A 461373-nucleotide genomic window follows, 5' to 3' on the forward strand; every position below is an offset into this window, starting at 1 on the left:
TTACCAATCTGGTCACCGCACAGCCGCGCCTGAATCAGGATCAGCGCTTCAAATTGGCCGGCGAACCGCTGTACTCGGAACCGAACTCGGTGGCCATCGAAAAGGGTGACCCGCAATGGGACGCCAAGGTACGCGAGGTGTTCGCACAACTGAAACAGGACGGCACCCTGAGCAAGCTGTCGCAGAAATGGATCGGCGCCGATATCAGCCAATGACTTCTTTTCCGACCCCGCCCCAGCCACCGCAACCGGTGGCTGAAACCCGCCTGCAAAAGCTTTTCGGGTTCCGTACGCGCCTGTACCTGACGTGGGCGGCGCTGTTCTGCCTGTTCGCCGGATTCTTCCTGAGCTTCGACCTGAAGTTCGCGATCATCCTCGACAAACTGCCCAACCTCGTTGGCCTGAAGCTGGCGCCAAACGGCTTCCTGCAAGGCGCAGCGCTGACGCTGTTTCTGTGCGCCTGCTCGATCATCGCCTCGTCGCTGCTCGGTTTCATCACCGCGCTGGCGCGCCTGTCGAGCAGCGCCGTGGCGTTTGGCATCGCCAGTTTCTACACCTCGTTCTTTCGCGGTACGCCATTGCTCATCCAGATCCTGCTGATCTACCTCGGCCTGCCGCAACTGGGCATCGTCCCCGGCGCCATCGTCGCCGGCATCATTGCCCTGTCGCTGAACTATGGCGCCTACCTGAGCGAAATCTTCCGCGCCGGCATCCTCGGCGTCGATCACGGCCAACGCGAAGCATCCCTGGCGCTGGGCCTGCGCGAAAGCGTGATCTTCTGGCGCATCACCCTGCCCCAGGCCATGCGCACGATTATCCCGCCGACCACCAACCAGTTCATCTCGATGCTCAAGGACTCGTCGCTGATCTCGGTAATGGGCGTCTGGGAAGTGATGTTTCTCGCCCAGTCCTACGGGCGCTCAAGCTATCGCTACATCGAAATGCTCACCACGGCGGCGATCATCTACTGGCTGATGTCGATCGGGCTGGAGCTGATTCAGGCACGGATGGAGCGGCATTACGGCAAGGCGTATGTGCGCCGTAGTTGAGGTGCATTCAAATGGTGTCCCGGCGAATCCGCACTACGCCCATTTTCATGCCGAATGGGCGGAACACCGCGTTCAGCGACTTCAGGGTCTGATTGCCTTCGCCATGTTCGATATGCACCAGCGTGCGCACTGAAATCTTGCACATCTTCGCGAACTGGGTCTGATGCAGACCGGTGACTTCGACCCGTAAACGGCGCACGGCGTCACCGATTTCCAGAGTGCCTTCGGCCAGTGATTGCTGAATGCTTTCGATGAGCGCCGTGCGCTCGAGGACGGTCAGACTCATTGCAGGTCCCACTCTTTCAAACGTTGCTCGAGGTTTTTCAGATGAACGCTCGGGTGATTCATGGTTCTGGCGGGCAAACCGCTGGCCGCAAGAATATCCGGCAGTGCGGCCAGACGGCGGGCATCCGCGCGCAGGCCTTCGAACAGCGCCGAGGCATCCAGCCCCGTCAAAGATTCGTGCGGATCTGCGCTATCTGCCAATATGCGGCAGACACCTCGCCAATCGACATCTCCCGCCCGCTCCAACTCTTTTGGCCACTTGGTCGTACGAGTCACGCCTTCGTCATCCATGACCATCGGGGCGAGGTCATAGATCGGCGCGAGTTGGAAAGCATTCTCTTGCCGGATGATCGCCGTGTTACGACCGTGGTTATCGGAGTTTCCGAGGATTTTATTGATCAGGTCGCGACGCAGATAATCGGCGACGAGGCCGGGAATCTGGCTGGCCTGACCCGCTTTGCTCCAGAGCCCGGCGAGCATGCGGATCACTTCCAGATGATTCATGGCGCTGCCTGGCGTCGTCACTTCAGCCAGCGAATAAATCGATTCGACGGCGAAACGCGACACCGCCCCATCTTTCACTTGTCGATCAAAACGCCGCATCCACAAACTCGGTTTGTTCGCCTCTTCCAAGGCCAGGCCTTCTGCAGCGACCGTTTCGATGCCCAATGTCTGCAGCGCTTTGTAGTAATGGAATTCGCTGCGCAGGATGTCCTGGTCGGTCTGCCCGCCCCTGTTTCTGGCGAATTTCACGAACCAGTGCTGTCGCACTTCTTCATCGTCCAATACCGCATCGGGATACAGAAGCCCGGCGCTGTTCTCTGCCAGTAAGAGCTTCGGAGCTTCCCCACCTGCCCCCGTCGCGCCACCGATGGCCGCGCCCAGCTCGTAGGCATATTCAAGAAAGCGGTTGTCGCGGCTAATGACCTCCTCGCGCTTGAATCCGATCGGCTTCCTGTCATCGACTGCTTCCGCCGATTCCTTTATTCGCATGTTGCCAATGGGTGCCGGTGTACTGCGACCCAGCAGAAAGAGATCGGCGCTGATCTCGGCGGCTCTTTCCTGACCCAGGCGGGCGAGTAGAAACCGCTTGGCTGCGCCTGCCGGTGCGATGTCGTGGACAAAGGCCGGCGTCTTCGCGCGCCGACCTTCCCAATCCAGCGGATACAGGGCACTCACGGCTTGGGAAAAAGGCGACCCGATCAACTCGATGTTTTCCACCAGATAGTCCGCTTCATAGCCAAAACTGCAGCGGCTTTCGAAGCCTTTTTCCGGATCATCGAAGTCAAGAATCATCGCGTCGTGCCATTGCCCGGCGGTGAAGATCTGGAGTGTCAGGTTATACATGTTGATTCCATTTGCATTTTAATGCAGTTCAACGAGGAAAAACTTTCAATACATGCAATATAGTGCATACGAGCACTTTTACGCGCTTAAATATCTGCAACAAAATGCAGATTAGCACTCCCATGTGGCCGTCTGAACGCAAATTAATGCAGTTAAGCGTCTGACGTGCCGCTGGTTAAGGTTCTTCAACGGGAGAAAGCCGTAGGAAAAAGAACAGCCACCACTGCGCAAAATCTCTGATTTGTGAACACCAGTGAGGATTTTCTACACAACGATCCGATGTCGCCTGCGTGGATGTGGGAAGCGGCCGACATCGGTTTTTTTCAGGCAGCAATAGAGTTGGATTTTCTCGATACGGAAATCGAACCTGATGCCCACTCAACACCTATTCGCACCAAAACACCTGGCTCTGGCTATTTCACTGGCGCTGGGTGGCGTAGCGCTGGCTAACGCCGAGCAATCCACTGAAGCAATCGAGCAGCCCCCAAGCATGGAAACGACGGAGCAGCCCGAAGCCAACCCCAAGCAACAGGCTTTGGAACGGCTCCAGGGTTTTCTCAACGATGCGAGCACAGTGCCGATTACCTTTACGACACCGGAAACCGTGTTCAAAGGGACTGACGTCAACGACTTGATCACCCTTGCAGACGGGGCAAGCTTCACTGGCCGGCTGGATGGCGGTAAGGGCGATAACGTGTTGTTCCTGAATGCTGCGGATGGCGGCACGTTGAACGACACGCGCAACTTCAATGGGTTATTCGTCGCCCAAGGCGACTGGACGCTGAGCTCCAAGGGTGATTTTCATGAAGGCGTTCTGGTCAACAGCGGTGGAGCACTGACCAACCTTGGCAGCATCAAGGGTGATGTGTATGTCCAGAATGGTGGCAGTTTCGCCGGTAAAGGCACGGTGGGAAATCTTGAGGTAGGTGGGCTGCTCACCGTCAATGCAGCGCTTGGCGCACCTCGAGTGAAGGGTAATTTGCACTTGGCGCCTAGTGCCGAATTGGCTTACGAGGTCACTCCCGCTGGTTCTCAGACGATCAAGGTCGATGGCACAGCTCAGCTTGACGGCGCCACCCTGAAAGTCGTCGCGGCGGGTGAATATCCGCAGAGCAGCCAATACAAAATCATCGAAGCCCGTGAGGTGAAAGGCGAGTTTGGCCGGATCGAGAACGATCTGGCGTATATGACGGCCACGGCTCAATACAACAAGAAATCGGTTGGACTGACTTACGCTCGCAATGGTGAACCGCTTGAAAGCCTCGCTCCTACAGAAAATGCAGGCGCACTTGCAGGAAGTATTATCGAGCCAGAGCAGCCGACTTCTCCCGCTGTACCGATCGCGACAACGCCCGCTCCAGCTTCAATGACAGCGGGGATCGCAACTCCAGCCCCCGCCCTGACCTCAGTTGCGACCTTGATTGAAGACTCCGCATCGGTGGAATCATCGATACCCGATGAAATCGTAACTGCACAAACCACCGCACAGCCCGCGTCGGAGCCTGCAAAGCCCATTAACACCGCCGTCGCCGCACTGCTGACCAGCGATAAAACCACCGCGCCAATCGCCCTCGATCAACTTGCCGCAGGCAGCAATGCCAATCTCGCCAAAGCCACGCTGAGCAGTGTCACACCCGTCAGTGCGAGCATGCTCTCGGCGATGCGCCAACTGGACAACCGTTCCGGCTCTACTGACGGCTCGCGCAGTTCATCGCGTCAGGCCGCAGGCAACGAAGACTCCGGACGGGTGTGGGTTCAGGCGCTGGGCCACGGCGGCAAGGTTGACCGCGACGCTGACGGCATCCTCCAACATGCCACGCAAGGACTGGTCGTGGGCGCTGACTGGCGACTCGATGAGCACTGGCATGTCGGCCTGCTTGGCGGCAAATCGCAGACGAAACTCGATGCCCGCCAGTACGACGGCGACCTCGACAGCTGGCACCTCGGTGCCTATGCCGTGCGTCAGGACGGCCCGCTGTCGCTGCGTCTCGGCGCGACCTACGCCAGCCATGACGGCAGCAGCACACGGCGGGTAGCGTTCAAGGGTTTCAGCGATCGTCTCAAGGGCAATTACAACGCCAATACTCAGCAAGCATTTGCCGAGGCCGGGTTCAATCTGGGCCGGGATCGCTTAACCCTCGAGCCCTACGCCAACCTCGGCTATCAGCGCTATCAGCGCGACAGCTACAACGAAAAGGGCGGCGACGCGGCGTTGAAAGTCTACGGCCAGACCCGCGACAACTTCAGCAGCACCTTCGGTCTGCGTGTTGCGCAGGTCAATACGCTGGATAACGGCATGCATTTGACCCCGCGATTGAGCGCAGGCTGGAAACATATCTACGGTGACATCGACAGTGACACCCGCCAGCAACTGCGCAAGGGCGGCAAGCGCTTCGAAGTGACCGGCGCGGCACTCGATCGGAACGCTCTGGCGGTGGATGCGGGGCTCGATCTTGGTCTTTCGGCGGCGCACACACTGGGCGTGGGCTTGACGGGTGAGCTGGGTAATGACAGCCGAACGTATGGCGTGGCGGGTCAATGGCGCATGGCGTTCTGATGGATTAAGCACGCCTCCTGTGGGAGCGAGCCTGCTCGCGAAAGCGGTGAATCATACAAAGATGCTATTGGCTGACCTGGCGCATTCGCGAGCAGGCTCGCTCCCACATTGGCTCTTCAAGGGAGCTGGGTAACGGCGGAAATCACAGGCAAAAAAAAAGGGGAGCACATGCCCCCCCGAGGTTTAAAGCATTGGATCGCGACTGTTATCTCAGCCTTCGATCTCGATGAGGATTTCGCCCGGGTTGACCCGGTCGCCCTTGGCCACGTGAATCGCGGTGACCTTGCCGGCAATGGCAGCCTGGACTTCGGTTTCCATCTTCATCGCTTCGGTAATCAATACCGCCTGGCCCGCCTTGACGGTGTCGCCCTCCTTGACCAGCACATCGACGATGTTGCCCGGCATGGTGGTGCTGACATGGCCCGGTGCCGAGGCCTGTTTGCGTTTGCTGCTGCCACCACCGACAAATTCGTTGAGCGGTTCGAACACCACTTCTTCCGGCATGCCGTCGATGGACAGATAGAAGTGGCGCTTGCCCTCGGCCTTGACGCCGACACCAGTGATGTCGACGCGGTAGGTTTCGCCGTGCACATCGATGACAAACTCGGTCGGCACACCTTCGCCGCTCGCCGAGGCAACGGCGCCCGCTTCCGGGATCGGCAAAAGCACTTCCGGCGTAAGAGTGCCGGCGGCGCGTTCTTCAAGGAACTTGCGGCCGATGTCCGGGAACATGGCGAAGGTCAGTACGTCTTCTTCGGATTTGGCCAGTGCGCCGATATCGGCACGCAGCTTGGTCATTTCCGGTTTGAGCAGATCGGCCGGGCGCACGTCGATGACGTCTTCGCTGCCGATCGCCTGACGCCGCAGCTTTTCATTGACCACGCCCGGTGCCTTGCCGTAGCCGCCCTGCAGATACAGCTTCACTTCGTTGGTGATGGTCTTGTAGCGCTCGCCGGCCAGTACGTTGAAAAACGCCTGGGTGCCGACGATTTGCGAGGTTGGGGTCACCAGCGGCGGGAAGCCGAGGTCTTCACGTACGCGCGGGATTTCTGCGAGCACTTCGCCCATGCGATTCAGAGCGCCCTGCTCTTTCAATTGGTTGGCGAGGTTGGAGATCATCCCGCCCGGCACTTGGTTGACCTGCACACGGGTATCGACGGCGGTGAATTCGCTTTCGAACTGGTGGTACTTCTTGCGTACGGCATAGAAGTACAGGCCGATTTCCTGGAGCAGCTCCAGATTCAGGCCGGTGTCGTACTCGGTGCCCTTGAGCGCGGCGACCATTGATTCGGTGCCCGGGTGGCTGGTGCCCGAGGCGAAGCTGGAGATTGCGGTATCGATGTGATCGGCGCCGTTTTCGATCGCCTTGAGCTGGCACATGGCGGCCAGGCCGGCGGTGTCGTGGGAGTGGATGAACACCGGCAACGACTGCTCGGCTTTCAGAGCACGCACCAGTTCACCAGTGGCATACGGGGTCAGCAGACCGGCCATGTCCTTGATCGCTACCGAGTCGCAGCCCATGGATTCCATTTGCTTGGCCTGGGTGACGAAAGCGTCGATGGTGTGCACCGGGCTGGTGGTGTAGGCGATGGTGCCTTGCGCATGTTTGCCGGCAGCTTTCACTGCTTCAATGGCAACGCGCAGGTTACGCACATCGTTCATCGCATCGAAGATGCGGAACACGTCGATGCCGTTCACCGCTGCTTTGGCGACGAAAGCTTTGACCACGTCATCGCTGTAGTGGCGATAGCCGAGCAGATTCTGCCCGCGCAGGAGCATTTGCAGGCGGGTATTGGGCAGCGCCGCACGCAGTTGGCGCAGGCGCTCCCATGGGTCTTCCTTGAGAAAGCGTACGCAGGCGTCGAACGTCGCGCCGCCCCAGCATTCCAGCGACCAGTAGCCGACCTTGTCGAGCTTGTCGCAGATCGGCAGCATATCTTCGGTGCGCATGCGGGTGGCGAGCAGCGATTGGTGAGCGTCGCGCAGGATGGTGTCTGTTACGAAGATTTTCTTGCTCATTCTTGTATTCCTCACAGGCCTGCGTGGGCGGCGATGGCGGCGGCGATGGCCAGGGCCAGCTCTTCGGGTTTGCGCTTGATCGAGTAGTTGGTCAGTTCCGGGTGGCTTTCAACGAAGCTGGTGTTGAACTGGCCGCTACGGAATTCCGGGTTGCGCAGGATTTCCTGGTAGTACGCGGCGGTGGTCTTCACGCCCTGCAGACGCATGTCGTCCAGCGCCCGCAGACCACGGTCCATCGCCTCTTCCCAGGTCAGCGCCCAGACCACCAGTTTCAGGCACATCGAGTCGTAGAACGGCGGAATGGTGTAGCCGGTGTAGATTGCCGTGTCGGTGCGCACGCCCGGGCCGCCGGGGGCGTAGTAACGGGTGATCTTGCCGAAACTCGGCAGGAAGTTGTTCTTCGGGTCTTCGGCGTTGATACGGAACTGCAACGCAAAGCCACGGTGCTGAATGTCTTCCTGCTTCACCGATAGCGGCAGGCCGGAAGCGATGCGAATCTGTTCGCGGACGATGTCGATGCCGGTGATTTCTTCGGTGATGGTGTGTTCCACCTGCACCCGCGTGTTCATTTCCATGAAGTACACCTCGCCCTCGGCGAGCAGGAACTCCACGGTGCCGGCGTTCTCGTAGCCCACAGCCTTGGCTGCACGTACCGACAGGTCGCCGATGTAGGCGCGCTGTTCCGGGGTCAGCTGCGGGCTCGGCGCGATCTCGATCAGCTTCTGGTTGCGGCGCTGGATCGAGCAGTCACGCTCGAACAGGTGCACGACATTGCCGAAGCTGTCGCCAAGGATCTGCGCTTCAATGTGCTTGGGATTGACGATGCATTTTTCCAGGAACACTTCCGCCGAACCGAACGCCTTGGTGGCTTCGGAGATGACCCGGGGGAAGTTCTGTTCGAGTTCTTCGCGGCTGTTGCAGCGACGGATACCGCGACCGCCACCACCGGAGGTGGCCTTGAGCATTACCGGGTAACCGATGCGGTCGCCTTCGACCAAGGCTTCTTCGATGCCGGAGACGTTGCCCTCGGTACCGGGCGTCACCGGTACGCCGGCCTTGATCATGCTGCGCCGCGCTTCGGTCTTGTCGCCCATGCGCCGGATGACTTCCGCCGACGGGCCGATGAATTTGATACCGCGCTCAGCGCAGATTTCCGCCAGCTCGGCGTTTTCCGAAAGGAAGCCGTAGCCGGGGTGCAGCGCATCGCAGCCGGTTTCCACCGCCAGGTTCACCAGCTTGCGCGGGTTCAGATAGCCGGCCAGTGGCTCGGCACCCACGCTGTGGGCCTCGTCCGCACGCTTCACATGCAAGGCATGGCGATCGGCGTCGGAGAAAATCGCAACCGAGCGAATGCCCATTTCGGCGCAGGCTCGTACGATGCGTACGGCAATCTCACCACGGTTGGCGATCAGGATCTTTTTTATCACTTGGAGGTTCCCTTGAGCCGGTGGCACCACGACCTGCTAGACCCAGGTCGACGCGTGACCAAATGTTTCAATTCAGTCGCAGGTCCACACTAGCGCTGCTGAGGGATTAACAAAAATGAATAAAAATTGGGTCAGGCATAAGCAAACACTTATAGTTGAAGCAACTGACCGCTGACCGAGCCTGAAAAATATGCGTAAGTCATTGATGCGTATGACATTGCGTCAATTGCAGATCTTCAATGAGGTGTGTGATTTACGCTCGTACAGCCGCGCCGCCGAGGAAATGTCCCTCACACAACCGGCCGTGAGCCTACAGATTCGTCAGCTGGAAGAGCTGATTGGCCAGCCGCTGTTCGACTATGTCGGCAAAAAACTCTACATGACCGAGGCGGCGGAAGCGCTTCAGCGCGCCAGCCGCGACATTTTCGGGCGCCTGGAAAACCTCGACATGCAACTGTCGGACATGCAGGGTTCACTGCAGGGTCAGCTGAAACTGGCGGTGGAATCGAGCGCCAAATATTTCGTGCCGCATCTGTTTGCTGCATTCAAGCGCCAGCATCCGGAAGTCAATTTGCAGCTGACCGTGGTCAACCGTGGCCAGGTCATCCGCCGCCTCTCGGACAACCGTGATGATCTGGTGATCATGTCGATGGTGCCGCAGGACATGGGCCTGGAATTCCTGCCGTTCCTCAACAATCCGATTGTCGCCGTGGCGCGCCCGGATCACCCGCTGGCGCACATGGGCCCGTTGCGCTTGCAGGATCTGGAGCCGTATACGCTGCTGATCCGCGAGCCGGGCTCGGGCACGCGTCTGGCCTGCGAGGAATACTTCAAGGAAAAGCGCGTGCACTTCACTCAGACCCAGGAGGTGGCGTCCGCCGAAGCTCAGCGTGAATGCGTGCTGGCGGGTCTGGGCCTGGCGCTGTTGACGCGCCACGCCCTGAACCTGGAGCTGGCGACCGGCGGCCTGGTCGAGCTGCCGGTCGAGGAGTTGCCGCTGATGCGCAGCTGGTGTCTGGTGCAAGCCAAAGCCAAACGGCTGTCACCGGTGGCGCACGCCTTCCTGGCGTTCATCCGCAGCGAGCGGGCGCAGATTATTGCGCTGGTTGAGCGTTTCGACGGGAAGCGGCGGGCGCTGCCTGCCAATGCGTGATCTCGGGAAAATCGCCGATCTCGGCCTGAAGCTGGCGAAGTTCGAAGCGATCCTCGATTGCGCGGCGAAATTCCATGCGGCGCTGATCTTCCTGCTGACGACGGGTTTTCGCGGCGCTGTTGCGTTCTTCGTAGGGCTGAGCCATTTCGAGTCTCCCAGGGCGAGTACGGGAGTTTCACGATAGGCGTGGGGGATGACGATTTGGCTGCGCGGGGATGACAATGTGATGAAATGTGCGCAGGAATGTGATTTTTTGGAGGACGCTTTCGCGAGCAGGCTCGCTCCCACATTTGATCCCGTTATGACCCAGAATTTATGTTCTCAGAAGCCCCCCTGTGGGAGCGAGCCTGCTCGCGAACAAGGTCGGAACGACCTTGCTCAATCGTCCAGCGCTTTCACGGCCTTGGGCGACAAGCGCAGACTGCGCAGACTGCGCTTCACGCTCTTGAGATGATTGACCAGGCTCGGCCCGCGCGCCATGGCCACGCCCATCGCCAGCACGTCGATCACCACCAGATGGGCGATTCGCGAGGTAAGCGGCGTGTAGATTTCGGTGTCTTCATGCACATCGATCGCCAGATTGACGGTCGACAGTTCGGCCAACGGCGTCTGGCTCGGGCACAGGGTGATCAGCGATGCCCCGCTCTCGCGAACGAGGTTAGCGGTGATCAGCAAATCCTTGGAGCGCCCTGACTGGGAAATACAGATCGCCACATCGGTCGGCTTCAGCGTCACAGCCGACATCGCCTGCATGTGCGGATCGGAATACGCCGCCGCGGTCAGCAGCAAACGGAAAAACTTGTGCTGTGCATCCGCGGCCACCGCTCCGGAAGCACCGAAGCCATAGAACTCGACACGCTGCGCTTGGGACATCAGCGTCACCGCGCGCTGCAACTCCACCGGGTCGAGCTTCTCGCGCACTTCCATCAGGGTGTGCAGCGTGGTGTCGAAAATCTTCAGGCTGTAGTCGGCGACGGAGTCATCTTCATGGATCGCGAACTGACCGAAGCTGGCGCCGGCGGCCAGGCTCTGAGCCAGTTTAAGTTTGAGATCCTGAAAGCCGGAACAACCGATGGCGCGGCAGAAGCGCACGATGGTCGGCTCGCTGATGCCGACGCTGTGAGCCAGGTCGGCCATGGAGCTGTGCATCACTGCCGCAGGGTCAAGCAGCACGTGGTCGGCGACCTTGAGCTCCGACTTGCGTAACAGGTGACGTGACTGGGCGATGTGTTGCAGCAGATTCAAGGGGCTGGACTCTTCTTGTGGGCAAGGATGTAGCAAGCTTGTAGTTATACTACATGAATGGGCATTTTGCCTGCTCAATGCGTAACTCGATGTCCCGGCATCAGGCGCGCTGAGGTGCATGTAGCCCTTACTGCGGATTTGCCTGATCACGCAGAAGCCCGGCCAGACGGGCAGCGTCCACCGGCCGGCTGATCAGATAACCTTGCACTTCGTCGCAGCGTTCGGCGCGCAGAAATGCCAGCTGATCCTCACGCTCGACACCCTCGGCGACGACTTTGAGGGCCAGTCCGTGGGCCATGGCGATGATCGCGCGAGTGATCGCCGCGTCCGCACTGCCCTCGCTCAAGCCGCGAATGAACGCCTGATCGATCTTCACGTAATCCACCGGAATGCGCTTGAGGTAACTCAACGACGAATACCCGGTACCGAAATCATCGATCGCCAGTTTCACCCCCAGATCGCGCAGTTGCTGGAATGTGGCAATGATGTGTTCGACGCTGTCGAGCAAATGACTTTCGGTCAGCTCCAGCTCGAGGTAGTGCGGCGCCAGCCCGGTTTCTTCCAGCACTTGCCGGACCAGACTGACCAGTTTGCCCTGACGCAGCTGATGCACCGACAGGTTCACCGACACGCGGATCGGCGCCAGGCCCTGGCGCTGCCATTCGCAGGCTTGCCAGCACGCCTGACGCAAAACGAATTCGCCGATCGGCCCGATCAGACCGGTCTCTTCGGCCAGGCCAATGAAATCTGCCGGCGGCACCTGGCCCATGCTCGGATGATCCCAGCGCACCAGCGCTTCAGCGGCATTCATCCGACCGGTTTGCAGGCACAGTTTGGGTTGGTAGAACACTGTCAGTTGCTGTTCTTCAATGGCTCGGCGCAAGTGGTTTTCCAGCTGCAAGCGTTCGAGTGTGCTGGCTTGCAGGCTGTCGGTGAAGAACTGGAAATTGTTGCCGCCCAGATGTTTGGCATGCTGCATGGCCATGTTCGACTGGCTGACCAGCGCGGAAATCTCCCGCGCATTGTCCGGCAACAGGCTGATGCCCATTGAAGCGCTCACCACCAGTTCATGCCCGTCGACGCTCAGCGGCAAACGCAGCTTGGCCGACAACCGTGTCGCTACCCGTGCCAGGCTCGACAGATTGCCGTAGGCATCGAACAGCACGGCAAATTCGTCACCGGACAAGCGCGCAATGGTGTCGGCCTCAGGCAAGGCATTGACCAGCCGCCGCGCCATTTTTTGCAGCAGCTGATCGGCGACTTCATGGCCGAGGCTGTCATTGAGCAATTTGAAGCGATCCAGATTGATGTGCAGCAATGCGAGACTGCGGCGCCCGCCCTGCCGCACCCGCTGATGGGCTTCGTGCAGGCGTTCGCGGAACAGTGAACGGTTGGCCAGGCCGGTGAGCTCGTCGTAATGGGTCAGATAACGCAGGCGTTCTTCCGACGCACGCCGTGCCGAGAGGTCGGCGAAGAAGCCGACAATATGGCTGACATTGCCCCGGCTGTCGCGCACCGCGTTGAGCTGCAACCACTGCGGGTACAACTCGCCGTTCTTGCGGGTTTCCACCAACTCACCCTGCCAACTGCCGTGCTGCTCCAGTGCATGCCGGATCGCCACATAGTGGCGATGGGCATCGCGGCTGCAGGGCAACTCGACGACGTTGCGCCCGAGCATGTCGTCGATCTCGTAACCGGTGACCCGGCTGAACGCCTGGTTGATCGCAATCAGCGCGTAGTTCGGGTCGAGAATCACGATGCCTTCGCTGGCCGCTTCGAACACCGTGGCCGCCAGCCGCTGCTGCTCTTCAAGGCTTTTGCTGGCGCTGATATCGCGGCGAGTGCCGACCATGCGGATCACCCGGCCGCTGGCGCTGCGCTCTACGGCGCGGCCACGGTCCTCGATCCACACCCAGTGGCCGTCGCCGTGGCGCAGGCGATACTCAACCTGATAATCCTCGGTGCGCCCCTTCAAATGCTCGACCAGGGCGAACTTGAGTGACGGCACGTCTTCGGGGTGCAGTCGTGGCTTGAGGTCGCGCAGCAGCGCGGTGACGTACTCCGGGGCGAGGCCAAACAGTTCCTGAATCTGTGTGTGATGGACTTCGTCGGTCTGCAGGTTCCAGTCCCACAATCCGAGCTCACTGGCCTTGAGCGCAAGCGCCAGGCGCGCTTCGCTTTTGCTCAGGGCCTGATTGGCGGCATCCAGTTCGCGGCTGCGCTGGGCCACGCGATCTTCCAGATCGACCTGCGCTTCACGCAATTGCGCCTCGGCACAGCGGCGCTGTTCGATCTCTTTGCCAAGCTCATGATTGAGTTGTTCGCTGCGCGTCTGCGCTTGCTGCAAATGCTCGATCAGGTGCTGATTCTGGAAACGCCGCAGCAATCCACGGTCGATCAGCCGATTGACCTGCCATGCCACCACACTCAGCGAACCGAGCAGGATCAGACCCAGCCAGCCCCAGCCCCGCGCCTGATCGTCGCCGCCCCAGAACAGGTAGCCGATCGCTGGCAGCAGGCACGGCAAGGTAAACGAGAGGAACGCCGGCAGGCTCACCGCGTAGGCGACGCTGGCGGACAGCGTTGCCGCGCCGATCAGGCCGAACACCCAGGCTTGCTGCATGAAGTTGTCAGCGGGTACCAGAGCGATGCCGGCTCCCGCCAGCGTCAGGCCGGTCATGGTCGAACCGAGCAGGAACATGCGGAACCAGATCGGCTGGGCCTGACGATCGGGAATCGCCGAATCGAACGCGGCCACCTGAATCACCCGCAGCGCGACCAGCGACAGCAGCCACACCAGCCAGACGCTGACCACGAAGTAGCGCTGCGGGCTCCAGAGCAAAGCGGCGCAGACCAGACCATTGATCAACATGAACAGCGTGGGCAACAACGAGCCCTGATACAGCAGACGCGTGCGCTCCACCGCCATTTCGACGGCATAGTGCTTGCGGATCACCCGGGGGTCCACGGAGGGCCCCGACAGTTCGGCGCTGAGGATCATGGGCAACGTTCTTGTTCTTATAGGAGGGCGTGCGCCCGAAACGTGGACGGAGCATACACAAGCCGATCCCGATGCCAAACTGCTGCCGATCACAATTGCGGGGAAATTTTCCGCCGCTTGCGCACCGCTGCAACCCCTCAGGCGAGACGGGCCGAAGCCTGCAGCCAGTGACCGACCGGTCGTCATCGGCAGCACTTTCATCGGCTAATGCAACGCACGGTTTGCCCGGGCCTGCGGCGCACCCTAGAATGCCCCGATGCGCGATGATCTCTCCCTTCTGCTGAACTCCCTCAACGATGCCCAACGCCAGGCCGTAGCAGCCCCCGTTGGCCGTCAGTTGGTCCTGGCCGGCGCCGGTTCCGGTAAAACCCGAGTGCTGGTGCACCGTATCGCCTGGTTGATCCAGGTCGAAAACGCCTCGCCTCACTCCATCCTGTCGGTGACCTTCACCAACAAGGCCGCTGCCGAGATGCGCCATCGCATCGAGCAGTTGCTGGGCATCAACCCGGCCGGCATGTGGGTCGGCACCTTCCACGGCCTCGCGCACCGCTTGCTGCGGGCGCACTGGCAGGAAGCGGGCCTGAGCCAGACCTTCCAGATTCTCGACAGCGATGACCAGCAACGGCTGGTCAAGCGGGTGATCCGCGAGCTCGGTCTGGACGAGCAACGCTGGCCGGCGCGTCAGGCGCAGTGGTTCATCAACGGCCAGAAAGACGAAGGTCTGCGGCCGCAACACATTCAGGCCAGCGGCGACCTGTTCCTCGCCACCATGCGCGGCATCTACGAAGCCTACGAGGCAGCGTGCCTGCGGGCTGGCGTGATCGACTTCTCCGAACTGCTGCTGCGCGCGCTCGATCTGTGGCGCGATCACCCGGGCCTGCTGGCGCACTACCAAAAGCGCTTCCGCCATATTCTGGTCGACGAATTCCAGGACACCAACGCCGTGCAGTACGCCTGGTTGCGCCTGCTCGGCAAGGGCGGCGACAGCCTGATGGTGGTCGGCGACGACGACCAGTCGATTTACGGCTGGCGCGGGGCGAAGATCGAGAACATCCATCAGTACTCTTCGGACTTCCCGGACTCCGAAACGATTCGTCTGGAACAGAATTACCGCTCCACCGCCGGTATCCTCAAAGCCGCCAACGCGCTGATCGCCAACAACACCGGGCGTCTCGGTAAAGAGCTGTGGACCGACGGTGGCGATGGCGAAGCGATCAACCTGTACGCCGCGTTCAACGAGCATGACGAAGCGCGCTACGTGGTAGAAACCATCGAAAGCGCGCTGAAAACCGGTCTGGCCCGTAGCGATATCGCGATTCTGTACCGCTCCAACGCCCAGTCGCGGGTGCTCGAAGAAGCCCTGCTGCGCGAGCGCATCCCGTACCGCATCTATGGCGGGCAGCGCTTCTTCGAACGCGCGGAAATCAAGAACGCCATGGCCTACCTGCGCTTGCTCGAAGGTCGTGGCAACGACGCGGCGCTGGAGCGAGTGATCAATGTACCGGCGCGGGGCATCGGCGAGAAAACCGTCGAAGCGATCCGCGAGCATGCGCGACACAGCGACGTGTCGATGTGGGAAGCGATGCGCCAACTGGTGGCGAACAAAGGCCTGACCGGGCGCGCCGCGAGTGCGCTCGGTGCGTTTATCGAACTGATCGAGAACCTCGCCGCCAAGTGCGCCGAGATGCCGCTGCACCTGATGACGCAAACCGTCATCGAGCAATCCGGCCTGATCGCTTATCACGAAGCGGAAAAAGGCGAAAAAGGCCAGGCGCGGGTGGAAAACCTTGAGGAACTGGTCAGCGCCGCACGTAACTTCGAGAACACCGAAGAGGACGAAGAACTGACCCCACTGGCGGCGTTCCTCGGCCACGCTTCGCTGGAGGCCGGCGACACTCAGGCCGACGAGCACGAAGACAGCGTGCAGCTGATGACCCTGCACAGCGCCAAAGGCCTGGAATTCCCTTACGTGTTCCTCGTGGGCATGGAAGAAGGCCTGTTCCCGCACAAGATGAGCCTGGAAGAACCGGGGCGTCTCGAGGAAGAACGGCGTCTGGCTTACGTCGGTATCACCCGGGCGATGCAGAATCTGGTCATGACCTACGCCGAAACCCGGCGCCTGTACGGCAGCGAAACCTACAACAAGGTGTCGCGTTTCGTCCGCGAGGTGCCGAAAGGCCTGATCCAGGAAGTGCGCCTGTCCAATAGCGTCAGCCGACCGTTCGGCGGCAACCAGTCGATGAGCGGCAGCAGCCTGTTCAACGGCAGCGAGATTCCGGAAACCGGTTTTGTGCTCGGTCAGGCCGTACGTCACTCGATCTTCGGCGAAGGGGTGATCCTCAACTTCGAAGGTTCCGGCGCCCAGGCCCGGGTGCAGGTGAACTTCAGCGAAGGCAGCAAGTGGCTGATGCTCGGCTATGCCAAGCTGGAAGCGATCTAATCACCGGCACTGAACCCATGTGGGAGCGAGCCTGCTCGCGAAAGCGCTGTGTCATCAAGCAATCATTTGCCTGACACGACACCTTCGCGAGCAGGCTCGCTCCCACAGGTTATGCGACGCAAGTGCATCAATCCCTCTGAACCTATCGCCTTTTCCTACAGACAAAAGTACATCGGCTGATTGCCTCGCCAAGCTGAACGCAACCTGTCAGGCAAAAGCCCGAAACACTCTCTCGCTAGCCAGTAACACTTCAGCTGTGCAACATGGCGCGCGTGTCTCCACAAAACGGGAATACCCTTTATGAAACGTTTTCTTAGCATCGCCATGGCGTTGTGCATCGGCCTGACGATGAGCCTCGACGCCAACGCCAAGCGCTTTGGTGGTGGCAAAAGCGCCGGCGCTGCGCCGACGCACCAGACCAGCCAGATGGCTCCCTCTTCTCCAGGCGTGGGCGGCGCAGCAGCGACCGCTGGCGCTGCCGGTGCTGCTGGCGCCGCGGCCAAGGCCGGCGGTGCTTCGCGCTGGCTCGGCCCATTGGCGGGCATCGCCGCCGGTGGCCTGCTCGCGTCGATGTTCATGGGCGACGGTTTCCAGGGCATGCAGATCTTCGACATCCTGATCATGGCCCTGATCGCGTTCGTGATCTTCCGCTTCATCGCCGCCCGTCGTCGCAAGCAGCAGGAGCAATTCGCTCCGGCCGGCGCGCCGATGCAGCGTGAAGTGTTCGAGCAGAAGCCTGCCGCCATGGGTTCGATCTTCGGTGGTTCGGCTGCTCCGGCTGCCGCCCGTCCAGTGATCAACGCACCGGCCTGGTTCAACGAAGAGCGCTTCCTTGAAGCTGCGCGTAGCCACTTCCAGTCGCTGCAGCAGCACTGGGACGCCAACGAAATGGACAAGATCGCCGAGTTCGTGACCCCGCAAATGCTTGAGTTCCTCAAGCGTGAGCGAGCGGATCTGGGCGATGGCTTCCAGTCGACCTACATCGACAACCTGCAGGTGCAACTGGACGGCGTCGACGATCGTGCCGACAAGACCATCGCCACCCTGACCTTCACCGGCGTGTCGAAAACCTCACGTTTCGACCAGGGCGAAGTCTTCAGCGAAAGCTGGAACATGGAACGTCCGCAGGGCGACAACCAGCCTTGGCTGGTCGCCGGTATCCGCCAGAACGGCTGATCCCTGCTGCGCTTCACTTGCGGTAACAGAACCCCGGCCTCGGCCGGGGTTTTTCATTTCACGGTTGCATCTATGGCGAGCTACTGTATAAACCGGCCCATATAAACCGCGCCATTCAGCAAGAGGATCCCGGACGTGGAAGAAATCATCGAACAACTGCGCGAAGCCAACGAACCCGTACCGGTTCCTTTGGAATTGCCTGACGAAGACCTGCTGGTGGAAATCGAAGAACAACTGTTCATCGACATTCCGTTCGTCTTCAAAGAATTTTTGCTGACCGTCAGCGATGTGGTCTATGGCAGCCTCGAGCCGGTGACCGTCACTGATCCGCAATCGCACACTTATCTGCCGGACGTGGCAGCCAATGCATGGGACGTGGGTGTTGATCGCAGCTTGATCCCGATCTGTCAGGACGGCGATGACTACTACTGTGTCGAAGAAGACGGCACCGTGGTGCTGTGGCAGGCCGAAGAAGAACTGATTGCTGAAGAAACCTGGGAATCGGTGTGGCACTGGGCGCGGGACGTCTGGCTGGAAAGCTGAGCCGCCAAACGCCCCTGTGGGTCAATGCCCCGACGATTCCTTATGGTTGTCGAGGGTTTCCAGCAAGGCCACCTGCATCCGCGTATGCACGCGGATGAACCAGCGCCAGAGCAGCGCCGCTACGGCGGCCGCCACGACTGCGATCAGCACCAGCAGCTTGTTGGTCGGCAGGATACTGGCCGACAAGGCTGCCAACAGCAGGAAAATCACCAGCAGCGAGAGAATCGGGATCACTTCGGCGATCACCCGGCGCACTCGCTGTGTGTGACGCCCGGCCATCTCCGGCTTGACGCCCATTTCCGCCAGCAGCATCGACAGCGCCTTGAGCTTGCGATAAGCCGCAATCAGGAACGGTAGCGAGACCAGCAACGCACCGCCCCAGATCAGTGCCTTCTGCCAGCTCGGATCGCTGATCCAGTCCTGCAGCCACAACGAGATGCGCTCGGCGAAGTATGCGCCGGCAAAGAAGATCGCAATCACCAGCGCCAGATTGACCCCGACCTGCAACAGGATCCGCCGGATCATCGACGCCAGTAGCGCGCCCTCACCTTGCGGTTGGATGCTGCGCAACCATTCGCCATACATGCCGAGTACACGCCCTAGACGCTTGGGCACGACTGCCGAGAGCTTGATCGACAACGGATCCGCCGCGCGGATCAGATACGGTGTCAGCAGTGTGGTGATCACCGACACGGCTACAGCGACCGGGTAGAGGAAGTTGCTGGTCACCTGCAAGGTCATGCCTAGCGCGGCGATGATGAAGGAAAATTCGCCAATCTGTGACAGACCCATGCCGACTCGCAGCGAAGTCCGTCCGTCGTTGCCGGCGATAAACGCACCGAGGCCGCAGGACAACATCTTGCCCAGCACTACGGCCACGGTAATTACCGCAATCGGCCAGGCGTATTCGATGAGAATCAGCGGGTCGAGCATCAGCCCGATGGCGACGAAAAAGATTGCGCTGAACAGATCGCGAACCGGCTCGACCAGCCGTTCGATTTTCAGCAATTGCCGGGACTCGGCCATGATCGCGCCGATCAGGAAAGCGCCGAGAACCATGCTGTATTCGAGCTTGACCACCAGCAGACAGAAGCCGAAACACAGGCCGAGCACGGTGATCAGCAGCATCTCGTTGCTTTCGAATTTCGCCACATAAGCCAACAGACGCGGCACCAGCAGGATGCCGATGACCAGCGCGACGATCATGAACAGCGACAGCTTGCCGACCGTGGAGAACACTTCGCCCGAGCTCACCGTGCCGCTGACGGCGATGCTCGACAGCAGCGCAATGATGCCGATGCCAAGGATGTCCTCGACAATGAGCACACCGAAGATCAACTGCGCGAAGCGCTCGTTCTTCATCTTCAGGTCATTCAGCGCTTTGACGATGATCGTGGTGGAGGAGATCGCCAGAATCGCGCCGAGGAACAACGAATCCATGGTGTTCCAGTCGAACCAGCGGCCGATTTCGTAGCCGATCCAGATCATCAGGATGATTTCGAGAAACGCGGCAATGAACGCCGTGGCGCCGACCTTGAACAGCTTGCGCAGGCTGAACTCCAGACCAAGGCAGAACATCAGGAAGATCACCCCGAGTTCGGCCAGGGTCTTGATGGTTTCTTCGTCGTGAATCAGGCCGAACGGCGGCGTATGCGGGCCGATGATGAAGCCGGCGACGATGTAGCCGAGCACCACCGGTTGTTTGAAACGATGAAACAGTACGGTTACCACGCCCGCGACCAGCATGATCACTGCCAGATCCTGAATAAAACTGATGGCATGCATGGCGTAGGCTCCTTGATGACGAGGCGCGCGGACAGACGTAAGACGTTCTGCGCGAGCAGGGTAAAAATCCGCTTTTAATGTAGGAATTGCCCTTGGGCAGGGCTTTTGCAGGTTAACACCGCGACTTCGCTCTGGAAGCCGGTGCAATATATGGAAACAGATCGCTACCGGCGTGACGGCGGCCCGCCGCGCGGCGTCCCGATAACGGTGCTTTTTGAAAAGCCACCAGGTGCCCGCAGAGGCGCTTCCTGCAATCAGCCTTGATCCGTGAGAACGTTATGGAACCCGGAAACGCCCAGCTGTCGATGACGGTACTGATGACCCCCGACATGGCCAACTTCTCTGGCAATGTCCACGGCGGCACCCTGCTCAAATACCTCGACGAAGTGGCCTACGCCTGCGCCAGCCGTTATGCCGGGCGCTACGTGGTGACCCTGTCCGTGGATCAGGTGATTTTCCGCGAGCCGATTCATGTCGGCGAACTGGTGACGTTCCTGGCCTCGGTCAACTACACCGGCAACACGTCGATGGAAGTTGGCATTAAAGTGGTCACCGAAAACATCCGCGAACGCTCGGTGCGCCACACCAACAGCTGCTTCTTCACCATGGTCGCGGTGGATGATCAGCGCAAACCGGCCGCCGTGCCGCCGTTGCAACCGCAGAACAGCGAAGACAAACGCCGCTTCATGCAGGCGCAGCAGCGCCGGCAGATTCGTCAGGAACTGGAGAAGCGTTATCAGGAGATCAAGGGCGACGCCTGAGACCAAAAAGCAAAAGATCGCAGCCTTCGGCAGCTCCTACATTTTGGAATGCAAACCCATGTAGGAGCTGCAGAAGGCTGCGATCTTTTTTGAACAACGACGAGATTAAAGACTGATCGCGGTCGCCTCGAATTTCACCCGCGGATGCGCAATGCGATCCTGCGCCCGCACAAGTTGCAGCTCGTAACTGGCGCACGCCTGGGTTTCCAGCAACACCTCATGCACTGCCGCTGCGGTGAATTCGAATGCCGCCAACAGCGTGTCGCCCAGCAGTACCCGCGCCAGGAACAGGCCGGATGTCAGATCGCCCACCCCCACCGGCTGACGCGGAAACGCCAGCAAGGGACGGCGCAAATGCCAACTGCCCTCAGCCGTCACCAACAACATTTCGAAGCCATCCGCCGGTTTGCCCGGATAATCCAGATGCTTGACCAGTACCGCTTTCGGTCCGCGCGCCAGCAGCGCCCGTGCCATCGCCAGGCAATCGAACAGCGACTGCGGCTTGCGCCCGGAAAAACTGTCCAGCTCCAACTGGTTCGGGCACATGATGTCCGCCACGGCAGCCGCTTCATCGAGAAGGAAATCGCTGACCTCGGTGGGCACGCTGCAGCCTTTCTCCGGATGGCCCATCACCGGATCACACAGATACAGCATCTTTGGATTGACCGCTTTGATCCGCGCCACACCGCTGAGAATCGCCCGGCCCTGCGCGGCGCTACCGAGATAGCCGGACAGCACCGCGTCGCAATTGCCCAGCTCGCCAATCGCAGCGATGCCTTCGATCAGCTCGGGAATCTGCTGCGGTGCCAGCACTTCACCGGCCCACTGACCATACTGGGTGTGGTTGGAAAACTGCACGGTGTTGAGCGGCCAGACGTTGACCCCGACCCGCTGCATCGGAAAAACCGCAGCGCTGTTGCCGGCGTGGCCAAACACCACGTGGGACTGGATGGCGAGCAGATGAGGCGTACGTTTCATTCGGGTCATTCCGTAAAACGATTGAAATTCAAGCCGCGCAGTATGCGACGAAACACAGCCTGTACGACAGACCGGCGAGACAGTTAAGCTGACGCCATCTTTTGGAGTTCGATGTCGATGCTGACCCTGGAAAACATCTTCGTGCTGATGCTGTTCGCCGCCGCCGGTGCCTGGCTATGGCACAACCACGGCTTGCGCGAGCGCGCGCTGGAGCGGGTCAAACAGCATTGCACCAATGTTGGCGTCGAGCTGCTGGACGGTAACGTCGCGCTGAAAAAGATCGGGCTGATCAGGGATGCCAACGGTCGCCGACGACTGGCGCGGGTCTACAACTTCGAGTTCACCGTGACTGGCGAAAGCCGCCACAACGGCACCGTCACCCAGTTCGGCGCGCACAGTGCGCAGATTGAACTGGCACCCTACCCGGCGCCGTTCGACGACACGCCGCCGGTGGTCGAAGTGCACAAGCCTCGCGCAGAAGTCATCGAGCTGAGCCAGTGGCGCCAGGAACATACCAAGTGGAAGCCTTGAGCTGACTCACTGAATCCGGCATTCAGCCAAACCGGCTTGCAGCTGTTCGATGTTCTGCGGTTCAGCGAAGATCAGCTCAATTCTTGAGTCTTTTCGCCATTCGCTGGCTTGCCAACTCAGCTCGGCATGCTCCAGCGCATTGCCCGAAACCCAGCCATCCGTGCTGTGGATAACCAGTTTCGCCCGGTTCCAGTCGAGCGCGCTCAGCCAATCGGCGATGCGTGCTTGATCAAATACCTGCCCCGGATGCCAGCGCCAACCGATGCTCCAGCCCCCCTCTTGAGCCTGACTCAGGCAGATCGGTTCGGCCGGATCGCTCCAGAGCGCTGGCAGCTGTGCCAATCCAGTGGGCAGCGGCAGATGCCCTGCGTCTTCGTTCGCCTTTACTGCCAGCCCCGGAAGCTCGCTCAGAGGCAGTTGCGCTTGCTGCGTCCAGATCAGCCTGACGGGCGGCAACTGGCTGGCGATTCTGTTTCGAGCTGTTTCATCGAGATCTTCCGCTTTGTTCAGCAGCAACAACCCCGCACTGGCCAACGCTTGCTGCTGAGCGTCCGGCAAGGCTCTACCTGCGTGCAATGCCTGAGCGTCCAAAACCAGAACACAGGGCTGAACCGCCAGCACACCCAGCCACGGCGCCTCATTCAGTTGCTTGAGCAATTGCGCCGGATGGCCCAGCCCGGATGGCTCGATAAACAGTCGATCCGGCCTGGCCTTGCGCAGCAGGCGGCCAAGGCCGATCTGGAATGGCGCGCCATTGACGCAACACAGGCAGCCCCCGGCCACCTCACCCAGTGCGATACCATCGTCGTCGCGAGTCAGCAGCGCGGCGTCCAGACCAATCTGGCCGAACTCGTTGATCAGTACCGCCCAGCGTTCGTCCGCAGGCCGTTGCGCCAGCAACTGGCGAATCAGGCTGGTCTTGCCGGCGCCCAACGGGCCGGCGATGACGTGGGTCGGAATGTTCTGCAACATGGCGGGTACTTTCTGCGGACAGTTATTGAGGAGATCGAAGATGCGCTGGTCGGGATGGTCGTTGCTGTTGGCGCTGCTGTCGAGTGAAGCGTGGGCTCAGGCCTGCGTGGTGCACACACAGGGCGAACGGCTCGACGTCAAAGTCTGTCAGCAGAACCGGACGATTCCGCAGAAATTGTTCAATGACGGCTTCTGCCAACCGACGCTGGCCGGGCAGAAGGTCGAGGTGGAATACGTCGACCAGTGCCCGAGCGGCGCTTTCGGCGTGTGCAGCAACGCGCAAGTCGCCAATATGCCCTATCGCCAGGATATCCACTATTACGGCGTGGCCACCGATACGGCGTATCTCAAGCCATATTGCGAAGGCCAGAGCCAGGGCGTCTGGCGCAAGCCCTGATGTGTCAGCCGAGCCAGTCGAGGGTCAGCAACAGACGGCGCTCACCGGGTGCCGGTTGCGGCGAACGATGGATCAGGCCGAAGCCTTCATTGCCGTGCCACTTTTCGCCTTTGAGCAGCGCGACGTCGCCGCTGTTGAGCTGGCGAATCGACGCTGGATCTTGCGGTTCGGCATCGGCCTGGCCAAGTTGCGCGCGGTCCATCGCACCCTCCTCAAGCCATTGGCTGCCGATGCCAGCGTAAGTAGTGATCAGGCGCACCGGCACGTGATCGACGTGGAAACGCGGACACATGGCCTTGTCCAGCACGCGCAAACGCACGCCAATACGCCGCGCGCCCAGCAGGCAGGTGAAGGCACTGATCAGCCATTTGAGGTCGCTGATGAAACCTTCGAAACCGTGCAGATCACGCAGCCCTGCAGCCAGACCGGCGAGATCCGGTTCGGCATCTTCGTCGGGCAATTCCAGACACAGCGACTCGGCCAAGGGCTCGTTGAGCGACAGCACCAATTGCGCAAAATCGGCGATGTGCACGGGTAGCTGGCGTTGCCAGACGGCGAGATTGGTCTGGTCGTCCAGGATTCGCGTCAACGTTTGCGGTGTCACACCCTGGTGCTGCTGACGGGTAAGAAGCGGCTGATCCTTGAGTGCGAGCATCAGGCGGCCTCTTCTTGCCAAGGGCCGAATGGATCAGGCAGCGAACGCCAGCCTTCTACACCCATGGCCATTTCTTCGTCGGTCAAAAGACAGGCATCGAGTTCGGCGGAGAGCTGTAGGAAATCGATGTTCTGACCAATGAAAACCAGCTCCTGGCGGCAATCTCCTACGCTTGGAGTCCAGTTTTCCATGATCGCCTGCACGCTTTCCTGATCTTCGGGCCATTGATTCTTTGCTACGAAACGCCACCAGCGCCCGGCGAATCCATGCCGCATCAAACCGCCGGCTTGAGACCAGCTACCGGCATCGGTGGGTTTGCTGGCGAGCCAGAAGAAGCCTTTGGAGCGCAGCAGCTTGCCGTTCAGCCATGGGCGGTCAATGAAGCTGAAAAAGCGTTGCGGGTGGAATGGCCGGCGCGCGCGGTAGGCCGTCGAGGCGATGCCGTATTCCTGTGTTTCCGGGACGTGCTCACCGCGCAATTCCTGCAGCCACCCAGGCGCTTGTGCGGCCTTCTCGAAATCGAAACGACCGGTGTTGAGGATTTTCTCCAGGGGGATTTCGCCCATCACCATTGGAATGATTTCAGCCTGGGCATTGAGGCGCTTGAGGATCGCGGTAAGTTCTTCGCGCTCGTGCTGGCTGATCAGGTCGATTTTGCTGATCAGCAGGACGTCGGCGAACTCGATCTGCTCGATCAACAGATCGGTGATGGAACGCTCGTCTTCTTCACCGAGAATCTCGCCGCGAGAGGCAAGGCTTTCGGCCGCTTGGTAATCGAGCAGGAAATGCACGCCGTCGACGACCGTGACCATGGTGTCCAGGCGCGCGATGTCGGCGAGGCTTTGCCCTTGTTCATCGCGGAAGGTGAAGGTTTCAGCGACCGGAAGCGGTTCGGAAATGCCAGTGGACTCGATCAGCAGGTAATCAAAACGATCCTCGCGGGCGAGTTTGCTGACTTCTTCAAGGAGGTCTTCACGTAACGTACAGCAGATACAGCCATTGCTCATTTCGATGAGTTTTTCCTCCGCGCGGTTCAGGCTGACATCACGCTGGACTTCACTGCCATCGATGTTGATTTCGCTCATATCGTTGACGATCACCGCTACACGCAAGCCGTCTCGGTTACGTAGTACGTAATTCAAAAGTGTACTTTTTCCCGCGCCGAGAAATCCGGAAAGTACGGTGACGGGCAATTTGGCTGACATTGGATAATCCTCATAAATGGCAGCCGATTTGCGCTTTCAGGTGTGCGCTTGGCGTGTTGCGCTCCATTACTCGGGGCAATGAAGGCAAACGATTGTGATCGGCAGCTCAGGCTGGTGGCGATTTATGTTATAGTATAACAACCTGAGCTTGCCAGTCCGACGCAGGAGATTTCGCAAATTGCCGCACCACCGATCGTGGAAACTCGCAATTAACAATGGGTTGAAATACCTGCTTTTGAGCTGCGCTACGTCGCTGGCCGGCCAAGCCCAAGCGCAAATGCCGGCGCTCGCGCACTGCACGCGCAGCGCTAATTTGCTGGCATGTGTGGACGCCGACGGCAATGCCTATAGCGTCAATACGGTCGGCACCACGCTTTACCTGCGCGGATTCGAGAAGGACGGCCATCGCTATTGGGCGCAAACCAACAGCCGCTTCGGCCAATTAACCTTTTTTACCGGCATCGCCTCCGATGGCGAGGCTTGGGTTGGCTATACCCGTCGTGTCGGCTGGACGACCATCAACCGTTTTTCCAGCTCGGGAGGGAGCAGCGCCAGATTCACTTGCAGCCGGATGAGGGGCTGCTAGTGAAAACCTTTTCATGAAAAAAGCATCGCTGAATGGATTGTTATAATGTAACGTAAATAGAGATCAATACGACGGTCTCACCATGAATGCTCTTACTCTCCCGGATATCGCCGCCCAATCTTCGCGCCAGGCACTGCCACTCGATTGGGTAGGCATGCGTGGGATTGCCCTACCTGTTGTGCTCGAAAGCCAACGCCTCAGCGCCAGAGTCGACGCTGGCGTGAGTCTCGATGATGGCGATGCGCGCGGGATTCACATGTCGAGGCTGTATCTGGCACTCGAAGCCCTCGAACAGCGAAGCCTTTCTCCCGCTCTGCTGCATCAGGTACTCAAGGGTTTTCTGGTAAGTCACCAAGGTCTATCCGTCTGCGCATATCTGAACATTCACACCGACTTATTGCTGAAACGGCCGGCGTTAGTCAGCCCCCTAGCCGGCTGGAAATCCTATCCGACAACCATTTCAGCAAGCCTGAAACAGCAAATGTTCCACGTGGAACTAAAACTCGAATTGCCCTATTCCTCGACATGCCCCTGCTCGGCAGCCTTGGCAAGGCAATTGATCCAGCAGCAATTCGTCGACGATTTCGCCAACAAGGCTCTGCAACACGCAGATGTTTTGGCATGGCTTGGCTCAACCAAAGGGATCGTAGCGACGCCGCACAGCCAACGTAGCTATGCGCAACTGCACCTGCATCTCGACAATTTCATCGACGAGCTACCGCTGACAGCGATCATCGATGACGCTGAAGCAGCCCTCGGCACAGCCGTGCAGACCGCAGTAAAGCGCCCCGACGAGCAAGCGTTCGCTCTCGCCAATGGGCAAAACCTGATGTTCTGCGAAGACGCCGCGCGCCGCCTCAATCTGGCACTGCAGCGCACGCCCGGCATCAAACAATTGCATATCCGCGTGATCCACGCCGAAAGCCTGCATGCCCATGATGCCGTCGCCGAAAGCAGCTGGCAGCGGGAGCAAATATGATCCGCTGCCAATCGCTGGTCTGGGGCGCTCCCGGCCAACCGCTGACGACGCCTCTGAGTCTTGAGTTCGAGAGCGCCAGTCTGACCGCCATCATCGGCGCCAACGGCTGCGGCAAAAGCAGCCTGCTAAAGGTCATCGCCGGATTGCAGAAGCCTCTCGCTGGCAAAGTGGAAATGGCTGTTCCACGCCAAAGCGGAATTTCCTTTCTGCCGCAGCAACAGCACTTGGATCGGCAATTTCCAATAAACCTGGAAGAACTCATCGCCGCAGGTTTCTGGGGCCGCCGGCTGTCGACGCAACTGCGCACGCAGCGACTGAAAAACGCATTGGAAGACTGGCACTTGAGTGGCCTCGAACAGCGTCCGTTGATGGCCCTGTCCGGCGGTGAGCTACAACGTGCCCTGCTCGCACGACTGAGCCTCGCTGACGCCCCGGTGCTGTTGCTCGATGAACCGCACGCCGCACTCGACGATCTCGGCCAGCAATTGCTCTGGCAACACATTCACCACTGGCACGCCGAGGGCCGGACACTGGTCGTGGTCTGCCATGACCTGGCGGCGGTACGAGAACATGTTCCGCATACGCTGCTGATCAAAAACGGCCACTGCGTGTACGGAACCAGCCGAGAACTGATCCAGCCGACACCGCACATGCAGGTCGCCTGATGCTCGCCACCGTCAGCCAATTCTGGCAGCCGTTCAGCGAGTTTGTGTTCATGCGCCGGGCCTTGCTAGGCGGCTTAGTGTTGGCGTGCAGCACGGCGCCCTTGGGCGTGTTTCTGATTCTCAGACGGATGAGCCTGATCGGCGACGCTGTCGCCCACGGCATTCTCCCTGGTGCAGCGCTGGGATTCTGGTTTGCCGGTTTGAGCCTTCCTGCCCTGACGCTCGGCGGCCTCGGCGCCGGCCTGAGCATGGCCGGACTTGCAGCCTGGATAACCCGGCGTACGGGTTTGCGCGAGGACGCCAGTCTCGCCGCGATCTATCCGATTTCACTCGCCAGCGGCGTGCTGATTCTCGGTATTGCCGGCAAGCGCCTCGACCTTCTGCACTTGCTGTTCGGTTCGGCGCTAGCCGTGGATGGACCTACGCTGACCGGCATGCTTTGGGTCTCGGCCATCAGCCTCATGGCCATGGCGGCGATCTACAAACCCCTGCTGCTGGACACACTCGACCCGCTGTTCTTGCGCACAGTCAGCCGTATCGGGCCACTGGCTCATGGCGTGTTCCTGACTCTGGTCGTGCTGAATCTGGTGATCGGTTTTCAGGCCATCGGCGCGCTGATGGTAGTGGGACTGATGATGCTTCCGGCTGCCGCGTCGAGATTCTGGAGTCGTCGTCTGCCGATACTGATTGCCGTCGCCGCCGTCATGGGCTGCGTGTCTGTGTGGCTGGGCTTGCTGCTGTCGTTCTACTACTCGCTGCCCAGCGGCCCGGCCATCGTGCTGGTCGCGGGGGTCAGCTATCTGCTGTCGGTGGTGTTTGGACCGGTTCACGGTTTGCTGCGCCGCCCGCCTTTGCTCACATCCCAATGAGGTGTTTCCCGATGCGCGCTCTACTTGTGCTGTTCAGCCTGATGCTGTCGATGTCCTTGTCGGCCGCCGAAAAACTGCCGGTGGTCACCAGCTTCAGCATCCTTGCCGACATGGTTCATCAGGTCGGCGGCGAGCACGTGCAGATTACCAACATGGTCGGCGCGGACGCCGATGCGCACACCTACGAGCCGACACCGGACGATGCCAAGGCGCTGCTCAAAGCCAAAGTGATCATCAAGAACGGCCTCGGTTTCGAGCCTTGGCTGGATCGCCTGGTGACCAGCACCGACAGCAAGGCAACGGTGATCAGTGCCAGTCGCGGGGTGATTCCACGTTCGCTCGATGAAGACGGCGAGACCGTTGCGGATCCACACGCCTGGCACAATCTGGCGAACGCTGAGTTGTACGTCGCCAACATCACCAAGGCGCTGATCGCCGCCGACCCGGCCAACAAGGCTGACTACGAGCGCAACAGCCAGACCTACCTCAAGCAGATCTATGCCCTGCTCGCCGAAGCCAAAAACAAACTCGGCGCGCTGCCGCCGGGTAATCGCAAAATCGTCACCAGCCACGATGCCTTTGGCTATCTGGGACAGGCCTATGGCATCGACTTTATCGCGCCACAGGGTTTGTCCACCGAACGCGAACCCTCCGCCGCCGAAGTCGCTGCGCTGATCACGCAGATTCGCCAGGCGAAGGTCAAAGCGGTGTTCATGGAAAACATCAAGGACGCGCGCCTGCTCAAGCAGATCGCGGACGAAAGCGGCGCGCACATTGGCGGCACACTGTACTCGGATGCATTGGCGGCGAGTGGACCGGCGAGCACCTTTACCGGGCTGTTCGAATACAACCTCAATACGCTGTACAAGGCGTTGAGTCAGCCATGACTTGAGGTGTACTTCCGATCTATTCGCGAGCACGCTCGCTCCCACAGTTGGAATGGGTTCCAGCTGTGGGAGTCGGAGGTTTTAAGCGCGGGGTTTTACCGTACCGCAATCCTGGCCGAGCCACACTGCCCGGGTTTCCAGACTGCCCTTCTGGTTGATGCCGATGGCGTTGAAGGTGCCATTGGCAACGGTGGTGAATTCGCGGTCACTGAGGAATGTCGCCACACCGGTGCCTTGGGCTTTCGGGCAGCTGAAGCGGAATTTCCACTGGTTGCCGGTGCGCTCGGTGATCTGCTGTTTGCAGCCCGATTGCGGATCGGCCAGCGGGATATCGTTGGTTGCCACCTGCTGCGGCGTCAGGCAGGCACGGATCCCCTTGCCGCCAATATTGATGCCGTTTTTCTCGAGCGCAGCGCGCTGCTGCGGGGTGATCTGGCCTTGAATCTGGCCAAGGATCGATTGCACGTCCATGGCCTGATCATCGACCTTCAGATTGCTCGAAGACATTTCCCACAACCCCGGCTGCAGCATTTGTGCCTGCGCAACCACCGGTAATGCCAAACCCAGGCCCAGCGCCAAACCCAGCAGACGAACGTTCATCGAGTAACTCCTGATCAGTTGTGGCCGTTAGACGCCGGCCGATTGTGTCGGTTCATGCGCCGATTAAATAGAGACAATCGCCGCAGAACATGGTCTGTTAAGCATTGCATCTCGCGGAGCAAGGCTGCCCCATGGATTTTTTCGGACCGCACATTTTCGGTTACCTGATCGCCCTGTTGCACACACTCGGTTCGATCGCTGCGATCCATGCGGTGCTCACCGTGCGCACAGCGCAAGGCTCGATCGCCTGGGCATTGTCGTTGATCTTCATTCCCTACTTCACGCTTATTCCATATCTGGTATTTGGTCGCAGCACCTTCGATGGCTACATCAAGGCCCGGCGCCAGGCCAACGAGCAGATGCGCCTGGCCATTTCCGAACTGAACTGGCGTCCGTGGGTGGAGGAAGCCCTGGCCGCTCGCGCTTCGAGTGCCTACGCCTCACTGCGCGCGATGCCGAAACTGGGGCGCATGCCGTGCCTGGCGAACAACGAGGTGCAACTGCTGGTGAACGGCACTGCAACCTTCGATGCGATATTTCAGGCGATCGAACAAGCCAGGCAAGCAGTGCTGGTCCAGTTCTTCATCATTCACGACGACCGGCTCGGCCAGCGCTTGCGTGATTTGCTGTTGCAGAAAGCCGCCGAAGGCGTGTCGATTCATTTGCTCTATGACCGCATTGGCAGCCATGCCCTGCCCCATCATTACGTGCAGGCGCTGCGTGACGCCGGCGTCGAGGTCAAAGCCTTTGCCACGCGCAGCGGCTGGCTCAACCGCTTTCAGGTCAACTTTCGCAACCACCGCAAAATCGTTGTAGTCGATGGCGTAGTCGGCTTTGTCGGCGGGCATAACGTCGGCGATGAATACATGGGTGAGAAGCCACCATTGGCGCCGTGGCGTGACACCCACGTCAAAGTCCGCGGGCCGGTGGTGGCCTGCATGCAGGAATCGTTCGCGGAAGACTGGTTCTGGGCTACTCGCACTCTGCCGCCGTTGATCCTTCCGGATACGTACCCGGAGGATGGCGTGCTTTGCCAATTGCTCGCCAGCGGCCCGGCGGACGCCTACGAAACCTGCTCGCTGTTTTTCGTCGAAGCCATTCACGCAGCAACGCAACGCGTATGGATCACCAGCCCTTACTTTGTCCCGGACGAAGCGGTGTTCGCGGCATTGAGGCTGGCGGTTTTGCGTGGTGTCGATGTGCGCCTGCTGTTGCCGTCACGGCCTGATCACCGCATTGTCTACGCCGCCTCAAGCCTGTATGCCTTTGAAGCGGTACGGGCCGGCGTTAGGGTGTTCCGTTATCGACCGGGTTTTCTGCACCAGAAAGTGGTGTTGATCGACAGCGAAATCAGCGCCATCGGCAGCGCCAACCTGGACAATCGCTCGTTCCGCCTGAATTTCGAAGTGATGTTGCTGACCGTCGACAGTGAGTTCGCCGCCGCCGTGGAACACATGCTCAATGACGATTTCGCCCAGGCCGATGAGGTGGCCAAAGAAGAAAGCCGGGAGATCCACCGCCTGCAACAGGTCGGCATGCGGATCGCCCGGCTGATTTCGCCGATTCTCTGAGCGCCCCGCTTCAGGGGTGGTAGATGTCGTCGCGGGTCCAAGGCAGCTCGTGGCTGCCATCCGGATGCGCTTTCACAGCGAGGATCTGATGCAGATTGATCCAGCCCCGCGCGAAGGCATAAGCGCAACCGGCCAGATACAGACGCCAGATACGCAGTGCTTGCTCAGGCACCAGTTTCGCCGCAGCTTCGAGGTTGTCCTCCAGTCGCTCGCTCCAGTGATCGAGCGTGCGCGCGTAATGCAGGCGCAGGCTTTCGACATCGACAATTTCCAGTCCCGCTTCACTGATTTCGGCAGAGATCATCGCCAGATGCGGTAACTCGCCGTTGGGAAACACGTATTTTTCGATGAAGTTGCCTGCGCCGCGTCCAACCGGGCGGCCGTCGGTGTGCTTGGCGGTAATGCCGTGGTTCATTACCAGGCCGCCCTCCTTCACCGCACCAAACAGGGTTTTGCAGTATTCGGCGAGATTGGCGTGTCCGACGTGTTCGAACATGCCGACGCTGACAACCTTGTCGAAGCGGACGTCCTGGGGCAAATCGCGATAGTCGAGCAATTGCAGTTCGACCTGATCGTCCAGCCCTTCGGCTTTGACTCGCTCCTGCGCCAGGGCCAATTGTTCCTTGCTCAAGGTAATACCAAACACTTTGACGCCAAACTCTCGCGCCGCATATCGCGCCAGACCACCCCAACCACAACCGACATCCAGCAGATATTCGCCCGGCTGCAAGCGTAGCTTGCGGCACAGATGGCGGAATTTGGCTTGCTGAGCCTGTTCGAGGGTTTCGCTGCCGGTTTCGAAATAGGCACAGGAATACGCCATGTCGCTGTCCAGCCAGAGCTGGTAGAACGCATTCGACAGGTCGTAGTGGTAGGAGATGGCTTTGGCGTCGGTGTCCTTGTCGTGTTGCGCGCGCACCGGCTGACTGTCTTCGTCTTCGTCGAGCAGCGCATTGCTCAACTCATCGCAAACCCGGATGACCTCGCTGATCGAGCCCTCCAGTTCCAGTTTGCCTTCGACGAACGCCGCACCCAGCGCATCCAGGCTGGGGTGGGTGAATTGAGTGACCATCTGCGGGTCCTTGACCACGATGGTTACGCTGGGCGTCGGCCCCAGATTGAACTCGTGGCCGTCCCAGAGTCGCAGGCGAAGCGGTAACTGCAGATTCTGTAAGGCCGGTGGAAGTTGCGCAAGCATGGAAAATCCCCCCTTGTTTCAGACGTCTGATCTGAGGGTAGACCAACCTTGAAAAATAGCAGGCTATCGATTCGATCGGCCTTGTCTATCGTGATCGGCACATCGGCTGAACGCCACAGGCGGCGTGCCTTACGATAGATGACTGCCTGTGCACTCGGCGGTTCGATGAATTTTCTTTCATTTAGCCTGAGGGTCGAGCCGGAGCAATGGCTCCTGAAAGCGCAGCAAACGTCCGGCGTTGCCCAACACCAATAAGGTACTCAGGTTATGCAGCAGCGCCGCGATCATCGCCCCGGCCGCGCCAAGCCAACCGAAAGCCGCGAAGACCACGATCGCCAGGGTCCAGCCCAGACCGATGATCACATTGACCTGCAAAGTACGCCGGCACTGACGACTCAAGCGCACGCAGGTACCGAGGCGGCGCAAATCGCTGCCGATCAACACAATGTCCGCTGAAGCCAGCGCAATATCGGCCCCGCCAGCGCCCATCGCCACGCCGACCACGCCGGCCTTGAGCGCGAGTGAATCGTTGATGCCGTCACCGACCACCATCGGGCGGAAGCCGTGATCGATTTCCTTGAGCACGCGATTGAGTTTGTCCTCCGGTAGCGCTTGCGCCTGCACTTCGTTCAGCCCGACTTCCTGCGCCAGGGTTAGGGCAACGCTCTGACGATCACCGGTCAACAGGAGTTGGCGTCCCAGCCCCAGTTCGCGCAATTCGCTCAAGGCAAAGCGCGCTTCCGGTTTGATGCTGTCTGCTAGCAGCAGCCAGGCGAGGAATTCACCGTTCAAAGCCAGGCCGGCAATCGGGCCATCGTGTTCAGGAACGAGGGGCGTTGTGATGCCCAGTTGCGCGAACAACTCTGGACGACCGAGCGCAGCTTCGCCCTTCTCTGTCGTCGCCACTACGCCCAAGCCTTGGCGCTCATGGATTTTGGTCAGAGGCCAATAGGCTTCCTGATCGGCCATCCCGGCGAGTGCCCGGCTCACCGGATGACTGCTCGCCGCGCCAAGACTGGCGGCCAGCGCCTGCACTTCTTTAGTGTCCACACTGAGGCTGTCGATCGACTGCAAACGCAACGTGCCGTAAGTCAGCGTGCCGGTCTTGTCGACCACCAGCGAGGTCAGATCGGCAAGTTCTTCGAGGAACGCCGAGCTGCGAATCAGAATCCCGTGGCGCGCGGCGACGGCGACACCGGCAATCGCCGTGGCCGGCGCCGACAGCACCAACGCACACGGACACGCCGCCACCAGCACCGCGAGCATCGCCTGTGCATCATGGGTGACGAACCAGGTCACCGCCGCCAGCAACAAGACCAGCACCATGTAACTGCCGGCATAGCGTTCGAGCAATCGCGTGATCGGCGGTTTCGAGCGCTCGGCGTTTTGCATCAGGGCGATGACTTTGCCCAAGGTGGATTCGTCGCCGATGCGGGTGACTTCGACGCGCAGCAATCCATCGAGGTTGATCGCGCCGCCGAACACCAGCATGCCCACGCCCGCTTCCACCGGTACCGATTCACCGGTAATCGACGCCGTATCGAGACTCGCCTGGCCGGACAATACCCGACCGTCCGCCGGCACCCGATCACCGGCCCGCACCTCGACAATATCGCCAGCACTGAGCGTGCGGTTGTCCACTTCGATGATCGAACCGTCCGCTTGCAGCTTGCGCGCATGGCTGCGGGTCAGCCGGCCAAGCGCATTGATCGCTTCCTGAGAACCGATGACGCTCCGCTCTTCCAGCACATGGCCGAAGATCATGATGATCGGCAACAACGCCGCAGTGAGCAGATCACCGGTCGCCCAGGCACCGAGCATGGCCAGCGCAATCAATTGATCGGTAATGCCGTGCAGGCTTGGATAACGCAGGCTGTACCAGGCCGAACGCATTACCGGAACCGCTACGAGCAAAGAAGCGAAACCCAGCAGCAGTTGGCTGACACCGATTTGCTCCGGGAGTATCCAGCGCCAGACCAGCCCCAGACCCAGCAGCCCGAGCGCAAGCATCGCCAGGGTCAATTGGCGCGCGGCGCGACGTTGTTCGGCCGAGGACAACAGACTTGGAGCAGCGGTGGTCGCGGTCATTGACTGGCTCCTTGAATGATCAACCGGGAATCGTCTTTCGGATTGACGGTGGTGACCGACCCGGCCTGACCGAGGATCTTCGGTATGCGCTCGCGATACAGACGCAGGAGCATTTGCGGGTCGGCAGACTTGGCCAGACTCATGACGGTTGCGGTATCGGTTGAGGCTTTTGCAAGACGCTCGCCTGCCTGCGCGTGAGCCACCTGGAGCGTGCGGTCTGCCTGTTCGTTGGCGGACTGGGCAAGTTTCTCGGCATCGGTGCGCGCGTTAGCCACTGCTTTGTCAGCCTGCTGACTGGCCGTCAGAACCGCATTGAAAGCAGTGATCGCTGGCTCCGGCAGACTCGATTGCACATCGACCCGCGACACCTCGATACCGATGCCCTGCCCGCTCGCCTTCAGTTCAGCAAGACGCGCGTTGATGCCTTGCACCAGATCACCGCGCAATCGCTCACGGCGCTCGGCTGCCTGATTGTCGGCGCCGATCAATTCCGGGCGAGCGACCAGAATGGTGTCGAGATCTCGCGCGGCGGTCAGGGCTACGGCGCTGCGCGTCACCAAGCGATCGAGCGCTGGTAGCACATGTTCGCCCTGTAACACGAACGCATAGGGATCGGAGACTTGGTAAAACACTCGCACGTCCAGTTGCACTACGCCGGCGTCACCGGTCAATAAATAACCAGACCCGGCAAGTGCATCGCTCAATGGCGTAGCGAAGGACGCCACCCGGTCAGCCTTCAGCGCCTCGTCACTGCGCAACAGATTTTCCACTCGACGCTCGATCACCCGATCAGCCGCCGGCAACAGAATCACCTGCTCAAAGGGTTGCGGCCACGCCCATAACAGCCCGGCATTCTGAACGCGATCAAGCGCGCCAAAGTGCAGTACTACTGCGCGGTTTTGCGGATCAATCTGCCGGACATTCGAGACCGCCCATGCTAATGCGGCCAAAACAGTGATCGCATACAAGGCGATGAAGGTCAGACGGCCGGCCTGAATCCACGGACTGCTGAACGCATGTGTTCCACGTGGAACTTCTTCGCTCATGGCTGCGATCCGACTTTTTTGTCGAGAGTCGGTGGGCCGTCGACCAACACACGGAACGGCGCAGCATCGGTGCGCAGAATCAGTTTGGTTTCCGGTGTGACAATGGTGCCGAGGGTATCGAGCGAGCGCAGCAGGTTGTAAAGCTGCGGCGAGCTGGCGTAGGCGCGACCATAAATCTGCGCAGCCTCGACTCGCGATTGCGCTTCAATGTCAGCGGCTTTCACCGTTGCATCAGCCTGGACGATTCGCGCATCGCGCTCGGCGGCGGAGCGAATTTGCGCCGCTTCGCGTTTGCCGATCGCTGTACGTTCCGTAGCAATGGTTTCACGCTCGGCGCGCATGCGATCGACGGTTGCGCTGAGCGTGACCGAGGGCAGAGTCAGCCGCTCGATACCGACCTGCACCACGCGCACGCCATAAGTGGCGAGCAACTGTTGGTCGATCTGCTGACGCAACTGCGCTTCAAAATCGCCGATGCGTACTTGTTTGGCATCAGTGTTGACCAGATTGGCCAGATCGAAACTGCTGGCCGTGGTCTCCAGTGCCGAGCCGACAAAGGTGCGAATCTGCCGCGCCGCTTCATCCGGCTGATTCTGCACGGCACGCATGAAACGCTGCACATGTTCAGGATCACCCTGCACCTGCCACGCCACGTAGGCCTGAACGATGATGCGCAAACCGTCCTTGGTGCCGACGTCCTGCAAACCACTTGAGGTGGTACGTAGACGCAAGTCCACTGGAATCGCCGCTTCGAACGGCGCAGGCCAGCGCCAGCTCAAACCGGGATCAAGCAATACCCGCGACGGATTTCCGAAACGCGTGATGACCGTGGCTTCGCCGGAGCGCACCTGCACCAGACTCGCGGCGGCAATGGCAAACGCCACCAGCAACGCAGCCCAGGCCACACGCCGCCATGGAATTGGTCCGGCTTCTGGCACCTCGCCGTGATGATGATGGTGATGCCCGCCGTGGCCGTGGTCGTGGCCGCTGTGGTCGTGAACGTCATGAACAGGCGACTGGCTCAATGGGTGGCTCCTGGTTGAGCGGTGGTGCGGGGGGACGACGGATCAGTCGGCAGTGCGAAAGTACGCAGATCGATGGTTGGCGCATTTGCGCTCCCGCCAAGTCGATGGTCGAGCACCAGCAACCTGCCTTTACTCAAGCCCTGACTGAGCTGGCTGAGGTATTGCTCCAGCACGAACGCCTGGCCAGCACTGGCGAAAGCTTTCTGTTCAGCGCTGAATTTCAGGTCGGCGGTCTGCGCGGCGGCATTGATCTCCCGCGCATTGGCCGTTGCCTGATCCCGCGCCGTGCTCGCCTGCAACTGCGCCTCGTTAGTGGCCTGCGCAGCCGCCCCGCGTTCGCGAGCGATCAACGCCTGCGCGCCGATCTGCGCCGCTTGCACACTGTGATAGGCATTCGCCGCGCCGGCCGGCGGATGAATCGCTTCGACAACTGTGGCAAGGATCTCTACACCACTGTTCAATCTGTTCAGATCGCTTTGCACCGAGCGACCGATTTCCTCGGCCAGCCCTGCCCTGTCGTCGCCGAGCAGACCGTCGAGGGTGCGCGAGGCAAAATCGTGAACCAGGATGCGGCTGGCGGTGCTGCGAATCAGCGTCGGTACATCGGCGCTGTTATAAGTCGCGGCGAGTGCCGCCTCGTCGTTCAAACCGATGCGATAAACGAAGCGCACGTCCATGTTGACGATTTGCAGGCCCTGTTGCGCGCCGCGGCTGCTGGCGATGACCTGGGATTTGTCATTGACGTGGCTGGCGTCCCACAAACGGTTGGCGGTCAGCGGCGCCGGGCCTTCAGCGGAGTCGGACTGCACGGCGACTGGCTTGTCGCCGACACTGGTTGCCAGTTCATGGACCACGCCGTTTTCAACGGAGATCACACGCCCCAATGGCCAAGGCAACCCGCTATGCAAACCCGGGCCGAAAACCTGTACCGGTTTACCGAAGCGCTCATAGATGCCGCGACCTTGCAGGGGAATTTCATGTACGCCGGTCAGCAGCCAACCGCAAAGGGCGACCACTGCCAACACCGGCAACAACGCCCGGCGAATGTAACTGAAGGCCCAGATCTGGCGCAAATCGATGCCGAAACGGTTGTGCATTTCATGCTGTAACGCCAGCCACGGCTGCGGCGGCCAACGCAGCATATCGGCGATAAAACTGCGCGCCAGCAGGGTCGGTTCGAGTTGTTCGCGGCGCGGGCTGAAAACAGACAGCACCGCGCGCAACAACAGTTCGACGGTAACCAACATTGGCAGGACTGCGCTGAGCACCGCCACGCGTACCGGCCAGACTGCGCTTTCGCTGGCAAACAACAGACACAGCGCACCGATCAACAGGGTGATGATCACCGCCCGGGTCAGTTGTGCCAGCGCAGCCGCTTCCGGCCATTGCGCCGGCGGTACCTGCGCCAGTTGCCGCTCCAGCACCAGCAGGGCAAACGCCAGCAACAACGCCAATGCCGCACCGATGCTCGCCGACAGCCCCAAGGCCGCCGCAGGCAACGTGAGATTCCACACCTGCTCAATACCAAGCAGAACCAGCAACGCCCAACCGCCGAGCCACAACGTCGGCGCGCCGATTTGTCCAAGCACATGGCGGCTCTGCTGACTCAAGCGCTCCAGAAGCCTTTCGTACCAGCCCTCGGCTGCGCCGCCCTCTTCCACGACGGTCGATTGCGAGGCGGGCGGATGCATCACCCGCGCGCGCCATTGCGTCACCCACCACGCCGATTGCAACCCGGCGACCAGTACCAGCAACGCCGCGCTCTGATTGACCAATAACGATAACCACAGGGACTGCGGCGCAAACAGGCCGACGAAAAACGCCAGCACCCAGCCCGACGCGGCCACTGCGCCGAGTCCATACGCCAACCGACGCAATTTGCGTGACTGCGCGGCTGCCTGCTGAAAGCGCGGCAGCCCGGTGACTGGCGTGGCTTCCAACTCAAGATCGACTTGCATAACACCCCGAAAATGTAGGCTCAGCGTTCATAGCGTTACGATATAACGGACACTGTGAAATATTCGTACACAATTGCATCTATTCAAAGATGCCGCAGCTGTCGCTTGCCTGAAGCCTTGACCGAAATGTTCGACGAAGCTCATATTACGCACATAATCTTTATCGCAACTAATCTTGGCTATCCCCATCGAGCAATCTGGAGCAAGCGCATGAGCAACTATGACGTGGTAATTCTGGGCGGTGGCCCCGGCGGTTATAACGCAGCGATCCGCGCCGGTCAGCTCGGGCTCAAGGCCGCTTGCGTCGAAGGACGTGCAACCCTCGGCGGCACCTGTCTGAACGTCGGCTGCATGCCGTCCAAAGCCTTGCTGCACGCGTCGGAGCTGTACGCCGCTGCGGTGGGGACAGAGTTCGCCAATCTCGGCATCGAGGTCAAACCGACGCTGAACCTCGCGCAGATGATGAAGCAGAAGGACGAAAGCGTCGCCGGCCTGACCAAGGGCATCGAATTTCTGTTTCGCAAGAACAAGGTCGACTGGATCAAGGGCTGGGGCCATATCGATGGCCCGGGCAAAGTGACAGTGACCGACGCCCAAGGCAACAAGAGCGAGCTCAGCGCCAAGGACATCATCATTGCCACCGGCTCCGAGCCCACTCCCCTGCCCGGCGTCGAGATCGACAACCAGCGCATCCTCGATTCCACCGGCGCGCTGTCATTGAGTGAGGTACCCAAACATCTGGTGGTCATTGGTGCCGGGGTGATCGGCCTGGAGCTGGGTTCGGTATGGCGCCGACTCGGCGCGCAGGTCACCGTGGTCGAATACCTTGATCGTATCTGCCCCGGCGTCGATGGCGAGGCCGGCAAGACCTTGCAGCGCGCGTTGAGCAAGCAAGGCATCGCCTTCAAACTGAGCTCGAAGGTCACCAGTGCCACCAGCTCCGCCACAGGCGTGCAGCTTAGCGTCGAGCCTGCCGCCGGTGGCACGGCTGAGCTGATCGAAGCCGACTATGTGTTGGTAGCCATCGGGCGCCGCCCGTACACCCAAGGCCTGGGGCTGGAGAACGTCGGCCTGAGTACCGACAAACGCGGCATGCTCGCCAACAAGCAACATCGCACCGAAGCCGCCGGGGTCTGGGTGATCGGCGACGTCACGTCGGGGCCGATGCTCGCGCACAAGGCTGAAGACGAAGCCATGGCCTGCGTCGAGCAGATCCACGGCAAGGCCGGCGAGGTCAATTACGCGCTGATCCCCAACGTCATCTACACCCAGCCGGAGCTGGCCAGCGTCGGTCAGACCGAAGAACAGCTCAAGGCCGAGGGCCGTGCCTACAAGGTCGGCAAGTTTCCCTTCACTGCCAACAGCCGGGCGAAGATCAATCACGAGACAGAAGGCTTCGCCAAAGTCCTCGCCGACGAGCGCACGGACGAAGTCCTCGGCGTGCACCTGGTCGGGCCGAGCGTGAGCGAGATGATCGGCGAGTTCTGTGTGGCGATGGAGTTCAGCGCCTCGGCCGAGGACATTGCCCTTACCTGCCATCCGCACCCGACGCGTTCGGAAGCGTTGCGTCAGGCAGCGATGAATGTCGAGGGGATGGCGACGCAGATGTAGGTTCCAAACCTTGCCGCCGTCTTCGCGAGCAGGCTCGCTCCCACTTTGGAATGCGTTCCCCCGTGGGAGCGAGCCTGCTCGCGAATGGCGCCACCCGGTCTACAGCGGCAGATGGCCTAACGGCAACGCCCCCGGCGCTTTCACCGTGTGAATGGCAAAGTTGCTGCGAATATCGCTCACCCCCGGCAGTTTCAGCAGGTGCGCGCTGACAAAGCGGTCATAAGCGCGCAAGTCAGGCACCACTACCTGCAACAAAAAGTCCGATTCGCCGGACACCAGAAACGCCGAGACCACCTCGGGCAGTGCAGTGACGGCGGCATAAAAAGCCTCGGCGCGTTCTTCGTTGTGCCGCTCGACCTTGACCCCGACAAACACCGTCAGCCCCAGCCCGACTTCATCGCGATCCAGATTGGCCTGGTAGCCTCGAATCACCCCCGCCTCTTCCAGCATGCGCACCCGGCGCAGGCACGGTGAAGCCGACAGTCCGATTTCTTCCGCCAGCTCGACATTGCTCAGGCGCCCGTTGCGCTGCAGCGCGGCGAGAATCTTGCGGTCATAAGCGTCGAGTTTCATCTTTGGCAGATCCCGATAGTCTGACGGTTGAAATCCAGCAGGTTATGCCAAAGCTGTGAACAATTGAAGCCGACTACGCAAGCACCTGCCCTGCCGTCTCGCTCTAGACTGGCGCGAGAAAATCGACATCGAAAACGGGGTGTGATGTGGCAAGTCTGTGGCTGTTTATTCTGACGCTGGCTGTGGTTCTGCTACTGCCGGGACCGGACATGATCCTGCTATTGCAAACCGGTGCTCGGCAAGGTCGCGGTGCGGCGCTGGCCACCGCACTGGGCCTGGCCATCGCCCGCGCCTGTCACGTTGCCTTGGCGGCACTGGGGCTGGCGGCGCTGTTCAAAACGGCGCCGTGGACGTTTGACGTGGTACGCATCGCTGGCGCGGCCTATCTGTTGTGGATCGGTATCCAGTGTTTGCGCAGCTCGCTGGTACCGCGTCTGCAAAACCAAGAGCAGGCACCTGCTCCCGGCCAGTGGCGCGATGCGATCCGTCGCGGCTTGCTGACCAACCTGCTCAATCCCAAGGCGTTGCTGTTCTGCTCGGTGCTGCTGCCGCAATTCATCGTCAGTCACGGCGCGCCGGTATTGAGCCAGTTTGCCGTGCTTGGCATGGTGCTGGTCGCCGTCGGTCTGCTGTTCGACAGCGTGGTTGCCCTGACCGGCGCGGCACTGGGCCGTTGGCTGCAACACAGTCCAACCGCCCAGCGCATTCAGCAATGGCTGTTCGGCAGCCTGTTGATTGGCTTCGCCGTACGCCTGGGTTTTATTCAACAGGCCTAGCCTTTGCGCACCTTGCGCTGACGACGGGTAATCAGCATTAACGCAGCAACAGCGACCAGCAGCACCGCGCCGATCTGCACCGGCCACTTGTACGGCCGCAGTGTTTCACGCACGGCGTCGGTCACCTGGGTGACGTAGCGCTTGTCGGCATTTTCGAAGTCCGGATACGGGCATTGATTGCCGAAGTCTTGCGCCCACGGCACATAAGGGCCTTCCTTGACGTAGCGCTGATACAGCGCACTCTGGTCCTCAAGGCTGCTGTTCCAGCCGGCGGCATTGCACAACACGGCGGCAAACGCCTGACTGGTGTGCGGCAGGTTATCGGCGGCGCGACTGGCCAGTGCCGTGGCGACGAAACGATAGTGATAACGCTGATCCGGTTGCGCGGCGCTGGCCTGCTGGCGCTGCACTTCCGCCGTGGAAATCAGCGGGCCGACATCCAGCTTCATGCTCTCCAGCGTGTAATTGCCGCCGAAGGTGGCGTAATCAGGCGCCATCTCATAACCGAGGATGTCCATGCCCCACTCCCGGGCTGTCCACGCGGCGTTGTACAACGCACTGGCGCGTTTGCTCGGCCACCACGCCGACTCGGCCTTGAGCCGTTGCTCGCCATAGAGCCGGGCCTTGTGCTGCAGATCGTCACTGGCGAAATAACCGACCGCTTCCTCGTAATGTCCCTCACGCAGCAAGCGCCGACCGAGCAGATTGCGCAGATTGGCGGCCACCGACAGCGGCACATAGTTATCGCGCTCTTGCTGCGTCAATGGCGGCGGCGCCGGCACGTTCTCATCGACGTACCGCTTGAGCTCATCGACCGTCAGCACCCGCTCGGCAACGGTGGCGGCATCGAACCAGTAAAGGCTGTTGCTGCGATACAGCTGCACGAACGCCTGAAGGTATTCGCCGCGTTGCAGCGCCAGGATCGCGCTTTCGCCCTCGACCCGGCATTTTGGCTGTACCGTTTCAAACGCCCAGTCCGGCGTGCGGCGATAACCCCAGTCTTCGTTCTGCGGAAAGGCCTGGGCGGCTTTGGCGTAGGCGGCGGCAGCGGCAGTCGTGTCGCCGTCACGCACTGCCAGTTTTGCCCGCAGCCACCAGGCCAGTCCGCCGTCCCCGGCGTTTACCAGAAAGGCCTTGGCAGACGCGTAGTCGCCCTGTTGATAACTCATCGCCGCCAGTCGATCGGCATTGTCGAGGCTGCCACGGGTGCTGTTTTGCAGGAGTGTGACGAGTTTCTTTTCATTCGGCGGCTGCTCACCGAAAGACCAGCCCTGGCGGCTGACCAGCGACGCCGTGACCAGTTGCTGCACCGCTGGCTGCTGCAGCAGTTTGGCCAGTTGAGATTCCGGCAACTCGGCCAGTTCGTTCATCAGTTGCTTGAGCGAGGTGTAACCGACGGCCGAACCGTGCAGGTTCTGTGCTTCGTACAGTTCGATGGCGCCGCTCCAGTCGCCCGCGCTGCGCAACGCCCGCGCCTCTTCACCGAGGCTGGCAACGCCCAGTTCCAGCGGATCGCTGAAGCCGTCGATGCTCAGTTGCCGGGCTTGGCGAAAGGCATCGCGCGCCTGCTCCAGCGCTTCGATGCGGTCGTGCGCCCCGTTGCTCATGGCGAAGGCGATGCGCCCCAGGGAATACGCCGCCCACGTGCTGCGCAACGGACGCTGGTCTGCCGGCAGGGCCAGCACCTTGTTGAAATACTCACTGGCCAATTGATGATCACCGGTGGCAAAGGCCACCGCGCCGGCGACGTACAAACGTATTTCCGCCGGCAGACTGGCGCCCTGCTCCTCGGCCTGACGCGCATCGCTGAGCCCGCGCAGTCGCTTGACCACGGCGTATTGCTCAGCGCTCAGGCCCACCTGCTCAGCCTGTTCGCGCGCCAGCTCTGACGCGTTGTCTTCGGCATAGTCGTTGGGGTTATGGGTCGCTGCGGTGACGTTTTTCAGCCCGGCAATGGTTTTACCCAGGCGACTGATTTCGAAGCTGAAGCTGCCCTCGGGCAAATCGGCCAAGGTCTGCGCGCGGTTGTCGAGCAGGCGCATCGGGAAGTCCGGGCCGCAGGCCAGCGCCGAACCCAGCGGCAGGCTGAGGCTCAGGCAGAGCAGATGGCGGGGCCAGTTACGGGTCAACATGCGAACCTCCTTGATCAATATGTGCACAACGCGCCCAACCGACAGCGCGCTGCCCGCCCGCCGGCAAGCGGCCGTCACGCAGGCGGGTGAAGGTAAGCAGATTGGCACTTTGTTGCAACGAGTAACCGGCGAGCGCATCAGCGCCTGCACAATCCTGCGCCTTGAGCGTAATTTGCGCGGGCCACGGGCTGTCGAGATTGCCGCGGTTATCGAGCAGGATGTCATAGAGTCCACCCTGCTCTTTGAATGACAAGCGCAACTGACTGTTCAGCCCATCGCCCCGCGCCACGGCGCGCAAAGTAGTCAGGCTCCAGGCGCGACGATCGTTGGTCAGCGGCAAGCGAAACCAGATCAACCCGGCCAGATGCTCAGGCGGATCCTCGCGCAAGGTTTTGGCCAATTGGCTTAGTTGCTGCGGATCGGCGAGCAATTCCCGGCGCTGCCCGCCGCGCTCCAGTTGCACTTCGCTTTCCACTACCGGCGCGCCACCATCATCGCTCAACAGCGCAACGCCGTAGGCCGGCAGCGCCAGATAGAACGGTTTGTCGCTGACATGTGCCCAGGCCTTGGCCCACTTCAACGCCTGCCTGGCGTCGAAAAGACCCAGTCGCGGATCGCTCACGGCGTGGACTTGCAGCACGCTGCTGTCGACGCTCTGCAACAGCGCCGGCAAGTGCGCGCTGTCGAGCCAGGCCGGCAGTGCGGTGATGCTCAAAGGCAACGATGGCGGCAAGGTCGCGCGCAGATCTTTGAGCAATTGGGCATACGCATGCAGCCGTGCTGTACCGGCGTCGTGATCGATCTCGACGCCGCTCAACGTGAGGCCCTGCGCCTGCCAATCGGCGATGACTTGCAGAATCTGCGCGGTGACCTGCTGCTGGTCCAGTGATTGCAGCTGACCATCAAGGCGAATCACTGCAATCAACGGCCGGCCATCGGCTCTCAACAAGGCTGGATCAACCCGCGCCCTGCTCCACCGCTCGCAGGGAAAGGCCTGCAATGCCAGTACGCGCAGCGTCGAGAAATCATCGCGACTGTCACGCAATGCCGGTTCATGCGCCGGTGTCCATTGGCGCTGCCAGACGTAGAGTTGCTGGTCGAGGGCCGGCGCGACGTGTTGCTCGCAACCTGCCAGCAAGACGCCAAGGAACAGACACACAATCAACCGCATACCTTGAAAATCCCTGAAACCACAGGGCTGCAAGGTTACACAAAAACCGTGTAGGAGCTGACGAGTGAAACGAGGCTGCGATCTTTTGATCTAGCTTCAAGACTACAGATCAAAAGATCGCAGCGTGCCGTAGCGCCTACAGGGATGCCGCAGGCTTGCGCGCGATAATCACCTGACTCTTGGCCACCACCGCATCCAGCGCCTGCTTGATCTGCGCGCCGCGCGGGGAATCCAGCACCGCTTGCCAGGTATTGGCCCAGTGCTCGAGCATCGGGTGATCGGGGTTGCTGAGATCGACCTTGGCTTCCCAGAACAACATCATCCACATCGACCAGTAGAAGCCATATTTACTGTGGCTGATGATCTCCAGCCCGGCGTCGCTGACCATGGCCTTGAACTGGTCTTCGCTGATAATGCGTATGTGATTGGGTTTCTGGAAATACTCCGGCGCGGCGATGTCCTTTTGCAGGTCCTCGGAGCTGGGATGCGGCACGCTCAGCAGATACAAAGCGCCCGGCTTGCCGACACGCACCAGTTCGGCAAGAAACTGCGCGGGATCATCAACATGCTCGATCACCTCGGTGGAGACCACACGCGTCGCCGTTGCGTCGGCGATCGGTAGCGGGTTGCAGTCGGTAATGTGGCATTCGATGTCCCGGGCCGGCGTGTCGCTCAGACGCTGGCGGGTGGCCTCGACCTTGGCCCCATCGATATCGGCAAGAATGATCTTCGCTCCGCGCATACCGCAGAAGTGCACGTTGCCGCCATCACCGCAGCCGACATCAAGCAACGTATCGTCGGCACTCACAGGGAATCCCGTGTACAGCTCGTGGGTTGCCTGGTTGTACCAGCCGCTGAGCTTCGCATCGTAAAGGCCGAGCATGTACGGATCGACTTTATCGGCAACCGCAGCGACCGGTTCTGCCGAAGTTTGCGCAGGCGTTGTCGCCGAGAGTTTCTTCAAAAAGCTCAGCATGAGGTGGCTCCGGGTGAGGTAACTGCAGTTCGGGAGGTGTCGAGGCGCTTGACCAGTGCAGCACCGCGATTGCGCATCGGCATTTCGACCACGCGGTAGTTGAGTTCGCTGAGGAGCGCGATCAGGCCAAAGGCAATCAGCATCGTAATGATGGGATGTCCGGCGGGGCTCGGCAGGCCACTGCTCTGCAAGCGAAAGATCAGTTCACGCACCAATAGATACGCCGGAATGTGAATGAGGTAGATACCGTAGGAGCGGCTGCCGATCCATGCCAGCAACCGCTGCAAGCGTCCGGCAGGCATCAGGTAGTCACAGTTGTACGAGGCGATCCAGACCAGCAGCGCACTGAGCACGGCGATCGAACCGATCCGATAATTGGCCAGGGTAAAACGGTCGGTGGCCATGAAGCTCAACAGCGCTCCAATGACCATCAACGCTGAAATGCCAAGCCATGGTCGGCGCAAGAACGAGGGCTGCCAGCGCTGAAAACCCGGCTGCGCACTCCACATCGCCAACAGCACGCCAAGGGCCAGCGCATCGGTGCGTACTACCATCAGCAAAGGCGTGCGCACAGTCAGAATCTGCACCGCCACCAGCGCCAGCAATGCCCAGACCAGGTGTCGGCGAAACAACAGGATCAGCAACGGAAAGAGCAGGTAGAACTGCTCCTCCAGCGCCAGGCTCCAGTAGACGAAACTGCTGCCGTATTCGTATTGGAAAAAGCTGTCGGCGAAGCGGAAATTGGCGTATTGCAGTACCCCGGCCAAGGTCGCCTGAAGATTGGCGGATAGCGTGCCGAACGCACCGGATCGATTGAAAAACACACAGGCCAGCAGGATCACCGCCAGCCATAACCAGGCCGAAGGCAACAGGCGAAAAGCCCGGCGCAGCCAGAAATGGCGCACCTGTTGCCAGCGCTCCTGGCCCGTCGTGCAGCCTTGCAGCACCGGGATCAAGCTGCGGGCGATGACAAAACCGGAGATCGCAAAAAACAGGTCGACGCCCCACCACGTCTGCGCCCATTCGTGGATCCGGGCAAGCGACGGCACCGGGTCAGTGAACAGATTGTCCGGCAAATGGTGGAACAACACCGCGAGCACCGCGACCGCACGCAGGACTTCAACGTCCATGATGCGCTTGGCGTTCATGCTTGGGGGGCTTCCAAGGCAGCCGCACGATGCTCGAACAACTGCGTCAGAAACCCTCGCAAACGCTGTTCAGCCACAGTCTGGCTGCAGAACGCCTGCAAACTTACGACCGCCTGCGCCGACATCTCGGCATAGCGCTGCGGCTGGTTTTTCGCGACGTCGTAACTGGCCCGATAGGCCTCGCACAATGAGCTCCAGTTGGTCACGTAACGCAGGGTTCGGAAGGCTTTGCGCGGGTCGTGGGGCCAGGCTGTCAGCTCGTCGGTGGACTCGATGAGAAAGGCATTTTCCGTGCTCAGGTAATCGATCATCGCCGTGGTACGCGGCGCCACCGCCGGCTTGCCGCAGGACATGAATTCCATCAGCGGCAGACACTGACCTTCGCCGTAGGAGGTGTTGACCACGTACCGCGTGGCCTGCACCAGTTGCTCGTAGTCCGGATCGGCGAGGTAACCGTAGATCAGAACGATGCGGCAACGGTAAGACTGGTTTTTGTACAAATGATGGAGGATATCGCTGAGCGCTTCTTCGGCGTCGTGGTGAGTGAGCTTGAGCACCAGCGTCGCGTCTTCGACATCGCGAAAACTAACGCAAAAAGCGCTGAGCATGTCTTCCCAGTTCTTGCGCCCGTCACCGGGATTGAACACCGAGGTATAAACCACGCCGTCAAGCACCAGCGTCTGCTCGGAGGCCGGCGCGGCGAAGTCGATGCCGTTGCCGCTGCGCAGGTGCGCCGGCCCGAATGCATTCAGATTGAGGGTGCGGCTGTCCGCGACCAGACCTTTGATCGTCAGGCTGTAGGCGGTGGCCAGGGCTTGCTCGGGCATTTTCGCGCCACGGGCAGCAAAGCGGTCCCAGACCGGCGCCGGCACCGCGACGATCGGGTACTCGGCACCCATCGCCTCGTGCACGGCATTGACCGTGTAGCTGGAGTGGGTGATCGCTGCGCCACAGGCATGCAAGACGCTACGCCAGTCATTGCGCGGCTCGCCCGCAAAGGCTTCATTGGGGATCGTGCTGAACTCCCACGCAAACACCGGCAGCGTCGGACAGGCCAGGTGAACGGGAGTGCGATGCGGCGGCGAGAACGACAGAAACACGCAGGGCTCGCCACGGCTCAGACATTCCAGATACAGAGCATCGACTTCTGTCTGCGGATCGGCCACTTCCACGACCCGACCGATGCGTTCGAGCACCGGACGATACTCCTTGAGCACGAAGTAATAGCTGTACTCCGAACGCCCGAGGTTCTGCGCAATGGTGTGCCGGTTGGTTTCCGAATGAATGATGATCAGCATGAGGCGTTATCCGTCACAGGCGCAGCATCGGTGGGGCCTGCTGTCAGCGCAAAGAACTCCGCGAGCCGTTTGCGCACCGGCGCGAAGGCGCAGTATTGCTGCATGCGCGCGACGGCGGCGGCAGACATCCGCTGATACTCCTGCGGCCGGGCCTTGGCCATTCGATAGCTGTTTTCGTAGGCGCTTTTCAGCGAGCCCCAGTCGGGGCGGTGCCGCAGCGTGCGGTAGATGATCCGCGTGTCCTGCGGCCAGATCGTCAGCTCTTCACTGGACCTGACCACGAACGCCACCGAGTCATCGATGTAATCTTCCATCGCCGTGTGATCGGGGGCGATCACCGGTTTACCGCTGGACATGAACTCCATCAAGGGCAGGCACAGCCCTTCGCAGCGTGACGCGTTGACGTAGAAACTGGCCGCCTGATAGAGCCTGGCGTACTGCGCGTCGTCGAGGTAACCGTGCATCACCACGACCCTACAGGCGAACGGCGTGAGTTGCGCCAGCAGGGTCATCAACTCGCTGTAATAGGACGCCAGATCATTCTGGGTGATCTTGAGCACCAGCGTCGCGTCGGGCGTTTCGCGGAAGGCCCAGCAGAATGCGCTGATCAGTCGATGCCAGTTCTTGCGGCCATCCTTGGGATTGAATACCGAGACGTACACCACACCCTCGACTGTGGTTTCGACCACCGATGAGGTGTCCGGCAGATCGAGTGGCGCCGGTTCGATCACGGGCACCGGCGCAGCGCCGCACACCTCAGGCCAACGCTGTTGCAGCCAGCCATGCAAAGCGTCCGGCAGCAGATCGCGAATGCCCTCCCAGTACCAGTTGTGCAGAAATTTCACCCCGCGGCATCGGTTCCGCCTGTTCGCGTCCCAAGTCCAGTGCCCACAGGCGCAGATAATGTCGAGCAATGACCAGTCGGCGTTTGAACGTCAACGGTGGCGGGCGCGCGGCTTCAATTGCTGCGGCCAGTGCAGCCTGCTCTTCAGGGCTGATTGGCGTTGGGATCAGCGCATCGGCTGACAGGCCGAGGGTGCGCGAATCGAAAATACAGCCCTTGATCGCCAGTGCAGTCCTGGGATTGACCGGCATGGGTTGGTGTTGCTGACGAATCGTTGCGAAGCTGTCCCACAACGGCGTCGGCAAAACCAGCACCGGGAACGCTTCGCCCATGGCGCGGCGGATGGCCGTTGCCGTGTGGCTCGACAGAGTGATGACCCGGCCGTGGCGTGCGAGCATGCGTGTCCAGTCCTGACGCGGATCGTCGTCCCACTGTTCATCGGGGATCGAATCGAACTCCCAGGCCACCACGCAAATCGTCGGGCATTCCAGATCAACCGGGGTCTTCTGCGGTGGGGTGAAGGACAGGAACACAGTGTCTTCACCTGCGGCGAGCAATTGCCGGTAAATCACATCGACGTCGGCGACAGATCCGGCCACGTGCACGCGCCCCAGGCTTTCCAGCACCGGGCGATAGGCTTTGAGGACAAAGTAATAGCTGTATTCCGGACGCCCCAGACTGGCACTGATGGAGCTGTCGTTGACGTCCGAGTAGAGAATGAAATTCATGGCATCCCACGATGAAGCGCCATCCCGGCGACTTCATGCTATGACGGCCGCGCGTCGGATCGGGTCGGCAGGGCCGGCACTCGTCCGTCATCATCGGGCACGTCTCTGTTCTTGTTTTAGTGGTCAGTTTCACCCCGCGTCGCGGCGTCCGGAAAACAATCGGCCAACTCGCGACGAAGGCCATTCTAAACACATCCATCGCGAGTCCGGGAACCGCCGGGCGAGAATAAATCGGACTATGCTGACGAGAACTGACCAGTCACGGTTTGCCCGGTTGAAATTGCCGAGCAATTGGCACAGATTGGCAACCAAACAACTACAACAACGGCTTCGCCTGCTGTTTGCGCGGATATTCCCCGCTGTATTTCAGACTTATCCCAAAAGCATCCGGGAAAGCGGCGCGAGTCATGACCAAGGGGTCGCTGTTTGAAAAAACGTCTGTTCGTCACGGGCCTCAGCGGCTTCGTGGGACAACACATTCAGTCTCGTCTGGCGTCGCCGGGCTCGTCGTGGGCGCTGCTGCCTGCCGCATCGGCCTACGACCTTACGAACGCCGACAGCCTCATCGACCTTTGGCCCGAGATGCCGGATGCAGTCATTCATCTGGCCGGACAGACCTTCGTGCCGGAAGCCTTTCGTGACCCGGCCCGCACCCTCGACATCAATCTCTTCGGCACCCTCAATCTGTTGCAGGCGCTCAAGGCTCGCGGCTTTGCCGGGACGTTTTTGTACGTCAGCTCCGGCGACGTTTACGGGCAAGTCGGCGAGCAGCACCTGCCGATCACCGAGCAACAACCACCGCTGCCACGCAATCCGTACGCGGTAAGCAAACTTTCAGCGGAGTTCCTCAGCTTGCAATGGGGCCTGAGTGAAGGCTGGCCAGTGCTGGTCGCACGCCCGTTCAACCACATCGGCACCGGGCAAAAAGACAGCTTCGTGATCGCCAGCGCAGCCCGGCAGATCTGCCGTATCAGACAGGGTCTGCAAGCGCCGCGATTGCAAGTCGGCGATATCGACGTGACACGGGATTTTCTTGATGTCGGCGACGTGATCGCAGCGTATTTCGCATTGCTGGAAAACGGCACACCGGGGCAGGTCTACAACATCTGCTCGGGCCGCGAGCAAAGCATTCGCAGCCTGATCGAGCAATTGGCCGATCTGGCCGAAGTCGACGTTGAACTGGTGCCGGATCCGGCGCGCATGCGTCGCGCCGACCAGCGCCGCGTCTGCGGCAGCCACGCAAAACTGGCCAAAGCCACAGGATGGGCGCCAGCCACCACCACACAACAATCCCTGCGGGCGATCCTGTCCGACTGGGAGATGCGAGTACGACAAGAATGACAAAAAGTGCACTGATTACCGGGATCACGGGCCAGGATGGCGCCTATCTGGCCAAACTGCTGCTGGACAAGGGTTACAAGGTTCACGGCCTCGTTGCTCGACGCAGCAGCGATTCACGCTGGCGCCTGCGCGAGATGGGTGTCGAAGCCGACATTGTCTACCTCGACGGCGACATGGCCGATGCCTGCTCGGTGCAGCGTGCGGTAATCAAATCGGCACCGGACGAAGTCTACAACCTCGCCGCACAGAGTTTTGTCGCCGCCTCCTGGGATCAACCGGTGACCACCGGCATCGTCGATGGATTGGGCGTGACACACCTGCTCGAAGCGATCCGTCAGTTCAGCCCGCACACGCGCTTCTATCAGGCCTCGACCAGCGAAATGTTCGGCCTGATCCAGGCAGAGCAGCAGGACGAAAACACCCCGTTCTATCCACGCAGCCCTTACGGCGTGGCCAAGCTCTATGGCCACTGGATCACCGTCAACTACCGCGAAAGCTTCAACCTGCACGCCAGCAGCGGCATCCTCTTCAACCATGAATCACCGCTGCGCGGCATCGAATTCGTTACCCGCAAAGTCACTGACGCTGCCGCGCGCATCAAGCAGGGCAAACAGCAGGACCTGGCGCTGGGCAACATTGACGCCAAGCGCGATTGGGGTTTTGCCGGCGATTACGTCGAAGCCATGTGGTTGATGCTGCAACAGGACAAACCTGACGATTTTGTGGTCGCCACGGGCGTCACCACCACCGTGCGCGAGATGTGCCGCATTGCCTTCGATCACGTTGGCCTTAACTACCGCGATTACGTGAAGATCGACCCGGCGTTCTTCCGCCCGGCCGAAGTCGAAGTGCTGCTCGGCAACCCGGCCAAGGCCCAGCGTGTGCTGGGCTGGAAACCGAAAACCGACCTGGATACCTTGATCCGCATGATGATGGATGCGGACATGAAACGCGTCGCCAAGGAGTAGGCCATGCTGATTCCGGTGATTCTGTCCGGCGGTGCCGGCACCCGTTTGTGGCCGGTGTCCCGTGAGGGCCACCCCAAGCCGTTCATGACCCTGCCCGACGGCCAGTCGCTGCTGGGCAAGACCTACCAGCGAGCGGCGGCGTTGCTGGACGGCTGGGGCGACATCGTCACGGTGACCAACCGCGAGTATTACTTCCAGAGCAAGGATCACTATTGCGCGGCGCAGGTGTCGCGCCATCGCGGGCACTTTCTGCTGGAGCCGAGCGGGCGCAATACCGCACCGGCGATCGCAGCGGCAGCGCTGTCATTGCAGGCGCTGCATGGTGACGACGCAATCATGGTGGTGATGCCGGCGGATCATTTGATCGTCAATCAGGACGCCTTGAAGTGTGCGGTCGAGCACGCAGTGAATCTGGCGAAGGACGGTTATCTGGTGACCTTCGGCGTGGTCCCTACCGCGCCGGAAACCGGCTTCGGCTATATCGAAACCGGTGCGCCGCTGGACGCCAGAGGCGCGGCCAAGGTGCAGCGCTTCGTCGAGAAACCCGACCTGCAGACCGCCACGCATTACCTGGAGAGCGGCAACTTCCTGTGGAATTCGGGGATGTTCTGCTTCACCACCGCGACGCTCATTGCCGAACTGCAACTGCACGCACCCGAGTTGCTGGAACAGACCCGCGCCTGCATGGCCGTCAGCGCACCGGTCGAAACGGTCGGCTGCCTGCAACAGGAGTTGTCGTCGACCCTGTTTGCCGAGATCACTGACATCTCCATCGATTACGCATTGATGGAGCGCTCGGAAAAAGTCGTGGTAGTGCCCGCCGGTTTCGATTGGAGCGACATCGGTTCGTGGAACGCCGTCGCCGCGCTGATTCCCGCCGATGCTGATAACAACCGCGCCAGCGGCGAAGCGATCTTCATCGACAGCCACAACAACTTCGTGCAGAGCGAAGGCCGGCTGGTGGCGACCGTCGGTGTGGATAACCTGATCATTGTCGACACCGCCGACGCGGTGCTGGTGGCCCATGCCGACCGTGCGCAGGATGTACGCCGCGTGGCGAAGCAACTCAAGGACAAGTCCCACGAAGCCTATCGCCTGCATCGTACGGTCAGCCGTCCGTGGGGCACCTACACCGTTCTGGAGGAAGGCCCGCGTTTCAAGATCAAGCGCATCGTGGTCAAACCCGGTGGCAAGTTGTCGTTGCAGATGCACCATCATCGCAACGAACACTGGGTAGTGGTCGAAGGCATGGCCAAGGTCACCAACAACGGTTCCGGCACGACCCTGGTCGCCAAGAATGAATCAACGTTCATCGCCGCCGGCCACAAGCATCGCCTGGAGAACCCCGGAGTGATCGATCTGGTCATCATTGAAGTGCAAAGCGGCGAATATCTGGGCGAGGACGATATCGTTCGCTTCGAAGATCAATACGGCAGGACGGTCTGAATGCTGCTTTCCCTGTACCGCTCGCTGCACAACTACCGTGGGTTCATCCTCGGCAGCGTGCAGCGCGAGTTTCAAGCGCGTTATCGCAACTCGCTGTTCGGCGCGCTGTGGCCAATCTTCAATCCGCTGTCGATGATCATTGTCTACACGGTGATCTTTTCCCAGATCATGCGCGCACGTTTACCGGGTGTGGACGACAGCATGGCCTACAGCGTCTACCTGTGCGCTGGTCTGCTGGCCTGGGGACTGTTTTCCGAAATAACCCTGCGCAGTCAGAACATGTTTCTGGAAAACGCCAATCTGCTGAAGAAAATCAGTTTCCCGAGGATCTGCCTGCCGGTGATCGTGCTAATCAACGCCGGGATCAATTTCGCCATCATCATCAGCCTGTTTCTCGGATTTCTGCTGATCACCGGGCGCTGGCCAGGGATGGCTCTGCTGGCGCTGATTCCGCTGATTGCTCTGCAAATGATGTTCTGCGCCGGGCTGGGTATGGTCCTTGGCGTGTTGAACGTGTTCTTTCGCGATGTCGGCCAGTTGTTCGGCATCTGCCTGCAGTTCTGGTTCTGGCTGACACCGATCGTCTACCCGATCACGATTCTGCCGGAATGGGTGCAGCGCCTGCTGCAACTCAACCCGCTGACCAACCTGTTCAGCAGTTATCAGAACCTGTTTCTCTACGGTCAGTGGCCGGTATGGAGTTCGCTGCTGCCGGTTTTCATTACTGGCGTGGTGTTCTGTCTGATCGGTCTGCGGCTGTTTCGCCAGCGCGTCGGCGAAATGGTGGATGAACTCTGATGGGACATATTCGCGTCACCGGCCTGGGCAAGGCCTATAAGCAATACCCAAACCGCTGGGCACGGCTGGCCGAGTGGCTGATTCCGTTTTCGCCGCTTCGGCATCAACAGCACTGGGTACTGCAAGATGTCGAATTCGAGATTGCTCCGGGTGAAGCGGTGGGTATCGTCGGCGCCAACGGAGCAGGCAAAAGCACCTTGCTGAAAATGATCACCGGCACCACTCAACCCACCCAAGGCAAGATTGAATTGCAAGGGCGCGTCGCAGCGCTGCTCGAGCTGGGCATGGGTTTCCATCCGGACTTTACCGGTCGGCAGAACGCAATCATGGCGGGTCAGTTACTGGGCATGCAGCTTGAAGAAATCCAGGCCCTGATGCCCGATATCGAGCACTTCGCTGAAATTGGCGATGCGATCGACCACCCGGTCCGCACTTATTCCAGTGGCATGCAGATGCGCCTGGCGTTCAGTGTCGCCACCGCCCGGCGCCCGGACATCCTGATCGTCGACGAAGCGCTGTCGGTGGGTGATGCCTATTTCCAGCACAAGAGCTTCGAACGCATCCGCAGCTTTCGCAAATCCGGCACGACGTTATTGATCGTGTCCCATGATCGCTTCGCGATTCAGTCGATTTGCGACTCGGCGATCCTGCTCAAGGATGGGCGCGTGGCCATGCGCGGCAAACCGGAGCCGGTTCTCGATTATTACAATGCGCTGATGGCCGAACGTGAGGGTCAGGTAGTACGCCAGGAAACGCTCGCCGGCGGCGAGGTGCAAACGGTCTCCGGCACCGGCGAGGCGGCGATTCTGAGCGTACGCCTGCTCGATGAAAACCAGCGCAGCATTGAGGCTGTCGAAGTCGGCCAACCGGTGGTGCTCGAAGTGCAGGTCGAAGTGCGCAAGGACATCGAACGGCTGGTGCTGGGCTTCATTCTCAAGGATCGCCTCGGCCAGATGATGTACGGCATCAACACCCACCGGCTGAACAAGGCATTGACCGATCTGCGCGCCGGTGAACGCTTCACCTATCGCTTCGCCTTCATCATGGGCCTGGGCAAAGGCAACTATTCGGTGTCGCTGAGCCTGTCGCGTCTGGACTCACATCTGGATCGCAATTTCGAGTGGCGTGACTACGGGATGGTGTTCCAGGTGATCAACAGCCGTCGGGAAGACTTCGTCGGCTGTACCTGGCTGGACGCTAAAACCACCATCAGCCGCGACACCGAGGCCCGGCCTGTCGAGCGTGCGCCATGACCCGCCTCTTGGTTGAATGCACTCACGTATTCAAACACCCCAAGATCAATTCGGGGATCCAGCGCGTGGTGCGCAACGTCATCAAGCAGCTGCCCGCCAGCGCTGACGGCGTCGAGTGCATGCCGGTGGTGGTGATCAATCGCCAGCTCTACCGCGTGCTGCAACTGGCGCCACTCGATACACCGTTCTGGAACAGCCTCGAAACCTTCGGTGAACGCCTGGAGCGCCTCGCCCATCGTTTCTGGCAGTGGCATCAGCGCCGCGATGCGCTATGCACTTCGAAACTGGCGCGGCGGCTCCTTTACGCCAGCTATCGGTTGACCCAGTTTGCCGTGCTCGGCCTGCCGATTCGGCTCGTCAGACGGATCAATCGCAGGCAGCTGCTTAAACGTTGCTCGCCGCTTCAACACCACCCGGGCGATCAACTGGTGCTGCTGGATTCATCCTGGCACTCGGACTTTTTCGCCCATGTCGAGCAGCTCAAACGCGACGGCGTCGGCATGATCGCGGTGATCTACGACCTTATTCCGCTGACGCATCCGCAGTTTTACGACACGCGGCTGGTCGAAGTTTTCAATGAGTGGTTCGACTGGATCACCCGCACGGCCGATGGCTACATGGCGATTTCCGCCACAGTGCGTGATCAGGTGCGTGGTGAATTGCAACGCAGAGTCGGTGCCGAGCAGACTGAAAAGCGCTGGTTCGATTACTTTTATCTGGGGTCCGAGCTCGATCTGCAGCACAGCGAAGCCACGGTCGAACCGCGCCTGAGTGACCTGTTCACTGCGACCGAAGCGGTTTTTCTGATGGTCAGCACCATCGAGCCGCGCAAGAACCATGGGTACCTGCTCGACGCCTTCGAACTCGCCTGGGCTGCCGGTTCGACCGCACGCTTGTGCATCGCCGGGCGTATCGGCTGGAAATGCGAGGCGCTGCTTGAGCGAATCCGCAATCATCCGGAACTGAATCGGCGCCTGTTCATGTTCAATGACCTGAGCGACACCAGCCTCGAATACGCCTATGCGCAGGCCAGCGCGTTGGTGTTTCCTTCGTTTGTCGAAGGCTTCGGCCTGCCACTGGTAGAAGCCATGCAGCGCGGTTTGCCAGCGATGGGCAGCGACGTCGCGGTATTCCGCGAAATCGGTGGCGAGTTCATGGCGTATTTCGATCTGCTGGATCCACAAAGCCTTGCCGATCTGATCGAAACCTATCAGCGCAGCGGACAGTTTCCCGCCGCCCGCGACGTCGCTGACTGGCGCTGGATCGGCTGGCGCGAGGCCAGTGAGCAGTTGGCGACACGCAGCCTTGCCCATGTTCAGCAGGCCCTGCGCGTGCAAGCGAGGCCGCATGCGCATTGCTCTTAACGCCCGCATCCTGCAAGCGCCGCGCACCGGCATTGGCCACTACGTCGCCGAACTGGTCAACGCCTTGCGCAGCGAACCCGATGTGGACGTAAGCCTGTTTCACGGATGGGGCTGGAGTTCGGCCCTGCCGGACGCGGCCATGCCCGGCTACTCGCGCATGACGCCATTGCTGCGAAAAATTCCCGGGGCCTATCAGGCACGCCGCTGGCTGGAGCAGAAACGTTTCGATCAGGTGCGTGCACAAAAGATTGATCTTTATCACGAGCCAAGCCTGTGGCCGCTGGCCTTCGACGGCCCGACCGTGATCACCCTGCATGATCTGACGCACCTGCATTTTCCAGAAACCCAGCCACCTGCACGTTTGAGGGAAATCGAACGTCGTCTGGCCGCCGGCGTGGAGCAGGCGCGGGTCATTCTGACCGATTCGCAGGCGATCGCTGACGAGGCGCAGGCCTACTTTAATCTCCCTGCACAGCAATTCGTTGTGGCGCCGTTGGGTGTGTCCGAGCGCTTCCGTCCCCGGCCACTTGAGGAAATCGACAGTGTGCTCAAGGCTCACGCCGTCCAGGCACGGGAATATTTCCTCTGTGTCGGCACCCTGGAGCCGCGCAAGAACCTGAGCCTGGCGTTGCAGGCCCACGCCCTGCTGCCAGACGCCGTGCGCCAGCGCTTTCCCTTGTTGATTGCAGGCATGGCCGGATGGCAGCGCGAGCAGTTCAGCGAGCCACTGCGCCAGGCACTGGCCAGCGGCCACGTGTGCCTGCTCGGCTATCTGCCCGATGAGCAATTGGCGCAACTGCTGGCCGGCGCCCGGGCGCTGATATTTCCGTCGTTGTATGAGGGCTTTGGCTTGCCGGTGCTGGAAGCCATGGCCAGTGGCACGCCGGTGGTGACCACCCGTTCTTCGGCGATGCCGGAAGTGGCTGGCGCGGCTGGCAACTATATTGAAGCGGACGATGCCGAGGGTCTGCGTGATGCAATGGGCCGGTTGATCGACGACTCGCTGCATTGGCAGGCCTGCCGCGAAGCGGGATTGCAGCAGGCGGCACTTTTTTCCTGGCAACGTTGTGCACAGGCTACGGCTGGTGCCTACCGCCAGGCCATGGGAGGTTGAATGCGCGTTCTTCATTTCTTCAAGACGTACCTGCCCGATTCGGTCGGCGGCATCGAACAAGTCATCTTTCAGTTGTGCGAAAGCGGCGCTCAGCATGGCATCGATGGGCAAGTGCTGACCCTCAGCACCAATCCGACACCGCCCGTGGTGCAACTGGGTCAGCACGAAGTACATCGGGCGAAGCTGGATGTCCAGTTCGCCTCCACTGGCTTTTCCTGGAGTGTGTTCAAGCAGTTCCGTGAGCTGGCCGCCGAAGCCGACGTGATCAACTATCACTTCCCGTGGCCATTCATGGACCTGGTGCATTTCGCCAGCGCTGTGAACAAGCCGAGCGTAGTTACTTATCACTCGGACATCATTCGCCAGAAGCATCTGCTCAAGCTCTATCGGCCACTGATGAATCGCTTCCTCGCCAGCGCCGACCGCATCGTTGCTGCATCGCCGAACTATCTGCACACCAGCGATGTGCTGCAGCAGTTTCAGGACAAGACCCGCGTTATCCCCTACGGCCTGAATAAAGCAGGTTATCCACAGCCCGATATCGAACGCATGAACCGCTGGCGCCAACAGCTTGGGGATAAGTTTTTTCTGTTCGTCGGGGTAATGCGTTATTACAAGGGCCTGCACATCCTGCTCGACGCGCTCAAAGACATCGATTATCCCGTGGTGATTGTCGGTGCCGGTCCGCTGGAGCAGGAACTGCATGCACAGGCCGCCGCGCTGGGCCTGCGCAATATTCATTTCCTCGGCCGTCTGAGTGACGAGGACAAAGTGGCGTTGCTGCAATTGAGCTATGCGATTGTCTTTCCTTCGCACCTGCGCTCCGAGGCTTTCGGGATTTCGTTGCTCGAAGGCGCGATGTACGGCAAACCGATGATCTCCAGCGAAATCGGCACCGGCACCAGTTTCATCAATATCCACAACGAAACCGGACTGGTGGTGCCGCCGAGCAATCCACAGGCCTTTCGGGAAGCCATGCGTACGCTATGGGACAACCCTGAGCGTGCTGCCGAGATGGGGGTCAAAGCGGAAGCGCGCTATCGGCAGCTGTTCACCGCCGATGAGATGGGTCGCAAGTGGACAGAGCTGTATCAGGAACTGCTGGCTGAAAAGGCTCTGTCCTACGCTTGAGTGGAGGTCACGCGGTTTTCTGCAACCCGGCCACCGTGCGCGGCATAGCGACAAAACCCGGCAATGCTTCGATCCGTGCCAGCCAGGCGCGAACGTTGGCGTAGTCGTCCAGCGAGACATTGCCCTCCGGGGCATGCGCAATGTAGCTGTAGGCAGACACGTCAGCGATGGTCGGCTCTTCGCCCGCCAGATACGCAGTTTTACCCAACTCCAGCTCCATGACCTTGAGCAGGTTGTGCGCACGGCCAATGACTTCCTCGGCATTCAGTTGCGCACCAAACACCGTGATCAGGCGTGCCGCCGCCGGGCCAAATGCAATCGGTCCCGCCGCTGCCGACAGCCAGCGCTGCACATGCGCTGCGCCCACCGGGTCGGCCGGCAGCCAGCGTCCGTTGCCATATTTCTGCGCCAGATAAACCAGAATCGCGTTGGAATCGGCCAGCACCACGCCGTTGTCATCAATCGCCGGCACTTGGCCGAAGCTGTTGATCGCCAGGTACTGCGGCTGCTTGTGCTCACCCTTGGCCAGATCGACGAAGATCAGCTCGGTCGGCAGTTGCAGCAGCGACAGCATCAACTCGACGCGGTGGGCGTGACCGGAACGGGGAAAGTTGTAGAGTTTGATCGCTTGCATGGTCGACTCCGCTGGAAAGTGACGTCGCTACGGGAATGAGCGCGCCGATGGAGTCATCATCTATGGGTTGCCGGAACAACAGAATAACCAGCCGCTGCAATCGATTATTTCATCTCGTGCAATAACGCCGCTGCGCTCAAGGCCGGATGCTCGCGCAGCGCCTTCACGGCGAAGTCGACAAAACTGCGGATCCGCGCCGGTGCCTTGCGCCCGCCCTGATACACCACATGAATCGGCAACGGCGGCAATTCAAACTCGGCGAGGACGATTTCCAGCTCGCCCGCTGCGACCTTGTCCGCCACTTGATAGGACAGCACTCGCGTCAGGCCCAGGCCTTTTCGCGCGGCGGTGATCGCCGACTGATTGGCCGTGACAGTCAGGCGCGGTTCGGTGCGCACACTGAGTGCTTCACCGCCGTCGAGAAACGGCCAGTTGCGTTGCTGCCCGATCGCCGACGTCGCCACCACCGGCAGCGCGGCCAGGGCCTGCGGGTGCTCAGGGCGGCCGTGCGCAGCCAGAAACCCCGGTGAAGCGCAGATCACCCGCCGCACTTCCCCGACGCGAATCGCATGCTGATTGCTGTCCGGCAGCTCACCGATGCGCACCGCGACATCAATGCCCTCCTCGACCATGTTGACGACCCGGTCCAGCAACAGCGCGTTGATCGACACATCCGGATAACGACAAAGGTAATCGGCCATCACTGGCGTCACGAACAGATCGCCAAACAGCACCGGCGCAGTAATCGTCAACTGCCCGCGCGGCAAGGCATGGCTGCCTGCCGCCGAATCCTCGGCCTCCTGCACCTCGGCAAGAATCCGCCGGCAGTCATCGCAGTAACGTTGCCCGGCTTCAGTCAGATGCACAGTGCGCGTGGTACGCACCAGCAACTGCGTACCGATATGCTGCTCCAGCGCCGCCACCGCCCGGGTGACACTCGCCGCCGACAGACCCAAACGCCGCGACGCCGCCGAAAAGCCTTGCTCCTGGGCGACGACAACGAAGATCTGCATTTCCTGAAAGCGGTCCATGGGATTCCTCGGCGGCGGATACGACAATCGCAGCCGAGGCTGCGATTGTGGGAGAGCTTAGATCAACGGTGGATAACTTATTCCACGGTGACCGATTTCGCCAGGTTGCGCGGCTGATCAACGTCGGTGCCCTTGAGCACGGCCACGTAGTAAGACAGCAGTTGCAGCGGGATCGTATAAAGGATCGGCGAGAGAATGTCGTGGATGTGCGGCATTTGCACCACGTGGGTACCTTCGCCGTTGGTCATCGCAGCCTTCTCATCCGCGAACACGATCAACTCGCCGCCGCGAGCGCGGACTTCCTGCAGGTTGGATTTGAGCTTCTCCAGCAGTTCGTTGTTCGGCGCGACGGTCACCACTGGCATGTCGTTATCCACAAGTGCCAGCGGCCCGTGTTTGAGCTCGCCGGCCGGGTAGGCTTCGGCATGGATGTAGGAGATTTCCTTGAGCTTCAAGGCACCTTCCATCGCGACCGGGAATTGCGCACCACGGCCGAGGAACAGGGTGTGGTTTTTCTCGGCGAACAGCTCGGCGATTTTTTCCACGGTGCTGTCCATCGCCAGCGCTTCGCCGAGACGGGTCGGCAGGCGACGCAGTTCTTCGACGAGTGTGGCTTCGACGCCATTAGCCAGAGTGCCGCGCACCTGACCCAGCGATAGAGTCAGCAGCAACAGGCCAACCAGTTGCGTGGTGAAGGCTTTGGTCGAGGCCACACCGATTTCGCGACCTGCCTGGGTCAACAGGGTCAGGTCGGATTCACGCACCAGTGAGCTGATGCCGACGTTGCAGATCGCCAGGCTGGCGAGGAAGCCCAGCTCCTTGGCATTGCGCAGGGCCGCCAGGGTGTCAGCGGTTTCGCCGGACTGCGAGATGGTCACGAACAGCGTGTCCGGCTGCACCACCACTTTGCGATAACGGAATTCGCTGGCGACTTCCACCTGGCACGGAATACCGGCCAGTTCTTCGAGCCAGTAACGCGCGACCATGCCGGCGTGATAGCTGGTGCCGCAGGCGACGATCTGCACATTGCGCACTTTGGCGAACAGCTCGGCAGCTTGTAGACCGAAGGCCTCAACCAGCACTTGATTGTTGCCCAGGCGACCTTCGAGAGTGCGCTGAACCACGGTCGGTTGCTCGTGGATTTCCTTGAGCATGTAGTGGCGGAACTCGCCCTTGTCGGCGGCTTCGGCACCGTCGGTGTACTGCACGGTCTGGCGCTCGACAGCGTTGCCGTTCACGTCCCAGATCTGCACGCTGTCGCGACGGATTTCAGCGATATCGCCTTCTTCCAGGTACATGAAGCGGTCAGTGACCTGACGCAGAGCGAGTTGGTCGGAAGCGAGGAAGTTCTCGCCCAGACCCAAGCCGATCACCAATGGACTGCCACTGCGCGCGGCGACCAGACGATCCGGTTGGCTCGCATTGATCACCGCCAGACCGTAGGCCCCGTGCAGTTCCTTGACGGTTGCCTTGAGCGCTGCAGTCAGGTCCGGTTGTTCCTTGAGCTTGTGGGTCAGCAGGTGCGCGATGACTTCAGTGTCGGTGTCCGAGTTGAACGAGTAACCCAAGGCTTTGAGTTGTTCGCGCAGGGCTTCGTGGTTCTCGATGATGCCGTTGTGCACCACCGCGATGTCACCGGAAAAATGCGGGTGAGCGTTACGCTCACACGGCGCGCCATGGGTCGCCCAACGAGTGTGGGCGATACCGAGACGACCGGACAGCGGCTGTTCGGTCAGGGCGGTTTCCAGCTCACTGACCTTGCCCGGACGGCGCATGCGTTCCAGGGTCTGGTCATTGGTATAAACCGCCACACCGGCGCTGTCATAGCCGCGGTATTCGAGGCGCTTCAGGCCTTCGAGAAGGATGGCGGTGATATTACGTTCAGCTACAGCGCCGACAATGCCACACATGGTTATTTCTCCTGACTGACAGCCGCACAGATCAAAGTGATCCCGCGGGCCTGAAGCTGATCGCGTGCCTCGACAGACAGGCGATCATCGGTAATGAGGGTATGGATGCTGCTCCAGGGCAGCTCCAGGTTGGGAATCTTGCGACCGATCTTGTCGGCCTCGACCATGACGATCACTTCTCGCGCAACGTCGGCCATCACCCGGCTGAGGCCGAGCAACTCGTTAAAGGTTGTGGTGCCGCGAACCAGATCGATACCGTCGGCGCCGATGAACAGTTGGTCGAAGTCGTAAGAGCGTAGTACCTGCTCGGCGACCTGGCCCTGAAAGGATTCCGAGTGCGGATCCCAGGTGCCACCGGTCATCAGCAGCACCGGCTCGTGTTCCAGTTCGCTCAAGGCGTTGGCAACATGCAGCGAGTTGGTCATCACCACCAGACCCGGTTGCTGGCCCAGCTCGGGAATCATCGCGGCGGTGGTGCTGCCGCTGTCGATGATGATGCGCGCGTGCTCGCGGATGCGTTTTACCGCCGCGCGAGCGATCGCCTGTTTGTATTTGGAAATACTCTGCGCCGTTTCTGCGACCAGCTCTTGCGGCATGGTGATCGCACCGCCGTAACGACGCAGCAATAGACCATGGGTTTCCAGCGCGGCGAGATCCTTGCGAATCGTAACTTCCGAAGTTTCGAAACGCTTGGCCAGCTCGTCGACACTGACTTCGCCCTGCTCATTGAGCAAGGCGAGGATGTTATGGCGACGTTGAGGAGTATTGCGCTTGGACATGGCAGCTTAAGTTTCGATTCGAAAGATAACGCAAGCAATGAAACTCTATCGAAAGGTTGCCGTCAAGACACGAAGAGAAAAATTCAGAAAGATTGAAATGACTGTGGGAGCGAGCCCGCTCGCGAAAGGCGAGTCTTAGCCACTCAAGACGTGACTGAGAGACCGCATTCGCGAGCAGGCTCGCTCCCACAGGAGTTGTGGATAAATCAGGATTTTTTGATTTTTTCCGGCCGCTTCCAGCCGTCGATGTTCTTCTGGCGGGCTCGACCTACCGCCAACTGAGCGTTATCCACATTTTGCGTGATGGTCGATCCGGCCGCAGTGGTTGCACCGTTGGAGATATCCACAGGGGCGACCAGCGAGTTGTTGGAGCCGATGAACACATCAGCACCCAGCACGGTTTTCCACTTGTTCGCGCCATCGTAGTTGCAAGTGATGGTGCCGGCGCCGATGTTGGTTCGTGCGCCGATTTCGGCATCGCCCAGATAGGTCAGGTGGCCAGCCTTGGCACCTTCGCCCATGTGTGCATTTTTCAGCTCAACGAAGTTACCCACATGGGCGTGCGCTTCGAGCACAGTGCCCGGGCGCAAACGCGCGAAGGGACCGGCGTCACTGCCTTCACCGAGAATGGCGCCTTCTATATGACTGTTGGCCTTGATTACCACGCCTTTGCGCAGGGTGCTGTCCTTGATCACGCAGTTCGGGCCGATCTGTACGTCGTCTTCAATGATGACCTTGCCTTCGAGGATCACGTTGATGTCGATCAGCACATCGCGACCGACGCTGACTTCGCCGCGTACGTCGAAGCGGGCCGGGTCACGCAGGGTCACGCCCTCAGCCATCAGGCGGCGGCCGGCGCGCAACTGATAATGACGCTCCAGTTCAGAAAGCTGCTTGCGATCGTTGGCGCCCTGCACTTCCATCGGGTCGTGCGGTTGTTCGGTGGCGACGACCAAACCATCGCTGACCGCCATTTCGATCACGTCGGTGAGGTAGTACTCGCCCTGCGCGTTGTTGTTCGACAGGCGACTCATCCAGTCCGCCAGGCGATTGGCCGGCACAGCGAGGATGCCGGTGTTGCCTTCGGTGATCGCACGTTGCGCTTCGCTGGCGTCTTTGTGCTCGACGATTGCCGCGACCTTGCCGTCAGCATCACGCACGATGCGGCCGTAACCGGTCGGGTCATCCAGCTCGACAGTGAGCAAACCCATCTGGCCCGGCACGACATGCTTGAGCAGACGTTGCAGGGTTTCGACTTCGATCAGCGGCACATCACCGTAAAGAATCAGCACGGTGTCGGCATCAATGAACGGCACCGCCTGGGCGGTGGCATGGCCAGTGCCCAGTTGCTTGTCCTGCAACACGAAATTCAGGTCATCAGCTGCCAGCCGCTCACGCACCACATCGGCACCGTGACCGATCACCACGTGAATGCGTTGTGGATCAAGTTGCCGAGCGCTGTGGATAACATGGCCGAGCATGGAATTGCCGGCAATCGGGTGCAGCACCTTGGGCAGCGCCGAGCGCATGCGCGTGCCTTGACCGGCCGCGAGGATAACGATTTCGAGAGACATGACTGGCTACCAATCCTGGGTGGTCAGCAACTGCGACCGGGTTTGAAATTCGGAAAAGAAAAAAGGGTAGCCGAGGCTACCCTTTTTTATCAATCGCACAACAAGCGGATGACGGATTAACCGCCAAACTTCTTGCGGATCTGCTGGACGGTGCGCAGCTGGGCTGCAGCCTCGGCCAGACGAGTGGCAGCGGCGCCGTAATCGAAGTCCGCGCCTTTTTCGTTCAGGGCATTCTCGGCAGCCTTGAGAGCTGCCTGAGCCTGAGCTTCATCCAGGTCGGCGGCACGTTGCACGGTATCGGCAAGTACCTTGACCATGTTCGGCTGAACCTCGAGGAAACCACCGGAGATGTAGAACACCTCGGCTTCCCCGCCTTGCTTGATCAGGCGGATCGGACCCGGCTTGAGATTAGTGATCAGCGGCGCGTGACCCAGAGCGATACCAAGATCACCCAGTGCACCGTGCGCAATCACCATCTCGACCAGGCCGGAAAAGATTTCCCCTTCCGCGCTGACGATATCGCAATGGACTGTCATAGCCATCTGATTGCCTCAACCTAAATTAGCGCCCGTTGCCGGGCGCCGGGATTACAGTTTCTTGGCTTTCTCGATCGCTTCTTCGATGCCGCCAACCATGTAGAACGCTTGTTCTGGCAGGTGGTCGTAGTCACCGTTGAGGATGCCTTTGAAGCCAGCAATGGTGTCTTTCAGGGAAACGTATTTACCCGAAGCACCGGTGAAGACTTCAGCCACGAAGAACGGCTGCGACAAGAAGCGCTGGATCTTACGAGCACGGTTAACCAACTGTTTGTCGGCTTCCGACAGCTCGTCCATACCCAGGATCGCGATGATGTCTTTCAGCTCTTTGTAACGCTGCAGAACATACTGAACGCCGCGAGCGGTGTCGTAGTGGTCCTGACCGATCACGTTCGGGTCCAGCTGGCGCGAAGTCGAATCCAGTGGATCTACCGCTGGGTAGATACCCAGGGAAGCGATGTCACGGGACAGAACGACGGTGGCGTCCAGGTGGGCGAAGGTGGTCGCTGGCGACGGGTCGGTCAAGTCGTCCGCAGGTACGTATACCGCCTGGATCGAGGTGATCGAACCTTCCTTGGTCGAAGTGATACGTTCTTGCAGAACGCCCATCTCTTCAGCCAGGGTCGGCTGGTAACCTACTGCCGAAGGCATACGGCCCAGCAGTGCGGATACTTCAGTACCGGCCAGGGTGTAACGATAGATGTTGTCGACGAACAGCAGAACGTCGTTACCTTCGTCACGGAACTTCTCGGCCATGGTCAGGCCGGTCAGTGCTACGCGCAGACGGTTTCCCGGCGGCTCGTTCATCTGACCGTAAACCAGTGCCACTTTGTCCAGAACGTTGGAGTCCTTCATCTCGTGGTAGAAGTCGTTACCCTCACGAGTACGCTCACCCACACCGGCGAACACGGAATAACCGCTGTGCTCGATGGCGATGTTACGGATCAGTTCCATCATGTTTACGGTTTTGCCTACACCGGCACCACCGAACAGACCGACTTTACCGCCCTTGGCGAACGGGCAGACCAGGTCGATAACCTTGATGCCGGTTTCCAGCAGGTCGTTGCCGCCTGCTTGCTCGGCGAACGAAGGTGCTGCGCGGTGAATGCCCCAGCGCTCTTCGGTGTCGATCGGGCCAGCTTCGTCGATCGGGTTACCGAGGACGTCCATGATCCGGCCCAGGGTCGCTTTACCGACCGGTACGGAGATGGCTGCGCCAGAGTCGGTGACTTCCAGACCGCGCTTCAAGCCCTCGGTGGAACCCATCGCAATGGTACGCACCACGCCGTCGCCCAGCTGCTGCTGAACTTCCAGAGTGGTTGCGGCCGCGCTTTGTACAGTCAGCGCGTTGTAGATGCTCGGTACGCTGTCGCGTGGAAATTCCACGTCGATAACGGCGCCGATGATTTGAACGATACGTCCGCTACTCATAGCTGGATCCTCTGAATATTTGAACCGTTAAACCGCGGCAGCGCCGCCGACGATTTCCGAGATCTCTTGGGTGATCGCAGCCTGACGCGCCTTGTTGTAGATCAGCTGCAAATCGCTGATCAAATCACCGGCGTTGTCGGTAGCGTTCTTCATCGCGATCATCCGCGCAGCCTGTTCAGCCGCGTTGTTCTCGACCACCGCCTGGTAGACCTGCGACTCGACGTAACGGACCATCAAGCCGTCAAGCAGCTCTTTGGCGTCCGGTTCGTAGAGATAGTCCCAGTGGTGCTTGAGATCCTGATCCGGGGTTGCCACCAGTGGAATCAACTGCTCCACGGTAGGCTGTTGTGTCATGGTGTTGATGAACTTGTTGGACACCACGGACAGGCGGTCGATACGGCCGTCCAGGTAGGCATCCAGCATCACCTTGACGCTGCCGATCAGATCATTGATCGACGGCTCTTCACCCAGGTGGCTGATAGCTGCAACGACGTTACCGCCGAAGTTGCGGAAAAAGGCCGCACCCTTGCTACCGACTACACACAGATCAATCTCGACGCCGTTTTCGCGGTTTACCGCCATGTCCTTGACCAGGGCCTTGAACAGGTTGGTGTTCAAGCCGCCGCACAGACCACGGTCACTGCTCACGACGACATAACCGACGCGCTTGATTTCGCGGTCGATCATGAACGGGTGGCGGTATTCCGGGTTGGCGTTGGCCAGATGCCCAATTACCTGGCGGATACGCTCCGCATAAGGACGGCTAGCAGCCATGCGCATTTGTGCCTTGCGCATTTTGCTGACCGCCACTTTTTCCATGGCGCTGGTAATCTTTTGCGTGCTTTTGATGCTCGCAATCTTACTGCGAATCTCTTTTGCGCCTGCCATGTAACACCTATCAGGTTAGCAAGCGGGAGCCTCGCGGCTCCCGCTGCGGCTTACCAGGTTTGGGTGGCCTTGAACTTCTCGATACCGGCTTTCATGCCAGCGTCGATTTCGTCATTGAAGTCACCTTTAACGTTGATCTTGGCCATCAAATCGGCGTGATCGCGGTTGAAGAAAGCAATCAGCGCTTGTTCGAAGCTGCCGACCTTGGCGATTTCAATGTCAGTCAGGAACCCACGCTCAGCGGCATACAGCGACAGCGCCATGTCAGCGATCGACATTGGTGCGTATTGCTTCTGCTTCATCAGCTCGGTAACGCGCTGACCATGCTCAAGTTGCTTGCGGGTCGCTTCGTCCAGGTCAGAAGCGAACTGGGCGAATGCCGCCAGTTCACGGTACTGAGCCAGAGCGGTACGGATACCACCGGAGAGCTTCTTGATGATCTTGGTCTGAGCGGCACCACCCACACGGGATACCGAAACACCGGCGTTCACTGCAGGGCGGATGCCCGAGTTGAACATGGCCGATTCCAGGAAGATCTGACCGTCGGTGATGGAAATCACGTTGGTCGGAACGAACGCGGAAACGTCGCCAGCCTGGGTTTCGATGATCGGCAGTGCGGTCAGGGAACCGGTTTTGCCGGTCACTGCGCCGTTGGTGAACTTCTCTACGTATTCTTCCGAAACGCGGGATGCGCGCTCCAGCAGACGGGAGTGGAGATAGAACACGTCGCCTGGGTAAGCTTCACGGCCTGGTGGACGGCGCAGCAGCAGGGAAATCTGGCGGTAAGCCACTGCCTGCTTGGACAGATCGTCATAAACGATCAGCGCGTCTTCGCCGCGGTCGCGGAAGAATTCACCCATGGTGCAACCGGAGTACGGTGCCAGGAATTGCAGCGCAGGAGATTCCGAAGCACTGGCAGCCACGATGATCGTGTTGGCCAGGGCGCCGTTTTCTTCCAGCTTGCGAACCACGTTGGCGATGGTCGATTGCTTCTGACCGATGGCTACGTAGACGCAGAAAATGCCGCTGTCTTTCTGGTTGATGATCGCGTCGATCGCCAGAGCGGTTTTACCGATCTGACGGTCACCGATGATCAGCTCACGCTGGCCACGGCCGACAGGGATCATGGCATCGACAGCCTTGTAGCCAGTCTGTACAGGCTGGTCTACCGACTTACGCCAGATCACGCCTGGAGCAACTTTCTCGACCGCGTCGGTCTCGGTGTTGCCCAGTGGACCTTTGCCGTCAACAGGGTTACCCAGAGCATCGACTACGCGGCCCAGCAATTCCTTACCAACAGGAACTTCGAGGATGCGGCCGGTGCACTTGGCGCTCATGCCTTCAGCCAGCGACTGGTAGGAGCCCAATACCACGGCACCTACGGAGTCCTGCTCCAGGTTGAGGGCCATACCGTAGACGCCGCCCGGAAACTCGATCATCTCGCCGTACATGACGTCGGCCAGACCGTGAATCCGCACGATGCCGTCAGATACGCTGACGACAGTGCCTTCGTTACGGGCTTGGGAGGTCACATCGAGCTTGTCGATGCGGCCCTTGATAATTTCACTTATTTCGGAAGGATTGAGTTGCTGCATTGCTCTGCTGCCCCTTCAAACTCAAGATTTCAATGCTTCGGCAAGTTTCGCGATTTTGCCGCGAATCGAGCCATCGATAACCAGGTCGCCGGCGCGGATCACGACACCACCAATCAAGGCAGCGTCCTCCGCAACTTGCAGGCGCACTTCCCGGTTGAGTCGTGCACTGAGAACCTTGGCGAGTTTGTCTTGCTGTTCTTGGTTCAATGCAAATGCACTGGTTACTTCAACGTCTACCGATTTCTCTTGTTCGGCCTTGTACAGGTCGAACAGAGCGGCGATCTCCGGCAGAAGCAGGAGACGGTCGTTCTCGGCAACGACGTTGATGAAATTGCGTGCCTTTTCATCAAACTTGTCGCCGCACACGTCAATGAACGTGGCGGCCTTTTCTGCGCTCGTCAGTCGCGGGGCCTTGAGCACGCGCTGCAGGGTGTCGTCTTGCGACACCGCTGCTGCCAGGCCGAGCATGGCTGACCAATTGGCCAGTTGCTGGTGGGCCTGAGCGTGCTCGAAGGCCGCCTTAGCGTAAGGTCGGGCCAACGTGGTCAGTTCTGCCATGATCGCCCTCGCTTAGATTTCAGCAGCCAGTTGGTTAACCAGCTCTGCGTGCGCGTTTTGATCGATTGTGGCACCCAGGATCTTCTCGGCGCCGCCAACAGCCAGCAAGCCCACTTGGGCACGCAGCTTGTCTTTGACGCTGTTCAGTTCCTGTTCGATCTCGGCTTGAGCCTGAACCTTCACACGGTCAGCGTCGATACGGGCTTTTTCAACAGCCTCTTCGACGATCTGGTTACCGCGTTTCTTGGCTTGCTCGATGATTTCAGCTGCCTGAGCTTTCGCTTCGCGCAGTTGCTGACCCGCTTTCTCTTGGGCCAACTCCAGGTCGCGAGCTGCACGGCTGGCAGCGTCCAGACCATCAGCGATCTTCTTTTGACGTTCGTGCAGAGCAGCGATGACCGGAGGCCATACATACTTCATGCAGAACAGTACAAAAATCAGGAACGCAACGGACTGGCCAATCAGGGTCGCATTAATGTTCACGCCAACACCTCGCAGTTACGTTGTCCATCACACCAAATTACCCGGAAGATCCGAGTAATCAGCCAGCGATCTGACCAACGAACGGGTTCGCAAAGGTGAAGAACAGAGCGATACCAACACCGATCATGGTTACGGCGTCGAGCAGACCGGCAACGATGAACATTTTCACTTGCAGCATTGGAACCATTTCTGGCTGACGCGCTGCGCCTTCCAGGAACTTGCCGCCCAGCAGGCCGAAACCAATTGCGGTACCCAGTGCGCCCAGGCCGATCAACAGTGCAACAGCGATAGCGGTTAGACCAACTACAGTTTCCATCTTTCCTCCCGACTTTTACGTCGTATGGTTTAGGTTTTTTAGATTAAAGCGGTAAAACAAATCGTTTCAGCTGCCCCGCAAGGAGCTCCCTCCCGTTTGACCGGGAGGAACATCAGACTAGTCGAGACTGGTCTTAATGGTTTTCTTCGTGCGCCATCGACAGGTAGACGATGGTCAGCATCATGAAGATGAACGCCTGCAGGGTGATGATCAGGATGTGGAATACAGCCCACGCCCACTGCAGAACAACGCCCAGGCCGCTGAGCCAGAGCAGGCCGCTGCCGAACATCACAGCGATCAGAATGAACACCAGCTCGCCGGCATACATGTTGCCGAACAGACGCAGAGCCAGAGAGATCGGCTTGGCGATCAGGGTGACGAATTCCAGCAGGAAGTTCACCGGGATCAGCAGGGCCTGAACGAAGATGTTCTTGCTGCCGAACGGGTGCAGGGTCAGTTCGCCGATGAAGCCACCGATGCCCTTGACCTTGATGCTGTAGAAAATGATCAGTGCGAACACCGAGAACGCCATGCCCAGAGTCGCGTTCGGGTCGGTAGTCGACACGGCGCGGAACGGGATGTGGGCATCGCCGGAGATCAGGATGGCCAGCTGAGGAATCCAGTCGACCGGTACCAGGTCGACGGCGTTCATCAGGAACACCCAGACGAAGATGGTCAGTGCCAGCGGTGCAATCACCGGGCTACGGCCATGGAAGCTGTCTTTCACGCTGCCATCGACGAATTCGACCAATACTTCAACGAAGTTCTGCAAGGCACCCGGCTGACCCGAAGTCGCTTTCTTTGCCGCCATGCGGAAAAGAAGAACGAAGATCAGACCCAGCGCGACCGACCAGCCGAGGGTATCGACGTGGAAAGCCCAGAAGCCCATTTCCTTGGCTTCTGCTGCGGTGTGGGCAAAGCCCCAGCCGCCGTTGGGTAGCTGACCGAAAGTCAGGTTCTGCAAGTGGTGCTGGATATAGCCCGAAGCGGTTGTCTCTGCCATGGTTGCCTCAAACGCCCTAAGGTCTCGAAAGTCTTGTTCTCATCAGCAGGGGAGCGAACCAGCTGACCGACTGCGTCAGCACGAACACGCCGAATACTGCGATCGGCGCCAGTGGCTTCACACCTGCGAACACCAGTGCAAACAGCACTGCCGTCAAAATAAGTTTGCCTGCCTCGCCGGCATAAAAAGACCGGACGATGGACTGGGCTGCTCGGGCGCCGGAAAACCGAAATGCCCTGTGAGCGAAATAAACATTGGGCAGCAAGGCTATCAGGCCTCCGCAAAGTCCCGAGTATCCGGCAACGACTCCATGCCATTGCCAGAGCGCCAAAGCGGCAATGAGCAGAATGACAAATTGAGCCATCAACACCGGAAAAACCGCCAGGCGATGGAAAGGCAAGCGGTTTGGCGTGCGGGTTTCCATCACAGTTGCTCTCCAATGGTCGGCTGCCGAAATTCAATAACTTGGCATAATTTGTGCCGACAAAATGCGCGCAGAGTATAGGGGCGGTTCTGCCCCTATTCAACTGTCAGGTAGTGATTTCCGACTGCGCGCTACATGAGGAAATGTTTCAGCGGATGTGTGCGAGCACACCTTGAAGCTCGTCGAGCGAGTTATAACCAATCACCAATTGGCCCTTGCCCTTCTTGCCATGGCGAATCTGCACCGCAGAGCCTAGGCGCTCGGCCAAACGCTGCTCGAGGCGAGCGATGTCCGGGTCGGGTTTGGCAGCTTCCACAGGCTCCGGTTTGCCACTCAACCACTGGCGAACCAGTGCCTCGGTTTGGCGCACGGTCAGCCCTCGTGCGACAACATGTCGCGCCCCTTCGACCTGCTGATTGTCCGGCAGACCGAGCAAGGCACGCGCGTGACCCATTTCCAGGTCACCGTGCGACAGCATTGTCTTGATCACTTCAGGCAGTGCAATAAGTCGCAACAGGTTAGCCACAGTCACCCGCGACTTACCCACAGCCTCGGCAACCTGCTGCTGAGTCAGCTGGAATTCCTGCTGCAAGCGCTGCAAGGCGACGGCTTCTTCGATCGGGTTGAGGTCTTCACGCTGGATGTTCTCGATCAGCGCAATCGCAATGGCGGTTTCATCCGGCACATCGCGAACCATCGCCGGGATGGTTTCCTGCCCGGCCTGCTGACTGGCGCGCCAGCGGCGTTCACCGGCAATGATCTCAAACCGACCGCCGCCAATCGGGCGCACCACGATCGGCTGCATCACGCCTTGGGCCTTGATCGACTGCGCCAGCTCTTCCAGGGCCTGCGGGTCCATGTCACGGCGCGGCTGATATTTGCCACGCTGCAGCAGGTCCAGCGGCAGGTGTTGCAGTTCGCGGGTGTCGGCCTGCGCGGCTTGTTCTTCCAGCGCGCTGACCGTCGGACCACTCAGCAGTGCATCCAGTCCACGTCCGAGACCTCGTTTCTTGACGGCCATGGGGATTCCTTAAGTTGGCTGAGCAGCAGCAATGCGTGAATTTTTGCGCTGACGACGAACCATCTCGCCTGCCAGAGCCAGATAGGCCAGGGCACCACGCGATTGCTTGTCGTAAGCCAGCGCCGGCATGCCGTAGCTCGGTGCTTCGGCCAAGCGAATGTTGCGCGGGATCACCGTGTCGTACAGCTGATCGCCGAAGTGTTCCTTGAGCTGCGCCGAAACATCGTTCATCAGGCTCAGGCGCGGGTCGTACATGGTCCGCAGCAGGCCTTCGACTTTCAGGTTCGGGTTGAGCAACTCGGCGATGCGCTTGATGTTATCCACAAGGTCGCTCAAACCTTCCAGCGCAAAGTATTCGCACTGCATGGGGATAATCACCCCGTCAGCGGCGACCAGTGCGTTGAGTGTGAGCATCGACAGCGACGGTGGGCAGTCGATCAAAATGTAATCGTAGTTGTCACGGATCGGCGCCAGCGCGCTGCGCAGACGGCTTTCCTTCATCTGCATTTCCAGCAGCACCACTTCGGCCGCGGTCAGATCGCGGTTGGCCGGCAGCAATTGATAACCGCCGTGCTCGGAGAAGTGCATGGCCTGACCCAGATCGCATTCACCGATCAGCAGATCGTAGACCGAGTTTTCCAGACCATGTTTATCCACACCGCTACCCATGGTGGCGTTGCCCTGTGGATCGAGATCGATCAACAGCACCCGGCGCTTGGTCGCGACCAGGGATGCTGCGAGGTTGATGCAGGTGGTGGTTTTGCCCACACCACCCTTCTGGTTCGCTATCGCGAATACCTTAGCCATTCTTGCTTGTGTTCCCAATCATGCCGTGCGGCGCAGTATCAGCAGATGGCGTTGGCCTTGGCAACCGGGGACGGCCAGGGCGTGTTCGCTATCGAGTTTGAAATCTGCCGGCAATGCTACCAGCTCATCGGCCGGATGAACGCCCTTCATTGCCAGCCAGCGTGTATCGGCATCGCCCAAGTGGCGAGTCCAGTTGGTGAAGTTTTCCATGCTGCTGAAGGCCCGGGAAATGATCCCGTTGAATGGTTGCGCAGGCTGGAACGCTTCGACGCGACTGTGGATAACTTGCAGGTTATCCAGCTTCAGTTCGAGTTTGACCTGAGTCAGAAAGCGGGTTTTCTTGCCATTGCTGTCCAGACAGGTCACCTGCGAGTCCGGATACAGGATCGCCAGCGGAATACCAGGCATGCCACCACCACTGCCGACATCGAGCCAGCGACCGTTTTCGATAAACGACATCACGCTGAGACTATCGAGCAAGTGCCGCGAAACCATTTCGTCCGGATCGCGCACAGCGGTCAGGTTGTAGGCCTGGTTCCATTTGATCAACAGGGCCAGGTAACCCAGCAGCAATTTGTGCTGGGTTTCTGTGAGATTGACACCGAGCTCGCGGGCTCCTGTGGATAACTCTTCGGCGTGTTGCGAAGTGACCTTGGCACTCAAGCGCTTTGCTCCAACTGACGGCCCGCGCCGCGTTTTTTCAAATGAATCATCAACAGCGAAATCGCCGCCGGGGTTACGCCCGGGATCCGCGAAGCCTGGCCCAGCGTTTCGGGACGTGTGGCGCCGAGCTTGCTCTGGATCTCCTTGGACAGACCGGAGATGTTGGTGTAATCGATATCCACAGGCAATTTTGTGTCTTCGCTGGCACGCAGACGAGCGATTTCGTCCTGTTGGCGGTCGATGTAACCGGCGTATTTGGTCTTGATCTCAACCTGCTCGGCGACCTGTGGATCTTCGGCGCCCTGCCCGGTCACTTCGACCAGACCGGCGTAATCGATTTCCGGACGGCTCAACAGGTTGAGCAGGTTGTACTCGTGAGTCAGCGGCGTGCCGAACTTGTCAGCAATAGCATCGCCCTGCGGAGTATTTGGCCGCACCCAAGTGCTTTTCAGGCGCTGCTCTTCAAGCTCGATGCTTTCGCGTTTCTTGCAGAAGGCCGCCCAGCGCGCGTCATCGACCAGACCGAGTTCGCGACCTTTTTCGGTCAGGCGCAGGTCGGCGTTGTCTTCGCGCAGAATCAGGCGGTACTCGGCGCGAGAGGTGAACATGCGGTACGGCTCTTGGGTACCGAGGGTGATCAGGTCGTCGACCAGAACGCCGATGTACGCTTCATCGCGGCGCGGACACCAGGCTTCTTTGCCCTTGGCCCGCAGCGCAGCGTTGGCGCCGGCGAGCAGACCTTGAGCGCCGGCTTCTTCGTAACCGGTGGTGCCGTTGATCTGCCCGGCGAAGAACAGACCGCCGATGACTTTGGTTTCCAGACTGTACTTCAGATCGCGGGGATCGAAGTAGTCGTACTCGATCGCATAACCCGGACGCACGATGTGCGCGTTTTCCATACCGCGGATCGACTGCACGATCTGCAATTGCACGTCGAACGGCAGGCTTGTGGATATCCCGTTCGGATACAGCTCATGGGTGGTCAGACCTTCCGGTTCGATGAACACCTGATGGCTTTCCTTGTCGGCAAAGCGATGAATCTTGTCTTCGATCGACGGGCAATAACGCGGGCCGACACCTTCGATTTCACCGGCAGCGGAATACATCGGCGAACGATCAAGATTCGCCGCGATGATTTCGTGGGTACGCGCGTTGGTATGGGTGATCCAGCAACTGACCTGGCGCGGATGCTGCTCCTTGCTGCCCATGAACGACATCACCGGGATCGGAGTGTCACCCGGTTGCTCGGTCATCACCGAGAAATCCACAGATTTGCCATCAATACGCGGCGGTGTACCGGTTTTCAGGCGCCCGACACGCAATGGCAACTCACGCAGACGGTGGGCCAGAGCAATCGACGGTGGATCACCCGCGCGACCGCCAGAGAAATTCTGCAAACCAATGTGGATAAGTCCACCGAGGAAGGTACCAGTGGTCAACACCACGGAATCGGCGAAGAAGCGCAGACCCATCTGTGTGACAACACCACGGACTCGCTCCTGCTCAACGATCAGGTCGTCAGCAGCCTGTTGAAATATCCACAGGTTCGGCTGGTTTTCCAGGATTTCGCGGACAGCGGCCTTGTAGAGAATCCGGTCGGCTTGCGCACGGGTCGCCCGTACTGCCGGGCCTTTGCGGCTGTTCAACACACGAAACTGGATGCCGCCCTTGTCGGTAGCCATGGCCATCGCGCCGCCGAGGGCATCGATTTCCTTGACCAGATGGCTTTTGCCGATGCCACCGATGGCCGGGTTGCAACTCATGGCGCCGAGGGTTTCCACGTTATGCGTCAGCAACAGGGTTTTTGCCCCCATGCGTGCTGACGCCAGTGCTGCCTCGGTACCGGCATGACCGCCGCCGATGACGATCACTTCAAAACGGGAAGGGAAATCCACCACGCACCTCGTGCCTGCTTAAGTAGGTCATTCAGGAAATATTGAAACCAGGTTTCTGGACCTGGTCGGCAAGTATAGGGACTTCGCCCTTTCTAAAGAACCCTTTGCACAAAATTTAACCAGCTGTGGAGAACTCTAGGTTAAAAGAATAAAAAAGAGAGAAATTTATAAAACCTTTGTTTTTATGTTTATTCTTACTGAGCACCATTTCTGTGGATAGATCTCTACAGGCCATGTTTTACAATGTGTACAGAGATTAAAAACCCTGTGCTCATGTGGCAATGAGGCCCTTGGATAACCGGTGTAAGCCTGTGGATGAAAGGGGTGGTTATCCACAGCGTGGGTTATCTCCAGTTTTGAGGCCCTGTTATCAACTGCCCTCAGTGGCAGTTATTCACAGGGCTTAATCCACAGAAATTTGATGGAGGAAGAGGTACCGGGCAGCCGAAAACCGCTCAGGGAGAAAAAATCTGCCCGGCACTCTTGGAGGATTTTAGAAAAGAGGAAAGCAGACAGGTCGCGAACGGACCTGTCTGTGAATAGCAGGAGGGTTATTTGCCAATGCAGAAGCTGGAGAAAATCCGTCCGAGCAAATCATCAGAACTGAACGCCCCGGTAATTTCACCCAGGGAATGTTGAGCCTGGCGCAAATCCTCAGCGAGCAACTCCCCAGCGCCCGCCAGGGTCAGTTGCGCGCGGCCATGTTCCAATGCCGCGCTGGCGTGGCGCAGTGCCTCCAGATGCCGGCGACGTGCGCTGAAGCTGCTTTCCGAGGTCTGCTCGTAACCCATGCACGCCTTTAGATGATCACGCAGCAGATCGAGGCCTTCGGCAGACTTGGCACTGAGACTGATGGTCACGTGGCCGTCGTCACTGGTTTCCAGAGCAATCGCTTCACCGGTCAGATCGGCTTTGTTCCGGATCAGGGTGACTTTCGCCGGATCCGGTCGAGACTCAAGGAATTCTGGCCACAAGGCAAAAGGATCCAGTGCTTCTGGTGCGGTCGCATCGACCACCAGCAAAACCCGATCCGCTTCACCGATGGCTTTCAACGCCCGTTCCACACCGATCTTTTCCACATGATCATCGGTGTCACGCAGTCCTGCAGTATCGACCACATGCAACGGCATCCCGTCGATGTGGATATGTTCGCGCAAGATATCCCGCGTAGTACCGGCAATCTCGGTGACGATGGCGGCTTCGCGACCGGCCAATGCATTCAACAGGCTGGATTTACCGGCATTCGGCCGCCCAGCGATGACGACTGTCATACCATCACGCAACAATGCGCCCTGCCCCGCTTCGCGCAGCACTGTGGATAACTCATCGCGTACCTTATCGAGCATGCCCAATACATGACCGTCGGCGAGAAAGTCGATTTCCTCTTCCGGGAAGTCGATGGCGGCTTCGACGTAGATACGCAAACCGATCAGCTGCTCGGTCAAGTTATGCACACGCTGGGAAAACGCACCCTGCAATGAACGCAGTGCATTGCGCGCAGCCTGTGCAGAACTGGCTTCGATCAAATCGGCAATTGCTTCGGCCTGGGCCAGATCGAGTTTGTCATTGAGGAAGGCGCGCTCGCTGAATTCACCTGGACGGGCCAGACGGCAGCCCAGTTCCAGACAACGCTTGAGCAACATGTCCAGAACGATCGGGCCGCCATGGCCCTGCAATTCCAAGACGTCTTCGCCGGTAAACGAGTTCGGACCCGGAAAATACAAAGCCAGACCTTCGTCCAGCACCTGCTGGTCGTCACTGAAAAACGGCCCGTAATGGGCGTAACGTGGTTTCAGTTCTCGGCCGCTGATGGCTATTGCCGCAACGCTGGCCAACGGCCCGGAAATACGGACGATGCCCACACCGCCGCGCCCTTGAGCGGTGGCGACAGCGGCGATGGTTTCACGGGGTGTGCTCATAAAGCGGCATCCAGACAAAAGTGGCAGATAGCAAAACGCCCCACTAGGGGGCGCTTTGAGTGGTGTTATCCACAGTGCAAGTTACGCCTCGGCTTTTTTCGTCGCCGCTTCGATCTTACGCGTGATGTACCACTGTTGTGCAATCGACAGGCAGTTGTTCACAACCCAGTACAGTACCAGGCCCGCCGGGAACCACAGGAAGAAGAAGGTGAAGATGATTGGCATCATTTTCATGACCTTCGCCTGCATCGGATCCGGAGGCGTCGGGTTCAGCTGCTGCTGGATGAACATGGTTGCGCCCATGATGATCGGCAGAATGAAGAACGGATCCTTGATCGACAGGTCAGTGATCCACAGCATGAACGGCGCCTGGCGCATTTCCACGCTTTCCAGCAGAACCCAGTACAGCGACAGGAAGACCGGCATCTGCACGAGGATCGGCAAGCAGCCGCCCAGTGGATTGATCTTCTCTTTCTTGTACAGCTCCATCATGGCCTGCGACATTTTCTGCCGGTCATCGCCATGTTGCTCTTTCAGCGCAGCCAGTTTCGGAGCCACGGCACGCATGCGCGCCATCGATTTGTAGCTGGCGGCCGACAGCGGGAAGAAAATCCCTTTGATCAGCATGGTCAGGAAGATGATCGACCATCCCCAGTTACCGACAATGGCGTGGATATGTTGCAGCAGCCAGAAGATCGGCTGGGCAATGAACCACAGAATGCCGTAGTCGACGGTCAGTTCCAGACCTGGGGACAACTCTTTCAGTACAGCCTGACTCTTCGGACCGGCGTACAGCACAGCACTGGTTTCAACTTTCGCACCCGGAGCAGCGGTCAGAGTCGGACCGGTGTAACCAATGATGTAGTTGCCTTTGCTGTCTTTACGGGTCTGGACGATGTTGTTTTCGCCCTTGGCCGGAATCCACGCGGTCACGAAGTAGTGCTGCAACCAGGCTACCCAACCACCGGTGACCGTTTCCTTGAGCTGCGCCTTGTCCATGTCCTTCATCGACACTTTCTTGTACGGCTCGGAACTTGTCCACAGGGCGGCGCCCAGGTAAGTCGCGGTGCCAGTAGCAGTGGTCGACGAAGGATCAGCGCTGGCGTCGCGCTTCAACTGGGCAAACATTGCGCCGTTCCAGGGCTGAGCGCTCTGGTTATCCACAATGTAGGAGACAGCGACGTCGTACAGGCCACGTTTCATGGTGAAACGCTTGATGTAGTTGACGCCGTCCTTGCTGAATTTCAGGTCAACGACGAGTTGATCCTGACCGTCAGCCAGTTGGTAAACCTTCTTCTCCGAGGAATAAACCGGACGACCGGCCGGGTTTGCATCCGGGCCGTTGGTACCGATCAGACCGCTTTGCGCCAGATATACACGTTCGCCGCCGTTATCGAACAGCTGGAACGGAACGTCAGGACGATCCTGACGACGTGGATACAAAGGCAGAGTCAGTTGCGCAACGTCGCCACCCTGTGGATCGATCGCCAGATCGAGCACATCGGTCTTGACCTGAATCAGATCCTTGCTGGCGGCGACCGGCGTTTCGGCAGGTGCGCTGGTATCGCTGGCGGCGCGCGGAATATCGTCACTGGCAGCATTTGTGCCAGTGGCGGTGTCCGGCAAACCGGATGTAGTCGTACTGGAAGCAACATTCTGAGTCGGCAGGGCAGCCTGGCCATAATCCTGGTTCCATTTAAGAACCATGACGTAGGACACGATTGCCAGGGCGACGATCAGGATCGTGCGTTTGATATCCATGATTACTCGGCCATCGAAGAAGAACGGGAGGTAGGGACAGGTGGAACCGGGTCATAACCACCGGGATTCCACGGATGACAGCGACCTAAACGACGAAAGGTCAGCCAGCCACCGCGCAGAAGGCCATGATTTTCAATGGCTTCATACGCGTAGCAGGAACAACTGGGGTAGAAGCGACAGTGGCTGGCCATTAAAGGACTAATGGCATAGCGATAAAACTGGATCGGAACGAGGGCCAGTTTACGCATCGGTACTGTCTACCCCTACAGTTTCGGTTTTGACTGCCGGAACGGGCTTGTTGCGTGCCAGACGCTTCCAGAGTTTGCCGAAATGCTGAATCAATTCGGGGTTTTCTACATCACCCAAACCTTTGCGCGCGACGATAACGATGTCCCAGCCGACCAGTGAATCCTGGTGCAGACGGAACGATTCGCGCATCAGACGTTTGAGGCGATTGCGCTCAACGGAGAGCTTTACGCTCTTTTTCCCGATAACCAGCCCGAGACGGGGGTGATCAAGATCGTTGTTGCGTGCAAGGAGCAGGAGATTTTTCCCCGGAACCTTGCCGGTAGGGGAGTCAAAGACTGCCTTGAAATGCCGGGGGGTAAGCAGACGCTTTTCCCGACTGAAGTCCTGACTCACCTCCAGTACCGGATTATCAAACTGCCAGACGCGCACGACCTTTGGCGCGACGACGCGACAGGACTGCGCGGCCGTTCTTGGTAGCCATGCGAGCACGGAAACCGTGGGTACGAGCGCGTTTGATAGTGCTTGGTTGGAAAGTACGTTTCATGTCGTGTTACCTGGTTCGTCCACAACGGGCCGGAATGGCCCCCGTTTTAAGAGACCGGGGATTCTAGAGAAAGCAAGCCTTCAGGTCAATTTCCAACCAGCGTTTCCTTATAAATAGATCAGGGCAGGGTTTGAGCTCGAAAGCCTGTCAGCCAGATATAGAAATAAAGAAGGGAATTATTTAAAGCTTTTCTGTAAAGCTTGTAAAAGCTAGACACGCCATCTTCTGTGGATAACTGCCATGGGGCCTTATTCTTCGGGGTGTACAGAGAATGACAACTACAGTGGAAAACCGTGTTCAGCCTGTGCTGCGCTATCGGAAAAGCTGTGTGTGAAAGGGCTTGTTATCCACAGGCTGGTTATCCACCGGGTTTAGCCCCCAGTTGTCCAGTGCCCTCAGAGGTGTTTATCCACAGGGCTTATTCATGTGCCGTTGGTCGCCTTTTAATGCTTTAACGCATTGATAAATGATGGAGATGGACCTACCTGCATGTGGATAAGTGAACCGCTCGCCGCTACAATGGCCGCTTGTTTTTGCCTCACCGGCTTTCAACTTAGGGGATATCCGTGTCAGTGGAACTTTGGCAGCAGTGCGTGGAGCTTTTGCGCGAAGAGCTGCCTGCCCAACAATTCAACACCTGGATCCGTCCACTACAGGTCGAAGCCGAAGGCGACGAGTTGCGCGTCTACGCACCGAATCGATTCGTGCTGGACTGGGTCAACGAAAAGTACCTGGGCCGCGTCCTTGAATTGCTGGATGAGCACGGCAATGGCTCGACACCGGCGCTGTCCTTGTTAATAGGCAGCAAGCGCAGCTCGGCACCTCGTGCCGCACCCAATGCGCCGCTGGCGGCCGCGCAAGTTGCTCAGGCGCAGGCCAATAATGTGCCAGCGAGCAATCCGGCACCGACGCCAGCCCCTGCTCCGGCCAAACGTTCCACACAGAAGGCCGCTGAAGTCAGCGAAGAGCCTTCCCGCGACAGCTTCGACCCGATGGCCGGCGCCGCTTCGCAGCAGGCCCCGGTTCGCGCGGAGCAGCGCACCGTGCAGGTAGAAGGTGCGCTCAAGCACACCAGTTACCTGAATCGCACGTTCACCTTCGAAAACTTCGTTGAAGGTAAATCCAACCAGCTCGCCCGTGCGGCGGCCTGGCAGGTGGCGGACAATCCCAAGCACGGTTACAACCCGCTGTTCCTTTATGGTGGTGTCGGCCTGGGTAAAACCCACTTGATGCACGCGGTGGGCAACCATCTATTAAAGAAGAATCCGAATGCCAAGGTCGTGTACCTGCATTCCGAGCGCTTCGTGGCCGACATGGTCAAGGCGTTGCAACTGAACGCCATCAACGAATTCAAGCGTTTCTACCGTTCGGTGGATGCCTTGCTGATCGACGATATTCAGTTCTTCGCCCGCAAGGAGCGTTCCCAGGAAGAGTTTTTCCACACCTTCAACGCGCTGCTTGAGGGTGGTCAGCAGGTCATTCTCACCAGTGACCGCTACCCGAAAGAAATCGAAGGCCTTGAAGAACGCCTCAAATCCCGCTTCGGCTGGGGCCTGACCGTTGCGGTCGAGCCGCCTGAGCTGGAAACCCGCGTGGCGATCCTGATGAAGAAGGCCGATCAGGCCAAAGTCGAGTTGCCTCACGATGCCGCATTCTTCATTGCCCAGCGCATTCGCTCCAACGTCCGTGAGCTGGAAGGTGCGCTGAAACGCGTAATCGCCCACTCGCACTTCATGGGCCGCGACATCACCATCGAGCTGATCCGCGAATCCCTCAAAGACTTGCTGGCGTTGCAGGACAAACTTGTTTCTGTGGATAACATTCAGCGCACCGTCGCCGAGTATTACAAGATCAAGATTTCCGACCTGCTGTCCAAGCGCCGTTCGCGCTCGGTGGCTCGTCCGCGTCAGGTGGCCATGGCGTTGTCCAAGGAACTGACCAACCACAGCCTGCCGGAAATCGGCGATGTGTTTGGCGGCCGCGACCACACCACCGTGCTGCACGCCTGCCGCAAGATCAACGAACTTAAGGAATCCGACGCGGACATCCGCGAGGACTACAAGAACCTGCTGCGTACACTGACCACTTGATGAACACCAGCGCAGCTTATTAAGGCAAGGGACTAGACCATGCATTTCACCATTCAACGCGAAGCCCTGTTGAAACCCCTGCAACTGGTCGCAGGCGTCGTCGAGCGCCGACAGACCTTGCCGGTACTGTCCAACGTGCTGTTGGTCGTCGAAGGCCAGCAACTGTCGCTGACCGGTACCGACCTGGAAGTCGAGCTGGTCGGTCGTGTGCAACTCGAAGAGCCGGCCGAAACCGGTTCCATCACCGTGCCGGCGCGCAAGCTGATGGATATCTGCAAAAGCCTGCCCAACGATGCGCTGATCGACATCAAGGTCGACGAGCAGAAGCTGGTGGTAAAGGCCGGTCGTAGCCGCTTCACCCTGTCGACCCTGCCGGCCAACGATTTCCCGACCGTCGAAGAAGGCCCGGGCTCGCTGACCTGCAGCCTGGAGCAAAGCAAACTGCGTCGTCTGATCGAACGGACCAGCTTCGCCATGGCCCAGCAGGACGTGCGTTACTACCTCAACGGCATGCTGCTGGAAGTTTCCGCTGGTGTGATCCGCGCCGTGGCCACCGACGGACACCGTCTGGCAATGTGTTCGATGCAGGCCGATATCGGTCAGCCGGATCGCCATCAGGTGATCGTGCCGCGCAAAGGTATCCTCGAACTGGCGCGTCTGCTCACCGAGCCGGATGGCAATGTCAGCATCGTCCTCGGCCAGCACCACATCCGCGCCACCACGGGCGAGTTCACTTTCACCTCGAAACTGGTCGACGGTAAATTCCCGGATTACGAGCGCGTCCTGCCGAAAGGTGGTGATAAGCTGGTACTCGGCGATCGTCAGGCGTTGCGTGAAGCGTTCAGCCGTACCGCGATTCTGTCCAACGAGAAGTACCGCGGTATCCGTCTGCAACTGGCCAGCGGTCAGTTGAAGATCCAGGCCAACAACCCGGAGCAGGAAGAAGCGGAAGAAGAAGTGGGCGTTGAATACAACGGCGGCTCGCTGGAGATCGGCTTCAACGTCAGCTACCTGCTCGACGTGCTGGGCGTGATGACCACCGAGCAGGTTCGCCTGATCCTGTCCGACTCCAACAGCAGTGCGCTGGTGCAAGAGTCCGACAATGACGATTCGGCTTACGTTGTCATGCCGATGCGTCTGTAATCAGCTTATCCTGAATGTCGTTAAGTCGTGTTTCGGTCACCGCGGTGCGCAATCTGCACCCGGTGACCTTCTCCCCCTCCCCCCGCATCAACATTCTTTACGGCGCCAACGGCAGCGGCAAAACCAGTGTTCTGGAAGCCATTCATCTGCTGGGGCTTGCCCGTTCGTTTCGCAGCACGCGGCTGTTGCCCGTCATTCAGTACGAACAGCTCGCCTGTACCGTATTCGGTCAGGTTGAGCTGGCTGAAGGCGGACACAGTGCGCTGGGGATTTCCCGCGACCGTCAGGGCGAGTTCCAGATTCGCATCGATGGCCAGAACGCCCGTAGCGCTGCGCAGCTGGCGGAGATCCTGCCGCTGCAGTTGATCAACCCGGACAGCTTCCGTCTGCTGGAAGGCGCGCCGAAGATTCGCCGGCAGTTTCTCGACTGGGGCGTGTTCCACGTCGAACCGCGTTTCATGGCCACTTGGCAGCGTTTGCAGAAGGCGCTGCGCCAGAGAAACTCCTGGCTGCGGCATGGTACACTTGACGCCGTTTCGCAAGCGGTTTGGGACAGGGAACTGTGCCAGGCCAGCGCTGAAATCGATGAATACCGCCGCGCTTACATCACAGCCTTGAAACCGGTCTTCGAACAGACCTTGAGCGAACTGGTTGAGCTCGAGGGTTTGACGCTCAGCTATTACCGAGGCTGGGACAAGGACCGCGAATTGAGCGCCGTACTCGCCGGTTCCGTGCAACGGGACCAGCAGATGGGGCACACCCAGGCCGGACCGCAACGAGCTGATTTGCGTCTCAGATTGGGCGCACACAATGCCGCGGACATTTTGTCCCGGGGTCAGCAGAAGTTAGTGGTGTGTGCACTGCGGATTGCCCAAGGGCACCTGGTCAGCCAGGCCCGTCGCGGACAGTGTATTTATCTGGTGGATGACTTGCCGTCCGAGCTGGACGAGAGCCACCGTCGCGCGCTATGCCGCTTGCTGGAAGACTTACGCTGCCAGGTGTTTATCACCTGTGTAGATCACGAATTACTGAGGGAAGGCTGGCAGACGGAAACGCCAGTCGCTTTGTTCCACGTGGAACAGGGCCGTATCACCCAGACCCACGACCATCGGGAGTGAAGGCATTGAGCGAAGAAAATACGTACGACTCAACGAGCATTAAAGTGCTGAAAGGCCTGGATGCCGTACGCAAACGTCCCGGTATGTACATTGGTGACACCGACGATGGCAGCGGTCTGCACCACATGGTGTTCGAGGTGGTCGACAACTCGATCGACGAAGCCCTCGCCGGCCATTGCGACGACATCAGCATCATCATTCACCCGGACGAATCCATCACCGTTAAAGACAACGGTCGTGGCATCCCGGTAGACGTGCATAAAGAGGAAGGCGTTTCCGCCGCCGAGGTCATCATGACCGTCCTCCACGCTGGCGGTAAGTTCGACGACAACTCCTACAAAGTATCCGGCGGTCTGCACGGCGTAGGTGTGTCGGTGGTGAACGCGCTGTCCGAAGAACTGGTCCTGACCGTTCGCCGCAGTGGCAAGATCTGGGAACAGACCTACGTCCACGGCGTGCCTCAGGCACCGATGGCCATCGTTGGCGACAGCGAAACCACCGGTACCCAGATCCACTTCAAGGCTTCCAGCGAAACCTTCAAGAACATTCACTTCAGCTGGGACATCCTCGCCAAGCGCATTCGTGAACTGTCCTTCCTCAACTCCGGTGTCGGCATCGTCCTCAAGGACGAGCGCAGCGGCAAGGAAGAGCTGTTCAAGTACGAAGGCGGCCTGCGTGCGTTCGTTGAATACCTGAACACCAACAAGACTGCGGTCAATCAGGTGTTCCACTTCAACATCCAGCGTGAAGACGGCATCGGCGTGGAAATCGCCCTGCAGTGGAACGACAGCTTCAACGAGAACCTGTTGTGCTTCACCAACAACATTCCGCAGCGCGACGGCGGCACTCACCTGGTGGGCTTCCGCTCGGCACTGACGCGTAACCTGAACAACTACATCGAGCAGGAAGGTCTGGCGAAGAAGCACAAAGTCGCCACCACCGGCGACGATGCCCGTGAAGGCCTGACCGCGATCATCTCGGTGAAAGTGCCGGATCCGAAGTTCAGCTCGCAGACCAAAGACAAGCTGGTGTCTTCCGAAGTGAAGACTGCAGTGGAACAGGAGATGGGCAAATACTTCTCCGACTTCCTTCTGGAGAACCCGAACGAAGCCAAGCTGGTAGTCGGCAAGATGATCGACGCCGCCCGTGCCCGTGAAGCTGCGCGCAAGGCCCGTGAGATGACCCGCCGCAAAGGCGCGCTGGACATCGCCGGCCTGCCGGGCAAGCTCGCCGACTGCCAGGAAAAAGACCCGGCGCTGTCCGAACTGTACCTGGTGGAGGGTGACTCCGCGGGCGGTTCTGCCAAGCAGGGACGTAACCGCAAGACCCAGGCGATCCTGCCGTTGAAGGGCAAGATCCTCAACGTCGAGAAAGCGCGTTTCGACAAGATGATCTCGTCCCAGGAAGTGGGCACGCTGATCACCGCGCTGGGCTGCGGCATCGGTCGTGAAGAGTACAACATCGACAAGTTGCGCTATCACAACATCATCATCATGACCGATGCTGACGTCGACGGTTCGCACATCCGTACCCTGCTGCTGACCTTCTTCTTCCGTCAGCTGCCGGAGCTGATCGAGCGTGGCTACATCTACATCGCCCAGCCACCGCTGTACAAGGTCAAGAAAGGCAAACAAGAGCAATACATCAAAGACGACGACGCCATGGAAGAGTACATGACGCAGTCGGCCCTGGAAGATGCAAGCCTGCACCTGAACGAAGAAGCCCCGGGCATTTCCGGTGAAGCGCTGGAACGTCTGGTGAACGACTTCCGCATGGTCATGAAGACCCTCAAGCGTCTGTCGCGTCTGTACCCTCAGGAGCTGACCGAGCACTTCATCTATCTGCCGGCCGTCAGTCTGGAAACCCTGGGCGACCACGCAGCGATGCAAGAGTGGCTGGCCCAGTACGAAGTTCGCCTGCGCACCAACGAGAAGTCCGGCCTGGTCTACAAGGCCAGCCTGCGTGAAGATCGCGAACGTGGCGTCTGGCTGCCAGAGGTCGAACTGATCTCCCACGGCCTGTCGAACTACGTCACCTTCAACCGCGACTTCTTCGGCAGCAACGACTACAAAACCGTTGTCACCCTGGGCGCGCAACTGAGCACCCTGCTCGATGAAGGCGCGTACATCCAGCGTGGCGAACGCAAGAAAGCCGTTACCGAGTTCAAGGAAGCCCTCGACTGGCTGATGGCCGAAAGCACCAAGCGCCACACCATCCAGCGCTACAAAGGTCTGGGCGAAATGAACCCGGATCAGCTGTGGGAAACCACCATGGACCCAAGCGTGCGCCGCATGCTGAAAGTCACCATCGAAGACGCCATCGGTGCAGACCAGATCTTCAACACCCTGATGGGTGATGCGGTCGAACCTCGCCGAGACTTCATCGAGAGCAACGCACTGGCGGTTTCCAACCTGGACTTCTGATCCTGTTTGCTACCCGCTCATGAAAAACCCCGGCCAATGCCGGGGTTTTTTTTGCCTCACTCATTCCCAGTGCCGACACTCTCCAACCGATACCCATACCCATAAATTGTCAGCAACTGCCAACCCCGATCCGCTGTCAGCCCGAGCTTGTTGCGTAATCGGTAGATATGCGTATCCAGTGGCCGCGAAGAAGTTGTCTCCTCGTTCGGCCAGAAGCGCTCGTACAGGTAATCCCGCGACAATGGCCGCCCCAGGTTACTGAACAGGCAGCGCGCCAAGCGGTATTCGCGTTCGGTCATGAGGATCGGTTTGCCTTCACGGGTGACGGTCAGTTCGGCGTCGTCGAAAGTCAGATCGTGAAACGTCTGTATTTCGCCCGCCGCGCTGCGCGGTTGGCTATGCCGACGCAATACCGCAGCCACCCTCGCCTTCAACTCATTGGGGCGAAACGGCTTACTGACATAATCGTCAGCCCCGGCATTCAAGGCTTGAACGATATCGCTCTCGCCATCGCGGCTGGTGAGCATGATTGCAGCGGGTGGCGCGTCCATGTGTTCGCGGGTCCAGCGCAGCAGTGCCAGACCCGTGAGATCAGGAAGTTGCCAATCGAGAATCAACAGGTCGAAGGTTTCCCGGCGCAGCTGGCGCAACAAGTCTTCGCCGCGCTCGAAGCTGTGCAGTGACCACGGCTGTTCGCCAGCTTCGGCCATTTGCTCCAGGGTTTGCTCGACCCGGCGCAGTTCGGCGGGTTCATCGTCCAGAATGGCAACGCGCATCGGCGGTGTTCCTTGTCGCTGGGGCTGGGATGTCGACAATAGCGACTCCCCGGCCGCGATGAAAGAAGCAGCCCGTCGGTGGTCGACGTCCGCTATGATTCTTCGGGTCTACGCCTCCGACCCGAGACCTATGAAACCCTATCCACTGCCCTGCCCTTTGCCTCATGCGTAGCCCTCAACGCCGACGTGAAAGTCGTGAGCCGAGCCAGGTCCAGCGTCTGTTCCGGCGGCTGGTGCGCGAGTGGTTGTGGATAAGTCTAGTGCTGTTGCCGCTGACTGCCTTGTTGTCTTATCGCGCCCAGATCAATCTGCACAATCCGTCGCCAGCGCCCGGCGCGCTGTTGTCCGTGGCGATGGTCGCGGGTGTGCTGGGATTATTGCTGTGGCGGCCGCGTTGGGCGCTGTGGGTAACCTTGGTCGGTATGGCCTGTGCGCTGATCGCCAGCGCCCTGCTGGCCGAAGTCCGCTACTGGTGGTCGCCAACGCCAGCAGCCTTGGGGATGTTGTTCGGTTACCTGATCTGGAACTGGCGACGCCTGAGCGTGGTGCTGACCTACTTCGGCTGGGAGCTGGCACGTCTGGACAGCGAACCGAAAGTCTTTCCTGAACGCCGCCGGACCCGCTTCACCGGTGCCGACCGTTTGCAGGGCCAGATCATGGCGCTCGAACAAGCCATGAGCCGCACCCGCGATACCCGGCGGTTCATTGCCGATGGCCTGGAATACCTGCCGGTGGCGACGCTGATCAGTGATCCGCTGGGCAAGATCCTGCTGGGCAATCGCAAGGCGCGCGAGTTGTTCGAGGATCCGCTGGTGGGCGATGACGTACTCGAGCAACTGGCACGGCTCGGCTATCCGGAATTATCCACAGCGCCGCGACCTCCGCTGGCCACCCTGCCGCTGCTGGAATTTCGCGATCACAAGGAGCGCAGTCTGCGCCTGGAAAGAGCGGCGCTGCTGCCGGTCGACGGCGATACGCCGATCGGTTGGCTGCTCAGCCTGACGGACTTGAGTGCCGAGCGTGCGGCTGAGGAGCAGCGCGGCGTCCTGCTGCGTTTTCTTTCCCACGACCTGCGCGCCCCCCATTCGGCGATCCTCGCCCTGCTGGATGTGCATCGTCATCAGGCGGGTGCTGATGCGCCGCTGTTCGAGCAGATTGAGCGTCAGGTGCGCCGCGCGCTGGATCTGACTGATGGTTTTGTCTTGTTGGCGCGCGCTGAATCCGAAACCTACCAGTTCCGCCCGACATTGTTCGCCATGCTGGTACTGGACGTGCTCGATCAGGCGTTGCCGATCGCCCAGCAGAAACGCATCGAGCTGCTCAACGAGGTCGATGAGCAATGCCAGGAGCGGCTGATTCTGGCCGATCAGGGATTGCTGACGCGCGCCCTGTTCAACCTGCTGGAAAACGCGATCAAGTACAGCCCCGCAGACAGCACTGTGCAACTGAAGGTCAGCTGTGATGGACAGTGGCTGCGCTGCGAATTGACCGATCAGGGCAAGGGCATTGCCGCCGATGAATTGCCTGACCTGTTCAGCCAGTATCGGCGTTTCTCTTCGGCTCAGGGCATCGACGGCGTAGGCTTGGGTTTGTCGATGGTCAAAGCCGTGATTGATCATCATGGCGGTACGATTGAGTGTCGTAGCGTGGTCGATGCGGGAACCACTTTCCTTATCGAGTTGCCGCTGCTTGCTGAATGAAAAAGGGGCGCAAAAAAACCGGCTATATACAGGCTGTGTGAAAACGCACTGATGGTGGTTCCAGCAAACGCCCCGACTTGTTCGGGGCGTTTGCTTTTGTGCTCACAGCAGACGAAAAAAGGCGTTTCAGCCCATCAGCGCCATCATCTGGCGCACGCCCAACACGTTAATTGCTCTTTTCAGGTTGTAGGCGTTCACCGCCAAGGCCATTTCAGCTCTCGCACCTTCAAGCTGTCGCAGCAAGAATCGAGCGTTACCAAATAACCACTGTTTAAGGTTGCCGAAGGGATGTTCGACGATGGATCGTCGGCTGACCATCATTTCGGGATGCGCCTGCATTCGCTGCTCCATTCGCTCGAAAGCCTGTTCGTGCAGATGGCGCGAGATGTATCGGCGTTTGGCGTCGGTGCACTTCGCTTTAATCGTGCAGCTTGCGCAGTCGCTGACCTTCGCTTGGTAGATCCGGCCTTTATTGCTGATCTGCTTAAAGATCAGCCATTTTCCAGCAGGGCATTGATATCGATCTTGCGACGCATCGTAGGCAAATGCTGTTCGATCGAAAAATATCTGTTCCTTGCCGCAGGAGTTGAGTGATCGCGCCACAGGCACATAAGCCGTGATGTTCTCATCCTCACATGCCTGGAACTGCTTGCCATTGGAATAGCCCGCATCCGCGGTGACCGTCAGTTCATCCTGCGAAAGTTGTTCCTTGGCGGCCTTGGCCATCGGTTCAAGTTGCTTGCGATCATCGCTGTCCTGAGTCACTTCATGATGCACGATCATGCAGTTTTCAGCGTCCACGGCTGTCTGCACGTTGTACCCGACCCGAGGCCCTTTGTGCGTTCGCAGCATTCGCGCATCGCTTTCGTGGGTATTGAATTGCTCAAGCTCCATGGATTTCATCAGCGCCTAGCACGTCAAGTTGTTGGAATGCCTGACTTCAAGTTGCGCCAAAGTCGCCTTGATTGCATTGCGGTCAATCTTCTCGCCGGCTTCGGTTTTATCTGCCTCGTCCAGCTCTGCCAAATAGTGGGCGATGCGCTTCTCCAGCTTCTGCTCTTGATGTTGGAGCCGCTTCAAATTCATATGACGCCGTGAAGAGGCGACCGCCTGAAATTTGCTGCCATCAATGGCCACCAACTCGCCGGTTATCAGCCCCGCTGTGCGGCAAAACTGCACAAAGGCCCGGCACGTCGCGATAAAAGCGGCTTTGTTGTCTTTACGGAAATCGGCGATGGTCTTGAAATCAGGCTTGAGTCGATTGATCAGCCACATCACTTCGACGTTGCGCTGGCACTCGGCTTCGAGCCGTCGTGATGAGCGAATCCGCTGGAAATAACCGTAGAGGTAGAGTTTGAGCTGATCCGCTGGATCGTAAGAGGGACGGCCGGTGCTTTTGGGAAGTGCTTTATCAAAGCCCAGTCGAGCCAGATCCAGCTTGGCGACGTAAAGATCGATAACGCGAACGAGGTGATCCTCGGGGATCAACTCTTCCAGCGAGACCGGAAACAGGCTGGTCTGGCTGCGGGACTGTCCCTGGATGTAGGCCATAACGAAAAATGCTCCGTATCTTTCGATACGGAGCATTTTCTTCGAGCGCTGCGCAGATTGCTAGGTTTTCACACAGTCTGATAACGGCCGGTTTTTTTACATCCGAATAAAACTTATGCACGGATTTTGTTCAATTCATAAATTTATAAATATCTATGAAAATCAATAAGTTAGAGAACAATTGCGGTCTTTTTTAGCAAAAGCGTACACAGGTTATCCACAAAATTCAGACAGCCAGCTGGTCACTCGCGGCCGGTGCCTGTGGCGCCGGTGGCAGCGAACCCATTTCACGCTGGGTCTTCTCGTTCCACGCCTGCACACGGTCATTCAGATCAGCGATGGCGCGAGGCCCACTGCCTTCGGCATACATCGGTTCGCCGATGACCACGGTGATCACTCCGGCCTGTTTGCCCCAGCCGATTTTTGGCCAGAATTTGCCGGCATTGTGTGCAATCGGCAGCACCGGAAGCGCCGCATTCACCGCCAATGCACTGCCACTGCGAGAGAATTTTCCGACAGTGCCGTAGGGGACTCGTGTGCCTTCGGGAAAGATCAGCACCCAGACGTTGTCCTTGAGCAGCTCGTCGCCTTTAGCCGCGACTTGTTTGAGCGCGGCCTTCGGGTTGTCGCGGTCGATGGCGATCGGGCGCAACATGGCCATGGCCCAGCCGAAGAACGGCACGTAAAGCAATTCGCGCTTGAGCACTTGGCTCAATGGCGAGAAATAAGCGGAGAGAAAGAACGTCTCCCATGTGCTCTGGTGGTTCGATTGAATCACGCAGGGCCGGTCCGGCACGTTTTCCGCGCCTTTGATTTCGTAGCGGATGCCAAGGAACACCTTGGTCAGCCACAGGGCGCAACGGCACCAGTACACGTTGATGAAACGATAGCGCGCCTTGAAGGACAGAAACGGCGCGATGAAAAAGCTCAGACTGCACCACAGCAACGCTGTTGTGCCCAGCAGCAGATAAAAAACAAAGATTCTGAAGGCCCGCAGTATCGACATGGCGACGGTTACCGTTACGGGGCAATGCCCCGACTGTTCAAGCGCACTCCCGAGCAATCCCTGGCCAGGAAATTCAGAAGTACCCTAGTTGTGGATAAGTTCTGCGGCAATCGCCGCCAGATCGTCAAAAATCAGGGTGCCAACCGGCAGGGTTTTACCCTGAGTCTTTTCGCCTTTCCCGGTCTTCACCAAAACTGGCTGTGAATCGACGGCTTTGGCGGCCTCCAGGTCACCAAGGCTGTCGCCGACGAACCAGACATTGGTCAACGGCACCATGTAATGCTCGGCAATGGTTTTCAACATTCCCGGTTTCGGTTTGCGGCAATCGCAACCTTCGTCCGGGCCATGCGGGCAATACACGATCAAGCCGACCTCGCCGCCCTGCTTCGCGACCAGCTCGCGCAGGCGCGCGTGCATGGCCTCGAGGGTGGCGAGGTCGTAATAGCCGCGAGCAATGCCCGACTGGTTGGTGGCCACCGCCACCGTCCAGCCGGCCTTGCTCAACTGCGCAATCGCTTCGATCGAGCCGGGCAGCGGAATCCACTCCTCCACCGACTTGATGTAGGCATCGGAGTCGTAATTGATCACGCCGTCACGATCGAGAATCAGCAGTTTCAACAGCAATCCCTCAACCCAGCAGCGAAATGTCGGCAACACCGAGGAACAGGCCACGCAGACGCGCCAGCAGCGCGTAACGGTTGGCCCGCACATTGGCATCGTCGGCATTGACCATCACCGCGTCGAAGAACGCGTCGACCGGCTCGCGAAGTGCCGCCAGGCGTGCCAGCGATTCGTTGTACTGACGCGCCGCGGCCATTGGCTGCACCGCTTGATCCGCTTGCTGGATTGCCGAATACAGCGAGAACTCGTTGGCGTTGTCGAAATACTTGGCCTCGACCACGGTCGGTACCGAGCCTTCGACTTTGCTCAACAGGTTCGACACGCGCTTGTTCACCGCGGCCAGCGCTGCCGCTTCCGGCAGTTTGCGGAAGGCCTGAACCGCTTGCACACGCTGGTCGAAGTCCAGCGCCGAACCCGGCTTCAATGCACGTACCGACAGGTAGGTGGCGACGTCGACGCCTTCGTCTTCATAACGCGCACGCAGGCGGTCGAAGATGAATTCCAGCACGGCTTCGTTGAGACCGGCCGCCTTGACCTTGCCGCCGAAGGCATTCACCGCGAAAGCCACGGCGTCGTTCAGATCCAGATCCAGTTGTTTCTCGATCAGGATACGCAGCACGCCCAGTGCCGCACGGCGCAGGGCATAAGGGTCTTTGCTGCCGGTTGGCAGCATGCCGATACCGAAGATGCCGACCAGAGTGTCGAGCTTGTCGGCGATGGCGACAGCTGCACCGGTCAGGGTCGCTGGCAATTCGGCACCGGCACCGCGTGGCATGTACTGCTCGTTCAGCGCCAGCGCGACGTCCTGCGGCTCGCCGTCATTGAGGGCGTAGTAGTAACCGGCGACACCTTGCATCTCCGGGAACTCGCCAACCATTTCGGTGGCCAGGTCGCACTTCGACAGCAGGCCCGCGCGGGCAGCCCACGAGGCGTTGCCGCCGATACGTGCGGCGATGTACGCGGCCAGTTTGGAAACGCGCTCGGCCTTGTCGTAGACGCTGCCGAGTTTTTCCTGGAACACCACGTTTTGCAGGCGCAGGTTGAAGTCTTCGAGTTTCTGCTTCTTGTCCTGCTTGAAGAAGAACTCGGCGTCGGTCAGGCGTGGGCGAACCACTTTCTCGTTACCGGCGATGATCTGCTGCGGGTCTTTGCTTTCGATGTTGGCCACGGTAATGAAACGTGGCAGCAACTTGCCGTCGGCATCCAGCAGGCAGAAATACTTCTGGTTGTCCTGCATGGTGGTGATCAGCGCTTCTTGCGGTACGTCGAGGAAGCGTTCCTCGAACGAGCACACCAGCGGCACCGGCCATTCCACCAGCGCAGTCACTTCGTCGAGCAGTGCCGGCGGAACGATTGCCGTGCCTTCCTGACGGGTGGCCAGCTCTTCGGTGCGCTTGCTGATGATCTCGCGACGCTCGTTGGCATCGGCCAATACGTAAGCGGCACGCAGGTCGGCGAGGTAGCTCGACGGCGAACCGATGCGCACGCTCTCCGGATGATGGAAACGGTGACCACGGGAATCACGGCCAGCCTTCTGCGCGAGGATCGTGCAATCGATGACCTGATCACCGAGCAGCATCACCAGCCACTGCGTCGGACGCACGAATTCTTCCTTGCGCGCACCCCAACGCATGCGTTTCGGAATCGGCAGGTCGTTCAGCGAATCTTCGACGATGGTCGGCAGCAGGCTCGCAGTCGGCTTGCCGGCGATGTTCTGGCTGTAGCGCAGTTTCGGACCGCTCTGGTCGATTTCGCTCAGCTCGACGCCGCACTTCTTGGCGAAGCCGAGGGCGGCCTGAGTCGGATTGCCATCAGCGTCGAACGCGGCCTGACGTGGCGGGCCATCGAGGTTGATGCTGCGATCCGGCTGCTGAGTGGCCAGCGCAGTGATCAGCACGGCCAGACGACGTGGCGCGGCATAAACGGTTTTGCTTTCGTAGCTCAGGCCGGCGGCTTGCAGGCCCTTGTCGATACCGGCGAGGAACGCATCAGCCAAAGTGTTCAGGGCTTTGGGTGGCAGTTCTTCGGTGCCCAGTTCAACCAGAAAATCTTGCGCACTCATTGTGCAGCCTCCAGCTTGGCCAGTACTTCGTCACGCAGGTCCGGGGTCGCCATTGGGAAGCCCAGCTTGGCGCGGGCCAGCAGGTAGGCTTGCGCAACGGAACGCGCCAGGGTGCGTACGCGCAGAATGTATTGCTGACGCGCGGTCACCGAGATCGCCCGGCGCGCATCCAGCAGGTTGAAGGTGTGCGACGCCTTCAGCACCATTTCGTAGCTCGGCAACGGCAGCGGCTGTTCGAGTTCGATCAGGCGCTTGGCTTCGCTTTCATAGAAGTCGAACAGCTCGAACAGTTTGTCGACGTTGGCGTGTTCGAAGTTGTAGGTGGACTGCTCCACTTCGTTCTGGTGGAACACATCGCCATAGGTGACTTTGCCGAACGGGCCGTCAGCCCAGACCAGGTCGTAGACCGAATCGACGCCTTGCAGGTACATCGCCAGACGCTCGAGACCGTAGGTGATCTCGCCGGTCACCGGGTAGCACTCGATGCCGCCCGCTTGCTGGAAGTAGGTGAACTGGGTGACTTCCATGCCATTGAGCCAGACTTCCCAGCCCAGACCCCAGGCGCCGAGGGTCGGCGATTCCCAGTTGTCTTCGACGAAGCGGATGTCGTGCACCAGCGGGTCGAGGCCGACATGCTTGAGCGAGCCCAGGTACAGTTCCTGGAAGTTGTCCGGGTTCGGCTTCAGGACTACCTGGAACTGGTAGTAGTGCTGCAGACGGTTCGGGTTTTCGCCGTAACGGCCGTCAGTCGGACGGCGGCTTGGCTGCACGTACGCGGCGTTCCAGGTTTCCGGGCCGATGGCGCGCAGGAAGGTCGCGGTGTGGAAAGTGCCGGCGCCTACTTCCATATCGTAGGGCTGAAGTACCACACAACCTTGCTCGGCCCAGTATTGCTGGAGCGCGAGGATCAAGTCTTGGAAGGTACGCACGGCTGGCGTAGGCTGGCTCACGAAATTCACCTGTTTCTTGGGCTGCGATTTAAAGAGCGGGAGTATACCCGATTCGTTGCTGCGCACGCCCCCTGGAGCCTTATGCCACGCTGCTTTTGGTGTACCGAAGATCCGCTGTACATGGCTTATCACGATCAGGAGTGGGGCACGCCGCTGCGCGATGCGCAGGGTTTGTTCGAGTTGCTTTTGCTCGAAGGGTTCCAGGCCGGGTTGTCGTGGATCACTGTGCTGCGCAAACGCGAGCGTTACCGTCAGGTGCTGTTCGGCTTCGATGTGCAGCGCGTGGCGCAGATGAGTGACGCCGAGATCGACGAACTGATGCTCGACCCGGGCATCATCCGCAATCGCCTGAAACTCAACGCTGCGCGGCGCAATGCCCAGGCGTGGCTGGCGCTGGAGGATCCGGTGGCGTTGCTCTGGTCATTCGTAGGCGACCAACCGATCATCAATCATTTCAAGGATCGCAGCGAAGTCCCGGCGATCACCCCGGAAGCGCTGGCGATGAGCAAGGCGCTGAAAAAAGCCGGCTTCACCTTCGTCGGTCCGACCATTTGCTACGCGCTGATGCAGGCCTCGGGCATGGTCATGGACCACACCCAGGATTGCGACCGCTACGCGCAGCTTGCCAACGCCGGTTAGAATGCCCGCCTCGCGCACAGCACAAAGATCAGGAGTGACCTGTGGAAAAGTTTAAAGGCGCCTTGCTGGTAGGCGCTCTGCGGCTGTTTGCCCTGCTGCCATGGCGAGCCGTGCAGGCCATGGGTTCGGCGATCGGCTGGATCATGTGGAAAACCCCCAATCGTTCCCGCGACGTGGTGCGGATCAACCTGTCCAAGTGTTTTCCGCAGATGGATGCGGCCGAACGTGAGCGTCTGGTCGGGCAGAGCCTGAAAGACATCGGCAAGTCGCTGACCGAAAGCGCCTGCGCGTGGATCTGGCCGGCGCAGCGCTCGATCGATCTGGTTCGCGAAGTTGAAGGCCTCGATGTGCTCAAGGATGCGCTCGCTTCGGGCAAAGGCGTGGTCGGCATCACCAGCCACCTCGGCAACTGGGAAGTGCTCAACCACTTCTATTGCAGCCAGTGCAAACCGATCATTTTCTACCGTCCGCCGAAGCTCAAGGCAGTGGATGAATTGCTGCGCAAACAGCGCGTGCAACTGGGCAACAAGGTCGCGGCGTCGACCAAGGAAGGCATTCTCAGCGTCATCAAGGAAGTGCGTAAGGGTGGTGCCGTGGGCATTCCCGCCGACCCGGAACCAGCCGAATCCGCCGGGATTTTCGTACCGTTTTTCGCCACCCAGGCACTGACCAGCAAATTCGTGCCGAACATGTTGGCCGGCGGCAAAGCGGTCGGTGTGTTCCTGCACGCCCTGCGCCTGCCTGACGGCTCGGGCTACAAAGTGATTCTCGAAGCCGCGCCAGAAGCGATGTACAGCACCGATACCGCAGAGTCCTGCGCAGCCATGAGCAAAGTGGTCGAGCGTTACGTCTCGGCGTATCCGAGCCAGTACATGTGGAGCATGAAACGCTTCAAGAAGCGTCCGCCGGGCGAGGCGCGCTGGTACTGAGCAACTTCGATGGGGTGACGGTTGATGCAGACGGGCTCGCCTTGCTCAATCGGTAGCTCAAGGCGCCTGCCGCTCGAGCTTTTTCAGGAATACCGTCATCTCCTTCTCGGCCTGTTTGTCACCGTGGGCGCGGGCCGCTTCCAGGCCCTGTTCCCAGGCCTGACGCGCAGCGGCGTGATCGCCTAGCGCCAGCTGCGCCTTGCCCAGCAGCTTCCACGCTGCCGAGTATTTCGGATCGAAAGCGACACAACGCTGAAAATGCTCGGCAGCCTTGGCGTTTTCACCCAAGTCCAGATAACCCTTGCCCAGACCGAAGCGCAGCAGAGCGTTATCCACACCCTTGGCGAGCATTTTTTCGAGGGATTCGAGCATTGGCGGATTCCTTTCTATTGTTCGTCAGAGAACCTGCGAGTCTGTCAAACCGCTTTCGCGAGCAGGCTCGCTCCCACATTTGGAATGCATTCCACTGTGGGAGCGAGCCTGCTCGCGAAGGGGCCATCACGGGCAACGTTGTCTTCAGGTCAGAAAAAGCTCAATCCCACATGAAACAGCTTCTCCACATCGCGAATATGCTTTTTATCCACAAGGAACAGAATCACATGGTCACCCGCTTCGATCACCGTGTCGTCGTGGGCGATGATCACGTTCTCGTTGCGGATCACCGCGCCGATGGTGGTGCCCGGCGGCAGGCCGATCTTCTCGATTGGCTTGCCGATCACCTTGCTGGATTTCGCATCACCGTGGGCAATCGCCTCGATCGCTTCCGCCGCGCCGCGCCGCAGTGAGTGCACGCTGACGATATCGCCACGGCGCACGTGGGCGAGCAAGGTGCCGATGGTCGCCAGTTGCGGGCTGATGGCGATATCGATGTCGCCGCCCTGGATCAGGTCGACGTAGGCCGGGTTGTTGATGATCGTCATGACCTTTTTCGCCCCCAGCCGTTTGGCCAGCAGCGACGACATGATGTTGGCTTCGTCATCGTTGGTCAGGGCGAGGAAGATATCGGCGTCGGCGATGTTCTCTTCCAGCAGCAGATCGCGATCCGACGCACTGCCCTGCAACACCACGGTGCTGTCGAGGGTGTCGGAGAGGTAGCGGCAGCGCGCCGGGCTCATCTCGATGATCTTCACCTGATAGCGGCTTTCGATGGCTTCGGCCAAGCGCTCGCCGATCTGCCCTCCACCGGCGATAACGATGCGTTTGTAGGTTTCGTCGAGGCGACGCATTTCGCTCATCACTGCGCGAATGTCCTCACGGGCAGCGATGAAGAACACCTCGTCATCGGCCTCGATCACCGTGTCGCCCTGGGGCAGGATCGGCCGATCACGGCGGAAGATCGCCGCCACGCGGGTTTCGACATTCGGCATGTGCTCGCGCAACTGGCGCAGTTGCTGGCCGACCAGCGGCCCGCCGTAATAGGCGCGCACCGCCACCAGTTGCGCCGCGCCTTCGGCGAAGTCGATCACCTGCAAGGCGCCGGGATGCTGGATCAGGCGCTTGATGTAGTTGGTCACGACCTGCTCGGGGCTGATCAGCACGTCGACCGGAATCGCTTCGTTCTGGAACAACTGCTCCTCGCGATTGAGGTACGACGCTTCGCGCACGCGAGCGATCTTGGTCGGCGTGTGGAACAGCGTGTGGGCGACCTGGCAGGCAACCATGTTGGTTTCGTCGCTGTTGGTCACCGCTACCAGCATGTCAGCGTCGTCGGCACCGGCCTGACGCAGCACCGACGGCAGCGAGCCCCGGCCCTGCACGGTGCGGATGTCGAGGCGGTCGCCGAGGTCGCGCAGGCGCTCGCCATCGGTGTCGACCACAGTGATGTCGTTGGCCTCGCTGGCCAAATGTTCGGCCAGCGAACCGCCGACCTGTCCCGCACCGAGGATGATGATTTTCATCCAGTCACTCCATGAATCCGTTTAGCCGCGCGCGGCGGCGATCTTGATCAGCTTGGCGTAGTAAAACCCGTCATGCCCGCCCTGCTGGGCCAGCAACTGGCGACCATGGGGCTGCTTGATGCCGGCCGCTGTGGCCAGATCCAGTTCACGGGCACCGGGGGTGCGCTCGAGGAACGCGGCGATGACTTCGGTGTTCTCGGTCGGCAGCGTGGAGCACGTGGCGTACAGCAGAATGCCGCCGACTTCGAGGGTTTTCCACATGGCGTCGAGCAGTTCGCCTTGCAGTTGCGCGAGCGCGACGATGTCGTCCGGCTGGCGGGTCAGCTTGATGTCCGGATGGCGGCGTATCACGCCGGTGGCCGAGCATGGCGCGTCGAGGAGGATGCGCTGGAACGGTTTGCCGTCCCACCATTTGTCGATATCGCGACCGTCGGCAGCGATCAGTTCAGCGTTGAGGCCGAGGCGCTCGAGGTTTTCCTTTACGCGCACCAGACGCTTGGCTTCCAGATCCACCGCTACCACGCCAGCGAGCGCTGGTTCGGCTTCGAGGATGTGGCAGGTCTTGCCGCCAGGGGCGCAGCAGGCGTCGAGTACGCGCTGGCCCGGCGCCAGATCGAGCAGGTCGGCGGCCAGCTGCGCGGCTTCGTCCTGCACGCTGATCCAGCCTTCGGCGAAACCCGGCAGGCTGCGCACATCGGCAGCAGCTTCGAGGACGATGCCGTCGCGGCTGTAAACGCACGGCGTCGCGGCGATCCCGGCTTCGCCCAGCAACGCAAGATAAGCATCGCGGCTGTGATGACGGCGGTTGACCCGCAGGATCATTGGCGGATGCGCGTTGTTCGCTGCGCAGATCGCTTCCCACTGCTCGGGCCAAAATGCCTTCAGGGATTTTTGCAGCCAGCGCGGGTGGGCCGTGCGCACCACCGGGTCGCGTTCCAGTTCGGCGAAGATCGTCTCGCTTTCGCGCTGGGCATTGCGCAGCACGGCGTTGAGCAGACCTTTGGCCCAAGGTTTTTTCAGCTTGTCTGCGCAGCCGACGGTTTCGCCGATCGCGGCATGGGCCGGTACCCGGGTGTAGAGCAGTTGATACAGACCGACCAGCAGCAACGCCTCGACATCAGCGTCGGCGGCTTTGAACGGTTTCTGCAGAAGTTTTTCCGCCAGTGCCGACAGGCGTGGCTGCCAGCGTGCGGTACCGAAGGCCAGATCCTGAGTGAAACCGCGATCACGATCCTCGACCTTGTCCAGTTGCGTCGGCAGGGAACTGTTCAGCGAAGCCTTGCCGCTGAGTACGGCAGCGAGTGCCTTGGCGGCGGCCAGACGCGGGTTCATTGCGCATCCACCGCTGCGCCGAGGACGCTGCCGACGGCGAATTTCTCGCGGCGGCTGTTGAACAGGTCGCTGAAGTTCAGCGCCTTGCCGCCAGGCAATTGCAGGCGGGTCAGGCACAGCGCTTGTGCACCGCAGGCGACAATCAGGCCGTCCTTGCTGGCGCTGAGGATTTCACCCGGGGCGCCAGTGCCTTCGGTCACAGTTGCGGCCAGCACTTTCAACGCTTCGCCATTGAGCGTGCTGTGGGTGATCGGCCATGGATTGAAGGCGCGGACCAGACGTTTCAGCTCCACCGCCGGACGGCTCCAGTCGATGCGTGCTTCGTCTTTGTTCAGTTTGTGCGCGTAGGTGGCGAGCTCGTCGTTCTGCACCTCACCTTGCAGGGTGCCGGCAGCCAGACCGGCAATCGCCTGCACCACAGCGGGCGGACCCATCTCGGCGAGGCGATCATGCAGGGTGCCGCCGGTGTCTTCAGCGGTGATCGGCGTGACGACCTTGAGCAACATCGGCCCGGTATCCAGCCCGGCCTCCATGCGCATCACCGTTACACCGCTTTCGGCATCGCCGTGTTCGACCGCGCGCTGGATCGGCGCCGCACCGCGCCAGCGCGGCAGCAACGACGCATGGCTGTTGATGCAACCCAGACGCGGAATATCCAGCACCGCTTGCGGCAGGATCAAACCGTAGGCGACCACCACCATCAAGTCCGGCTTCAGCGCGGCCAGCTCCGCCTGGGCCTCGGCATTGCGCAAGGTCGGCGGCTGCAACACCTGGATATTATTTTCCAGGGCGAGTTGTTTGACCGGGCTTGGCATCAGTTTTTGCCCACGGCCGGCCGGGCGATCCGGCTGGGTGTAGACCGCGACGATCTCGTACGGGCTGCTCAGCAGGGCCTTGAGGTGTTCGGCGGCGAATTCCGGGGTGCCGGCAAAAACAATGCGCAGTGGCTCAGTCATGAAAGGCGTCTCATAAAAAGAAAAAGGCTTGCCGCAGCAAGCCTTTGAAGAGGGGCATCAAGCGTTCTGGCGGTGCAGCTTTTCCAGTTTCTTCTTGATCCGGTCGCGTTTGAGCGTGGACAGGTAATCGACGAACAATTTGCCGTTGAGGTGGTCGCATTCGTGCTGGATGCACACCGCGAGCAGGCCTTCGGCAATCAGCTCATAGGGCTTGCCGTCGCGGTCCAGCGCCTTGATTTTGACCTTCTGCGGGCGGTCGACGTTTTCGTAGAAGCCCGGTACCGAAAGGCAGCCTTCCTGATACTGGTCCATCTCCTCGGTCAGCGATTCGAACTCGGGGTTGATGAACACCCGTGGCTCGGTGCGGTCTTCGGACAGGTCCATCACGACGATACGTTTGTGCACGTTGACCTGGGTCGCGGCGAGGCCGATGCCCGGCGCTTCATACATTGTTTCAAACATGTCGTCGACCAACTGACGCACTTCGTCGTCCACTACAGCCACTGGTTTGGCGATAGTGCGCAGACGCGGGTCCGGAAATTCGAGGATGTTTAAAATGGCCATAGGCTTCGATTGCTGCACACGTTGAGTAAAGTCGGGTCGATGGCCTGGCGGGTCCGAAGATGCAGGCTACCGTTGTGAAGCGTAGCTTCTGAAAAACAGAAGCGAGCCACGGGGGCTCTGACGATTCACGCGAATGCACATGATAAAGGGATTCACTGCATGAGGAAAACACTACTCGCCCTGCTGCTTCTGGCTTCGGCCGGCGTCGCGCAAGGGCAAGTGCAACTCAAGGATGGTTTTCCACAGCAATACACGGTGGTTTCCGGGGACACGCTCTGGGACATTTCCGGCAAATACCTGCGCGAGCCCTGGCAGTGGCCACAACTGTGGCGGGCCAATCCGCAGATCGAAAACCCCAACCTGATCTATCCCGGCGACACGCTGACCCTCAGCTACGTCAACGGCCAGCCGCAACTGACCGTCCATCGGGGCGAGTCGCGCGGCACCATCAAGCTCTCGCCACGGATTCGCACCAGCCCGGTGGCCGAGGCGATTCCAAGCATTCCGCTGAAATCGATCAACAGCTTTCTGCTGAGCAATCGCATCGTCGACAAGGCCGAAGACTTCGACAAGGCGCCGTACATCGTCGCGGGCGATGCCGAACGGGTGCTCAGCGGTACCGGTGACCGCATCTTCGCCCGTGGCCATTTCGATCCGGAGCAACCGGTGTACGGCATCTTCCGCCAGGGCAAGGTCTACACTGACCCGCAGACCAAGGAATTCCTCGGCATCAACGCCGACGATATCGGCGGCGGCGAGGTTGTTGCCACCGAAGGCGACGTTGCCACTCTCGCCTTGCAACGCACCACCCAGGAAGTGCGCCTCGGTGACCGCTTGTTCGGCGGTGAAGAACGCTCGATCAATTCGACTTTCATGCCCAGCGCGCCGAAGCGTTCCATCGACGGCCTGATCATCGACGTGCCACGCGGCGTCACGCAGATCGGTGTGATGGACGTGGTTACCCTGAACAAAGGCAAACGTGACGGTCTGGCCGAAGGCAATGTCCTGGCGGTGATGAAAACCGGCGAAACGGTGCGCGACCGGATTACCGGCCAACCGCTGAAAATTCCCGATGAACGAGCCGGCCTGCTGATGGTGTTCCGCACCTACGACAAACTCAGTTACGGCCTGGTCCTCAATGCTTCACGCTCGCTGGCGGTGCTCGACAAGGTGCGAAATCCGTAAGCTTGCTTAACAAGTTACCAACAGAGTTATCCACAGCTTGTTCCGAATGGTTCGGAGCATCGAACGATCAAGGATGATCCATTCATGTTGTCTGTCAGTACAGCCATTTCCCCGGCGGAACTGGAGGCGCGTCTGCGCCTGCACCGCATGCCGGATATCGGCCCCAAGCGTTTTGCCAAACTGCTCGAAGCCTTCGGCTCGGCGTCCAAAGCCCTCAGCGCGCCGGCCAGTGCCTGGCGCTCGCTGGGATTGCCGGCGGCGTGCGCCGAGGCACGGCGTTGTCCGACGGTGCGCGACGGCGCCAGCCACGCAATGCGCTGGCTAGAGCGCCCCGGTCAACATTTGCTGATGTGGGACCAGGCGGACTATCCAGCGTTGCTGGCGCAGATTCCTGACCCGCCGCCACTGTTATTCGTCGCCGGCGATCCGTCGATTCTGGAGAAGCCGCAGCTGGCGATGGTCGGCAGCCGCCGCGCTTCGCGCCCGGGCATGGACACGGCGGCGGCGTTTTCTCGCAGTCTGGCCGGGGCCGGTTTTGTCATCACCAGTGGTCTGGCGCTGGGCATCGATGCCGCTGCCCATCAGGCTGCTCTGGACGTTGGCGGCTTGACCGTGGGGGTGCTTGGCACCGGCCTGGAAAATTTTTATCCACAGCGCAATAAACGCCTGGCTGAGGCGATGATTGCGTCGGGCAGCGCGGTGCTCTCGGAGTTTCCGCTGGACGCCGGGCCAACCGCGAGCAACTTCCCCCGGCGCAATCGCATCATCAGCGGGTTATCCCTTGGCGTGCTGGTGGTCGAGGCCAGTGTTGCCAGCGGTTCGTTGATTACCGCGCGGCTGGCGGCAGAGCAAGGGCGCGAGGTTTATGCCATTCCGGGCTCTATCCATCACCCCGGCGCGCGCGGTTGTCACCAGTTGATTCGCGACGGGGCGGTGTTGGTGGAGACTATCGAACATATCCTCGAAGCGCTGCGCGGCTGGCAGCAACCGTTGTTATCCACAGCGCCGCCGCAGGCCGATCACCCGTTGCTGGCGCTGCTTCACGCCGCGCCGCACACCAGCGAGGCGTTGGCCGCGAGCTGTGGCTGGGCGTTGCCGAAAGTGCTGGCAACGTTGACCGAGCTGGAAATCGAAGGCCGTGCGGTATGCGAAAACGGTCGCTGGCTGGCGCGGTCGAGCTAGGTTTTACGATGAAGATCGGTAAACTGCGCGAAACCTGTTTGTGGAGAGTTTTTTCATGGTCAACAGTTGGCGTGTGCAACAAGCCGCGCGTGAAGTTCGCGCCGGCGCGGTGATTGCCTATCCAACCGAAGCCGTCTGGGGGCTGGGTTGCGACCCGTGGAACGAAGACGCAGTGGACCGCTTGCTGGCGATCAAGAATCGTTCGGTGAGCAAAGGGCTGATCCTGGTCGCCGACAATATCCGCCAGTTCGATTTCCTCTTCGAGGACTTCCCGCAGGACTGGATCGACCGCATGGCCAGCACCTGGCCTGGGCCGAACACCTGGCTGGTGCCGCACCAGAACCTGTTGCCGGAGTGGGTCACAGGCGTGCATGACACCGTAGCGCTGCGAGTCAGCGATCACCCGCAGGTGCGCGACTTGTGCTCGCTGGTCGGGCCGCTGATCTCGACATCAGCCAATCCACAGGGGCGACCGCCCGCGCGCACGCGTTTGCGCATCGAGCAGTATTTCCGTGGGCAGGTCGATCTGGTGCTCGGCGGCAGCCTTGGCGGGCGCAAGAATCCTAGCGTGATCCGCGACCTGGCCACCGGTAACGTCGTTCGTCCTGACTGACGCCCTTCTTTTTATTTTTTTGCGGACTCCTCGGCGCTATCGACGAGGAGTTCTGCGCATGCCTGCAGTTTATTCCTGCACTCGTTTAAAACTTATCCGTTGCCATTGTTCTTGCATGCGTCAGACGGATCTTCGACTCTGCAATATCTGTAAGTTTTCCCACGCGATTATCAGAACGCGTGCAGTGGCGAGATTTTCAAAAGCATCCATTCTTTCAATGTGCTTGATACAACTTCGAAATGTTAATGGCTGCGGAGAAGTAATGGATATTACGGATTTACACCTCAAGGATTATCTGCAGGGCTTTCAGGAGACACTCAAGAATCAACAGGCCGACTATCGAGTGGCCATTCTTGAGGCGGGGTCGGACGCCGGAGAATTCGAGCGTTTCATTGGTCGGCAGTTTCGCCTGCGATTGCAGCATTACATGCTCACCTCCAGAGCCCGGGCGCTGGAAACCCACTTGGCGATCACCTCGCGCAGTACGCACTTCTTGCTCTACCAGCGAGATCAACTCATTGCAGTGCTGCGGGCAACCCCGGCGCCGTTCGAATGGGCCTCACTGGCGCAGCATCACGTGTCTCCCACTGTGGCATTGGCACGGCATGTCGAATTCAGTCGCTTGATCACCCATTCCCAGCAGCACCGGCCGGTGTCGATCAATGGCCTGCTCGCCACCGCCGCCGAATGGGCGATCGATCGCGGATATCATGGGGTCACGGCCTTGTGCAGATCGCCACAGCGGCAACTGTTTCAGCGCTTCGGCCTGACACCGATCGCTTCGCACGCCATGCATATCGAGCAGCGTGCCCGGGGCGATTATTGGCTGTTGTCCGCCGAATGGCGGCAAATTCTGATGGCCCTGGATCAGCCAGTGAACATGAACGTGCATCAGCCGGAGTATCGTGATGTTCATAACCGTCAGTATTGATCCGCCAATAATCGAAGAGTGGGCAGAGAAATGGCTTGTATACGAGTCGAAGAAGTTGCGCAGGAAGTTTTCCGGTCGTAGGCCAGCGGCGAAGAAGCTTCACCGGAAGATGTACTTGATATAGCTGAAAGATACTCGGCGAACTCATGGAAGAGTTCACCGAGTATCAACTTGAAGCGTTATGGCAACAGAATCGTGGAACCGGTAGTGCGCCGTGCCGACAGTTCGGTTTGTGCTTTTGCCGCATCGGCCAATGCATGGCGCTGGCTGATGTCGACCTTCAGCTTGCCGCTGATGATCATCTCGAACAGCTCGTCGGCCATGCGCTGCAGGTTCTCGGCGTTGTTGGCGTAGGTCGCCAGCGTAGGCCGGGTGACGTACAACGAGCCCTTCGCGGCAAGAATGCCCAGGTTGACGCCGTCGACTGCGCCCGAAGCATTGCCGAAACTCACCACCAGGCCACGTGGTGCCACGCTGTCCAGGGACGTGAGCCAGGTGTCCTTGCCGACGCCGTCATACACCACCGGGACTTTCTTGCCGTCAGTCAGCGCCAGCACGCGCTCGGCAACGTTTTCATGGCTGTAGTCGATGGTGGCCCAGGCGCCGTTGGTCTTGGCCAGTTCGGCTTTCTCCTTCGAGCTGACGGTGCCGATCAGCTTCACGCCCAGCGCTTTGGCCCATTGGCAGGCCAGAGAGCCGACTCCACCGGCTGCGGCGTGGAACAGAATGGTTTCGCCGCCCTGCAGTTGGTAGGTCTGGCGCAGCAGGTATTGCACGGTCAGACCCTTGAGCATGACCCCGGCGGCGGTTTCGAAACTGATTTCATCGGGCAGGCGCACCAGATTGTCCTGCGGCAGCACGTGCAACTGGCTGTAGGCGCCGAGCGGGCCGCTGCCGTATGCCACGCGATCGCCGACCTTGAACCGGGTGACTTCGCTGCCCACCGCTTCGACCGTGCCGGCGCCTTCCGAACCCAGGCCGGACGGCAACGCGGGCGGCGCATAGAGGCCGCTGCGGTAATAGGTGTCGATGAAGTTCAGGCCGATCGCCTGGTTGGCCACGCGCACCTGATTCGGCCCGGGCGCAGCGGGTTCGTAGTCAACATATTCGAGCACTTCGGGACCGCCGTGGGCGCGGAACTGGATACGCTTTGCCATCTGCCTGCTCTCCTTGGGTCGTTGCTAAGCCCTCTATCCAACTCCCCTGCTTGATCTTCGTCAACTGCGGCGCGCCGGTCTGCGATGGTATGCTACGCGCCCATTTGCGCCGCCCGCCTGTCGGGACGCCGCCCGATTCAAGGTGAAGCCATGACGACCCGCACCGACGCCGTAAAGGCCTATCTGCTCGATCTGCAAGACCGCATCTGCGCTGCACTGGAAACCGAAGACGGCGGCAAATGCTTCGTCGAAGACGCCTGGACCCGGCCGGCGGGCGGTGGCGGGCGCACCCGCGTGCTGGAAAACGGTACGCTGATCGAAAAGGGCGGCGTCAATTTTTCCCATGTATTCGGCAGCGGCCTGCCGCCGTCGGCCAGCGCCCATCGGCCGGAACTGGCCGGGCGTGGTTTCGAGGCGCTCGGCGTGTCGCTGGTGATCCACCCGCACAACCCGCATGTGCCGACCTCCCACGCCAACGTGCGTTTTTTCATTGCTGAAAAAGAAGGCGAAGAACCGGTCTGGTGGTTCGGCGGCGGTTTCGATCTGACCCCGTATTACGGCGTTGAGGAAGATTGCATTCATTGGCACCGCGTCGCCGAGCAAGCCTGTGCGCCGTTCGGTGCGGACGTCTATCCGCGTTACAAGGCCTGGTGCGACACCTATTTCCATATCAAGCATCGTCATGAGCCACGGGGCATTGGCGGTCTGTTCTTCGACGATCTGAACGAGTGGGATTTCGACACCAGTTTCGCCTTCATGCGCGCCATCGGCGATGCCTATATCGAAGCCTACCTGCCGATCGTGCAGCGGCGCAAGAATGACGCCTTCACTGCCCAGCAGCGCGAATTCCAGGAATTCCGCCGAGGCCGCTACGTCGAATTCAACCTGGTTTACGACCGTGGCACGCTGTTCGGTCTGCAATCGGGTGGCCGCACTGAATCGATTCTGATGTCGCTGCCACCGCAAGTGCGCTGGGGCTATGACTGGAAGGCCGAGCCGGGCAGCGCAGAAGCGCGCCTGACCGATTATTTCCTGCAGGATCGCGACTGGCTGGCCGAGGCCTGAGGACGGGTGATGGATCGTTACGTCGTTTTCGGTAATCCGATCGGCCACAGCAAGTCGCCGATGATTCACCAGTTGTTCGCCGAACAGACCGGCCAGCGCCTCGACTACAGCACGCTGCTGGCGCCGCTGGATGATTTTGTCGGCTGCGCCAAGGCGTTCTTTCGCGAAGGGCGCGGCGCCAATGTGACGGTGCCGTTCAAGGAAGACGCCTACCGTCTGGCCAACAGCCTGACCGCCCGCGCGCAGCGCGCCGGTGCGGTGAACACCTTGAGCAAACTGGACGATGGCTCACTGCTCGGCGACAACACCGATGGCGCCGGCCTGGTCCGCGATCTGACGGTGAATGCCGGGTTCAGCCTGACCGGTAAGCGCATCCTTTTGCTCGGCGCTGGCGGCGCGGTGCGCGGTGCGCTGGAGCCATTGCTGGCGGAGAAGCCGGCCTCGGTGATCATCGCCAATCGCACCGTGGACAAGGCTGAACTGCTGGCCGAGTTGTTCTGCGACCTCGGGCCGGTGTCGGCCAGTGGTTTCGACTGGCTGCGCGAACCGGTGGACGTGATCATCAACGCCACCTCCGCCAGCCTGACCGGTGACGTGCCGCCGATTGCGCCAAGCCTGATCGAGCCAGGCCAGACGCTGTGCTACGACATGATGTACGGCAAGGAACCGACCGCGTTCTGCCGCTGGGCCACTGAGCACGGCGCGGCGCTGGCGATGGATGGTCTGGGCATGCTCGCCGAACAGGCAGCCGAGGCGTTCTGGCTGTGGCGTGGCGTACGCCCGGATACCGCGCCGGTACTCGCCGAGCTGCGCCGCCAACTGGCCCTTTAAGCTTTGCTCCCACATTGAAATACGATCAATGTGGGAGCGAGCCTGCTCGCGAATCGCATCACCACCGCGATATCAGATCAATCCTCAAACCTGATTGGGCACTTCTCCGCCCCCTCCAGCTTCCTCAGTTCCTCCACCACTGGCGGCCGCGCCCGGCGTAAGGTCAGGCTGCGACCCTGGCCCAGCAGCCGTCGCGCTTCCTGATGCAGCATCTCCACCCCCGAATAATCGATGAAGTTGATCTGCTCTGCCTCGATCACCACCCGCGCGCCATGCAGGCGTTGCAGGCGCACTTGCAGGTAATGGCTGGCGCCGAAGAAGATCGAACCACCCACGCGCAACACATCGTCGTCACCGTCGCGCCAATGCTGTACCCGTGGTTGTGAGGTGCGCTTGAGGTAGAAAAACAGCGACGCCAGCACCCCGGCGTAAATCGCCGTCTGCAATTCCAGCAGCAAGGTCGCAAGACAGGTCAGGGCCATCACCACGAACTCGGCGCGGCTGACCCGCAGCAAAGCGCGAATGCCTCGGTGATCGACCAGACCCCAGGCAATCAACAGGATGCTGCCGGCCATGGCCGGGATCGGGATGTGCGCGATCAGCCCTGCGCCGAACACCGCGAACAGCGCCACCCAGAGCGCCGAAAACACCCCGGCCAGCGGCGAGCAGGCACCCGCCTCGTAACTCAATCCCGAGCGGGTAAACGATCCGGCTGAGAGCGACCCGGAAAAGAACGCGCCGACGATGTTCGACAAACCCTGTGCGCGGACTTCCTGATTGGCGTCGAGCAACTGTTGCGAGCGCGCCGAAATCGAGCGGGCAATCGACAGGCTGGTGACCAGCCCGAGCATGCCCACTGCCACCGCGCTTGGCAGCAGGCGCAGGATAGCCTCCAGATCCAGCGGCAGCGTACTGAACGGCGGCAGGCGTCCGACGAAAGCGCTGACCAGATGCACATGGCCGAACATCGCTGGCCAGATCCACACCAGCAGACTGGCCAGCACCAGCGTGAGCAACAGCGTCGGCCAGCGCGGCAGAAGTTTTTTCAGGGCCACGCCGACGATTACCGTGCCGACGCCGAGCATCAGCGAAGGCTTATCCACAGCCCCCAGATGCCGCAACAGGTCCATCAGGCTGGCGAGCGCTGTGGTGTTGGCCGGCAATTCCAGCCCGAGCAGATTGGGCAATTGCCCGATGGCGATCACCACGGCGGCACCGAGGGTGAAGCCGAGCACCACCGAATGCGAAACGAAATTCACCAGTGCGCCAAAGCGCAGCAAGCCGAGCAACCACTGGAAAATCCCCGCAAGGAACGTCAGCAGCAGGATCAGGGTGATGTAGTCCTCGGAAGCCGGCACCGCGAGCGGGCTGACGCTGGCGTACAGGACAATCGAAATCGCCGCCGTCGGGCCGCAGATCAGATGCCATGACGACCCCCACAGGCAGGCGATCAACACCGGGATGATCGCCGCATACAGGCCGTATTCCGGTGGCAGTCCGGCAATCAGCGCGTAGGCAATCGACTGGGGCAAGGCGAGAATCGCACCGCTGAGGCCGACGATCAGGTCCCGCCCGACGCTGGCGCGGGTTTGCCGTGGCAACCAGCTCAGGAAAGGAAAAAGTGAATGGCGGCTGGGGAAGGCCATGGGTCCTCGCGGTTGGGGTTTTGTTCAAGGTTATCAGGGTGTCAGGTGTAAAAGCCCCTCACCCTAGCCCTCTCCCTGAGGGAGAGGGGACTGACCGAGCTGTTTGTTGAAGATTCACCGACCTGCGATTTCGGCGTTGAACGCAAGTTTCGATTCAACAGCGATCGGCTCCCTTTCCCCCTCGCCCCCTTGGGGGAGAGGGCTGGGGTGAGGGGGAAAAAATCTCCAGCCGAACGCTATTCCAGCAACCCTGAGATCAAAGCTTGGCCTTCACCGCCACCAACGCATCCTTGCCATCCACGGTCTTCACGCCATCCAGCCACTTGTCCAGCACCGCCGGATTGGCCTTGATCCACGCCTTCGCCGCTTCGGCATTGCTGATCTTCTTGTTCACCACCTCGGCCATGATGCTGTTCTCCATGTCCTGGGTGAAGGCCAGATTGGTCAGTAACTTGCCCACATTCGGGCAGGCCTCGGCGTAGCCCTTACGGGTCAGGGTGAAGACGTTGCCGGTGTCGCCGAAGTATTTTTCGCCGCCCTTGAGGTAACGCATTTTCAGCTGCACGTTCATCGGGTGCGGGGTCCAGCCGAGGAAGGTGACGAATTTCTGTTTCTTCACCGCCCGCGACACTTCGGCGAGCATCGCCTGTTCGCTGGACTCGATCAGCTTCCACTGCCCCATGTTGAAGTCATTCTTCTTGATGATCTCCTGCAACGAAATGTTCGCCGGCGCGCCTGATCCGATGCCGTAGATCTTCTTGTCGAACTTGTCGGCGAATTTGTTCAGGTCGGCAAAATCATGCACACCCGCCTCCCAGACATAGTCGGGGACGGCGAGAGTGAATTCGGTGCCTTCGAGGTTTTTCGCCAATTGCGTCACATCACCGGTGGCGACGAACTTGTCATAGAAGCCCTGCTGCGCCGGCATCCAGTTGCCGAGGAACACGTCCACCTGGCCATCCTTCAAGCCGCCGAAGGTGATCGGCACCGCGAGGGTGTCGACCTTGGCCTTGTAGCCCATGCCGTCGAGCAGAAATCCGGTGATGGCATTGGTCGCGGCGATGTCGCTCCAGCCCGGATCGGCCATCTTCACGGTTTCGCAACTTTGCTCGGCGAAGGCCGAGGCGCTGCTCAATGCGATCAGGCCAACGGTGACAGCTGTGGATAACTTGCGCATGGACTTCCCCTTAACGTTATTGGTTTTGGCAGGGTTGTGGATAACGGGCCTTGCGCTCCAGATCATCAAGGTCGATGTGGTTGCGCATGTACTGCTGACTGGCATCGACCAGCGGCTGGTGATCCCAGCTCTTCAACTTGCCGATGGTTAACGCATCGGCGACGAAACGGCGTCGGCGCTGGCTGGCCAGTACGTCCCGATGGATTGCCGGAATGTCCCACTTGGCCCGCGCTTCGGCGAGAAAGTCTTCGAACAGCGGACGATGTTGCGGCGATTGGCTCAGCTCTTCTTCTTCGCGCGGATCGTTATCCACATCGAAGAGTAGGCACGGGTCGCTTTCGCTGTAGATAAATTTGTAGGCGCCCCGGCGAATCATCATCAGCGGGCTCACAGTGCCTTCGGCCATGTATTCGCCGAACACCTCGTCGTGTCCGCCCTGCCCTTGCAGGTGCGGCAGCAAGGAACGGCCGTCCAGCGGCAGGCCCGGCTCAAGCGTGCCACCGGCCAGATCCACGAAGGTCGGCAGCAGGTCGGCGGTGGAAACGGCGGCGCTGACCCGGCCGGCCTCGAATTGTCCCGGGGCGCTGATCAGCAGCGGCACTCGAGCAGCCATCTCGAACCAGTGCATTTTGTACCAGAGGCCTTTCTCGCCGAGCATGTCGCCATGGTCACCGGAGAAGACGATGACGGTGTCATCGATCAGCCCGGTTTCCTCAAGGGTTTGCAGCAGTTTGCCGACATTGGCGTCGATATAGCTGCAAGCGCCGAAGTAGGCGCGACGGGCATCGCGGATCTTATCCACAGGCAGCGGCTTGTCCCACAGGTCGTAAACCTTGAGCAGACGTTGCGAGTGCGGATCGAGTTCGTCCTGGTTCAAGGCTGTAGGCAACGGGATATCGGCATCGTCATACATATCCCAGAAAGCCTTGGGAATCGTGTACGGATCGTGCGGGTGGGTCATCGACACAGTCAGGCAGAACGGCTGGTCGCCGTCCTCGCGGATGTGATCGAACAGATATTGCTGCGCCTTGAACACCACCTCTTCGTCGAAATCCAGCTGATTGGTGCGCACGCACGGCCCGGCCTGCAGTACCGAAGACATATTGTGATACCAGCTCGGCCGCACGTCCGGCTCGTCCCAGTTCACCGCCCAACCGTAATCGGCCGGGTAGATATCGCTGGTCAGGCGTTCTTCATAACCGTGCAACTGGTCCGGCCCGCAGAAATGCATCTTGCCCGACAGCGCGGTGCGGTAGCCGAGACGCCGCAGGTAATGCGCGTAAGTCGGAATGTCGGCAGGAAAGTCAGCCGCGTTGTCGTAGGCGCCGATCTTGCTCGGCAACTGGCCGCTGACCAGGGTGAAACGCGACGGCGCGCACAGCGGGCTGTTGCAGTAAGCAGCATCGAACACCACGCCTTGGGCGGCGAGGCGGGACAGATTCGGCAGTTTGATTGGCGATGGGCCGTAGAACGGCAACATTGGCGCGGCCATTTGATCGGCCATGATGAAAAGAATGTTCTTGCGCTTCATGTGATCGCGGCATTCCATGTTGAATATTTATGCGAGAGTGCTGCGATCGAGCATGGATTCCATGCCTGTTCCGGTAAAGCCCGCGCCGGACAATGACTAGGATAAGTACAGCTTATGTATGACGCCCTCGGTGACCTCTCCCTCGATCTGCTGCGCGCTTTTGAAGCGGCGGCGCGCCATCGCAGTTTTACCGCTGCTGCGGTTGAGCTTGGCACCACGCAACCGGCTATCAGCCAGCAGATAAAACGTCTGGAGGAGCAGCTCGGTACGCGCCTGTTCGACCGGATTTACCGGGGTATCGAGTTGACAGAGGTTGGCGCCCTGCTTTTCGAGCAAGTTAGCCTCGGTATGCAGAATATCGATGCAGGATTAAGCGCAATCAGCACTCAGCAGCAACATGAAGTGCTGCAAGTGGCCACGGATTTCGCTTTCGCCGCTTATTGGCTGATGCCGCGCCTGCATCGCTTCCATGAGGCCAATCCGCATATCGATGTCAGCTTGGTCACCAGCGAGCGCAACCACAACATGCTGCGCACCGACATCGACGTGGCGATCCTGTTTGGCGATGGTCGATTCAAGCAGGGTGAGAGCCACTGGCTGTTCAGCGAAGAAGTGTTCCCGGTGTGCAGCCCGCTGCTGCTCAAGGAGCGTTCATTGCCGTTGCCCGCGCAGGCCCTGCTGGAATTGCCGCTGCTGCATCTGCGTGGTGAAAACAGCAGCAACTGGTTCGACTGGAGCGGGCTGTTCCGTCAACTTGGCCTGACCACGCCGCCGGCGCCGGGGCAGCTGCGCTTCGACAATTACACGTTATTGATCCAAGCGGCGATCGGCGGGCAAGGCGTGGCAATCGGTTGGCGCCACCTTGTGGATAACTTGCTGGTGCAGGGTTTGCTATGCCGGCCGCTGGCGGAAACCACGCTGTCGCGGCTGGGGTATTACGTGGTGTTACCGCAACGCAAGCGTCGGGGTGCACTGATTCAAGAATTTGTCGATTGGTTAATGGCGGAACAGGCCAGCAGTGCCGAATCGCTTAACGGTCTGGCCCTGCCCTCGATTGCGGTGTGAAGAGCAAAAGATCGTCCGATCTTTTACGAATCAGAAGCCGCCACAAAATTCACATGCTGCCCCACATGCAGATTCAACCGCAGTTCATCGGCAATCCCCACCGCGACACGGTTCAAGCGTTCCAGCGGTTCGGCCAATCCCGGTTCGAGATTGCCGCCGACCTGACTGAAGTGCTCGATGGTCAATCCGGCCACGCCATGCGGCGCATTGACCAGGGTCCAGCGCAGTGAGCTGCTTTGTACCGCCTCGAGGATTTCTTCGGCAGCGTGACGTTGCAGACGCTCGTCATTGTCAGGCTCGTCGAGCACACCGAAGTTGCCGACCAGAAACAGGCGCGGCACGCTGGCCAGTTGCAAACCTTCGACCAAGGCGTCGACTGCCAGCACCTGCTCCACCGGGCCGAGCGTCACCGAGCGCTCAACGTGGTCGCTGCTGAACGGCAACCCCGGCGCGTCCAGCAGGCAGATCACCGCCGAGCTGCCGGCGACGCTCTGATTGACCCGCTCGGCATCGAACAGATCGCCGGTCTTGGTGCGCAATCCCGGACTCGGCGCGAGTGCAGTGAGATCGTCGAGAATGGCGATGACTTCGTGTTGGCGACGCAGCAATTCAGCCATCAATGCACCGCCCAGGCTGGCCATGGCACCATAAAGCACCACTTTGACCACTGGGGTCTCGGCATTTTTCATGGCTGTTTTCCTTATAGTTGTCCTATATGACCTGTGACGGTGGAAACAGCCAAGGGTTCGAACCGATTGAGAGGCGAAACGATGCAAGGGATCAAGGGCTATCACGCCCATGTCTATTTCGACGCGCAAACCATCGACCAGGCGCGGGCCTTGTGCGAACAGGCCGCGCAGTTGTTTGCGCTGAAAATGGGCCGCGTGCACGAACGCCCGGTGGGGCCGCACCCCGACTGGAGCTGCCAACTGGCTTTCGGTTCCGAGCTGATCGGCGAGGTGCTGCCGTGGCTGGCGCTTAACCGCAAGGGGTTGGTGGTGTTCCTGCATCCGGACACTGGCGATGACCTGCTCGACCACACCGAACACGCGATCTGGATGGGCGCGGTGCGGCCGCTGGATCTGTCGATTTTTTAACCAGGTGCTTGGACTGAACTGATAACGAATATGTCCAGACTGCCAGCCAGCGTTGTCTATCCGTTCCCTCGTATCGCTTCTCGTCCCGTATTCATTGGCTGTCGCTGCATCCGACCGCCGGTTGACCATTCATTCATCGCTTTCGGTCGCGAAAGGTAGCTGAAAGCTTCCCCGATTAGGATCGCCCCACTCCCGGCAACAGACCGGTTGGCCCAAGCCCTGTGTTTTTTCCACAGGCCCGGCCCAATTAACAACAACAATGGTGATTCTGATGTCTTCTGCAACCCGCCGTTTCTCCCGCTTCCTGCTGGTCACTCCGCCCGTACGCCTCGCGCCTCCCGTTCTGCGCTGATCCCGCCCGATCCGCTCATTCAACTAGCCGCGCTACGCCTGGAGTATTCCCATGCTGACTTTCCTTGGCTTCGCCATGGTCATCACGTTCATGTTCCTGATCATGACCAAGCGCCTGTCCGCGCTGATCGCCCTGATCATCATCCCGATCCTGTTCGCCCTGTTCGGTGGTTTCGCGCCGAAGATCGGCCCGATGATGCTTGAAGGCATCACCAAACTGGCGCCGACCGGCGTGATGTTGATGTTCGCCATTCTGTATTTCGCCCTGATGATCGACTCCGGCCTGTTCGACCCGGCCGTGCGCAAGATCCTCAAACTGGTCAAGGGCGACCCGCTGAAAGTTTCGGTCGGTACCGCCGTTCTGGCGCTCGTCGTTTCCCTCGATGGTGACGGCGCGACCACTTACATGATTTGTGTGGCCGCGATGCTGCCGCTGTACAGCCGCATCGGCATGAGCCCGCGAATCATGGCCGGTCTGATCATCCTCGCCGGTGGCGTGATGAACATGACCCCGTGGGGCGGCCCGACCGCCCGCGCGGCGAGTGCCCTGCATGTGGATCCTTCGGACATTTTCGTACCGATGATCCCGGCCATGGCCGCCGGTGTCTTGGCGATCCTGGTGATTGCCTACTTCTACGGCAAGCGTGAACGTGCCCGTCTCGGCGAGTTGCACCTGGTTGGCGACGAGATCGATCACAGTGAAATCAGCGTCTCGCAATTCCCCGACGCACGCCGTCCGAAGCTGATCTGGTTCAACGCCGCACTGACTTTCGGCCTGATGTGCACGCTGATCGGCGGCCTGTTGCCGCTGCCGGTGCTGTTCATGGTGGCGTTCAGTATCGCCATGATCGTCAACTACCCATGCCTGCAAATGCAGAAGGATCGCGTCGCCGCGCATTCCGGCAGCGTGCTGGCAGTGGTCGGGCTGATCTTTGCGGCCGGTATCTTCACCGGTATCCTGTCGGGCACCGGCATGGTCGATGCGATGTCGAAGAGCCTGTTGGCGGTGATTCCGGATTTCCTCGGCCCGTACCTGGCGGTGATCACGGCGCTGGTGAGCATGCCGTTCACCTTCTTCATGTCCAACGATGCGTTTTATTACGGTGTATTGCCGGTGCTGACCGAAGCGGCCAGCCACTATGGGATCACTGCGGTGGAAATGGCCCGTGCCTCGATCGTCGGCCAGCCCGTCCACTTGCTGAGCCCGTTGGTGCCGTCGACCTATCTGTTGGTGGCGCTGGCCGGCATCGATTTCGGTGATCACCAGCGCTTCACCCTGAAATGGGCGATCCTGGTGTGCATCTGCATTCTGATTGCTGCACTGCTGTTGGGGACTTTCCCGCTGTTCAGCACTCTATAAGCCCAAGACTCACCGTTACGGGTCCCGGCTTCGCGGTTTGAAGCCCGGACCTTTTTCGGTTTAACACTCGCTCAAAGGAATACACATGGATTGGCTGACCAACCCCGAAATCTGGGTTGCCTTTTTTACCCTGACCGCCCTGGAAATCGTCCTCGGTATCGATAACATCATCATGATTTCGATCCTGGTCAGCCGCATGCCGAAACACATGCAGCAGCGCACGCGGATCTTCGGTCTTGGCCTGGCCATGGTCACCCGGATCCTGTTGCTGCTGTCGATTACCTGGGTCATGCGCCTCACTGCCGACCTGTTCGAAGTGTTCGGCCAGGGCATTTCCGGCCGCGACCTGATCCTGTTCTTCGGTGGCCTGTTCCTGTTGTGGAAGAGTTCGCAGGAGATGTACCACGCGCTGGAAGGTGAAGATGAAAGCGACGACGCGCCATCGGGCAAGGGCGGCAACTTCCTCTACACCATCATCCAGATCGCGATCATCGATATCGTCTTCTCGCTGGACTCGGTGATCACTGCCGTCGGCATGGTCTCCCACGTTCCGGTCATGGTCGCGGCGATCGTCGTGGCGGTGCTGGTGATGATGCTGGCGTCGGGCAAGATCAGCGAATTCATCGACAAGCACCCGTCGCTGAAAATGCTCGCGCTGTCGTTCCTGCTGGTGGTCGGTACCGTGCTGATCGCCGAATCGTTCGACGTGCATGTGCCAAAAGGCTACGTCTACTTCGCCATGGCGTTCTCCCTGGCAGTGGAAGCGATCAACATCAAACTGCGCGGCGCGATGGCCCGGAAAAAGAAACAGCAGGATCCGGTGAAACTGCGCAAGGATGTGCCGGGCCAATAACCCGGTAGTCCCGGCAGCACGCTACACCCCTGTGGGAGCGAGCCTGCTCGCGAAGAGGGAGTGCCAGTCGACAACAATGTTGGCTGGCCCACCGCTTTCGCGAGCAGGCTCGCTCCCACATTTGTTTGTGCAACATTCAGTCACTGCGGACCTTGTGGGAGCTGGCTTGCCAGCGATAGCGGAATGTCAGGCGACATCAATGTTGGTTGTGCCGACGCCATCGCTGGCAAGCCAGCTCCCACAGGAGACGGCGTTGATTTAAAGGGAGTGTATGAAGCGCTTTTCATGACACTTTTGTTTCAATCGACACTTTAGCTGTGCAATGCTGGCGCCGAGACCGTTCGCCAACTACAGCTTAAGTATCAAGAACGTAGAAACCGCGCGGTGCCGTTCACTTGCCCCTCTGGGGCGCTGCTACTACAGGGGGTCTGCATGCTCACCCTGCTCAATCTGCTGTCCGCCGTCGCCCTGTTGATCTGGGGCACGCACATCGTCCGAACCGGCATCCTGCGGGTTTATGGCACCAATCTGCGACATGTCATCGGCCAGAACATGTCGAAGAAATGGCTGGCGTTCATCGCCGGTATTCTCGTCACCGCCATGGTGCAGAGCAGCAACGCCACGGCGATGCTGGTCACATCGTTTGTCGGTCAGGGCCTGATGGCGCTGACCCCGGCGCTGGCGACCATGCTTGGCGCAGACGTCGGTACCGCGTTGATGGCGCGGGTGCTGACCCTCGATCTGTCATGGCTGTCGCCGCTGCTGATTTTCCTCGGGGTGATTTTCTTTCTGTCGCGCAAACAGACGCGGCTCGGGCAGATGGGCCGGGTGTCGATCGGGCTGGGGCTGATCATTCTCGCCCTGCAATTGATCGTCGAGGCCGCTGCGCCGATCACCCATGCGCAGGGGGTGAAGGTGATTTTCGCCTCGCTGACCGGCGACATCCTCCTCGACGCCCTGGTTGGCGCCCTGTTCGCGATGATTTCCTACTCCAGCCTCGCCGCCGTGCTGCTCACCGCTACATTGGCCGGTGCTGCGGTGATCAGCTTGCCGGTGGCGATCGGTCTGGTGATCGGCGCCAATATCGGCAGCGGCATTCTTGCCTTCATGAGCACCAGCATGCAGAACGCCGCCGGCCGCCAGGTTGCGCTGGGCAGTCTGTTGTACAAACTGATCGGCCTGCTGCTGATCATCCCGGTGCTCGACCCGCTGGTGCACTGGATCGACAGCCTCGATTTCAGCCCGCAGGAAATGGTCATCGGCTTCCACCTGCTCTACAACACCGCGCGCTGCCTGATCCTGCTGCCGAGCGTCGGGCCGATGGCGCGGCTTTGTGCGTGGCTGCTGCCGGAGCGGCCGGAGGCCAACGGCGCCGCCAAGCCGCGCCATCTCGACCCGACCGCGCTGGTCACACCGAGCCTGGCGCTGGCCAATGCCGCGCGGGAAACCCTGCGCATGGGCGATCTGCTCGACAACATGCTCGACGCCTCCCTCGATGTGTTGCGCGGCAAGCAGACCGCCGTCACCCAGGAGATGCGCCGACTGACCGACGACATCGAAGCGCTGTACAGCGCGATCAAGCTGTATCTGGCGCAGATGCCCCGCGAGGATCTCGGCGAGCACGACAGTCGGCGCTGGGCCGAGATCATCGAACTGGCGATCAACCTGAAACTCGCCGCCGACCTGATCGAGCGCATGCTGCGCAAGATCCAGCAGCAGAAGACTTCGCAGCGCCGTTCGTTTTCCGAAGAAGGCCTGGAAGATCTTGCCGGGCTGCAACAGCAACTGATCGCCAACCTGCGCCTGGGCCTGTCGGTGTTTCTCAGCGGCGACCGCGAAAGCGCGCGGCAGTTGTTGCGGGAGAAACGCCGCTTTCGTGCGCAGGAACGGCGTCTGGCCCATGCGCATGTCAGCCGTTTGCAACGCAAGATCGTGCAGAGCCTGGAGACCAGCTCGCTGCATCTGGAGTTGATCGCCGACATGAAACGGCTCAATTCGCTGTTCTGCAGCAGCGCCTATGTGGTGCTGGAAACGGCGGACACCGGCGCGCTGGCGGTGGATGACATGGCCGACATTACGCATTCGCCTTGAACGTCTGAGGCTGGGGCCAGTCAGTTACAGTGGTTCAGCCTTGAGACCGTCATCGCTGGCAAGCCAGCTCCCACAGGGTTTTGTAAGCGCCGCAGATCCTTGTGGGAGCTGGCTTGCCAGCGATGGGGCCCTGACTGACGACACGGATCTCCAAATCAGCCGTATGGAAGCCTGTTATGCGTTGCCTGTTGTTTGCCTGTCTGTTGCTCGGTTCCCTGCCCGCCTTTGCCCTGGATCGGTTTCAGGTCGAAGGCTATGCGCTGCCCAATGGTTTGCAGCTGATGCTCAAACCAGGCACCGAGCGTGGGCATGTGGCGATCCGGCTGGTGGTCGGCGTTGGCCTGGATGACTTCGATTGCGACGAGAAAGAGCTGCCGCATTTGCTCGAACACTTGCTGTTCAGCGGTATCGACGCCACCGGCGAAGGTGGTCTGGAAGAACGCATGCAGGCGCTGGGCGGTGACTGGAATGCGTTCACCAGCAATGCCGACACCACGTTCGTCATCGAAGCCCCGGCGAAAAACCAGCGCAAGGTGCTCGACCTGCTGCTGGCGCTGCTGACCCAGACACGCATCGACGACAACGCAATCAACGCGGCGAAACGGGTGGTCGAGCGTGAGGACGGCGGGCACTACACCAGGCTGCAACGTTTCCTCGACCGTCAGGACCTCGGTCATACCGCGAGCAATCAACTGGCTGTCGAGCTGGGACTGAAATGCCCGCAGCGTGCCGAAGTCGGCCATCTGACTCAGGAACAACTGGAGAAGGTGCGCAAAGCCTGGTACGCGCCGAACAACATGACCCTGATCGTCGTCGGCGAACTCGACAAACTGCTGCCGGCCTATCTGGAGCGTACCTGGGGTGAGCTGGAGCCGGTCGAGCCGAGCGAGCATCGGGCGCTGCCGGACATCCGCACCAGCGCCGCCCATGAACGCACCCTCACCCGTGGCTTTATCGGCGACAGCGCCAAGCTGCACTGGCTGGTGCCGGAACCGGTGCTCGACGATCAGTACGATCAGACGTTCGACATTCTCAAGGATTACCTCGACTGGGCGTTGTACCGGCAGATTCGTCTCAACCATGGCTTGTCGTACGGACCGTGGGCCGAGCGCGAAGTGTTCGGCGGTGTCGGCTTCATGAGCCTCAACGCTGACCTGGATCGCGATGACGTCGACGAAGCCATCCAGGTGCTTGAAGACCTCAAGGCCGACCTGCTGCAAAACGGTCTCGACCCGAGCACCTTCGCCCGCATCAAGCAAGCCGCCATCGCCCACCAGGCCTGGGCCGTGCAGGGCAACAGCGCACTGGCGGACTATTACTGGAGCGCGCTGGCCGACTATCAGGATGGTCGCTTTGCCAATCCCGCGCGGGAGTTGCAGGGGGTGACGCTGGAAGCGGCGAACAAGGCGATGCGCGAGCTGTTGCTGCAGCCGGGGTATATCCGGATCGAGAAGCCGTTGATCAGTGATGATCAAGTGTTGTGGCTGGCTGCAGGTGGGGTGGGGCTGGTGCTGCTGATGTTGATCGGCTGGCGTGTGTATCGTCGCCAAAAAATTGCTGGAAGCCATTAATCCTGTGGTGAGTGAGCACTTGTGGCGAGGGGATTTATCCCCGATGGGCTGCGCAGCAGCCCCGATAAGGGCAGCTCGGTATATCCAGACAGAATTCGCTCGCAGGATCTACGACGGCTGCGCCGCCGATCGGGGATAAATCCCCTCGCCACAGGGGTCATGCGGCGTTAACCTTTCCGGGATTTTCCCCATATCGTCGTGAACCGCCAAAATGCCAAAACTGACCCTCCTTATCCAGCGCATTCTCGAGCTGATGAAGCGCTACCCCGGGTTGATCGCGGCGGGTGGGTTCATTTCCGGGGTCGGCAGTTTCATCCTCGTCGATCGCCAACAGGGTCTGGCGAGCTGGATCACGGTGATCATGCTGCTCAGCTGGATCTGGCTGATGCTGGAAAACACCCTGACAGGGCTGTTCACACGGATCTTCAAACGCGAAATTCCCCAGCCGCTGCTGCGTTACGCGACGCAGATGATCCATCAGGAAAGCCTGTTTTTCGTTTTGCCATTCTTCTTCATCACCACTACGTGGAACAGCGGCCAGTTTGTCTTCACGGGGCTGCTCAGCGTTGCCGCACTGATCTCCATCGTCGATCCGCTGTACTACAAATGGCTGGCGCCACGGCGCTGGGCGTTTCTCGCGCTGCACACCCTGACCCTGTTCGCCGCACTGCTCACTGCGTTGCCGGTGATCATGCACCTGACCACCGCGCAGAGTTTCAAATGGGCGCTGGGAATTGCCGTGCTGCTGTCGTTCCCGAGCCTGGCGTCAATCTTCCCGATCCGCACAGTGCGCAATGCCCTGGCGATTCTGTTCATTACCTTCGGCATCGGCGGCGTCGGTTGGGCGCTGCGTTCGTGGGTGCCGCCGGCAACGCTGTGGATGACCGACGTAGCGATCAGCACGCAGTTGCAGGATCGCACCCCCGGCGCCAGCCTCGACACCGTCAGTGCCGAGCAGATCCGCAGCGGCGGGCTCTACGCCTACACTGCGATCAACGCGCCGCGCGGTCTCGACGAGCGGATTTATCACGTGTGGACCTTCAACGGCAAAGAGGTCGACCGCATCGCCCTCGACATCCATGGCGGGCGCAAGGAAGGCTACCGGGCGTGGACGCACAAACAGAATTTCCCCGGCAACCCGGCGGGCAAGTGGCAGGTGCGGGTGCTGACCGAGGATGGCCAGTTGATCGGCGTGCTGCGTTTCGCAATTACCGACAGCACACCGGCCAAAGAAAAGTAATCCGGTTCGTGCTATTACGTAGGATCTCGTAACGGCCGTACAAGCACGGAGCTTATGACCAGCAGCCCAACCCCCGGCAGTGCCCACCTGGACACCGCGCTCAGCCCTGCCCGTCTGCGGGTCAGCGGCGACTGGACGCTCGCCCACTACACCGCGCTCAAGCATCTGAGCGAAAAGCTCCGCGGCCAGTACGACGCCAACACTTCCATCGATCTGAACGGCCTCGGAGCCCTGGACACCGCCGGCGCCTCGTTGCTGGTCGAGCTGCTCGGTTCCGAGCGCTTGGGCAAAACCGCCGAACACCCCGATTGCACCCTTTCAACTGCCGACCGCGCCTTGCTGCAAACCGTGTACTGCTCGCTGAGTGATTTCTGCGTGCCGATCAAGGAGCCGGAAGTCAGCGTCAGCGTGCAACTGCTGACGCGCATCGGCCGCGCGGTGGACAAGGTCTGGACCGACACGCTGCAACTGCTCGGCTTCGTCGGCCTGATTCTCGAAGTCATCGCCCGTGGTCTGTTGCGGCCCAAGCGCTGGCGCATTACGCCGATGATCGCGCACATCGAGCAGACCGGCCTCGACGCTGCGCCGATCGTGGCCTTGCTGACGTTTCTGGTCGGTGCGGTGGTGGCGTTTCTTGGCGCCACGGTACTGGCCAGTTTCGGCGCGACGATTTTCACCGTGGACCTGGTCGGCTTCTCGTTCCTGCGCGAATTCGGCGTGTTGCTCACGGCGATCCTGATGGCCGGGCGCACCGCCAGTGCATTCACCGCGCAGATCGGCTCGATGAAGGCCAACGAAGAAATCGACGCGATCCGCACCCTTGGCCTCGACCCGATCGAATTGCTGGTGGTGCCGCGTGTGCTGGCGCTGCTGGTGGCGCTGCCGATGCTGACGTTTCTGGCGATGCTCTCGGGGATCGTCGGCGGCGGTGTGGTTTGTGCGGTGTCGCTGGACATCTCGCCGGCGATGTTCCTCTCGCTGCTGCAATCGGACATCGGCATTCAGCATTTTCTGGTCGGGCTGGTGAAGGCGCCGATCTTCGCCTTCCTGATCGCGGCGATCGGTTGCCTGGAAGGCTTCAAGGTCAGCGGCAGCGCCGAATCGGTCGGCGCGCACACCACCTCCAGCGTGGTGCAGTCGATTTTCGTGGTGATCGTGCTTGATGCGGTGGCCGCGCTGTTTTTCATGGAGATGGGCTGGTGAGTCGTCTACCCCGCGCGCCCTCGGAGGCGGTGATCGAAGTCCGTGGCCTGTGCAATCGCTTCGGCCCGCAGAGCGTGCACGAGAACCTTGATCTGGACGTGTACAAGGGCGAGATCCTCGCCGTGGTGGGTGGCTCCGGTACCGGCAAATCGGTGCTGCTGCGCAGCATTGTCGGGCTGAATCGGCCCAGCGAGGGCATGGTCAAGGTCTTCGGCCAGAACCTGCCGAATCTGCCCGAGCATGAGCGCTCGCTGATCGAAAGGCGCTTTGGTGTGCTGTTCCAGAAGGGCGCGCTGTTCTCGTCGCTGACCGTGACCGAGAACGTCGCCCTGCCCCTGATCGAACACGCCGGCCTCAGCCGTCACGACGCCGAGCATCTGGCGGCGGTGAAACTGGCGCTGGCCGGGCTGCCGTTGTCGGCGGCGGACAAATACCCGGCGTCGCTGTCCGGCGGCATGATCAAGCGCGCGGCGCTGGCGCGGGCCTTGGCACTGGATCCGGACATTCTGTTTCTCGATGAGCCCACCGCCGGACTCGATCCGATTGGCGCGGCGCAGTTCGATCAATTGATCCTGACCCTGCGCGACGCCTTGGGGCTGAGCGTGTTTCTGGTGACCCACGACCTCGACACGCTGTACACCATCACCGATCGCGTGGCGGTGCTGGCGCAGAAGAAAGTGCTGGTTGCCGGCCCTATCGACGTCGTCTCGGAAACCGCCGACGCGTGGATTCACGAATACTTCCACGGCCCGCGCGGCCGCTCGGCGCTGGACGCCGCCAAACTGCTCAACGAGGTCTGATATGGAAACCCGAGCCCATCATGTGTTGATCGGCCTGTTCACGGTGATCGTCGTGGCCGGCGCCCTGCTCTTCGGCCTGTTTCTGGCCAAATCCAGCGTCGACACCGAGTTCAAGGATTACGAAGTGGTGTTCAACGAGGCGGTCAGCGGTCTGTCCAAGGGCAGCTCGGTGCAGTACAGCGGGATCAAGGTCGGTGACGTGGTCAGCCTGCGCCTTGACCCGCAGGACCCGCGCCGGGTGCTGGCGCGGATTCGTCTGGCGGGCGACACGCCGGTCAAGGAAGACACCCAGGCCAAGCTGGCACTGACCGGCATTACTGGCACGTCGATCATCCAGCTCAGCGGTGGTACGCCAGAGAGCCCGAAATTGCGCGGGCATGACGGCAAGCTGCCAACGCTGGTCGCCTCGCCCTCGCCTATTTCGCGTCTGCTCAACGACAGCAGCGATTTGATGACCGGCATCAGCGCCCTGCTGCAGAACGCCAACCACATGTTCTCCGCGGAAAACGTCGAGCGCGTGAGCAAGACCCTCGCCCATCTGGAACAGACCACCGGCACCATCAACGACCAGCGCGGCGACATCAAACAAGCCATGCAGCAACTGGCGACCGTCGGCAAACAGGCCGGCAGCATGCTCGAGCAGACCTCACTGCTGATGCGCAACGCCAACGGCCTGCTCAACGATCAGGGCAAACAGGCCCTTGGCAGCGCCGAACAGGCGATGAAGTCGCTGGAGCAAAGCAGCGTGACCATCAACGGCTTGCTCAGCAAAAATCAGAATTCGCTGGATAACGGCATGCAGGGCCTCAACGGCCTGGCCCCGGCGATTCGCGAACTGCGCGAGACGCTGACCTCGCTGCGCGCCATTTCCCAACGCCTTGAGGCCAACCCCAGCGGCTACCTGCTGGGCAGCGACAAGAACAAGGAATTCACCCCATGAAACTGACTCGAATCGCCCTGCTCGGCGCTGGCCTGACCCTGATCGGCGCGTGCTCGATCTTGCCCCAGTCGGAACCTTCGGATGTCTACCGCCTGCCCGCCGCGCAAGCGCCCGCCTCGGCCAGCCCGGCGGCGGCGCAGTCGTGGTCGCTGCGCTTGAATAAATTGCAGGCCAGCGAAGCACTGAACCGGCCGAGCATTGCCGTGATTCCGCAGGGCGATGTGATCAGCAGCTACAAGGGCTCGCGCTGGAGCGATCCGGCGCCGGTACTGCTGCGCAATCGCTTGCTCGATGGATTCCAGCGTGATGGTCGGGTGACGCTGCTGAGCACCGACGACAGCAACTTTCAGGCGGATCTGGAACTGGGCGGTAGTTTGCAGGCGTTTCAGACGGAATATCAGGGCACCCAGGCCGGCGTTGTGGTGCGGGTTGATGCGTTGCTGGTGCGTGGTTACGACCAGCGCATCCTCGCCAGCCGCCGTTTTGAAGAGCGCCAGTCGTTGAATGATGTGCAGGTGCCAGCGGTGGTCGCCGGGTTTGGCCAGGCCAGTGATCGCCTGACGGCCAAGGTTGTGGCTTGGGCCGTGGAGCAAGGCCAGAAACTCGCCCCGCAACCGCGCTGACACACCACAACTCCTGTGGGAGCGAGCCTGCTCGCGAAAGCGGTGTATCAGTCACTTAAGCGTTGACTGACACTCCGTCTTCGCGAGCAGGCTCGCTCCCACATGGGAATTTTGCTCAACCAAAGAACCAGTAGCAGACCCCGATAGCGCCCACCACACCAGCAAACTCCGCCAGCAACGCACACCCCACCGCATGCCGTGCGCGCTGAATCCCTACCGCGCCGAAGTACACCGCCAGCACATAGAACGTGGTTTCGGTACTGCCCTGCACCGTCGCCGCGACCAGCGCCGGGAAGCTGTCGACGCCGGAGGTCTGCATGGTCTCGATGAGCATCGCCCGCGCGGCGCTGCCGGAAAACGGTTTGACCATCGCCGTCGGCAGCGCATCGACGAAGCGCGTGTCCCAGCCGGCCCACTCGACCAGATGACGAATACCGTCCAGGCCGAAATCCAGCGCACCAGAGGCGCGCAACACGCCAACCGCACAGAGCATCGCCACCAGATACGGCAAGAGGTTCTTCGCCACATCGAAGCCCTCTTTCGCGCCTTCGACGAACGCCTCGTACACCTTGACCTTGCGCAGCGCGCCGATCAGCAAAAAAAGCATGATCAAGCCGAACAACGTGAGATTGCCGAGGATCGACGACAATCCCGCCAGCGCCGTAGCAGATAGTGTGCCGAGCAGGGCCATGAAGCCGCCGAGAATCAGCGCGCCGGGCAGCAGATAGGCGAGCACCACCGGGTCCCAGATGCGCAGGCGTTGCATGAAGGCAACGGAGAGGAAGCCGACGATGGTCGAGCAACTGGTCGCCAGCAGAATCGGCAGGAACACCAGCGTCGGATCCGGCGCGCCTTGCTGGGCGCGGTACATGAAGATGGTCACGGGCAGCAGGGTCAGCGACGAGGCATTGAGCACCAGAAACAGGATCTGCGCGTTGCTGGCGATGGTGGCGCTGGGGTTCAGCTCCTGCAGCGCTTTCATGGCCTTGAGGCCGATCGGCGTGGCGGCGTTGTCCAGGCCCAGACCGTTGGCGGCGAAGTTCAGCGTGATCAGGCCAAGGGCAGGGTGGCCGGCCGGGACTTCCGGCATCAGCCGCAGAAACAGCGGACCGAGCACCTTGGCCAGCCACTCGACGATCCCGGCCTTTTCGGCGATGCGCAGAAAGCCCAGCCACAGGGTGAGGGTGCCGAACAGCAGCACCATGACTTCGACCGACAGCTTGGCCATGGCGAAAATGCTTTCCACCATCGCCGCAAAGATCCCGGCGTTGCCGCCGATCAGCCACTGCGCCAGCGCCGACACGGCTGCCACGATGAAGAAGCCAAGCCACAGGCCATTAAGCATCAGTCAAATCCCCCGAAGAATGCGGCGAATGATAGCGGGGTCACCAGAAACGACAAACCCCGGATTTCTCCAGGGTTCGTATGGATCTGCCGCCCCCCGATTTACTGGGTGGCCTCAATCTACTGTAGGAGCTGCCGAAGGCTGCGATCTTTTGATTTTGTTTTTTAAAAGCAAGATCAAAAGATCGCAGCCTGCGCCAGCTCCTACAGGGGGGTGTCAGTTCTTGGAAATCTCGCCAGCCGGCAGTTTTTCCTTGCTGCGCCAGTGCGGCAGGGAATTCCAGTAACGCTCGCCCTTGGCGTCGTCGTACATGCCTTCCCAGCGCGCGATAACCAGCACTGCCAAGGCATTACCGATCACGTTCAGTGCAGTACGCGCCATGTCCATGATGCGATCGACACCAGCGATGAACGCCAGGCCTTCGAGCGGGATGCCAACGCTGCCCAGAGTGGCCAGCAGCACCACGAAGGACACACCCGGTACGCCGGCGATGCCTTTGGAGGTGACCATCAGCGTCAACACCAGCAGCAGTTGCTGGCTGATCGACAGGTCAATGCCGTACAGCTGGGCAATGAAGATCGCCGCGATCGACTGGTACAGGGTCGAGCCGTCGAGGTTGAACGAGTAACCGGTCGGTACCACGAAGCTGCAGATGGCTTTCGGCGCGCCGTAGGCTTCCATCTTCTCGATGACACGTGGCAGCACGGTTTCCGAGGAAGCGGTGGAGTAGGCCAGCACCAGCTCATCCTTGAAGATGCGCATCAGCTTGAGCACCGAGAAGCCGAACAGCTTGGCGATCAGGCCCAGCACGACGAAGGCGAAGAAGGCGATGGCGACGTAAACCAGAATCACCAGTTTTGCCAGCGGCAACAGCGAAGCGAAGCCGAAATTGGCGACGGTCACCGCGATCAGTGCGAATACGCCAATCGGAGCGTAGTTCATGATCATGTGGGTGACTTTGAACATGCTTTCCGAAACGCCCTGGAACATCTTTACCAGCGGCTCGCGCAGGTCCGACTGCAGGCTCGACAGGCCGAGACCGAACAGCACGGAGAAGAAGATGATCGGCAGCATTTCGCCGCGAGCCATGGCCGCGAAGATGTTCGACGGGATCAGGTTGAGGATGGTTTCGATGAATGCATGTTCATGCTGCACTTCGGCGGCGGTCGCCTGGTACTTCGAAATGTCGACCGTGCCCAGAGTGCTCATGTCGATGCCGGTGCCCGGATGGAACACGTTGGCCAGCACCAGACCGACAACGATGGCGATGGTGGTGACGATCTCGAAATAGATGATGGTCTTTAGGCCGATACGCCCGAGTTTCTTGGCGTCGCCGACGCCAGCGATGCCGACGATCAGCGAGGAAATGACGATCGGGATCACGATCATCTTGATCAGACGGATAAAGATATCGCCTGCCGGTTGCAGGACGTTGCTGATCCACCAGGCCTTCTCGGCGCTGAAGTGGTTGAGCAACGCACCCAGTGCAATCCCCAGAACCAGACCGATGAGGATCTGCCAGGCGAGGCTGATTTTTGCCTTCTTCATTATCTTTACCCTTACTTGCGTTTGACTCAGGCACATGCAGGAACTGGAACGCTCATCAGCGGAAAAGTCTGTGCATCTGCCTCCGTATAAGGTGCCCCGAAGCGCGTGTTTACGGCTCTTCGGCAGGCGAAAAAAGGCGCAACTATTCCGATGCAAGGTGGCGCCGTCTAATGCCGTAAACGCCTACCCTATGCCGAATCGGCATGAGTTTTTTCAATTGAAACTGGCGTCCCAAGCGGTTCGATTGTGACATTTCAGCCGGCATAAGTGCCGTGAACCGGCCATTACAGCTTAGGGCGGTCAAATTTTGTACAGCGGGAATTGGCGGAAATTTCCAGAAAAACTCCAAATCGAAAGACTAGGAGTCACACGAATCGAGCGCGATCTTTGTCGATATACGGTCGTCAGGAAACACCGCGAAATGTTTTTCCGCACAGTGTCGACGATTCTAAGAAGGGGATTGGCGCGCTGGATCAATGGTTTAGCTGATTCAAAGCCCAGCGCAGATTCATCAGACCATCGGGTCGACGAACCTGCGGCGCAGCTTTTACCCTGCCCCGGCCCTTGCGCAGGTACTCCCTGTACCCGTAGGTCACTCCGACTCTGCATCAGTCAGAACGTCCCGGCCCCCTGGTCATGCACCGACCCTCATCGGGCGGCGCAATGGAAAGCAGCAGGGCGCTGCTTTCGTGTTCGAAACCTTTGCGCGTCCTGCGTCAGTACCACTTCGGATCTTTCTTCAGGGTTTCCATCAGCAGATCCTGCATGCCCTGATCAGGTTTGCCGAAGAAGCGATAAGTCGCGTGGCGCGTCGGCGACTTGTCCTGTGGCAGACCTTCCGGCACATCGACCAGCATGGCGTAGGCGTCATCCTTGTCGAAGCTGAAGGCCACGATCAACCGGTGATTCAGGCACTTGTCCTGACTCTCGCAGAGCGGGCCGACCAGATACTGATCACCATCTTCCGTAACGGCGTGCATCTGTTGTTCGGAGGTGCCGGACAGGTTGATTACCCATTCCGGTACGCGCTCTTCCTTTTTGATCACGCCTTCCCAGGTTTCACGGTACTGCGCGTCGGAGGCGAGCAGTTCGTTGACCCGAGTCTGGCCATCATTGGCCGCCATGGCCATGGCACTGCCGCCCAGAAGCAGGGCGGCGGCCAATGTCTTGAGACCGATCATCGTTAACCTCGGCCGCGACGGCCAAAGAAGAAGGAAGCGATGAACATCACCAGGAACACGACAAAGAGAATCTTGGCGATACCCGTGGCGGTGCCCGCGATACCACCGAAGCCCAGAACGGCGGCGATGATGGCAATGATCAAGAATGTAATTGCCCAGCTCAACATGGTGATTCTCCTTACTTCTCTATTTAGGGGTGTTTCCGGTTTCCGGCGCTACGCGCCCGAATGTATTCACTGACTTAGAAAACCCAGCGCTCTTCCCGTGGCAATTGATCCAGCGGTTGCGCCTGGTCGACATCGATCATGTGCATCGAAGCGTTTTCAGCCTGGCTGCTGCTCACGGCACTGAAGTGCGTCTGAGTGCTGTGCTGCATCGAAATCAATGGCTCGGGTTTACGGCTGTTTTCCCAGCTCATGTACTGCTGGCAGACGATCAGGGTGATCAGCAACGCCAGTACACCGAACAGACCTTGCTGGATCTGCAGTGGCGAAATACGTACTTGGGCGGCGATTGGGCGAGTCATCCTGTGTTCCTCACGCTTGTTCTGTTGGGGCAGTGCTGTTCTGCCCGGGCTGAGTGAGGTATTGCAGCCTGCATGCCAGTTTTTTGATGTCAGAAATTATCAATAAAAACAATAAGTTACGTACTCTTCGGAAATTTCCTGCGACGCATCCTGCACGATGGCTCTTCTGCGGTCGTGCGCAATGCACGATTATTTCGTGGGAAATTTCGATGATATGGAATTGCTACCGGTACGCAGATGTCAGAAGAGGACGCAGGATCTGCCCTGCAAAACGCCGAATGTTTTAAAACTCAACGAAATCAATGAATTGGCCGTTATGGCAGTAGAGAGCTACCCTCCTATGGCTGGTATCGTTCAGAATCAACCATGCAACTTGCCCGATTTTTCCGGGACTAACCCAAGACTAATCACTATGGAGCGTAGGAAAAATGGAATCTGCCACTGAGCAACAAGGCCGCATTCTGCTGGTGGACGATGAATCCGCCATCCTGCGTACGTTTCGTTATTGCCTCGAAGACGAAGGCTATACGGTAGCCACCGCCAATAGCGCAGCTCAGGCCGATGCTTTGCTGCAACGTCAGGTCTTCGATCTGTGCTTCCTTGATTTGCGTCTGGGCGAGGACAACGGTCTCGACGTCCTTGCACAGATGCGCATTCAGGCGCCGTGGATGCGCGTAGTGATCGTCACCGCCCATTCGGCGGTCGACACTGCGGTTGATGCCATCCAGGCTGGCGCCGCCGATTATCTGGTCAAGCCGTGCAGCCCTGATCAACTGCGCCTGGCCACCGCCAAGCAGCTGGAAGTGCGCCAGCTCTCTGCGCGCCTTGAAGCGCTGGAAGGCGAGATCCGCAAACCGAAAGACGGTCTCGATTCCCACAGCCCGGCGATGAAAGTCGTGCTGGAAACCGCACGGCAGGTCGCAAGCACCGACGCCAACATTCTTATCCTTGGCGAGTCCGGTACGGGTAAAGGTGAACTGGCCCGTGCGATCCACGGCTGGAGCAAGCGCGAGAAGAAGTCCTGCGTCACCATCAACTGCCCGTCGCTGACTGCCGAGTTGATGGAAAGCGAGCTGTTCGGCCATAGTCGTGGCGCGTTTACCGGTGCCAGTGAAAGCACCTTGGGGCGTGTTAATCAGGCTGATGGCGGCACGCTGTTTCTCGACGAGATCGGCGACTTTCCTCTGACTCTGCAACCCAAGTTGCTGCGCTTCATTCAGGACAAGGAGTACGAGCGGGTCGGCGACCCGGTCACTCGCCGCGCCGATGTGCGCATCCTCGCCGCCACCAACCTCAATCTCGAAGACATGGTCCGCGACGGCCGCTTCCGCGAAGACCTGCTCTATCGCCTCAACGTCATCACCCTGCATCTGCCGCCATTGCGCGAGCGCGCCGAAGACATCCTGACCCTCGCCGATCGCTTCCTCGCACGCTTCGTCAAAGAGTACGCGCGTCCGGCGCGCGGCTTCAGCGATGAGGCGCGCGAAGCATTGCTCGGTTATCGCTGGCCGGGCAACATTCGCGAACTGCGCAACGTGGTCGAGCGAGCAAGCATCATCTGCCCGCAGGAACGCGTGGAAATCAGCCATCTGGGCATGGCCGAACAACCGGCCAACAACGCGCCACGGGTCGGCGCGGCACTGAGCCTGGACGAGCTGGAGAAAGCGCACATCGGCGCGGTTCTGGCCACCGCCGGCACTCTGGATCAAGCGGCGAAAACCCTCGGCATCGACGCCTCGACCCTGTATCGCAAACGCAAGCAGTACAACCTGTGAGCACTGCGCGATGAAACTGGCGATCAAGCTGCGCACGCGCCTGTTCCTGAGCATTTCTGCGTTGATCACCGTGGCCTTGCTCGGGCTCTTGCTCGGGCTGGTCAGCGTGATGCAGATGGCCGGGTCGCAGGAAGCGCTGGTGCGCAGCAACTTTGTCACTCTGGATCTGGGCCTCAAGCTGCGCCAGACCCTCGGTGATCAATTGATCATCATGCTCGCCGAGAAGCCCGACCCCGTCGCGTTCGAAGCGTCCAAGCAGCACTACTTCGAGTTGCTCGACCAAGGCATCGCCCAGCAGCAGGAGGGCGATGGCCAGCCTTACGGTTTCCGCCAGGCCAAGGCCGATTACCTGAACTTCCTCGCCTCATTCGACGTCACCGCCGAAGCGGCAAAGAACGCCAGCACCAGCGCGGATTTCCGCGAGCGCTTCAATATCCTGCGTAATGGGTTGATTGCTGAGCACAAGCACGCGCTGGACAGTATCAATGAGGTGCAGCACGCCGCTCGCGAACGCGCCCTGCTGATAGCCGGGCTGCTTGGCCTGGTCGGGCTGGCAGTGCTGATCATCGGTTTTGTCACGGCGCAGGGCATTGCTCGGCGCTTCGGCGCACCGATCGAAGCGCTGGCCAAGGCTGCCGACAACATCGGCCAGGGCAACTATGACGTGACTCTGCCGATTTCCACGGCCATGGAAGTCAACCTGCTGTCGCGACGCTTCGGCCTGATGGCCGAGGCGTTGCGCGAACACCAGGCGATGAATGTCGACGAACTGTTGGCCGGCCAGCAGCGCTTGCAAGCGGTGCTCGATAGTATCGACGACGGTTTGTTGATGATTGATCGCCAGGGCCAGCTCGAGCACCTCAACCCTGTTGCTCAGCGCCAGTTGGGCTGGGAAGACGATCGACTGGGCCAAGGCTTGGGCACCGCGCTCGGCCGCCCGGAACTGGATGCGCAACTGCAATTGGTCCTGCGCGGCGGCACGCTGGAGCGGGCGCCGGAAGATCTGAGCATCGAAGTCGATGGCGAATCGCGCCTGCTGACTTACAGCCTGACGCCGGTCAGTCATACCCAAGGGCATATTCTCGGTGCGGTGATGGTGCTGCACGACGTCACCGAGCAACGCGCGTTCGAGCGCGTGCGCAGTGAGTTTGTCTTGCGCGCTTCCCACGAGCTGCGCACGCCGGTCACCGGCATGCACATGGCTTTCGGGCTGTTTCGCGAGCGGGCCAAGTTCCCGGCGGAATCGCGCGAAGCTGACCTGCTGGATACGGTCAACGAAGAAATGCAGCGGCTGATGCAATTGATCAACGACTTGCTGAATTTCTCGCGCTACCAGAACGGTCTACAGAAACTCACCTTGGCGCCATGTTCCATTGAGGACCTGCTGGAGCAGGCGCAGCTGCGCTTTGCCGACGTGGCTGCGGCCAAAGGTGTTGCGCTGAACGTCGAGATTCAAGGCCCGCTGCCGAGGTTGCAGGCTGATCAGGCGCAACTCGATCGAGTCCTCGACAATCTGATCGACAACGCCCTGCGCCATACCGCCCGCGACGGCCAGATCCGTCTGCAGGCGCGCCGCCATGGCGAGCGGGTGATCATCAGCGTCGAAGACAATGGCGAAGGCATTGCCTACGGCCAGCAGGGGCGGATTTTCGAGCCGTTCGTGCAGGTCGGGCGCAAGAAGGGCGGCGCCGGGCTCGGCCTGGCGCTGTGCAAGGAAATCGTCCAGTTGCACGGCGGGCGCATGGGCGTCTACTCGCGGCCTGGGCAGGGCACCCAGTTCTACATGGCGCTGGCCGTTTAAGCCTCGTCGTCCATACGCCGCCCGGCCAGGCGTCGACCTCGGGTGATCAGTTCGATGAATTGCACGGCGCTCAAGGCGTGGGCGAACAGCCAGCCCTGACCGAACTTGACCCCCTCACTGCTGAGCAGCGCTGCCTGGGATTCCAGCTCGATGCCTTCGGCAATCACTTTCAGATCCAGCGCCTGCGCCATGTGAATGATGTGCGGAGCGACGCCGCTGCTCGCCGCGTCATGGCCCAGCGCATCGATGAACGCCTTGTCGATCTTCAGGCAGTCCACCGGCAAGGTCTGCAGATAGGCAAGGCTGCAATAGCCGGTGCCGAAATCATCGATCAGCACCTGATGGCCAACGTCGCGCAAGGCTTGCAGGTTTTCCCGCGCCACCACTACATCGATCAGACCGCGTTCGGTCACTTCGAAGGCTATCTGCCGCGCGGCGACACGGTGCAGCGCCAGCAGCCGCGCCATGACCTGGCCGATGCGCGGCACCATGACATCGCAGGCCGCGAGGTTCACCGAGATATACAGCTGCGGATTGGCGCGCAGTAACTGGCCCAGTTGTTCGAGCAGACGCTGCAACACGAAGTCGGTCATCTGCCGGATCTGCCCGGTGTTCTCGGCCATGGGAATGAACAGGTCGGGGCTGGTCAGGGTGCCGTCCGGGCGCCGCCAGCGCAGCAGCGCTTCGGCGCCGACGCAGTGGCGGCTGTCGAGGTCGAAGATCGGCTGATACAGCACCTGCAACTCACCCCGGCGGATCGCTCCGTGCAGCTCGGCATCCAGTGACTGGCGCTGACGCACCAGCAGCAAGGTCAGAAAGCCGACAACGGCGCCGGCGATCAGGCACACCGGCAACAGCCACCACCACACAGCCGGGACGTGCATGCCCGTGCGCGGCGTGATCAGCACCAATTGATATTCCGGGTTGTCGGTGGGCATGCGATAGATCAGCCGCGTTTGTGTGACTTGCAGCGCATCACGGCTCTTCGGTGGCCAGGGTTCGGTCGGTGGCCAGGTCTGTGCGGTGCCGAGCACCGGGATCGCGCGAGTGCCGTGATCGAGTACCACCAGCAGGCTGCTGCCGGGCGACAGATCGACCATGTCGGTCAAATGTCCGCGCGAGGTAGCGACACGGAAGTTACCGCGCCCGAGCATCAGTGCCGCGCGGTTTTCATCGGGTTCGGTGGTGGTATTCAGCCAATAGCTGTAGGTCGGGCCCTGAATGTCCGGCGCGCGCACCAACGACAGACCTTCCTGGCGCGGACGGTTGGAGCAGAATCGCGAAGCGTCCATATATGCCGCTTCATAGACGAAGCGGTAGTTGAAGGTGACTTGCTGCAGAGTCGCGATCATTTCTTCGTCGCAGCCACGCAAGGGCTGGGCTTCAAGATCGTCGAGACTTTCGCGCAACTGGCCGAACAATTGTTCGAGGCGAGCGAGGAAACGCTCGCCCTGGGCGTTCATTTCCTGGCTCTCGCGCACTTCCATCTGGCGTATCGCCGCGAACATACCGCCGGCGATCAACAGGCTGGCGCTGAGGACAGCCGCGATCATCGCCAAAAAAACAGGGCGATAAAACCAGCTACGCAGCGTCTCTCGGGTCGCAGCCATCAAGGATTTTCCGAAGAATTACCATGAGTTATAGCTGCTGATTGCGATTTCGCCCTGACCGTCGGGCGGGCGTCATTATTTTGTCTGATTGAGGACCAGAAGAAGTGCTGCGGTTTGCGCATCCGGCGTCCCGTCGAAGCGAGCAGGGCGGTAATGCATCTGGAACGCGGCGAGGACATGCCGCGTGGCGATGTCCAGCTCGCCGGTCTGCGGTGTGTCGTAACCCAGACGCGCGAGTTGCGCCTGGAACCAACCGATCTCCGGCAACGGGTTGCTGTTGAACACCGCCTGCTGACGCGCCACCGCTTGCTCGTTCGGCCACAGGCCAAGACCTTCGGCGGCGAGACGTTTCCAGGGGAACAGTGGCCCCGGATCAAGCTTGCGCAACGGCGCGATGTCGCTGTGACCGATGATGTGCCGCGGGCTGATGCCGTTGCGTTTGCTGATGTCCTTGAGCAGGGTGATCAACGACTGGATCTGCGCTTCGCTGTACGGATACCACAGGCGCCCGGTCGGTGTGTCCTTGTAGCCGGGATTGACGATTTCGATGCCGATGGAACTGGAGTTCAGCCAGGTACGGCCCTGCCACTGACTTTCGCCGGCGTGCCAGGCCCGTTGGTTTTCGTCCATCAGCTTGTAGATTGTGGCGTTGTTGTCATCGCCGATCAGGTAATGGCTGCTGACGTCGCCATGGGTCAGCAATTGCAGCGAACGCTCCAGCGACGCCGAGGTGTAATGCACCACGACAAACTGGATGCGGCTGTCGTAATTGGCCGAAGGGTGGCTGGTGTCGTAACGCGGGCCGCTGGCGCAACCAGCGAGGACGAACAGCGAGGCAACAAGGGCAAAGAATTTCATGGCAGAGGACAATACGCAGAAGACAGTAATGCAACAGTGTAACGTACCGGTTTGGCCAGCGTTCGCCAGCGGGCGGAATTAAACAAAATGGAACAATTGCCTTAGCCGAGCTCCACTCGGTTGCGTCCGGCGTTTTTTGCCCTATACAGCGCCTGATCGGCTCTTTTCAACACAAGATCGCTGTGTTCTCCCACCCGGAATGACGCGAGTCCCATGGAAATGGTGATAGTCACTCGCTCGCCCTTGAAATGAAACGGGCAGGCTTCGATCGCCGCGCGCAGGGTTTCCAGCAGTTTCGCGCCAACCGCTGGTGGCGTCGCCGGCAGCAACAGCACGAACTCTTCACCGCCGAAACGGGCGATGAAATCCGAGCCGCGCAGGCGTTTGCGCAACACCGTGGCGATGATCTTCAGGACTTTGTCGCCCGCCAGGTGGCCGTAGCTGTCGTTGATCCGCTTGAAGTGATCGAGGTCGAGCATGGCCAGGCTGAGGGTGTTGCCGTGCTGCTGCCATTGCTGGATTTCATGCTCCAGGCGTTCGCTCCACGCCGCGCGGTTGGGCAGGCCGGTCAACGGATCGATCAGGGCTTTCTGCCGCTGTTCCTCAAGGTGTTCGCGGAAACCCAAGGCTTCCTGCTCCATATGCGCGACCCGCTCCGACAGGCTCTTCAGCCTGGCGGCGACTTCCTGCTCGCGGGCGTCGCGCTGCTTCTGGTGCTGATCCATCGTTCCCAGCAGGCCTTCCAGATGATTCTCCAGCACATGCTTGAGGTCATCGAGGTCGGCTGCTTGCTGGACGCTGCTCTGCAAGCCGTCGACCTGCTCGCGAATCTGCGTGTCCATGGCCCGCGCCGCCGAGCTGTTGTCGGCATGCCCTTCGCTGGCCGCTTGCAGGTTGCTCTGGAACGCTTCAAGGCGTTCGTTGAGCTGTTGCAGATAGGCTTCGAATTCGTGCTGACCGCTATCGGTAATCGCCAGCATCAAAGTTGCAAGATCGTCGAGGATCGGCAGCAGTTCGTACCAGTTCAACCCGTGTTTGAGCCGTTCGCGCATGGCTTCGGCTTGCGGCCGGTGACGCTCGGGCAGGGTCAGGTCATCGAGCAGGCCGATCAGCGTGTCTTCGATGTGTCTGGCCACGGAGCTGTAGGACGGCTCCGGGGAATCCGGCAGAGCGAAGAGGATGTCGTGTTCCGACTGCTCCGGGTCGATGGCGGCCAAGGCTTGAGCAATCGGTTCGGGCAGGGGCAGGCTATCGAGGATCAGCGGCGAGGGATCGCCGGGGTGGATCAATTCATCGGGGTTGAACGCCTCGGTTGCTGGCGCAGCGACGGTCATCTCGGCGTCCGCGGCGGGTTCAACTTGCGCTAGCTCGGCTTCAACGACGACCACAGGCGCAGCGAACGCAACGACTTGCGGCACATCAGGCGGGGTCTGGGCGGGCGTTTCGATGATGGTCGCGGGCGCTGCGATCGCTGGCTCCGCGTTGGCCACCGGTGCCGATTGCGCAGGCTCCGGTTCAGGCTGCCTGGCTTCGACCGGCTGCGGCACTGGTGTTGCTGGTATGTCGGCCGCCGGTGCAACGGCTTCTTCACCGTCGCGACTACCAAACAAACGCTGCAACAACCCCGGCCGACCCGGCTCGGCAGGCGTTTCCAACTGACTCAAGGCCTTGCCCTGCAAGCCACTGAGTTCGCTCAGCAGCAGTGGCATTTCCCGCGCCTGACCGACGCGGCTGTCCAGTTGTTTGGCGAATTTCTTCAGCGGTTGCGCGACTTCGCGCGGCAGCGGCAAAGCCTGCAACTGGGTGACCAGCGCGGTCAGCGCGGTGCTGACCTGATCAATGCGGGTCTCACGGCGCTGCTCGGAGTCGAGCACGGCTTTTTCCAGACGCGGCAGCAGGGCCGCGAGGCCGGCGTCCATGTCATCGGTGCGCACGACTTCGCGCATTTCTTTCATGCACTGATCGACGACCTTGTCGGTGCCCTCGGCCGCCAGCGTGCTGCGCACCAGACCGCGCCGCAGCAGGTCCAGTCGCGCGGCCCAGCGGCGTTCGAGCTTGTCCTGCTGTTCGATGCTCTTGAGGTACTTCTCTTTCCAGCGCTGGGCGTCGTCGCTCATTCACAGGTTCCGCGAGGGGCAGGGCTCAACGCGGGCAATGCGTCGGCCGTGAGCGAACCCGGCAGACGAATTTCCACCGCGACCGGCAGGTGATCGGAAATGGGCTGGGCCAGCACCTCGACCTTTTCCAGGGTCAGGGTCGGGCTGAGCAGAATATGATCAAGGCAACGCTGTGGGCGCCAGCTGGGGAAGGTCGCTTCCACCTGCGGGGCCAGCAGGCCGAGATCGCGTAACGGCGAGTGTTCGAGCAGGTCGCTGGCATGGGTATTCATGTCGCCCATCAGCACCTGATGCTTGTAACCGCTGATCAAATCACGAATGTAGGCCAGTTGCAGGCTGCGCGTCCGCGCGCCGAGGGCCAGGTGCATCATTACCACCACCAGCGCTTCCGGACCTTCGCCGAAACGCAGCAGGATCGCGCCGCGACCTTTCGGGCCGGGCAGCGGATGATCCTCGATCGCCCACGGCTTCAGGCGACTGAGCACGCCATTGCTGTGCTGGGCCAGTCGACCGAGGTTGCGATTGAGTTGTTGATACCAGTAGGGAAAGGCGCCGAGATGGGCCAGATGTTCGACCTGATTGACGTAGCCCGAACGCAGGCTGCCGCCATCGGCTTCCTGCAGCGCGACCAGATCGAAGTCGCCGAGCAGGTCACCGATCTTCTGCAGATTGCCGGAACGCCCGGTGTGCGGCAGCAGATGCTGCCAGCTGCGGGTCAGGTAATGCCGATAGCGCTCGGTGCTGATGCCGACCTGAATGTTGAAACTGAGCAAGCGCAGACGCTGGTCTGCGGGCAGGCCCGTAGACGCCAGATGATGCTCGTTGACCTGCGGATCATGCAGGCCAACGATGCGTTCGGACTTCCAGCGGCGCATGGCGAATGCCGCGCTTAGTTGGCAGCAGCCTTGTTAGCCGCTCGCTCTTTGGCGACCAGATCGTCAGCCAGCTTCAATGCTTGCTCGGCACCACCGGCAGAGCCGATGTCGAAGCGGTATTTACCATTGACGATCATGGTTGGCACGCCAGTGATTTCGTACTTCTTCGCCAGCTCACGGGCCTTGACGATCTGGCCTTTGATAGCGAACGAGTCGAAAGTGGCGAGGAACTTGTCCTTGTCCACGCCTTGAGTGGCGAGGAAGTCAGCCATGTCATTCTTTTCGGTGAGCTTCTTGTGTTCTTTCTGGATCGCGTTGAACACGGCGTTGTGCACCTGGTGCTCGACACCCATGGCTTCCAGAGTCAGGAACATCTGGCCGTGAGCGTCCCATGGGCCGCCGAACATGGCGGGAATGCGCACGAAGTTGACGTCGGACGGCAGTTTTTCAACCCATGGATTGATCACTGGCTCAAAAGCGTAGCAATGCGGGCAGCCGTACCAGAACAGCTCGACCACTTCGATCTTGCCAGGCTTTGCAACCGGCACCGGATTGGCCAGTTCGACATAAGGGGCGGCAGGGGCTTCAGCGGCCTGGGCGGTGACGCCGAACAGGCTGGCAGCGACGAGGGCGGCGCTGATGATCAGATTACGCATGCTTTACTCCTGAACAATTTGGGTCGCCTCGCTCGACCTGTTGCGACACAGATCCTGGCGGGCATGAGTGCTGTAGTGTAACGGCAGCGGCCACAAAAAAGGGCGGCCAAAGCCACCCTTTTTATACTTGCTGCGAAGGATTAATCGAGCGTTAACGTGGCAGGCGTTACGCGCCTCGTGCAACCCTCGAATCAGGGTCTCAGTGCAAGCCCTGGATGTAGCTGGAAACCGCAGCGATGTCTTCGTCGCTCAGCTTGCGTGCGATGGTGCGCATGGTCATTGCGTCGCCGTCGTTGGCGCGACCGCCTTCTTCCTTGCGGAAATCGGTCAGTTGCTTGGCGATGTATTGCGCATGCTGGCCACCCAGGTGCGGGAAGCCTGCTGCAGCATTGCCGGCACCGTTCGGCGAATGGCAGCCGGTGCAGGCTGGCAGGCCTTTTTCCAGGTTGCCGCCACGGAACAGCGCTTCACCGCGAGCGACGATCTTCGGATCGGCGGCGCCGACGCTGCCTTTCTGGCTGGCGAAGTACGCAGCGATGTCGGCCAGATCCTGGTCATTCAGGTTGGTCAGCAGCCCGGTCATTTCCAGCACTACGCGCTTGCCCGACTTGATGTCGTGCAATTGCTTGTCGAGGTAGCGTTCACCTTGACCTGCCAGTTTCGGAAAGTTTGGCGCCATGCTGTTGCCGTCCGGGCCATGGCAGGCTCCGCACACGGCAGCTTTGGCCTGGCCTGCTGCGGCATCGCCGGCAGCATGGGCGATACCTGAAATTCCCACGGTCAACAGCAGACTCACGATCAATTTGTTCATCAGCTAATCCAACTACGGCTAAGGGTTAAGTTATGGACCGGGCTTACTCTCGCTCATCCACAGGATGATGGCCTGGTAATCCTCGGCACTGCAGTCCATGCACAAACCACGCGGCGGCATCGCCTTGAAACCCTGGGTCACGTGTTGCACCAGCGTCCCCATACCTTTCGCCAACCTCGGCGTCCAAGCTTCCTGATCGCCTCTTGCGGGCGCCATGGGTAGTTGGCCGGAATGACAGGCACCACAAACACGGTTGTACACGGCTTCCGGATCCTGTGTAGCCTGTGCGCTGTAAAGCGGCATCAAGACTCCGGCAGCCAGCAGCCATTTCGTCATAAAACGACCTTTTCAGGGTTGAGAGCGTTCTGCGTTCTAATGCGCAATCAAAGTCTGTCGCTCTCGTGAGCTTCATCCTTCGCTGGGACAAAGCACACACAAAATCTGCGGCATTATATACTGGCGTCACTGAAACGGAAGCGACACCGCGTTCCGCGCCCAATCCCGGCGCCGCCCACATCGGAAATCCCATGCAACTCAAGAATCCCATCCTCGGCCTGTGCCAACAGTCCACGTTCATGCTCAGTGCCGCCAAAGTCGATCAATGCCCTGACGACGAAGGCTTCGAAGTGGCGTTTGCCGGTCGTTCCAACGCCGGCAAATCCAGCGCGCTGAACACCCTGACTCACGCCAGCCTGGCGCGCACCTCGAAAACTCCGGGTCGCACACAGCTGTTGAACTTCTTCAAGCTAGACGAAGATCGCCGTCTGGTCGACCTGCCGGGCTACGGTTATGCAAAAGTACCGATCCCGCTCAAGCAACACTGGCAGCGCCACCTTGAGGCTTACCTCGGTGGTCGGGAGAGTTTGAAAGGTCTGATTCTGATGATGGACATCCGCCATCCGATGACCGACTTCGACCTGCTGATGCTCGACTGGGCCGTCGCCGCCGGCATGCCGATGCACATCCTGCTGACCAAAGCCGACAAACTCACCTACGGCGCAGCCAAGAACACCCTGCTGAAAGTACAGTCGGAAATCCGCAAGGGCTGGGGCGACTCGATCACCATCCAGTTGTTCTCCGCACCAAAACGCATGGGCCTGGAAGAGGCCTACACCGTATTGGCCGACTGGATGGAACTGGCAGACAAAAACACCGAGGCCGCTGCCGAGTAAATTCAGAATGGGGAAAAATTGGTTGTAGTGTGGCCAGGCAAGGCAAAAGTAGCGCTAAAAAGCGGAGTTTAGGGGACCTAAATGAGCATTTTTAGCGATGCTTTTAACGCAGCATGGCCGCGCTACAGCCGATTTTTTGGCAAAAAAAGCCCCGGATTTCATTGGGGAGGGAGAAATTCCGGGGTTCAAGTTCCGAACCGCTAGGGCGGGGTTCAGATATCTGCCAACACTTAACACAACATAGGAGCATCGAAGGGCTTCACCAGCCATTCAGTACCTCTGAGTGTTCGGTCGACAGATTAGTTCAGATTTTTTTCAAAAAGCTTTGGAATAGCCTCAAGCATTTATCGTTCTAAGCCGGTTTACGGGGCTTGCCGCGACGTCGCGTCGCGGCACCTCTACAAAATCAGTGCGCCTCATCCCAGTTGTTGCCCACGCCAACTTCCACCAGCAGCGGCACATCCAGTTTCGCCGCTTCGCTCATGTGCGTACGAATTTCGGCGCTGACCTGCTCGACCAGATCTTCGCGAACCTCCAGCACCAGTTCATCGTGCACCTGCAGGATGACGCGGGCATCCAGCCCCGACGTGGCCAGCCAGTTATCCACGGCCACCATGGCTTTCTTGATGATGTCCGCTGCCGTGCCCTGCATCGGCGCGTTGATCGCCGTACGTTCAGCGGCGGCGCGTTCCTGCGGCTTGTTCGAGTTGATCTCCGGCAAGTACAGGCGACGACCGAAGAAAGTTTCGACGTAACCCTGATCCGCCGCTTGCGCGCGGGTACGCTCCATGTATTCGCGCACGCCTGGATAACGGGCGAAGTAGGTGTCGATGTAAGCCTTGGCGGTCTTGGTGTCGACGCCGATGTCCTTGCCGAGCTTCTGCGCGCCCATGCCGTAGATCAGACCGAAGTTGATCGCCTTGGCGCTGCGGCGCTGGTCCGAGGTCACTTGATCAAGCTCGACCTTGAATACTTCGGCAGCGGTTGCAGTGTGCACGTCGAGATTGTTGCGAAAGGCGTTCATCAGGCCTTCGTCGCGGGACAGGTGGGCCATGATCCGCAGTTCGATCTGCGAATAGTCCGCCGCCAGTAGTTTGTAGCCCTTCGGCGCGACGAATGCCTGACGAATGCGCCGGCCTTCGGCGGTGCGCACCGGGATGTTCTGCAGGTTCGGATCACTGGAGGACAGGCGTCCGGTCGAAGCCACGGCCTGATGATACGAGGTGTGGATGCGCCCAGTGCGCGGGTTGATCTGTTCAGGCAGGCGATCGGTGTAAGTGCTTTTCAGCTTGCTCATCGAACGGTGCTCCATCAGCACCTTCGGCAAGCGGTGATCGTCTTCGGCGAGTTTCGCCAGCACTTCTTCAGCGGTGGACGGCTGGCCCTTGGCGGTTTTCTTCAGCACCGGCAGGCCGAGCTTTTCATAGAGAATCACGCCCAGCTGCTTCGGCGAGCCGAGGTTGAATTCCTCTCCGGCAATTTCGAAGGCTTCACGCTCCAGCGCGACCATTTTGTTGCCCAGCTCAATGCTCTGAATGCCGAGCAGTTCGGCATCGACGAACGCGCCCTGGCGTTCGATGCGCGCCAATACCGGTACCAGTGGAATTTCGATGTCGGTCAAGACGCTGGCCAGGCTCGGAATCGCGCTGAGCTTGTCGAACAGGATCTGGTGCAGGCGCAGAGTGATGTCGGCGTCTTCGGCGGCATACGGCCCGGCCTGTTCCAGAGCGATCTGGTCGAAGGTCAGTTGCTTGGCACCTTTGCCTGCGATGTCCTGGAAGCTCACCGTGGTGTGGTCAAGGTACTTCTGCGCGAGGCTGTCCATGTCGTGACGGGTCGCGGTGGAATTAAGTACGTAGGACTCGAGCATGGTGTCGAAGGCGATGCCGTGCACGCTGATGCCCTGGCTCTGATCGCCGCCAATGGCGCAGTTGGCCAGAATGTTCATGTCGAACTTGGCGTGCTGGCCAACCTTGAGTTTGCTCGGGTCTTCCAGAATCGGCTTGAGTGCGCGCAGCACGGTGTCGCGATCCAGCTGCTCCGGCACGCCGATGTAGGAGTGGGTCAGCGGGATGTACGCAGCTTCGTTGGCCTGTACGGCGAACGACAGACCGACCAGTTGCGCTCGCTGCGCGTCGATGCCGGTGGTTTCGGTGTCGAAGGCGATCAGCTTGGCGTTGCGCAGTTTTTCCAGCCAGACGTCGAAGCGAGCCTGATCGAGGATGGTTTCGTACGCGGCTTCGGCAGGGGCAGCAGGTGCCTCGGCTTGCGGGGCGCTGAACAGATCATGGGCGGGCGCAGGTTCGGCCGCCGCGCTCAGTTCCAGACGCTTGGCATCGCGATCCAGATCATTGAGCCAGCTCTTGAATTCCAGCAGGGTGTACAGCTCGTAGAGTTTGGCCGGATCTTCCTGACCCATCTGCAGATCGTCGAGGCCGATATCCAGCGGCACGTCGACCTTGATGGTCGCCAGTTGATAGGACAGGAAAGCCATTTCCTTGTGCTCTTCGAGCTTGGCCGGCAGGGTTTTTGCGCCACGGATCGGCAGGGTCGGCACGATGTCGAGGTTGGCGTACAGCTCGGTCAGACCGCCGTTGACGCCGGCCAGCAGGCCGGACGCCGTCTTCGGGCCGATCCCCGGAACGCCCGGAATGTTGTCGGAGGAATCGCCCATCAGTGCCAGATAATCGATGATCTGCTCCGGTGCGACGCCGAATTTCTCCTTCACGCCCTCCACATCCATCGAGCTACCGGACATGGTGTTGACCAAGGTAATGTGGCCGTCGACCAGTTGCGCCATGTCCTTGTCACCGGTGGAGATGATCACCGGGCGATCGGCCGCCGCACTGCTGCGGGCGAGGGTGCCGATCACATCGTCGGCCTCGACGCCGTCGACGCACAGCAGCGGGAAGCCGAGGGCGATCACGCTCTGGTGCAGCGGCTCGATCTGCACGCGCATGTCATCGGGCATGCTCGGCCGGTTGGCCTTGTATTCGGCGTACATCTCATCGCGAAATGTTCCGCCCTTGGCGTCGAACACCACGGCGAAGGGGCTGTCCGGGTACTGCTTGCGCAGACTCTTGAGCATGTTCAGCACGCCTTTGACCGCACCGGTCGGCAGGCCTTTGGACGTGGTCAGTGGTGGCAGTGCATGAAAGGCGCGGTACAGGTAAGACGAACCGTCCACCAGGACGAGGGGGGCTTGGCTCATGAGCAGGATCAACCTTTTCGGCGGGTCCGGCGCTAGAATAGCGGGACCGTTGACGACAAAGGGACAAGGTTATCATGCGTACGTTAAATCGCTTGCTGCTGGTCGGGTTGATCGCTGTCTCACCACTGGCCGCGATTGCGGCGGATGATGCGCCGGGCGGCGACCCCGAGGTCACCATCCGCACGGAGGGCGACAAGACTATTCAGGAGTACCGTCAGAACGGTTTCCTGTATGCGATCAAGGTCACGCCGAAGGGCGCGCCGCCGTACTTTCTGGTGCGCGCCGACGGAACGGATGCCAACTTCATCCGCTCGGACCAGCCGGATATGCTGATCCCGTCATGGAAGATCTTCGAATGGAAGTAGGTTTTTAATTCACTTGTGGCGCCGCCGTTGCGGCGCCCGTACTGGCAGTCAAGACATGTCTGTGTTCACTCCCCTGGCTCGGCCCGAGCTGGAAACCTTTCTCGCCCCTTACGGGCTCGGCCGCCTGCTCGATTTCCAGGGGATCGCCGCCGGCAGCGAAAACACCAATTTCTTCATCAGTCTGGAGCAGGGCGAGTTTGTCCTGACCCTGGTCGAACGCGGCCCGGTGCAGGAGATGCCGTTCTTCATCGACCTGCTCGACGTGCTGCACGAAGCCGAACTGCCCGTGCCTTACGCCCTGCGCACCACTGACGGCGTGGCACTGCGTGAACTCAAAGGCAAGCCGGCGTTGCTGCAACCGCGTCTGTCGGGCAAGCACATCAAGGTCGCCAACGCCCAGCATTGCGCCCAGGTCGGTGAGTTGCAGGCACATCTGCATCTGGCGACTCAGGGCGAGCGCATGATCAAGCGCAAAACCGATCGCGGCCTGGACTGGATGCTGGAGGAGGGCACTGAATTTCTCTCGCACCTGAGCGATGAGCCGCGTGCCTTGCTGCAAAAGGCGCTGGATGAGATCACCGAGCGCAAAGAGAAGATTCTTGCGCTACCTCGCGCCAATATTCACGCCGATCTGTTCCGCGACAACGCCATGTTCGAAGGCACCCATCTGACCGGGTTGATCGACTTCTACAACGCCTGCTCGGGGCCGATGCTGTACGACGTGGCGATCGCGTTGAATGACTGGTGTTCGGACGAGGAGGGCGTGATCGATGGCCCGCGCGCCCGGGCATTCCTCGGTGCCTACGCGGCGCTGCGCCCGTTCACGGCGGCGGAGGCTGAGCTCTGGCCAACGATGTTGCGTGTGGCTTGTGTGCGGTTCTGGCTGTCACGCCTGATCGCCGCCGAGCAGTTCGCCGGGCAGGATGTGTTGATTCACGATCCGCAGGAATTCGAGCAGCGCCTGGCGCAGCGGCAGAAGGTCAATACACCGTTGCCCTTCGCCCTCTGAGTAGATTCGCCAAGCAAACACGAACCTGTGGGAGCGAGCCTGCTCGCGAAGGCGGCGGCCCGTTCAGCATTTTTGCTGACTGACCAACCGCTTTCGCGAGCAGGCTCGCTCCCACAAGGTTTGTGTTGTTACAGCGACTCCAGGCACCCGGCCAGATCATTGCTGAGTTTTTCCAGCACCTGCTCATAGCCCTGAGCCGTCGCCGGCGTATAACCACCCAACGCATCCAGCTCGGCGAGTTTCACCGGCAAACCGGCCACCAGGGTTTCCGCCAGGCGCGGACGCAATGGCGGCTCGCTGAACACACAGGTCTTGCCCACTTCCTGCAAGCGCTTGCGCATCGCCGCGACATGCTGGGCGCCGGGCTGTACTTCAGCGGCCACCGCGAACACGCCCGCGTGCTTCAGGCCGTAAGCGTCTTCGAAATAATCAAACGCCTCATGAAATACGAAGTACGGCTTGCCTTCGACATTGGCCAGACGCTTCTTCAAGCGCTGATCCAGCGCATCCAGACGTTCATCGAAGGCGTTGGCATTGCTCTGATAACGCTGCGCATTGGCCGGGTCGGCGGCGCTGAGGTCGGCGGCCATTTTGTCGGCGATCACCCGCGCATTGACCGGTGACAGCCACAAATGTGCATCCAGCGAGCCGGGGCGATGATCGTGATCATGCTCGTCGGCTTCTTCGGCATGGGAATGGTTGTCCGCGCCGAAATGCCGCAGCTTGAGCCCCGGCAGATCCTGCACGGCGACGCTCGGCAGGCTGCGACCGCCGAGTACGCGCGGCAGGAAACCTTCCATGTCCGGGCCGATCCAGTAGAGCAGATCGACCGACTGCACCTTCCGTACGTCGGATGGGCGCAGGGCGTAATTGTGCGGCGAGGCACCCGGCGGCAGCAGCACCTCGGGAATCGCCACGCCGTTCTGCACGGCAGCCGCAATCAGCTGCAACGGTTTGATACTGGTGAGCACTTTGACCTCGGCCTGGGCCGTACCGATCAGCAGAAAACTGGCAACAAAAGCCACAAAAACAGAAAAAAGTCGGGACACGATGACCACTCAAGGAAGCGAGAACGGGTAACATAATAACGTCTCCAGCAAATCTCGTCGCCGCTCATGCCTATTACACCGATTGCCAGCCGTCCCCACGACCACTCCCATTGCGTGCACAGCGCTCTGTCCGAGGCCGATACCTTGTGCGCGCAGAAAGGTTTGCGTCTGACTGCCCTGCGCCGCCGCGTGCTGGAACTGGTCTGGCAAAGCCACAAGCCGCTGGGAGCCTACGACATCCTCGCGGTGCTCAGCGAGCAGGACGGCCGCCGCGCCGCGCCGCCTACCGTGTACCGCGCACTGGATTTCCTGCTCGAAAACGGCCTGGTCCATCGCATCTCGTCGCTCAACGCCTTCGTTGGCTGCGTGCATCCTGAACACGCGCATCAAGGCCAGTTCCTGATCTGCCGCGAGTGCCACGCCGCTATCGAACTTGAGCAAAAAGTGATCAGCGACGCGATCATCAGCAGCGCCAAGGACGTGGGTTTCATCGTCGAAGCGCAGACGGTCGAAGTGGTTGGTCTGTGCGCCGGTTGCCAGGGGGCCTGATGAGCAACGCGCTGATCCGTCTGGAGCAGGTCGCCGTCACGTTTGCCGGGCAGACCGTGCTGGACAACATCGAGCTGAGCGTCGAGCCGGGGCAGATCGTCACCCTGATCGGCCCCAATGGCGCCGGCAAGACCACGCTGGTACGCGCCGTGCTCGGGCTGTTGAAGCCGAACAGTGGCAGCGTCTGGCGCAAGCCGAAATTGCGCGTCGGTTACATGCCGCAGAAACTGCATGTCGACCCGACGCTGCCGCTGTCAGTGCTGCGCTTCCTGCGCCTGGTGCCTGGCGTCGATCGTTCGCGTGCCTTGGCCGCGTTGAAGGAAGTTGGCGCCGAACACGTGATCGACAGCCCGGTGCAGAGCGTTTCCGGCGGCGAAATGCAGCGTGTGCTGCTGGCTCGGGCACTGCTGCGCGAGCCGGAACTGTTGGTGCTGGATGAACCGGTGCAGGGCGTCGACGTGGCCGGGCAGGCCGAGCTGTACAGCCTGATCACCCGTCTGCGCGACCGCCACGGTTGCGGCGTGCTGATGGTGTCCCACGATTTGCATCTGGTGATGAGCACCACCGATCAGGTGGTCTGCCTCAATCGTCACGTCTGCTGCTCCGGGCATCCCGAGCAGGTCAGCGGCGATCCGGCATTTGTCGAGTTGTTCGGCAAGAACGCGCCGAGTCTGGCGATCTATCACCACCATCACGACCACGCCCACGACCTGCACGGTTCGGTGGTCAAAGGCCCGCTCGGCGGGCAACCTCATGTTCATGGAGACGGCTGCAAGCATGGCTGATTTTCTTTTGTACGCCCTGCTTGCAGGTCTGGCCCTGGCGCTGGTGGCCGGACCGCTCGGCTCGTTTGTGGTGTGGCGGCGCATGGCCTATTTCGGCGATACCCTGTCCCACGCCGCATTGCTCGGCGTGGCACTGGGCTTTTTGCTGGACGTCAGCCCGACCGTGGCGGTGACGGTCGGTTGCCTGCTGCTGGCGGTGCTCTTGGTGACGCTGCAACAGCGTCAGCCACTGGCGTCCGACACACTATTGGGAATTCTTGCACCGAGCACGCTCTCTCTCGGCCTGGTGGTACTAAGCTTCATGCATGAAGTGCGGATCGACCTGATGGCCTATCTGTTCGGCGACTTGCTGGCGATCAGTCCGAGCGATCTTGCGTGGATTCTCGGTGGCACCGCGGCGGTGCTGTTGTTGCTGGTGACGCTGTGGCGGCCGCTGCTGGCGGTCACCGTGCACGAAGAATTGGCGCGGGTCGAAGGCCTGCCGGTTGCGGGTTTGCGCTTGGCGCTGATGCTGTTGATCGCGGTGGTGATCGCCGTGGCGATGAAAATCGTCGGTGTGCTGCTGATCACTTCGCTGCTGATCATTCCGGCGGCTGCGGCACAGCGTCACGCCCGTTCGCCGGAGCAGATGGCCTTGGGCGCGAGCCTGCTGGGCATGCTCGCGGTGTGCGGCGGGCTGGCGTTGTCGTGGTTCAAGGACACCCCGGCGGGGCCGTCTATCGTTGTGACGGCAGCCGCGCTGTTTCTGTTGAGTTTTGTTCTGCCCCGTCGTGGGGTGTAGACTTGGCCGCTTTTTGCGCAATTAGAGAGTCGCAGGAATGAAGCCGTTCGCCTCCCGTTATCTGCTCCTTGTCGCATTTTCAGTGCTACTGGGCGCCTGCCAAAGCACGCCGCCGGTGGCTGAAGTCCCGGACGCGCGGGCTACGGCCATCGCGCAGCTGGAGCAAAGCCTGGCCAGCAGCGAACTGGCCACCGCCGAAGACCAGTTGGCCGCGTTGCAGGCCGCGACCCCCAACGATCAGTCCCTTGAGCAGTACCAGCGGCAGCTGGCCGAGGCGTACCTGCGCCGCAGCCAGATCGTTCTGCAGAAAGGCGATGTCAACGCTGCCGCCACCGCGCTCAGCCGCGCCCGTGCTCTGATGCCCAAGGCGCCAGCGCTGACCGGCGGCGTCAACGGCGCGATCACCGAAGCGCGCAAGGCCGAGCTGGAAAAGGCTGAGGCCGCGCTGCTGGCTGCCGAAGCCAGGCCGAAAGCCAAGGTCATCGACCCGACCGCCGAGAGCACCACTGTTGCGTTGAACATCGGCGATATTCACAAGCTGCAACGACAACTCGATGCGATCGCCGCCGATGTGGTGAATTACGAATGCGCCGTCAGCATTCAGGCGCCGCGCACCGCGGATTATCCGTGGCTGGCGACGTTGCTGAGCAAGCGAGTCAAGAAGCTCGATCCTGATTTTGATTTGCAGATCGAGAAGCAGATCTTGCGCACGGTTCCGGCGCAGATGGTTTTAAGTCCGCGCAAGCCATAAAAAGCTTCGCGAGCAGGCTCGCTCCCACAGGTGCAACAGCGTACCTGTGGGAGCGAGCCTGCTCGCGAAAGCGTCCTCTCAGCCAATAAAGATCTTAAGCCGGAATAGCCTTGGCCTTAGGCTCCCGCGCCCAGACCCGATGCTCGCCGATCGCGGCGAAGAACGGTTTGGTCAACGCCCCTACATCCGCGCCCTGCAGCAGCCCAGCATCCGCATCCAGCTTCAGCAAGTCCTGCAATTGCTTGGCCTCGCCGTGCAGCGCGATCGCCTTCAGGTGCTTGTAGGCTTCGAGCAGGTAGTGCAACGCCACGCCGTCACCGCTCAACGCGGTAATCGACGCCGCGCCACCCGGTACGAACACCGCATCGAACGCAATTGAAGGCATGCCTTCCATCGACGCATCCACCGGCAATGCCTTGCCGTCAGCGGTCTTCACTGGCGCCGAGGTCGGGCCGAGCAGTTTCGCGTGGGCGCCTTCGGCTTCAAGTGCTTTCTTCATCGCATCGATGGCTGCAGCATCAACGCCGTTGGCCGCGAGAATCGCCACTTTGCGCGTCTTGATGTTGCCTGGCAGCAGGTTGGCCTGGCTCAGCGCTGGCGATTGCTCCAGCGAGGTCTTGCGCACTTCGACCGTGCCTTTGGCGGGTGCCGGCAAACCAAGGTTTTCAGCCACACGTTTGGCCAGGGTCAGGTCGATATTGGCGAGGATCTCGTTCACTTCACGGGCACGGATGAACTCACGCTCGACCTTGCCCAGCTCGAAGCTGTAGGCAGCGATGATGTGCTCTTTTTCGTGGTCGCTCATGCTGTTGAAGAACAAGCGGGCCTGGGAGAAGTGATCGCTGAACGACTCGCTGCGCTGACGGATCTTCGCCGCATCGATGCGCTCCGGGTAGCTCTCGAAACCACCGTCCTGTGCCGCTGGCGGGGTTTCTTTTGGCCAACCGCCGTCGATCGAGTTCGGCTCGTACGAGGCACGCCCCTTGTCGATGGTGGTGCGGTGTTGCGCATCGCGCTGGCCGTTGTGGAACGGCGCCACCGGACGATTGATCGGCAGCTCATGGAAGTTCGGCCCGCCGAGTCGGCTGATCTGCGTGTCGGTATAGGAAAACAGCCGACCTTGCAGCAACGGGTCATTGGAGAAGTCGATACCCGGCACAATGTGGCCAGGGCAGAAGGCGACCTGCTCGGTTTCGGCGAAGAAGTTGTCCGGGTTGCGGTTCAGGGTCATTTTGCCCAGCGGCGTAATCGGGACGATTTCTTCTGGAATGATCTTGGTCGGGTCGAGGATGTCGAAGTCGAAATCGTGTTCGTTCTCTTCTTCGACGATCTGCACGCCCAGTTCCCATTCCGGGTAATCGCCCATCTCGATCGCTTCCCACAGGTCGCGGCGGTGGTAGTCGGTGTCCTTACCGGCGAGCTTCTGCGCCTCGTCCCACACCAGCGAGCAAGTGCCGGCGGTAGGGCGCCAGTGGAATTTGACGAAGCGTGATTTGCCCTCGGCGTTGATCAGGCGGAAGGTGTGTACGCCAAAGCCCTGCATGCTGCGCAGGCTTTTCGGGATCGCCCGGTCGGACATCGCCCAGATGACCATGTGCGCCGATTCCGGCACCAGCGAGACGAAGTCCCAGAACGTGTCGTGAGCCGAGCCGCCGGTCGGGATTTCGTTGTGCGGCTCGGGTTTCACCGCGTGGACGAAGTCCGGGAACTTGATCGCGTCCTGAATGAAGAACACCGGCATGTTGTTGCCGACCAGGTCGAAGTTACCCTCGTCGGTAAAGAATTTCACCGCAAAGCCGCGCACGTCACGCACGGTATCGCCGGAACCCCGTGGCCCCTGCACCGTAGAAAAACGCACGAACACCGGGGTTTTCTTACCCGGATCCTGCAGGAAACCGGCCTTGGTCAGCGCTGCATGGTTCTCATAGGTCTGAAAGAAACCGTGGGCGCCGGTACCGCGCGCATGGACGATACGCTCCGGAATGCGCTCATGGTCAAAGTGCGTGATCTTTTCACGCATGATGAAATCTTCCAGCAGCGACGGCCCGCGCGGCCCGGCTTTGAGGGTGTTCTGGTTGTCGGCGATCTTCACGCCCTGATTGGTGCGTAGCGCCTGACCGGTGGCGTCGGAACGGAATTCTTCCAGGCTGTCGAGCTTGGCGTTGGTGTTGGCGCGATCCGGGGTATCGGTCCCGGCCATTTCGCTTTTATCAGGTGCAGGCTTTTTGATGCTCATCAGACGTAAACTCCTCGTTTGGCCCCGGATGCCTTCCGAAGACCCTTGAGTGATTCCCGGGCACGGCACCCAGGGGTTTCAAGTCGCTTAAGTAGTGACTGATGAGCGTTTCAGCCGTTCCGTTTATCTGACCTTTGATCGCGTTATTGCCAAATTGAAGGTTAATTGCGAAATAAATGCTAAGAACCTCTATACGGACAGGCTAAAATGCGCGCCCGGCTAACCGCTGATCCTTTTCCAACGCGCCCCACAAGGTTCGCTACGTGATCGAGTTTCAAAACGTCCACAAGACTTACCGCGTTGCCGGTAAGGATATTCCCGCGCTGCACCCGACCAGTCTCGCCATCGAGAACGGCCAGGTGTTCGGCCTGATTGGCCATTCCGGTGCGGGCAAAAGTACCCTGCTGCGTCTGATCAATCGCCTGGAAGATTCCAGTGGCGGCAAGATCATCGTCGACGGCGAAGAAGTCACCGCACTGGACGCCAACGGACTGCGCCGTTTCCGCCAGCAGGTCGGGATGATCTTCCAGCACTTCAATCTGCTCGCCTCCAAGACCGTCGCCGACAACGTGGCCCTGCCGCTGACCCTGGCCGGTGAGCTGTCGAGCAGTGAAATCAATCAACGAGTGGCCGAGCTGCTGGCGCGGGTCGGTTTGTCCGACCACGCGAAAAAGTACCCGGCGCAACTGTCCGGCGGTCAGAAGCAGCGCGTCGGCATCGCCCGTGCGCTGGCGACCAAGCCGAAGATTCTGCTGTGCGACGAGGCCACCAGCGCCCTCGACCCGCAGACCACCGCATCGGTCCTGCAACTGCTGGCAGAAATCAACCGCGAACTGAAACTGACCATCGTCCTGATTACCCACGAGATGGATGTGATCCGTCGCGTCTGCGATCAGGTCGCGGTGATGGACGCCGGGGTAATTGTCGAGCAAGGTCCGGTGGCCGATGTGTTTCTGCATCCGCAGCACCCGACCACCAAGCGTTTCGTCCAGGAAAGCGAGCAGATTGACGAGAGCGAGCAGCGTGACGATTTCGCCCACGTGCCCGGGCGCATCGTGCGTCTGACCTTCCAGGGTGAAGCGACCTACGCGCCGTTGCTCGGCACCGTCGCCCGGGAAACCGGCGTCGACTACAGCATCCTTGCCGGTCGCATCGACCGCATCAAAGACATTCCGTACGGGCAACTGACCCTCGCTGTCACCGGTGGCGACATGGAAGCGGCGTTTGCCCGCTTCACCGCCGCTGACGTTCACATGGAGGTGTTGCGCTAATGGCCGACCTGATGAGTTTCTTCGCCAATATCGACTGGTACGAAATCTGGCTGGCGACTGGCGACACCATGCTGATGCTCGGCGGTTCGCTGTTGTTCACCGTGCTGCTCGGTCTGCCGCTGGGGGTGCTGCTGTTTCTCTGCAGCCCGCGTCAGTTGCTGGAGAACCGTGGCCTCTACGCCGTGCTGTCGCTGGTGGTGAACATCTTGCGTTCGCTGCCGTTCATTATTCTGCTGATTGTGATGATCCCGTTCACCGTGCTGATCACCGGCACCTCGCTGGGTGTGGCCGGGGCGATCCCGCCGCTGGTGGTGGGTGCTACGCCGTTCTTCGCGCGTCTGGTGGAAACCGCGCTGCGCGAAGTCGATCGCGGCATCATCGAAGCGACCCAGTCGATGGGCGCGACCACGCGGCAGATCATCATGAACGCCCTGCTGCCGGAAGCCCGTCCGGGCATCTTCGCAGCGATTACGGTGACAGCGATTACACTGGTGTCCTACACGGCGATGGCCGGTGTGGTCGGCGCCGGTGGTCTGGGCGACCTGGCGATCCGTTTCGGCTACCAGCGTTTCCAGACCGACGTGATGATCGTCACCGTGGTGCTGCTGTTGATTCTGGTGCAAGTGCTGCAAATGGTTGGCGACCGCCTGGTCGTGCATTTCTCGCGCAAATAAGCGGTTTTTTAATCAAGAGGCGTGGGCCATTCGCTGGCGGGCGCCCTCACAAGGAGTTAGCTGAATGAAAAAACTGATCGCTGCTTTCGCCGCTGTTGCGGCGTTTTCGGCCCACGCCGAGACCCTGACCGTTGCCGCCACTCCGGTGCCGCACGCGGAAATCCTCGAGTTCGTCAAACCGGCCCTGGCCAAGGAAGGCGTGGATCTGAAGGTCAAGGTCTTCACCGACTACATTCAGCCGAACGTACAGGTCGCGGAAAAGCGTCTGGACGCGAACTTCTTCCAGCACCAGCCGTATCTTGATGAATTCAACAAGGCCAAGGGCACTGATCTTGTAGCCGTGACCGGTGTGCATCTGGAGCCGTTGGGCGCTTATTCGAGCAAGATCAAGGATCTGAAAGACCTGCCCGGCGGTGCCAACGTGGTGATCCCGAACGACGCCACCAACGGCGGCCGCGCGCTGTTGCTGTTGGACAAGGCTGGCGTGATCAAGCTCAAGGATTCGAAGAACATCCTGTCGACCGTCAAAGACATCGCCGAGAATCCGAAAGACCTGAAGATCCGTGAACTGGAAGCCGCGACCATCCCGCGCGTGCTGACTCAGGTCGATCTGGCGCTGATCAACACCAACTACGCGCTGGAAGCCAAGCTTGATCCGTCCAAGGATGCGCTGGTGATCGAAGGCAATGACTCGCCATACGTAAACATCCTCGTGTCCCGCCCGGACAACAAGGACAGCGACGCGATGAAGAAACTGGCGGCTGCGCTGCACAGCCCGCAAGTGAAGCAGTTCATTACCGAGAAGTACAAAGGCGCGGTGTTGCCGGCGTTCTGATTTGGATGGCTGCAATGAAAAAGGGGACGCCAATGGCGTCCCCTTTTTTGTGTCTGGTGTCTGGCTTTGGACCTGCTGTGAAGCTTCCCCTCACCCCAGCCCTCTCCCAGAGGGAGAGGGGGCCGACCGAGGTGTCTGGCGCTATGCATCGACCTGAAAGATCCAGTCGATTATGGATTCAGCACAGCGCTTACAAGTCGGCGTATTGCTTCAGCATCCCCCAATCAGTCCCCTCTCCCTCTGGGAGAGGGTTAGGGTGAGGGGCTTTTCGCTTTCTGCGTTTATTTGCGGTTGAGCATCACCGGCAATTGCGCCACCAGTTTGGTGTTATTCAACGGCGCCCGAATAAACCCACGCTGCGTACCATCCGGCCCGATCACCGCCAGATTGCCGCTATGGTCCACCGTGTAATTCGGCTTGCTGGTATCAGCCGGAATGAACGGAATACTCACCGCATTCGCCACCTTCTGCAGCTCTTCGATAGATGAAGGCGTCAGGCCAATGAACTGCGGATCGAAGTAGCCCAGATACTGCTTCAACTGCTTCGGCGTATCGCGGTTGGGGTCCACGCTGACCAGTACGATCTGCAACTTGTCCACAGCCTCTTTCGGCAGTTCACTCTTGATCTGTCGCAGTTGCGCCAGGGTGGTCGGGCAGATGTCCGGGCAGAAGGTGTAGCCGAAGAACAACAGACTCCACTTGCCTTTCAACTCATCGATGGCAACCGGTTTGCCGTCCTGATCGGTCATGGTCACGTCCGGCAGGTTGCGGCTCTGCGGCAGCAGAATGATCCCGGCGTCGATCAGCGCAGTCGGATCGCCCTGGCCTTTGCCGTTCAGCACTTTATTCACGGTAAGCCCGAGGATCAGCGCGATCACGGCGACGAGGATGAAGACGGTTTTCTGGGTTCGGGTCATAGGTTCAACAGTAAGTAGTGGTCTACGAGCAGGGCGATGAACAACAGGAACAAGTAATAAATAGAGTACTTGAAGGTATTGATCGCCGCGTGCGGCCGAGTGCCACGGTACAGCACCACGGCCCATTGCAGAAACCTTGCGCCCAACGCCAGCGCACAGACCAGATACAACATGCCGCTCATGTGAATCACGTACGGCAGCAGACTCACCGCCAGCAGCGCGAAGGTGTAGAGCAGAATGTGTACTTTGGTGTAGTGCTCGCCATGGGTCACCGGCAGCATCGGAATGTCGGCCTTGGCATATTCCTCCTTGCGATGAATCGCCAGCGCCCAGAAATGCGGCGGGGTCCAGGCGAAGATGATCAGCACCAGCAACAGCGGTTCGGCGCTGACATGACCGGTGGCGGCGGTCCAGCCGAGCAGCGGTGGCGCGGCGCCAGCGAGGCCGCCGATGACGATGTTCTGCGGCGTCGCACGCTTGAGAAAACCGGTGTAGACCACCGCGTAACCGAGCAGCGAGGCGAGGGTCAGCCACGCGGTCAGCTGATTGGTGAAAGTCAGCAGCAGCGCCTGACCGAGCAGCGCCAGCACCAAGGCGAAGGTCAGCGCCGCCGCAGGTGAAACCCGGCCTTCGGCCAAGGGACGTTTGTGCGTGCGCGCCATTACCGCATCGATGCGCCGATCGACCACATGATTGACCGCCGCCGCACCACCGGCACACAAGGCGATGCCCAGATTGCCAAACACCAGCACTGTCCACGGTACGCCCGCGCGGGTGGCGAGGAACATGCCGACCAGCGAGGTGATCAGCATCAGCACCACGACTTTCGGTTTGGTCAGCTCCAGATAATCGCGCCACAGCGCTTGCGCCGCACGCTCGCCGATCAGACTCGCCATGGCGTTTCTCCTTTCAATGCGATGGGCGCGACGGCAGGTTTGTGCGCACTCAAGCGCCAGCGCGCCAGCACCGGTTGGCTCACCCGCAGCAGGCTGGTGCGGGCGTGGTAATTGACCAGTACCAGCGTCAGCAATAACGCCGCACCGCCAGCGTTATGGGCGACGGCCACCGGCAGCGGCAGATGAAACAGCACGTTGCTGATGCCGAGGGTGATCTGCGCGGCAAGGGCGATCAGCAGCAAACCGGCCAGTCGGGTCATGCCCACCACTTTCAACTGCCAGGCCAGACCGAGCAGTACGACCGTCACCAGCAGAGCGCCGATGCGGTGTGTCAGATGAATGGCCGTGCGCGCGTCGCTATCGAGTTGTCCGCCGAGATAATTCGGGCCGATGTGCTGGGTCAGGTGGAAACCGTTGGCGAAGTCCGCCGGCGGCAGCCATTGGCCGTGGCAGGTGGGGAAGTCGATGCAGGCCACCGCTGCGTAGTTGGAACTGACCCAGCCGCCCAAGGCGATCTGGCCGATCACCAGCAGCAGCCCCGCCGTCGCCCAATATTGCAGGCGCTTCGGTACCGTCAGCGCCGGCAGCACGCCGGACAACCTCAGCGTCAACAGAAACAGCAGACTCAACGTGGCAAAGCCGCCGAGCAAATGTCCGGTGACCACTTGTGGCCAGAGCTTGAGCGTCACCGTCCACATACCGAACGCCGCCTGGGCGATGACCACCGCCAGCAGAAACAGCGGCAGTTTCACCGGCTGGCCCGGATGGCGCCGGTTGACCCACGCGCGCCCGGCCAGCACTGAAATCAGCAAACCGAGGGTGCCGGCGAAGTAGCGGTGAATCATCTCGTTCCAGCCCTTGTGCGCCTCCACTGGCGCGTCAGGGAAGTGCAGTTCGGCATGGGCCAGTTGCGCCTCGCTTTTCGGCACGCTGATAAAGCCGTAGCAGCCTGGCCAGTCCGGGCAGCCGAGGCCGGCGTGGGTCAGGCGGGTGTAGGCGCCGAGCAGCACTACAATCAGTGCCAGCAGGGTGGCAAACAGCGCGAGGCGAAATCCAGGTTTGGCCATGACGATGCCCTCATCCGATGTTCGACAGTTTCAGCAGATGCCGCAGGTCGTTAAGCAGATCCTTGCCCTTCACATTCGGCTCGTAACGCAGCACCAGATTGCCGTGCGGGTCGACGATCCACAGCTGCGGCACGGCTTTGTCGCCGGTGGTCCTGGCGAACACGCCGGCATCCAGCGGATAGCGCTGCAGTTGCGGATATTCACGGTCGAGCTTGGCGGCGTAATCGGCGCTCAGTGGTTGCGCGGCGGCGAGGGCGTGGCTGGCGCGCCCGGCTTCGCGGCCGAGGCTGATCTGGATCTGCCGCGCCAGATAAACCAGTTGCTGGCAATCGACGGCACAATCCTTCGGCGCCGTGACCAGAATCTGCCAGCGCTGCTCGTCGGCCTGCACGCCGAGGTCGGCGCGGGTCTGGCCGTTGCCGATCAGCTCGCCGTGATAGCTGCGTCCTTCCGGCACCCAGAACTGCAATTTGTACATGCCGGTGGCGAGCAGCATCGGCCCGACCACGCCAAGCACGATCAGCAACAACTGAATGCGCCCGCGCCGGCGGCTGGGAACGGGTTTGGCCTCAGACATGCTGGGTGGATTCATGGCGCTTCCCATGGCGTTTCTCCTTTGCGTTGTGCCAGCCGAAATAGAGGTAAAGACCGAGCAGGGCCGTGGCCATGGCGAACCATTGCACGGCGTAGCCGAGGTGTTTTTCCGGACCCATCGCGACTACCGGCCAATCGGTCTGATAGCTGACCGGGCCGGGTTCGGCACGTAATTCGTAGGCGAAGCCGTCGCGCTCCAGGGTTCGCCACAATTTGCCCGGCTCGACGGCGGTGATGGTCTGCGGCCAGATACTGCTGACCGGATCGGCGTGCAACTGGAACGTTGCGCCGGGGGCGACATAGACCCAGGCGTCGAGCGTCAGCGTCTCGGTGGGTGTTGTAAATTGCGGCGGCACACGCCGGTCGGGCCAAGGCAACCAGCCGCGATTGACCAGCAGCCACAGACCGCTGCGTTGATCCTGAAACGGTTGCAGCAGTTCAACGCCGACCTTGCCGCCACGCTGGCGGTTGTCGAGCAACAGGGTATGGGCGGGGTCGAACTGGCCGTGCAGGCGCACGCGGCGGTAAGCCGGGTCGGCGTTGCCGAGCAGTTCACTGCTGGCCAGCGGTTCGGCCACGCGACGTTCGGCATAACTGGCCAGCAGCGCGGTTTTCTCCGCGCCCCGGCCCAGTTGCCAGAAGCCCAGCGCAACCATCAGCGGCAGCAACAGCGCCACCACGACAGTGGGAATCACGCCCGGGCGAAAGCGCTTCATGGGCGCGCCATAAAGTCAGTCATCGCGATCGCTATACTCAATTGCATCGCCTGTCCCCCGGAGTCTTGCCATGTTCAAAGCAGCGATCGTCCTGATGCTGATTGCCACGGTCGTCAGCCTGTTCAGCGGCCTGTTTTTCCTGGTCAAGGACGACAGCAGCTCCAATCGCCTGGTCATCGCCTTGAGTGTTCGGGTGGCACTGGCCGTGGTCACCGTCGGCCTGATGGCCTGGGGTTTCTATAGCGGCCAGTTGGTGTCCCATGCGCCCTGGTAGCGCCAGCAGTCAGAGGACGTAAACGAAGAAGAACAAACCGATCCACACCACATCGACGAAGTGCCAGTACCAGCTCGCCGCCTCGAAACCGAACTGGTGCTCGTTGTCGAAGTGGCCTTTCATGATGCGCATCAGCATCACGAACAGGATGATCGTGCCGATGGTCACGTGGGCGCCGTGGAATCCGGTGAGCATGAAGAACGTCGCGCCGTAGATGCCCGAGCCGAGGGTCAACCCCAGCTCTTTATAGGCGTGGATGTATTCCTCGGCCTGGAAACCGAGGAACGCGATGCCCAGCAGTACGGTGATCGCCAGCCACAGTTTCAGTGCACCGCGATGGCCTTTCTTCAGCGCATGGTGGGCAATGGTGATGGTCACGCTGGAGCTGACCAGCAGAATGGTGTTGATCAGCGGCAGGCCCCACGGGCTGATGACTTCTTTTGGCGGCGGGAACAGTTTCGGATCAGGTGTGTGCAGCAGCGGCCAGACAAATTCGAAGTTCGGCCAGAGCATGTGCGCGATGCCTTTCGGCCCCTCACCGCCCAGCGCCGGCCCGGACACATGGCGCACATAGAACAGCGCGCCGAAGAAGGCGACGAAAAACATCACCTCGGAAAAGATGAACCAGCTCATGCCCCAGCGGAACGAGCGGTCCAGCTGCGGGCTGTACAGCCCCGCGCGACTTTCCTTGATCACCGCACCGAACCAGCCGAACAGCATGTACGCCAGCAGCAGGCCGCCGACGAAAAAGATCAGCGGGCCGTGGGAGTCCGGGCGTGCGGCCTTGAGATCGTTGAACCAGGTGGCGAGGCCGTACACGGTGACGAACATCCCGAGCGTGGCGATGATCGGCCATTTGCTCTGGGCCGGGACGTAATAATGCTCATGAGTTGCCATTTATTGTTCTCCTTATCGGCCACGCTCAACCGCCAGTGTTAACAGCCACCGGCGGATGTCGGGCGGTGATATCGAACAGCGTGTAGGACAGCGTCAGGTGCTTCACTTCCTTGGGCATGTCGCGGTCAACGATGAAACGCACCGGCATCTCGATCTGTTCACCGGGTTGCAGCACCTGCTGGGTAAAGCAAAAGCATTCGGTCTTGTGGAAAAACGCCGCGGCGTTGCTCGGCGCGATGCTCGGCACCGCTTGCGCACTCATCGGTTTATCGGTGGGATTGCGCGCGATGAATACCATCTCGTTCACCGCGCCGGGATTGGCGGTCATCTCGTCGTGTTTCGGGTAAAAGTCCCATGGCATGTCGGCGGTGTTGGTCGAGAGAAACTGCACGCGCACCTGGCGCGAGGTGTCGACCACTTGCTCGCCCGCGTACTGGCCGCCGGTCTTGCCGTTGATGCCGAAGGCTTTGCACATCACGTCGTAGATCGGCACCAGGGCGAAACCGAAGACGAACATCGCCACCACCACCAGCAACAGGCGGATGACGAGCTTCTTCAGCGAGATCGAGTCAGCCATGATTCATGCCTCCCTCGTGTTCCCTGGTGGCCGGTGATGCTGTGGTGAGGGGATTTATCCCCGTTGGGCTGCGAAGCGGCCCTGAATCCAGCGCACACGGTCTACCTGATAAATTTCGATTGCAGATTTTGGGGCTGCTGCGCAGCCCAACGGGGATAAATCCCCTCGCCACGGGGGATCTGTGTACATCCACAGAAGATATGTGAGCATCCACTGGGGATCTGTGCCTCTGTACACATTGCAAAAAACAGGAGGTGTTCATTTCACTTCCGGCGGCGTGGTGAAGGTGTGATACGGCGCCGGCGACGGCACGCTCCACTCCAGCCCTTCGGCGCCGTCCCACGGTTTGGCCGGGGCCGGTGCGCCGCCACGGATGGTCTTGATGACGATGAACAGGAAGAAGATCTGCGTGGCGCCGAACATGAACGCGCCGATCGACGAGACCATGTTGAAGTCGGCGAACTGCAGGTTGTAGTCCGGAATCCGTCGCGGCATCCCCGCAAGGCCGACGAAGTGCATCGGGAAAAAGGTCAGGTTCATGCCCACGAACGACAGCCAGAAATGCAGCTTGCCGAGGGTTTCGTCGTACATGTGCCCGGTCCACTTCGGCAGCCAGTAATAGGCCGAGGCGAAGATGCCGAAGATCGCCCCGGGCACCAGCACGTAGTGGAAGTGCGCGACAACGAAGTAGGTGTCCTGGTACTGGAAGTCCGCCGGGGCGATCGCCAGCATCAGCCCGGAAAAACCACCGATCGAGAACAGGATGACGAACGCCACGGCAAACAGCATCGGCGTCTCGAAGGTCATCGAGCCCTGCCACATGGTGCTGGCCCAGTTGAACACTTTCACACCCGTAGGCACGGCGATCAGCATGGTCGCGTACATGAAGAACAACTCGCCCACCAGCGGGATGCCGACCACGAACATGTGGTGCGCCCAGACGATGAACGACAGGAACGCGATACTCGCCGTGGCGTAGACCATCGAGGTGTAGCCGAACAGCGGTTTGCGCGCGAAGGTCGGGATGATCTGGCTGACCGCGCCGAACGCCGGCAGGATCATGATGTACACCTCGGGGTGGCCGAAGAACCAGAACACATGCTGGAACAGCACTGGATCACCACCGCCGGCAGCACTGAAGAAACTGGTGCCGAAGTGGATGTCCATGAGCATCATCGTCACGCAGCCAGCGAGCACCGGCATCACTGCGATCAGCAGAAACGCGGTGATCAGCCAGGTCCACACGAACAGCGGCATTTTCATCAGGGTCATGCCGGGTGCGCGCAGGTTGAGGATGGTCGCGACTACGTTGATCGCGCCCATGATCGAACTGATGCCCATCAAGTGGATGGCGAAGATGAAGAACGTCACGCTTTCCGGTGCATAAGTCGTCGACAGCGGCGCGTAGAACGTCCAGCCGAAATTCGGCCCGCCACCGGGGGTGAACAGGGTCGAGACCAGCAGCAGAAACGCTGCCGGCAACAGCCAGAAACTGAAGTTGTTCATCCGTGGCAGGGCCATGTCGGGCGCCCCGACCATCAGCGGGATCATCCAGTTGGCGAGGCCGACGAAGGCCGGCATCACTGCACCAAAGACCATCACCAGACCGTGCATGGTGGTCATCTGGTTGAAGAATTCCGGCTGGACGATCTGCAGGCCGGGCTGGAACAGCTCGGCGCGAATGACCATGGCGAACGAGCCGCCGAGCAGGAACATGCAGAAGGCAAACCACAGGTACAGCGTGCCGATGTCCTTGTGGTTGGTGGTCAGCACCCAGCGCATCAGGCCTTTGGCGGGGCCGTGGGCGTGGTCGGCGTGACCGTGGTCATCGATGACAGCGCTCATGGCCGGTCTCCTTCACGAAAGTGGACGGGGCAGGCCAGGGCGCGCTGCCCCGACCGGTTCACTGAATACGCAATTGACCGGCTCATTTGCTTTCCGCCTGTTTCAGCTCCAGCACTTCTTTTGGCGTGACCATGTCGCCCTTGTTGTTGCCCCAGGCGTTACGTTCGTAAGTCACGACCGCTGCGATATCGACTTCCGACAGCTGTTTGCCGAACGCCGCCATGGCGGTGCCGGGTTTGCCGTGGTAGACGATGCTCAGGTGATCCTTGATCGGCCCGGTGGCGATTTTCGAGCCCTTGAGTGCCGGGAACATCGGCGGCAGGCCCTGGCCTTCGGCCTGGTGACAGGCCACGCAAGTGGTGTGGTAAACCTTGTCGCCGCGCTCCTTGAGCTCGTCGAGGGTCCATTCCTTGCTGGTCAGTTCTTTGAGCTGTGCGGCTTCGGCCTTGCGCTCGGCGAGCCATTTTTCGTAGTCGGCCTGCTCCTTGACCTCGACCACGATCGGCATGAAGCCGTGATCCTTGCCGCACAATTCGGCGCACTGGCCACGGTAGAGGCCGGGTTTGTCGATGCGCGTCCAGGCTTCGTTGACGAACCCGGGGATCGCGTCGCGCTTGACCGCAAACGCCGGCACCCACCATGAGTGAATGACGTCAGCCGAGGTCACCAGAAAGCGCACCTTGGCGCCGATCGGCAGCACCAGCGGCTTGTCGACTTCGAGCAGGTAGTGCTCGCCCTTGGCTTCTTTGTTGTGAATCTGTTCGGCGGGGGTGGCCAGGTTGCTGAAGAACTCAACGTCCTGGCCCAAGTATTTGTAGTGCCACTTCCACTGATAACCGGTGATCTGGATATCGATGTCCGGCTCGCTGGTGTCGTACATCTTGATCAGCGTCGCGGTGGCAGGGACGGCCATGGCCACCAGGATCAGCAGCGGCACGATGGTCCACATGATCTCGACGCCGGTGCTTTCGTGGAATTTGGCCGCGACCTGGCCGGTAGAGCGGCGGTGCACCATCATCGACCAGAACATGGCGCCGAAGACGATGATCCCGATCACCACACAGATCCAGAAAATGGTCATGTGCAGGTCGAATACTGCGTGACTGATTTCAGTCGCTCCAGGCGCCATATTCACAGTCCAGGCCGCGTTGGCCGGGCTGAAAATCGACCACAACAGGAGGCCCATCCAGACATGTGGATGTCGCATCATTGCGGGTTCCCCTTATCGTTCTTGTTATCCCGCCGGCGTATCGCCTGCGGCAAGGGAGCGGCTGCATCAGACTACGAACTTGAATCGCCGGGCCTTGCTGCGGGTGCAGTCGGGCGTCATCAGCTAACTCCATTCATTGGCGAGTATAGACAGCGCCCGGGAATTGCAACCCGGGCACGTAAATGAGCTGAAACACCCGGCGCTTGCGTTCAAGTGCCCGAATGGAGAAGGATGCAGACGAGTGGTGGCGAATGGATATAACGCAGCTGCATCAAGGATGAAATAATTATGACAAATGCGTCTTAGCGTTTTTCGTAAGCCAGCTAAGTTATGTCTTCCCTATTTCATTGCCTTGTTTCCTGGAGTTTTCATGAACACCGCCGCATTGCGCGAGCAGATCCAACAAGCCCAACAGCACGAAAAAGACACCGGCCTGCTGACCCGTCAGCTGGAAAGCAAGCTGCCTCACCTGCACCCGGCGATCCAGTTGCCGGAAGCCGACGCCCAGGGCGTGCTGACACGTTTTGTCGCCGCCTACATCGATGAAGTGCCGGACCTGCTGGATGCAGCCAATGAAGTCGCCAGGGAAGCGGGAATCGAATCGCAGATCAAACCGGTGCTGAAGATCGCCGAGCAGTATTTCCTCCAGCCGCCGGCGATCATGGCTGGGCACGTCGGCCTGGACAGCCTGCTCGACGAGGCCTATCTGGCACACCGTTTTGTCGAAGAGGTCAACGACCTGTACATCAAGCATTTCGGCCAGCCATTGATCCCCTTGGACATGACGGTCGCCAACCTGATTGCTCACCAATTGATCGGTGAGGAATTCGCCAACCAACTGGACGAAGCGGTGCATCACGCGATTGACGAGATGCTCAACGAGGAAAGTTTTGCCCTGGAATCGGTAGAAGCTTACCGCGAAAAACTCAGCAGCCCGGACACCGGCGCGGCGTGGAAACGCTGGCCGTGCATGAGCCGCCGGTTGGGTGTGGGGCTTGAGCTGGATCAGCCTGCTGCGTAACCCTCATACACCATAGATGCAATGTGGGAGCGAGCCTGCTCGCGAATGCGGTCGATCATTCAACATCTCTGTTGGCTGATACACCGCTTTCGCGAGCAGGCTCGCTCCCACAGGGTTTGTGTTCACAATGGATTATCTAGCCGGCCGCACCGATGCCGGTGTTAGTCCGCACCCGCCCCTCAAGCCTTCGCTTCAACCCACGCGATTCGATCAACAGCTTCGAACCCTTGGCCGCATTCGCCCGGCCCCATTCCTCAAGCAACTCCAGGCACGAATGGTCGATGTAGCTCAGGTTGTTGAGCGGCACATGCACTGTGGTGCCGTGAGGAATGCTGCCCAGAACCTGGGTCAGCGCCGGTACTTTGAGGAACGTCGCCGCGCCGACCAGACGCAATTCCATCTCGCCGTCCTGCGGCAGGTCGATCAGGCTGATCTTCAGGCGCGAAGCCTTGAATGCCAGCTTCAACATGGTCAGACCGAAGCCGATCAGCACACCGGTGAGCAGGTCAGTGAAGATGATCGCCAACGCTGTAGCGGCGTAGGTGAACATCGGCATCCGCCCGTACCGACCCAGACCACGGAAAGCTTTCAGGTCGACCAGCTTGAAGCCGGTATACACCAGCACACCCGCCAGACTCGCCACCGGAATGCTTTGCAGCACGCTCGACAGCAACAGCACGAATGCCAGCAGCCACAGGCCATGGAAAATCGTCGAGTAGCGTGTGGTCGCACCGGCCTGGACGTTGGCCGAACTGCGCACGATCACCCCGGTCATCGGCAGCGCGCCGACCAGACCGCAGAGCATGTTGCCGACACCTTGCGCCGACAGTTCACGGTCGAAGTCCGAACGCACGCCGCTGTGCATGCGGTCCACCGCCGCGGCGGACAACAGGGTTTCGGCACTGGCGATGAACGCTACGGCGAACGCGGCAATCAGCAGTGTCGGGTCGGCCAGATTCATCAGGTCGGCCGGCTTGAGCCAATCGATCGCTTCGGCCAGGTTCGCCGGTACCTCAACGCGCTTGACCTGCAACGCCAGCATCAGGCTCGCCACCGTCGCCAGACCCACACCGAGCAATGCGCCGGGAATGAAGCGCAGCGAATGCGGACGGAATTTTTCCCACAGCCACATCACCGCAATCGTCGACAGACCGAGCAGACCCGCCTGCCAGCCCAACGATGGCAAGGCCTGCGCCACGGCCGCCGGGAACGCCGTGAGGTTGTCCAGCCCGGAAGGCTGCGGCTTGGCATCGAGCATCACATGGATTTGCGAGAGCACAATCAACACGCCAATGCCCGCGAGCATGCCGTAGACCACTGCTGGCGCCGTGACCCGAAACCAGCAGCCAAGCTTCAGTCGCCCGGCGACCAGTTGCAGAAAACCGGCGAGCAGCAGGATCGGCCCGAGCATCTCGACGCCATGCTGGCGCACCAGCTCGAAAACCAGCACCGCCAGACCCGCCGCCGGACCGCTGACCTGCAATGGCGAGCCCGCCAGCCAACCGACCACCAGACCGCCGATGATGCCGGTGATCAGACCTTTTGCCGGCGGCAGCCCTGAGGCAATCGCGATGCCCATGCACAGCGGCAGGGCGACCAGAAACACAACCACGGAGGCGAGCAGCTCCCGTGGCAACACAGCTTTCAATTGAGCCGCACGCATGGCGATTCTCCCGAAGTTTTCTTCAGGCGTGGCGAGGCCGGACCGCTGAATCAGCGGCCGGCGTCATACCACACAGATTGTTGGGAAGATTTAGAAGCGCGCTTTGGGCGTCGCCACAGGAATCGGATGGCTGCCGTCGAGAGGCAGGAAACGACCCTGGTCCGCGTCGTAAGCTTTGATTTCGCTGGTTTCGATGTTGTAGACCCAGCCATGGATGAACAGATGACCGTTCGCCATGCGCGAGGCTACCGAAGGATGGGTACGCAAGTGCTGCAGTTGGGCGATGACGTTTTCCTCGGTGAGGATCGGCATGCTGTCTTTTTCGTCGGTGCAGTTGCAGTTGTCGTGCACCATGGTTTTCGCGACTTCAGCGTGGCGCAGCCAGGCTTTGACCGTCGGCATTTTTTCCAGGCTGTCGGGGTTGAGTACCGCGCGCATGGCGCCGCAATCGGAGTGGCCGCAAATGATGATGTGCTGCACGCCCAGCGCCAGTACCGCGTATTCGATCGCGGTGGAGACGCCGCCGTTCATCTGACCGTAGGGCGGCACCACGTTGCCGACGTTACGGGTAACGAACAGATCGCCCGGCGAGCTCTGGGTGATCAGCTCGGGAACGATGCGCGAGTCGGCGCAAGTGATGAACATCGCCTTGGGCGCCTGAGCGGTGGCGAGCTTCTTGAACAGTTCTTCCTGCTGCGGAAAAACGTCATGATGAAAACGTAAAAAGCCATCAACGATCTGTCGCAGTGCTGCATCGGCGGATTGTGCTTCAGGGCTTTGCGCCGAGGCAGCCAACGACTGTTTATCCTTGTCACTCATGATTCATCCTCTTGTGCGGATTCAGGGAGTCTTCCCCGGTATTCCGGTATGAAGCCAGTGGCTGTTTAAACCATCCGGGTCATCCCGACCCGTCAGTCACTCGATGAACAAGGTAGCCGCCGAAACTTAACTGAAACTGAATCAAACGCTCTAGAACGTGTGTTCCAGGTCACAAAAAACGTGACTGGCGTGTTTCGGCGGAAGGATTCCAACCCGTCAACCCAAAGCCAATTGTCGCTAAATCAACGACATCTGGCGACCCGGCGGACAGAAGGCCGAGCAGTCGAGGTTATAGCCCTCGCGTTTGTTCAGGCCAAGCTTTTTGATGGCCTTGGCAAATCTTTGTGCGAGCAGGTCTGCAAACGGTCCTTCACCGCGCATGCGCGCACCGAAACGGCTGTCGTAGAGTTCGCCGCCGCGACTCTGGCGGATCAGGCTCAGCACATGGGCGGCACGTTGCGGATAGTGCGCCTGCAACCACTCCTCGAACAGCGGCGCGACTTCCAGCGGCAGGCGCAGCATCATGTAGGCAGCGCTTTGCGCACCGGCGGCGTGGGCCTCGGTGAGCAGGCTTTCGATCTCACTGTCATTGATCATCGGAATCATCGGCGAACACAGCACGCCTACTGGAATGCCTGCTTCGCGCATGACCCGGATCGCGCGCAAGCGTGCCTTGGGCGCAGCGGCGCGCGGTTCGAGGATGCGTTTGAGTTCATCGTCCAGCGTGGTCAGGCTGATCATCACCGACACCAGCCGTTGCTGCGCCAACTCGGTCAGCAAATCGAGATCGCGCAGAATCAGCGAACCTTTGGTGACAATGGTCACCGGATGCCGGTAACGCAGCAGCACTTCCAGGGTCTGACGGGTGATTTTGTATTCGCGCTCGATGGGCTGATACGGGTCGGTATTGGAGCCGAGATTGATCGGCGCACATTGATAGCCGGGTTTGCTCAGCTGTTCCTCGAGGACCTGGGCGGCATTGGTCTTGGCAATCAGCCGGGTTTCGAAATCCAGGCCCGGCGACATGTCCCAATAGGCGTGGCTGGGCCGTGCGTAGCAATAGATGCAGCCGTGTTCGCAGCCGCGATAGGGATTGAGCGAACGGTCGAAGGGCAGATCCGGCGAGGTGTTGCGGCTGATGATCGATTTGGCCTTCTCGATGATCACTTCGGTGTTTTGCGTCTCTGGCACTTCCTGATACCAGCCATCGTCCTCGGCCACCGAACGACTGGGCGCAAAGCGGTTGTGCGGGTTGGTTGCGGTGCCGCGACCGCGAGGTGGCAATGGAGTAGACATGAAAACGCCCCGATACTGTATATGCGCACAGTATCGGGGCGATCCTCATCTGGCTAGTGCCGTCGGGCGAGTGGTCAGTTGTGGTTGTTCATGTCCGCTATGTTCGCGGAGAGGAACAGCATTCAGGGCTTTCTCTGATCGTAACCGACGTTCCCACAACTGTGTGCACATACACCCTGTCAGATATGACAGTAGACGTGGTTGCAAGCGCCGTCTTAGGTTAAAGCCTCATGACTAATAACGTCTTGCCAACCGGAATGGATTGAATGTGATGCCAATCAGAATTTTGCTTGAAATTGCAGAGATGGAACGCGACGGAAGTCCCGAGGTTGTTTTTTATCATTATGGCGATAACGCCACCGAAATGATGGACTACGACTACGCGCTATTTGCCTCTTCATCGCAGGCAAACGATCGCTATGACCTGCTTTCCGAAGAGGTTATCGATAGCGACGGGGATGGCGATATCGATAACCATGACAAGAGACTGTACTTGCAGTTGGCGGATGCGTTTGTGCAGTTCAGAGGTCTGAAATCGACACGATGAACACCGCTGACTCAACATGCGAAGTCATGTCGTGCCAGCGGTCTGTCGACACATTTCGCTCAGTTATGCGAGGTGAGCTGCCCAAGATCGTCACCGGAGGTCTGCTTCATATCCTCCGTACGCAACTCGGCAACATCGGCAGCTTTCACTGGCGCACCCTTGTTGCCCCAGCTGCCACGAATGAAACTCACCACATCCGCGACTTCCTGATCCGACAGGCGCCAGGCGAAACCGGGCATGGTGAAGGTCGATGGCGCGGTGTGCGTTGCCGGCAAAGTCCCGCCCTTGAGCACGATGTGGATCAGCGATGTCGGGTCATCCGTCTGCAGCACCGGATTGCCCGCCAGCGCCGGGAACACCCGGGTGTAGCCCTGGCCATCGGTACGGTGGCAGGCTGCGCAGTTGTCGATGTACACCGACGCGCCGCGTTGGCTGTCGTCGCCGTTCCACAGCGCTTTGGCCACTTTCTCGTCGTACTGATGCGGCTGATCCGCCGGGTCATTGGCCGGCAGTGATTTGAGATAACGGGCAATCGCGGTGAGGTCGGCATCGCTCATGTACTGCATGCTGTGGGTGACCACATCACTCATACCGCCGAACACTGCGCTGCGATCGCTGCGCCCGGTCTTGAGGAACTGCACCAGTTGTTCTTCGCTCCAGCTGCCGAGGCCATCCTTGTGATCGCCGCGCAGGCTCTTGGCGATCCAGCCTTCCAGCGGTGCGCTGCCGGCGAGGAATTCGCTGCCGTCCGCCGCGCTCAGGGATTTTTCCTGCATGGTCAGCGCACGCGGGGTGTGACAGGCGCCGCAGTGGCCGAGGCCTTCGACCAGGTATGCGCCACGATCGATCACCGGATCGGCCGATGTGGCCTGGTAATCCTCGACCTTCGGCGCAAACAGCCAGCGCCAGCCCATCAGCGGCCAGCGCATGCTCAACGGCCAGGGAATATCGCTGGCCTTGTTCTCCTGCGCCACCGGTTCGACGCCGTGCATGAAATACGCATACAGCGCCTGCATGTCGGCCTGGTTGACCCGCGCGTAGGACGGATAAGGCATCGCCGGGTACAACGTGCTGCCGTTTTTGGCCACACCGTGGCGCACGGCCTGATCGAAGTCTTCGAAGCTGTAGTCGCCCAGACCGGTCTTGTCCGGGGTGATGTTGGTCGAGTAGATCGTGCCGATCGGCGTCTCCATCGGCAGACCGCCGGCGAACGGCTTGCCGCCCTTGGCCGTGTGGCAGGCCACGCAGTCGCCGGCGCGGGCAAGGTATTCGCCTTGCTTGATCAGATTTTGATCAACATCGGCCGCATAAATTGCAGTGCTGCCGAGCAGGGCGACGGTGGCGATAACGAGGGTTTTCATGGTCATCGCTCCTTAAGCCTGCACCAGCGGGCCGGGGTTTTTCAGGTATTGCTCGCGGATCGCTTTTGCCGACCAGTAGGTCAGCGCCGCCACCAGCCCGGTCGGGTTGTAGCCCAGGCCCTGCGGGAACGCCGAGGCGCCCGGGACGAATACGTTGTGCACGTCCCAGCTCTGCAAATAGCGGTTCAGGGCGCTGGTCTTCGGATCGGTGCCCATGATCGCGCCACCGTTGAGGTGGGTGGTCTGGTACGAGGCGGTGTTGAAGTGATCGCCGACCTGCTTGCCGATCACTGCAATGGCTTTCGGGCCCATGGCTTGGGCGATCTTGCCCATTTTCTCGACCATGAAGCGGTTCATCTTGATGTCGTTTTCCTGCCAGTCGAAGGTCATGCGCAGCAGCGGCAGGCCGTAGGCATCGCGGTACACAGGATCGAGATCGAGGTAGTTGCCACGGTAGGACTGATGCGCGCCGTGGGCGTCCATCGACACCTGGTGGGTGTAGTAATCGGCGGTGGCGCGTTTCCACGCGCTGCCCCACGCCGGTGTGCCCGGCGGGTTCGAGGTGCCGGCAATCGGTCGACTGCCAGCCTGGTTGACCCACATCGGCGAACCGCCGACGAAGCCGTGCGGGCCGTGGTCGAAGTTGTCGGCGTTGAAATCGTCCACCGCCACGCCGTTGCCGCCAGCGCCGATGAAGTTGTTGGTGTGGGTGTCCTTGTCGAAGAAGGCCTTGATGGTGGCCATGTTCTGGTAGGCGAAGTTACGCCCGACCACGCCTTCGCCGCTGATCGGGTCGTACGGTTTGCCGATCCCGGACAGCAGCATCAGACGCACGTTGTGCAGCTGGAACGCGCCGAGGATCACCAGATCCGCCGGCTGCTCGATCTCGCGGCCCTGGCCATCGATGTAGGTGACGCCTGTGGCTTTGCTTTTCGTGCTGTCGAGATTGACCCGCAGCACATGGGAGTTGGGCCGCAGCTCGAAATTCGGCAGGGGCTTGAGCGCCGGCAGAATGTTCACGTTCGGCGAGGCTTTGGAATACATGTAGCAGACGTAGCCGCTGCAGAAACCGCAGAAATTGCACGGCCCCATCTGTGCGCCGTAGGGATTGGTGTACGGCCCAGAGGTATTTGCCGAAGGCAGGTTGTAAGGTTTGTAACCCACCTCTGTAGCCGCTTTACCAAACAGCTGTGCGGATACGGTGTTTTTCTGCGCTTCAAGCGGGAACGGGTTGGAACGATCCGCCGCGTATGGGTTGCCGCCCTTGCCCTGACCGACCAGTTGGCCTTTCACCGTCCAGGCCTGGCCGGAGGTGCCGAAGACTTTTTCCGCGAAGTCGAAAAACGGTTCCAGCTCTTCATAGCTGACGCCGAAATCCTGAATGGTCATGTCTTTGGGGATGAAGCTTTTGCCGTAGCGTTCTTCATAGTGGCTGCGCATGCGCAACTCGATCGGGTCGACACGAAAGTGCACGCCCGACCAGTGCAGACCGGCGCCGCCGACGCCATTCCCCGGCAGGAACGCGCCCAACTGGCGGTTGGGCAGGGCGATGTCGTTGACGCTGTGGCGAATGGTCACCGTCTCTTTGGAGATGTCCTGAAAGAGTTTCTTGCGCACGCTGTAGGTGAGTTCGTCGATCACCTGTGGATAGTTGCCGTCGGGGTAGGTGTCCTGCATCGGCCCGCGCTCCAGCGCCAGCACGTTGAGGCCCGCCTCGGTGAGCTCCTTGGCCATGATCGCGCCCGTCCAGCCGAAACCGACGATGACTGCATCAACCTTCTTCATTACCGTTGCCATGCTTACGCCCTCTCGCCGCGAATCGACACTGCCGGGAAGGGGTATTGCTCGTTGCGTTCCACCCAATCCATGAAATCGGCGCGGGCGCCGGGGAAACCGATCATGGTCCAGCCGACCATGCCTTTATTGCCACCGTGGATCGGGTCGCAGAAGAAACCTTCCTTGGTGTTTTGCAGCAGCAGATTGAAGAAAATCTTCGCCGGCACCGCGTCGAACTGCGGTTTGCCGGCTTCCAGTTGCTTGAGCAAATCGTCTCGGGTAGCGCTGTCTTGCTCGGCAAATGTTTTACCGCTCAGACCTTTTACCCATTGATCCGTGGCGGCGATGCCGAGGCGATAGATGTCTTTGGGCACCAGTTTGCTCTGCCAGCCCATCTCCGGTGCCGCGTCGGCATTGAACGGGCCTTGCATGTACCACAGGGCACCGGCGGCGTACGGGGTGTTCATCTGGCGGTCGATGTATTCCGGCACGCCCGCTTCGAGGGCACCGGGGCCTTGTGCGTCGTTGGGGATCAACTGGGCGACGGCGGCATTGATGAATGCCCATTCTTCAGCGGTGAAAAAGCTCGGCTGATAATCACCCGCGCCAACAGCGGCAGGTTTTGCTGCGGCCGGCGCCGGTGTACTTTCAGGTGCGGCTTGCAGCACGCTGCTGCCCAGGCCGGTACCGGCAAGCGTGACCACCGGAATCAGGGTCAGGGATTTGCGCAAGAATTCACGCCGCGGGTTGTCTCGATCTTGATCAGACATGGGGGGCACCTCATCAGGCATAGAAGTCAGCCGCTTCTGCGAGCAGCTCGAGGAATTTTGCGTTGCGACGATCAGGGTTCGGTCGGGTAAAGGCCGATCCCTCTGCAACATCATGTGACAAATGGTAGCAGGCTAAGCATCAAGAAAAACCGTTTTCCCGGAAAAAAGCCCGGCGAGGCGCCGATTCACGTTTCTTTGACGACCGGCTCACGGCGCGTTGACCGCTCAAAAGCGAAGCTGCAATTCCTCCCATGAAGATTGCCGAAACGGTCAGCCCAGCATGTATCGAGTGCGCTTTTTCCCCGCGTTATGTTTCTCGCTTGTTGCACTGTTGCATGGCATTGCCGCCCGGGCGGCCGACGCCACGCCATCTCGCCCGGCCGAGTGGGCGCAACCGGTAGAGGCGCAGTTCAACCTGTTCCGCATGTCACCGACGCTGTATCGCAGCGCCTTGCCCAGCCGCAGTGCGGTGCCGCTGTTGAACGATCTGCATGTCGTCACGGTGATCAACTTCCTGCCTGACGCTGATAGCGACTGGCTCTCCGCGCCGGGCATCAAGCAAGTGCAGCTGCCGTATCGCACCAACCACGTCGACGACAGCGATGTGCTCAAGGCTCTGCGCGCGATTCAGTCCGCCGAAGCCGACGGCCCGGTGCTCATGCACTGCAAGCACGGTTCTGACCGCACCGGACTGATGGCGGCGATGTACCGCGTGGTGGTACAGGGCTGGAGTAAAGAGCAGGCGCTCAAGGAAATGACCGAGGGCGGTTTTGGTGACAGTCAGCATTTCCACGACAGCGTGCGCTACGTGATGCAGGCCGATGTCGATCGGTTGCACGAAGCCTTGATCAATGGCGAATGCAGCACCAGTGCATTCGCCATGTGTTCGATGAAGAGCTGGTTCGACTCGGCCCACGTTCAGCGTTGATCAGTTCAATCGGCTGGCGCAGGAAACAGTGCGTTGTCGATGGGTTTTCCGAGAAAGGCTTGCAGTGCGGCGGGCAGTGCCTGCCTGTCCCCCGAGAGCAGGTGTTCGCGCATGTCGCGGCCCGTCTGTTCGTTGAACAGACCTTCACGTTCGAAGCGCTTGAACGCCTCGCTCGCCAGCACACCCGACCATTTGTAGGCGTACAGCGAAGCCTCATAACCGGTAACCAGATAATCGCAGCTGTTGGCGAAGCGGCAGTAGGCCGGGATGGACAGGTGCGCGAACTCACTTTGCACATCCTCGACTACTTGCTGAACAGTGCGACCGTCACCGTGGCAGCGGTGCAGTTCGAAGTCGACCAGCGCGTTCAGCAACAGCATTGCCGTCTCCCGGCTGCGCTGGATGCCTGTGGCGGAAAACGCGGTATTGGCCTGCGCTTCGGACAGACGCTCACCGCTCTGGTGATGCGTACCCAGCCAGCGCAGGAATTGCCCGGATAACGCCCATTTTTCGAACAGTTGCCCGACAAACTCGGCAGCGTCGCGGCTCAGATGCGAAATGCCGGACAGGTTGTAATGCGGCGAACGCGTCAGCACGTGATGCAGGCAATGGCCGAATTCGTGCAGCAGAACACGCAGATCCTGCGGATCCAGCAGGTGCGTTTGCCCGTTTTCCGCTGCCGGGTAATTGCATTGAAGCGAGGCAATCGGCAGTAATGGTCGGCCTTCGGCGGTGATCCGTCGATTGCGCAGTACACCGGTCCAGGCATAGTCGTTGCCCGCGTCGCGGTGGAACGGGTCGATGTAGATGTAACCAACCGGTTGCTGACGCTCGCTGATTTCGAACAGACGTACATTTTCTGCGAAACGCTCGTGGACGGTATTTTCGCTGATGCTGATATCGAACATATGCTCGCTGAAACGGCAGAGGCTGTGCAGTGTGGCTTCCAGCGCGAAGAACTCGCGCAGGTCCTGCTCCGTGCCGCCGGACTGCTTCAGGCGTAATTGCTCGGCGAGGAAATCGTGATCCCACGCTTCTAGCTGTTCAACCCCGTGCTCGCGGGCCAAGGCCTGCAAATCATCGGTCTCGCCCGCCAGTGACACGGCATTGCGGGCGATCTGCTGGCGCAGAAAACGGCCAACCTGATCGGTACCGGTAGCCATACGGTTGTGCAGCCGCAGATGGGCAAAGTTGTCAAAACCCAAGAGCCGGGCTTTGGCATGACGTGCGGCCAGCAGCGTCTGCAAAACCGGCCCGTTATCGAAGCGACCGGCGTGTGGCCCCTGATCCGAAGCGCGAGTGCACCAGGCTTTGAAATACTCCTCGCGCAGTGCGCGGTGTTGTGCCCGCTTCATGACCTGCTGGTAAGTGTTCTGATCCAGGGTCAGCCGCCACCCGGGCAGGCCGGCCTTGTGGGCATTGGCGGCCAGATGCGCCTGCATTTCGGCCGGCAGTCCCGCCAATAGCGCGGCATCGTCGATGTCCTTGCTCCATGCCGCGTTGACCGATTTGAGGTTGCTCATGAAGCGCTTTTCCAGCAGATCGATTTCGCCGTTCAATCGCGCCAGATCCTTGCGCTGCGCACTCGACAATTCGCTTCCCGCCAAGTGAAACCGGCGCAGGATTTTCGCCAGCGAGGCTTTGCGTGCATCACTGAAGCTGGCGGCTATGGAGCTCTGTGCCAATCGTTGATAAACCTGGAGCAACTGTCGATTGCCGGCCTTCGCAGTCTTGTAACGCTGCGCGGCGTGCGTACTCAGGGCTTCCTGCATCAACCACTGGGGCTCATCGGCATGACTGATCGAGAGGAATTCGATGATCGCCATGGTTTCATCCAGGCGCGCATCGGCTTCATCGATGGCAATTACCACGTCGTCCCAGTTGGGATGATCGACCTGAGTGGCGATGACGTTTTCGATGATCAGCAGGTTGTCGGCAACGATGCGCTCGACTGCTGGCAGCAGATGTTCGGCGCGTATCGCCGCCCAGGGCGGCAACTGCCAATGTTGTAAAAGTGGATTGGTATCAGGCATGGCGTCTTCCGTGAGAGAGGGCTGGATCGGCCAGCCTAATCAGGAAGCGCAGGGGCAAGGTGGTGGATAGATACCGCCACCTGCCGACGATGATCGGCAGGCAGCGGTCGTTGTCATTGTTGCTCGTCGGGCTTTTTCTTCAACTTCGGGTTGGGGAAGAACTGCACGGCCTGAACCTTTTTGTCGGCGGCAGGCTTCAGCGCGCTGGTATTGACCCGCGTGCCCAGCTCTTTGGGCACCGACAGGCCTTGCTCGTTGAGCGTGTCGGAGTAACCGCAGGCCACGCATTCACGGTGCGGCACGCCGTCTTCGTTCCACATCATCAACTTGTCCGGCTCGCTGCACGCCGGGCAGACCGCCCCGGCGATGAAGCGTTTCTTGGTGATCACAGGGCCGTCGCTCATGCTGCCGCGTCCTCACTCAGACCGCTGTGGCGCAGCAGCGCGTCGATCGACGGCTCACGGCCCCGGAAGTCGACGAACAGCACCATCGGTGCCTGCGAGCCGCCGCGCGCCAGAATCGCTTCGCGGAACGCACGACCGGTTTCAGCGTTGAGCACGCCGTCCTCCTCGAATTTCGAGAAGGCGTCGGCGGACAACACTTCGGCCCACTTGTAGCTGTAGTAACCGGCTGCGTAACCGCCGGCGAAAATGTGCGCAAAGCTGTTAGGGAAGCGGTTGTACGCCGGTGGACGCATCACCGACACCTCGTCACGCACGCCCTCCAGCACTTGGGCCACGCTGCGGCCATCGCCGTGGGTGGCGTGCAGTTCGAAGTCGAACAGCGAAAACTCCAGCTGACGCACCATCATCAGCCCGGACTGGAAATTCTTCGCCGCGAGCATTTTTTCCAGCAGGTCCTGCGGCAGTGGCTCGCCGGTCTCGTAGTGGCCGGAGATCAGAGCGAGGCCTTCCGGCTCCCAGCACCAGTTTTCCATGAACTGGCTTGGCAGCTCGACCGCATCCCAGGCCACGCCATTGATGCCGGATACGCCAGCGTGTTCGACGCGGGTCAGCAGGTGATGCAGGCCATGGCCAAACTCGTGGAACAGGGTGGTCACTTCATCGTGGGTCAGCAGCGCAGGCTTGCCGCTGTCGGCCGGGGTGAAGTTGCACACCAGATTGGCCACCGGGCTTTGCAGCACGCCGTCGACGGTGCGACGACGGTCGCGGGCGCCGTCCATCCATGCGCCGCCACGCTTGTTGGCACGGGCATACAGGTCGAAGAAGAAGCGGCCGACGTGCTGGCCGTTTTCCTTGATCTCGAACAGGCGGACGTCCGGATGCCAGGTGTCGAAGCCTTTCTGCTCGGCGATCTCGATACCGTACAAACGCTGAACGATGGCGAACAGGCCGCTCAGGACTTTATCGATCGGGAAGTAGGCACGCAGGGTTTCCTGAGCAACGCTGTAACGCTGCTCGCGAAGTTTTTCACCGTAGAAACCGCTGTCCCAGCTTTGCAGATCGGCGCAGCCCTGTTCGGCGGCGTAAGCGCGCAGTTGTTGCAGATCCTGCGCGGCGAACGGCTTGCTGCGCTGGGCCAGATCACGCAGGAAGCTCAGCACCTGATCGCTGGATTCGGCCATTTTCGTCGCCAGGCTCAGCTCGGCGAAACTGGCGAAGCCCAGCAGTCGGGCCAGTTCCTGGCGCAGGTCGAGGATCTCTTCCATCACCGGGCCGTTGTCGTTCTGGCCGGCATTCGGGCCTTGATCCGAGGCACGGGTGCAGTAGGCGGCGTAGACTTCTTCGCGCAGCGCGCGGTCTTGCGCGTAGGTCATCACCGCGTAATAGCTGGGGAATTCCAGAGTGATCAACCAGCCATCCAGACCTTTGGCCTGGGCGGCGGCAGCCATTTGCGCCTTGGCCGAATCGGTCAGGCCGGCGAGGGCGGCTTCATCGGTAATGTGTTTGGTCCACGCCTGAGTGGCGTCGAGCAATTGGTTGGAGAAGCGGCTGCCGAGCTCGGACAGCTTGCTCTGCACTTCGGCGTAACGTTTCTGCTCGGCTTCCGGCAGATCGATACCCGACAGACGGAAATCGCGCAGGGCGTGTTCCAGAATGGTTTTTTGCGCGACGTCGAAACTGGCAGCTTCCGGACTGTTGGCCAGCGCTTCATACGCCTGGAACAGTTCGCGGTTCTGGCCCATCTCGGTGGAGTAGGCGCTCAGAGCCGGCAGGCACGACTCGTAGGCTTCACGCAATTCGGCGCTGTTGCACACGGCGTTAAGATGGCTGACCGGGCTCCATGCCGCACCGAGGCGATCGTTGAGTTCGTCCATCGCCAGCACCAGACCGGCCCAGGTCGGGTTCTTGCCCTGGGTCTTGAGGATCTCGGCGATGGCGGCGCGGTTGTCCGCGAGGATGGTTTCGATGGCGGGCAGGACGTGTTCGGCACGGATCGTGGAGAACGGCGGCAGGTCGTAGGACTGCAAAAGAGGGTTGTTCACGCTCACGGTTGGCACCTTGGCTGGAAGAAACATGCGCCCATCTTAATTACAATCGACACTCACCGCAGCTATCGGCGACAGAGAGAGAACTAATCGTGTCCCTTCGCAAATACCAGAATCACACCCCCCGCTTGAGCAACGGCGCATTCGTCGACGGTTCGGCGGTGGTGATCGGCGACGTCGAAATTGGCGCAGACAGCTCGGTCTGGCCGCTGACGGTGATCCGTGGCGACATGCACCGCATCCGCATCGGTGCGCGCACCAGCGTGCAGGACGGCTGTGTGCTGCACATCACCCACGCCGGCCCGTTCAACCCGGACGGTTTTCCCTTGCTGATCGGCGATGACGTGACCATCGCCCACAAGGTCATGCTGCACGGCTGCACCGTGGGCAGCCGCGTATTGATCGGCATGGGCAGCATCGTCATGGACGGCGCCGTGGTCGAGGACGATGTGATCATCGGCGCCGGCAGCCTGGTGCCGCCGGGCAAGCGCCTGCAGAGCGGCTTCCTGTATGTCGGCAGCCCGGTCAAGCAAGTGCGCCCGCTGACCGAAAAGGAAAACGCCTTCTTCACCTACAGCGCGGCGAATTACGTCAAGCTCAAGGACCTGCATCTGGCCGAAGGCTACGACCAGCTCTGAATCGCCCTACACCTGCTCGGGAATTTCCATGCATTACCAGACTGTACTGTTCGACCTCGATGGCACCCTGACCGACCCGCGTGAGGGCATCACCCGCTCAATTCAATTTGCCTTGGCCAATCTCGGCATCGACGAGCCGGACCTGAGCAAACTGGAACACTTCATCGGCCCGCCGCTGCTGCAAGCGTTCATGCAGTTTTACGATTTCGACGAGGCCAAGGCCTGGGAAGCGGTGAATTTTTACCGCGAGCGCTTCAAGGTCACCGGCCTCTACGAGAATCGGGTGTTCGACGGGGTGACGCCGTTGCTGGAAACCTTGAGCGGGCAGGGGCGGCAGTTGTACATCGCGACGTCCAAACCGTGGGTGTTCGCCCGCGAGATCGCCCGGCACTTCGACTTCGCCCGCCACTTCAAAGTGATCTACGGCAGCGAGCTGGACGGCACGCGGACCAACAAGGTTGAGTTGATTGCGCATCTGCTTGAGGAAGAACGCCTGGACCCGGCACAGACCCTGATGATCGGTGATCGCAAGCATGACCTGATCGGCGCCCGCAGCAACGGCCTGGATGCGGCGGCGGTGGGCTATGGGTTTGGCAGCTTCGAGGAATTGAACGCCGAATCGCCGGCTTATCACTTTGAAACTTTGAATGCGTTGCATCAGGCTTTTTTGCAGCGCTGAGCAGATGGCTATCGCTGGCAAGCCAGCTCCCACAGGTTAGCGATTCTTCAGGCTCACCGCTGTCCCTGTGGGAGCTGGCTTGCCAGCGATGAGGCCCGTTCAGCCGCTGGTGGACTCAGGAACTGCCAAGGCCCTCAAAGCCGCCTTACGCTCATCAACCGGCAATCGCCCCAACCGCTCAACCTCGGCATAGAACCTCAGCCAATCCCCACCCACCTGCCTGAACAGCGCCGCAAACGCCGGCACCCACTGGTCATACAGCCCGAACGGCAACAACCGCGCATTGTTCAGCGGCGCATTGACCCAGGCGTCATAGCGCTTGTCCCCGGCCCACTGACTGTCGCGCGTTGCCTGATACTCCCGGCGCAAGCGCTCGAATTCAGCTGCTTTGTGCTCACGCATTTGCTCAACCGACAGCGGCTGCGCATACAGCGTCTCCAGTCGTGAACGCGTGGCGAGTACCAGTTCGATGAATTGGTCACGCTGCTTGAGCCTCGCATCCGACTCTGCCGGTAGCCCGCGAAAGGCGCGCCATTGCCGCGTACCTTCCTGCTCGACAAACGTGGCAAATGACTCGTTGAATTCGGTGTCGTCCTTCACATAGAACTTCTGGTGCGCCAGCTCATGAAAGATCAGCGTGGCCAGTCGCTCATCGCCCCAGCCCATCATCGAATTGAGGATCGGGTCATTGAACCATCCAAGCGTCGAGTACGCTTCGACCCCGCCGATCGACACATCCATACCCTGCAAACGTTGAATCGCCGCTTCGCCACGGGCGGCGCTCTGGCTGTAGTAGCCGCGATAGGCCACGCAGCCGGCAATCGGGAAGCAGTGATTCTGCGGTGTCAGGGAGAACTCTTGAGTAGCGAACACATTCCACACCACGTAGGGGCGATGGATATCGGCGTAAAGGCGATAGCTCTGGTTATCCGGCAAATGCAGATGCTCGCTGGCAAAGGTACGGGCCTTTTGTGATTGAGCCAGATGCGCGCGCAATTTGGCATCGCGGCTGGGGTCGGCAATGACCTTCTCCACCGGCTCCCGGGCGCGCAGCAATTGCAACTGGCCGCTGGCGAGCTGGCTGTAATAGCTGACGCTGGCGCAACCGTTGAGCAACAAAAACAACACACCCGGAAACAAAATCGGAAAAACGCGATCAAGTAACCCAAGGCTGGAAAACGGCCTGATCAAAATAAGAAATTCCCCGGAAAGTCTGCCCCAAGACTATCCCGCCTCAAGGAGCACCGCTATGCGCATGTTCATGCTGACAGGAGGCCTGCTGACGCTGGCCGGTTGTGCCGGATTCGGAATGCCCGACCCCGACCCCTCGCAAGCCTGGATCGATCTTGACGCTCGCCAACACGACACGGCGCTGCAAGCCGTTCAAGTCGATGCCACCCAGGCCATCGACAAACGCTATTTCGAAGTGCAGCCCGGCAGCCATGAGCTGAAGGTGCGCTATCAATTCCCGGTCGAGGCCACCAATATCGGCCCGACTGCCGAACCGCTGTGGCGCGATTGCCAGTTGAGCGTGAAATTCAAGGACTTCAACGCCGGCCAGCGCTATCAGCTGCAGGCTGGCAGCATCGGCTTCAGGCCTTGGGCCAAGCTGTATGACGAACAGCGCAAGGTTGTCGGTCAGGGCACACCGGCGGGCTGTCAGAGCAGTTGATCGGCGCTATGCTGGAAATCCCGTCTAAGGATATCGATCATGCGCAAGTTGACGACATTGCTGGCCGCCAGTGTGCTCGCCGGTTGTCAGAGCCCGTTGCCGGCGGCCGATCCAGACAAAGCCTGGGTCGACTTCGCCATGCCTACCCCCGGCGGCAAGGTGCTGATGGCCGAGCGCCTGGATAAACAGCGCTCGCGCGACGGACGGTTTTTTCAGGTGACGCCCGGTAGTCATGAGCTCACCGTGCGCTTTGACTTCGAAGTATTCGGGGGTGGTCAGGGCATGGATACCGATCCGCAAGAGCGGCTGTGTTACATGACCGTGCCCTATGAATACTTCGAGGCCGGGCAGCGTTACCGCCTTGAGGCCCGATCGCTGGCCTTCACGCCAAGTGCACGCTTGATCAATCGTCAGGGGCAGATCGTTGCCAACGAGCGGCAGATCAATTGCGTGCCGTGATAGGCAATCAGCTATCGTTTTTCTGATAGATGATTCGCTTGGTGCCGTTCTCGCAAGTACCGACGATCATGGCCGAGTCATGCTGCTTCGCCTCCTCCGCCGTGATGATTTCCAGGGTGTACGTTGGGACCGCTTTCGCCTGAATTTTAACCTCGATTTCCTTTCTGAGCTCTTCGCACTTCTTGGGGGCTGCGAAAGCGGAAGTGGCCAGTGCACTGCAAAGGATCGCCAAGCCAATACGTTTCATCGATGAAGCTCCTTGAGGCAGCGCGCACGGGTGTGCGCTGAAGCTGCTGTCGATTATTCGACCACAATTCTGCGGAGCGGGTTCTGACTTTGCTCACACCTTGTATTAATTGCCGGCCGCTGAGCAGGTTTCTAGACTGCCTTCGCGAGCAAGCTCGCTCCCCCACTGGATCTGCGCCGTGCACAAATCCCCTGTGGGAGCGAGCCTGCCCGCGAAAGCGTCAGCCCTGCAAACGCCCAATCAGCTGACCAGCGAAGCCTCGAGGGTGATCTTCGCGTTCAGCACTTTGGAAACCGGGCAACCTTCCTTGGCCTTGTTGCTCAGTTCTTTAAACTGCTGCTGAGTTGCGCCTGGAATCTTCGCCTTGAGAATCAGCTTTACCGCAGTGATTGCGAAGCCGCCGTCAACCTGATCGAGGGTGACTTCAGCGTTGGTGTCGATGCTGTCTGCCTTCAGGCCGGCATCGCCGAGAATCATCGAAAACGCCATGGAAAAGCAGCCGGCGTGGGCCGCGCCGATCAGTTCTTCCGGATTGGTACCCTTGCCGCCTTCAAAGCGCGCCTTGAAGCCGTACGGCGCTTCGCGCAGTACGCCGGTTTCGGTGGAGATCGAGCCGAGACCGGTTTTCAGATCGCCTTCCCAATGCGCCGATGCCTTTTTCACGATAGCCATGTCTGCCTCCTCAAATGTGGCGCGGGACGCCGCGCCTTCGCGGTTTTTACTAGCAAGGCTTCTGAGGATAGACGGCGGAACAAAGTTCAGCCTGGCTGAATCGTTGACTTTTTTAGTAGGAAATTTCGCCGCTGCTATTGAATCTCGGGTATATGCCCTCATTCCATAAAACACGCTTATGGATTTGGCAGGTTTTCGCTCGCAAGAAAAACCTGCCTCCCCACCCGGAGATGCAGGTTCATGAAAAAACTGTCCGACGTAAAATTTTCCACCCTCGACCTGGTGCCAGTGCGCGAAAACGGCAGCGCAGCGCAATCGCTGCGCAACTCGCTGGATCTGGCACAACATGCCGAAAAATTCGGCTACACGCGCTTCTGGGTCGCCGAACATCACAACATGGACGGCATCGCCAGTTCGGCAACTTCGGTGTTGCTCGGCTATCTGGCCGGAGGCACGTCGACGATCCGCGTCGGTTCCGGCGGGGTAATGCTGCCCAACCATGCGCCGCTGGTGATCGCCGAGCAGTTCGGCACCCTCGAGAGCCTGTACCCGGGACGGATCGACCTGGGTCTGGGCCGCGCGCCCGGCTCTGACCAGATGACCGCCCGCGCCTTGCGCCGTGAGCGCTCGGGCAGCGCTGACGACTTCCCTGAAGACGTTGCCGAACTGATGCGCTACCTCGGCCCGCGCACCCCGGAGCAACGGGTGATCGCCATGCCCGGCACCGGCACCAACGTGCCGGTCTGGCTGCTCGGCTCAAGCCTGTTCAGTGCGCAATTGGCGGGTGAGCGCGGCTTGCCTTACGCCTTCGCCTCGCACTTCGCGCCGCGCTTCATGCACGAGGCGATCCGCATCTACCGCAATCACTTCAAACCGTCGGCGGTGCTCGACAAGCCGTACGTGATGCTCGGCGTGCCGCTGGTGGCAGCGGATACCGATGAGCAAGCCGATTACCTGGCGACGTCTGTGTACCAGCGCATTCTTGCGCTGATGCGTGGCCAGAGCCTGGTGCAGCGTCCACCGGTGAAAACCATGGACGGCCTGTGGCTGCCCCATGAACGTGAAGCGGTGGGCGATTTCCTCGGTCTCGCCATGGTCGGCGGCCCGCAGAAGATCCGCGCCAAGCTTGAGGTGTTGATCGAGCAGACCCAGGCGGACGAGCTGATTTTCACCAGTGATCTTTACGAACACGCCGATCGCATCCATTCCTACGAATTGTTGGCCCAAGTCATGAAGGGATAACGCGAACCCTTGTAGGAGCTGTCGAGTGCAACGAGGCTGCGATCTTTTGATTATGATTTGAAATCAAGATCAAAAGATCGCAGCGTCCCGCAGCTCCTACCCGGAAAATCATCGTCCACAAAAAAGCCGACGCATCCACGTCGGCTTTTGTATTTCAGGCGCAATCAACCTCGCTTGTAGACGATGTCCTTGCTGCCGCCTTCGCAACTGCCGACGACGTCGCCATCAGCGGCCGCACCCTTGTCGACAACTTCCAGCGAATAACCGGATACGCCTTTGGCGTCGAGCTTCGCGGCGATTTCGCTTTTCAGCTCTTCACAAGGCTTCCCGGCTGCAAACGCACCACCCGCAAGGCTCAACAAACCTACTGCCAACATGAACTTCTTCATCGGTCGCACTCCCTGGTCGGATTGAATGAGGCGGGCATCGGGTCATCCACCCGATGCGCTCACCTTGTAGCGCTTTGCCATTCCCTATGGCACTCGGCCAGCGCGCAAGTTCAGAAGACTAGCTCAAACTCAGCTGGCGGCAATCTTGAAGCCGACTTTCAGCGTTACCTGAAAGTGCGCCACCTGGCCGTTTTCGATGTGGCCACGGGTTTCGGTCACTTCAAACCATTCCAGATTGCGCAGGGTTTTGTTGGCTTCGGCCAGTGCGTTGTTGATGGCGTCTTCGATGCTGGTGGTGGACGAACCGACCAGCTCGACTTTCTTGTACGTGTGATGGTCACTCATGGCGTTCTCCTTGGGTTGGAATGGCGTGTGAAATTGAGCCTAACAGGCAATTGCACTGTTGATTTCGGCGCCTCTGCGCTGCCGAAGTTCAGAATTTCTGCACTTTCTCGAAGTGGTGAAGTCCCAACCAACACACGCCACTCATCACCAATGCAGGAGAGCCACCATGGCCAACACCTCTTTACGTAAAGCCTCGTTGCAAAGCATGGAAGCCGAGATCGAGAGTCTGCTCAAATCGTTGGAAAGCTTGAAAGACGATGCTTCGGACGAGTCGCGCAAGACCCTCAAGGCGCTGAAAAGCAATGCCGAAAGTGCATTGAAACATTCCCGTCATCTGCTCAGCGACGCGTACGAAGAAGTCAAAGTGAAAACCCGCGAGACCGGCATTGCCACTCGTGATTACGCGCAGGAACATCCTTGGACCACAGCCGGTGTGGCTGTCGGTGCAATCGGTCTGCTCGCTGCCTACTTTTTGTTCAAGCGCGGTGAGTGATCAGGCTGGCGCAGCTCGTTTTTGAGCCACTGCGCCAGTTGCCGGGCGCGCCCGTCCGCGGCGCGCTTGGGTAGCCACAACGCCAGTTGCGCCGGGGTTTCGCAGAAGCCCCACGGCGCAACCAGGCGACCCGCCTTCAGGTCTTCAGTTACTAACGGCTCCGGTGCGATTGCCACGCCGAGACCTGCAACAGCCGCCTCCAGCAAATAATACAAATGCTCAAAACCTTGCCCGAGCTTCAACGCCTTGGAATCGAGGTGGTTTTGCTGTGCCCAGCTGGGCCAGGCTTGCGGGCGAGAGGTGGTGTGCAGCAAGGGCTGCTTGAGCAATTCTGCGCCAGGAGCGTCGTGCAGGTTCTGATAACCGCTGAATAACGGGCTCATCACCGGGCCGATGCGTTCCGCCGCCAGTTCGTAGACCTGCATATCGGCCGGCCACGGTGGCTCGGCGAACAGCAATAGCGCATCAAGGCCCGGGCGCCGAGGATCGAGATCGCCTTCACCGGCCGACAGGTGCAAGCGCAGATCAGGCAAATCGGCATTCAGCCGTCCCAGACGCGGAATGAACCAGCGCGCCAGCAGACTCCCCGAACAACCAAGCACGAACGGCGCATCGGCAGTGCTTTGGGTCAATTCCGCACAAACAGTGCGCAAGCGATCAAACGCCTCTGCGCTGGCATCGCGCAGACGCACGCCGGCATCTGTGAGTTTCAAGCCGCGCCCATCCTTCACGAACAGACTCACGCCGAGATGTTCTTCAAGCGCTTTCAGCTGGCGGCTGACCGCGCCGTGAGTGACATGCAGCTGCTCGGCAGACTGACTGACGCTGTTCAGACGGGCGGTGGCCTCGAAGGCGCGCAAGGCATTAAGCGGGGGAAGGTCGTGGCTCATGGTATCTGTGAGTTTTCCTGACAGGTTGCGGCGATCTTATCGGTTTTCAGCCTGGAAAGTCAGGGGTAGAGTGGTCGTCATTGTCTTCTGACCGAATTCACCTGGAGCGACCCATGACCCAGACTTCGAACACCTCTGATCTGCGTAACGGCCCTGACGCCAACGGCCTGTTTGGTGCATTCGGTGGCCGTTATGTAGCGGAAACCCTGATGCCGTTGATCCTCGACCTGGCCCGCGAATACGAAGCGGCCAAGGAAGATCCGGCATTCAAAGAAGAATTGGCCTACTTCCAGCGTGATTACGTCGGACGTCCGAGCCCGCTGTATTTCGCCGAACGCCTGACCGAGTTCTGCGGCGGCGCCAAGATCTACCTCAAGCGTGAAGAGCTGAACCACACCGGCGCGCACAAGATCAACAACTGCATCGGCCAGATCCTGCTGGCGCGGCGCATGGGCAAGAAGCGCATCATCGCCGAGACCGGCGCCGGCATGCACGGCGTGGCCACGGCCACCGTTGCTGCGCGTTTCGGTCTCGATTGCGTGATCTACATGGGCACCACCGACATCGAACGTCAGCAGGCCAACGTCTTCCGCATGAAGCTGCTGGGCGCTGAAGTCATTCCGGTCGTGGCCGGCACCGGCACCCTGAAAGACGCGATGAACGAAGCCCTGCGTGACTGGGTGACCAACGTCGACAACACTTTCTATCTGATCGGCACTGTGGCCGGCCCACACCCGTATCCAGCAATGGTCCGCGACTTCCAGGCCGTCATCGGTAAGGAAACCCGCGATCAGTTGCAGGCTCAGGAAGGTCGTCTGCCGGACAGTCTGGTGGCATGCATCGGTGGCGGTTCCAACGCCATGGGCCTGTTCCACCCGTTCCTCGATGACAAGAGCGTGGAGATCATCGGCGTCGAAGCCGCCGGTTACGGCATCGAAACCGGCAAGCACGCGGCCAGCCTGAACGGCGGTGTGCCGGGCGTGCTGCACGGTAACCGCACCTTCCTGCTGCAGGACGACGATGGGCAGATCATCGACGCCCACTCGATTTCCGCTGGCCTCGACTATCCGGGCATCGGTCCTGAACACGCCTGGTTGCATGACATCGGCCGCGTCCAGTACACCTCGGTAACCGATGACGAAGCGCTTGAAGCGTTCCACAAATGCTGCCGTCTGGAGGGGATCATTCCTGCCCTGGAAAGCGCCCACGCTCTGGCCGAAGTGTTCAAACGTGCACCGAAGCTGCCGAAGGATCACCTGATGGTGGTCAACCTCTCGGGCCGTGGCGACAAGGACATGCAAACCGTAATGCACCATATGCAACAGTCGCAGCAGGAGAAACACTGATGAGCCGCCTGCAAACCCGCTTTGCCGACCTCAAGCAACAGAACCGCGCCGCGCTGGTGACCTTTGTCACCGCTGGCGATCCTGACTACGACACTTCGCTGGCAATCCTCAAAGGCCTGCCTGCCGCAGGTGCCGACGTGATCGAACTGGGCATGCCGTTCACCGATCCGATGGCCGATGGCCCGGCGATCCAGTTGGCCAATATCCGCGCACTGGGCGCCAAACAGAATCTGGCGAAAACCCTGCAAATGGTTCGCGAATTCCGTGAAGGCAACAGCGACACGCCGCTGGTGTTGATGGGTTACTTCAACCCGATCCACAAATTCGGCGTCGAGCGTTTCATCGCAGAAGCCAAGGATGCCGGCGTCGATGGCCTGATCGTGGTCGACATGCCACCAGAGCACAATGAAGAACTGTGCGACCCGGCGCAGGCTGCCGGGCTGGATTTCATCCGCCTGACCACGCCGACCACCGACGACGCGCGTCTGCCGCGTGTGCTCAACGGCAGTTCCGGTTTTGTCTACTACGTGTCGGTCGCGGGTGTCACCGGCGCCGGTGCAGCGACTCTGGAACACGTGGAAGAGGCGGTTGCACGTCTGCGTCGGCATACCGACCTGCCGATCAGCATTGGCTTCGGTATCCGTACACCGGAGCAGGCTGCGGCCATCGCGCGTCTGGCTGACGGTGTGGTGGTGGGCTCGGCGTTGATCGATCACATCGCCAGTGCCGATACGCCTGAGCAGGCCATTGATGGCGTGTTGAGTCTGTGTTCGGCGCTGTCCCAAGGCGTGCGCAAGGCTCGCGTCTAAAGCCGCAGGGGAAAACCAAAAGGCTTCAGAACATGGGTTCTGAAGCCTTTTTTGTGCTCAGGGTAATTGCAGTCCGCCCGAAGCTTTGTGCAGTTTGCGCAAATGCTCGCCAATCTGCTTGACGTTGGCCTCGCTGGCGGCAATCTCGGCGGCGCGCTTGGGTTCGAGCAGCTTGCGCACTTCAGTATCGAGGTCGCCGGACAGCGCCAGCAGCTTCTTCTGCCGCTGGCTGCTTTCCGCTTCCAGTCGGCCAAACTCGCTCGGCTGGGGCAGTCCGTAACCTTTAGAGTCGAGCAGTTCCGCCGGGCGGCTGAGGAAGCCACTGTTGGCGAGAATCTCCTGCAAGGTCGCGTTGGCTTTGTCCATGCCGCCATTTTCCAGCTCGCGGGCACCGAGGTAGCGTTGCTTGACCTCGTCCTGGGCCAGCAACAACTGCCGGCGGAAACTCGCCTGCTCGAGCAGCAACAGCGCCGCGCTGGTGCGCAGGTCGGCGCGGTCGAACCATTCGCGGCGTTGCTCAGCGCTGAGTGACAGCCAGTCTTCGACAGTGGTCTGCTTGATCGGCAGCTGCTTCTTCAATACATCGAACATCGCTTGATAGCGATCGCGGAACGAGTCGAAGCGGTAACCCAGACGCAGCGCTTCTTTCGGATCGTCGAGCACACTGGTGTCGGCCAGACCACGGCCCTTGAGCACTTCCAGCAAGCCGTTGGGCATGATGCTGTCGAGGCCGACCAGTTGGCTGTTATTGCTGCCGCTGCGCAACAGTTTCAAACCCTCTACCGCGCAGTTGTTGGACAGGAAGAAATAGTTGCCGTCGTAGCTCCAGTGCATCTCGGCGGCATGTTCGACCACGCCCTCGATCTCCTCGCGAGACAGGTTCAGCGGCACTGAAGCGAGGCTGCGCAGCTCGGTCTTGGTGTATTCGTCGATCACCTGTGCCAGCGGCAACACGAACAGCCGCGACGGGTATTTGCCGACCAGTCCGTCCCAGCTCGACAGCTGCACATCGCCAACGAAGGCGCGATAGGACAGCACCAAGTGTTGATCGAGATCGAGGCGGCAATCCGGGCCGCGCGGGCGACCGGGGGCGCAGATCACCAGGCGCAACATGCTGTGGCCCCAGCGACTGACCCAGTTCTGATTGGCCTCGGCCAGCAGGTAATCGACCGCGTAGACCCGTTCCGGATCGACTTGCCCCAGAGGCTGCTTGGCGAAGTCATTGCCCGCATTGAGAAAGGCAAAGCTCTTGCTGCAGGTGTCCTGCGCTGGCGGCGCCCAGCCGAAATGTTCCTTGTAGTAGCGATACAGCGCCGGGCGGCGGCAGGCGTAGCTCGGGTCGAGGAGGAAGTACTCCATGTTGACCGCGACAAATTCCTTGGGACTGGAAATTTCGTACAGGTCCGGGCTGCGAGCGATCTGCCGGTTATGTTGTTCACGCTCGCCACGGCGGCCGACGTACTGTTGCCACCCGGCCAGATCGAGCAGGCGCGGATCGTCGCTGATGGTGAAGCGGCGACCGTTCTGCCCGCGACACTCATCGGGAATACCGATCAGCCCGGCGCTGTTGAAGCGTCGGGTGCAGCGCTGGATCAACGTGCGCTCGGCGCTTGGCCATAAACGCGCGCGGTCGTAGATATGCGTGATTTCGTGCAGCACTGTGGCTAGCAGTTCCTGGCGCACAGTGCCGTGGGGGCGATTGGTTTTCTCTTTCGCCGCGCTGCCATCGGTGAGAGCTGCGAGAAGCTTGCGATTCAGATCAAGTTCGGCAACCAGCGTCGCCTGCCCGTAAGCATTGGCCGGCATGTCGTCGGTCCAGCCGACATCGATACGCCGATCCAGCCGTTCGATGAAGCTCGGCGGCAGTTTCGCCATGGCCTCATCAATCAGCGCCTGACTGGCCTGTTGTTGAGCCGGGCTCAGACCCTCGGTCTTGAGCCGCAATTGCAGGCCGGCGTGGGCGCTGTTGCCAAGCAGCAACAACGCCCCGGCCAGCAGCCAGGCGCCAACGGACCTCACAGTGCGAGGATGGCTTCGGCGAGTACCTGGTCACTGGCGTCGCGCGCTTCCGGCACCCGTGTACGCAATGTGTTGAGAGCGGCCTCGAGGTGCGCGCCACGGATGTCGCCGTTGCTGGCGACGAAACTGGCGGCGTCGTCGTGGGCTTCGCGGATGATTTTCGAATCGCGAATCGACGTGGTGGTATCGGAGGTGAAATCGATGCTGCGCTGGGAGGCACGAACGATGATGTTACTGGTGGCTACCAGGGTGTGCGCCTGGGCCACATCGGCCAACACAAACAGGCCAAGGGCGGCAGCAATCAGCGGGCTACGCATGGAACGACTCCGGAAGGACAAGGATAACTATTGGACGAGAATTGCTTCTGCCAGTTCAAGGTCGCTGGCATGAAGTTTCGGCCGGGTTTTGCGCAGGTAATGCAGCGCGGATTCCAGCCGTGCGCCTCGCCATTCACCGTCACTGGCGACGAAGGCGGCCGCGTCATCATGGGCGGCGAGCAGCAGTTTACGGTCGAACGGCGCAGAAGACACCATGCTGGTGGCGTAACCGCTGACAACCGTGCCTTGGGTCGATGCATTGAAAGCATCGAAGGCGTTGGCAGACATCGCCCAGCAGGCGGTGAATAGAGTAGAAGAGATGAGCAAAGTTGGAAGAAAGCGCATGGGACTCGACAACTGTTAGCGAGCCTGAAGGCTAGCGCAAATGCCCGGGCCAGAGCCAGCGTTGAAACATCGGGACACGGCTGGCGTGTCCCACAATACCGCAAGCGATCAGAGCGTCAGAATGGCCTGAGCCAATTGGGCATCGGTGGCATTGAGTTGTGGCACCTGATGGCGGATGTGATCGAGCGCGCTTTCCAGCTTCACCCCACGGATATCGCCTTCGCTGGCCACGAAGCTGGCGGCATCGTCGCGGGCGGCGAGGACGATCTTGTCGTCACGGAACGAGGAGGTCACATCGGAAGTGGCGTCGGAAGTGGCTTTCAGCGCGCCGACGATCGAGTCGGTGGTGACGATGAAACTGGTAGCACTGGCGTTGGCAGCCACGGCCAGCAGGGCGGCGGCACTGAGCAGGCGAAGACGGGTCATGATGTAACTCCTTTGGATAAACCGTAGTGAGAGGTGGCTCGGTATCTGAGGAGTCAGACGCCTGTTGCGCAACGTTCGCCACGTTCTGCATGGATATTAGGCTGCCAAATCCGGTTCGCCCAGTGGTGGCCAGTGATACTCCAAAGGTTCTGCATAACTGTACTGGTGTTATCTGGGGCTTTCGTGAATTGTACCTGTACTCATTCAGTTATGCGTTTTAGAGCATTCAAGGCCCTGAAACGACAAAACCCGTCGTGGTTGCCCACGACGGGTTTTGCTTGTGCAATTCGGGTTGCTGGCGGTGGGTCTGACGACCAGAGCCAGCGACGCTGCTTAGCGCCAGAACGGCTTGCTCAGCTCTTCGTAGCGTTGTGCTTCGCTGATACCGGCGTCGGCCAGCAGACGCGAATCCAGACGGGCCAGTTGGTGGCGGCTGGAGATGCGGCGCTGCCACAACATCAGGTTGGCGATAACGCGCAGAGGCAGGGAAGCCTGGGTGTTTACAGCTTTGTCTTCGAAGAACAGTTCGGAACTGAGTGTACGTTCCATGGTTGACATCCTTCCGCTTGTGGCGGGATCAGGTAGTGGTTTGACTGGTGCCCATGATCCTCTCGTTTGCCTAGTCTCTGTAGATACAGTTCATTTGTATTGTGAGTGAGCAGTTAACTGTTTATGGATGGTGTACGGGTCGAAATTGGGCAAACTGTACCTGTCTGCACTTGAATGGTGCATTTGAGCTCGTATCAGGGGATTGAGTAGGGCTTTGTTGTAGGAAAAGACCGGTACAGCAGTACAGTTTTTTGCGATCCTGCTTCTCGCGGGCATCCACCGATGCAAAACTGTGTTTGCCTCGGTGGTTATCTGTGTGAATCACACCGCCAGCATGCGCCCGGTTTCTTCCAGGTTCATATGCCAGCTCAGGGCTTCGCGCAGAATATGCGGGGTGTGACCGCCGATTGCACAGGCAGCGCTGAAGTAGTCATTCAGTGCCTGGCGGAAGTCCGGATGCACACAGTTGTCGATGATCACTCGCGCACGCTCCCTTGGCGCGAGGCCGCGTAAATCGGCCAGCCCGACCTCGGTCACCAGGATGTCGACGTCATGCTCGGTATGGTCGACGTGGCTGACCATCGGCACCACGCTGGAGATGGCGCCACCCTTGGCGATCGATTTGGTCACGAATACCGCCAGATGCGCATTGCGCGCGAAGTCGCCGGAGCCGCCGATGCCGTTCATCATCCGCGTACCGCAGACATGGGTAGAGTTGACGTTGCCGTAGATATCAAACTCCAGCGCAGTGTTGATGCCAATGATGCCCAGACGCCGCACCACTTCCGGGTGATTGGAGATCTCCTGCGGCCGCAGAATCAGTTTGTCCTTGTACTTCTCCAGGTTGCCGAACACGTCGCTGTTGCGGCGCTCGGACAGGGTGATCGAACTGCCCGAGGCGAAGCTCAGCTTGCCGGCATCGATCAGGTCGAAAGTCGAATCCTGGAGCACTTCCGAGTACATGGTCAGGTCTTCGAACGGCGAGTCGATCAAGCCGCACATCACCGCGTTGGCGATGTTGCCGATGCCGGCCTGCAGTGGGCCAAGCTTGTTGGTCATGCGCCCGGCCGCGACTTCCTGCTTGAAAAAAGTGATCAGGTGTTCAGCGATGGCATTGGTGTCAACGTCCGGTACCGATACTGTGGACGGCGAGTCCGACTGCTGAGTGATGACAATCGCAACGATCTTCTCCGGCGGAATCGGAATTGCCGTGCTGCCGATGCGATCGTCGACTTTCACCAGCGGGATTGGTGTGCGCGTCGGGCGGTACGTCGGGATATAAATGTCGTGCAGGCCTTCGAGGTTGGCGTTGTGGGCCAGGTTGATCTCGACGATCACTTGTTTGGCGAAGATCGCGAAGCTGGCCGAGTTGCCCACCGAAGTGGTCGGCACGATATGGCCTTGTTCGGTGATGGCGACTGCCTCGATGACGGCAATGTCCGGCAGCTTCAATTGCTGGTTGCGCAGTTGCTCTACGGTTTCCGAGAGATGCTGATCAATGAACATTACTTCGCCGGCGTTGATTGCCTTGCGCAACGTGCTGTCGACCTGAAACGGCATGCGCCGCGACAGCACGCCGGCCTCGGTCAGTTGCTTGTCGAGGTCGTTGCCCAGGCTGGCGCCAGTCATCAGGCTGATCTTCAGCGGCGTGACCTTGGCGCGCTCGGCCAGTGCGTGGGGAACGGCCTTGGCTTCGCCGGCGCGGGTGAAACCGCTCATGCCGACGGTCATGCCGTCCTCAATTAGAGCGGCAGCGTCGGCAGCGCTCATCACTTTGTCCAACAACGAAGGCAGGCGAATACGGTCACGGTACATGGATTATTATCTCGGGCAACGAGTAGCAGGATGCGCAGTCTAGTGAATTTGGCCGGCGCCTGTCCCGCTACCAAGGTCGCAAACGAGGCCTCTATTTCGCGGGTTTGCAGTAAAACACCGTTACCGGATCTGCAACAACGCGGCAAATTGTCCAGCGTCTGGCGCAAACAAAAACGCCCCGACAAGTCGGGGCGTTCGTTATTGCAACGGGTGATTACTCGACCGCTTTGACCATGTCTTCGATGACTTTCTTCGCGTCGCCGAAAACCATCATGGTCTTGTCCAGATAGAACAATTCGTTGTCCAGACCGGCATAGCCGCTGGCCATCGAGCGCTTGTTGACGATGATGGTCTTGGCCTTGAACGCTTCGAGAATCGGCATGCCGGCAATCGGTGACTTCGGATCGTTCTTCGCGGCCGGGTTGACCACGTCGTTCGCGCCGAGCACCAGCACCACGTCGGCCTGACCGAACTCGGAGTTGATGTCTTCCATCTCGAACACCTGGTCGTAAGGCACTTCGGCCTCGGCGAGCAGGACGTTCATATGCCCAGGCATCCGACCGGCCACCGGGTGGATCGCGTACTTCACAGTCACGCCGCGATGGGTCAGCTTCTCGGTCAGCTCCTTCAGCGCATGTTGTGCACGCGCTACTGCTAAGCCATAACCCGGGACGATGATCACGGTGTCGGCGTTGGTCAGCAGGAAAGTCGCGTCATCCGCCGAGCCGGATTTCACCGGGCGGGCTTCCTGCGCACCGGCAGGACCTGCATCTGCCGTATTGCCGAAACCGCCGAGCAGTACATTAAAGAAGGAGCGGTTCATCGCCTTGCACATGATGTACGAGAGAATCGCACCGCTCGAACCCACCAGCGAGCCGGCAATGATCAGCATCGAGTTGTTCAGCGAGAAACCGATGCCCGCCGCCGCCCAGCCGGAATAGCTGTTGAGCATCGACACCACCACCGGCATGTCGGCGCCGCCGATCGGGATGATGATCAGCACGCCCATCACGAACGCCAGGGCCAGCATCAGTGCGAACGCCGTAAGGTTGCCGGTGAACATGAAAGTCAGACCGAGAACCAGCGTTGCCAGACCCAGAATCGCATTGAGCTTGTGCTGGCCACTGAACTGTACCGGTGCGCCCTGGAACAGGCGGAACTTGTACTTGCCCGAGAGCTTGCCAAAGGCAATCACCGAACCGGAGAAAGTGATCGCACCGATTGCCGCACCGAGGAACAGCTCCAGACGGTTGCCCGCCGGGATCGCATCGCCCAGCTGTTTAACGATACCCAACGACTGCGGCTCAACCACTGCCGCAATGGCAATGAACACCGCCGCGAGGCCGATCATGCTGTGCATGAACGCTACCAGTTCCGGCATCTTGGTCATTTCAACGCGTTTGGCCATGATCGAACCGGCGGTGCCGCCGACCAGCAGGCCAACGATGACGTAACCGATACCGGCTGTAGCGAGCTCAGCCCCGAGCTTATAGATCAGGCCGACCGTTGTGATGATGGCCAGCGCCATGCCAAGCATGCCGAACAGGTTGCCGCGCCGCGAGGTGGTCGGGTGGGACAGGCCTTTGAGGGCCTGGATAAAGCAGATCGACGCGATCAGGTAGAGCGTCGTCACGAGATTCATGCTCATTACTTCGGCGCCTCTTCTTTTGCTTTCGGGGCTTTCTTTTTGAACATCTCAAGCATGCGGCGAGTGACCAGGAAGCCACCGAACACATTGACCGCCGCCAGTGCCACAGCCAGCGTGCCCATGGTTTTGCCCAGCGGCGTGACGGTCAGCGCAGCAGCGAGCATGGCGCCGACGATCACGATCGCCGAGATCGCGTTGGTGACTGCCATCAACGGCGTGTGCAGCGCAGGCGTAACGTTCCAGACCACGTGGTAACCGACATAAATCGCCAGCACGAAGATGATCAGGTTGTAGATACCGGGGGAGATAAGCTCTTCCATCGTCTGAATCCCTGCTTAGGCGTTTTTGCGGATGACTTGGCCGTCGCGGCACATCAGGCACGCGGCGACGATGTCGTCTTCGAGGTTGACGTCGAACTGGCCTTCCTTGGTGAACACCAGCTTGAGGAAGTCCAGCAGGTTGCGTGCGTACAGCGCCGAAGCGTCGGCGGCGACTTCACCGGCGAGGTTGGTCGGACCGACGATCGTCACACCGTTTTCCACAACGACCTGATCGGCGACGGTCAGCGGACAGTTGCCACCCTGAGCGGCCGCTAGGTCGATGACCACCGAGCCCGGCTTCATCTGCGCCACGGTCTCGGCGCTGAGCAGCGTCGGCGCTTTGCGGCCCGGAATCAGCGCGGTGGTGATGACGATATCGGCCTGCTTGGCGCGCTCGTGCACAGCCTGCGCCTGACGCTGCATCCAGCTCGCCGGCATCGGCCGCGCGTAACCGCCGACACCGACGGCGCATTCGCGCTCTTCATCGGTCTCGTAAGGCACGTCGACGAACTTGGCGCCGAGGGATTCGATCTGTTCCTTCACCGCTGGACGCACGTCGGACGCTTCGATCACCGCACCCAGGCGTTTCGCTGTGGCAATCGCCTGCAAACCGGCCACGCCCGCGCCAAGAATCAGCACCCGCGCCGCTTTCACGGTACCCGCAGCAGTCATCAGCATCGGCATGAAGCGTGGGTAATAGTGAGCCGCGAGCAACACCGCTTTGTAGCCGGCGATATTCGCCTGCGACGACAACACATCAAGACTCTGCGCCCGCGAGGTGCGCGGCGCCGCTTCGAGGGCGAATGCGGTAATGCCGCATTCGGCCATCTTCGCGATGGTCTCGTTGTTGAACGGGTTGAGCATGCCCACGAGCACCGTGCCGCGCTTGATCAGCGGCAGTTCGGCATCGCTTGGCGCGACCACTTTGAGAATCAGCTCGGCGCCAAACGCGTCATTGGCGCTGCCAATGCTTGCGCCGGCCGCTTCATAGGCACTGTCGACGACACTGGCTTTGACGCCAGCGCCGCTTTGCACAGTGACCTTATGGCCTTGGCTGATCAGCTTCTTGATGGTTTCCGGGGTTGCAGCAACCCGTGTTTCACCGGTCTGGGTTTCGAGAGGAACACCAATGTGCACGTCAAATCTCCTGCGTGATCTTATTGAGTAAACCCATGCACTACGGATGGTGCGACTGGGGCGGCCGATCAGCACGATCCCGCCGAATCAGGGCGGGGCGCGGCATTTTGCAGGCGAACTTTATGCCCTTCAAGGGATTATGACGGGTGACGGAAAATTAACTACAAGTCATGCCGTGACCGAATGTCGCAGATGGCCAGTTGAACCCCTTGCAGGCCGTGACCTGCAAGGATTCTGGCTGAATTTGAAAAAAATTCGCATCGGTGGCGTGAATAGGCAGCAATGAGTCGCCGTTAGAGGCTCAAAGCCACGTGTTTGGCAGCTTGTGGGACGTCTGTACGACTTTCGGATACAGTCTGCTCAGAAGCGACAAATAGTTATATCTGTAGGGCTTTGGTTTTTCTGACTACGAGGTTAGGTATTGCGCAAAGCCTTTATTCTTCTAGGCTGTAGCTCTGCGCCTGATTTACCAGCCAGTCACGAAATGCCTTCAGCGATGCCGATTCGACCTTTCGCTCCGGAATCATCAGGTAATAGGCCTTGATGCTGGAAAGCGCTTGAGAGTTGGCAACCACCAGACGTTTCTCTGTCAGCTCGCGCTGAATCAGAAACGGCGGAATCAGCGCAACGCCCATGTCGTGCATGGCTGCCTGGGCAAGCATCGAGAATAGCTCGTAGCGTGGACCTGTCATGTCGCGAGGGATATTCAATTGCTGCGAGTTGAACCATTGGCGCCAGGCGTAAGGTCGGGTGGTCTGCTGCAGCAGCGGTAGCTCGGCGATGGCTTGCGCTGTCAGCTGCGTGTGATCGCCGAGTAGGGCGGGGCTGCACACCGGCATCGGATTCTCGCCCATCAATCTGTGGGATTCGGTACCCGACCAATCGGCATCGCCGAAGTAGATCGCGGCATCGAATTCGGTGTCGGCAAACAGGAACGGCCGGGTGCGGTTGGTCAGGTTGACGGTCACTTCCGGGTGCTTGAGCTGGAAATCCTTGAGCCGTGGCAGCAGCCATTGCGTGCCGAAGGTCGGGACGACTGCGAGCTCGATGACGTTGGTGCCCTGCTGGCCCATTACCGAGAGGGTGTCGCGCTCCACCGCATCAAGCTGAGTCGCCACCCGACGACTGTAGGAAAGACCCGCCTCGGTCAGTTTCACTCCACGTCGCGAGCGTCGGAACAGTTCCACGCTGAGGAAATCTTCCAGGCTGGCGATCTGTCGGCAAATGGCGCCTTGGGTGAGCGACAGTTCTTCAGCAGCACGGGTAAAGCTCTCATGGCGGGCGGCAGCTTCGAAACTGATCAGGGCGGCGGTGCTGGGGATCTTCCTGCGCATGTACGTCAACCTCACTAATGCGCCGCATAAAAGGCTATTCGCGACGGTACGGAGTGAGAAATTAGCACAACAGAATGCGAAATCCTCGTTTGCTCCGACGGCGAACCGCGCCTAGGATCAATGCCACGTTAATTCACCCGATTGCGAGGGCACACTCATGGGCGGTAAAGCTAGCTTCAACTGGATCGATCCCCTGCTGCTGGATCAACAGCTCACCGAAGAAGAGCGCATGATCCGCGACACCGCCGCGCAGTTCGCTCAACAGAGTCTCGCCCCGCGTGTGCTCGAAGCTTTCCGTCATGAAAAGACCGACCCGGCAATCTTCCGCGAGATGGGTGAAGTCGGCCTGCTCGGCGCGACCATTCCCGAGCAATACGGTGGCAGTGGTCTGAATTACGTCAGTTATGGCCTGATTGCCCGTGAGGTCGAGCGCGTCGACTCTGGCTATCGCTCGATGATGAGCGTGCAATCCTCACTGGTGATGGTGCCGATCAACGAATTCGGTACCGAAGCACAGAAGCAGAAGTACCTGCCGAAACTGGCTTCCGGCGAATGGATCGGTTGCTTTGGTCTGACCGAGCCGAACCACGGTTCCGATCCGGGCGCGATGATTAGCCGGGCGCGCAAGGTCGATGGCGGCTACAGCCTGACCGGCGCGAAGATGTGGATCACCAACAGCCCGATCGCTGACGTATTTGTGGTCTGGGCCAAGGATGACGCCGGCGATATCCGTGGATTCGTTCTGGAGAAAGGCTGGAAAGGTCTGAGCGCTCCGGCGATTCACGGCAAGGTCGGCCTGCGCGCTTCCATCACCGGCGAGATCGTCATGGACAACGTGTTCGTGCCGGAAGAAAACATCTTCCCGGACGTCCGAGGTCTGAAAGGTCCGTTCACCTGCCTCAACTCCGCACGCTACGGCATTTCCTGGGGCGCACTGGGCGCGGCCGAGTTCTGCTGGCACACCGCGCGTCAATACACTCTGGATCGTCAGCAATTCGGTCGACCGTTGGCCGCGACTCAACTGGTGCAGAAGAAACTCGCCGACATGCAGACCGAGATCACTCTGGCGCTGCAAGGCTGCTTGCGACTGGGCCGGATGAAGGACGAGGGTACCGCCGCCGTTGAAATCACTTCGATCATGAAGCGCAACTCCTGCGGCAAGTCGCTGGATATTGCGCGGATGGCGCGCGACATGCTCGGTGGCAATGGTATCTCCGATGAGTTCGGCGTGGCCCGTCATCTGGTCAACCTGGAAGTGGTGAATACCTATGAAGGTACCCACGACGTTCACGCGCTGATCCTCGGGCGTGCGCAAACCGGTCTGCAGGCGTTCTATTAATAGGAGGGCGGACCATGGGCGCGCTGTCGCATCTACGGGTACTGGATTTATCGCGAGTACTGGCCGGGCCTTGGGCCGGACAGATCCTCGCCGACCTGGGCGCCGAGGTGATCAAGGTCGAGCGCCCGGGCAATGGTGATGACACCCGCGCCTGGGGCCCGCCCTTTCTTAAAGACGCTTACGGCGAGAACACATCGGAAGCGGCTTATTACCTCTCGGCCAACCGCAACAAGCAATCGGTGACCATCGACTTCACCCGTTCTGAAGGTCAGAAGCTGGTGCGCGACCTGGCGGCGAAGTCGGACATTATGATTGAGAATTTCAAAGTAGGTGGTCTGGCGGCCTATGGTCTGGACTATGAGTCGCTGAGGGTTCTCAACCCGAATCTGATCTACTGCTCAATCACCGGCTTCGGCCAGACCGGCCCGTACGCGAAGCGCGCAGGGTATGACTTCATGATCCAGGGGCTTGGCGGCTTGATGAGCCTGACCGGCCGGCCTGACGGAGATGAGGGCGCCGGTCCGGTGAAAGTCGGTGTCGCGCTCACGGATATTCTTACTGGGCTGTATTCAACGGTGGCGATCCTCGCGGCGTTGGCTCATCGCGATCACGACGGTGGTGGCCAGCACATCGATATGGCGTTGCTGGATGTGCAGGTCGCGTGTCTGGCTAACCAGGCGATGAACTACCTGGCCACGGGCAATGCGCCAAAGCGTCTGGGAAATGCGCATCCCAACATCGTGCCTTATCAGGACTTTCCTACGGCGGATGGTGACTTCATTCTTACGGTGGGTAATGACGGGCAGTTCCGCAAGTTCGCAGAGGTGGCTGGCCAACCGCAGTGGGCGGATGATCCGCGCTTCGCGACCAACAAGCTGCGGGTAGCGAACCGCGCGGTGCTGATCCCGTTGATCCGCCAAGCTACGGTCTTCAAGACCACGGCCGAGTGGGTTGCTCAACTGGAGCAGGCGGGTGTCCCTTGTGGGCCGATCAATGATCTGTCGCAGGTGTTTGAAGATCCCCAGGTGAAGGCGCGCGGTCTGGCGATAGAGCTGCCGCATGCATTAGCGGGGATGGTGCCTCAGGTGGCCAGCCCGATTCGATTGTCGGAGACGCCCGTTGAATATCGTCATGCGCCTCCTTTATTAGGCGAGCACACATTAGAGGTTCTGCAGCGGGTGCTGGGTCTGGGGGCAGGCGCGGTGGCTACGTTGAAGGAGGAAGGCGTCCTTTAAGTCTTCTTCTATATAGAAGAAGCTCTTTTCTCATTTGATTGGATGTTTTTTAACCAATACGCAAGTTATTGAAAGAAAAGCGAAATTAACGGTTGACGGCAGATTCCAGAGGTCTATAATTCGCCCCACTTCCGGCGCAGTCGAAACGGAAAACTCCTTGAGATTCAAAGAGTTACGCGGTTTTCGACAGCGGCTTGCTTCAGGTCATCGAAGTCTGGAAGGAGTTGAAAGGGCAGTGATGTGTAGCTCTTTTAACGGTTCGATCTTCTCGGTCGAAAGCGGAGAAAAAGAGGTGTTGACAGCAGCGATTAACGCTGTAGAATTCGCCTCCCGCTAACGAGAGATCGGAAGCGCAAGTGGTTGAAGTTGTTGAAGAATTCTTCGAAAACTTCTGAAAATAATCACTTGACAGCAAATGAGGCTGCTGTAGAATGCGCGCCTCGGTTGAGACGAAAGATCTTAACCAACCGCTCTTTAACAATTGAATCAAGCAATTCGTGTGGGTGCTTGTGCAGTCAGACTGATAGTCAACAAGATTATCAGCATCACAAGTTACTCCGCGAGAAATCAAAGATGTAACCAACGATTGCTGAGCCAAGTTTAGGGTTTCTTAAAAACCCAAAGATGTTTGAACTGAAGAGTTTGATCATGGCTCAGATTGAACGCTGGCGGCAGGCCTAACACATGCAAGTCGAGCGGATGAAAGGAGCTTGCTCCTGGATTCAGCGGCGGACGGGTGAGTAATGCCTAGGAATCTGCCTGGTAGTGGGGGACAACGTTTCGAAAGGAACGCTAATACCGCATACGTCCTACGGGAGAAAGCAGGGGACCTTCGGGCCTTGCGCTATCAGATGAGCCTAGGTCGGATTAGCTAGTTGGTGAGGTAATGGCTCACCAAGGCGACGATCCGTAACTGGTCTGAGAGGATGATCAGTCACACTGGAACTGAGACACGGTCCAGACTCCTACGGGAGGCAGCAGTGGGGAATATTGGACAATGGGCGAAAGCCTGATCCAGCCATGCCGCGTGTGTGAAGAAGGTCTTCGGATTGTAAAGCACTTTAAGTTGGGAGGAAGGGTTGTAGATTAATACTCTGCAATTTTGACGTTACCGACAGAATAAGCACCGGCTAACTCTGTGCCAGCAGCCGCGGTAATACAGAGGGTGCAAGCGTTAATCGGAATTACTGGGCGTAAAGCGCGCGTAGGTGGTTTGTTAAGTTGGATGTGAAATCCCCGGGCTCAACCTGGGAACTGCATCCAAAACTGGCAAGCTAGAGTATGGTAGAGGGTGGTGGAATTTCCTGTGTAGCGGTGAAATGCGTAGATATAGGAAGGAACACCAGTGGCGAAGGCGACCACCTGGACTGATACTGACACTGAGGTGCGAAAGCGTGGGGAGCAAACAGGATTAGATACCCTGGTAGTCCACGCCGTAAACGATGTCAACTAGCCGTTGGGAGCCTTGAGCTCTTAGTGGCGCAGCTAACGCATTAAGTTGACCGCCTGGGGAGTACGGCCGCAAGGTTAAAACTCAAATGAATTGACGGGGGCCCGCACAAGCGGTGGAGCATGTGGTTTAATTCGAAGCAACGCGAAGAACCTTACCAGGCCTTGACATCCAATGAACTTTCCAGAGATGGATTGGTGCCTTCGGGAACATTGAGACAGGTGCTGCATGGCTGTCGTCAGCTCGTGTCGTGAGATGTTGGGTTAAGTCCCGTAACGAGCGCAACCCTTGTCCTTAGTTACCAGCACGTAATGGTGGGCACTCTAAGGAGACTGCCGGTGACAAACCGGAGGAAGGTGGGGATGACGTCAAGTCATCATGGCCCTTACGGCCTGGGCTACACACGTGCTACAATGGTCGGTACAAAGGGTTGCCAAGCCGCGAGGTGGAGCTAATCCCATAAAACCGATCGTAGTCCGGATCGCAGTCTGCAACTCGACTGCGTGAAGTCGGAATCGCTAGTAATCGCGAATCAGAATGTCGCGGTGAATACGTTCCCGGGCCTTGTACACACCGCCCGTCACACCATGGGAGTGGGTTGCACCAGAAGTAGCTAGTCTAACCTTCGGGAGGACGGTTACCACGGTGTGATTCATGACTGGGGTGAAGTCGTAACAAGGTAGCCGTAGGGGAACCTGCGGCTGGATCACCTCCTTAATCGACGACATCAGCTGCTGCATGAGCTCCCACACGAATTGCTTGATTCATTGAAGAAGACGATAGAAGCAGCTTTAAGCTCCAAGCTGATAGCTCTGAGCTAACAGTTACAAGCTCGAAATTGGGTCTGTAGCTCAGTTGGTTAGAGCGCACCCCTGATAAGGGTGAGGTCGGCAGTTCGAATCTGCCCAGACCCACCAATTTTGTTATGGGGCCATAGCTCAGCTGGGAGAGCGCCTGCCTTGCACGCAGGAGGTCAGCGGTTCGATCCCGCTTGGCTCCACCATAAACTGCTTCGAAGTTTGAGAGTTTAGAAATGAATATTCGAACTGAATATTGATTTCTAGTCTTTTGATTAGATCGTTCTTTAAAAATTTGGGTATGTGATAGAAAGATAGACTGAACGTTACTTTCACTGGTAACGGATCAGGCTAAGGTAAAATTTGTGAGTTCTCTTAGTTGAGAAATTCGAATTTTCGGCGAATGTCGTCTTCACAGTATAACCAGATTGCTTGGGGTTATATGGTCAAGTGAAGAAGCGCATACGGTGGATGCCTTGGCAGTCAGAGGCGATGAAAGACGTGGTAGCCTGCGAAAAGCTTCGGGGAGTCGGCAAACAGACTTTGATCCGGAGATGTCTGAATGGGGGAACCCAGCCATCATAAGATGGTTATCTTGTACTGAATACATAGGTGCAAGAGGCGAACCAGGGGAACTGAAACATCTAAGTACCCTGAGGAAAAGAAATCAACCGAGATTCCCTTAGTAGTGGCGAGCGAACGGGGACTAGCCCTTAAGTGGCTTTGAGATTAGCGGAACGCTCTGGAAAGTGCGGCCATAGTGGGTGATAGCCCTGTACGCGAAAATCTCTTAGTCATGAAATCGAGTAGGACGGAGCACGAGAAACTTTGTCTGAATATGGGGGGACCATCCTCCAAGGCTAAATACTACTGACTGACCGATAGTGAACTAGTACCGTGAGGGAAAGGCGAAAAGAACCCCGGAGAGGGGAGTGAAATAGATCCTGAAACCGTATGCGTACAAGCAGTGGGAGCAGACTTTGTTCTGTGACTGCGTACCTTTTGTATAATGGGTCAGCGACTTATTTTCAGTGGCGAGCTTAACCGAATAGGGGAGGCGTAGCGAAAGCGAGTCTTAATAGGGCGTCTAGTCGCTGGGAATAGACCCGAAACCGGGCGATCTATCCATGGGCAGGTTGAAGGTTAGGTAACACTGACTGGAGGACCGAACCGACTACCGTTGAAAAGTTAGCGGATGACCTGTGGATCGGAGTGAAAGGCTAATCAAGCTCGGAGATAGCTGGTTCTCCTCGAAAGCTATTTAGGTAGCGCCTCATGTATCACTGTAGGGGGTAGAGCACTGTTTCGGCTAGGGGGTCATCCCGACTTACCAAACCGATGCAAACTCCGAATACCTACAAGTGCCGAGCATGGGAGACACACGGCGGGTGCTAACGTCCGTCGTGAAAAGGGAAACAACCCAGACCGTCAGCTAAGGTCCCAAAGTTATGGTTAAGTGGGAAACGATGTGGGAAGGCTTAGACAGCTAGGAGGTTGGCTTAGAAGCAGCCACCCTTTAAAGAAAGCGTAATAGCTCACTAGTCGAGTCGGCCTGCGCGGAAGATGTAACGGGGCTCAAACCATACACCGAAGCTACGGGTATCATCTTAGGATGATGCGGTAGAGGAGCGTTCTGTAAGCCTGTGAAGGTGAGTTGAGAAGCTTGCTGGAGGTATCAGAAGTGCGAATGCTGACATGAGTAACGACAATGGGTGTGAAAAACACCCACGCCGAAAGACCAAGGTTTCCTGCGCAACGTTAATCGACGCAGGGTTAGTCGGTCCCTAAGGCGAGGCTGAAAAGCGTAGTCGATGGAAAACAGGTTAATATTCCTGTACTTCTGGTTATTGCGATGGAGGGACGGAGAAGGCTAGGCCAGCTTGGCGTTGGTTGTCCAAGTTTAAGGTGGTAGGCTGAGATCTTAGGTAAATCCGGGATCTTAAGGCCGAGAGCTGATGACGAGTTACCCTTTGGGTGACGAAGTGGTTGATGCCATGCTTCCAAGAAAAGCTTCTAAGCTTCAGGTAACCAGGAACCGTACCCCAAACCGACACAGGTGGTTGGGTAGAGAATACCAAGGCGCTTGAGAGAACTCGGGTGAAGGAACTAGGCAAAATGGCACCGTAACTTCGGGAGAAGGTGCGCCGGTGAGGGTGAAGGACTTGCTCCGTAAGCTCATGCCGGTCGAAGATACCAGGCCGCTGCGACTGTTTATTAAAAACACAGCACTCTGCAAACACGAAAGTGGACGTATAGGGTGTGACGCCTGCCCGGTGCCGGAAGGTTAATTGATGGGGTTAGCTAACGCGAAGCTCTTGATCGAAGCCCCGGTAAACGGCGGCCGTAACTATAACGGTCCTAAGGTAGCGAAATTCCTTGTCGGGTAAGTTCCGACCTGCACGAATGGCGTAACGATGGCGGCGCTGTCTCCACCCGAGACTCAGTGAAATTGAAATCGCTGTGAAGATGCAGTGTATCCGCGGCTAGACGGAAAGACCCCGTGAACCTTTACTATAGCTTTGCACTGGACTTTGAATTTGCTTGTGTAGGATAGGTGGGAGGCTTTGAAGCGTGGACGCCAGTTCGCGTGGAGCCATCCTTGAAATACCACCCTGGCAACTTTGAGGTTCTAACTCAGGTCCGTTATCCGGATCGAGGACAGTGTATGGTGGGTAGTTTGACTGGGGCGGTCTCCTCCTAAAGAGTAACGGAGGAGTACGAAGGTGCGCTCAGACCGGTCGGAAATCGGTCGTAGAGTATAAAGGCAAAAGCGCGCTTGACTGCGAGACAGACACGTCGAGCAGGTACGAAAGTAGGTCTTAGTGATCCGGTGGTTCTGTATGGAAGGGCCATCGCTCAACGGATAAAAGGTACTCCGGGGATAACAGGCTGATACCGCCCAAGAGTTCATATCGACGGCGGTGTTTGGCACCTCGATGTCGGCTCATCACATCCTGGGGCTGAAGCCGGTCCCAAGGGTATGGCTGTTCGCCATTTAAAGTGGTACGCGAGCTGGGTTTAGAACGTCGTGAGACAGTTCGGTCCCTATCTGCCGTGGACGTTTGAGATTTGAGAGGGGCTGCTCCTAGTACGAGAGGACCGGAGTGGACGAACCTCTGGTGTTCCGGTTGTCACGCCAGTGGCATTGCCGGGTAGCTATGTTCGGGAAAGATAACCGCTGAAAGCATCTAAGCGGGAAACTTGCCTCAAGATGAGATCTCACTGGAACCTTGAGTTCCCTGAAGGGCCGTCGAAGACTACGACGTTGATAGGTTGGGTGTGTAAGCGCTGTGAGGCGTTGAGCTAACCAATACTAATTGCCCGTGAGGCTTGACCATATAACACCCAAGCAATTTGCTGACCTGAAAAGGCACCAGATTGCGGTGTGTGAAGACGAAACGAACCGAAAGTTCGAAGTTCACAAACACCTAGCTGTCACATACCCAATTTGCTGAAGCGAGGCCATCCGGTCCCGAGTCAGTACCCGAATTTCTTGACGACCATAGAGCGTTGGAACCACCTGATCCCATCCCGAACTCAGCAGTGAAACGATGCATCGCCGATGGTAGTGTGGGGTTTCCCCATGTGAGAGTAGGTCATCGTCAAGATTAAATTCCGAAACCCCAATTGCGAAAGCAGTTGGGGTTTTGTTTTAGTAGAAGTTCCTGTTTTTGCTGGCTTGTTACCGTGTTGACGGGCCAGATAAAGAATTTCTTGACGACCATAGAACATTGGAACCACCTGATCCCATCCCGAACTCAGAAGTGAAACGATGTATCGCCGATGGTAGTGTGGGGTTTCCCCATGTGAGAGTAGGTCATCGTCAAGATTGAATTCCGAAACCCCTGTCTGCTAACGCAGACAGGGGTTTTGTCATTAAAACGTGTACGAAAGATCATGCCGTTCTGCGAGTCTTGCTGTTGCGTCTTGCCTGCCACTTGCGCCACCAGATATAAACCCCCGTCCCTGACAACCCCGCAATCAACACACCCAGTACCGCGATCATTACCTGCCCTGTTACCCCGATGATCCGTCCCCCATGTATGGGCAACTGGAGTCGATAGAACTGCTCTCCAAGCGTTCCCTGTCCAGCGATTTCCTGTCCCAATAATCGGCCATCGGTACCGTGAAAAAACAACCAGGATTTTCCATGTGCGTCCGTATCGTGCTGTCCAAATCCTGCGCCGTAGAAGTTGTACTCAAAGCTGTAATACAACTCGCCGATTGCCGCCGTCAGTCCTAATCGTTTCCCTTCCTGCAATGCCCTTTCGTACGCCTGTTGATAACTCAACTGTGTCGTCCCCAGTTGATTGGCGGGCATTCGTCCTCTGGCTTCATAAACGCTCGGCTCGATGGGCGAAAACAACGAAACTGCAGGCTTGAACACCTGGCTCGGCAAGTTCATCGCCACGCTGCTGACGGCGATCGGTAACAGCAGCAGCCACAACCACAATCCTCCGGCGCGATGCAGATCGAAGTTCAAGCGGTAGGCATGCCCGCCTTTGACCTTCCAAGCAGTCGCCCACTTCTTCCAGAAGGGCTTGCCCCGCGGCAAGGTCAGGAACAATGCGACAAAGCAGTCGATCACCCACGCGATCGCCACCCCACCCATCAACAGCAATCCCCAGTTACCGGGCAATGTCAGGTTGTAATGAAACTCCAGAATGAACGGGATGAAGTTCTCTCGTTGAAAACAGCATTCACCCCAGTAGCGCGCGCCTTTTTGCTCCGCGCTGATCGGGTCCAGATAGAACACCTGATTGCGCTCATCGAACGGCTGGCCCGTCGCCGGATCTTTACGCGGAACGGCCGCCAGCAGCGCCGTATGCCCCGCCTCCTGCGGATACTCCATGTACCAGACTTGCAGTTTCGGATGTGCAGTTTGCACCGCCTCTACCAACGCGCCGGGCGGCAGGCGCTCACCCACTGACGTCACTTCATAGAATTGCGGATTCAGCCATTCATCCAGTTCATGATTGAACGCCAGCACACTGCCTGTAAGGCCCGCCAGCAATAGAAACACCGCAATGGCCAGGCCGATATATCGATGCAATAAAACCAGAAACGCACGCATACAGAACACCCCCGAAGAAACGACAAAGCCAGCCCCTGATATCAGGGGCTGGCTTTTTTATGCACAGGACACGGCTTTAGAACTGATAGCTAACGGTCGCCGCTACGTTGCGTTCTTCGCCCATGTAGCAGAAGTTCAGACTGGCGCAGGACGCGACATAGGATTCATTGGTCAGGTTGTTCGCGTTGAGCCGTACATCAACACCCTTCAAACCAATCTTGCCCAGGTGATAACCAATCGAGGCGTCGAACAACGTGTAAGACGGCACCCTCATCGTGTTTTCCGCATCGGCCCAGCTGTAGCCGACATATCGCACGCCGCCACCCAGGCGAAGACCATCAAGTGCGGCGCTGTCGAATTTGTAGTCAGCCCATAGCGAGGCCATGTGGCGCGGCGCTTGAGTCGGCGAGTTGCCCTTGTTTTCGATTACATCGCTCGGCGTACTCAAAGTGCTGATCATCGATTTTGAATATTCGATATCAGTGAAGGTGTAACTGCCGAGTACTTTGAAGTTGTCGGTCAGTTGCATGTGCGCCTCCACCTCCAGACCTTGCGAGCGCACAGCGCCGACTGCGCGATAGAAGTTTTCCTGCGGCAGTTTGGTCGCGAGGTTTTCCTGGTCGATGCGGAACAGCGAGGCGGTGAACAGATTATCGGTGCCCGGCGGCTGGTACTTCAAACCGACTTCCCACTGTTTGCCATCGGTAGGAGCCAGTGGGTTGCCGGCGCTGTCGGCATAGGAGTTCGGGTTGAAAGACTCGGAGTAGCTGATGTATGGCGCCAGACCGTTATCGAACAGGTATAGCGCGCCGGCACGCCCAGTGAGTTTCGTGCGCCGATCATTGGTCTCTGTACCAACCGGACGCCCCGCTTCGGCGATGCGGTTTTCATCGGATGTCTCGACCCAGTCCTGACGCAGGCCCAGCGAGAAGCGCCACTTGTCCATCTCGATCAGGTCTTGCAGGTACACACCGGTCTGTTCGAGGCGACGCAGATAGCTGGTGTCGCCATACATTTCGATCGCCGAGTTGCCGTATACCGGATTGAACGCATTGATCGGCGCCAGTCCACCACTGGTCCAGTCGACCACGGTTTTGCGCCGTTGATAATCCGCGCCCATCAGGACTGTGTGCTTGGTCGCGCCGGTGAAGAATTCGGCCTGCAGCATGTTGTCGACGATAAACGCATGCAGGCGCTCATCACCGCCGGTGTAATAACGGTTCAGTTCATTGCTGGTCGGAGTGGTCCAGCCATAGGCGTAGACCTGATCCATGTTCACTTTGGAATCGAGATAACGGAAATTCTGCCGCGCCGTGAAGACATCGTTGAAGCGATGTTCGAACTGATAGCCAAACGACTGCTGGTCACGGGAGTAGCCATCGATCCCCGGCTCGCCCTCGAAGAAGCGCGGCGAGATGCGCTCGCCATTGCGCTGATGGACTGTGCCGTCCGCCGGAACGCCGCCGTGATAGCCGCCGTCCGGATCGTGCTGCAGATAGGCTTGCAGAGTCAGCGAGGTGTCTTCGCTGAAATCGACGCTCAGCGTCGGCGCAAGGGCGAAGCGTTTTTCCTTGTTATGGTCGAATTGCGTGTCGGACTGATCGCTTAGTCCGGTCAGACGATAGGCAATGCGCTTGTCGTCATCGACCGGACCGCTGAAGTCAAAACCAACCCCACGCTGGCCTTGCGTCCCCACTGTCGCCTGCACCTGATGGTAGGCCTCATACAACGGCTTTTTGCTGGTCAGCGCGACCAGACCGCCGGGCGAGCTACGGCCGTACAGCACGGACGACGGGCCTTTGAGAATGTCCACACGCTCAAGGAAATACGGATCGACCTGCATGGTGCTGTAGGTGCCGCTGTCGCCCATCGACTTGAGGCCGTCGAGGTAGATGTTGTCCACCGAGCCGTCGTTGAAACCGCGCATCGCCACGTAGTCGTAACGGTGCGTAGCGCCATACGGGTTGGTCAGCACGCCCGGGGCGTAGCGCATCGCTTGCGAGACGGTCTGCGAGCCTTGGTCATCCATTTGCTCGCGCGTGACCACCGATACGCTTTGCGAGGTTTCCAGCAATGCGGTACTGGTCTTGGTGGCGATCTGGCTGTGCGTGGCGTTGTAGCCGGCCATGCTGCCCAGCGCGTTGCCGAGGGCAAAACCTTTGATATCAGTGGTCGGCAAGGCCAGAGCTTCGCTTTCAGCGAGTGGGCGCAGAATGTAGCTGCTGCCGTCCTGGCTGACGGCTTCCAACCCTGAGCTGCCGAGCAAATGGCTCAAGGCCTGGTCGGTCGAATATTCACCCTGCACGCCGGGTGATTGCTGACCTTGAGTCTGTTGCGGTGTCATCGCCAGGGTGATACCGGCCTGCCGGGCAAACTGATTCAACGCCTCGCCCAATGGCCCGGCAGCAATGTTGTAGCGGTGGCTGATCTCGGTGCCGGTGTTGGCGGCCAGACTCAGGCTCGGTAACACGCTGACGCCCAGCGCGGTGGTCAGCAGTGCCGCCCGAACCGCATGGCGCAGCAGTGTCGATTCTGCAGTGAAATTCAGAGGGTTCTTACAAGTGGCGCGGACAGTCATTGTGGATTTCCGTAGGCAGTCGCGGGGGCTGAGTTGAAGTGCTTACTGACTAAGCCGGACTGCCTGCGAAAACCCGCCAAAAAATGTTCAGACCGCACGCTCCAGAGTCACCCACCAGCGGGTGCGATAACGCAATTGCACCGGCAGCGTCTGCGGCAGGACCGCCAGCAGCCTGTCGGTGTCCTCCAGACGGAACACCCCAGAGAGGCGCAAGTCTGCGATATCCGCCGCGCAACTCAGAAACCCCGGGCGATAACGGGCGACTTCAGCAAGAAAATCACCCAGGCGCATATTGCGCGTGACGATCAAACCGTCGAGCCAGGCGCCCGCATCCATATCCGGCGTAGGCGCTGCGCGCAAACCGCTTTGGTTGACCAGAAAACTTTGCCCGGCGAGCGCTTCGAGGGAATGACCGCCAGCGCGAACCAACACTCGGCCGCGGGTAACGCTGAGCCGCGTGCACTGATCGTCCTGACGCAAAATGAAACGCGCGTCGAACGGTTCATAACTCCCGTGGCGATTCTGTACGCGCAGCGGTCGATCGGATGCCGCGCCTTCGTCAGAGCCGCCGCAGGTAACGATGATTTCGCCACGGGTCAGTTTGATCAGGCGCTGCTGCGCGGTGTAATCCAGGTCCACGGCGCTGGCGGTATTGAGTTCGATGCGCGTGCCGTCGGGCAACTGGAAACCGCGCCGTTCGCCGGTCGCCGTCGCGTAGTCGGCGCTCCATTGCTGCCAAGCGGCGCTGTCCTTGGCCAGCCACGCGGCGGAGCCCATCAACAGCGCGCCCGACAACAACTTCAAGGCCTGGCGTCGGCCCAGCCCCTGCGCACTGTTTTCCAAGGTATTGAAAGCGACCTGCGCACCCGGCACGGCGCGCAGACTGGAGCTCAATTCGGCTTGCAGCGACTGTACCCGCTGCCAGGCGATTTCATGTTCGTGATGCTCGGCGCGCCACTGCTCGCATTGGCGAGTCAGCCGCGAATTGCCGTGGTTATTGCGCAGCCGCAGCAGCCAGTGAATCGCTTGCTTGACCACGTGTTGACGCGGCTCGACGCGGCGACCGAGTGAGAGATTATCCACAGGCATCAGCTTTCATATCGCAACACATAGCAGTGATACAGCGCATCGGCGACGTAGCGTTCCACTGAACGTACCGACACGCCCAACTGCTCGGCGATCTGTTTGTGAGTCAAACCTTCGCACTGCGCCAGGAGAAACGCCTGACGCACTTTCGGCTTCAAACCCTCAAGCATGCGCGCAATGCTTTCCAGCAGTTCCAGCACCAACGCGCGCGATTCGGCGTCAGGTACTTCGCCTTCAGGCAAATGAGCAATGGTTTCCAGATAGGCCCGCTCGATTTCCTCGCGACGCCAATGATCGATCACCAGGCCGCGCGCGATGGTCCGCAGGAAAGCGCGAGGCGCTTTGAGTTCGAGGCGTTCGGTGCGTTGCAGCAGGCGCAGGAAAGTGTCCTGAGCCAGATCCGCCGCATCCGCTGCGTTGCCCAGCCGCGCGCGCAGCCAAGCGTTGAGCCAGCCGTGATGACTACCGTAAAGCGCCTGTACGACCAACTCAGGTGAAGACATGACCACGCCAGCCCGAACGTCACAAATGATAATTAGTCGCATTGTCATCAAGGGTTACAGATTTTGCAACCGTCGTCCCTATGGCGGTTGTGAAAAATTCCCTCGCAGCCGCTCTGGCACGCCGTTCGGCGGGAATCCTGTCCTAAAACCGTCCATTTCTCACGCGGCCCTAAGATTTCTCCGCCGTTGGCCGACAGACTGGTGAGAAATGCGTGCACCAAAGTAGAGCGGCCAGAAGAACGCTGCCTGCGCTGTACATGGAATGTTGCAACCGGAACGCATCCCCACTTTTGGCATAAGAAGTCCCATGAAATGAATCTCAAGTTCAGCCATAAAATCCTCCTGGCCGCTTCGGGCGTCGTCGTCCTGGCGTTCGCGTTGTTCACGCTCTACAACGATTACTTGCAGCGAAACACCATTCGCCAGAATCTGCAGTCCTCTGTGCAGCAGGCCGGTGACCTCACCGCCAGCAGCGTGCAGAACTGGATGAGCGGACGGATTCTGGTGCTGGAAAACCTCGCGCAGAACGTTGCCCATCAAGGCAGGAATGCCGACTTGCCGGGCCTTGTCGATCAACCGGCCTTCACTTCGAACTTCCAGTTCACTTACGTCGGCCAGGCCAACGGTGTCTTCACCCAGCGCCCCGATGCGAAGATGCCGGACGGTTACGATCCGCGTCAGCGGCCTTGGTACAAGCAGGCCGTGGCCGCCGACAAAACCATGCTGACGCCGCCGTACATGGCGGCAGTCGGCGGCTTGGTGGTGACCATCGCCATGCCGGTGAAGAAGGACGGCGAACTGCTCGGTGTGGTCGGCGGTGACCTGAGCCTGGAAACCCTGGTCAAGATCATCAACTCGGTGGACTTCGGTGGCCTCGGCCATGCGTTTCTGGTCAGTGCTGACGGTCAGGTGATCGTCAGCCCGGACAAAGATCAGGTAATGAAAAACCTCAAGGACATTTACCCGAATACCAGCGTGCGCATCGAGAAGGGCAACCAGAATGTCGTGCTCAACGGTCAGGAGCGCATTCTCTCGTTCACCCCGGTCAGCGATCTGCCGAATGCGCAGTGGTACATCGGTCTGTCGATCGATCGCGATAAGGCCTACGCCGCACTCAGCCAATTCCGCACTTCGGCGTTGATCGCCATGTTTGTCGCGGTCGCGGCGATTGCTTTGCTGCTGAGCCTGTTGATCAACGTGTTGATGCGTCCGCTGACCACCATGGGCCGCGCGATGAAAGACATTGCCCAGGGCGAGGGCGATCTGACCCGGCGTCTGGTGGTCGAGAGCAAAGACGAGTTCGGTGAACTGGGCAGCGCGTTTAACCAGTTCGTTGAACGGATTCACGCATCGATTTCCGAAGTGTCGTCGGCGACTCGTCACGTTCACGACTTGTCGCAACGGGTGATGGCGTCGTCCAACGCTTCGATCGTCGGTTCCGACGAGCAAAGTGCGCGCACCAACAGCGTCGCGGCGGCGATCAATCAGCTGGGCGCCGCTACTCAGGAGATCGCGCGCAACGCGGCGGATGCTTCGCAGCACGCCAGTGGCGCCAGCGAGCAAGCTGACGACGGTCGTCAGGTGGTCGAGCAAACCATTCAGGCGATGACCGAGCTGTCGCAGAAAATCAGCCTGTCGTGCACACAGATCGAAACCCTGAACGCCAGCACCGACAACATTGGCCACATTCTCGATGTGATCAAAGGCATCTCGCAGCAGACCAACCTGCTGGCGCTCAATGCTGCCATCGAAGCCGCACGTGCCGGTGAAGCCGGGCGCGGTTTTGCCGTGGTCGCCGATGAGGTGCGCAACCTTGCGCATCGCACCCAGGAATCGGCGGAAGAGATCCACAAGATGATCACCTCGCTGCAGGTCGGCTCGCGTGAGGCGGTGAGCACGATGAACGCCAGTCAGGCGTCCAGCGAGCAAAGCGTGGAAGTGGCGAATCAGGCCGGCCTGCGTCTGGTCAGCGTGACTCAGCGTATCGGCGAAATCGACGGTATGAACCAGTCGGTGGCCGCTGCGACTGAAGAGCAGACTGCGGTGGTGGAAACTCTCAACGTCGACGTCAACCAGATCAACCTGTTGAACCAGCAGAGCGTGGCCAACCTCAACGAAACGTTGAAGGATTGTGATGCGTTGTCGCAGCAGGCGAACCGGTTGAAGCAGTTGGTCGACAGCTTCAAGATCTGATTCACAGATCGCAGACCGCGTTATCGTTCTTCGCGAGCAGGCTCGCTCCCACAGGGAAAATGCATTCCAAATGTTGGGAGCGAGCCTGCTCGCGAAAGCGGCGGTTCAATCACCGCCAAACCGATGCCTTAAACAAACAACTTCAAGACATTGCCCATCGCATCATCGGCAAACCCCTGCACGAAATCCCTGAATCCCGGCAACGCCTCTTCTCCGCCGGAAGCTGGTTCAGCAATGATCGTCCAGGTCGCTCGCGACTTCCCTTCGCTCAGCGATTCCACCTGCATTGCCGCCCACAGATTCGCCACCCCCAGGGTGTTGTAAATCGTCGTCCAGGTCATGCGCTGTGCCTGTTCATCGCGCGAGTTGAGTTGTTCGACCACGACGTTGCCGTCCTTGAAGATTTTCTTGCGCAGCGAAGACACGCCCTCGCCGGTCATTTCGGTGTGTGACAGCGCCGGAATGAATCGTTCGAAGCCAGCGAAATCGCCAACGATCGCCCAGACTTTTGCCGCGTCCGCCGGCACTTCCACCGACGACACAACGTGGCAGCCTTGCGGGTTTTTGATCAGGGTGTCGGGTTGCAGATTGCTCATGGTGTTGCTCCTTTGGGATGAGTCAGATGAAGTTGATTTCTTTCAGGTAGTCGCAGCCGCGACGCAGCAGCGCCGGGGATTTCTGTGGGTAGTGCGCGCCCATCTGCTGCACGCCGGCCTCGGCGTTGGCGTGGCCGATCAGCGAGATGTCGCCGATGTCTTCTTCGAAACCATTGAGGTAGAAACCGAGCACGCCGAACAGCGCGTTGTCGGCGTTGACCCGGTTCAGTTGCTGCTGCCAGTCGGCGACGCTGACCAGCGCAAACTCGCTGCCGGTTTCGCGGAACGAAGCGACGTAGGCATCCCAGCTCAGCGGCTCGGGGTTGTGCAGATTGAACACCGCGCGATCCGCTGAATAACGGCTGGCATGGAAGGCGATGAAGCGGGCGAGAAAGTCCACCGGCATCAGGTCGAAATTCAGCGCAAAGGCCGGTACCTGACCGAGCTGGATCGAGCCCTTGAGCATCAGCATCAAACGGTTCTTGTGCGGCTGGCAAACGCCGCTGAGGCTGTTGAAGCTGATGTTGCCGGGGCGATAAAGATTGACCCGTACACCGCGCTCGCGCGCCCGCTCAAGGATACGTTCGCCGACCCACTTCGACAGGTTGTAGCCGTTGCGAATGTAGATCGGCGGCGTCGCGGCGGCGGGCAGTTCCAGCACTCGACCGGCGTCATCCACGGTGCTGGATGCCGACAGCGTCGAGACAAAGTTGAAGAGCTTTTTGCGCTGCCCTTCGCACAGCTTCAGCAGGGCGAAAATCGGCTCGACGTTGTCCGCCGCCAGGGACTCGTAATCGAGCACGTGGTTGACGTTGGCGGCGTTGTGTACCAGTGCACCGAACTCGCGGTCCAGGCGCTGATAATCCTCATCGCCGAGACCCAGTTGCGGACGGCTGATATCAGCTGCGTAAACCCGCACACGACTCAGGTCGAGGTGCTCCAGACGGTTTTCGCGCAGTGCCTGAGCGAAGCGTTGCGCCGCCGTTTGCCCGGCGCTATCTCGCACCAGACAGGCCACCTCGCTGGCGCCCCAACCGAGCAGCGCTTCGACGATGTGCACGCCGACAAAACTGTTGGCACCGGTGACGATGACCTTGTGCACATCGCCCATGCGGCTGATCGGCAACGGTTCGATATCAAGCTCGCGCTCGGCGTCGGCCATGGCCTGGGCGCTGAGTACCGCGCTGTCGGAGCTGCCGCGCACCAGCGTCGCCAGTTTGCTGATCGTCGGCTGTTCGATGAAGCGATTGATTGAAATGCTTCGGCCGAATTCCTCACGCAAGCGCAGCAACATCCGCGACAGCAGAATCGAATGACCGCCGAGATTGAAGAAGCTTTCGTCAGTGGAAATGTCGCTGGTCGGCAGCTCCAGCAATTCGGCCCAGATCTCCAGAAGCAGCGCTTCGTCAGCATTGGCCGGCAGGCATTTCGCAGCGCTGTCCTGCACCGTCACCGGCAATGCAAGCAGCGCGTTGCGATCGACTTTGCCGTTGCTGGCGAACGGCATCTGCGCCAGTTCAGTCCATGCCATCGGCTGCATGTAGTCCGGCAGAAATTGCCGGGCATGCGCCTTCAATTCATCGCGGGCAGTCTCGGTCTGTGGCTGGGCGAGGAACGCCAGAATGCGCCGCTGATTGTCGATGACCACGGCAATCTGCCGATACAAGCGGCTCTCGCGCAGGCAGCGCTCGATCTCTTCCGGCTCGACACGGAAGCCACGGATTTTCACCTGATTGTCGCGCCGCCCGCACAGCTCGATACCATGCTCGCCCCATTGGGCCATGTCGCCGCTGCGGTAGGCGCGCAGGGTCTCGCCGCCGGGCAATGACAGGCTCAGATAACGCTCGGCGGTCTGCTGCGGATTGTTCAGGTAACCGAGGCAGACACCGGGGCCGACGATGAACAGCTCACCGACGGTTTGATCGGGCACCGGTTGCAGATCGTCGTCGAGAATCAGCACCCGACTGTTGGCGATTGGCCCTCCCAGCGTGCGGTTGCTGTCGCCCGGTTTGAGCTGGCGCGCGGTGATCAGCACGGTGGCTTCGGTCGGGCCATACAGGTTGTGCAGGGTGCCTTGGCGGGTCAGTTGCTCGATGACGTACGGCTCGCAGACATCACCGCCGGTCATCACCTGCACGCCCTCCAGTTGCTCCAGCGGCAGGATGCTCAACAGCGCCGGCGGCAGGAAGGCGTGGGTCAGTTGTCGTCGGCGAATCAGCGCAATCAGCTGCAAAGGATCGCGGCGCTGGGTGTCGTCGGGCACGACCAGTTCTGCCCCTGCGAGCAGGCTGGGGAAGATGTCGATCAGCGATGAATCGAAACTCAGCGATGAGAACTGCAACACCCGACTCTCGGCGTGCAACTGCACGTAGTCGGCGTACCACGCGGTGAAGTGGGCGAGATTGGCCTGGCTGAGCAGCACGCCTTTCGGATGCCCGGTGGTACCCGAGGTATAGAGCGCCATGCATGGCGCGTCGAGCTCCGGGCGGTGCTGCATCAGCGGCTGGTCGAGAGCGGCGTTCGGCGCTTCGATGCCACTGACATCCAGCCCCGCCATCGATTCGCTGAGCGCCTGCTGTCCATCGTGAAGCAACAGCACCGCGCCGGCGTTTTCCAGGATGTATTGCTGACGCGGCAATGGATGGCTCGGCTCCAGCGGCAAGTACACCGCGCCGCTTCCGAGAATCGCCAGAATCGAGGCGAACAGCGCCGGGCTTTTACCTTGGCAGACAGCGACCACCCACGGCTGCGGATGTTGCTCGAGCAAGGGCAGCAGCCGCTGTTGAATTGCCCGACTGTGGGCGTGCAACTGGCGGTAGTTGATGGACTGTCCGCCGTGGTGCAGGGCAGGTCGTTCGGCATGCTCGATCAGGCTCTGTTGCAGGCGCTCGATCAGCGGGATTTGCGCCTGCTCCAGCAGCGCCGGGTTTGCCGTGTCGTTGAGACGGTGGACGTACGCTAGCTTGTCGAGAAACAGCAGGTCTTCCAGGCGTTCGAAATCCGGCGCTCTAAGGGCCGGGGCATGGCGCAAATAATCGGCATCGCGGGAAAAGCGGCTGACCAGCAACGCCACCTCATCGACCACATGGGCAAGCGCTCGTTGGCGTAGCGACTGACCGTTGCCGGATGGCTCATCGCCAATCGGCACACGGCTGATCAGCGACGAGCCGAGGAAGCACAGCAAGTCGAGGGTCGGCAGGCCGCCATGGTCTTGCGCGGCGATACCCAGGCGCAGGTGCAGATGCGGGATCGCGCAGAAGTCGCCGGCAGCGATAAAGCCATCGTCGATGATCAGATCCACCGCCGTTTGAGCCACGCCGCTGCGGGTCACAGCATGGCCATGCTGTTCGAGCTCCCGGGCCAGATCGGTCATGGCCTGGCTGGCGCCGGTGAGCAAAATGTCGAGACGTTTCATGTCAGCCTCCTCAAACCAGATAGTCACGCAGGGCGTGCTGCACGCACGGTGTGTCGAGCAGCGAGCTGTTGTGGAAAAACCTGACGATGTTGCCCACCAACGGGTGGTGGCGATTGATCGGGAAGGCCAGTCCGGCGATTTCTTCGCGCAGACAATGGCGCGTGGTTTCGCTGACCGGCAGCGCATCGATCAGGCGCAAATCGAAGGACTTCTGGATGTCGTTGGTCAGGTAATGGCCGATGAACACCGGCAGAATCTGCGCGATGGTTTCGCGGTCCGCGTCGCTGGCGGTGTGCCAATAGATGCGCACCATCCGCGCCCAGAAACTCGAGTGGCGACCCTCGTCAAGCAAGTGGTCGGCAATCAGGCCCTTGATCGACGGCTTGACCGAATCGTCGCGGGCGAACGCCGCGACGTCGCCGGTCACGGTGTTTTCGGCGATCGCCACGCAGATCAATTCGACCGCGCTGCGCAGGTGTTGCGGAGCCAGCGCAACGGCGGCGGGAATCGCCCGGCTCAGTTCGATTTCATCGGGCAACGGAATCGGTTCGATACCGGTCAGTGCCACCGTTTGCTGCATGAAATCCATGGCCACCAGCGCGTGGTAATCCTCATCGACCACCACGGTCATCGCGTCGTAACGACAGGCGAACGGGAATGCCACGGCGAAGCGATTCTTGGCAATGCTGCGGGCGGTCTTGTCGACGATTTCAGTCTCGAAAATCACTACGTCGTTTATGAATTTGTACAACGTCTGCACCAGGGCGAAATCACGTTGTTGCGGGCATTCACGCAGGAAGGTTTCGCTGAGCACTAGCGGCTGGCGGCTGAGTGGATAGATCAAGCGCTGATCGTCTTCGAGCAACCGCCGGGGACGGGTGCGGATGGTCGCGCGGCTTTCCCAGGCGTCGGCGAAGGATTGATAGTCGGCAGCGTTCATTGGGCCACCTCGGCAACTTCCACGCCCATGCTCAGGCGCAGCCCGTCCCACAGGGCGATGCGGCTTTCCACGGCGGCGATGGCGCTGGCGTAGACCTTGGCTGCGCGCTGCGGATCGCCGTCCACCAGACGCTCCAGCAACTGTTCGGCGGCGGGGCCGTGATCTTCGGAATCGACTTCGATATGCCGTTGCAGGTAGTAGCGAAAGGTCGGTGCCTGTTCGATGCCGATGCCCCAGTCATCGAGGATGCGCTGGAACATCGTCGGAATAACGCTCTCGCGACCGTGCAGGAACGCGGCGGCAACGCTGTGTCCCGGCGCCTCCAGGGCAATGCGCAAGGTATCGCGGACAAACTGCGCGGCCGCCGGGTCGATGTCGACGCTCTGCAACGCGACGTCATAACTCACGCCTTCCTGCTGCAGGGCGACAAAGCGCTCTACCGCCGTGGTGCTCGCGCCGACTTCGCGCATCGCATCCAGGTACAACTCGAAGTGGCTGTAGTGGCCGGCATCGAGGCGATCGTCCGATTCCTCGCCCAGCACGATCTCGTTGATCAACCGAGCGGCGTGGGGATCGCGCGGTGGCAGCCAGGGTAAACGCGTACAGGTCAGTTCCTGTTGCAGGCGCTTGGTCAGCGACATGAAGTCCCATACGGCAAATACATGGGTTTCCATGAAACGGCGTAATACCGATAACGAAGTAATCTCGGAAAAGATCGGGTGAATACTCAGTTCGGCTTTCTTCAGGGCGAGTTGCTGCTTAGTGGGCATCATGATGTCCTTTATCATTGATTGAAGTGCACGGTTCTTTTCAGTCGCTGTAAGCGGTCGAGCAAGTTGGATAGCAAGTTGGTCGGGCAAATATTGATTGCGCTGTGGCGCCGTTGCGGCGCCACGGGGGCTGCGGTTGTTACGTGAGGTATGCCGCGCTGAACGGCGACGTTCAAACCTGGCGAGAGAAAAACTAATACAGGGCAAATGCATTTAACAAGTTTATTTTCAATTATTTTAAGTTGGCTGTTTTTTGAATATGAGAGTGGCCGATAAAACTTTCGGATCAAGTTTTATTTGGGCGTAGTTACTCCTTTCGGCTAATAACGGCCAAAATCGATAACAAGAGTGAATGCCTCACTCGAAGCAACTTTTTAAACAAGGGAAGTTTATGAATTCAAAGGGGGCGAAAGTTGGCCGGGACCGGCGCCATGACTTCCTGTTTCCCGTGACAAGGCTCCTTCCGTAGGTTCCTGTTGCGGGGACTGTGCCGTCAGGGCGGCGCGTCCCCGTTCTGTAGGGGTGGCGCTGGAAGAGTGCGGGTAAATTGCCGTCAGGGCTATTACCGATTGGTCATCGGCGGGCAGCGGAAACGCGTCGGCAGGGTCGGGGCGGTCGCCAGCGGGCACGCCGATCCGCTGCCAGACCCGGCAGCAGAGCGGTCGCGAAGATTTGTAAGGGGATTATTCGACGTACGAGATATCAGCGTGCGGTGTGGCGCTTCTGTGCGGCGGGAGTCGCGAGGTAGCGGGTGATGACCTCGACGCCACGGTTGAGGTGCTGCTCCAGCATTTCGAGCGAGCGCGGGATGTCCCGCTCGATCACGGCCTGGAGCATGGCGCGATGGTCATCCTGGGACAGCTTGCCCAGGCCCATGGCTTCCAGATTGAAACGCAGAAAACGTTCTTCTTCGTTCAGACCGTCCTCCACCAGGCGCAGCAGTCGCTGATTGGGCGCCTTGCTGTACAGGGCCATGTGGAACAGACGGTTGAGGCGGCCGATCTCGTTGTAGTCGTGCTGCGCTTCCAGTTCTTCGATGTAGCCGGCGGCGAGTTGATGCTCGGCCTCAGTCAGCAGCGGAATGGACTGCCGCAATGCCTCGGATTCGAGCAAAATGCGCAACTCGTAGGTTTCAGCGGCATCGCCCTGGATCAGCGGAGCGACCACGGCGCCTTTGTGCGTGGTGACGCTGAGCAGCTCCTGCGCTTCGAGCTGACGCAAGGCTTCGCGCACCGGCATGCGGCTGACCCCGAACAGATCGGCCAGATCCTGCTGGCGCAGCGCAGTGCCACAGGGCAGGCGGCCATCGAGAATGGCCGAGCGCAGAGTTTCTTCGATCACCGACCGGGCCAGATGCGCAGGAATCGGTCCTTCGACGTTGATGCTGTGCAGCGGTTTGGGCTTCTGAGTCACGACAACACACCCTGTAGGTCGCAATATTTGGATCCAAATGACACTAGTGATTGCTCTACAGGTTGTCAAACCTTGTAAAACGTTGCGCGGCAATCTCAAGTCTAGCGGGTCTTCGATGATCTCACGGTGCCATTGTTTTTTGCCGGGCTAAGCTTCACCATCAAACGCTTCCTTTCTGTCCTTCTGGAAACCTGCAGTGGCGGTACGTTTCGCGATCCCTCGGACCTTGCGCTGGCTTGGCTGCGCATTGCTGCTGGCCGGCGTCATGCTGGGCGGTCTGCACGCCGATTGGGATTTTTCCGCGATCAGCCGCAAGGCCAGTGCTCTTTATGGGCCACTGGGCGCCGGGCAGCAGCGCATCGATGCCTGGCAGAATCTGCTGGCGACGCAGAAGCAGGCCAGTGAGATGGACAAGCTCAAAGTGGTGAACCTGTTCTTCAACAAGCAGGTGCGTTACGTCGAAGACATCGATCTGTGGCGCGAAGTGGATTACTGGGAAACCCCGATCGAAGCGCTGTGGAAGGGCGCCGGCGACTGTGAAGACTATGCCATCGCCAAGTATTTCAGCCTGCGCCATCTCGGCGTTTCCAGTGACAAGCTGCGCATCACCTACGTCAAGGCGCTGCGGCAGAACCGCGCGCACATGGTGTTGACGTACTATGCGACCCCCGACGCCATGCCGCTGGTGCTCGACAGCCTGATCGATCCGATCCAGCCGGCTGCGCAGCGGACCGATTTGCTGCCGGTCTACTCTTTCAATGCCGAAGGTCTGTATCTGCCAGGCGCCAAGGGCAATAAAAAGGTCGGCGACACCAAACGCCTGTCGCGCTGGCAGGATGTGCTGAAAAAAATGCAGGCCGAAGGTTTTCCGGTCGAGACGACTAACTAGGAGCACGCGCTCAGATGTCTTTGTTCAAACAGCTGTTGATCGCTATCTGTCTGTTCCTGGTCGTGGCCTTCACCGGCAGCTTCATGGTCAGCCTGGAGAGCTCGCGCACCCAGTACGTCAACCAGTTGCGCTCCCACGCACAGGACGCGGCGACGGCGCTGGCGTTGTCGCTGACGCCGAATATCGACGACCCGGCGATGGTCGAGCTGCTGGTCAGTTCGATTTTCGACAGCGGTTATTACGCGAGCATCCGCGTGGTCGACGTGAAGACCGAGCAGACCATTGTCGAGCGCAGCGGTACCCCGGCGGTGAGCAATGTGCCGGACTGGTTCGTCAAACTGATCGGCCTCGAGCCGGCCGGTGGCGATGCGCTGGTCAGCCGTGGCTGGGAGCAGGCGGCGCGGGTCGAGGTGGTCAGCCATCCGATGTTCGCCGTGGCCAAGCTATGGCAGAGCGCACTGGGCAGCCTTGGCTGGTTGCTGATCTGCGGCGCATTGAGTGCGGTGCTCGGCGCGCTGTTGCTGCGTCGGCAGTTGAAGCCCCTCGATTACATGGTTCAGCAGTCCCATGCGATTGCCCGCCGCGAGTTTCTCAGCCTGCCGGATCTGCCGCGCACGCCTGAATTGCGTCGCGTGGTGCAGGCGATGAATCAGATGGTCGAGAAGCTCAAGACGCTGTTTCAGGAGCAGGCCGAGCGCAGTGAAAAACTGCGTACCGAGTCCTATCAGGACAACCTCACCGGCCTGGCCAACCGTCGTTATTTCGAGATGCAACTGAACAACCGTGTGAGCAACCCGGAGCAGGCCAGTTCCGGTTATTTGCTGCTGTTGCGGGTCAAGGATCTGGCCGGGCTCAACCAGCGTCTCGGCGGCCAGCGTACCGACCAATTGCTCAAGGCCGTCGGCGAGCAACTGACCCGCGAGTGCGCCAGATATCCACAAACCCAGGACTTGGTCACGCGTATTCGCGGCGGTGAATTCGCCGTGCTGGCGCCGGGGCTGGTGCGCGAGGAAGCACTGCAGCTGGCGCAGAATCTCGACAATGCCCTGAGCAGCCTGCATGCCACTGGCGCAACCGATGTGCCGGCGGTGGCTTCGATCGGGCTGGCGCCCTTCGCCCACGGTGACTCCCCGCAAGCGGTGCTGACACTGGGCGATCAGGCGCTCGCGCAGGCCGAAGGGCAGGGCGAGCAGAATTGGGCGTGTATCGATCAGAGTCTGGTGGCGGAGGTCGGTGATGACCATCACGCTTGGCATCGACTGCTGGATCAGGCCTTGAGTCAGCAGCGTTTCGAGTTGTATTTCCAGCCGGTGGTCGCCGCGCAGGACACGCAACTGGTGCTGCATTACAAGGTCCTGTCGCGCCTGCTCGACGAGCAGGGCCAGACCATTCCCGCCGGGCGCTTCCTGCCGTGGCTGGAGCGCTTCGGCTGGACCGCGCGGCTTGATCGGCTGATGCTCGAACGCGTGTTTGATCAGATGAAAGGGCACGAGGATTCGCTGGCGCTGAACCTGTCCTCGGCGACGCTGGCCGACCCGCAGGCGCTGAACAAGGTCTTCGAGATTCTGCGCGCGCATTCCAATCTCGGCGCGCGTCTGACTCTGGAAATTGGCGAGGAGCAGTTGCCTGAACAGGCGGTGCTGGAGCAGTTGACCCGACGCCTGCGCGAGCTCGGTTTCTCGCTGAGCCTGCAGCGCTTCGGCGGGCGCTTCAGCATGATCGGCAACCTGGCGCGGTTGGGTCTGGCGTACTTGAAGATCGATGGCAGCTACATTCGGGCGATCGATCAGGAGAGCGACAAGCGCCTGTTCATCGAAGCGATCCAGCGCGCAGCGCACAGCATCGATCTGCCGCTGATTGCCGAGCGGGTCGAGACTGAAGGGGAGCTGTCAGTGATTCGCGAGATGGGCTTGTATGGCGTGCAGGGGCAGTTGCTCGGTGAGCCGAAGCCTTGGGGGTGAGCCAATAAGCGCCCTCACCCTAACCCTCTCCCAGAGGGAGAGGGGACTGACCGTGGGATATTTACGAGATACGCCGACGTGCAAGAGCTCCACTGAATCCAAAATCGACTCGATCTCTCAGGTCGATGGATAGCGCAAGACACCTCGATCGGCCCCCTCTCCCTCCGGGAGAGGGCTGGGGTGAGGGTAAGCTTTGGATCCTGGGAGGATCAGATCAACCCGCCCTCATCCTCATCGATCAACTGGCTCAACCCGCCCAGCGCTTCACGTGCCTGGGTACGGTCCATCAGTTTGGCCTGGGCCGCCGCTGGCAGGTCGGTGACGCGGATCACGCCTTTCTGGGTCAGCACCTGAATCAGGTCGTCGAGTACCCGAATCATTTCAAAGTCGCTCTGCTTGAGCTGTTTGAGGCTGTTTTCCACGGCTTCGTTGGCGTACCACGCCTGAATCTCATGGTTATCGGCGGGCAGCGTTTCCGTGGCCTCGGCGTACGCCGCAGCTTCCACGCGAATCAACTGGCCTTGCGCATCGCGTTGCACGTAAAACATTGAGCATCCCTCACAAATGAACAGCGTCATGCTGTCAGCAGCATAGCCAACTGCGCGCCAGTATGCGGGGCGCCGATCAAATCGTCACCGCTACATTGCCCGCAAACGCGACGGCCGCCTCACAAGAGGCGGCCGTTGTTGTTTCAGCCTCAGCTGTTGTTGTGATCGACCTTGATGGTCGGATCGCTGCCGGCAATCAGGTTGTGCAGGTTGGCGCTCGCCCAATTGTTGCCTTCCAGTTTGATCGTCACGTCCGGCGTGGCCGCAGCGGCATCGCCCGAGTTGAATTTGCCCGCCGAGCTGACTTGCAGCGACGACGTGCCATCCACTGTGGTGATCTTCAGGAAGTTGTCGATCGTGCTGCCGGTCTCGCCCTGCAACAGGTCGCGCAGGTCGATGCGGTCGCCTTCGCTGGCTTTGAAATCCTTGATCACGTCGTTACCGGTGTCGCCCGATTTCCAGACGAAGGTGTCGCCACCGGAACCGCCGATGAGGATGTCGTTGCCCTGACCGCCGATCAGCGTGTCGTTGCCGGTGCCGCCGAGCAGGATGTCATTGCCTTTGCCGCCGTCGAGCAGGTCGTTGCCGCCCGAGCCGAACAGGATGTCATTGCCCGCGCCACCGAGCAGCGTGTCGTTGCCATCGTGCGCGCCGGATACATCGAACGCCTGATAGTGCTCGGTGATGTACTGGTGCACGTTGCTGGTGCTGACTTTGCTGACGTCGACGCCGGTCTCTTTGGCAACGAACGCCTGCATCGCCTGGTAACCCTCGCCGGCAATGCCGTTGAAGCTGACCAGATCGCCGAACAGGATGTCGTTGCCTTCGCCACCGTTGACGGTGTCGTTACCCGGCATCGTCGCTTCGGTATGGCCGATGATCGAGTTGGCCAGATCCTTCGGATCGATGTTGGTTTGCGGCGTTTTGTCCGAATCGTACGGCTTGAGGTCGTTGAGGCTGACGTCGTTGTTCAGACCAATGGCTTCGACGCTCGACAATCCGCTCAACAAAGCGAAGCCGCTGGTCGAATTGCTGGTCGTCGACGAGTTGGTGCTGTTGCCGGTACCCGCGAGGTTCGACAATTCATAAGTACCGTCGCCCTGCGCATGAATCGTGCCCAGCGTTTCGCTGCTCCAGCCCCACCACGAGTTGTAGGTTTGCAGCACAACGCTGCCAGCACTGTTGATGGTCAGGTAGTGCGAGTTGTCGATGTAGGTGCTGAACGTGTCGCCCTGCTTGTAGTTGCTGGCGTTCACCACGCTGTCGAGTTTCACGTTGCCATACAGCGTCGGGTTGGTCTGCTCGCCGGTCTGGTAGTAAGTCGGCTGGCCGTCGGTGATGAAGTACGTGAGGTTCTTCGCCCCGGTGTTGGCCACTGCGTCGGCACTCTGGAACCAGTTGGCCGTGGTCTTGAATACGTCCTCGTAGTTGGTACCGCCGCCAGAGCCCATCGAGTTGAGTACGGCTTTGAGCATCGTCAGCGCGTTCGGATCGTTGAGATTCACCGACACCGATTTGTTGACCTGGGTATCGAAGTCCACCAGGAATATGTTCACCGTGCCCGAGTTGCTGCCGCCCAGGCTTTGCTTGAGGCTGTTGAACACCGAGGTCAGCGAGTCTTTCGCGGCGTTCAGCGACGAAGTGCTCATGCTGCCCGAGCTGTCGACCATGAACGCAATGTTGTAGTTGGTGCCCGGCACCACGGTCAGGCCGCCGATGTCAGCGACGATGATGTCGTTGGCGTCGGTGCCGATGACGTTGTCATCACCCGAGGTGGCGGTGACCGCGTTGTACACCGCAGGCACTACCGTGACCGGAATGGTCGCGGTGCTGCTCGCGGAGCCACCGACCTGTTCGGTGGACGTCGAGGTCACGGTCAGGTTGAACTGGCCGTTGTAGTAGGTCGGCGGAGTCACGGTCAGAGAGCCGAGGTTCCAGCCGGTGACGTTGGCTTCGCCATTGCTCGCGGTAACGGTGAAGGTATGCCCCGCGCCATCGCTGAGCACCGAACCGACCGGTGCACCGCTGATCTTCACGCTCAGGGTTTCCGAGCCGTCGGTGTCGGTCAGCGCGGTGCTGATTGCCGACAGCTTCACCGTGGTGCCTTCAGCGCCGGTGTTGAGCTTGTAGCCGTCGTAATAACCTTCGCCGTTGGTGCCGTGCAGATCGGAGACGGTCACGCCCGAGTTGATCAGATCCTGCACACCGGTGTAGATCGGCACGCCGGCGTTGCTCAGATCGATTGGCGTGCCGCCGTTGACCGACAGGTTGACGTCGTAGCTGCCCGGGCCGCTCTGGTTGTGGTGATAGATGTCGAGGGTGTAATAACCGCTGGTGGTCGGGGTGAACGAACCATTGATCGCACCGCCCGCGCCCCAGGTACCCGACGCCACGTTCTTGCCGCCGATGGTGATCAGTAGGCTGTCATCGGCCACGCCGCTGAAGCTGTAGGTCTTGCCGGCTTCCAGGTAGATCAGGCCCGAGGTCTTCGACGCCGTACCGGCGGCGACACTGCCGTCAGACTGCACGTTGGTGACGTTGCCGCTGGAGTTCGGTTTGCCGGCGGCGTCGATCACGTTTTTCAGGGTGGTCGAATTCGCCCCGCTGCCGTCAGTGCCCAGGCCCGACAGACCGGTCCAGACTTCCTTGATCAGGCCGGTGGATTTAACGCTGTTATCAGCCACGGCTACGGTCGGCGCATCCGCCACTGGCGTGATGTCGATCTTCACCGTGCCGGTGCTGCCCAGCGCCTGGCCATCGGTAGGCTGGAACTTGATCTGTGCGTAGTCCGCCTGATTGTTGCCCAGACCGGTGCCGCCGTAACCGTTGGTGCCCGACTCGTTGGCATCCGGCAGGAAGCGCAGCTTGCCGGCGTCGATGTCGGCCTTGCTGAAGGTCTGGTTGTTGGCAACATCCTTCCAGGTCGAGCCGTCCAGATACTGCAGTTTGCCCTCGCCCGGCAGCTGCGTGATCTTGATACCAAGGCTGCTCGCCGGGCTGTCGACATCGCTGACGCCAAAGGTCGACCAGCCGAGTACCAGCGGCGTGTCTTCGGTGCCGGTGACATTGTTTGGCGCAGCGACCGGTGCATCGTTGACCGCCACCACGTTGACCGTAGTCGTCGCGGTGTTGGAGTAATTGCCGCCATCAGTCACCGTCACGGTGATGACGCGTGGCACGGTGCTCGGGTTTTCGCTGCTGTTGGTGAAGCTGATGTTCTTGATGGCCTGCATGTAGTCGGCCAGGGTCGCGTTACCCGAGAGGGTCAGGGTCACCGTGCCGTTGGTGCTGTTGGCATTGATGGTGATGCCGTTGACGCTATTGCCCAGATTCAGCGCATCGCCGTCCTGACGGTTGGTCAGAACCACAGTGGCGCCGGTCAGCATCGTGCTGTCCGGGTCGGTGATGCTGATGTCGGTGTCAGCGATCGACACGCCGGCGCCCGGGGTGTTCTCGGTGAACGTCACCTTGTAATCGGCACCGGTCGCACCGCTGGAGTTGTTGGCGTCCAGATCGAGCACCGGTGGCGCATCGTTGTCGATGATCGAGGTGCTGACGCTGCCATTGGTGCTGCTGACCGCGAGGTTCTCGAAGTTGCCGCCGGTAGCCGAATCGATCTTGACCACGAAATTCTCGGTGCCTTCGGTGATCTTGTCATCGAGGGTGGCGACGTTGAACTGCGCGCTGCTGGCGCCCGCCGGGATCTTCACGGTGTACACACCAGTGAAGTCCGAACCGTCGGCAGCGGTGCCGCTGTAGACGATTTTCAGGGTCACTTCGGTCTGCGCCGGGTGATTGAGGCTGACGGTGTAGCTGGCGGTCTGGCCTTCGGTCACCGAGCTGCTGCCAGTGATGCTGACGGTGGTGGTGTCGATGGTGTCGGTGACGCTGGTCACTGCTGGCGTGGTGCTCGGTACCAGGTTTTCGAAGTTGCCACCGATAGCTTTGCTGATGGTCGCCTGCACGGAGCCGGCGTCTTTGTAGACGTCATCGGACGGGGCCGGAACGGTTGCGGTGCCGGTGGTTTCGCCAGCCTTGATGGTGATCACAGCGCCGTTCGACAAGGTCACGGTCACTGGCGAACCAGCGGCGTTGGTCAGGGTCGCGGTGTAGGTGATCTGGCCACCTTCGGCCACCGAGTTGGTGGCGCTCAAGGACAGATTGGTGGTGTCGACGGTGTCGGTCACGGTGGTGCTGACCGGAGTCTTGTCGGCGACGAGGTTTTCGAAATTGCCGCCGCTGACGTTGGTAATCGAGTTGGTCAGCGGAGCGTTGCCGGTCAACGCATCGTTCGGTGCGACGGCAGTTACGGTGCCGGTAGTCTGGCCGACCGCGATGGTGATGTTCTGGCCGTTGGCCAAAGTGACCACCACTGGCGAACCGGTGACGGGTGCGCCGACGGTTGCGGTGTAGACGACGTTGCCGCCTTCGGCCGCTGTGGCGGTTGCGCTCAGTTTTACGGTGGTGGTGTCGATGGTGTCGGTGACGCTGGTCACTGCTGGCGTGGTGCTCGGTACCAGGTTTTCGAAGTTGCCACCGATAGCTTTGCTGATGGTCGCCTGCACGGAGCCGGCGTCTTTGTAGACGTCATCGGACGGGGCCGGAACGGTTGCGGTGCCGGTGGTTTCGCCAGCCTTGATGGTTATCACCGCACCGTTCGACAGGGTCACGGTTACGGGCGAGCCAGCGGCGTTGGTCAGCGTAGCGGTGTAAACGATCGAGCCACCTTCGGCCACGGAACCGGTCGCACTCAGCGACAGGTTGGTGGTGTCGACGGTGTCGGTCACGGTGGTGCTGACCGGGGTCTTGTCGGCGACGAGATTCTCGAAATTGCCGCCGCTGACGTTGGTGATCGCATTGGTGATCGGAGCGTTGCCAGTCAGCGCATCGTTCGGTGCGACGGCAGTTACGGTACCGGTGGTCTGTCCGACCGCGATAGTGATGTTCTGGCCGTTGGCCAGAGTGACCACCACTGGCGAACCTGTGACTGGCGCGCCGACGGTTGCGGTGTAGACGACGTTGCCGCCTTCGGCCGCCGTGGCGGTTGCGCTCAGTTTTACGGTGGTGGTGTCGATGGTGTCGGTGACGCTGGTCACTGCTGGCGTGGTGCTCGGTACCAGGTTTTCGAAGTTGCCACCGATAGCTTTGCTGATGGTCGCCTGCACGGAGCCGGCGTCTTTGTAGACGTCATCGGACGGGGCCGGAACGGTTGCGGTGCCGGTGGTTTCGCCAGCCTTGATGGTTATCACCGCACCGTTCGACAGGGTCACGGTTACGGGCGAGCCAGCGGCGTTGGTCAGCGTAGCGGTGTAAACGATCGAGCCACCTTCGGCCACGGAACCGGTCGCACTCAGCGACAGGTTGGTGGTGTCGACGGTGTCGGTCACGGTGGTGCTGACCGGGGTCTTGTCGGCGACGAGATTCTCGAAATTGCCGCCGCTGACGTTGGTGATCGCATTGGTGATCGGAGCGTTGCCAGTCAGCGCATCGTTCGGTGCGACGGCAGTTACGGTACCGGTGGTCTGTCCGACCGCGATAGTGATGTTCTGGCCGTTGGCCAGAGTGACCACCACTGGCGAACCTGTGACTGGCGCGCCGACGGTTGCGGTGTAGACGACGTTGCCGCCTTCGGCCGCCGTGGCGGTTGCGCTCAGTTTTACGGTGGTGGTGTCGATGGTGTCGGTGACGCTGGTCACTGCTGGCGTGGTGCTCGGTACCAGATTCTCGAAGTTGCCACCGGTAGCGCTAGTGATCGTTGCCTGGACGGAACCGGCGTCTTTGTAGACGTCATCGGACGGTGCAGGAACAGTTGCGGTGCCGGTGGTTTCGCCTGCTTTGATAGTGATCACGGCGCCGTTCGACAACGTGACTGTCACAGGTGAGCCAGCGGCGTTGGTCAGCGTAGCGGTGTAAACGATCGAGCCACCTTCGGCCACGGAACCGGTCGCACTCAGCGACAGGTTGGTGGTGTCGGTAACGTCCGTGACAGAAGTCGAAACTGGAGTTTTGTCCGCCACCAGATCTTCGAAGTTGCCACCGGTTACGCCAGTGATCGAGTTGGTGATCGGGGCGTTGCCGGTCAGCGCATCGTTCGCAGCAACAGCAGTTGCAGTGCCAGTAGTCTGGCCGACACCGATGGTGATGGTCTGGCCGTTGGCCAGAGTTACCACAACTGGCGAGCCGGTGACCGGAGCGCCGACGGTGGCGGTGTAGGTCACGGTGCCGCCTTCAGCCACCGAAGTGTCGGCGGTCAGTTTGACGGTCGAGGTGTCGATGGTGTCGGTGACCTGGGTGATCGCAGGCGTAGTGCTCGGAACGAGGTTCTCGAACTTGCCACCGGTAGCGCTAGTGATCGTCGCCTGCACAGAACCGGCGTCTTTGTAGACGTCGTCGGACGGTGCAGGAACAGTTGCGGTGCCGGTGGTTTCGCCAGCCTTGATAGTGATGACAGCGCCGTTCGACAAGGTGACTGTCACAGGTGAGCCAGCGGCGTTGGTCAGGGTCGCGGTGTAAGTGATCTGGCCACCTTCGGCTACCGAACCGGTCGCACTCAGCGACAGATTGGTAGTGTCGGTAACGTCGGTGACAGAAGTCGAAACTGGAGTTTTGTCCGCAACCAGATCTTCGAAATTGCCGCCGCTCACGCCAGTGATCGAGTTGGTGATCGGAGCGTTGCCGGTCAGCGCATCGTTCGCAGCAACAGCAGTTGCAGTGCCAGTAGTCTGGCCAATGCCGATGGTGATGGTCTGACCGTTGGCCAGAGTCACGACCACAGGCGAGCCGGTGACCGGAGCACCCACAGTGGCGGTGTAGGTGACCGTGCCGCCTTCAGCCACCGATGTATCGGCGGTCAGTTTGACTGTCGAGGTATCGATGGTGTCGGTGACAGTCGTCACGGCCGGAACCGTGCTCGGTACCAGATTCTCGAAGTTGCCACCGGTAGCGCTAGTGATCGTCGCCTGCACAGAACCGGCGTCTTTGTAGACGTCGTCGGACGGTGCAGGAACAGTTGCGGTGCCGGTGGTTTCGCCAGCCTTGATAGTGATGACAGCGCCGTTCGACAAGGTGACTGTCACAGGTGAGCCAGCGGCGTTGGTCAGGGTCGCGGTGTAAGTGATCTGGCCACCTTCGGCTACCGAACCGGTCGCACTCAGCGACAGATTGGTAGTGTCGGTAACGTCGGTGACAGAAGTCGAAACTGGAGTTTTGTCCGCAACCAGATCTTCGAAATTGCCGCCGCTCACGCCAGTGATCGAGTTGGTGATCGGAGCGTTGCCGGTCAGCGCATCGTTCGCAGCAACAGCAGTTGCAGTGCCAGTAGTCTGGCCAATGCCGATGGTGATGGTCTGACCGTTGGCCAGAGTCACGACCACAGGCGAGCCGGTGACCGGAGCACCCACAGTGGCGGTGTAGGTGACCGTGCCGCCTTCAGCCACCGATGTATCGGCGGTCAGTTTGACTGTCGAGGTATCGATGGTGTCGGTGACAGTCGTCACGGCCGGAACCGTGCTCGGTACCAGATTCTCGAAGTTGCCACCGGTAGCGCTAGTGATCGTTGCCTGGACGGAACCGGCATCTTTGTAGACGTCGTCGGACGGTGCAGGAACAGTTGCGGTGCCGGTGGTTTCACCAGCCTTGATGGTGATCACAGCGCCGTTCGACAAGGTCACGGTCACTGGCGAGCCAGCGGCGTTGGTCAAGGTCGCGGTGTAAGTGATCTGGCCACCTTCGGCTACCGAACCGGTCGCACTCAGCGACAGATTGGTAGTGTCGGAAACGTCGGTGACAGTGGTCGAAACCGGTGTTTTATCCGCCACCAGATCTTCGAAATTGCCGCCGCTCACGCCAGTGATCGAGTTGGTGATCGGAGCATTACCGGCCAACGCATCGTTCGCAGCAACAGCAGTTGCAGTGCCAGTAGTCTGGCCGACGCCGATGGTGATGGTCTGACCGTTGGCCAGAGTCACGACCACAGGCGAGCCGGTGACTGGCGCGCCGACGGTGGCGGTGTAAGTCACGGTGCCGCCTTCAGCCACCGATGTATCGGCGGTCAATTTGACGGTCGACGTATCGATGGTGTCGGTGACAGTCGTCACGGCTGGAGCAGTGCTCGGTACCAGGTTCTCGAAGTTGCCTCCGGTAGCACTGGTGATCGTCGCCTGCACAGAGCCGGCATCTTTGTAGACGTCATCAGACGGTGCAGGAACTGTTGCGGTGCCGCTGGTTTCACCAGCCTTGATGGTGATCACAGCGCCGTTCGACAAGGTCACGGTCACTGGCGAGCCAGCGGCGTTGGTCAATGTCGCGGTGTAAGTGATCTGGCCACCTTCGGCTACCGAACCGGTCGCACTCAGCGACAGATTGGTAGTGTCGGAAACGTCGGTGACAGTGGTCGAAACCGGTGTTTTATCCGCCACCAGATCTTCGAAGTTGCCGCCGCTCACGCCAGTGATCGAGTTGGTGATCGGAGCATTACCGGCCAACGCATCGTTCGCAGCAACAGCAGTTGCAGTGCCAGTAGTCTGGCCAACGCCGATGGTGATGGTCTGGCCGTTGGCCAGAGTCACGACCACAGGCGAGCCGGTGACTGGCGCGCCAACGGTGGCGGTGTAAGTCACGGTGCCGCCTTCAGCGACCGAAGTATCGGCAGTCAGTTTGACGGTCGAAGTGTCGATGGTATCGGTGACATTGGTCACCGCTGGAACCGCGCTTGGCACCAGGTTCTCGAAGTTGCCGCCGGTCGCACCCTCGATGGTCACTTCGACTTTGCCGGCATCTTTATAGACGTCATCTTTAGGTGCGTCGACGGTCACGGTGCCGGTGGTTTTGCCTGCATCGATAGTGATGGTGGCGCCGTTCGACAGGGTCACGGTCACCGGTGTGCCGGCCGGGTTGGTCAGGGTTGCGGTGTAGGTGATCTGGCCGCCTTCGGCGACCGAGTCGCTGGCGCTCAGGTTCAGATTGGTGGTGTCGGTAGTGTCGGAAACCGCGGTGTCTGCGGACTTGCCGTCGACCACCAGTTTTTCGTAATTGCCACCCGTGGCGTCATCAATGGTCACGCTCAACGAGCTGCCGCCCGCCAATGGGCTGTTCGGCGCGACGTAGTTGACGCTGCCGGTGGTTTCGCCAACGGCGATGGTGATGGTCTGGCCGTTGGACAGGCTGACGATGATCGGAGAGCCGGTCACTGGCGCGCCCACGGTCGCGGTGTAGACCACGGTTTCGCCTTCGGCGACGTTCGCAGTGGCGCTCAGCGACACGGTGGTGGTGTCGATGGTGTCGTTGACCGTGGTCACCGCCGGCGCTGTGCTGGTGACGAGGTTTTCGAAGTTGCCGCCGGTTGCGCTCTGGATGGTCGCTTCAACGCTGCCGGCGTCTTTGTAGACGTCGTCCTTCGGTGCATCGACGGTCACGGTGCCAGTGGTTTTGCCGGCCTCGATGAGGATGGTCGCACCGTTCGACAGGGTCACGATGACCGGTGTGCCGGCGGCGTTGCTCAGGGTTGCGGTGTAGGTAATCTGGCCGCCTTCGTTCACCGCGCCGGTCGCGCTGAGCGACAGGTTGGTGGTGTCGACGGTGTCGGTCACGGTGGTGCTGACCGGGGTCTGGTCGGCGACAAGATTTTCGAAATTACCGCCGCTGACGTTGGTGATCGAGTTGGTCAGCGGCGCGTGGCCGGCGAGGACGTCGTTCGGCGCGGTGGTGCTCACGCTGCCGCTGGTCTTGCCGACTTCGATAGTGATGTTCTGACCATTGGCCAGGGTGACGACCACAGGCGAACCGGTGACCGGCGCGCCGACGGTGGCGGTGTAGGTGACGGTGCCACCTTCGGCCGCGGTTTCGGTGGCGGTCAGTTTGACCGTCGAGGTGTCGACGGTGTCGGTGACATCAGTGACCGCTGGCGTGGTGCTTGGCACCAGGTTTTCGAAGTTGCCGCCGGTGGCGTCCTTGATCGTGACTTCAACTTTGCCAGCGTCTTTATAGACGTCGTCGGCAGGTGCCGGAACGGTGACGGTGCCGGTAGACTTGCCGGCCTCGATGGTGATCACCGCGCCGTTGCTCAGATTCACGGTCACCGGGGTACCGGCCGGGTTGCTCAGGGTTGCGGTGTAGACAATCGAACCGCCCTCGGCCACGGAGCCGGTCGCGGACAGCGACAGGTTGGTGGTGTCGGCGACGTCGGTTACCGAGGTCACCGCCGGGGTTTGGTCGGCGACGAGATTTTCGTAATTGCCACCACTGGCGCCGTCGATCTTCACGCTCAGGGTGTTGCCGCCGGCCTGTGCATCGTTCGGCGCGGTGAAGTTGACGCTGGCGCTGCTGGCGCCGACCGGAATGGTGATGGTCTGGCCGTTGGACAGGGTCACCAGCACTGGCGAACCGGTGACCGGTGCGGTCACGGACGCGGTGTAGACAACCACGCCGCCTTCCACCGCACTGGCGCTGGCGGTCAGCGCAACGGTGCTGTTGTCGATGGTGTCGGTGACATCAGTTACCGCAGGCGTCTTGTCGATCACCAGATTTTCAAAGTTGCCGCCGCTGGTCTTGGTGATGCTCGCATCGACCTTGCCGGCGTCCTTGTACACGTCATCGCCAGGCGCGGCGACGGTCGCAGTGCCAGTGCTCGCACCCTTGGCAATGTTGATCACCGCGCCGTTGCTCAGGGTCACGCTCATGGCGGTGCCGGCCGGATTGCTCAGGGTGGCGGTGTAGACGATCGAGCCGCCCTCGGCAACGCTGCCGGTGGCGCTCAGGCTGATGTTGGTGGTGTCGACGGCGTCGGTGACTTTGGTCACCACAGCCGAACGATCGGCCTCGACGCGCTCGAAATTGCCGCCGCTGTGGCTGGCGATCGCCGTCCGCACGTTGCTGCCATCGATGTACGGGGTGTTGGCGGGCGCCGGGAAATTCACCGAGCCGCTGGTAGCACCGGCAGCGATGTTGATCACCGCGCCGTTGGCCAGGGTAACGGTCATCGCAGTGCCGGCCGGATTGCTCAGGGTCGCGGTATAGGTGATCTGGCCACCTTCGCTGACGGTATCGCTGGCAGTCAGGGTCAGTGCGGTTGTGTCGACGGTGTCGTTGACCGTGGTGCTGACCGGGGTCTTGCTGACGTCGAGTTTCTCGAAGTTGCCGCCGCTGGCATCGGTCATGGTTACGGTGAGCTTGCTGACGTCCTTGTAGACGTCATCGCTCGGTGCGGCAATCGTCACCGAACCGCTGGTCTTGCCGGCTTCGATGGTGATGGTCTGGCCATTGCTCAGGTTGACGGTCACCGGCGTCTGCGCCGCGTTGGTCAGCGTTGCGGTGTAAGTGATCGAAGAGCCTTCGAGCACATAGCTTTCTGCGCTGAGGGTCAGGTGCGTGGTGTTGATCGTGTCGGCAACATTGGTCACCGCAGGCGTAGTGCTCGGCACCAGATTTTCGAAGTTGCCACCGGTGGCGTCCTTGATGGTCACTTCGACTTTGCCGGCGTCTTTGTAGACGTCGTCGGCAGGTGCCGGAACGGTCACGGTGCCGGTGGTCTTGCCGGCTTCAATGGTGATGACCGAACCGTTGCTCAGATTGACGGTTACCGGCGTGCCGGCCGGGTTGCTCAGCGTCGCGGTGTAGGTGATCTGCCCGCCTTCGTTGACGTTGCCGGTGGCAGTCAGCGCGACGCTGGTGGTGTCGACGGTGTCGGTGACAGTGGTGCTGACCGGGGTCTTGTCGGCGACCAGATTCTCGTAGTTGCCGCCGCTGACGTTGGTGATCGAGTTGGTCAGTGGTGCGTGACCGATCTGCACGTCATTCGATACCGGGGCGGTAACGCTGCCGGTGGTCTGGCCGACGGCGATGGTGATGTTCTGGCCGTTGGCCAGGGTCACGACAACTGGCGAGCCGGTGACGGGCGCGCCGACAGTGGCGGTGTATGTGACGGTGCCGCCTTCAGCGACCGAGGTGTCGGCGGTCAATTTGACCGTCGAGGTATCGATGGTGTCGGTGACTGTCGTCACGGCGGGAGCACTGCTCGAGACGAGGTTCTCGAAGTTGCCGCCGGTGGCACTGGTGATGGTGGCCTGCACGGAGCCGGAGTCTTTGTAGACGTCGTCGGACGGAGCCGGGAAGCTCACATTACCGCTGGTTTCGCCTGCCTTGATGGTGATGACGGCGCCGTTCGACAAGGTCACGGTCACTGGCGAGCCAGCAGCATTGGTCAAGGTTGCGGTGTAAGTGATCTGGCCGCCTTCAGCCACGGAAGCGGTCGCGCTCAGCGACAGATTGGTGGTGTCGGCCACGTCGGTGACGGTGGTCGAAACTGGAGTTTCGTCCGCCACCAGATCTTCGTAGTTGCCACCGCTTACGCCAGTGATCGAGTTGGTCAGCGGAGCGTTGCCGGTCAAGGCATCGTTCGGTGCGGTGTAGGTGATGGAGCCGGTGGTCTGGCCGACGGCGATGGTGATGTTCTGACCATTGGCCAACGTCACGACCACAGGCGAGCCGGTGACTGGCGCGCCGACGGTGGCGGTGTAAGTCACGGTGCCGCCTTCGGCAACCGAGGTGTCTGCGGTCAGCTTCACCGTCGAGGTATCGACGGTGTCAGTGATTTCGGTCACTGCCGGCGTAGTGTTCGGCACCAGATTTTCGAAGTTGCCGCCGGTGGCGTCCTTGATGCTGACTTCGACCTGGCCGGCGTCTTTGTAGACGTCATCGGCCGGCGCTGGAACGGTAACGGTGCCCGTGGTTTTGCCGGCATCAATGGTGATCACCGAGCCGTTGCTCAGGGTCACGGTTACCGGGGTGCCGGCCGGATTCGTCAGCGTGGCGGTGTAGGTGATCTGGCCACCCTCGGCCACAGAGTCGGTGGCGCTGAGGCTCAGGCCAGTGTCATCCACCGAATCGGTGATGGTGGTGACCGCAGGCGTGTTGCTTGGCACCAGGTTTTCGAAATTGCCACCGGTAGCGCCAGTGATCGTGGTGCTGACGGTGCTGCCATTGTTGTAGACGTCGTTGGCCGCTGTGGGCACGTTGACGGTGCCGACGGTCTCGCCAGCCGCGATGGTGATGGTCGAACCGTTGGACAGAGTGACGGTTACCGGGGTTTGTGCCGGGTTGGTCAACGTCGCGGTGTAAGTGATCTGGCCGCCTTCGACGACGTTATTCGTCGCAGTCAGGGTCAGACCGGTGTTGTCGACCGAATCGGTGATCGTGGTAACGGCAGGTGTGGTGTTTGGCACCAGGTTTTCGAAGTTGCCGCCGGTAGCGCCAGTGATGGTGGTGCTGACGGTGCTGCCGTTGTTGTAGACGTCATTGGCCGCTGTTGGCACGTTGACGGTGCCCACGGTTTCGCCAGCCGCAATGGTGATGGTCGAACCGTTGGACAGGGTGACGGTAACCGGCGTCTGCGCCGGATTAGTCAGTGTCGCGGTGTAGGTGATCTGACCGCCTTCAACGATATTGTTGGTCGCTGTCAGGGTCAGGCCAGTGTCATCCACCGAATCGGTGATGGTGGTGACCGCAGGCGTGTTGCTTGGCACCAGGTTTTCGAAGTTGCCACCGGTAGCGCCAGTGATCGTGGTGCTGACGGTACTGCCATTGTTGTAGACGTCGTTGGCCGCAGTCGGCACGTTGACGGTGCCGACGGTTTCGCCAGCCGCGATGGTAATGGTCGAACCGTTGGACAGAGTGACGGTTACCGGGGTTTGCGCCGGGTTGGTCAGGGTCGCGGTGTAAGTGATCTGACCGCCTTCAACGATATTGTTGGTCGCTGTCAGGGTCAGGCCAGTGTCATCCACCGAATCGGTGATGGTGGTGACCGCAGGCGTGTTGCTTGGCACCAGGTTTTCGAAGTTGCCACCGGTAGCGCCAGTGATCGTGGTGCTGACGGTGCTGCCATTGTTGTAGACGTCATTGGCCGCAGTCGGCACGTTCACGGTGCCAACGGTTTCGCCAGCCGCAATGGTGATGGTCGAACCGTTCGACAGAGTGACGGTTACCGGGGTTTGTGCCGGATTGGTCAGTGTCGCGGTGTAAGTGATCTGACCGCCTTCAACGATATTGTTGGTCGCGGTCAGGGTCAGGCCAGTGTCATCGACCGAGTCGGTGATGGTGGTCACGGCTGGTGTGGTGTTCGGCACCAGGTTTTCGAAATTGCCACCGGTAGCGCCAGTGATCGTGGTGCTGACGGTGCCGCCATTGTTGTAGACGTCATTGGCCGCCGTCGGCACGTTGACGGTGCCGACGGTTTCGCCGGCCGCGATGGTAATGGTCGAACCATTCGACAGAGTGACGGTTACCGGGGTTTGTGCCGGATTGGTCAGTGTCGCGGTGTAAGTGATCTGACCGCCTTCAACGATGTTGTTGGTCGCGGTCAGGGTCAGGCCAGTGTCATCGACCGAGTCGGTGATGGTGGTCACGGCTGGTGTGGTGTTTGGCACCAGATTTTCGAAATTGCCACCGGTGGTGCCAGTGATCGTGGTGCTGACGGTGCTGCCATTGTTGTAGACGTCATTGGCCGCAGTCGGCACGTTCACGGTGCCAACGGTTTCGCCAGCCGCAATGGTGATGGTCGAACCGTTCGACAGAGTGACGGTTACCGGGGTTTGTGCCGGATTGGTCAGTGTCGCGGTGTAAGTGATCTGACCGCCTTCAACGATGTTGTTGGTCGCGGTCAGGGTCAGGCCGGTGTCATCAACCGAGTCGGTGATGGTGGTCACGGCAGGTGTGGTGTTTGGCACCAGGTTTTCGAAGTTGCCGCCGGTAGCCCCGGTGATCGTCGTGCTGACGGTGCTGCCGTTGCTGTACACATCATTGGCCGCAGTCGGCACATTGACGGTGCCGACGGTTTCGCCGGCTGCAATGGTGATGGTCGAACCGTTCGACAGAGTGACGGTTACCGGCGTCTGCGCCGGGTTGGTCAGTGTTGCGGTGTAAGTGATCTGACCGCCTTCAACGATATTGTTGGTCGCAGTCAGCGTCAGGCCAGTGTCATCGACCGAGTCGGTGATGGTGGTCACCGCAGGTGTGGTGTTCGGCACCAGGTTTTCGAAATTGCCACCGGTAGCCCCGGTGATCGTGGTGCTGACGGTGCTGCCATTGTTGTAAACGTCATTGGCCGCAGTCGGCACGTTGACGGTACCGACGGTATCGCCAGCAGCAATGGTGATGGTCGAACCGTTGGACAGAGTGACAGTTACCGGGGTTTGTGCCGGATTGGTCAGTGTCGCGGTGTAAGTGATTTGACCGCCTTCGACGACGTTATTCGTCGCAGTCAGGGTCAGACCGGTGTTGTCGACCGAATCGGTGATCGTGGTAACGGCAGGTGTGGTGTTTGGCACCAGGTTTTCGAAGTTGCCACCGGTAGCGCCAGTGATCGTGGTGCTGACGGTGCTGCCATTGTTGTAGACGTCATTGGCCGCAGTCGGCACGTTGACGGTGCCGACGGTTTCGCCGGCAGCAATGGTGATGGTCGAACCGTTGGACAGAGTGACGGTTACCGGGGTTTGCGCCGGGTTGGTCAACGTTGCGGTGTAAGTGATCTGACCGCCTTCAACGATATTGTTGGTCGCAGTCAGCGTCAGACCGGTGTTGTCGACCGAATCGGTGATCGTGGTGACCGCAGGCGTGTTGCTTGGCACCAGGTTTTCAAAGTTGCCGCCGGTAGCGCCAGTGATCGTGGTGCTGACGGTGCCGCCATTGTTGTAGACGTCGTTGGCCGCTGTGGGCACGTTGACGGTGCCGACGGTTTCGCCCGCAGCAATTGTGATGGTCGAGCCGTTGGACAGCGTGACGGTTACCGGGGTCTGCGCCGGGTTGGTCAACGTCGCGGTATAAGTGATCTGGCCACCTTCAACGATGTTGTTGGTCGCGGTCAGGGTCAGCCCGGTGTTGTCGACCGAATCAGTGATCGTGGTAACGGCAGGTGTGGTGTTTGGCACCAGATTTTCGAAGTTGCCGCCGGTAGCCCCGGTGATCGTGGTCGTAACGGTGCTGCCATTGTTGTAAACGTCATTGGCTGGGGTCGGCACGTTGACGGTGCCGGTAGTCTGGCCAGCGCCAATGGTAATGGTCGAGCCATTCGACAGCGTGACGGTAACCGGAGTTTGCGCCGGGTTAGTCAGCGTCGCGGTGTAAGTGATCTGACCGCCTTCGGTCACGCTCGAACCAGCCGTCAACGTGACGGTAGTGGTGTCGACGGTGTCGGTGACTTGCGTGGTCGCCGGGATAGTCGGCGGGGTCACGGTGATGCCGTTGCCGCCGCTGGTGCCAGTGACGGTTACGTCGATCTGGGTCGGGTCGTTATAGACAGTGTCGTTCGGCGCCAGCGGCACGTTGACGGTGCCGGTGGTGGCGCCGGCGGGAATGACGATGACTGCGCCATTGGACAGGGTGATGGTCAGGTCTGTCAGCGGCGCCTGGGTCAGGGTCGCGGTGTACACCAGCACGCCGCCGGCTTCGGTGATGGTCGGCGTGGCGCTGAGGCTCAGGGTCGAGTCACGCAGTGCGTTGGTGGTGGTGTCGGTGGTCAGGCCGCCCGTGGTGTCCTGCGCGACTTGCCCGGCAGAATTGATGCCCGCCGTGGGGAAGCCAATGGTCGGATCGACGCGGCCAGCGGTGGCGTCGAGCATGACGAAGCTGTGACCACCACCGGCCGCACCGCCGGTACCTGCGGCGGTCGGGCCGGCCGCGGTGGATTCGAGTGCGGTGGTCGGGTCGACACCGGCGGCGATGGCTTGCTGCAGTTCTTCTACAGAAGGCGCAGCCTGCGCCGTGGCTTCGGCCAGGTCAGTGCTGGAGTCAGGCGAGCTGGCGCTCCACTGGGTGTCACGGCCCAGATCGAGCATGCGGCCATCGGCCAGTTCCAGCGACACCGCGCCGGACAGACCGGTATCGATCTGGTCGCCGACATACAGGCGATCGCCTTCAACGAGTACGCGACGCACGCCCTCTGGGGACACCACGAAAACCTGACCGACAATGCTTTTGACGACGGCAACAACACTGCTCATTGAAGACTCTCCGGGGTGTCACATTCAGTTGACTTCCATGGACCTGACGGGCGTCGGCGCCACTTCAGTCTGGACGTACTTTCTATAAATGGATAACTTATTGACGCTGTATTTCCGTCAATAATCTGGCTATAAATTATCGCGATTAACTTTATGCCAAACTATTGACCTTCTGGGAGCCATCCTAAACAATCGCCCCACTAATGTCACATTGATATTTCCGCGGCGACCTGTCCTTCAGCCTGTCATCCAGTTCCTGTTTTGAACTTTCCGACATACGGTCTTTCGGGTTGCCATCATCCGACGCAGCACCACGTTTCTGCTGTGATTCAAGACAAGAAGTTCCGGGAAAATTCCAACCATGCGTTCGCTTTTGCTCCTTGCCGCTCCCTTCGCTCTCGCCGCCTCTTTTGTACAAGCACAATCCTTACCAGAAGCCATGCAACAGGCGCTGGATGTCCATCCGGAGATTCAGGCGGGGGTCAACAGTCGATTGGCGGCGGATTATCAGTTAAAGGCTGCGAAAGGGGGATACCTGCCCAAGGTCGATCTGCTGGGCGGTTATGGCCGTGAAGGCACTGACAGTGTGACCACGCGAGCGAACGGTGGAAGCAATCACTGGGAGACGTTGAACCGCAGCGAGTCAAGTTTACGTCTCTCGCAAATGGTTTTTGACGGTTTCGCGACGTCCAACGAAGTTGCGCGTCAACAAGCCAACGTCAGCTCCCGTGCTTACTCGCTGCTGGGCACTTCCGAGCGTACTGCACTGACCGTCGCCCAGGTGTATCTGGACGTGCTGACCCGTCGCGAATTCGTGCGTCTGGCCGAGGAGAACCTCAAGAGCCACCAGCGCATCTACGACCAGATCCAGCTGCGCACCCAGCGCGGCGTCGGCAGCGGTGCCGACCTTGATCAGGCCGAAGCGCGCATGGCCCAGGCCCGCAACAACCTGATCACCGAACAGACCAACCTCGCCGACGCGGAAACCAACTTCCTCAGCGCCGTAGGCCAGATGCCCGACCAGCTCGAGCGCCCGGCGCCGTTCATGGCGATGATGCCGGCCAACCTCAATGAAGCCCGCGCGCAAATGCTGGAAAACAGCCCGATCCTGCGTTCCGCCGAGTCGGACATCGCCGCTGCCGAGAAGCAGTTCGCCACCGCCAAATCGACCTTCTACCCGCGTTTCGACGCCGAATTGGGCCGCTCCGCCGACAACGATCTCGATGGTCAGAACGGCCACAACAACGAATGGCAGGCCATGCTGCGCATGCGTTTTAACCTGTATTCCGGCGGCAGCAACAAAGCCGATCTGGAATCCAAGTCGTACCTGGCCAACCAGGCGCTGGACATCCGCAACAACGCCCTGCGTCAGTTGAACGAAGAGCTCGGCCTCGCCTGGAACGCGCTGAACAACGCCAACGCTCAAGTGCCGATCGCCCAGCAATACGTCGATCGCAGCACCTCGGTGCGTACCGCCTACCAGCGTCAATTCAGCCTCGGCGAACGCACCCTGCTGGACTTGCTCGACAGCGAGAACGAGCTGTTCACCGCCTCGCGGCGTCTGGCGGAAATCAAGAACATTCAGTTATTTACTCAGTACCGAATCAAGGCGACCATGGGCCAATTGCTCAAAAGCCAGGGAGTGGTCGCGCCGTTGGCATCCGTTGTGCAGAACGACGTGAAGCCCAAGGTCCAGCTGCCTGGGATGAACTGAGTTATCCCTTCCAACTGTTAAAGAGTGTCGAGCGTGGAATCAGAAGTCAGTCGAGTTCAACTCAGCCATGATCCACGCGCGTTGCATGACGATCCGTTGCTGGATGGTCTGCTCGCCCTGTGCATGCTGCACCAGAAGCCTGCCAGCGCGGCGATGCTGACCACCGGCCTGCCGCTGCCCAAACAACGTTTGAGTGTCGAGTTGCTGCCGCGCGCAGCGGCTCGCGCCGGGCTGCAGGGGCGGGTGTTGCAGCGCAAACTCGAAGAAATTCCGGCGATCGCCATGCCCGCTCTGTTGCTGCTCAAGGATGGCCGCAGTGCCGTCCTGCTCGGCTGGCAGGGCGACAACGAAGCACGCGTGCTGCTCAGCGAAAGCGATGGCGGCGAATCGGTGGTCAGCCGCGAACTGCTGAGCGACGATTACACCGGCAAAGTGTTCTTCGCCCAGCCGCAGCACAAATTCGACGTCAACCACGGCACGCTGATCCCGCGTGCACGCTCATGGTTTCGCGACACCCTCAAGCGTTCGCGCTGGCTGTACGCCGATGCGATCGCCGCCAGTTTCCTGATCAACATCATCGCCATGGCCGCACCGCTGTTCGTGATGAACGTCTACGACCGCGTAGTACCGAACCAGGCCGAAGCAACCCTTTGGGTGCTGGCGCTGGGCATCACCGGCGCTTACATCTTCGACTTGATCCTCAAGAGCCTGCGCAGCCTGTGCCTGGATCTGGCCGGGAAGAAAACCGACCTGATCATCTCCGCCACGCTGTTCGAGCGCATTGTCGGCATGGCGATGAAATACCGCCCGGCGCGGGTCGGTAGTTTTGCCCAGAACATCCATGAGTTTCAGAGCCTGCGCGACTTTCTCGCGTCGCTGACCCTGACCAGCCTGATCGACCTGCCGTTCACCATCCTGATTTTCATCGTCATCGCCATTCTCGGCGGGCATCTGGTGTGGATTCCGGTGCTGGCGTTCCCGATTGCCCTGCTGATCGGCTACGCCTTGCAGAAGCCGTTGATCGCGACCATGGAACGCACCATGGCGCTGGGCGCCGAGCGCCAGTCGAGCCTGATCGAAACCCTCGCCGGTCTGGACGCGGTCAAGGTCAACAACGCCGAAAGCGAGCGCCAGTATCAGTGGGAGCAGACCATCGGCACCCTCAGCCGCCTAGAGCTGCGAGTGAAAATGCTCTCCGGTCTGGCGATGAACATCACCTTGCTGATCCAGCAACTGGCCGGGGTGATCATGATCGTCTTCGGCGTGTACCAGATCATCGCCGGCAACCTGAGCATGGGCGGGCTGATTGCCTGCTACATGCTCAGTGGTCGTGCGCTGAGCCCGCTGGCGTCGCTGTCCGGCCTGCTCACGCGCTATCAACAGGCGCGGGTGACCATGACTTCGGTCGACCAGATGATGGAGCTGCCCCAGGAGCGCAATTTCGAAGAGCGCCCGCTGAGCCGCAAGGTTTTGCAGGGTGCGATCGAATGCCGTCAGCTCAGCTTCACCTACCCGGACCAGCAGAACCCGGCGCTGAAGAACATCAACCTGGTGATCCGTCCCGGCGAGAAGATCGGCATCATCGGCCGCAGCGGTTCGGGCAAGAGTTCGCTGGCGAAATTGCTGGTGGGCCTGTATCAACCGGACGACGGTGCCTTGCTGGTCGACGGCGTGGACATCCGCCAGATCGACGTCAGCGAACTGCGCTACAACATCGGCTACGTACCGCAGGACATTCAGCTGCTGTCCGGCACCCTGCGTGACAACCTGGTGTCCGGCGCGCGTTACGTCGAAGACGAGCTGGTGCTGCAAGCCGCCGAACTGGCCGGCGTCCACGAATTCGCCCGTCTGCACCCGCAAGGCTACGAGCTGCAAGTCGGCGAGCGTGGGCAAAACCTCTCCGGCGGCCAGCGGCAGAACGTCGCCCTGGCCCGGGCGCTGTTGCTCAATCCACCGATCTTGCTGATGGATGAGCCAACCAGTGCGATGGACAACACCGGCGAAGAACGCCTCAAGCAACGCCTCGCAGCAGTGATTGAAAACAAGACCGTGGTGCTGGTCACGCACCGGGCATCGCTGTTGTCGCTGGTCGATCGCCTGCTGGTGATCGATCGCGGGCAGATTCTCGCCGACGGCCCGAAAGCCGCCGTGATGGAAGCGTTGAAGAAGGGGCAGATCAGTGTTGCTTAAGTCCGGTGTCAAGGAGTCGATCCGTCGCTACTTCAAGGGCTCTGCCTCGCTGCAGGGTCAGCCGCTGCCGGAGGTCAACAAGGCGCTGATCGAAGACGCCCCGCGCGTCGTGCGCCTGACCATCTGGGCGATCATCGGCTTCTTCGTGTTCCTCATGCTCTGGGCCAACTTCGCCGTGATCGACGAGGTGACCAAGGGCGACGGCAAGGCGATTCCGTCGTCGAAGATCCAGAAAATCCAGAACCTGGAGGGCGGTATCGTCTCCGAGCTGTTCGTCAAGGAAGGCCAGATCGTCGAGGCCGGCGCGCCGCTGATTCGTCTCGACGACACACGTTTTGCCTCCAACGTCGGCGAAACCGAGGCCGATCGCCTGTCGATGCTGCTGCGTGTCGAGCGTCTGAGCGCGGAAGTCGATGATCGTCCGCTGAATTTCCCCGAGGACGTACTCAAAGCCGTGCCGGGTCAGGCGAAAAGCGAAGAGTCGCTGTACATCAGCCGCCGTCAGCAATTACACGATGAAATCGGCGGCTTGCAGGAGCAGTTGATCCAGCGTCAGCAGGAACTGCGTGAGTTCAGCTCCAAGCAGGCGCAGTACCGTCAGCAACTCGGTTTGCAGCGTCAGGAAATCAACATGTCCGAGCCGCTGGTGGCGCAGGGCGCGGTCTCGCCGGTGGAAGTGTTGCGTCTCAAGCGTGCCGAAGTGGAAACCCGTGGCCAGCTCGACGCGACCACGCTGGCCATCCCGCGCGCGGAATCGGCGATCAAGGAAGTGCAGCGCAAGATCGACGAAACCCGCGGCAAATTCCGCAGCGAAGCGCTGACCCAACTCAACGAAGCCCGCACCGACCTGAACAAGGCCCAGGCCACCGGCAAGGCGCTGGAAGACCGCGTCAGCCGTACGCTGGTTACCTCACCCGTGCGGGGCATCGTCAACAAGTTGCTGGTCAACACTATCGGCGGTGTGATCCAGCCGGGCAGCGACATGGTCGAAATCGTGCCGCTGGACGACACCCTGCTGGTCGAAGCCAAGATCCGCCCGCAGGACATCGCGTTCCTGCATCCGGGTCAGGAAGCGATCGTCAAATTCACCGCCTATGACTACACGATTTACGGCGGCCTGAAGGCACAGCTGGAGCAGATCGGTGCGGATACCATCACCGACGAAGACAAGAAAACCACTTATTACGTGATCAAGGTGCGTACCGAGCGCAGCCACTTGGGCACGGATGAAAAGCCTTTGCTGATCATTCCCGGGATGGTCGCTTCGGTGGATATCATCACTGGCAAGAAGTCGGTGTTGAGCTATTTGCTCAAGCCGATCATTCGCGCGCGGGCTGAAGCGTTGCACGAGCGCTAGATCTTCGGCGCTGGTGACGGCCTATTCGCGAGCAGGCTCGCTCCCACAGGAGATTGCATTCCAACTGTGGGAGCGAGCCTGCTCGCGAAGGCGTCCTCCGAAGCGCTACATATCCGTCGGTAAGTGACACAAATGGTCACCCACCCCCTCACCATTCGCCATATCGTTATTCATTAACGGTATTTAATTTCCAATTCTTATAGCTATAAAGTCACTAACCTGCGTACCTGCCGACCAATCGGCGCGCCGCACGACCTGAACCGACACGCAATCCAGCGTGAGTGTCTGATCGACGAGCGCGTCCGTGAGCGCGCCGTGCGTGGGAGATGATTGATGTCCGCCGCTACTGCCACCGAAAGCGCCGCAACTGCCGCGCCGCAAATCTTCGAAATTCGCCCCTTCAGCGGTGCCGTCGGCGCCGAGATCGTTGGCCTCGACCTGCGCCGGCCGGTCAATGATCAGGACTTCGCGCGCATTCACCGCGCGCACCTGGATCACCACGTCGTGGTCTTTCGCGATCAGCAGATCACCCCGCAACAGCAAATCGATTTCAGCCGTCGCTTCGGCGTGTTGCAGATCCATGTGCTCAAGCAGTTCCTGCTGGCCAATCACCCGGAAATCCTCATCGTTTCCAACATTATCGAGAACGGCCAGAACATCGGTCTCGGTGACGCCGGCAAGTTCTGGCATTCCGATCTCTCCTATAAAGAGCTGCCAAGTCTCGGCTCGATGCTGCACGCCCAAGAGCTGCCCGCCGAGGGCGGCGACACGCTGTTTGCCGACATGCACAAAGCCTGGGACAACCTGCCGGCTGCGTTGCGCAATGCGGTTGAAGGGCGCTTTGCCGCGCATTCCTACACGGCGCGCTACAGCGAGACAAAATTCGAGGGCAACTGGCGCCCGACCCTGACCCCAGAGCAACTGGCCCAAGTCGCCGAAGTGGTGCACCCAGTGGTGCGCACCCATCCGGAAAATGGCCGCAAAGCCTTGTTCGTCAGCGAAGGCTTCACCACGCGCATCGTCGGTCTGCCGGAAGACGAAAGTCGTCAGCTGCTCGGCGAACTCTTCGCTCACAGCGTGCTGCCGCAAAATATCTACCGCCATCAATGGGAGCCGCATGATCTGGTGTTCTGGGACAACCGCTCGCTGATCCACCTCGCCGCCGGCTGCCCTGCGCATCTGCGCCGCAAGTTGTATCGCACGACCATCCAGGGCGATGCGCCTTTCTGATTTGCCGGAGATCGATCATGAACGCCCCTTTGCCAGGCCGCGCGGTCAGCAACCCGATCGCCCACAGCGAAGCGTTGCTGGCCGTCGATCACGTCAGCCTCGAATACCGCACGCCGCAGCGCGTGGTGCGCGCTACCCATCAAGTCAGTTTCGCCGTCGACCCGGCTGATCGTTTCGTCCTGCTCGGCCCGTCCGGGTGCGGGAAATCGACCTTGCTCAAAGCGGTCGCCGGATTCATCCAGCCCTGCGAAGGCGAGATCCGCCTGCAAGGCCAGCGCGTCGATGCGCCGGGGCCGGACCGCATTGTGGTGTTTCAGGAATTCGACCAGTTGCCGCCTTGGAAAACCGTGAAGCAGAACGTGATGTTCCCGCTGCTGGCCTCGCGCACCTTGAACAAGAAAGAAGCCGAAGAGCGTGCGTTGCATTATCTGGAAAAGGTCGGCCTCGCAGCGTTCGCCGACGCCTATCCACACACTTTGTCCGGCGGCATGAAAGCGCGGGTGGCGATCGCCCGGGCGTTGGCCATGCAACCAAAAATTCTTTTGATGGACGAACCCTTCGCTGCACTCGATGCGTTGACCCGCCGCAAGATGCAGGAGGAGTTGCTGCTGCTCTGGGAAGAGGTGCGCTTCACCTTGTTGTTCGTCACCCATTCGATTGAAGAAGCCCTGGTGGTGGGCAATCGCATCCTCTTGTTTTCGCCACATCCGGGCCGGGTGCGCGCCGAAGTGCACAGCCATCAATACGACCTGCACAGCCTCGGCGGCGTGGCGTTTCAGGCGTCGGCGCGGCGCATTCATCGTCTGCTGTTCGATGAGGGCCAGACGCCGGAGACCGAACGTGATCACGACTTCAACGACATTCGCATCGCCTATTGAGCGGCCAGGAGGACTACCCGATGAGCCATTCATCATCCGTGCGTGAAGAATTCGAAACCGTGCTCGAGCCGCTGACCGCAGTGCCGGTCGAGCGCGAGTTGCCGCTTGGCACGCGCCTGTGGCAACAGGGCTGGTTGCGCAAAAGCCTGATCCTGATTGTGCTGGCGATCATCTGGGAGGTGGTCGCGCGGATTCAGAACAACGACCTGATGCTGCCGAGTTTTCTGCAAACCGCGCAGGCCCTGTTCGACGGGCTGCTCAGTGGTGAGCTGCTGGCCAAGGTGTGGATCTCGCTGGTGGTGCTGATCAAAGGCTACCTGATCGGCATCGTCCTCGCGTTCGCCCTGACGACATTGGCGGTCTCGACCCAGTTGGGACGTGATCTGCTCAGCACCATGACCTCGATGTTCAACCCGTTGCCGGCGATTGCCCTGCTGCCGCTGGCGCTGCTCTGGTTCGGCTTGGGGCAGAACAGTCTGATTTTCGTGCTGGTGCATTCGGTGCTGTGGGCGTTGGCGTTGAACACCTATGCCGGATTTCTCGGTGTGTCCGAGACGCTGCGCATGGCCGGGCGCAACTATGGCCTCAAGGGTTTGCGCCTTGTGTTGTTCATCCTGATCCCGGCGGCACTGCCGTCGATTCTCGCCGGTTTGAAGATTGGCTGGGCGTTTGCCTGGCGTACGTTGATCGCGGCCGAATTGGTGTTTGGCGCGACCAGCGGCAAGGGCGGGCTGGGCTGGTACATCTTCCAGAATCGCAATGAGCTGTACACCGACAAGGTGTTTGCCGGGTTGGCGGTGGTGATCCTGATTGGTCTGCTGGTGGAAAATCTGGTGTTTGCCACCCTCGAGCGCGTGACCGTCAAGCGCTGGGGTATGCAGCGCTGAGGTCTTCGTTGGCTGGGCCGGCCTCTTCGCGAGCAGGCTCGCTCCCACATGAGAACGCATTCCAAGGTGGGAGCGAGCCTGCTCGCGAAGAGGCCAGCGCTGGCATCGTCACTCTTTAGGGATGTTTGCTAGCATTGCGCCCGGATCAATCCAGATCAGCCAAGAGTGCTCAGCATGCAACTCCCGGACATGAACCTTCTGGTCGCCCTCGATGCCTTGCTCGACGAGGGCAGTGTGGTCGGCGCGGCGCGGCGGATGAACCTCAGCCCGGCGGCCATGAGCCGCACGCTGACGCGGATTCGCGAAGCCATCGGCGATCCGATTCTGGTGCGCGCCGGGCGTGGCCTGGTGCCGACCCCCAAAGCCCTCGAACTGCGCGAACAGGTGCGCGACGTGGTCGAGCAGGCGGCGCTGCTGTTCCGCTCCGCCGACAGCGTCGAGCTGGGCACCTTGCGCCGGCGCTTCAGCATTCGCGCCAATGATTTCTTCGTCGGCGTTTACGGCGGCAAGCTGTTCGACACCCTCGACCAGCTCGCCCCGCATTGCGAATTGCGCTTCGTCCCGGAAGGCGATGGCGACGATGAAGCGCTGCGCGAAGGGCGCATCGATCTGAGCGTCAGCAACACCCGACCGCTCACGCCGGAGGTTAAGGTACAGAACCTGTTCTCCACGCATTTCGTCGGCTTGGTGCGGGAGAACCATCCTTTGCTCGACGGCGAAATCACTGCCGAGCGCTACGCCGGTTTTTCCCATATCAGCATGTCGCGCCGTGGCATCGCTCGCGGCCCGATCGACACGGCGTTGAATGCGTTGGGGCTGGAGCGTCGAGTGGCGGTGATCGCGCCGAGTTTCCATGCGGCGATGTTTGCCCTGCCGGACTCCGACCTGATCCTGCCGGTGCCTAAAGAAGCCCTGCTCAGCGTGCGGCGGCTGGGCCTGAAACTGCGTTCATTCGACCTGCCGATTCCGCTGCCAATGCTGATGCTGACCCAAGCCTGGCACCCGCGCTTCGACAAGGACCCGGCCCACCGCTGGCTGCGCGAAACCCTCAAGACCTGCTGCGATGAAACGTGGCTGGCGGCACAGCCGTAAATCATCAGACACCATCGAATCCCTGTGGGAGCGAGCCTGCTCGCGAAGGCGTCGAGTCAGTCACCTCAATGGCGGCTGGTCCACCGCTTTCGCGAGCAGGCTCGCTCCCACATAGGCATTCACCGTTGTGTCTGATGCACTTATAACCTGCCAATAAGTCAATTTTCGTCAGCATCAAGCCCCACTAAAATGCTCCGGTATTTCACCCCCGGAGCTTTTCATTCATGACATCCCTGACGGTCACGGCGCCCCTCGCCGCGACCAGCCCGGCGACGGCGGCTGCGCCACCGGTGTTCGGGGCGCGGATCATCATTGGTCTGGTCGGCGTGCTGTTGGCCGTGCTGGTCTCGGGCCTCAACGAGATGGTCACCAAAGTCGCACTCGCCGACATTCGCGGCGCGCTGCACATTGGCTACGACGAAGGCACCTGGCTGGTCGCCAGCTACACGGCCACGTCGGTCGCGGCCATGGCCTTCGCGCCTTGGTGCTCGGTGACTTTCTCGCTGCGTCGCTTCACCCTCTGCGCCATCGGCCTGTTTACCTTGCTCGGCGTGCTGTGCCCGTTCGCCCCGAACTACGAAAGTCTGCTGCTGATGCGCATCCTCCAAGGTCTCGCCGGCGGTGCATTGCCGCCGATGCTGATGACCGTCGCGCTGCGCTTTCTCCCGGCGAACATCAAACTGTACGGACTGGCCGGCTACGCACTGACCGCGACTTTCGGCCCGGGACTCGGCACGCCGCTGGCCGGTCTGTGGACTGAATACGTCGGCTGGCAATGGACCTTCTGGCAGATCATCGTGCCGTGCCTGATCGCCATGGCCGCAGTGGCTTACGGATTGCCCCAGGATCCGCTGCGCTTGGAGCGTCTCAAGTCGTTCAACTGGAAAGGCCTGCTGCTGGGCTTTCCAGCGATCTGCATGCTGGTGATCGGTCTGTTGCAGGGCAATCGACTGGACTGGTTCGAGTCGAATCTGATCTGTGGATTACTCGGTGCCGGTTCGCTGCTGCTGGTGGCTTTTATGATCAATGAATGGTCGCAGCCGATTCCGTTTTTCAAGCTGCAGATGCTCGGCATCCGCAACCTGCTGTTCGCCCTGATCACCCTCGCCGGGGTGTTGATCGTGCTGTTGGCGGTGGTGCTGATTCCGTCGAGTTATCTGGCCCAGGTGCAGGGTTATCGTCCGGCGCAAACCGCGCCGATCATGCTCATTGCCGCGCTGCCGCAGCTGATTGCGCTGCCATTGGTGGCGGCGCTATGCAACTTGCGCTGGGTCGATTGTCGCTGGGTGCTCGGCATGGGTCTGAGCATGCTCGCGCTGTCCTGCCTCGGCGGTTCACACCTGACTTCGGCGTGGATTCGCGATGACTTCTACGTCCTGCAATGGCTGCAGATTTTCGGCCAGCCGATGGCGGTGTTGCCGCTGCTGATGTTGTCGACCGGCAGTATCACGCCGATGGAAGGCCCGTTCGCGTCGGCGTGGTTCAACACCGTCAAGGGCCTTGCCGCCGTGGTCGCCACCGGCGTGATCGAAGCGCTGACCACCGCACGCCTGCATTTCCATTCGACCATGTTGGTCGACAGCCTGGGCAATTCGCCGCTGGCCGATCACAGCGATCCGGGCCTCGCTCACCGCGTGCACGAGCAGGCGGTGGTGCTGACTTCGGCCGATCTCTACGTGTGCATGGCCGGCGTCGCCGTGGCGTTGATCCTGCTGATTTTCTGGCTGCCGACGCGGATTTATCCGCCGCGCGCGCCGACCTGATCGCTGTACTGAAACTGAAGGTTTTTTATGACTCAATCCAAGCAAAAACTCGCGGTGGCCGTGGCTGCCGCGCTGGCGGTGGGCGTGCTGGTGTACCTGGCGATGCCCGGGTTGTTCGGCCAACGCACCGAGCAAACCACCAATGACGCCTTCGTCTCCGCCGACTACACGCTGGTGGTGCCGCGCGTGGCCGGGTTCATCAAGCAGGTGCTGGTCGAAGACAACCAGCAGGTCAAGGCCGGGCAATTGTTGGCGCTGATCGATGACCGTGATTTGCGCGCAGCGGCGGAAGCGGCGGACGCGCAAACCCTGGTCGCGCGGGCGCAATTGCAGAACGCCAATGCGACCCTTGAGCGGCAGGCGTCGCTGATCGCTCAGGCGCAGGCCGCTGTGGTTTCGGCCAAAGCGCAAATGGCCTTTGCGCAGCAGGAACTGAACCGCTACAACCACCTCGCCGGAGTCGGTGCCGGCACCGTGCAGAACGCGCAACAGGCGCGCACGCGCATTGATCAGGCTTCGGCGCGTCTCGACACCGCGACGGCGAAACTGGCGGCCGAACGCAAACAAGTCGAAATCCTCACTGCCCAGCGCAACGCCGCTGAAGGCAATCTGAAACACGCGCAGGCGGCACTGGAAATCGCCAGTTTCAACCTCTCTTACACGCGCATCACCGCGCCGCAGGACGGCATGATCGGCGAGCGTGCGGTGCGTGTCGGTGCCTACGTCACCCCGGGCAGCAAACTGTTGGCGGTGGTGCCGTTGCAGCAGGCCTATGTGGTCGCCAATTTTCAGGAAACCCAGTTGACCGACGTGCAGCCGGGGCAGGATGTGCAAGTGCGGGTCGACAGCTTGGGCGGCGAAGCCCTGACCGGCCGCGTCGAGAGCATTGCGCCGGCAACTGGCGTGACCTTTGCGGCGGTGAAGCCGGATAACGCGACGGGCAACTTCACCAAGGTTGTGCAGCGGATTCCGGTGAAGATCATGCTGGAACCGGGCCAGCCACTGGCCGAGCGCTTGCGGGTGGGAATGTCGGTGGAGGCGAGTATTGATACCGCCAGCTCGAAGGCGTCCGGGCGCGAGGTGACGCAACGATGATCGGTGTTGAATCGGTTGGCCTCATCGCTGGCAAGCCAGCTCCCACAGGGGTCATTGGCAGGCTGAACCATTTTGCACAACCTGCACAATCCTTGTGGGAGCTGGCTTGCCAGCGATGGGGGCATAGGCAGCAGCTCACCCTGAGTGCCTTGCTTGCAGTCAGCCTCAGTGCTTGTACCGTCGGCCCGGACTTCCAGAAACCCGAAGCCACCCAACCTGCCGACTGGGCCAAACCGGCGCGGTCCGCCCCAAGCCAGGCCGTCAGCGAACCCTTGAACGAACGCTGGTGGGAAACCTTCCAGGACCCGCAGCTGTCCGCGCTCACCCAGCGCGCGCTGAACAGCAACCTCGACCTGCAACTGGCCAGCAGCCGCCTGCAACAAAGCCGCGCCGCGCGCCAGGTGATCACCGCCGAGCGTTATCCGAACAGCACCGCCAGCGGCAGCTACGCACGTAAACGCAACAGCGGCGAAGGCTTGAACGATCCATCGGGAAATAACGGCGACGAGGCTTTCAACCTGTGGGATGCCGGTTTCTCGGCGTCATGGGAACTGGACTTCTGGGGCCGCGTGCGCCGTGAAACCGAAGCCGCTGATGCCAATCTCGAAGTGGCAGAAAACGACCGTCGTGACGTACTGCTGACCGTGCTCGCCGACACCGCGCAAAACTACATTCAGCTGCGCGGCGTGCAGAACACCCGCGCCGTCACCGAGCAGAACCTCGACGTCGCCCGCCACAGCCTGAAACTCTCGCAGCTACGGCTGGCCGATGGCGTGGCGACCGATCTGGACGTCGCCGAAGCCGCCGCGCAAGTCGCCGCCATCGAGGCACGGCTGCCGGCGCTCGAGCAGCGTCAGGCGCAACTGATCAACGCGATCAGTCTGTTGATGGGCGAGCCACCGCAAGCTCTCGCTCAAACGTTATCCACAGACGCGGCAGTGCCGCAGTCGCCACTGCAAGTCGCCATCGGCCTGCCGTCGCAATTGGCCGAACGCCGCCCCGATATCCGCCAGGCCGAAGCGCGTCTGCACGCCGCCACCGCCAACATCGGCGTGGCCAAGGGCGATTTCTATCCGCGCATCACCCTGTCCGGCAACCTCGGTTCCCAGGCCATGCAGCTGAGCGATTTCGGTTCATGGGGCTCGCGTGCCTTTGCCATCGGCCCGCAATTCAGCTTGCCGTTGTTCGACGGCGGTCGCCTTCGCGGCATGCTGCAACTGCGCGAAGCCCAGCAACAAGAAGCGGCCATCGCCTACCAGCAGACTGTGCTGCGTGCCTGGCATGAAATCGACGACCAGCTGACCGCCTACAACGCCAGCCAGCGCCGGCGCGACAGCCTCGCCGAAGCCGTGCGTCAGAACCAGATCGCCCTGCGCACCGCGCAACAGCAATACGTCGAAGGCGTGGTCGATTTCGTCAACGTCCTCACCGTGCAGAGCGCCTTGCTCGCCACGCAGGAGCAATGGGTAGAAAGCTCGACCGGGGTGTCACTGGCGATGGTCGGTTTGTACAAGGCGCTTGGCGGTGGATGGCAGTCGGTCTATCCGGCAGCGCAACTGGCCGCAGGCTCACCTGACGTCGCCAGACCCTGAACCCGCAGCGCCAGCTATGATCAACTCCATTGCAGCAAACGGCGCAACGCCGGACCTGAATTGCAGAGGAGTTGCATCATGGAAAATCCGCAGCACAGCCTACCGGCCCTGTTCAAACAACTCGGCCTCGATGACGATCCGACTGGCATCGACAAATTCATCGCCAGCCATTCGCCGCTCAAACCGGAATTGCATCTGGCTGACGCGTTTTTCTGGACGGAAAGTCAGGCGCAGTTTCTGCGCGAGGAGATTCTGGATGATGCGGATTGGGCGGAGGTGGTGGATCAGTTGAATGTGATGTTGCGTAAGGGGCGGGTGGGGTGATCATCGCGAAGTTGTATCCTCGTTGAACGCCACAGTTGTCCACATGGCATAAATAGACCAAAATCACGTCCTAATTTGAGGTTCTTATTATGCAAAGCGTTCTCGCCGATATGGCTGTCAGTGTCTCTGAACTGAAGAAAAATCCTACTGCCGTGTTGAACGGTGCACATGGGGGGGCCGTCGCTGTCCTCAACCACAATCGCGTCATGGGCTATATGGTGCCGGCCGAAGTTTATGAAGCAATGATGGAGCGGCTTGATGATCTTGAGCTGGCTGACATTGTTCGTTCCCGCCTCCACGAAACGCCCATTTCGGTAAGCCTGGATGACTTATAAGCTTGAGTTTCTGCCGTCTGCGCACAAAGAGTGGAACAAGCTGGGTCATACGTTGCGGGAGCAGTTCAAAAAGAAGCTGGGTGAGAGGCTGAAGCTTCCCAGAATCCCGGCTGACGCCCTCCACAGCATGCCCGACTGCTACAAAATCAAACTCAAAGCCTCGGGATATCGATTGGTTTACCAAGTCATCGACGAACGAGTCGTGGTTTCCGTGCTAGCGGTTGGCAAGCGCGAACGCAGCAGCGTTTACGATGCTGCCAGGAACCGTTGAACGAGCCCCCGCTTTATTCAAGTGGCCGATGTTTGTCGATGAGATTCTTGAGTGACCGGACTGGGCCACCAAAGTGCGGGATCAGTTGATGTATCGTCTGGCATGAGGCGCAGCATGTAAAAAAAATTGCGCGAAAAGGCTCAGATGTAAAAAAAACCTCCTTACTGTAAAAAAAATTTCGTTTTGTCCGTCGCATTAGATTTTTTCTTCGAAAAATTACAAATCCAACTCGTGGTACGCCTCGGCCAAGCGTAGGGAGATTTGTTTCAAAACTTGACTGAAATTCCCCTCCAATGCGATATTGATAGTTAGCAAACTAACAGTGTCCGTTATCCCGTGTCCGATTCCCTCGACAGTCTCCAGATGAACATCAGCAGCGCCATGGTGGTGGCCGCCCGGCATTGGCGGAAGATCTGCCAGACCACGCTGGTCAACTATGGAATTTCCGAAGCCTGCGCCGTGCCCTTGTTGATGATCGGGCGTTTGGGCGAGGGCGTGCGTCAGGTGCAAGTCGCCCAGGCTGCGGGGATGGAGAGTCCTTCACTGGTGCGTTTGCTCGATCAGCTGTGCCACGCCGGTTACGTCTGTCGCACCGAAGATGCCCAGGATCGCCGCGCCAAGTGCCTGAGCCTGACCGATACCGGTCGCGAGCTGGTGCAGGCGGTGGAGGCCGAGCTGGTGCGCTTGCGTCATGAGGTGCTGGAAGGCATCGAGCGCAGCGATCTTGAAGCTACGCTTCGGGTACTGAGGGCTTTTGAGGCGGCGAGTTCGCCTGTGGTGGTCAATTCTTGAACGGTTTTTTCACTGGCATGCCGCCGGCCCGTGACTGGTTTTACGGGGTCCGTACTTTTGCAGCGTCGATGATTGCGCTGTACATCGCCTTGCTCATGCAAATGCCGCGTCCGTATTGGGCGATGGCCACGGTGTACATCGTCTCCAGCCCGTTTCTCGGCCCAACCAGCTCCAAAGCGCTGTACCGCGCGGCCGGTACATTTCTCGGCGCAGCGGCGGCGGTGCTGTTCGTGCCGATGTTCGTGCAGAGCCCCTATGTGCTGGTGGTGGTGATCGCGTTGTGGACCGGCATTCTGCTGTTCATGTCCCTGCATCTGCGCACGGCCAACAGCTATGCGCTGATGCTGGCCGGCTACACCTTGCCGCTGATTGCCCTGCCGGTGGTCGATAATCCGCTGGCGGTGTGGGACGTGGCCGAGGCGCGTACCGAAGAGATTTTCCTTGGCATCGCCGTCGCTGCGGTGGTCGGTGCGATGTTCTGGCCGCGACGGCTGGCGCCGGTGTTCAACGATGCGGTGAGCAAGTGGTTCGCCGATGCGACGAGCTACAGCCTGAAGTTTCTCAGCCGCGATGTGCAGCCGGAAGAAGTCACCGCGCTGCGCATGGCCATGGTCGCCAATTTCAACAGCCTCGAGTTGATGATCGGCCAGTTGCCCCACGAAGGCGCGCGGCCACAAACCGTGCGTAACACCAAGGAACTGCGCGGCCGGATGATTCACCTGTTGCCAGTGATCGATGCCCTAGAGGATTCGCTGTACGCCCTCGAACGCCGCACCCCGGAACTGGTGGAAAAATTCCAGCCGTTGCTGACCGCGACCCGGGAATGGCTGGGCCACGCGGACGCCAATCTCGAGCGCTGGCAAGCACTGAGAGATCAACTCGACGCGTTGCAACCGAGCGCCGAAGCGCTGGAGGAGCGCAAACAGTTGCTGTTCTCCAATGCGATCTACCGCCTCGGTGAATTCATCGATCTGTGGCAGGACTGCCGCAGCCTGCAGGATGCGATTCTTTGCGAGCGCCAGGACAGCTGGCGCGCGGTGTACCGGCACTGGCGCCTGGGCCGGTTGACGCCGTTCATCGATCGCGGGCTGATGTTGTATTCGGTGGCCTCGACCATCCTGGCGATCATCGTCGCTTCGGTGCTGTGGATTCTGCTCGGCTGGCCGGACGGCGGCAGCGCGGTGATTCTGGCGGCGGTGGCGTGCAGCTTCTTTGCCTCGATGGACGACCCGGCGCCGCAGATTTACCGGTTCTTTTTCTGGACCGGGATGTCGGTGCTGTTCGCCAGTCTTTACCTGTTTCTGATTCTGCCCAACCTGCACGATTTTCCGATGCTGGTGCTGGCGTTTGCCGTGCCGTTCATTTGCATCGGTACGCTGACCGTGCAGCCGCGTTTCTACCTCGGCATGCTGCTGACGCTGGTCAATACCTCGTCGTTCATCAGTATTCAGGGTGCCTACGACGCGGACTTTTTCGCCTTCGCCAACTCCAATCTGGCTGGACCGCTGGGGCTGTTGTTCGCCTTCATCTGGACGCTGGTAGCGCGGCCATTCGGTGCCGAACTGGCGGCCAAGCGTCTGACCCGATTCAGCTGGAAAGACATCGTCAGCATGACCGAACCGGCCAGCCTCGCCGAGCATCGGCAGTTGGGCGTGCAGTTGCTCGATCGGCTGATGCAGCACCTGCCGCGTCTGGCCCTGACCGGTCAGGACACCGGCATCGCGATGCGTGAAGTGCGTGTCGGTCTGAACATGCTCGATCTGCTTGCCTACACCCCGCGCGTCACCGGCGTGCCAAATGCCCTGTTGCGACAAGTGGTGGGCGAGGTCGGCGAGTATTTTCGCGCCTGCCTCAAAGCCGACGAACGCCTGCCGGCGCCGAGCGGTCTGCTGATGACCCTCGATCGCACGCGCCGAGCGCTGAACGGCCAGGGTGACGATGAAACCCGTCTGCACCTGTTGCACGCCTTGAGCGGTCTGCGTCTGGCCTTGCTGCCCGGCGTCGAGTTCGTCTCCAGCGCCGAGCCCGAAGAACCGCTGCCCGATGGAGCGCCCCTATGATCGGTGATCTGGATATCAGCGGCATCTTCCTGCCGACCCTGCTGGTGCTGATGGGCATCACTTACGTGCTGTTTTTGTTGGTGCATGGCGTGCTGCAACGCCTGCATTTTTACCGTCTGGTCTGGCACCGGGCATTGTTCAACGTGGCGCTCTACGCCGTGCTGCTGTACGGCGTGGACTCACTCAGTCGATACCTGATGACATGAAAAAACCGTTTCTGACCATCGGTCGCGTGGTTCTGACCCTGCTGATCGTGACTTTTGCCGTTGTCCTCGTCTGGCGCATGGTGATGTATTACATGTTCGCGCCGTGGACCCGAGACGGCCACATTCGTGCCGACATCATCCAGATCGCTCCGGACGTGTCCGGGCTGATCCAGCAGGTCGAGGTAAAGGACAACCAGTTGATCAAGCGCGGTCAGGTGCTGTTCAGCATCGACCAGGATCGCTTCAAACTGGCTCTGCGCCAGGCCAAGGCCGCCGTTGCCGATCGCGAAGAAACCCTCGCCCAGGCGCAGCGTGAAGCCAAGCGTAACCGTGGCCTCGGCAACCTGGTGCCGGCCGAACAACTGGAAGAAAGCCAGTCGCGCGTCGCCCGTGCGCAGTCGGCATTGGCCGAAGCCTTGGTGGCGGTCGACAGTGCGCAGCTCAACCTCGATCGCTCGGTGATCCGTAGCCCGGTCGATGGTTACGTCAACGACCGCGCGCCGCGTCCGCAGGAATTCGTCACCGCCGGGCGCCCGGTGTTGTCGGTGGTCGACAGCAACTCCTTTCACATCGACGGCTATTTTGAAGAAACCAAACTCGACGGCATCCACGTCGGGCAATCGGTGGATATCCGCGTGATCGGCGACCGCGCCAGGTTGCGCGGGCATGTCGAAAGTATCGTCGCCGGCATCGAAGACCGCGACCGCACCAGCGGCAGCAACCTGCTGCCCAACGTCAACCCGGCGTTCAGTTGGGTGCGCCTGGCACAGCGGATTCCGGTGCGCATCGCATTCGATGATGTACCGGCCGACTTCCGCATGATTGCCGGGCGTACCGCCACCGTGTCGATCATCGACGACCAGCATGAGGAGCCGCAGCCATGAGCAGGGCTTGGTTGATCGCCGGGTTGGGCGTGATGCTCTCGGCCTGTCAGATGGTCGGCCCGGATTATCAGGTGCCGGCCGACGCGGCGGTGCAGCGCAAGGATATTCAGGGTGAGCTGGCAGTCGCCGGCAAACCGGTGGTCTCGGCGCCGGTGCCAGCGGACTGGTGGCGGCTGTATAAAGACCCGCGCCTCGATCAACTGGTACAGCAGGCCATGGCTTCCAACACCGATTTGCGTGTAGCGGCGGCGAACCTGTCGCGGGCGCGCGCTCAGGTGGATGAAGCCGAGGCCGCTGGCGGCTGGAGCGGCGGGGTGAAAATGGGTGCGCAACGTTTGCAGGAGTCCGGTCAGGCGTTCCTGCTGCCGGAAAAAGTCCCGGTGGCCAACATCGCCGATATCGGCATCAGCGCTTCGTATCAGTTCGACCTGTGGGGCACCTTGCAGCGCGGCATCGAAGCGGCCAAAGCCAATGCCGATGCTACTCAGGCCGCAGCCGACACTGCGCGTATTACCTTGGTGGCGGACGTGGTTCGTGCTTACACCCAGGTCTGCGCAGCCAACGAAGAGCGGGAAATCGCCGAGCATTCTCTCGACCTGCAATCGCAGAGCACCACGCTGATCCAGCGTCTACGTGACGCCGGGCGTGGTGACGAGACCCAGGTCACCCGTTCGCAGACCCAATTCAAATCCCTGCGCGCCGACTTGCCGCGTTATGAAGCGGCGCGTCAGGCCGGGCTGTTCCGTCTGTCGATGCTGCTGGCCAAACCGGTCGAGCAGTTGCCGGCAGGTACAGCCAGTTGCGCCGAGTTGCCGAAGATCGCGCAACTGGTGCCGGTCGGTGACGGCGCTGCGCTGCTCAAGCGCCGTCCCGACATTCGTCAGGCTGAACGGCGCCTCGCGGCGGCAACCGCCGGCATCGGCATTGCCACCGGCGAGCTGTACCCGGACATCAGCATCGGCGCGACCATCGGCACCGTCGGCATCATTGATGACCTCGGCGACCCGTCGACCAACCGCTGGGGCTTCGGCCCGTCGTTGAGCTGGAAAGTACCGACCAACGGCGCCCGCGCGCGCATCCGTGAAGCCGAGGCCAACACTCAAGGCGCGCTAGCGCATTTCGACGGCGTGGTGCTCAACGCCATCCGCGAGACCCAGACCGGTCTGGCCCAGTACAGCGCGCTGCTGCAACGCCGCGATGCGCTGGCCGAAGCCGAGCAGTCGGCGAAGCTCGCCGCCGAGCAGACGCACCGCTTCTTCCAGGCCGGCCGCGAGTCGTTCCTCGCCGACCTGCAAGCAACCCGCACCTACACCGATGTCACCGCGCAACTGGCCGCCGCCAACACCCAGGTCGCAATGAGCCAGATCGATTTGTTCCTCGCCCTGGGCGGTGGCTGGGAAAGCGGACGAACGAACACCTCGAGCGCCAGCAAACCCTGAGGCCGTTGCTATGCTTTGAAGTGTTGGAGGGGCGCCCCATGCCAAGCGCTCCTGCAATGCACATTGCTCGTGCTGGCCCAGGGGAAACCAATAATGAAAAACCCTTACGCTCTCGGCTTCTGGTGCGCTCTGGTGGCGCTGGTGCTGCTCTCGGCCACGTATTTCTACGGGATCATGCTGGCCCACCAGATCGACACGGCAATGGTTTTCCTCGACAGCGCCGTTGCTTTGATCGCGGTGATGGCGATCGTCGTCGTGGCGTGGACCTCGATTCAGCTGCAACGGGTCAAGAAGCGCCAGCTCGAGCGCGGCAAGATGCTCGTGCTGATCTGGGACACCAAAGTCGCCCTGCGCCGGGTTGAAACCGTGTTCGACCGCTACTTCTGGGGCAGTTACTGGCAGCCCGGGCGAACCTTCGCCGAGGTCATGGGCGAGCTCACCGGCACGCCGCTGGAAAAAAGCCTCGAAGGGCTGAAGAAGCAATGCCTGGAACTCGACAAGCAGATCGCCGATGACGGCTGGCACTGGCTGAACAACGCCCGCGAGCTGTCCGACGTCGCCACGGCCATGGCTCGTGAACGCTATCAGCTGGATTTCTGCGATGTGCGGGCGGATACCACCGGCGGAGCGGTGATCGATCGCGACTTTGAAGTGCTGGTGTATACCTGGACCGCGCGGCTGAAGAGCTTTGATCATCAGTTGGATGAAATCGAGGTTCAATATTCCTGAAATCAAAAGATCGCAGCCTTCGGCAGCTCCTACAGGACAATCGGATTGCAAATGTAGGAGCTGCCGAAGGCTGCGATCTTTTTGCTCTCCCAAGTGTCCATAGACACTCTTTAACCTTTAAACATTGGGCCGTCGCCCGCGCCCGGTGCTAATCTCCACCGCTTAATTGCGCACAGTCGAGCCGCGACCCGATCCCGGGTTCAAGGAAGACGACTTCATCCACAGCCACGGAAACCGATCAGGTCATTCATGAATAAATCAGCAGGCGTGCTTCTCGGAATTGTTGTTGCCATTGGCGCGATCAGCGCAGGCGGGGCCTGGTACACCGGGACCAAGATCGAAGGCGTACTGAACAACGCCGTGACCAACGCCAACAAAGAGCTGCAGACCGCCATGGCCGGCTCCAACGGCACCGCGTCGCTGGAACTGGTATCGCTGGAGCGCCACACCTTCACCAGCACCGCGCACTATCGTCTCAAGGGCGAGGGCGAGATGTTCGGCGATGCGCCGGTCGAGCTGCTGTTCGTCGACCACATCGAACACGGCCCGCTGCCGTTCTCGCGCCTGGTTTCGCTGAAGTGGCTGCCGGTCATGGCCACCAGCAACTACGAGCTGGAAAAGAGCCCGTCCACGGAAAAATGGTTCGCCGCCACCAACGGCGCCGCGCCGCTCAAGGGCGTGACCAACATCGGCTACGACGAATCGACCACCAGCACTCTGAATCTGGTGCCGTTCGAAACCGCGCTGGATGAGCAGTCGAGCCTGAAGTTTTCCGGTCTGAGCATGGACATCGCCGCCAGCGCCCAGGCGCAGAAGGTCAAGGCCGACGGCTACATGGACAACCTGAAACTGGTCACCGTGTCGGAAGACCAGGCGCCGGTGCAGGTCGAGCTCAACGGTCTGACCCTGGCCAGCAACCTCGCCAAGAGCAGCTACGGCTACTACACCGGGGAAAACACCCTGGAAGTGACCAGCAGCAAAACCACCTTCGGCGCCAAGCCGATGGTGCTGGGCGTGAAGAACTTCGAAATGAAGAACCGCACCGAAGAAAGCGGCAGCAACGCCTCGGGGCGTGCCGACTACAAAATCGGCGAAGTGACGCTCAACGACAAGAAAGTCGGTTCGGCGGCCATGGCCATGAGCCTGAAGAACCTCGACATTCCGTCGACCATGTCGCTGATGCAGATCTATCAGACCAAATTGCAGCCATACGAAAAAGCTGCCGCCGAGGCCGCCGCGCAGGGTTTGCCGGCACCGGAGCTGAATCTGACCGAAGCGGAAAATGCCCAGGTCAAAGCCGATCTGCAAAAGTTGCTGGCGGCCGGCCCGCAACTGGCGCTGGAGAACCTGTCGTTCAACACCGCCAACGGTGAAAGCCGCGCCAATCTGGTGATCGACCTGACCAAGCCGCAATCGATGGATCTGCCGCCGGATCAACTCGGCAAGCAACTGATCGCGCTGCTCGACCTGAACATTCAGGTATCCAAGCCGATGCTGGTCGATCTGCTCAGCGTGCAGGCGCAACTCGATGGCCAGACTGACGCCAAAGCCATCGTCGACCAGTCCAAGGAAGCGGCGGACATGTTCGCCGGCATGGCGGTCGGCTCGCAACTGGCTGTCGCCGACGGCACCAACGTGGTGACCAAACTGCATTACGCGGCCAATCAGGTCGAATTCAACGGCCAGAAGATGACCGTCGAGCAGTTCATCGGTTTCCTCATGAGCAAGTTTGCCGGCGTCACCCAAGAGCAATAAACCCAACCGCGCCCCCCCCAGACGCCCGGCCCCTGTGTGAACAGGCGCCGGGCGTTTTGCTGTACGGATTTTGTACAGATGGACCGATTCTGAACAAATATTGCGTTGTGAAAATTCACTCTCGCTTGCGTGCAGACTGCCTCACCAAGCTTGGCCGAAGGCTGTTTTTGTCGGCCACCGTTACGAATGGGCAAGGAGGGCATTGCGACCCGGCTGGCCATGTAAGGATGCTGACAAATGCCGCGTATTGATGGCCCTGTATTACATCGTGGTTTACGCCCTTTGTTCCGATTCGCCCTGTGCAGCCAGTTGCTCTGGCCGCTGCTGGCGTTGGCCGACACACCCTACGACGAGATGGTGCGCGATGCCCGGGCCGGGCATTACACGCCTGCGTTGACCGTGCTGCGTCAGGTGCCGCCTGGCCAGGCCAGCGAAGGCCAGGTCAGCGATCATCTGCAAATCGCCAGTTGGGCCGGGCTCGATGCCGAAGTGGTCAAGGTCTATGAAACCCAAGGCCGTGACCGCGTTCTGCCGGTGCAGGCGCTGACTGCCGTTGCGCGTGCCTATCGCAACCTCAAGCGCTGGGATCAGGCCATCCAGGTGTACAACAAGGCGCTGGCGCTGGAGCCGGACAACGCCGACCTGCAACTGGGTCTCGCGCTGACCCAGGCCGATTCCGGCAAACCCGATCAGGCCGTCACCCGCGCCCAGGCGCTGGTCGCCGCCAAACCCGACGATCCGTCACGCCGTCTCGCCTTGGGCTACGCACTCGGTCGCGCCGGCAAACAGTACGACGCACTCTTCGAATACGATCAGGCCTTCATCCGCGCCGGCAACAAGCCGGAAGTTGCCCGCGAGTATGTGGTCGCCCTGCAAAAGGCCCGCCTGCCTGAACCGGCGCTGCGTCTGGCCAGTCAACGTCCAGGCCTGATTGATCCGGTGACCTTGCGCCGGCTCGAAGGTGATCTCGCCGCCGAACGCGTGCGCCTTGCCGAACTGGCCACCCGCAGCGAGAAGGAACGCTACGTCATTGCCGACCGCGCGCTGGCCGATTACGACAAATTGCTCGCAACCTGGACGCCCGACGCCACTGCTCACGACGACGTGACGCGCTGGCGCATCGACCGCATGGGCGCGCTCAAGGCGCGGGCGCGCACCGCCGACGTCATCAGCGAATATCAAAAGCTGCAAGCCGAGGGCGTGGAGATTCCGACCTATGCCCTGCGCTGGGTGGCAGCGTCTTATCTGGATCAGCGTGAGCCTGAGATTGCTACCGACCTGTATCGCCAGGTGCTTTCGGCGCCGGACGCCGATGCCGGTGATCGTCTCGAAGACACCACTGCGCTGTACTACGCCCTGCTGGAAAGCGACCGCGCCGACGAAGCACGCAAGGTCGCCGAAGACGCAGCGAAAGCCCAGCGTCCGCGCGTCGAGCTCAAAGGTCTGCCCATCGGCAACCCCAACGATGAATGGATGGACGCCCAGCAACTCGCCGCCCAGGCCGGTACCTACGGTTCCGATCTTCCGCACGGTGAAGAGCGTTTGCAGACTTTGGTCGATCAGGCGCCGGGCAACCTTGGCTTGCGTCTGGCCCAGGCCGATCTTTACCTCGCCCGACAGTGGCCGCGCCGCGCGGAAAATCAGCTCAAGGAAACCGAGAGCATGGCGCCCCGCGATGCCGGCCTGGAAGTCGCTCAGGCGCGCACCGCGATGGAGTTGCAGGAGTGGCGGCAGAACGATGCGCTGGTCGACGATGTGGTCGCGCGTTATCCGGACAACCGCCAAGTGCAGCGCCTGGCTCGCGAACGGGAAGTGCATGACATGGCCGAACTGCGCGTCGAAGCCTACGGCGGCAAGGCCAACGGTGGCGGCAGCGGCGATGCCGGTGCGGTCAGCGGCAGCCGTGATTTCGGTATCCAGAGCACGCTGTACAGCCCGCCGATCAACGAAGACTGGCGTGTCTTCGCCGGGGCCGGTTATGCCACCGGTGATTTCGCCGAAGGCACCGGCCACCATCGCTTCCAGCGTGTCGGCCTGGAACGGCACACCCGTGACATGACCCTCGAAGCCGAGGTGTCGAATCACGATTACGGCTTCGGTGACAAACAAGGCGCACGCCTGGCGATAGCCCGCGACATCAACGATCACTGGCAGTACGGCGGCAGCCTCGAATACCTCTCGGCGGAAACGCCGCTGCGCGCGCTCAACAGCGACATCAAGGCCAATGGCGGCAGTGCGTTCCTGCGCTGGCGCGCCAACGAAAGTCGCGAGTGGCGCGTGTCGGTCAGCCCGTCGCACTTCAGCGATGGCAACAACCGCGTCGAAGCCTTGGTGACCGGGCGCGAGGGTATCTACACCGCGCCGAACATCCAGGTCGACGCTGGTCTGGAAGTCGGCACCAGCCACAACTCGAAATCCGACGACGTGCCCTACTTCAACCCGAAGTCGGACTTCAGCGTGATGCCGCTGGTCAACGTCAACCACGTGCTCTACCACCGCTACGAGACTTCCTGGAGCCAGCAATTCCAGGCCGGCGCGGGCACTTACAGTCAGCGCGACCACGGCACCGGCGGCATGGCGTTGCTCGGTTACGGCCAACGGTACGCCTGGAACGACGTGTTCGATGTGGGCGGCATGTTCAGTGTGATCAACCGGCCTTATGACGGTGATCGGGAAACTGATCTGCGTCTGCTTGTCGACCTCACTTTCCGCTTCTAGAAGAGTTTGAAGATGCCTTTTATCTCGCGTTTCATCCTTCTGCTGGGAGCGCTGCTGGTCAGCGCCTGCGCCCAGCAAGCCCCCGCCTTCGCGCCGCCCTCCGAGCGCCCGGTCGCGGCCAGTGAACAACCGTGGCCAAAAAACCATGTGCTCGGCATTGCCTACCACGATGTCGAAGACCGTGATCCCGATCAGGCCGTGGTGGCGGTGCGCACCGAGCGCATGATCGAGCAACTCGCCTGGCTGCGTGAGAACGGCTACAAACCAGTGACCGTCGACCAGATCATGGCCGCACGCAAGGGCGGCCCGGAGCTGCCGGCGAGAGCGGTGCTGCTCAGTTTCGACGACGGTTACGCCAGCTTCTACACCCGCGTGCTGCCGGTGCTGCGCGCCTACAACTGGCCAGCCTTGCTGGCGCCGGTCGGCACCTGGATCGACACGCCGCTCAATCAACCGGTGGATTTCGCCGGCACGCCGCGTAACCGTGAGAACTTCCTGACCTGGCAGCAGATCCGCGAAATTTCCAAGTCCGGGTTGGTAGAGATCGCCGCTCACACCGATGCCAACCACAAAGGCATCCTTGGCAACCCGCAGGGCAACCTGCAACCGGCCGCCGCGACCCGGCGTTATGACCCGGTGACCAAGCGCTATGAATCCGAAGCCGATTTCCAGGCACGCATTCGTACCGACGTGAAGAACATTTCCGAGAAAATCCGCAAGGCCACCGGTTACAAACCACGGGTCTGGGTCTGGCCGTACGGCACCGCCGACGGTACCTCGCTGACCGTGGTCGGTGAGGAGGGCTATGAAATGGCCCTGACGCTGGACGATGGCCTCGACACCCTCGATAACCTGATGAGCGGGCCGCGCTTTCTCGTCGCGTCCGATCCTGATGGCGAGCATTTCGCCAACAGCATCGTCTCGGTGCAGGCCGAAGCGCCGATGCGCGTGGTGCATGTCGATCTCGACAACGTCTACGACCCGGACCCGGCCCAGCAGGACATCAACCTCGGCAAACTGGTGCAGCGCATGGCTGACCTGGGCGCCAGCACGGTGTTTCTGCAAGCCTTCGCCGACCCCAAGGGCGATGGTCTGGTGCATTCGCTGTACTTCCCCAACCGTCACTTGCCGATGCGCGCGGACCTGTTCGACCGCGTCGCCTGGCAACTGCGCACCCGTGCCCACGTGAAGGTCTTTGCGTGGATGCCGGTGCTGAGTTTCGAACTGGATTCGAAGCTGCCGCGTGTAACCCGCTGGGACCCGAAAACCGCCATCACCTCGGTCGATCCGAAGCAGTACAAACGCCTGTCACCGTTCAATCCGGAAGTGCGCAAGATCATCGGTGAAATCTATGAAGACGTGGCGCGGCTGACCTCGGTCGACGGCATTCTCTACCACGACGATGCGGTGCTCTCGGATTTCGAGGACGCCAGCCCGGATGCCCTGAAGGCCTATGCCGCTCAAGGTCTGCCGGGTTCGATTGCTGCGCTGCGCGACGATCCGGCGGCGATGCAACGCTGGACGCGTTTCAAGAGCCGCTACCTGATCGACTTCACCAACGAACTGACCGCCAAGGTCCGTGCGATTCGCGGCCCGCAAGTGCTGACCGCGCGCAACATCTTCGCCGAACCGATGCTCAATCCAGAGAGCGAAGCGTGGTTCGCGCAGAACCTCGATGACTTCCTCGCCACCTACGACTGGACGGCGCCAATGGCCATGCCGTTGATGGAAAAACAGACGCTGGCCGAGTCCGGCCCGTGGCTGGAAGAACTGGTCGCCACAGTGAAGAAACGCCCCGGCGCGCTCAACCGCACCGTGTTCGAATTGCAGGCGCGTGACTGGAACCAGAAGGATCAGGCCGATATCGACGCCGTGCATCTGGCGGACTGGATGGGCCGGCTCAAGCGTCAGGGCGCGACCAGTTTCGGTTACTACCCGGACAACTTCCTCGACAACCTGCCAGACCTGAAAACCGTAAGGCCTGCACTCTCCAACAAATGGAATCCATAACATGCTGGATAGACTGTTAGCCCTGCTTGTTCTGGCGATTGTCCTTGGCGTGCCGCTGGGGCTGATCTTCCTCGTGACCGGCCAGTTCCTGATGTCGTTCGTGTTCTTCTACCCACTGTTCATGTCCGGGTTGTGGATCGCCGGCGGCCTGTATTTCTGGCTGCACTGGGAGCGCCACTGGCCATGGCAGGACGACACGCTGCCGCCGCCGCTGGAAGGCGAACCGCTGATTTCGATCCTGATTCCTTGCTACAACGAAGGTGATAACGCTGCCGATACCATCCACGCGGCGCTGGCCCAGCACTACCCGAACATCGAAGTCATCGCGATCAACGACGGCTCCAAGGACAACACTGCTGCTGTGCTTGATGCGCTGGCCAAGGAAGATCCGCGACTGCGGGTTCTGCATCTGGCGGAAAACCAGGGCAAGGCTGTAGCCCTGCGCATGGGCGCGATCGCTGCGCGCAGCGAGTATCTGGTGTGCATCGACGGCGACGCCTTGCTGGCCCCAAACACTGCGGCTTACCTGGTCGCGCCGATGCTGGATAACGCACGTCTTGGCGCAGTGACCGGCAACCCGCGCATCCGCACGCGTTCGACCTTGATCGGGCGGGTGCAGGTCGGCGAGTTCTCTTCGATCATCGGTCTGATCAAACGCACGCAACGGGTGTTCGGGCGCATCTTTACCGTCTCCGGCGTGATCGTCGCGTTCCGCCGTACTGCGCTGAACCGGGTCGGCTACTGGAGCCCGGACATGATCACCGAAGACATCGACATCAGCTGGAAGCTGCAACTCGATCACTGGAGCATCTTCTACGAACCGCGCGCCCTGTGCTGGATCCTCATGCCGGAAACCCTCGGTGGCCTGTGGAAGCAGCGTCTGCGCTGGGCTCAGGGTGGCGCCGAAGTGCTGTTCAAGAACATTCGGGGCATCTGGCAGTACCGCCATCGCTACCTGTGGCCGCTGCTGTTCGAGTACTGCCTGTCCACCGGTTGGGCGTTCACTTTCCTGCTGTCGGTGATTTTCTGGGGCATGGGCAAGTTCATGGTCATGCCCGACGCGATCGCCGTCGATCACCTGATGCCGCCGGCCTTCACCGGTCTGTTGCTGGCGTTCGTCTGCCTGGTGCAGTTCGCTGTCAGCATCATCATCGATCGGCGCTATGAACCGGGTCTGGGCAAGACCATGTTCTGGGTGGTCTGGTATCCGTTGGTGTTCTGGCTCGTCAGTCTGCTGACCACCCTGGTCAGTTTCCCCAAGGTGTTGTTCAGCCAACACAAAAAACGCGCGCGCTGGGTCAGTCCTGATCGGGGTATCAAACCGCTGGGCGACGACCAGGAGGAAGTCATCAAATGAAAATTATCCGCACTCGCCAACGGCCCTTTCTGGTGGTGATCGACGTGATCCTCACTGTCCTGGCCTGGGTTGGCCTGCTGTTCCTGCTGGTACGCGGGTTATGGCCATTGATCGAAACCACCGGCGGCCCGCGCATCGATCATTCGGCATTCGACGCCTTGGGCACTTTGCAGGTTTATATGTGGGTGGCGCTGGTCAACGCGGTGATCCTGATCGGTTGGGCGCGTTACCAGCAACGCAAAAGCCGCAGCTTCGCCCAGCGCCGTTTGCCGTCGCCGGTAATTGGTGATGAAGGTCTGAGCAAGAGTTTCAAGTTGTGCGACGAGCGTTTCCAGAAACTGCGCACGCCGGGGGTGATGACCATTCATAACGATCAGGACGGCGACATCAGCCATGTGGAAACGCATTTCTGGCCGTTACAGCAGCAGGCCTTGCCCGCGCCGCTGGGGCAACAGCGGGTGATCTTTCTGCATGCCGATGAAGATGACAATCGCGAGCCGGTGAACCGGCTGACGTGACCTCCACTGTAGGAGCTGCCGAAGGCTGCGATCTTTTGATTTTGCTTATGTAAAAACAAGATCAAGAGATCGCAGCCTCGTTGCACTCGTCAGCTCCTACAGGACCGGTGTCAGGCCTGAATCAGCGTCCAGGCCTCTTTGATCCGCAGAGGTTGCTTCATCCGCTCGGCCAGCAGCGCCATCGCGCGTTGCTTGTCGCAGGCCACCGCCGCAACAACGATGCCGTCTTTTGCGAACAGGCCAATGAATGGCGGCTGTTCCGGCTCCCCGTTGAACTCGACCTCGTCCCATTCTGCAGCGTGACCGAGATAGTCGTAGTTCTTGCCGAAGTGGTACGTCCAGAAAAACGGCACATCCAGATAATGCTCCTCGTCACCCAGCATGTTGCTGGCGGCGATCCGCGCGTGTTGCTGGGCCAGGCGCCAATGCTCGATGCGAGTTGGCTGGCCGCTCAGCGGAAACGTGGCGATATCACCGATGGCCCATAAACCATCGCTCACGCGCATGCCGTCGTCGACACGCAACGATTGGTCTTCTTCCTTGGGCAATGATTCGAAAGGTTCAGTGGCCGGGTGAACGCCGACGCCGGCGAGAACCAGATCCGCTGCCAAGCGCAGACCGTTGTCGAGCAGCACGCCCTCGACCTTGTCCTCGCCAAGGATCTGCGTAGCCTCGTGTTCGCTGATGAACTTCACCCCGTGCTCTTCGTGCAACCCGCGAATCGCTTTGCCCACCGCTTCGCCGAACTGCTTGGCGAACGGGATTGCATGGCGTGCCAGCACGGTGACGTCCAGGCCGAACTCGCGCAGGGCTGACGCGCATTCGAGAGCAATAAAACTGTCGCCGATGATGACCGCGCGCTGGCCCGGTTGAGCGGCGTCGATGATCTGTTCAGCTTGGGCTTTCGAACGCAGGACGAAGACGTTGGCCAACTCGGCACCAGGCAGCTTCAACGGATTGGGCGCGCCACCGGTGGCGAGTACAGCGGCGTCGTAGCGCAGGATGCCGCCGTTGTTCAGATGGAGTGCTTTGCCTGGGGCGTCGAGTGAAGTCACTTCGCCTTGCACACGTTCAATCCGTTGCGCTTGATAGAACGCCTCATCGCGCAGCGGCGGGACATCTTTGGGCGACATTTCTCCGGCGAGGACAAATTTGCTCAACACCGTGCGGTCGTATCCGGCACCCGGTTCGCCATCGACCAGCACGATGCGCCCGCCAAAACCTTTCTCCCGCAGGGCCGCCGCGCAAGCCGTACCCGCCGCCCCGGCGCCGACCACCACGAACGTTCTTGGGTCGTCAGCGGGCGGGGTGTGCGGATCGGGCAACGGCTGGTCATCGACCCACACTTCATCGCCGCGCAACTCCAGCGGATAGCGCTTGAGACTGTCCAGCGACGGCGGCTCGCACAGGCCACCGTCCTCGGCGCGGTACGCGGCTTTGTGCCAAGGGCAAATCAACCTTCCGTGACACAACGCACCCTCGGCCAGTGGCGCACCGGCGTGTGGACACAGGCCCTGAAACGCTCGCAACTCGCCGTTGGCACGCAGCAGGACGATCTTGCAGTCGCCGATTTCGACTTGCAGGCCACGGTCTTGCGGGACATCGGCGAAACGGGCGACACGGTGCAGGGACATTTTCGGGTTCCTCGCAGGCATTTCTCTTGTGAGTTGGCGGCGCCGCGCGAGGTTCAGCCATTTGCTACTGCCAAGGCACGAACGGTACGGCTATAGTTTGCGGGCCGACGACGGCCTCACTGCACAAGGTGCTCCCGGAATGACCCGATTGACCTCTCTCAACCCATGGCTGGCGGCCATCGCCGTGACCCTTTGCGTGCAGTTCCCGGCACAGGCCCAGGAGCGCTTCACCCTGAGCATCCCCGGCGTGTCGGATAACCGTCTGTTCACCTCGGCAGCGGCAAGTGACGCACCCGGCTGCGGCGGCAAGAACCAGTCGCCGGCGCTGAGCTGGAACGCCGGCCCGGCCGGTACCCAGAGCTACGCCATCGTCATGCACGACCCGGATGGCCAGAAAGGCTTGGGCGTCGATCACTGGATTCACTACGGCATCAAACCCACCACCCACCAGATCGCGGCCGGCGTCGGTGCCAAATCCGCCCTCGAAGGCGTCGGCGGCACCAACAGCAAAGGCAACACCCATTACATGGGGCCATGCCCGCCAGTGGGCGACAGCGCGCACCACTACATCATCCAGATCTACGCCCTCGACCTCGCTCCGGACGCCCTGCCTGCCGGCCTGACCCGCGCCGAGCTGATGGAAAAAATCAAAGGCCACGTGCTGCGTAACAGCAGCGCGGTGCGGCGTTATCACCGCTGAGGTTCGGCCGCTCCCGGGCGGCTGATTGCCCTGAATCCCCAGCCATTTGGCATTGCCCCGCGAAAACGCGCACTATCGAGCCATTGCCAATGCGCTGGAGGACACCGTGGCAGCAAAAATCGACCGCATCGCCCAGCTACTCAACTGCCCGGAAAAGGGCGAACAAATGCGGCGTGCAGTAACCGAGACACGTAAGGAGTTTCTGCTGAATCAGCCGGAAGAAGACCTCGTTGAAGAAGACGAGGTATTTGACGAGGCTGAGGAGGAGGGGGATGACGACGATGAATATGACGAGTTTGACTGGACGACGGAGTGACGGCGTTCCAGCGATCTTGCCATCGCCCACAAAAAAGCCCCGGACCATCACAGTCCGGGGCTTTCTCGTTTGATTCATGGTGCACCAGGCGGGATTCGAACCCACGACCCCTGCCTTCGGAGGGCAGTACTCTATCCAGCTGAGCTACTGGTGCAGCGGGCGACATCATACCTAGGTCGGCTCGGGGCGTCCATGCCGGGTTTGGCGGGTTTTGTCAGTGTGCGTGTCGGCGCAAAATCGCTGCATTCCTTAAAGCGGTAACGTCCTGCAAAACCCTCGCTTGGCGCTTCGTCGGGGTTGATCTAAGGTTTTTCCTGCGGCATGGGTATTGTGTGCGTTGATCTGAAAAGCGGCATTTTTGTTCTTTTTTTCGAACGACCTATTGTCCTTTACCCCCTTTGAACCTACGATCCGTTTGAGATTTCAAACGCTCTTTGGCGGGATGTTGCAGCGCAGGTGCGCCCGGTCGTGCACTGTTGATGCGCCACAATCCGCTCACTGATTTCCCTGACGGCAGCCTTGCGAGGCGCCTTTCTACAATCATAATTTGCTCCGCGCAGGCCGCGGTGCTGTTAAGGAAAGCCGACATGCAGCTTAAAGACACCCAGTTGTTCCGCCAGCAAGCCTTCATCGATGGCGCTTGGGTCGATGCCGACAACGGTCAGACGATCAAGGTCAACAACCCGGCAACCGGCGAAATCCTCGGCACCGTGCCGAAGATGGGCGCCGCTGAAACCCGCCGTGCCATCGAGGCCGCCGACAAGGCGCTGCCGGCCTGGCGTGCACTGACCGCCAAAGAGCGTGCCGGCAAGCTGCGTCGCTGGTTCGAACTGATGATCGAGAACCAGGACGACCTCGCGCGCCTGATGACCCTCGAGCAAGGCAAGCCGCTGGCCGAAGCCAAGGGCGAAATCGTTTACGCCGCATCGTTCATCGAGTGGTTCGCCGAGGAAGCCAAACGCATCTACGGTGACGTGATTCCAGGCCACCAGCCGGACAAGCGCCTGATCGTGATCAAGCAGCCGATCGGCGTCACCGCTGCGATCACTCCGTGGAACTTCCCGGCAGCAATGATCACTCGCAAGGCCGGCCCGGCGCTGGCCGCTGGTTGCACCATGGTGCTCAAGCCGGCATCGCAAACTCCGTTTTCCGCTTTCGCCCTGGCCGAACTGGCTCAGCGCGCGGGCATTCCTGCGGGCGTGTTCAGCGTGGTCTCCGGCAGCGCTGGCGACATCGGCAGCGAGCTGACCAGCAACCCGATCGTGCGCAAACTGTCCTTCACCGGCTCGACCGAAATCGGTCGCCAGTTGATGGCCGAATGCGCCAAGGACATCAAGAAAGTCTCGCTGGAACTGGGCGGCAACGCGCCGTTCATCGTGTTCGACGACGCCGATCTGGATAAGGCCGTCGAAGGCGCGATCATCTCCAAATACCGCAACAACGGTCAGACCTGCGTCTGCGCCAACCGTCTGTACATTCAGGACGCGGTCTACGATGCGTTCGCCGAGAAGCTGAAAGTAGCTGTGGCCAAACTGAAGATCGGCAACGGTCTGGAAGACGGCACCACCACCGGCCCGCTGATCGACGAAAAAGCCGTGGCCAAGGTTCAGGAACACATCGCTGACGCCGTGAGCAAAGGCGCCACCGTATTGGCGGGCGGCAAGGCGATGGAAGGCAACTTCTTCGAGCCGACCATTCTCACCAACGTGCCGAAAAACGCGGCCGTGGCCAAGGAAGAAACCTTCGGTCCGCTGGCGCCGCTGTTCCGCTTCAAAGACGAAGCCGAAGTGATCGCCATGTCCAACGACACCGAATTCGGTCTGGCCTCGTACTTCTACGCACGTGACCTGGGCCGTGTGTTCCGTGTCGCCGAAGCGCTGGAATACGGCATGGTCGGCGTCAACACCGGGCTGATCTCCAACGAAGTCGCGCCATTCGGCGGCATCAAGGCTTCGGGGCTGGGCCGTGAAGGCTCCAAATACGGCATCGAAGATTACCTGGAAATCAAATACCTCTGCCTGGGCATCTAAGCCGGGAAAGGGATCGCTGCAAACGCAAAGGGCACGAGAGCGCTGTCCCTTTGCGTGGTTTCAAACAGGAATTTTCTCTGCGGCCGGGAACGCCGTGGCAGTCGATCATCGCATGCTGCCACCGCCGATTCCTCCCGCTTCATCCTTGAACCACGCCGCCCGATGAGCGGCGAATGAGGACTGTAATGAGCAAGACTAACGCTGAACTGATGGCCCGTCGTACCGCAGCTGTTCCACGTGGTGTTGGCCAGATTCACCCGATCTTCGCCGAGTCGGCAAAGAACGCCACAGTGACCGACGTTGAAGGTCGTGAGTTCATCGACTTCGCTGGCGGTATCGCTGTACTGAACACCGGCCACGTACACCCGAAAATCATCGCCGCCGTGACTGAACAGCTGAATAAGCTGACCCACACCTGCTTCCAGGTGCTGGCCTACGAACCGTACGTTGAGCTGTGCGAAAAAATCAACGCCAAGGTGCCGGGTGATTTCGCCAAGAAAACCCTGCTGGTCACCACCGGTTCCGAAGCGGTGGAAAACGCCGTGAAGATCGCCCGTGCCGCCACTGGCCGCGCTGGCGTGATCGCTTTCACCGGCGCTTACCACGGTCGCACCATGATGACCCTGGGCCTGACCGGTAAAGTCGTGCCGTACTCGGCGGGCATGGGCCTGATGCCAGGCGGCATCTTCCGCGCGCTGTACCCGAACGAACTGCACGGCGTGAGCATCGACGATTCGATCGCTTCCATCGAACGCATCTTCAAGAACGACGCCGAGCCGAAAGACATCGCTGCGATCATCATCGAGCCAGTGCAGGGCGAAGGTGGTTTCTACGTCGCGCCGAAGGAATTCATGAAGCGTCTGCGCGCTTTGTGCGACCAGCACGGTATCCTGCTGATCGCTGACGAAGTGCAGACCGGCGCTGGCCGTACCGGCACCTTCTTCGCTATGGAACAGATGGGCGTTGCCGCCGACCTCACCACATTCGCCAAGTCCATCGCTGGCGGCTTCCCGCTGGCCGGCGTGTGCGGCAAGGCCGAGTACATGGACGCCATTGCGCCGGGCGGCCTGGGCGGCACCTATGCCGGTAGCCCGATCGCTTGCGCCGCTGCACTGGCCGTGATGGAAGTGTTTGAAGAAGAGCAACTGCTGGACCGTTGCAAGGCTGTCGGTGAGCGTCTGGTCACTGGCCTGAAGGCGATTCAGGCCAAGTACCCGGTGATCGGTGAAGTGCGTGCGCTGGGCGCAATGATCGCGGTCGAGCTGTTCGAAAACGGCGACAGCCACAAGCCGAACCCGACTGCCGTGGCCGCTGTGGTGGCCAAGGCGCGTGACAAGGGCCTGATCCTGCTGTCCTGCGGCACTTACGGTAACGTGCTGCGCGTGCTGGTTCCGCTGACTTCGCCCGATGAGCAACTGGACAAAGGTCTGGCGATCATCGAAGAGTGCTTCTCTGAGCTCTGATCCGTTGGTGTGACTAGCTCGACAAAAACCCGCTTCGGCGGGTTTTTTTCGTCCCTTGAAACACATCGGACCTGTTTGCGCTGTATCGAATCGCCAGCATTGGCTAAGGTTCAGACATTGCAAGGAGAGCGCGCATGACTGCCGTTGATTTACCCGCCGTACCTCGGGTGTTGATTGCCGAGGCCGATCCCTGGTCCCGTGACCTGCTCAAACAAGTGCTACTCAATGTGCGCTGCGATGCGCGTCTGGATTTGTGTGCCGATGGCCAGCAGGCAATGTCGTTGCTCAGCGAGGTGCCCTATGACTTGGCCATCGTCGATTGGGAGCTGCCCGGCATCGATGGATTACAAGTGCTGCGCAGCGTCCGGCAGCGCAAACGCAATCCGCCGCTGCCGTTCATTCTGACGAGCAGCCGCAACGACAGCGCCAGTGTGCGCGAAGCGATTCCGCTGGCGCCGACGGCGTACCTGACCAAGCCGTTGAATATGGAAGACCTGACCGAGCGCTTGCAGGGGTTGCTGCTCAACGCTGGCGAAGCGGTGGTTTGCGAAGTGCCGGCACTGGCGCCGGGCATGACGCTCTCGGTGTTCCTTGAGCGGCGTCGCGAGCAGGCCGATGGCGCGCCGTTGATGACCGACGTGCAAGTGGCGGTCAAGCGTAGCCTCAATCCCGAAGGGCTGGACCTCAAGTTGCTGGAGGAAGAGGTCCGCACCGATCCGCAGATTACCGCCGTGCTGATCGCAGCCGCCAACAGTGCCGCGCAACACTACGGCGCGCCGGTGCAAACCCTGGCCCAGGCGCTGCACCGACTCGGCACCGGGCAGAGCATGAACCTGATTCTCGGCCTGGCGCTAAAACGCAGCGCGCGGCTCAGCGATCCATGCCTGGCGGATTACGCCGAGCGCTATTGGGGACTGTCCCTGCACACTGCGGAATACGCCCGTACGCTGGCGCGCCTGCTCGATCTGGATCAGGAGCGCTGCTATTGCGCGGGCATGCTGCATCGGCTCGGCGATCTGGCGCTGCTGCGCTGCTTGCAGGAGTGGCAACAAGCCGGCGGCGAGCTGGACGAGCTGGAGGAGGTCGGTGAAGCGCTGGAAAAATTTGGCGCGTCTTATGGCTCGGCGTTGCGCACTCGCTGGCGCCTGCCGCTGGAGTTGCGCGAGTTGATTGCTTCGGCCTACCAGCTCGGTGGTGGCGTTTACAGTCGCGAGGCGCTGGTGATGCACATGGCGGCGCAGATGGCGCGGCTGACCGAGCATGAAGGCGTAGAGGAACTGGCGAAGAGCCGGACGGCGCGGTTGCTCAAGATCGGGCTGCCGGAGTTGCTGCGGATGCGCAAGTAAATCAGAACACGACAATCACTGTGGGAGCCGGCTTGACCGCGAAGGCGCCAGCGCAGGCAACATTTTTGTTGAAAGTGCGGGCCTCATCGCGGGCAAGCCCGCTCCCACAGGAATTGCGGCAGCCACAAAATACGGATCAGGCCGCAATAATCCGGTTCTTGCCCTGCCGTTTCGCCTCGTACATCGCCGCATCCGCGCGGGCGAACAGGCTGTCCAGGCTCTTGTCTTCGTCGGTGAGGTTGGTCAGGCCCTGGCTCACGGTGATGCTGAATGCTTGCCCGTTGTGGTTGAAGCGCAGTCGCTGGATCTCCTGCTGCAGTCGCTCTGCCACTTGCACGGCCATCTCCGGCGCACAGCCGGGAAACACCGCAGCGAACTCCTCACCACCAATCCGCCCGAACAGATCGCCACGGCGCAATGAGCCGCGCCCGCATTCGGCGATCCGTTGCAGCACGTTGTCGCCCTCGGGGTGGCCGTAGCTGTCGTTGATCACTTTGAAATCGTCGATGTCCAGCAGCAGGAAGGCCAGCGGTGTGCCTTGGCGGCGGGCCTCAGCGAACTCGCGGTGGGCACATTCGAAGAAGTGGCGGCGGTTGCTGCTTTGCGTCAGCACATCGGTGGTGGCCAAGCGTTGCAGCTCGGTTTCCATGTGTTTTTTGTCGGTGATGTCTTCGGCGATGCCGACGATGATCACCGGCTGCCCGGGCTCGTCCTGGCGATTGATAAAGCATTTGTCGCTGAGCCAGCGCACCTGGCCGTCGGCGGCAATGATGCGGTACTCGCGATCTTCCACCGCACCTCGGTGCAGGACTTCGGCAAGGCTTTGTTCGGCATACTCCAGATCATCGGGATAAATGCTGTCACGCCACTGGTTGTAGTCAGCCAGCACAAGCGCGGCGGAACGGCCGAAGATCCGTTCATAGGCCGGACTGACGTACAACACCTGTCGGGTTTCCCAGTTGAAAGCCCAGAGCACGGCGTTGACGCTGACCAGCAGCGAACTGATCAATTGTTCGCGCTCGCTCAGGCGCGCGACTTCGCCTTGCGCGTGCATCAGCGCCATCAGCGTTTGCGCGGCCTCGGGCCAGTGGGTGAAGGATGTGTCTTTCTGGTTGTTGTTGACCATCGGCACAAATCTCAAAGGGCGCGCCGCAATGTCGACAACGGCCACAGGACAGCCCGCCGGGATGGCGAAGTGTCATTGAGATAGGTGATTTTCGGCGAAGTTCCCGGCCATTACCGAGTCCCGCCGGGCGGTGGCGGGGGTGGAGCTGACGAGTGCAATGAGGCTGCGATCGTTGAGATCACGGCCTCGTTGCCGGTCAGGCAGTCGCAGGACGCAGCGAGTAGGTTTTCAGTTGATCAGCAAAATCCCGCAACGACTGGATGCCACTGGCCTCGGCCTCGTGAATCCATTCCTTGATGGCGGCCAGCATGTCGTGACCATTGGAACTGGTCTTGACCCAGATCTGCTGCAAAGCCAGGCGCTTCTCGTAGATCACTTTCAACGCATGGCTGTGTTCGAGCATGGTCTGGATGCGCAAGTGATGACGGTCTTCCAGCAGGCTGGTTTCCCGCGACAGCAGGCGTTTGGCCCGGTGGAACTGGTGACGCACCGAATGGTCGACCTTGGCCAGTTCTTGCTTGACCAGCGGGCCGATCACCAATTTGCGGTACTGGGCCATGATCTGGAAGCGGTTGTTGAGGATCGCCATGGCGGTGTCCATGTCCAGGCTGCCCTTGCCTTCGACGCGGTGGGCAATCGGTGCGACCCGCTGCACCTTGGCCAGGCGCAGGAAGCAGAAGACCTTGATCCACGCCCAGCCGAGGTCGAATTCCCACTTCTTCACCGACAGCTTGGCCGAGTTGGGGTAGGTGTGATGGTTGTTGTGCAGCTCTTCGCCGCCGATCAGGATGCCCCACGGCACCAGATTGGTCGCTGCGTCACGGCATTCGAAATTGCGATAGCCGACGGCATGGCCCAGACCGTTGATCACCCCAGCGGCCCACACCGGAATCCACATCATCTGGATTGCCCAGATGGTGATACCGATGGTGCCGAACAGCAGCAGGTCGATCACGCCCATGATCGCCACGCCCAGCAGCGGATAGCGACTGTAGACGTTGCGTTCGACCCAGTCTTCCGGGCAGTTCTTGCCGTAGATGCGCAGGGTTTCCGGGTTCTGCGCTTCGCTGCGGTACAGCTCGGCGCCGGTGCGCAGTACGGTGGACAGACCCTTGATGACCGGGCTGTGCGGGTCATCCTCGGTTTCGCATTTGGCGTGGTGTTTGCGGTGGATGGCAGTCCACTCGCGGGTGTTCTGCGCCGTGGTCAGCCACAGCCAGAAACGGAAAAAGTGCTTCAGACCCGCATTCAGCTCGAGCGAGCGGTGGGCCGAGTAACGGTGCAGATAGACCGTGACGGCGACAATCGTCACATGGGTCATCAGCAGGGTGACCGCGACCAGTGACCAGGCCGACAAGCCAAGAAAACCTTCGTACCACATAGGCTATAGGGCCCTCGATAAAGATAAAAACAGCCGTTGCATTATCACTAAGCACACAGATAAAACCAGTCGCCCTTTCAGATAAGAAGTCGCTGAATGTTTCTTCACCTATAATTCCAACCTTTTTGTAGGGACATGGACGACCGAATGTCTGCGACTTACCGCGATGCCTTGCGTGCAGCGCTGCTCTACCTCGTACTGGCCGCCCTGTGGCTGCAAGTTTCTGATCATTTATTAAGCAGATTCTTCGATGACTCCCGTGAGCTGACCCATTGGCAACTGATCAACGGTTATCTGCTGGCGACGATCAGCGCCGCGCTGATTTTCCTCGCACGGGCGCGGCTGTGCGGGTTTCTCGGCATCGGCGCGCATTTGCGCGAGCGCCACACCGACCGTGAGCGTCTGCGTCAGGCGGCCGCCGTGTTCGACTGCACTCGCGAAGGGGTGCTGGTTACCGACCACCGGGGCCTGATCGTCCACGTCAATCGCGCCTTTATCGAGATCACCGGTTATCGGCGCGACGAGGTCATCGGCCAGCAGCCCAGTCTGTTCAAGTCCGGCCATCATCCGCCGGGCTTCTATCAGGCGATGTTCGCTACCCTCGAGGCTGAAGGTGAATGGAGCGGCGAGATCTGGAACCGGCGCAAGACTGGCGAGATTTATCCACAGTGGCAAACCATCCGGGTGATTCACGATGATTCCGGCCGGCTCAGCCATTACGTGGCGGTGTTCTCCGACATCAGTGCGATCAAGGATTCCGAGTCCGAGCTCAAACACCTGGCGCATCACGATCCGTTGACCGATCTGCCCAATCGCCTGCTGTTCAGCGACCGCGCCGAACAGGCATTGTCTTCCGCGCAGACGCACAAGCGTGGCTGCGCGCTGCTGATGCTCGATCTGGATCATTTCAAGATGATCAACGACAGCCTCGGGCATAACGTCGGCGATCGGTTGCTTAAAGCGGTGGCGACGCGTTTGCAGGAACTGTTCGGCCACGGCATTACCTTGGCGCGGCTCGGCGGTGACGAGTTCGCGGTGCTCGCGGAAAGTTGTCCACAGCCGGCCCAGGCTGCCGCGCTGGCGCAACGGACTCTGGACGCCTTGAAGGAGCCGGTGCTGGTAGATGGCAATCAACTGTTCATCAACGCGAGCATCGGCATCAGCCTGTTTCCCAGCGATGCCCTCAGCGCCGAGCAGTTGTTACGCAACGCCGACAGCGCGCTGTTCAAGGCCAAAAGCAGCGGGCGCAATGGCTACGCGCTGTATACCGAAGAGCTGACCGCCCATGCCCAGCAACGGGTCGAAATCGCCTTCGAACTGCGCCGCGCACTGGAGCAGGAGGAACTGCGCGTCTACTACCAACCGGTGCATGACTTGCAAAGCAGCCGTCTGGTTGGCGTCGAGGCACTGGTGCGTTGGCAGCATCCGCAACGCGGTCTGGTGTCACCGGCAGAATTCATTCCGATTGCCGAGCGCACCGGGCTGATCGCCGAGATCGATGCCTGGGTGATGCAGCAGGCTTGCCGACAGATGTGCCAATGGCAGCAGAGCGGTGTGGTGCTGGCGTTCGTCGCGGTGAATGTCTCCTCGCGGCTGTTTGCCCGACGTGAGCTTTACCAGCAGGTAGCGCAGGTGCTGCACGACACGGGGCTGGATCCGGCGTATCTGGAACTGGAAGTCACCGAAAGCGCGGTGATGGACGATCCCGAAGTGGCGCTGGAACAGATGCATCGCTTGCGCGAGCTGGGTGTGCGTCTGGCTATTGACGATTTCGGCACTGGCTATTCGTCGCTGCTGCGGCTCAAGCGCCTGCCGGTGCAGAAACTCAAGATCGATCAGGGCTTCGTCGCCGGGTTGCCGTGGGATGAAGATGACATGGCGATTGTCCGGGTGATCATCGCGCTGGCCCGCAGCATGGGCATGCAGGTCCATGCCGAAGGGATCGAGCAGGCTGAGCAGGCGGCATTTCTGTTGGCGCAGGAATGCGATCTGGGGCAGGGCTACTGGTTTGGGCGGCCGGTGTCTGCGGATCGGCTTGATTGGGCGAAAACGCCAATGATTGGCTGAATAAGCCTATATGGCTAACACCGATCCTGTGGCGAGGGGATTTATCCCCGTTGGGTCGCGAAGCGACCCCAGAAAAACGGGACTGCTGCGCAGTCCAACGGGGATAAATCCCCTCGCCACAAGTTCTCTTGACGATTTCAAATCAGCGCAAACCCCTTGCCCTCTCTCATATTGTTTTCTGGTTATATAAACATTCTTAAATAGTCTTTTTAAGAATATCCGTGCCTCTCTTATATTGCTCCCACGCCGAACGCAGTGCCGCCCACTGCCAGGCAAATCCCCTTCAAAGGAGCAGCACCATGAGCGCATCCCTTCGCAGCGTTGACGGTCAGGACGAAGCCACGATCTTGCGTGAAATCCAGAGTGCCCTGCGCGATCTGCGGTTCGGCGCGGTGGAGATCACTGTGCACAACGCGCAAGTCGTACAGATCGAACGCAAAGAGAAATTTCGTTTGCAGCAACCCGGTAAGCAACCGGGCTGAGATCAAAAGATCGCAGCCTTCGGCGGCTCCTAAAGGGGGCTGCGTGCAGGAGCTGGCGAAGGCGGCGATCTTTCAACGCGATCCGATTCCAGCAATACATAAGAAAAAGCCATCACCAAGAATTCCAGGAGCTTTCACCATGTCGTCGATTCGCCGTTACGCTCTGGCCGCGCTGGTCAGTGCCGTGTTTGCCGGTTCCGCCGTTGCCAAGGATTACGAGCTGCTCAACGTGTCGTATGACCCGACGCGGGAGCTGTATCAGGAATACAACGCCGAATTCATCAAGTTCTGGCAGAAGGACCATGCCGGCGACACGGTGAAAATCCAGCAGTCCCACGGTGGCTCGGGCAAGCAGGGCCGTGCGGTGATCGACGGTCTGCGTGCTGACGTGGTGACCCTGGCCCTGGCCGGTGACATCGATGAAATCGCCAAGCTCGGCAAGAGCCTGCCGGCCGACTGGCAGAAGCGTCTGCCGCAAGCGAGCACGCCGTACACCTCGACCATCGTGTTCCTGGTGCGCAAGGGCAACCCGAAAGGCATCAAGGACTGGGGCGATCTGGTCAAGAACGATGTCTCGGTGATCACGCCAAACCCGAAAACCTCGGGTGGCGCGCGCTGGAACTTCCTCGCCGCGTGGGCCTATGGCTTGAAAGCCAACGGTGGTGACGAAGCCAAGGCGAAGGAATACGTGCAAACCCTGTTCAAGCACGTGCCGATCCTCGACACTGGCGCCCGCGGTTCGACCATCACCTTCGTCAACAACGGTCAGGGCGACGTGTTGCTGGCCTGGGAAAACGAAGCGTTCCTGGCGCTGAAAGAAGATGGCGGCGCAGACAAGTTCGACATCGTCGTGCCGTCGCTGTCGATCCTCGCCGAACCGCCCGTGGCGGTGGTCGACAAGAATGCCGAGAAGAAGGGCAACGCGCAGATCGCCGAAGCCTACCTCAAGCATCTGTACAGCCCGGCCGGTCAGGAAATCGCCGCGAAAAACTTCTATCGTCCACGTGACAAGGACGTAGCGGCCAAGTACGCCCAGCAGTTCCCGAACCTGGAACTGGTGACCATCGACAAGGACTTCGGCGGCTGGAAATCCGCGCAGCCGAAATTCTTCAACGACGGCGGCGTGTTCGACCAGATTTATCAGGCGCAGTAATCTCGCCTTCAACCGGCCTGATGTCTGGGCACATGACATGTGGGACTGAGCTTTTGTGGTGAGGGGATAAATCCCCTCACCACAGGGCTCGCTCCCACATTGATGCGTTTTCAACCAGGGACTTTTATGTCGCGTCGTATCTCCCCCGTCATACCCGGCTTCGGGCTGACGCTGGGTTACACCTTGGTGTACCTCAGCCTGATTGTGCTTATCCCGCTGGCGGCGATGTTCGTCCACGCCGCCCAGCTGACCTGGGATCAGTTCTGGACGATCATCTCCGCACCGCGGGTGCTGGCGGCGTTGAAGCTGAGCTTCGGTACCGCGCTGTGTGCGGCGATCATCAACGGCATCATCGGCACGTTGCTGGCCTGGGTGCTGGTGCGCTACACCTTCCCCGGGCGCAAGGTGATCGATGCGATGATCGATCTGCCGTTCGCCCTGCCGACCGCTGTGGCCGGTATCGCGCTGACCGCGCTGTACGCGCCGGCCGGGCTGGTCGGGCAGTTCGCTGCCGATCTCGGTTTCAAAATCGCCTACACCCCACTGGGCATCACCCTGGCGCTGACCTTCGTCACGCTGCCGTTCGTGGTGCGCACGGTGCAACCGGTGCTGGCCGATATTCCCCGTGAAGTCGAGGAAGCGGCGGCGTGCCTGGGTGCGAAGCCATGGCAGGTATTTCGCCACATTCTGGTTCCGGCACTGCTGCCCGCCTGGCTGACCGGTTTTGCCCTGGCGTTCGCGCGTGGCGTCGGCGAGTACGGATCGGTGATTTTCATTGCCGGCAACATGCCGATGAAAACCGAGATCCTGCCGCTGCTGATCATGGTCAAACTCGACCAATACGATTACACCGGCGCTACCGCCATTGGCGTATTGATGCTGGTGGTTTCCTTCATCCTGTTGCTGCTGATCAACTTGCTGCAGCGGCGCATCGAAACCCCATAAGGAGGCGCGAACATGTCCCAATCGTCCATTGCGGCCGCCTCTTCGGCCAACGCTGCGCGCCGTGGCAGCGCCACTTCGCGCAGAGTCCTGATCGGTCTTGGCTGGCTGATTTTTTTCCTGTTTCTGCTGCTGCCGTTGTTCATCGTCGTATCGCAAGGTCTGAAAAACGGTCTCGGCGCGTTCTTCACCGCGATCTTTGAGCCGGACGCGCTTTCGGCACTGAAACTCACCGTATTCGCGGTGCTGATTTCGGTGCCGCTGAACCTGGTATTCGGCGTCAGTGCGGCATGGTGCGTGAGCAAATACTCGTTTCGTGGCAAGAGCATGCTGGTGACGCTGATCGACCTGCCGTTCTCGGTGTCGCCGGTGATCGCCGGTCTGGTCTACGTGCTGATGTTCGGTGCGCAGGGCCTGTTCGGGCCGTGGCTGCAGGATCACGACATCCAGATCGTCTTCGCCCTGCCGGGCATTGTGCTGGCGACGATTTTCGTCACCGTGCCGTTCGTGGCCCGTGAACTGATTCCGCTGATGCAGGAACAAGGCACCCAAGAGGAGGAAGCCGCGCGCCTGCTCGGTGCCAATGGCTGGCAGATGTTCTGGCACGTCACCGTGCCGAACATCAAGTGGGGCCTGATTTATGGCGTGGTGCTGTGTACCGCGCGGGCCATGGGCGAGTTCGGTGCGGTGTCGGTGGTTTCCGGGCACATTCGCGGGGTGACCAACACCTTGCCGCTGCACGTCGAGATCCTCTACAACGAATACAACCACGTGGCCGCGTTCGCCGTGGCGAGCCTGTTGCTGATCCTGGCGCTCTTCATCCTGCTGCTCAAGCAGTGGAGCGAAAACCGTATCAACCGCCTGCGCGCCAGCGCCGCGGAGGAATAATTCATGTCGATCGAAGTGCGTAACGTCAGCAAGAATTTCAACGCGTTCAAGGCGCTGGACAACATCAGCCTGGATATCCACAGCGGTGAGCTGGTCGCGCTGCTTGGTCCGTCGGGCTGCGGCAAAACCACCTTGCTGCGGATTATTGCCGGTCTGGAAACCCCGGATCAGGGCAACATCGTTTTTCACGGCGAGGACGTTTCCGGCCACGATGTGCGTGATCGTAACGTCGGTTTCGTCTTCCAGCATTACGCCTTGTTCCGCCACATGACGGTGTTCGACAACGTCGCGTTCGGCCTGCGGATGAAACCGAAAAACCAGCGCCCGAGCGAAAGCCAGATCGCCACCAAGGTTCATGAACTGCTGAACATGGTGCAACTGGACTGGCTGTCGGATCGCTACCCGGAGCAGTTGTCCGGTGGTCAGCGTCAGCGTATCGCTTTGGCCCGTGCCCTGGCGGTGGAGCCGAAAGTGCTGCTGCTGGATGAACCGTTCGGCGCCCTCGATGCCAAGGTGCGCAAGGAACTGCGGCGCTGGCTGGCGCGGCTGCACGAAGACATCAACCTGACTTCGGTGTTCGTGACCCACGACCAGGAAGAAGCGATGGAAGTCGCCGACCGCATCGTGGTGATGAACAAGGGTGTGATCGAGCAGATCGGCTCACCGGGCGACGTCTACGAAAACCCGGCCAGCGATTTCGTCTATCACTTCCTCGGCGATTCGAACCGCTTGCTGTTGAGCGACGACAACCACGTGCTGTTCCGCCCGCACGAAGTGTCGTTGTCCAAGCATGAGCTGGAAGATCACCATGCCGCTGAAGTGCGCGATATCCGGCCGTTGGGCGCGACCACGCGGGTGACGTTGAAGGTTGAGGGGCAGACGGATTTGATCGAGGCCGAAGTGGTGAAAGACCACGACAGCCTGATCGGGTTGGCCAAGGGTGAAACCCTGTTCTTCAAGCCGAAGGTCTGGCAGAAAGTCGCCAATATTTAAAGGCAAAAGCTTCGCGAGCAGGCTCGCTCCCACAGGGAAAACTCATTCCAAATGTGGGAGCGAGCCTGCTCGCGAATACGATCTAGACAGCAGCGTGATTCGGATTGACCCGCACCATCCCCGCCCGCAACTCGATCTCTTGTTTCAATTCCTGCCGCATCCCGACCATGAACGCCAACTCGGCCACGACAAACAACGGCCCGACAATCAGCCCCGACATATCATCGACAAACGCCGGTTTGCGCCCTTCATAGTGATGCCCGACAAACTGGATCACCCAGCCGATCACGAACATCGCCAGGCCGCTGCTCAGCCAGACCATGGTGCTCTGCTGCGCCAGTGCATGCCCGGCCCACACCGACAGCCCCATCAGTACTGTCATCAACACGCCAAGCTTCAACTCCAGACGCAGGTAAAACCACGCCGAGGCCAGCGCCACCACAACGGCTGGAGATATCCACAGCCCGCCCAGCTCCCACTGCGGCCGTGACAGCAGGACAGCCACCGCCACCACGATCAGCGGAATGCCGATAAAGTGGCTGGCAATGTTGCGCGGGTCGCGGTGGTAGGCGGCGTATTGACTGAGGTGGTCGACGAGGCTTTTCATTGTTGTTCCTCCAGTGGGGTTGAATGCATCATCCCTCGGTATCCGCGTTCGCTCTGTCGGGCAGGCGACACTCCAGGAGTGGTTATGCAAATTCGTGCACGGTTGCTCAGCGGCCAGTGGTTCAGTCATTTGCCTGCATCTTTTCAGGATAGCCTGCTGGCGCTGGCTCGGGAGCGGCGGCTGACGGCGGGACAACGACTGTTCCAGCGTGGCGATGCGCCGTGCGGTCTGTATGCAGTGCTCGATGGCGCCGTGCGCATTGGCGCGGTGAGCGAGCAGGGCAAGGAGGCCTTGCTGAGTCTGGTGGAGGCGCCGCACTGGTTCGGCGAAATCTGCCTGTTCGATGGCCAGCCTCGCACTCACGATGCCTATGCAGTCGGGTCGTGCACCTTGCTGAATGTTCCGCAAGCGGCGTTGCTCAAATTGCTCGACGAACAGCCGCAGTACTGGCGGCATCTGGCGCTGTTGATGAGCCACAAATTGCGCCTGGCCTTCATCAATCTCGAACAGCTGAGCCTGCTGCCAGCCCCGGCGCGTCTCGCCCATCGGCTGCTGATGATTGCCGAAGGCTACGGCGAACTCGACGCACCACGCCGGACGCTGCAACTGCCGCAGGAGCAGCTGGCGGCGATGCTGTCGCTGTCGCGGCAGACCACCAATCAGATCCTCAAGGATCTGCAGGGGCAGGGGATTATCGGGCTCGCATACGGCGAAATCGAAATTCTCGATGCGGTGAGATTGCGTGCCTTGGCCACGATCTGAAAACTGAAACCGATCCAATGTCGGAACTGGCACCTGTGGCGAGGGGATTTATCCCCGCTGGGGCGCGAAGCGGCCCTGAAAAAGGCACTGCTGCGCACTCCAGCGGGGATAAATCCCCTCACCACAAAGGCTCACTCCTACGAAGGATCTGCGTTTGGATTACGAACCGCGATAGGTCGAGAAACCGTACGGGCTCAGCAGCAGCGGGATGTGGTAGTGCTGATCGGTCTGCTTGACCTGGAAGATCACCGGAATTTCCGGGAAGAACGTCTCGTGCTTGATCTTCTGGTAGTACTCGCCGGTCTTGAACACCACGCGGTATTCACCGGCTTCGAATGGCTGTTTGGCCGGGAACAGCTCGGCGATCCGCCCTTGCTCGTTGGTGGTGCCTTTGGCCAGTGGCTGCCAGTTTTCGCCGACGTGTTTTTCCAGGGTGACGTTGATGCCCGGTGACGGCAGGCCGTTTTCCAGGTTGAGCACGTGCACGCTCAGCGGATTGCCGGCGGCCAGCACCAGGCTGGAAACAGCGCTCAGGCTGAGCGCGGCGAGGGTCATGCGCAGGGTGGTCATGGTGGATCTCCTTAGTGGGAACGGGTGATGGTCAGGCCGGCTTTGTCGGCGGCGGCGCGGGCGCAGTTTTCGTCTTGCTCACCGCCGCCGGAACCGGCCACGCCCATGGCGCCGACCAGTTCGCTGCCGGCGAACAGCGGAATGCCGCCGCCGAGCAAGAGCAATTCATCGAGGGTGTTGAGGTTGGCGGTTTCCGGGTTGCTGCGGGCGCGCTCGGCGAACAGCCGTGTCGGCGTCTTGGTCGACAGCGCGGTGTAGGCCTTGCGTTGGCTGGCGGCGGTGTTGTGCGGGCCAACGCCGTCACCACGCAGAGTCACCAGCAGGTTGCCGCCACGGTCGAGCACCGACACCGTGCCGGTGCAACTGCTCATCGCCTTGTCCGCCAGCCAGCGTGCGGTTTTCAGGTCGAGATCGGCGTGGCGCAGCAGTTCTGGCGTGGCACTTGCAGCGCCGCTGAGGCCGAGGATCAGGCTGGCGACAAGGTATTTGACGGTCATGTGCAGGCTCCGAATGGGAAGGTCTGCACCTTAACCGGCGCACTTCGTCAGAACCCCGTCAGGCGGATTACAAGTTTGTAATGGGCAACGGCGCCGAACACGCCTAGCCTGTGTACCTGATCAATCGAGGTGTGCCATGCGTTTGCTGGTCGTAGAAGATGAAGCCAAAACCGCCAATTTCCTCGCCAAGGGCCTGGGCGAGTCGGGTTTCGCCGTGGACGTGGCGCTCAATGGCCTCGACGGCCGCTATTTTATCGAGCAACAGGAATACGACCTGATCATCCTCGATGTGATGCTGCCTGGCCTCAACGGCTGGCAATTGCTCCAGCTGATTCGCCAGCGCGGCGCCACACCGGTGCTGTTTCTCACCGCCAAGGACGCTATCGAAGACCGTGTGCGTGGTCTTGAGCTGGGCGCAGATGACTACCTGCTCAAACCCTTCGCTTTCGCCGAACTGCTCGCGCGCGTGCGCACGCTGCTGCGGCGCGGGCCGATGCGCGAAGCCGAGTCGTACAGCATCGCCGACCTGGAAATCGACGTATTGCGCCGACGGGTCAGTCGCGGCGGCCAGCGCATTGCCCTGACCAACAAGGAATTCGCCCTCTTGCAACTGCTCGCCAGCCGCCAGGGCGAAGTGCTTTCGCGCACGCTGATCGCCTCGCAAGTGTGGAACCTGAATTTCGACAGCGACACCAACATGGTCGAAGTCGCCGTCCGGCGTCTGCGCGCCAAGGTTGATGATCCGTACATGCCGAAACTTATCCACACCGTGCGCGGCGTCGGTTATCAACTGGAAGCGCCGGACGATGTGGAGTAAGTCGATCGCCTGGCGATTGGCACTGGCCTTCGCCATGGTCTGCGCGCTGGTGCTGAGCGCAATCGGCGTGTTTCTCTACCGCTCGCTGGCCTCGGAATTGGCCTTTCGTGATGACATGGCCTTGCTCGGTCGCCTCGAGCAAGTACGCGCCTTGCTCGCCGACAGCGACAGCCTCGACGCCTTGCAGGCACGGCCACGGTTGTATCAGAACATGCTCGGTAATCTCGACAGTCTGCTGCTGGTGCGCCGGGCCGACGGCTCCAGCGTGATCGCGATCAACCCGCGTCAGCGTGAACTGCCCGCGCTCAATGCATTACCGCGAGAGCAAATGCCGCAGCGCCGTGACGTGCTCACCTGGCAGGCCAGCGACGGCGCCGAATTGGCCTTGCTGTCCGGCCAGGCCCAAGGCCCCAACGGTGAAACCCTCACGGTGATCGCCGGCAAAGTGCTCACCGAGCGTGAGCAGATGCTCGGCAGTTATCGCCTGCGTCTGTACCTGTCCGTCGGCCTCGGCGCGGTGCTCGCGTTTGCTCTGGGCCTGTTATTGCTGCGGCGTGGCTTGCAGCCCTTGCATCAGTTGAGCGAAGCGGTGCGCAGTATCGATCTGCGCAGCCTCGATCGACGCCTGCCTACCGAGGGCACGCCGAGCGAACTGCGCGAGCCGGTGCACGCGCTCAACACCATGCTGGCGCGGCTGGACGACAGCGTGCAGCGCCTGTCGCAATTCTCCGCCGACCTCGCGCACGAAATCCGCACCCCTCTGCACACCTTGCTCGCCAGCAACGGCCAGGCCCTGAACCATCCGCGCAGCACGGCCGAATATCAGGAAGTGCTGGCCTCGAACATGGAAGAGTTCGAACGGCTCAAGCGCATGGCCGAGAACCTGATGTTCCTCGCCCGCGCCGAACAGGCCGAACGTGCGCTCAATCTGCACACACTGGACTTGCGCAACGTCGGCGACGAGCTCTGCGATTACTTCGAAGCCCTGGCCGATGACCGCGACCTCCAACTGCAAAACCGCATGCACGGCGAATTGCTCGCCGACCAGCAACTGCTGCAACGCGCCCTCGGCAATCTGCTGGCCAATGCCGTACGCCACGCCGACCCCGGCAGCCTGATCAGCCTGCAACGCCGCGATGAACCGGGTATGTGCTGGCTGCAAGTGCACAACCACGGCCCGGTCATCGCGCCTGAGCATCTGGGCAAACTGTTCGACCGTTTCTACCGCGTCGATCCTTCACGTGCGGAACCGGGAGATTCGGGTGGGCTGGGTTTGGCGATCGTGCAGTCGATCATGCAGTTGCATGGCGGGCAGGTGCGGGTGAGGAGTGACGCCGACGGCACTGTTTTTGAGCTGGGGTTTGTGGTGGTCTGACGGCCTCTTCGCGAGCAGGCTCGCTCCCACAAGGAAACGCATTCCAACGGTGGGAGCGAGCCTGCTCGCGAAGGCGCTGGATCACACAATGGTGATTTCGGATCAGCGCAACTGATCCCGAAACTGCCCCGGCGTCATCCCGGTCCAGCGCTTGAACGCGCGGCTGAAGCTGCTGGTGTCGGCGAATCCCAGCAGATAGCTGACTTCACTCAAGGAACACTGCGGGTCACGCAGGTGCAGCAGCGCGAGATTTTCGCGGCTTTCGTTGAGCAGGGTGTCGAAGCGACAGCCCTCATCCGCCAGATGCCGCTGCAGGCTGCGCAGGCTCAGGTGCAAGGCCTGGGCGATGCGCTCGGCGCTCGGTTCGCCTTCGGGCAGTTGTTCTTCAATGGCATCGCGCACCTTGCGCTCCCAGGTCAGCGGTTTGAGCTGGGCGAGGGTGCGTTTGAGTACGGCTTCGTTGTGCTCGGCCAGTTCCGGGTTGGCGTCGTCGAGGTGGCTGTCGAAGTCGCTGAGGGCGAATTCCAGGCGGTCCTCGGCGGCGGAAAAATACACCGGCGCGCGGAAGACTTTGTGCCATTGCTGGGCATCGCTCGGTTCGGGGCGGCGCAAGTACACCGCCAGCGGTGCGTAGTCACGGCCGAGGCGATTGCGGCAGGTGCGCACGTAGATCGCCGCGAAGGCGTCAATGGCTTCGACGGCCGGTGCCGGGTTGCCGGGCGGGATTTTCAGGCGGAATTGATAGCGGTCTTCGCTGCGGCTCAGCTCCAGTTCCAGCGCATCGCTGACCACCGGGTGATAGCGCACGATGCGCTCGAACACCTCGCGCAAGCTGCCGCTGGCCACCAGTGCATAACCGAGCGCGTGGAAGGTGGTCGGGCTGACGAAACGCGACACGCGCAAGCCCAGCGCCGGGTCGCCGCTGGCTTCAACGGCGAGCGCCCACAGGCGCGTGGTACCGGATAGCGGATAGCGCGCATTGGGGTCGTCCATCAGCGTTGGGTCGAGCCCGGCCTGTTGGCACAAGGCAAGGCTGTCCAGCCCGAGCGCGTCGAGTTGTTTGCGCAAGGCGCGGGTCCAGCTGGCGAGGGAGGTCGGTTCCTTCATGCGGATTGGCGCGTCCGGTCAACAGGTTGGCGTTCTTGGCTAGCGCGGATCGAACCCCGGCAAGGCACGATGCATTCATCTTAGACCCGAGGATGGAAGCATGGACGGTACTTCTGCAAGCCCTGAACGACTGAATGCGGCGCAGCGCTCGGCACATATTCGCCAAGTGGTGTTGGCCAAGGGTGCGCAATTGCGTGAGCGCTACCCGATTCTTCAGCATCAGGATGCCCTCGGTGCGGGGATTCTGGCGTTGGCGCTGGCCGGGATGATCGGCTCGGCGGCGCTGTACATCACTGGCCATATGGCCTGGTGGGTGTGCCTGCTGTTCAATGCTTTTTTCGCCTCGCTGACCCATGAGCTGGAACACGACCTGATCCACAGCATGTACTTCCGCAAGCAGCGCGTGCCGCACAACCTGATGATGGGCCTGGTCTGGCTGGCGCGACCGAGCACGATCAACCCGTGGATCCGTCGTCATCTGCACCTCAACCATCACAAGGTTTCCGGCACTGAAGCCGACATGGAAGAGCGCGCAATCACCAACGGCGAGCCGTGGGGTTTTGCCCGTCTGCTGATGGTTGGCGACAACCTGATGTCGGCGTTTATCCGCCTGCTCCGCGCCAGGACCTGGGCACACAAGTGGGGCATCGGCAAACGCGTGCTCAAGGTCTACTCACCGCTGGCGCTGCTGCATTGGGGCGCGTGGTATGTGTTTCTCGGCTTTCACGGGGCCAACGGCATCGCGCATTTGCTCGGCTCGCCCATCGAGTGGTCGGCCACCACGCTGTCGGTGATGCAGGTGATCGATATCGCCGCCGTGGTGATCATCGGCCCCAACGTGCTGCGCACTTTCTGCCTGCACTTCATCAGCTCGAACATGCATTACTACGGCGACGTCGAACCGGGCAATGTGCTGCAGCAATGCCAGGTGCTGAACCCGTGGTGGCTGTGGCCGTTGCAAGCGTTCTGCTTCAACTTCGGCAGCAGTCACGGGATTCATCATTTCGTGGTCAAGGAGCCGTTTTACATTCGTCAGATGACCGTGCCGGTGGCGCACAAGGTCATGCGCGAGATGGGTGTGCGGTTCAATGATTTCGGCACGTTTGGCCGGGCGAACCGGTTTGTGCGCGGAGATGAGGAAGTGGTGTCCGGGGAGGCGGTGGAGGCCTGACAGATGCCCCTCACCCTAACCCTCTTCCAGGGGAGAGGGGACTGATCTAGCTGTTTATGCTGGATACATCGACCTGAAATTTCGAGCCGACCTCAGGTTGGAAAAGCATGAAGATCTGCTCCCTTTCCCCCTCTCCCTCAGGGAGAGGGCTGGGGTGAGGGGGGCTTTTGATCTTGGTTCAATCCGGCTGAAACGGCGAAGCACTGAGGATCACCCCGGTCTCTTCTACATACCGCTGCCAATGCCCGATCAAGTCATTGAGTTTCTGCGGCTGACTCAACGCCAGATCATAAATCTCCCCTGGATCGCTCGCCAGATCATAAAGTTGCCAGGTCGCTGGCCCGACCGGCCCGGGAATCCATACCGCTTTCCACGAGCCCTGGCGAATCGCCCGGCGTCCGAACAATTCCCAACCGGTGACCGTATGCTCGTCATGCACCTGCGCGGTCTCGCCGGACAGGAAGCCCAGCCACGACTTGCCGCGCAGTGGCGCCACGGCTTTGCCTTTCCACTGTTTGCCCGGATGCCGCACGCCAGCCAGATCGAGAATGGTCGGGGTGATGTCCATCACCGTGCCGAAACCATGGCTGATCTGCCCTTTCAGCGGCAATTGTGGATAGTGCAGCAGCGCCGGCACGCGGATCCCGCCCTCGGTGGTGAAAGCCTTGAACAAGCGTGACGGCGCGGTTGCCACTTGCGCCCAGTTCGGCCCGTACCAGACGTAGGAATTGGCCCGGCCGATGTTGTCGAGGCTGTTGTCGTAATGCTGGTTGAGGTAGGTCATCAGCTCCGGGCCGAATTTGGGGAACGCTTCCAGCAGCGCGCCTTCGGCACCGTTGTCGGACATGAACAGGATGAAGGTGTTGTCGAGCTGGCCTTGCTGGCGCAGGTAATCGACGACCCGGCCGATGTTCCAGTCCATGCGCTCGACCATCGCCGCGTAGACCTCCATGGCTCGTGCGGAAATCTGCTTTTGCTCATCGCTCATCGCGTCCCACTGCGCGCTGAGCTGAATCAGCGGGTGCGGTTCGACGTCTGCCTCGATCAGACCCAGTGCCTTGAGTTTTTCCAGGCGTTCGAGGCGCAGCACTTGTGGGCCGGCGTCATAGCGGCCACGGTATTTCGCGACGATATCGGCGGGCGCCTGCAGCGGCCAATGTGGTGCGGAGAAAGGCAGATAGGCGAAGAACGGCCGGGTCTGATCGCGTTCCTTGAGGTACTGCAGCAGCTTGTCGCCGAAGGCGTCGGAGGAATAGAAATCCTTCGGCAACTCGTCAATAAACTGATCGTCCTCGATGTACAGCGCCGGGGTGGATTTCAGCAGGCCCGGTGTTTGCTCATCGTAGGTCGGCTCGAAACCATAGTGGTTGGCAGCGCCCGGCAACAGTGAAAACGAGCGCTCGAAACCGCGCGCATGGGGTGCCAGTTCGGCCTTCAGACCCAAGTGCCATTTGCCGCTCATCAAGGTTTGATAGCCGGCCTCGCGCAGCAGCTCGGGCAGGGCGACGACGCGGTCATTCAGGTAGCCTTCGTAGCCAGGTTTGCCGATCAGTTCCGGGGTCAACGCTTCGGCCATGGTGCCGATGCCGGCGATGTGGTGATCGGTGCCGGTCAGCAGCATCGAGCGCGTCGGCGAGCAGGTCGGTGCGGTGTGGAAATCGGTCAGGCGCAGGCCGTTCTCGGCCAGCGCATCGAGGTTCGGCGTAGCGATTTCGCCGCCGAACGCACCGATGTCGGAAAAGCCTAGGTCGTCGGCCAGAATCACTAGAAAGTTGGGACGTTGCGGCATCGCGAAACTCCTGTTCAGCAGGCAATGAACGTCAGCGGCAGATCGCGGATCTGCACCGGTGCGCTCGGTTGGTAATGGTCATCACTGGTCAGCTCGTGCAGCAGTTCTTCGCGCAGCTGATGAAAGTCGTAACTGCTGCGCTGGCGCGGGTGCGGCAGGGCGATGTCGACCACTTGCTTGATCCGCCCCGGACGCGGCTCCATCACCACCACGCGATCGGCCAGAAAAATCGCTTCCTCGACATCGTGGGTCACCAGAATCGTGGTGATCTTTGCTCGTTCGCGGATTGCCAGCAGTTCGTCCTGCATTTGCTGGCGGGTCAGTGCGTCGAGGGCGCCGAAGGGTTCGTCGAGCAACAGGATTCGCGGGCTGGCGACGAGACCGCGAGCAATCGCCACGCGCTGCGCCATGCCGCCGGAGAGTTGATGCGGATAGGCCGCGGTGAAATCGCTGAGGCCGACCAGCTCGATAAAGTCTTTGATGCGTTGTTGTTTCTGCGCTCCGCTCAGCGGTTCATTGACCAGACCGAGGCCGATGTTGTCGGCGACCGTCAGCCACGGAAACAGACGATGTTCCTGAAAGACGATACCGCGCTCGCCGCCGATGCCGCTGACGGCCTTGCCATCGACACTGATCTGTCCGCGAAACTCGGTGTCGAGGCCGACCAGCAAACGCAGCAAAGTGGATTTGCCGCAGCCGCTGGAGCCGACGATGGCGACGAATTCGCCCTCGGCAATGTCCAGGTTGAATTCGCGAATCGCCTCCAGTTCGAAACCGTTGACGGCGAAGGATTTGCCTACGTGGTTGAAGCTGACAATCGGTGCGTTCATGCGTGTCTCCAGCGGGTCGCGCGAATTTCCAGGCGTTGGCCGATCAGGTTGAGCAGGGCGCCGGTGAGGCCGACCAGCAGCATGCCGGCCATGATCAGATCCATGCGCAACAGCTGCTGCGCGCCGATCATCTGGCTGCCGATGCCGCCATTGGACGGCATGAAATATTCAGCGCCGATGGTGCCGAGCCAGGCGTAGATCAGGCTCAATCGCAGCCCTGCGAAAATCCCCGGCGCAGCGCCGGGCAGCACCAGTCGACGCAGGCGCTGGCCGAGCCTCAGGCGCAGCACTTGCGCGGCTTCGTTGAGTTGCGGCGAGAGGTTGGCGACGCTGCGCTGGGTGGCGACGAACAGCGGAAAGAATGCAGCGAGAGCGACGAACACCCACTTGGCCAGTTCGCCGAGGCCGAACCACGCGGTGAGCAGCGGCACCCAGGCGAAAATCGCAATCTGCCGCAGTGCGGCGAGTGTCGGGCCGAGCAGGCGTTCGCTGAAACGCGACAGGCCGAGGAGCAAGCCCAGGGCGAAACCGAGGCCGCCACCGATCAGCAAGCCGCCCAGGGTGCGGCTCAGGCTCAGCGCCATGCCGTTGACCAGCGTGCCGTCGAGTAGTCCGTCCCACGTCGTGCTCAGCACAGCCGCAGGGCTGATCAGAATATTCGCGTCGACCCACTGCTGATCATTGGCGTGTTGCCAGAGCGCCAACAAGCCCAGCGGCAACAGCCACGGTTGCAGGCGTTGCCAGCCCTGATAGCGCGGGCCGCGAGTGATTTGCGCGGTGGCCGGGTGCGGCCAGTGCACCAGTCTGCGGTCGAGAAGGCCGATGCCGCGATCCATGGCCACACCGATCAGACCGATGACCACGATGCACACGAACACGATGTCGAGCATGAACAGCTGCCGCGCCCAGACCATCAGATAGCCGATGCCTTCACTGGAGGCCAGCAGCTCGACCGCCAGCAACGAGGTCCAGCCGGCGGCGAGTGCCAGGCGCACGCCAGCCATGAACGCCGGCAGCGCAGCGGGAAGCACCAGACGACGAATCAGCAGACGCGGCGGCAGGCGCAACACGGCGGCGGCTTCGCGCAGTTTCGGTTGCGCATCGCGCACGCCAACCAGTGTGTGCAAGGTCACCGGCACCACAATGGCCTTGATCAGCACCACCAGTTTCAGCACTTCGCCGATGCCGAAGAACACCATGAACAGCGGAATCCACGCCAGCGTCGGCACCTGCGCCAATCCAGCGAATGTCGGAAAAACCAGGCGCTCCAGACGTCGACTGAAGCCCAGTGCGGCGCCAAGCACCGCGCCGGTCGAAACGCCTGCCAACAAGCCCCAGAACAACCGTTGCAGGCTGATCCACAAATGACTCCACAACTCGCCTTGGGCCAGTTCCACAGCGCTGCTCCACACCAGCGATGGCGCCGGCAGGATCTGCTCGCTCATCCACTGATTGCGCGCGGCCAGCCACCACAGGACGAACAGGCTGACGGGTAGCAGCCAGGGCAAAAGGCGTTGATTCAGGCTCGGCCAGGTGCGACGGCTTTTCAGCGGCGGCGCGGCTAGCGGCAGGCTGAGCAGAGATTGACGGGCCATGGGTGACCTCCGTTGTCGGGTTGCATGGCGAACCGCTTTTCATGTGGGAGCGAGCCTGCTCGCGAATGGCTGTTTCAGGCAGCACTGATGTCGGCTGGTATGGCCTATTCGCGAGCAGGCTCGCTCCCACACTGGGTTTCGTCATATATGAAACTGATCTAACAAAGTTGCGTTCGATGCTATCGGGAGATAAGCGAATCCATTTAAGGCTTGCCTGCTTACGCGCATCCAATGCATTCGAAGAATATTTTCGATGCTGTTAATGCATATCGCGCTGCAAACCGCACGCGCCCTCGCTTAGCTCATATGGATATAAAAATGTGCATTTATAGTATTTAAGTGAAGGTGTGCATCCGGCCTACTTTCGGCTCCTCAGCGATCAAGGAGCCGCACCCATGAACCTTCCCTTCAAACGAATCATCAGCCTGCTGGCCGCCCCGGCGCTTGCAGGCTTTCTTGCGCTTGGCGCCCAAGCCGAAGAACTCAAGGAAATCCGCATCGCGGTGCCCGACCTCAGCGCCGGCACTCAACACAGCGGCGGCGGCATCGTCGATGTGCTGCGCGATCAGCAGATCTTCGAAAAGGCCTTCGCCGAGCAGGGCATCAAGATCCAGTGGAGTTTCTTCAAGGGCGCCGGGCCGGTGATCAATGAGGCGTTTGCCAATGGGCAGGTCGATCTGGCCTATCTCGGTGATCTGGCCGCGATCATCGGCAAGTCCAACGGTCTGGACACGCGCCTGCTCAGCGCGACGGCGCGTGGGGTCAAGCAATACCTCGGCGTGGTGCCCGGCTCGGGGATCAAGACCTTGCAGGATCTCAAGGGCAAACGCGTGGCGATCTTTCGCGGGACGGCGACGCAGCTGTCGTTCGATGCGGCGCTGGCCAGTCAGGGCCTGAGCGAGAAGGATCTGAAGGTCATCAATCTGGATTTCAACGCGGCGGTTTCGGCACTCGCGGCCAAGCAGATCGATGCCTCGTGGGGCAGCTCCGCGCTGAGTGCCTTGCAAGCCAAAGGCCTGGCGGAATTGCCGCTCAACACCAAGGACCTTGGCGGCGCTGGCAGCGTGCAGGCGGTGCTGCTGGGTAATGGCAAGTTTGTCGACGCCCATCCTGAGGTCATTGCGAAACTGCTCAAGGCGCAGCAGCAAGCGGTCGAGTGGCTGACGCAGGACAGCAACAAGGACGCCTATGTGCAGCTGGTATCAGGGCTGGCCAGTTATCCGCCGGTGATTCTGGCTCAGGATCTGAAGGACCAGAATCTCAGTGAGATTTTCCCGTCGACACTGGATCCGGTGTTCTTGAGCGGCCTGCAGGACAAGGTCGACCTGGCGGCGCAGCAGAAGCTGATCCGCAAGCCGTTCAAGGTCAGTGATTGGGTGGCGCCTGAACTCTCAGCCGCCAAGCTTTAGATCTCCAGCGTCTTCGCTGCCCTCTTCGCGAGCAGGCTCGCTCCCACATTGGATGTGTACACAGGTCCTGTGTGGGAGCGAGCCTGCTCGCGAAAGGGTTTCAGACAGCGACGCTGACGTCCTGCCGATCCAACGCGATCAACGTCTCGATCATTGCCCTCGCTGCTGGTGATAGTCGAAACCCGGTGCGGCTGACGATGCCGCAGCGCGCGTTCATCGTTTCGAGGTTCTGCGGCAGGTTGCGCCAGTGCAGCAGCACCAGCGAGCCCTTGGCGACATCCTCGGCAAACGCCTCCTCGGTACCGACACCTATCGCATTGGATTGCAGCACCACTTTGACCAGTGCCGGAAAGTGCTCGGTCTCGATGGTCGGCGAGAAATCGATGCGCCCGCTCAGGTTCGCCAGCAGCTTGCGAATGCCCGGCGGGATCAGTGTGGCGGCCAGCGGGTAGTCGAACATGTCGTTGGTCGACAGGCTTTCCTTGGCCAGCAACGGATGCCCCGGCCGGCAGAAAAACACGCCGCGCTTGGGCGTCAGCGGTTGCGTCTGGAAATTCGGGTCGGACTCGAAATGGCGGATGTCGGCGATGAAGAATTCGATCTCTTCGCGGCTCAGCGCACGGCTGAGTTTTTCCCAGTTATCCACTTGAAAACAGGTGCGCACTTTCGGGTGCGCATTGATGAACTGCGCCACCGCATCCGGCACCAGTTTCACTGCCGGCGCCGGGCCGCAGCCGAAGTGCACTTCGCCAGCGTCGAGCTTGGTCATCTGCGTCACTTCGGCGCTGAGCAAAGCTGCGCCCTGCACCAGGCTCAGGGCGTGTTGCAGCACCACCTGGCCTTCGGGCGTCGGGCGCAGATCCTTGTTGCCGCGATCGACCAGCACGCAACCGAATTCCTGCTCCAGCCCCTGAATGCTGCGGCTGAACGCCGGTTGAGTGATGCCCATGGCGTCTGCCGCACGGACAAAACTGCGGTGTTCGTTAAGGGCGATGAAGTAGCGCAACTGGCGAAGATCCATATGCTTTTCCGGCATCCTAAAAATAGCTCGAAGGCATTTGCGACGAGGGTTGCTTGAGGTTTTAAATGCAAGCTCTTATTCCGTCAACGAAGCATGTGATTATCTATTAGATGTAAATGGAATATAGATAGAGCGTTGTTTCGCTGCCGTCAAAACCGCAAGCCGTCGATGAGGGTCTTCCCATGAGCAATGCCGCACTCGCTGTAAAACCCGTTTCTCACGCGCTGGAAATTCACCCGGTGGCCGGTCGTATCGGTGCCGAAATCCGCGGCGTCCACCTGTCCGGTGAGCTGGACGCCGCCACTGTCGAAGCCATCCAGCAAGCCTTGGTCGAATACAAAGTGCTGTTCTTCCGCGAGCAGACGCAACTCGACGATCAGCGTCAGGAAGCCTTTGCCCATCTGCTTGGCGAACCGGTGGCGCACCCGACCGTGCCGGTGCGTGAAGGCACTCGCTACCTTCTGGAGCTGGACGGCGCCGAGGGCCAGCGCGCCAATTCCTGGCACACCGACGTGACCTTCGTTGATGCCTATCCGAAAGCATCGATCCTGCGCTCGGTGGTTGCGCCGGCATTCGGCGGCGATACGCTGTGGGCCAACACCGCGACCGCCTACAGCGGTTTGCCGAGCGAGCTGCGTGAGCTGGCCGACAAACTGACCGCTGTGCACAGCAACGAGTACGACTACGCCGGGGCGAAGCCGGACGTCTCGGCAGAGAAGCTGGAGCGCTATCGCAAAGTCTTCACCTCGACCGTCTACGAAACCGAGCACCCGGTGGTGCGCGTGCACCCGATCAGCGGCGAGAAGAGCTTGCTGCTGGGGCATTTCGTCAAACGCATCAAAGGTTATTCACAGGCCGATTCGGCACACCTGTTCGGCTTGCTGCAGAGCCATGTGATCCGCCAGGAAAACACCGTGCGCTGGCGCTGGCAGGCTGGAGATGTGGCGATCTGGGACAACCGCTCGACGCAGCATTACGCAATTGATGATTACGGCACCCAGGATCGCGTGGTGCGCCGGGTGACGCTCAAGGGCGAGGTGCCGGTGGGGGTGAATGGGCAGCGCAGCCAGACCATCAAAGGTCGTGATTGAAGATCAAGAGCCCCTCACCCCAGCCCTCTCCCAGAGGGAGAGGGAGCCGACCGAGTTATCTTGCGTTATGCATCGACCTGAAAGACCTTATCGATTATGGATTCGGTGAAGCTGGATCAGGTCGGTGCACCTCTGAAATATCCCCCATTCAGTCCCCTCTCCCTCCGGGAGAGGGTTAGGGTGAGGGGCTCTTCCCGCTACCAAACACCAATCTGAACAACCTTCTCGGTTTCCGGTTCGCCATAACGAAACCGCTGCCCGCGCAAATCGATCTCCGGATGGCTGATCGTCGTCCGCCGCTTCAACCCCCTCATCCACTCAAACAGATATCCGGCATGCTCCTCGCGCACCGCCGCGTATGCCGGGTCCTCACCCAGATCATTCAGCTCCTGCGGATCATTCAACAGATCAAACAGCTGCGGTCTAAACCCGTCGTACGCCAGGTATTTCCAGCGCTCGCTGCGCACCATGGTCATGCGGCAACGGTCGATCGGCTGGCCGAGACGTTCCCGCGCCGGGGCCTGGAAGGCGTAGTCGTATTCGCTGATTGCATAGCGGCGCCAATCGGGATTTTCCCCGTGCAGCAACGGGATCAATGAACGCCCTTCAAGCCGATGCTCTGCTGCCGGCAATCCCAGTGCTTGAAGAAATGTCGGCAGCGCATCGATGGTTTCTGCCAAGCGCTCATCGACAGTGCCGCGAGTGACATCCGCCGCCCCCCGAGGATCGCGCACGATCAACGGCACACCCACCGCCTGCTCGAGCAAAAACTCCTTCTCGCCGAGCCAATGATCGCCGAGGAAATCGCCGTGATCGCTGGTGAACACGATCAACGTGTCATCCCAGCGCCCGTTGCTCTGTAGAAAATCGAACAGTCTCCCCAACTGATCATCCACTTGCTTGATCAGGCCCATGTAGGTGGGGATTACATTCAATCGTACTGAATCGCGGGAGAAGTTGCGGCTTTCCTCATGTTGGCGAAAGGCAGTGTATACGGGGTGTTTGCTGGCTTCGGAGAGCGTCGCGCGGATCGGTTGCAGAATCGATTTCGTACTGTACAAGGCGTGGTATGGCGACGGTACGATATATGGCCAATGTGGTTTGATGTACGAGAGGTGTAAACACCAGGATTTGTCGCCTTGCTCAGCGATGAAGTCGATGGCCCGAGTTGTAGTGTAGACAGTCTCTGAGTGTTGCTCGGGAATTCGTGCTGGCAAATTCGCATGACGCATTTTCCAGCCGCTGAGGATTTCACCGTTCTCGCCTTCGGCGGCATTCGCCCAGTCGTGCCAGGGATTCTTGCCATCGAAGCCCTGCGCGCGCAGGTATTGGGTATAGGGCGCGGATTCGCGCTTGTCGTCGAATGACGGATCGTCGGGGTAGATGCCGTCGTGGCGCAGGTAGGGTTCGAAGCCGACCTCATTGAGCAACTCGGCTTGCGCGCTTTGCGGGTTGATCGCCAGCCGCTGCAAGGCGTCGACATTGGCCGTCGCATGGGTCTTGCCGACCAGCGCGGTGCGGATGCCGTGAGGTCGCAGGTAATCGCCGATCGTCAATTCATCCAGCGGCAACGGCACCGAGTTCCAGGCCACTTGATGACTGCTGACATAGCGCCCGGTGTAGGCCGACATCCGCGACGGGCCGCAGATCGTGCCTTGGGTGTAGGCACGGCTGAAACGAACGCCTTCGGCAGCGAGGCGATCGATGTTCGGTGTGTGCAGATGCGGGTGGCCGTAGCAGGACAGGTAATCGCGGCGCAGTTGATCGCACATGATGTACAGCACGTTGCGCACGGGGTTGGATGGGGTGGGCATGGAGTTCACCGGTCAGTGGGACAGGTGAGGGTTTTCGCTGTCGGTGGGGGGTTTCGGCAAGTGCATTTGGGGAATGGTTTTTATGCAGCGATTGCATCAGCCTCTTCGCGAGCAGGCTCGCTCCCACATTTGAAATGCGTATTCCTGTGGGAGCGAGCCTGCTCGCGAAGGGGCCAGCTCAGACCGCGAAATTCTCCAGCGAACACACCTCCTCATCCTCCGCATCAATCGCCTTGATCTGTTCGATCATCGCCTCGGCCAGTGGCGACAACCGATACCCCGCGCGGCTGACAATCCCATAGCGGGTGTACAGCTCCTCCAGATCATCCGCCAGGCCTTCGATCTTCAAACAGACCAGCTCACCCTTGGCCAGATGCAGCGCATCGGAATACGCGCCGACAATTCCGATCGCCTCCGAACGCAGCACCACGCTCAACAGCGTCGAACCGTTTTCGCATTCCACATTCGGGGTGAAATCAGGGCTGCCGCTGAGGTCGACGATGACCTTGCGCAGGTTCGGCGGGCGGATGCTGACCGCCAGTGGATAACTCAGCAATTGCTCGGCAGTGATGCGTTCAAACGCCGTCAGTGGATGCCCGGCGCGGCAGCAGAAATGCCATTTGCGCGCCCGCAGGCGGTGGGTCTGGTAATCCGGGTCGGCCTCGAATTGTCGGGTATCGGCGACGAAAAATTCGAACTCTTCGCTGAGCAGGCGTTTGCTCAGGCTCTGCCAGTCATCGACCAGAAACTGTACGCGCGCTTTCGGGTAGCGGCCGATGAATGCGCCGATCGCGCGCGGGATCAATCCGGCGGCTGGCGCCGGCCCGCAACCAAAGCGCAATTCCCCGGCCTCGAGGCCATTGAACTGGCTGATCTCATTGGCCATCTGCTGCGCACCGCTGACCAGTCGCCGCGCATGTTCGAGCAGCACATGGCCCTGTTTGGTCGGCGGCAATTCCTTGCGCCCACGGTCGACCAACTGGCAGCCGACGCTGTGTTCCAGTGCTTGGATGCTGCGGCTGAATGCCGACTGCGACAGGTTCACCGCCTGCGCGCCAGCGACAAAGCTGCGTTGCTCAACCAGAGCGATGAAGTGACGCAATTGGCGCAAGTCGATATGCATTTTTCACATAAAAAATATCCGGGAAATGCATTGGATATGCATTAGGTCGACTCCTTATAAAGGCAATCTATTATGCAGTAAATATTTGTAAATCCATAAATAAATAACTGAAAAGAATATGCAGCACTGAAGATGTCTGTGTGTTTTTTGACCAGGAGCCGCGCCATGAGTCCGTTGAATCTCGCGTTACCCCCATCTCCCCGACGGCTCAAACGCCTGCCTTTGGCGCTGTTGCTGGCAGGCAGCGCCAGCTGGACTCACGGCTATGCCGCCGAAGCCGAAACCCCTCCGCCCGTCCCCGCAGACACAGCGGCGGCCAACGGTTCGCAGCTGGAAACCGTGACCGTCACCACGCGCCGCCGCGAAGAAAGTTCGCAAGACGTGCCGACGCCAATGAGCGTGGTCAGCGGGCAGAATCTGGAGACGCAGCGGGTTTACCGGATTCAGGATTTGCAGCAACTGGTGCCCAGCGTCAACGTCGCTTACATGCATGCGCGGCAGTCCAGCGTGTCGATCCGTGGCCTCGGTAACAACCCGGCCAGTGATGGCCTGGAAGGCAGCGTTGGCCTGTACATCGATAACGTTTATCTGGGCCGTCCGGGGATGGCGGTGTTCGACTTGATGGATATCGAGCAGCTTGAGGTCTTGCGCGGGCCGCAGGGCACGCTGTTCGGCAAGAACACCACCGCCGGGGTCATCAATATCAGCACCCGTGCGCCCAGTTTCACGCCTGAGCGCAGCATCGAAACATCGGTCGGCGAGGACGGTTATTTCCAGACCAAGGGGACGATTTCCGGGCCGCTCAATGATGAGTTGGCCGGACGTTTTTCCGCCTATCGCACGCGCAGTGACGGCGACATCAAGAACGAATATGACGGCCACGACCTCAACGGCGGCTCCCGCGAGGGCTTCCGCGCGCAGCTGTTGTTCAAGCCCAATGAAAATTTCAATCTGCGCTGGATCGGCGATTACAACGAAGAAGATTCCAGTGCCGGCACCCGCGTGCTGTACAACACCGGGCCGACCATCAACGGCGTCAATCTGTATGAATCGCGGGCCAGCGCGGCCGGGGCGACGCTGGTCAACGGCCGGCATCGCAAGGTCAATCTCGACAATGACCAGCACGTCACCGTGCATCAGGGCGGCACGTCGGTGGAAGCCAATTGGACGTTGCCGAGCGACTTCACCCTGACCTCGGTCAGTTCGTATCGCTTCTGGAATTTCACCCCGCGCAACGACGATGGCCTCAACGTGCCGGCCAGTTACAACGCCGGCGTGTCGGTGGAAGACAAACAGTATTCGCAGGAATTTCGCCTGGCCTCGCCCAAGGGCGAGTTCTTCGATTATGTGGTCGGCGCCTACTATTTCGGCTCGGACCTGGACAACAAATCCTTCGCCTATTACGGCCCGCAAGCGGATATCTGGAACGGCACGCCGGCAGGCGCCCTGGCCAACGTCAGCAGCGTCGGCAACGGCCATATCAAGACCGACAGTTTCGCCCTGTTTGCCCAAGGCACCTGGCACCTGAGCGAGCGGCTGGATTTCACCGCCGGGGTGCGTGGCACCTATGAGGAGAAAAACGCCTCGGTCAGCCGCAACGCGCCGCTCGGTGGCGTGGCGGTGGCGGGTGCGGCAGCCAATGCGCGTCGCGGCCGTGCCGGCGTCTACGATTCCGGAGACTTGAATCAGTACAGCTCCAGCCCCTCGGGACTGCTCAACCTGAGCTATCGCATCACCGACGATGTGCTCGGTTACGCCACGCTGTCCCACGGCGAGAAATCCGGCGGGGTCAACCTTGCGGTCGGCTCCGCACCTACCGCTGGCGCCGACTCGTTATTGATCGGCACCGAGCGCGCCAACAACGCCGAACTCGGCTTCAAAAGCACCCTGTGGGATCGCCGCCTGCAACTCAACGCCAACGTGTTCTGGACCCAGGTCAACGCTTACCAGACCAACGCCTACGACGCCGCCAACCGCGTGCAATACCTGACCAACGCAGGCTCGGTGCGCTCGCGCGGCATCGAGTTCGAAAGCACCTTGGTGCCGCTGCGTGGCCTGACCCTGAATTTCAACGGCTCCTATAACGACGTCAGCTACCTTTCGTACAAGGATGCGCCATGCCCGCCGGAAGTCAGCCAGGCCCCGGGTGCGCCGGCCTCCTGCGATCTCAGCGGCCATCAAGTGGTCGGCGCGTCGAAATGGATCGGCAACGCCAACGGCGAATACAAATGGAATCTGGATAACGGCTTCGAACCCTACGTCACCGGCAGCTACGCGTTCCGCTCCAAAGCGGTGGGCACGGTCGAGGATTCCGACTACGGGCAGATCCCCAGTTACGCGGTGGTCAACTTCTCTACCGGCCTGCGCGGCGATTTCAATCAGGGCCAGTGGGACGTCTCGCTGTGGCTGAAAAACGCCTTCGACAAAACCTATTACACGACCCTGTGGACCGGCGGTAACGGCGGCTATGAAGGCCTGCTCGGCACCCCGCGCACCCTCGGCGTTACCGGTCGCTACGACTTTTAATTGAGCTTTCAAGGCGCTGACCTGGACATGGCCGTTCAACCAATCCTCAGCGGCGCCGGCAAGCAGACGCAGCTGATCGACAGCGACGGCGGCAATCGCGCCTAACATCGACATTCAGCGAACCAAAACCAGCCTTTTAAGGCGTTAACGGATGCCGTAGCCGAATACTTTTCATGCCGTAAAAGCATGGCGTTTATGGCAGATCGGTGCAGCCCTTGTAGTGCGCGGCTTCGGTAAAAACGGGCGATTTGTATATTCCTTGAAGGCCTATGGATAACGTTAAAGATTACTTTCGGTGATAAGCGTCCACAGCCAATGATTGCCCCATCGACTACGCCGTGGGGGCTTCAAGAATGGCGGGTCGATCGCTTTGGCTCGTAGAACGGAAAGAGACCGCAGGGAGTTGAACAATGGGCAATGTCCAGACCGCCGCCAGCGCAGGGGAATTGCTGTGGCGGCACACGCCGAGTGGCGAGCTGGTCGATCTTGGCCGGCCGCATAGGGTGCCGTTGGGGCAGTTGCGTTTGCAACGTGCTCCCAAGGGCATTTTGAGTCGACGCGAAACCCTTTTGCTCGGTGTGCTCGCGTTGGTCGTGCATGGCGCGGTGATGTACTGGGTCAGCCAGAAGCCGACGCCAGTGCTGCCGGTGGTACCGCCGGAAATTCCGCCGATGACCATCGAGTTTTCGCGTCCGGCTCCGCCCGCGCCGCCGGTTGTTGCGCCGCCGCCGCCGGCGCCGGTGGTCGAACCGCCACCGCCAGTGGAAGACGAATTGGCGGTAAAACCGCCGCCGCCCAAGCCGATTCCCAAACCCAAGCCGGTGGTCAAGGCGCCGCCCAAACCCGCGCCCAAGCCGGTGGAGCAAGCGCCAGCGAAACCGGCAGCCCCGGTCGCCGCGCCAGCGCCTCCTGCGCCACCGGCACCGGCGCCCGTTACCCCGGCTTCAGCCAACGCTGCGTATCTGAAAAATCCGGCACCGGAATATCCGTCACTGGCCCAGCGTCGCGGTTGGGAAGGCACGGTGTTGTTACGGGTGCATGTGTTGGCCAGCGGTAAACCGGGCGAGATCCAGATTGCCAAAAGCAGTGGCCGGCAGCAGCTCGACGACGCAGCGCTCAACGCTGTAAAGCGCTGGAGTTTCGTTCCGGCCAAACAGGGTGATGTCGCCCAGGACGGCTGGGTCAGCGTGCCCATCGATTTCAAGATTCATTAAACCGAAACCAAATTCGCGCGAAATGTTTACACGAGGGAACACATCATGACGTTACTGGCATCTCCACTGGAATCCATCGAAAGCGCGGTGATCTGGCTGCTGGTGGTTTTTTCCGTCGCCACTTGGGGCCTGGCGTTGCTCAAGGCTGTGCAGTTCGGTCGTCTGAAAGCGCAGGATCGGCGCTTTCACAAACGTTTCTGGGCGGCGTCGAGTCTGGATGCCGCGGCAGAGTTGAGCGAAACCCAGCCCGGCGCCGCAGCGCGAGTGGCGCAGGCTGGCTATGCAGCGATCCAGGTGGGCGAGGCGCCGCAGGCGAATGATCTGAGCCAGGCGATCAACCATCAGGATCGCCTCGAGCGTGCCTTGCGCCAGCAGATCGTCCGCGAACGGCGTTCGCTGGAAACCGGTCTGGCGGTTGTCGCGAGTATCGGCAGCACCTCGCCGTTCATTGGTCTGTTTGGCACGGTGTGGGGAATCATGGAGGCCTTGAAAGGCATCAGCGCCGCCGGTTCGGCGAGCCTGGAAACGGTGGCCGGCCCGATCGGTGCGGCACTCGTCGCGACCGGCGTGGGGATCGCCGTTGCGGTGCCGGCGGTGCTGGTTTACAACTATTTTTTGCGAAGGCTGAAACTGACCGCCGCGGATCTGGATGACTTCGCCCACGACTTCTACAGCCTGGCGCAGAAGAGCGCGTTCCGCGTGCTGATCCACCCGACCGCACACAAAGTGGCAACGTCGGGCAACGCGGCAAAAGTGAAGGAGGCCTCCTGATATGGCCTTCTCCACGCAAGACACGGATGAGGTGCTCAGTGAAATCAACGTGACGCCGCTGGTAGACGTGATGCTGGTGCTGCTGGTGGTGTTTATCGTCACCGCGCCGCTGCTGACCAACGCGATCCCGATCAACCTGCCGAAGACCGAAGCGGTGGCGCCGGTCGAGCAGAAGGATCCGCTGGTGGTGAGCATCGACGGCGTCGGCAAACTGTTTATCAACAAGGACGAGATTCAGCCCGACTTGCTCGAATTCAACCTCAAGTCGGCCAAAGCCAAGGACCCGGAGGTGCGCGTGCAATTGCAGGCCGATGACGGGGTGAATTACGGCGAAGTGGCGCGAGCCATGGCTTCGATCGAACGGGCGGGGATTACCAAGTTGTCGGTGATTACTGCGCGGTGACAGATTTCGTTTTTCCGGGGCCGTCTCCTTGGCAGGGTGCGGCCCTTTTTTTGCGTTCAGTTTTTGAAAAGCCCCTCACCCTAGCCCTCTCCCGGAGGGAGAGGGGACTGACCGGGTTGTCTGGCGGCTATACACCGATATGAGAAATCCAGTCGAACTCAAGATTTGAAGAGCCTGAAGATCAGCTCCCTTTCCCCCTCGCTCCTTGGGGGAGAGGGCTGGGGTGAGGGGGAAGAAGCTTATGCCCTACACAGATCACATATTCGATACAGGTATTAATAAATAGCTTCTTATTCCTTAACGAATATAACTCCTCTCCCTATACTCGACCCGGAACAGACACGACGCAGGAGAGCTTCCCCATGCGCAACGAATCAATCCGCTACCTGATTGTGCCGGGCTGGCAAGGATCGCCAGAAGATCATTGGCAAAGCCATTGGCAGAACAGCCTGCCGAACAGCGCACGGGTGGAACAGGCCGATTGGCTGACGCCGCGTCGTGAGGACTGGGTCGCCGCGCTGGCCGAAGCGATTGCCGCCGACAGCACGCCGGTCATTCTCATCGCTCACAGCCTCGGTTGCATCACCGTTGCCCACTGGGCGGCGACAGCGCCGTTGCAATACCTGCGTCAGGTGCGCGGGGCGTTGCTGGTTGCGCCGGCCGATGTCGAGCGTCCTGCATGTGCGCCGGCACTGCGCAACTTCGCACCGATTCCGACCGATCTGTTGCCATTCCCCAGTCAGGTCGTCAGCTCCGACAACGACGCCGCCGTCAGTGCCCCGCGCGCGCTCGAACTGGCACGTAACTGGGGGGCGGAGGCGGGGATTCTTGCCGGTGCCGGGCACATCAACGTCAAGTCCGGGCATCAGCGTTGGGAGCAGGGTTTCGCCTATCTCTATCGCCTGCAAAACCGCCTGGAAGACCACGCCCGCCGTCGCGCCTGATCTAATTTTTCAACGCCCCCGTCGGCTGGCGGTTTTGGGCGGGAGCCTACCATGAGTTTTGAAACCTTCGGTCAGCCCTTGCTGACCTTTCCCGATGCGGAAAAGAGCCCCCTGAGCATTCGCGCCAAGGCGCTGGTGTTCGTCGACCCACGCTCGCGGCAATTGCGCGAGGAGTTGGAGCAGTTGGCTCCCCGTTCGATTTCAGTGTTGATTCGCGGTGAGACTGGCACCGGTAAAGAGCTGCTCGCCCGGCATATCCATCGCGCCAGTGACCGCAGCGGTCTGTTCGTTTCGGTGAACTGCGGCGCGATCAGCCCGACCTACGCCGACGCCGAACTGTTCGGCTACGCCGCCGGCAGCTACAGCGGTTCGGCCAGCAGCCGCGCCGGCTGGTTCGGTTCGGCCAACGGCGGCACCTTGTACCTGGATGAGATCGGCGATTTGCCGCTGCCGATTCAGGTCAAGCTGCTCGCGGCGCTGGAAAATCACGAAGTCACCCGCGTCGGTGCGCATCAGCCGAGCCCCGTGGATGTGCGTCTGGTGGCGGCGACCAGCATCGATCTGGCCCAGGCCGTGGACGCCGGGAAATTTCACGAGCGGCTCTATCACTATCTCAGCGAGGGTCATCTGGAGCTGCCGGCGTTGCGCGCGCGGACCGGCGACATCCTCTCGCTGGCCGAGTATTTCCTTGGCATCTACAGCCAGCGTCTGGACCTGCCCGTGCCGCTGATCAGCGAAGCCGCGCAACATGTGCTCGAACAACACGGCTGGCCGGGCAACACCCGCGAACTGGAAAACGTCATCCACTTCGCTCTGCTGGTCAGCACCGGCGACGAGATCCTGCCGGAACATCTGAACCTGCCTGACGCGTCTGCGCCGCAGGTTCAGATCGAACGTCTGGTGAGGCAGACCCACATCGGCGGTAGCAGTGCAGAGCGTAAGGCCTTGAAAGATTGGCTGATTCGCTTGAGCGAGGCGGTATAAGCATTTTCTTCAGCATGAACAAAATGGAATATGAAGCTGAATAAACGTTATTGTCCGGGAATAAAAAATCCGGGTATTGTCCGCCTCACGCCAGCGATATCACTTCACTGGCACACGTATTAAATGCCGTCGTCGATGACGATCGTGATTTTCGATAAGGACACTGCATGAAAAAGGTTCTGTTGTTTACCGCATTGGCGGCTGCGCTGACGGCTTCTTTCGCCAACGCCGGCGAGAAACTGGTGGTTGCCGCAACGCCGGTGCCCCACGCTGAAATCCTTGAGCTGATCAAACCGACCCTGGCCAAAGAAGGCGTCGATCTGGAAATCAAGGTCTTCACCGACTACGTGCAGCCGAACGTACAGGTTGGCGAGAAGCGTCTGGACGCCAACTACTTCCAGACCAAGCCGTATCTGGACAGCTTCAACCAGGGCAAATACAAGGATGACAAATCCAAGTACCTGGTGACCGTGCAGGGCGTACACGTTGAACCGTTCGGTGGCTACTCGAGCAAGTACAAAACCTTGGCTGAACTGCCGGATGGCGCCACCATCGCCATCCCCAACGAAGGCAGCAACAGCGGCCGTGCGCTGATCCTGCTGCAGAAGGCCGGTCTGATCGAACTGAAAGATCCGAAAAACGCTCTGGCAACGCCGAAAGACATCGCCAAGAACCCGCACAACTTCAAGTTCAAGGAACTGGAATCGGCGCTGCTGCCGCGCGTGCTGAAAGAAGTTGATCTGGACATGATCAATACCAACTACGCGCTGGAAGCCAAGCTCAACCCGCAGAAAGATGCGCTGGTGATTGAAGGCGCTGACTCGCCATACGTGAACTTCCTGGTGGCCCGTGAGGACAACAAGAACAGTGACGCGATCCAGAAACTGGCCAAGGCCCTGACCAGCCCGGAAGTCAAAGCCTTCATCGAGAAGAAGTACAGCGGCGCGGTATTGCCGGCGTTCTGATCTGACGCTTGAGTGAATCCGCTTCAGACGTGAAAACGCCGATGGCCAGTGATGGTCATCGGCGTTTTTGTGTGTCTTGAAAAGCCCCTCACCCTAGCCCTCTCCCAGAGGGAGAGGGGACCGATTGGGGGATGCTGTAGAGGCCCGCCGACCTGTTCGTGCGTCGCTGAATCCATAATCGACTCGGTTCGTCAGGTCGATGTACGACGAAAGACACCACGGTCGGCCCCCTCTCCCTTCGGGAGAGGGTTGGGGTGAGGGGCTTTCGACTTACGCTGTAGTCTTCAACGCCCGGCGCAACGCCCTGAGCAATTTCACAATGTCCTGCGGATCCAGCCGCTGCGGCACTTTTACGTCCATGTTGTTCTTCCTTGTGGTGGATGGGCCGGAGAGTCTGGCCAAAAGCTGTGGGTCCTTGGAGGTCTTTCCTGAAAAAAAGATCCGTCCTACAGCGCAAGGAAAAATAGCCGTCTTATTCCTTCCCGGCAAACCCGCAGAATAATGTTTAAGCGAGATGAATGTGGGCAGCCCAGATGGGCTAAGCAAAATTCGGTCACCCAATATGTGCGCAAAGAGCTGAGTGATGACACCCGGCCTGAGAGTGTGATTGGTGAAGGGGGCAAGTGGTTGGGGTGATTGCCCGTTGGATCAGCGGTGAGGCTCGCCCCTCACCCCAGCCCTCTCCCAAGGGAGAGGGAGCCGATGTCTGGGCTTTTCAAAATCAGGTTCGACTTCAGGCTTTCAGGTCGGCGTAACTCTCGCAAACAACTCGGTGAAGTCCCCTCTCCCTCTGGGAGAGGGTTAGGGTGAGGGGCTTTTCGCTGGCACCCTCAATCCGGCCACTGCCACGCCGGCTCATCCAGCACCCGCTGCCCGACAATCCCGGTCTGCCCCAGCGTCTTCTCCAGCACGATGCAATTGCATTCCGGGTCTTCCTGCAACGCCGAGATCAATCGTCGCGCATGTGACACCACCCACACCTGACACTGCTCCGAAGCGCGAATGATCAGCCGCGCCAGCGCCGGCAGCAGGTCCGGGTGCAGGCTGGTTTCCGGTTCGTTGAGCACCATCAGCGATGGCGGTCGTGGGGTCAGCAGGGCGGCGATCAGCAGCAGATAACGCAAAGTGCCGTCCGACAGTTCTGCCGCTGACAGCGGTCGCAACAAGCCTTCCTGATAAAACTCGATAGCGAAACGGCCACCGGCCAACAGTGCGATATTCAGCCGCGCGCCGGGAAACGCATCGCTGATCGCCGCGCTCAATGCTTGCGGATCGCCAATCTCGATAATGGTCTGCAAGGCTGCCGCCAGATCACGGCCGTCGTGGTGCAGGACGGGCGTGCGCGTGCCCAGTTGCGGCTGACGCACCGGTGCGTCGGCATCGCTGCGAAAGTGATCATAAAAGCGCCAGCGCCGGATGAATTCGCGCATCTGAAACACTTCCGGCGAGCTGCGCAGATTGCCGACCTGATCGAACAGGCTGTCGAAGTTCGGCGTGTGTTGCGCCAGCACATCCCAGGCGCGACCTTCGCGGGCGCGGATCATCGGGCCGTTGCGGTCGACCAGCAGGCTTGCCGGGCGAAACACCGGGCCGGCCCAGATGCACTCACGCTTGATTTCCGGGTCGAGGGAAAAGCATGAAGTGCTCGGCTCCGGCAGGCCCAGGCCGATGGCGTAACTGAAATCCTCGCCGGCGAATCCCAGGCGCAACCTTTTCACGCCGTGGCGCACCGTCGGCTCGATCGCCACCTCACCGTTGCGCATGCGCCGGCTGATGGTTTCCGGCCCGGCCCAGAACGTCGATTCCAGCCCGCCCTCACGCGCCAGTGCATTGACCACACCGCCCTGGGCGGTTTCCGCCAGCAGGCGCAAGGCGCGGTAGAGGTTGGACTTGCCGCTGCCGTTTGGCCCGGTAATCAGGTTCAGGCGCCCGAGCGGAATCACCAGTTTGTTGATCGAGCGGTAGTTGGCCACCGCCAGGGTGTTGAGCATGAAATCCTTCTCCGGGTCACTGCGATACGCGGGCAGCATACCTTTAATGAGATAAATCTGGTGTTGGCGTCCGCAACCGTGGAACCCTGTTCTAAGCTCTGAAGTCGTATCGTCTCGACAGCAGCATTTAAGGCCAAGGAGTGTGCATGGCGGGTCCCGGATTGAAAGTGCTGATGGCCGTGAGCGCCATGGCGTTGCTCACCGCTTGCGGCGACAAGAAGCCTGCTGAGGAATACTTGCCACGGGTCTTTGTGCAAGAGGTCGAACCGGCCAACTACGCCGCAGCGGTGACCCTTACCGGTGATGTGCAGGCGCGGGTGCAGACCCAGCTGTCATTTCGCGTCGGCGGCAAAATCATCCAGCGCATGGTCGATGTCGGCGACCGCGTCACGGCCAAGCAGGTGCTGGCCAAACTCGATCCGAAAGATCTGCAGACCAACGTCGATTCCGCTCAGGCCCAGGTCGTCGCCGAACAGGCCCGCGTGAAGCAAGCGGCAGCCGCTTTCGTGCGTCAGCAAAAACTCCTGCCCAAGGGCTACACCAGCCAGAGCGAATACGATTCGGCACAAGCCGCGCTGCGCAGCAGTCAGAGCGCATTGAGCGCGGCGCAGGCGCAGCTGGCCAACGCCAAGGACCAGCTCGGCTACACCGCGCTGATCGCCGATGCACCCGGGGTGATCACCGAGCGCCAGGCCGAAGTCGGCCAGGTGGTGCAGGCCACCGCGCCGATTTTCAGTCTAGCCCGCGATGGCGACCGCGACGCGGTATTCAATGTCTACGAATCGCTGCTGGCCGAGCGTCCGTCCGATCGTTCGATCGTGGTCAGCCTGCTCGACAATCCCGAGATCAAGACCACCGGCACCGTGCGTGAGATCACGCCATCGGTGTCTGCGCAATCGGGCACCGTGCAGGTCAAGGTCAGCCTCGACAAGCTGCCGCCGGGCATGCAACTCGGTTCTGTGGTCAGCGCCACCGCCAAAGGCACCGGCAAATCAGCTGTGGAACTGCCTTGGTCGGCGCTGACAAAAAACATCAGCGACCCGGCGGTGTGGCTGGTCGATGACAAAGGCGAAGCGCAGTTGCACACGGTCACGGTCGGTCGCTACCTGACCGGCAAAGTGATCATCAGCGAAGGTCTCAAGGGCGGCGAGAAAGTCATTGTCGCCGGCGGCCAGTTGCTGCACCCCGGCATGAAAGTCGAGATTGCCGAAAACACCTACAAGGATCTGCAACCGGGAGCGCAGCCATGAAGCGCCTCGGACTGTTGTGCATGGCGCTGCTGCTGGGCGCCTGCTCGGAAAAGGAAACCCCGCCGGAACCGGTACGCCCGGTGCTGTCGGTCACGGTCAAAGCGCTCAACGAAGAAAGCCTCGGACGCTTTGCCGGCAGCATTCAGGCGCGTTACGAGAGCAACACCGGTTTCCGCGTCGGTGGACGCATCGCCAGTCGCAACGTCGATGTCGGCGCCGAGGTGCAGAAGGGCACCTTGCTCGCCACCCTTGATCCGTCCGATCAGCAGAACCAGTTGCGCTCGGCCCAGGGCGATCTGGCGCGGATCCAGGCGCAGCTGATCAACGCGCAGGCCAATGCACGCCGTCAGCAAGCGCTGTTCGATCGCGGCGTCGGAGCGCAGGCGCAACTGGACGTCGCCAATACCGACCTGAAAACCACCCAGGCCTCACTCGATCAGGCCCGCGCGGCGGTCAGCCAAAGCAAGGATCAACTGAGTTACACCGAGCTGCGCTCCGATCACAAAGCCGTGGTCACCGCGTGGAACGCCGAAGCCGGGCAAGTGGTAACTGCCGGCCAACAGGTGGTGACGCTGGCGCAGCCGGACATCAAGGAAGCGGTGATCGATCTGCCCGATACGCTGGTCGATCAGTTGCCCAGCGACGTGGTGTTCTCGGTGGCCGCGCAACTCGACCCGAGCATCAACACCACGGCGATCATCCGCGAGATCGAACCCCAGGCGCAAAGCGCCACGCGCACCCGCCGCGCGCGCCTGACCCTGTCGGATACGCCGGACGGTTTCCGCCTCGGCACCGCGATCAGCGTGACCCTCAGCTCGGCGATCAAGCCCCGCATCGAACTGCCGGTGACGGCGTTGCAGGAAGCCGACGGTAAAACCCGGATCTGGGTCATCGACACGCAGAATAAAACCGTCAACCCGCGCGACGTCAGCGTGGTCAGCCGTGGCGACAACAGCGTGGTGCTGGCCGGTGGCGTGCAAAACGGCGAGCGCGTGGTCAGCGCCGGCGTCAACAGTCTCAAACCCGGACAATCGGTAAAACTTGACGAGGACAGTCAATGAAAGGCTCTTTCAACCTCTCCGAATGGGCCTTGAAGCACCAGTCATTCGTCTGGTACCTGATGTTCGTCGGGCTGCTGATGGGGGTGTTCTCCTACTTCAATCTCGGCCGCGAAGAAGACCCGTCATTCACCATCAAGACCATGGTGATCCAGACCAAATGGCCGGGCGCGACCCAGGAAGAAACCCTCAAGCAGGTCACCGACCGCATCGAAAAAAAACTCGAAGAGCTCGATTCCCTCGATTACGTGAAAAGCTACACCCGCCCCGGCGAGTCGACGGTGTACGTGTACCTGCGCGACACCACCAGCGCTGAGGACATTCCGCAAATCTGGTACCAGGTGCGCAAGAAGATCGACGACATTCGCGGCCAGTTTCCCCAGGGCATTCAGGGGCCGGGGTTCAACGATGAGTTCGGTGACGTGTACGGCTCGGTCTACGCCTTCACCGCCGACGGCCTGACCATGCGTCAGTTGCGCGATTACGTGGAACAGGCGCGCGCCGAAATACGCAGCGTGCCGGGGCTGGGCAAGATCGAAATGGTCGGCCAGCAGGACGAAACGATTTACCTGAATTTCTCCACGCGCAAACTCGCCGCACTGGGTATCGACCAGCGCCAGGTGGTGCAGAGCCTGCAATCGCAGAACGCAGTGACTCCGGCCGGGGTGATCGAGGCGGGGCCGGAGCGGATCTCCGTGCGCACCTCGGGCCAGTTCGAATCGGAGAAAGATCTGGCCGAGGTCAATCTCAAACTCAACGATCGCTTCTATCGTCTGGCCGACATCGCCGAGATCAGCCGTGGCTACGTCGATCCGGCGACACCGGAATTCCGCTTCGACGGCAAACCGGCGATCGGCCTGGCGATTGCCATGCAGAAGGGTGGCAACGTTCAGGAATTCGGTAAAGCGCTGCATGAGCGCATCGACCAGCTCACCGCAGATTTGCCGGTCGGCGTCGGCGTGCACACCGTTTCCGATCAGGCGGTGGTGGTGGAAGAGGCCGTCGGCGGTTTCACCAGCGCGCTGTTCGAAGCGGTCATCATCGTGCTGGTGGTGAGTTTCATCAGCCTCGGCGTGCGCGCTGGTCTGGTGGTGGCCTGCTCGATTCCGCTGGTGCTGGCCATGGTCTTCGTGTTCATGGAGTACAGCGGCATCACCATGCAGCGGATTTCCCTCGGCGCATTGATCATTGCCCTCGGTCTGCTGGTGGACGACGCGATGATCACCGTAGAGATGATGGTCACGCGCCTGGAAATGGGCGAGAGCAAGGAGCAGGCGGCGACGTTCGCCTACACCTCGACCGCATTCCCGATGCTCACCGGTACGCTGGTGACCGTCGCCGGTTTTGTGCCCATTGGCCTCAATGCCAGTTCGGCGGGTGAATACACCTTCACGCTGTTCGCGGTGATCGCCGTGGCGATGATCGTCTCGTGGGTGGTCGCGGTGTTCTTCGCACCAGTGATCGGCGTGCACATTCTCAGTGACAAGGTGAAGGCCCACGATGCCGAGCCGGGTCGCGTCGGCCGGGCGTTCAACGGCGGCCTGTTGTGGGCCATGCGCAATCGTTGGTGGGCGATCGGCGTCACCGTGCTGTTGTTCGTGCTGGCGGTGTTCTGCATGCGTTTCGTGCAGAACCAGTTCTTCCCCGCTTCCGACCGCCCGGAAATTCTGGTCGACCTGAACCTGCCGCAAAACGCCTCCATCGACGAAACCCGCAAAGCGGTGGACAAGCTCGAAGCGACGCTCAAGGGCGATCCGGACATCGTGCGCTGGAGCACTTACATCGGTCAGGGCGCGATCCGTTTCTACCTGCCGCTGGACCAGCAATTACAGAACCCGTACTACGCGCAGCTGGTGATCGTCAGCAAGGACTTCGAGGCCCGCGAGGCGTTGAGTCAGCGCCTGCGTGAGCGCCTGCACAAGGACTTCGTCGGCATCGGCAGCTACGTGCAGGCCCTGGAAATGGGCCCGCCCGTGGGGCGTCCGATTCAGTATCGAGTCAGCGGCAAAGATGTTGATCAGGTGCGCAAACACGCCATCGACCTGGCCACCGAACTGGACAAGAACCCGCACATCGGCGAAATCATTTACGACTGGAACGAGCCGGGCAAAGTCCTGCGCATCGACATCGCCCAGGACAAGGCGCGGCAACTCGGGCTGTCCTCAGAAGACGTCGCCAACCTGATGAACAGCATTGTCAGCGGCTCGCCGTTGACCCAGGTCGATGACGATATCTACCTGATCAACGTGGTCGGTCGCGCGGTGGATTCCGAGCGCGGCACGCCGGAAACCCTGCAGAACCTGCAGATCGTCACGCCGAGCGGCACCTCGATTCCGCTGCTGGCGTTCGCCACCGTGCGCTATGAACTGGAACAACCGCTGGTCTGGCGTCGCGACCGCTTGCCGACCATTACCATCAAGGCCTCGGTGCGCGACGAGATTCAGCCGACCGATCTGGTGAAACTGCTCAAGCCGTCGATCGATGCTTTTGCCTCGAAACTGCCGGTCGGCTACAAGGTCGCCACCGGCGGCACGGTCGAGGAAAGCGGCAAGGCCCAAGGGCCGATTGCCAAGGTGTTGCCGCTGATGCTGTTCCTCATGGCGACGTTCCTGATGATTCAGTTGCACAGCGTGCAGAAGATGTTCCTGGTCGCCAGTGTGGCGCCGCTGGGGTTGATAGGCGTGGTCCTGGCGCTGGTGCCGACCGGCACGCCGATGGGCTTCGTGGCGATCCTGGGGATTCTCGCGCTGATCGGCATCATCATCCGCAACTCGGTGATTCTGGTGACGCAGATCGATGAGTTCGAGCAGAAAGGCTATGCGCCGTGGGACGCGGTGGTCGAAGCCACCGAACACCGGCGCCGACCGATCCTGCTGACCGCAGCGGCAGCGAGCATGGGCATGATCCCGATCGCCCGCGAAGTTTTCTGGGGACCGATGGCCTACGCAATGATCGGCGGGATTGTCGTGGCGACGCTGCTGACGCTGCTGTTCCTGCCGGCGCTGTATGTGGCCTGGTACAAGATTCGCGAGCCTGAAAAAGAATCTTCCTGAAGCAAAAGCAAAAGATCGCAGCCTTCGGCAGCGCCTACAGGGAAACGCATTCCAACGTAGGAGCTGCCGAAGGCTGCGATCTTTTGATCTTCAATCAACTCGACGCCACACGCTCGCCAGCCACGGCTGCTGTTCGCGCGGCAAGCCCGCAGGCCGGTAATAATGCTCCAGCTCGACAAACCCCGCCGCCGTCAGCAACCCGCGCCAGGCCTCGAGATCGTGATACGAGCCGTAGCGCGGCCCGTTCCAGCCCTCTTGGTTGTCGCCACGCGGATTGGAACTGAACAGCACGCCACCCGGTTTCAAGGTGCCGTGCAGTTGCCGTAGCACTTGCGGCAACACCTGCAGCGGCACATGAAACAGCACGGCGTTGGCGAAAATGCCGTCGAAGCGCTCGGCCGGCAGATCAAGCTTGAGAAAGTCCTGCTGCCAGACTTCGCAACCGCTGTCTTCGCGGGCCATGCGCGCGAATTCCTGTGAGCCATCAAGGCCGATCGCGACGTGGCCCATGCGCGTGAAGGTTTGCAAATCCCGCCCCGGCCCGCAGCCGAAATCGAGAATCGTGAAAGGTGCTTCACCGTGAATGTGGCGCAGCAAGGCCTCGATATTCTGGCTGACATCGTGGTCGCGAGTGCCTTCACGGAAATCCTCGGCCACCGAGTTGTAGTGACCAAGGGTGGTGGCGGTGATCTGTTCGAGGTCGCTGGGCGTTTGCTTCATGATCGATGCTGTATTGGCGGCGTGAGGGCGGACTATAAGCCTTTTCACCGGCAAAAAAACGCCGCCTGCGCTGGGGCCAGTGCAGGCGGCAATGGGTGCCAGGCTTCAGTGCTGCTTCGCTCCCAGACAATCGATCGAGCGGTCCATCATCGCCTTGGCCATTTCCAGCAGATGCCAGACCGAGAACACCATGGCCCGATCCGCGCCCCCGAGCTGGTCACCGCATTGATGGACGGTCACCGAAGCGCAGCGCAGCAGATCGGCAACATACAGTTGGGCGTCCTCCAGCGTCACATCTTCGCTGATGCTGTAAACGCGTTTCTGTCCCGCCAACGTGACCTGATTGCCGGCCAGATGCGAGTCGACGGCGCGGCACAGTGCAGAGCGATCCTTGAGCAAATCCTCGGTGAACCGCTTGCTTGAGGTAAGGCTGAGTGGCGGATCGGCAAGATTTTTTTCCATGGGTAAACTCCTGACTTCAAGTGGGAGCCAACCATTTCGCGACTAAACGAGCAGGACGGCGGCTGCACGCGGATCAGTCGCCGGCCGGACAACTGAATCCAGTCACCGCAAAACAGTGACGACCGGAGATTAGCTACAGGATATTTCGGGTACAAGCGGGCAAAATATTCTAGGAATCGTCCTGCAAACCCCCGTGGTTCGGGCTGGCGAAACGACAAAAGTGGTGTAGGAAGCATCTGATTTTTGCGAAGGGCGTTGCCTAAGATATCGCGATCACAAGGGCCTGATTGATGGCCACCTGCCGCCATCGACCTTAGCGCTTATTCAGTCCACGCGCCAGCCCGTCTGAATGACCGCATGGGTGCGCAAACCTGAATGCAACTGGTAGTTCTTACAGTATCGGGATGGAGAAAACTGGTTCAGTCTCGGCGTATAGACATCAGGGACTCGCGTAGCCGTGAATACCCGCCATGACACCGCCACTCCGACCTTGTCGGTCATTGACCCGCGCGCACTGGTGGTTCGCAGCGTTGCCTATTGCCGACACCCGGATAAAGCCGACATCGAATCGCGCATCACCCGGCAGATCTTTGATGAGGCGGGGCGTCAGGTAGCGTCGTGGGATCCGCGTTTGTACGGCGTTGCGCCCAAGCCGAATCTGGCCACACTCTACGCATTGAGCGGTCAAGACTTACTCGCAGACAGCGTCGACGCCGGTTGGCAGGTGCGGCTGTTGAATGAAGCGGGCTCGATGTGTTCTGGTTGGGATGCCCGGGGCAGTCAGAGTCACCGCCGATACGATGATCTGCAGCGACCGCTAGCCCTCACCGAGCAGGCGCACGACGGGCAGCCTCACGTGGTCGAGCGCTGGACCTATGCAAAAGCCACCGATGATCACGCACAGCACAACCAGTGCGGTCGACCAATCCGCCACGACGACCCGGCCGGCAATCGGCATTTCGATGGCTACGGCCTCGCTGGCGCAGTGATGGTTGAGTCGCGACGCTTTTTGATCGAGCTCGAGACGCCTGACTGGCCACTCGAACCCGACCGGCGGGATGACTATCTCGAGGAAACAACCTACGTCACCCGGCAGACTTTCACTCCAACCGGCGAGTTGCAGCATCACACCGACGCGGTAGGCAACCTCCGGACCCAGCATTACAACATCGCCGGGCAAGCTTGCGCGACCAGGCTGTTGCAGGCCGGCGAGGGCAGGCAGCCGAAGTGCCTGGTCAGCGCGATTCGCTACAACGCGCAGGGTCAGATCGAAAGCGAAACGGCCGGCAACGGCGTCATCGCCCGCGCCGAATACAGCCGCGATGACGGCCGGTTGCTCAGACTGCTCGCCAGTGTCGGCACGCATCCTCCGTTGCAGGATCTGAATTACGTCTACGATCCGGTGGGCAACATCATCAGCCTGGAAGACAAGACTCAAGCCGTGTCCTGGCTCAACAATCAGCGCATCGATCCGGTCAGTCGGTATCGCTACGACAGCCTTTATCAACTGGTCGAGGCCAGCGGCTGGGAAGTCAGCCAGCCCAGTCATGGCCCGGCCTTGCCGGAGCTGCTGCCAACGCCGCTCGATCCCAATCAACGGCGCAACTACACGCAGAAATTCGACTACGACGCAGCGGGCAACCTGATCACTCGCCACCACAGCGGTGCGCCGGGTTTTTCGATGTACACCTCCCATCGCAGCAACCGAAGCCTGGCGCAGCGCGACGATGGTTCCTTGCCCGGGGAAGCGGAGATAGCGCTGGGATTTGATGCGGCGGGTAATCAGTTGGAGTTGCAACGCGGTCAGGCCATGTACTGGAACGTACGCAATGAGTTAAGCCGGGTTGTGTTGGTGCAGCGTGCGGATGAAAGCGATGACTACGAGTGTTATGGCTACGACGAGCCGGGGCATCGGTTGCGTAAAACGACTGTCAGCCAAGCGTCCGGTCAGACGCTGACGGTAGAAGTTCGTTATCTGCCGGGGCTCGAGATTCATCGCGAAGTCGATGGTGTCGAGCGACATGTCGTCAATGTCGACACCGGGCGCAATCGGGTACGACTGCTGCACTGGCCAAGCGGGGTGGAAGGCGACCAACTGCGTTACAGCCTCAGTGATCATCTTGGTTCCAGCACGCTGGAATTGGATGATGGTGCGGGGATTTTGACTCAGGAGCACTATTACCCGTTTGGTGGCACGGCGTGCTGGGCGGGTAAGAATTCATTGACGGTGAAAAACAAAACGATTCGCTACTCAGGCAAAGAGAGGGATGCGACCGGTCTTTACTATTATGGATATCGTTATTACGCGCCGTGGTTACAACGCTGGACAAGTCCCGATCCTGGCCGAGATATCGATGGAATCAATCTTTACGCAATGCTAGGAAATAGTCCGCTGATTTTCGTTGATGAACAGGGGACGGTCAGAGGTTTGAGTAGCGTTTTGAGCGGCGAAAGTGACGCGGAGCATGCGCGCAGGGCCCATTTCAAATTGCATTTGCTCCCCAGCATCATGGCTAGAAAGGACACGGATAAGAGTTCTGCCATTGGCAAAATTAAAAAGCTGGCGCGCATCCAGAGCGATGTGGCTGCGGATGAATTGCTGGAAGCCGCTGTTGATGTCATATCCAGGGCGAAACTGACTTTCAATATCAATCCGGAAAGCATCCCTGATCTAGAAGGTGATGGCCTCATGAATATGTGGCATCAAGGGGTTAAACCGGGTTTTGCAACGGAGATCCGGGATGGTTTCGAAATGGGCATGTTTGACTATGCTCATTCCCCTTCCAGAATAATAAAAGAGTATGGCTCGCTAGATCATCCGAAATTCAATGGGGATTTCAGGCCTGTTTATGGGGCTTTGAAACTCTCTTCCGGTCTGGCCAGCGCGGGTGGCGCTTCAGCCTATGGGGCTGCTGCCTTCCATCTGAAAGATGAGTCACGTAAATATATGACGTTGACCGGAGTCGACAGCTTTGATCTGAAGCCTTCAATCAATAATCTGGCTTCATTTGGAAATCTGTATCCAGTGTTTCACCAAATGCAATCCAAAACGTGGCAAGTATTGACAAGGATTATGTCGGGTGTCGAAACGGGTCTGGCTTCGCCTGATGAGTATGTGGAGTGGCAATCTCATAACAGCGTGAAGTGGAAAGACATGACGAGTCTGATTTTTCAGACAAGAGAAAACATGGAAAACACGCTTGATCAGGGAAATACCCGGGCTTTTCTGAAAAAAAATTCGATTACTCCAGGTTATGTCGGGTGAACACTCACAGTAGCGCCACCAGTTCGCATCCGATGGTGGGCGCTGGCGTCCCAGCCATCGGAAGCAAAGAGTCTGCTTCACCGCTTGTTCAACCCCCGAGCCAACCGATCCCCACCTAACTGAATCACCGCCACCAGCGCCACTAGCAGGACGATCACCGTCAACATGATCTGGCTGTCGAAGCGCTGATAACCGTAGCGGTAAGCGATATCCCCCAGCCCACCAGCACCAATTGCCCCAGCCATGGCCGACGAATTGATCATCGTCACCAGCGTGATGGTGAAACCGCCGACAATCCCCGGCAGCGCCTCGGGCAGCAGCACATGCCAGACGATATGCCAGCGCCGGCAACCCATGGCCTGCGCGGCTTCGATCAGACCATGATCGACCTCGCGCAGACTCACTTCGGCGATCCGTGCGAAGAAGGGCGTTGCGGCGATTGTCAGCGGTACCACAGCGGCCCACACGCCATAGGTGGTGCCGACGATCAGGCGGGTAAACGGAATCAGCGCAACCATCAGAATCAGGAACGGGATCGAGCGGAACAGATTGACGAAGGCGCCCAGCGCACGGTTCAACAGCGGCGCCTCATAGATCCCGCCCTTGTCACTGGTGACCAGAATCACCGCCATGGGAATCCCCGCCAGCAGCGCGATCAGCGACGACACGCCGACCATCAGGAAAGTGTCGATAAAACCCTGCAGCAAGCGATCAAACCACATAGCCCAATACCTCCACTCGTTGCGCCCATTGCCCGGCGCGTTCGCGCAATTGCCCGGCGCTGAACGCCGAGCCGCTGACGGCCAGCAACAGCTGCCCCAGTGCGTGACCCTGAATCCTTTCCACGCCGCCCTGAAGCAGCTTCACTTGGCCACCCAACGCCGCAAACAACGCGGCCAGATCCGGCTCATCAGCGGCACTGCCGGTGAACTGCAAACGCAACACCACCGCTGCATCAGAAGCCGTGGATTGCGCCTGCAAACGGCTTTGCAATTCTTCCGGCAAGGCGTGTTGCAGCGGCGCGAGCAAGGTCTGGCTGACCTCGTGCTGCGGATTGCCGAACACTTGCCACACCGGGCCTTGCTCGACCGCATGGCCATGCTCAAGCACGACGACGCGATCGCAGATGTCGCGGATCACTGCCATTTCGTGAGTGATCAGCACAATGGTCAGGCCGAGGCGTTTGTTGATCTCGCGCAACAGTCCGAGGATAGACTGAGTGGTCTCCGGATCGAGTGCCGATGTCGCTTCATCGCAGAGCAGAATGTCCGGGTCATGCACCAGCGCGCGGGCGATGCCGACACGCTGCTTCTGCCCGCCGGAGAGTTGTGCCGGGTAGGCCTTGTGCTTGCTTTGCAGGCCGACCAGTTCGAGCAGTTCGCGCACCTTGTTGTCGCGCTGTTCCTTCGGCACGCCGGCGACTTTCAGTGGCAACTCGACGTTCTGCCAGACGGTCTTGGCCGACATCAGATTGAAGTGCTGGAAGATCATGCCGATACGCCGGCGCAGAGCGACGAGACGGTCTTCATCGAACTCGCCGATATCGACCTGATCGATCAGCACGCGTCCTGAAGTCGGCTGTTCCAGGCGATTGATCGTGCGGATCAGCGACGACTTGCCGGCGCCGCTGCGGCCGATGATGCCGAACACTTCACCACGCTGAATCGCCAGGTCGATGCCCTGCAAGGCCGCGACCGGACCTTGCCGGCCGTCGTAGGTTTTGCCCACGCCAATAAAGCGTACGTGGGCGCGATTCAACTCGGGGTGCAGCTCGGTTTTTTCAGCATTGTGTGGCTCTGGAAGCTCCAGTCGCCGTTGGATCGCGGCAGTCATGTTCAGCTTTCCCAACCGGCCTGATAGAGCTTGCCGTGGGCCTTGTCCAGTGCCGCGCGAACGGCCGGCGAATGCTGATAGATGTCGACGAACTTGATCAGGCGCGGGTCGGTTTTGCTCTTCGGCTGGATGACGAACTGGATCACGTATTCCTTGTGATCGAGACCGTCGAACAGCAGCGCCGAGCCGGCATCGAAGGTCTTCGCCAAGCGAATATAGGCTGGATAACCCTGGACCAGATCGGCGTCGTCATAGGCGCGCACCAGCTGCACGGCTTCGACCTGAAGGATCCTGATCTTCTTCGGATTGGCGACGATGTCGTCCTCGGTGGCTTTGTAGCCGACGCCCGGTTTCAGGCTGATCAACCCGGCCTTGGCGAGCAATTGCAAACCGCGTCCGCTGTTGATCGGGTCGTTGGCGATGGCGACGCTGGCGCCTTCGGGCAGCTCATCGAAGCTTTTGTATCGCTTCGAATACAGACCGACGTTGTTAATGATCCCAGGAGCGAATGGCACCAGATCGAAGCCGGACGCGGCTTTGGCGTTTTCCAGGAACGGAATGTGCTGGAAGTAATTCACATCGATGTCGCCAGCGGCGAGGCTGACGTTGGGCGCGATCCAGTCGGTGAATTCCACCAGCTCGACTTTCAGGCCTTGTTTGGAAGCTTCCTCGACGGCGGCTTCCAGCGGGATGGCAAAAGCGGCGGTGGTGCCGATTTTCAGCGGCGCATCCGCAGCGAATACCGCCGAGCTGAACAGGCCGAAGGCCAGAGCCAGTGCTTTGACTGGGTGGGTCAGGATTTTTTTGGTCATGGTGGTTTTTCCAGTCAGTGCATGAATTTTTGCTGTCGGGGAGGGCCTCTTCGCGAGCAGGCTCGCTCCCACAGGGGCACGCATTTCAAATGTGGGAGCGAGCCTGCTCGCGAAGCTTCTGATGCCTGTACGAAGATCCGCTGTGTTGCTCAGGCAATTGCGCCTCACCGTGAAACAACTTCTCGCGTAAGGTCCCGCCCTCATACGCAGTCTTGTACGAGCCGCGCCGCTGCAGCTCGGGAATCACCAGTTCGATGAAATCGACATAGCTTTCCGGGGTGACGATGCGGGTCAGGTTGAAGCCGTCCAGACCGGTCTCGGCGATCCACGATTCGAGTTCATCCGCCACCTGCTCGGGCGAGCCGACCACGGTGATGTAACGACCACCGAGGGCGTGCTGGTCGAGCAATTTGCGCCGGGTCCAGTCGTTGTTCTGCAGGTTTTTCGTCGCCGACTGAATCGCGTTGCTCTTCACGTACTGGATCGGCTCGTCGATGTCGTACTGGGCAAAGTCGATGCCGGTGGACGCGGAAAAATGCGCCACGCCGGCCTCGGCGCTGGCGTAGCTCTGATACTCGGCATGCTTGGCCCACGCCGCTTCTTCGGTGGCGCCGACGATCACATTGAGGCCCATGAACACCTTGATGTCTTGAGGATTGCGCCCGGCTTCGACCGCGCTGGCACGGACCTTGTCGACCTGCACTTTGGTCGATGGTTTGTTCTGGCCGCTGATGAATACGCACTCGGCATGACGCCCGGCGAAGAGCAAGCCGCGATCGGAGCTGCCGGCTTGGAACAATACCGGCGTGCGCTGCGGTGACGGCTCGCAGAGGTGATAACCCTCGACCTGATAGAACTCGCCCTTGTGCTCGACCTTGTGCACTTTTTCCGGATTGGCGTAGATACGCTGCTCGCGGTCGTTGAGCACCGCGCCGTTCTCCCAACTGCCTTCCCAGAGCTTGTACAACACCTGCAGATACTCTTCGGCCTGGTCGTAGCGGCGGTCATGTTCGACCTGTTCGCGCAGGCCCATGGCTTTGGCGGCGCTGTCCAGATAACCGGTGACGATGTTCCAGCCGACCCGGCCGCGACTCAAATGATCGAGCGTCGACATGCGTCGGGCGAACAGATATGGCGGCTCGTAAGTGAGATTGGCGGTCAGGCCGAAGCCGAGGTTTCTGGTGACGGCTGTCATCGCTGAAACCAGTAGCAGCGGATCGTTGACCGGCAACTGGATCGACTCTTTCAGCGTGACGTCCACCGAGTTCTGGTAGACGTCGTAGACGCCGACGATGTCAGCGATGAACAAACCATCGAACAATCCACGCTCAAGCAACTGCGCCAGTTCGGTCCAGTATTCGATCGTGTTGTAGCGGGTCGAAGTGTCGCGCGGATGCGTCCACATGCCGTGATTGATATGGCCGATGCAGTTCATGTTGAACGCATTGAGCAGAATTTTCTTTTTCGCAGCGCTCATCAGATCGTCCCTCGCAGCGGAGGGTTTTCGTCGTTGAGGTAATAATTGCCAACTGCGTGATATTTCCAGCGCACTGGGTCATGCAGGGTATGCACTCGGGCGTTGCGCCAGTGGCGGTCGAGGCCGTGTTCACTCAGCGTCGCCTGGCTGCCGGCCAGTTCGAACAGGGTGCTGCCGGCGGCGAGGGAAATTTCCGTACTGATCGCCCGCGCTTCGGCAACTGCAATCGATGCGGCGGCGACGGTTTCGGCGTTGGTTTCGGCTTGCGCGGCATCGAGGATTTCGCCGGCACGTTCGAGCAAGGCTTCGGTGGCGTGCAACCGAATGCTCAAGTGGCCGAAGCTCTTCAATGTGAGTGGATCTTCGGTGGCCTTGTCGTTGCCGGAATCGATCCACGGACGGGTCTTGCTGCGCACGAAATGCAAGGCATCTTCGAAAGCGGCGCGGGCAATGCCGGTGTCGATGGCGGCGTGGAGAATCTGCGCCAGCGGGCCGACCGTGGTCGGGCGCTCGAAAGCGCTCTGAAACGGCAGCACATCTTCAGCCGCTACATACACATCTTCGAACACCACCGAGCCACTGCCAGTGGTGCGCTGGCCGAAGCCGCTCCAGTCGTCGATCACCGTCAGGCCCTTGCTCTCGCGCGGGACGAAGGCCAGTTGCTGTACGCCGTTTTCATCGACCACCGACGTCGGAATGCGCTGCGCGTAAATCGCCCCGGTCGAGTAGAACTTGCGACCGTTGATGCGATAACCAGCGCCGTCGCGTTTGAGACGGGTGACACGGTCGTGAGCGGTTTTGGTGCCCAGTTCCGCCAGCGCATTGCCGAAGCGTTGACCGGCGAGGACCTCGGCGTACAGACGTTGTTTCTGTTCATCGCTGCCATTCACGCGCAGCACTTCCAGTGCGTAGAAATGGTTCTGCGGAATTTGCCCGAGTGAACCGTCGGCCTGCGCAATCAGGGCGATGACTTTGGCCAGGGTGACGTTGGATACGCCCGCGCCGCCATATTCTTTTGGCACGCTGATGCCCCACAGGCCGGAGCGGGAAAACACTTCGAGCTCGGCCAATGGCAGGCGGCGTTCGCGGTCGCGGATCGCGCTGTCGCGTTTGAAATCTTCGGCCAGGTCGCTGGCGACGATCAGGGCTTGCTCATCGCTGGTGATGAGCGCGACGTGATGGGAAAGCGTCATAGGGGGTTCTCCAGATGACTGGTCGTCTCAGATCCAGGAATGGCGAGCCGGCAAAGTGCCGTTCAGGCGATAGGCGCCGACTGCGTGATATTTCCAGCGCACCGGGTCGTGCAGGGTGTGCACGCGGGCGTTGCGCCAGTGGCGGTCGAGATTGAATTCGGCGAGGGTCGCGCGGCTGCCGGCCAGTTCGAAGAGCTTTTCGCTGGCCAGCAGCGAGATCTCGGTGGTCAGTACTTTTGCTTCAGCCACGGCGATCGAAGCGCGTGCGGCGGATTCGGCAGTCAGCGGCGCGGCGTGGACTTCATCGAGCACTTGCCCGGCCTTGCGCAGCAGCGCTTCTCGGCGGCGTGCAGTTCGATTTTCAGTTTGCCGATATCGGCGATCACGTAGAGGTCATCGCTGGCGCGCTCGACCTTGGCGTCGATCCATGGCCGCGCGCGGGTTTTGACGAAGTCGATGGCGTCGTCGATAGCACCGCGTGCGATGCCGGCGTCGATGGCCGCTTGAATCAGCTGCGACACTGCCCCTTGGGTGTTCGGCTTGTCGTTGATCTTCCAGTTGTCGATGACCAGGCTCGACTCGACGCGCACGTTGTTCAGCAGGATCGTGCCGCTGGCGGTGGTGCGCTGGCCGAAACCCGACCAGTCATCGACGATGCGCAAACCTGGCGTGCCGCGACGGACGAAGGCCAGCACTTGCTTGCCGTCATCGTTGAGCGCTTTCACCGCGACCCAGTGGGCGAACAGGGCGCCGGTGGAATAGAACTTCTGGCCGTTGATCACGTAGTCGTCGCCATCTGCACTGATTCGCGCCTTCAGTTCCAAGGTGTTTTTCGTGCCGCGTTCCGGGCCGGCATTGCCGATGCGCCAACCTTCCAGAACACTCTGGAACAGCTGCTTTTTCTGCGCTTGGGTAGCGGTGCCGAGCACCAGATGGATGATGCCGAACTGGTTTTGCGGAATCTGTCCGAGCGCCGGGTCGGCGGCAGAAATGATCGCGAATACTTCAGCCAATGTGACGAAGGAAACCTGCGGGCCACCGTATTCGCGCGGGATGGCAATGCTGCCCAGACCGCTGCGGGTGAACTGTTCGATTTCCGACCATGGCAGCTTGCGCTGACGGTCGCGTTTGGCCGCCTGCACGCGGGCGGCCTGCGCCAGCTCGTGGGCGGCCTTGATGGCTTGAGCGTCGTTGCGCAGTACTTGCGCGGGCAACAACAGTGGGGCGATGTCCAGATCGGACTGCAGATTCGCATCTGCCAGACTGGACATCAGTGCCGCTCCCTGGCTGCACGCAATGCCCTGGCGATCTGCACTGGGGTGATTGTGTTCCGGACCATACCTACCTCACATCTCATGAAAAACGCCGCGAAGTGCGGCGATTGAAAGAATGTCCGGTGGTCCGGTGCATATACCCTAAGCGTGTATAAAAATTAAATGAACTAACTTTTAGGAATATGCATAGAAGGGTGGATGTTCGGCTTGGTTAACGAGGTTCAGGTGAGAGATAACTGACCTCCCACCCCTGAGCAGGTCTCACTTGGTACGTGATTCGGCGGCCTTGAATTCGGGCTTCAGGTGGACTTTCACGTACGGATTCACGCAACCGATTTTCAGTGTGCGCGGCGGCGCCCATCGCGAATTGTTGCCCACCCGGTCGAGGATGCAGTACGTCACGTCCAGTCGCAGGTCTTCGCCCGCTTCGACAATCACCGCCGGTGGCACCCAGACCTGAATCGGCAGCCCGACGTCGGCCGCAGTGAGCGCCGCCAGATCCATGCGCACATCGCCCCAGCGCAATGTGATGGCGTCGTCTTCGGCCATGTTCAGATAAGGCTCGATAGTCAGCGGCACGCCGCGTTTGATCTGGCTGGGGTTGACGCCCTGGCGGCGAATCGCTTCGGGGATGATCACCGGTGCCAGTTGCTGGTTTTCATCTTCGCAGTGCGCAGCGGGCTGGCCACCCGGGCAATCGAGTTTGACCTGTATCCGCGTCGTTGCCGAAAGCGCGGCGCCCTGGCCGACCTGCATCACGCGGTAGTGAATGCGCGCGGTGCCGTTGGTGATGAAACTCTCCGGCACCCGCAGGCTGACCGACTCGCCCACATCGGCCGCGCTGAGGACTTTTGACGCGACATAGCATTTGTCCCAGAACAGTTCGATCAGATCGCCAACGTCCATGTCGCAGTAGGGCGGCACGTCGATGAGCAGGTGAGCTGCCGTTGCCAGGTTGATGCCGGTTTTTTGTGCGCATGCCAGCGTTGGCGCTGCAAGTTCGGGTGTGTGCGAAGTGCGGGTCATCGGTTTCTCTCCTTGAAGTCTTGCAGCGAAATCCGTTTCTGGAAAACAAAAAAGGCGCGAATCAACTGGCAATAAAAGCGACAAGTATTTGCTCGGTATTAGTGCGGGTTGTTTGAACTAATGGGCGCCGGTTGCCGACTAGATAAAAGTCTGCGGAGAGGGGTGTCAATAGAGGGGATTAGTTAATGCGTAAATTACAAGTTAATCAGAAAGCTCCTACGTCATCGAGGCACTAAGCCTAGGCGTAAGCGCGAAATCAGCTACAGATAAACAGCGGTTTCGCGGCGTTTTGTGCGGGTTCGTTCACCGGCAAACGTGTGGAAATATGACGAGTCGAGAACGTGCGTCATCGTTGCGCAATGTATATCTGCGCGCACAAGTAATAAATATTTAGAAGAATGAAATGCCGGGGGAGGGATAACTTCCGTCCGTGGAAGTTGAGGGCTGTGGCAGAGAAAGTTCTCAGGCGTGATTCAGAAACTTGCTGAGAAACTGTTTGGTGCGTTCTTCTTTCGGGTTGGCAAACAGTGCCTTGGCTTCACCTTGTTCAACAATTACGCCCTTGTCGAAAAACACCACGCGATTGGCCACGTCACGGGCAAAACCCATTTCATGGGTGACAATCACCATGGTGCGATTTTCTTCGGCAAGACCGCGGATGGTCGCCAGCACTTCGCCGACCAGTTCCGGGTCGAGGGCGGAGGTCGGTTCGTCGAACAGAATGACTTCCGGCTCCATCGCCAGCGCCCGGGCGATTGCCACGCGCTGTTGCTGGCCACCGGAAAGCCGGCGCGGATACGCGTCCTCCTTGCCGGCAAGCCCCACTTTGGTCAGCAGCTTTTTACCCAGAGCAACTGCCTGGTCGCGCGGCATCTTCTTGACCACGATCGGGCCTTCGATGACGTTTTCCAAAGCGGTGCGATGGGGGAACAGGTTGAAGTTCTGGAACACGAAGCCGACGTGCTGGCGCAGGTTGCGCACCAGACTTTGCTGCTGGTTCAGCGGACGGCTGGTATCGATTTCGATATCGCCGACCTTGATCCGGCCGCTGGTGGGTTCTTCGAGGAAATTCAGGCAGCGCAGGAACGTCGTTTTCCCCGAACCACTGGGACCGATGATCGCGACGACTTCGCCTTCCTTTACCTCAAGGTCGATGCCGTTGAGCACGACCTGTCCCTTGAATTGCTTGGTCAGTTTTTCCACGACAATCATCGCGTCAGGACTCCTGGTCGTGCCGATTGACCCGCTCTTCCAACTTGTTCTGCAAGTGCGAAAGCACCGTGGCCAGAATCCAGTAGATCAGCGCGGCGGCAAGATACATGGTGAAGACTTCAAAAGTCCGGGCGGTAATCAGCTGCGCCTGACGGAACAGCTCCGGCACCTGAATGGTCGCGGCCAGCGCCGTGTCCTTGACCAGCGAAATGAAGCTGTTGCCCAGCGGCGGTAATGCCGTGCGCATCGCTTGCGGCAGGATGGCCCGGCGCAGGGTCTGCGCGCGGGTCATGCCGATACTCGCAGCAGCCTCCCACTGACCGCGTTCGATCGAACCGATCGCGGCCCGAAGGATTTCACAGGCGTAGGCGGCCATGTTCAGCGAGAAACCGATCAGCGCTGCTGGCAGCGGATCAAGCTCCATGCCCAGTTGCGGCAAGCCGTAATAGATCACGAACAACTGCACCAGCAACGGCGTGCCGCGAAAGAACGACACGTAGATGCGGGCCAGCCAGCTGACCGATTTGAAGCGCGACAGGCGCATCAGCGCGAGGCCGAAGCCCAGCAGCAGACCGAAGAACATCCCGCCGAGGCTGAGGACTACCGTGTAGTACGCGCCCTTCAACAGAAAGGGCGCGGAATCCAGCGCGAGTTGGAAAGCCTCTTCCATTATTTAGTGACGTCTGCGTTGAAGTATTTCTTCGACAGTTTCTCAAGAGTGCCGTCAGCACGCAGTTCGTCGAGCGCCTTGTTCACCGCAGCCAGCAGTTCAGGCTCGCCTTTGCGCAGGGCGATACCGGATTCCTGACGCGAGAAGGCCTCACCGGCAGCTACGGTTTTCGGGGCTTTCTTGGCGTATTCGAGGGCAGCCAGACGGTCGATCAGGATGGCATCGGTACGACCGTTGTTGAGGTCGGCGAATTTGGTCGGATCATCATCGTAGGTGCGCACGTCAGCACCCGGCACGTTGGCGCGGACCCACTGCTCGTAGTTGGTACCCAGGCCGACACCGACTTTCTTGCCGGACAGGTCAGCGGCAGTCTTGATGTTCAGCGCCGACTCTTTGCTTTTCAGCACGAGGGCCTGAATGCCAGAGACGGTATACGGTTCGGAGAAGTCGTACTTCTTCTTGCGCTCGTCGGAAATGGTCACTTGGTTGACCACCAGATCCAGACGCTTGGATTCCAGTGCGGCGAGGATGCCGTCCCATTTGGTCGGCTGAATCTTGGCCTTGACGCCGAGCTTTTGCGCCAGCGCTTCGGACAGCTCCACTTCAAAACCCGACAGCTTGCCGTTCTCGTCGACATAGCTGAACGGGGGGTAAGTGCCTTCCAGGCCGACGTTCAGAACGCCCTTGTCCTTGATCTGTTGCAACTGCTCACCGGCCACTGCCTGACCGATCAGGCCGGCGCTGAGCGCAAGACCCAGCGAACCGACCAGCAGAGTGCGACGTAGTGCGGAAAAATTCATGACAAGCCCCTGTGTTTTCTTATGGAAGACGCTTAAGGAATGTAGGCAAATTGGTGATCTGGACGACAGCGCTATCCTGCCTTAAAGCAGCTTAAGCGTCTCGCCCGAAATTCGCCTGCGGCGAGACTATAAGATGTGATCGTTAGACTTGAAAATACTTAATATCAATTTTGATATTCACTTTCTGCATAAGATCATTCCCACGCTCTGCGTGGGGAACAATCACCATCTCTTGATCTGCTCTTACAGAAAATCCTTGTAGGCAAACAACGCCGGCGCGCCCCCGGTGTGCAGGAAGATGATCGGGCCGTCATCGAATCGCTGCCGGCCAATCCCGTCTAACAGGCCGGCCATGGCTTTGCCGGTGTACACCGTGTCAAGCAACAGACCTTCCTGAGCCGCCAACAGTTTCACCGCCGCCAAAGTACCGGCATTCGGCTCGCCGTAACGCGGGCCGAAATATTCGTCCCACAGCTTGACCTTGAAACTGGCCGGCAACTCGATGCCCAGCAGCTCAGCGGTGCATTCGGCCAAACCCTGAACCTTCGGGCGCTGATCTTCTTCACTGCGCGAAACGGTCACGCCGATCACCGGCAGTTGCGGCAGCACCTCACTCAGCGCCAGTCCAAAACCACTGTGAGTACCGGCACTGCCTGAAGCCAGCACCACAGCGGCGAAATCGAGGCCGCTGTCCTTGATCTGCTCAGCCAGTTCCAGCCCGGCGCGCACATAACCCAGAGCACCAAGGGCGTTGGAGCCGCCGATCGGCACCAGATACGGCTTCTTGCCGTTGCTGCGCAGGCGCACGGCCAGGGCGGCCAGTTGTTCGTCGGCATTATCGAGGTTGTCGACCAGCTCGACTTTGGTGTCGAACAGATCCAGCAGCAAGCGGTTGCCGTTGCCGGTGTAATTTCCATCATCAGTGCCGAGCGGGTTTTCCAGCAGCGCCACACAACCGAGGCCGAGTTTCGCGGCCAGCGCGGCGGTCTGGCGCACGTGGTTCGATTGCAACGCACCGGCCGTGATCAGCGTGTCAGCACCTTGCGCGAGCGCGTCGGCGGCCAGGTATTCGAGTTTGCGCAGCTTGTTGCCGCCCATCGCCAGCGGCGTCAGGTCATCGCGTTTGATGTACACCTCGCGACCGAGCCAGGTGGACAGGCGTTCGAGTTTTTCCAGCGGCGTGGGGTGGCTCAGCAGTTCGAGACGGGGGAAGCGTTGCAGCTGTTGTTTGATCATGGGTCCGTACTGGCGCAGAAGAATGAAAGGACTATAGGCACGCGTTTTTGCACGGGCAACCGCCAATCGCTTATAGCCAAATGGACTGAGGCCAGCACTATCGGTTCTTAATTCGTCGGCAAAGGCATGCCGTAAAGTAGGCGCCGTTGACGCGGCCAGACAGTCCGGCCGCCCGTGAGGAGTCTTTACCGTGAGCGAGCGTTCCAGCCATTGGCAATTGCAGACCATCGTCAGCCAGCTGCGCAGCGCGCGGGATCAGTGGCGCGCACAGAATGGCCGGGCTTCAGGGGAGCAGGGCGGCCGCGAATTGCCATCGCGAGCGGCGATGGCGGAAATCCTCGAGGCGCTGTGTGGCGCGCTGTTCCCGATGCGTCTGGGGCCGGTCGATCTGCGTGAAGAAAGTGAAGACTTCTACGTCGGCCACACGCTTGATGTAGCGCTCAATGCATTGCTGGCGCAGACGCGCCTGGAGTTGCGTTACGTTGCCCGCCACAGCGCGCAGGACGACAGTGAAGTCGAGACCCGCGCCATTCAGATCGTGCAGGATTTTGCCCTCGCATTGCCGGGTTTGCGCACGCTGCTCGACACCGACGTGCTGGCGGCCTACCACGGCGACCCGGCGGGCACGCAGCGTTGACGAAGTGCTGCTGTGCTATCCGGGCATTCTTGCGGTGATTCACCATCGCCTGGCGCACCATTTATACCGTGCCGGGCTGCCGCTGCTGGCGCGGATCAGCGCGGAAATCGCGCACTCGGCGACGGGCATCGATATCCACCCGGGCGCGCAGATCGGCCGCAGTTTCTTTATCGATCACGGCACAGGCGTAGTGATTGGCGAAACCGCGATCATTGGTGAGCGGGTGCGGATTTATCAGGCGGTGACCCTGGGGGCCAAGCGCTTCCCGGCGGATGAGGACGGCCAGTTGCAGAAGGGCCATCCGCGTCATCCCATCGTTGAGGATGACGTAGTGATCTATGCCGGGGCGACGATTCTCGGACGGATCACCATCGGCAAGGGCTCGACCATTGGCGGCAACGTCTGGCTGACGCGCAGCGTGCCGGCGGGGGCGAATCTGACGCAGGCAAATCTGCAGCATGATGACGGGACGCAGAAGTAGGCCGTGGAATCCTTTTCCCCTCACCCCAGCCTCTCCCGGAGGGAGAGGGGGCCGACCGAGGTGTTTTGCGTCATACATCGACCTTAAATACCGGGTCGATTATGGATTCGGCACGGTTTCCTCAGGTTGGCGCACATTCTGAACATCCCCCAATCAGTCCCCTCTCCCTCTGGGAGAGGGTTAGGGTGAGGGGCTTTTGATTCTTGCTTGGCGCAGTGAACGAATCTCACAAAACCCGCGTCATAAACCTCCTCGGGCGCTGTAGGAAACCTACCGCCCAGCCCTGCGATTAGTCCTTACCGCCCCATTCATGTTTAACTTGAACGTTCATTCAAGTTAAACCGGTGGTTCGCTGCCCGCTCACAACAGGAGGCTTGCCTTTGCTGAGTCCGATCATTTCAGCCACGTTTCAACCCTTCGAGGTGCACCTTTCATGAGTGCATCGTCTACCCCCGCCAGCGGTCTGGTGCGCATGAATCCGCCGGTGTTCTACTTCGCCGCGACGGTCATTCTGCTGTTTGGTCTTGTCGTCATCGCCATCCCCGAGCAGGCCGGCGCCTGGTTGCTGGAAGCGCAAAACTGGGCGGCCAACACGGTCGGCTGGTACTACATGCTCGCGATGACCCTGTATCTGGTCTTCGTGGTGGTCACCGCCTTATCCGGCTACGGCAAGATAAAACTCGGTGCCGACCACGACGAACCCGAATTCAGTTACCTGTCCTGGGCCGGCATGCTGTTCGCCGCCGGGATCAGCATCACGCTGTTTTTCTTCTGCGTCTCCGAACCGCTGACCCACATGCTCCAGCCACCGCAAGGCGACGCGGGCACGGCGGATGCGGCACGCCAGGCGATGCAGATCCTGTTCCTGCATTGGGGCCTGCATGGCTGGGGCGTGTTTGCCTTCGTCGGCATGGCGCTGGCCTATTTCGCCTATCGGCACAATCTGCCGCTGGCCCTGCGTTCGGCGCTGTATCCGCTGATCGGCAAACGCATCAACGGCCCGATCGGCTATGCGGTGGACGGCTTCGGCATCATCGCCACGGTGTTCGGCCTCGGTGCCGACATGGGCTTCGGCGTGCTGCATCTGAACTCCGGGCTGGACTACCTGTTCGGCATCGCCCACACGCAGTGGATTCAGGTCGGCCTGATCACGCTGATGATGGGTGCGGCGATCATTGTGGCCGTCTCCGGCGTCGACAAAGGCGTGCGGGTGATGTCGGACATCAACATGCTGCTGGCCTGCGGGCTGCTGCTGTTCGTATTGTTTGCCGGGCCGACACAGCACCTGCTCAACACCCTGATCCAGAACGTCGGCGATTACCTCGGCGCGCTGCCGATGAAGAGTTTCGACCTCTACGCCTACGACAAACCGAGCGACTGGCTGGGCGGCTGGACCGTGTTCTACTGGGCCTGGTGGATCGCATGGTCGCCGTTCGTGGGCCTGTTCATCGCGCGGATTTCCCGGGGCCGCACCATCCGTGAATTCGTCTTCGGCGTGCTGTTGATTCCGCTCGGTTTCACCTTGGCGTGGATGTCGATCTTCGGCAACAGCGCCCTGGATCAAGTGCTCAATCACGGCATGAGTGCGCTGGGCATGTCGGCCATCGACAATCCGTCGATGAGCATTTATCTGCTGCTGGAAACCTATCCGTGGAGCAAGACTGTCATCGCCGTGACGGTGTTCATCAGCTTCGTGTTCTTCGTGACGTCTGCGGATTCCGGCACCGTGGTGCTCTCCACCCTGTCGGCGAAAGGCGGCAACCCGGATGAAGACGGGCCGAAATGGCTGCGGGTCTTCTGGGGTGCGATGACCGCGCTGATCACCAGCGCACTGCTGTTTTCCGGCAGCATCGACGCGTTGAAGTCGGCGGTGGTGCTGACCTCATTGCCGTTCTCGTTGATTCTGCTGCTGATGATGTGGGGCCTGCACAAGGCGTTCTATCTGGAGTCGCAGAAGCAGATCGCGCAGTTGCATTCGCTGGCGCCGGTCTCCGGTTCGCGGCGTGGCACCGGTGGCTGGCGTCAGCGCCTGAGTCAGGCCGTGCACTTCCCGTCCCGCGACGAGGTGTACCGCTTCATGGAAAGCACCGTCCGCCCGGCGATCGAAGAAGTGACCGCCGTGTTCGTCGAAAAAGGTCTGCACGTCGTCACTCAGCCGGATCCGGCGCATGACAACGTCAGCCTGGAAATCGGCCATGGCGAACAGCATCCGTTCATCTATCAGGTGCAGATGCGCGGCTACTTCACGCCATCGTTCGCGCGTGGCGGCATGGGCTCCAAGCAACTCAACAATCGCCGCTACTACCGCGCCGAAGTGCACTTGAGTGAGGGCAGTCAGGACTACGATCTGGTCGGCTACACCAAAGAGCAGATCATCAACGACATCCTCGACCAGTACGAACGGCACATGCAGTTCCTGCATCTGGTGCGTTGACCGACGGCTGCGCGCCGGGTCTGCTCAGGACTCGGCGCTCAGCAGCATGAACAACACCATTGCTGCTGCCGGCACGCCGAATACCGCGCTGCCAAGCGCTATTTCCGTACCCAGCGGCCGCCCGCATGAACTACGCCGACTGCGCCATTGATCAGGGTCATCGCAAGCCATAGCGCTGCGAAGCGGTAGGCCATGGTCTGGCGGCTGAAGCCAATGGGGTCGCCGATGTAAAGCATCAGTGCGAGCAGGACCAGGCCGGAGAAAGTGATGATGGTGATGTGCATGGCAGTTTTCGCCTGGTGAATGGGTGTTGCCTGATTGGCCGCCTTCGCGAGCAGGCTCGCTCCCACAATGGATCTCGGCTGGACATGAATTTCATGTTCACAGGAGAACTCTGTGGGAGCGAGCCTGCTCGCGAAGGGGCCAACTCGGTGTCACTTTGAGCATGGCCAATCCAGCGAGGCTGAAGCGCAGGAAAAAATGTGAAACGTTTCAGCAATTGGTCGAACCGGAGGTCGGCGTCGCGCCGCTTGGGCGTATGCTGGACGGGTTGTTCAGGACTGGATATGAAGGCCGGACGTTGCGGCAGAACTTGGGGCTGGTTCGACCAGCAAATCGCTTTGCATGATTGATGGGGCTTTTGTGGCGAGGGGATTCATCCCCGTTCGGCTGCGAAGCAGTCGTAAAACCAGCGCATTCGGTACACCAGATTCGCCGAGGTTTCAGGTTTTGGGGCGGCTTCGCCATCCATCGGGGATAAATCCCCTCGCCACAAAGGTGTCCGGTTGCAGATGACTAAAAGACAGACAAGAGAGGATTCGATGACTTACACCGCTGCCGAAAATCGCTACGACTCCATTCCCTACCGCCGCGTCGGCCGCAGCGGTCTGGTGCTGCCGGCCTTGTCGCTGGGCCTGTGGCACAACTTTGGCGACAGCACGCCGATCGAGACCCAGCGTGCCTTGCTGCGCACCGCGTTCGATCTGGGCATCAATCATTTCGATCTGGCCAACAACTACGGCCCGCCATACGGCAGCGCCGAGATCAATTTCGGTCGGCTGCTGCGCGAAGACTTCAAGCAGTATCGCGACGAGCTGATCATCTCCAGCAAGGCCGGTTGGGACATGTGGCCCGGCCCGTATGGTCAGGGCGGCGGTTCGCGCAAATACGTGCTGGCCAGCCTCGACCAGAGCCTGCAACGCCTCGGTCTGGACTATGTGGACATCTTCTATTCGCACCGCTTCGACCCGGACACCCCGCTGGAAGAAACCGCCAGCGCCCTCGCCACCGCTGTGCAGCAGGGCAAGGCGCTGTACATCGGTATCTCGTCCTATTCCGGGGTGAAAACCCGCGAGATGGCCGGGCTGCTGAAAGAGTGGAAAGTGCCGCTGCTGATTCATCAGCCGGCGTACAACCTGCTCAATCGTTGGGTGGAAAAGGATCTGCTCGACACCACCGATGAACTCGGCACGGGCGTCATCGCGTTCACGCCGCTGGCGCAGGGCTTGCTCACCGACAAATACCTCAACGGCGTGCCGGCCGATGCGCGAGTCAATCGCCCGGGCGGCGGCTCGCTGCAGGCTTCGCACTTGTCCGAGGCCAACATCGCTCACGTGCGAGCGTTGAACGAGATCGCCCAGCGTCGCGGCCAGAGTCTGGCGCAACTGGCACTGGCGTGGACGCTGCGTGATCCACGGGTGACCTCGGCACTGATCGGCGCGAGCCGGCCGGAGCAGATCATCGAGAACGTCGGGGCGCTGAAGAATCTGAATTTCAGTGCTGAAGAGCTGGCGGAGATTGACCGGTTTGCCCAGGAGGGCGGGATCAATCTTTGGGAGAAGCCTTCGACGGCGGAGTGAGCCACCCTCACCCCAGCCCTCTCCCAGAGGGAGAGGGAGCCGACCGAGGTGTCTTGCGTCTTACATCGACCTGAAATACCGAGTCGATTATGGATTCAGCAAAGTACGTTCAGGTCGGCGTACTTCTACAGCATCCCCAATCAGTCCCCTCTCCCTCCGGGAGAGGGTTAGGGTGAGGGGCTTTTGCCTTTAAAAGGGCTCAGCGAAAAAACGGCACATCCCCCAACACCGTCGCCCGCTGCATCACCCGCCGCGCCGGTCGGTAATCGTCCACCGCGTAATGCTGCGTCACGCGGTTGTCCCAGAAAGCGATGTCGTCCTTCTGCCAGCGCCAGCGAATGGTGAATTCCGGCCGTGTCGCGTGGGCGAACAGAAATTTCAGGATCGCCTCGCTCTCGGTTTCCGACAATTCGTTGATCTTTGAGGTAAATCCTTCATTGACGAATAGCGAGCGCCGCCCGCTCACTGGGTGGGTGCGAATCACCGGGTGCGACAGCGGCGGATTCTTGCGCCGCGCTTCTTCCCACTGCGCCAGCGCCTCAGGCGTGTTGCCGTAGCGCTCGAGCGGAAACGAACGAGTGAAATCGTGGGTGGCCGTCAGACCTTCGAGCAGGGTTTTCATCGGCGCCGACAGCGCTTCATATGCCGCGATGCCGCTGGCCCACAATGTGTCGCCACCGAACTCCGGCAGCAACTTGGCGCTGAGCACTGCGCCCATCGCGGGCGTTGGCAGGAAGGTCACGTCGGTGTGCCAGATCGCGTTATCGCGCACGTCGGTGACGGCGGTGTCGAGGATCAGCACTTCCGGTTGTTCCGGCACGTTCGGGTAGATCGGATGAATGTGCAGGTCGCCGAAATAATGCGCGAAACGTGCCTGCTGTGCCGGCTCGATCGGCTGGTTGCGGAAGAACAGCACCTGATATTTGAGCAACGCCTGTTCGATGGCGTCGCGGTGTTCCAGGCTCAGCGGCTGGCTGATGTCGACGCCGTTGATCTGCGCACCGAGGGCCGAGCTTAACGGGGTGATGTTGAGGGTGCTCATGGTCGTTCTCTTCGAATTCGGAGTGTCATGCTTTTGTGGGAGCGAGCCTGCTCGCGAATGCAGAGTGTCAGGCGACAGTGCAGTGAATGATCTGACGCTTTCGCGAGCAGGCTCGCTCCCACAGGGGAATTTTCACAAGGCGATTTAGTGCGCCTGGCCGTGCCACGGCACCAGTCTGCGCTGCAATGCGCGCAGGCCCATTTCCATGGCGAAGGCGATCAGGGCGATGACCAGAATTCCCAGCACCACGACATCTGTGACCAGGAATTGCGCAGCCGACTGCACCATGAAGCCCAGGCCACTGGTGGCCGCGATCAGTTCAGCGGCGACCAGGGTCGACCAGCCAACCCCCAGGCCAATGCGCACGCCGGTGAGAATGTCCGGCAGTGCGCTGGGCAGAATCACATGGCGAATCAACTGCACGCGCGTTGCGCCCAACGACTGCGCCGCGCGCAGTTTTGCTGGATCAACCGTGCGCACACCCGTCGCGGTGGCAATGGCAATCGGCGCAAAAATCGCCAAGTAGATCAGCAGCACTTTCGACAACTCGCCAATGCCGCACCAGATCACGATCAGCGGCAGATACGCCAGCGGCGGGATCGGGCGGTAGAACTCGATCAGTGGATCGAGCACACCGCGAGCGATGCGGTTTGCACCAATGGCAATGCCCACCGGCACGGCGGTGAGAATCGCAAAAGCGAGACCCAGGCCGATGCGGCTCAGGCTCGCGCCCAGGTGCTGCCACAGCGTCGAATCCATATATCCCGAGGTCGCCAGCAGCCAGCCTTTTTGCAGCACGGCAGAGGGCGGTGGCAAGAACAGCGGTTCGATCAACTCGGTAGCGGTCACCGCCCACCAGACCGCCAACAGGCCGAACAGGGTCAGCAGGCTGATCCAGCGAGTGCTGAGGCTGCGGCGCAGCGGGATGCTCACCGAAGGTGTTTTCACCGCCGCAGCGGAAACGTCGTAACTGCTCATGCGCGCTCCTGCCGGGGTACGGCGCTGCGTTGCGAGAAGACTTTGCTCAGTACATGCTCGCGGGTTTCGATAAAACGCGGATCGGATTTGATCGCGCGGGCCGACTCGCCAGCGGCGTAACGCTGACCGAAATCCAGCTGCAGGCGCTCGACGATCTGCCCCGGATTCGGTGCCAGCAGAATCAGGTCCGTGGCGAGGAACACCGCTTCTTCAATGTCGTGGGTAATCAGGAAAACCGGTTTGGCAGTGCGCTGCCAGACTTGCAGCAACAGCTCCTGCATCTGCTCGCGAGTGAACGCATCAAGCGCACCGAACGGCTCATCCATCAGCAGCACGCGCGGATCGGCGGCGAGGGCGCGGGCGAGGCCGACGCGTTGTTTCTGGCCACCGGACAATTGCCAGATGCGTCGGTCTTCGAAGCCGGCAAGATCGACCAGCGCGAGCATTTCACGGGCGCGCTGTTCGCGTTTGTCCTTGCCGACACCGGCCAGTTCGAGGCCGAAGGCGACGTTGGCCAATACGTCCTGCCAAGGCAGCAAGGCGTCGTCCTGAAACACCACGCCACGTTCGGCGCTCGGGCCTTTGACCGGCACGCCGTCAAGGGTGATGCGCCCGGCACTCGGCTCGACGAAGCCGGCAATCAGGTTCAACAGCGAAGTCTTGCCACTGCCGGACGGGCCGAGGGCGACCAGCAATTGCTGCGGCCCCAGGGTCAGAGAAATATCCGCCAGCACCGGCTCCGGGCTGCCCGGGTACTGTGCGCTGATGCGCTCCAGCTGTAGCAAGGCCATCGCTGTACCTCCCGATCAGTTGGTGATGTATTTGGCGCTGACGTAAGGCGCGTAGTCCGGCAGCACGGCTTCGACCTTGCCTTGCTCCTTGAGGAACGCGGCGGTGTCGGTGATGGCTTTGGTGGTCGGCGCGCCGAGGTCACTGACCTGATCCGCCGCCAATGGGTAGACGTTGCCCTGCAGCAGCAATGGGATGTCGCTGGCCTTGGCGCCGGAGAGTTTGACCAGTTTGTCGACGTTGCTCTGGTTGGCCAGCCAGGCCTGCGGATCCTTGCGGTAAGCGGCGTAGGCGTCGAGGGTGACCTTGGCGAACGCGGTGACGATTTCCGGGTGCTTTTCGGCGAAGTCTTTGCGCACGATCCACGCGTCGAAGGTCGGCGCGCCGAACTTGGCCAGTTCGCCGGAAGTGATCAGCACTTTGCCGTTCTCCTTGGCGACGCCCAGTGCCGGATCCCACACGTAAGTGGCGTCGATGTCGCCGCGTTTCCATGCGGCGATGATCGCTGGCGGCGCGAGGTTGAGCACGGTGACTTTCGACGGGTCGATGTTCCAATGCTTCAGCGCGGCGAGCAGGCTGTAGTGCCCGGTGGACACGAATGGCACGGCGATTTTCTTGCCGATCAGATCCTGCGGAGTCTTGATGCCGGAACCGTCACGCGCGACCAATGCTTCAGCGGCGCCGATTTGGGTGGCGATGAGGAAGGTTTCCACCGGCACTTTGCGCGTGATCGCAGCGGTCAACGGGCTCGAACCGAGATAGCCGATCTGCACATCGCCGGACGCGATGGCGGCAATGATGTCGGCACCGTTATCGAATTTGCGCCAGCTGATATCGGCCTTGGTGGCTTTCTCGTAGGCGCCGTCGGCCTGAGCGACCTTGGCCGGGTCGACGGTAGTCTGGTAGGCGACGGTGAGATCGGCCGCCTGGGCCAGGAAGCTTGCAGCGGCCAGCGAGGCGGCGGCGAGCAGGCGAAGCGGGAAATTCAGTTTCAATTGAGAGCTCCAGATCAGGCGACCGAATGTCGGCGTGAATGGAGACTAAATGATCTAAGAATCGATAAATAAATAACTTTTTCGAATGAGCATATGAGCGGAAAAATCTAAGGATAGGAGAGGGTGTGGGGATTTCGGATGATTCGTTCGACGTCAGAACTTTGCCCCCTCACCCCAGCCCTCTCCCCCAAGGGGGCGAGGGGGAAAGGGAGCTGATCTTCATGCTTTTCAAGGCCTGAGTTCGGCCCGGTATTTCAGGTCGGTGTAGCTCGCAAGAACAACGCGGTCAGTCCCCTCTCCCTTTGGGAGAGGGTTAGGGTGAGGGGCTTTTAATTGCTGATGGCGAGGATGCTCGCCTGATACGCGCCAACAAACACATCGAAATCGCCAACCTCGTTCTGTTCAAGCTCGGTCTGCTGCGCCAGCGATGCGCGCGCCAGTTCTTCAAACTTCGCTTGCTCGTCAGCCGCCAACGGCTCGCTGCGGAAGAACTCGGCGTGGGTCTGGCTCTGGCGCAGGGAGAACTGCGCAAAGCTTTCCTTGTGCTCAGCCATGGCCGCCAGCACCTGCGCCGATGGGGTCAGGGACGGGTCGTTGACCTTGGCCAGTTGCGCATCCAGCGCCTTGCTGTGGGCATCGCCGCCGACGCTCTGGTCGAGCATCGCCGCCAGCGGAGCAATCTGTTCCAGCAGTTCGGCCGCCCATTGCTTCATCTCGACCGGTTGACCGTCACGCTGCAATTGCAGGCCCGGACGGCGACCTTCCTTGACCACGCTGAGGAAGTTCGAGGTGGCGTTGCCGCACGAAGTGTTGGTCAGCAGCGGGCTGTCGTTCAGCGCGCAGTACAGCAGGAAGGCGTCGATGAAGCGCGATTCGGTGAGGTCGATGCCCATCGGCAGGAACGGGTTGATGTCCAGGCAGCGCACTTCGACGTACTGGATGCCGCGCGCCATCAGCGCCTGGATCGGCCGCTCACCGGTGTAGGTCACGCGTTTCGGGCGGATGTTGGAGTAGTACTCGTTTTCGATCTGCAGGATGTTGGTGTTGAGCTGCACCCACTCGCCATCCTTGTGCGTGCCGACTTCTACATACGGCGCATACGGCGTAGCCACCGCTTCGCGCAGGCTGTCGGTGTAGCTCGCCAGGTCGTTGTAGCACGGTGTCAGGCCGGCCTGGGCATTGCTCTGATAACCGAGATCGCTCATGCGCAGGCTGGTGGCGTACGGCAGATACAGCGTGTCCGGATCGAGCTGCTCGAGCTGATGCGAACGCCCGCGCAGGAAGCCGGCGTCCAGCGCCGGCGAGGCACCGAACAGGTACATCAGCAGCCAGCTGTAGCGACGGAAGTTGCGAATCAACGCGATGTAGGAAACCGATTGGAAATCGCGATCGGTGCCGACGAAACCTTCGGCCTCGCGCAGCAATGGCCAGAGCTGTTCCGGCAGGGAAAAGTTGTAGTGAATCCCGGCAATGCATTGCATGGTCTTGCCGTAACGCAGGGCCAGGCCCTTGCGATAAACGTACTTGAGCTGACCGATGTTGGAGGTGCCGTAATAGGCGATCGGAATATCTTCCTCGGCCGGCAACGGGCACGGCATCGATGGACTCCACAGGTACTCGTTGCCGAGTTTGCTGTAGGCAAAACGATGAATCTTGTCCAGGCTCGCCAGCGTGTCGGCAGGATCCGGCAGGGCTGGCGTAATGAATTCCAGCAGCGACTCGGAGTAGTCGGTGGTGATCTGTTCGTTGGTCAGCGCGGAACCCAGGGCTTCGGGGTGCGGCGTTTGCGCCAGGCGACCTTCACTGGTCACGCGCAGGCATTCACGTTCGATACCGTGCAGGCACTGCTTGAGCAGAGAGAGGTTAGCGCGCTCGCCGAGCAGAGCCAGGCGGCGGTTGAGAAGTTCGCTCAATTTGGATTCCTTCACGCGTCAGTCGCCCCAATATGGGGGTGGGCAAGACGGTCTACAAGGGTGAAGTTGAAACTGGCGTTATCGCCTGGTTTTCTAGCCTGTCAGCCGCACACATGAACCCGTAGAAGCTGCCGAAGGCTGCGATCTTTTGATCTTGCTGTTGAAAAACAAAATCAAAAGATCGCAGCCTTCGGCAGCTCCCACAGGATTCGTTGCGCCGAAATTAACTCAAAATGATGAGCAACATCTACAGGACAGCGAAGGTGCCTTGCGCTTTTGCGACCAGTTTGTCGCCCTGCACCACCTCGGCTTCAACCACCAGCGTGCGCCGGCCCGGGTGGATCACCCGCGCCGTGCACAGCACCTCGCCGTCGGAAACGGCGCGGATGTAGTTGATCTTGCATTCGATGGTCGCACTCTGCTGATCGAAGCCATGGCTGCTGGAACAAGCCAGGCCCATGGCGATGTCGACCAGACTGAACAGCGCGCCGCCGTGCAGTTTGCCGCCGCGGTTGCGCAGTTCGGGCTCAAGCGCCAGGGCGACTTGCGCCACCCCGGTTTCGAGACTGTGCAGGCGACAGCCCAACAGCTTGAAAAACGCGCTCTCGACGAGCCCGGCCGGCATCTCCATCAGCGTTTCTTCAACTGCTTGGCGTTGGCGAACAGCGAGGCCATCGCATTGTTCACCGGCGCGGCTGTGGCGGTTTCCTTGCGCGGCGCGTTGCCCGAAGACTGGCGCGGTGCCGAGCCCGGACGCGAGCCACGGGCGCCATCGATTTTCTCGCCGGGAGTGTCACTCATGCGCATCGACAGACCGACGCGTTTGCGCGGGATATCGACTTCCATGACCTTCACTTTCACCACGTCACCGGCCTTGACCGCTTCGCGCGGGTCCTTGATGAACTTCTCCGACAGCGCCGAGATGTGCACCAGACCATCCTGATGCACGCCGATGTCGACGAATGCACCAAACGCCGTCACGTTGGTCACCACGCCTTCAAGGATCATCCCCAGTTGCAGATCCTTGAGGTCTTCGACGCCTTCCTGGAACTCGGCAGTCTTGAACTCCGGACGTGGATCGCGACCGGGTTTTTCCAGTTCTTGCAGGATGTCGGTGACGGTCGGCAGACCGAAGGTTTCGTCGGTGAATTTCTTCGGGTCCAGACGCTTGAGGAACGCGGCATCGCCGATCAGCGAGCGAATGTCGCGGTCGGTTTCAGCGGCAATGCGCTGCACCAGTGGATAGGCTTCCGGGTGCACCGCCGACGAATCCAGCGGGTTGTCGCCGTTCATCACGCGCAAGAAACCGGCGGCCTGTTCGAAGGTTTTCTCGCCCAGTCGCGCGACTTTCTTCAGCGCTGCACGGGTCTTGAACGCGCCGTGTTCGTCACGGTGAGCAACGATGTTCTGCGCCAGCGTCGCATTGAGGCCGGAAATCCGTGCCAGCAAGGCCACGGAGGCGGTATTCACATCCACGCCCACGGCGTTTACGCAGTCCTCGACCACGGCGTCCAGACCGCGCGCCAGTTTCAGCTGCGAGACGTCGTGCTGGTATTGGCCGACGCCAATGGATTTCGGATCGATTTTCACCAGCTCGGCCAACGGATCCTGCAGGCGACGGGCGATCGACACGGCGCCACGGATCGACACATCGAGGTCCGGGAATTCCTTGGCCGCCAGTTCCGAGGCCGAGTACACCGAGGCGCCGGCTTCGGAAACCATGACCTTGGTCATTTTCATCGCTGGATATTTTTTGATCAGCTCGATCGCCAGCTTGTCGGTCTCGCGGCTGGCAGTGCCGTTGCCGATGGCGATCAGGTCCACCGAGTGCTTGGCACATAGCGCGGCCAAGATGGCGATGGTCTGATCCCATTTGTTGTGTGGCACGTGCGGGTAAACCGTGGCGTGGTCGAGCAGCTTGCCGGTCGAATCGACCACGGCCACCTTGCAGCCGGTACGCAGGCCCGGGTCGAGGCCCAGCGTCGCGCGAGGGCCGGCCGGAGCGGCCAACAGCAGGTCGTGCAGGTTGTGCGCGAAAACGTTGATCGCTTCGGTTTCGGCGCCATCGCGCAACTCGCCGAGCAGGTCGGTTTCCAGGTGGGTGTAGAGCTTGACCTTCCAGGTCCAGCGCACCACTTCACCAAGCCATTTGTCCGCCGGGCGGTTCTGGTTCTGGATGCCGAACTGCTGAGCGATCATGCCTTCGCACGGGTGCATGGTGCCAGGCAACTCATCGCCGACTTTCAATGCGGAGCTGAGAATGCCTTCGTTGCGGCCACGGAAAATCGCCAGGGCGCGGTGCGAAGGCATGCTCTTCAGAGGCTCGTCGTGTTCGAAGTAATCACGGAACTTGGCGCCTTCCTCTTCCTTGCCGGCGATGACGCGGGCACTGAGGATCGCTTCCTGTTTAAGGAAATTACGCAGCTTTTCCAGCAGGCTGGCGTCTTCGGCGAAGCGCTCCATGAGGATGTACTTGGCGCCTTCCAGCGCAGCCTTGACGTCGGCCACACCTTTTTCGGCATCGACGAAGCGTGCGGCTTCGGTTTCCGGCGACAGGTTCGGGTCGTTGAACAAGCCGTCGGCCAGTTCGCCGAGGCCGGCTTCGAGGGCGATCTGGCCCTTGGTGCGGCGCTTCTGCTTGTACGGCAGGTACAAGTCTTCGAGACGGGTTTTGGTGTCGGCGAGCTTGATGTCGCGTTCCAGGGCAGGGGTGAGCTTGCCTTGCTCTTCGATGCTGGCGAGGATGCTGATGCGCCGTTCGTCGAGTTCTCGCAGGTAGCGCAGGCGCTCTTCCAGATGACGCAACTGAGTGTCATCGAGGCTGCCGGTGACTTCTTTCCGGTAACGGGCGATGAAGGGGACGGTAGAACCTTCATCGAGTAGCGCGACGGCCGCTTCGACCTGTTGTGGGCGTACGCCGAGTTCCTCGGCGATGCGGCTGTTGATGCTGTCCATAAAACCACCTGACATAGTATGAAAGCAGGCTCGCAGGCACGCAGATAATGGCCTGGAGGCTGATTGAGCGGCTGGAAAATTGCCGCTGCCTGGATCAAGAAGCTGCCCATTGACCCGTGAAATCGAACAGTTACTGCACAGGGCCGGAAAAAATACCGGCCACTTACGGTAACGATTCAGACGTTGCCTGGCGCAAAACGCCGCGCATTATAACCAGCGTTCTGTCATTCGGGGGCGTTGCAGGCTGTAGGCATAAACCCCGGTTTTCTGGCAGTGAAGGAAAAATCTGCTAACAATGCACACGGTGCGTATAACGGCAGCTACGCCATAATGCGCGCCGAGCTAAAAGGAGCATCCAATGAGCAGCACTGCACAAACGGCTGAAGGCGAAAAAATTCTTATCGTTGATGACGATCCGGGGCTGAGCAGCCTGCTGGAGCGTTTCTTCGTCAGCAAGGGCTACCGTGCCCGTACCGTTCCGAACACTGAGCAGATGGACCGTCTGCTGGCGCGTGAAGTGTTCAATCTGGTCGTTCTCGACCTGATGCTGCCGGGCGAAGACGGCCTGACCGCGTGCCGCCGCCTGCGCAGCGCGAACAACCAGATTCCGATCATCATGCTCACCGCCAAGGGCGATGAGCTGAGCCGTATCAAGGGCCTTGAACTGGGCGCCGACGATTACCTGGCCAAGCCGTTCAACCCGGACGAGCTGATGGCTCGGGTCAAAGCGGTATTGCGCCGTCAGGCCGCACCGGTGCCGGGCGCGCCGGGCAGTGAAGACGAAAACGTCACCTTCGGTGATTACGTGTTGTCGCTGGCGACCCGCGAGCTCAAGCGTGGCGATGAAGTGCACATGCTCACCACCGGTGAGTTCGCGGTACTCAAGGCGCTGGTGATGAACGCCCGTCAGCCGCTGACCCGCGACAAGCTGATGAACCTCGCCCGTGGCCGTGAATGGGATGCGCTGGAGCGTTCCATCGACGTGCAGATCTCGCGTCTGCGCCGCATGATCGAACCCGATCCGTCGAAACCGCGCTACATCCAGACTGTCTGGGGCGTGGGTTACGTGTTCGTACCGGATGGCACCGCCACCAAGTGATCGGTGATTTGTAGGAGCGGGTCTGCAAGGCTCTGGTCGCACGGCCATTGCCACAGACTCGCAATCCGCAATATGCGAGCATTGCTCGCTCCTGCAAGTGTGTAGCGGTTAAAGATGAAAACCCCCGTCTGGTTCCCCCAAAGTTTTTTCTCCCGCACCCTCTGGCTGGTGCTGATCGTCGTGCTGTTTTCCAAGGCGCTGACCCTGGTTTATCTGTTGATGAACGAGGACGTGCTGGTGGATCGCCAATACAGCCATGGCGTCGCTCTGACGCTGCGCGCCTATTGGGCCGCCGACGAAGAGAACCGCGCAAAAATTGCCGATGCCGCGACCCTGATTCGTGTGGTCGGCGCCGGTGTGCCGGAAGGCGAACAGCACTGGCCGTACAGCGAAATCTACCAACGTCAGATGCAGGCGGAACTGGGTGCCGACACCGAGGTGCGTTTGCGCATGCACTCGCCGCCGGCATTGTGGGTGAGGGCACCGAGCCTGGGCGATGGCTGGCTGAAAGTGCCGTTGTATCCGCACCCGCTGCGCGGCCAGAAGATCTGGAACGTGCTCGGCTGGTTCCTCGCCATCGGCCTGCTTTCTACGGCGTCGGCATGGATTTTCGTCAGCCAGCTCAACCAGCCGTTGAAGCGCCTGGTGTATGCCGCGCGGCAACTCGGCCAGGGCCGCAGCGTACGTCTGCCGATCAGTGATACGCCGAGCGAAATGACCGAGGTTTATCGCGCCTTCAACCAGATGGCCGAGGACGTCGAACAGGCCGGACGTGAGCGGGAGCTGATGCTGGCGGGGGTTTCCCACGACTTGCGCACACCGCTGACGCGCTTGCGCCTGTCGCTGGAACTGATGGGCGATCACACCGACCTCACCGACGACATGGTCCGCGACATCGAGGACATGGACGCGATTCTCGACCAGTTCCTCGCGTTCATTCGCGACGGTCGTGACGAGTCGGTGGAAGAGGTCGACCTCAGCGATCTGGTGCGCGAAGTCGCCGCGCCATACAACCAGAACGAAGAGAAAGTGCGCCTGCGCCTGGAACCGATCCAGCCGTTTCCGCTGCGTCGGGTGTCGATGAAACGCCTGCTCAACAACCTGATCGGCAATGCCTTGAACCATGCCGGTACCGGCGTTGAAGTAGCGGCGTATGTATCGGGAGATACCAGCGCGCCGTATGTGGTGCTGAGTGTGATGGACCGTGGCGCGGGAATTGATCCGTCCGAGCTTGAAGCGATCTTCAACCCGTTTACCCGAGGTGATCGGGCTCGCGGTGGCAAAGGCACCGGGCTGGGGCTGGCGATCGTGAAAAGGATTGCGGCGATGCATGGCGGCAATGTCGAATTGCGCAACCGGTCCGGGGGTGGACTGGAGGCGCGGGTGAGATTGCCGTTGGGGTTGATGTTGCCGCGTGATGCTGTTTAAGCGCTGAGATCTTCAAGAGGGCGGATGGCCCCTTCGCGAGCAGGCTCGCTCCCACATTTTGGAATGCGATCAACTGTGGGAGCGAGCCTGCTCGCGAAGGCGGCTTTCCAGCCGCCGAATATCTCTGGGTTAACCTTTGCCCTTGGTGCGAGTCATATTCGGCCCGCCATTCTTTTCCAGATGCTCGATGATGATTCCGGCGACATTCTTGCCAGTGGTGGTCTCGATGCCTTCCAGTCCCGGCGACGAATTCACTTCCATCACCAGCGGACCGTGATTGGAGCGCAGGATATCCACACCCGCCACCGCCAGGCCCATGACCTTGGCAGCGCGTAACGCGGTCATGCGTTCTTCCGGGGTGATCTTGATCAGGCTGGCGCTGCCACCGCGATGCAGGTTGGAGCGAAACTCGCCCGGTTTGGCCTGGCGCTTCATTGCGGCGATCACCTTGTCGCCGACCACGAAGCAGCGGATATCCGCGCCGCCGGCTTCCTTGATGTATTCCTGGACCATGATGTTCTGCTTCAGGCCCATGAACGCCTCGATCACCGATTCTGCCGCCGTGGCTGTTTCGCACAGCACCACGCCGATGCCCTGGGTGCCTTCCAGTACCTTGATCACCAGCGGTGCACCGTTGACCATGGCGATCAGGTCGGGAATATCGTCCGGCGAGTGGGCAAAACCGGTGACCGGCAAACCGATTCCGCGCCGCGACAGCAGTTGCAGCGAACGCAATTTGTCCCGCGAACGGGCAATGGCCACAGACTCGTTGAGCGGGAACACGCCCATCATTTCGAACTGACGCAACACCGCGCAGCCGTAGAACGTCACCGATGCGCCGATCCGCGGGATCACCGCGTCAAAACCTTCCAGCGGTTTGCCGCGGTAATGGATCTGCGGCTTGTGGCTGGCAATGTTCATGTAGGCGCGCAAGGTGTCGATCACTACCATTTCATGCCCGCGCTCGATTCCGGCTTCGACCAGACGGCGGGTGGAATACAGACGCGGATTACGCGACAGCACAGCGATCTTCATGCAACACCTGTGGAGGAGGTAGATACCGGGAACACCGGCTTGTCTTGTACATATTTGATGCCCGGATTGACCACCAACTGGCCATCGATCAGGGCTTTGGAACCGAGCAGCAGGCGATAGCGCATGGACTTGCGGCAGGCCAGAGTGAACTCCACCGGCCAGACCCGATCACCCAGGGCCAGCGTGGTGCTGATCACATAGCGCACCTGGGCATGGCCGTTGGAGCTCTTGATGGTTTTGCGCGTGACCAGCGGCGCTTCGCAGCGCCGGTGACGCAACTGCACCACCGTGCCGAGATGCGCAGTGAAGCGCACCCATTTCTCGCCGTCGCGTTCGAACGGCTCGATGTCGGTGGCGTGCAGGCTGGAGGTGCTGGCGCCGGTGTCGATTTTTGCGCGCAGGCCCGCAACTCCCAAACCCGGGAGCGCCACCCACTCGCGCAGACCGACAACGGTCAAATGATCAAATGTCTTCAAAGAAAAAAACCAAGGGTTAACGCTTCCAGGCCCCGTCCGGCACCTGGGCCAACGCTTTGAACGCAGGTCTGGCGAACCAGTAGCCCTGCATCAGGAATATTCCACAGTCCGCGAGGAAATCCCGTTCCCCGGCGCTTTCTATGCCTTCGGCAATGACTGTAACGTCCAACTCCGCACACATTGTGACAATCCCCCGAACGATCACCTGACGGACACGATCCTGGTCAATATCGCGGATCAGCGCCATGTCGAGTTTGATCAGGTCTGGTTGGAAATCGGCCAGCAGATTGAGCCCCGAATAGCCGGCACCGAAATCGTCGATGGCGGTCTTGAAGCCGAATTCGCGGTATTCACGCAGAATATTGGTCAAATGGCGATAATTATCTACGTGCTCGATTTCCAGAGTTTCGAAAATCAGTCGGTCGATCGGAAAGTTGTGTTTGCGTGCGGCCTCCAGTGTGCTGCGAATGCATAGCTCTGGACGGTAGACGGCGTTGGGCAAAAAGTTGATCGACAAGTGTGTCTGCATATTTAGGCTCGCCGCACCTTCGATGGCGCGGGTCCGGCAGAGCTGGTCGAAACGGTAGCGGTTGTCTTCTGTAACCTGATTTAACACCGACAGTGCACCTTCCCCTGACACGCCTCGGACCAGCGCTTCGTGGGCAAATACCGATTGATCGCGCAGGTCGACAATCGGCTGGTAGGCGAAGGCAAAATCGAAATCCAGCGGTTCGCTTTGCTGGCAGCCCTGGCAACCGCCCCTAGGTGAGGTCAACGAAGTTGGAAATTTAGTCACGCGGTCACTCCAGGCCGGTCGGGCGGCGAAGATCACAGTCAATCTGGAGGGCCGAGTTCTTGCGCCCGACAGAAACGGTAGTACAGTTCCGACTACTGGCTGAGCGAGGAATTCATATGGGACAGAAGCAGGAGGAGGACGACAAGGTCCGTCTCGATAAGTGGTTATGGGCGGCGCGTTTCTACAAGACGCGTGCTCTGGCCAAAGCAGCAATCGAAAGCGGCAAGGTGCATTGTCGTGGCGAGCGCTGCAAGCCGGGCAAGGAGCCGCGCATTGGTGATGAGTTCGAGATTCGCACCGGCTTCGAAGTGCGCACGGTGAGGGTCGAGGCATTGTCGATCGTGCGTCGTGGCGCACCCGAGGCGCAAACCTTGTACGCGGAGACCGAAGCGAGTGTCGCCAAGCGTGAAGCGGCTGCGGCGATGCGCAAGGCGGGCTCGTTGGGCGTGAGCACCGATGGCAAGCCGAGCAAGAAGCAGCGGCGGGATCTGTTCAAGTTTCGCGGTAGCAGCAACGAAGATTGAAACGTTGTGCCGGCCTCTTCGCGAGCAGGCTCGCTCCCACATTCGATCGAGTCGTCTGTGGCAGCGAGCCTGCTCGCGAATCGAGTACGACGCGGTATCAGGCGCTACGCACCACACTCATCCGCGACACCATCGGCAGCTTGCCCAGCAACGCGAAAATCGGCGCGGTCAGCTTCAACCAGAGGTTCGACGCGTGATAGGCAAACGGCGTGTAGTAACCCCAGCCCAACGCCCACACCGCCAGCAGCAAGCCGCCGATGTAGTCGTCCTGACCCCAATGCGCGCCGGCCACCAGACGCGGCAGCATGAACAACACTGCCAGACCCCATACTGTTAGAAATTGTCCGACGGTGCGGCTGAACACGCCCATGAACAATGCCCAGATCAACAGCACTGAGGCATGATCACCGGGGAAACTCTGGCCGGAACGGTCCTTCAGCTCCCAGGTTTTTTCCAGGTGCGGAAAGTAATCGCTGATGTGCACGGCGCCCTCAAGCACCATTGACGGGCTGCTGTGCTGCCAGCCCATGTGATCGGCGAATTTGGAAAACAGCGCGCGGATCACCACCATCAGCAGCAGGATCGAGAAAAAACCGAAGAACGCGCGACGCACGTCGATCGCCCTGATAACCCAATCGCCCTTGATCAGCAGCGTCAGCAGAATCAGTCCGACGACGATGTCGAACGGGCGCAGACTTGCAATTGCCCAGATGTGGAGCCATATCGGGTTGCTGGCCAGCGGCGCATTCAACGAGCGGAACAGCCACTCGTCGAAAATCACACACAGCATCTGACCGGTAGGCCATAACCAGAAAGCCAGTAGCGCCAGCGGCACTACGTTACACAGAACCAGCCGGCCGAGGTTCCACCTTGATTGGAACAAACCCGGATTGTTCATAAAATGCCTCCCATGGCGAAAAAGCGCCGGCACCAAAAAAAGTGCCAGCAAGCGCAAATTTTCACGTTTTGTAACCATTTTGTCATCACATTCAGATACCCAGACCTATGACCGATCTAGCGGATACCGATTTCACTCAACGCTTCATCTTCGATGACAGCGACACTCGCGGCGAACTGGTAGCGCTGGAGCGCAGCTACGCCGAAGTCCTCGCCAAACACCCGTACCCGGAGCCGGTCGCGCAGTTGCTCGGCGAACTGATGGCGGCCGCGTCGTTACTGGTCGGCACGCTCAAGTTCGATGGCTTGCTGATTTTGCAGGCGCGCTCGGAAGGGCCGATTCCGCTGCTGATGATCGAGTGTTCCAGCGAGCGCGAAATCCGTGGCCTGGCGCGTTACGACGCCGAGCAGATCGCGGTTGACGCAACCCTTGCCGACTTGATGCCGAACGGCGTTCTGGCCCTGACCGTCGACCCGACTGTCGGCCAGCGCTATCAGGGCATTGTTGATCTTGACGGCGAGACACTGTCGGACTGTTTCACCAACTATTTCGTCATGTCGCAGCAGGTCGGCACCCGCTTCAAGCTCTTCGCCGACGGTCGTCGTGCCCGTGGCATGTTGCTGCAACAACTCCCCGCCGATCGCTTGAAAGACGGAGAGGACCGCGCCGCCAGCTGGCAGCATCTCACCGCGTTGGCCAGCACTCTGAGCGCCGATGAATTGCTCAGTCTCGACAACGAAACCGTGCTGCATCGCCTGTACCACGAAGAGCAGGTACGTCTGTTTGATGTGCAGCATCTGCGCTTCAGTTGCAGCTGCTCGCGGGAACGCTCCGGCAATGCGCTGGTCAGTCTTGGGCTGGAAGATGCGCTGGCGCTGGCCGCCGAGCAGGGCGGCAAAGTCGAGATCGATTGCCAGTTCTGCAATCAGCAGTACCTGTTTGACGCAGCCGATATTGCTCAATTGTTCGCTGGCGCGGGCGTCGATACGCCGTCAGATACCCGTCACTAAAACGGTTCAGCGCAGGTAAATTCACTGCGGAATGACGGAATATCGCCGTTACGACGGGAGGACCCTACTCTTTTTGGGCTTTTCTGGCATAATCCGGCCCACTTTTTTCGCGGTAGTAGTGCACGACTTTCTACTACAAAACGTTTGGAGCACACTCGGCCACTGGCCGACGGGGAACCTCATGACGCAAGCCAATAACGCCGTGTACACCGATCTGAGTGTTGATGATCTGGTAAAAGAAGCCCTGAATCGCGGTGAAGGCGAGCTTGCCGATACCGGCGCTCTGGTTGTTCGCACCGGTCACCGCACCGGCCGCTCGCCAGTCGACCGTTTCATCGTTGAAGAGCCTTCCACCCAGGCCGCTATCGCCTGGGGCCCGATCAACCGCAAGTTCCCGGCCGACAAGTTCGATGCCCTGTGGGCTCGCGTCGAGGCCTTCAACAACGCGCAAGAGCACTTCGTTTCCCACGTGCATGTAGGCGCGGCGGAAGATCACTACCTGGCCGTGAAAATGACCACACAGACTGCCTGGCAGAACCTGTTCGGTCGTTGCCTGTTCATCAACCCGGCCCAGTACAACCCGGCTGGCCGTGAAGAATGGCAAGTGCTCAACGTTGCCAACTTCGAGTGTGTGCCTGAGCGTGACGGCACCAACTCCGACGGTTGCGTGATCATCAACTTCGCGCAGAAGAAAGTGCTGATCGCTGGCATGCGTTACGCCGGCGAGATGAAGAAAGCCATGTTCTCGGTGCAGAACTTCCTGCTGCCGGCCGCTGACGTGCTGCCAATGCACTGCGCTGCCAACATCGGCGAAGACGGTGACGTGACCCTGTTCTTCGGTCTGTCGGGCACCGGTAAAACCACCCTGTCGGCCGACGAAAGCCGTTACCTGATCGGTGACGACGAACACGGCTGGGGCGAAGGCGTGGTGTTCAACATCGAAGGCGGTTGCTATGCCAAGTGCATCGACCTCTCCGAGAAGAACGAGCCGGTTATCTGGAAAGCCATCAAGCACGGCGCGGTGCTGGAAAACGTCGTCATCGACGACGCCAAGCACGCCGACTATGCCGATGTCAGCCTGACCCAGAACAGCCGCGCCGCCTACCCGCTGGAGCACGTTGCCAAGCGTTCCGAGAAGAACCTGGGTGGCGAGCCAAACGCGGTGATCTTCCTGACCTGCGACCTGACCGGCGTGCTGCCGCCAGTGTCGATCCTCAACGAAGAGCAAGCGGCCTACCACTTCCTGTCCGGCTACACCGCACTGGTGGGTTCGACTGAAATGGGTTCGGGCAGCGGCATCAAGTCGACCTTCTCCACCTGCTTCGGCGCACCGTTCTTCCCGCGTCCGGCGGGTGAATACGCCGAACTGCTGATCAAGCGCATCCGCGGCTTCGGCTCCAAGGTCTACCTGGTCAACACCGGCTGGACCGGCGGCGGCTACGGCGTCGGCCAACGCTTCAACATCCCGACCACCCGCGCGGTGATCGCAGCGATCCAGAGCGGCGCTCTGATCGGTGCTGCCACCGAGCACCTGGACACCATCAACCTCGACGTGCCACTGGCCGTTCCGGGCGTCGACACCAACCTGCTCAACCCACGCAACACCTGGGCTGACAAGGCTGCGTACGACGAGGCAGCGAAAGCATTGGCCGGTCTGTTCATCGAGAACTTCAAGAAGTTCGAAGTGAGCGACGCGATCAAGGCGGCTGGGCCGAAGTTGTAAGTAGTAGTTTGCAGTGAATAAAAAACCGCCCTTTGGGGCGGTTTTTTATTTCTGATCTGAAATGTAGCTTGGTTGGACTCAAAGACTTGGCTTGCCCTGGCTATCTGTCAATCAGCCAGGGCACTCAGCACATGGACAGGATCGTTATGAATGGCCTTGAGTAGTGCTTTGGCCGGCCCTGTCGGCTGACGACGACCTTGCTCCCAATTACGTAACGTTCCCAACTGGACATCGATCAAGGCTGCGAACTTTGCCTGCGTCATTCCCGTCGCTTTGCGAATCTGTTTAACCTGTAATGCATCCACATAGAATTCGCGGGACGGCTTTTTTTCACCCCGAAGAATCTCATCCATTTCCTGCACGCTTTCCATCAGCTCATCAAAAAACTTGCTCATGGTTACCTCCAGTTTCCAATCATGGCCTTCAGTGCTTTCCGTTCGTCTTGGGTAAGATCCTGCTGCTCGTTTTTTGGGTAAATCATCAACAACGCGATCTGTGATGCTGAAACGAAGTGGTAGTAGATAACCCGTGCGCCACCCCGTTTGCCATGGCCTTTGGAGGCGACTCGTGTTTTACGCACCCCGCCGGTTCCTTCGATTACATCGCCAATAGACGGATTTGCGACCAACTGCTTTTGAAAGGTGGCGTAGGCATCGTCGTCCAGTAACTCTCTTACTCGCTGCGAAAGCAGCGACATCCACGACTATAGGTACCCACCACCCGCTCGCGATAGCCGACAAGACATCGCGTGAAGTAGGAATGGGACGAACAATTCGCCAGACGTTGCTACCGATTATTAAACGCTTTTCAACGCAAATGTTGGTAGCCAGAAATATCCAGCAGGCTTGTGGTCAGTCCTGTTGCCGGCCGGTAGATCGTGCCTTTGACTGCCGAAAACGGCACGCCTTTGCTGCCCAGCGAGACATAGCGCTCGCCTTTGTCCTGTTCGGTGAAATAGGTGTAGGACTGGCTGTGCATCTTCTTGTAGCGGGCTTCGTCGCTGACGATGGTGCCGGTGAAGCGCAGTAGGTCGGCATCGCTCAGGTTGAGCGTTTTGCTCAGTGGCACGCCCCAACGCTTGAGGCAGGTTTCCGCCAGATGGCGAACGATGCGGCCGGGCTCGATCAGCGCATTGAGGTCGCTGCTGTTGGTGGGATCGCCGCCGAGGGCCGTGGCGTTGCCGGCGAGGGTGGCGTGGCGACCGGCCATTGGATAGATCGAGGTTTTGGTGCCGGTAGCGGTTTGCGGGATCACGCAGCTGAAGCCTTTTGAGCGCTCGTCGCGGGCATAGAAGGCGATGTATTCCTTGACGTTGGATTGAAGTTTGACGCGGTTTTCCTGGAAGTTGCCGATGCCCGGGACTGGATCAATCGCAAATATATTCACCGGAATATGTTTGAGTGCAGCGTCCTGGAACATCGCATTGGCGAGCATGTGGCAACTGATACCGCCACGGCTCCAGCCGACCAGATTGACTCGCGCGGGAGTAACGCCGTTCTTGCGGAAAGTCTTGATGATTTGTTCCTGTAGTTTCTGTTGCGTGATACTGCGATCGCCATAGTTATACTGGCGCCAGAACCAGGAGCCTTCCACTTTTACATCTTCAATAGGAATGCCTGCGGCTTTCAGACGGTTATATTCTAACTCGGTCAGTTGTTTACGCTGCCAGTCGCATTTGCCTTTGATAATGTTCACAGCGTGTTGCACGTTTTCATCCCAGCCTTTGCCGAACAGGGTGCCGGAAAGGCCGTATTCAGAGGTCTTGGTGAACAGGTCGTCGGCTTGCAGATTGCCGCTGCCAGGGCCATCGACGACGATCCACTCGGCAAATTCGCGTCCGCTGTGGTGTGCAGCGAGCGTAGAAACGATTTCGCCGTCCCAGAAGCTTTTATGTTTGTCATCAAATTTGTTGGAGCCGGTGCCGCAGAAAAATATTGTTAAAGTTGTCATTTCGTTGCTCTTGCATATGTATAAGAGCAGCCAAGTTAGTTTTAGGTGGTGTAAAAAATAAAGGGCGCTGTTGTATCTGTGTTTGTAATGTGAAGTTTGTTATATATATGTAGCTGAGCTTTTCGAAAGTATGTCGAGGCGCTTCGATTGTTAAACGCTTGGTTTTCGCTTCCCATGTATCATTCAGTATCGATTCAACCCCGACCTTTTCTCGACTCGCTGCAATCGCCCGCTAGGCTTTGGGCATGGCAGCAGTCAAAGGAGTGACAGCAAATGCACCACACCCTGGAACAGGTTTTTGGTTATCCACAGCTTCGCCCCGGTCAGGAGGCCGCTGTCAGCGCGGTGCTGGCGGGGCGATCCGCGGCGGCGATCTTTCCCACCGGCTCCGGCAAATCGCTTTGCTACCAACTGCCGGCGCTTTTACTGCCACACCTGACATTGGTGGTTTCGCCGTTGCTGGCGTTGATGCAGGATCAACTGGCGTTTCTCAAGTCCCGCGGCATCTCGGCAGGCAGTATCGATTCGGCGCAGAGCCGCGAGGATGCCAACGACGTCATGGCCCGTGCGCGTTCGGGCGAGCTGAAGATTCTGATGATCTCCGTCGAGCGGTTGAAGAACGAGCGCTTCCGCAATTTCCTGCAGCAGGTGCCGATCTCGTTGCTGGTGGTCGACGAGGCGCACTGCATTTCCGAATGGGGCCACAACTTTCGGCCGGACTATCTGAAACTGCCCGACTACCAGCGTCAGTTCAACATTCCGCAGGCTTTGCTGCTCACCGCCACGGCGACACCAAAAGTCATCGCCGACATGCAGGCCAAATTCGCCATCGCTCCGGACGATGTAGTGACCACTGGTTTCTATCGGCCCAACCTCAATTTGCTGGTCGAGCCTGTACGCGGTCAGGACAAACGCCGGCGTCTGGTCGAATGGATGACCGAGCGTCCCGGGCAACCGAGCATTGTCTACGTGACGTTGCAGAAGACCGCCGAGCACATCGCCGAGCATCTTCAACGCAACGGAATTCAGGCCGAGGCATACCACGCAGGTTTGCCCCACGATCAGCGTGAAGACATTCAACGTCGCTTTATGGCCGGGCAGTCCAATTGCATTGTCGCCACCATTGCCTTCGGCATGGGCATCGACAAGAGCGACATCCGTAACGTCGTGCATTTCGATCTGCCCAAATCCATCGAAAACTACAGCCAGGAAATCGGCCGCGCCGGGCGTGACGGGCAGCCCTCCGACTGCCTGGTACTGGCCAACCGCGACAGCCTCAATGTGCTGGAAAACTTCGTCTACGGTGATACGCCCGAACGCGACGGGATTCATTATGTGCTCGAAGAGCTCAAAGCCTCAGTGCCGGACGGACAATGGGAGTTTTTGCTTGGGCCATTGGCGGATCAGAGCAACATTCGCTCGTTGCCGTTGAAGACTTTGCTGGTGCAGCTGGAACTGCGAGGCCTGATCGCGCCGCGCTACGCTTATTACGCTGAATACCGCTTCAAATATCTGCTTGAGCCTGAAGCATTGCTCCAGCGCTTCGAAGGCGAGCGCAGGGATTTCGTTGCGGCGATCATCAGGACGTCCACGCGAGCACGCACCTGGGCCACAGTAGATTTCGAGGCGATGTTTTCGCAGTATTCCGCCGAGCGCAATCGCGTAGTGACAGCGCTTGATTACTTCCAGGAAAAAGGCTGGGTCGAGCTTGAAAGCAAGCAAATGACCGAGGTTTACAGCCTGCTGCAAAGTGATTTTGCCAGCGACGCCCTGAGCGCTGAGCTGCACGAGTACTTCACTCGTCACGAAGAGACTGAAGTGGCGCGAATTCACGCCATGCTTGAGGTGTTCGCCACCGAACGCTGCCTGGGTTATCGCCTGGCCGAGTATTTCGGTGATCACAATGCCCCCGAGCGTTGTGGCCATTGTTCGGTATGTCACGGCCAGATCGCGCGGTTGCCGGAGCCGCCGCCATTGCCGCCGCTTGTGGATAAAAACTTCGCGCAGTTGTGTGGTGAATTTATCCACAGGCATGAGCAGCAAACAGGGCGTATTCCATCGGCCGAACGTCTGACGCGGTTCCTGTGCGGAATCAGCGTGCCGTTGTTCACCAAACTGAAGGCGCGGGCGATACCGGGTTTTGCTGCGTTGGAAGAATACCCCTACGCGCAGGTCCGCGAGTGGGCGCAAGAGCACCTTTGACCCCTGTAGGAGCTGCCGAAGGCTGCGATCTTTTGATGTTGATTTTTTCAAGATCAAAAGATCGCAGCCTTCGGCAGCTCCTACTTCAAGTGTCATCAAGGCAGAGCCTCCATCCATCCGCTGAATGTCGATCATCACGGTAATAAACTTCAAAAACCGCCGTTGCCTGACTAAGGTTGGAATCTGTCTTCGGGCCACCCACAAGAGAACAACATGAGCCAGACATCCTTCGAAATCCAGCAAGCTGCGGTGATCGGTGCGGGCACCATGGGCCGTGGCATCGTCATGTGCCTGGCCAATGCCGGCGTGAGCGTGCAGTGGGTGGACAACAATCCACAGATGCTTGAGCAGGCGCTGACGACGGTCGCGCAAACTTATGCACACAACGTGCGTCAGGGCCGCATCGATCAGGCCGAAGCGGATGCGCGAATGGCTCGCGTATCAGTAGCGGCGGATTACGCATCGATTCGCAATGTCGATCTGGTGATCGAAGCGGTGTACGAAAACCTTGAACTGAAGCAGAAGATCTTTCGCGAGCTGGATGGCTTGCTCAAGCCCGAGGCTTTGCTGGCGAGCAACACCTCGGCGCTGGACATCGACGCCATCGCGGCTGCGACCCGGCGCCCGGAACAGGTGCTGGGTCTGCATTTCTTCAGCCCCGCGCACATCATGAAATTGCTGGAAATCGTGCGCGGTGCGCAGACCTCGCCAGCGGCACTCGAGGCAGCGTTGTCGCTTGGCAAGCGCATGGGCAAGGTCAGTGTGGTGTCGGGCAACTGCCACGGTTTTATCGGCAACCGCATGCTGCATCCGTATGTACTGGAAGCGCGCAAGATGCTTCTCGAAGGCGCTTATCCACAGCAGGTGGATACCGCGCTGCAAGGCTTCGGCTTCGCCATGGGGCCGTTTCGCATGTACGACGTGGTTGGCATCGATCTGGAATGGCGTGCTCGGGAGCTAGCTGGCAAGGGGCAGGATGCGCCCGAAGTTCAGGTGGATAACCGCCTGTGTGAGATGGGCCGGTTCGGGCAAAAGTCCGGTAACGGTTATTACCATTATGAGCCGGGCAGTCGCCAGGCCGAGCATGATCCCGAGGTCGATGCATTGGTACTGCGGGTCAGCGAAGATCTGGGTTTCCAGCGTCGCGACATCGGTCCCGAAGAAATCGTTGAGCGCTGTTTGCTGGCTCTGGTCAACGAAGGCGCGAAGATTTTGCAGGAAGGCATTGCCGGCTCGGCCCATGACATCGATCTGGTGTACTTGAACGGCTATGGTTTTCCAGCGGATAAGGGTGGGCCGATGGCGTGGGCGGATCGGCAGGGGCTAGCGGATATTCATCAGCGCTTGCTGGCGCTGGAGACACGCCAGGGCGATCAGTGGAAGCCGGCGCGGTTGATTGGCGAACTGGCGGCGCAGGGGAAGGGGTTTGCTGATCGCTGACACCAGTCGGCTGTGCTGACGCCTTCGCGAGCAGGCTCGCTCCCACAGGTAAAGTGTTCGTCATCACGATCAAATTCAATTAAGAGAATGCGAGAACCCTGCATGAATCAACGCTGCGACTACCCCCACTTCCAGCCCATCACCACACGCTGGCACGACAACGACGCCTACGGTCACGTCAACAACGTCACCTACTACAGCTTCTTCGACACGGCGGTGAACACTTATCTGATCCAGGTCGGTGGCCTGGATATCCATGACGGCGAAGTGGTGGGATTCGTGGTCAGTTCCGCCTGCGATTACTTTGCCTCGATCGCTTTCCCCGATCTGATCGAGATCGGACTGCGGGTCGGCAAGCTGGGCAACAGTTCGGTGCAATATGAATTGGCTGTGTTCAAGGTCGGCGAAAGCGAGGCGTGTGCGGCGGGACGGTTCGTGCATGTGTTTGTTGATCGGGCGAGCAATCAGCCGGTGCCGATTCCTGCCGGTTTGCGCGGGGCGCTGGAGCGGCTGGTGGTCTAGACGCGCAAAAAAAATCGCAGCCCAAAAGCTGCGATTTTTTGTTCAAGCCTTCGCCTTAGTGGTGGCGATAGTACTTGTGATGCTTGCGGTGGCCGTAGGCATGGCCGCGACCTGGATGACCACGGTCGCGGTAGTAGCGACGGTCATCATGGCGACGGTCGTAACGACGATCATCGTCGTCACTCTTGTTGCCCATGTAGTTACCCAGTGCGCCACCTGCGCCGCCACCAGCGGCGGAGCCGATCAGGCTGCCGGTGGTGCCGCCGAGACTACGGCCAACCACGTTACCGCCGGCTGCACCCAGTGCACCGCCGATGGCCGCTTCGCCACGGCTGCGCTTGTCTGCACCGACCGCACTACCACCCGCGCCGCCCAGGGCTGCGCCGATGGTGGAACCTGTATTGCCGCCTAACGATTGACCGACGACCGAGCCAAGAACCCCGCCCAATGCGCCGCCCACACCTGCTTCGGTGGTGCCTCCGGCAGAAGCGAAGCCACTGACCAGGCCAAGGGACAACAAGAGAATCGAGGAGAACTTCATAGAGGATGAGCCTCAAAGGGATGACGGCGCCGATCCTGAAGCTCTGCAATGGGCGTGACAATCAAAATCCGACGAATAACACGACTTGTATACAATATTGCAAGTTACTGTTTTTTCACCGGAACTTAACCGATTTTCGCCGGTCTTTAGCTACTTCGGACAGGCCGTTTTCATGCAGAAACGGCCTTTTTTGTGGGCGGTCGAAAATCTTTGCCACGGCAGATCTGTTGACAGGTCGATCGCATACGCGAGCAGGCTCGCTCCCACCTTTGAAATGCATTCCAAGTGTGGGAGCGAGCCTGCTCGCGAAGGGGCCGGATCTGGCTCCGCGGTTAAGCGGATTTAGCCATGATCAACCCAGTCTCACTCGCCGCTTCCAGCCGGATCGCAATGAACTTCGACGTCGGCGTGTGGCTGCCATCCCCCGTACTTTCCAGCGGCACCAGCGGATTGACCTCCGGATAGTACGCCGCCGCCTGCCCCGCAGGAATATCGAACGCCAACAATGTAAAACCTTTCACCCGACGCTCGCGACCGTCGTCCCAGATCGACACGATGTCGGCCTTCTGCCCCGGACGGAAGCCCAGGCGAATGATGTCGGCCTCGTTGGCGAACAGCACGTCACGCTGGCCCTTCACGCCGCGATAACGGTCGTCGAGACCATAGATCGTCGTGTTGTACTGATCGTGGGAACGCATCGATTGCAGGATCAGATCCGGCACCTGGCCGGTGGCGCGGGTGCGTTCGTGAACCAGATCTTTCGGCAACTGGTTAGCGCGGAAATTGGCACGGCCCGATGGCGTGTTCCACTTGCGGGCGCCAGCCGAGTTGCCCAGATAGAAGCCGCCCGGGTTTTTGATCTTGTCGTTGAAGTCTTTGAAACTCGGGATGGTGTCGGCGATCAGTTCGCGAATGCGCCCGTAATCGGCCACCAGCCAGTTCCAGTCCACCGGTTGGCTGCCCAACGTCGCGGCAGCGATGCCGGCGATGATCGACGGCTCCGAGCGCATCTGGTTCGACAGCGGCTGCAACTGGCCGTTGGAAGCGTGGACCATGCTGAACGAGTCTTCCACGGTCACCGCTTGCGAGCCTTCGGTCTGAATGTCGATGTCGGTACGGCCCAGGCACGGCAGGATCAGCGCGTCTTTACCGTGAGCGAGGTGGCTGCGGTTGAGTTTGGTGCTGATCTGCACAGTCAGGTCACAGTTGCTCAGCGCTTCGAAGGTGCGCGAGCTGTCCGGCGTGGCCTGGGCAAAGTTGCCGCCCAAGCCGATGAACACCTTGGCGCGACCTTCGGCCATCGCATGGATTGCCTCGACCACGTTGTGACCGTTATGACGCGGCACCTTGAACTGGAAGCGACGCTCCAGCGAGTCGAGGAACGCCACCGGTGGACGCTCGTTGATGCCCATGGTGCGGTCGCCCTGCACGTTGCTGTGACCACGCACCGGGCACAGACCGGCGCCAGGTTTGCCGATATTGCCGCGCAGCAGCATCAGATTGGCGATTTCCTGAATGGTCGGCACCGAATGACGGTGCTGGGTGATGCCCATGGCCCAGCACATGATCACGTTCTTGCCTTTGGCGTACATGCGCGCGGCTTGCTCGATCTCGACCAGGGTCAGGCCGGACTGCTCGACGATCTGCTCCCACGAGGTGTCGTCGACGATGGCCAGATACTCCAGCACGTTAGCGCTGTGGGCATTGAGGAAATCATGGTCGAACACCGCCGGTTCGCCAGCCTTCTGCGCATCGCGTTCCCATTGCAGGAGGAACTTGGCCATGCCGCGCAGCACCGCCATGTCGCCGCCGAGTGCCGGGCGGAAGTACGCAGTGTTGGTCGGCTTGTCGCCGTTGGTGAGCATTTCGATGGGGTGCTGGGGATGCTGAAAACGCTCCAGACCGCGCTCTTTCAGCGGATTGATGCACACCACCTGGGCGCCGCGTTTCACCGCTTCACGCAACGGTTCGAGCATGCGCGGATGGTTGGTGCCAGGGTTCTGGCCCCAGACGAAAATCGCGTCGGCGTGTTCGAAGTCGTCGAAGGTCACCGTGCCTTTGCCGACCCCGACACTCTGCGCCAACGCTACGCCGCTGGCCTCGTGGCACATGTTCGAACAGTCAGGGAAATTGTTGGTGCCGTAAGCCCGCACGAACAGTTGATACAGATACGCCGCTTCGTTGCTGGCGCGCCCCGAGGTGTAGAACTCTGCCTGATCCGGGCTCGGCAGATTGCGCAGGTGCTTGCCGATCAGAGCGAAGGCATCTTCCCAACTGATCGGCTTGTAGCGATCGGACTCGGCGTCGTAGACCATCGGCTCGGTCAGGCGACCCTGATATTCCAGCCAGTAATCGCTCTGCTCCAGCAGCGAAGTGACGCTGTGCTTGGCGAAGAATTTGGCATCGACGCGACGCTTGGTCGCTTCCCAGTTCACCGCTTTGGCGCCGTTCTCGCAGAACTTGACCATGCCGCTCTCCGGCGAATCACCCCAGGCGCAACCCGGGCAGTCGAAGCCGCCGTTCTGGTTGGTCTTGAGCATCATGCGCAGGTTTTTCAGGGCGTTGTCGCTGGTCAGCCACGCCTGGGCCACACTGATCAGGGCGCCCCAGCCGCCGGCGGCACCTTTGTAAGGCTTGTAGCGCGGGACAGGTTTCTGGTCGGCTTGATGATGTTGGCTCACGCTTGATTCTCCATCGCGGGGCTGTACACCCGCGGCGCACTTTTCTGCGGCAGGTGGATGAGATTGAGGTTGTGGCGCCGGGCCCATTGCACGGCCAGGCCGGTAGGCGCCGACAGGCTGACCAGGGTCTGGATGCCGGCACGCAAGACTTTCTGGATCAATTCGAGGCTGCAACGGCTGGTGACGATCGCCAGCCCGCCCTCTGTGGATATCTTCTGGCGGATCAGTCCGCCGATCAGCTTGTCCAGCGCGTTATGCCGACCGATGTCTTCACGACCGAGCAGCAGTTCACCACTGGCGTTCATGAATACCGCCGCGTGCACCGCGCCGCAGTGCTGACCGAGCGGCTGGAACGCGCCGATGCGCTGGCGCAAACCGTCGAGCCATTCGATCGGTGGCAAGGCTGCGCCCGGCAATACCTTGAGATCAGGCAGTGCCTGTTCGACCGCTTCGACGCCGCACAGTCCGCAGCCGCTGGTGCCGGCCAACTGCCGACGCTGCTGTTTGAGGTTCCAGAACGCGCGGTTGGCAATGGTCACTTGCGCGTATTGCGCCGAGCCTGCGCCTGTCAGTTGCAGATCGTAGATATCGCTGGCGTCTTCGATGATGCCGCTGCCGAGGCTGAAACCGACGATGAAATCTTCGAGGTCGGTCGGTGTAACCAGCATCACTGCCTGGCTGATGCCGTTGTAGGCGATCGCCAACGCGACTTCCTCGGCCAGCGCGGTGCTGGCCGATGCCTCAAAGGGTAAATCGCTGTAGCTGTAGGTCTGGCTGGCGGCTGGCGCGGGCGTTTCAATTGCTGGCGCCGCGCAGGCTGAGCGCTTGGCGTTCATGGCATCACCGACGGTTTGATCTAGGTCAAGACTAGGCGCGGCAAGTTGTCGCGTCTAATCGCTATTACCGATCTACCGATAGATGCCGTCGATCAAGCGTCTTTTGACGATTTCTGATAAAGCGCGAAACAGGCTTCTGCCAGCGCTGAACGCGGCGCGCCACGGCGCATGATCAGGCCCAGCGGGGCGAGAGTGTGGGCATTTTCGATCGGTTGCAGGCGCAGGTGATCGGCGAGGGTTTCCGCGCCGCCGTCGAGGGGCATGATTGCGCAGCAAAAACCGCCGTGGACTGCTTGCAGCAGTTGATGCACGGCGTCGGTTTGCAACAGCGGTTGCGGCGTCAGGCCACGGCTGTGGAAGTTGTGGTCGATGGACTGGCGAAAATGCATGCCGCTGGTGAGCATGCACAGCGGCAGTTCGATCAGCGATTCCCAGCTCAGGGGTTCATCGCCGAAACTGAACGAGCGCTCGTCATAGAGCAGGCCCATGCGCGTCTCGTTGAAGGCCAGCGAATCGAAGCGCTCGCTGTCCAGACGCTCCAGATACGACACGCCAATGTCGATGCGGTTGTTCGCCAGGTGTTCGAGCACCTGCTCGGAGCTCAGCGAAGACAGCTCGAAACGCAGGTCCGGGTGCGCCGCGTGCAGTCGTTGCATCAGCGGTAACGGATCGAAACTCGACAGCGGCACCACGCCCAGGCGCAGCGTACCGATCAGGTTGCCGCGACAGGCCGCCGCTTCCGCCTGCAAGCCGTCATAGGCTGCCAGCACCGTACGCGCCCACGCCAGCACGCGTTCGCCCGGTGCGGTGAAGCCTTCGAAGCGCTGGCCGCGATTGACCAATGGCAGGTCGAGTTCTTCCTCGAGGCTGCGCAAGCGCATCGACAGGGTCGGCTGGGTGATGTGGCAGCGCGCGGCGGCCTGGCCGAAATGGCGGGTTTCGTCGAGGGCGATGAGGAATTTCAGTTGCTTGATGTCCATCTTCGCTCCGGGCGGTTGGCGGGGTGTGGCGATTCTACCGCCAGCGGCGCGGCAGCGTCATTGGTCGGACTGGAACCGGGTTTGGCCGGGGTGGTCTAGGCTTGGACGACTGGAACCCAAATCAAGGAGTGTGCGCTATGAGTCTGTTGAGCTTTGTGAAAGAGGCCGGTGAGAAGCTGATTGATCTGTTGACCCCAGGCAATGCCAATGCGAGTGAGCAGTTGAAGGAACATATCAGCAAGGTCGGGTTGGGCAATCCCAACGTGCAGGCGACCGTGGATGGCGACAAGGTGACGGTGACCGGTGAAGTGGCGAGCCAGGAAGAGAAGGAAAAGATTCTGCTCGCGGTGGGCAACATTGCGGGCGTAGGCAGTGTCGATGATCAGATCACGGTGACCGGACCGGTCGTCGTGGCTGCCGAGTTTGTCGAGGTCAAGGCAGGTGACACGCTCAGTGCGATCTCCCTGCGCGTCTATGGCAATGCCAACCAGTACCAGAAAATCTTCGATGCCAACAAACCGATGCTCAAGGATGTGAACAAGATCTATCCGGGACAAAAACTGCGCATTCCGAAATAACGCAATCATGTAGGAGCTGCCGAAGGCTGCGATCTTTTGACTTGGACTTTAAAAAAAGCAGATCAAAAGATCGCAGCCTGCGGCAGCTCCTACAGGGGTCAAAGCCCTGCAATCAAATCGCGGTAATCCTCGACTGCGGCAAACTCCGCTGTGTCCTTCGGCCCTTTGCGGCTGTCCGGTTCTTTCACCGCCAGCAAGTGCGCCACGCCAAAATCCCGCGCACTGCGCAGGATCGGCAAGGTGTCGTCGATAAACAGGCTGCGCGCCGGATCAAAACCGATGTCCGCCTGCAAGGCATCCCAGAACTGCGGGTTCTCCTTGGGATAACCGTAGTCATGCGAGCTGATCAGCCGCTCGAAGTACGGCGCCAGTTCGATCCGTTCCAGTTTCAGCGACAGCGAATCGCGGTGCGCGTTGGTGATCATGATCACCCGTTTGCCGGCGCGTTTGATTGCGCCGAGAAAGGTATCGGCATCGGCGCGCAGGGCGATCAAGTGGGCAGTTTCCTGTTTCAGTTCGCGCACCGATAATTTCAGTTCCGCGCTCCAGAAATCCAGGCAGTACCACTGCAACTGGCCAGCGTGGCGTTCGAACAACGGCTGCAATTCCAGCTCGGCCATGGCCCGGCTGATGCCGTGCAGTTCGGCGTAGCGTTGGGGCAGGTGTTCGAGCCAGAAATGGTTGTCGAAGTGCAGATCCAGCAGCGTGCCGTCCATGTCGAGCAGAACGGTATCGATGTCGGACCACGGTAAAGAAGGCATGGCAACGTCTCGAACGGTGAAAAGATATCCGACGCAAACAATCGGGAAAGCCGCGTTATAGTAGCGCGTTCACGCCAAGGAGCTTTGCATGCGCCAGAAACCCACCGTACTCGCCCGCGAGATCGTCGCCACCAGTCGCCTGTTTCGCGTCGAAGAACTCAAGCTGCGATTTTCCAATGGCGTGGAGCGCACTTACGAGCGTCTGGTCGGCAAGGGTGCGGGCTACGGCGCGGTGATGATCGTCGCGATGCTTGATGCCGAACACGCAGTGTTGATCGAGGAATACTGCGGCGGCACCGACGAATACGAACTGTCTCTGCCCAAAGGCCTGATCGAGCCGGGCGAAGACGTGCTGGCGGCCGCTGAGCGGGAACTCAAGGAAGAGGCCGGTTATGGCGCGCGTCAACTGGAACATCTGACCGAGCTGTCGCTGTCGCCCGGTTACATGAGCCAGAAAATCCAAGTGGTGCTGGCCACCGACCTGTATGAAGAGCGGCTGGAAGGTGATGAGCCGGAGCCGATGCGGGTCGACAAGGTCAACCTGCGCGAACTGTCGGCGCTGGCGCAGAATCCGCAATTTTCCGAGGGCCGCGCCTTGGCTGCGCTGTATCTGACCCGCGACCTGCTGAGCCAGCGCGGGGTGTTCAGCTATGAGTGAGACGTCGATGAATTTTCCCCATCCGCTGATGGCACCTGTGGTTGCGCTGGCTTTACAGGCTGGCGAGGCGATTCTGCCGTTCTGGCGCGCCGGCGTTGAAGTCACGGCCAAGTCCGATGATTCGCCGGTCACGGCCGCCGACCTGGCCGCCCATCACCTTATCGTTGCCGGGCTGACGGCGCTGGATCCGAGCATTCCGGTGCTGTCCGAAGAGGACGCCGACATCCCGCAAAGCGTGCGCGCCGGTTGGCAACGCTGGTGGCTGGTGGATCCGCTGGACGGTACCAAGGAGTTCATCAGCGGTAGCGAGGAATTCACCGTCAACATCGCGCTGATCGAAAATGGCCGGGTGGTGTTTGGTGTGGTGACGATGCCGACCAACGGTCGTTTTTATGTCGGCGGCGCCGGATTTGGAGCCTGGCGTGGCGACGAGGGCGGTACGCCGACGGCGATTCAGGTGCGCGATGTGCCTGCGTCGGGCGAGGCGTTTACCGTGGTCGCCAGCCGTCGACATTCCAGTCCCGAGCAAGAGCGTTTGCTGGCCGGGTTGAGCGCCAGTCTTGGTGAGTTGCAACTGGCCAATATCGGCAGTTCCTTGAAGTTCTGTCTGTTGGCCGAAGGTGCTGCTGATTGCTATCCGCGACTGGCGCCGACTTCGCAGTGGGACACGGCGGCAGCGCAGGGCGTGCTGGAAGGGGCGGGGGGCGAGGTGCTGGATTTGAAGGGTGAAGCGTTCAGTTATCCGCCGCGAGAATCGCTGTTGAACGAGTTCTTTCTGGCGCTGCCGGCGAAGGCTGCGTGGCGCGGACGGTTGTTGGAGTTGGCCCGAGGCTAACTGCCTGATCCGCAATTCCCCTCACCCCAGCCCTCTCCCCCAGGAGAGGGAGCCGACCGAGTTGTCTGGCGCTATGCATCGACCTGGAGAATCGAGTCGATTGTGGATTCGGCGAAGCAGTTTCAGGTCGACGTAAATCTGTAGCATCCCCGTATCGGTTCCCTCTCCCTCGGGAGAGGGCTAGGGTGAGGGGCTGTTGATCTTCAACGGTGCAAAACGTACTGCCCGGTAAATCTCACCGCCTCGTCCTCACTTCCCGCATTCAGTATCCGCGTATCCAGCGTCAGCCGCGCCCGTCCATAACGCCGATACATCGCCACAAAGCGTTTCCACACCGCGGCCTCCGGCGCCGGGCAAATGGCCATGGCGTCTCCCGTCACCGGCAGCGGATAACTGATCTGCCCTTCCTGAATGACGATATGTCCGTCGGCAATCCCTTCTTCCTTCAAACGTAAATGCAACCAGCCCCAACCGGCCAGCACCGCTGCGCAATACAGGCTGCCGCCAAACATGGTGCTCTTGTGATTGACGTTGGGCGCGAGCGGCAGGTGCAGGCTCAGTTGCTGCTCGCGCCACTCAAGCACCTCGAGGCCCATTTCGGCGGTCAGCGGAATGTCGTGATGCAGCACCGTTTGCAGGTATTCGCTTTCGCTGCTCATTCGTTGTCTTCCCCGTGGCTGCTGTCGCCGAAATTCAGACCGTGTTTGCGCAGCTTGTCATGCAGGGTCTTGCGCGGAATACCCAGAGCTTCGGCGAGGCTGCGCACCGAGCTGTGCGAGCGCGCCAGTTCGGCGGCTATCAACGATTTTTCGAAGTTTTCGACTTGCTCGCTGAGGCCGCCGCTGACCACTTCTACAGGCGCGCCGCCGCTGCCATCAGCGCTGTTGTCCAGTGCCAGTTCAAGGCCGAGGGCGAAGCGTTCGGCGGCATTTTGCAGTTCACGTACATTGCCTGGCCAAGTGTGGCGCAGCAGCAGGGCGCGGTGTGCCGGTTGCAGCTCGTGGGGCGGCAAGCCGTGACGGGCGCTGGCTTCATCGGCGTAATGCTGGAACAACACCAGTGCGTCTTCGCCGCGTTCGCGCAACGGCGGGATGCGCAGCGGCGCGACGTTGAGGCGGTAATACAAGTCGGCGCGGAAGCGGCCCTGATCCGCCGCCTGGCGCAGGTCTTCCTTGGTCGCGGCGATGACGCGGATGTCCAGCGGGATCAACTGATTGCCGCCCAGGCGCTCGACGACCCGCTCCTGGAGCATGCGCAGCAGTTTCACTTGCACGTCCATGCTCATGCTTTCGATTTCGTCGAGAAACAGCGTGCCGCCGTTGGCGAATTCGAATTTGCCGATGCGACGCTTCTGCGCGCCGGTGAAGGCGCCGGGCTCGTGGCCGAACAGCTCGCTTTCCACCACCGATTCGGCCAGGGCGCCGGCGTTGATCGCCACGAACGGGCCGTTGCGGCGGCTCGACAAATCGTGCAGCGCGCGGGCCACCACCTCTTTGCCGGCACCGGTTTCGCCGAGGATCAGCACGTCGGCCTTGGTCGCTGCCAGCGCGCCGATCTGTTCACGCAGGCGCAGCATTGGCGTCGAATGGCCGACCAGCCGAGCGCTCAATTCGTTGCGGTCGCTCAAGGCCAGACGCAGGCTGCGGTTGTCCAGCACCAGCCGCCGTAGCGCGAGGGCGCGACGGACGCTGTCGAGCAGTGCATCGCTGGCAAAGGGCTTTTCCAGAAAATCGTAAGCACCGGCGCGCATCGCTTGCACTGCCAGCGGTACGTCGCCATGGCCGGTGATCAGCAGCACCGGCAACTCGGGATCCTGTGCATGCAACTCGCTCAACAGTTCGAGGCCGTCCATGCCCGGCATACGGATGTCGCTGACCACCACCCCCGGCCAGTCTCGCTCAAGTTGCGCGGCCAGCCCATTGGCTTCGGACAGCGGCAGAATTTTCAGGCCGGCCAGGTCCAGGGTCTGGCCGAGAGCCTGGCGCAAGTGCGGATCGTCGTCGATCAACACTACCTGGATGCGATTGTCGATGGTCATGCACTTCGATCCTCGGACGGTTGCAGGCTGACTCCGGGCGCGCCGGCGCGCAGGCGCAGGGTAATCAGGGCACCGCCTTGTTTGTGGTTGGCGAACGACAGCTCGCCACCAAAGGCGCGCATCAGCGTTTCACAAATGGCCAGTCCCAGACCCAGACCCTGTGTGCGGGTCTTGGTGGTGTAAAAGGGCTCGCTGGCGCGGCCAAGAGCTTCCATGCAGAACCCGGGGCCATTGTCGCGAATGTACAGATTGACGCCGTCGGCGGTGGCTTCGGCACTCAGCCACAACTTGCGCGGCGGGCCTTTTTCGGTGAGCGCATCGAGGGCGTTGGCCAGCAGATTGCCGAGCACCTGGCGCAGTCGGGTTTCGCCGGCCTCGACCCACAGCGTGGCTGCGGGCAAGTCGCGGATCAGTTCGACTTCCATGCTGCGGCGACGTTTGGCGAGTAATGCCAGCGCATCGTCCAGCGCCGGTTGCAGAGCGACGCTTTCCGGTGCGTGGCGATCGCGCCGAGCGAAGGCACGCAAGTGGGCGATGATCGAGGCCATGCGCCCGGTCAGTTCGCTGATCAGCTTGAGGTTGCCGCGCGCGTCCTCGGTGCGCTGATGATCGAGCAGCACTTCGGCGTTTTCCGCATAACTGCGAATCGCTGCCAGCGGTTGATTGAGTTCGTGGCTGATACTCGCCGACATGGTCCCCAGTGCCGACAATTTGCCGGCCTGAACCAGATCGTCCTGAGCGCGCACCAGCTCCTGCTGGGCGTGCTCGCGCTCAAGCACTTCCTGCTTCAAACGGCGGTTGAGGCCTTCCAGATCGCTGGTACGTTCGGCCACCCGGCCTTCCAGTTCGCGGCGCGCCTTGGCCTCGAAGGCGATGCGCTCCAGATAATGCCGGCGACGTTGCATCATCAAACCCACCAGCAGCATCACCACCAACAGTGTGGCGCCGCCGATCGCGACCACCGTGCGCACCGGACGATCAATCAGCGTGCGCGGGGCGAGGATGCTCACGCTCCAGCCGGTCTCGGCGATGTCGTGGGTCTGCGTCAGCCAGGCGTCAGGGCTCAGGTTCAGCGGCCGGGGTTCACGGGTCGGATAGGGCTGGATCGCAGTGATCGCGGCGCGCTCGGCATCGCTCAACTCGCGAGTGGAGCGGAAACGCCATTCCGGGCGCGACGTCAGGATGACCACGCCGTTATGGTCGGTCACCAGCAGTTGTTCCGGGGTTTTGCCCCACAGGCTTTCCGTGTGGTCGAGGTCAACCTTGATCACCAGCACGCCGATGATTTTCTCGCCGCTGCGCACAGCCGCAGCGAAGAAATAACCGCGCTTGGCCGAGGTGGTGCCGAGGCCGAAGAAGCGTCCGAGGCGCCCGGCCATGGCTTCGCTGAAATACGGGCGGAAGGCGAAGTTGCGGCCGACGAAGCTGTCGCGTTTGTCCCAGTTCGACGCCGCCAGCGTCTGGCCGGATGTGTCCATCAGGTACATCACTTCAGCGCCGGTCTGCGCGGCGATGTTTTTCAGCAAGCGATTGGCGTTGCCTTGGGTCACGCCGTCGTCCGGCGCACCGAGCACTGCGCGCAGGGCCGGCAGATCGCCGAGAATCTGCGGCAACACTTCATAGCGATGCAGGGTGCCGAGCAGGTTGGCGACGTAGAGATCGAGGGTCTGGCGATTCTGCCCGGCGAGTTCGCTGCGGTAATAGCGCTCGGCAAGATGTTCCAGCGGCCACAGCAGCGGCGCCAGGCACAGGGCCAACAGCGCGAGGCTGCGCCAGCGGGGTCTGCGGGGAAGCGGTGGTTTCATGTGCCGGATACGCCTGTAGGGACAGGCGCATTATGCCCGGCCTCAGGCGAAGACGTCAGCGTCCTTGAGCAGCGCAGCCGCCTGGTCCTTGGCCGACAGCTTCGGCGCTTCGTCCAGTTGCCAGTCGATGCCCAGCGCCGGGTCGTCCCAGCGAATGCTGCGCTCGGAGGACGGGTCGTAATAGTTGGTGGTCTTGTAGAGGAATTCGGCGAACTCGCTCAGCACCACGAAGCCGTGAGCGAAACCTTCCGGTACCCACAGTTGGCGATGGTTTTCCGCCGACAGGCGCACCGCCACCGACTTGCCGAAATGCGGCGAACTGCGACGGATGTCCACCGCCACATCAAGCACTTCACCCGCGGTCACGCGAACCAGTTTGCCCTGGGTGTTCTGCAACTGGTAATGCAGGCCACGCAGCACGCCTTTTTGCGAGCGCGAATGGTTGTCCTGCACAAATTGCGTATCCAGACCGGTGGCGTCCTGAAACGCTTTGGCATTGAAACTCTCGTAGAAAAAACCGCGCTCGTCGCCGAACACCTTGGGTTCGATGATCAGAACACCGGGCAGATCGGTGGTGATGACATTCATGAGGATTTCCATAGACAGGTGTGAATGGCCGACATTCTTGCGCAAAGTGCTGCAGGGCGCGAGCGTTCGGTTTGAATTGGGCCGTTCAGTCACGCTGGGGGTTGCGTAACCGCCAAGGCAATGGCGATATAAGCGCCTAATAAAATTTCAGGGGTCGTTTCATGCCGCTCGCCACGTTGATTCATCGCGCCAGTTTGCCCAGTCCGCAGGTTTCAGAGGCGCAGGCGCTGCAATGGCTGGCCGAACATTACGGGCTCAGCGGCACGTTGCAGGCGCTGGGCAGCCAGCAGGATCTGAATTACCGCGTCGACAGCGCAAATGGGCGCTTCGTGTTGAAAGTCTGTCGTGGCGACTACGCTCTTGTGGAACTGCAAGCCCAGCACGCAGGCCTCAATTATCTGGCCGAGCAGTCGGCGATCAAGGTGCCGCGCGTCATCGCAGCCAATAACGGTGCGGATCTGTTGTCGTTGCAAGCCAATGGCGAAACGGTGCATGTGCGGTTGTTGGAGTACATCGACGGGCAGCCGTTGACCGATTTCGATCATCTTGGCCAGGACGTGGTTGCCGGGTTTGGCCGACTCTGTGGCGAGATGGATCTGGCGCTGGCAGGCTTCGATCACCCCGGCCTTGAACGCACCTTGCAGTGGGACGCGCGTCACGCCAACGCTTTGATCAGTCATCTGTTGCCGGTGATCTCGGACGTGCAGCAGCGTGCGGTGATCAGCGCTGCCGCCGAGCAGGCCGAGCGCCGTTTGCAGCCGCTGCTGGACAAGCTGCCGGTGCAGGCGATTCACATGGATATCACCGATGACAACGTCGTCTGGGCGCGTGATGCCCAGCGGCATTGGCAATTGCAGGGTGTGATCGACTTCGGTGATCTGGTGCGCACCTGGCGCATCAGCGATCTGTCGGTAACCTGTGCGGCTTTGCTGCATCACGCCGATGGCGATCCGTTTGTCATCCTGCCGGCGGTCAAGGCGTATCACGCGGTCAATCCGTTGCAGTACGCTGAGCTGCAAGCGCTGTGGCCATTGATCGTGGCGCGGGCGGCGGTGCTGGTGCTCAGTGGCGAGCAACAGGTGAGCATCGATCCCGCCAATACTTATAGCCGCGACAATCTCAGTCACGAGTGGGAAATCTTTCGCGTCGCGACATCGGTGCCACAGCCGCTGATGGAAGCGGCGATTCTCACAGCCGTGGGACAGACCGTGCCGGAGGCTGAAAACACAGAATTTGCACCATTGTTGCCCGGGCTGGTCGGGCGCGAATTTGCGCTGATCGATCTGGGCGTGTTGAGTCCGCACTTCGAAGCGGGCAATTGGGAGCAGCCGGGCATTGATCAGCGTTTGCTGACAGAGGCCGCAGCGGTGCATGGGCTGGCGGCGACGCGTTATGGCCAGTACCGCTTGTCACGCACCCGCCCGGACAGTGCGGCTGAACCGGATACGTTCCCGTTGCATGTCGAATTGCGTGTGCCGACCGGAACCGAAGTTCAAGCACCGTTCGCTGGCGTTCTGAATCAAGCGGCAAACGGTGCGCTGCAACTCGATGGCCCACAGTTCAGTGTTCGCCTGTGGGGCGTGACGCCTGTTCTTGAACATGGGGTGGCAGTGGATAGAGGCCAGAAACTCGGTGCGGTCACGGGTTCGCTGCTAGTGCAGATGTGCCGGGGAGCGGAACTCGACGCGCCGCTGTTCTGCACGCCGTCCCGTGCATCCGCGTGGCAGGCGTCGTGCCCGTCGCCGGCGACGTTGCTCGGGCTGGCCTGCGACGCCGAGCCTGAGCTGGACGCGCAAACCCTGCTTGAACGCCGCGATGCCAGTTTCGCCCGCACGCAAAAACACTATTACGTTGACCCGCCACGTATCGAACGCGGCTGGCGCAATCACCTGATTGATATGCAGGGCCGCTCCTATCTGGACATGCTCAACAACGTCGCCGTGCTCGGCCATGGTCACCCTCGGATGGCGGCGGTCGCGGCGCGGCAGTGGTCGTTGCTCAATACCAATTCGCGCTTCAACTATGCGGCGGTCGCCGAGTTCTCCGAGCGCTTGCTCAAGCTGGCGCCGAAGGGCATGGATCGCGTGTTCCTGGTCAACAGCGGCAGCGAGGCCAATGACCTGGCGATTCGTCTGGCCTGGGCTTTCAGCGGCGGGCGCGACATGATCAGCGTGCTCGAGGCGTATCACGGCTGGACGATCGGTGCCGATGCGGTATCGACGTCGATTGCCGACAACCCGAGGGCGCTGGAAAGTCGCCCGGACTGGGTGCATCCGGTGCCGGCGCCGAACACTTATCGGGGCGAATTCCGTGGCGCGGATTCGGCGCCGGATTACGTGCGCAGCGTCGAACATCACCTGCAAAAACTGGCCGAGCAAAAGCGGCAACTGGCCGGTTTCATCTGCGAGCCGGTCTACGGTAATGCCGGGGGTATTTCTTTACCGCCGGGCTATCTGCCGCAGGTGTATGAAAAGGTCCGCGCGCAGGGCGGGGTGTGCATCGCTGACGAAGTGCAGGTCGGTTACGGGCGCATGGGCCATTTTTTCTGGGGCTTCGAAGAGCAGGGCGTGGTGCCGGACATCATCACCATGGCCAAAGGCATGGGTAACGGCCAGCCACTTGGCGCGGTGATCACCCGCCGGGAAATCGCCGAGGCGCTGGAGGCCGAAGGCTATTTCTTCTCGTCGGCGGGCGGCAGTCCGGTCAGTTGCCAGATCGGCATGGCGGTGCTCGATGTGATGGAGGAGGAAAAGCTCTGGGAAAACGCCCAGTTCGTCGGTGGTTACTTCAAGGCGCGCCTGGAAGCGTTAATCGATAAACATCCGCTGGTCGGCGCGGTGCACGGCTCCGGGTTTTATCTGGGGCTGGAGCTGATCCGCAATCGGCAGACACTGGAACCGGCAACCGCCGAGACAGCGTTGCTGTGTGATCGCCTGCGCGAGTTGGGGATCTTCATGCAGCCGACGGGCGATGACTTGAACATCCTCAAGATCAAGCCACCGATGGTGACGTCGCGCCAGAGCGTGGATTTCTTTGTCGACATGCTGGATCGGGTGTTGAGCGAAGGCCTGTAAGCAAGGCACATCCCATGTGGGAGCGAGCCTGCTCGCGAAAGCTGTGTATCAGTCGCCACATGCGGTGACTGACGCAGCGCATTCGCGAGCAGGCTCGCTCCCACATTTGTTTTCGGTCTTAAGTTCGATTTCTATCGATTTAATTAGCGTTAAAGCGGATAGATTAATGATTTATAGCTTTTAAAGCCGATATTTATCGGTTATAAATTCGCCATTGCTCCGGCATGGCGATCTCTTGTCCGGTGCGCGCGTTTTCTTTTCGGTTGAATTCTTCGACCGTCAAAGCACTAGCCCGGAGATGATTCATGAGCCGTATCGTTACCGTCGCCGCCACGCAGATGGCCTGTTCGTGGGACCTGGAAGCCAACCTCGAAACCGCTGAAAGACTGGTCCGTGAAGCCGCCGGCAAAGGCGCGCAGATCATCCTCATCCAGGAACTGTTCGAGGCACCGTACTTCTGCCAGAAGCCCAATCCGGATTACCTGCAACTGGCAACGACGGTTGAAGAAAACGTCGCCATCAAACATTTCCGGAAAATTGCCAAAGAGCTGCAAGTGGTGCTGCCGATCAGCTTCTACGAACTGGCCGGGCGTGCACGCTTCAACAGCATCGCGATCATCGACGCCGACGGCAGCAACCTCGGGATTTATCGTAAAAGCCACATTCCGGACGGCCCGGGCTATCACGAGAAGTATTACTTCAACCCGGGCGACACCGGCTTCAAGGTGTGGAACACCCGTTATGCGAAAATCGGCGTCGGCATCTGCTGGGACCAGTGGTTCCCGGAAGCGGCGCGCAGCATGGCCCTGCAAGGCGCGGAAATTCTCTTTTATCCAACCGCGATCGGCAGCGAGCCGCACGACAAGACCATTTCTTCGCGCGATCACTGGCAGCGGGTGCAGCAGGGCCATGCCGGCGCCAATCTGATGCCGTTGATCGCCAGCAACCGCATCGGCAACGAAGAACAGGACGGCTACGACATCACCTTCTATGGCTCTTCGTTCATCGCCAACCAGTTCGGCGAAAAAGTGCAGGAGCTGAATAAAACCGAAGAAGGTATTCTTGTGCACACGTTCAACCTCGACGAGCTGGAACATATTCGCAGCGCGTGGGGTTCATTCCGCGACCGCCGACCGAATCTGTACGGCGCGTTGAAAACCCTCGACGGTTCCCTGGAGTCCTGATGACCACATTGAAAAGTACCCCGCGCGCCGACGGCTTTTACATGCCGGCCGAGTGGGCGCCACAAACCCAGACCTGGATGATCTGGCCCGAGCGCCCGGACAACTGGCGTCTGGGTGGCAAACCGGCGCAGGCCGCGCACGCCACAGTGGCCAAAGCCATCGCCCGCTTCGAGCCGGTGACCGTTGCCGTCTCCGCCGGCCAATACGAAAACGCCCGCGCGCGCCTCGATGTGCCGAATATCCGCGTGGTGGAAATGTCCAGCGACGATGCCTGGGTTCGTGACAGCGGCCCGACCTTCGTTATCAATAACCATGGCGAAGTGCGCGGTGTGAACTGGGATTTCAACGCCTGGGGCGGTTTCGATGGCGGCCTGTATGCACCGTGGAACCGTGATTCGCAGGTCGGCGGCAAGATCCTCGAGATCGAACGCAGTCCACGTTACCGCACCGAAGGTTTCGTGCTCGAAGGCGGTTCGATTCATGTCGACGGCGAAGGCACGCTGATCACCACCGAAGAATGCTTGCTCAACCGCAATCGCAACCCGCACCTGAGCCGCGAAGAAATCGAAGCCGTACTCAGCGACAACCTGTCTGTGGACAAGATCATCTGGTTGCCGGATGGCTTGTTCAACGATGAAACCGACGGCCATGTGGATAACTTCTGCTGCTACGTGCGTCCGGGCGAAGTGTTGCTGGCCTGGACCGAAGATCCGCAGGATCCGAACTACCCGCGCTGCCAGGCCGCGATGCAAGTGCTGCAAAGCAGCACCGACGCCAAGGGCCGCCCGTTCACGGTGCACAAAATGCCGATTCCGGGGCCGCTGTACGCGACCGAAGAAGAGTGTGCCGGCGTCGATGCGGTGGACGGTTCGCAGGAGCGCAATCCTTCCGTGCGCCTGGCCGGCTCCTACGTGAACTTCCTGATCGTCAACGGCGGCATCATCGCGCCGAGCTTCGACGACCCGATGGATGCCCCGGCCAGGGAAATCCTGCAGAAGCTGTTCCCGCAGCACGAAGTGGTGATGGTGCCGGGCCGTGAACTGTTACTGGGTGGCGGCAATATTCACTGCCTTACCCAACAGCAGCCAGCGCCGCACAAAGAGTGAGTTGAGTCGTAACAGCTTGAGTTGATTAACAAATCAGCCAGGCAATGATTAGCTCGCTCAGCATGAAAGCAAGCCCGCGGCCCGTCAGGACCGCGGGCTTGTTTGTATCCGCCGGTCGACATTCGAGTCGCCTTGGCATAGCTCTTGTATTGCTCCTGATGCACTAGGGAGGGAGGGGAACTTCAACAGTTCTGTCACAAACCTTGGATAACGTAGCCGCTCACGAACGGGGAGAGAGCGCTGAAATGAACGCCGAAGTGAACGTAATCAGCGAGCGGACTGTGCATCCCATGGCCGTCAACGGCGAATCGCTCCAGCTTGTCGCGCACTGGTTGAAGTCCAATGGAACGCGTCAGATCAGACAACCTGATCCGCGCCGGATGATGATCGAGCGTTACCCCGCTGGCCTGTTCAGCGAGGCCGAGCTGGAAGCCTTGTGGGATGTGATGGAAGGATAGGAACAATAGGGATTGGTAAAAGCGCTGCCGGGATGGCGGCGCTTTTTTTGGCCTGATTTTTATCCACAGGCATTCAAAGGTGGGAGCGAGCCTGCTCGCGAAGACGTCAGCCCTGCCAATGACTTTGTTAACTGATCCAGCGCTTCCAGAGCAGGCTTGCTCCCACAGTTCAGAACTCCCTGTTTAATCCGTTTTTTCTGCAACAGCCCAGCAAAAAAAATACGTTTCTTAGACGTTTTTCGCCTATTTAAAGACGATTCTTGAAATTGACACACAGTTCAGGGCGCGGCTACGATTCGGCCCAACGCCTGTGGCTAACCGCCATGACTCAAAATAAGGAGCAGGCCCGCCAGGACGTTACGTCGGCGGGCTTTTTTGTTTCGGGGTGAATACAAGAGTGCAGAAAGCGCCGTTTCAGCCGTTCGACACAGCGCGTTTCAACCCGTAATAAGGAAAACAAAATGTTGAACAAGCGAATCAGTCTGATCGCACTGGGGATGTTGAGTGCTACACAGGCCATGGCTAACGACCAGGCCGAATCCAAGGGTTTCGTTGAAGACAGCAGCCTTAAAGTGCTGTTGCGCAACGCCTACATCAATCGTGATTACAAAGACGGTAACAAGGACAAGGCCGAATGGGGCCAAGCGGCCATCGGTACGTTCTCGTCGGGCTTCACCCAAGGCACCGTTGGTGTCGGCGTGGACGCTTTCGGTCTGTACGCATTGCGCCTGGACGGCGGCAAGGGCCGTAGCGGCGCCGGCGGCATCGACTTCTTCAAACAGGAAAATGACGGTCGTGCGAACCACGACATCGCCAAGGGCGGTGCTGCGGTCAAGTTTCGTGTATCCAACACCGTGTTGACCTATGGCGACCAGATGCCGGCCCTGCCGGTGCTGAGCTACGACAACGTGCGTCTGCTGCCGGAAAGCTATACCGGTACGTTGATCACTTCCCGTGAAATCCAAGGCCTGGAATTGAACGCCGGTCGCTTCACCGCCGAATCGCGCAAAAGCGATGAAGGCCGTGACAGCGGCGGTCTGAAGTCGATCAACGTGTTGGGCGGCAGCTATCAGTTCACCGAACACTTCAAAGGCGCGCTGTACGCCTCCGACGTTGAGGACGTCTTGAAGAAACAGTACGTGAACGCCAACTACGTGATTCCGTTCAACAAGGATCAGTCGCTGACCCTGGATTTCAACGGCTATCGCACCAAGCTGGACAGCTCGTACGTACGCGAAAACACCGTACCGGGCGAAAGCATCGTCACCGGTCGCGACAACAAGATCTGGAGCCTGGCAGCCACCTTCGCCACCGGCCCGCACTCGTTCACCGTGGCGCATCAGCGTTCTACTGGCGACAGCAACCTCGGTTACGCCTATGGTGGCTACCAGAAAGATCAGGGCCGTGTTGGCGACGGTGGTAACTCCATCTATCTGGCCAACTCCTACTGGTCCGACTTCAACGCCGAAGACGAGCGCAGCTGGCAGCTGGGTTACGGCCTGGACTTCGGTTCGTTCGGCGTTCCGGGTCTGAGCTACAACTTCGCTTACGTGCGCGGCGACAACATCACCACGTCCACCAGCGAAGGCGGCACCGAGCGCGAAATCTTCAACCAGTTCAAGTACGTCGTGCAGAGTGGCCCGGCCAAAGACCTGAGCGTGAAGCTGCGCAGCTCGATCCTGCGGGTATCGCAGAAATCCAGCGAGTACAACGTCAGCGGTAACGAGCTGCGTGTATTCGTGGACTATCCGATCAACATCTTCTGATGATCGATCCGCTGTAAGAAAAATGAGAAAACCCCGATTCGTTCGGGGTTTTTTTTCGCCGGTTTTTCAGCGAAAACCGCAAATAACCGGTGTTCTTGTCATATAAAAGTCGTTTTTCAAGCGCTGCAGATTCCGTTTCAAGCAGTGCTTCAAATGCCTGAAATTCTTTCTCATGGACGCAAATTCTCCACCCAATAGATTAGGGCGTTCAACGCAGCGGAGAATTTGGTAATGATCGTTTTGAACAGAGAAGTGGGCGAATCGCTACGGCGCGACAAGTTTGTCAACGTCCAGGGTGGTGACTTCAATCTCTACGGTCATTTTGCCGACTTCGTCAGACTGACCAAAAGTTGGGAAAACATGGAGCCTGACAGCTATTACGGTCAGGCCGAAGCCGGCATGCGTTATCGTCGTTACAGCGACTTTGAATACAACCCGAAAACCCGCGAACTCAAGCAACTTGAGCATCGCGCCTACGTGCAATCGAAAGAGAACAACGCTTACGTCGGTGGCGTGGTACGGCACTTTCAGGACTTTTCCGAAGAAGTGATCTCTTCCCCGGTGATGCGCAGCCTGATCGACACCGATTTCGAAGTGTACAAAAGTGTCCTGCCGGAAGAGTTGCACGATGAAATCTGGCAGTGCCAGATCCATCAGATCCGCATCGAGATCAAACCCGGCAAACAGCTGGAAATCACTCCTGAAGGTATTCATTGCGACGGCTATCCGTTCAGCGGTGTGCACTTCTGGGGCCGCAGTAACGTAGAGGGTGCCGAGAGTCGACTGTACGACATTCACGAGCATCAACTGGCGGCGACCACCTACGAGGAAATTCTCGATACCACCTTCTTCCTCGATCGCGACATGCGCCACTACGTGACCCCGGCGCGCAATACCCACACCCATGCCATGGCGTACCGGCAGATTCTGGCGATTTCCTTCTCGCGGCCCGGGACCGCTTTCGACATTGTTCGCTAATCAGATCACCCTAATCGACGGCGTCGAGTGCTCGACGCCAGTGGTACTGCGCCGCGCCACCGCCAAGGATGCGCAACGCATGGAGCGCTTCTTCCGCCAGTTCGACGAAGTGTCGTTCTGCGAATGGCAGGACGCCAAATGCCTGCGCGGCGTGTTGATCCAGAAAACCACCACGGCGTATCTGGCGTTCGATGTGGCTGGCGAGATCGTCGGCGCGGTGCTCGGCGGCATGCTCGGCAGTCGCGGCACGATCAATCATCTGGCCGTGAGCCCGCGCTACCGCAGCCAGGGCGTGGGCCAGCGTCTGGTTGAAGCAGCGTCGTCCGACATGAAACGGGTCGGGGTGCTGCGGATGTTTCTGTTCGTCGACGATGCTAACCTCGCGGGCAAGCGATTCTGGACTGCCCAGGGTTTTTGCGAGCCTCACGGCGAACGAACATTTGAGAGGGATCTATGAATGAAAGGTCCGGCAGCGCGCCGCTGATGGCGACTCATCAGCCGTCGCGCACGTTTGCCGAAGCCAGCCCGGTGGTCGCCGGGTATTTCACCGTGTCGTTTGTCTTCGGGCTGATGGCGGTCAACGCCGGTCTGCCGATGTGGCTGCCAGTAGCGATGTGCTTGTTTGTCTATGCCGGCGCCTCGCAGTTCGCCGCGCTGGCGCTGATCTCCAGCGGCGCCTCGCTGACCACCATTGTGCTGACCACTTTCCTGATCAATGCGCGGCACATGCTGATGTCGGTGTACATGGCCAAGGCGCTGCGCGCCCTTGGTTTGAGCCGCATGGAGCGTTGGGCTTACGCCGGTGGCCTGACGGATGAATCCTTCGCCTTTCACAGCGTCAAGCTTGGCACGGGCGCACCGGTCAATGTGCGTTACCTGATCGGCTTCAACCTGTTCTGTCACACCTCGTGGGTGCTCGGCGGTCTGCTCGGTGCGGTCTGCGCGCAGTACGCGGCGCACTTGATCAAGTATCAGCTCGACTACGCGCTGACGGCGATGATGCTCTACGTGCTGGTCTCGCTGTGCAACACGCGCAACAAACTGATTGCCGCCGCTGCCGCCGTGGTCTGCATGGGTGCGCTGAGCCTGATCGGCAGTTCGCCCTTCAACGTATTTATCGCCACGTTCGTGGGCTGCGGAGTGGGTGTATGCCTGACCAAACGTTCCTGATTCTGGTGGTGGTGCTGATGATGGCCGTGACCTTCCTGCCGCGCGCCTTGCCACTGCAGACCAACACCGAACACTGGCCGCCCTTCGTGGCGCGGGCGCTGGAATATCTGCCGGTGGCGATCGTCGCTGCGATCAGCCTCACACCCCTGTTGATCAAGGATCGGCAGATCCAGCTCGATCGCCCGGAATTCTATGCTGCGATTCCGACGTTGCTATGTGCGTATTTCAGCAAAAACCTCTTTCTCAGTGTGGCGGTGGGGACGGCTGCGTACATTGCGCTCGGCTCGTTCATGTAGCGGCAGATCAACGACGTCGTTCAGCGCCTGGTGCGACAGCTCCGGATTGTTTACCGCCAGGCGCACTTCGAGGAAATCCTCGAAACCGGGAAAAATCGTCAGACCGTTCTTCTGCGCCGCTTCACGCGAGACCATGCCGACCGCATCCATCTGCGTGATCAACGACAGCGTCAGGGTTTCGCTGCAGGAATAGACCATGCGCTGGCCGTTCTCGTGATTGCCCAGCCCGGCGTCGAGAAACCGCAAGAAGCTGTGGGAATACGGACAATCTTCCGCAGGACGCACCTGAAACTTGTTGCCCAGCAAGGTCAGCGGATCGTTTTCCTGACCGCAATGCGCACCGACCACCTGCACCTGCACCTCTGGCAGCACGATGCTCGGCAGCCCCGGCCGCTGCGGGCCGATCAGCACGGCAAGGTCGAAATCTTCGTTCTTCAGCTTGCTGAGGTTTTCCATCGACTCGGCGTAGCTGAACTCCATCTGATAATCGGGAAACACCTCGATCAGGCGTCCGATCATGCGTCGGTTGAAATCAGGCGACAGGGTGTTGTTCAACGCCACCTTCAACGTGCGCTGCCCGGGCACCTTCAGCGCCTCGACCTTTTCTTCCATCTGTCGCGTGGCGATCAACACTTTGTCGATGTAAGGCGTGAGCTCCGTGCCTTGCGGCGTCAGCGTCAGGCCCTTGTTGGAACGGCGAAACAAGCGGAAACCGAACTGCTCTTCGACCTTGTTCAACTGTGCGGCCAACGCCTGCACGGTCAGGCACGAATGCTCGGCTGCAGCCGACAACGAGCCGGTCTGCACGATGCGCATGAGGTTGCGTAAGGTTCTGCTATCCATGGGTAATGCCCTCTGAAGTGGGCTGGGTATTGTTGTTTACGAAACGACCGAAACGGCGCCATATGCCGGCTATATTCCTGCACCTGAGCATAGTTGTCGCGGATTTAGTAGCGAATTGATTTCCCCGCCGATGGCTGGAGGCTGACAGAGGATCGGGGTTTTTGGTGAAGTGGGGGTGATGAAGGTCAAAAAAGTGCGTGGTTTTGGTGCGCGGTGAGATTTTTTTCGAAGAGAAACAGCTTACATCTTCCTAGCTTTTTGCCTGCGTCATACGCAGATAGGTCTCAGGTAAAGTAACGATTCAGCTGATAGCGCCCAACAGTCAAAGGAGTTGAAATGGATGTCTGGCATGCGAGCCATGGTGGTAGATAACCACCTATCAACTTCGCATTGACCCACAAAGATCACTCCGAACACAATGCAGGGGTAGCGCTGATGTAGCTACAAAACCACGATGAGGTAATTGAAATGGCTGCACTACTGAAAACTACCGATGTGCGCTGCCGCATTGATGAGGATTTGAAAGCGCGTGCCACTGAAGTCTTGAACGCTTGCGGGCTGAGCATTAGCGACGCCATGCGACTTTTTCTGCGACAGGTTGTTGCTACTCAGGGGCTTCCCTTCGAGGTGCGAGTTCCATCGGAGAAGACGGCCCGCGCAATGATGGAAGCACGAGAAATCCGTCAGCGTTTCGACTCGATAGACGACATGCTAAGGAATGCTGATGGCGAAACAGGAGAAAACGCAAAAACGCGCTGATCGGCCTAAACAGTGTGCACAGACTTCTGAATTCAAGAAGTCTTGGGATCGTTTAGGGAGTCATTCAGAACTGTTTAAATAGCGCAGAAAAACATAAGCCGGCTTAACTCCGGCTTCTGAGCGTTTGATTATTACGATTCGTTCATTTGTGTATCAAAACGCTAAAAAATTACAGTTATGTACTAGTCTTCAGCTAAGACAAAAAATCAGGAGGCGTCTATGCCTACCTCATCCCCAGCTCTCACCCCACGCGAACAACTCGACGCCCCCGAAGCCGGTCGCGTCGCGCTGAAGTTCTTCTTTAACCTCATGGAGCGCTGGGGCTGCAGCGCTGAGCAGCAACGCACATTGCTGGGCGGTGTCGGTAACACCACCTTCTATAAATACAAACACCTGCCGAACGTACGTCTGCCTAACGATACCCTTGAGCGCATCTCTTATCTGATGGGCATTCACAAGGCGCTGAGCATCATCTTCAGCAATAGCCGTGAGCGCGCCTACAAGTGGGTCAGCAGCCCGAACACTGCGGCACCGTTCAATGGCAAAACCGCCCTGGATTACATGCTGGCGGGCCGGGTGGTCGATATCGCCGATGTGCGCCGCTACCTCGACGGAGTGCGCGGTTGAAAGCGCCGGCGCTGGTCGACGTGCCATGGCCACGCGCCTATCGCATCGTCAACAGCAGCTTCCCGCCGATTGCGCTGTTCGAAGACGTCCTCGACCCCGAGGACCTCGAAGTTGCCTACGCCATCGAAGCGCTGACCAATGATCGCCTGATCGAACAGGCCGGCGTCCTTGCCCGCGTACGTCCCGAAGATCGTCTGTCCGGCCCCGGTTCCAGCCCGGTGATGGCCGCGTTCACTCACGTCGGCAAACGCAGCCGTTTCAGTGACGGCACCTTCGGCGTCTATTACGCCGCCAGCAGCCAGGCTGCGGCCATCGCTGAAACCTGTTTTCACCAGGAACGCTTTCTCGCGGCGACCCAGGAAGCCGATCTCGAATTGACCATGCGTACTTACATCAATCAGGTGATCAAGCCGCTGCACGACGTTCGCCATGGCTTTGATCATCTGCATCAGCCTGATCCTGAGGCCTATGGCCCATCACAGCTGTTCGCGCGGCAACTGCGCGACGTCGAGTCGTGGGGCTTGCTCTATAGCAGCGTCCGGTTGCCTGGGCATGAATGCGTTGCGGCGTTTCGTCCGCCGGCGGTATCGATTCCGAAGCAGGGCAAGCACTTGCGCTATGTCTGGAGCGCAAGTGAGGGCAGAATTTCGTTTGTGTTCGAGGTCAGTCAGGTCTGAATTATCGCTTTGACTTCGTCGAGTGTTTTGACCGGAATGACGCCGGAAGGAATTCGCGAAGAGGGCGACAAGTTGTAAACGGCAAACTCTTTGCCGACGACTTTGTCGGACATGAGTTTCAGAGATGGAAGTATTCTGGAATGAAAATGCTGATCCAGACCGCACGGCGAGATAGAGCTTCCATCAATCTCGTAAAAGCGCCCCGCGGACTGGTTCATATCCGCTCCCACCAAAATCGCCTTTGAAAAGCCTGCGTGATAGGCAAGTTGGAGTGCGAGATACAAGACTGTGCGGGCATCAAAAAAACCATGGGCCAGGTTTTTGCTGAACCCGATACTGCGGTTTCGGCTACCCAGAACAGCGCGATTGCGTACGAGATCCTGGTTGTTGCGCAGTAGCCATTCAGTCAGGGTTGGTTTGGGCGCTTTCTTGAGCAAATAGAGATCACCTGTCGGTTCAACGGCCAGTTCCTGGGCCTGGCGAGCCCAGAGAGCTACTCGCTGACTGGTGCGCATCGCATAGGCAAACAAGTCAGGCTGTTGTATCGAAAAACTGGTGTCGGTGCATGCATAGAAGAACGGCTTTATGCCTGTTCCCATGAACATGGATATCGCACCGTTCACCGTGATCATCGGGATGTCGGCAAACTGTTCAATGGGAAAGTCCTTCGCGGAGTTGCCCGACGCGATAATGAATACAGCGCCTTGAGCAATGTTTCGACAGTCAGAAAAGTCCCTGATTTGCGAACGTGCGGAGCCGTTTGGCGTTTCTGATGTTGAGTTCATCGATGGTCTCTTGGTCCATGTCATGCATTCAGCCCGTTGTGCTGACGTGATGAAGCGGGATGACTCTTCCACAGCGCCGCGCTTTGTAAGGGAGTGTTGCGCTCGGCGTTAGTTCCCAATTGGCTGCGGGGCGGCCGATGCGTTGGCCAAGAACGCTCCAGTGGCTGGCGGGTTGTCTGGATAGATGCAGGAGGGAAGTCGGATATGTCCCCGCACCAAGGGACCTTGAGGAAGGCCGGCATGTTTTCGGCAGGCCTGAAATGCAAAAAGCCCTCGCATCAACGAGGGCTTCGAATGGCGGTTTGCATCAATGCCTTTCTGGTGGCGAATCCATTACTTTCACCACATCATCGATCAGTGCCTTGCTTGGCTCGTGCAGATACTGCGAGGCATAAGCGCGGACTTTGCAGGATTGGGAACAGGGGCACAGGCAGCCGACGGGTGCAGCGCAGACTCTCTTGCGGGTGGCAAGTCAGCATCCTGAGGCGTTGCGGGATCTGCATATTGCTTGATACCACTAAAACCTTTCGCCTGGCGTCTGCTACTGAATACAACGAAGCCCCTGCATTTCTGCAGGGGCTTCGTTTTGTATGGCGTCAGCACCAAAATCGTAAAAAAGAATTCAGGTTGCGACTCTGTCACTAATTGAAAAACGTGGTCTGTCCCCAATTCTGTTTCCCCAATTCTGTTTCTCCGGGCGCAATGGCGAAAGAACAAGACCTCTGGCTTCCCTTACTCCAAACACCATTGCGATTGCCGTTTCCAGTCATCTGGAAATCCCATAAGTTTCAAATCACCCGGTTCCCTCTGGTCCATTATTTCGGCCAAGTGAAATTTCCACTGGCTGTCTGGACTGATCAAATCGGTTAAATACGCCAGCATCGTTAGTACTATAAATAGCCGCTGCTTGGGTTGAGGCCGATTGCCAGGCGCATTTTGGATGACCCATTCTTTTGGTAAGGATGGTCGAATCGAGAGCTCTCTGTTCCATAGTCGTGAGTGGTGGGCGCAGCAGTTTCGAATGAAGGTCAGAGTGTGGAGCCAGGAGGCCAGTACTTCGAAGGGGAGATCAAATCTGCTCGCGATCGCTTTCTTGTCGACGCTTTTGCCTATGGCATTGAACATCGTGGATACCGTCCCAAGGCTGAGCTCTTCCAGAACAGCCCAAGCGGGCGGCAACTCGGGATGGGCATAGGTTGATCCGTAGAATCGAAAATAGTTATCGCGCATGCGATTTTCAATTCGCTGGTGCTGGACCTGATCAACTCGGCTGCTCTTTTTTATACGATCAATCTCACGTCCCAGTTTGTTGCGCTCCTTGCCCAGTTGATCTCGCAGGGGCCGCAATAAATCGCCATGTGAATATGAAGAAGAGAAGATTGACGCGTCAGCTATCCAGTCAGGCCCGTACTTAGGGCACATGTGATTGCTGATAGTCGCTCGTATGGCGACTTCGACACGTTCGATAGCATCCATGGTTATGCGTCGCAACGAGCCATCGAAGCGGTAGATGTCGACGACTGCTTTCAGAGTGCTACCAGGTTTTGAAGGTGTGTTCAGGGTTTGTTTCCTGAAAAGGGCGCATGTATGGACTCGAGCGAAACAGCGTGACCACTTCCAGGAAACGCATGGCGCGCTCGTCATTTGCGACTTGCAGGCCTCGTTGCTTTAGCAGTTCCAATTGCTGTTCTACGCTGAGGGCCGGCTTGTCGAAGGGCCTCATGTAGTTTTCTCCAGGCAAAAAAAACCCGCACGATTTGAGCTTGCTGACTGGGTCAACCTAGGCTTGGCGGGTGTATTGGGGTGCATTATAGGTAGGTGCAAGAGCCCGTCAATGTTGGGCTGATGTGAAATTGTAACGGGTCCAGGCACGCGGGCAGAGTAGGGGGCTGCTGGTTGAGATAAGGCGTCGTTTGTTTTGTCGCAGCGATGCGGACCTCCTGGTGAGCTCCAAGCGCCAGAAACAACAAAGCCCCTGCATTTCTGCAGGGGCTTTGTTTTGTATGGTGCCGGCACCAGGAGTCGAACCCGGGACCTACTGATTACAAGTCAGTTGCTCTACCAACTGAGCTATACCGGCGTGTGGGCGACGATTATAGCGATTGGGTAGATCCTGTAAACCCCTGAATTCAGACTATTTTTGCATTCCGGAAAAATCAGGCCCAGCGCAAATTTATGCGCTGCTTTTGTACCTCGCGCGTAGTAAGACATTTATACAGGGCGTACGGGTCAGCTTCGGCTTTCATGACCCCACAATTATTCACTCGGCTAGCCCAATATTCGTCGGTTATGTCGTTTTGATTGGCAGCTTATGCACAACTGAGGGGCGCGGATACTGGCTTATGCGAGGTGTTGTGAACCCATTCTCATCTTGTTCGCAAATCCCTGTTTTACAGGTTTTTTATTCATGTGAACAAAAAATGACCAGTGTTGTTAAAGCGACGAAACAGGCGCAGATATTGGATCCACAGCAAATCCATCAACAGAGTTATCCACAGGTCGTAACGTTTTAGGCGCGCTCGGCGAGCAGCAGTAAGTTACGCGGTGTGAGTGAGGCGTCGCAAAAGGTGCCGAGGCGTACGACGTATCCCTGTTCTGCGAGGAAAAGCGCCCGATCCAGATTCAGCCAGAGCTCAAGCGGTCGGCGGAACAAACCGCAAAGCAATTCGAGATTGCGAACTTCGGCCAACCGCTGCCAACCGGTTGCTTCGAGTGCGGGCCAATCTGCCTCACCGATTGTGGATAACTCTTTGAGCACAGCCAGATCGCGACAGTAATCGGCGAACGGTTTGTCCAGCCAGGCGCTGGGCAGGGAGGGCGTTGGCAGGTATTCATCGACGCCGCGCACTTGCCGTTGCAGCAGGTCAAAAGCCAGGCGACGAGCCATCGATGTGTCACGCTGGCGCCGGACGCGCGCACCGGCGGTGACGGTTTCGTTCATCGGCAGCGCCAGATCTTCCAGCGAGAGCTGTAGAAGCGATGCCGATCCTGCGCAGGACAAGGCCTGGTATTCGTTACGACTGATGCGGTTGTAACAGCACGGTGCGATCGCCATTTGCTGGCAGCCGGCAGCACTGGCCAAATGCATCAAGCGCACGTGCAGATCACCGCATGCGTGGAGGGCGACGGGGGTGTGGGCGGCGTTCAATACGGCCGGGGCGTCTGCCGCGAGTACATCCTGTTCGACATGCAGGGCGTGCAAGTGATGACGCTGACTCAGTGCCTGACCGCTGGCGACCAATAAAGGATCGTATTCAACGCAAGTCAGTTGCTGCCCCGACCCCATTAAGCGCCGTCCCAAGTGCCCTTTGCCTGAACACCAATCCAACCAATGCGTCGGTGGCGAAGCGAAAGACAAGCGACCGGCAAACGCCTCGATCTGCTGCCACTTGCGCCCGGGCACATCGACATTCAAGCGATGCCCGGCAGCCTCAAGCGCATGCCCCGGCAACTCACCGACCGCACTCAACTCTGCCGACAACTTCGCCAATGAAGCGAACGGCTCTGGCGCATCGACAAGATCAGCAGGATGGTTATGCGCGCGTTCTGCGGCTTCCAGCGATCGCTTGCGTAGCCACGCAGACAACTCCGGGTAGGACGCTTCCCATGGAAGTTGTAGGTGAGTGAACGGTCGAGGTTTCCACAGCGCCTGATGCTCAATCAGAAAAGCATCCAGCGCCGTGAAACGGGCGAGTAGGGCCTCGCCCGTCAGCACGTGGGAAGTATCAGCGGCCTTGGCAGGCATCGACGCGCAGCCAGCGTTCCAGCAGCTTGAAGCCGCGAACCAGCACGTAAGCCATGACCAGATAGAACACACCGGCGGCGAAGAAGATCTCCACCGGCAGATAAGTGCGGGCGATGATCGTGCGTGCCATGCCGGTCAGTTCCAGCAGGGTCACGGTGCTGGCCAGGGCGCTGGCCTTGAGCATCAGGATCACTTCGTTGCTGTAGGCCGGCAGGCCGATGCGCGCAGCACGCGGGAGGATGATGTAGAACATCGCTTTCGGTCTGGACATGCCCAACGCTCGCGCGGCTTCAATTTCGCCCGGTGGAATCGCCTGAATGGCACCGCGCAGAATCTCGGCGATGTACGCCGCCGTGTGCAAGGTCATGGTCACGGTCGCGCACCAGAACGGATCGCGCAGGTAGGGCCACAACGCGCTTTCACGCACCGCGTCGAACTGCGCCAGGCCGTAATAGACCAGGAACAGCTGCACCAGCAACGGCGTGCCCCGGAAAAAGAAGATGTAGGCGTAAGGCAGCGAGCGCACGTACCAGCGCTTCGAAGAGCGGGCGATGCCCAACGGAATGGCGAGCAGCAGGCCGGCAATGACCGCGATGGCGACCAGTTCCAGCGTCAGGGTCGCGCCCTGTGCCAGTTTTGGCAGCCACTTGATGATGACTTCCCAGTTCATTGCGCGCTCCTCGCAAAGCCGCGGGCGGCGCGTTTTTCCAGCAAGTGCATGCCGGTCATCGCCAGCACTGTCAGGCCGAGGTACATGATCGCCGCGACCATATAGAAGGTGAACGGTTGTTTTGACACGGTCACACCGATCTGCGCGTGACGCATGATTTCTTCCAGACCGATGACCGATACCAGCGCGGTGTCTTTCATCAGGATCATGAACAGGTTGCCCAGGCCCGGCAGGGCGATGCGCCACATCTGCGGCATGATCAGCCGGGTGAAAATCCGCCATTTCGACAGGCCCAGGGCCTGGCCGGCTTCACGGTGGCCCTTGGGAATGGCCAGCAGGGCGCCGCGAAACACTTCCGTGGCGTAGGCGCCGAAGCACAGGCCCAGTGCGATCACACCGGCGGCAAAGGCGTTGAGTTGCAGGTCGGGGTTGCCGAAGTACTCACCGAGGGCGCGCATCAGGTTGACCGTACCGAAGTAGATCAACAGCACCCAGAGCAATTCCGGGACGCCGCGCACCAGTGTCGAGTAGGTACCGCCAAGCCATTGCAGCGGCTTGTACGGGGAAGTCTTGGCCAAGGCGCCGAGCAGGCCGAGCACCAGGCCCAGGCACAGGGCGGTGAGGGCCAGTTGGACGGTCATCAGCGCACCAGCGGCGAGCGCCGGGCCGAATCCGTAGAGGTCGATAATCATGGGTTTCTGTTCAAATTGCGGCAGGCAAAGTCGGGAGCCGGCGCCGCTTCATCGCGGCGCCGGTCCCACAGGTCAGATCAATAGATGCTGAACGGGAAGTACTTGTCGTTGATTTTCTTGTAGGTACCGTCAGCGACGATTTCCTTCAGCGCGGCGTTCAGCTTGTTGCGCAGTTCGTTGTCACCCTTGCGCACGGCGATACCGATCTTGTCGCTTTCCACTACCGGGTCGCCCTTGAACTCGTAGTTCTTGCCAGCGTCGGTTTTCAGCCAGTCATAGTTGGCGTACTTGTCGGCGAGGATCGCGTCGACACGACCGGAGGTCAGGTCGAGGTAGGCGTTTTCCTGGGTGTCGTAGAGGCTGACCTTGATATCGTCACCGTAGGTGTCTTCCAGCCAGGTGCCGGCCAGCGTTGCGCGCTGGGTGCCGATGGTCTTGCCCTTGAGCGAGTCCTTGTCGGTTTTGAAGTCGACGTTCTTCGGCGCGATGAACTGCAATTTGTTCGAGTAGTACGGGTCGGTAAAGTCCACTGCGGCTTTGCGATCTTCGGTGATCGACAGCGAGGAAATCAGGAAATCGAACTTCTTCGCGTTCAGCGCCGGAATGATGCCGTCCCAGTCGGAAGTGACGACGGAACATTCGGCTTTCATCTTCGCGCACAGGGCGTCGCCGATTTCCTTGTCGAAGCCGACCACTTGGCCGCTGGCGTCTTTATTGTTGAACGGCGGGTAGGCCGCTTCGATGCCCATCTTCAGGGTTTCAGCCATGGCACCGGCGCTGAACGCGAGGGTGACGGCGGCGGCCAGGAAGACCTTTTTGAAATTCTGCATGCATGTTGCTCCGTTAGCGGTTGCTGGACATGAATTGTTTGCAGCGCGCCGAAAGCGGGTTGTCGAACACCTGCTGTGGCGATCCTTGCTCTTCTATAAGGCCCTGATGAAGGAACACCACTTCGCTGGAAACCTGGCGGGCGAAGCCCATTTCGTGGGTCACGAGCAGCATGGTGCGGCCTTCTTCGGCCAATGCGCGGATGACACTAAGTACTTCCTGAACCATTTCCGGGTCAAGCGCGGAGGTCGGTTCGTCGAACAGGATCACCTTCGGCTGCATCGCCAGCGTGCGGGCGATCGCTGCGCGTTGTTGCTGACCACCGGACAATTGCGCCGGGTAGGCGTGGCGCTTGTCGGCGATGCCGACCTTGGCGAGCAACGCTTCGGCGGCTTCGATGGCTTCGGCCTTGCTCTGGCCGAGCACGCGGCGCGGGGCCTCGATGACGTTGTCGAGCACGCTCATGTGCGGCCACAGATTAAAGTTTTGAAATACAAAACCAATCTCCGAGCGCAGACGATTGATCTGTTTGCCGTCGGCGGCGACCAGTTCGCCGTTCTTCGCGGCTTTAAGCTTGAGTTCTTCACCGGCCACCAGGATCTGGCCCTGGTGCGGGTTTTCCAACAGGTTGATGCAGCGCAGGAACGTGGACTTGCCGGAACCGGAAGAGCCGAGGATCGAGATCACGTCGCCGTCGCGGGCGGTCAGCGAGATGCCTTTGAGCACCTCCAGCTGTCCGTAGCGTTTGTGCAAGTTGCGGATTTCAAGCGCGGGCGTGGCCTCAGCCATGTGCGTTCCTCATATATGTTGCGCTCCTGCTGTTGGCGGGCCTTCCTGGCGAGGCGGCCAAGCTAGCATAGCGTTTCAATGGCAGCCAACAGCGCTACGAGCGGTAAACGGGTGGCATGTGGCGGGTTGTCGCATCGGCGCAGCAGACTGTCGCCCCGTCAACAACCGAACGGGTGTTTGATCGTGTAAACCCGTGGGTGCCGCGTAAAAAAAGGCGCGATGTTGCCAGCTTTGGCGGGGTGTTGGAAGCGCTATCCGGCCGAACGTTCCTTATTCGCCCTTTTTCTGTGCGCCGCACACTTTTTCTGTGTGTTTCTGGTGCGCGGATTCGTCTTGAAAGTGAGTCGCCGGGTAACGTTCTGGCGAATAGCCATTAAACTCAAGGACTTGCATCGGATGCCGGAGCCCCCGGCCCTCAAGGACTTGAAACATTTTGGCGCAAATATTGCGTGCAGAATAAGGAACAGGCCGTTGGATTCTTTTTACGAGAAAGAATTTACAGACGCGCCGGACGCACTCGCTTTCCTTGCAAAGGTAGTCTCTATGAGCAGTACCCCAAGCTCCACTGGCCTCGAACAGGGGCTCAAACCGCGTCATGTGACCATGTTGTCGATCGCCGGTGTGATCGGCGCCGGTCTGTTCGTCGGCTCCGGCCACGCCATCGCTGCCGCCGGCCCGGCCGTGCTGCTGGCCTACGCCGCTGCCGGTACTCTGGTGGTGCTGGTGATGCGCATGCTCGGCGAGATGGCCGTGGCTTCGCCGGACACCGGTTCGTTCTCGACTTACGCTGATCGCGCGATCGGTCACTGGGCCGGATTCACCATCGGCTGGCTGTACTGGTGGTTCTGGGTGTTGGTGATTCCGCTGGAAGCCAACGCCGCCGCGACCATCCTGCATGCGTGGTTCCCGGGTGTCGACATTTGGGCTTTCGCGCTGGTGATCACCATGCTGCTGACCGTGACCAACCTGTTCAGCGTGAAGAATTACGGTGAGTTCGAGTTCTGGTTCGCCCTGATCAAGGTGCTTGCGATCATCGGCTTCATCGGCCTCGGCCTTGCAGCGATTTTCGGCTTCCTGCCGACCAGCCAGGTCAGTGGCGTTTCGCACCTGTTCGACAGCGGCGGCTTTCTGCCCAATGGCATGGGTGCTGTGCTGGGCGCGATCCTGACCACCATGTTCTCGTTCATGGGTACCGAAATCGTCACCATCGCGGCGGCGGAATCGAAAGACCCGGGCAAGCAGATTTCCAAGGCGACCAATTCGGTGATCTGGCGGATCGGCCTGTTCTATCTGGTGTCGATTTTCATCGTGGTTGCGCTGGTGCCGTGGAACGATCCTACCTTGGCCAACCTGGGTTCCTACCAGACCGTACTTGAGCGCATGGGCATTCCCAACGCCAAGATGATCGTCGACATCGTCGTACTGGTCGCAGTGACCAGTTGCCTGAACTCGGCGCTGTACACCTCCTCGCGCATGCTCTTTTCCCTCGGCAAGCGCGGCGATGCCCCGGCCATGTCGACCCGCACCAACAAGAGCGGTACGCCTTACTGGGCGGTGATGTTGTCGACCGGCGCAGCGTTTCTCTGCACCTTCGCCAACTATGTGGCTCCGGCCGCGGTGTTTGAATTCCTCCTGGCCAGCTCCGGCGCCATCGCCCTGCTGGTGTACCTGGTGATCGCCTTCTCGCAACTGCGCATGCGGAAACAGCGCATGGCGCGCGGCGAGAAAATCGTCTTCAGCATGTGGCTGTTCCCCGGGCTGACCTGGGCGGTGATCATCTTCATTGTCGCCGCGCTGACCATCATGCTGTTCCAGGAAGCCCACCGCGTGGAAATCCTTGCCACGGGCCTGCTGAGCCTGATGGTGGTAGCCGCTGGTCTGCTGGTGTCGCGCCGTCGCAAGCTGGAGAAGCGTGGTGCGGTGGTGTTGAACTGAGTCGTAACGCGTGATGTAAAAACGGCCGCTGTCAGGGATGACTAGCGGCCGTTTTTGTTTCTGAGCTTTCCAGTCAGGTTAAACCCAGTCCTCGATTCGCAAACCGGAAACGCGTTCAAACTCCCGTACGTTGTTCGTCACTACAATGAGTCCAAGTGAGCGTGCGTGGCCAGCGATCATTTGGTCGTATGGCCCGATCGGCGTTCCAGCCTTCGCGAGTTCAGATCGAACCATCCCGGCCTGTGCGGCTGCGTCGTTATCGAAAGGCAAGACATCCAGTCGCGCGACAAATCCTTCAACAATTGCCAGATTTTTCTCCGGGGCCGCCGACTTTTCAGCACCGTAAATAAGCTCCATAAGCGTGATAGCGCTGATGCACAACTGCCCGGAATGTCGATTGAAGGCTTCCCGGACAATTTGTGGTTTGTTCTTGATGGTGAAGATGCAGATATTTGTATCCAGCATGTACTTGATCATCAGAACGACTCGCGCTCCTGTTCAGTGGGTTGCTCACGGTTAGCCATGAAATCAGGGCTGACGCTGTCGCCATCAAACCAGCTATCCCAGCTTTCTCCAGCAGGCGTAATGACGCGTGTTCTGCCAATCGCGATGACTTCCACTCGTTTAACGTCGCCGGGCATCGCAACTGCCTTTGGCAGTCGGACTGCCTGACTTCTGTTGCTCATGAAAATTGTGGTCTGCTCCATATTCGAGCTCCCGGGTCTGTTCCTGTGATTAGCTCAGGATAGATCGTGCTGGGGATATGTCAATGGGATATACATCGTCACCGGACAAAGAGTAGCTAGGCCATCCAAACAAAAACGGCCGCTGTCAGGGATGACTAGCGGCCGTTTTTTGTTTCTGAGAAGGGCTTATTCGCTCTTGTCTTCCTGGGGCTCTACCGACTTGCCATAAGCATCCAGCGCCACGCCGAAATCCGTAATGAACTGCGGCTCGCTCAGCCAGGCCTGGGCCTGTTCGATGGTCATGCCGTCGGCCCACATGCGGTAGTCGATGAGCATATCGGCGGCCAGGTGGGTGGCGGCCATGCCTTCGTTGTCGGCGTTTTCCATGTCGAGCAGTTCAGGATGGTCGACGATGATGAAGGCCAGTTCGCGCAGCAGGGTCAGCAGCATTTCGTTGCGGCTGACGGCTTCGGCGTCGCGCATTTTGCTGAACATCGCCAGGGTGTATTCCGGGATCGGCTCGGCGAGGTGGCCGAGCTCTTCGTCCTGATCCAGCGGTTTGCGCCCGACCATACGGATCTGCTTGGCTTTGGCCTTGGCGCGTTTGGCGCGTTTCTGTTGCTTGTTCAGGGATGCCATGGGAGCTCAGTTCTTCTGTTGGGTTTGTGCCGCGATCGCGTCGGATGCCGCTACATAGTCAGCTTGGAATGCCGGAGATTCGATCCACGCCAGCGCGCCGGCCTCGTCGGTTTCCTGCGACCATTGGCGATACTCGATCAGCGCGGCGAGGATGAAATCCATCGCGCCTTCTTCGCCTTCCTGCTCGTACACCAGTTCCAGTAGCGGATCTTCGAGGAACGCGCTGCACATGGCTTGCTGACTGATCTTTTCGGCGTCGATCATTTTCTTGAACAGCTCGGTCAAGTCCACCGATTCGAAGTCGATGCGGTCGTCGTTCGGGTCCAGCTCGACCGGCGCTTCGGCGCGCTTGGTGCGGTTCTGCTTGGCCTTGGCTTTGGCCCGGGTGGCGCGTTTTTGCTGCTTGTTGGCGGAGGCCATGATGTGTTCCGTCGTGCGTTGAGAGGGGCTCAGCTGCGTGGCACTTGTCGGCCGGGTGTATCGGCGGCCAGTGCGCCGGTCTGCAGCCAGGTCAGAGCAATGGGCCATAGTGTGGCTTGGTATGCGCTGCGAAAAAAGCCGAAATGTCCGACTTGTCGTTCGCCGATGTCCTGCGGCGCAATGCGCAGATGGGTTTTTGCCGCGTTGCTGAAGTAGCCGAGCAGGCGTTCGATCGCCGGGATCGTTCCGTAAGGATCATCGCTGAGGCTGATGGCGAGGGTCTGCGCGCGGACGCCATCGAAGGGCAGGGCGCCCGCCTTTTTCATCAGCACCCGACCGCTTGGACGATCCTCGTACCGTGCAGTGGGGGTGCTCCAGTCGCAGACTACGCCGGTTGGCGTGTCCTCCAGCCAGCCGATCCGCTTGCCTGGAAAATAGCCGCAGAGCAGCGTCATCAAAGGCATGATCACATGCCACTTGCCGAACATCCGCCAGCGCTGTTCGGAAGCATAATCGCGCCAATAAGCGAACTGCGCACCGACGGTTACCAACCGTCGGATCACCTTGCCCGACTCCGCCAAGCCCGCCGCGCAACCGCCGAAACTATGGGCGACCACATCGATTGGCTGACCGTGAAACTCCCGCTGCGCGCGTTTGAGCATCGCTTCGAAATCCAGAGCGCCCCAGTCAGTCCACGAAGCGCGCAGCCCTTTGATCGATTCGCTGCGTGATTCGCCAATGCCCCGGTAGTCGTAGGTCATCACGTCGAAGCCGTGACTGAACAGATAGGCTGCGAACCTTGAGTAATGGCGACAGCGCACCGAGGTGGCGGCGTTGATGATGACCACCGGGCGCTGTGGATCGGGCGAACTGTGGCGCCAGGTGAAGCCGCCGAGTGCGTAGCCGTCGTCGGCAGTTTCCTTGAAGGACGTGCCTTCAGCTGCAGTCAAAACTGGTTGGCTCAACTCTGCGTCTTCCAACTCGAATGGGGGCTTGCTGCCTATGGCGCTTGACCTCGGCGGTTAGGTGCCAACCATAGTCGCCGCGCTGATCAAGAACAATCCGGCCGGTTCATTCACTGGATTGAATGAGCATGCGTTCTTCGATCAACGCCTGTTCGCGGTTGAGTTCAGCACGTAACTCTTCTTCGCTCGGCAGTATCGTCTTGTAGCTGCTGGCGAACAGTTGCTCATTGCCTTTGAGCATGGAATAGCGCGCCACCGAGTCATTGCTTTCCGCGCTGAGAATGATACCGACGGTTGGCTTGTCACCTTCGCTGCGCTTGAGCTCGTCGTACATGCGCAGTCCATCTGCCCGACATCGCGGGCGCTGAGCTTGCCGCGTTTCAGGTCGATGATCACGAAGCACTTGAGCAGATAGTTGTAGAACACCAGATCGATATAGAGGTCGACGCCGTCAGTGCTGATGCGTTGTTGGCGGGCGACAAAGGAAAAGCCTTTGCCAAGTTCAAGCAGAAAGCTTTGCAAGTGATCGATGAGGGCTTGTTCGAGTCCGCTTTCCCTGACTTTGCCTGCTGAGGGCAGGCCGAGGAATTCGAGCATGACTGGATCGCGAATGAATTCCCGCGGATTGCATTTCATCGCGTCGATGTTGGTCGTGGCTTCCTCGACCACCTCGGCTTTGTCCTGACTCATCAGCAGGCGCTCGTAGTAGAGCGTCAGGATCTGACGATCAAGGGCGCGGCTTGACCAGTTGAGGTCGGCGCATTCGTTCATGTACCACAGGCGCGCTTTCTCGTTCTCGACGCGTAGCAGGCGGCGGTAATGGGTCCAGCTTAATTCGGGACGCAGTGCGTCTCGAATTGGAAATTTCTGATAAAACAGGCGCATCTTCCACAAATTGGTTTCATCAAACCCTTTCCCGAATTGTCCGGTCAGATCCTTAGCCAGTAGGCCAATCAATTTTTTCCCATATCCCGCACGCTGGGCTCCCTGTTGTTCAAACTCGACGATATGCCGGCCGATTTGCCAACAAGTCTGCACCTGAATCGTATCGACCGCGCGTAGCACTTTTTGCCGCGCCTGGCGAATCAGCTCGCCGAGTTCGCCCAGCAGTGAATCGATTTTATGGTCTTGCGTATCAGCAGGTTTGAGCTGGCTCATCGGGTCTTCCGCATTCTGGAAACAGAGACGCAAGCATGCCGGGGAAGGCGGCGCAGGTATGTCGGGCGAACCTGCGAGTTCGGAAGGAAGGGTGGGACAGGCGTTGCAGGACATTGCCACCGGAAGGCGCGTAACAGGGTAAATGTCCGTAGTCCATTTCGTACTTTTGCCCAGTCAATCGCCGCAGAGTTGGCAGCGCTGCGGTGAGCGATCTGGTGTTGCGCTGGAATGAAAGAACAGGCAGGTAAGAGGCTGCTTCAAAAAAGCGCCCCAGTTGCATCATCGCGAGCGCTTGCCCTTCGGCCTCTGCTCACGCACCCGCCCTTTGCGATAAATCCACAGCCCGAACACACCGATGGCCAACATGAACGCGGTCCAGAAGCTCTGCCACATGAACTCGAACCAGTATCGCCGAGGTTGCAGTGCCAAGGTGTAGGTGCTGCGCGGTCCGCGATTGTTGGTGGTGATGGAACCGCTGATCCAGCTTTCGATAAGCATGTAGATCGAAAGACACACGGCTAAGGCAATCAGCACGCCAGCGAGCACCGTCAGCCAGAATGTCCAGTGGCTCGGGCGATACGGCGGGGGATGCGGCAAGCGAATACGGGTTCTTTTCTGATTCATAAGCGAGGCTCGCGCAAGTCGGTCAGGAAACTGCCAGCTCTTGCAGCTGTTCAGTCGGCATCTGCCGCGGGCTCGTCGGGCGTGCGGCAAGGTGGGCGCATTCGGCGATCACCTTGAGAATGCCGATCACCGCCGGGGTCAGCGTAGTGCCGAGGCAAATGCGCACGCCTGTGGAGGCCTGGCCATCGGCGAAAAATATGCCGCTGCCAGCCACGTGGCAACCACGCTCCGTGGCCAGTTGCTGCAGCGCCGGCATGTCGGTGTGTGCAGGCATTTCGACCCAGTGGATGAAACCGCCGCGCGGTGGCACATAGACGGTCCCGAGCGGGAAATCCGTGCGCACCAGCGCTTCGACAAAACTCGCCAGCGAAGAGAGTTGCGACCTCAATCTGGCGCAGTGCTCGTCCATGTAGCCACGGCCGATGAATTCATTGAGAACATTTTGCGCCAGGCTGGAAACGGCCAGGTTGCGCGAAAACATCTGCGCGAGGATGGCATTGCGGTATTTGCCGGCCAGACACCAGCCGACGCGATAACCCGGCGCGATGGTTTTGGAAAAGGACGAGCAGTAGATCGTCTGGCCGCTGCTGTCGTAGCTCTTGAGGGCGCGCGGTCGATCAGCTTCGGGCACCAGGTCGAAGAAGATGTCGTCTTCGATGATCGGCACATCCGCTTCCCGGGCGATCCTGGAAAGTCGCGCGCGCGCTTCGTCGGGCATGATGAAACCACGCGGATTCTGCAGCGTCGGGTTGAGAAAAATCACCGCGACCTTTTTTTGCTTCAGCGCTTCCTCCAGATGATCGACATCCAGGCCCGTACGCCCGTGGGTGCGGATCGGCAAGGCGCGCATGCCCAGGCGTTCGATGGTCTGCAGAATGCCGTAATAGGTCGGGGTTTCGATGGCGACTGTAGCGCCTTTCGACGCGACTGCTTCGAGGGCCAGTTCGAGAGCGATGGTGTCGCCCGACGTCACCAGAATATCGTCCGGCCCGCAGACTACACCGCGGGTCAGCATCAGCCCGGCGATGCGCCGTCGCAGCGCCGGCAGGCCGGGTGGCGCGACCAGACCGCTCAGCGCGTTGTCGGTCCTGGCGGCCAACACCGAGAGGCATTTGTTGAGCAACACGTTGGGCGTGAGATCGCTGTGCAGGACGGCCGAATTCAGCGATGCGGTGGTGCGCGAGGCCGCCTCGGAGAGCATCGCAACCACCGCATGATTGACGTTGACGGTGACACTGGAAAAGTCGAAAGCGCCGGACGGTTTTGCCCGCCCTGATGCCGAGACGAAGTAGCCGACGCGCGGTACCGTCGAGACGTAGGCGTCGGCCTCGAGATCGGCCAGCGCCCGCTGCACCGTGGTGATGCTGGTCTCGAACATCCGCGCCAGAACGCGGATTGACGGCAGTTTCGCTTCGGCCGCCAGGTCACCGCTGTCGATCTGGCGAATAATCCAGTCCTTGACTATCCGCCAGCGCTTGTCCGGCAAATCAAACCTGTCCATAAGTTCTCTGTGATGATTCGAAACAATTCACAGAAAGTAGAGCAAAACGATCCCCGTTGCAGCAACTATGACGATGTTCAGCGCCACCAGACCGAAGGCGAAGCGGATCAGGCTGTTTTCTTCCTGGCGGTTGGCCCCGGCAAGTCCGGTGATCAACGACAGAATCGACAGCGAGCCAAGTGCGCCATGGCCGGCGGCGCTGTTGACCATTGCCGCCAGCCACGCCCCGTGTTCGCTGCTCAGCGCGGCAATGGACGGCATCACCAGCGTGTTGCCGCCGACGTTGGAGCCGGTGACATAGCCGGCAATCCCTGCCAGCAGGGCGATCGTCGGTGCCAGCGAAATACCCGACATGGATTGCAACGCGCTTTGCGCCTCGACGAGGAATCCAGCGTTGACCATCACCTGAGACAGCAGCAGGAACAGGAAGATTGTCGTGACCGGAAACTTCGCCCGGTTGAACAGCGCTGGCCACGGGAAACCCGCGCCCGCGGTTTGCCTGAACGCCATCAGCACGGTCACGATCAGCAGCGCCAGCCCTGGAGACGCCAGCGGCTTCCATGAAACGTGTTCGCCCCTGACAACCCACAGGCCATCCCAGCCCGACAGCACGAACAGTCCGCGCGACGCCACAATCACTCCCAGCAAGGCCAGATAAGGCCATGCCGCGCTCGGCCAGCGCACCAGTTTTTTCCGTTGCGCCCAGGAGATGCCCAGGCCGACGCAAGCCACAGCCAGCCCGGCCAGCACACCGGAGACTTCCGGGCCGACCCACAGGTTGACGCAATACAGCACGGCAACGAACAGGGCGGTCACGACGATCAGCCCCAGCCACGGAGTAATCCTGCGGATGCCGGCCTGCCACAAGGCCAGCGACGCCAGGCAGAGGAACACCGGCGCGCTGATCAGCGCCGAATGGCTACCGAGGGTTTGCGCCGGCAGGTGCGCCAGCAGGGCGCCGATTACCGTCGCCAGACCCAGCGTGCCCCACGGCATGATCACCATGCCGGCGAGAGCGATTTTCATCCCCGACTGGCGAGTGAAAAGCCCCATCAGCAGCGGCACCGTGGCGATCAGCGAAACGCCGAAGCCGGTCATCGCTTCCAGCAGCGGCGCCAGGCCCAGCACGATGAAAATCACCTGCGCCGGGGGTGTCCAGCCGAGTTCCTTGACCCACGCGCCGATGGCCTGCGGTGCACCGCCGCGCTCGACCAGAATGACGAAGGCCAGCCCCGGGACGATTACGCACGCGGTGCTGAGAAACAGGATCGTGGTGTCCTGAAAAATCGCCGAGGAGATGGCCGCCGACACCGGCCCGGCAGCGCCCAGTGCCCACAGCACCAGCACCAGCACCACACCGGCCAGCGCGGCCTGTACCGGCGGACGCCGGAGGATCAGGATCAGCGCGATCACCAGCGCGATCGGTGACATTTGCAGCAAGAGAGAGCTCATAGCGGTTTCCTTGGCTTAATCGTGCGTCTGTCCGCTGTACTCGGTCGCCCGCATGGACGCGCGCTGGCAGAACGTCTGATACCACTCGCTCAGGCGTGCTTGCGCCGAGAAGTCCGAGAGTTGACGGAAAGCGATCCAGTCCAGCGCGGTCGCCAAGGCGATGTGGCCAACGGTGATCGGGCCATTGAGGTCGACGTGCTCTTCGATGAAGCGATACGCCTCCTTGAGTTTGTAGGCCTGGCCGTCCGCGTACGCCGGATAGCGCAAAGCCTCGGGGCGCCGCTCGACTTCCCAGCGCAGCTTGATGCCGACGTCGCACATGCCCTGCGCCAATGCCTGCAGGCGCAGCGCCTTGTAGCGCTCGGGGCCGCTTGCCGGGATGAATTTACGGCCGTTGCTCAGGTCATCGAGGTATTCGCAAATCACGATGGAATCGAACAGTGCGGTGTCGTCGGGCAGCATCAGCACCGGCACTTTACCCAAGGGGTTGGCCTGGTAAATGGTCGCGTTCGGTGAAGTCGGGCTGGTCTCGTGATGTATCACCTCAAGGCTCGATGCGATGCCAAGTTCGTGAGCCAGCACCAACACCTTGCGGGCGTACGGCGAATGCGTCTGATAGTAGAGTTTCATGCGCGAGTTCCTGTCTCAAGGATGGCGGTGGCGACTCGATGGGCGTCCATGAACAGCCGCGAAGGTGCGCCCGCCGAGGTGACGTAGTGGTTGTAATAGCAAGAACCTTCGGCGAGCGGTCCCAGCACCCAGATGTCACGCACCGCTTCGCCGCTGTTCGACTTGGGGTTGGACGCCGCGTCGACATCGATGCCGTCGATGCCCGGCACATCGGTGCGCGGACGCACAAGGCCCAGGCGCGCGAGGTCGCGCACAGGTGCGCAGTCGCTGTGGGTGACGCCGCTGCTCTGGACGTAACCGGCGACTCGCTTGAAGTGATCGATCGCGGGGCGTGAGCCGGGCTTGAGAAAGGTCAGCAAACCGGCATCACACAGCGCGAGCAGATCGGCGTGGCGCTCCTTCTGCGGGCCGGCGACCAGACGGTTGATCGCCTTGTGCCAGCGGCCATAGAACTGCCGATGCGAATCTTCGGTGAGCCCATCGAAATCGACCGCCTCACGCAGCCGGTCGCGCAAGTCGCGCCAGACTTCGATGGCGGCTTTGATCGGCGACGCGCCGCGTCCCAGACGTGCTTCATGCAAGTCGGCTTCGAGGGTGTCGTAAATCCATGCGTGATAGTTGTAAGGCGTCACGCTGTCGGGCAGTGCGTGGCAGATCAGCTCCAGCGGATTGATTGCCCCGGCAATCGTTTCGAACTCGCGCAGCAAAGCTTCGCAGGCGACAACCCCTGCTGGGCCGACAACGCTGACGGTTCTGAGCTGCTCAAGCAGCTGTTGTGGCGCTGAAGGTTTATGCAGAACGGCGACCGCAGCGGCACGCATCTCCAGCAGCATCAGCGGGAGAATGTCCCGTTCGAAATCCAGCCGGCGGTTGTGCGCGTTGAGCCGCAACGACTCGATACGTTCGCTGGTCAGCAGCACAGCGGTGTGGCGCCGGCAGCCAATCAAGCCATTGGGACGCGTGCGAAACGGCAGCCCGTCCCGCGACTGAATGAAGATCACCGGCTCCTGACCCGAAGGCTGGTAAGTGTGACTGCCATCGGCCATGGGTTTGTAGATCCCGCCTCTGCCAGCCGTCAGCGCCGCCAGGGTGTCCATGGCGCCCAGGCCCAACCCTTCGATCAACACCGTTTCGCCGGGCTCGACGGTGGTGAGGCTGCCGGGCAGCGGATAGACGTTATCGACCCGGTTCTGCCCCGCCAGGCGCAGGCGTCCGGTGTGGCCAACGGTCAGCACCAGACGATCCACCGTCACCGCAGCGCCGTCGGCGGTTAGCAGAAGGTATTGCTGATTCTCGCGGCGCTCGACCGCCGTGACCTGATGCCGATGCAGATTGACCGTGACCCAGGCGGGTGCGGTCGCGAGGATCCGCGTGAAGGCGTCGGCCAGATAAGCGCCGAGCAGGTGCCGTGGCAGAAAATCCTCCGGCTCGACGTCGCGACCGTCGGCGGCGAGCAGGCCGCTGTCGGGGTCAACCTTGACGCGCTGTGCTCGGCACCACGCGAGAAAGTCCGGCCCTGGCCGTTCCCGGGCGTCGGTCAGATCACCGAACGCTGCTGCGTCGGGAAATACCCCGAGCTGACCGGCGACGGTGTTGAGCAACAGGTAGTCCGGTTGATCGGGCCAGTGCGCGCCGCTGCCGAGCACGTTGGGCTCGAAGATGTCGATGACCACCGGTTGTTGTGGGCGTTCCTCGGCGCGGCTCAACAGGCGCTCGAATACCGACATTCCGCGCGAACCGCAGCCGACCAGGCCAATGTGCACAGGCGCCTTCACCATCTGCGCTCCTCGCCAAAAAATGACGGGATGGCAATTGCCGTACCGGCCGCCACCGCAATGTCGTGGATCATCCGGCCAATCGCGAGATCGAGAATGCCCATGCCGAATGGCGAATAGATCAGCGGTTTGTCCTGGGCGACATGCAGGTCACCGCGAATCAGCTGCGCCACTGTGCCGGTGACAAAGTCGCGATGGCCGTATTGCTGCTCGGCCAGATGCGGTGAGGTATTGGCCTTCAGGCAATGGGTGATGTCGTCGAAGTAGTTGTAACTTTCCTCGATGATTTCGGCGCCGATATCCCGCAGCGAGATGTTCAGAACAATCTGCCCCGGGCGGAACGTGCCCTGGCCTTTTACGTAGGGCTCGCCCGCGCTGGTGGCGAACACCACGATGTCGGCTGTCAGTGCGTCTTCGAGCGACAGCAGACGCACATCCGGCAGGCCCAGTTGTTCGCCAAATTCCGCGAGGGCTTGCGCCGATTCGGCGTTGAGATCGTGAATGCCCACGCTGTCGAAGGACCAGTCGTCCGCGACGAAAGTCTCGAGGATATTTCTTGAGATTACCCCGCCACCAATGATCGAAAGTGTCGCCGCGTGGCGGTTCTGGCCATTCAGCCACCAGGCACCCAATACCGCCGACGCCGCCGTGCGCACGGCACTGATCAGCGCACCTTCGAGCAGGGCGTAGGGATAACCGGTCTGCGGGTCGTTGAGAATCAGCACGGCAGATGCGCGCGGAATGCCTGACTTGATGTTGTCGGGATAACTGGCAATCCACTTGATCCCGGAGACGGATTGATCGCCCTTGCTGTCGACGATGGCCGCCGGCAGCGCAATGATCCGGTTCGCCGGTTGCGCAGGGAAACGCAAAAAGTAACTGTCGGGGTTAACGGTTTCGCCACGCTCGTGGGTCAGGTAGGTCTGCGCCACCATGTCGATGGTTGCATGCCGCAGCCCGTTGAGGATGTCTTTGACGACAGCGCCGGGGATGACGTGGAACGGCTGGATCGGATTCTGTGTGGTCATGAGGATTACGCCGAGAGTGCCAGAGCGATTTCAGGGAAAAGGGGCTGCAGTGCGGTTGCGCCGATCCGCTGGGTGACCCAGTCGTCGGAGTAGATGGTTTCGAGATAGCGCTCACCCATGTCGGGGGAGATCGCCACCACGACATCGTCGGGCCGGATATGCGGCGCCCACTGGCGGATGCCGGCGAGCACAGTGCCGGTGGAGCCGCCGAAGAGCAGGCCGTAGCGTTGCGCCAGCCAACGGCAGACCTTGATCGTCTGTTCCTCGGGAATCGACAGGAAGTCGTGAATGCCCGACGACTCGAATATCTCCGGCAGGCGGCTGGTGCCGAGCCCCGGAATATGGCGCGTGCCGCCCGGCAGGCCGAACGTCACCGAGCCGACGGTATCGACGGCAATGACTTTGGTCTGCGGATGATGTTCGGCGAAGTAGTTCTTGCAGCCCATTAGCGTGCCAGTGGTTCCCGCGCCGACGAACAGGTAATCCACGTGCGCAAATTTGCGCGCGATGGACCTGGCAGTCGCTTGATAGTGGGCGAGGGGGTTGGTCGGATTCTTGTACTGGTTGAGCCAGATGTAGTCGGCGTTGTCAGCGACCAGTTGTTCGATCAGGCGAATCCGCGAATTCAGGTAACCGCCGTTCTCGTCACGCTGATCGACCATGAGCATTTGCGCGCCAAGGGCTTGAATCAGCTTGCGGTTCGGCGCGGAAATATTCGGGTCGATTACGCAAACGAACTGGTAACCCTTGGCCGCGCAGACCATGGCCAGCGCAACGCCCAGATTCCCCGATGAGGATTCGATGAGGCGGGTCTTGTGGTTGATCAGTCCGCGGACTTCGAGATCAGTGATCAGCGCGTGCGCGGTCTTCAGCTTGATGGAGCCGGCGGGATTCAGTCCTTCGATTTTCAGCTGGATCGTTGCGCTGCAAAGATCGCCGATCTGCACATAACTGTCTTCATTGATGAGTTGCTTGATCATACGTCGTCCGTTTCGCTCTTTTGCCGGGCGCACGGGGGCGCCAGCATTCATCCTGGAATGTTTGAAAAGCAGTAACTGCAGTTCGCCTGTGGGTTGGGTTCAGATTTTTTGCTGGACAGGAAGTGACCTTGCGGGCGACGCCGATCGATTCAAAAAATCAGGGTTTGCGCTCTGAGGGCTACAGGAGTCCAGAGTGTTGCGGGGCGCAAAGTAGAGCCAGTCATTGGCTCGCCAAGGCTTGCTTGAAGTATTGGCGAAACGCCATCTACACGGAGAGATACAGATTTCGGGTTTTTTCCAGTACAGCTGGAATCCGGGTGTATCGAAGGGGGAAGAGAGGAGGGGGGGTCAAATCGCAGGCATAAAAAAACCCTGAATCTTGCGATTCAGGGTTTTCGGTATTTGGTGCCCAGAGACGGAATCGAACCGCCGACACGGGGATTTTCAATCCCCTGCTCTACCGACTGAGCTATCTGGGCAACGGGGCGCATTAAAAGGGTTTTTCGGATTTACGTCAACGACTTTTTGAAAATTTCTTAAATTAATTCCGTCGCTTACGAAATCTGCGGGTTATTCGGCTGGCGGCACGTAGCCTTCGGCCTTGGCGTATTCCTCGCCGGAGAAGTACTTGTCCATTTCGCCCTGCAGGTATTTGCGATCGTCGGCGTTCATCATGTTCAGGCGCTTTTCGTTGATCAGCAGGGTCTGGTGTTTCTGCCAGTCGGCCCAGGCCTTGGCCGAGACGTGGTCAAAAATATCCTGGCCCTTGGCGCCCGGGAAAGGGGCGCGCTCCAGCGCGGGCAGTTCTTCTTTGTACTTGCGGCACATTACGGTGCGGGTCATGGCGACTCTCCTGCATTCAATACGGCGGCCGCGCGTTCGAGCAAGGTCTTGACCGGGGCAGCAAGGCCCAGGCGCGGCGGGGTGGCGAGGTTATACCAGAGCCAGTCGGCCTCGGCCACGTGATGGCTGGCTTCCTGCACCTGAACCAGCCACGGTTCGATGGACAACTGGAAGTGGCTGAAGGTGTGAATCAGGCTCGGCAGCGCCTGCTGCTGACCCATGGTCAGCGAGTGCTGATCGGCCAGATGCTGCAGATCTTCCAGATCATCCAGTTCCGGCAGGCTCCACAAACCGCCCCACAGTCCCGTCGACGGGCGGCGGTAAAGCAGAATCGCGCCTTCGCCGTTGGCGAGCATCGGCATCAGCGTGCGTTTCTGCGGGATGGCCTTGCGTGGCTTGGGAATCGGATAACGTGTTTCCAGACCAAGCATGTGCGCTTCACAGCCACGCTTGAGCGGGCACAGCAGACAGCTCGGCTTGCTGCGCGTGCAGAGTGTGGCGCCAAGATCCATCATCGCCTGGGTGTAAGCGTTGACCCGATCGTGCGGGGTGAAGCGCTCGGCGTTGGCCCACAGCTGTTTGGCGACTTTCGGTTCGCCGGGGTAGCCCTCTTGCGCCGTGAAGCGCGCCAGCACGCGTTTGACGTTGCCGTCGAGGATCGGCGCGCGCAGGCCCATGCTGATGCTGGCGATCGCCCCGGCGGTGGACAGGCCGATGCCCGGCAGCTCGGTGAGTTTTTCCACGTCGCGCGGGAATTCGCCAGCGTACTGGCTGACGACGATCTTCGCGGTCTTCTGCAGATTGCGTGCGCGAGTGTAGTAACCCAGCCCGGTCCAGAGGTGCAGCACCTCGTCTTCCTGCGCTTCGGCCAGAGCTTGGACTGTTGGCAGCGCCGCCATGAAACGCTCGAAATAGTTGAGCACGGTGCTGACCTGAGTCTGCTGCAACATGATCTCGGACACCCAGACCCGATACGGATTGATGTCCTGCTGCCACGGCAAATCGTGGCGGCCATGGCGGTCGAACCATTCCAGCACCGCCGTGGAAAACTGCTCCGCTGTCATCGCTTGAACAGCCCCTTCAATGCGTTTTTCAGTTCCGGACTGACTTTGTCGCCCAATTTCTCGTCGATCTTTTCGCTGAGTTTGTTGCCGGCCATTTTGCTGGCGACCTGACCAAGGCGGTCATTGTCGACGCGACAGGCCTTGGCCCCCAGTTCCAGCGGGCCACGGCAGCGCAGCGGCCACTCGATGCCGACGAACTTCTCGCCGACCTGACAGGCCGGGTCAGGCATGGCGCTGGTGTCGCCCTCGACGATGATGCCGACGCGGTAATCCATGCCGAGCACGCGCAGGTCGATGTCGCCGTCACCGTTGACGGTCATGCCAGGGATACGCACTTTCAGGTCGGGGTTGCTGGCGACGCCGTTGCGCACGGTCAGGTTGCCCTTGAGCTCCTCGAACGGCGTGTCCTTGCCCCGAGGCTCGCCGCTAAGGGTCTTGCGGTTGAGGGTGGCGATGCCTTTGCACAATTGCTGTTCGAGATTGGCATTGAGCAGCACGCCGTTGTTGATGACGAAACTGGCGTTGCCGTTCAGCGTATCGATCAGCGCCTGCTGGCTGTTGCCGCTGCCGGTGAGGCTGCTGGTCAGAGTTACCAGACCTTTGACCGGCGGATTTTTGCCTTGGCTTTCGATGATTTTTTCCGCCGGCACGCGGTTGAGCCGGGTCTGCAGGTTCAGCACTGGCGCGCTTGGGCGCACGTCGAGTGTGCCGTTGGCGACGAAGCCGCCGTTGTACAGATCGCCGCTCAGGTTAGTCAGCGTCAGCAAGCCGCCTTGGCCGGTGGCTTTGAGCGCGGCGTTCTGGATCGGCAGCTTGTCGAGGGTCAGTTGGCCGAAAGTCAGGTCCGCGTCCACATCCAGCTTGGCCAGGCGTTCGACCGGCAGCAGGCGCTCGGTGCTCCAGGCGGTTTTGCTCGGTTTGTCCGGCAGCGGCGTGGTACCCGCGACGGCGCCGGCCTCGGTGCTGGCGACTTCGGCCTGACGGGTTTGCGTGGCGTTGTTGGCCTGAGCCGATTTCGGTGGCAGGTAGCGGTCGACGTTGAACGTGTCGGCCTTGAGTATCGCGCGCAGCGACTGTTTGGCGAAGTCCTCGACGGCGATGCGGCCACTGAAGCTGCTGTCATCGAGTTTCAGGTTGATGTTGTCGAACGACAGGCTGGTCGGGGTGGCCGCAACGCGGCTGACCAGTTCGACCTTGCTCAGGCTGCCTTCGCCCATCGCCGGCAGTGTCTGGCCGATACTGTCGACGAATTTCGCCAGATCGAACTGGGCGATGGAAATGCCGCCGCTGATCTGTGGCGTCTTGTCGAGGTCGTTGGCTTTCAGCTCGCCCAGGGCGCGCAACTGGTTGGCGGAAATCTTGATGCCGGTCCATTCGGCGACGTTCGCTGCCTTGTCCAGCAATAACTGGCCCTGAGCAGAGAAGGTCATGGTTTTGCCTTGCAGCGGATCGCCAGCGAGTTCGCCGGTCAGCTTCAAGTCTTCGAACTTGTAGCGTTGCAGGGCGCGCTCGAAGCGCAGCTCGCCGTTGAGCTCGGTACGCACGCGCAGCACCGGTTGATTGGTGCCGAGGAACGCGGTGGCTTTCACCGGGATATTGGTCGAATCGTGTACCGGGCCGGTGCTCAACTGAATGCTTTCGGCACTGAACTGCTTGCCGGTCAGCTCATCGTTGTATTCAACGCGGGCGTTGTTGACGGTCAAACTGTCGATGTCGAGGCGGATCGGTTGCGCCGGTTTTTCTACGGCGACGGTCGGCTCGCTGGCGGTCGCGCCCGGTGTGGCGGGTGGAGTCGAACCAGGCGCCACAGGCACCTTGCCGATGTCTTCCCAGTTGCCGTGGCCGTTCTTGTCGCGGTTCAGGCGCAGGTTGAGGCCTTCGACGCGTACGTCACTCATCTGCACTTCACGGCGCAACAACGGCAGCACGCGCACGGACAGGCCGAGCATCTGCAAGTCGGCAAACGGTTCGGCAGGCTTGGCCAGGGTGGCGACGCTGGCTTCGTGCAATTCCAGGCCGAGCCACGGGAACAGGCTCCAGCCGATATCGCCATTGAGCGTCAGCTCGATGTGGGCCTTGTCGCGGGCTATCTGGCGGATCTCGTCTTTGTAGTCGTTGGGATCGAATAGGTGGGTCAGGGCAAAACCTGCCGCCACAATGATCAGCAACAGCCCGAGAAGTACCAGACCCAGGATTTTGCCGAACGCTTTCATGGGCGAGTCCTTGTAGTTAGTCGAATTGGTCATATGGCCGGGGAGTATAGCGCTGCCGGCACCCGGTTCGGTGTGGCGTCATCTGCCGAGGGTCGGCGGCGGCACCTGCAACTTCGCCACCGGTGCCTGCGCTTGAGGATGCCCGGCGGGCGCCAGAGGGCGCAATCCGGCCCCCGCTTGCGACGCCATTTTTTGCGCTTGGTTCACCCGTCGTTCAGCCCCGCCAAGGCGACGGGTAACTTTTCGCACGCATAAATGGGACAAGTAGCAAGCGGCGTGGTGCCTTTGCAGACGCGGGGTTGGCGGCTTCCCGAGTCGTACGAGAACAGATGACTTGAAAAAAGGTGATATCAGTTTGGTTTTTCTGTCACCTGAGAATGGTAACCTTCGCCAGTTCGTCCGCCCGTCTGCGACTTAACGTCGCGCCTTCAAGGAGCTTCACCTAAAAAAACGGTCATGCCTGCGTGCATAAGGCCGAGGGTGAGCAGTGGCTGGCGAACCATACTAACAATTGGGGGATACACAATGAGCACGAGCATCACGGCGGACGGCCTCAAAGCCGACCAGCCTGCGTTCCTGTCCAAGGAACGCATCATCGCCAAGCCCGGTTTCAACCGTTGGCTGGTTCCACCGGCCGCTTTGGCCATTCACCTGTGCATCGGCATGGCCTACGGCTTCTCGGTGTTCTGGTTGCCGCTGTCCAAGGCGCTGGGCGTTACCGCGCCGGTGGCTTGCGCGCCGGACATGAGCTTCATCGCACAGGTATTTTCGTCGAACTGCGACTGGCCGATCTCCATGCTCGGCTGGATCTACACGCTGTTCTTCATCTTCCTCGGCTGCTCGGCAGCGATCTGGGGTGGCTGGCTGGAACACGCCGGGCCTCGTAAAGCGGGCGTGGTCTCGGCCTTGTGCTGGTGCGGCGGTCTGCTGATTTCCGCGCTGGGTATCTATACCCACCAGATCTGGCTGATGTGGATCGGCTCCGGCGTGATCGGCGGTATCGGTCTGGGCCTGGGCTATATCTCGCCGGTGTCGACCCTGATCAAGTGGTTCCCGGACAAGCGCGGCATGGCCACCGGCATGGCGATCATGGGCTTCGGTGGCGGCGCGATGGTCGGTGCACCGTTGGCGACTGCACTGATGAGCCACTTCGCATCGCCAGAAGGCGTGGGCGTATGGCAGAGCTTCGTGGCCATGGCGGCCATTTACTTCGTGTTCATGATCGGTGGCGCATTGTCCTACCGCGTGCCGCCAACCGGCTGGAAGCCTGAAGGCTGGACCGCTCCGGCGAAGAAAGCTTCCAACGCGATGATCACCAACCGTCACGTTCACGTGAATGTAGCGTGGAAAACTCCGCAATTCCGTCTGGTCTGGCTGGTGCTGTGCCTGAACGTGTCGGCGGGTATCGGCATCCTCGGCATGGCTTCGCCACTGTTGCAGGAAGTGTTCGGCGGCAAACTGCTGGGCGTCGATGTGCCGTTCGGTCAGCTCGACGCTGGCCAACTGGCCTCGATCGCGGCGATCGCAGCGGGCTTCACCGGTCTGCTGAGCCTGTTCAACATCGGTGGCCGGTTCTTCTGGGCTTCGTTCTCGGACTACCTGGGGCGCAAGAACACTTACTTCGTGTTCTTCGCGCTGGGTTTTGCCCTGTACGCGCTGATTCCGAACATGGGCCATCTGGGCAACGTTGCGCTGTTCGTGGCGGCGTTCTGCATCATCCTGTCGATGTATGGCGGTGGTTTTGCCACGGTCCCGGCGTATCTGGCCGACCTGTTCGGTACGCAGATGGTCGGTGCGATCCACGGTCGTCTGCTGACTGCCTGGGCCGCTGCCGGCGTGCTCGGTCCGGTGCTGGTGAACTACCTGCGTGAGTATCAGTTGAGCATCGGCGTGGAACGCGCTGCCGCTTACGACATCACCCTGTACATCCTCGCCGGCCTGCTGGTGCTGGGCTTCCTGTGCAATCTGATGGTGCGCCCGGTGGCCGACAAGTACTTCATGACCGACGCTGAACTGGCCGCCGAACAGGCGCTGGGCCACGACAAGGGTGCCGATGCCAGCACCGTTCTGGAGTGGAAAGCGGCGCCGGGCACCAAGCCTCTGGCGATCGCTGCCTGGCTGGTGGTGGGTATTCCGTTGGCGTGGGGTGTGTGGGTGACCCTGCAGAAGACGGCGGTATTGTTTCACTAAGGTGTTAGCTGAATAAACGCCGAACCTGTGGGAGCGAGCCTGCTCGCGAAGACGGAGCACCAGTCGACATCCATGTTGGCTGGCGTACCGCATTCGCGAGCAGGCTCGCTCCCACATTTGTTTATGGCATGCCTGTACTGGCTTGTATGGACATGTCTACCCGCGACAGCCGGGCGTTCTATCCGTCAGGCATCTCTCCTCTCGTGTTTCTGTTTGCGCCTCGCGTGCCTATAATGGCTGCCTTTTTCGCCCAATGATTTTGCGGAGCTGGTGATGGCCGAACGTAAGGCGTCTGTCGAGCGCGACACTCTGGAAACCCAGATCAAAGCCTCGATCAACCTTGATGGCACCGGAAAGGCCCGATTCGATATCGGTGTACCTTTTCTTGAGCACATGCTGGATCAGATTGCCCGTCACGGGTTGATCGACCTGGATATCGAATGCAAGGGCGATCTGCATATCGACGACCACCATACGGTGGAAGACGTCGGTATCACCCTCGGCCAGGCGTTCGCCAAAGCCATCGGCGACAAGAAAGGCATCCGTCGCTACGGCCATGCCTACGTGCCGCTCGATGAAGCGCTGTCGCGCGTGGTGATCGATTTCTCCGGTCGCCCGGGCCTGCAGATGCACGTGCCGTACACCCGCGCCACCGTCGGCGGTTTCGACGTTGACCTGTTCCAGGAATTCTTCCAGGGCTTCGTCAATCACGCGCTGGTCAGCGTGCACATCGATAACCTGCGCGGCACCAACACTCACCACCAGATCGAAACCGTGTTCAAGGCTTTCGGCCGCGCGCTGCGCATGGCTGTCGAGCTGGACGAGCGCATGGCCGGGCAAATGCCGTCGACTAAAGGCGTTCTGTAATGCAGACGGTTGCAGTTATCGACTACGGCATGGGCAATCTGCACTCGGTGGCCAAGGCTCTTGAGCACGTCGGCGCCGGCAAGGTGCTGATTACCAGCGACGCGAACGTGATTCGAGAAGCCGACCGTGTGGTATTCCCGGGTGTTGGCGCGATTCGCGATTGCATGGCGGAGATCCGTCGCCTCGGCTTCGACTCGCTGGTCCGTGAGGTCAGCCAGGATCGGCCGTTCCTCGGCATCTGCGTCGGCATGCAAGCCTTGCTCGATACCAGCGAAGAGAACGCCGGCGTCGACTGCATCGGCCTGTTTCCGGGCGCGGTGAAATTCTTCGGCAAGGATCTGCACGAAGACGGCGAGCACCTCAAAGTCCCGCACATGGGCTGGAACGAGGTAAAGCAGAAGATCAGTCACCCGCTGTGGCACGACATCCCCGACCTGGCGCGTTTCTATTTCGTGCACAGCTACTACATCGCCGCCGCCAATGCGCGTCAGGTTGTAGGCAGCGGCCATTACGGTGTCGATTTCGCCGCAGCGCTGGCCGACGGTTCGCGTTTCGCCGTGCAGTTCCACCCGGAGAAAAGCCATACCCACGGCTTGCAACTGCTGCAGAACTTCGCTGCGTGGGACGGTCGCTGGTAAATGGCTGTCAAGAAATCCAGACCGCCGATCTTGACCCTCACTCCCGAGCAGGAGAGCGAGGCCAATCGCAAGATCCAGCGGTTCATGGAAGACCGTTTCGAACTGGATCTGGGTTCGTTCGAGGCGGCGGAAATTCTTGAGCTGTTTACCCGCGAGATTGCTCCGCACTATTACAACAGGGCGATTTTCGATGTGCAGACCCACCTCAAGGAACGGTTTGAAAGCATCGAAAGCGACCTGTGGGCGCTCGAGAAAAACTGATTCCCGAGCCAAGCTGAACATTCCAATTTTAAGGTTTGCCAGATGCTGATTATTCCCGCTATCGATCTCAAAGACGGTGCCTGCGTACGTCTGCGCCAGGGCCGCATGGAAGATTCCACGGTGTTCTCCGATGACCCGGTGAGCATGGCTGCCAAGTGGGTGGAGGGCGGTTGCCGCCGTCTGCATCTGGTCGACCTGAACGGCGCGTTCGAAGGCCAGCCGGTCAACGGCGAAGTGGTTACCGCAATCGCCAAGCGTTACCCGACCCTGCCGATCCAGATCGGTGGCGGCATTCGTTCGTTGGAAACCATCGAGCATTACGTTAAGGCGGGCGTGAGCTACGTGATCATCGGCACCAAAGCCGTAAAAGATCCGGCGTTCGTTGCTGAGGCCTGCCGCGCCTTCCCAGGCAAGATCATTGTCGGTCTGGATGCCAAAGACGGTTTCGTCGCCACCGACGGCTGGGCTGAGATCAGCACCGTGCAGGTCATTGACCTGGCCAAGCAGTTCGAAGCCGACGGCGTATCCTCGATCGTTTATACCGACATCGCCAAAGACGGCATGATGCAGGGCTGCAACGTACCGTTCACCGCCGCGCTGGCCGCTGCCACCAGGATTCCGGTGATCGCTTCCGGCGGCATCCATAACCTGGGTGACATCAAGTCGCTGCTCGACGCCAAGGCACCGGGCATCATCGGCGCGATTACCGGCCGGGCGATCTATGAGGGCACTCTCGATGTCGCCGAAGCGCAAGCTTTCTGCGATTCGTACCAAGGCTGAGGACTGACCATGGCGCTGGCCAAACGCATCATCCCTTGCCTGGACGTGGACAACGGCCGGGTCGTCAAAGGCGTGAAGTTCGAGAACATCCGCGACGCCGGTGACCCGGTGGAAATTGCCCGTCGCTACGACGAGCAGGGCGCCGACGAGATTACCTTTCTCGACATCACCGCCAGCGTCGATGGCCGTGACACCACGCTGCATACCGTCGAGCGCATGGCCAGCCAGGTATTCATCCCGCTGACCGTCGGCGGTGGTGTGCGTACCGTGCAGGACATCCGCAATCTGCTCAATGCCGGCGCGGACAAGGTGTCGATCAACACCGCCGCCGTGTTCAACCCGGAATTTGTTGGCGAAGCCGCGCAGCATTTCGGCTCGCAGTGCATCGTCGTCGCCATCGACGCCAAGAAAGTCTCCGGCCCCGGCGAAACCCCGCGCTGGGAAATATTCACCCACGGCGGGCGCAAGCCGACCGGTCTCGACGCAGTCGAGTGGGCGAAGAAAATGGAAGGCCTCGGTGCCGGCGAGATCCTCCTGACCAGCATGGATCAGGACGGCATGAAAAACGGTTTCGACCTCGGCGTGACCCGCGCCATCAGCGACGCGCTGGGCATTCCGGTGATCGCTTCCGGTGGTGTCGGCAATCTGCAGCATCTGGCCGATGGCATTCTCGAAGGTCATGCCAGTGCGGTGCTGGCGGCGAGTATTTTCCACTTCGGCGAATACACCGTGCAGGAAGCCAAGGCCTACATGGCCCATCGCGGCATCGTCATGCGCTAAAGCGTACAGGCCAGTGGACAGCATGGCGCGCCCAAGGCACTCTTGGGCACGCCATGGATTCCGGTAGCCCGACATGATCAAACGCCTGCTTGTTGTTCTCGCCAGCGCCTCGTTGTTGTTCATCAGCAATGCCCGGGCCGAAACCAGTCCCGACACCGATCTGGTGCTGCTCACCGAGAACTTCCCGCCGTACAACATGGCGAAGAACGGCAAGAATTTTGCCCAGGGCGACAACATCAACGGCATTGCCACGGACATCGTTCGCGAGATGTTCCAGCGCGCCGGCCTCACTTACAGCCTGACCCTGCGTTTCCCCTGGGAGCGTGTCTACAAACTCGCCCTGGAGAATCCCGGCTACGGGGCCTTCGTCATGGCGCGCCTGCCCGATCGCGAAAGACTGTTCAAATGGGTCGGCCCAATCGGCCCGGACGACTGGATCCTGCTGGCCAAGGCTGACAGCAAGATCACCCTCGAAACCCTCAATGATGCGCGCAAATACAAGATCGGCGCCTACAAGGGCGATGCGATTGCCGAGACGCTCTCCAAGCAAGGCCTCAAACCGGTAGTAGTGCTGCGCGATCAGGACAACGCAAAAAAACTGCTCAATGGCCAGATCGATCTGTGGGCCACGGGTGATCCTGCCGGCCGTTATCTGGCGCGGCAGGATGGCGTGACCGGCCTGAAGACCGTGCTGCGCTTCAACAGCGCCGAGTTGTACCTGGCGCTGAACAAGGACGTCTCCGATGAGGTGGTCAACAAGCTACAGACCGCGCTGGATCAGTTGCGCAAGGAAGGCGTGGTCGATGAAATCATGGCGCGCTATCTGTAACGGCTGACTCGTCGGGCTCTGGCTGGGAGGCGCTGATTTCGCCCTCGGTCGCAGGCGCAAGCACAGTCTGATCTTCGACCGCCTCTGGCTCCGACGCGACGATGGTTGCAGGCTCGGTGGGTGCGTACTGGCTGATGTGAAGGCTATTGCCATCGGTGTAGATGAAACCATCCGTCACTGCCGTGCCGTCCGCGCGCACCAGTCTGTATTCGCTCTGGGCCAGGTAGGCGGCCACTGAGCGGTTTTTGTCCACCACCGCAACCACTTCGATGGTCGCAGTATTGAGCCATTCATTCGAATGCAGTTCGCATTGGGTGAAATCGTGGCCCAGCCGTGCGGAAAACATCAGCGCGCCGTGCTGTCGGGTTTGCCATTGGGCGCCGAATTCGATGGATGTGGTCTGGGTGAAAGTACGCAAGCCGCCAGTACGCTGGGCGCGCTGCGCATTCCACCTGAATATCTGGCTGTCGTTGCCACTGTTGCGTGCGTGACCGACGAGGATGTAGCGATCCTCGCGTTCAAGCAGATAGAAGGGCGAGTGACGCCATTGCTCAGCGGCGGTGTAACGCGGATCGTTGACCGTGAACCAAGGGAGGCTGGCGGTGTAAGTCGCATCGTCCGTTGGCTCTACAGGTGTTGGCGTCTCGCCGCAGAGCACCGGTGGCGATGGGCGTGTAGACATCTGCAGGCCGATCTGCAAGCGCAAGCAGTAGACCGGGAAACTGGCCGGTCGGGTGTAGTCACTCAAGCTGAAAAAACTGCCCGATGCCAAGTAGACTTCGCCCGGCAAAGCGGCTGGAGGAACGGCGCTCCAGGTGCTGACGCGCTGTCGGGCCTTGCTGCCCTTGTCGTCCCAGATCAGATCGGTGGTATTCGACGCGATCACCAGGTCTTCGCGAACGCAGCGCACCGCGTTGAGCGAAGGTTTTTCATGATCGTTCGAGCACACCGACCCCAGCGCTACGTAGCCTGCGGGAGCTAGCGGTCGCCAGATCGACAGATCTCGTTTCGAGCCTGATCCGGAGTCCTTCCAGACCAGCTCGTAATCATCGGGACGTCGCAGTGCCCTGCCTTTGGTGGGGTCAGTGCTGGCAATGTCTGCCTCACAAACAACCGCGACCACGCGTTCGCCGTTGATGTTGCCAACGCCTCTGGTGACGAAGTCGCCCAAGGGGAAATAACCGGGCAGCGCGTCGGGAGCCGGAGTCGGGCGCCAGAACGACGCGGGTCTGGCCGACAAACCGTTGGTATCCCAGATGCGCAGAAATTCTGTTGTGAAGTTGATCAGCAGGTTATCGATGCGGATCGGTTCAGTCCGCCCAACGGGCGGGATAATCGGGGCGTTGTTTGTCATGGGCACTCCTGATAGTTGCAAGCGACTCAAAGGAGTCGCGACCTGTTGCAGGTCTCACTATCCGGAAGGGGGAGGGGCGTTCGGTGGTAACTATGTATTGCAACGTGACCGGGTGTTACCGGTAAACGCCATCCTTGCCATGGCCAGCCATGGCGCGGTTGCTGCGCACGCTGATCATCTGCCTGATATCGATCCAGTCGATGCCCTGCGCTTTGAGCTTGGGTAATTCGCGCTCGAGCACCGCCAGGGTCTGCGGATACGGATGGCCGATCATCACCGCTGAACCCTGTTTGTGCGCCAGGGCGATCGCGGTCTGCAACTGAGTGGCAATGGCCGCTTCGGTGCGCTCATCATCAAGAAACACATCACGGGAAACGCTGGCCAGGTCGATCTTCTGCGCCTGCTGCGCAGCGACCGTTTGAGCGCTGGTGCGGCTGTCGACGAAGAACTTGTGCCGACGCTGCAATTCGCCCATCAACCACGCCATCGCCACAGGCTGCGCGGTCATGCGGCTGCCCATGTGATTGTTGATGCCGGCAGTGAACGGGACTTTTTCAAACGCGGCATTCAGGCGTTTCTGCAGCTCTTCAATGGGCAGTTCGGGGTGCCAGGCGTAGGGCCCGGTGGCCGGGTCCATGGGCATGTGCAGGATGACGATCTTGCCGGCGCGATGGGCTTCGCGGGCAAATTCGGTGGCGTGGGGGGTATCGGGCATGATCGCCGCCGTGACCGGGCCGGGCAGGGCGAGCACGCGACGATCCCGGGGCAGGTTCTGCCCCAGGTCATCGATGATCAGTGTCAGGTAGGCCTTGTGCGGCGAGGAACTGGCGGGCTCTGCTTGGGCAAGACCCGCCATACAGCACAACAGAACGCAGAGGGAACGCAACAACATCCTCAGCGGCCGGACGTGATGCTCAGGCCTTTGAGCAGGCTCAGGGCCTGGGCCAACTGGTAATCGTCATCCTGCGGCATCGCTTTGGCCTTGCCGCCGGAGCCGCTCGGTTTGTCGGCGCCGCCGTTGCCGTTGCCCAAGTGACCTTGCAGATCGGCTTCCTTGAAGTATTCGCTGTCCGCTTCGTTGGTGATCTTCGCGCGGCGCACTTCGATGTCCGGCACGATGCCCTGAGCCTGGATCGAGCGGCCGTTCGGCGTGAAATACAGCGCGGTGGTGATCTTCAGCGCGCGGTCGTTGTTCAGCGGCAGCACGGTCTGCACCGAGCCCTTGCCGAAACTGGTGGTGCCCATGACCACGGCACGTTTCTGGTCCTGCAGGGCGCCGGCGACGATCTCCGAAGCCGAGGCACTGCCACCGTTGATCAGCACCACCATCGGTACAGCTTCGCTCTCGTCCTTGCCGGTGGCGGAGAAGCGCAACTCGGAGTTGGCAATGCGGCCCTTGGTGTAGACGATCAGACCTTTGGTGATGAAATGGTCGACCACTTCCACCGCCGATTGCAGCACACCACCGGGGTTGTTGCGCAGGTCGAGGATGATGCCGTTGAGCTTCTTGCCGTTGTCCTTGCGCAGTTTGGCCAGAGCCTTGGAGACTTCTTCGCCGGTCTTGACCTGGAACTGGGTGATGCGGATGTAGCCGTAGCCCGATTCCAGCAGCTGCGCCTTGACGCTCTTGACCTGAATCACTGCACGGGCCAGGGTCACGTCGAACGGCGTGCCGCCATCGCGAACCAGGGTCAGGGTGATTTTCTGGCCGATCTTGCCGCGCATCTTGTCGACGGCTTCGGTCATGGTCTGGCCACGGGTTGGCTGGCCGTTGATCTTGACGATGAAGTCACCGGCCTGGATGCCCGCCTTCGACGCTGGCGTGTCATCAATCGGCGAGACGACCTTGATGAAGCCGTCTTCGGCGCCGACTTCGATGCCCAGGCCGCCGAACTCACCGCTGGTGCTTTCCTGCAGCTCGGTGAAATCTTCAGGGCCAAGGTACGCCGAGTGCGGATCAAGGTTGCTGAGCATGCCCTTGATCGCGTTTTCCAGCAGGGTCTTGTCGTCCACAGGCTCGACGTACGCGGCTTTGATCCGGTCCATGACCTCGGCGAAGGTGCGCAGCTCTTCCAGTGGCAACGGCGCCTTGGCGGTCGCGGCAGTGCCTGCCGGAGCGACGGTCGGGGCCGGTTGCGCGGCGAACGCCAGAGGCGCGCCGATCACCAGGGCGATCGTCAGGGCCAGCGAGGTAAGGCGGGACAAATGCAGCATGTCGAACGAACTCCTGAATTAGGTGGTGCGCTTATCCTTGCGCACGGCACCATTGCGCCGGATCACTCGGGTGACCCTGCTGACGAATTGCGAAATACAGCGCTGGCGTGTCCTGACCGCCACTGTTACCGACAGTGGAAATCGACTCGCCCGCCTTGACCACATCACCCGCCGACTTGAGCAGCGTCTGGTTGTGGCCGTAAAGACTCAGAAAACCGTTGCCGTGATCAAGAATCACCAGCAAACCGGCACCGCGCAGCCAATCGGCGAACACCACGCGCCCGCCGTGTACGGCGTGCACCTGGCTGCCGGCGGAGGCGCTGATCATCACGCCATCCCACTTGGTGCGGGCGTCGTCGCCACGGCTTTCACCGAAGCGTGCGAGTAATCGACCATCAACCGGCCACGGAAGTTTTCCCCGCGTTGCAGCAAAAGGCCCGCCAAACGTTTCGCCGCTGCTCGATACCAGCGCGCCGGGGCTTGATCTGGCGGGTTTTCGTGGGGCGTCGCTGTTTTCAGCCTGCGCCTCACGCAAACGCTTTTTTTCCGCTTCCTGCTGGGCGATCAGCGCTTTCTGCCGCGCCTCTTCTGCCTCACGAGCCTGTCGGGCCAGGGTTTCTTCAATGGTTTTAAGGACTTTAGACAGGTCTGCCTGATCCTGCTCGCGGGCGGCGAGTTTCTGGTCGCGGGCCTTGACGTCGTCATTGAGTCTGGCGAGAACCTGCTGGCGCTCCTTGCGGACTTTCTCGAGTGCTTCGCGCTGCGTGTCGAGGTCGCTTTTCTGCACCAGCAACTGCGCTTGCTGCAGACCGATGTCTTTTTCGACATTGGCCAGCTGGCGCAGGGTTTCGTTGAAGTTCTTCAACTGCTCCAGGCGTGCCTGGCTCAGGTAGTCGTAATAGGTGAGGGTGCGGGCGAATTTCTCGGGATTCTGCTGGTTGAGCAGCAGCTTGAGGTATTCCTGGCGGCCGTTCTGGTACGCCGCTCGGGCCTGAATGGCGATCAGTCGCTGCTGTTCAGTGCGCGCGCTCTGGAGTTTTTTTTTCTCTGCATCGAGCCGCTGTAGCTCGGATTCGCTTTTCTGCAGTTCTTTCTGCAGCGCGTCGACCTGCTTCTGCAGCTTGCCCATCTCGGTTTCAGTGCCCTTGAGCTCTTTCTGCACGCCGGACTTTTCTTCCTGCAGCTTGCCCAAGAGTTTTTTCAGCTCGGCGATATCCTGACGCGTGGCCTCCAACTGCTGTTGGGTTTGCGCGCGCTCGTCGGCGAAGGCCGGCTGGAGCAGACAGGTCAGAGCAAGGGCGATCAGGACGCGAAGCATAGGGGCGGGCGGCACCAGGGTAAGGGACGGCCTAGTATGCCCGCCCGAGGCTGCAAAAAAAACGCCCAATTGGGGCTGTGTGATAACTGGCTGGAGATACAGCTGAAAATAATCTTCGAACCCAGCACAAACCACTGTGGGAGCTGGCTTGCCAGCGATGGCGGCTGCACATTCAACATAAATGCTGGCTGTCAGATTGCTATCGCTGGCAAGCCAGCTCCCACAGGGTTTTTGCGGTGTTTTCCGGATTCGGCTCAGACCAGGATCGAGGTACCGGTCATCTCCGCCGGTTTTTCCAGACCCAGCAGCATCAGCATGGTCGGCGCTACGTCCGCCAGCACGCCGCCTTCGCGCACTTTCAGGTCGCGTTTGCCGACGTAGATGAACGGCACCGGCTCGGTGGTGTGCGCGGTGTGCGCCTGACCGGTGGATTCATCGGCCATTTGCTCGACGTTGCCGTGGTCGGCGGTGATCAGTGCTTCGCCGCCGACCTTTTCCAGCGCTTCAACGATGCGACCGACGCAGGTGTCCAGGCACTCGACCGCTTTTACCGCCGCATCGAACACACCGCTGTGGCCGACCATATCGCCGTTGGCGTAGTTGACCACGATCACGTCGTAACGCTGGTTTTCGATCGCGTCGACGATACGGTCGGTGACTTCCGGCGCGCTCATTTCCGGCTGCAAGTCATAAGTAGCGACTTTCGGCGACGGGATCAGGATGCGCTCTTCGCCCGGGAACGGTTCTTCACGACCGCCGGAGAAGAAGAAGGTCACGTGAGCGTATTTTTCGGTTTCAGCAATGCGCAGCTGGGTCTTGCCGTTTTTCGCCAGATAATCACCGAGAACGTTTTCCAGGCTGCCGGCGGCGAAGGCCGACGGTGCCGGAATACTTGCGGCGTACTGGGTAAGCATGACGAAACCGGCCAGTTTCGGCTGACGGGCGCGCGCGAATTCCTTGAAATCGTCTTCGACGAACACGCGGGTCAGCTCGCGGGCGCGGTCGGCACGGAAGTTCATGAACACCACTGCGTCGCCGTCTTCAACTTTCACCGGCTCACCGATGGAGGTGGCTTTGACGAATTCGTCGCTTTCGCCACGGGCGTAGGCAGCTTCAAGACCTTCCTGAGCGGTGGCGGCGTTGAATTCGCCATTGCCGTCGACGATCAGGTTATAGGCCTGGGCGACGCGATCCCAACGGTTGTCACGGTCCATGGCGAAATAGCGGCCGATGATGCTGGCGATCCGGCCTTTGCCCAATGCCTGGAAAGTCGCGTCGAGCAGTTCGATCGACGAAGCGGCGCTTTTCGGCGGCGTGTCGCGGCCATCGAGGAAGGCGTGCAGATAGATTTTTTCGGCGCCGCGCTTGAAGGCCAGCTCGGCCATGGCGATCAGGTGATCCTGATGGCTGTGCACGCCGCCATCGGACAGCAGGCCCATGAAGTGCACGGCTTTGCCGGCGGCCACGGCTTTATCCACAGCGGCGCAGATGGTCGGATTGTCGAAGAATTCGCCGTCGCGGATCGCTTTGGTCACACGGGTGAAGTCCTGATACACCACGCGCCCGGCGCCGAGGTTCATGTGGCCGACTTCGGAGTTGCCCATCTGGCCGTCCGGCAGACCGACGTCCATGCCGCTGCCCGAGATCAGGCCGTTCGGCACGGTGGCCCACAGACGATCCAGCACGGGTTTCTTTGCCGCGAACACAGCATTGGATTCGGGGCTGTCGCTGTGACCGAAGCCGTCGAGAATCATCAGGACCAAAGGTTTGGGCGTAGTCGTCATGGAATCCACTCGTGGCTGATAAAGAAGAGGGCGATGGAAAACGGAGTTGGAGTTTAAAGCGAAGTTCCGACCGCGTCACCGCCGGACGGGGTTTGGCCGACCATAGTGGCTGTGTATACTGGCCGACATTTTAACGCCCTGGAACCTCCTTCGATGGTTGCTCACCTGATTGAATTTGCCACTAACCACTACATTCTTGTCGGTATCTTCGTCGTACTTCTGGCTCTGTTGCTGGCGCACACGATGCAGGGCGGCGGCAAAAGCCTGAGCACCGGCGAGCTGACCGCACTGGTCAATAAAGATGCAGGCGTGGTGGTGGACATCCGTCCGGCCAAGGATTACGCCGCTGGCCACATCGTCGGCGCGGTGAACATCCCGCAAGACAAACTGGCCGCCCGCGTCGGGGAGCTGGAAAAACACAAGGCCAAGACCATCATTCTGGTCGACGCCCTCGGTCAGACCGCCGGCACCCACGCCCGCGAGCTGATGAAGTCCGGCTTCACCGCCGCCAAGCTGTCCGGCGGGATTTCCAGCTGGAAAGGCGACAACCTGCCGCTGGTGAAATGACATGAGTGAAGTCATCGTCTATTCCAGCGATTACTGCCCTTACTGCTCGCGCGCCAAGCATCTGCTCGCCAGCAAAGGCGTGGCCTTCGAAGAGATCAAGGTCGATGGCAAGCCGCAGCTGCGTGCCGAAATGACCAAAAAGGCCGGGCGCACGTCCGTGCCGCAGATCTGGATCGGCGCAAAGCACATCGGCGGTTGCGATGATTTATACGCCCTGGAGCGCGCCGGCAAACTCGACGCGCTGCTCAAGGGCTGAACGGCTGCACCCACGTACAGCACTCCCTAAAAGACCCAAGATCGATAAGGATCTGAGATGACTGACCAACAGAACACTGCAGCCAGCGAAGAAGAAACCGCACCGCAATTCTCCTTGCAGCGCATCTACGTACGCGACCTGTCCTTCGAAGCCCCGAAAAGCCCGGCAATCTTCCGCCAGCAGTGGGATCCGGCGGTCGGTCTGGATCTGAACACCCGCCAGAAAGCGCTGGAAGGCGATTTCTACGAGGTGGTGCTGACCCTTTCCGTTACCGTGAAGAACGGTGAAGAAGTGGCCTTCATCGCTGAAGTGCAACAGGCCGGTATCTTCCTGATCAAGAATCTGGACGCGGCTTCGATGAGCCACACCCTCGGTGCATTCTGCCCGAACATCCTGTTCCCGTACGCCCGCGAAACCCTGGACAGCCTGGTCACCCGCGGTTCGTTCCCGGCGCTGATGCTGGCCCCGGTGAACTTCGACGCCCTGTACGCGCAAGAGCTGCAGCGCATGCAGGAAAGCGGCGAGACCCCGACCGTTCAATAAAGGCTCGGATACGCATCGCGGGCAAGCCCGCTCCCACAGGTTTTGCACATTCCTGTGGGAGCGGGCTTGCCCGCGATTGTTTTGGTCAGGCGAAAACTATTTGAAGTCGTTCTGCCGCCACGCTTCGTACACGGCGACCGCCACGGTGTTGGACAGGTTCAGGCTGCGGCAGCCTTCGCGCATCGGCAGGCGCAGGCGCTGTTCGGCGGGCAGGGCGTCGAGCACGTCCGCCGGCAGGCCACGACTTTCCGGGCCGAACAGAAACGCGTCGCCGGGCACGAACGCGGCATCATGGAACGGCCGCGAGCCCTTGGTGGTGAAGGCGAACACGCGCGGGTTACCCAGACTTTCCAGACAGCTGGCCAGGTCAGCGTGACGCTGCAACGTGGCATATTCGTGGTAGTCGAGACCGGCACGGCGCAGGCGCTTGTCGTCCATCTCGAAACCCAGTGGTTCGATCAAATGCAGGTGGCAGCCACTGTTGGCGCACAGCCTGATAACGTTGCCGGTGTTCGGCGGAATTTCTGGTTGAAAAAGGATGACGTGAAACATGCACGGCTCCGAAGGTAAAGATGAGCGGCATTCTACGCCGCCTGTGGACAACCGTTCGAAACTATTCCCGCGAGTCATCGGCTCGCTGGCGATTGTCGGCTTGATGATCGGCTTGATGATCGGCCGTCTGACCACGCCCGATCCAAGCGTGCTGGAGCGTGTCGAGGTCACCGATGGTGGCCTGGTGGTGTGGTTCAACAACGAGCCGAAACTGCACGGCGAGATCATCGATGGCACCGTCGCGCTGCTGTTTCAGGCCGAAGGTCGGGCGCAGAAGGGCCAGCTCAGGCTCAACGGCAAGGACGTCAACTGGCGCACGCGCAAAAGCGATGGAGGGTTATTGCTGACGGTGCTGGCAGCGCGCCCGTTGCAGGGCGACTGGGTTGGCAGCGAGGTCGATGATCGTTGGCGGCTGGAGATCCGCTTGAGCGAGCCCTAGGGGCAAGTCCTCATCACTGGGGCGCGCTCCGACACTGTTTGAGGTCGTTTCCCACTGCGGCCGTCTCCCTTTCCCATCTCCGTCCGATGCTCGTCCACGCTATCGTTTGCCCCTTCAAACGGCAGGATGCCGAAACCCGTCGTCCCCTTGCTTGACTGCATGGGGCGTCTTTTTCAAGGATGAAAACATGCCAGTAAAACCCCCTCGCGGTGGCGGTACCCACGTGGACGTTCCGGGCAGCCCGCATCGGGCTGCGGACGCCGACATTTCGCTCCACGGCCACCCGGGTCGCACAGGCGTCGATGTGAATTTTGCTCAGCACCATTTGCTGCCGCGCGCCGAATCATCCAGTGATGCGACCCTGGGTGCCATACCTCCTGCCGCGGCCGTTGTGGTGCGCGCACTCGCAGAAGGTATTCGCCCTCCCACCACCCAGCCTTCGCTGGACAATTACGTCACCAACGCCCGAGCGATACTTCCACAGGTCAACAGTGAGGGTTTGCGGGTGATCAGTCGGCGAACCTACGCAGACCTGGTCAACGGCGACCTGGTGCCTGTCGCAGTGGATCCTGCGACGGGTCTGTATCGAGCCCGGCGGCCAAGCGAGTTGCTCCCATCCGGCCCGGTGATGCTGCGCGATGTGGACAGCGGACTTTGGTATGCGCGTGAAGTCGCGGAGCCCACCACCCGGGAGCAGATCCGCAAGTACCTGCCCGACACGACCGACGAGGACGCGGACGCCTTCATCGCCCGGTTCGATGACAAGGACGGGGCAGAGCTTGAGCTCAAGCATATCCAGCTTGGGCTGGCGCAATTGGACTCGACGCGTTTTGACCTGCCGATCAGTCGAGGTCGCATTTCATCGGACAAGGAGTTACATGAGGCGCGGAATATATGGGCGACGTTTCGCCAGCTGTATAGATGGCAAGGCCAGCCCGAACAGCGCGTCTACCGTGACGGGCGGCATGTGGGCTTCAAGCTGGAAATCGATCTGACGATATGGCCAGTTCAAAAACCGCTTTCCTTGAAATTCAGCTCAGTGGTTTCTCTGACTTTAAGAGGCCGTGGCCGGCTGGACCCGGACGTGTTTTGCGCACAGTTTCCCAATCTTGAAAGTCTGACCATTACCAGTCAGGCAATCGAAGTGGAAGGGCGGTTTCAAGGCTGGAACGTGATCGAACGGGCTTATTCGAAATTCAGGCTGGATTCGCGCTTTGCCGAGCAATTGAAAAGATTCCCGCGTTTGCAAAGGCTGCACCTGCAGGACTGTGAACTAACGTCTGACTTTTCCGTACGAGGCCTTGCCAGGCTAAACGAGCTATGGCTTTGCAACACCTTCGAGGTCCCGGTGAACAGCCTGGACATGCAGATGCGGCGTCAGGAGCAAGTCACCTTTTTGCAAGTGGCAGCTGATATCAGAGGGATGACTGAACTGCGGGTGCTGGATCTGAGCCGCACCGGAATACACCTGCTGCCTTCCGGACTTGAGGCCATCGACGTGGCGTCGAAGCTGGAAGTGTTGAGACTGGGGGGCAATCCGCTTTCGATCAGCCCCTCACTCGAACACATGACCGCACTGCAGGAGCTGGATCTTTCCAATACACGATTGCAAAGATTTCCCGAGGGCATTACCGACAGGATTCCCGCAAGAGAACTGAATCTTGCGGACAATCACATCAGGTCGATCCCCGAATCCGTGGAGCTCAGAGCGGGCTTCAATCTCATCGGCAATCCGATAATGGACCCGGCCTCTTTACGGCGGTTGATACGAGCACGTGTAGAGACAGGCACCGATATCTGGCTTGGGCAGGAAAGCAGCGATGTAACTGCCGATCTCTGGCTACGCAATGTGCCACAGGAACAGATAGCGGAAAAACAAGCGCTGTGGGACAGGCATAACGCCGCAATGCCACTGGCAGTGACCGGCATTCTTCGTCGACTGAGTCGAACGCCCGAGTTTCACGTGGAGCGCCCGCTTCTGCAGCGGCGCGTGTGGTGGTTTCTGGAAATGTATGACAGCGCCGAAGTCAACGAGCGGGCCAGGCTCGACGCCATTCTTTATACGGAAACGAGTCCCGGGAGAATGCTGGACAGGCTGGAGAATGAAATCCGCAACTATGACGGAGGGCGACAGAGTCAGCCGCTGCACCCTTTGCCCAAGCGTCCCAGGTTCGAGTAACTCGCAGGAGTACGCAGTGCCGATGCAAAAGCGGCAAGCCTCGGCCCGTCTGTAACAGCAATGCCACCCCCCCATCGTCTCTGGGATAAATGCCAGGGACGACTTTCAAGGATGAAAACATGCCAGTAAAACCACCCCGCAGTGGCAGCACCCGCGTGGACACGGATGTTCACCCGGCCATGACCCGACGTCTGGACAAGGATTTCGCACTGGTGCGCACTCCCGATCTCAATGGCACCGCCCCCTGGGTTCGCGGCGATGATCTGAAGCTGCGGGGCAGCTTGCCGGGCGATGTTGTCGGCGCGGACAGGACCTTGCCGACGCCGATGGTCGAGGTTCGCTCTGCGCCGCACACCAATCCAAGTCCTCCCGTCATCGCCAGGTCGCTGGACAGTTACGCAATGCGATCACCGGCCGGACTGCCGGCAGCTGACGGTGACGGCTTCAGGCTGTACAAAAAACGTCAGTATGTGGATGTGTCTGGCGGCGGCATCGTTCTGGTAGGGGTGGATCCGGACAGCGGATTTTATCGCGCTCGACTCCCCAGCGAGTTGCTGCCCACCGGTCCATGGATGTTGCGGGATAGCCGCAGCGGCCTCTGGCATCCGCACAACGACTTCAACGCACGCACCGATCCTCTGACCGTTGCGGGTTTGCAGGGATTTCGCAGCGGGCTGGATCTCAGCGGCGTCGCCCCCGGCAGCGACGGCGTGGTACGTCACGCTGGCAAGCTCTACGTGGTCATTGATCAACAGGCGTATCAGGTTTTGCAGGATCTTGCTGCGTCTCGCCCGGAATACAAGGTCTGGCGTCTGGTTGATCCCAGTCATCCCGGCGCCACCGACAGCGCAAACATTTATCGCGCCAGCCTCGGCGGTGAGACGCTGGCCATTACCCGGAACGAGCGCAATACCTGGGTTTCCATCCTTCCTGGTTTACGCGGGGGCATGCAGCGCAATGAGGCTGCAGGTGCCAATCCGTTCAACTTTCATCGCCCCTGGCTCACTGACTCCGGCCCTTCACGGGGGCAAGCGGTGGTCGCAGACGCGACCACGCGGGCGCAGGTAAAACGCTATTTCGCCGACTCCACCGATCAGCATGCCGATGATTTCATTGCCCGATTTACTGAGGCAGGTGCGGCTGAGGTGGAGCTCAAACGGCTACAGCTTGAGTTTCCTCAACTCAACCGTGAGGTCACTGCGTGGGAGACTGCCTACAGGGGTGACAGCAGTGCCGAGCGCATTCGGCGACTGGCAATAGGTGCCAGCGTGCGTCGATTGTTCAAGTGGCAGGGCGACAGTTCGGAAAAAGTCTACCGGGATGGCCGGCTGATCGGCTTCAGGTTGAAACTGGATTTGGGCGCGCGGGGGAATTTCGCCCTTCCGGTTTTTTCGACTCGACTCGGATCTGTTGTGTCTCTTGGCCTGGAGGGACGCACCTCTAGGAATCTGGGAGATCTGTTGTCGATGTTCCCGCGCATGGACACCTTGCAAACACGCAGAATCGACGGCCAGAAATTGCTTGCCCAACTCGACAAGCTCCCACAGTTGAGAGTCCTGGAAATTCGTGAAAGCAGTCTGTTGCTGTCGTCGACAGGCCTCGACCACTTCGCCACATTGACCGGGCTGGAAGAGTTGAGCCTGATCAACTGTGGTATCTGGCCCGATCTTTCAGTGCGAGGGATGACCGGGTTACGGGTATTGCGCGCACGTTCCTGTGGCTTGCTCCGTCTGCCTTTCGGATTGGATGAGGTGGCCGTGGCGTCACGGTTGCAGGTGCTTGATCTGTACCACAATCCCGAACTGCGACATCCGCCTGATGTGACCCAGATGTCCGAATTGCGAGTATTGGATCTGTCCCATACCCGCATATCCGCGCCGCCACCCGGGCTTGGCATGCAGAACGGTCCTTCGCGACTCCAGGTCTTGAATTTATCCAGCACCCCACTCGCTGTGGCGCCGTCGCTCAGCGCAATGTCGGCATTGCTGGAGGTTGACCTGAGCCATACCGCGATAAAAACTTTCCCGGACGGCGTGAACTCCGAGGTTCCCCGAGCACGTCTGGATCTGAGTTATACCCGGATCGAATCAATCCCCGAAGCTGTTGAACTCAGGGAAGGTTTCAACCTTACCGGCACGTTGATTTCCGATCCTGTCTACTTTCGGCGGTTGATTGCTGCACGTCGGCAAACAGGTACGGACATCTGGTTGGGACGAGCTTCGAGCCATCTGGTCATAGACCACTGGATGCACAATGTTCCACAGGCGCAACGCGCCGCCCGGATTTCCCTCTGGGACTCGTTAATCGATCCGACGAATGTTGCCATGATGGGCAAAATCAGAGAGCTGGTCCGCACGCCTGAGTTTCAGGTTGAGCGGCCGCTTCTGCAGCGTCGGGTCTGGGCGTTTCTGGAACATTTCCAAAAGGCGAGTCTTGGTGAGCAAGACGCTTTGCGGGACATCGCGATAACGGAGTCCAGTCCCGGAAAAATGCTGGAAAGGCTCGAAGAGGAAATGACGAAGTTCGACTCAACCTGGCAGCACCAGCCCCCGCATCATTTGCCCAAGCGGCCGCGGCTTGCATAGGGGGGTGCAAACCGCAGGCGGCACGATGCCGGCATCATCACCCCTGCACAAAAGCGCAGGCTGATGACGTTCGGCCTGCCCTGCCATTCCCACATTTGCTAGCGTCATTTCCCACCGGAGCCGTCTGTTTTTCCGCTGCGCGTCAACGTTAACGCAGGCTATCGTTGGTCTTCCCAGCTAACCGGCAGGATGCCGACCCCCCCGCCTGAGCATGAATGGCGGGGCGACTTTTCAAGGATGAAAAAACATGTCAGTAAAACCACCTCGCGGGGGCAGCACCCACGTTGATACGGATGTCCACACGTTCCCGAAGCGAAGCTCGGACAAGGATTTCACAGCGGCGGATATGCCCGTCCGCGATGGCACGGTCCCCTGGGCTGGTCTCGATGATCTGATGTCGCTTAGCACCAAACCTGGCGACGACGCAGGCCCGAATACGATCCTGCCGGCGCCGGTGGTCGAGGTTCGCCCGGCACCGGAGGTTGCTGCCATCTCTCCTGTGATACACCGGTCGCTGGAGACTTACCGGATAACATCAACCACCGAATTGCCTGACGCTGATGGCGAAGGCTTCAGGTTGTACAAAAATCGCCGTTATGTTGACGTCCCTGGCAGTGGCCTCGTTCTCGTCGCAGTTGATCCGGATACGGGATGGTATCGCGCTCGACATCCCGGCGAGTTGTACCCTTGCGGCCCATGGATGTTGCGCGATAGCGAAAGCGGCATCTGGCATCCGCACAGCGACTTCAGCACCCGCACCAACCCCCTGACCGCCCAAAGCCTGGATGGCTTTCATGCCGGGCTGGATGTCAGTGGCGCACAATCGGGCAGCGACGGCGTGATACGTCACGATGGCAAACTCTATGTGGTCATCCATGAGCAGGCGTATCAGGTGATGCAGGATCTGGATGCCTCCCGCCCGGAATACAGGGTTTGGCGCCTGGTCAAACCCAACGATCCCGTCGCTGCCGACAGCGTGAACATTTACCGCGCCAGCCTGGGCGGTGAAACCCTGGCGATCACCCGCAGCGAGCAGAACACCTGGGTTTGCATCCTCACAGGTTTGCGCGGCGGGATGGACGGAGCTGCTCAAGTACCTGCCAACCCGTTCAACTTTCACCGCCCCTGGCTCACCGGCGCAGGTCCCTCTGGGGGACAGCCGCCGGTTCTGGTTGCGACTACACGGGCACTGGTCAGACGCTATTTTGCTGATGCGACGGATCAACATGCCGATGATTTCATCGCAAGGTATGGGGAAGCGGGTGTGGCAGAAGTCGAACTCAAGCGGCTTGAGCTGGAGTTTCCTCGATTGAACCGTGAGATCACTGCCTGGGAGACGGGTTACAAAGGCCAGGACATTGCCGAACGCAGGCGCCGGCTGGCAATAGGGGCCAACGTGCGTCGGTTGTTCAAATGGCAGGGAGAGCATTCGGAAAAAGTCTACCGCGACGGGCGGCTGGTCGGTTTCAAGCTGGAGCTCGACCTGGGAAGTCGGCGCAATCTGGCGCTACCGGGTTGTTCCGTTCCGCTCAGATCCGTCGTATCTCTAGGCCTGGAAGGAAGTCCTTCGAAAAGTCTGGGAAAATTGTTCTCGATGCTTTCCCACATTGAAACCCTCGAAATCCGCAGATTCAATGGCAAGTGTCATGAACTGTTGGCCGAAATCGATAAACTCCCGACGTTGAAAGTCCTGACGATGCAGGAAGCCAGACTATGGCTCCCGTCGGACGGCCTTGAGCATTTCACGCGATTGACCCGTTTGCGGGAGTTGAGCCTGACGCACTGCAGTATCTGGCCGCTTTTTTCAGTGCGTGGCATGAGCGAGTTGCGGGTCTTGCGCGCACGTTCCTGTGGTTTGAGTCGTCCCCCTGTCGGGCTGGATCAATGGCCCGTGGCGTCACGGTTGGAGGTGCTTGACCTGTACCATAATCCCGATTTGACAGAAGCACCTGATGTGACTCGCATGTCCGGATTGCGAGAGTTGAATCTGGCCAATACGTTCATAACCTCGCCGCCGCCCGGGCTTGGTTTGCAGAACGGTCCGTCGCGGCTGGAGATATTGAATTTGTCGGAAAGTCGGCTGGCTGTGGCGCCCTCACTGCGGGGAATGACGGCGTTGCGGGAAGTCGATCTCCACCGAACTCGTATAAGAGAATTCCCGGACGGCGTGACATCCGATATTCCCAGGACACGTTTGAATCTGGCCTATACCGCGATCAGAGCCATTCCCGAAACCATTGAGCTGAGAAAAGGGTTTGACCTGACTGGCAGTCCGATTGCCGACCCCGCTTCTCTTCGACGATTGATAGCTGCACGTCGGCAGACGGGTACCGATCTGTGGCTTGGGAGAATCGAGGCTGATTTGGCGGACAGTCCATGGCTGCACCATGTCCCCCAAACGCAACGCGCTGAAAAGTCTGCCCTGTGGGATTCATTTGTCCTTCAAGCGAACCCCGCAATGATCAAACAACTCAGAAATCTGGTGCGTACGCCGGAATTTCAGGTTGAGCGTCTGCTTTTGCAGCGCCGGCTCTGGTCGTTTATTGAAAGCTTCCAAAAGGCCAGCGTAGGTGAGCAAGAAAGTTTGCTGAACATTGCGTCTACTGAACCCAGCCCGGGGAAAATGCTGGACAGGCTGGAGGAGGAAGTAAGGAGGTTTGACCCGACATGGCAAAACCAGCCCCCACATCATGTGCCCGAGCGCCCCAGGTTCGAATAGGGGTGGGACGCATTGCGGTGTAAAAGCGGGAATCCCTGACCTGCCTGTATCAGGGTTCCCAAAAGCATGGGCTTCGCTTGCAGCGTCAGCCCGGTGTAAAGAGGGAACCCCCGGCCTGCCTGTACCAAGGATCCCAAAAGGGTAGGCTCGCTGCTTTGCGCTGTGAGCCCGGTGTAAAGAGGGGAATCCCCGGCCTGCCTGTACCAAGGTCCCCGAAACGGGTGGTGAATCGAATCACCTGAGATAGATATTGCAGGCGGCGTGCCAGGTTTTGATTTGCTGTAACAAAAAATGCTTCGAAAACGCGAAAGCCCCGGAATACGGGGCTTTCGCTTATTTCAAGTCTGCGTTTTTCGGCACTTTCAGATGCGGAGGTGGCGATACGGCTCTGCGCGATCACGGTTCATTGTGCATTGATGCGGTGCACGGTGCCCTCACCCTGACCCTCTCCCAAGGGAGAGGGGACTGACCGAGTTGCCCGGTCAGTTACGCCGACCTGAGATACCGAGCCGAACCCAGGCCTCGAAACCACCCGAGATTGCTCCCTTCCCCCGGGAGAGGGCTGGGGTGAGGGGGATCGATCCTGAGTACACGGCAACCCTTAAGCGTTAACCCTCTTCCCCCTCATCATCATCCCCACCATCAACCTTCATCCCCAGTTCCTTGATCTTGCGCGTCAGGGTGTTCCGCCCCCAACCCAACAGCACCGCCGCATCACGCCGACGTCCTGCGGTGTGCTTCAGTGCCGTCTCGATCATGATCCGCTCGAACGCCGGCACTGCGCTGTCGAGCAGGCTCGACTGGCCACGGGCCAAGGCCTGATCTGCCCATTGGCGCAGGGCCTGTTCCCAGTTGGTCACTGGCGCCGAATCCTGCGGCAGGTTGAGCAGTTCCGGCGGCAGGTCACTGATGTGCACTTCGCGACCGGAGGCCATGACGGTGATCCAGCGACAGGTGTTCTCCAACTGGCGCACGTTACCTGGCCAAGGCAGGTTTTTCAGGTATTCCTCGGTCTCGCTTTTCAGCAGCTTGGGCTCCACCGCCAGTTCCTGCGCGGCGCGGCTGAGGAAGTGCCGGGCCAGGGTTGGAATGTCTTCACGACGATCCGACAGGCGCGGGATGTGGATGCGGATCACGTTGAGGCGGTGGAACAAGTCCTCGCGGAACTTGCCGGCGTGGACGAGGGTTTCCAGATTCTGGTGTGTCGCAGCGATGATGCGCACATCGACCTTGACCGGCACATGGCCGCCGACGCGATAGAACTCGCCATCGGCCAGCACGCGCAACAGACGCGTCTGGGTGTCCGCCGGCATGTCGCCGATTTCATCGAGAAACAGCGTGCCGCCGTCCGCCTGTTCAAAGCGACCGCGACGCAAATTCGCCGCGCCGGTGAACGCGCCTTTTTCGTGGCCGAACAGCTCGGATTCCATCAGATCCTTGGGGATCGCCGCCATGTTCAGGGCAATGAACGGCGAGGCCGCGCGTGGGCTGTGGCGGTGCAGGGCGTGGGCCACCAGTTCTTTACCGGTACCGGATTCGCCGTTGATCAGCACGGTGATGTTGGAGTGGCTCAGGCGCCCGATGGCGCGAAACACTTCCTGCATCGCCGGCGCTTCGCCGATGATTTCCGGGGTGCGGGTCAGCGCCGGCACAACCTCCAGGCCTTGCTGTTCCTGCGCATGCTGGTTGGCGCGTTTGACCAGCGATACCGCTTCATCGACGTCGAACGGCTTGGGCAGGTACTCGAAAGCGCCGCCCTGATAGGAGGCGACAGCGCTGTCCAGATCGGAGTGAGCGGTCATGATGATGACCGGCAGCCGTGGGTGCTGTTCGCGAATCCGCGCCAGCAGATCCAGGCCACTGGCGCCTGGCATGCGGATATCGGAAATGATCACGTCCGGCTGCTGCCGGGCCAGACGACTCATCACGCCATCGGCGCTGTCGAAGCTCTGGGTGGTCATGCCTTCCTGCTGCAAGGCTTTTTCCAGGACCCAACGGATAGAACGGTCGTCATCGACGATCCACACGGTTTCACTACGGCTCATGTCGATGTGGCTCCTTGTTCCAGTGGCAGGAAGATCGAGAAGGTGGTGTGGCCTGGATGGCTCTCACACTCGATCAGGCCCTGGTGCTGACTGATGATGTTCTGGGTAATGGCCAGGCCCAGCCCGGTACCATCCGGGCGGCCGCTGACCATGGGAAAGAAAATGGTTTCCTGCAGTTCCGCCGGAATGCCGGGACCGTTGTCGATGATCTCGATCTTGGTCACCAGACGATGGCGGATGTGGCCGATGGTGAACTGGCGCATGGCGCGGGTGCGCAGGCTGATGCGGCCCAGGCGCAGCTCGTTCTGGCTGCTGATCGCCTGCATCGCATTGCGCACGATGTTCAGCACCGCCTGAATCATTTGCTCGCGGTCGATCAGGACGTCGGGAATGCTCGGGTCGTAATCGCGCACCAGGGTGATGCAGCCCTGGCTTTCGGCTTCGACCAGATGGCAGACGCGTTCGAGCACTTCGTGGACGTTGCACATGGCCAGCGATGGCAGTTTGTTCGAGCCGAGCATGCGATCGACCAGATTGCGCAGGCGGTCGGCCTCTTCGATGATCACATTGGTGTAATCGCGCAGGCTCTCTTCCGGAAGCTCGCGCGCGAGCAATTGCGCCGCACCACGGATGCCGCCGAGGGGGTTCTTGATCTCGTGGGCTAAACCGCGCACCAGCATCTTGCTGGTTTCCTGCTTGGACAGCTGCGCCTCTTCCTTGGTGATCCGCAGCAGGCGATCACGCGGGTGCACTTCAAGCAAAAGCAAAGTCTCGCCGTTACTGAGAATCGGCGTCACCGCGTAATCCACGGTCAGCGTCTGGCCGGTGAGGGCGGTGAGCATCGCTTCACGCTTGGTGAACGGGTGCGCCTGCTCCACGGCCTGACGCAGGGAATTGAGCGCCTCGGGGGATTCGGTGAACAGCTCGCTGATGAACTGGCCGTGGCTGCGCTGACCGCTGACGGCCAACAGCATCTCCGCCGCCGGGTTCATGTACTCCAGGCGCAGTTCGGCGTCGAGCAGGATGGTCGCCGTGGTAAGGTTGTCGAGCAGCAAACGGTGAATAGCGTCGCTTATGGTCATCTGGACCCCTTTTGGAGCAAGGCGTGCGCGAGAACAAAGCGCTGATGTCGGGAAAATGCAAAAACCAAACCAAGGCTCCGAAAAGAAGCGTTTAACCCCTGAAACAGGCGTTCGACGCGCGTTTGTATGGCACGAAGCCAGCTCAAACGGGAAGTTTCGAACCAAAATGGGTTGGGTTGTGGGCGAGATGCAGTTTAGTGCACCAATAGAGTGCGCGCGGCTGGCGGAGGTTAAAAGAAGCGCAGGAATGGATTTTTCGGCTCTTCAGGTTTGTCCTTGAGCGGGCACTCCGGGCGCACGCCATAGTCGTCGGCAACGCAGGGTTTGACCTGACGTTTCTGCGCCAGGGAAATGCGCAGCATGTGGAACGGCTGATTGGCGGTGCGTTCCACGGTACGCCCGGCGGCGTCGAGGATTTCGATCGAAAGGCTGTGGCTGCCGCGATCGATATTGCTCAGCGCAAATACCGGGCTGACGCCGGGCTCGCCAGTGGCCTTGCCATCCAGCAGCAGGCGATAACGATGGCCGCTTTGCAGGCCGGGCTCGCTGGTGACGCTGACGATCAGCTCGCCGGCGCTGCTGCGCAGAGTGGCGTCGGGCTCCGGGATCAGAATGCGCAGCATGTCGTAGTGAAAGGGCGGTGGTTCGGCGGATTTTTTCGCTGTGGTGATCGGCGCTGCGGTGTTGGCAGGGACAGCCATGCGATTGCTCGTCGCGATCGGCACTCGCTTGGCGTTGGCGCGTGGCTGGTCGGTATAGACGCGGTTGCCCTGCGCGTCGACATAGGTAAAGACCTCCGCCAAGGTGTACGTCGACATCAGCGCCAGAATGAGTGCCAGCCCCGCGCGGATCATGGTCTATGCACCCGTTGCACGGTGAAGACGGCTGGCGGGCTCTGCTGAATGACGGTCTGGCCGTCGATCACCTGCACGGCCAGGCGATGCTCGCCGCGATCAATGTTCACCAACTGCAAAACCGGTACGTTGCTCGGCTGGCCATAGGGCTCGTCGTCCAGCACCAGTCTCAGTTGATGCGGCGATTGCAGGCGCGGTTTGATCAGGACATTGACCGTAAAGGTGCCGTTGTTGGCGCGCAGGGCCTCGTCAGTGGGCAGGCCGGCGAGCTCGAGGATTTCATAGGCGTTGCGCGCTGGTTGCGGTGCTTCGGGGCGGGGTGATTGCGGCGCGCTCGGTGCTTGCGGCTCGACCCGATTGAGCGGTGGCAGCTCGACCGGTTGCGCCTGCACGCCGTCCGGCGGCTGATTGCTGTACGCCGTGTTGCCGTTGGCGTCGGTGTACTTGTAGATCTGCGCGGCGGCGGGCAGGGCGATCAGCAGCAGAATGTAGAGAAACGTGCGACCCATGAAATCGACCGGGGTTGGAAGCGATGGGTAGCAGCATAGGACAGGTGGGGCGGTTGGCCAAAACCGTTAATAACTGGAATTGAAAAGACTGGTATCCAAAGGATCGTTCCCATGCTCTGCGTGGGAATGCCTCCTGGGACGCTCCGCGTCCAGTGACGCGGAGCGTCACGGGCTGCATTCCCACGCGGAGCGTGGGAACGATCAATGACCCACCGCTTTCGCGAGCAGGCTCGCTCCCACATGGAAAATGCGTTGCGCCGGGCAATAAAAAAGGCCTCCCGAAGGAGGCCTCTTGTGTCACGCCGCTTTACGCAGCGCTACCGGATCAGCAGCTGTAGTACAGCTCATATTCCAGTGGGTGCACGAAGGTGCGAACCTTGATTTCTTCTTCCGATTTCAGCGCGATGTAAGCGTCGATGAAGTCATCGGAGAACACGCCGCCCTTGGTCAGGAACGCGCGGCCCTTGTCCAGCTCTTCCAGGGCTTCTTTGAGGCTGCCGCAAACCTGTGGAATCTCTTTCGCCTCTTCAGGCGGCAGGTCGTACAGGTTCTTGTCGGCGGCATCGCCTGGGTGGATCTTGTTCTGGATACCGTCCAGACCGGCCATCAGCAGTGCTGCGAAGGCCAGGTACGGGTTGGCAGCCGGATCCGGGAAGCGTGCTTCGATACGGCGGGCTTTCGGGCTCGACACGTAAGGAATACGGATCGAAGCGGAACGGTTGCGAGCCGAGTAGGCCAGCATTACCGGAGCTTCGAAGCCTGGCACCAGACGCTTGTAGGAGTTGGTCGCCGGGTTGGTGAAGCCGTTCAGGGCCTTACCGTGCTTGATGATGCCGCCGATGAAGTACAGAGCGGTATCGGACAGGCCGGCATAGCCTTCACCTGCGAAGGTGTTCTTGCCGTCTTTCCAGATCGACATGTGTACGTGCATGCCCGAACCGTTGTCGCCGTACAGTGGCTTCGGCATGAAGGTCGCGGTGCGGCCGTAAGCGTCGGCAACGTTGTGCACAACGTATTTCAGGGTCTGAACTTCGTCGGCCTTCTTCACCAGGGTGTTGAACTTGACGCCGATTTCGTTCTGGCCGGCAGTCGCCACTTCGTGGTGGTGAACTTCAACCGACTGACCCATTTCTTCCAGTGCGTTGCACATGGCGGTACGGATTTCGTGGTCGTGGTCGAATGGTGGAACCGGGAAGTAGCCACCTTTCACGCCTGGACGGTGACCCTTGTTGCCGCCTTCGATGTCCTGGTCGGACATCCACGAACCTTGCTCGGAGTAGATCTTGAACATCGAGCCGGAGATGTCCGACTTGAATTTCACCGAGTCAAAGATGAAGAACTCAGGCTCCGGACCGGCGAATACGGTGTCACCGATACCGGTGGCTTTCAGGTGCTCTTCGGCGCGCTTGGCGATCGCACGTGGGTCGCGATCGTAGCCCTGCATGCTCGAAGGCTCGATGATGTCGCACACCAGAATCAGGGTTGGGTCTTCGGTGAACGGATCGAGCACGGCCGTTTCGTCGACCGGCATCAGGATCATGTCGGAGGCTTCGATGCCTTTCCAGCCGGAGATGGAGGAACCGTCGAACATCTTGCCGACTTCGAAGAAGTCGTCATCCAGCGCATCGCGAGCCGGCATGGTCACGTGGTGCTGAGTGCCTTTGGTGTCCGTGAAGCGCAGATCAATCCACTTGACGTCATGATCTTTGATGAGTTGAACCGACTTCGACATAGTGTCCTCCGGGTGAATTAGGGCGGGTAGTGGATGCCCTTAATAATGGTGATGCCGGCGCGAATACTCTGCCAAGGCAACCTGCCTCACAAGGGAGCAAATTGCATGCCAGTGCCCCAGCATGGGTTTTTTGCCCCAAATTCACGCTTATTAAGGCGTGCGAGGTACTGAATCGACAAATCCCGCCCCTTAATGTTGCGTTTAAATTCAGAAATGACCTGTTTTGGTGCAAGCAAAACCTTCTGCACATTAACTGGTTAAACCTTGAGCAATTTCCGCTATAATCCGCGCCCCCCTTTTTCGGCTGGCCGTTCGCGCGCTGTTTTCATGAAACTTATCGTAAAAGTCTTCCCCGAGATCACCATCAAAAGCCGACCTGTCCGGACGAAATTCATCCGCCAGTTGGCCAAGAACATCCGCACCGTGCTCCGTGACCTGGACCCGGCCGTGGTGGTGAACGGCGTGTGGGACAATCTCGAGCTGGAAACCCGCGTTACCGACCCCAAAGCCTTGAAAGAGATGGGCGAGCGCCTGACCTGCATGCCGGGTATCGCGCATTTTCTGCAGATAGACGAGTACCCGCTGGGCGACTTCGACGACATCACCGAAAAGTGCAAACAGCACTACGGCGATGCACTGGCCGGGAAGATTTTCTCGGTGCGCTGCAAGCGCGCAGGCAAGCATGCCTTCAGCTCGATGGACGTGGAAAAATACGTCGGCAGCAAGCTGCGTCGCGAGTGCGGTGCGGCCGGAATCGACCTTAAAGCACCGCAAATCGAAGTCCGTATCGAAGTTCGCGACAAACGGTTGTTCGTGATTCACAGCCAGCACAACGGCATCGGCGGCTACCCGCTGGGTGCGTTGGAGCAGACGCTGGTATTGATGTCCGGCGGCTTTGATTCGACCGTGGCGGCTTATCAGATCATGCGTCGCGGCCTGATGGCGCACTTCTGCTTCTTCAATCTCGGCGGGCGTGCCCACGAATTGGGCGTGATGGAAGTCGCGCACTTCATCTGGAAGAAGTACGGCAGCTCGCAACGCGTGCTATTTGTCAGTGTGCCGTTCGAGGAAGTGCTGGGCGAAATTCTCGGCAAAGTCGATAACAGTCATATGGGCGTGGTTTTGAAGCGTATGATGTTGCGCGCCTCGTCCGAGATCGCCGAACGCCTGCACATCGATGCACTGGTGACCGGTGAAGCGATCTCGCAAGTGTCGAGCCAGACGCTGCCGAACCTGTCGGTGATCGACTGCGTGACCGACAAGCTGGTGCTGCGGCCGCTGATCGTCGCGCACAAGCAGGACATCATCGACACCGCCAACGAGATCGGCACCGCCGATTTCGCCCGGCACATGCCGGAATACTGCGGCGTGATTTCGGTCAACCCCAAGACCGCCGCCAAGCGTGGCCGGGTTGAGCACGAAGAGAAAGAATTCGACATGGCGGTACTCGAGCGTGCGCTCGCCAACGCCAAACTGGTGCCGATCGATCGGGTAATCGACGAGTTGGGCCAGGATTTGCAGATTGAAGAAGTCAGCGAAGCGCTGGCCGGTCAGATCGTGATCGACATCCGCCACCCGGATGCCGCCGAGGATGACCCGCTGGAGCTCGCCGGCATAGAGGTACAGACGATGCCGTTCTATGCAGTGAACGCACGTTTCAAGGAACTGGACCCTACTCGCCAGTACCTGCTGTATTGCGACAAAGGCGTGATGAGTCGCCTGCATGCCCACCATTTGCTCAGTGAGGGGCATGCCAATGTGCGCGTTTATCGACCGAGCTAAGTGCCCGGGGCTGTTTGCCTGTGGCCTGCGTCACCGGCCCCCCGACACCGCCGTCAAGCTGTAACGGCCATGCCGGACACTACTGCTAATCGCTGCCATGACTTGTCAGCAAACCGAATCCTCTGATCGAGATACACAAGTGATCGAAAATCTACGCAACATCGCCATCATTGCCCACGTTGACCACGGTAAAACCACCCTGGTAGACAAACTCCTGCGTCAATCCGGCACCCTGGAGCGCAACGAGCTCAACGACGAGCGCGTGATGGACTCCAACGACCAGGAAAAAGAGCGCGGTATTACCATTCTGGCGAAGAACACCGCCATCAACTGGAACGGCTACCACATCAACATCGTGGACACCCCGGGCCACGCCGACTTCGGCGGCGAAGTTGAACGCGTAATGTCGATGGTCGACTCCGTTCTGCTGCTGGTTGACGCTCAAGACGGCCCTATGCCGCAAACCCGTTTCGTGACCAAGAAGGCTTTCGAAGCCGGCCTGCGTCCAATCGTGGTCATCAACAAGGTTGACCGTCCAGGCGCGCGTCCGGACTGGGTTCTGGACCAGATCTTCGACCTGTTCGACAACCTCGGTGCTACCGAAGAACAGCTGGACTTCCAGGTTGTTTACGCTTCGGCCCTGAACGGTATTGCCGGTCTGGACCACACCGCCATGGCGGAAGACATGACTCCGCTGTACCAGGCAGTAGTCGACCACGTTCCGCCTCCGGCCGTTGACCGTGACGGTCCGTTCCAGATGCAGATCTCCGCTCTGGACTACAACAGCTTCCTGGGTGTTATCGGTGTTGGCCGTATCGCTCGTGGTCGCGTCAAGCCGAACACCCCGGTTGTCGCTATCAGCGCCGACGGCAAGCGTCGCAACGGTCGTATCCTGAAGCTGATGGGTCACCACGGTCTGCACCGCATTGACGTTGACGAAGCAGCAGCCGGCGACATCGTCTGCATCAGCGGCTTCGACGAGCTGTTCATCTCGGACACTCTGTGCGATATCAACACCGTCGAGGCGATGAAGCCGCTGACCGTTGACGAGCCAACCGTTTCCATGACCTTCCAGGTAAACGACTCGCCATTCTGCGGTAAAGAAGGCAAGTTCGTGACCTCCCGTAACATCAAGGATCGTCTGGACAAAGAGCTGCTTTACAACGTTGCACTGCGCGTTGAAGAAGGCGACTCGGCTGACAAGTTCAAGGTTTCCGGCCGTGGTGAGCTGCACCTCTCGGTACTGATCGAAACCATGCGTCGCGAAGGCTTCGAGCTGGCCCTGGGCCGTCCTGAAGTGATCATCCGTGAAGTCGACGGCGTGAAGCAGGAACCGTTCGAAAACGTCACCATCGACATCCCTGAAGAATCCCAGGGCAAGGTCATGGAAGAGATGGGTCTGCGTAAGGGCGACCTGAGCAACATGGTGCCGGATGGCAAGGGCCGTGTTCGTCTGGAATACAACATCCCTGCTCGCGGTCTGATCGGTTTCCGTAACCAGTTCCTGACCCTGACCAACGGTGCTGGCATCCTGACCTCGATCTTCGACCGTTACGCTCCAGTGAAGTCGGGCCACATGTCCGGCCGTCAGAACGGCGTTCTGGTTTCGGTTGAAACCGGCAAGGCTCTGACCTACTCGTTGGAAACCCTGCAGGCCCGTGGCAAGCTGTTCGTAGAACACGGCCAGGAGATCTACAACGGTCAGATCGTTGGTCAGAACAGCCGCGACAACGACCTGGGTGTGAACCCAACCAAAGGCAAGAAGCTCGACAACATGCGTGCTTCGGGTAAAGACGAAACCATCGCTCTGGTCCCACCTGTTCGCTTCACCCTGGAACAGGCTCTGGAATACATCCAGGAAGATGAGCTGTGCGAAGTTACGCCTAAGTCGATCCGTCTTCGCAAGAAGATCCTCGACGAAAGCGAGCGTACCCGCGCTGCCAAGAAAGCCAAGGCGTAATTCAGCCCTGGAATAAAAAAACGCCCCCGGTCGCGAGACAGGGGGCGTTTTTGTTTGTCTGGCGTTTATGCAGTGTTTGCACTGGCCCTTTCGCGAGCAGGCTCGCTCCCACAGTGGGATTTCGGGTGCACACAAAATCCGTGTTCACTGATCTCTATTGTGGGAGCGAGCCTGCTCGCGAAAGCGGCCGATCAGCCGCCGAAAACTTCCCCAGCGATCAAAATTTGTCGATGGCCCGGAAATTCTGCACCCGCTCGACTTCTTTCGGCTTATAAGCGCAATACCCCGGCCGCGGCCCGATCTTCGGGTGGTTGCGGCAGGTGTCCGGGCGCTTGTCATAAATGGTGCACAGGCGGGTTTTACGATCCAGGTAATAGCAGTCGTTGTTGCTCATGCGCTGCAGGGTGAAGATCCCCGACTTCTGATTGAAGCGCTCGACCAGGCCTTCCTTTTGCAGGCGCTTGGCGATGTTCTTCGGCGGATCGCCCAGTTCGAACTCGTCGACCACGCCGATGCGCACCAGATCCTTGATCTTCACTTCGACCGGCAGCGTGCAGCAGCTGGACATGCACGAGCCGCACATCGGCGCCGAGTATTTGGCCCACGTATCGAGACGATCAATCTCGGCGGCGGCGATCAGGTTGGGCTTCATCATCGGGAGTTACCAGGCGTGTATGCATCAGGGCGCGCGATCATACCGGGAGCGGTGGAATTTTGAACAACCTTTCGCCGGATATTTTCACAGCGGCCGCATTTTGCCCGACGGGACGGCACGGCCCCTGCATTCATTGGCTCATCCGCCAGGGTTATGTCGGACTGGTGCACAGTCCGGGCAAATACTGCCGAACCAGAGCCGTTACCGCCGGTCAGACCGTCTAGGCTCAGAAAATTCCCGCTCGCTCGAGGTCCTGTTGATGACTCAAGAACCACTAGTTCGCGAAGCAGAGGTGGCCGCGTTCCGCGACGCCGTCCTGACCAAACTCACCTACGCCGTGGGCAAAGACCCCGATCACGCCTTCGACCATGACTGGTTCGAAGCCATTGCCCTGGCTGCGCGTGATCACATGGTCGAACACTGGATGGACCACACCCGGCAGATCTACCGCAAAGGCCAGAAGCGGGTTTATTACCTCTCGCTGGAATTTCTCATCGGCCGTTTGCTCTACGACAGCCTGAGCAACCTCGGCCTGCTCGACGTCGCCCGTGAAGCGCTGACCGAACTGGGCGTCGATCTGGAACGCATTCGTCTGCTGGAGCCCGATGCAGCGCTGGGCAATGGCGGCCTCGGTCGGCTCGCGGCGTGTTTCATGGAAAGCATGTCGACCCTCGGCATCGCCGGCCATGGCTATGGCATTCGTTATGAGCATGGCTTGTTCCGTCAGGCGATCGTCGATGGCTGGCAACAGGAGCAGACCGAACACTGGCTGGATTTCGGCAACCCTTGGGAATTCGAACGGCCGGAAGTGGCGTACCCGATCGGCTTCGGCGGCAGCGTCGAAACCGTCACCGATGCCTCCGGCAAGACTCGTCAGGTCTGGTCGCCGGCGGAAACCGTGCGCGCAATTGCTTATGACACGCCCGTGGTCGGCTGGCGCGGAGCGAGCGTCAACACTCTGCGCCTGTGGCGTGCCCGCGCCATGGAAGACCTGCACCTGGAACGCTTCAACGCCGGTGACCACCTGGGCGCCGTGGCGGAAGTGGCTCGCGCCGAAAGTATCTCCCGCGTCCTTTATCCGGCCGACAGCACCGAAGCCGGGCAAGAACTGCGCCTGCGTCAGGAATACTTCTTCGTCGCCGCCTCGCTGCAGGATCTGCTGCGCCGTCACCGCAACATGCACACCTCGGTGCTGACCCTCGGTGATCACGCGGCGATCCAGCTCAACGACACTCACCCGTCAATCGCCGTGGCAGAACTGATGCGCCAACTGGTCGACGTCTACGACGTCGCGTGGGACGCAGCATGGCAAGTCACCGTCGACACGCTGTCGTACACCAACCACACGCTGCTGCCGGAAGCGCTGGAAACCTGGCCGGTCGGGCTGATGGAACGCATGCTGCCACGGCACATGCAGATCATTTACCTGATCAACGCGCAGCACATCGATTCGCTGCGGGCCAAGGGCATTCACGACTTCGACGTGTTGCGCGCGGTGTCGCTGATCGAAGAAGACAACGGCCGCCGGGTGCGCATGGGCAACCTCGCGTTCCTCGGTTCCCACAGCGTAAACGGCGTGTCCGGTCTGCATACGCAGTTGATGCGCAAAACCGTATTCGCCGAACTGCACAAGCTCTACCCGGAGCGGATCAACAACAAAACCAACGGCATCACCTTCCGCCGCTGGCTGTATCAGGCCAACCCGGAACTGACCTCGATGCTGATCGACGCTCTCGGCCCGGATGTGCTCGACCATCCCGAAGAGCGCCTGCTCGAACTTGAACCGTTCGCCGAGAAAACCGCGTTCCGCAAAGCCTTCGCCGAGCAGCGTTTGCACAGCAAGAAGGCGCTGGCCTATCTGATTCACGAGCGCCTCGGGATCGCGGTCAACCCGGCGGCGATGTTCGACGTGCAGGTCAAACGTATCCACGAATACAAGCGTCAGTTGCTCAACCTGATGCACACCGTGGCGTTGTACCAAGCGATTCGTGCCGAGCCGGAAGTCGACTGGGTGCCACGGGTCAAGATCTTCGCCGGTAAAGCGGCGGCGAGTTATCACCAGGCCAAGCTGATCATCAAGCTGACCAATGACATTGCTCGGGTGGTGAACAACGACCCGACCGTGCGTGGTCTGCTGAAAGTGGTGTTCCTGCCCAACTACAACGTCAGCCTGGCCGAAAGCATCATTCCGGCGGCGGATTTGTCCGAGCAGATTTCCACCGCCGGTTTCGAGGCGTCGGGCACCAGTAACATGAAGTTCGGCCTCAACGGCGCGCTGACCATCGGCACCCTCGACGGTGCCAACGTGGAAATGTGCGAGCGCATCGGTGCCGAGCACATGTTCATCTTCGGTCTCAGCGCGCAACAGGTTGAAGCGCGCAAGCAGAACCACGAGTTCAGCGCCGTACCCGACATCGCCGCCTCCCATCGTTTGAACGATGTGCTGCAAGCGATTCGCAGCGGTGTGTTCTCGCCGGACGATACCTCGCGTTATACCGGGCTGATCGACTCGTTGATCGACTATGACCGCTTCCTGGTCTGCGCCGACTTCGATTCCTACTGGGAAGCGCAGAAGCGTGTCGATGCGCACTGGCACGACTCGCAGAACTGGTGGCGTTCGGCGGTGCTCAACACCTCGCGGATGGGCTGGTTCTCTTCCGACCGGACGATTCGCGAGTACGCCACGGATATCTGGAAAGCGCTGGAGTAACTTTCCCCGACAAATCTGCGCAAGGCCCAACGTTTGTTGGGCCGGATCGATATACTGAGCGCCGGTTAAAAGGCATCAATCACCGCCGTACCCTGTGGGAGCGAGCCTGCTCGCGAAGCGATCGTCGACTTAAACAGAAATGTTGGCTGACAATCCGCCTTCGCGAGCAGGCTCGCTCCCACACGGTTTGTGCCTAGACTGAAGCCATCGCCGGACTCGCCCCGCCCCGGGGCTGCTTAGGGATATCGACCATGCAATGGATGTTCATGTTGATCGGGCTGGTGCTCGGTGGACTGCTCGACGAGTCATTCAGCGGCGCGCTGTTGGGTGCGCTGCTGGGGCTGGTCATCGGCCAGGCGCTACGCATTGCGCGCCTCGGCTCGCAGGCGGCGGAGCAACAGCGTCAACTCGAGCAGGTGCGCGAAGCCTTGCAAGGCGTGGCCCAGCGGCTGTTTGTGCTGGAGGGTTCGCCCTCGCATACGCCCGCGCCGCCACCTGAAGCCGAGCCAGTCGCCGCACCCGTCGACGTGGCTGAGCAGGCTGCCCCGACCCTTGAACTGATCTGGGAACTGCCCCCCGAACTCGAACCGGTCTCCGCCGTCGCCCGCGAAACCAGCCAGCCGCTGCCGGCCGATGCCTGGCGCGCCGAACCGGCTCCCGTTGCACCACCGCAAAAAACCGCCGAACCCCGTGGCCCGAACCTGATCGAACGCGGCATCAGCGCTGCACGCAACTGGCTGTTTGGCGGCAACACCGTGCTGCGCGTCGGTGTGGTGCTGCTGTTTTTCGGTCTGGCATTTTTACTGCGTTACGCCACCGAAGGCATGGTGGTGCCGATCGAGTTGCGTTACGCCGGTGTTGCGGCAGCGGCGTTCGCCTTGCTTGCGCTGGGCTGGTGGCTGCGCCGACGCAACAGCAACTATGCGTTGATGCTGCAAGGCACCGGAATCGCGGTGTTGTACCTGACGGTGTTTGCGGCGATGCGTCTGCATCCGTTGCTTGATCCGTCCGCTGCACTCGGTTTGCTGGTCGCGGTGACGGTGTTCTCGGCCATTCTGGCGATCACTCAGGATGCACTGGGGTTGGCCGCAGCGGCAGCGTTGGGCGGTTTCGCCGCGCCGATTTTGACTTCTACCGGCGAAGGCAATCACGTCGCACTGTTCAGTTATTTCGCCTTGCTCAACGCCGGCATTCTCTCCATCGCCTGGTTCAAGGCCTGGCGCCTGCTCAACCTGATCGGTTTTGTCGGGACCTTCGGTATCGGTTTCGCCTGGGGTCTGCGTTCCTACACCCCGGAACTGCTGTGGAGCACCGAGCCGTTTCTGATTGTGTTTTTCCTTATGTACCTCGCCATCGGCCTGCTGTTCGCCCGGCGCAAATTGCGCGAGATGGCGGATGCCCCGCCGGACGCTGACCGCGAGGCGTTGCTGCAATGGTCGGCCCGCAAGGGCGATTACGTCGACGGCACCATGCTGTTCGGCCCGCCGATCATTGGCTTCGGTCTGCAGTTTGCGCTGGTGCAGCATCTCGAATTCGCGGCGGCGTTCAGTGCTCTGGCGCTGGGCATGATCTATATGGCACTGGCCAAAGTTTTGATGGGCGGGCGGGCGATGCTGCTGGGCGAAACCTGCCTGGCGCTGGGGGGGATTTTTGCCAGCCTGGCGATTCCGCTGGGGCTCGATGCGCGCTGGACTTCTGCGGCGTGGGCCGTGGAAGGCGCAGGGATTTTCTGGCTTGGTTTACGTCAGCATCGACCGTTTGCCCGGGCCTTTGCCTTACTGCTGCAACTGGGTTCGGCACTGGCGTTTCTCAGCCAGTTGCAGCCCGGCGAGAGCAGCCTGCTCGACGGCGCACCGCTGGGCGCGCTGATGCTTGGCGCCGCGCTGCTGTTCAGTTTCCTTCAACTGCGCAAGGCTACGCCCGAGCAGACATCGCCGTGGGAAAGGCAAGGCCTGCCGCTGCTGGCGTGTCTGGGCCTGACGTTCCTTTATCTGCTGGCACCGTTGTTCCTGTTCATCCAGGGCACGGCAATCAGTTGGGCCTTGGCCGGGTTGGCGACTTTGTTCGTGGGGCTGCGGATTCAATCACGCACATTCCTGTTCACCGCGTTCGCCGTGCAGTTGCTGGGCGGCGCGTTGTTCCTGCTGCGCCTGCAAACTGCCGGTGAAGATTCGGCGGCGGTGTTCAGCGCTGGCTGGAGCGGTTTGCTCAGTGCGTCCTTGATCGGACTGGCCTTGATTGGCGGCATGCTGCTCGCGGCTCGCGATGAGATGGTGCGCGCTGATGTGCGTCTGCTGCGCGGCTTGTCGGTGGTGTTGCTGGCGGGGTTGGTGCTGATCAATCTGGCGGTACTGTTCGTGCTGCCGTGGCAAACCGCGAGCGCGGTGTGGGCGGCCAGCGGTTTGCTGATCATCTGGCTGAGCCTGTACCTGCAACAGCGTCTGAGTTTCGTTTTCGGCCTGCTGTTGCAGGTGATCGGCGGCGCAGCGTTTCTGCTCGCCGGCCCCGAATGGCTCGGGTCGCTGTCTAGCGAAGAGTTGAAACCGTTGGCCCATGGCGGCTTCTGGACGCCACAGGTGCTGGGGCTGGCCGCGCTGATCGGCGCGTGGCGCTTGCAATTGGGCAACCATGCCACGGCTTTTGATGCCTTGAGTTTGCAGCGCTTGTCGCAAGTGCTGCTGGTCTGGGGCGCCGGTTGGTGGACGCTGGCGTGGGTCAGCGAGATCCTGCGATTCGCTTCGCCGAACCTGCAAGGCACATTGTTGCTGCTGGTCGCTGCGATCAGTGTTGCGCTATGGACGCTGTTGTCGCTGCGTCTGAAATGGCCGGCGCTGGGGTTGCTCTGCACCTTACTGATTCCGGCGGCGGCGCTGGTTTTGCTCGGCGCTTGGCATTCGCGCTACCACCCGGCCGCCGACTTCGGCTGGCTGGCGTGGCCGGCGCTGTTCGCGGTGCACTTCTTCAGCCTGTGCCGCTTGACTTCGCTGTTGCCGGCGCGCGCATTGAGCGCGGCCCATGTGTTCGGTTGCTGGCTGTTGATTGGGGTGCTGGCGCTGGAGTTGCGTTACGGCCTGCTGTTGTTGTCTGAGCAGTACAACGCGTGGCGCTGGCTGGGCTGGGCGATTCTGCCGAGCCTCTATCTGTTGCTGATGGCTGCACCGCGCAACTGGCCGTGGCCGGTGGCCGCATTTGCTCGGGAGTACCGCTTGTATGCGGCGGCACCGCTGGCGGTGCTGATGCTGGCGTGGTTCTGGCTGGCCAATGGCGTCAGCGATGGCAATGCCGAACCATTGCCTTACGTGCCGCTGCTCAACCCATTGGAGCTGGGTCTGCTGTTTGCGCTGTTCGGCGTTTATGCCTGGTCGCGCAGCGCCGTCGCGCAGCTGTCGATCCGTCAGGATCATGCCGACAAGGCTACGCAACTGATCGCCGGTGTGTCGCTGTTTGCCTTCTGCACCGCACTGGTCACCCGCGCCGCGCATCACTGGGCCGGCATCCCGTTCGAGCTTGATCAACTGCTCGCGTCGATGCTGGTGCAGGCCGGCCTGTCGATCGTCTGGACGTTGATGGCGCTGGGGCTGATGATCGGCGGCCATCTGCGCCATCGCCGCGAAGTCTGGCTGATCGGCGCGGCGCTGATCGCGCTGGTGGTGGCCAAGCTGATTTTTGTCGAACTGAGCAACCGTGGCGGCCTCGCCCGGATCGTCTCGTTTATCGGCGTTGGCATGTTGCTGCTGGTGGTCGGCTACTTTGCGCCGCTGCCACCCAAACGCGTCGAGGCTGAACCGGCGGCGGACAAACCCGCGCCGGAAACCGAAGGAGTTGCATCTTGAGTCGCATGCTGAATCTGGGTTGGTTGGCGCTGGGCGTGGTGATGGTCGCTGGCGCTCAGGAAAAACCGGCGGACTTCGCCACGCAGTTGCCGTTGACGGTGAGCGGCAATGGCCCGTGGTATCGCCTCGACCTGCCGCTGAGCGCGCAATTGCAGGCGCGCCAGACCGATCTCAGCGACCTGCGTGTGTTCAACGCCGCCGGCGAAGCGCAGGCCTACGCCTTGGCTCGCGAATCGGCGCAGACCCGCGACGACGGCAAGCTGCACGAGGTCAAATGGTTCCCGCTGTACAACGCCGCCGACGCCAGCGAGCGCGCGCCGAATGTGCGCGTGCAGTCGACCACCAACGGCACCCTGGTCGAAGTGCAACCGTCCTCGCAACTGGAGGCGGGCGAAGAAGTGCTGCGCGGCTGGCTGCTCGATGCCAGTGCGATCAAGGCACCGTTGCAGCAGTTGATCCTCGACTGGACCAGCGAGCGCGACGGTTTCCAGCGTTTCAGCATCGAGGCCAGCGACGATCTGCAGCACTGGCAGTCATGGGGCGAGGGCCAGGTGGCACGGCTGACCTTTTCCGATGAGCGCATCGAACAGCACGAAGTGACCCTGCCGGGGCAGACCGCGCGCTATGTGCGCCTGCTGTGGGAGTCGCCGGGTTCGGCGCCCGTCCTGACTTCGGCGCAATTGAAAAGCAGCGACCCGCGCAACCTGCCGCTGCCTTTGGTCTGGTCGCCCAGCGTGGCCGGCAGCAGCACCAAGTCCGGGGAATACATCTGGCAGTTGCCGATGGGGCTGAATGTCGAGCGGGTGCAGATCGAGCTGAAACAGCCGAACAGTCTGGCGCCGGTCACGTTGGCCGGCCGGCGCGAGAGCAACTTGCCGTGGCAGCCACTGAGCAGCGGTTTGCTGTATCGCCTGAGCCAGAACAATCAGGACGTGGTCCAGAACGAAATCCCGCTGTCCGGGCAGACCGTGCAGCAACTCAAGCTGACCGTGGATGAGCGCGGCGGCGGTCTGGGTGAGCAGGCGCCGGACCTGAAATACGCGGTGCGCGCCACGCAGGTGATCTTCCTCGCCCGGGGCGAAGGGCCGTACAGCCTGGCCTTGGGCAATGCCACGGTGAAAACGGCGAACCTGCCGCTGGCAACGTTGATTCCGGATTTCAAGCCAGAAAAGCTGGCGAACCTGGGCAAGGCGACGGTGCAGGACGAAGCAGTGGCCACGCAAACCTCAACGGCGACGACGGCTGCGGTGGCCGGGACCAACTGGAAGAAGTTCGGCTTGTGGGCAGTGTTGCTGCTCAGTGTGGTGTTTCTCGGGGCGATGGCGTTCAGCCTGTTGCGCAAACCGCCAGCCAATACCTGAGCATGGCCGGCGCTGCGCGCCAATCGCTGGCAAGCCAGCTCCCACAGTGATCTCGGTCGTTCACATATTTTGTGTACACCACACATCCTGTGGGAGCTGGCTTGCCAGCGATGGCGGCCGGTCAAACAACAAAATCATCAAACTGCCGCTATCACTCAATCACCACCCGCCCCATTTCCAACTACGCTCAAGCCGACACCTGAACTCTCCACCAACAATCACGTCTCATACAGGCAAATACACCCAGGCGCACGTTAGCCGGCGTCTTCGCTCGCTAGGTTTTCAGACTCCCTGTAAACTGCGCGGGTTTTCCGCCCCCCATTCCACCGGAGCCGTCCATGTCCCGCGTTACCTTGAGTCGCTATTTGATTGAGCAGACCCGCAGCAACAACACTCCTGCCGATCTGCGCTTTTTGATCGAAGTGGTGGCGCGTGCCTGCAAGGAGATCAGCCACGCCGTGTCCAAAGGCGCCCTGGGTGGTGTTCTGGGCAGCATGGGCACCGAGAACGTGCAAGGCGAAGTGCAGAAGAAGCTCGACGTCATCTCTAACGAGATCCTGCTCGAAGCCAACGAATGGGGCGGTCACCTGGCCGGCATGGCGTCCGAAGAAATGGACAACGCCTACCAGATCCCGGGCAAATACCCGAAAGGCGCATACCTGCTGGTCTTCGACCCACTGGACGGCTCGTCGAACATCGACATCAACGCCCCGGTCGGCACGATCTTCTCGGTATTGCGTT

General features: G+C 60.1%; 385 protein-coding genes, 5 tRNA genes, 4 rRNA genes and 9 pseudogenes (2 of these 403 running past the window's edge). 186 read left to right on the forward strand and 217 right to left on the reverse strand.

The genetic code is table 11. The features are described from left to right. Nucleotides 1-215 carry the end of an ABC transporter substrate-binding protein gene (locus tag ACZ9BE_RS24220; RefSeq protein ID WP_016772458.1) on the forward strand. 604 nt of this gene lie to the left of the window's left edge, so 215 of the gene's 819 nt are visible here — the last part of the coding sequence; its start codon lies off the left edge, out of view; the stop codon is at nt 213-215. Further along, nucleotides 212-1048 carry an amino acid ABC transporter permease gene (locus tag ACZ9BE_RS24225; RefSeq protein ID WP_122698746.1) on the forward strand — a complete coding sequence of 279 codons (837 nt, stop codon included), beginning with the start codon at nt 212-214 and terminating at the stop codon, nt 1046-1048. Before ACZ9BE_RS24220 ends, ACZ9BE_RS24225 begins: the two co-directional genes overlap by 4 nt. Nucleotides 1049-1055: 7 nt before the next feature. Here the strand turns inward: ACZ9BE_RS24225 and ACZ9BE_RS24230 are convergent, their stop codons facing one another. Both ACZ9BE_RS24230 and ACZ9BE_RS24235 read right to left on the reverse strand, forming a co-directional pair. Beyond that, the gene (locus ACZ9BE_RS24230; protein WP_041476582.1) at nt 1056-1334 is read right to left on the reverse strand and encodes a helix-turn-helix domain-containing protein; all 279 of its coding nucleotides are present in this window, start codon (nt 1332-1334) and stop codon (nt 1056-1058) included. Continuing rightward, the gene (locus ACZ9BE_RS24235) at nt 1331-2680 is read right to left on the reverse strand and encodes a HipA domain-containing protein (RefSeq protein ID WP_476250017.1); all 1350 of its coding nucleotides are present in this window, start codon (nt 2678-2680) and stop codon (nt 1331-1333) included. Before ACZ9BE_RS24235 ends, ACZ9BE_RS24230 begins: the two co-directional genes overlap by 4 nt. 370 nt (nt 2681-3050) lie before the next feature. On the opposite strand from ACZ9BE_RS24235, the gene ACZ9BE_RS24240 reads away from it, so the two are divergent. Next, entirely contained in the window at nt 3051-5237 is a 2187-nt protein-coding gene (locus tag ACZ9BE_RS24240) for an autotransporter family protein (RefSeq protein WP_476250018.1), read from the forward strand. Nucleotides 5238-5447: 210 nt separating this feature from the next. On the opposite strand, the gene oadA is transcribed toward ACZ9BE_RS24240, so the two are convergent. Both oadA and ACZ9BE_RS24250 read right to left on the reverse strand, forming a co-directional pair. After that, entirely contained in the window at nt 5448-7256 is a 1809-nt protein-coding gene (gene oadA, locus ACZ9BE_RS24245; RefSeq protein ID WP_083353857.1) for a sodium-extruding oxaloacetate decarboxylase subunit alpha, read from the reverse strand. An 11-nt stretch (nt 7257-7267) separates the two neighbouring features. Continuing rightward, nucleotides 7268-8683 carry an acetyl-CoA carboxylase biotin carboxylase subunit gene (locus ACZ9BE_RS24250; RefSeq protein WP_024014853.1) on the reverse strand — a complete coding sequence of 472 codons (1416 nt, stop codon included), beginning with the start codon at nt 8681-8683 and terminating at the stop codon, nt 7268-7270. Nucleotides 8684-8873: 190 nt separating this feature from the next. On the opposite strand from ACZ9BE_RS24250, the gene ACZ9BE_RS24255 reads away from it, so the two are divergent. Then, complete coding sequence (locus ACZ9BE_RS24255; protein WP_476250019.1) at nt 8874-9836, forward strand: LysR family transcriptional regulator; 963 nt, start codon at nt 8874-8876, stop codon at nt 9834-9836. Here ACZ9BE_RS24255 and ACZ9BE_RS24260 read toward each other — a convergent pair. The 3 genes from ACZ9BE_RS24260 to ACZ9BE_RS24270 form a co-directional block, all read right to left on the reverse strand. Next, a complete protein-coding gene (locus ACZ9BE_RS24260; RefSeq protein WP_080902479.1) occupies nt 9778-9981 on the reverse strand; it encodes a PA3496 family putative envelope integrity protein in 204 nt (67 codons plus the stop codon). The genes ACZ9BE_RS24255 and ACZ9BE_RS24260 overlap by 59 nt on opposite strands. A 233-nt stretch (nt 9982-10214) precedes the next feature. Further along, nucleotides 10215-11081: a transcriptional regulator HexR gene (gene hexR / locus ACZ9BE_RS24265; RefSeq protein ID WP_007962240.1), complete on the reverse strand. Its 867-nt coding sequence runs from the start codon at nt 11079-11081 to the stop codon at nt 10215-10217. Between the two features lie 127 nt (nt 11082-11208). After that, a complete protein-coding gene (locus ACZ9BE_RS24270) occupies nt 11209-14082 on the reverse strand; it encodes a GGDEF domain-containing phosphodiesterase (protein WP_056790975.1) in 2874 nt (957 codons plus the stop codon). 256 nt (nt 14083-14338) lie between these two features. Between ACZ9BE_RS24270 and uvrD the strand changes: the two genes are divergently transcribed. From uvrD to ACZ9BE_RS24285, 3 genes are all read left to right on the forward strand, one after another. Then, nucleotides 14339-16522, forward strand: a complete 2184-nt coding sequence (uvrD, locus tag ACZ9BE_RS24275; protein ID WP_095181201.1) for a DNA helicase II — start codon at nt 14339-14341, stop codon at nt 16520-16522. A 300-nt stretch (nt 16523-16822) separates the two neighbouring features. Next, nucleotides 16823-17698 carry a Tim44 domain-containing protein gene (locus ACZ9BE_RS24280; protein WP_016772449.1) on the forward strand — a complete coding sequence of 292 codons (876 nt, stop codon included), beginning with the start codon at nt 16823-16825 and terminating at the stop codon, nt 17696-17698. A 135-nt stretch (nt 17699-17833) separates the two neighbouring features. Further along, on the forward strand, nt 17834-18241 hold the full coding sequence (locus tag ACZ9BE_RS24285; RefSeq protein WP_038359443.1) for an SMI1/KNR4 family protein: 408 nt from the start codon (nt 17834-17836) through the stop codon (nt 18239-18241). A 21-nt stretch (nt 18242-18262) separates the two neighbouring features. On the opposite strand, the gene ACZ9BE_RS24290 is transcribed toward ACZ9BE_RS24285, so the two are convergent. Beyond that, entirely contained in the window at nt 18263-20026 is a 1764-nt protein-coding gene (locus tag ACZ9BE_RS24290; protein ID WP_041476574.1) for a cation:proton antiporter, read from the reverse strand. Nucleotides 20027-20304: 278 nt separating this feature from the next. Between ACZ9BE_RS24290 and ACZ9BE_RS24295 the strand changes: the two genes are divergently transcribed. Then, nucleotides 20305-20787, forward strand: coding sequence for an acyl-CoA thioesterase (locus tag ACZ9BE_RS24295; RefSeq protein WP_016772447.1), 483 nt, complete (start codon nt 20305-20307; stop codon nt 20785-20787). 105 nt (nt 20788-20892) lie between these two features. Here the strand turns inward: ACZ9BE_RS24295 and pdxY are convergent, their stop codons facing one another. Then, nucleotides 20893-21765 carry a pyridoxal kinase PdxY gene (gene pdxY, locus ACZ9BE_RS24300; protein ID WP_041476573.1) on the reverse strand — a complete coding sequence of 291 codons (873 nt, stop codon included), beginning with the start codon at nt 21763-21765 and terminating at the stop codon, nt 20893-20895. Nucleotides 21766-21882: 117 nt separating this feature from the next. Between pdxY and ACZ9BE_RS24305 the strand changes: the two genes are divergently transcribed. Beyond that, on the forward strand, nt 21883-22296 hold the full coding sequence (locus tag ACZ9BE_RS24305; protein WP_038861179.1) for a DUF3301 domain-containing protein: 414 nt from the start codon (nt 21883-21885) through the stop codon (nt 22294-22296). 6 nt (nt 22297-22302) lie between these two features. Here ACZ9BE_RS24305 and ACZ9BE_RS24310 read toward each other — a convergent pair whose 3' ends face one another. Further along, nucleotides 22303-23268, reverse strand: a complete 966-nt coding sequence (locus ACZ9BE_RS24310; RefSeq protein WP_305381815.1) for a CobW family GTP-binding protein — start codon at nt 23266-23268, stop codon at nt 22303-22305. Nucleotides 23269-23308: 40 nt separating this feature from the next. Here ACZ9BE_RS24310 and ACZ9BE_RS24315 point away from each other — a divergent pair, with 40 nt between their 5' ends. Further along, nucleotides 23309-23665, forward strand: coding sequence for an NADH:ubiquinone oxidoreductase (locus ACZ9BE_RS24315; protein ID WP_310218653.1), 357 nt, complete (start codon nt 23309-23311; stop codon nt 23663-23665). A gap of 4 nt (nt 23666-23669) precedes the next feature. Here the strand turns inward: ACZ9BE_RS24315 and ACZ9BE_RS24320 are convergent, their stop codons facing one another. Together ACZ9BE_RS24320 and zigA are read right to left on the reverse strand one after the other, a co-directional pair. Continuing rightward, the gene (locus tag ACZ9BE_RS24320; protein ID WP_252877144.1) at nt 23670-24320 is read right to left on the reverse strand and encodes a DUF1826 domain-containing protein; all 651 of its coding nucleotides are present in this window, start codon (nt 24318-24320) and stop codon (nt 23670-23672) included. Beyond that, on the reverse strand, nt 24320-25525 hold the full coding sequence (zigA, locus tag ACZ9BE_RS24325) for a zinc metallochaperone GTPase ZigA (protein ID WP_476250020.1): 1206 nt from the start codon (nt 25523-25525) through the stop codon (nt 24320-24322). The genes ACZ9BE_RS24320 and zigA overlap by 1 nt, the downstream gene beginning before the upstream one ends. 277 nt (nt 25526-25802) lie before the next feature. On the opposite strand from zigA, the gene ACZ9BE_RS24330 reads away from it, so the two are divergent. The 5 genes from ACZ9BE_RS24330 (at nt 25803) to ACZ9BE_RS24350 (ending at nt 29511) form a co-directional block, all read left to right on the forward strand. Next, nucleotides 25803-26111, forward strand: coding sequence for a glutamine synthetase (locus tag ACZ9BE_RS24330; RefSeq protein ID WP_476250154.1), 309 nt, complete (start codon nt 25803-25805; stop codon nt 26109-26111). 82 nt (nt 26112-26193) lie between these two features. Beyond that, nucleotides 26194-27090, forward strand: a complete 897-nt coding sequence (folE2, locus tag ACZ9BE_RS24335; RefSeq protein ID WP_476250021.1) for a GTP cyclohydrolase FolE2 — start codon at nt 26194-26196, stop codon at nt 27088-27090. Beyond that, nucleotides 27087-27755 carry a metal ABC transporter ATP-binding protein gene (locus ACZ9BE_RS24340; RefSeq protein WP_457264863.1) on the forward strand — a complete coding sequence of 223 codons (669 nt, stop codon included), beginning with the start codon at nt 27087-27089 and terminating at the stop codon, nt 27753-27755. Before folE2 ends, ACZ9BE_RS24340 begins: the two co-directional genes overlap by 4 nt. Beyond that, a complete protein-coding gene (locus tag ACZ9BE_RS24345; protein WP_476250022.1) occupies nt 27755-28624 on the forward strand; it encodes a metal ABC transporter permease in 870 nt (289 codons plus the stop codon). The genes ACZ9BE_RS24340 and ACZ9BE_RS24345 overlap by 1 nt, the downstream gene beginning before the upstream one ends. 11 nt (nt 28625-28635) lie before the next feature. Continuing rightward, the gene (locus ACZ9BE_RS24350; RefSeq protein WP_122748241.1) at nt 28636-29511 is read left to right on the forward strand and encodes a metal ABC transporter substrate-binding protein; all 876 of its coding nucleotides are present in this window, start codon (nt 28636-28638) and stop codon (nt 29509-29511) included. An 81-nt stretch (nt 29512-29592) separates the two neighbouring features. On the opposite strand, the gene ACZ9BE_RS24355 is transcribed toward ACZ9BE_RS24350, so the two are convergent. Beyond that, nucleotides 29593-30111: a DUF3617 domain-containing protein gene (locus ACZ9BE_RS24355; protein WP_016772436.1), complete on the reverse strand. Its 519-nt coding sequence runs from the start codon at nt 30109-30111 to the stop codon at nt 29593-29595. 131 nt (nt 30112-30242) lie between these two features. On the opposite strand from ACZ9BE_RS24355, the gene cls reads away from it, so the two are divergent. Then, nucleotides 30243-31682, forward strand: a complete 1440-nt coding sequence (gene cls, locus ACZ9BE_RS24360; protein WP_476250023.1) for a cardiolipin synthase — start codon at nt 30243-30245, stop codon at nt 31680-31682. 10 nt (nt 31683-31692) lie between these two features. On the opposite strand, the gene cfaB is transcribed toward cls, so the two are convergent. The 5 genes from cfaB to hflK (ACZ9BE_RS24385) all read right to left on the reverse strand — a co-directional run bounded on the left by cfaB (nt 31693) and on the right by hflK (ACZ9BE_RS24385) (nt 38997). Beyond that, nucleotides 31693-32880: a C17 cyclopropane fatty acid synthase CfaB gene (gene cfaB / locus ACZ9BE_RS24365; protein ID WP_476250024.1), complete on the reverse strand. Its 1188-nt coding sequence runs from the start codon at nt 32878-32880 to the stop codon at nt 31693-31695. A gap of 177 nt (nt 32881-33057) precedes the next feature. Further along, a complete protein-coding gene (locus ACZ9BE_RS24370) occupies nt 33058-34968 on the reverse strand; it encodes a heavy metal translocating P-type ATPase (protein WP_375122903.1) in 1911 nt (636 codons plus the stop codon). After that, a complete protein-coding gene (hflK, locus tag ACZ9BE_RS24375; RefSeq protein WP_476250025.1) occupies nt 34965-36014 on the reverse strand; it encodes a protease modulator HflK in 1050 nt (349 codons plus the stop codon). The genes ACZ9BE_RS24370 and hflK (ACZ9BE_RS24375) overlap by 4 nt, the downstream gene beginning before the upstream one ends. Beyond that, nucleotides 36011-37039, reverse strand: a complete 1029-nt coding sequence (hflC, locus tag ACZ9BE_RS24380) for a protease modulator HflC (protein ID WP_252885058.1) — start codon at nt 37037-37039, stop codon at nt 36011-36013. Before hflC ends, hflK (ACZ9BE_RS24375) begins: the two co-directional genes overlap by 4 nt. Beyond that, nucleotides 37036-38997 carry a protease modulator HflK gene (gene hflK / locus ACZ9BE_RS24385; protein ID WP_150637238.1) on the reverse strand — a complete coding sequence of 654 codons (1962 nt, stop codon included), beginning with the start codon at nt 38995-38997 and terminating at the stop codon, nt 37036-37038. Before hflK (ACZ9BE_RS24385) ends, hflC begins: the two co-directional genes overlap by 4 nt. A 210-nt stretch (nt 38998-39207) precedes the next feature. On the opposite strand from hflK (ACZ9BE_RS24385), the gene lpdA reads away from it, so the two are divergent. After that, nucleotides 39208-40608, forward strand: a complete 1401-nt coding sequence (gene lpdA, locus ACZ9BE_RS24390; RefSeq protein ID WP_016772429.1) for a dihydrolipoyl dehydrogenase — start codon at nt 39208-39210, stop codon at nt 40606-40608. A 99-nt stretch (nt 40609-40707) separates the two neighbouring features. Here the strand turns inward: lpdA and ACZ9BE_RS24395 are convergent, their stop codons facing one another. Continuing rightward, a complete protein-coding gene (locus ACZ9BE_RS24395) occupies nt 40708-41181 on the reverse strand; it encodes an Lrp/AsnC family transcriptional regulator (RefSeq protein WP_024014870.1) in 474 nt (157 codons plus the stop codon). Nucleotides 41182-41327: 146 nt separating this feature from the next. On the opposite strand from ACZ9BE_RS24395, the gene ACZ9BE_RS24400 reads away from it, so the two are divergent. Continuing rightward, a complete protein-coding gene (locus ACZ9BE_RS24400) occupies nt 41328-41957 on the forward strand; it encodes a LysE family translocator (protein WP_476250026.1) in 630 nt (209 codons plus the stop codon). On the opposite strand, the gene ACZ9BE_RS24405 is transcribed toward ACZ9BE_RS24400, so the two are convergent. The 6 genes and pseudogenes from ACZ9BE_RS24405 to ACZ9BE_RS24430 form a co-directional block, all read right to left on the reverse strand. Continuing rightward, nucleotides 41954-44089 (reverse strand): hypothetical protein, encoded by a 2136-nt coding sequence (locus ACZ9BE_RS24405; RefSeq protein WP_476250027.1) that lies wholly within the window; start codon nt 44087-44089, stop codon nt 41954-41956. The two genes, ACZ9BE_RS24400 and ACZ9BE_RS24405, sit on opposite strands and share 4 nt — an antisense overlap. After that, complete coding sequence (locus tag ACZ9BE_RS24410; protein ID WP_375122909.1) at nt 44076-45260, reverse strand: DUF3142 domain-containing protein; 1185 nt, start codon at nt 45258-45260, stop codon at nt 44076-44078. Before ACZ9BE_RS24410 ends, ACZ9BE_RS24405 begins: the two co-directional genes overlap by 14 nt. A 136-nt stretch (nt 45261-45396) precedes the next feature. After that, nucleotides 45397-46236 (reverse strand): class I SAM-dependent methyltransferase, encoded by an 840-nt coding sequence (locus ACZ9BE_RS24415; protein WP_375122910.1) that lies wholly within the window; start codon nt 46234-46236, stop codon nt 45397-45399. Further along, nucleotides 46230-47384 carry an acyltransferase family protein gene (locus tag ACZ9BE_RS24420; protein ID WP_310218618.1) on the reverse strand — a complete coding sequence of 385 codons (1155 nt, stop codon included), beginning with the start codon at nt 47382-47384 and terminating at the stop codon, nt 46230-46232. Before ACZ9BE_RS24420 ends, ACZ9BE_RS24415 begins: the two co-directional genes overlap by 7 nt. Next, a complete protein-coding gene (locus tag ACZ9BE_RS24425) occupies nt 47381-48682 on the reverse strand; it encodes a glycosyltransferase (RefSeq protein ID WP_310218616.1) in 1302 nt (433 codons plus the stop codon). Before ACZ9BE_RS24425 ends, ACZ9BE_RS24420 begins: the two co-directional genes overlap by 4 nt. After that, a pseudogene (locus ACZ9BE_RS24430) lies at nt 48676-50254 on the reverse strand (glycosyltransferase). The gene ACZ9BE_RS24425 and the pseudogene ACZ9BE_RS24430 overlap by 7 nt, the downstream one beginning before the upstream one ends. 426 nt (nt 50255-50680) lie before the next feature. Here ACZ9BE_RS24430 and ACZ9BE_RS24435 point away from each other — a divergent pair. The 8 genes from ACZ9BE_RS24435 to ACZ9BE_RS24470 are packed head-to-tail and all read left to right on the forward strand — an operon-like array spanning nt 50681 to nt 59669. Continuing rightward, the gene (locus ACZ9BE_RS24435) at nt 50681-51595 is read left to right on the forward strand and encodes a GDP-mannose 4,6-dehydratase (RefSeq protein WP_375122913.1); all 915 of its coding nucleotides are present in this window, start codon (nt 50681-50683) and stop codon (nt 51593-51595) included. After that, a complete protein-coding gene (gene gmd, locus ACZ9BE_RS24440; protein ID WP_056791064.1) occupies nt 51592-52563 on the forward strand; it encodes a GDP-mannose 4,6-dehydratase in 972 nt (323 codons plus the stop codon). The genes ACZ9BE_RS24435 and gmd overlap by 4 nt, the downstream gene beginning before the upstream one ends. Nucleotides 52564-52566: 3 nt before the next feature. Continuing rightward, nucleotides 52567-54009, forward strand: coding sequence for a mannose-1-phosphate guanylyltransferase/mannose-6-phosphate isomerase (locus ACZ9BE_RS24445; protein WP_056791065.1), 1443 nt, complete (start codon nt 52567-52569; stop codon nt 54007-54009). After that, the gene (locus ACZ9BE_RS24450) at nt 54010-54807 is read left to right on the forward strand and encodes an ABC transporter permease (RefSeq protein ID WP_252879150.1); all 798 of its coding nucleotides are present in this window, start codon (nt 54010-54012) and stop codon (nt 54805-54807) included. Next, nucleotides 54807-56060, forward strand: a complete 1254-nt coding sequence (locus ACZ9BE_RS24455; protein WP_056791071.1) for an ABC transporter ATP-binding protein — start codon at nt 54807-54809, stop codon at nt 56058-56060. The genes ACZ9BE_RS24450 and ACZ9BE_RS24455 overlap by 1 nt, the downstream gene beginning before the upstream one ends. Beyond that, the gene (locus tag ACZ9BE_RS24460; RefSeq protein WP_375122916.1) at nt 56057-57424 is read left to right on the forward strand and encodes a glycosyltransferase family 4 protein; all 1368 of its coding nucleotides are present in this window, start codon (nt 56057-56059) and stop codon (nt 57422-57424) included. Before ACZ9BE_RS24455 ends, ACZ9BE_RS24460 begins: the two co-directional genes overlap by 4 nt. After that, on the forward strand, nt 57408-58538 hold the full coding sequence (locus ACZ9BE_RS24465; RefSeq protein WP_150637253.1) for a glycosyltransferase family 4 protein: 1131 nt from the start codon (nt 57408-57410) through the stop codon (nt 58536-58538). The genes ACZ9BE_RS24460 and ACZ9BE_RS24465 overlap by 17 nt, the downstream gene beginning before the upstream one ends. Then, entirely contained in the window at nt 58539-59669 is a 1131-nt protein-coding gene (locus tag ACZ9BE_RS24470; protein ID WP_476250028.1) for a glycosyltransferase family 4 protein, read from the forward strand. A gap of 7 nt (nt 59670-59676) precedes the next feature. Here ACZ9BE_RS24470 and ACZ9BE_RS24475 read toward each other — a convergent pair whose 3' ends face one another. From ACZ9BE_RS24475 to rpmH, 23 genes are all read right to left on the reverse strand, one after another. Continuing rightward, nucleotides 59677-60303: a glutathione S-transferase family protein gene (locus tag ACZ9BE_RS24475; protein ID WP_076564722.1), complete on the reverse strand. Its 627-nt coding sequence runs from the start codon at nt 60301-60303 to the stop codon at nt 59677-59679. A 104-nt stretch (nt 60304-60407) separates the two neighbouring features. Next, nucleotides 60408-61334: a LysR family transcriptional regulator gene (locus ACZ9BE_RS24480; protein ID WP_130888855.1), complete on the reverse strand. Its 927-nt coding sequence runs from the start codon at nt 61332-61334 to the stop codon at nt 60408-60410. A gap of 77 nt (nt 61335-61411) precedes the next feature. Next, nucleotides 61412-63244 carry a glutamine--fructose-6-phosphate transaminase (isomerizing) gene (gene glmS / locus ACZ9BE_RS24485; RefSeq protein WP_476250029.1) on the reverse strand — a complete coding sequence of 611 codons (1833 nt, stop codon included), beginning with the start codon at nt 63242-63244 and terminating at the stop codon, nt 61412-61414. 2 nt (nt 63245-63246) lie between these two features. Next, nucleotides 63247-64023, reverse strand: a complete 777-nt coding sequence (locus ACZ9BE_RS24490) for a DeoR/GlpR family DNA-binding transcription regulator (RefSeq protein ID WP_016772409.1) — start codon at nt 64021-64023, stop codon at nt 63247-63249. A gap of 206 nt (nt 64024-64229) precedes the next feature. Further along, entirely contained in the window at nt 64230-65597 is a 1368-nt protein-coding gene (gene glmU / locus ACZ9BE_RS24495) for a bifunctional UDP-N-acetylglucosamine diphosphorylase/glucosamine-1-phosphate N-acetyltransferase GlmU (protein WP_406227919.1), read from the reverse strand. Between the two features lie 116 nt (nt 65598-65713). After that, the gene (locus ACZ9BE_RS24500) at nt 65714-66139 is read right to left on the reverse strand and encodes a F0F1 ATP synthase subunit epsilon (protein WP_016772407.1); all 426 of its coding nucleotides are present in this window, start codon (nt 66137-66139) and stop codon (nt 65714-65716) included. Nucleotides 66140-66184: 45 nt separating this feature from the next. Continuing rightward, the gene (atpD, locus tag ACZ9BE_RS24505) at nt 66185-67564 is read right to left on the reverse strand and encodes a F0F1 ATP synthase subunit beta (protein WP_016772406.1); all 1380 of its coding nucleotides are present in this window, start codon (nt 67562-67564) and stop codon (nt 66185-66187) included. A gap of 27 nt (nt 67565-67591) precedes the next feature. Further along, nucleotides 67592-68452, reverse strand: coding sequence for a F0F1 ATP synthase subunit gamma (atpG, locus tag ACZ9BE_RS24510; RefSeq protein WP_007911960.1), 861 nt, complete (start codon nt 68450-68452; stop codon nt 67592-67594). 50 nt (nt 68453-68502) lie between these two features. After that, entirely contained in the window at nt 68503-70047 is a 1545-nt protein-coding gene (gene atpA / locus ACZ9BE_RS24515) for a F0F1 ATP synthase subunit alpha (RefSeq protein ID WP_016772405.1), read from the reverse strand. A gap of 21 nt (nt 70048-70068) precedes the next feature. Then, on the reverse strand, nt 70069-70605 hold the full coding sequence (locus ACZ9BE_RS24520) for a F0F1 ATP synthase subunit delta (RefSeq protein ID WP_016772404.1): 537 nt from the start codon (nt 70603-70605) through the stop codon (nt 70069-70071). Between the two features lie 12 nt (nt 70606-70617). Next, nucleotides 70618-71088, reverse strand: a complete 471-nt coding sequence (locus ACZ9BE_RS24525; protein WP_016772403.1) for a F0F1 ATP synthase subunit B — start codon at nt 71086-71088, stop codon at nt 70618-70620. Nucleotides 71089-71146: 58 nt separating this feature from the next. Further along, entirely contained in the window at nt 71147-71404 is a 258-nt protein-coding gene (atpE, locus tag ACZ9BE_RS24530) for a F0F1 ATP synthase subunit C (RefSeq protein WP_003097235.1), read from the reverse strand. Between the two features lie 133 nt (nt 71405-71537). After that, the gene (gene atpB, locus ACZ9BE_RS24535) at nt 71538-72407 is read right to left on the reverse strand and encodes a F0F1 ATP synthase subunit A (RefSeq protein WP_016772402.1); all 870 of its coding nucleotides are present in this window, start codon (nt 72405-72407) and stop codon (nt 71538-71540) included. 16 nt (nt 72408-72423) lie between these two features. Next, nucleotides 72424-72831, reverse strand: a complete 408-nt coding sequence (locus tag ACZ9BE_RS24540) for a F0F1 ATP synthase subunit I (RefSeq protein ID WP_016772401.1) — start codon at nt 72829-72831, stop codon at nt 72424-72426. A 148-nt stretch (nt 72832-72979) separates the two neighbouring features. Further along, nucleotides 72980-73852, reverse strand: a complete 873-nt coding sequence (locus ACZ9BE_RS24545) for a ParB/RepB/Spo0J family partition protein (protein WP_007960777.1) — start codon at nt 73850-73852, stop codon at nt 72980-72982. Between the two features lie 9 nt (nt 73853-73861). Continuing rightward, nucleotides 73862-74659 carry a ParA family protein gene (locus ACZ9BE_RS24550; RefSeq protein WP_016772400.1) on the reverse strand — a complete coding sequence of 266 codons (798 nt, stop codon included), beginning with the start codon at nt 74657-74659 and terminating at the stop codon, nt 73862-73864. Between the two features lie 18 nt (nt 74660-74677). Beyond that, complete coding sequence (gene rsmG / locus ACZ9BE_RS24555; RefSeq protein ID WP_095182341.1) at nt 74678-75322, reverse strand: 16S rRNA (guanine(527)-N(7))-methyltransferase RsmG; 645 nt, start codon at nt 75320-75322, stop codon at nt 74678-74680. Then, nucleotides 75319-77217, reverse strand: coding sequence for a tRNA uridine-5-carboxymethylaminomethyl(34) synthesis enzyme MnmG (gene mnmG / locus ACZ9BE_RS24560; RefSeq protein WP_252868519.1), 1899 nt, complete (start codon nt 77215-77217; stop codon nt 75319-75321). The genes rsmG and mnmG overlap by 4 nt, the downstream gene beginning before the upstream one ends. A 551-nt stretch (nt 77218-77768) precedes the next feature. After that, on the reverse strand, nt 77769-79136 hold the full coding sequence (mnmE, locus tag ACZ9BE_RS24565; protein WP_041476524.1) for a tRNA uridine-5-carboxymethylaminomethyl(34) synthesis GTPase MnmE: 1368 nt from the start codon (nt 79134-79136) through the stop codon (nt 77769-77771). Nucleotides 79137-79217: 81 nt separating this feature from the next. Continuing rightward, nucleotides 79218-80897, reverse strand: coding sequence for a membrane protein insertase YidC (gene yidC, locus ACZ9BE_RS24570; RefSeq protein WP_041476523.1), 1680 nt, complete (start codon nt 80895-80897; stop codon nt 79218-79220). Nucleotides 80898-80899: 2 nt separating this feature from the next. Continuing rightward, nucleotides 80900-81145, reverse strand: a complete 246-nt coding sequence (yidD, locus tag ACZ9BE_RS24575; protein ID WP_027901580.1) for a membrane protein insertion efficiency factor YidD — start codon at nt 81143-81145, stop codon at nt 80900-80902. Then, nucleotides 81138-81539: a ribonuclease P protein component gene (gene rnpA, locus ACZ9BE_RS24580; RefSeq protein ID WP_024014946.1), complete on the reverse strand. Its 402-nt coding sequence runs from the start codon at nt 81537-81539 to the stop codon at nt 81138-81140. The genes yidD and rnpA overlap by 8 nt, the downstream gene beginning before the upstream one ends. Before the next feature lie 16 nt (nt 81540-81555). Further along, nucleotides 81556-81690 carry a 50S ribosomal protein L34 gene (rpmH, locus tag ACZ9BE_RS24585; RefSeq protein WP_003213577.1) on the reverse strand — a complete coding sequence of 45 codons (135 nt, stop codon included), beginning with the start codon at nt 81688-81690 and terminating at the stop codon, nt 81556-81558. Nucleotides 81691-82256: 566 nt separating this feature from the next. Here rpmH and dnaA point away from each other — a divergent pair. From dnaA to gyrB, 4 genes are read left to right on the forward strand one after another with little or no spacing between them, the layout of a single operon-like run. Beyond that, nucleotides 82257-83780: a chromosomal replication initiator protein DnaA gene (dnaA, locus tag ACZ9BE_RS24590; protein WP_024014947.1), complete on the forward strand. Its 1524-nt coding sequence runs from the start codon at nt 82257-82259 to the stop codon at nt 83778-83780. A 39-nt stretch (nt 83781-83819) separates the two neighbouring features. Continuing rightward, the gene (gene dnaN / locus ACZ9BE_RS24595; protein ID WP_016772390.1) at nt 83820-84923 is read left to right on the forward strand and encodes a DNA polymerase III subunit beta; all 1104 of its coding nucleotides are present in this window, start codon (nt 83820-83822) and stop codon (nt 84921-84923) included. A 14-nt stretch (nt 84924-84937) separates the two neighbouring features. Continuing rightward, entirely contained in the window at nt 84938-86041 is a 1104-nt protein-coding gene (gene recF / locus ACZ9BE_RS24600) for a DNA replication/repair protein RecF (RefSeq protein WP_016772389.1), read from the forward strand. Between the two features lie 5 nt (nt 86042-86046). After that, the gene (gyrB, locus tag ACZ9BE_RS24605; RefSeq protein ID WP_024014948.1) at nt 86047-88464 is read left to right on the forward strand and encodes a DNA topoisomerase (ATP-hydrolyzing) subunit B; all 2418 of its coding nucleotides are present in this window, start codon (nt 86047-86049) and stop codon (nt 88462-88464) included. A gap of 56 nt (nt 88465-88520) precedes the next feature. Here gyrB and ACZ9BE_RS24610 read toward each other — a convergent pair whose 3' ends face one another. Continuing rightward, nucleotides 88521-89240, reverse strand: a complete 720-nt coding sequence (locus ACZ9BE_RS24610; RefSeq protein WP_073470814.1) for a response regulator transcription factor — start codon at nt 89238-89240, stop codon at nt 88521-88523. 164 nt (nt 89241-89404) lie between these two features. Between ACZ9BE_RS24610 and ACZ9BE_RS24615 the strand changes: the two genes are divergently transcribed. Next, entirely contained in the window at nt 89405-90940 is a 1536-nt protein-coding gene (locus ACZ9BE_RS24615; RefSeq protein WP_476250030.1) for a sensor histidine kinase, read from the forward strand. A 126-nt stretch (nt 90941-91066) separates the two neighbouring features. On the opposite strand, the pseudogene ACZ9BE_RS24620 reads toward ACZ9BE_RS24615, so the two are convergent. The 5 genes and pseudogenes from ACZ9BE_RS24620 to glyQ form a co-directional block, all read right to left on the reverse strand. Continuing rightward, a pseudogene (locus ACZ9BE_RS24620) lies at nt 91067-92491 on the reverse strand (IS1182 family transposase). A gap of 226 nt (nt 92492-92717) precedes the next feature. Further along, nucleotides 92718-93497, reverse strand: coding sequence for a lysophospholipid acyltransferase family protein (locus tag ACZ9BE_RS24625; RefSeq protein ID WP_041476517.1), 780 nt, complete (start codon nt 93495-93497; stop codon nt 92718-92720). Between the two features lie 84 nt (nt 93498-93581). Next, nucleotides 93582-94121 (reverse strand): D-glycero-beta-D-manno-heptose 1,7-bisphosphate 7-phosphatase, encoded by a 540-nt coding sequence (gene gmhB, locus ACZ9BE_RS24630; RefSeq protein ID WP_476250031.1) that lies wholly within the window; start codon nt 94119-94121, stop codon nt 93582-93584. Between the two features lie 4 nt (nt 94122-94125). Next, on the reverse strand, nt 94126-96180 hold the full coding sequence (gene glyS / locus ACZ9BE_RS24635) for a glycine--tRNA ligase subunit beta (RefSeq protein ID WP_076564738.1): 2055 nt from the start codon (nt 96178-96180) through the stop codon (nt 94126-94128). Then, nucleotides 96177-97130: a glycine--tRNA ligase subunit alpha gene (gene glyQ / locus ACZ9BE_RS24640; RefSeq protein ID WP_057023233.1), complete on the reverse strand. Its 954-nt coding sequence runs from the start codon at nt 97128-97130 to the stop codon at nt 96177-96179. The genes glyS and glyQ overlap by 4 nt, the downstream gene beginning before the upstream one ends. An 81-nt stretch (nt 97131-97211) precedes the next feature. Here glyQ and ACZ9BE_RS24645 point away from each other — a divergent pair, with 81 nt between their 5' ends. Continuing rightward, nucleotides 97212-97769, forward strand: coding sequence for a DNA-3-methyladenine glycosylase I (locus ACZ9BE_RS24645; protein WP_056791133.1), 558 nt, complete (start codon nt 97212-97214; stop codon nt 97767-97769). A 41-nt stretch (nt 97770-97810) separates the two neighbouring features. After that, entirely contained in the window at nt 97811-98698 is an 888-nt protein-coding gene (locus ACZ9BE_RS24650; protein WP_476250032.1) for a lysophospholipid acyltransferase, read from the forward strand. Between the two features lie 57 nt (nt 98699-98755). Here ACZ9BE_RS24650 and ACZ9BE_RS24655 read toward each other — a convergent pair whose 3' ends face one another. The 5 genes from ACZ9BE_RS24655 to def all read right to left on the reverse strand — a co-directional run bounded on the left by ACZ9BE_RS24655 (nt 98756) and on the right by def (nt 103448). Beyond that, nucleotides 98756-99070, reverse strand: coding sequence for a tetratricopeptide repeat protein (locus ACZ9BE_RS24655; RefSeq protein ID WP_041476513.1), 315 nt, complete (start codon nt 99068-99070; stop codon nt 98756-98758). Between the two features lie 149 nt (nt 99071-99219). After that, the gene (trkA, locus tag ACZ9BE_RS24660; protein WP_041476512.1) at nt 99220-100596 is read right to left on the reverse strand and encodes a Trk system potassium transporter TrkA; all 1377 of its coding nucleotides are present in this window, start codon (nt 100594-100596) and stop codon (nt 99220-99222) included. Nucleotides 100597-100617: 21 nt separating this feature from the next. Next, a complete protein-coding gene (gene rsmB, locus ACZ9BE_RS24665; protein WP_263470051.1) occupies nt 100618-101928 on the reverse strand; it encodes a 16S rRNA (cytosine(967)-C(5))-methyltransferase RsmB in 1311 nt (436 codons plus the stop codon). Next, nucleotides 101925-102884, reverse strand: coding sequence for a methionyl-tRNA formyltransferase (gene fmt, locus ACZ9BE_RS24670; protein ID WP_476250033.1), 960 nt, complete (start codon nt 102882-102884; stop codon nt 101925-101927). The genes rsmB and fmt overlap by 4 nt, the downstream gene beginning before the upstream one ends. Before the next feature lie 57 nt (nt 102885-102941). After that, nucleotides 102942-103448 (reverse strand): peptide deformylase, encoded by a 507-nt coding sequence (gene def / locus ACZ9BE_RS24675; protein WP_041476509.1) that lies wholly within the window; start codon nt 103446-103448, stop codon nt 102942-102944. Between the two features lie 159 nt (nt 103449-103607). On the opposite strand from def, the gene ACZ9BE_RS24680 reads away from it, so the two are divergent. The 4 genes from ACZ9BE_RS24680 (at nt 103608) to ACZ9BE_RS24695 (ending at nt 107359) form a co-directional block, all read left to right on the forward strand. After that, nucleotides 103608-104633, forward strand: a complete 1026-nt coding sequence (locus tag ACZ9BE_RS24680; RefSeq protein ID WP_476250034.1) for a LysM peptidoglycan-binding domain-containing protein — start codon at nt 103608-103610, stop codon at nt 104631-104633. A gap of 84 nt (nt 104634-104717) precedes the next feature. Next, nucleotides 104718-105815 (forward strand): DNA-processing protein DprA, encoded by a 1098-nt coding sequence (gene dprA / locus ACZ9BE_RS24685; protein ID WP_056791151.1) that lies wholly within the window; start codon nt 104718-104720, stop codon nt 105813-105815. Between the two features lie 55 nt (nt 105816-105870). Next, on the forward strand, nt 105871-106428 hold the full coding sequence (gene tsaC / locus ACZ9BE_RS24690) for an L-threonylcarbamoyladenylate synthase type 1 TsaC (protein WP_039757175.1): 558 nt from the start codon (nt 105871-105873) through the stop codon (nt 106426-106428). A gap of 262 nt (nt 106429-106690) precedes the next feature. Further along, nucleotides 106691-107359: a hypothetical protein gene (locus ACZ9BE_RS24695; protein ID WP_457264810.1), complete on the forward strand. Its 669-nt coding sequence runs from the start codon at nt 106691-106693 to the stop codon at nt 107357-107359. Nucleotides 107360-107538: 179 nt separating this feature from the next. On the opposite strand, the gene ACZ9BE_RS24700 is transcribed toward ACZ9BE_RS24695, so the two are convergent. Then, on the reverse strand, nt 107539-108516 hold the full coding sequence (locus ACZ9BE_RS24700; protein ID WP_476250035.1) for a quinone oxidoreductase family protein: 978 nt from the start codon (nt 108514-108516) through the stop codon (nt 107539-107541). Nucleotides 108517-108666: 150 nt separating this feature from the next. Here ACZ9BE_RS24700 and hemF point away from each other — a divergent pair, with 150 nt between their 5' ends. Beyond that, complete coding sequence (gene hemF / locus ACZ9BE_RS24705; RefSeq protein ID WP_024014963.1) at nt 108667-109581, forward strand: oxygen-dependent coproporphyrinogen oxidase; 915 nt, start codon at nt 108667-108669, stop codon at nt 109579-109581. A 9-nt stretch (nt 109582-109590) separates the two neighbouring features. Then, nucleotides 109591-110412: a shikimate dehydrogenase gene (aroE, locus tag ACZ9BE_RS24710; protein ID WP_252868530.1), complete on the forward strand. Its 822-nt coding sequence runs from the start codon at nt 109591-109593 to the stop codon at nt 110410-110412. A 77-nt stretch (nt 110413-110489) separates the two neighbouring features. On the opposite strand, the gene ACZ9BE_RS24715 is transcribed toward aroE, so the two are convergent. From ACZ9BE_RS24715 to betC, 3 genes are all read right to left on the reverse strand, one after another. Next, nucleotides 110490-112058 carry a SulP family inorganic anion transporter gene (locus ACZ9BE_RS24715; protein ID WP_353188842.1) on the reverse strand — a complete coding sequence of 523 codons (1569 nt, stop codon included), beginning with the start codon at nt 112056-112058 and terminating at the stop codon, nt 110490-110492. 256 nt (nt 112059-112314) lie between these two features. After that, on the reverse strand, nt 112315-113235 hold the full coding sequence (choX, locus tag ACZ9BE_RS24720; protein WP_130910444.1) for a choline ABC transporter substrate-binding protein: 921 nt from the start codon (nt 113233-113235) through the stop codon (nt 112315-112317). Nucleotides 113236-113251: 16 nt separating this feature from the next. Beyond that, nucleotides 113252-114766, reverse strand: coding sequence for a choline-sulfatase (gene betC / locus ACZ9BE_RS24725; RefSeq protein ID WP_476250036.1), 1515 nt, complete (start codon nt 114764-114766; stop codon nt 113252-113254). Nucleotides 114767-114880: 114 nt separating this feature from the next. On the opposite strand from betC, the gene ACZ9BE_RS24730 reads away from it, so the two are divergent. Next, a complete protein-coding gene (locus ACZ9BE_RS24730; RefSeq protein ID WP_476250037.1) occupies nt 114881-115831 on the forward strand; it encodes a choline sulfate utilization transcriptional regulator in 951 nt (316 codons plus the stop codon). A gap of 23 nt (nt 115832-115854) precedes the next feature. On the opposite strand, the gene ACZ9BE_RS24735 is transcribed toward ACZ9BE_RS24730, so the two are convergent. Beyond that, a complete protein-coding gene (locus tag ACZ9BE_RS24735) occupies nt 115855-116520 on the reverse strand; it encodes an NAD(P)-dependent oxidoreductase (protein WP_476250038.1) in 666 nt (221 codons plus the stop codon). A gap of 81 nt (nt 116521-116601) precedes the next feature. On the opposite strand from ACZ9BE_RS24735, the gene ACZ9BE_RS24740 reads away from it, so the two are divergent. The 10 genes from ACZ9BE_RS24740 to ACZ9BE_RS24785 all read left to right on the forward strand — a co-directional run bounded on the left by ACZ9BE_RS24740 (nt 116602) and on the right by ACZ9BE_RS24785 (nt 127960). Next, on the forward strand, nt 116602-116928 hold the full coding sequence (locus ACZ9BE_RS24740) for a DOPA 4,5-dioxygenase family protein (RefSeq protein WP_476250039.1): 327 nt from the start codon (nt 116602-116604) through the stop codon (nt 116926-116928). A 403-nt stretch (nt 116929-117331) separates the two neighbouring features. After that, entirely contained in the window at nt 117332-118639 is a 1308-nt protein-coding gene (locus ACZ9BE_RS24745) for a CitMHS family transporter (protein ID WP_076564783.1), read from the forward strand. An 85-nt stretch (nt 118640-118724) separates the two neighbouring features. Beyond that, on the forward strand, nt 118725-119492 hold the full coding sequence (locus ACZ9BE_RS24750) for a TerC family protein (RefSeq protein WP_056791183.1): 768 nt from the start codon (nt 118725-118727) through the stop codon (nt 119490-119492). Nucleotides 119493-119924: 432 nt separating this feature from the next. Next, complete coding sequence (locus tag ACZ9BE_RS24755; RefSeq protein ID WP_041476496.1) at nt 119925-121583, forward strand: Na/Pi cotransporter family protein; 1659 nt, start codon at nt 119925-119927, stop codon at nt 121581-121583. Between the two features lie 176 nt (nt 121584-121759). Beyond that, nucleotides 121760-123154 carry a M16 family metallopeptidase gene (locus ACZ9BE_RS24760; RefSeq protein WP_236167882.1) on the forward strand — a complete coding sequence of 465 codons (1395 nt, stop codon included), beginning with the start codon at nt 121760-121762 and terminating at the stop codon, nt 123152-123154. Between the two features lie 211 nt (nt 123155-123365). Then, a complete protein-coding gene (locus ACZ9BE_RS24765; RefSeq protein ID WP_423521965.1) occupies nt 123366-124394 on the forward strand; it encodes a DUF5924 family protein in 1029 nt (342 codons plus the stop codon). Between the two features lie 54 nt (nt 124395-124448). Beyond that, nucleotides 124449-125597, forward strand: coding sequence for an ABC transporter permease (locus ACZ9BE_RS24770; RefSeq protein ID WP_076564805.1), 1149 nt, complete (start codon nt 124449-124451; stop codon nt 125595-125597). Further along, nucleotides 125594-126397, forward strand: coding sequence for an ABC transporter ATP-binding protein (locus ACZ9BE_RS24775; RefSeq protein ID WP_071173945.1), 804 nt, complete (start codon nt 125594-125596; stop codon nt 126395-126397). The genes ACZ9BE_RS24770 and ACZ9BE_RS24775 overlap by 4 nt, the downstream gene beginning before the upstream one ends. A 1-nt stretch (nt 126398) precedes the next feature. Continuing rightward, a complete protein-coding gene (locus ACZ9BE_RS24780; protein ID WP_016772359.1) occupies nt 126399-127337 on the forward strand; it encodes an MlaD family protein in 939 nt (312 codons plus the stop codon). Further along, nucleotides 127334-127960 carry an ABC-type transport auxiliary lipoprotein family protein gene (locus tag ACZ9BE_RS24785; protein ID WP_252868536.1) on the forward strand — a complete coding sequence of 209 codons (627 nt, stop codon included), beginning with the start codon at nt 127334-127336 and terminating at the stop codon, nt 127958-127960. The genes ACZ9BE_RS24780 and ACZ9BE_RS24785 overlap by 4 nt, the downstream gene beginning before the upstream one ends. A gap of 115 nt (nt 127961-128075) precedes the next feature. On the opposite strand, the gene ACZ9BE_RS24790 is transcribed toward ACZ9BE_RS24785, so the two are convergent. The 5 genes from ACZ9BE_RS24790 to ACZ9BE_RS24810 all read right to left on the reverse strand — a co-directional run bounded on the left by ACZ9BE_RS24790 (nt 128076) and on the right by ACZ9BE_RS24810 (nt 132560). Further along, entirely contained in the window at nt 128076-129305 is a 1230-nt protein-coding gene (locus ACZ9BE_RS24790) for a nucleoside recognition domain-containing protein (protein ID WP_071173947.1), read from the reverse strand. A gap of 216 nt (nt 129306-129521) precedes the next feature. Next, the gene (gene gltP, locus ACZ9BE_RS24795) at nt 129522-130853 is read right to left on the reverse strand and encodes a glutamate/aspartate:proton symporter GltP (RefSeq protein WP_039757150.1); all 1332 of its coding nucleotides are present in this window, start codon (nt 130851-130853) and stop codon (nt 129522-129524) included. Between the two features lie 716 nt (nt 130854-131569). Next, nucleotides 131570-132034: an inhibitor of vertebrate lysozyme family protein gene (locus ACZ9BE_RS24800; RefSeq protein ID WP_016772356.1), complete on the reverse strand. Its 465-nt coding sequence runs from the start codon at nt 132032-132034 to the stop codon at nt 131570-131572. A 2-nt stretch (nt 132035-132036) separates the two neighbouring features. After that, on the reverse strand, nt 132037-132201 hold the full coding sequence (locus ACZ9BE_RS24805) for a DUF1328 domain-containing protein (protein WP_003177151.1): 165 nt from the start codon (nt 132199-132201) through the stop codon (nt 132037-132039). Nucleotides 132202-132275: 74 nt separating this feature from the next. Beyond that, a complete protein-coding gene (locus ACZ9BE_RS24810) occupies nt 132276-132560 on the reverse strand; it encodes a hypothetical protein (protein WP_024014979.1) in 285 nt (94 codons plus the stop codon). 428 nt (nt 132561-132988) lie between these two features. Between ACZ9BE_RS24810 and algB the strand changes: the two genes are divergently transcribed. Next, nucleotides 132989-134335 (forward strand): sigma-54-dependent response regulator transcription factor AlgB, encoded by a 1347-nt coding sequence (algB, locus tag ACZ9BE_RS24815; protein WP_024014980.1) that lies wholly within the window; start codon nt 132989-132991, stop codon nt 134333-134335. Between the two features lie 10 nt (nt 134336-134345). Continuing rightward, a complete protein-coding gene (locus ACZ9BE_RS24820) occupies nt 134346-136136 on the forward strand; it encodes an ATP-binding protein (protein WP_056791205.1) in 1791 nt (596 codons plus the stop codon). Here ACZ9BE_RS24820 and ACZ9BE_RS24825 read toward each other — a convergent pair. From ACZ9BE_RS24825 to ACZ9BE_RS24855, 7 genes are all read right to left on the reverse strand, one after another. Continuing rightward, a complete protein-coding gene (locus ACZ9BE_RS24825; protein ID WP_252868539.1) occupies nt 136133-137746 on the reverse strand; it encodes an EAL domain-containing protein in 1614 nt (537 codons plus the stop codon). The two genes, ACZ9BE_RS24820 and ACZ9BE_RS24825, sit on opposite strands and share 4 nt — an antisense overlap. Nucleotides 137747-137821: 75 nt before the next feature. Then, nucleotides 137822-138604 (reverse strand): N-acetylmuramoyl-L-alanine amidase, encoded by a 783-nt coding sequence (locus ACZ9BE_RS24830; RefSeq protein WP_476250040.1) that lies wholly within the window; start codon nt 138602-138604, stop codon nt 137822-137824. Nucleotides 138605-138705: 101 nt separating this feature from the next. Further along, nucleotides 138706-140721 carry a GGDEF domain-containing protein gene (locus ACZ9BE_RS24835; protein WP_476250041.1) on the reverse strand — a complete coding sequence of 672 codons (2016 nt, stop codon included), beginning with the start codon at nt 140719-140721 and terminating at the stop codon, nt 138706-138708. Next, on the reverse strand, nt 140718-141596 hold the full coding sequence (locus ACZ9BE_RS24840) for an endonuclease/exonuclease/phosphatase family protein (protein ID WP_024014985.1): 879 nt from the start codon (nt 141594-141596) through the stop codon (nt 140718-140720). Before ACZ9BE_RS24840 ends, ACZ9BE_RS24835 begins: the two co-directional genes overlap by 4 nt. Before the next feature lie 14 nt (nt 141597-141610). Continuing rightward, nucleotides 141611-142252, reverse strand: coding sequence for a thiol:disulfide interchange protein DsbA/DsbL (locus ACZ9BE_RS24845; protein WP_476250042.1), 642 nt, complete (start codon nt 142250-142252; stop codon nt 141611-141613). A gap of 199 nt (nt 142253-142451) precedes the next feature. Continuing rightward, nucleotides 142452-143063: a c-type cytochrome gene (locus ACZ9BE_RS24850; protein WP_041476483.1), complete on the reverse strand. Its 612-nt coding sequence runs from the start codon at nt 143061-143063 to the stop codon at nt 142452-142454. Nucleotides 143064-143093: 30 nt separating this feature from the next. Then, entirely contained in the window at nt 143094-143399 is a 306-nt protein-coding gene (locus tag ACZ9BE_RS24855; RefSeq protein WP_016772347.1) for a c-type cytochrome, read from the reverse strand. A 191-nt stretch (nt 143400-143590) separates the two neighbouring features. Here ACZ9BE_RS24855 and yihA point away from each other — a divergent pair, with 191 nt between their 5' ends. Then, nucleotides 143591-144235, forward strand: a complete 645-nt coding sequence (gene yihA, locus ACZ9BE_RS24860; protein WP_150637305.1) for a ribosome biogenesis GTP-binding protein YihA/YsxC — start codon at nt 143591-143593, stop codon at nt 144233-144235. Between the two features lie 406 nt (nt 144236-144641). Here the strand turns inward: yihA and polA are convergent, their stop codons facing one another. Then, a complete protein-coding gene (polA, locus tag ACZ9BE_RS24865) occupies nt 144642-147446 on the reverse strand; it encodes a DNA polymerase I (protein ID WP_476250043.1) in 2805 nt (934 codons plus the stop codon). A 74-nt stretch (nt 147447-147520) separates the two neighbouring features. Here polA and ACZ9BE_RS24870 point away from each other — a divergent pair, with 74 nt between their 5' ends. Then, nucleotides 147521-147811, forward strand: coding sequence for a DUF2782 domain-containing protein (locus ACZ9BE_RS24870; RefSeq protein ID WP_041476480.1), 291 nt, complete (start codon nt 147521-147523; stop codon nt 147809-147811). Between the two features lie 55 nt (nt 147812-147866). Further along, nucleotides 147867-148820 carry a homoserine kinase gene (locus ACZ9BE_RS24875; RefSeq protein ID WP_256807434.1) on the forward strand — a complete coding sequence of 318 codons (954 nt, stop codon included), beginning with the start codon at nt 147867-147869 and terminating at the stop codon, nt 148818-148820. A 128-nt stretch (nt 148821-148948) separates the two neighbouring features. Here the strand turns inward: ACZ9BE_RS24875 and ACZ9BE_RS24880 are convergent, their stop codons facing one another. After that, nucleotides 148949-149869 carry a zinc ABC transporter substrate-binding protein gene (locus ACZ9BE_RS24880; RefSeq protein WP_476250044.1) on the reverse strand — a complete coding sequence of 307 codons (921 nt, stop codon included), beginning with the start codon at nt 149867-149869 and terminating at the stop codon, nt 148949-148951. A 66-nt stretch (nt 149870-149935) separates the two neighbouring features. Between ACZ9BE_RS24880 and ACZ9BE_RS24885 the strand changes: the two genes are divergently transcribed. From ACZ9BE_RS24885 to ACZ9BE_RS24900, 4 genes are read left to right on the forward strand one after another with little or no spacing between them, the layout of a single operon-like run. Next, on the forward strand, nt 149936-150418 hold the full coding sequence (locus ACZ9BE_RS24885; protein WP_024014990.1) for a Fur family transcriptional regulator: 483 nt from the start codon (nt 149936-149938) through the stop codon (nt 150416-150418). Further along, the gene (znuC, locus tag ACZ9BE_RS24890; RefSeq protein WP_024014991.1) at nt 150418-151203 is read left to right on the forward strand and encodes a zinc ABC transporter ATP-binding protein ZnuC; all 786 of its coding nucleotides are present in this window, start codon (nt 150418-150420) and stop codon (nt 151201-151203) included. The genes ACZ9BE_RS24885 and znuC overlap by 1 nt, the downstream gene beginning before the upstream one ends. Beyond that, entirely contained in the window at nt 151196-151984 is a 789-nt protein-coding gene (znuB, locus tag ACZ9BE_RS24895; protein WP_056791234.1) for a zinc ABC transporter permease subunit ZnuB, read from the forward strand. Before znuC ends, znuB begins: the two co-directional genes overlap by 8 nt. Before the next feature lie 37 nt (nt 151985-152021). Next, complete coding sequence (locus ACZ9BE_RS24900) at nt 152022-152735, forward strand: PA5502 family lipoprotein (RefSeq protein WP_016772339.1); 714 nt, start codon at nt 152022-152024, stop codon at nt 152733-152735. A 94-nt stretch (nt 152736-152829) separates the two neighbouring features. Here ACZ9BE_RS24900 and katE read toward each other — a convergent pair whose 3' ends face one another. After that, nucleotides 152830-154971, reverse strand: a complete 2142-nt coding sequence (gene katE / locus ACZ9BE_RS24905; protein WP_024014993.1) for a catalase HPII — start codon at nt 154969-154971, stop codon at nt 152830-152832. Between the two features lie 263 nt (nt 154972-155234). Here katE and ACZ9BE_RS24910 point away from each other — a divergent pair, with 263 nt between their 5' ends. The 3 genes from ACZ9BE_RS24910 (at nt 155235) to ACZ9BE_RS24920 (ending at nt 157751) form a co-directional block, all read left to right on the forward strand. After that, nucleotides 155235-156242 (forward strand): methionine ABC transporter ATP-binding protein, encoded by a 1008-nt coding sequence (locus ACZ9BE_RS24910; protein ID WP_016772338.1) that lies wholly within the window; start codon nt 155235-155237, stop codon nt 156240-156242. Further along, on the forward strand, nt 156242-156916 hold the full coding sequence (locus tag ACZ9BE_RS24915) for a methionine ABC transporter permease (protein ID WP_016772337.1): 675 nt from the start codon (nt 156242-156244) through the stop codon (nt 156914-156916). The genes ACZ9BE_RS24910 and ACZ9BE_RS24915 overlap by 1 nt, the downstream gene beginning before the upstream one ends. A gap of 64 nt (nt 156917-156980) precedes the next feature. Continuing rightward, complete coding sequence (locus ACZ9BE_RS24920) at nt 156981-157751, forward strand: MetQ/NlpA family ABC transporter substrate-binding protein (protein ID WP_252879183.1); 771 nt, start codon at nt 156981-156983, stop codon at nt 157749-157751. Between the two features lie 281 nt (nt 157752-158032). Here the strand turns inward: ACZ9BE_RS24920 and ACZ9BE_RS24925 are convergent, their stop codons facing one another. The 5 genes from ACZ9BE_RS24925 to ACZ9BE_RS24945 are packed head-to-tail and all read right to left on the reverse strand — an operon-like array spanning nt 158033 to nt 161941. Next, nucleotides 158033-158668, reverse strand: coding sequence for an SCO family protein (locus tag ACZ9BE_RS24925; RefSeq protein WP_122748192.1), 636 nt, complete (start codon nt 158666-158668; stop codon nt 158033-158035). Next, entirely contained in the window at nt 158665-159564 is a 900-nt protein-coding gene (gene cyoE, locus ACZ9BE_RS24930; protein ID WP_095182288.1) for a heme o synthase, read from the reverse strand. Before cyoE ends, ACZ9BE_RS24925 begins: the two co-directional genes overlap by 4 nt. Further along, on the reverse strand, nt 159552-160631 hold the full coding sequence (locus ACZ9BE_RS24935; protein WP_095182287.1) for a COX15/CtaA family protein: 1080 nt from the start codon (nt 160629-160631) through the stop codon (nt 159552-159554). The genes cyoE and ACZ9BE_RS24935 overlap by 13 nt, the downstream gene beginning before the upstream one ends. A gap of 10 nt (nt 160632-160641) precedes the next feature. Continuing rightward, entirely contained in the window at nt 160642-161235 is a 594-nt protein-coding gene (locus tag ACZ9BE_RS24940; RefSeq protein WP_056791251.1) for a hypothetical protein, read from the reverse strand. Next, on the reverse strand, nt 161201-161941 hold the full coding sequence (locus tag ACZ9BE_RS24945) for an SURF1 family protein (protein ID WP_476250045.1): 741 nt from the start codon (nt 161939-161941) through the stop codon (nt 161201-161203). The genes ACZ9BE_RS24940 and ACZ9BE_RS24945 overlap by 35 nt, the downstream gene beginning before the upstream one ends. A 70-nt stretch (nt 161942-162011) precedes the next feature. On the opposite strand from ACZ9BE_RS24945, the gene ACZ9BE_RS24950 reads away from it, so the two are divergent. Next, nucleotides 162012-162215 carry a twin transmembrane helix small protein gene (locus ACZ9BE_RS24950; protein ID WP_016772330.1) on the forward strand — a complete coding sequence of 68 codons (204 nt, stop codon included), beginning with the start codon at nt 162012-162014 and terminating at the stop codon, nt 162213-162215. Nucleotides 162216-162224: 9 nt separating this feature from the next. Here ACZ9BE_RS24950 and ACZ9BE_RS24955 read toward each other — a convergent pair whose 3' ends face one another. From ACZ9BE_RS24955 to coxB, 4 genes are all read right to left on the reverse strand, one after another. Further along, nucleotides 162225-163112, reverse strand: a complete 888-nt coding sequence (locus ACZ9BE_RS24955) for a cytochrome c oxidase subunit 3 (protein ID WP_095182286.1) — start codon at nt 163110-163112, stop codon at nt 162225-162227. 25 nt (nt 163113-163137) lie between these two features. Further along, the gene (locus ACZ9BE_RS24960; protein WP_476250046.1) at nt 163138-163689 is read right to left on the reverse strand and encodes a cytochrome c oxidase assembly protein; all 552 of its coding nucleotides are present in this window, start codon (nt 163687-163689) and stop codon (nt 163138-163140) included. Nucleotides 163690-163947: 258 nt separating this feature from the next. After that, on the reverse strand, nt 163948-165534 hold the full coding sequence (gene ctaD / locus ACZ9BE_RS24965) for a cytochrome c oxidase subunit I (protein WP_016772327.1): 1587 nt from the start codon (nt 165532-165534) through the stop codon (nt 163948-163950). An 82-nt stretch (nt 165535-165616) separates the two neighbouring features. Continuing rightward, a complete protein-coding gene (coxB, locus tag ACZ9BE_RS24970; RefSeq protein ID WP_016772326.1) occupies nt 165617-166744 on the reverse strand; it encodes a cytochrome c oxidase subunit II in 1128 nt (375 codons plus the stop codon). A gap of 370 nt (nt 166745-167114) precedes the next feature. Between coxB and ACZ9BE_RS24975 the strand changes: the two genes are divergently transcribed. Beyond that, the gene (locus ACZ9BE_RS24975; protein WP_041476468.1) at nt 167115-167765 is read left to right on the forward strand and encodes a hypothetical protein; all 651 of its coding nucleotides are present in this window, start codon (nt 167115-167117) and stop codon (nt 167763-167765) included. 136 nt (nt 167766-167901) lie between these two features. On the opposite strand, the gene ACZ9BE_RS24980 is transcribed toward ACZ9BE_RS24975, so the two are convergent. From ACZ9BE_RS24980 to ACZ9BE_RS24990, 3 genes are all read right to left on the reverse strand, one after another. Beyond that, a complete protein-coding gene (locus ACZ9BE_RS24980) occupies nt 167902-169428 on the reverse strand; it encodes a SulP family inorganic anion transporter (RefSeq protein ID WP_095182284.1) in 1527 nt (508 codons plus the stop codon). A gap of 90 nt (nt 169429-169518) precedes the next feature. Beyond that, the gene (locus tag ACZ9BE_RS24985) at nt 169519-170247 is read right to left on the reverse strand and encodes a carbonic anhydrase (RefSeq protein WP_016772323.1); all 729 of its coding nucleotides are present in this window, start codon (nt 170245-170247) and stop codon (nt 169519-169521) included. A 237-nt stretch (nt 170248-170484) separates the two neighbouring features. Then, nucleotides 170485-171543 (reverse strand): PA0069 family radical SAM protein, encoded by a 1059-nt coding sequence (locus ACZ9BE_RS24990; protein ID WP_136493272.1) that lies wholly within the window; start codon nt 171541-171543, stop codon nt 170485-170487. A gap of 271 nt (nt 171544-171814) precedes the next feature. Here ACZ9BE_RS24990 and ACZ9BE_RS24995 point away from each other — a divergent pair, with 271 nt between their 5' ends. After that, a complete protein-coding gene (locus ACZ9BE_RS24995; protein WP_476250047.1) occupies nt 171815-172090 on the forward strand; it encodes a hypothetical protein in 276 nt (91 codons plus the stop codon). Nucleotides 172091-172149: 59 nt separating this feature from the next. Here ACZ9BE_RS24995 and ACZ9BE_RS25000 read toward each other — a convergent pair whose 3' ends face one another. From ACZ9BE_RS25000 to ACZ9BE_RS25010, 3 genes are read right to left on the reverse strand one after another with little or no spacing between them, the layout of a single operon-like run. Next, nucleotides 172150-173451, reverse strand: a complete 1302-nt coding sequence (locus tag ACZ9BE_RS25000) for a c-type cytochrome (RefSeq protein ID WP_310218471.1) — start codon at nt 173449-173451, stop codon at nt 172150-172152. A 12-nt stretch (nt 173452-173463) separates the two neighbouring features. Continuing rightward, nucleotides 173464-175248: a GMC family oxidoreductase gene (locus tag ACZ9BE_RS25005; protein WP_041476464.1), complete on the reverse strand. Its 1785-nt coding sequence runs from the start codon at nt 175246-175248 to the stop codon at nt 173464-173466. A 2-nt stretch (nt 175249-175250) separates the two neighbouring features. Beyond that, nucleotides 175251-175997 (reverse strand): gluconate 2-dehydrogenase subunit 3 family protein, encoded by a 747-nt coding sequence (locus tag ACZ9BE_RS25010; RefSeq protein ID WP_095182280.1) that lies wholly within the window; start codon nt 175995-175997, stop codon nt 175251-175253. A gap of 280 nt (nt 175998-176277) precedes the next feature. Between ACZ9BE_RS25010 and ACZ9BE_RS25015 the strand changes: the two genes are divergently transcribed. Then, the gene (locus ACZ9BE_RS25015; RefSeq protein WP_256807407.1) at nt 176278-176925 is read left to right on the forward strand and encodes a phosphatase domain-containing protein; all 648 of its coding nucleotides are present in this window, start codon (nt 176278-176280) and stop codon (nt 176923-176925) included. A gap of 5 nt (nt 176926-176930) precedes the next feature. Here ACZ9BE_RS25015 and ACZ9BE_RS25020 read toward each other — a convergent pair whose 3' ends face one another. From ACZ9BE_RS25020 to prlC, 3 genes are all read right to left on the reverse strand, one after another. Then, entirely contained in the window at nt 176931-178958 is a 2028-nt protein-coding gene (locus ACZ9BE_RS25020) for a M3 family metallopeptidase (protein ID WP_476250048.1), read from the reverse strand. A gap of 113 nt (nt 178959-179071) precedes the next feature. Further along, complete coding sequence (locus ACZ9BE_RS25025) at nt 179072-179362, reverse strand: YheV family putative zinc ribbon protein (protein ID WP_016772316.1); 291 nt, start codon at nt 179360-179362, stop codon at nt 179072-179074. Next, a complete protein-coding gene (prlC, locus tag ACZ9BE_RS25030; protein WP_095182345.1) occupies nt 179359-181410 on the reverse strand; it encodes an oligopeptidase A in 2052 nt (683 codons plus the stop codon). The genes ACZ9BE_RS25025 and prlC overlap by 4 nt, the downstream gene beginning before the upstream one ends. Nucleotides 181411-181499: 89 nt before the next feature. Here prlC and ACZ9BE_RS25035 point away from each other — a divergent pair, with 89 nt between their 5' ends. Together ACZ9BE_RS25035 and ACZ9BE_RS25040 are read left to right on the forward strand one after the other, a co-directional pair. Then, nucleotides 181500-182045, forward strand: coding sequence for a gamma carbonic anhydrase family protein (locus ACZ9BE_RS25035; protein WP_150637331.1), 546 nt, complete (start codon nt 181500-181502; stop codon nt 182043-182045). Between the two features lie 28 nt (nt 182046-182073). Continuing rightward, nucleotides 182074-182724 carry an HAD family hydrolase gene (locus tag ACZ9BE_RS25040; protein WP_150743239.1) on the forward strand — a complete coding sequence of 217 codons (651 nt, stop codon included), beginning with the start codon at nt 182074-182076 and terminating at the stop codon, nt 182722-182724. 99 nt (nt 182725-182823) lie between these two features. Here the strand turns inward: ACZ9BE_RS25040 and ACZ9BE_RS25045 are convergent, their stop codons facing one another. Continuing rightward, nucleotides 182824-183915 carry an aminopeptidase gene (locus ACZ9BE_RS25045; RefSeq protein ID WP_476250049.1) on the reverse strand — a complete coding sequence of 364 codons (1092 nt, stop codon included), beginning with the start codon at nt 183913-183915 and terminating at the stop codon, nt 182824-182826. Between the two features lie 58 nt (nt 183916-183973). Between ACZ9BE_RS25045 and ACZ9BE_RS25050 the strand changes: the two genes are divergently transcribed. Beyond that, nucleotides 183974-184396 (forward strand): PA0061/PA0062 family lipoprotein, encoded by a 423-nt coding sequence (locus tag ACZ9BE_RS25050; RefSeq protein ID WP_056791288.1) that lies wholly within the window; start codon nt 183974-183976, stop codon nt 184394-184396. 39 nt (nt 184397-184435) lie between these two features. After that, nucleotides 184436-184855, forward strand: coding sequence for a PA0061/PA0062 family lipoprotein (locus tag ACZ9BE_RS25055; RefSeq protein ID WP_252887085.1), 420 nt, complete (start codon nt 184436-184438; stop codon nt 184853-184855). A gap of 7 nt (nt 184856-184862) precedes the next feature. Here the strand turns inward: ACZ9BE_RS25055 and ACZ9BE_RS25060 are convergent, their stop codons facing one another. Then, complete coding sequence (locus ACZ9BE_RS25060; protein WP_252887086.1) at nt 184863-185102, reverse strand: DUF1161 domain-containing protein; 240 nt, start codon at nt 185100-185102, stop codon at nt 184863-184865. A 240-nt stretch (nt 185103-185342) separates the two neighbouring features. After that, the gene (locus ACZ9BE_RS25065) at nt 185343-185774 is read right to left on the reverse strand and encodes an OsmC family protein (protein ID WP_476250050.1); all 432 of its coding nucleotides are present in this window, start codon (nt 185772-185774) and stop codon (nt 185343-185345) included. Nucleotides 185775-186014: 240 nt separating this feature from the next. Between ACZ9BE_RS25065 and ACZ9BE_RS25070 the strand changes: the two genes are divergently transcribed. After that, complete coding sequence (locus ACZ9BE_RS25070) at nt 186015-187016, forward strand: LLM class flavin-dependent oxidoreductase (RefSeq protein WP_056791299.1); 1002 nt, start codon at nt 186015-186017, stop codon at nt 187014-187016. A 164-nt stretch (nt 187017-187180) separates the two neighbouring features. Here ACZ9BE_RS25070 and ACZ9BE_RS25075 read toward each other — a convergent pair whose 3' ends face one another. Further along, a complete protein-coding gene (locus ACZ9BE_RS25075) occupies nt 187181-187405 on the reverse strand; it encodes a DUF1161 domain-containing protein (protein WP_071173980.1) in 225 nt (74 codons plus the stop codon). Nucleotides 187406-187534: 129 nt separating this feature from the next. Beyond that, nucleotides 187535-187750, reverse strand: coding sequence for a dodecin (locus tag ACZ9BE_RS25080; RefSeq protein ID WP_016772305.1), 216 nt, complete (start codon nt 187748-187750; stop codon nt 187535-187537). Between the two features lie 166 nt (nt 187751-187916). Here ACZ9BE_RS25080 and ACZ9BE_RS25085 point away from each other — a divergent pair, with 166 nt between their 5' ends. Further along, nucleotides 187917-188243, forward strand: coding sequence for an ElaB/YgaM/YqjD family protein (locus ACZ9BE_RS25085; protein WP_039757078.1), 327 nt, complete (start codon nt 187917-187919; stop codon nt 188241-188243). Here ACZ9BE_RS25085 and ACZ9BE_RS25090 read toward each other — a convergent pair. Beyond that, nucleotides 188216-189133: a LysR family transcriptional regulator gene (locus tag ACZ9BE_RS25090; protein ID WP_406227971.1), complete on the reverse strand. Its 918-nt coding sequence runs from the start codon at nt 189131-189133 to the stop codon at nt 188216-188218. The two genes, ACZ9BE_RS25085 and ACZ9BE_RS25090, sit on opposite strands and share 28 nt — an antisense overlap. A gap of 113 nt (nt 189134-189246) precedes the next feature. On the opposite strand from ACZ9BE_RS25090, the gene trpB reads away from it, so the two are divergent. Further along, entirely contained in the window at nt 189247-190479 is a 1233-nt protein-coding gene (gene trpB, locus ACZ9BE_RS25095) for a tryptophan synthase subunit beta (protein WP_016772302.1), read from the forward strand. After that, nucleotides 190479-191288, forward strand: coding sequence for a tryptophan synthase subunit alpha (gene trpA / locus ACZ9BE_RS25100; protein ID WP_016772301.1), 810 nt, complete (start codon nt 190479-190481; stop codon nt 191286-191288). Before trpB ends, trpA begins: the two co-directional genes overlap by 1 nt. A 57-nt stretch (nt 191289-191345) precedes the next feature. Here the strand turns inward: trpA and ACZ9BE_RS25105 are convergent, their stop codons facing one another. The 10 genes from ACZ9BE_RS25105 to ACZ9BE_RS25150 form a co-directional block, all read right to left on the reverse strand. After that, nucleotides 191346-193307 carry a DUF7844 domain-containing protein gene (locus ACZ9BE_RS25105; protein ID WP_315435052.1) on the reverse strand — a complete coding sequence of 654 codons (1962 nt, stop codon included), beginning with the start codon at nt 193305-193307 and terminating at the stop codon, nt 191346-191348. After that, complete coding sequence (locus ACZ9BE_RS25110) at nt 193304-193624, reverse strand: DUF2388 domain-containing protein (protein ID WP_041476450.1); 321 nt, start codon at nt 193622-193624, stop codon at nt 193304-193306. Before ACZ9BE_RS25110 ends, ACZ9BE_RS25105 begins: the two co-directional genes overlap by 4 nt. A gap of 27 nt (nt 193625-193651) precedes the next feature. Next, nucleotides 193652-193969 (reverse strand): DUF2388 domain-containing protein, encoded by a 318-nt coding sequence (locus ACZ9BE_RS25115; RefSeq protein ID WP_095182269.1) that lies wholly within the window; start codon nt 193967-193969, stop codon nt 193652-193654. A 108-nt stretch (nt 193970-194077) separates the two neighbouring features. After that, a complete protein-coding gene (locus tag ACZ9BE_RS25120; protein ID WP_095182268.1) occupies nt 194078-194395 on the reverse strand; it encodes a DUF2388 domain-containing protein in 318 nt (105 codons plus the stop codon). 333 nt (nt 194396-194728) lie between these two features. Beyond that, entirely contained in the window at nt 194729-194944 is a 216-nt protein-coding gene (locus tag ACZ9BE_RS25125; RefSeq protein WP_007911656.1) for a DUF1127 domain-containing protein, read from the reverse strand. Between the two features lie 321 nt (nt 194945-195265). Further along, on the reverse strand, nt 195266-196759 hold the full coding sequence (locus tag ACZ9BE_RS25130) for an acetyl-CoA hydrolase/transferase family protein (RefSeq protein WP_071173986.1): 1494 nt from the start codon (nt 196757-196759) through the stop codon (nt 195266-195268). A 214-nt stretch (nt 196760-196973) separates the two neighbouring features. Further along, nucleotides 196974-198407: an NAD(P)(+) transhydrogenase (Re/Si-specific) subunit beta gene (locus ACZ9BE_RS25135; protein WP_041476447.1), complete on the reverse strand. Its 1434-nt coding sequence runs from the start codon at nt 198405-198407 to the stop codon at nt 196974-196976. Further along, the gene (locus ACZ9BE_RS25140) at nt 198407-198727 is read right to left on the reverse strand and encodes an NAD(P) transhydrogenase subunit alpha part 2 (RefSeq protein WP_003220416.1); all 321 of its coding nucleotides are present in this window, start codon (nt 198725-198727) and stop codon (nt 198407-198409) included. The genes ACZ9BE_RS25135 and ACZ9BE_RS25140 overlap by 1 nt, the downstream gene beginning before the upstream one ends. A gap of 15 nt (nt 198728-198742) precedes the next feature. Then, entirely contained in the window at nt 198743-199864 is a 1122-nt protein-coding gene (locus tag ACZ9BE_RS25145) for a Re/Si-specific NAD(P)(+) transhydrogenase subunit alpha (RefSeq protein WP_041476446.1), read from the reverse strand. A 434-nt stretch (nt 199865-200298) separates the two neighbouring features. After that, nucleotides 200299-201198, reverse strand: coding sequence for a LysR family transcriptional regulator (locus ACZ9BE_RS25150; protein ID WP_095182267.1), 900 nt, complete (start codon nt 201196-201198; stop codon nt 200299-200301). Between the two features lie 157 nt (nt 201199-201355). Between ACZ9BE_RS25150 and ACZ9BE_RS25155 the strand changes: the two genes are divergently transcribed. From ACZ9BE_RS25155 to rrf (ACZ9BE_RS25190), 8 genes are all read left to right on the forward strand, one after another. Further along, a complete protein-coding gene (locus ACZ9BE_RS25155) occupies nt 201356-202537 on the forward strand; it encodes an acyl-CoA dehydrogenase (RefSeq protein WP_024015035.1) in 1182 nt (393 codons plus the stop codon). A gap of 14 nt (nt 202538-202551) precedes the next feature. Further along, complete coding sequence (locus ACZ9BE_RS25160) at nt 202552-203772, forward strand: CaiB/BaiF CoA transferase family protein (protein ID WP_476250051.1); 1221 nt, start codon at nt 202552-202554, stop codon at nt 203770-203772. Nucleotides 203773-204402: 630 nt separating this feature from the next. Then, nucleotides 204403-205939, forward strand: a 16S ribosomal RNA gene (locus ACZ9BE_RS25165). 123 nt (nt 205940-206062) lie between these two features. Continuing rightward, nucleotides 206063-206139: transfer RNA gene (locus ACZ9BE_RS25170), tRNA-Ile, on the forward strand. Nucleotides 206140-206149: 10 nt separating this feature from the next. Continuing rightward, a tRNA-Ala gene (locus ACZ9BE_RS25175) sits at nt 206150-206225 on the forward strand. Nucleotides 206226-206463: 238 nt separating this feature from the next. Then, nucleotides 206464-209357 (forward strand): 23S ribosomal RNA (locus tag ACZ9BE_RS25180). A 154-nt stretch (nt 209358-209511) separates the two neighbouring features. Beyond that, nucleotides 209512-209627 (forward strand): 5S ribosomal RNA (gene rrf / locus ACZ9BE_RS25185). 105 nt (nt 209628-209732) lie between these two features. Further along, nucleotides 209733-209848, forward strand: a 5S ribosomal RNA gene (gene rrf / locus ACZ9BE_RS25190). Together the 16S, 23S and 5S rRNA genes with 2 tRNA genes alongside form the textbook arrangement of a ribosomal RNA operon. 66 nt (nt 209849-209914) lie before the next feature. On the opposite strand, the gene ACZ9BE_RS25195 is transcribed toward rrf (ACZ9BE_RS25190), so the two are convergent. The 4 genes from ACZ9BE_RS25195 to ACZ9BE_RS25210 all read right to left on the reverse strand — a co-directional run bounded on the left by ACZ9BE_RS25195 (nt 209915) and on the right by ACZ9BE_RS25210 (nt 215260). After that, nucleotides 209915-211093 (reverse strand): PepSY-associated TM helix domain-containing protein, encoded by a 1179-nt coding sequence (locus tag ACZ9BE_RS25195; protein ID WP_476250052.1) that lies wholly within the window; start codon nt 211091-211093, stop codon nt 209915-209917. Nucleotides 211094-211169: 76 nt separating this feature from the next. Further along, nucleotides 211170-213671, reverse strand: a complete 2502-nt coding sequence (locus ACZ9BE_RS25200; protein WP_476250053.1) for a TonB-dependent siderophore receptor — start codon at nt 213669-213671, stop codon at nt 211170-211172. Between the two features lie 87 nt (nt 213672-213758). Then, nucleotides 213759-214760, reverse strand: a complete 1002-nt coding sequence (locus ACZ9BE_RS25205; protein ID WP_310219491.1) for a FecR domain-containing protein — start codon at nt 214758-214760, stop codon at nt 213759-213761. Further along, nucleotides 214760-215260: a sigma-70 family RNA polymerase sigma factor gene (locus ACZ9BE_RS25210; RefSeq protein WP_041479723.1), complete on the reverse strand. Its 501-nt coding sequence runs from the start codon at nt 215258-215260 to the stop codon at nt 214760-214762. Before ACZ9BE_RS25210 ends, ACZ9BE_RS25205 begins: the two co-directional genes overlap by 1 nt. Nucleotides 215261-215572: 312 nt before the next feature. Here ACZ9BE_RS25210 and ACZ9BE_RS25215 point away from each other — a divergent pair. After that, nucleotides 215573-216598, forward strand: a pseudogene (locus tag ACZ9BE_RS25215) (HAMP domain-containing protein); the annotation flags it as partial. A gap of 69 nt (nt 216599-216667) precedes the next feature. Then, nucleotides 216668-217453 carry a methyl-accepting chemotaxis protein gene (locus ACZ9BE_RS25220; protein WP_370593577.1) on the forward strand — a complete coding sequence of 262 codons (786 nt, stop codon included), beginning with the start codon at nt 216668-216670 and terminating at the stop codon, nt 217451-217453. A 128-nt stretch (nt 217454-217581) separates the two neighbouring features. On the opposite strand, the gene ACZ9BE_RS25225 is transcribed toward ACZ9BE_RS25220, so the two are convergent. The 5 genes from ACZ9BE_RS25225 to ACZ9BE_RS25245 all read right to left on the reverse strand — a co-directional run bounded on the left by ACZ9BE_RS25225 (nt 217582) and on the right by ACZ9BE_RS25245 (nt 224587). Continuing rightward, nucleotides 217582-218049, reverse strand: a complete 468-nt coding sequence (locus ACZ9BE_RS25225) for an SRPBCC family protein (RefSeq protein WP_310219489.1) — start codon at nt 218047-218049, stop codon at nt 217582-217584. 22 nt (nt 218050-218071) lie between these two features. Next, a complete protein-coding gene (locus ACZ9BE_RS25230; RefSeq protein ID WP_476250054.1) occupies nt 218072-221464 on the reverse strand; it encodes a non-ribosomal peptide synthetase in 3393 nt (1130 codons plus the stop codon). A gap of 10 nt (nt 221465-221474) precedes the next feature. Further along, nucleotides 221475-222404, reverse strand: a complete 930-nt coding sequence (locus ACZ9BE_RS25235) for a diiron oxygenase (RefSeq protein WP_476250055.1) — start codon at nt 222402-222404, stop codon at nt 221475-221477. Then, the gene (locus tag ACZ9BE_RS25240; RefSeq protein ID WP_476250056.1) at nt 222401-223177 is read right to left on the reverse strand and encodes a DUF3050 domain-containing protein; all 777 of its coding nucleotides are present in this window, start codon (nt 223175-223177) and stop codon (nt 222401-222403) included. The genes ACZ9BE_RS25235 and ACZ9BE_RS25240 overlap by 4 nt, the downstream gene beginning before the upstream one ends. A 699-nt stretch (nt 223178-223876) precedes the next feature. After that, a complete protein-coding gene (locus tag ACZ9BE_RS25245) occupies nt 223877-224587 on the reverse strand; it encodes a GntR family transcriptional regulator (RefSeq protein ID WP_476250057.1) in 711 nt (236 codons plus the stop codon). Between the two features lie 196 nt (nt 224588-224783). On the opposite strand from ACZ9BE_RS25245, the gene lapG reads away from it, so the two are divergent. After that, the gene (gene lapG, locus ACZ9BE_RS25250) at nt 224784-225476 is read left to right on the forward strand and encodes a cysteine protease LapG (RefSeq protein WP_256811911.1); all 693 of its coding nucleotides are present in this window, start codon (nt 224784-224786) and stop codon (nt 225474-225476) included. Between the two features lie 14 nt (nt 225477-225490). Beyond that, entirely contained in the window at nt 225491-227437 is a 1947-nt protein-coding gene (lapD, locus tag ACZ9BE_RS25255) for a cyclic di-GMP receptor LapD (RefSeq protein ID WP_476250058.1), read from the forward strand. 209 nt (nt 227438-227646) lie between these two features. Here lapD and ACZ9BE_RS25260 read toward each other — a convergent pair whose 3' ends face one another. Beyond that, nucleotides 227647-227985 carry a hypothetical protein gene (locus ACZ9BE_RS25260; RefSeq protein ID WP_016772279.1) on the reverse strand — a complete coding sequence of 113 codons (339 nt, stop codon included), beginning with the start codon at nt 227983-227985 and terminating at the stop codon, nt 227647-227649. A 149-nt stretch (nt 227986-228134) separates the two neighbouring features. Continuing rightward, nucleotides 228135-244973, reverse strand: coding sequence for a LapA family giant adhesin (locus ACZ9BE_RS25265; protein ID WP_476250059.1), 16839 nt, complete (start codon nt 244971-244973; stop codon nt 228135-228137). A gap of 361 nt (nt 244974-245334) precedes the next feature. On the opposite strand from ACZ9BE_RS25265, the gene ACZ9BE_RS25270 reads away from it, so the two are divergent. The 24 genes from ACZ9BE_RS25270 (at nt 245335) to pgaD (ending at nt 274169) form a co-directional block, all read left to right on the forward strand. Beyond that, nucleotides 245335-246687 carry a TolC family outer membrane protein gene (locus tag ACZ9BE_RS25270; RefSeq protein WP_095181152.1) on the forward strand — a complete coding sequence of 451 codons (1353 nt, stop codon included), beginning with the start codon at nt 245335-245337 and terminating at the stop codon, nt 246685-246687. 33 nt (nt 246688-246720) lie between these two features. After that, complete coding sequence (locus tag ACZ9BE_RS25275) at nt 246721-248877, forward strand: type I secretion system permease/ATPase (protein ID WP_051600365.1); 2157 nt, start codon at nt 246721-246723, stop codon at nt 248875-248877. Then, nucleotides 248867-250234: an HlyD family type I secretion periplasmic adaptor subunit gene (locus ACZ9BE_RS25280; RefSeq protein ID WP_024011116.1), complete on the forward strand. Its 1368-nt coding sequence runs from the start codon at nt 248867-248869 to the stop codon at nt 250232-250234. Before ACZ9BE_RS25275 ends, ACZ9BE_RS25280 begins: the two co-directional genes overlap by 11 nt. A 333-nt stretch (nt 250235-250567) precedes the next feature. Next, nucleotides 250568-251464, forward strand: coding sequence for a TauD/TfdA dioxygenase family protein (locus ACZ9BE_RS25285; RefSeq protein ID WP_150637834.1), 897 nt, complete (start codon nt 250568-250570; stop codon nt 251462-251464). A 17-nt stretch (nt 251465-251481) separates the two neighbouring features. Further along, nucleotides 251482-252342: an ABC transporter ATP-binding protein gene (locus ACZ9BE_RS25290; protein ID WP_476250060.1), complete on the forward strand. Its 861-nt coding sequence runs from the start codon at nt 251482-251484 to the stop codon at nt 252340-252342. Nucleotides 252343-252362: 20 nt separating this feature from the next. Next, nucleotides 252363-253229 (forward strand): ABC transporter permease, encoded by an 867-nt coding sequence (locus ACZ9BE_RS25295; protein WP_041477414.1) that lies wholly within the window; start codon nt 252363-252365, stop codon nt 253227-253229. A 174-nt stretch (nt 253230-253403) separates the two neighbouring features. After that, the gene (locus ACZ9BE_RS25300) at nt 253404-254321 is read left to right on the forward strand and encodes a LysR family transcriptional regulator (RefSeq protein ID WP_016772273.1); all 918 of its coding nucleotides are present in this window, start codon (nt 253404-253406) and stop codon (nt 254319-254321) included. A 224-nt stretch (nt 254322-254545) separates the two neighbouring features. Next, nucleotides 254546-256084 carry an MFS transporter gene (locus ACZ9BE_RS25305; protein ID WP_476250061.1) on the forward strand — a complete coding sequence of 513 codons (1539 nt, stop codon included), beginning with the start codon at nt 254546-254548 and terminating at the stop codon, nt 256082-256084. 27 nt (nt 256085-256111) lie between these two features. Continuing rightward, entirely contained in the window at nt 256112-257179 is a 1068-nt protein-coding gene (locus ACZ9BE_RS25310; protein WP_095181148.1) for an HlyD family secretion protein, read from the forward strand. After that, the gene (locus tag ACZ9BE_RS25315; RefSeq protein WP_460065937.1) at nt 257176-258771 is read left to right on the forward strand and encodes an efflux transporter outer membrane subunit; all 1596 of its coding nucleotides are present in this window, start codon (nt 257176-257178) and stop codon (nt 258769-258771) included. The genes ACZ9BE_RS25310 and ACZ9BE_RS25315 overlap by 4 nt, the downstream gene beginning before the upstream one ends. 78 nt (nt 258772-258849) lie before the next feature. After that, on the forward strand, nt 258850-259095 hold the full coding sequence (locus tag ACZ9BE_RS25320; protein ID WP_095181147.1) for a DUF2789 domain-containing protein: 246 nt from the start codon (nt 258850-258852) through the stop codon (nt 259093-259095). An 89-nt stretch (nt 259096-259184) separates the two neighbouring features. Continuing rightward, nucleotides 259185-259430 carry a type II toxin-antitoxin system Phd/YefM family antitoxin gene (locus ACZ9BE_RS25325; RefSeq protein WP_041477418.1) on the forward strand — a complete coding sequence of 82 codons (246 nt, stop codon included), beginning with the start codon at nt 259185-259187 and terminating at the stop codon, nt 259428-259430. Further along, complete coding sequence (locus ACZ9BE_RS25330) at nt 259420-259701, forward strand: type II toxin-antitoxin system RelE family toxin (protein WP_071174010.1); 282 nt, start codon at nt 259420-259422, stop codon at nt 259699-259701. The genes ACZ9BE_RS25325 and ACZ9BE_RS25330 overlap by 11 nt, the downstream gene beginning before the upstream one ends. Before the next feature lie 363 nt (nt 259702-260064). Further along, nucleotides 260065-260493: a MarR family winged helix-turn-helix transcriptional regulator gene (locus ACZ9BE_RS25335; RefSeq protein WP_016772266.1), complete on the forward strand. Its 429-nt coding sequence runs from the start codon at nt 260065-260067 to the stop codon at nt 260491-260493. Beyond that, a complete protein-coding gene (locus ACZ9BE_RS25340) occupies nt 260490-262553 on the forward strand; it encodes an FUSC family protein (RefSeq protein WP_150742985.1) in 2064 nt (687 codons plus the stop codon). Before ACZ9BE_RS25335 ends, ACZ9BE_RS25340 begins: the two co-directional genes overlap by 4 nt. Then, complete coding sequence (locus ACZ9BE_RS25345) at nt 262550-262759, forward strand: DUF1656 domain-containing protein (protein ID WP_016772264.1); 210 nt, start codon at nt 262550-262552, stop codon at nt 262757-262759. Before ACZ9BE_RS25340 ends, ACZ9BE_RS25345 begins: the two co-directional genes overlap by 4 nt. Then, a complete protein-coding gene (locus ACZ9BE_RS25350) occupies nt 262756-263643 on the forward strand; it encodes an efflux RND transporter periplasmic adaptor subunit (protein ID WP_056786955.1) in 888 nt (295 codons plus the stop codon). Before ACZ9BE_RS25345 ends, ACZ9BE_RS25350 begins: the two co-directional genes overlap by 4 nt. Continuing rightward, nucleotides 263640-265082, forward strand: coding sequence for an efflux transporter outer membrane subunit (locus ACZ9BE_RS25355; protein WP_073471477.1), 1443 nt, complete (start codon nt 263640-263642; stop codon nt 265080-265082). Before ACZ9BE_RS25350 ends, ACZ9BE_RS25355 begins: the two co-directional genes overlap by 4 nt. A gap of 93 nt (nt 265083-265175) precedes the next feature. Beyond that, on the forward strand, nt 265176-265811 hold the full coding sequence (locus ACZ9BE_RS25360) for a hypothetical protein (RefSeq protein WP_056786960.1): 636 nt from the start codon (nt 265176-265178) through the stop codon (nt 265809-265811). Between the two features lie 249 nt (nt 265812-266060). Continuing rightward, nucleotides 266061-267566 (forward strand): YdgA family protein, encoded by a 1506-nt coding sequence (locus ACZ9BE_RS25365; RefSeq protein ID WP_016772258.1) that lies wholly within the window; start codon nt 266061-266063, stop codon nt 267564-267566. A 237-nt stretch (nt 267567-267803) separates the two neighbouring features. Further along, nucleotides 267804-270284, forward strand: a complete 2481-nt coding sequence (gene pgaA, locus ACZ9BE_RS25370) for a poly-beta-1,6 N-acetyl-D-glucosamine export porin PgaA (RefSeq protein ID WP_476250062.1) — start codon at nt 267804-267806, stop codon at nt 270282-270284. Nucleotides 270285-270296: 12 nt separating this feature from the next. Continuing rightward, nucleotides 270297-272294, forward strand: coding sequence for a poly-beta-1,6-N-acetyl-D-glucosamine N-deacetylase PgaB (pgaB, locus tag ACZ9BE_RS25375; RefSeq protein ID WP_476250063.1), 1998 nt, complete (start codon nt 270297-270299; stop codon nt 272292-272294). Nucleotide 272295: 1 nt separating this feature from the next. After that, nucleotides 272296-273651 (forward strand): poly-beta-1,6-N-acetyl-D-glucosamine synthase, encoded by a 1356-nt coding sequence (pgaC, locus tag ACZ9BE_RS25380; protein WP_460094396.1) that lies wholly within the window; start codon nt 272296-272298, stop codon nt 273649-273651. Further along, nucleotides 273648-274169, forward strand: a complete 522-nt coding sequence (pgaD, locus tag ACZ9BE_RS25385; protein ID WP_095181140.1) for a poly-beta-1,6-N-acetyl-D-glucosamine biosynthesis protein PgaD — start codon at nt 273648-273650, stop codon at nt 274167-274169. Before pgaC ends, pgaD begins: the two co-directional genes overlap by 4 nt. 110 nt (nt 274170-274279) lie before the next feature. Here the strand turns inward: pgaD and ACZ9BE_RS25390 are convergent, their stop codons facing one another. Then, a complete protein-coding gene (locus ACZ9BE_RS25390; protein WP_476250064.1) occupies nt 274280-275803 on the reverse strand; it encodes an FAD-dependent oxidoreductase in 1524 nt (507 codons plus the stop codon). Between the two features lie 139 nt (nt 275804-275942). Between ACZ9BE_RS25390 and ACZ9BE_RS25395 the strand changes: the two genes are divergently transcribed. Together ACZ9BE_RS25395 and ACZ9BE_RS25400 are read left to right on the forward strand one after the other, a co-directional pair. Further along, nucleotides 275943-276503, forward strand: a complete 561-nt coding sequence (locus tag ACZ9BE_RS25395; protein ID WP_016772253.1) for a YbhB/YbcL family Raf kinase inhibitor-like protein — start codon at nt 275943-275945, stop codon at nt 276501-276503. A gap of 46 nt (nt 276504-276549) precedes the next feature. Next, complete coding sequence (locus ACZ9BE_RS25400; protein ID WP_016772252.1) at nt 276550-276819, forward strand: hypothetical protein; 270 nt, start codon at nt 276550-276552, stop codon at nt 276817-276819. 77 nt (nt 276820-276896) lie between these two features. On the opposite strand, the gene ACZ9BE_RS25405 is transcribed toward ACZ9BE_RS25400, so the two are convergent. Next, nucleotides 276897-276973 (reverse strand) — tRNA-Arg (locus ACZ9BE_RS25405). Nucleotides 276974-277406: 433 nt separating this feature from the next. Here ACZ9BE_RS25405 and gabD point away from each other — a divergent pair. From gabD to ACZ9BE_RS25420, 3 genes are all read left to right on the forward strand, one after another. After that, nucleotides 277407-278849, forward strand: coding sequence for an NADP-dependent succinate-semialdehyde dehydrogenase (gene gabD / locus ACZ9BE_RS25410; protein ID WP_024011131.1), 1443 nt, complete (start codon nt 277407-277409; stop codon nt 278847-278849). Between the two features lie 185 nt (nt 278850-279034). Beyond that, nucleotides 279035-280312 carry a 4-aminobutyrate--2-oxoglutarate transaminase gene (gene gabT / locus ACZ9BE_RS25415; protein WP_003220503.1) on the forward strand — a complete coding sequence of 426 codons (1278 nt, stop codon included), beginning with the start codon at nt 279035-279037 and terminating at the stop codon, nt 280310-280312. 134 nt (nt 280313-280446) lie between these two features. Then, nucleotides 280447-281658: an HDOD domain-containing protein gene (locus ACZ9BE_RS25420; RefSeq protein ID WP_476250065.1), complete on the forward strand. Its 1212-nt coding sequence runs from the start codon at nt 280447-280449 to the stop codon at nt 281656-281658. Between the two features lie 136 nt (nt 281659-281794). Here the strand turns inward: ACZ9BE_RS25420 and ACZ9BE_RS25425 are convergent, their stop codons facing one another. Further along, entirely contained in the window at nt 281795-282784 is a 990-nt protein-coding gene (locus ACZ9BE_RS25425; RefSeq protein ID WP_476250155.1) for a GGDEF domain-containing protein, read from the reverse strand. Between the two features lie 196 nt (nt 282785-282980). Beyond that, nucleotides 282981-284165, reverse strand: a complete 1185-nt coding sequence (gene desA, locus ACZ9BE_RS25430; RefSeq protein WP_041477431.1) for a delta-9 fatty acid desaturase DesA — start codon at nt 284163-284165, stop codon at nt 282981-282983. A gap of 147 nt (nt 284166-284312) precedes the next feature. On the opposite strand from desA, the gene dibA reads away from it, so the two are divergent. The 6 genes from dibA to ACZ9BE_RS25460 all read left to right on the forward strand — a co-directional run bounded on the left by dibA (nt 284313) and on the right by ACZ9BE_RS25460 (nt 290690). Further along, on the forward strand, nt 284313-286232 hold the full coding sequence (gene dibA, locus ACZ9BE_RS25435; RefSeq protein ID WP_476250066.1) for a phosphodiesterase DibA: 1920 nt from the start codon (nt 284313-284315) through the stop codon (nt 286230-286232). A gap of 299 nt (nt 286233-286531) precedes the next feature. Continuing rightward, a complete protein-coding gene (gene oscA / locus ACZ9BE_RS25440) occupies nt 286532-286714 on the forward strand; it encodes a sulfur starvation response protein OscA (protein ID WP_041477433.1) in 183 nt (60 codons plus the stop codon). 139 nt (nt 286715-286853) lie between these two features. Next, entirely contained in the window at nt 286854-287867 is a 1014-nt protein-coding gene (locus tag ACZ9BE_RS25445; RefSeq protein WP_476250067.1) for a sulfate ABC transporter substrate-binding protein, read from the forward strand. Between the two features lie 126 nt (nt 287868-287993). Beyond that, nucleotides 287994-288812: a sulfate ABC transporter permease subunit CysT gene (gene cysT / locus ACZ9BE_RS25450; RefSeq protein WP_016772245.1), complete on the forward strand. Its 819-nt coding sequence runs from the start codon at nt 287994-287996 to the stop codon at nt 288810-288812. A gap of 12 nt (nt 288813-288824) precedes the next feature. Then, nucleotides 288825-289697 carry a sulfate ABC transporter permease subunit CysW gene (gene cysW / locus ACZ9BE_RS25455; RefSeq protein ID WP_041477435.1) on the forward strand — a complete coding sequence of 291 codons (873 nt, stop codon included), beginning with the start codon at nt 288825-288827 and terminating at the stop codon, nt 289695-289697. Between the two features lie 3 nt (nt 289698-289700). Next, complete coding sequence (locus ACZ9BE_RS25460; protein ID WP_056786991.1) at nt 289701-290690, forward strand: sulfate/molybdate ABC transporter ATP-binding protein; 990 nt, start codon at nt 289701-289703, stop codon at nt 290688-290690. An 82-nt stretch (nt 290691-290772) separates the two neighbouring features. On the opposite strand, the gene ACZ9BE_RS25465 is transcribed toward ACZ9BE_RS25460, so the two are convergent. Continuing rightward, on the reverse strand, nt 290773-291297 hold the full coding sequence (locus ACZ9BE_RS25465; protein WP_476250068.1) for an Mpo1 family 2-hydroxy fatty acid dioxygenase: 525 nt from the start codon (nt 291295-291297) through the stop codon (nt 290773-290775). A gap of 84 nt (nt 291298-291381) precedes the next feature. Here ACZ9BE_RS25465 and ACZ9BE_RS25470 point away from each other — a divergent pair, with 84 nt between their 5' ends. Further along, nucleotides 291382-292059 (forward strand): Crp/Fnr family transcriptional regulator, encoded by a 678-nt coding sequence (locus ACZ9BE_RS25470; protein ID WP_041477437.1) that lies wholly within the window; start codon nt 291382-291384, stop codon nt 292057-292059. A gap of 159 nt (nt 292060-292218) precedes the next feature. On the opposite strand, the gene uraH is transcribed toward ACZ9BE_RS25470, so the two are convergent. Then, nucleotides 292219-292629 carry a hydroxyisourate hydrolase gene (uraH, locus tag ACZ9BE_RS25475; protein ID WP_476250069.1) on the reverse strand — a complete coding sequence of 137 codons (411 nt, stop codon included), beginning with the start codon at nt 292627-292629 and terminating at the stop codon, nt 292219-292221. A gap of 11 nt (nt 292630-292640) precedes the next feature. Further along, a complete protein-coding gene (locus ACZ9BE_RS25480) occupies nt 292641-293126 on the reverse strand; it encodes a GlcG/HbpS family heme-binding protein (RefSeq protein ID WP_150637864.1) in 486 nt (161 codons plus the stop codon). A gap of 136 nt (nt 293127-293262) precedes the next feature. Here ACZ9BE_RS25480 and ACZ9BE_RS25485 point away from each other — a divergent pair, with 136 nt between their 5' ends. Together ACZ9BE_RS25485 and ACZ9BE_RS25490 are read left to right on the forward strand one after the other, a co-directional pair. Beyond that, complete coding sequence (locus ACZ9BE_RS25485; protein WP_041477440.1) at nt 293263-293943, forward strand: heavy metal response regulator transcription factor; 681 nt, start codon at nt 293263-293265, stop codon at nt 293941-293943. Then, nucleotides 293933-295318, forward strand: coding sequence for a heavy metal sensor histidine kinase (locus ACZ9BE_RS25490; protein WP_476250070.1), 1386 nt, complete (start codon nt 293933-293935; stop codon nt 295316-295318). The genes ACZ9BE_RS25485 and ACZ9BE_RS25490 overlap by 11 nt, the downstream gene beginning before the upstream one ends. Nucleotides 295319-295420: 102 nt before the next feature. Here the strand turns inward: ACZ9BE_RS25490 and ACZ9BE_RS25495 are convergent, their stop codons facing one another. Further along, nucleotides 295421-296425: an AraC family transcriptional regulator gene (locus ACZ9BE_RS25495; protein ID WP_476250071.1), complete on the reverse strand. Its 1005-nt coding sequence runs from the start codon at nt 296423-296425 to the stop codon at nt 295421-295423. A 100-nt stretch (nt 296426-296525) separates the two neighbouring features. On the opposite strand from ACZ9BE_RS25495, the gene ACZ9BE_RS25500 reads away from it, so the two are divergent. Next, complete coding sequence (locus tag ACZ9BE_RS25500; RefSeq protein WP_476250072.1) at nt 296526-297596, forward strand: fatty acid desaturase; 1071 nt, start codon at nt 296526-296528, stop codon at nt 297594-297596. 178 nt (nt 297597-297774) lie between these two features. Here the strand turns inward: ACZ9BE_RS25500 and ACZ9BE_RS25505 are convergent, their stop codons facing one another. The 3 genes from ACZ9BE_RS25505 to ACZ9BE_RS25515 are packed head-to-tail and all read right to left on the reverse strand — an operon-like array spanning nt 297775 to nt 301810. Beyond that, nucleotides 297775-299385 (reverse strand): arylsulfatase, encoded by a 1611-nt coding sequence (locus ACZ9BE_RS25505; RefSeq protein ID WP_476250073.1) that lies wholly within the window; start codon nt 299383-299385, stop codon nt 297775-297777. Nucleotides 299386-299399: 14 nt separating this feature from the next. Further along, the gene (locus tag ACZ9BE_RS25510; RefSeq protein WP_041477445.1) at nt 299400-300215 is read right to left on the reverse strand and encodes an ABC transporter ATP-binding protein; all 816 of its coding nucleotides are present in this window, start codon (nt 300213-300215) and stop codon (nt 299400-299402) included. Continuing rightward, nucleotides 300212-301810 (reverse strand): ABC transporter permease, encoded by a 1599-nt coding sequence (locus ACZ9BE_RS25515; RefSeq protein WP_252877225.1) that lies wholly within the window; start codon nt 301808-301810, stop codon nt 300212-300214. The genes ACZ9BE_RS25510 and ACZ9BE_RS25515 overlap by 4 nt, the downstream gene beginning before the upstream one ends. A 395-nt stretch (nt 301811-302205) precedes the next feature. Here ACZ9BE_RS25515 and ACZ9BE_RS25520 point away from each other — a divergent pair, with 395 nt between their 5' ends. Beyond that, nucleotides 302206-303219: an ABC transporter substrate-binding protein gene (locus tag ACZ9BE_RS25520; protein WP_252877226.1), complete on the forward strand. Its 1014-nt coding sequence runs from the start codon at nt 302206-302208 to the stop codon at nt 303217-303219. A 100-nt stretch (nt 303220-303319) separates the two neighbouring features. Here the strand turns inward: ACZ9BE_RS25520 and ACZ9BE_RS25525 are convergent, their stop codons facing one another. Further along, nucleotides 303320-304240 (reverse strand): LysR family transcriptional regulator, encoded by a 921-nt coding sequence (locus ACZ9BE_RS25525; protein ID WP_095181123.1) that lies wholly within the window; start codon nt 304238-304240, stop codon nt 303320-303322. A gap of 182 nt (nt 304241-304422) precedes the next feature. Here ACZ9BE_RS25525 and ACZ9BE_RS25530 point away from each other — a divergent pair, with 182 nt between their 5' ends. Further along, on the forward strand, nt 304423-305331 hold the full coding sequence (locus ACZ9BE_RS25530; protein ID WP_056787022.1) for a TauD/TfdA dioxygenase family protein: 909 nt from the start codon (nt 304423-304425) through the stop codon (nt 305329-305331). A gap of 197 nt (nt 305332-305528) precedes the next feature. Here the strand turns inward: ACZ9BE_RS25530 and ACZ9BE_RS25535 are convergent, their stop codons facing one another. Both ACZ9BE_RS25535 and ACZ9BE_RS25540 read right to left on the reverse strand, forming a co-directional pair. After that, entirely contained in the window at nt 305529-307145 is a 1617-nt protein-coding gene (locus tag ACZ9BE_RS25535) for an alkaline phosphatase family protein (protein WP_476250074.1), read from the reverse strand. 178 nt (nt 307146-307323) lie between these two features. After that, a complete protein-coding gene (locus tag ACZ9BE_RS25540) occupies nt 307324-308268 on the reverse strand; it encodes a LysR family transcriptional regulator (RefSeq protein WP_406228008.1) in 945 nt (314 codons plus the stop codon). Nucleotides 308269-308433: 165 nt separating this feature from the next. On the opposite strand from ACZ9BE_RS25540, the gene ACZ9BE_RS25545 reads away from it, so the two are divergent. The 7 genes from ACZ9BE_RS25545 (at nt 308434) to ACZ9BE_RS25575 (ending at nt 316075) form a co-directional block, all read left to right on the forward strand. Further along, nucleotides 308434-310794 carry a TonB-dependent receptor gene (locus ACZ9BE_RS25545; protein ID WP_476250075.1) on the forward strand — a complete coding sequence of 787 codons (2361 nt, stop codon included), beginning with the start codon at nt 308434-308436 and terminating at the stop codon, nt 310792-310794. A gap of 410 nt (nt 310795-311204) precedes the next feature. Further along, on the forward strand, nt 311205-312008 hold the full coding sequence (locus tag ACZ9BE_RS25550) for an energy transducer TonB (protein ID WP_476250076.1): 804 nt from the start codon (nt 311205-311207) through the stop codon (nt 312006-312008). 45 nt (nt 312009-312053) lie between these two features. Next, nucleotides 312054-312779 carry a MotA/TolQ/ExbB proton channel family protein gene (locus tag ACZ9BE_RS25555; RefSeq protein WP_041477454.1) on the forward strand — a complete coding sequence of 242 codons (726 nt, stop codon included), beginning with the start codon at nt 312054-312056 and terminating at the stop codon, nt 312777-312779. A 1-nt stretch (nt 312780) separates the two neighbouring features. Next, a complete protein-coding gene (locus ACZ9BE_RS25560; protein WP_056787038.1) occupies nt 312781-313182 on the forward strand; it encodes an ExbD/TolR family protein in 402 nt (133 codons plus the stop codon). 362 nt (nt 313183-313544) lie between these two features. Then, nucleotides 313545-314126 (forward strand): alpha/beta hydrolase, encoded by a 582-nt coding sequence (locus ACZ9BE_RS25565; protein ID WP_041477456.1) that lies wholly within the window; start codon nt 313545-313547, stop codon nt 314124-314126. Nucleotides 314127-314177: 51 nt separating this feature from the next. Further along, complete coding sequence (locus ACZ9BE_RS25570) at nt 314178-315110, forward strand: sigma 54-interacting transcriptional regulator (protein ID WP_095181118.1); 933 nt, start codon at nt 314178-314180, stop codon at nt 315108-315110. Between the two features lie 167 nt (nt 315111-315277). Further along, nucleotides 315278-316075 carry a MetQ/NlpA family ABC transporter substrate-binding protein gene (locus tag ACZ9BE_RS25575; protein ID WP_041477458.1) on the forward strand — a complete coding sequence of 266 codons (798 nt, stop codon included), beginning with the start codon at nt 315278-315280 and terminating at the stop codon, nt 316073-316075. A gap of 830 nt (nt 316076-316905) precedes the next feature. Here ACZ9BE_RS25575 and ACZ9BE_RS25580 read toward each other — a convergent pair. Further along, the gene (locus ACZ9BE_RS25580; protein WP_375122972.1) at nt 316906-318066 is read right to left on the reverse strand and encodes an AAA family ATPase; all 1161 of its coding nucleotides are present in this window, start codon (nt 318064-318066) and stop codon (nt 316906-316908) included. Nucleotides 318067-318212: 146 nt separating this feature from the next. Here ACZ9BE_RS25580 and ACZ9BE_RS25585 point away from each other — a divergent pair, with 146 nt between their 5' ends. From ACZ9BE_RS25585 to ACZ9BE_RS25595, 3 genes are read left to right on the forward strand one after another with little or no spacing between them, the layout of a single operon-like run. Beyond that, nucleotides 318213-319316, forward strand: coding sequence for an efflux RND transporter periplasmic adaptor subunit (locus ACZ9BE_RS25585; RefSeq protein WP_056787047.1), 1104 nt, complete (start codon nt 318213-318215; stop codon nt 319314-319316). Beyond that, on the forward strand, nt 319313-320377 hold the full coding sequence (locus tag ACZ9BE_RS25590; RefSeq protein ID WP_041477460.1) for an efflux RND transporter periplasmic adaptor subunit: 1065 nt from the start codon (nt 319313-319315) through the stop codon (nt 320375-320377). The genes ACZ9BE_RS25585 and ACZ9BE_RS25590 overlap by 4 nt, the downstream gene beginning before the upstream one ends. Further along, nucleotides 320374-323427, forward strand: a complete 3054-nt coding sequence (locus ACZ9BE_RS25595) for an efflux RND transporter permease subunit (RefSeq protein ID WP_460059764.1) — start codon at nt 320374-320376, stop codon at nt 323425-323427. Before ACZ9BE_RS25590 ends, ACZ9BE_RS25595 begins: the two co-directional genes overlap by 4 nt. Nucleotides 323428-323517: 90 nt before the next feature. Here the strand turns inward: ACZ9BE_RS25595 and ACZ9BE_RS25600 are convergent, their stop codons facing one another. Both ACZ9BE_RS25600 and ACZ9BE_RS25605 read right to left on the reverse strand, forming a co-directional pair. Next, the gene (locus ACZ9BE_RS25600) at nt 323518-324147 is read right to left on the reverse strand and encodes a class I SAM-dependent methyltransferase (protein ID WP_056787053.1); all 630 of its coding nucleotides are present in this window, start codon (nt 324145-324147) and stop codon (nt 323518-323520) included. A gap of 105 nt (nt 324148-324252) precedes the next feature. Then, nucleotides 324253-324609, reverse strand: a complete 357-nt coding sequence (locus ACZ9BE_RS25605; RefSeq protein ID WP_041477463.1) for a DUF6124 family protein — start codon at nt 324607-324609, stop codon at nt 324253-324255. Between the two features lie 457 nt (nt 324610-325066). Between ACZ9BE_RS25605 and ACZ9BE_RS25610 the strand changes: the two genes are divergently transcribed. After that, nucleotides 325067-327874, forward strand: a complete 2808-nt coding sequence (locus tag ACZ9BE_RS25610; protein ID WP_476250077.1) for an RHS repeat domain-containing protein — start codon at nt 325067-325069, stop codon at nt 327872-327874. 77 nt (nt 327875-327951) lie between these two features. Here ACZ9BE_RS25610 and ACZ9BE_RS25615 read toward each other — a convergent pair whose 3' ends face one another. From ACZ9BE_RS25615 to ACZ9BE_RS25665, 11 genes and pseudogenes are all read right to left on the reverse strand, one after another. Then, nucleotides 327952-328596, reverse strand: coding sequence for a methionine ABC transporter permease (locus ACZ9BE_RS25615; RefSeq protein WP_016772208.1), 645 nt, complete (start codon nt 328594-328596; stop codon nt 327952-327954). Further along, entirely contained in the window at nt 328586-329707 is a 1122-nt protein-coding gene (locus tag ACZ9BE_RS25620; RefSeq protein WP_236168237.1) for a methionine ABC transporter ATP-binding protein, read from the reverse strand. The genes ACZ9BE_RS25615 and ACZ9BE_RS25620 overlap by 11 nt, the downstream gene beginning before the upstream one ends. 2 nt (nt 329708-329709) lie before the next feature. Further along, a complete protein-coding gene (locus ACZ9BE_RS25625) occupies nt 329710-330519 on the reverse strand; it encodes a MetQ/NlpA family ABC transporter substrate-binding protein (RefSeq protein WP_252887119.1) in 810 nt (269 codons plus the stop codon). An 85-nt stretch (nt 330520-330604) separates the two neighbouring features. Then, a complete protein-coding gene (locus tag ACZ9BE_RS25630) occupies nt 330605-331996 on the reverse strand; it encodes an LLM class flavin-dependent oxidoreductase (protein WP_476250078.1) in 1392 nt (463 codons plus the stop codon). Then, the gene (locus tag ACZ9BE_RS25635) at nt 331996-333189 is read right to left on the reverse strand and encodes an SfnB family sulfur acquisition oxidoreductase (protein ID WP_252877237.1); all 1194 of its coding nucleotides are present in this window, start codon (nt 333187-333189) and stop codon (nt 331996-331998) included. The genes ACZ9BE_RS25630 and ACZ9BE_RS25635 overlap by 1 nt, the downstream gene beginning before the upstream one ends. Before the next feature lie 27 nt (nt 333190-333216). Continuing rightward, nucleotides 333217-334460, reverse strand: a pseudogene (locus ACZ9BE_RS25640) (SfnB family sulfur acquisition oxidoreductase). A gap of 264 nt (nt 334461-334724) precedes the next feature. Next, on the reverse strand, nt 334725-335489 hold the full coding sequence (locus ACZ9BE_RS25645) for a hypothetical protein (protein ID WP_252877239.1): 765 nt from the start codon (nt 335487-335489) through the stop codon (nt 334725-334727). A gap of 462 nt (nt 335490-335951) precedes the next feature. Continuing rightward, a complete protein-coding gene (gene tcyN / locus ACZ9BE_RS25650) occupies nt 335952-336701 on the reverse strand; it encodes an L-cystine ABC transporter ATP-binding protein TcyN (protein WP_076565047.1) in 750 nt (249 codons plus the stop codon). Between the two features lie 4 nt (nt 336702-336705). Beyond that, nucleotides 336706-337371, reverse strand: coding sequence for a cystine ABC transporter permease (gene tcyL / locus ACZ9BE_RS25655; protein WP_016772200.1), 666 nt, complete (start codon nt 337369-337371; stop codon nt 336706-336708). Beyond that, nucleotides 337371-338171 (reverse strand): cystine ABC transporter substrate-binding protein, encoded by an 801-nt coding sequence (tcyJ, locus tag ACZ9BE_RS25660; protein WP_016772199.1) that lies wholly within the window; start codon nt 338169-338171, stop codon nt 337371-337373. The genes tcyL and tcyJ overlap by 1 nt, the downstream gene beginning before the upstream one ends. A gap of 243 nt (nt 338172-338414) precedes the next feature. Further along, nucleotides 338415-339407, reverse strand: a complete 993-nt coding sequence (locus ACZ9BE_RS25665) for a D-cysteine desulfhydrase (RefSeq protein WP_476250079.1) — start codon at nt 339405-339407, stop codon at nt 338415-338417. A 190-nt stretch (nt 339408-339597) separates the two neighbouring features. Here ACZ9BE_RS25665 and epsC point away from each other — a divergent pair. Together epsC and betT are read left to right on the forward strand one after the other, a co-directional pair. Beyond that, nucleotides 339598-340525 (forward strand): annotated as a pseudogene (gene epsC, locus ACZ9BE_RS25670) (serine O-acetyltransferase EpsC). A 472-nt stretch (nt 340526-340997) separates the two neighbouring features. After that, a complete protein-coding gene (gene betT, locus ACZ9BE_RS25675) occupies nt 340998-342959 on the forward strand; it encodes a choline transporter BetT (RefSeq protein ID WP_167333564.1) in 1962 nt (653 codons plus the stop codon). A gap of 24 nt (nt 342960-342983) precedes the next feature. On the opposite strand, the pseudogene ACZ9BE_RS25680 reads toward betT, so the two are convergent. Then, nucleotides 342984-343243: pseudogene (locus tag ACZ9BE_RS25680) on the reverse strand (hypothetical protein). Nucleotides 343244-343780: 537 nt separating this feature from the next. Here ACZ9BE_RS25680 and mgrA point away from each other — a divergent pair. After that, nucleotides 343781-344818, forward strand: coding sequence for an L-glyceraldehyde 3-phosphate reductase (gene mgrA / locus ACZ9BE_RS25685; protein WP_130887602.1), 1038 nt, complete (start codon nt 343781-343783; stop codon nt 344816-344818). 199 nt (nt 344819-345017) lie between these two features. Here the strand turns inward: mgrA and tauD are convergent, their stop codons facing one another. The 7 genes from tauD to ACZ9BE_RS25720 form a co-directional block, all read right to left on the reverse strand. Next, on the reverse strand, nt 345018-345860 hold the full coding sequence (tauD, locus tag ACZ9BE_RS25690) for a taurine dioxygenase (protein WP_252887125.1): 843 nt from the start codon (nt 345858-345860) through the stop codon (nt 345018-345020). A gap of 144 nt (nt 345861-346004) precedes the next feature. Continuing rightward, nucleotides 346005-346838: a taurine ABC transporter permease TauC gene (gene tauC, locus ACZ9BE_RS25695; protein WP_150637913.1), complete on the reverse strand. Its 834-nt coding sequence runs from the start codon at nt 346836-346838 to the stop codon at nt 346005-346007. Then, complete coding sequence (gene tauB, locus ACZ9BE_RS25700; RefSeq protein WP_071174062.1) at nt 346835-347629, reverse strand: taurine ABC transporter ATP-binding subunit; 795 nt, start codon at nt 347627-347629, stop codon at nt 346835-346837. Before tauB ends, tauC begins: the two co-directional genes overlap by 4 nt. 15 nt (nt 347630-347644) lie before the next feature. Next, nucleotides 347645-348622, reverse strand: coding sequence for a taurine ABC transporter substrate-binding protein (gene tauA / locus ACZ9BE_RS25705; protein ID WP_024011179.1), 978 nt, complete (start codon nt 348620-348622; stop codon nt 347645-347647). Nucleotides 348623-348951: 329 nt separating this feature from the next. Further along, nucleotides 348952-350535 carry a glutamate--cysteine ligase gene (gene gshA / locus ACZ9BE_RS25710; RefSeq protein ID WP_041477477.1) on the reverse strand — a complete coding sequence of 528 codons (1584 nt, stop codon included), beginning with the start codon at nt 350533-350535 and terminating at the stop codon, nt 348952-348954. A 247-nt stretch (nt 350536-350782) separates the two neighbouring features. After that, nucleotides 350783-351166, reverse strand: coding sequence for a PaaI family thioesterase (locus ACZ9BE_RS25715; RefSeq protein ID WP_052392141.1), 384 nt, complete (start codon nt 351164-351166; stop codon nt 350783-350785). Beyond that, nucleotides 351166-353490 (reverse strand): Tex family protein, encoded by a 2325-nt coding sequence (locus ACZ9BE_RS25720; RefSeq protein ID WP_056787091.1) that lies wholly within the window; start codon nt 353488-353490, stop codon nt 351166-351168. The genes ACZ9BE_RS25715 and ACZ9BE_RS25720 overlap by 1 nt, the downstream gene beginning before the upstream one ends. Nucleotides 353491-353848: 358 nt before the next feature. Between ACZ9BE_RS25720 and ompR the strand changes: the two genes are divergently transcribed. After that, nucleotides 353849-354589: an osmolarity response regulator transcription factor OmpR gene (gene ompR, locus ACZ9BE_RS25725; RefSeq protein WP_016772186.1), complete on the forward strand. Its 741-nt coding sequence runs from the start codon at nt 353849-353851 to the stop codon at nt 354587-354589. A 114-nt stretch (nt 354590-354703) separates the two neighbouring features. Further along, nucleotides 354704-356017 carry an ATP-binding protein gene (locus ACZ9BE_RS25730; protein ID WP_016770645.1) on the forward strand — a complete coding sequence of 438 codons (1314 nt, stop codon included), beginning with the start codon at nt 354704-354706 and terminating at the stop codon, nt 356015-356017. Between the two features lie 129 nt (nt 356018-356146). Here the strand turns inward: ACZ9BE_RS25730 and rimK are convergent, their stop codons facing one another. Genes rimK through rimA form a run of 3 tightly spaced genes read right to left on the reverse strand, consistent with a single transcriptional unit; the run spans nt 356147 to nt 358324 of the window. Next, on the reverse strand, nt 356147-357052 hold the full coding sequence (gene rimK / locus ACZ9BE_RS25735) for a 30S ribosomal protein S6--L-glutamate ligase (RefSeq protein WP_024011184.1): 906 nt from the start codon (nt 357050-357052) through the stop codon (nt 356147-356149). Further along, nucleotides 357049-357528: a retropepsin-like aspartic endopeptidase RimB gene (gene rimB / locus ACZ9BE_RS25740; RefSeq protein WP_016772184.1), complete on the reverse strand. Its 480-nt coding sequence runs from the start codon at nt 357526-357528 to the stop codon at nt 357049-357051. Before rimB ends, rimK begins: the two co-directional genes overlap by 4 nt. A gap of 16 nt (nt 357529-357544) precedes the next feature. After that, nucleotides 357545-358324 carry a S6 modification regulatory phosphodiesterase RimA gene (gene rimA, locus ACZ9BE_RS25745; protein ID WP_095181098.1) on the reverse strand — a complete coding sequence of 260 codons (780 nt, stop codon included), beginning with the start codon at nt 358322-358324 and terminating at the stop codon, nt 357545-357547. A 116-nt stretch (nt 358325-358440) separates the two neighbouring features. Here rimA and ACZ9BE_RS25750 point away from each other — a divergent pair, with 116 nt between their 5' ends. Then, a complete protein-coding gene (locus ACZ9BE_RS25750) occupies nt 358441-358848 on the forward strand; it encodes an RNA-binding S4 domain-containing protein (RefSeq protein WP_016772182.1) in 408 nt (135 codons plus the stop codon). Between the two features lie 97 nt (nt 358849-358945). Here the strand turns inward: ACZ9BE_RS25750 and ACZ9BE_RS25755 are convergent, their stop codons facing one another. After that, a complete protein-coding gene (locus ACZ9BE_RS25755) occupies nt 358946-359746 on the reverse strand; it encodes a phosphatase PAP2 family protein (RefSeq protein WP_460142588.1) in 801 nt (266 codons plus the stop codon). A gap of 107 nt (nt 359747-359853) precedes the next feature. Between ACZ9BE_RS25755 and hslO the strand changes: the two genes are divergently transcribed. Both hslO and ACZ9BE_RS25765 read left to right on the forward strand, forming a co-directional pair. Beyond that, a complete protein-coding gene (gene hslO / locus ACZ9BE_RS25760; protein ID WP_476250080.1) occupies nt 359854-360756 on the forward strand; it encodes an Hsp33 family molecular chaperone HslO in 903 nt (300 codons plus the stop codon). A 181-nt stretch (nt 360757-360937) separates the two neighbouring features. Beyond that, nucleotides 360938-362479, forward strand: a complete 1542-nt coding sequence (locus ACZ9BE_RS25765) for a phosphoenolpyruvate carboxykinase (protein ID WP_016772179.1) — start codon at nt 360938-360940, stop codon at nt 362477-362479. A gap of 107 nt (nt 362480-362586) precedes the next feature. On the opposite strand, the gene nadS is transcribed toward ACZ9BE_RS25765, so the two are convergent. From nadS to ACZ9BE_RS25780, 3 genes are all read right to left on the reverse strand, one after another. Then, the gene (nadS, locus tag ACZ9BE_RS25770) at nt 362587-362874 is read right to left on the reverse strand and encodes a NadS family protein (protein ID WP_016772178.1); all 288 of its coding nucleotides are present in this window, start codon (nt 362872-362874) and stop codon (nt 362587-362589) included. Nucleotides 362875-362876: 2 nt separating this feature from the next. Further along, entirely contained in the window at nt 362877-363176 is a 300-nt protein-coding gene (locus tag ACZ9BE_RS25775; protein WP_476250081.1) for a type II toxin-antitoxin system RelE/ParE family toxin, read from the reverse strand. 110 nt (nt 363177-363286) lie between these two features. After that, on the reverse strand, nt 363287-364429 hold the full coding sequence (locus ACZ9BE_RS25780) for a lipase family protein (RefSeq protein ID WP_476250082.1): 1143 nt from the start codon (nt 364427-364429) through the stop codon (nt 363287-363289). Between the two features lie 273 nt (nt 364430-364702). Here ACZ9BE_RS25780 and ACZ9BE_RS25785 point away from each other — a divergent pair, with 273 nt between their 5' ends. The 3 genes from ACZ9BE_RS25785 (at nt 364703) to ACZ9BE_RS25795 (ending at nt 368593) form a co-directional block, all read left to right on the forward strand. Beyond that, the gene (locus ACZ9BE_RS25785) at nt 364703-366631 is read left to right on the forward strand and encodes a RecQ family ATP-dependent DNA helicase (protein WP_476250083.1); all 1929 of its coding nucleotides are present in this window, start codon (nt 364703-364705) and stop codon (nt 366629-366631) included. Between the two features lie 213 nt (nt 366632-366844). Further along, the gene (locus ACZ9BE_RS25790) at nt 366845-368071 is read left to right on the forward strand and encodes a 3-hydroxyacyl-CoA dehydrogenase (RefSeq protein ID WP_323620161.1); all 1227 of its coding nucleotides are present in this window, start codon (nt 366845-366847) and stop codon (nt 368069-368071) included. A 102-nt stretch (nt 368072-368173) separates the two neighbouring features. Further along, the gene (locus tag ACZ9BE_RS25795) at nt 368174-368593 is read left to right on the forward strand and encodes an acyl-CoA thioesterase (RefSeq protein WP_071174077.1); all 420 of its coding nucleotides are present in this window, start codon (nt 368174-368176) and stop codon (nt 368591-368593) included. 55 nt (nt 368594-368648) lie between these two features. On the opposite strand, the gene ACZ9BE_RS25800 is transcribed toward ACZ9BE_RS25795, so the two are convergent. From ACZ9BE_RS25800 to ACZ9BE_RS25815, 4 genes are all read right to left on the reverse strand, one after another. Then, on the reverse strand, nt 368649-369134 hold the full coding sequence (locus ACZ9BE_RS25800; RefSeq protein ID WP_039756448.1) for a glycine zipper domain-containing protein: 486 nt from the start codon (nt 369132-369134) through the stop codon (nt 368649-368651). 332 nt (nt 369135-369466) lie between these two features. Next, on the reverse strand, nt 369467-371815 hold the full coding sequence (locus ACZ9BE_RS25805; protein ID WP_476250084.1) for an FdhF/YdeP family oxidoreductase: 2349 nt from the start codon (nt 371813-371815) through the stop codon (nt 369467-369469). Further along, on the reverse strand, nt 371812-372651 hold the full coding sequence (fdhD, locus tag ACZ9BE_RS25810; RefSeq protein WP_476250085.1) for a formate dehydrogenase accessory sulfurtransferase FdhD: 840 nt from the start codon (nt 372649-372651) through the stop codon (nt 371812-371814). The genes ACZ9BE_RS25805 and fdhD overlap by 4 nt, the downstream gene beginning before the upstream one ends. A gap of 92 nt (nt 372652-372743) precedes the next feature. Continuing rightward, nucleotides 372744-373631 carry a LysR family transcriptional regulator gene (locus tag ACZ9BE_RS25815; RefSeq protein ID WP_252868618.1) on the reverse strand — a complete coding sequence of 296 codons (888 nt, stop codon included), beginning with the start codon at nt 373629-373631 and terminating at the stop codon, nt 372744-372746. A gap of 137 nt (nt 373632-373768) precedes the next feature. Here ACZ9BE_RS25815 and lysM point away from each other — a divergent pair, with 137 nt between their 5' ends. Further along, complete coding sequence (gene lysM, locus ACZ9BE_RS25820; RefSeq protein WP_123585632.1) at nt 373769-374209, forward strand: peptidoglycan-binding protein LysM; 441 nt, start codon at nt 373769-373771, stop codon at nt 374207-374209. Between the two features lie 98 nt (nt 374210-374307). Here the strand turns inward: lysM and yrfG are convergent, their stop codons facing one another. Continuing rightward, entirely contained in the window at nt 374308-374970 is a 663-nt protein-coding gene (gene yrfG, locus ACZ9BE_RS25825; protein ID WP_056787135.1) for a GMP/IMP nucleotidase, read from the reverse strand. Between the two features lie 88 nt (nt 374971-375058). On the opposite strand from yrfG, the gene nudE reads away from it, so the two are divergent. Then, nucleotides 375059-375628 (forward strand): ADP compounds hydrolase NudE, encoded by a 570-nt coding sequence (gene nudE / locus ACZ9BE_RS25830; protein WP_016772166.1) that lies wholly within the window; start codon nt 375059-375061, stop codon nt 375626-375628. A gap of 7 nt (nt 375629-375635) precedes the next feature. Next, nucleotides 375636-376463: a 3'(2'),5'-bisphosphate nucleotidase CysQ gene (gene cysQ / locus ACZ9BE_RS25835; protein ID WP_406229165.1), complete on the forward strand. Its 828-nt coding sequence runs from the start codon at nt 375636-375638 to the stop codon at nt 376461-376463. 203 nt (nt 376464-376666) lie between these two features. Here cysQ and ACZ9BE_RS25840 read toward each other — a convergent pair whose 3' ends face one another. Genes ACZ9BE_RS25840 through rfbC form a run of 4 tightly spaced genes read right to left on the reverse strand, consistent with a single transcriptional unit; the run spans nt 376667 to nt 380894 of the window. Then, on the reverse strand, nt 376667-377122 hold the full coding sequence (locus tag ACZ9BE_RS25840; protein WP_056787139.1) for a thioesterase domain-containing protein: 456 nt from the start codon (nt 377120-377122) through the stop codon (nt 376667-376669). Continuing rightward, complete coding sequence (locus ACZ9BE_RS25845; protein WP_476250086.1) at nt 377119-378501, reverse strand: sigma-54-dependent transcriptional regulator; 1383 nt, start codon at nt 378499-378501, stop codon at nt 377119-377121. The genes ACZ9BE_RS25840 and ACZ9BE_RS25845 overlap by 4 nt, the downstream gene beginning before the upstream one ends. Continuing rightward, nucleotides 378498-380306, reverse strand: coding sequence for a sensor histidine kinase (locus ACZ9BE_RS25850; RefSeq protein ID WP_095181088.1), 1809 nt, complete (start codon nt 380304-380306; stop codon nt 378498-378500). Before ACZ9BE_RS25850 ends, ACZ9BE_RS25845 begins: the two co-directional genes overlap by 4 nt. 42 nt (nt 380307-380348) lie before the next feature. After that, the gene (gene rfbC, locus ACZ9BE_RS25855) at nt 380349-380894 is read right to left on the reverse strand and encodes a dTDP-4-dehydrorhamnose 3,5-epimerase (protein WP_056787145.1); all 546 of its coding nucleotides are present in this window, start codon (nt 380892-380894) and stop codon (nt 380349-380351) included. 161 nt (nt 380895-381055) lie between these two features. On the opposite strand from rfbC, the gene ACZ9BE_RS25860 reads away from it, so the two are divergent. From ACZ9BE_RS25860 to ACZ9BE_RS25900, 9 genes are all read left to right on the forward strand, one after another. Continuing rightward, nucleotides 381056-383968 (forward strand): aminotransferase, encoded by a 2913-nt coding sequence (locus tag ACZ9BE_RS25860; protein ID WP_476250087.1) that lies wholly within the window; start codon nt 381056-381058, stop codon nt 383966-383968. 305 nt (nt 383969-384273) lie between these two features. After that, nucleotides 384274-385152: an N-carbamoylputrescine amidase gene (aguB, locus tag ACZ9BE_RS25865; protein ID WP_073471536.1), complete on the forward strand. Its 879-nt coding sequence runs from the start codon at nt 384274-384276 to the stop codon at nt 385150-385152. Continuing rightward, nucleotides 385152-386258 carry an agmatine deiminase gene (gene aguA / locus ACZ9BE_RS25870; protein ID WP_258707455.1) on the forward strand — a complete coding sequence of 369 codons (1107 nt, stop codon included), beginning with the start codon at nt 385152-385154 and terminating at the stop codon, nt 386256-386258. The genes aguB and aguA overlap by 1 nt, the downstream gene beginning before the upstream one ends. A gap of 245 nt (nt 386259-386503) precedes the next feature. Next, nucleotides 386504-386716: a hypothetical protein gene (locus ACZ9BE_RS25875; RefSeq protein ID WP_016772156.1), complete on the forward strand. Its 213-nt coding sequence runs from the start codon at nt 386504-386506 to the stop codon at nt 386714-386716. 461 nt (nt 386717-387177) lie between these two features. Then, nucleotides 387178-388482: an OprD family porin gene (locus tag ACZ9BE_RS25880; protein ID WP_056787155.1), complete on the forward strand. Its 1305-nt coding sequence runs from the start codon at nt 387178-387180 to the stop codon at nt 388480-388482. A gap of 231 nt (nt 388483-388713) precedes the next feature. Next, nucleotides 388714-389460, forward strand: coding sequence for a 2OG-Fe dioxygenase family protein (locus ACZ9BE_RS25885; RefSeq protein ID WP_041477502.1), 747 nt, complete (start codon nt 388714-388716; stop codon nt 389458-389460). 79 nt (nt 389461-389539) lie between these two features. Further along, nucleotides 389540-389917: a GNAT family N-acetyltransferase gene (locus tag ACZ9BE_RS25890; protein ID WP_008080517.1), complete on the forward strand. Its 378-nt coding sequence runs from the start codon at nt 389540-389542 to the stop codon at nt 389915-389917. Beyond that, a complete protein-coding gene (locus ACZ9BE_RS25895) occupies nt 389914-390630 on the forward strand; it encodes an AzlC family ABC transporter permease (protein WP_016772152.1) in 717 nt (238 codons plus the stop codon). Before ACZ9BE_RS25890 ends, ACZ9BE_RS25895 begins: the two co-directional genes overlap by 4 nt. Next, the gene (locus ACZ9BE_RS25900) at nt 390609-390926 is read left to right on the forward strand and encodes an AzlD domain-containing protein (protein ID WP_476250088.1); all 318 of its coding nucleotides are present in this window, start codon (nt 390609-390611) and stop codon (nt 390924-390926) included. Before ACZ9BE_RS25895 ends, ACZ9BE_RS25900 begins: the two co-directional genes overlap by 22 nt. Here ACZ9BE_RS25900 and ACZ9BE_RS25905 read toward each other — a convergent pair. After that, a complete protein-coding gene (locus tag ACZ9BE_RS25905; RefSeq protein WP_122611119.1) occupies nt 390843-391769 on the reverse strand; it encodes a LysR family transcriptional regulator in 927 nt (308 codons plus the stop codon). The two genes, ACZ9BE_RS25900 and ACZ9BE_RS25905, sit on opposite strands and share 84 nt — an antisense overlap. Before the next feature lie 468 nt (nt 391770-392237). Here ACZ9BE_RS25905 and ACZ9BE_RS25910 point away from each other — a divergent pair, with 468 nt between their 5' ends. From ACZ9BE_RS25910 to ACZ9BE_RS25920, 3 genes are all read left to right on the forward strand, one after another. Continuing rightward, nucleotides 392238-392528, forward strand: a complete 291-nt coding sequence (locus ACZ9BE_RS25910; RefSeq protein WP_056787159.1) for a type II toxin-antitoxin system RelB/DinJ family antitoxin — start codon at nt 392238-392240, stop codon at nt 392526-392528. A 219-nt stretch (nt 392529-392747) separates the two neighbouring features. After that, nucleotides 392748-393155, forward strand: coding sequence for an MbcA/ParS/Xre antitoxin family protein (locus tag ACZ9BE_RS25915; protein WP_150637943.1), 408 nt, complete (start codon nt 392748-392750; stop codon nt 393153-393155). A gap of 11 nt (nt 393156-393166) precedes the next feature. Next, nucleotides 393167-393832, forward strand: a complete 666-nt coding sequence (locus ACZ9BE_RS25920) for an RES family NAD+ phosphorylase (RefSeq protein ID WP_095181167.1) — start codon at nt 393167-393169, stop codon at nt 393830-393832. Here ACZ9BE_RS25920 and ACZ9BE_RS25925 read toward each other — a convergent pair. Together ACZ9BE_RS25925 and ACZ9BE_RS25930 are read right to left on the reverse strand one after the other, a co-directional pair. Then, nucleotides 393823-394617, reverse strand: a complete 795-nt coding sequence (locus ACZ9BE_RS25925) for a lipopolysaccharide biosynthesis protein (protein ID WP_476250089.1) — start codon at nt 394615-394617, stop codon at nt 393823-393825. The two genes, ACZ9BE_RS25920 and ACZ9BE_RS25925, sit on opposite strands and share 10 nt — an antisense overlap. A 307-nt stretch (nt 394618-394924) precedes the next feature. After that, nucleotides 394925-395047, reverse strand: a complete 123-nt coding sequence (locus tag ACZ9BE_RS25930; protein WP_353956569.1) for a DUF3077 domain-containing protein — start codon at nt 395045-395047, stop codon at nt 394925-394927. Here ACZ9BE_RS25930 and ACZ9BE_RS25935 point away from each other — a divergent pair. After that, a pseudogene (locus ACZ9BE_RS25935) lies at nt 395016-395129 on the forward strand (helix-turn-helix domain-containing protein); the annotation flags it as partial. The gene ACZ9BE_RS25930 and the pseudogene ACZ9BE_RS25935 sit on opposite strands and share 32 nt — an antisense overlap. 220 nt (nt 395130-395349) lie before the next feature. Here the strand turns inward: ACZ9BE_RS25935 and ACZ9BE_RS25940 are convergent. The 8 genes from ACZ9BE_RS25940 to ACZ9BE_RS25975 form a co-directional block, all read right to left on the reverse strand. Beyond that, nucleotides 395350-396108 carry an Abi family protein gene (locus ACZ9BE_RS25940; protein ID WP_476250090.1) on the reverse strand — a complete coding sequence of 253 codons (759 nt, stop codon included), beginning with the start codon at nt 396106-396108 and terminating at the stop codon, nt 395350-395352. 43 nt (nt 396109-396151) lie between these two features. Next, entirely contained in the window at nt 396152-396340 is a 189-nt protein-coding gene (locus tag ACZ9BE_RS25945; RefSeq protein ID WP_476250091.1) for a hypothetical protein, read from the reverse strand. Nucleotides 396341-396621: 281 nt separating this feature from the next. Next, a tRNA-Thr gene (locus tag ACZ9BE_RS25950) sits at nt 396622-396697 on the reverse strand. Nucleotides 396698-397126: 429 nt separating this feature from the next. Then, on the reverse strand, nt 397127-398362 hold the full coding sequence (locus ACZ9BE_RS25955) for a methyltransferase (protein ID WP_476250092.1): 1236 nt from the start codon (nt 398360-398362) through the stop codon (nt 397127-397129). Then, the gene (locus ACZ9BE_RS25960) at nt 398343-399032 is read right to left on the reverse strand and encodes an ABC transporter permease (RefSeq protein WP_016772145.1); all 690 of its coding nucleotides are present in this window, start codon (nt 399030-399032) and stop codon (nt 398343-398345) included. Before ACZ9BE_RS25960 ends, ACZ9BE_RS25955 begins: the two co-directional genes overlap by 20 nt. Then, a complete protein-coding gene (locus ACZ9BE_RS25965; protein ID WP_016772144.1) occupies nt 399029-399724 on the reverse strand; it encodes an ABC transporter permease in 696 nt (231 codons plus the stop codon). Before ACZ9BE_RS25965 ends, ACZ9BE_RS25960 begins: the two co-directional genes overlap by 4 nt. 77 nt (nt 399725-399801) lie before the next feature. Next, nucleotides 399802-400554 (reverse strand): ABC transporter substrate-binding protein, encoded by a 753-nt coding sequence (locus ACZ9BE_RS25970; RefSeq protein ID WP_095181077.1) that lies wholly within the window; start codon nt 400552-400554, stop codon nt 399802-399804. Nucleotides 400555-400567: 13 nt separating this feature from the next. Then, on the reverse strand, nt 400568-401341 hold the full coding sequence (locus ACZ9BE_RS25975) for an ABC transporter ATP-binding protein (RefSeq protein ID WP_236168220.1): 774 nt from the start codon (nt 401339-401341) through the stop codon (nt 400568-400570). Between the two features lie 543 nt (nt 401342-401884). Here ACZ9BE_RS25975 and gabP point away from each other — a divergent pair. Then, nucleotides 401885-403276, forward strand: a complete 1392-nt coding sequence (gabP, locus tag ACZ9BE_RS25980) for a GABA permease (RefSeq protein WP_016772141.1) — start codon at nt 401885-401887, stop codon at nt 403274-403276. A 78-nt stretch (nt 403277-403354) separates the two neighbouring features. Here gabP and vapC read toward each other — a convergent pair whose 3' ends face one another. From vapC to ACZ9BE_RS26070, 18 genes and pseudogenes are all read right to left on the reverse strand, one after another. Next, a complete protein-coding gene (vapC, locus tag ACZ9BE_RS25985) occupies nt 403355-403753 on the reverse strand; it encodes a type II toxin-antitoxin system tRNA(fMet)-specific endonuclease VapC (protein WP_150637947.1) in 399 nt (132 codons plus the stop codon). Further along, complete coding sequence (gene vapB, locus ACZ9BE_RS25990; RefSeq protein ID WP_024011210.1) at nt 403753-403983, reverse strand: type II toxin-antitoxin system VapB family antitoxin; 231 nt, start codon at nt 403981-403983, stop codon at nt 403753-403755. Before vapB ends, vapC begins: the two co-directional genes overlap by 1 nt. Before the next feature lie 165 nt (nt 403984-404148). After that, entirely contained in the window at nt 404149-404601 is a 453-nt protein-coding gene (locus ACZ9BE_RS25995; protein WP_056787197.1) for a hypothetical protein, read from the reverse strand. A 6-nt stretch (nt 404602-404607) separates the two neighbouring features. Next, nucleotides 404608-405021 (reverse strand): hypothetical protein, encoded by a 414-nt coding sequence (locus tag ACZ9BE_RS26000; RefSeq protein ID WP_236168218.1) that lies wholly within the window; start codon nt 405019-405021, stop codon nt 404608-404610. 29 nt (nt 405022-405050) lie between these two features. Next, nucleotides 405051-405986: an alpha/beta hydrolase family protein gene (locus tag ACZ9BE_RS26005; RefSeq protein ID WP_476250093.1), complete on the reverse strand. Its 936-nt coding sequence runs from the start codon at nt 405984-405986 to the stop codon at nt 405051-405053. A 106-nt stretch (nt 405987-406092) separates the two neighbouring features. After that, nucleotides 406093-407258, reverse strand: a pseudogene (locus ACZ9BE_RS26010) (PDDEXK nuclease domain-containing protein). 165 nt (nt 407259-407423) lie between these two features. Continuing rightward, nucleotides 407424-407768, reverse strand: coding sequence for a hypothetical protein (locus tag ACZ9BE_RS26015; RefSeq protein ID WP_056787206.1), 345 nt, complete (start codon nt 407766-407768; stop codon nt 407424-407426). Nucleotides 407769-407790: 22 nt separating this feature from the next. Continuing rightward, nucleotides 407791-409269 (reverse strand): aminotransferase-like domain-containing protein, encoded by a 1479-nt coding sequence (locus ACZ9BE_RS26020; protein ID WP_252885149.1) that lies wholly within the window; start codon nt 409267-409269, stop codon nt 407791-407793. 27 nt (nt 409270-409296) lie between these two features. Then, nucleotides 409297-410721: an L-lactate permease gene (locus tag ACZ9BE_RS26025; RefSeq protein WP_305382000.1), complete on the reverse strand. Its 1425-nt coding sequence runs from the start codon at nt 410719-410721 to the stop codon at nt 409297-409299. 15 nt (nt 410722-410736) lie between these two features. Continuing rightward, nucleotides 410737-411351 carry a glutathione S-transferase family protein gene (locus tag ACZ9BE_RS26030; protein WP_150637956.1) on the reverse strand — a complete coding sequence of 205 codons (615 nt, stop codon included), beginning with the start codon at nt 411349-411351 and terminating at the stop codon, nt 410737-410739. Then, nucleotides 411348-413129 (reverse strand): FAD/NAD(P)-binding protein, encoded by a 1782-nt coding sequence (locus tag ACZ9BE_RS26035; protein ID WP_476250094.1) that lies wholly within the window; start codon nt 413127-413129, stop codon nt 411348-411350. Before ACZ9BE_RS26035 ends, ACZ9BE_RS26030 begins: the two co-directional genes overlap by 4 nt. After that, nucleotides 413123-414154 carry a 2,3-diaminopropionate biosynthesis protein SbnB gene (sbnB, locus tag ACZ9BE_RS26040; RefSeq protein ID WP_460094361.1) on the reverse strand — a complete coding sequence of 344 codons (1032 nt, stop codon included), beginning with the start codon at nt 414152-414154 and terminating at the stop codon, nt 413123-413125. Before sbnB ends, ACZ9BE_RS26035 begins: the two co-directional genes overlap by 7 nt. A gap of 5 nt (nt 414155-414159) precedes the next feature. Then, nucleotides 414160-415134, reverse strand: a complete 975-nt coding sequence (sbnA, locus tag ACZ9BE_RS26045; RefSeq protein ID WP_136492423.1) for a 2,3-diaminopropionate biosynthesis protein SbnA — start codon at nt 415132-415134, stop codon at nt 414160-414162. 403 nt (nt 415135-415537) lie between these two features. Beyond that, nucleotides 415538-415613: transfer RNA gene (locus ACZ9BE_RS26050), tRNA-Phe, on the reverse strand. 91 nt (nt 415614-415704) lie between these two features. Further along, entirely contained in the window at nt 415705-415977 is a 273-nt protein-coding gene (locus ACZ9BE_RS26055; RefSeq protein WP_041477523.1) for an oxidative damage protection protein, read from the reverse strand. Then, nucleotides 415974-417041 (reverse strand): A/G-specific adenine glycosylase, encoded by a 1068-nt coding sequence (gene mutY, locus ACZ9BE_RS26060; protein ID WP_056787220.1) that lies wholly within the window; start codon nt 417039-417041, stop codon nt 415974-415976. Before mutY ends, ACZ9BE_RS26055 begins: the two co-directional genes overlap by 4 nt. Further along, entirely contained in the window at nt 417038-419254 is a 2217-nt protein-coding gene (locus tag ACZ9BE_RS26065) for an AsmA family protein (RefSeq protein WP_476250095.1), read from the reverse strand. The genes mutY and ACZ9BE_RS26065 overlap by 4 nt, the downstream gene beginning before the upstream one ends. A 78-nt stretch (nt 419255-419332) precedes the next feature. Further along, nucleotides 419333-419551: pseudogene (locus ACZ9BE_RS26070) on the reverse strand (GNAT family protein); the annotation flags it as partial. A 228-nt stretch (nt 419552-419779) separates the two neighbouring features. Between ACZ9BE_RS26070 and ACZ9BE_RS26075 the strand changes: the two are divergent. From ACZ9BE_RS26075 to ACZ9BE_RS26105, 7 genes are all read left to right on the forward strand, one after another. After that, nucleotides 419780-421444, forward strand: coding sequence for an OFA family MFS transporter (locus ACZ9BE_RS26075; protein ID WP_016772126.1), 1665 nt, complete (start codon nt 419780-419782; stop codon nt 421442-421444). A 273-nt stretch (nt 421445-421717) separates the two neighbouring features. Next, entirely contained in the window at nt 421718-422311 is a 594-nt protein-coding gene (gene hisB, locus ACZ9BE_RS26080) for an imidazoleglycerol-phosphate dehydratase HisB (RefSeq protein ID WP_016772125.1), read from the forward strand. Then, the gene (gene hisH / locus ACZ9BE_RS26085) at nt 422311-422949 is read left to right on the forward strand and encodes an imidazole glycerol phosphate synthase subunit HisH (RefSeq protein WP_056787225.1); all 639 of its coding nucleotides are present in this window, start codon (nt 422311-422313) and stop codon (nt 422947-422949) included. The genes hisB and hisH overlap by 1 nt, the downstream gene beginning before the upstream one ends. Beyond that, nucleotides 422950-423210: a DUF2164 domain-containing protein gene (locus ACZ9BE_RS26090; RefSeq protein WP_056787227.1), complete on the forward strand. Its 261-nt coding sequence runs from the start codon at nt 422950-422952 to the stop codon at nt 423208-423210. A 42-nt stretch (nt 423211-423252) separates the two neighbouring features. Next, nucleotides 423253-423990: a 1-(5-phosphoribosyl)-5-[(5-phosphoribosylamino)methylideneamino]imidazole-4-carboxamide isomerase gene (gene hisA / locus ACZ9BE_RS26095; RefSeq protein ID WP_056787231.1), complete on the forward strand. Its 738-nt coding sequence runs from the start codon at nt 423253-423255 to the stop codon at nt 423988-423990. Between the two features lie 9 nt (nt 423991-423999). Beyond that, nucleotides 424000-424770, forward strand: coding sequence for an imidazole glycerol phosphate synthase subunit HisF (gene hisF / locus ACZ9BE_RS26100; protein WP_007897430.1), 771 nt, complete (start codon nt 424000-424002; stop codon nt 424768-424770). Between the two features lie 73 nt (nt 424771-424843). After that, entirely contained in the window at nt 424844-425599 is a 756-nt protein-coding gene (locus ACZ9BE_RS26105; RefSeq protein ID WP_256808503.1) for a substrate-binding periplasmic protein, read from the forward strand. Here the strand turns inward: ACZ9BE_RS26105 and ACZ9BE_RS26110 are convergent. The 5 genes from ACZ9BE_RS26110 to gpmI all read right to left on the reverse strand — a co-directional run bounded on the left by ACZ9BE_RS26110 (nt 425580) and on the right by gpmI (nt 432269). Then, a complete protein-coding gene (locus ACZ9BE_RS26110) occupies nt 425580-426953 on the reverse strand; it encodes a Vps62-related protein (protein ID WP_256808501.1) in 1374 nt (457 codons plus the stop codon). The genes ACZ9BE_RS26105 and ACZ9BE_RS26110 overlap by 20 nt on opposite strands. 115 nt (nt 426954-427068) lie before the next feature. Next, nucleotides 427069-427845, reverse strand: coding sequence for a divergent polysaccharide deacetylase family protein (locus ACZ9BE_RS26115; RefSeq protein ID WP_406228052.1), 777 nt, complete (start codon nt 427843-427845; stop codon nt 427069-427071). Between the two features lie 2 nt (nt 427846-427847). Next, complete coding sequence (locus ACZ9BE_RS26120; RefSeq protein WP_039756590.1) at nt 427848-429167, reverse strand: S41 family peptidase; 1320 nt, start codon at nt 429165-429167, stop codon at nt 427848-427850. Nucleotides 429168-429198: 31 nt separating this feature from the next. Further along, nucleotides 429199-430485, reverse strand: coding sequence for a murein hydrolase activator EnvC family protein (locus ACZ9BE_RS26125; protein WP_150637972.1), 1287 nt, complete (start codon nt 430483-430485; stop codon nt 429199-429201). A gap of 254 nt (nt 430486-430739) precedes the next feature. After that, on the reverse strand, nt 430740-432269 hold the full coding sequence (gene gpmI, locus ACZ9BE_RS26130) for a 2,3-bisphosphoglycerate-independent phosphoglycerate mutase (RefSeq protein ID WP_256808494.1): 1530 nt from the start codon (nt 432267-432269) through the stop codon (nt 430740-430742). Nucleotides 432270-432422: 153 nt separating this feature from the next. On the opposite strand from gpmI, the gene ACZ9BE_RS26135 reads away from it, so the two are divergent. The 3 genes from ACZ9BE_RS26135 to secB are packed head-to-tail and all read left to right on the forward strand — an operon-like array spanning nt 432423 to nt 433635. Then, nucleotides 432423-432836: a rhodanese-like domain-containing protein gene (locus tag ACZ9BE_RS26135; protein ID WP_016772116.1), complete on the forward strand. Its 414-nt coding sequence runs from the start codon at nt 432423-432425 to the stop codon at nt 432834-432836. Between the two features lies 1 nt (nt 432837). Then, complete coding sequence (grxC, locus tag ACZ9BE_RS26140; protein WP_016772115.1) at nt 432838-433092, forward strand: glutaredoxin 3; 255 nt, start codon at nt 432838-432840, stop codon at nt 433090-433092. A 57-nt stretch (nt 433093-433149) separates the two neighbouring features. Beyond that, nucleotides 433150-433635 (forward strand): protein-export chaperone SecB, encoded by a 486-nt coding sequence (secB, locus tag ACZ9BE_RS26145; RefSeq protein ID WP_016772114.1) that lies wholly within the window; start codon nt 433150-433152, stop codon nt 433633-433635. 96 nt (nt 433636-433731) lie between these two features. Here secB and ACZ9BE_RS26150 read toward each other — a convergent pair whose 3' ends face one another. Further along, nucleotides 433732-434187, reverse strand: coding sequence for a tRNA (cytidine(34)-2'-O)-methyltransferase (locus tag ACZ9BE_RS26150; protein ID WP_016772113.1), 456 nt, complete (start codon nt 434185-434187; stop codon nt 433732-433734). Here ACZ9BE_RS26150 and ACZ9BE_RS26155 point away from each other — a divergent pair. From ACZ9BE_RS26155 to ACZ9BE_RS26170, 4 genes are all read left to right on the forward strand, one after another. Beyond that, entirely contained in the window at nt 434186-434626 is a 441-nt protein-coding gene (locus ACZ9BE_RS26155; RefSeq protein WP_095181059.1) for a hypothetical protein, read from the forward strand. The genes ACZ9BE_RS26150 and ACZ9BE_RS26155 overlap by 2 nt on opposite strands. A gap of 187 nt (nt 434627-434813) precedes the next feature. Then, complete coding sequence (locus ACZ9BE_RS26160) at nt 434814-436805, forward strand: leucine-rich repeat domain-containing protein (RefSeq protein ID WP_476250096.1); 1992 nt, start codon at nt 434814-434816, stop codon at nt 436803-436805. A 119-nt stretch (nt 436806-436924) separates the two neighbouring features. Beyond that, nucleotides 436925-439390, forward strand: coding sequence for a leucine-rich repeat domain-containing protein (locus tag ACZ9BE_RS26165; protein ID WP_252887174.1), 2466 nt, complete (start codon nt 436925-436927; stop codon nt 439388-439390). Between the two features lie 247 nt (nt 439391-439637). After that, nucleotides 439638-442109 (forward strand): leucine-rich repeat domain-containing protein, encoded by a 2472-nt coding sequence (locus ACZ9BE_RS26170; protein WP_476250097.1) that lies wholly within the window; start codon nt 439638-439640, stop codon nt 442107-442109. 608 nt (nt 442110-442717) lie between these two features. Here ACZ9BE_RS26170 and ntrC read toward each other — a convergent pair. The 5 genes from ntrC to glnA all read right to left on the reverse strand — a co-directional run bounded on the left by ntrC (nt 442718) and on the right by glnA (nt 448331). After that, complete coding sequence (gene ntrC / locus ACZ9BE_RS26175; RefSeq protein WP_016772108.1) at nt 442718-444154, reverse strand: nitrogen regulation protein NR(I); 1437 nt, start codon at nt 444152-444154, stop codon at nt 442718-442720. Continuing rightward, nucleotides 444151-445236, reverse strand: a complete 1086-nt coding sequence (gene glnL, locus ACZ9BE_RS26180; protein ID WP_024011230.1) for a nitrogen regulation protein NR(II) — start codon at nt 445234-445236, stop codon at nt 444151-444153. Before glnL ends, ntrC begins: the two co-directional genes overlap by 4 nt. 230 nt (nt 445237-445466) lie before the next feature. Beyond that, on the reverse strand, nt 445467-446090 hold the full coding sequence (locus ACZ9BE_RS26185) for a DUF4124 domain-containing protein (protein ID WP_150741746.1): 624 nt from the start codon (nt 446088-446090) through the stop codon (nt 445467-445469). Then, nucleotides 446087-446599: a DUF4124 domain-containing protein gene (locus ACZ9BE_RS26190; RefSeq protein ID WP_476250098.1), complete on the reverse strand. Its 513-nt coding sequence runs from the start codon at nt 446597-446599 to the stop codon at nt 446087-446089. Before ACZ9BE_RS26190 ends, ACZ9BE_RS26185 begins: the two co-directional genes overlap by 4 nt. A gap of 325 nt (nt 446600-446924) precedes the next feature. After that, on the reverse strand, nt 446925-448331 hold the full coding sequence (glnA, locus tag ACZ9BE_RS26195; protein ID WP_016772104.1) for a type I glutamate--ammonia ligase: 1407 nt from the start codon (nt 448329-448331) through the stop codon (nt 446925-446927). Between the two features lie 327 nt (nt 448332-448658). On the opposite strand from glnA, the gene thiI reads away from it, so the two are divergent. Both thiI and typA read left to right on the forward strand, forming a co-directional pair. Then, nucleotides 448659-450113: a tRNA uracil 4-sulfurtransferase ThiI gene (thiI, locus tag ACZ9BE_RS26200; protein WP_024011233.1), complete on the forward strand. Its 1455-nt coding sequence runs from the start codon at nt 448659-448661 to the stop codon at nt 450111-450113. Nucleotides 450114-450252: 139 nt separating this feature from the next. Then, a complete protein-coding gene (gene typA, locus ACZ9BE_RS26205) occupies nt 450253-452073 on the forward strand; it encodes a translational GTPase TypA (RefSeq protein WP_016772102.1) in 1821 nt (606 codons plus the stop codon). Between the two features lie 217 nt (nt 452074-452290). Here the strand turns inward: typA and ACZ9BE_RS26210 are convergent, their stop codons facing one another. Then, the gene (locus tag ACZ9BE_RS26210) at nt 452291-452728 is read right to left on the reverse strand and encodes a YkgJ family cysteine cluster protein (protein ID WP_016772101.1); all 438 of its coding nucleotides are present in this window, start codon (nt 452726-452728) and stop codon (nt 452291-452293) included. Between the two features lie 259 nt (nt 452729-452987). Between ACZ9BE_RS26210 and ACZ9BE_RS26215 the strand changes: the two genes are divergently transcribed. The 4 genes from ACZ9BE_RS26215 to ACZ9BE_RS26230 all read left to right on the forward strand — a co-directional run. Continuing rightward, the gene (locus ACZ9BE_RS26215; RefSeq protein WP_041477535.1) at nt 452988-455438 is read left to right on the forward strand and encodes a glycogen/starch/alpha-glucan phosphorylase; all 2451 of its coding nucleotides are present in this window, start codon (nt 452988-452990) and stop codon (nt 455436-455438) included. Nucleotides 455439-455689: 251 nt separating this feature from the next. Further along, nucleotides 455690-459271 (forward strand): DUF2339 domain-containing protein, encoded by a 3582-nt coding sequence (locus ACZ9BE_RS26220; RefSeq protein ID WP_476250099.1) that lies wholly within the window; start codon nt 455690-455692, stop codon nt 459269-459271. Continuing rightward, nucleotides 459268-460632 carry a DUF3999 domain-containing protein gene (locus ACZ9BE_RS26225; RefSeq protein ID WP_476250100.1) on the forward strand — a complete coding sequence of 455 codons (1365 nt, stop codon included), beginning with the start codon at nt 459268-459270 and terminating at the stop codon, nt 460630-460632. Before ACZ9BE_RS26220 ends, ACZ9BE_RS26225 begins: the two co-directional genes overlap by 4 nt. A 338-nt stretch (nt 460633-460970) precedes the next feature. Continuing rightward, on the forward strand, nt 460971-461373 hold the start of the coding sequence (locus ACZ9BE_RS26230; protein WP_016772098.1) for a class 1 fructose-bisphosphatase. It continues 608 nt past the right edge of the window; the window shows 403 of its 1011 coding nt (coding positions 1-403); the start codon lies at nt 460971-460973; the stop codon falls past the right edge of the window.

The sequence above is a fragment of the Pseudomonas sp. TE9122 genome (assembly GCF_056278925.1).

Bases quoted from the DNA above. Each gene is read 5' to 3' on its own strand.
- ACZ9BE_RS25520 (WP_252877226.1), top strand. From the start codon at position 302,206: ATGAACCTTCCCTTCAAACGAATCATCAGCCTGCTGGCCGCCCCGGCG.
- glmU (WP_406227919.1), bottom strand. From the start codon at position 65,597: ATGTCTCTCGAAATCGTTATCCTCGCGGCCGGTCAAGGCACGCGCATG.
- ACZ9BE_RS25025 (WP_016772316.1), bottom strand. From the start codon at position 179,362: ATGAGCGACGGCCCTGTGATCACCAAGAAACGCTTCATCGCCGGGGCG.
- ACZ9BE_RS26090 (WP_056787227.1), top strand. From the start codon at position 422,950: ATGGCTGTCAAGAAATCCAGACCGCCGATCTTGACCCTCACTCCCGAG.
- ACZ9BE_RS24520 (WP_016772404.1), bottom strand. From the start codon at position 70,605: ATGGCAGAACTGACCACGTTGGCCCGACCTTACGCTAAGGCGGCCTTC.
- ACZ9BE_RS24955 (WP_095182286.1), bottom strand. From the start codon at position 163,112: ATGGCAACTCATGAGCATTATTACGTCCCGGCCCAGAGCAAATGGCCG.
- ACZ9BE_RS24760 (WP_236167882.1), top strand. From the start codon at position 121,760: ATGCGTTGCCTGTTGTTTGCCTGTCTGTTGCTCGGTTCCCTGCCCGCC.
- tauB (WP_071174062.1), bottom strand. From the start codon at position 347,629: ATGGCCTTGCTACAGCTGGAGCGCATCAGCGCACAGTACCCGGGCAGC.
- ACZ9BE_RS25210 (WP_041479723.1), bottom strand. From the start codon at position 215,260: ATGTCTTCACCTGAGTTGGTCGTACAGGCGCTTTACGGTAGTCATCAC.
- ACZ9BE_RS25085 (WP_039757078.1), top strand. From the start codon at position 187,917: ATGGCCAACACCTCTTTACGTAAAGCCTCGTTGCAAAGCATGGAAGCC.
- ACZ9BE_RS25305 (WP_476250061.1), top strand. From the start codon at position 254,546: ATGACATCCCTGACGGTCACGGCGCCCCTCGCCGCGACCAGCCCGGCG.
- ACZ9BE_RS25495 (WP_476250071.1), bottom strand. From the start codon at position 296,425: ATGAAGGAACCGACCTCCCTCGCCAGCTGGACCCGCGCCTTGCGCAAA.
- ACZ9BE_RS24820 (WP_056791205.1), top strand. From the start codon at position 134,346: ATGAAACTGGCGATCAAGCTGCGCACGCGCCTGTTCCTGAGCATTTCT.
- ACZ9BE_RS24915 (WP_016772337.1), top strand. From the start codon at position 156,242: ATGGCCGACCTGATGAGTTTCTTCGCCAATATCGACTGGTACGAAATC.
- ACZ9BE_RS24940 (WP_056791251.1), bottom strand. From the start codon at position 161,235: ATGGGAAGCGCCATGAATCCACCCAGCATGTCTGAGGCCAAACCCGTT.
- ACZ9BE_RS24925 (WP_122748192.1), bottom strand. From the start codon at position 158,668: ATGACCCGAACCCAGAAAACCGTCTTCATCCTCGTCGCCGTGATCGCG.
- dprA (WP_056791151.1), top strand. From the start codon at position 104,718: ATGTTGTCTGTCAGTACAGCCATTTCCCCGGCGGAACTGGAGGCGCGT.
- ACZ9BE_RS24920 (WP_252879183.1), top strand. From the start codon at position 156,981: ATGAAAAAACTGATCGCTGCTTTCGCCGCTGTTGCGGCGTTTTCGGCC.
- ACZ9BE_RS24260 (WP_080902479.1), bottom strand. From the start codon at position 9,981: ATGGCTCAGCCCTACGAAGAACGCAACAGCGCCGCGAAAACCCGTCGT.
- rsmB (WP_263470051.1), bottom strand. From the start codon at position 101,928: ATGAACCCGCGTCTGGCCGCCGCCAAGGCACTCGCTGCCGTACTCAGC.
- ACZ9BE_RS24415 (WP_375122910.1), bottom strand. From the start codon at position 46,236: ATGCTGAGCTTTTTGAAGAAACTCTCGGCGACAACGCCTGCGCAAACT.
- lpdA (WP_016772429.1), top strand. From the start codon at position 39,208: ATGAGCAACTATGACGTGGTAATTCTGGGCGGTGGCCCCGGCGGTTAT.
- ACZ9BE_RS26215 (WP_041477535.1), top strand. From the start codon at position 452,988: ATGACTCAAGAACCACTAGTTCGCGAAGCAGAGGTGGCCGCGTTCCGC.
- ACZ9BE_RS24615 (WP_476250030.1), top strand. From the start codon at position 89,405: ATGCGTAGCCCTCAACGCCGACGTGAAAGTCGTGAGCCGAGCCAGGTC.
- ACZ9BE_RS25880 (WP_056787155.1), top strand. From the start codon at position 387,178: ATGTTGAACAAGCGAATCAGTCTGATCGCACTGGGGATGTTGAGTGCT.
- trkA (WP_041476512.1), bottom strand. From the start codon at position 100,596: ATGAAAATCATCATCCTCGGTGCGGGACAGGTCGGCGGTTCGCTGGCC.
- ACZ9BE_RS24550 (WP_016772400.1), bottom strand. From the start codon at position 74,659: ATGGCTAAGGTATTCGCGATAGCGAACCAGAAGGGTGGTGTGGGCAAA.
- ACZ9BE_RS25625 (WP_252887119.1), bottom strand. From the start codon at position 330,519: ATGACCAAAAAAATCCTGACCCACCCAGTCAAAGCACTGGCTCTGGCC.
- lysM (WP_123585632.1), top strand. From the start codon at position 373,769: ATGAGTCTGTTGAGCTTTGTGAAAGAGGCCGGTGAGAAGCTGATTGAT.
- ACZ9BE_RS25285 (WP_150637834.1), top strand. From the start codon at position 250,568: ATGTCCGCCGCTACTGCCACCGAAAGCGCCGCAACTGCCGCGCCGCAA.
- recF (WP_016772389.1), top strand. From the start codon at position 84,938: ATGTCGTTAAGTCGTGTTTCGGTCACCGCGGTGCGCAATCTGCACCCG.
- ACZ9BE_RS25260 (WP_016772279.1), bottom strand. From the start codon at position 227,985: ATGTTTTACGTGCAACGCGATGCGCAAGGCCAGTTGATTCGCGTGGAA.
- ACZ9BE_RS25995 (WP_056787197.1), bottom strand. From the start codon at position 404,601: ATGGCATCCCTGAACAAGCAACAGAAACGCGCCAAACGCGCCAAGGCC.
- ACZ9BE_RS24460 (WP_375122916.1), top strand. From the start codon at position 56,057: ATGACCCGCCTCTTGGTTGAATGCACTCACGTATTCAAACACCCCAAG.
- ACZ9BE_RS25070 (WP_056791299.1), top strand. From the start codon at position 186,015: ATGAAAAAACTGTCCGACGTAAAATTTTCCACCCTCGACCTGGTGCCA.
- ACZ9BE_RS24740 (WP_476250039.1), top strand. From the start codon at position 116,602: ATGCAAGGGATCAAGGGCTATCACGCCCATGTCTATTTCGACGCGCAA.
- ACZ9BE_RS25075 (WP_071173980.1), bottom strand. From the start codon at position 187,405: ATGAAGAAGTTCATGTTGGCAGTAGGTTTGTTGAGCCTTGCGGGTGGT.
- desA (WP_041477431.1), bottom strand. From the start codon at position 284,165: ATGTGGTACGAAGGTTTTCTTGGCTTGTCGGCCTGGTCACTGGTCGCG.
- ACZ9BE_RS25795 (WP_071174077.1), top strand. From the start codon at position 368,174: ATGAATCAACGCTGCGACTACCCCCACTTCCAGCCCATCACCACACGC.
- ACZ9BE_RS24450 (WP_252879150.1), top strand. From the start codon at position 54,010: ATGCTGCTTTCCCTGTACCGCTCGCTGCACAACTACCGTGGGTTCATC.
- ACZ9BE_RS26015 (WP_056787206.1), bottom strand. From the start codon at position 407,768: ATGAATCAGAAAAGAACCCGTATTCGCTTGCCGCATCCCCCGCCGTAT.
- ACZ9BE_RS25780 (WP_476250082.1), bottom strand. From the start codon at position 364,429: ATGACAACTTTAACAATATTTTTCTGCGGCACCGGCTCCAACAAATTT.
- ACZ9BE_RS25125 (WP_007911656.1), bottom strand. From the start codon at position 194,944: ATGGAACGTACACTCAGTTCCGAACTGTTCTTCGAAGACAAAGCTGTA.
- ACZ9BE_RS24950 (WP_016772330.1), top strand. From the start codon at position 162,012: ATGTTCAAAGCAGCGATCGTCCTGATGCTGATTGCCACGGTCGTCAGC.
- ACZ9BE_RS25445 (WP_476250067.1), top strand. From the start codon at position 286,854: ATGTCGTCGATTCGCCGTTACGCTCTGGCCGCGCTGGTCAGTGCCGTG.
- ACZ9BE_RS24445 (WP_056791065.1), top strand. From the start codon at position 52,567: ATGCTGATTCCGGTGATTCTGTCCGGCGGTGCCGGCACCCGTTTGTGG.
- ACZ9BE_RS25900 (WP_476250088.1), top strand. From the start codon at position 390,609: ATGCCTGACCAAACGTTCCTGATTCTGGTGGTGGTGCTGATGATGGCC.
- hisB (WP_016772125.1), top strand. From the start codon at position 421,718: ATGGCCGAACGTAAGGCGTCTGTCGAGCGCGACACTCTGGAAACCCAG.
- ACZ9BE_RS24395 (WP_024014870.1), bottom strand. From the start codon at position 41,181: ATGAAACTCGACGCTTATGACCGCAAGATTCTCGCCGCGCTGCAGCGC.
- ACZ9BE_RS24810 (WP_024014979.1), bottom strand. From the start codon at position 132,560: ATGACTCGCCCAATCGCCGCCCAAGTACGTATTTCGCCACTGCAGATC.
- ACZ9BE_RS26160 (WP_476250096.1), top strand. From the start codon at position 434,814: ATGCCAGTAAAACCCCCTCGCGGTGGCGGTACCCACGTGGACGTTCCG.
- ACZ9BE_RS25240 (WP_476250056.1), bottom strand. From the start codon at position 223,177: ATGATGCCCACTAAGCAGCAACTCGCCCTGAAGAAAGCCGAACTGAGT.
- ACZ9BE_RS24305 (WP_038861179.1), top strand. From the start codon at position 21,883: ATGCTGACCCTGGAAAACATCTTCGTGCTGATGCTGTTCGCCGCCGCC.
- ACZ9BE_RS25775 (WP_476250081.1), bottom strand. From the start codon at position 363,176: ATGTCGCTGCTTTCGCAGCGAGTAAGAGAGTTACTGGACGACGATGCC.
- thiI (WP_024011233.1), top strand. From the start codon at position 448,659: ATGAAACTTATCGTAAAAGTCTTCCCCGAGATCACCATCAAAAGCCGA.
- ACZ9BE_RS24700 (WP_476250035.1), bottom strand. From the start codon at position 108,516: ATGGCAAAGCGTATCCAGTTCCGCGCCCACGGCGGTCCCGAAGTGCTC.
- ACZ9BE_RS25090 (WP_406227971.1), bottom strand. From the start codon at position 189,133: ATGAGCCACGACCTTCCCCCGCTTAATGCCTTGCGCGCCTTCGAGGCC.
- ACZ9BE_RS25765 (WP_016772179.1), top strand. From the start codon at position 360,938: ATGACGCAAGCCAATAACGCCGTGTACACCGATCTGAGTGTTGATGAT.
- yidC (WP_041476523.1), bottom strand. From the start codon at position 80,897: ATGGATATCAAACGCACGATCCTGATCGTCGCCCTGGCAATCGTGTCC.
- ACZ9BE_RS25645 (WP_252877239.1), bottom strand. From the start codon at position 335,489: ATGACCCGCACTTCGCACACACCCGAACTTGCAGCGCCAACGCTGGCA.
- nadS (WP_016772178.1), bottom strand. From the start codon at position 362,874: ATGAGCAAGTTTTTTGATGAGCTGATGGAAAGCGTGCAGGAAATGGAT.
- ACZ9BE_RS25265 (WP_476250059.1), bottom strand. From the start codon at position 244,973: ATGAGCAGTGTTGTTGCCGTCGTCAAAAGCATTGTCGGTCAGGTTTTC.
- vapB (WP_024011210.1), bottom strand. From the start codon at position 403,983: ATGGAGCAGACCACAATTTTCATGAGCAACAGAAGTCAGGCAGTCCGA.
- ACZ9BE_RS25135 (WP_041476447.1), bottom strand. From the start codon at position 198,407: ATGAGCATGAATCTCGTGACGACGCTCTACCTGATCGCGTCGATCTGC.
- ACZ9BE_RS25720 (WP_056787091.1), bottom strand. From the start codon at position 353,490: ATGGACAGCATCAACAGCCGCATCGCCGAGGAACTCGGCGTACGCCCA.
- ACZ9BE_RS25615 (WP_016772208.1), bottom strand. From the start codon at position 328,596: ATGTGGTTTGATCGCTTGCTGCAGGGTTTTATCGACACTTTCCTGATG.
- ACZ9BE_RS24315 (WP_310218653.1), top strand. From the start codon at position 23,309: ATGCGCTGGTCGGGATGGTCGTTGCTGTTGGCGCTGCTGTCGAGTGAA.
- ACZ9BE_RS25515 (WP_252877225.1), bottom strand. From the start codon at position 301,810: ATGGCCCGTCAATCTCTGCTCAGCCTGCCGCTAGCCGCGCCGCCGCTG.
- ACZ9BE_RS24765 (WP_423521965.1), top strand. From the start codon at position 123,366: ATGCCAAAACTGACCCTCCTTATCCAGCGCATTCTCGAGCTGATGAAG.
- ACZ9BE_RS26020 (WP_252885149.1), bottom strand. From the start codon at position 409,269: ATGGACAGGTTTGATTTGCCGGACAAGCGCTGGCGGATAGTCAAGGAC.
- choX (WP_130910444.1), bottom strand. From the start codon at position 113,235: ATGCGCAAGTTATCCACAGCTGTCACCGTTGGCCTGATCGCATTGAGC.
- ACZ9BE_RS26165 (WP_252887174.1), top strand. From the start codon at position 436,925: ATGCCAGTAAAACCACCCCGCAGTGGCAGCACCCGCGTGGACACGGAT.
- ACZ9BE_RS24610 (WP_073470814.1), bottom strand. From the start codon at position 89,240: ATGCGCGTTGCCATTCTGGACGATGAACCCGCCGAACTGCGCCGGGTC.
- ACZ9BE_RS25945 (WP_476250091.1), bottom strand. From the start codon at position 396,340: ATGAGGCCCTTCGACAAGCCGGCCCTCAGCGTAGAACAGCAATTGGAA.
- ACZ9BE_RS25160 (WP_476250051.1), top strand. From the start codon at position 202,552: ATGGGCGCGCTGTCGCATCTACGGGTACTGGATTTATCGCGAGTACTG.
- ACZ9BE_RS24410 (WP_375122909.1), bottom strand. From the start codon at position 45,260: ATGCGGTTGATTGTGTGTCTGTTCCTTGGCGTCTTGCTGGCAGGTTGC.
- ACZ9BE_RS25580 (WP_375122972.1), bottom strand. From the start codon at position 318,066: ATGCTCAACACCCTGGCGGTGGCCAACTACCGCTCGATCAACAAACTG.
- ntrC (WP_016772108.1), bottom strand. From the start codon at position 444,154: ATGAGCCGTAGTGAAACCGTGTGGATCGTCGATGACGACCGTTCTATC.
- ACZ9BE_RS26190 (WP_476250098.1), bottom strand. From the start codon at position 446,599: ATGGGTCGCACGTTTCTCTACATTCTGCTGCTGATCGCCCTGCCCGCC.
- yidD (WP_027901580.1), bottom strand. From the start codon at position 81,145: ATGCGTAAACTGGCCCTCGTTCCGATCCAGTTTTATCGCTATGCCATT.
- nudE (WP_016772166.1), top strand. From the start codon at position 375,059: ATGCGCCAGAAACCCACCGTACTCGCCCGCGAGATCGTCGCCACCAGT.
- hflK (WP_476250025.1), bottom strand. From the start codon at position 36,014: ATGAGCGAAGAAGTTCCACGTGGAACACATGCGTTCAGCAGTCCGTGG.
- ACZ9BE_RS24475 (WP_076564722.1), bottom strand. From the start codon at position 60,303: ATGCAAGCGATCAAACTCTACAACTTTCCCCGTTCCGGTCACGCCCAC.
- ACZ9BE_RS25130 (WP_071173986.1), bottom strand. From the start codon at position 196,759: ATGTACCGTGACCGTATTCGCCTGCCTTCGTTGTTGGACAAAGTGATG.
- rimK (WP_024011184.1), bottom strand. From the start codon at position 357,052: ATGAAGATCGCTGTGCTGTCGCGTAATCCGCGTCTGTATTCCACCCGC.
- glyS (WP_076564738.1), bottom strand. From the start codon at position 96,180: ATGAGTGCGCAAGATTTTCTGGTTGAACTGGGCACCGAAGAACTGCCA.
- betT (WP_167333564.1), top strand. From the start codon at position 340,998: ATGAATCCGCCGGTGTTCTACTTCGCCGCGACGGTCATTCTGCTGTTT.
- ACZ9BE_RS25120 (WP_095182268.1), bottom strand. From the start codon at position 194,395: ATGACCCGTCTTCGCCTGCTCAGTGCCGCCGCCCTGCTGGCCGTGGCT.
- ACZ9BE_RS26000 (WP_236168218.1), bottom strand. From the start codon at position 405,021: ATGGCCTCCGCCAACAAGCAGCAAAAACGCGCCACCCGGGCCAAAGCC.
- hisA (WP_056787231.1), top strand. From the start codon at position 423,253: ATGCTGATTATTCCCGCTATCGATCTCAAAGACGGTGCCTGCGTACGT.
- cysW (WP_041477435.1), top strand. From the start codon at position 288,825: ATGTCCCAATCGTCCATTGCGGCCGCCTCTTCGGCCAACGCTGCGCGC.
- ACZ9BE_RS25225 (WP_310219489.1), bottom strand. From the start codon at position 218,049: ATGAGCAATCTGCAACCCGACACCCTGATCAAAAACCCGCAAGGCTGC.
- ACZ9BE_RS24355 (WP_016772436.1), bottom strand. From the start codon at position 30,111: ATGAACGTTCGTCTGCTGGGTTTGGCGCTGGGCCTGGGTTTGGCATTA.
- ACZ9BE_RS24845 (WP_476250042.1), bottom strand. From the start codon at position 142,252: ATGCGTAATCTGATCATCAGCGCCGCCCTCGTCGCTGCCAGCCTGTTC.
- ACZ9BE_RS25715 (WP_052392141.1), bottom strand. From the start codon at position 351,166: ATGGAGATGCCGGCCGGGCTCGTCGAGAGCGCGTTTTTCAAGCTGTTG.
- atpA (WP_016772405.1), bottom strand. From the start codon at position 70,047: ATGCAGCAACTCAATCCTTCCGAAATAAGTGAAATTATCAAGGGCCGC.
- ACZ9BE_RS24715 (WP_353188842.1), bottom strand. From the start codon at position 112,058: ATGGCCTTCCCCAGCCGCCATTCACTTTTTCCTTTCCTGAGCTGGTTG.
- ACZ9BE_RS25540 (WP_406228008.1), bottom strand. From the start codon at position 308,268: ATGCATATCGACTTGCGCCAATTGCGTCACTTCATCGCTCTGGTTGAG.
- ACZ9BE_RS25875 (WP_016772156.1), top strand. From the start codon at position 386,504: ATGAACGCCGAAGTGAACGTAATCAGCGAGCGGACTGTGCATCCCATG.
- ACZ9BE_RS25785 (WP_476250083.1), top strand. From the start codon at position 364,703: ATGCACCACACCCTGGAACAGGTTTTTGGTTATCCACAGCTTCGCCCC.
- ACZ9BE_RS26035 (WP_476250094.1), bottom strand. From the start codon at position 413,129: ATGGTGAAGGCGCCTGTGCACATTGGCCTGGTCGGCTGCGGTTCGCGC.
- sbnB (WP_460094361.1), bottom strand. From the start codon at position 414,154: ATGACCACACAGAATCCGATCCAGCCGTTCCACGTCATCCCCGGCGCT.
- ACZ9BE_RS25665 (WP_476250079.1), bottom strand. From the start codon at position 339,407: ATGATCAAACAACAGCTGCAACGCTTCCCCCGTCTCGAACTGCTGAGC.
- coxB (WP_016772326.1), bottom strand. From the start codon at position 166,744: ATGATGCGACATCCACATGTCTGGATGGGCCTCCTGTTGTGGTCGATT.
- uvrD (WP_095181201.1), top strand. From the start codon at position 14,339: ATGCGCGATGATCTCTCCCTTCTGCTGAACTCCCTCAACGATGCCCAA.
- tcyL (WP_016772200.1), bottom strand. From the start codon at position 337,371: ATGGAAGAGGCTTTCCAACTCGCGCTGGATTCCGCGCCCTTTCTGTTG.
- ACZ9BE_RS24655 (WP_041476513.1), bottom strand. From the start codon at position 99,070: ATGCTCGAATCCCTCGAAAAAATGCTCGCCAAGGGTGTGGATAACGCT.
- ACZ9BE_RS24465 (WP_150637253.1), top strand. From the start codon at position 57,408: ATGCGCATTGCTCTTAACGCCCGCATCCTGCAAGCGCCGCGCACCGGC.
- ACZ9BE_RS26120 (WP_039756590.1), bottom strand. From the start codon at position 429,167: ATGCTGCATTTGTCCCGCCTTACCTCGCTGGCCCTGACGATCGCCCTG.
- ACZ9BE_RS25535 (WP_476250074.1), bottom strand. From the start codon at position 307,145: ATGCCCACCCCATCCAACCCCGTGCGCAACGTGCTGTACATCATGTGC.
- uraH (WP_476250069.1), bottom strand. From the start codon at position 292,629: ATGACCACCCTGCGCATGACCCTCGCCGCGCTCAGCCTGAGCGCTGTT.
- pgaC (WP_460094396.1), top strand. From the start codon at position 272,296: ATGCTGGATAGACTGTTAGCCCTGCTTGTTCTGGCGATTGTCCTTGGC.
- def (WP_041476509.1), bottom strand. From the start codon at position 103,448: ATGGCCATTTTAAACATCCTCGAATTTCCGGACCCGCGTCTGCGCACT.
- ACZ9BE_RS24290 (WP_041476574.1), bottom strand. From the start codon at position 20,026: ATGCATGCCATCAGTTTTATTCAGGATCTGGCAGTGATCATGCTGGTC.
- betC (WP_476250036.1), bottom strand. From the start codon at position 114,766: ATGAAGCGCAAGAACATTCTTTTCATCATGGCCGATCAAATGGCCGCG.
- ACZ9BE_RS25050 (WP_056791288.1), top strand. From the start codon at position 183,974: ATGCGCATGTTCATGCTGACAGGAGGCCTGCTGACGCTGGCCGGTTGT.
- ACZ9BE_RS26185 (WP_150741746.1), bottom strand. From the start codon at position 446,090: ATGATCCGCGCGGGGCTGGCACTCATTCTGGCGCTGATGTCGACGTAC.
- ACZ9BE_RS26055 (WP_041477523.1), bottom strand. From the start codon at position 415,977: ATGACCCGCACCGTAATGTGCCGCAAGTACAAAGAAGAACTGCCCGCG.
- cysQ (WP_406229165.1), top strand. From the start codon at position 375,636: ATGAATTTTCCCCATCCGCTGATGGCACCTGTGGTTGCGCTGGCTTTA.
- ACZ9BE_RS25235 (WP_476250055.1), bottom strand. From the start codon at position 222,404: ATGAACGCTGCCGACTATCAATCCTTCGCCGACGCCTGGGAAAGCCGC.
- ACZ9BE_RS25470 (WP_041477437.1), top strand. From the start codon at position 291,382: ATGCAAATTCGTGCACGGTTGCTCAGCGGCCAGTGGTTCAGTCATTTG.
- ACZ9BE_RS25015 (WP_256807407.1), top strand. From the start codon at position 176,278: ATGTATCGAGTGCGCTTTTTCCCCGCGTTATGTTTCTCGCTTGTTGCA.
- ACZ9BE_RS24270 (WP_056790975.1), bottom strand. From the start codon at position 14,082: ATGATCCTCAGCGCCGAACTGTCGGGGCCCTCCGTGGACCCCCGGGTG.
- ACZ9BE_RS24645 (WP_056791133.1), top strand. From the start codon at position 97,212: ATGCCACGCTGCTTTTGGTGTACCGAAGATCCGCTGTACATGGCTTAT.
- gabD (WP_024011131.1), top strand. From the start codon at position 277,407: ATGCAGCTTAAAGACACCCAGTTGTTCCGCCAGCAAGCCTTCATCGAT.
- ACZ9BE_RS24425 (WP_310218616.1), bottom strand. From the start codon at position 48,682: ATGCTGATCATCATTCATTCGGAAACCAACCGGCACACCATTGCGCAG.
- ACZ9BE_RS24980 (WP_095182284.1), bottom strand. From the start codon at position 169,428: ATGCGTGCGGCTCAATTGAAAGCTGTGTTGCCACGGGAGCTGCTCGCC.
- atpD (WP_016772406.1), bottom strand. From the start codon at position 67,564: ATGAGTAGCGGACGTATCGTTCAAATCATCGGCGCCGTTATCGACGTG.
- ACZ9BE_RS25330 (WP_071174010.1), top strand. From the start codon at position 259,420: ATGACTTATAAGCTTGAGTTTCTGCCGTCTGCGCACAAAGAGTGGAAC.
- ACZ9BE_RS25300 (WP_016772273.1), top strand. From the start codon at position 253,404: ATGCAACTCCCGGACATGAACCTTCTGGTCGCCCTCGATGCCTTGCTC.
- grxC (WP_016772115.1), top strand. From the start codon at position 432,838: ATGAGTGAAGTCATCGTCTATTCCAGCGATTACTGCCCTTACTGCTCG.
- ACZ9BE_RS24785 (WP_252868536.1), top strand. From the start codon at position 127,334: ATGAAACTGACTCGAATCGCCCTGCTCGGCGCTGGCCTGACCCTGATC.
- ACZ9BE_RS24855 (WP_016772347.1), bottom strand. From the start codon at position 143,399: ATGACGAAATGGCTGCTGGCTGCCGGAGTCTTGATGCCGCTTTACAGC.
- tauC (WP_150637913.1), bottom strand. From the start codon at position 346,838: ATGAGCAGTTACGACGTTTCCGCTGCGGCGGTGAAAACACCTTCGGTG.
- ACZ9BE_RS25040 (WP_150743239.1), top strand. From the start codon at position 182,074: ATGCATTACCAGACTGTACTGTTCGACCTCGATGGCACCCTGACCGAC.
- ACZ9BE_RS26115 (WP_406228052.1), bottom strand. From the start codon at position 427,845: ATGTTGTTGCGTTCCCTCTGCGTTCTGTTGTGCTGTATGGCGGGTCTT.
- ACZ9BE_RS24340 (WP_457264863.1), top strand. From the start codon at position 27,087: ATGATCCGCTGCCAATCGCTGGTCTGGGGCGCTCCCGGCCAACCGCTG.
- ACZ9BE_RS25510 (WP_041477445.1), bottom strand. From the start codon at position 300,215: ATGAACGCACCGATTGTCAGCTTCAACCACGTAGGCAAATCCTTCGCC.
- ACZ9BE_RS25730 (WP_016770645.1), top strand. From the start codon at position 354,704: ATGAAAACCCCCGTCTGGTTCCCCCAAAGTTTTTTCTCCCGCACCCTC.
- mnmE (WP_041476524.1), bottom strand. From the start codon at position 79,136: ATGAGCACACCCCGTGAAACCATCGCCGCTGTCGCCACCGCTCAAGGG.
- ACZ9BE_RS24790 (WP_071173947.1), bottom strand. From the start codon at position 129,305: ATGCTTAATGGCCTGTGGCTTGGCTTCTTCATCGTGGCAGCCGTGTCG.
- ACZ9BE_RS25425 (WP_476250155.1), bottom strand. From the start codon at position 282,784: ATGGTCAACAACAACCAGAAAGACACATCCTTCACCCACTGGCCCGAG.
- gabP (WP_016772141.1), top strand. From the start codon at position 401,885: ATGAGCAGTACCCCAAGCTCCACTGGCCTCGAACAGGGGCTCAAACCG.
- ACZ9BE_RS25600 (WP_056787053.1), bottom strand. From the start codon at position 324,147: ATGAAGCAAACGCCCAGCGACCTCGAACAGATCACCGCCACCACCCTT.
- trpA (WP_016772301.1), top strand. From the start codon at position 190,479: ATGAGCCGCCTGCAAACCCGCTTTGCCGACCTCAAGCAACAGAACCGC.
- ACZ9BE_RS24745 (WP_076564783.1), top strand. From the start codon at position 117,332: ATGCTGACTTTCCTTGGCTTCGCCATGGTCATCACGTTCATGTTCCTG.
- ACZ9BE_RS25465 (WP_476250068.1), bottom strand. From the start codon at position 291,297: ATGAAAAGCCTCGTCGACCACCTCAGTCAATACGCCGCCTACCACCGC.
- ACZ9BE_RS26150 (WP_016772113.1), bottom strand. From the start codon at position 434,187: ATGTTTCACGTCATCCTTTTTCAACCAGAAATTCCGCCGAACACCGGC.
- ACZ9BE_RS24320 (WP_252877144.1), bottom strand. From the start codon at position 24,320: ATGCTCGCACTCAAGGATCAGCCGCTTCTTACCCGTCAGCAGCACCAG.
- lapD (WP_476250058.1), top strand. From the start codon at position 225,491: ATGTCTTTGTTCAAACAGCTGTTGATCGCTATCTGTCTGTTCCTGGTC.
- pgaA (WP_476250062.1), top strand. From the start codon at position 267,804: ATGCCGCGTATTGATGGCCCTGTATTACATCGTGGTTTACGCCCTTTG.
- znuC (WP_024014991.1), top strand. From the start codon at position 150,418: ATGAGCAACGCGCTGATCCGTCTGGAGCAGGTCGCCGTCACGTTTGCC.
- ACZ9BE_RS25420 (WP_476250065.1), top strand. From the start codon at position 280,447: ATGACTGCCGTTGATTTACCCGCCGTACCTCGGGTGTTGATTGCCGAG.
- pgaD (WP_095181140.1), top strand. From the start codon at position 273,648: ATGAAAATTATCCGCACTCGCCAACGGCCCTTTCTGGTGGTGATCGAC.
- ACZ9BE_RS25890 (WP_008080517.1), top strand. From the start codon at position 389,540: ATGGAGCGCTTCTTCCGCCAGTTCGACGAAGTGTCGTTCTGCGAATGG.
- ACZ9BE_RS24455 (WP_056791071.1), top strand. From the start codon at position 54,807: ATGGGACATATTCGCGTCACCGGCCTGGGCAAGGCCTATAAGCAATAC.
- ACZ9BE_RS24995 (WP_476250047.1), top strand. From the start codon at position 171,815: ATGCCAATCAGAATTTTGCTTGAAATTGCAGAGATGGAACGCGACGGA.
- ACZ9BE_RS24770 (WP_076564805.1), top strand. From the start codon at position 124,449: ATGACCAGCAGCCCAACCCCCGGCAGTGCCCACCTGGACACCGCGCTC.
- ACZ9BE_RS25290 (WP_476250060.1), top strand. From the start codon at position 251,482: ATGAACGCCCCTTTGCCAGGCCGCGCGGTCAGCAACCCGATCGCCCAC.
- folE2 (WP_476250021.1), top strand. From the start codon at position 26,194: ATGAATGCTCTTACTCTCCCGGATATCGCCGCCCAATCTTCGCGCCAG.
- pgaB (WP_476250063.1), top strand. From the start codon at position 270,297: ATGCCTTTTATCTCGCGTTTCATCCTTCTGCTGGGAGCGCTGCTGGTC.
- ACZ9BE_RS24470 (WP_476250028.1), top strand. From the start codon at position 58,539: ATGCGCGTTCTTCATTTCTTCAAGACGTACCTGCCCGATTCGGTCGGC.
- ACZ9BE_RS25110 (WP_041476450.1), bottom strand. From the start codon at position 193,624: ATGCGTAGCCCGCTGATTGCTGCCGCCCTTGGCCTGTTTGTGTTGGCC.
- ACZ9BE_RS25545 (WP_476250075.1), top strand. From the start codon at position 308,434: ATGAGTCCGTTGAATCTCGCGTTACCCCCATCTCCCCGACGGCTCAAA.
- secB (WP_016772114.1), top strand. From the start codon at position 433,150: ATGACTGACCAACAGAACACTGCAGCCAGCGAAGAAGAAACCGCACCG.
- ACZ9BE_RS24695 (WP_457264810.1), top strand. From the start codon at position 106,691: ATGGATATTACGGATTTACACCTCAAGGATTATCTGCAGGGCTTTCAG.
- ACZ9BE_RS25485 (WP_041477440.1), top strand. From the start codon at position 293,263: ATGCGTTTGCTGGTCGTAGAAGATGAAGCCAAAACCGCCAATTTCCTC.
- ACZ9BE_RS24850 (WP_041476483.1), bottom strand. From the start codon at position 143,063: ATGAACAAATTGATCGTGAGTCTGCTGTTGACCGTGGGAATTTCAGGT.
- ACZ9BE_RS25230 (WP_476250054.1), bottom strand. From the start codon at position 221,464: ATGAAACGTCTCGACATTTTGCTCACCGGCGCCAGCCAGGCCATGACC.
- vapC (WP_150637947.1), bottom strand. From the start codon at position 403,753: ATGATCAAGTACATGCTGGATACAAATATCTGCATCTTCACCATCAAG.
- ACZ9BE_RS24625 (WP_041476517.1), bottom strand. From the start codon at position 93,497: ATGTCGATACTGCGGGCCTTCAGAATCTTTGTTTTTTATCTGCTGCTG.
- ACZ9BE_RS25550 (WP_476250076.1), top strand. From the start codon at position 311,205: ATGGGCAATGTCCAGACCGCCGCCAGCGCAGGGGAATTGCTGTGGCGG.
- mutY (WP_056787220.1), bottom strand. From the start codon at position 417,041: ATGACAGCGGAGCAGTTTTCCACGGCGGTGCTGGAATGGTTCGACCGC.
- katE (WP_024014993.1), bottom strand. From the start codon at position 154,971: ATGAGCATCAAAAAGCCTGCACCTGATAAAAGCGAAATGGCCGGGACC.
- ACZ9BE_RS25020 (WP_476250048.1), bottom strand. From the start codon at position 178,958: ATGCCTGATACCAATCCACTTTTACAACATTGGCAGTTGCCGCCCTGG.
- yrfG (WP_056787135.1), bottom strand. From the start codon at position 374,970: ATGCCTTCTTTACCGTGGTCCGACATCGATACCGTTCTGCTCGACATG.
- cls (WP_476250023.1), top strand. From the start codon at position 30,243: ATGGATTTTTTCGGACCGCACATTTTCGGTTACCTGATCGCCCTGTTG.
- ACZ9BE_RS25975 (WP_236168220.1), bottom strand. From the start codon at position 401,341: ATGGCTGAGGCCACGCCCGCGCTTGAAATCCGCAACTTGCACAAACGC.
- ACZ9BE_RS24235 (WP_476250017.1), bottom strand. From the start codon at position 2,680: ATGTATAACCTGACACTCCAGATCTTCACCGCCGGGCAATGGCACGAC.
- tcyN (WP_076565047.1), bottom strand. From the start codon at position 336,701: ATGATTGTCGTGGAAAAACTGACCAAGCAATTCAAGGGACAGGTCGTG.
- ACZ9BE_RS26030 (WP_150637956.1), bottom strand. From the start codon at position 411,351: ATGAAACTCTACTATCAGACGCATTCGCCGTACGCCCGCAAGGTGTTG.
- ACZ9BE_RS25390 (WP_476250064.1), bottom strand. From the start codon at position 275,803: ATGTCCCTGCACCGTGTCGCCCGTTTCGCCGATGTCCCGCAAGACCGT.
- ACZ9BE_RS25505 (WP_476250073.1), bottom strand. From the start codon at position 299,385: ATGCCGCAACGTCCCAACTTTCTAGTGATTCTGGCCGACGACCTAGGC.
- ACZ9BE_RS24780 (WP_016772359.1), top strand. From the start codon at position 126,399: ATGGAAACCCGAGCCCATCATGTGTTGATCGGCCTGTTCACGGTGATC.
- ACZ9BE_RS24225 (WP_122698746.1), top strand. From the start codon at position 212: ATGACTTCTTTTCCGACCCCGCCCCAGCCACCGCAACCGGTGGCTGAA.
- oadA (WP_083353857.1), bottom strand. From the start codon at position 7,256: ATGAGCAAGAAAATCTTCGTAACAGACACCATCCTGCGCGACGCTCAC.
- zigA (WP_476250020.1), bottom strand. From the start codon at position 25,525: ATGTCAGCCAAATTGCCCGTCACCGTACTTTCCGGATTTCTCGGCGCG.
- ACZ9BE_RS25345 (WP_016772264.1), top strand. From the start codon at position 262,550: ATGATCGGTGATCTGGATATCAGCGGCATCTTCCTGCCGACCCTGCTG.
- ACZ9BE_RS25635 (WP_252877237.1), bottom strand. From the start codon at position 333,189: ATGACGCTTTCCCATCACGTCGCGCTCATCACCAGCGATGAGCAAGCC.
- ACZ9BE_RS25005 (WP_041476464.1), bottom strand. From the start codon at position 175,248: ATGGCAACGGTAATGAAGAAGGTTGATGCAGTCATCGTCGGTTTCGGC.
- ACZ9BE_RS25270 (WP_095181152.1), top strand. From the start codon at position 245,335: ATGCGTTCGCTTTTGCTCCTTGCCGCTCCCTTCGCTCTCGCCGCCTCT.
- ACZ9BE_RS24990 (WP_136493272.1), bottom strand. From the start codon at position 171,543: ATGTCTACTCCATTGCCACCTCGCGGTCGCGGCACCGCAACCAACCCG.
- ACZ9BE_RS25605 (WP_041477463.1), bottom strand. From the start codon at position 324,609: ATGGAAAAAAATCTTGCCGATCCGCCACTCAGCCTTACCTCAAGCAAG.
- ACZ9BE_RS25315 (WP_460065937.1), top strand. From the start codon at position 257,176: ATGATCGGTGTTGAATCGGTTGGCCTCATCGCTGGCAAGCCAGCTCCC.
- ACZ9BE_RS25750 (WP_016772182.1), top strand. From the start codon at position 358,441: ATGGGACAGAAGCAGGAGGAGGACGACAAGGTCCGTCTCGATAAGTGG.
- ACZ9BE_RS25845 (WP_476250086.1), bottom strand. From the start codon at position 378,501: ATGACCATCGACAATCGCATCCAGGTAGTGTTGATCGACGACGATCCG.
- ACZ9BE_RS25575 (WP_041477458.1), top strand. From the start codon at position 315,278: ATGAAAAAGGTTCTGTTGTTTACCGCATTGGCGGCTGCGCTGACGGCT.
- aroE (WP_252868530.1), top strand. From the start codon at position 109,591: ATGGATCGTTACGTCGTTTTCGGTAATCCGATCGGCCACAGCAAGTCG.
- ACZ9BE_RS24800 (WP_016772356.1), bottom strand. From the start codon at position 132,034: ATGATCGGTCTCAAGACATTGGCCGCCGCCCTGCTTCTGGGCGGCAGT.
- ACZ9BE_RS25965 (WP_016772144.1), bottom strand. From the start codon at position 399,724: ATGATTATCGACCTCTACGGATTCGGCCCGGCGCTCGCCGCTGGTGCG.
- gmd (WP_056791064.1), top strand. From the start codon at position 51,592: ATGACAAAAAGTGCACTGATTACCGGGATCACGGGCCAGGATGGCGCC.
- ACZ9BE_RS25565 (WP_041477456.1), top strand. From the start codon at position 313,545: ATGCGCAACGAATCAATCCGCTACCTGATTGTGCCGGGCTGGCAAGGA.
- ACZ9BE_RS25460 (WP_056786991.1), top strand. From the start codon at position 289,701: ATGTCGATCGAAGTGCGTAACGTCAGCAAGAATTTCAACGCGTTCAAG.
- ACZ9BE_RS25060 (WP_252887086.1), bottom strand. From the start codon at position 185,102: ATGAAACGTATTGGCTTGGCGATCCTTTGCAGTGCACTGGCCACTTCC.
- ACZ9BE_RS25925 (WP_476250089.1), bottom strand. From the start codon at position 394,617: ATGAACTCAACATCAGAAACGCCAAACGGCTCCGCACGTTCGCAAATC.
- ACZ9BE_RS24730 (WP_476250037.1), top strand. From the start codon at position 114,881: ATGTATGACGCCCTCGGTGACCTCTCCCTCGATCTGCTGCGCGCTTTT.
- ACZ9BE_RS24240 (WP_476250018.1), top strand. From the start codon at position 3,051: ATGCCCACTCAACACCTATTCGCACCAAAACACCTGGCTCTGGCTATT.
- ACZ9BE_RS25530 (WP_056787022.1), top strand. From the start codon at position 304,423: ATGAGCAATGCCGCACTCGCTGTAAAACCCGTTTCTCACGCGCTGGAA.
- ACZ9BE_RS25350 (WP_056786955.1), top strand. From the start codon at position 262,756: ATGAAAAAACCGTTTCTGACCATCGGTCGCGTGGTTCTGACCCTGCTG.
- ACZ9BE_RS25905 (WP_122611119.1), bottom strand. From the start codon at position 391,769: ATGGATAGCAGAACCTTACGCAACCTCATGCGCATCGTGCAGACCGGC.
- ACZ9BE_RS25310 (WP_095181148.1), top strand. From the start codon at position 256,112: ATGACTCAATCCAAGCAAAAACTCGCGGTGGCCGTGGCTGCCGCGCTG.
- dibA (WP_476250066.1), top strand. From the start codon at position 284,313: ATGTCTGCGACTTACCGCGATGCCTTGCGTGCAGCGCTGCTCTACCTC.
- ACZ9BE_RS24750 (WP_056791183.1), top strand. From the start codon at position 118,725: ATGGATTGGCTGACCAACCCCGAAATCTGGGTTGCCTTTTTTACCCTG.
- glmS (WP_476250029.1), bottom strand. From the start codon at position 63,244: ATGTGTGGCATTGTCGGCGCTGTAGCTGAACGTAATATCACCGCCATC.
- ACZ9BE_RS26105 (WP_256808503.1), top strand. From the start codon at position 424,844: ATGATCAAACGCCTGCTTGTTGTTCTCGCCAGCGCCTCGTTGTTGTTC.
- ACZ9BE_RS24735 (WP_476250038.1), bottom strand. From the start codon at position 116,520: ATGAAAAATGCCGAGACCCCAGTGGTCAAAGTGGTGCTTTATGGTGCC.
- ACZ9BE_RS24230 (WP_041476582.1), bottom strand. From the start codon at position 1,334: ATGAGTCTGACCGTCCTCGAGCGCACGGCGCTCATCGAAAGCATTCAG.
- ACZ9BE_RS24945 (WP_476250045.1), bottom strand. From the start codon at position 161,941: ATGAAGCGCTTTCGCCCGGGCGTGATTCCCACTGTCGTGGTGGCGCTG.
- ACZ9BE_RS24420 (WP_310218618.1), bottom strand. From the start codon at position 47,384: ATGAACGCCAAGCGCATCATGGACGTTGAAGTCCTGCGTGCGGTCGCG.
- hisF (WP_007897430.1), top strand. From the start codon at position 424,000: ATGGCGCTGGCCAAACGCATCATCCCTTGCCTGGACGTGGACAACGGC.
- ACZ9BE_RS24350 (WP_122748241.1), top strand. From the start codon at position 28,636: ATGCGCGCTCTACTTGTGCTGTTCAGCCTGATGCTGTCGATGTCCTTG.
- ACZ9BE_RS25960 (WP_016772145.1), bottom strand. From the start codon at position 399,032: ATGAACTGGGAAGTCATCATCAAGTGGCTGCCAAAACTGGCACAGGGC.
- ACZ9BE_RS25220 (WP_370593577.1), top strand. From the start codon at position 216,668: ATGGCGTCGTCCAACGCTTCGATCGTCGGTTCCGACGAGCAAAGTGCG.
- ACZ9BE_RS26025 (WP_305382000.1), bottom strand. From the start codon at position 410,721: ATGAGCTCTCTCTTGCTGCAAATGTCACCGATCGCGCTGGTGATCGCG.
- ACZ9BE_RS24830 (WP_476250040.1), bottom strand. From the start codon at position 138,604: ATGAAATTCTTTGCCCTTGTTGCCTCGCTGTTCGTCCTCGCTGGTTGC.
- ACZ9BE_RS24960 (WP_476250046.1), bottom strand. From the start codon at position 163,689: ATGGCTGACTCGATCTCGCTGAAGAAGCTCGTCATCCGCCTGTTGCTG.
- ACZ9BE_RS26125 (WP_150637972.1), bottom strand. From the start codon at position 430,485: ATGCTTCGCGTCCTGATCGCCCTTGCTCTGACCTGTCTGCTCCAGCCG.
- ACZ9BE_RS25620 (WP_236168237.1), bottom strand. From the start codon at position 329,707: ATGACTGCCGCGATCCAACGGCGACTGGAGCTTCCAGAGCCACACAAT.
- atpE (WP_003097235.1), bottom strand. From the start codon at position 71,404: ATGGAAACTGTAGTTGGTCTAACCGCTATCGCTGTTGCACTGTTGATC.
- ACZ9BE_RS24540 (WP_016772401.1), bottom strand. From the start codon at position 72,831: ATGGAAACCCGCACGCCAAACCGCTTGCCTTTCCATCGCCTGGCGGTT.
- ACZ9BE_RS25915 (WP_150637943.1), top strand. From the start codon at position 392,748: ATGCCTACCTCATCCCCAGCTCTCACCCCACGCGAACAACTCGACGCC.
- ACZ9BE_RS24835 (WP_476250041.1), bottom strand. From the start codon at position 140,721: ATGAGCGACGACGCCCAGCGCTGGAAAGAGAAGTACCTCAAGAGCATC.
- yihA (WP_150637305.1), top strand. From the start codon at position 143,591: ATGCAACTCAAGAATCCCATCCTCGGCCTGTGCCAACAGTCCACGTTC.
- ACZ9BE_RS26170 (WP_476250097.1), top strand. From the start codon at position 439,638: ATGTCAGTAAAACCACCTCGCGGGGGCAGCACCCACGTTGATACGGAT.
- dnaN (WP_016772390.1), top strand. From the start codon at position 83,820: ATGCATTTCACCATTCAACGCGAAGCCCTGTTGAAACCCCTGCAACTG.
- trpB (WP_016772302.1), top strand. From the start codon at position 189,247: ATGACCCAGACTTCGAACACCTCTGATCTGCGTAACGGCCCTGACGCC.
- glnA (WP_016772104.1), bottom strand. From the start codon at position 448,331: ATGTCGAAGTCGGTTCAACTCATCAAAGATCATGACGTCAAGTGGATT.
- ACZ9BE_RS24295 (WP_016772447.1), top strand. From the start codon at position 20,305: ATGGAACCCGGAAACGCCCAGCTGTCGATGACGGTACTGATGACCCCC.
- ACZ9BE_RS24280 (WP_016772449.1), top strand. From the start codon at position 16,823: ATGAAACGTTTTCTTAGCATCGCCATGGCGTTGTGCATCGGCCTGACG.
- ACZ9BE_RS26220 (WP_476250099.1), top strand. From the start codon at position 455,690: ATGCAATGGATGTTCATGTTGATCGGGCTGGTGCTCGGTGGACTGCTC.
- ACZ9BE_RS25955 (WP_476250092.1), bottom strand. From the start codon at position 398,362: ATGCCTGCCAAGGCCGCTGATACTTCCCACGTGCTGACGGGCGAGGCC.
- ACZ9BE_RS26155 (WP_095181059.1), top strand. From the start codon at position 434,186: ATGCACGGCTCCGAAGGTAAAGATGAGCGGCATTCTACGCCGCCTGTG.
- ACZ9BE_RS24545 (WP_007960777.1), bottom strand. From the start codon at position 73,852: ATGGCCGTCAAGAAACGAGGTCTCGGACGTGGACTGGATGCACTGCTG.
- mgrA (WP_130887602.1), top strand. From the start codon at position 343,781: ATGACTTACACCGCTGCCGAAAATCGCTACGACTCCATTCCCTACCGC.
- tcyJ (WP_016772199.1), bottom strand. From the start codon at position 338,171: ATGAATTTTTCCGCACTACGTCGCACTCTGCTGGTCGGTTCGCTGGGT.
- ACZ9BE_RS24500 (WP_016772407.1), bottom strand. From the start codon at position 66,139: ATGGCTATGACAGTCCATTGCGATATCGTCAGCGCGGAAGGGGAAATC.
- ACZ9BE_RS24345 (WP_476250022.1), top strand. From the start codon at position 27,755: ATGCTCGCCACCGTCAGCCAATTCTGGCAGCCGTTCAGCGAGTTTGTG.
- gpmI (WP_256808494.1), bottom strand. From the start codon at position 432,269: ATGACGACTACGCCCAAACCTTTGGTCCTGATGATTCTCGACGGCTTC.
- ACZ9BE_RS25115 (WP_095182269.1), bottom strand. From the start codon at position 193,969: ATGCGCTTTCTTCCAACTTTGCTCATCTCTTCTACTCTATTCACCGCC.
- ACZ9BE_RS25525 (WP_095181123.1), bottom strand. From the start codon at position 304,240: ATGGATCTTCGCCAGTTGCGCTACTTCATCGCCCTTAACGAACACCGC.
- ACZ9BE_RS25885 (WP_041477502.1), top strand. From the start codon at position 388,714: ATGATCGTTTTGAACAGAGAAGTGGGCGAATCGCTACGGCGCGACAAG.
- algB (WP_024014980.1), top strand. From the start codon at position 132,989: ATGGAATCTGCCACTGAGCAACAAGGCCGCATTCTGCTGGTGGACGAT.
- ACZ9BE_RS25325 (WP_041477418.1), top strand. From the start codon at position 259,185: ATGCAAAGCGTTCTCGCCGATATGGCTGTCAGTGTCTCTGAACTGAAG.
- ACZ9BE_RS24975 (WP_041476468.1), top strand. From the start codon at position 167,115: ATGAACACCGCCGCATTGCGCGAGCAGATCCAACAAGCCCAACAGCAC.
- ACZ9BE_RS25555 (WP_041477454.1), top strand. From the start codon at position 312,054: ATGACGTTACTGGCATCTCCACTGGAATCCATCGAAAGCGCGGTGATC.
- ACZ9BE_RS24755 (WP_041476496.1), top strand. From the start codon at position 119,925: ATGCTCACCCTGCTCAATCTGCTGTCCGCCGTCGCCCTGTTGATCTGG.
- ACZ9BE_RS25150 (WP_095182267.1), bottom strand. From the start codon at position 201,198: ATGCGCAGGAAGATCCCCAGCACCGCCGCCCTGATCAGTTTCGAAGCT.
- ACZ9BE_RS25155 (WP_024015035.1), top strand. From the start codon at position 201,356: ATGGGCGGTAAAGCTAGCTTCAACTGGATCGATCCCCTGCTGCTGGAT.
- rpmH (WP_003213577.1), bottom strand. From the start codon at position 81,690: ATGAAACGTACTTTCCAACCAAGCACTATCAAACGCGCTCGTACCCAC.
- ACZ9BE_RS25055 (WP_252887085.1), top strand. From the start codon at position 184,436: ATGCGCAAGTTGACGACATTGCTGGCCGCCAGTGTGCTCGCCGGTTGT.
- gabT (WP_003220503.1), top strand. From the start codon at position 279,035: ATGAGCAAGACTAACGCTGAACTGATGGCCCGTCGTACCGCAGCTGTT.
- cfaB (WP_476250024.1), bottom strand. From the start codon at position 32,880: ATGCTTGCGCAACTTCCACCGGCCTTACAGAATCTGCAGTTACCGCTT.
- ACZ9BE_RS24900 (WP_016772339.1), top strand. From the start codon at position 152,022: ATGAAGCCGTTCGCCTCCCGTTATCTGCTCCTTGTCGCATTTTCAGTG.
- atpG (WP_007911960.1), bottom strand. From the start codon at position 68,452: ATGGCAGGCGCAAAAGAGATTCGCAGTAAGATTGCGAGCATCAAAAGC.
- ompR (WP_016772186.1), top strand. From the start codon at position 353,849: ATGAGCAGCACTGCACAAACGGCTGAAGGCGAAAAAATTCTTATCGTT.
- ACZ9BE_RS25850 (WP_095181088.1), bottom strand. From the start codon at position 380,306: ATGAAACCACCGCTTCCCCGCAGACCCCGCTGGCGCAGCCTCGCGCTG.
- ACZ9BE_RS24310 (WP_305381815.1), bottom strand. From the start codon at position 23,268: ATGTTGCAGAACATTCCGACCCACGTCATCGCCGGCCCGTTGGGCGCC.
- ACZ9BE_RS25500 (WP_476250072.1), top strand. From the start codon at position 296,526: ATGGACGGTACTTCTGCAAGCCCTGAACGACTGAATGCGGCGCAGCGC.
- ACZ9BE_RS25560 (WP_056787038.1), top strand. From the start codon at position 312,781: ATGGCCTTCTCCACGCAAGACACGGATGAGGTGCTCAGTGAAATCAAC.
- sbnA (WP_136492423.1), bottom strand. From the start codon at position 415,134: ATGATCAAGCAACTCATCAATGAAGACAGTTATGTGCAGATCGGCGAT.
- ACZ9BE_RS25800 (WP_039756448.1), bottom strand. From the start codon at position 369,134: ATGAAGTTCTCCTCGATTCTCTTGTTGTCCCTTGGCCTGGTCAGTGGC.
- ACZ9BE_RS25585 (WP_056787047.1), top strand. From the start codon at position 318,213: ATGGCGGGTCCCGGATTGAAAGTGCTGATGGCCGTGAGCGCCATGGCG.
- ACZ9BE_RS26065 (WP_476250095.1), bottom strand. From the start codon at position 419,254: ATGAAAGCGTTCGGCAAAATCCTGGGTCTGGTACTTCTCGGGCTGTTG.
- ctaD (WP_016772327.1), bottom strand. From the start codon at position 165,534: ATGAGCGCTGTCATCGATGACCACGGTCACGCCGACCACGCCCACGGC.
- ACZ9BE_RS25815 (WP_252868618.1), bottom strand. From the start codon at position 373,631: ATGGACATCAAGCAACTGAAATTCCTCATCGCCCTCGACGAAACCCGC.
- ACZ9BE_RS25630 (WP_476250078.1), bottom strand. From the start codon at position 331,996: ATGAGCGCTGCGAAAAAGAAAATTCTGCTCAATGCGTTCAACATGAAC.
- tauD (WP_252887125.1), bottom strand. From the start codon at position 345,860: ATGAGCACCCTCAACATCACCCCGTTAAGCTCGGCCCTCGGTGCGCAG.
- ACZ9BE_RS25910 (WP_056787159.1), top strand. From the start codon at position 392,238: ATGGCTGCACTACTGAAAACTACCGATGTGCGCTGCCGCATTGATGAG.
- polA (WP_476250043.1), bottom strand. From the start codon at position 147,446: ATGAGCCAAGCCCCCCTCGTCCTGGTGGACGGTTCGTCTTACCTGTAC.
- ACZ9BE_RS25140 (WP_003220416.1), bottom strand. From the start codon at position 198,727: ATGGAAGAGCTTATCTCCCCCGGTATCTACAACCTGATCATCTTCGTG.
- ACZ9BE_RS25195 (WP_476250052.1), bottom strand. From the start codon at position 211,093: ATGCGTGCGTTTCTGGTTTTATTGCATCGATATATCGGCCTGGCCATT.
- glnL (WP_024011230.1), bottom strand. From the start codon at position 445,236: ATGACCATAAGCGACGCTATTCACCGTTTGCTGCTCGACAACCTTACC.
- hslO (WP_476250080.1), top strand. From the start codon at position 359,854: ATGACCGATCTAGCGGATACCGATTTCACTCAACGCTTCATCTTCGAT.
- aguA (WP_258707455.1), top strand. From the start codon at position 385,152: ATGACCACATTGAAAAGTACCCCGCGCGCCGACGGCTTTTACATGCCG.
- rfbC (WP_056787145.1), bottom strand. From the start codon at position 380,894: ATGAATGTCATCACCACCGATCTGCCCGGTGTTCTGATCATCGAACCC.
- ACZ9BE_RS26210 (WP_016772101.1), bottom strand. From the start codon at position 452,728: ATGATGAAGCCCAACCTGATCGCCGCCGCCGAGATTGATCGTCTCGAT.
- ACZ9BE_RS25365 (WP_016772258.1), top strand. From the start codon at position 266,061: ATGAATAAATCAGCAGGCGTGCTTCTCGGAATTGTTGTTGCCATTGGC.
- ACZ9BE_RS25790 (WP_323620161.1), top strand. From the start codon at position 366,845: ATGAGCCAGACATCCTTCGAAATCCAGCAAGCTGCGGTGATCGGTGCG.
- ACZ9BE_RS24875 (WP_256807434.1), top strand. From the start codon at position 147,867: ATGTCTGTGTTCACTCCCCTGGCTCGGCCCGAGCTGGAAACCTTTCTC.
- ACZ9BE_RS24985 (WP_016772323.1), bottom strand. From the start codon at position 170,247: ATGAGTGACAAGGATAAACAGTCGTTGGCTGCCTCGGCGCAAAGCCCT.
- ACZ9BE_RS25065 (WP_476250050.1), bottom strand. From the start codon at position 185,774: ATGGCTATCGTGAAAAAGGCATCGGCGCATTGGGAAGGCGATCTGAAA.
- ACZ9BE_RS25895 (WP_016772152.1), top strand. From the start codon at position 389,914: ATGAATGAAAGGTCCGGCAGCGCGCCGCTGATGGCGACTCATCAGCCG.
- ACZ9BE_RS24825 (WP_252868539.1), bottom strand. From the start codon at position 137,746: ATGGCTGCGACCCGAGAGACGCTGCGTAGCTGGTTTTATCGCCCTGTT.
- ACZ9BE_RS24870 (WP_041476480.1), top strand. From the start codon at position 147,521: ATGCGTACGTTAAATCGCTTGCTGCTGGTCGGGTTGATCGCTGTCTCA.
- ACZ9BE_RS25010 (WP_095182280.1), bottom strand. From the start codon at position 175,997: ATGTCTGATCAAGATCGAGACAACCCGCGGCGTGAATTCTTGCGCAAA.
- ACZ9BE_RS24480 (WP_130888855.1), bottom strand. From the start codon at position 61,334: ATGGACCGCTTTCAGGAAATGCAGATCTTCGTTGTCGTCGCCCAGGAG.
- ACZ9BE_RS26110 (WP_256808501.1), bottom strand. From the start codon at position 426,953: ATGACAAACAACGCCCCGATTATCCCGCCCGTTGGGCGGACTGAACCG.
- ACZ9BE_RS25000 (WP_310218471.1), bottom strand. From the start codon at position 173,451: ATGAAAACCCTCGTTATCGCCACCGTCGCCCTGCTCGGCAGCACTGCA.
- fmt (WP_476250033.1), bottom strand. From the start codon at position 102,884: ATGACTGAGCCACTGCGCATTGTTTTTGCCGGCACCCCGGAATTCGCC.
- cyoE (WP_095182288.1), bottom strand. From the start codon at position 159,564: ATGGCGAGTCTGATCGGCGAGCGTGCGGCGCAAGCGCTGTGGCGCGAT.
- tsaC (WP_039757175.1), top strand. From the start codon at position 105,871: ATGGTCAACAGTTGGCGTGTGCAACAAGCCGCGCGTGAAGTTCGCGCC.
- ACZ9BE_RS25490 (WP_476250070.1), top strand. From the start codon at position 293,933: ATGTGGAGTAAGTCGATCGCCTGGCGATTGGCACTGGCCTTCGCCATG.
- ACZ9BE_RS25480 (WP_150637864.1), bottom strand. From the start codon at position 293,126: ATGACCGTCAAATACCTTGTCGCCAGCCTGATCCTCGGCCTCAGCGGC.
- ACZ9BE_RS25205 (WP_310219491.1), bottom strand. From the start codon at position 214,760: ATGCCTGTGGATAATCTCTCACTCGGTCGCCGCGTCGAGCCGCGTCAA.
- oscA (WP_041477433.1), top strand. From the start codon at position 286,532: ATGAGCGCATCCCTTCGCAGCGTTGACGGTCAGGACGAAGCCACGATC.
- gltP (WP_039757150.1), bottom strand. From the start codon at position 130,853: ATGAAGAAGGCAAAAATCAGCCTCGCCTGGCAGATCCTCATCGGTCTG.
- ACZ9BE_RS24885 (WP_024014990.1), top strand. From the start codon at position 149,936: ATGCCTATTACACCGATTGCCAGCCGTCCCCACGACCACTCCCATTGC.
- ACZ9BE_RS24405 (WP_476250027.1), bottom strand. From the start codon at position 44,089: ATGTTGACCCGTAACTGGCCCCGCCATCTGCTCTGCCTGAGCCTCAGC.
- ACZ9BE_RS24935 (WP_095182287.1), bottom strand. From the start codon at position 160,631: ATGGCCAAACCTGGATTTCGCCTCGCGCTGTTTGCCACCCTGCTGGCA.
- cysT (WP_016772245.1), top strand. From the start codon at position 287,994: ATGTCGCGTCGTATCTCCCCCGTCATACCCGGCTTCGGGCTGACGCTG.
- ACZ9BE_RS24330 (WP_476250154.1), top strand. From the start codon at position 25,803: ATGCCGGCGCTCGCGCACTGCACGCGCAGCGCTAATTTGCTGGCATGT.
- ACZ9BE_RS25395 (WP_016772253.1), top strand. From the start codon at position 275,943: ATGACCCGATTGACCTCTCTCAACCCATGGCTGGCGGCCATCGCCGTG.
- atpB (WP_016772402.1), bottom strand. From the start codon at position 72,407: ATGGCAGAGACAACCGCTTCGGGCTATATCCAGCACCACTTGCAGAAC.
- ACZ9BE_RS25970 (WP_095181077.1), bottom strand. From the start codon at position 400,554: ATGCAGAATTTCAAAAAGGTCTTCCTGGCCGCCGCCGTCACCCTCGCG.
- ACZ9BE_RS25335 (WP_016772266.1), top strand. From the start codon at position 260,065: ATGAACATCAGCAGCGCCATGGTGGTGGCCGCCCGGCATTGGCGGAAG.
- ACZ9BE_RS25570 (WP_095181118.1), top strand. From the start codon at position 314,178: ATGAGTTTTGAAACCTTCGGTCAGCCCTTGCTGACCTTTCCCGATGCG.
- ACZ9BE_RS25200 (WP_476250053.1), bottom strand. From the start codon at position 213,671: ATGACTGTCCGCGCCACTTGTAAGAACCCTCTGAATTTCACTGCAGAA.
- ACZ9BE_RS24370 (WP_375122903.1), bottom strand. From the start codon at position 34,968: ATGACCGCGACCACCGCTGCTCCAAGTCTGTTGTCCTCGGCCGAACAA.
- ACZ9BE_RS25295 (WP_041477414.1), top strand. From the start codon at position 252,363: ATGAGCCATTCATCATCCGTGCGTGAAGAATTCGAAACCGTGCTCGAG.
- hflK (WP_150637238.1), bottom strand. From the start codon at position 38,997: ATGCAAGTCGATCTTGAGTTGGAAGCCACGCCAGTCACCGGGCTGCCG.
- ACZ9BE_RS24255 (WP_476250019.1), top strand. From the start codon at position 8,874: ATGCGTAAGTCATTGATGCGTATGACATTGCGTCAATTGCAGATCTTC.
- ACZ9BE_RS25080 (WP_016772305.1), bottom strand. From the start codon at position 187,750: ATGAGTGACCATCACACGTACAAGAAAGTCGAGCTGGTCGGTTCGTCC.
- ACZ9BE_RS26135 (WP_016772116.1), top strand. From the start codon at position 432,423: ATGGTTGCTCACCTGATTGAATTTGCCACTAACCACTACATTCTTGTC.
- ACZ9BE_RS25355 (WP_073471477.1), top strand. From the start codon at position 263,640: ATGAGCAGGGCTTGGTTGATCGCCGGGTTGGGCGTGATGCTCTCGGCC.
- hisH (WP_056787225.1), top strand. From the start codon at position 422,311: ATGCAGACGGTTGCAGTTATCGACTACGGCATGGGCAATCTGCACTCG.
- ACZ9BE_RS25595 (WP_460059764.1), top strand. From the start codon at position 320,374: ATGAAAGGCTCTTTCAACCTCTCCGAATGGGCCTTGAAGCACCAGTCA.
- ACZ9BE_RS24840 (WP_024014985.1), bottom strand. From the start codon at position 141,596: ATGCGCCGCTGGAAGTCCGAACGCATCGTTGGCCTGCATGATCCGCAG.
- ACZ9BE_RS24805 (WP_003177151.1), bottom strand. From the start codon at position 132,201: ATGTTGAGCTGGGCAATTACATTCTTGATCATTGCCATCATCGCCGCC.
- ACZ9BE_RS25860 (WP_476250087.1), top strand. From the start codon at position 381,056: ATGCCGCTCGCCACGTTGATTCATCGCGCCAGTTTGCCCAGTCCGCAG.
- ACZ9BE_RS24490 (WP_016772409.1), bottom strand. From the start codon at position 64,023: ATGTCCAAGCGCAATACTCCTCAACGTCGCCATAACATCCTCGCCTTG.
- ACZ9BE_RS26075 (WP_016772126.1), top strand. From the start codon at position 419,780: ATGAGCACGAGCATCACGGCGGACGGCCTCAAAGCCGACCAGCCTGCG.
- ACZ9BE_RS24680 (WP_476250034.1), top strand. From the start codon at position 103,608: ATGAGGAAAACACTACTCGCCCTGCTGCTTCTGGCTTCGGCCGGCGTC.
- ACZ9BE_RS25755 (WP_460142588.1), bottom strand. From the start codon at position 359,746: ATGAACAATCCGGGTTTGTTCCAATCAAGGTGGAACCTCGGCCGGCTG.
- ACZ9BE_RS25360 (WP_056786960.1), top strand. From the start codon at position 265,176: ATGAAAAACCCTTACGCTCTCGGCTTCTGGTGCGCTCTGGTGGCGCTG.
- pdxY (WP_041476573.1), bottom strand. From the start codon at position 21,765: ATGAAACGTACGCCTCATCTGCTCGCCATCCAGTCCCACGTGGTGTTT.
- znuB (WP_056791234.1), top strand. From the start codon at position 151,196: ATGGCTGATTTTCTTTTGTACGCCCTGCTTGCAGGTCTGGCCCTGGCG.
- hemF (WP_024014963.1), top strand. From the start codon at position 108,667: ATGACGACCCGCACCGACGCCGTAAAGGCCTATCTGCTCGATCTGCAA.
- ACZ9BE_RS25590 (WP_041477460.1), top strand. From the start codon at position 319,313: ATGAAGCGCCTCGGACTGTTGTGCATGGCGCTGCTGCTGGGCGCCTGC.
- ACZ9BE_RS25320 (WP_095181147.1), top strand. From the start codon at position 258,850: ATGGAAAATCCGCAGCACAGCCTACCGGCCCTGTTCAAACAACTCGGC.
- fdhD (WP_476250085.1), bottom strand. From the start codon at position 372,651: ATGAACGCCAAGCGCTCAGCCTGCGCGGCGCCAGCAATTGAAACGCCC.
- ACZ9BE_RS25840 (WP_056787139.1), bottom strand. From the start codon at position 377,122: ATGAGCAGCGAAAGCGAATACCTGCAAACGGTGCTGCATCACGACATT.
- aguB (WP_073471536.1), top strand. From the start codon at position 384,274: ATGAGCCGTATCGTTACCGTCGCCGCCACGCAGATGGCCTGTTCGTGG.